The sequence below is a fragment of the Pseudorhodoferax sp. Leaf265 genome, from assembly GCF_001422365.1.
Taxonomy (GTDB): Bacteria; Pseudomonadota; Gammaproteobacteria; order Burkholderiales; family Burkholderiaceae_C; genus Pseudorhodoferax.
Map to the genome: position 1 here is coordinate 1 of NZ_LMMT01000038.1, position 388,047 is coordinate 388,047.

Sequence of the window (388,047 nt, forward strand, 5' to 3'; positions counted from 1 at the left end):
CTCAGCCACAGCCGCGCCTTCATCGTGCGGGCCTACCTGCTGCAGACGCACGAGATGCTGTTCGATGCCCACAACCACGCGTTCCGCGTGCTGGGCGGCGTGCCTCGGCGCGGCATCTACGACAACATGAAGACCGCCGTCGACAAGGTGCGTCGCGGCAAGGAGCGCGACGTCAATGCGCGGTTCGGCGCCATGGTCAGCCACTTCCTGTTCGAGGCGGAGTTCTGCAACCCGGCCTCTGGCTGGGAGAAGGGCCAGGTCGAGAAGAACGTGCGCGATGCGCGCCACCGGCTCTGGCAGCCAGTGCCGGCCTTCGCCACGCTGGCGTCCTTGAACGACTGGCTGGAGGGGCGGTGCATGGCCCTGTGGCGCGAGATTGACCACGGCAAGCTGCCAGGCACCGTCGCAGACGTATGGGCGCAGGAGCGGGCACTGCTGATGCCGTTGCCGCGGCCCTTCGATGGCTTTGTGGAGCACACCAAGCGCGTCTCGCCCACCTGCCTGGTGACGTTCGAGCGGGTGCGCTACAGCGTGCCGGCCTCGTATGCCAACCGGCCGGTGAGCCTGCGCGTCTATGCCGAGCGGATTGTGGTCGCGGCCGAGGGCCAGCTGCTGTGCGAGCACCGGCGCGTCATCGAGCGGCGCCACGACAGCGCTGGCCACACCGTCTACGACTGGCGGCACTACCTGGCGGTGCTGCAGCGCAAGCCGGGTGCGCTGCGCAACGGCGCACCCTTTGTTGAACTGCCAGCGGCGTTCCGCCAGCTGCAGGCCGCTCTGCTCAAGCAACCCGGCGGCGACCGCGAGATGGTCGAGGTGCTGGCCTTGGTGCTGCACCACGACGAGCAGGCCGTGCTGACCGCCGTCGAGCTGGCCCTGGAGGCCGGCGTGCCGACCAAGATGCACGTGCTCAATGTGCTGCATCGGCTGCTGGACAGCAAGGCCGCACCGCCACCGGTGACCGCACCTCAGGCGCTGCGCCTGGTCCGCGAACCGCTTGCCAACGTGAACCGCTATGACGACCTGCGGGCGTCGGAAAGGAAGGTGCGCCATGCGCCATGACCCCGCCAGCGCTGCCATCGTCATCATGCTGCGCGAACTGAAGATGTTCGGCATGGCGCAGGCTGTCTCCGAATTGGCCGAGCAAGGGGCACCGGCCTTCGAGGCCGCGCAGCCGATGCTTGCGCAGCTGCTCAAGGCCGAGACGGCCGAACGCGAAGTGCGGGCCGTGGCCTACCAGCTCAAGCAGGCCAAGCTGCCAGCGTACCGGGACCTGGCCGGCTTCGACTTCAGCAGCAGCGAGGTGAACGAAGCCCTGGTGCGCCAGCTGCACCGCTGCGAGTTCATGGAGAACGCGGAGAACGTGGTGCTGGTCGGCGGTCCGGGCACGGGCAAGACGCACTTGGCCAGCGCCATTGGTGTGCAGGCCGTCGAGCACCATCGGCGCAGGGTTCGCTTCTTCTCTACGGTCGAGCTGGTCAACTTGCTGGAGCAGGAGAAGGTCTGCAACAAAAGCGGGCAGATGGCCCATCGCCTGGCTCACATAGACATGGTGGTGCTCGACGAGCTGGGCTACTTGCCATTCAGCGCCTCGGGCGGGGCCTTGCTGTTCCATCTGCTCAGCAAGCTCTATGAGCGCACCAGCGTGGTCATCACGACCAACCTGAGCTTCAGCGAATGGGCCAGCGTGTTCGGCGACGCCAAGATGACCACGGCACTCTTGGACCGCCTCACGCATCACTGTCATATCCTTGAGACCGGCAACGACAGCTACCGGTTCAAGAACAGCTCCGCGCAACCCATCAAGAAGGAGTCCAAACCGAAGAAGTTATCCACACCGTGAGCCCTGCTGGGCTCTATCCAGGGTGGGTCAAAGTTCGATGGAAATGGTGGGTCAGGAATACGTGGAAATCAACACCATGGACTTGCACGCGCGCGCGATGGAGCGTGGGTCCGCTACGCCGCCATCGTCACGCTGCGGCAGCAGCCCGAAACCGCCAATGGCACAGTTTCATGTCATTGGAAGACGAGACCGGCGTTGTCCAGGTCATCGTGTGGCGCTCGTTGCGCGAGAAGCAGCGGGAGGAAGTTCTGCGCGCTGAACTGCTGGCGGTCCAGGGCAGGTGGCAGCGCGAAGGCGACGTGATGAACCTCATTGCGCATCGGCTGGCGGACCTCACGCCTATGTTGGCTGGGCTTTCGACCGTCTAACGAGACTTCCACTAACCGACCTGCTCATCCTCGCTTGCAACCAAGCCGCGGCCGACTTCGGCGTACAGCATGTGAACAGATAATGCAGGCTGCAAAAGAGAGCGCAACGCTCACGTGGAACAGATGCCCCAAACGTTAAAAGAGTTGCTGGCCGAGCGCGCCAAGTTGGACGCGGAAATCGCGAGTCGCCGCAAGACAGAGTCGGCCCAAGCGCTGAGGACCATTCACGAGCTCGTGGCCGAGTTCGGTTTCACTTCGCAGCAAGTCTTCCCTTGGAAGCCAGCCGCCGCGAAGAAGAGCAGCGCGAAGTACCTCAACGAGAAAACCGGCCAGACCTGGAGCGGCCGTGGAAAGCCACCGGCTTGGATTGCCGGCAAGGACCGGAGCGACTTCCTCATCGAGCGCCCGCGGCCAGACGCGGGCCCCTATCTTGCCGAGATGGCTGCGGCCGCCGACCGCGTGCGGTCGTAGCCTCAGGGACTGCAGCCAGAACTCCGCACTGGACCCCAGGCTAGAATTTTGCTGTCGAGGCTAAATAGCTGTTTGGCGACAAATTCAAGTCTTCGTTAGCCGAGTAACGACAATCTCGCGTCCATGTGGTGCCGTCGTGAGCTGGATTGCGACATGCGCGAATCGCCTTGGGAGCGCCATGGCTTGCCATCAAGCTCGACCGGCTGCAGCATAGAGTCATGGGCGTAGAAGCTGGGCGAGGGAAGAGGTCCAATACGTGACGCACTGCGGCGCTAGAAACTCACCCAAAAATCCAGCCTGTAAGAATCGCAGTTTTCCAATGGCACAGGTGTCCAGTTCAAACCTCGACTACATACTCTGGAATGAAAAATTCCTGCTCCCCTTTGTCGAGGTAACCAAGTGGATTGGATACTACTCGGCACCTTCCGACCTGATATTCATTTGGACAATGCAGATGTCCATGAGCCCAGACATCCGCGTAGGGAAACAGTTCATCCAAGGAGTTGCAGAATCCTGCGGTGCCCGGCGTTCTTCCGTATCTTGGGTCTGCACTCAGTAGACTTGGGGCAAAGTGGGTGACAACGACAGTTTTTCCGTGATGGTTTGTACGAAGCTCGGCGTCAAGCCAACGCTGACACTCGAGGCCCAACTCCCGAATGCCATCAGCCAAAACGGGGGCATCGTTGTACAAAGTGCTGTACTTCCTCAGATAGAAGTTGGCTGCCCTGAAAGCCTTCTCGCGATTTCGTAGGACCTCTGGTAGTGAAGGGGGGACTGCCAGCCCAACCTGCAACGCCAACGCATCAAAATCAGACCATAGCGTCGTGCCTAGGAATCGTACACCGTCAATAACAATTGCTTCGCGTTCTAGCATAAGAATGTCGAGTTTCTGACAAGTTCGCCTGAGCTTCTCATGGGTTCGCGAAAAGTCCTGCTGGTCGTACTCGTGATTTCCAGGCACGTAAACAACCGTCTTCCAGGGCGAATGCTTGGGTGAAAATGCCGTCAAACCAAAATCGTCGGAACTAAGTAAGCTACCTTCTTGATATGAGCCTATGTCCCCAGCCAATACAAGGACATCGACGCCCTTTGCCGGTGACGCAACGAAGTGAGGCTGGCGTTCCAGATGCAAGTCCGAGAGCAGTTGAAATTTCATTCAGGTATCCTTTTCACTGTCTGCAGCGGCTGCGCGAAGAATCGGCACCACCGTCCCTCCCCCGCGTAGTGACGTAAGCTCCTCTTTCAATGAGCGTAGCTCGTGGAGAAGCGATACCTCACGAGCCAATGATGCGTCGAGCTTGCCGCTGAGAGTGCGTATGTCACCGCGCAGCCCATCTATCGTCGTCGTGGGGTCCTTCTTCCGCTTACAAGACTCGCGTCGTGCAGCGTCAATTTCCTCTATTAGAGCCGCGAAGCCTGGCCTCTTCCTTTTGATGCTTCCATCTAGTCGGCCAGCCTCTCTCGACACGCTGTTATTGTTGATTACTTCCCCCCGGGCCACAAGGCGCGAGAGGGCTGCCCTATATTCATCAAGAGCCTCAGGCATGATAATGCGTCCTCAACTAAATAGCGGAATAGTATGGGGAGTAAAGAAGCTAACATTAGATAGCCATCTTAAATTTCTCAAGTACGCCCAAGACGTCGCTTTCGAGTCTATCCTCAACACTCCCGGGGTAGTCAGCGCGCAGCTTTGCGACCACCAGTTTTTGGGAGTCAATCACCTCATTCAGCTTCGTTGGTGAAACCACCAGATGGCGGCAATTCTTCTCTAGGCATTCCTTGGGGAAAAGTTCGAGCGGGAGACGCTCGCACCGCGAGGTAGACGTGCACCCTCCCAGAACCGTTTCGCGGTAGCATATTTCCCCTTTGCGAATCTTGTCCAAGGTAATCTCCTTATCCGCAAAGTCTGCTATGAAACCTTGCGCTGCCGCGCTGCCTACCCAGTTTCCGTGTCCTCCAGCAAGCGCCTCATCTGCGAAAAGAACTTGCTTGAGGTAAGCATAATAGACCGCGAGCGGTTGGTTATCTTTCCATTCAGCTGCGACGTGCCTGAAGGCACGTCCCCGTCGTGTCGCATCAGGGGCGAGATGTGAGCCCTTGCCGTAATAGCGAGTGACCGCTTCGATGATTTGCTTCAACTGCCGTTTTAGGCTCGGGAAGCTCACGATGCCACTTGCGTGTGCGTATAGGGTAAGGCTTCGCCTAGCCTGATGCCTCTGGAGTGGCCAGACCGTTCCAACAGAAAACTGTGGCTCGGATTTCCATTCGCGTGATGTATCGATGAGCATCAATTCTTCGACGTCGTTCTCTGAGATGACAAGATTGAGTCGAAATGCGATACTTCCTAAAGAGTGCGCCGGGCGCGTGACTGAGGGCCTATAGCGGTTAAACCCAATCCCGAGAGCGCAAAACAATGCAATACTTCTTGTTCGATTCTTGATATGACCTTGATTTTGAAACGCTCTATGAATGACGTGATATATGGCTTGGGCACTACGGACTGCCCTTGCGCCTAGTGAGCTGGTAACCCAAACATCCGGAGACGGAAGCCCACCGTTCTCCTTTGTGGAAAACCCATGAATGAGATACTCCCAGCGGCCATCCACCAGTTCCATGCTTAGGCAGTCGAACGGAAGCATCCTAGCTTCGATATGACGCATGCCGCTGAATAATAAGATAAGCAGCTCGAAGACCATCGAAAGCTTCGTCACAACTGCACCAACAGAATGGCGGCTAATGTTCTTCGCCCCATAGAACTTTAGGAGCCCTTGGATTTCGCTTGATGGATTAGAAATTTTCTCATTATCTAGTACTTGCTTTAGCAGCACCGTGAACTCTTTGGAAAGCGCCTCGAACTTTCGCAGCTCACCTTCCAGTCCGCTGATGAGGCGAGAATAGAGTTCTGACGGGATAGGCGCATGCTGATTAACATCCTCACGCCATGCTGCTCCTATGGGTAACAGGGTTTCTAGCAGCTTCGCATGGTCAAAAATAAAGCCGCAGCGAGAGGAGCCTATCGCCGATAGAACGCCCAGTGTCCCCGTCAGCGCATAGACCCGCCCGGGTGCCAGTTTGCATAATTTCAGAAGAAAATCTATGTTCTGCAGCCCCTCGCCCAAAGTGAGCCCCTCCTTGCCGCAAAGATTACCCAGCCACTTTAGGCAGCCTGACCTGCTTAATAGAGTGCCGAAAGCTGGGAATCCATCACTGTCAAACATCAAGTGGTATATGGCCTGCTTTACCTCGCACTTAATGACCGCGGCAAGCCCTTCTGATATTTCGTCAGACAAGAAATTTCTGAAGTTAATTCCGGTATTCACGCGAGCGGTCCATACTCGGCGCAAGTCCCAGTAGTCGTCGTTAAGGAGGGATATTGCTGCGCCCTTTTCATCTATGGACACAACCGCCTCGGGAGGGGTTCGAAGCGTGTCGTAGTCTGGTGATTCATAACTAACCGGACCGTGTACCCACTTCATACCATCTCCAAAGCAATGAGTTGGTCAAGCTTCGCGGACCAAAACGAATGAAGGTTTCCATCGTCTTCGACATCTGCGCGACATCGCTCAAAGGCGGTGGCATCGAGTCGCACCTTGAGTTCCGCGATGAGTAGGTCTAGCCTTGCCAGTACTTTCGAGTAAGTTGCACGCTCTTCGCTCGAAAATAATGTCGACATAGAGAGTTCGCGAAGACAAAACCTGCAACTTAGCAGTTTTCTAAGGTCTTCCGCTGTCTCATGAATTCGATTGCGCTGACAGAATAAACAGCTCTCGCTGCTTCGGCATTTTGGCTCGACGGGGGCATGTTCCATGGCGACTGGCGAGCCGAACTTAGAGCACCCGCCAACTGCACTTTCCGTATCCTCCGCGCACTCAGGCGACAATGACGGCGGCTCAAGCCTCTCAAGGAATTTCGATATTTCCTCTCGTTGCTTCTTGCTATTTCCATTCGAGTATTGCCTAATTCCCGTTCTAATGTCATGCCCCATCAGCGCCGAAGCGTCCTCGGGTGTCCCGTTTGATATCGCAAAGTCTTGTTTGGCGGCGCGCAGCTGCCGAGCGCTAAGCTTAGGCACTTGAACGCGTAGTGACTGAAGCCGTTTGTACAGTAACGGAAGAAAAGTCTCCGGCAGTCGAACCGGAAAATCTCGATGGTCTGTGGTTAAGAGAAGAGCACTCGAGGTATGGGGTTCGAGCAAATAGCTCCTAAGCTTTGTGTACAGTCGAAGCAGTGGAAGAAAATCTAATGGCACCTCGACAGTAACTTCCTTTCCGCGTGCGCGCCATCGAATGCCACGGTAATTTTGCTTGGTAACTTTAACGAGGTCCGGCTCCTCGCCGCCATCTAGCGCGCAGATGAATCCGATATTCTGACCAATAGTCGCGACGAACATTGCAGCGAAACATAGTGCTGCAAAAGTCGCGTGATTTAGTCTTGTCGCGCTTCGAGGAAGGTTGGCCTTGGTAAAGTTCGCATGACTGTATTCTGCAGTCCCCCTCGCAGCTTGGCGGAAGTAGAATCCATTTTTTGGGAGGGTGATTAGAATCTCTTCATACGAGAGCGGCCTTCCTGTCTCCCGGCTGTATCCCTTAGGACTTTCTGATAGAAGCTTGCCACCGTTGAGAATAGCGATTTCCGTTGTGGTACCGTTTTCCCCAAAGGGACCCTTCACCGTTATTGGGTATGACTCGCAGGAAAGAACGTGATTTGCAATGGTGGTGAACAGCGCTTTACAGGTTGCGTAAAGGCGGTTTCTGTCAGACCGGGAAGGCACGGCCGTTGTAGAAGTCCTCGGCTTTCGTCTTTTGGTCGGCTTGAGTTCGGCTCCCCAACTATCGTCATGAAAATAGGTGCGCAGTATGCCTATGGCCGCCGATTGAATATTGGCAGAGGAATTCTGCGAACCTAGTGTGAGGGCTGCGGTACGCTGCTTTTCGAATGTAATCCAGTGAGCGGCAACCCGCAATGTGTCAGAAGCAGATGAGAGGTCAAATTCGTACCCATTCTCGTCAGCCCAATCAATGAACCATAGCGCACTGCGTGCTTTAAAGTAGATAGAGTTGTCACGAAGACCCTCTTCGTTCTGATGCTCAGCTATAGCAGATGCAAGTTGAATTACACAGCGGCGACGAACTTCGCATAGAGAGCCGGCGTCAAAGGTGTGATTTTTCCGAGCATTGCTATTGGTCTTTCGTTGCAGATAACTTATCTGGCCGATATCCAACAAACGAGCAATTCCGCTCCATTTTAGGAATAGGTTTTCAGGAAATGCAATTGCGGGAAGGGGGCTTGTTGGCATCAATAGCACGATGGGCTGGCGCATTGTATTTAAGGGTCAAAGAATAAACTTAAGTCATCTAGGTCCGCCTGATAGGCTTCGTTCATCTTGCGTACGTCGTTGCGGCGGCTCTTGTATTTAAGGTACTGCTCAGTCACCTGTGTAGATGAGTGCCACATTAACGTTGAGAGGTCATCTAGCGCTTTGGAGTACGTAATGGCTCCTGATTGGATAAGCGGCTCCATTGCTTCTACCCACCTTAGTCCAAAGGTGGCTCGGAGGTCATGAAATTGAAAGTGATAATCTGGATTGGAGAGCGCCTTCTGCATCAAAGGAAGCACTTTCTCTTTAATGAACTGGCGCACGGCTTGCCCGGTGCGCTTATATCTTCGCTGCTTGGTTTGAAGAGACTTTATTAAATCTCGTTTGGCGTCATAAAATGGACTTCCGTTGTGGCTGAGAAAAACGTACTGTTCTGCTTGGTCGCCGCCATCGGCTTTATTCGCTCGGCTACGGTATCGTTCGCTGTGGATATAGGTGTGAAAAATTCGATACAGTTGAATGGGGACATGCAAGACCCCCACTTTTCCTTTTTTTGTGTCAATGCCTAGCGATGCCTTGCACAATAGACGTACTTCCTGACCTTTAACGCTTTCAGGTGGCGCTATGAAGTTCTTCTTGCGCAGCGTAAGTGCGGTTTGAATCCTTGCGCTGGACACAAGCGAGAGAAGATGAACCAACGTCATCTCGGTGTTGCCAATTTTCTTGAGGGTTTCTCGCAGAACGTCTTGCTCGCTACGAGGAAGGGGCCTTAGCTTTCCTTCGTCTTGGATGCAGTCGTCAAAAGGATTGCTCCTCTCGGTAGTCGCAATCATCAAGTCGGTGGCCATGACTTGTTTTTGAAGTGGCCCGGTGCTTGAAGCAAAGAAGACTCTTACGCCGGGTCTCATCTTCCAAGGTTCATGGGCGAGTTGGACGTGCCCATCCTGGATGAGCCGAGAGTAGAGGCCTACAACGGAGCCCAGTCTGCGATTAGCGATGCTGCGAGGCAGGCGCTCCAAATCCACAAGACGTTTCAAATATGCTTTGTACCTGTAGGTTGGTCTCTTGTTTTTTAGTTTAGGGAAATCAAGCCAGTCGACTTCGGAGTCGTCGAGAAATTGTCGGTAGTTGGACAAATCGTCAGCTTTGTATCCCAGAGTCTGAGGCTCGTACTGGTCTGCCTCTGTTGCCAAGTCGAGGAGGTACAGGGTGGCCTCCGGCCACGGACTTCCATCAGCATTTAGCACCAATGGAAACAGTGGCAGTAGGTGGTCCTCAGCAGGAGGAGCGTCGGAAGACGTGGGGAATACGAACTTCTTAGGGCTTAGGAAATATCCGTCATGCCGGTCTTCTCCATCGACGAAGAAGGCATAAATGCTGGTTTCGTCTGAGAGCCCTGCGAGCTGTAGCAGCGGAAGGGTGTGGCGGCGCGGACGGTCCATTGCGACGGCTCCTAAGGGCAAGGCATGCCCTTTGAGTGTCCATGCTAGGCCTACTTGCGAACAGTGTCGAGAGTGGTTTACTTGCTAGTAGCCCATGCAGCCAGAGTCTGGCGAAGGGCAGCAGGTCGTCCAGTGCATTGCAGAAGCCCGCCGTGCCTGGCGTGAGGCCATAACGCGGGTCGGCACTGTGCAGGCTGGGCGCGAAGTGCGTCACCACCACCGTGGTGCCGTCGAAGGGCTGGGCCAGCGCCGCGCGCAGCCACTGCTGGCAGGCCAGGCCTTCCTCGCGCATTTCGGCGGCCAGCCAGGGCTGGCCGTGGCGCGTGGTGCCGGTGCGGCGCAGGTAGTGGTCGGCCGCGCGGAACGCCTTGTGCCTGGCCTTCAACTGCTCGGCCAGCGAGAAGTGGCCGCCGCGCCCGGCCGGTCCGATGGCGTCGTAGTCGGTCCACAGCGTGCTGCCGACCAGGCGTAGCGCACTGCCATCGGCGGCTGCGCCGGGCAGTTCGACGACCTCGCGGTCCAGCCAGCGCAGGCCCAGGCGCTCGCAGGTTTCTCGCAGGCGCAGGGCTGTGGCGTCCACGTCCAGCATGTCGTACTCGTGGTTGCCGGGCACGTAATAGACCGGCACCGGCCAACCGGCGAACAGGCGCAGGCCGAAATCGGCATCGGCCATGCGCGAGCCGGTTTGGTAGGAACCGACATCGCCGGCCAGGATCAGCACATCGGCGCCGGCCACGGGCTCGGGCACGAAGTTGGTGTGCACTTCAAGGTGCAGGTCGGAAAGCAGCTGAAATTTCATGGAATCGTGTTCTGCGCAGGGCCATGCCAAGGTTATGCGTGAACTGCATGGGCCAGGACTTGCAACCCTAGGGATAACCCTTATTCTTCAATCACTCTGAACTTTGGACCGCCACAAGCGGTGTTTGTATGTTGATCGTTTCCTGGTTTGCCCGCGTTTACCAAGGGTGGACCGCTTCCGCCGCAGCCTCTGCCCACCAGGGCGCCCGTGATGGCGCCGCCCGCGAAGTCGCCTTCGCGCTGCTGGAGAGCGCGGACAACCTCGCCGGCCACGACCCGCACGAGGCTCGCCGCCTGCGCAGCGCCGCGCAGGCTTGGCTCAGCGTGGTGCGCTGAAGCAGCGCCCTCACAGCGCAAAAGCCTGTTCGGCCGCGCGCACCACGGCTTGGCGCAGCCACTGGTGGTGGCTTTGCAGGTCGGTGCGGCGGTGCCACAGCGCGGCCACGTGCACGGCCGCCACGTCGAACGGCAACTCCTGGTGCACCAGCTGCTCGGCGATGCCCGTGGCCTCGACAAAGTGGCGTGGCAGTACGGTGAGCAGATTGGAATTGGCCACCACGCGGCCGGCCGTGAAGAACTGGTTGACCGTCAGCACCACGCGGCGTTCGCGCTTGAGCAGCGCCAGCGATTCGTCGATGAAGCCATAGGGCCGGCCCGAGAAGCTGACCAGCAGGTGGCGCGCGGCGCAGAACTGGTTCAGCGTCAGCGTGCCGCCGGCCAGCGGGTGGTCGCGCCGCATCACGCACACGTATTCGCTGTCGTACAGGCGCTGGTGCTCGAAGGGCACGGCCTTGCCCACCTGCGCGCGGGCCGTGAGGTCGGCCAGCACGGCCGGGAAGAAGCCGACGGCCAGATCGGCCGTCTCGTCGTCCAGCAGCCGGCGCGGGTCGCGCGTGGTCAGTGGCACCACGCGCAGCGAGATGCCCGGCGCCTCGTCTTCCAGGATGTCCACCAGCCCCGGCACCAGCATGGCGGCGGTGGCGTCGGCCATCGCCAACACGAAAGTGTTGTCGGCTGACAACGGGTCGAAGTTGTTGGGTGCCAGCGAAGCCTGCAGCTGCCGCAAGGCCTCGCGCACGGCGGGCCACAACGCCATGGCGCGCGGCGTGGGCTCGATGCCCTGGCCGCTGCGCTGCACCAATTCATCGCCCAGCGCGTCGCGCAGGCGCTGGATCGCATTGCTGACGGCGGGCTGCGTCAGGGAGAGATTGCGTGCTGCGCGCGTGAGGCTGCGCTCTGCCAGCACCTCGTCGAAAACGCGCAACAGGTTCAGATCCAGCGTGCGGAAGTTCGGGGCGGCCATGGCGCTTGGGGTGTCTATGAGTTCGCATGCGACTCTATTCATCACCACGGTGAATGTCCAGCATCATGAATATAAAGTTGAAGAACACTAGGGCAAACCCTAAGATTCACCCCATGCCGCTGCCGACCCAGGTGGCGAAGAGAAGGAAAACCCCATGACCAGCTTTGTTCACGTCGACTATCCTCAACAACACCCCGGCGTTGCGCGCGTCGAAGCGGCAATCCAGGCTGCAGGCAGCCTGCGCCAAGGCTTCGACGGCACCCGTGGCATCGCCGCGTTGCTGCTGGCTGCCGTGGTCTCCGCGCTGCTGGTGCTGGCCGACCGCATGGTCGACAGCTGGGCCGATGGCCGCTTGATGGCCGCCTGGGTCGTGCTGTGGCTGGTGACCTTCGCCGCACTGGCGCTGTTCGCCACGCCCGCTCGCCGCCTGGCCACCGCGATGGTGCAGCGCCTGGACGGTTGGTCGCAGCGCGTGGCCCGTGACCGTGCCGACGAACGCCTGTGGGCCACTGCCCAGACCGACGCCCGCGTGATGGCCGACCTGAAGGCGGCCGTGTCGCGCAGCGAACTGGCTGCCCCGCGTATCGCGGCGGCCCTGCATGCCGCTGAAGCGCCGGCCCGCATCAGCCTGCGTGAAGTGGTGCAAGGCTGGTACCGCGACGTGCAGAAGGCGCGCGCCGACGTGGCCTTCCTGGCCGCGGCCCACGAAGACCCGCGCATGCTGGCCGAACTGCGCGCCGCTGCCACCCGCGCCGAGTCCGTGCCGGCCCAGACGCAGACCCTGCTGCGCGGCGACAACGCCAGCAATGCACTGCGCGATGCTGCCCACGCCATGGGTGCTCGCCGCAGCTACTACTTCTGAGCCCAGCGTTCCGTCCCGGCCGCGCCGGGAACCTTCAAAGCCACCCTTCGCGGTGGCTTTTTTCATATCTCGATGAAGCTGATTCGCTGTTTAGAATGAAACCATCGTCACAAATTTGACTGAGCGATGGATTCAATCAAATGGCTGTTGCTGACCTACAAGGTACCAGCCGAGCCGACCGCCAAACGCATGGCGCTGTGGCGCCGCCTCAAGGCACTGGGTGCGGTCTACCTGCAGAACGGCGTCTGTCTGCTGCCCAAGACCGACGACCACGTACGCAAGCTCAAGGTGCTGGAGAACGACATCGCGTCCATGGACGGCGATTGCGTGCTGTTGGAAACCATCGCGCTGGACCGGCTGCAGGAAGACAAGGTCATCGCCCGCTTCAAGGCCGACCGCGACGACCAGTACCGTGAACTGCTGGGCCGCTGCCAGGACTTCGAGGCCGAGATCGCCAAGGAAATCGCGATCCAGAAGTTCACGTATGCGGAGCTCGACGAGGAAGAAACCGACCTCAAGAAGCTGCAGACCTGGTTCGAGAAGATCCGCAAGCTCGATTTCTACGACGCCCCGCTGGCCACCACGGCCGCCGAACGCCTGAAGCAGTGCGAAGCTCTCCTCGACAGCTACGCCAAGCAGGTGTACGACGCCCATGACGAAAACCGTTGAATCCGGCGCCAGCGTGGCACCAGCCCGCGGCGCACGCGCCGTGCCCCGCAGCGTCTGGGCGCTGGGTTTTGTCTCCATGTTCATGGACATCTCGTCCGAGATGGTCCATGCGCTGCTGCCCGTCTACATGGTGGCGGTGCTCGGCACCTCGGTGTTGGCGGTCGGCCTGATCGAGGGCATCGCCGAGGCCACGGCCTCCATCGTCAAGGTGTTCTCGGGCGCCATCAGCGACCGCTTCGGCAAGCGCAAGCTGCTGGCGGTGGTGGGTTACGGCCTGGGCGCGCTGACCAAGCCGGTGTTCCCGCTGGCCGGCACACTGGACTGGGTGGTGGGCGCGCGTTTCGTCGACCGCATCGGCAAGGGCATCCGCGGCGCGCCGCGTGATGCACTGGTGGCCGACGTGACGCCGCCCGAACTGCGCGGCACGGCCTATGGGCTGCGCCAGACCTTGGACACCATCGGCGCCTTCACCGGTCCGCTGCTGGCCATGGGCCTGATGTGGTGGACGGCCAACAACTACCAGCTGGTGTTCTGGCTGGCTGTGCTACCGGCCTTCGTGTCGGTGGCCGTGCTCGTGGTCTTCGTGCGCGAGCCCAAGCTGCCCGAGGCGACGCGCCCGCGCAAACTGCCGCTGCGCAAGAGCGAACTCGTGCGCCTGGGCCCGCCCTACTGGTGGGTGGTCGGCATCGGCCTGGTCTTCACGCTGGCGCGGTTCAGCGAGGCCTTCCTGATCCTGCGCGCCCAGGCAGTCGGTCTGGAACCAATGTGGGTGCCGGCCGTGCTGGTGTTGATGGGCGTGGCGTATTCGCTGTCGGCCTACCCGGCGGGCGTGCTGTCGGATCGCCGGCCGCGTCAGGACGTGCTGCTCGCCGGCCTGGCGCTGCTGGTCGCCGCCGATCTCGTGCTGGCCTGCGTGCCGGGCCTGTGGGGCCTGGGGCTGGGCGTGGTGCTCTGGGGCCTGCACATGGGCTTCACGCAGGGTGTGTTCAACACGCTGATCGCCGACAGCGCGCCGGCCGACCTGCGCGGCACGGCCTTCGGCATGTACAACCTGCTGACGGGCGTGGCCCTGCTGCTGGCCAGCGTGATCGCCGGCGCGCTCTGGGATCTGGTGGGATTCCAGGGCACCTTCGCCTGCGGCGCGCTGTTCGCTGCGCTGACGGCGGTGGGGCTCATGCTGCGGCGGCGCCAGATGGCATAGCGCGCCATTGAAAAAGCCACCTTGCGGTGGCTCCTTCATGGGTCGCGGTGCCGGCTCAAGCGGCCAGGCGCGTCTCGATCTGTTGCTTGATCTCGCCCATTTCCTTGGGCAGGTGGTAGGCCAGTTGCGTGAACAGGTCGTCGTGCAGCTTCAGTTCGGCCTGCCAGGCGGCCTGGTCGATGCTGGTCACGGTCTTGAACTGCTCGGCGCTGAAGTTGAGGCCGGTCCAGTTCAGCTGCTCGTAGGCCGGGCTCACGCCGAACACGTGCTCCTGGCCGCCTTCAGCGTGGCCCTCCAGGCGGTCGATCATCCACTTCAGCACACGCATGTTCTCGCCGTAGCCGGGCCAGACGAACTTGCCGTCGGCACCTTTGCGGAACCAGTTGGTGGTGTAGATGCGCGGCAGCGTGGCGCCCGCCTGCTCCAGCTTGGCACCCAGGTTCAGCCAGTGCTGGAAGTAGTCGCTCATGTTGTAGCCCATGAAGGGCAGCATCGCGAACGGGTCGCGGCGCACCACGCCCTGCTGGCCGGCGGCCGCAGCGGTGGTTTCCGAACCCATGGTGGCGGCCATGTAGACGCCTTCCTTCCAGTTGCGCGCCTCGGTCACGAGTGGCACCGTGGTCGAGCGGCGGCCACCAAAGATGAAGGCGTCGATCTTCACGCCCTTGGGATCGTCCCAGGCTTCGTCCAGCGCCGGGTTGTTGAGGGCGGCCACCGTGAAACGTGCGTTCGGGTGGGCGGCCTTGGCGCCGGTTTCCTTGGCGATCTGCGGTGTCCAGTCCTTGCCCTGCCAGTCGATCAGGTGTGCGGGCAGTGCCTTGCCGGCCACGTCGTCTTCCATGCCTTCCCACCAGACGTCGCCGTCGTCCGTGAGCGCCACGTTCGTGAAGATCACGTTCTTGTCCAGGCTGCGCATGCAGTTGGGGTTGGTCTTGTAGTTCGTGCCCGGTGCCACGCCGAAGTAGCCGGCCTCGGGGTTGATCGCGCGCAGCGAGCCGTCGGCCTGCGGTTTGATCCAGGCGATGTCGTCACCGATGGTCGTGACCTTCCAGCCCTCGAAACCGGCGGGCGGCACCAGCATGGAGAAGTTGGTCTTGCCGCAGGCGCTCGGGAAGGCGGCCGCCACGTGGTACTTCTTGCCGTCGGGCTTGGTCACGCCCAGGATCAGCATGTGCTCGGCCAGCCAGCCCTGGTCGCGACCCATGGTCGAGGCGATGCGCAGCGCGAAGCACTTCTTGCCCAGCAGCGCGTTGCCGCCGTAGCCCGAGCCGTAGGACCAGATCTCGCGCGTTTCCGGGTAGTGCACGATGTACTTGGTCTTGTTGCAGGGCCACTTCACGTCGGCCTGGCCGGCTTCGAGCGGCGCGCCCACCGTGTGCACGCAGGGCACGAAGTCGCCGTCCACGCCCAGCACGTCGTACACGGCCTTGCCCATGCGCGTCATGGTCTTCATGTTCACGGCGACATAGGGGCTGTCGGACAGCTCGATGCCGATGTGGGCGATCGGCGAGCCCAGCGGACCCATGCTGAACGGCACCACGTACATCGTGCGGCCCTTCATGGCGCCCTTGAACAGCGCGTTCTCGCCGGTCTGCAGCAACTGGCGCATTTCGGCCGGTGCGGTCCAGTTGTTGGTCGGGCCGGCGTCTTCCTTCTTGGCCGAGCAGATGAAGGTGCGGTCTTCCACGCGGGCGACGTCGGACGGGTCGGACAGCGCCAGGAAGGAGTTCGGGCGCTTGGCCGGGTTCAGCTTCTGGAAAGTGCCGGCGTCGACCAGTTGCTGGCACAGGCGCTGGTATTCGGCGTCGCTGCCGTCGCACCAGTAGATGTCGGACGGCTGCGTCAGTGCGGCGATGTCCGAGATCCAGGCGATCAGCTTGGCGTTCTTCACGTGTGCCGGAGGATTGATGTTCAGTCCTTGCATCGTGGGTGCGTTCATGGGCTAGCTCCTAAGTTGAAAAATCGTCTTTCACAAAGTCGCTCGCAATGCAAGCGGGCCTTGGACCTGGTGGAAGACGACAGGTGCAGCCCGGCGCAAGAGTCCGGCGCCGGTCGGGAGGCCAATTCTAGGGATGGGGCTTGCACGCGGAGCCACGTTGGAGACAAAACCCATGCAAAACAAGCATAGGGTTATGTCCTCGTGATGACGGCTGTGACAAAGTTGTCGTCGTGCGGACGCAACAAGTGCCGTACGCGAGGCGAGAAGCAGGGGAAACGGGAGATGGCGTCGGGCGTGCCGACGCCAAAGGGGAAACAACGGGCCGCGTTGCACGGCCCGCCTGAGCCTGTCGGCTCAGGCCATGGAGACAGCGATGAAGGCGAGCAGGAACATCATCACGCCGCCGACGATGGGCAGCACGATGGGAATCATGGGCACCACGGCCTCGACCGGGTCCACCTCATGGGCGGCGACCTCGTGCGGGTTGGGGCTGGCGTGGGAGTCGGACATGTCTCTATTCCTCTCTATACCTTCGCTCTAAAACGCGGGATTGTAGCGATGGGCCTCAGCGCAGTTCCTTGGTCTCGAAGCCGGCCTGGCCCAGTGCCTGCACAAGCTCGTCCAGATGGCTGCGCCCACGCGTCTGCACCACGAGTTCGATGTCCACGTTCTGCGCCGACAGCGCCGTGAACGCGCGCTGGTGCTCCACCTGGTCGATGTTGGCGCCGCTGTCGGCCACCACGGTGGCGATGCGCGCCAGCGAGCCCGGGTGGTCGGCCGCGCTCACGCGCAGCCGGCCGAGCCGGCCCGAGCGCACCATGCCGCGCTCGATGATGGCCGCCAGCAGCATGGGATTGATGTTGCCGCCCGACAGCACCAGGCCCACCTTCTTGCCACGAAAGCGCTCCGGCTCGCGCAGCAGCGCCGCGAGGCCGGCCGCGCCCGCGCCCTCGACCACGGTCTTCTCGATTTCCAGCAGCATCAGGATGGCCTGCTCGATGTCGCCTTCCTGCACCAGCATCAGCGCGTCCACGCTCTCGCGCACGATGGCTTGCGTGATCTGCCCCGGTGAGCCCACCGCAATGCCCTCGGCGATGGTGCTGTTGCCTTGGACATGCGCCGTGCCCTGCACAGCGTTGACCATGGCCGGAAAGCGCGCGGTCTGCACGCCGACGATCTCGATGCCCGGCTTCAGCGCGCGCGCCGCCGTGGCGATGCCGGCGATCAGCCCGCCGCCACCGACCGAGACCACCAGCGTTTCCAATGCCGGCACCTGTGCCAGCATCTCCAGACCCACCGTGCCCTGGCCGGTGACGATGTCCTCGTCGTCATAGGGGTGCACGAAGGCCAGGCCCTGGGCCTTGGCCAATTCCTGTGCATGTGCGCGCGCCGCGTCCAGCGAATCGCCGTGCAGCACGATCTCGGCGCCGAAGCCGCGCGTGCGCTCCACCTTCACGGCCGGCGTGAAGCGCGGCATCACGATCACCGCGCGCAGCCCCAGGCGCTGCGCATGGTAGGCCACGCCCTGGGCGTGGTTGCCGGCGCTCATGGCGATCACGCCGTGCTCAGCGCCGCCGGCCTGCACCAGCCGCACGAGCTTGTTGCAAGCGCCGCGCTCCTTGAACGAGGCCGTGAACTGCAGGTTCTCGAACTTCAGGAAGACCTGGGCGCCCGTGATGTCCGACAGGGTGCGCGATTCCACGCAGGGTGTCTCCAGCACCTGGCCTTGCAGCCGGGCCGCGGCCTGGCGGATGTCGTCGAGGGTCAGCATGGCCGCATTGTGGGGGGCAAGGCCGGGTGTCGTCTGCGTTTTTGCGGCCCTGTCTTCCAAAGCCCTGGACCCTGCGTTATCGTGGCTCACTCCTTTGCTCGACTGGAGACCCGTCCATGGTGAAGCGTTCGGCCCGTGATCCGGTGACCGCCCAGGTGATTGCCTCGCCCGGGCTGGAGGCTGCGCCGGTCCTGGACCTGATGTGTTCGCACTTCGTGCTGACGCTGGTCGCGCGGCAAGGCCCCAAGTTCAACGTGCGGCGCGACCTGAACAGCCTGCTGGCCATGGCCGGCCGCCACCTGGTGTGGCCGCAGCCCGTGTTGTTGCGCCTGCGCGAGTTCCTGGCCCGCCGCTGCAAGGACAACGAGTTCTGGCGCGGCCACACCGCGCTGTCCACGGCCGAGTTCATGGAGCGCCATGCGATCTGGCGCGGCCCCTACGAGGAAGGCACGCTGTTCTTCTACCTGGACGAATACGCCAAGGACCAGCCCAAGGACCTGCTGGCCGCGCTCAAGGTCACCTGCGACTGGCTGACGCGCGCGCTCAAGAAGCAGTCTACGCTGGTCGAGAAGAACATCGATGCGCTGTCGGGTCTGCTGCAGCTCAACCGCGCCGAGCGCGCGCTGCTGCTGTACGGTACGCTGGCGCGCTACCAGCGCGACCTGCGCACCATCCTCGTGGAGGTCAAGGTCAACAACGCACCGGAGGCCTATGCCGCGATCGCCGAAGTCGCCGGCGTGAGCGCCACCGAGGTCGGCGAGGCGCTGCGCGCGGGCTCGCGGCTCGAGCGCATCGGCCTGGTGGAGAACTTGATTTCCGAGCACAACATCACCGACCTGGCCGACCTCATGAAGGTCAGCGAGAAGCTGCCGCCCGTGCTCATGCGCGAGTACCGTGACCAGAGCGAGCTCATGGCCGTGTTCACGCGGCCGGCCACCAAGAGCGCGCTGGCCATGGGCGACTTCGGCTTCGTGGCCGACGACGCCGAGGTGTTGGTCGCGCTGCTGCGCAACGCGGTCGCGCGCAAGGAGCCCGGCGTCAACATCCTGCTGTACGGCCCGCCCGGCACCGGCAAGACCGAACTGGCGCGCGTGGTCGCGCAGGCCGCCAACCTCGACCTGTTCGAGGTCGAGTACGCCGACCGCGACGGCAACTCGCTCTCGGGCCGCGACCGCTACCGCTCGCTGCAGATCGCCCAGGTGTTCTTGAAGGGAAGCGTGCAGGCCGCGCTGCTGTTCGACGAGGTGGAGGACGTGTTTCCGCCCATCAGCACCGAGGCTGCGCAGCTCATGGCGCGTGCCGAGCAGATCGCGGCACCGCCTAGCGGCTCGGTCAGCGGCAAGGCCTGGGTCAACCAGATTCTGGAGAGCAACACCGTGCCCACGCTGTGGGTCACCAACCGCATCGAGCAGATCGACCCAGCCTTCCGCCGCCGCTTCGCCTACCACCTGGAGCTCAAGTCGCCGCCGCCCGGTGCGCGCGAGGGCCTGGTGCGCAAAACGCTTCAAGGCGTGGCCGTGTCCGATGCCTTCGTCGCCAAGCTGACCGAACGCAAGGGCCTCACGCCCGCGCAGATCCGCACCGCGGTGCGCTTCGCAGGCCTGGCCTGCGCCGACGCGGCCGGCACGGAGGAACTCATCGAGCGCCAGCTGCGCAACGCCGACAAGGCCCTGGGGCGTCACAGCGAGGAGCGTGCCGGCATTCCCGCGGCCACCACCTACGACCTGGAGATGCTCAACGTCGAGAGCCGCTTCGAGATCGGCCGCATCGTGCAGGCGCTGCAGGCGCGCGGCCATGGCAGCCTGTGCTTCTACGGCGCGCCCGGCACCGGCAAGACCGCGCTGGCCGAGCACATCGCGCGCGCGCTCGACAAGCCCTTGATCGTCAAGCGCGCGAGCGACCTGATGAGCAAGTTCGTCGGCGAGACCGAGCAGCAGATGGCCGCCATGTTCCGCGAGGCGGAGGCCGAGAAGGCCGTGCTGCTGCTCGACGAGGCCGACAGCTTCCTGCAGGACCGGCGCGGCGCGCAGCGCACCTACGAGGTCACCGAGGTCAACGAGATGCTGCAGGGCATGGAGCGGCACCGCGGCGTGTTCGTCTGCACCACCAACCTGATGGACCGCATCGACCAGGCGGCGCTGCGGCGTTTCACCTTCAAGATCCGCTTCAAGCCCTTGCTACCGGCGCAGCGCGAGCGCATGTTCGTGGTCGAGGCGCTGGGCGGCGACGCAGGTCGTCTCGACGAAGGCATGCGTGTGCGCCTGCAGCGGCTGGAGCACCTGTGCCCGGGCGACTTTGCCGCCGTGCGACGCCAGGTGGACATCCTGGCCACCGAGATGACGCCGGCCGAGTTCCTCGAGCAGCTCGAAGCCGAGCACCGCATCAAGCCCGAGGTGCGCGAGGCGCGCGGCATCGGCTTCGTGCAGTAGCCGCGTGGCCCTTCAGAGTAGCGCCAGGGTCTGCGCGTCGGGCTGGCCGCCGTAGTAGCGCGCCAGTAACTCGCCGAACACCGGCTGCTGCGGCACCGCCGCCTGGAACAGCGTCATGCACGAACGCAGCTTGAGGTCGTCGGGCGAGCCGAAGATGGCGTGCGCGCTGCGGCCCTGCACTGCCAGCACGAGGCCGGTGGCCTCCAGCAGCCGCGGCCCCAGCACGGGATGCTCGGCATAGGCCTGCGCCTCCGCCAGCGAGGCCAGGCCGAAACGCCGCGCCATGCTGCTCCTGCCGAGCGCCACATGCTGCGGAAAGACAAACCACATCCAATGGCTGGTCTTGTGCCCGGCCTGCAACTCGGCGCAGACCTGCGGCCACACCGGGTCCTGGGCAGCGACGAAGTGGGCGAACTGCTGCATGTCCGGATGGGGCGTCAGCCCTGCTGGCACACGCGCAGCACGTCCTCGCCGTACTTCTCCAGCTTGGTCGCGCCCATGCCGCTGATGCCCTGCAGGTCGTCCAGCGTGTGCGGCGCGCGCTGCGCAATCGCCGCCAGCGTGGCGTCGTGGAAGATCACATAGGCCGGCAGGTTGTGGGTCTTGGCCACTTCGGCGCGCCAACTCTTGAGCGCGGCGAACAGTGCCTGGCCCGGCGCATCCAGCGGTGCGGCGGCCGGTGCCACGCGCTCGCTGCGCGGTTTGGAGGTGCGCGGCTTGCGGCCCGCCGGTGCCGACGCCGATTCGCGCAGCCGCACCGGCACCTCGCCCTTGAGCACGGCGCGTGAGCCGTCGGTCAGCTGCAGCGTGTTGAAGCGCTCGGCGTTGACGGCGATGGCGCCGGTGGCCACCAGCTGGCGCAGCACGCTGCGCAGCTGCGCTTCCGACAGCTCGGCACCGATGCCGAAGGTGCTCACCTTCTCGTGCTGGAACTGCTTGACCTTCTCCGTCACCTTGCCGCGCAGGATGTCCATGATGTGGCCCGCGCCAAAACCGATGCCGCTTTGCTGCTGCACGCGGTAGACCGTGGACAGCAGCTTGCGCGCGGCGTCGGTGGCGTCCCAGACTTCTGGCGGCGACAGGCAGTTGTCGCAGTTGCCGCAGGCGCTGCTGGCCTCGCCGAAGTAGCGCAGCAGCCGCACGCGCCGGCAGTCGGTGGCCTCGGCCAGCGCCAGCAGCGCGTCGAGCTTGCCGCGCATGACCTGCTTGAACTCTTCGTCGGCCGGGCTCTCGTCGATCATGCGGCGCTGGTTCACCACATCCTGCAGGCCATAGGCCATCCAGGCGTCGGCGGCCTCACCGTCGCGGCCGGCGCGGCCGGTCTCCTGGTAGTAGCCTTCGATGTTCTTGGGCATGTCCAGGTGGGCGACGAAGCGCACGTCGGGCTTGTCGATGCCCATGCCGAAGGCGATGGTGGCCACCACCACGATGCCGTCCTCGCGCAGGAAACGGTCCTGGTGCTTCTGACGCACGGCCACGTCCAGGCCGGCGTGGTAAGGCAGGGCGTTGACGCCCGCGCCCTGTAGCGAGGCCGCGACCTCCTCCACGCGCTTGCGCGACTGGCAGTACACGACGCCGGCCTCGCCCGCGTGCTCGCCCTCGATGAAGCGCAGCAGCTGCGCCATCGGCTCCTTCTTCTCGGCGATCGCGTAGCGGATGTTGGGCCGGTCGAAGCTGCTGACGAACTGACACGCCTCCTCCAGCTGCAGCCGCTCGACGATGTCGGCCCGCGTCAGCGCGTCGGCCGTGGCCGTCAGTGCGATGCGCGGCACGCCGGGGTAGCGTTCGTGCAGCAGTGTGAGCTGGCGGTACTCGGGCCGGAAGTCGTGGCCCCACTGGCTCACGCAATGCGCCTCGTCGATCGCGAACAGCGCGAGCTTGCCGCGCGCGGCCAGACCGTCCAGCAGTTCGAGGAAGCGCGGCGTCACCACGCGCTCGGGCGCCGCGTACACCAGCGTCACCTCGGCGCGGGCCAGCCGGCGCTCCAGGTCCTGGGTGGCTGCCCAGTCCAGTGTGGAGTTGAGGTAGGCCGCGTCGACCCCGGCCTCCAGCAGCGCGCCGACCTGGTCGTGCATGAGCGCGATCAGCGGCGAGACCACCACGGTCACACCCTGGCCGGCGTTCTGCCGCGCGATCGCCGGGATCTGGTAGCACAGGGACTTGCCGCCGCCGGTGGGCATCAGCACCAGCGCGTCGCCGCCCTCGGCCACGTGGTCGACGATGGCCTGCTGCTGGCCGCGGAACTGCGCGTAGCCGAAGGTCTCGCGCAGGATGGAACGGGTCACTTCACTCATCGCTTCGCACCACACCTGTCTACATCTGCTCCCAGGGCAGTCCATCGAAGCGCCAGCCATTGGTGCGCGAGCGCTGCAGGTTGTTGTCGAGGTCGCCCTCGAAGCCGTGCAGAACGGCGACCACGTCGGAGAAGCCGGCCGCGTCCAGCACCTGGCCCGCGTCGAGAGACCGCTTGCCGCTGCGGCAGATCAGCACCACCGTGCGGTGCCGGCTGCCGGCGGCACGTTCGACGGCGGCGACGAAGGCGGCCGGGTCCGGTGCCATGGCCGGGTACTCGTACCAGGGGATGTTCTGCGCGCCGGGCGGGTGGCCGACGTAAAGGAACTCGATCTCCATGCGCACGTCCACGAACAGCGGCGGGTCGCCAGCGCCTTCGGCGGCATCCTGCGTGCGTTCCAGCAGCAGGTCCCAGGCCTGCTTGGGAAAGAGTTCTTGCATGGGGGCGATTGTCACCCGGCCATCAGGCCGCTGGCGCGCAGCACGCGCCGTCCGATCGCCTCCGCCAGCACCGGGCCCTGGGCGCGCGCGCCACCGACCAGCGTGAACCAGCGCTTGGCGCGCGTGATGCCGGTGTAGACCAGCTCGCGCGTGAGCACCGGGTTGCCCTGGTCCGGCAGCACCAGCGCGGCGTGCTCGAACTCCGAGCCCTGCGACTTGTGCACCGTCATCGCGAACACGGTCTCCACGGCCTGCAGCCGGGCCGGCAGCACCCAGCGCACGGCCCCGCTGCCGTCGCCGGCCGGGAAGGCCACGCGGCGCACGGGCGGCGCGCCCGGCTCGGACGCGGGCAGGTCCAGCGTGAGGCCCACGTCGCCGTTCATGAGCGACAGGCCGTAGTCGTTGCGCGTGACGAGCACGGGCCGGCCCGCGAACCAGCCCTGCGTGCCCTGCAACAGGCCGGCTTCGCGCAGCAGTTCGGCCACCGTCGCATTGAGGCCGGTCACGCCCCAGGGGCCTTCGCGCAGTGCGCAAAGCAGCTGGAAGCGCCCCAGGGCCTGCAGCAGGTCGCCGGCCCAGGCATCCCAGGCCGCGGGCCCGGCGTTGTCGGCCGGGCGCGTGGTGTGCATGCGGCGCAGGTAGTGCGCATGGCCGAAGGGCGCGGCGCGCTCGGCCAGCACCAGCGCGCGCAGCTTGGCATCCTGCGCGAGCAGGGCGGGCGGCTGGGCCAGACGGCAGCTGCGCAGGTCGTCCAGCCCGGCGCGCCACAGGGCCTGGGCGGCCCGGCCGTCGCCGGCGTTGACGGCCTGGGCCAGCTGGCCGATGCCGCTGTCGGCCGTGAAGCGGTGGCTCACGCGCAGCATGGCGATGGCCTGGTCCAGCGGCTGGCCGGCGGCGTCCTGCAGCGCGGGCGGCGGCTGCTGGCCTGCTGCTTCCTGCAGCCACTGCGCGGTGTCGGCGTCGTAATGGCCTTCCTGCGCGCGGCTGCACAGCTCGCCGAGCACGGCACCGGCCTCGACCGAGGCCAGCTGGTCCTTGTCGCCCAGCAGCACCAGCCGGGCGCTGGAAGGCAGCGCCTGCAGCAGCCGGGCCATCATCTCCAGGTCGACCATGGAGGCCTCGTCGACCACGAGCACGTCCAGCGCCAGCGGGTTGCCCGCGTGGTGGCGGAAGTGCCGGCTCTCGGGCTGGCTGCCCAGCAGCCGGTGCAAGGTGGTGGCGGCGCTGGGCACGTGCGGACGCAGCGCCTCGCCGTGTGGTAGCGCGCCCCAGGGCAGGCGGTCCAGCGCGCCGCGGATGGATTCGGCCAGCCGGGCTGCGGCCTTGCCCGTGGGCGCGGCCAGGCGGATGCGCAGCGGCTCCCCGCCGCCCTGCAGCGCCATGGACTGCAGCAGCGCGAGCAGGCGCACGACGGTGGTGGTCTTGCCCGTGCCGGGGCCGCCCGTGACGATGGCGAAGCGCTGGCGCAGGGCCAGCGCGCAGGCCAGCTTCTGCCAGTCCGGGGCGGGTGCGGTGAACAGCGCATCGAACACGGGGCGGATCTGCGCGGCCGGCGCCACGGGCTCGGGCGCCAGCCGCGCGCTGACCAGCGCACGCACCTCGCGCTCGTGCTGCCAGTAGCGGCGCAGGTACAGGCGCGGGCCCTGCAGCACCAGCGGCGCGTTGCCGGAGCCGGCCTCGCAGAGCCGGCTGGCGCGCAGCGCGGCGCACCAGTCGCCCAGCCGCAGCGCCTGCAGCCACTGGCTGGGCGTGCGCGCGAGCGGTGCGTCAGGCGCATGGGCCGGCGGCAGCGAGAGGCTGGCCGGGCTGTCGGCCAGCGCGGCCTGCAGGTCCAGGCAGACATGGCCTCGGCCCAGCTGGTGACTGGCCAGCGCGGCTGCCAGCAGCAGCGGGGCGCCGGCGGCAGGGTCGAGTTCGTGCAGGAACAGCGCGAAGCTGCGGTCCAGCTCGCGCAGCCAGCCGTGCTCCACCCATTCGCCGAGGTCGGCCAGCAGCGTGCCGCAGTCGTCCAGCGGCGGGGCCGGGGCGTCGAACAAATCAGGCTGGTTCATGGCGGAACAAGGTGTCCAGGGCCTCGATCAAGGCCCGCGGCGGCTTCGTCGCGAACACGCCCTGCGTGTCGGCCTCGGCGCCGCGCAGGAACAGGTACAGCGCGCCGCCCACATGGCGGTCGTAGTCGTAGTCGGGTAGCCGCGCGGCCAGCAGCCGGTGCAGCGCGAACACGTAGAGCAGGTATTGCACGTCGTAGCGGTGCGCCAGCAGGGCCTGCTGCATGGCGGCGGCGTCGTAGGCGCGCGCGTCGGGGCCGAGCCAGTTCGACTTGTAGTCGGCCACCCAGTAGCGGCCCTCGTGCTCGAACACCAGGTCCATGAAGCCCTTGAGCATGCCGGCCAGCCGCGTGCCGGCCAGGGCCGGGCGCGGCGCGGCGTCGAAGGTGTGGGCCGTGACCAACGCGTCGATGGCGCGCGTGTCGGCCCGGTGGATGGGAAACCAGAACTCCAGTTCGGTCTGGTACTGGGCCAGGCCGTCCAGCGCCGCGGGCGTCGCGTGGCCGGGCAGCACGAGCGGCAGCTGCAGCCAGCGCAACACCCAGTCGCACAGGGGAGCGATCCAGGCCTCCCAGCCGCGCACGGCACAGCGGCGCGCAACGAGGTCGCGCAGCGCCTGCGGCTGCGCCACGACCTTGGCGAAGCCCTGCAGTGCGCACCATTCCAAGAGGCCGTGCAGGAAGCTGCCGGGCTCGGCGCCGCGCGGAAAGGCGTGCCAGCTGCCGGCTGCCGGCGCGCGCGGGCTTTCCGGCTCGTCGGCGGGCTCGGCCTCTTCCAGCGCCTGGTCCTGGCGCGCGTCCTCGGGCTCGGCCGTCATGGTGCCGAGCTGCTGTACCAGCGCCGAGTAGCTCGCGATCCACCAGGGCGCATGGCCCAGGCGCTGCGGCTGGCGCGCCGGCCCCACGGGCGGTGGCGCAGCGGCCTGCCAGGTCGCGTCGTCGGGCGTGGGCGCTGCTTCCAGCGCAATGTCGGCGCAGCCCGCGGCCAGGGCCTGCAGCTGGGCGCGGTAGCTGGCCAGGTCGTCGATGGGGGCGCCGCCCGAGAGCACATGGCCCAGCGCGCTGCGGTGCAGCTGGGGCTTGCCGGCATTGCCGGGGGCCAGCGGCGCCAGGCCCAGCCACAGGCCGTGTCGCGCGCGCGTGAGCGCCACGTACAGCAGGCGCAGGTCCTCGGCCAGCCGCTCTTCCTCGGCCAGGGCCCGGGCCTGGGAGTACTGGCCGTCCAGTTCGAGCACGCGCGCGTCGGCCGCGGTGTCGTGAAAGCCCAGCGTCTCCTGCTTGCCGCTGCGCGTTTCGCGCCAGGCACTGATGAAGGGCAGCAGCACCAGCGGGTACTCCAGGCCCTTGGATTTGTGGATGGTGACGACCTTGATCAGCGCGGCATCGCTCTCCAGCCGCAGGATGTCTTCCTCGCCCTCGGGGCTGGCCAGGCGCTCGGCCAGCGCGCGCAGCAACGCATGCTCGCCGTCGAGTTCCACGGCGCGGCGCTGCAGCCATTCCGCGAGGTGCAGCACGTTGGTGAGACGGCGTTCGCCGCCCGGCTCGGCGAGCCAGCGCGCGGGCAGGCCGAAGTCGTGCAGCAGCTGGTGCAGCATGGGCAGCACGCCGTGGCGCTGCCACAGCTCGCGCAGCGCGCGAAAGCGCAGCGCCAGCGCTTCCCAGGCCAGCTCGTCCTCGCGCAGGCGGGCCAGTTCGGCCAGCGGCATGTCCAGGGTGCGCGTGGCCAGGGCGCTGCGCAGCAGTGCTTCATCGGCCGGTGCCGCGCAGGCGCGCAACCAGTGCAGCAGGTCCTGCGCCTCGGGCGTGGCGAACACCGAGGCGCGGTCGGACAGGTAGACGCTGCGCAGCCCGCGCGCCGCGAGCGCCGCGCGCACGGCATCGGCCTCGCTGCCGCTGCGCACCAGCACGGCGATGTCGGCCGGGCGCAGCGGCTGCAGCCGGTCGCCGTGGACAAAGCCGGTGCGGCCCGCATCGGCGCCGCGCAGCCAGTGCACGACGGCGCTGGCGCTGGTCTCGGCCATGCGCCGGCGGTATTCGGCGCTGCCCACGCGCGGCTTGTCGGCGTCCGCGGGCGGCTCCAGCGACCACAGCGTCAGCGCGGCGGCCGGCGCGCCGTCGATCTGCAGCCATTCGGGCCGGCCCTTGGCCTGCACGGGCACGAAGGGCACCGGGTTGTCGCCTTCCTGCGCAAAGCGGAAGGCCGCGCGCGGCTGCTGCTCAGCGTGCAGGAACACGTGGTTGACGGCGCGCACCACGGCCGCGGTGGAGCGGAAGTTGGTGTCCAGCGCGTAGAGGGCGTCGCCGACATCGCGGCGCGCACGCAGGTAGGTGCGGATGTCGGCACCGCGAAAACCGTAGATGGCCTGCTTGGGGTCGCCGATCATGACCAGGCCCCTGTCGCGGTCGGCGCGTTCGCCGCTCTCCACGGCGTAGATGCGCCGGAAGATGCGGTACTGCACGGGGTCGGTGTCCTGGAATTCGTCGATCAGCGCGAGCGGGAACTGCGCGCGGATGCGCGCGGCCAGCGCCGCGCCGCCGTCGCCGTGCAGCGCGCCGTCCAGCTGCTGCAGCAGGTCGTCGAAGCCGAGCTCGGCCCGGCGCAGCTTCTCGGCGGCCAGGGCCGCGCGCAGCGCGTGGGCGGCCTGCGCGGCGAGGCGGGCGCGCAGTTCGTCGATGGCGATGCCTTCGCTGGCCTCCAGCCACGCGTCGATGGCGTGCAGCGCGGGATGCTCGGGCAGCTGCTGGTTCTTCTTGAGCCGGGCGCCGGCCAAACCGAACAGCGCGATGTTCCTGGGCGCGGGCGCGCCCTGGCTCCAGTCGGCCAGGGCTTGCAGCCAGCCGGCGAAGACGGCCTCGTCGTCCTTGTTGCGGTAGCTGGTGCCGCTCAGGTGGGGGCGGGCGGTGTGCCACAGGCGTTCGAGGTCTTCGCGCGCGGCGGCCCAGGCGGCGCGCGCCGTCTGTTCCAGCGCATCGGCGCGCTGGCGTGCTGCGCCCGCGGCGTGCAGCGCGGCCAGGGCATCGTCGGACTCGGGCAGCGCGCTGCCCTGCAATTGCAGCAGCGCATCCTCGCGGCGCAGCAGCGGGTCCACGGCCCTCCAGAGCGCCTCGGGGTTGGCGAAGCACTGCAGCAGCATCTGCGCGGCCGGCGCCGCGAGCGGGTAGTAGTTTCTGCGCCAGTGGTCCTGCAGCACGCGCTGCTGCAGCGCGGCGAGATCGGTCTGCAGGGTCTGGCGGAACAGGCTGCCGCTGTCGAAGGCGTGCTCGCGCAGCATGCGCCAGGCCCAGCCGTGGATGGTGGCCACGGCGGCCTCGTCCATCCACTGTGCGGCCACGCGCAAGCGGTGCGCACAGGCCGGCCATTGCGCGGGCGGGAAGTCGGCGCGCAGCGCGTCCAGCACGTCGCCGGGCGCGGGTTCGGCCTCGCCCGCGAACACGCGCGCGGCCTCGTCCAGCCGTGCGCGGATGCGCTCGCGCAGCTCCTGCGTGGCGGCTTCGGTGAAGGTCACGACCAGGATCTCGGGTGGCGTCAGCGCGCGCGCGAACGCCGTCCCGTCCGCGCCATGGCCCAGCACCAGGCGCAGGTACAGCAGCGCGATGGTGTAGGTCTTGCCGGTGCCGGCGCTGGCCTCGATCAGGCGCTGGCCGTGCAGCGGGAAATGCAGCGGATCGAGAGGAAGGACGCCGCTCATGCCGCGTCCTCCTCGGCGCCGGACTGGCCTCGGTGCGCCCCGCCCAGCGCGCGCCACAGCGGCCCGTACAGGTCCTCACTCCAGTCGCGCAGGCCGCGGCCGTCGGCCGTCTGCGCGCCCTGCAACGCGGCGAAGTCGGCGAACACGCGCGCGAGCGCCGGGCGCTGGCCTTCGCCGCTCACCTGCTGGCCGCCGTCGTAGAGCACCTGCGCGCCGCGCGGATCGCCGGCCAGCACCGCGAACGCGGTCTTGCAGGCCACGGGCAGCGGCTCGGCCAGGCCGGCGGCCCACGCCTGCGCGAGCGCGGACAGCGTGGCCCTGGCGGCTTCGGCATCGAGTGCGGGCAGGCGGAGCAGGCCGGATTCGCTGGCCAGCAGCGTGAGCGTGGGGCCGGCCGCGATCTGCAGCGCGAGGTGCGTGGGCCAGTGCCGCACGATGTGGTGCCAGGCCAGTGTGGGGCCCTTGTGCAACCGGCCGTTGGCCAGCACCAGGCAGGCGGGCAACTGCTCGGCATCCGCAGGCAGGCGGCGCTGCGGCAGCGCATCGTCGAAAGCGATGGCCGTGGCCGGATCGGTCCAGCGCAGCGCGTGGCGCTGGTCCTCCAACATGGGCCAGCCGTCCAGCGCGTCCAGGTAGTGGCCCAGCGTGCGCAGGAGTGGCTGGGCCAGCGCACTTTCGGCGATGGGGCCGAAGGCCTGCAGCGGCAGCCGGCCGGCGCGGGCGAGTGCGGCGGTCTGCTCGGCCAATGCGTCGGCCAGGCCGGCGCGCGCGGCGGCGGGGCTCGGCTGGGTGTCGCACCAGGGCTGCAGCGCGGCGCGCAGATCGCGCTCCAGCGTCCATTGCTGCAGGCTGTCCAGGCCGAAGGCCTCGTCGTCCTGCGTGTCCTCGGCGTGCAGCGCCAGGCCCGTCTGCAACCGCTGGCGGAAGAAGGCCTCCACGGGCTGGGCCAGGAAGTCGGCCAGCGGGCGCAGCGGTTGGGCGTTCTCGGGCTGCCAGGCCGGCAGTGGCGCGCCGGGGCCGCGCGCGGTGGCGGCCTCGGCATGGGCGGCCTGCCATTCGCGGCCGTAGCTGTAGAGCCCGTCGATGGCGGGGGCGGCCGGTGCGTCGGGCGCGAAGTAGCGCGGGCTGAAGGGCTGCAGCGGGTGCTCGGTGGTCAGGGCCTGGAGCAGGTCGGCGCCGTCGGCCGTCTGCCAGCCGGCCGCGAGGTGGTCGCGCAGCTGGCCGATCAGCACGCTGGGCGCGCGCGCGCTGTGGTCGCGCACGTTGCGGCCGACCCAGCTGATGTAGAGCTGCTCGCGTGCCGACAGCAGGGCCTCGAGCAGCAGGTAGCGGTCGTCGTCGCGGCGCGAGCGGTCGCCGGGGCGCCAGTCGCCCTGCATGAGGTCGAAGTCGGCGCGCACCATGGGGCGCGGGAAGTCGCCGTCGTTCATGCCCAGCAGGCAGACCACGCGGAACGGGATCGCGCGCATGGGCATCAGCGTGCAGAAGCTCACGCCGCCCGTCATGAAGCGCTGCTGCAGGCCCTGCTGCTCGAGCACGGCCAGCCAGCGTTCGCGCACCACGGCCAGTGGCAGCGCTTGGTCGAAACCGGCGTCCGCGCATTCGTCCAGCCACTGGTCCAGGCCCTGCAGCAGCTGCTGCACGCGCAGCTGCTCGCGCGCGTCCACGGGCGCGAAGAAGCCCTGCAGCAGCGCGCGCAGGCGCTCGGCCCACTGCAGTGGCGGGGCAGGGTCGTTCACGGTCGAGAGCGTCTCACCGAGCGCGCGCAGCAGCGCGGCCAGCGGGCCCAGTGCGGCGGCGTCGAGGCCGCCGATTTCGTCGTAAGGAGCGATGCCGTCAAAGGCCCCGCCCTCGCCGACCGCGAAGCCCAGCAGCATGCGCGAGAGGCCGAAGCGCCAGCTGTTGACCTCGCCGGCCGCGCCCAGCGCCTGCTGGGCGCGCTGGGCCGCGTCCAGGCCCCAGCGCACGCCCGCGCCCGCGATCCAGCGCTTGAGCTGGGGCAGGGCCTCGTCATCGAGCCCGAAGCGCGCGCGCAGCGCGCCGACCTCCAGCAGGTCCAGCACGTCGCTGGCGGCGAAGCGGCTGTCGGGCAGCTGCAGCAGCAGCTCCAGCGCCACCAGCAGCGGCTCCTGGCCACGCCGGCCCTGGTCGGCCACGGTGTAGGGAATGTGGCGGGCGTCGCCCCGCGGCAGCCGGCCGAAGACAGCCTCGATGTGCGGCGCGTAGGCGTCCACGTCGGGCAGCATCACGATCACGTCCCGCGGCTGCAGCGTGGGGTCGGCGTCGAAGCGGGCCAGCAGCTGGTCGTGCAGCACCTCGATCTCGCGCTGGGCCGAGTGCGTGCTGTGCAAGCGCAGCGAGCGGTCCTGTGCGGTGTCGACCGCGGGCCAGCGCGCGCGCGTCTCGGCCAGCGGGCGCAGGTCCAGGATGTCGTCCTGCAGCTGCTGCAGCAGGCCGGCGGGCGCGGCGTCTTCGCTGAACAGGTCGATGCGGCCACTGCCGATGCCCGACCAGGCCGCGCGGTATTGGTCGGGCGTGTCGAAGCTGTCGATCAGGTGCAGGTAGTCGCGCCCCTGCTTGCCCCAGGCCGCCAGCAATGGGTGGGCGTGCTGGTGCAGCGTGGCTTCGTCGAGCACGGCCGGCATGCCGGCGCGGCGCGTCTGGCGGCGGTAGGGGCCGCGCAGCAGGTCCTGGTCGGCCACGATGTCGGTCCAGTGGTGGCGGCAGGGGTTGTGCACGAACAGCATGACCTGGGCCACGCCCGCGATCGCGGCCAGCGCCTGCAGCGTCTGCGCGGGCAGCGCCGAGATGCCGAACACCACGACGCGGCGCGGCAGGCCGGCCGGTGCCGGTCCTTCATGGCTGGCCAGCGCGGCGATGAAGCGCTGGTGCACGCCGGCGCGGCTGCCAGCCTGGCCGGCGGCACCGGCATCCGCGATCAGCGCGCGCCAGAGCAGGGCCTGCCAGCGCTGGTCGGCGGGCAGGGCATGCTCGCCGCGGCGCAGGTTGCGCACCACGTCGCGCCCTGCCGCCCAGTCTTCCAGCCAGTCGGCGCGGTAGACCTGGTACTGGTCGAACAGGTCGGCCAGGCGTTGGGCCAGCTGGTGGCGCTTGCGCAGGTCGGCGTCGTCGGCCAGGAAGCGGGCCAGCGGCTCCAAGCCCGGCTGGCCCAGCAGACCGGGCAGCAAACGCATGAGCCGCCAGGTCAGCGGCGCCTCGTCCAGCGGTGAGCGCTCGGGCACGGCGTCGGCGCCCAGCACGGCGCGGTAGGCGCGCCACAGGAACTGCGCGGGCAGCTGCAGCTGGGTGGCGGCCGTGATGCCCAGGCCGCCGCCCGCGGGGTCGTCGGGGTGCGCGGCCAGCGCCAGCTTGAGCCACTGCGCGATGCCGTTGCTCTGCACCAGCACGACCTCGTTCTCCAGCGGCGCCAGCGGGTGGCGCCGCAGCCAGGCCACGAGCAGCTGGCGCAGGTCTTCCGGCCGGTTGCCGTGCAGCACCATGAGGCCGGGTTGCAGGGGGGGGGAGGGAAAGGCGCTGGGCATGCAGGGCTGCGATGCTAGCGCGCTGCGGCAGCACAAGGCGCTTTCTACAATCGCCCCACCATGAAGCTCCCCGCCTACACCCGCGCCCAGCAACTGCCGGCCATCCTGGCCGAACGCATCGCCATCCTCGACGGCGCCATGGGCACCATGATCCAGCGCTTCAAGCTGAACGAGGAACAGTACCGCGGCCAGCGCTTCAAGGACTTCCACAAGGACGTCAAGGGCAACAACGAGCTGCTCTCGTTGACCCGGCCCGACGTGATCTCCGACATCCACGAGCGCTACCTCGCGGCCGGTGCCGACCTGATCGAGACCAACACCTTCGGCGCCACCACGGTCGCACAGGACGACTACGAGATGGCGCACCTGGCGCGCGAGATGAACCTGGAAAGCGCCAAACTGGCCCGCGCGGCCTGCGACAAGTACAGCACGCCCGACAAGCCGCGCTTCGTCGCCGGCGCCCTCGGCCCCACGCCCAAGACCGCCAGCATCAGCCCCGACGTGAACGACCCGGGCGCGCGCAACGTCGACTTCGAGACGTTGCGCCAGGCCTACTACGAGCAGACCGAAGCGCTGGTCGAAGGCGGGGCGGACGTGATCCTCGTGGAGACCATCTTCGACACGCTGAACGCCAAGGCCGCGCTGTTCGCCGTGGACGAGTACTTCGAGGCCAGCGGCCAGCGCCTGCCCATCCTGATCAGCGGCACCGTGACCGACGCGTCGGGCCGCATCCTGTCGGGCCAGACCGTCACGGCCTTCTGGCACAGCGTGCGCCATGCGCAGCCGCTGGCCATCGGCCTGAACTGCGCGCTGGGCGCCGCGCTGATGCGGCCCTACATCCAGGAGCTGAACCGCGTCGCGCCCGACACCTTCATCAGCTGCTACCCCAACGCCGGCCTGCCCAACCCCATGAGCGACACCGGCTTCGACGAGACGCCGGCGGACACCTCCAAGCTGCTGCACGAGTTCGCAGCCGAGGGCCTGGTCAACATCGTGGGCGGCTGCTGCGGCACCACGCCCGAGCACATCGCGGCCATCGGCCAGGCCGTGGCGCCGGTGGCCACGCGCGCGGTGCCGGCCCGCACGGCGTTCTACCCGGCCATGGCCTGAACGGCCCGCCATGGCCTTCGCGTTTCCCCACGGCTTCGCCGGCCAGCCGGAGATCGACGAGGCCTACGACCCGTTCCGCCGGGCCCACGATGCCGCGGCGTCCAACCGCCATTTCGCCGAGCGCAGCGAAGAGGCCCGGCGCACCTTGCCGCACCGGCTCGGCGTGCCCTACGGCCCCACGCTGGCCGAGACGCTGGACATCTTCCCGGCCGCGCAGCCCGGTGCGCCCGTGTTCTTCTTCGTCCACGGCGGCTACTGGCGCGCCCGTGCTGCGCGCGACTTCAGCTGCGTGGCCCTGGGTCCGCAGGCCATGGGCTTCACCACGGTGGTGATCGACTACGCACTGTGCCCCACGGTCACGCTGGACGAACTGGTGCGCCAGGTGCGCGCGGCCGCTGCCTGGACCCTGCGCCACATCGCCGAATTCAACGGCGACCCGGGCCGCATCGTCATCGGCGGCAGCTCGGCCGGCGGCCACCTGGGCGCCATGCTGCTGACCACGCCCTGGCGCGCCGACTACGGCCTGCCCAACGACCCGTTTGCCGGCGCCGTGCTGCTCTCGGGCCTGTACGACATCGCGCCGCTGCGCTACAGCTACCTGCAGCCGCTGATCCAGCTGGACGAAGCCACCGTGCGCCGCAACTCGCCCATGCACCTGGTGCGGCCCAGCGCCACGCCCCTACTGCTGGCCTGGGGCGGCGCCGAGCAGGCCGCTTTCGCAGAGCAGTCGCAGGGCCTGCACACGGCCTGGCAGCAGGCCGGCAACCGCAGCGAGCTGCTGGTGCTACCGGGCGCCGACCACTTCGAGGCCATGGTGCCGCTGGAGCAGCCGGACAGCGCGCTGTGCCGCGCGCTGCGCGGCTTTGCCGGCACCTAGGCCCGGGCCGGGCACGCGGCCTGCTACACCGAACCGCGCCCTTCTTGACCACCCGCCCATGACCCCCCCCCATTTCACCGAGCCGACCACCGGCTACTGGCAGCAGATCCTGCCCGCCGCCGCGGCCGGCCCGGCCGACGGTCCCTGGCAGTACGGCTACCCGGCGCACCTGCCCGACGGCCGCGTGCTCGTGCTGCCGATCCGCCAGATGGCGGGCCAGCCGGACCACGCCGTCGCCTCGCTGATCTGCAACCAGGCCGCGCTGGACGTGATCGACACGCTGGGCGAGCTGCTGGCCGAGCGGCTGGCACCGTTGCAGCCCGAGGTGGTGGTGGGCGTGCCCACGCTGGGCCTGTCCTTCGCGCCCATCGTGGCGCGCCGGCTCGGCCTGTCGCGCATCGTGCCGCTGGGCTACTCGCGCAAGTTCTGGTACGACGAGGCGCTCTCGGGCGCCGTGCAGTCCATCACCACGCCGACGGCCGGCAAGCGCGTGTACCTCGACCCGAACCTGCTGCCGCTGGTGCGCGGCAAGCGCGTGGTGCTGGTGGACGATGCGGTCAGCAGCGGCAGCACCATCGCCGCGCCGTGGAACCTGCTGGAGGCCGCGGGCGCCACCGTGCTGGGCGTGGGTGTGGCCATGTGCCAGGGCCGGCGCTGGGCCGAGGTGCTGGGGCCGCAGCGTGCGGCCCAGGTGTTCGGTGTGTTCGACAGCCCGCTGCTGCAGGCCGTTCCCGAGGGCTGGGTGCGGCGGGCGTGAAGCCCGGGGCAGGGCGTTTGGTACGCAACTTGCGTTTCAGGGCGTAGCCCGCAACGTATCGCCAATCGTATACGTTTTGGTGCATGGCCCGCCCCGGGTCGGTGCACCGCGTCCGCCATCCCCGCCCCCCGGAGCCGCCATGACCTCTTCGCCCAGCCCTTCCCGTTCCCTGTCGCGCCGCCGCCTGTTACAGGCAGCCGGCGCTGTTGCCTGCGGCGCCGTGGCCGCGCCGGTGTTCGCGCAGACGCGGGCCATCAGCATCACGCTGCCCTGGGTCGTGAACGGCTCCAACTACTGGCCCATGGTCGGCAAGGAACTGGGCTACTTCAAGAAGCGCGGCATCGACCTCACGGTCTCGCGCGGCAACGGCTCGGTGGCCGCGGCGCAGGCCGTGGCCAACAAGCAGTTCGACCTGGGCGTGGTGTTCTTCGGCGGCACGCTGGTGAACATGGCGCGCGGCCTGCCGCTGCAGGCCCTGGCCACCGTGGGCTACGACGCACTGATGGGCAACCTGGTGCTGGAGGACTCCACCATCCGCGCGCCCAAGGACTTCGAGGGCAAGCGCGTGGGCACGGTCGCCACCTCGGCCGAGTCGCCGTACTGGACGGCCTACGCCGCCAAGACCGGCATCGACCTCGGCAAGGTCACGCGCCAGCAGCTCGATGCACGCCTGATCGAGCGCGCGCTGATGGACAAGCAGGTCGACGCCATCACGGCCATCGGCTCGTCCAGCATCCCGGTGCTGGACTCGCTGGGCGTGAAGACGCGCTTCATCCCCTGGGCCAAGGCCGGCGTGCAGCTCTACGCAGCCCAGGTCATCGCGCGCCGCGAGACCATCGAGGCCGACGCCGGCCTGTGCCAGGCCATGGTGGACGGCATCCTCGAATCCGTGGTCACCACGCTCAAGAAGCCCGAGGAATCGCTGGAGATCCTCTACAAGGCCCAGCCCGAGATCGGCATGGCCAAGGGCGGCAAGGAGAACGCCAAGATCTCGCAGGGCCTGGCCCAGGCCACCATGGTCGCGCCCGAGGCCATCGAGCACGGCATGGGCTACAGCAGCATCCCCACGCTGGCCAGCATGATCTCGCTGGCCGCGCGCGCGGGCGCGCTGACGGCCGATGCCAAGCCGCTGGTGCCCGAAGACCTGGCGACGAACCGCTTCGTCGGCAAGATCAAGCTCAGCAGCGCCGAGTGGGACCAGATCCGCAAGAACGTGGCGCCCTACAACAAGATGCTGGGCCTGGCCTGATGCCGTTCACGCTGCCGACGCGGCCCGAGCCGCTGGCGGCCGAGCGCGCGCAGACCGCGCTGGTCGTCATCGACATGCAGAACGGCTATCTCTCGCCGGGCGGCTACCTGGACCTGGCCGGCTTCGACATCGCGGGCAGCCCGCCCGTGGTCGCGCGTGCGGCGCGTGTGCTGGCCGCCGCGCGCGCGGCCGGCCTCATGGTCGTGCACGTGCGCAACGGCTGGACCGAGAGCCTGGCCGAGGCCGGCCCGGCCACCTCGCCGATGTGGCACAAGTCCAACCCGCTCAAGTACATGCGCAGCCACCCCGGCGCGCAGCTGCTGATCCGCGGCAGCTGGGACCATGCCTTCGTGGAGCCCATGCAGCCGCTGCCGGGCGAGCCCGTGGTCGACAAGCCGCGCTACAGCGCGTTCGCCGGCACCAACCTGGAGATGCTGCTGCGCGCCCACGGCATCACCACGCTGGTGTTCGTGGGCGTCAACACCAACGTCTGCGTGGAGACCGCGGTGCGCGATGCCTTCCACCGCGAGTTCTTCGCCGTGATGGTGGCAGACGCCACGCTGCAGGCCGGCTCGCCCGCCGTGTTCGAGGCCAGCGTGTTCAACATCGAGAAGTTCTTCGGCTGGACGGTGTCGACTGACGATGCGGTGGCTTGTTTCGAAAGGCTGCCCGCGTGAACGATGGACTGACGCCGCGGCGCATCCTGCTGCCGCTGCTGTTCGCATTGGCCACGCTGGCGCTGTGGGAGGCCGTGGTGCGCGGCTTCGCAATCCGCGAGGTGCTGCTGCCCGCGCCCAGCGCGATCGCGCTGCGCCTGGTGGAGACCTTCCCCCTGCTCATGCAGCACGCCTGGCCCACGGTCTGGGAAAGCCTGGCGGGCTTTGCCATCGCCTCGCTGCTGGGTGTGGCGCTGGCCGCGCTGCTGAGCACTTCGGCGCTCATGCGCGACATGCTGTACCCCAACGTCGTGCTGTTCCAGCTCATTCCCAAGATCGCGCTGGCGCCGCTGTTCATCGTCTGGCTGGGCATCGGTTTCCAGTCGCGGCTGACCTTCTCGGTCTTCATCAGCTTCTTCCCGGTAGTGATCGCCACGCTGGCCGGGCTGGACCATGTCGACAAATCGCTGCTGCGGCTGTGCCGCGCGCTGACCGCCACGCCCTGGCAGGTGTTCGCGGCGGTGCGGCTGCCGCATGCGCTGCCCTATGTGTTCAGCGGCATGAAGATCGCCACCACCTTCGCCATCATCGGCGTGATCGTGGGCGAGTTCATCACCTCGCAGGCGGGCCTCGGTTACCTGATCCTGTTCGCCTCGGCCCAGGCCGACACGGCGTTGATCCTCGCGGCCATCCTCGTGCTGTGCGTGTTCGGGCTGGCGTTCTACGGGCTCGTCGCGGGACTGGAGCGCTGGATGCAACAGAAGTTTGGCGCCTGATGTCTTCCGCTCCCCCTTCCTGGCTGCAGCCGCTCGCGACCCCGGCCGACCGCGGCCAGGCCTATGTGTCCGTGCAGGACGTGCACAAGACCTACGCCACCCGCAACGGCGAGGTCCATGCCGTGCAGCATGCCGACTTCGACGTGGCCGAGGGCGACTTCCTGAGCCTGGTCGGCCCCAGCGGCTGCGGCAAGAGCACGCTGATGTCCATGGTCGGCGGGCTGGAGAACCCCAGTGCGGGCCGCATCCTGGTCGGCGGCGATCCCGTCACGGCGCCGCGCCGGGACTTCGGCTACGTGTTCCAGGACGCCACGCTGCTGCCCTGGAAGAGCGTGCTGGACAACGTGCTGTTTCCGATCCGCACGCAGAAGCGCGATGTGGCCGCGTACCGCGCCGAGGCCGAACGGCTGCTGCGCGCGACGGGCCTGTGGGACTTCCGCGACAAGCGCCCGGCCGAGCTCTCGGGCGGCATGCGCCAGCGCGTGGCGATCTGCCGCGGCCTCATCAACGATCCGCGCCTGCTCATGATGGACGAGCCCTTCTCGGCGCTGGACGCGATCACGCGCGACGACATGAACCTCATGCTGGCCCGGCTCTGGGACCAGGTGCACAAGACGGCCGTGTTCATCACGCACAGCATCCGCGAGGCGGTCTACCTGTCCGACCGCGTGCTGGTCATGAACGCGCGGCCCTCGCGCATCGTGGCCGACATCCGCGTGCCCTTCGCGCGGCCACGCCGGCCCGAGATGCAGGAAGACCCGGTGTTCAACAGCATCTGCAGCTTCGTGCGCGAGACCATCCATGCCGGGCACGAGAGCCGCAGCGCCTGAAACGGCCACGCCGCTGCAGCGTCTGGTGGCCGCGCAGCGCGCGGCGCTGGGCGGGCGCTTCAGCACCGACGACATCGTGGCCGTGCTGCACCAGGCCATCGTGCGCGGCATCTTCCACCCGGGCCAGGCGCTGCGCCAGGACGAGCTGGCGGCCGAGTTCCAGGTCAGCAAGATCCCGCTGCGCGAGGCCCTGCGCACGCTGCAGGCCCAGGGCTTCGTCGAGTTGCCGCTGAACCGCGGCGCGCTCGTGCAGGCGCCGACGCTGGACCAGCTGAAGGACGCCTTCGAGCTGCGCCTCCTGGTCGAGCCCAGCCTCATGCGCACGGCCGCGCCGCTGCTCACGCGCGCCGACCTCGACGAAGCCGAGCGCCTGGTGCGCGCCATGGACAAGGCCGGCACGGCCTGGGCCTTCAGCGAACTCAACGTGCGCTTCCACGACCTGCTCTACGGCCCGGCGCAGCGCCCGCTGTCCAAGCAGATCCTGGCCATGCTGCAGGGGCACATCCAGCGCATGTCCTTCATGCAGCTCTCGCTCGCGGGCTTCAACCGCAGTTCCAACGAGGACCACCGCGTGATCCTGGCGGCCTGCCGCCAGGGCGATGCGGATGCCGCGGCGCGGGCGGTGGCGGGGCATGTGAAGGGGGTGCGCAAGATCGTGCTGGAGCTGGTGGCGCAGCAGGGCCTGGGCTGAGCCACCCAGCCAGAACGGCCGGCATCACTCTTGCATTCAGCGGCACCGTCTTCCGAATGGAGGTGTCGCGATGAGAACAGGCAGATCTCGCTCTGCATCGCGGACCTGGGACGGCGAGCGCCCCAGGTCTGGCCCGGGTTCACGTGCTGACGCGTCAGAGGAGCGGCCGCTGGGCGGGCGCTCCGGCGGCGTGCCCCAGCAGACGATTTCCGAACGCTGGGACGTGCTGTGCACCCATCTGTACCGCTGCCGTTGCGGCCTGGCGCGGAACTGAGGGCGAATCAATGCGGTGCATGGCGCACCGCTCTGGCGCTCACTCCGGCTCGATCCCGGCGGCCTTCGCCACCTTGCCCCACTTCACCATCTCGCTCGCGATGAAGTTCGCGAACTGCTCGGGCGTGCCGCCCACCGGCTCGACACCGGCCGCCAGCATGCGTTCGCGTACATCGGGCAGGGCGAGGATGCGCGTGGTTTCGGCGGCGAGCTTGTAGACGGTGGCCTTGGGCGTACCGGCCGGGGCCAGCAGGCCGCCCCAGGTGCTGGTCTCGTAGCCGGGCAGGCCAGATTGCGCCACCGTCGGCACATCGGGCAATGCGGGCAGGCGCTCGCGCGTGGTCACTGCCAGCGCGCGCAGCTTGCCACCCTTGATCTGGGCACTGGTCGCCGCCAGCGTGTCGAACATGATCGAGACGCGGCCGCTCATGAGGTCCGGGTGCGCCAGCGTGCTGCCCTTGTAGGGGATGTGCTGCATCTGCAGGCCGGCCATGCTCTGGAACAGCTCGCCCGAGAAATGCGGCGCGCCGCCGTTGCCGCTGGACGCGAAGCTGAGCTGCCCCGGGTTCTTCTTGCCGAAGGCGATCACGTCCTGCATGGTCTTGAACGGCGAATCGGGCGCCACCACCAGCACCAACGGCACGGTGTGTGTCTGCACCACGGGCTCGAAGCTCTTGACCGTGTCGAACGGCAGCTTCTTGAACATGCTGGGGTTGATGGCGTGGCTGCTGGCCACCAGCGCCAGCACGTGGCCGTCCGGCGCGGCCTTGGCCACGAAGTCGGTGCCGATCACGCCGGTGGCGCCGGTCTTGTTCTCGATGACGACGGGCTGGCCCCAGGCCTCGGTGAACTTCTGGCCGATCAGGCGTGCGGCCAGATCGATCGCGCCGCCCGGGGAGGCGGGCACGACGATGGTCATGGGCTTGGTCGGGAAGCTCTGGGCGAAGGCGGGCGCGGCCAGCATGAGCGTGGCGGCCAGGGCGAATGTTCTGCGTTGCATGTGTCTCCTCCAGGTGGTTGACGACGCTCAGCGGCCCTTGGCCTTGCGCCATTCGGCGAAGTCCGTGCGGCTCTTTTCTTCGGTCGGCGGGTACAGGCCCAGGATGGTGCGGCCTTCCATGACCTTCTCCTGCACGAAGTCCTCGAAGACCGTCATCTCGGTGGCCTCGGCGGCGATCTCGTCGGCCAGGTGGGCGGGGATCACGACCACGCCGTCACCGTCGCCCACGACCACGTCGCCGGGGAACACGGGCGCGTCGCCGCAGCCGATGGGGCCGTTGATCTCGATGGCCTCGTGCAGCGTCAGGTTGGTCGGCGCGCTGGGGCGCACGTGGTAGGCCGGCATGGCGTACTGGGCGATGTCGGGGCTGTCGCGGAAGCCGCCATCGGTGACGACACCGGCCACGCCGCGCTGCATCAGCCGCGCCACCAGGATGCCGCCGGCCGAGGCGGCGCGCGCGTCCTTGCGGCTGTCGATCACCATCACGGCGCCGGGCGGGCACTCCTCCACGGCCTTGCGCTGCGGATGGTCGCGGTTCTGGAAAACGGCGATGCCGTTGCGGTCCTCGCGCGCCGGCATGTAGCGCAGCGTGAAGGCCTCGCCGACCATGGTGGGCGCGTCCGGGTTCAGCGGGCGCACGTCCTGGATCATCTGGTTGCGCAGGCCACGCTTGAACAGCGCGGTGCACAGGGTGGCGGTGCTGACCTTCTTCAGCAGGTCGCGGGTCTCGGGTTTCATGCGGTCGGTCTCCAGGTTCAAAAGATGTCGGGTTCCGGCACGGGCTTGCCGAAGGTGGTCTCGAGGAAATCGAAGTCGCAGCCCTCGTTGGCCTGCTTGATGTGGCGGCCGAACATCCAGCCGTAGCCGCGCTCGTAGCGGGGCGGCGGGGCTGTCCAGGCTGCACGGCGTGCGGCCATCTCCTCGTCGGAGATTTCGAGATGGATGCTGCGCGCAGGCACGTCCACCGTGATGCGGTCGCCGGTCTTGACCAGCGCCAGCGGGCCGCCGATGGCCGCCTCGGGCGAGCAGTGCAGCAGGCAACCGCCATAGCTGGTGCCGCTCATGCGCGCATCGGACAGGCGCAGCATGTCCTTCACGCCCTGCTTCAAGAGCTTGGTCGGGATCGGCAGCATGCCCCACTCGGGCATGCCGGCGCCCAGGGGGCCGGCGTTGCGCAGCACCAGGACGTCGTCGCCCGTCACGTCCAGGTCCGGGTCGTCCACGGCCTTCTTGAGGCTGGGGTAGTCGTCGAACACGAGCGCGCGGCCGGTGTGGCGCAAGAGGTGCGGCGCGACCGCGCTGGGCTTGATGACCACGCCGTCGGGCGCGAGGTTGCCGCGCAGCACGGCCAGCGCACCTTCGGCATAGATCGGCTTGTCCAGCGGGCGGATCACGTCGTCGTTGTAGACCTCGGCGCCTGCGATGTTCTCGCCGATGGTCTTGCCGTTGACGGTCAGCGCCTCCGTTTTCAGGTGCGGACGGATGCGCTCCAGCATCGCGCGCAGGCCGCCGGCGTAGAAGAAGTCCTCCATCAGGTAGGCGTCGCCGCTGGGCCGGATGTTGGCGATGACCTGCACGCGGCGGCTGAAGGCGTCGAAGTCCGAGAGGCTCACGGGGTGTCCTGCCCGCCGCGACATGGCGATCAAATGGATGATGGCGTTGGTCGAGCAGCCCATGGCCATGGCGCAGGCGATGCCGTTCTCGAAGTTGGCGCGCGTGAGCATCTTGGCGGGCGTGAGGTCGTCCCAGACCATGTCGACGATGCGGCGGCCGCATTCGGCGCTCATGCGCACATGGTTGGCATCAGCGGCCGGAATGCTGGAGGCGCCCGGCAACGTGAAGCCGATGGATTCGGCGATGCCCATCATGGTGGCTGCCGTGCCCATGGTCATGCAGGTGCCGTGGCTGCGCGCGATGCCAGCCTCCATCTCGAACCAGGCCTGGTCCGAGAGGCGGCCGGCGCGGCGCTCGTCCCAGTACTTGAAGGCGTCCGAGCCCGAGCCCAGCACCTGGCCCTTCCAGTTGCCGCGCAGCATGGGGCCGGCCGGCAGGTAGATGAAAGGAATGCCCATGGACAGCGCGCCCATGGTCAGGCCCGGCGTGGTCTTGTCGCAGCCGCCCATCAGCACGGCGCCGTCCACCGGGTGGCTGCGCAGCAGCTCCTCGGTCTCCATCGCGAGGAAGTTGCGGTAGAGCATGGTCGTGGGCTTGACCATGCTTTCCGACAGGCTGATGGCGGGCAGTTCCAGCGGGAAGCCACCGGCCTGGAACACGCCGCGCTTGACGTCCTCCACACGCTGCTTGAAGTGCGTGTGGCACTGGTTGGCATCGCTCCAGGTGTTGACGATGGCGATGATGGGCTTGCCCTTCCAGTCCTCGTGGCCATAGCCCATCTGCAGCACGCGCGAGCGGTGGCCGAAGGAGCGGAAGTCGTCGGGGGCGAACCAGCGCGCGCTGCGCAGGTCGTCGTAGGTGCGTTGTGTCATCGTGGATGGGTGTGGAGGAGGGCTATTCCGCCTTGATGCCGGCGGCCTTGATCACTTTCGCCCATTTCTCGACTTCGGCCTTCTGGTAGTCACCGAGCTGGGCCGGGGTCATGTCCGAGGGCAGCATGCCGAAGCCCTTGAGCCGGGCCTGCACCTCGGGCGTGGCGATGATCTTCATGATCTCGGCATGCAGCCGGTCGACGATGGCCTTGGGCGTGCCGGCGGGGGCGAACACCGCCTGCCACGAACCCATGTCGAAGCCCTTCTGGCCGGCTTCGGCGATGGTGGGCACGTCGGGCAGCGATTCGAGCCGCTTGGCGCTGCTGACCGCGATGGGCCGCAGCTTGCCGGACTGGATGTGCGGGCCCACGATCAGCGTGGTGTCGAACATCATGTCCACCTGGCCGCCGACCAGGTCCTGCACGGCCGGCCCGCTGCCTTTGTAGGGCACGTGCGTGAACGCCACGCCCGACTGGTAGCTCAAGAGGGCCAGCGCCATGTGCGGCGAGGTGCCGTTGCCCGGCGAGGCCGAGGACAGGCCACCTGTCTTGGCGCGGCTGGCAGCCAGCACGTCGTTCAGGGTCTTGTACGGGCTGCTTGCGTTCACGACGAGCACCAGCGGCCCGGAACCGAGCATGGCGACCGGCGCGAAGGACTTGACCGGGTCGTAGTCGAGCTTGGCGTACAGGCTGCCGTTGATGGAGTGCGAGCTGATGGTGCCGCCCAGGATGGTGTAGCCGTCCGGCGTAGCGCGCGCTGCGATGGCCGAGCCCACGCTGCCGCCCGCGCCGCCTTTGTTGTCGATGACCACGGGCGTGCCCAGCGCCGTCGACAGCGCCGGTGCGATCACCCGGGCCAGCGTGTCGGTGTTGCCCCCGGGCGGGAACGGGACGATGTAGGTGATCGCCTTGCCGGTGGGCCAACTGCCCTGGGCCAGCGCTGGCAGTGCCGCGGTCGCCATGGTGGAAAGCGCGCCCTGGATCATCGTGCGACGTTGCATGTGCATCTCCTTTGTCTCGGTTCGACGGGTCTTGTTGGCGCGGGATTGAAACACTAATATATTAGTACGTCAATGCAGAATCGCCCGCAATGAATGCCCTCCCGAAGATCCGCCTGGACCGCACGCGCCTGGCCGCGCCGCAGGTGCTGGAGCGGCTGCGTGAGGCGGTCCTGGCGCTGGAACTGGTTCCCGGCACGGTGTTGGCGCGCCAGGCCCTGGCCGAGCAGTTCGGCGTGAGCCAGACGCCCGTGCGCGAGGCGCTGCTTCGGCTGGCGGAAGAGGGCCTGGTCGACGTGTTTCCCCAGCACGCCACGCTGGTCAGCCGCATCGACCTGCGCGCTGCGCGGCAAGCGCATTTCCTGCGGCGCTCGATCGAGTTGGAACTCGTGCGCGAGCTGGCGGTGCGCCGGCCCGAGGGCCTGGTCGAAGCCTTGAGCCGCCAGATCGCCTTGCAGCAGGCGCTGGCCGAGGCTCAGCAGTACGGCGAATTCGTCGCCGCAGACCGCCAGTTCCACCAGCTGTTGTATGCGGCGGCGGACATGGCGGCGCTGGTCGAGTTGGTCGGCCGGGTCTCGGGCCATGTGGACCGGCTGCGCCGCCTGCATCTGCCGACGGCCGGCAAGACCGCCTCCATCCTGCGCGACCACCGCGCCATCGTGGAGGCCATCGCGGCTGGCGACGCGGCAGCCGCGCAGGAGGCGCTGCGCGCACACCTGTCGGGCACGCTGTCGGCCATCGAGGAAATCCGGGAGCAGTTTCCGGACTATGTGGTCGAGCCCGACTAGATAGAATCCGCGCCTTCCCAAGGAGCGTTGCAGCGGGCTGATTCATCGGCGCCCGTCAGGCTTGGGACCGCGCATCCGCAACGACGCTCACCTGTTCCTTGACCGGATGCCCAGGTGAGACCATGACCCCAGATTCCGCTGCTTCTCCTTCCGCTGCCGACGCTTCCGCACCGCCGCCCATGCGCCTGTCCGGCCTGGAGCCTGTGTCCATCGGCGCCGGCAGCCTGTTCGTGAACGTGGGTGAGCGCACCAACGTGACGGGCTCCAAGGCCTTCGCGCGCATGGTGCTCAATGGGCAGTTCGACCAGGCGCTGTCGGTCGCGCGCCAGCAGGTGGAGAACGGCGCCCAGGTCATCGACATCAACATGGACGAGGCCATGCTGGACAGCAAGGCCGCCATGGTGCGCTTCCTGAACCTGATCGCCAGCGAGCCCGACATCGCGCGCGTGCCCATCATGGTGGACAGCTCCAAGTGGGAGGTCATCGAGGCCGGCCTGCGCTGCATCCAGGGCAAGGGCATCGTCAACTCGATCTCCATGAAGGAGGGCGTCGAGAAATTCAAGTACGAGGCCCGGCTGGTGCGGCGCTACGGCGCGGCGGCCGTGGTGATGGCCTTCGACGAGCAAGGCCAGGCCGACACCTTCGCGCGCAAGATCGAGATCTGCGAGCGTGCCTACCGCATCCTCGTGGACGAGGTCGGCTTCGCGCCCGAAGACATCATCTTCGACCCCAACATCTTCGCGGTGGCCACCGGCATCGAGGAGCACAACAACTACGCGGTCGACTTCATCGAGGCCGTGCGCTGGATCAAGCAGAACCTGCCCGGCGCCAAGGTCTCGGGCGGCGTGTCCAACGTGAGCTTCTCCTTCCGCGGCAACGATCCGGTGCGCGAGGCCATCCACACCGTGTTCCTGTACCACGCGATCGCGGCGGGCATGGACATGGGCATCGTCAACGCCGGCATGGTCGGCGTCTACGACGATATCGAACCCGTCCTGCGCGAACGCGTGGAAGACGTGGTGCTGAACCGCCGTCCCGACGCGGGTGAACGCCTGGTCGAGATTGCCGAGACCGCCAAGAGCGGCGCCAAGGACGAGAGCAAGAAGCTCGAATGGCGCGGCACGCCCGAGGCGCCGGCCACTGTGGAGCAGCGCCTGGCCCACGCCATGGTGCACGGCATCACCGACTTCATCGTGCCCGACACCGAAGAGGCCTACCAGGCCATCCTGGCCAAGGGCGGCCGGCCGCTGCACGTGATCGAAGGCCCGCTGATGGCCGGCATGAACATCGTGGGCGACCTGTTCGGCGCCGGCAAGATGTTCCTGCCCCAGGTGGTGAAGTCGGCGCGCGTGATGAAGTCCGCCGTGGCCCACCTGATCCCCTACATCGAGGAGGAGAAGCTGCGCGACGAGGCGGCCGGCCGCGACGTGCGCAGCAAGGGCAAGATTGTCATCGCCACCGTGAAGGGCGACGTGCACGACATCGGCAAGAACATCGTGACCGTCGTGCTCCAGTGCAACAACTTCGAGGTCGTGAACATGGGCGTGATGGTCCCGTGCCACGAAATCCTGGCCAAGGCCAAAGTCGAAGGGGCGGACATCGTCGGCCTGTCGGGCCTGATCACGCCCAGCCTGGAAGAGATGCAGTACGTGGCCGGCGAGATGCAGAAGGACGAGCACTTCCGCATCAGGAAGATCCCGCTCTTGATCGGCGGCGCCACCACCAGCCGCGTGCACACCGCCGTGAAGATCGCGCCGCACTACGAGGGCCCTGTCGTCTACGTGCCCGATGCCTCGCGCAGCGTGGGCGTGGCGCAGAGCCTGCTGTCCGACCAGGCCAGCGCCTACATCGCCGAGCTCAACGCCGACTACGACAAGGTGCGCCTGCAGCACGCCAACAAGAAGCAGGTACCCCTGTGGCCGCTGGCCAAGGCCCGCGCCAACAAGACGCCCATCGATTGGGCCGCCTACCAGCCCACGAAGCCGAAGTTCATCGGCCGCCGCGTGTTCAAGAACTTCGACCTCGCGGAACTGGCCAGGTACATCGACTGGGGCCCGTTCTTCCAGACCTGGGACCTGGCGGGCCCGTTCCCGGCCATCCTCAAGGATGAGGTGGTCGGCGCCGAAGCCCAGCGCGTGTTCAGCGACGGCAAGCGCATGCTCCAGCGCATCATCGAGGGCCGCTGGCTCACGGCCAACGGCATCGTGGCGCTGTACCCGGCCGCCAGCGTGCAGGACGACGACATCGCCTTCTACACCGATGAGACGCGCAGCCAGTCCGCGCTGACCTGGCACGGCCTGCGCCAGCAGACCGAGAAGCAGGTCATCGATGGCGTGCCGCGGCCTAGCCGTTGCCTGGCCGACTTTGTGGCGCCGGCAGGCAGCGGCGTGGCCGACTATGCCGGCATGTTCGCGGTCACGGCCGGTATCGGTGCCGAGGCGCGCGAGAAGCGCTTTGTCGAGGACCTGGACGACTATTCGGCCATCATGTTCAAGGCCCTGGCCGACCGCCTGGCCGAAGCCTTCGCCGAATGCCTGCACCACCGTGTGCGCACCGACCTGTGGGGCTATGCGGCCGGCGAAGCGCTGGACAACGAGCAGCTGGTCCGCGAGCAGTACCGCGGCATCCGGCCCGCGCCGGGCTACCCAGCCTGCCCCGAGCACAGCGTCAAGCGCGATATGTTCACGCTGCTGCAGTGCGAAGACATCGGCATGGGCCTGACCGACAGCTGGGCCATGACGCCTGCGGCCAGCGTGAGCGGCTTCTACATCGGCCACCCGGACAGCACTTACTTCAACGTCGGCAAGATCGGCCAAGACCAGGTGGAAGACCTGGCGCGCCGGCGCGGTGTGCCGGTCGACGAACTCGAACGGGCGCTGGCGCCACAACTCTGAGCGTCGCGGCCGGACCGCTGCGAGGTTTTACGGTGCCTTACAAAAGAGACACCGGACGACAACGCCGCTTGCATAGCCTTGGCATCCATGGAGCGCGCCTGCGCTCCGCTTCGAGGAGTGCCCATGCAAGAACACCAAACGTCCCCTTCGATTCCCGCCCGTTCGGGCAACAAGCCGCTGTGGATTGCCGTCGGCGCGCTCGCCGTGGCTGTCGCCGGGCTGGGCGGCACCCTGCTGGGCACGCAACTGCCCCGCGGTGCTGCGGAACCGCCGGTCAGCCAGGCCGCGGGCCTGGTGCCCTTTGACAGTGCGCCCGCGGCAACGCCCAAGCCCGCAACCCAGAGCGCACCGACGTCACCGGCGGAGCCCCGCGTCGCGCCCGCGGTGGTCCGCGCGCCGGCTGCCGCCACCGCACCCGTAGCGCGCTGCGACAGCTGCGGCACCGTCGTTTCCGTCACCGCCTTGCAGCGCGCAGGCCAGGGCAGCGGCGTGGGCGCCGTGGCGGGTGGCGTGGTCGGCGGTGTGCTGGGCAACCAGGTCGGCGGCGGCAGCGGCCGCGCCGTGGCCACGGTGCTGGGCGCGGTGGGCGGCGGCTGGGCCGGCAACGAGGTCGAAAAGCGCGTGCGCCAGACCACCCATTACGCGGTACGCGTCCGCATGGACGACGGCAGCGTGCGTACCGTGGAGCAGGCCGAGGCCGTGGCCGTGGGCAGCCCCGTGCTGGTGCAGAACGGCACTGCGCGGGCGCGCGGCCATGCCACGGCCTGGAACGGTTCGTAGCGCGCGACCCCGCCAGTCGTTGCAATAAACAAGGCCGGGCGCCCATGGCGCCCGGCCTTTTTTTCTACTTCGGAACTGGAGAAGCAGCCAGTTGCGGTCGGCGCCCGCCAGAACAAAGTCCGGCGAAGTAACAAAAGTGGAACAAAAAATAGTTCAGATCGAGGGGAAGTCAAGGGAACTAATCACGTTCTCTGACATTTTGTAGCGGTGTTGGCCTACAAAAGCCACTAGCATCCGCCTACACCCGTTGAGCACGCCGTGCAACGCCCAGATCACATAAAAGTCATGAAAACTTTTGAAACCTCGCCCGCCAGTGAGCGGTTTGGGCAATATTTCCGCATTGCACCAGCATTAGACGCCGCGGCGAGAGACGAAGTGTATTTTGTGCGCCACGACGTGTACGCGCGGGAACTGGGTTTCGAGCCGGTGCGCGCAGAACAGCGGGAGATGGATGGCTACGACAGGCATGCGCTGCACTGCATTGTCCGGACCAATGACGACAATGTGCGCCCTGTCGGCTGTGCCCGGGTGGTGCTGACGGATCCGCAGGACCGGCACGCCCCACTGCCGTTCGAACGATCCTGCCGCGCCACGCTAGACCGCCGCATCATCGATCCGGCGGCGTTGCCGCGCGAACGCATCGCCGAGGTGTCGCGGCTGGCCGTGATGGGCGAGTTCCGCCGCCGCCGTGGCGAACTCCACCGTCCGGTGGCCTTGTCCGCCCGTGACAGTTCGAGCGAGCCCGCGGCGCGCTTCCCCAATATTCCGGTGAGCCTGTATTTCGGCGCTGTGGCGCTGGCCCAGCGCGCTGGCGTCGAATACCTGTTCACGCTGACGGAACCGCGCCTGGCCAAGCATTTCGCACGCGGCGGCGTGCAGATCGAAACCGTCGGCGCTCCCATCGAGCACCGCGGCATGCGCATCCCCTCGCTGATGCGCGTGTCGCAGGTCTACAGCAGCCTGCGCGCCATGGTGCGCCCGATCTGGCACGAGGTGCATGCCCAGATGGACACCTGCTACCTGGTGCACGAGGCCATGGTCCACCAGGGCTTGGCCGAGGCGCCGGTCACGCAGGGCGCGCCGCTGAGCGCCTGAGCGCGGATCAACCCGCCCCGGGGCCGCGCAAGGCCCGGCGGTACTGCACCGCCTCCGCGATGTGGCTGGTCTGCAGCTTCTCAGTGCCTTCCAGATCCGCGATCGTGCGCGCCACGCGCAGCGCGCGGTGGATGCCGCGTGCGGACCAACCCAGCCGCGCCGCAGCATGGTTCAAGAAGCGGCTGGCCTCCTCGGTGCGTGGGGCATGGCGCTCCAGTTCCTGGCCCGCCAGGGCCTGGTTGCACAGGCCCTGGCGCTGCAGGGCCAGCGCGCGCGCCGCGGTGCAGCGCGCACGCACCGTGGCGGTGCTCTCGGCCGCGGGCGCGTCCAGCAGCTCCTGGGGCGCCAGCGCGGCCACCTCCAGATGCAGGTCGATCCGGTCCAGCAACGGGCCGCTGAGCTTGGACTGGTAGCGCGCCACCTGGTCCGGGCTGCAGCGGCAGGCGCGGTGGGTGGCGCCGAAGTAGCCGCAGGGGCAGGGGTTCATGGCCGCGATGAGCAGGAAGCGCGCGGGGAACTCGGCGCGCTGGGCTGCGCGGGCAATCGCGATGCGGCCCGTTTCCAGGGGCTCGCGCAGGGCCTCGAGTGCGGCGCGGGGGAATTCGACGAGCTCGTCCAGAAACAGAACGCCGTGGTGGGCCAGCGAAATCTCGCCCGGTCGGGGCGGCGATCCGCCGCCCACCAGGGCCACGGCGCTCGCCGTGTGGTGCGGCGTGCGGGTGGGCCGGCGCATCCACTGCGCCAGCGAGAAATGGCCCGCCAGGCTGGCAACCGCCGCGCTTTGCAAGGCCTCCTCGGTGCGCATGGGGGGCAGCAGCTCGGCAAAGCGCTGGGCCAGCATGGACTTGCCGCTGCCCGGCGACCCGACCAGCAGCACACTGTGGCCGCCAGCGGCAGCGATCTCCAACGCCCGCTTGGCGGCGGACTGGCCTTTGACGTCGGCCAGGTCCAGGCCAGCGGCGGCGGCCGGTGGCAGGCCGGGCTGCAGCCGGGCCCAGCCTTCGCCGGGCGGCGCAGCGGGGCCGTCTCCCGGCGGGAATGCGGCCACCACGTCCAGCAGGTGCCGGGCCCGCACGACGTGCATGTCCGGCACCAGGGCGGCCTCTTCGGCGCTGCCGGGCGGCAGGACCAGGATGGCGGGATGGGCCTGGCCGTGCAGCGCCAGGCTCAAGGCCAGCGCGCCATGCACGGGCCGCAGTTCGCCGGACAGCGACAATTCCCCGGCGAACTCGTGGCCGGCCAGCCGCCCGGCGTCGACCTGACCGCTGGCCGCCAGAATGCCCAGCGCAATGGGCAGGTCGAAGCGGCCGGAATCCTTGGGCAGGTCGGCCGGTGCCAGGTTGACTGTGATCCTCTTGTTGTGCGGAAACGCCAGCCCTGCGTTCTGGATGGCAGAGCGCACCCGCTCCCGTGCCTCCTTGACCTCGGTGTGCGCCAAGCCCACCAGCGTGAAGCTGGGCAGGCCATTGGCCAGATGCACCTCGACGGTGACGGCAGGTGCTTGCAGGCCGATCAGCACGCGGCTTTGCACCAAAGACAGGCTCATCGCTGAAATACTCCCCATTGCGGTGCCTTGCTGACCATGATGGCGCGCATGGGCGCAAACCGCACCAAATATGTGCATTCACGAGAACTTGCGTGTACTGCACAACGCTCCAAACCCTTGTGCAGCGGGCGGGAAAGCCCGGTTTCGATTGGCACGCTCCATGCATTGAGGAGCCGCGCCATCTTTTTACATCCCGGAGAACGACCCATGACCGTGTGCCTCACCAAGAGCCTGATCCTTGCCGGCCTCGCCCTCTCGGGCGCCGCATTCGCACAGACCGCTGCCCCGGCTGCACCCGCCCCGGATTACACGCTGAGCTTCAACGCCGGTGTCGTGACCGATTACCGCTACCGCGGCCTGACGCAGACGCGTCACCAGGCTGCAGCGCAGGGCGGCATCGATTTCGCGCATTCCAGCGGCTTCTACGTCGGCACATGGGCATCCACGATCAAGTGGGTCAAGGACGGCGGCGGCGATGCGCCGGTCGAGATCGACTTCTACGGTGGCTACAAGGGCACGGCCGGCGCCATCAGCTACGACGTGGGCGCACTGCGTTACCAGTACCCCGGCCACGACCTGGAAGCCAGCCCCAACACCACCGAGCTGTACGGCGCCGTGACCTACAGCATGTTCACGCTGAAGTACTCGCATGCGATCAGCGACCTGTTCGGCTTCGACGACAGCAAGAACAGCTACTACCTGGATCTGTCGGCCGCGTTCGACCTGGGCAACGGCTGGTCGCTGACGCCGCACATCGGCTACCAGAAGGTCAAGAACTACAGCGACAACTCCTACACCGACTACGCGCTGACGCTGGGCAAGGACCTGGGCAACGGCTGGTCCGCCTCCGCCGCGCTGATCGGCACGAACGCCGACAAGGCCCTGTACCGCACGGTCAACGACAAGTTCGCCGGCAAGACCATGGTCGTCGTCGGCATCAAGTACGCATTCTGATTTTTTGTTCCTGAGGAGCCAGCCATGAAACTCGTAACGGCGGTCATCAAACCGTTCAAGCTCGACGAGGTCCGCGAGGCCTTGTCCGGCATCGGTGTCCAGGGCATCACCGTGACCGAAGTCAAGGGCTTCGGTCGCCAGAAGGGCCACACCGAGCTGTACCGCGGCGCGGAGTACGTGGTCGACTTCCTGCCCAAGGTCAAGATCGAAGCGGCCGTGTCCGACGACCTCGTCGACCGCGTGATCGAGGCGGTCGAGAGCGCAGCGCGCACCGGCAAGATCGGCGACGGCAAGATCTTCGTCTACGACGTCGAACAGGTCGTGCGCATCCGCACCGGCGAAACCGGCAAGGAGGCGCTCTAAGCAGCGTGCTCCCTTCAGAAAGAGAACATCGGCAATGAAAAAACTGTTTGCTTCCTTCCTTCTCGGCGTCGGCGTGTGGATCGGGGGATCCATGGCGCTGGCCCAGGCGCCGGCCGCTGAGCCGGCATCTGCCGCAGCACCCGCGGCCGAGGCTCCCGCTGCAGCCGCACCGGCTGCCGCACCCGCCGCAGCCGAGGCTGCACCGGCCGCCGCTGCACCGACCCCCAAGGTCGATTCCGGCGACACCGCCTGGATGCTGACCTCCACGCTGCTGGTCATCCTGATGACGCTGCCCGGCCTGGCACTGTTCTACGGCGGCCTGGCCCGCTCCAAGAACATGCTGTCGGTGCTGATGCAGGTCTTCGTGATCTTCTCGTTGATCAGCATCCTGTGGGCCGTCTACGGCTACAGCCTGGCGTTCTCGGGCGACGGCAACTTCTTCGGCGGATTCGACAAGATCTTCCTGAAGGGCGTCACCACCGAGACCTTCGGCGCGCTGATCACCATCCCCGAGTACGTGTTCGTCGCCTTCCAGGGCACGTTCGCAGCCATCACCGTGGCGCTGATCGTCGGCTCCTTCGCCGAACGCATCAAGTTCGCCGGCGTGCTGGTGTTCGCCGTGCTGTGGTTCACCTTCAGCTACGTGCCGATGGCCCACATCGTCTGGGGCGGCGGCCTGCTGGCCAAGGACGGCGCGCTGGACTTCGCCGGCGGCACCGTGGTGCACATCAACGCCGGTGTCGCCGGCCTGGTGGGCGCCTACGTGCTGGGCAAGCGCATCGGCTATGGCCGCGAAGCCTTCACGCCGCACTCGCTGACGCTGACCATGGTCGGTGCCTCGCTGCTGTGGGTGGGCTGGTTCGGCTTCAACGCCGGCTCCGCCGGTGCGGCCAACGGCGCTGCCGGCCTGGCCTTCGTGAACACCGTGCTGGCCACTGCCGCTGCCACGCTGTCCTGGATCATGGGCGAGGGCCTGCACAAGGGCAAGGCATCGATGCTGGGCGCTGCGTCCGGCGCCGTCGCCGGCCTGGTTGCGGTGACGCCCGCTGCCGGCTTCGTCGGTCCGATGGGCTCCATCGTGCTGGGACTGATCGCCGGCCTGGTCTGCCTGTGGGGCGTGGGTGGCCTCAAGCGCATGCTGGGTGCCGACGACTCGTTCGACGTGTTCGGCGTGCACGGCGTGGGCGGCATCGTCGGTGCCATCCTGACCGGTGTGTTCGCTGCCCAGAGCCTGGGTGGCACGGGCGGCCTGACGCCCGACACCTTCGCCATGGGCGCCCAGGTCTGGATCCAGATCAAGAGCGTGCTGTTCACCATCGTCTGGTCGGCTGTGGTCGCCTTCATCGCCTACAAGATCGCCGACATGACCGTGGGTCTGCGCGTGACGGAAGAGGAAGAGCGCGAAGGCCTGGACATCTCGTCGCACGGCGAGACGGCCTACAACCGCTGAGGGGAGTGGCGCGGCGGACCACCCGCCGCGCCTGACACGAGCGAGGTCTCCTGAAGAGGTTGGGCCCGCGGAGCAAGCGCTCTGCGGGCCTTTTTTTGTTCATGTGTGGGCTGAAAAAAGCTCAAGGCGCCCGATGGGTGCGCGCCGTACCATCGCCCGCATGACAACAACGCCCCCACTGGAGGAGACCGTCGCGCGGGTGCGCGCTGCTGCCGCGCACGGGCAGCCGCTGCGCATCGTCGGCGGCGGCAGCAAGGACGGCTACGGCCAGTCGCTCGTGGGCGAGCCCCTCGATGTGCGCGGCCTGGCCGGCATCGTGAGCTACGAGCCCAGCGAACTGGTTGTGACGGTGCGCCCCGGCACGCCGCTCGCGGAACTCGAAGCCGTGCTGGCCGAACGCGGCCAGTGCCTGCCCTTCGAGCCCCCGCACCATCTCCCCGACAGCGACGCAACCCAAGCCAGCCGCGCCACCTGCGGCGGCATGCTGGCCGCCGGCCTGTCGGGCCCGGCACGCGCCAGCAGCGGCGCCGTGCGCGACTTCGTGCTGGGGCTGGAATTGCTCAACGGTCGCGGCGAACTGTTGCGCTTCGGCGGTCAGGTCATGAAGAACGTGGCCGGCTACGACGTCTCGCGCCTGATGGCCGGGGCACTGGGCACGCTGGGCGTGGTCACCGAGATGAGCCTCAAGGTGCTGCCCGTGGCGCCGGCCGAGGCCACGCTGCGCTTCGACCTGCCGCAGCACGAGGCGCTGCGCCAGCTGCATGCTTGGGGCGGCCAGCCGCTGCCGCTGAACGCGAGCTGCTGGCAGGACGGCGTCGGCCTCACGCTGCGCCTGCGCGGCGCCGTGGCGGCGGTCGACGCCGCCTGCAGCCGCCTCGGCGGCGTGGCACTGGCGCCCGACGAAGCCGCGCACTTCTGGCAGGCGCGGCGCGATCTGCGCATGCCATGGTCCGATGTGGGCCGTGCGCGCGACCTGTGGCGCCTGTCGGTTCCGCAGACGGCGCCGGTGCTGGACCTGGTCGGCGACACCCTGGTCGAATGGCACGGGGGCCAGCGCTGGCTGGCCGCTGATCCGGCACAGGCGCAGGCCGTGCGCAAGGCGGCGCAGGCCGTGGGTGGCAGCGCCACCTTGTTCCTGGCCACGGCCGGCGAACGCAGCGGCGCACGTACCGCGTTCTTCGATCCGCTGTCCCCAGCGCTCGCGCGCATCCACGCCGCGCTCAAGGCCTCGTTCGATCCGGCCGGCATCTTCAACCGCGGCCGCCTGTACCAGGACTTCTGATGCAAACCAATCTCTCCCCCGAATACCAGGGCACGCCCGACGGGATCGCGGCCGAGGCCATCCTGCGCAAGTGCGTGCACTGCGGCTTTTGCACCGCGACCTGCCCGACCTACCAGCTGCTGGGCGACGAGCTGGACGGCCCGCGCGGCCGCATCTACCTCATGAAGCAGGTGCTCGAAGGCGCCGAGCCCACGCGCGCCACGCAGCTGCACCTGGACCGCTGCCTGACCTGCCGCAACTGCGAAAGCACCTGCCCCTCGGGCGTGGACTACGGCCACCTGGTCGACATCGGCCGCAAGCTCGTCGATGCCAAGGTGCCGCGGCCGGCCGGCGAGCGCGCCACGCGCTGGGCACTCAAGGAGGCCCTGCCCTCGGCCGGGTTCGCACCGGCCATGCGCGTGGGCCAGGCCGTGCGCGGCCTGTTGCCCGGCAAGCTGCGCGCCAAGGTGCCCGAGCGGCGCCACCCCGGTGCCTGGCCGCAGCGTCGCCACGCGCGCAAGGTGCTGCTGCCCGAGGGCTGCGTGCAGCCGTCCATGGCGCCCGGCATCGACCGCGCCACGGCCCGCGTGCTCGACGCGGTCGGCATCACGGCCGTGCGCGTGCCCAAGCCCAGCTGCTGCGGCGCAGTCAAGTTCCACCTCAACGACCAGGAGGGCGCGCTGGCGCAGATGCGCACCAACATCGACGCCTGGTGGCCCTATGTGCAGGGTGCGGGCGACGCCGCGGTCGAGGCCATCGTGGTCAACGCCTCGGGCTGCAGCGTGATGGTCAAGGACTACGGCCATGTGCTGCGGGACGACCCAGCCTATGCCGAGAAGGCGCGCCGCGTGAGCGGCCTTGCGCGCGACCTGACCGAGCTGCTGCCGCAGATTTCCGAGGGCTTGGCCAAACGCTTCGCGGGCAAGAAGCCGTCCGGCGTCGTCGCCTTCCACCCGCCCTGCACGCTGCAGCACGGCCAGCAGCTGCGCGGCCTGGTCGAGCGCCACCTGGGCGAGCTGGGGTTCGACGTGCAGGTGGCGGCCAGCGAGTCGCACCTGTGCTGCGGCTCGGCCGGGACCTACTCCGTGCTGCAGCCCGAGATCTCGCAGCAGCTGCGCGACCGCAAGCTCGGCCACCTGCAGGCGCTGGCGCCCGAGACCATCGTGTCGGCCAACATCGGCTGCATCACGCACCTGCAGGGCGGCTGCAGCACGCCCGTGCGGCACTGGGTCGAGGTGCTGGACGCAGCGCTCGCCGGCTAGGCCGCGAGCGCGGCTTCGATGTCCTGGCCCAGGCTCTCGGGCTTGTCGGTCGGCGCATAGCGCTTGCGCACCTCGCCGTCCTTGCCGACCAGGAACTTGGTGAAGTTCCACTTGATGGCCCTGGTGCCGAGCAGGCCCGGCGCCTCGCGCGTGAGCCACTGGTACAGCGGATGGGCGCCATCGCCGTTGACGTCGATCTTGCCCATCATCTGGAAGCTCACGCCGTAGTTCTTCTGGCAGAACGCGCCGATCTCCTCGTTGCTCCCCGGGTCCTGGCGGCCGAACTGGTTGCACGGAAAGCCCAGCACCACGAGGCCCTGGCCACCGTAGGTCTTGTGCAGTTCCTCCAGCCCCGCGAACTGCGGCGTGAAGCCGCATGCGCTGGCGGTGTTGACGATCAGCAGCGGCCGGCCCTTGAACTGCGCCAGCGCGACCGGCCGGCCGGCGATGTCCAGGGCTTCGAAGTCGTAGACAGTGGCCATGTGGCGTGCCTCAATGCGTGTGGTCGTTGCGCGCGATCTCGAGCAGGTGCTCGACTTCGTCCGTGTGCACGCGGCAGTTGTGCTGGTGCCAGCGCTGGATCACGAACATGAAGCCCGCGACCACCACGCCGAATGCCGTGATGGCCGCGAACGCCGACAGGCCCAGCCCCGTCGACAGGCTGTAGAACGCGCCCAGGCCCAGGATGCAGGCCTGCTCGTTGAAGTTCTGCACCGCAATCGAACGGCCGGCGCCCATGAGGTTGTGGCCGCGGTGCTGCAGCAGCGCGTTCATCGGCACGACCAGGAAGCCGCCCAGCCCGCCCAGCAGGATCAGGAAGGGTGCGGCGACCCACACGCTGTCGATGAAGTTCATGCCGATCACGAGCAGGCCCATGGCGATGCCCAGCGGCATCACGCGCGTGGCCATGTCCAGCTTCATGCGCATGGAGGCGATCACCGCGCCCACGGCCGTGCCGATGGCCACCACGCCCACCAGCGAGGACGCCTGCGTGGTGCTGTAGCCCAGCGCGGCGGCGGCCCAGGCCAGCACGATGTAGCGCAGGTTGCCCGAGACACCCCAGAACAGCGTGGTGGTGGCCAGCGAGATCTGGCCGAGCCGGTCGTTCCACAGCCGCGAGTTGCAGCGCCAGAAGTCGGGCAGCAGTGCCAGCACGCTCTTGGGCATGGGCCGCATCGGCACGCCGGTGTCGGGGATGCGCGTGTTGATCCAGGCCGCGATCGCGTAGATGACGACCAGCACCGCGATGGCGCCTTCGGCCGGCGAGTCGATGCCGGTGTCGAAGAACGGCAGGTCGATCGCCAGCAGCCGGCTGGACACGGCATGGCCCACGAGCTGTCCGCCCAGCAGCACACCCAGGATGATGGAGCCGATGGTCAGCCCCTCGATCCAGCCGTTGGCCTTGACCAGCTGGGACGGCGGCAGCAGTTCGGTCAGGATGCCGTACTTGGCCGGCGAGTAGGCCGCTGCGCCCAGGCCCACGATGGCGTAGGCCATCAGCGGATGGCTGCCGAACAGCATCATGAGGCAGCCGATCACCTTGATCGCATTGCTCAGGAACATCACCTTGCCCTTGGGCAAGGCGTCTGCGAACGCGCCCACGAAGGGCGCCAGGATCACATAGAACAGCGCGAACATCGGCACCAGGGCGGCGCGCTGCCAGTCGGGCGCTCCGCTGGCGCGCAGCAACTCGATCGCGGCAATGAAGATCGCGTTGTCGGCCAGCGACGAAAAGAACTGGGCCGACATGATGGTGAAAAAACCGCGCTTCATCGCATGTCGTGGGGGCGATCAGTTGAGCTGATGCAAAGTGATAAGAGCTTGTCTGTTCAATCGGCCGGCGGTTATATCACGGGGCCAATGCGAGAATTCTTCAAGTCCTTGCCATCGTTGCGCGGTTGCACACCGCAGCGCTTCCTGCCATGCCCCGTCCCATCCAAGCCACGATCCACCATGCTGCGCTGCGTCACAACCTGCAGCGTGCGCGCCGTTCGGCCGGCGACGCCAAGGTCTGGGCCGTGGTCAAGGCCAATGCCTATGGCCATGGCATCGAGCGCGTGTTCGAAGCCTTGCGCGGTGCCGACGGTTTCGCACTGCTCGACCTGGCCGAGGCCGAACGCGTGCGCGCGCTGGGTTGGCGCGGCCCCATCCTGTTGCTCGAAGGCGTGTTCGAGCCGCGCGACCTGGAGCTGTGCTCGCGCCTGGGCCTGTGGCATGCCGTGCACTGCGAGGCGCAGATCGACTGGCTGGCCGCGCACAAGACGCAGCAGGGCCACCGCGTCTTCTTGAAGCTCAACTCGGGCATGAACCGGCTGGGCTTTGCGCCGGCCAGCTTCCGCACGGCCTGGATGCGGCTCGATGCGCTGCCCCAGGTCGAAGAGATCTCGCTGATGACGCACTTCAGCGATGCCGATGGCGCCAAGGGCATCGCCGCGCAGATGGCTGCCTTCGACGAGGCCACGCGCGACCTGCCCGGCGAGCGCAGCGTGGCCAACAGCGCTGCCACGCTGCGCCATGCCGACAGCCCAGGCGTGCGCGGCGACTGGGTGCGCCCCGGCATCGCCGTCTACGGCGGGGCGCCGGACCACCCTGGCTTCAACGCCGCGCACTGGGAGCTGCAGCCCGCCATGACACTGGCCTCCAAGGTCATCGGCCTGCAGGACCTGCTGCCCGGCGACAGCGTGGGCTATGGCTCCAGCTTCGTCGCCGACACCCCCATGCGCATCGGCGTCGTGGCCTGCGGCTATGCCGACGGCTATCCGCGCCACTGCGGCACCGGCACGCCGGTGCTGGTGGACGGGGTGCGCACGCGCCTGGTCGGGCGCGTCAGCATGGACATGGTGACCGTGGACCTCACGCCCGTGCCGCAGGCCGGGCTGGGCAGCGCCGTCACGCTCTGGGGCCGGGCCGGCAATGGCGCCGTGCTGCCGGTGGACGAGGTGGCGCACGCGGCCGGCACCGTGGGCTACGAGCTCATGTGCGCTCTGGCGCCGCGCGTGCCTGTCGTGGTCGCCGAGTAGACGCCAGGGTCTGCGTGAGGTCGGGCGGACTGGCCTTCACGCGTTCGTACAGAGCCTGTGCGGCCAGCGACAGGCTGCGCTCGCGCCGGCGCACGAGGTAGATGCGGCGCTTGAGCCCGCTCCAGGCCAGCGGCCGCGTCACCAACCCCGGCTGTGCGAAGTGGAACAGTGTCAGCGCCGGCATCACGCTCACGCCCAGGCCTGCGCGCACCATGCCCATGGCGGTGGCGAGCTGGTCCACCTCCATCAGCGTCTGCATCTGCAAGGGGTGCAGCGCCGCGTCCAGGTACTGGCGCACGCTGGAGTTGCGCGCCATGTGCACGAAGGGGTAGGCCGCCACGTCGCGCGGACGGATCTCGCGCTGCCGCGCGAGCGGGTGGTCGGCCGGGCAGACCAGGTGGAAGTCGTCGCTGCAAAAGGGCTCGGCGCGCAGTTCCTGCGTGTCGGCGCGCACGGCGGCCAGCGCGAAGTCGGCCTGGCCCTGGCGCACCAGTTCCACGCAGGGTTCGGACAGCACGTCGGCCACGGCGATCTCCACGCCCGGATGCGCCGCGCGGTAGTCGCGCAGGATGCCCGGCAGCCAGCCTGCCGCCAGCGAAGGCAACAGCGCGATGGACACGCGGCCGCGCCGCAGCGCGCGCTGTTCCGAGACGCCGGTCAGCGCCGCGTCGAACTCGGCCAGCACGCGCCGCGCCGAAGCCTCGAACTCCTGCCCCTCGGGCGTGGGCGCCACATGGCGCGTGCTGCGGTCGAACAGACGCAGGCCCAGGGCGGCCTCGAGCTGGCCAATCAGTGCGCTGAAGGCCGGCTGCGACAGATGGCACTGCGCGGCCGCCCGCGTGAAGCTGCGCTGGTCGGCCAGCGCCACGAAGGCTTGCAGCTGGCGCATGGAGACGTTGGAACGGGCCGGCTGATTCATTTGATCTGCAGATGAATTGATCCGAACTTTCGAATTCACAGATGAAGGGCCGCACTCTACATTGCGCCCGGGAACAGACAAGGAGACATGTGGACCAGAACATCCTGCGCATCGGTTGCGCGGCCGGTTTCTCGGGCGACCGCACCGACGCGGCAGCGCCTGTCGTGCAGGCGCTCATCGCGGCCGGCGGCCCGGCGTTCCTGATCTTCGAAACTCTGGCCGAGCGCACGCTCGCGCTGGCCCAGCTGGCGCGCCGCGCCGACCCCGAAGCCGGCTACGAGCCGCTGCTGCCCGACCTGCTGCGCCCCGTGCTGGCGGACTGTCTGGCGCACGGCGTGCGCATCGTCAGCAACTTCGGCGCGGCCAACCCCGCCGGTGCCGCGCGCCGCATCCATGCGCTGGCGCGCGAACTGGGCCTGCCCGCCCCGCGCGTCGCCATCGTCGAGGGCGACGATGTCTCTGGCCCCGGCCACCGCCCGCTGCTGCAGGCCGCGCTGGGTCCGGCGCTGGACGGGCTGGACCTGGTTTCCGCCAACGCCTACCAGGGCGCCGAGGCCATCGCCGATGCGCTGCTGGCCGGCGCCGACATCGTGGTCTGCGGCCGCGTGGCCGACCCCTCGCTGGCGGTCGGCCCGGCGCTCGCCCACTTCGGCTGGGCGCGCGACGACTGGACGCGCCTGGCGCGCGCCACCATGGCCGGCCACCTGCTCGAATGCGGCACCCAGGTCACGGGCGGCTACTACGCCGACCCGGGCTACAAGGACGTGCCCGGCATGGCCAGCCTCGGCTATCCCATCGCCGAGATCGATGCGGACGGCCACTGCACCATCACCAAACCGGCCGGCACGGGCGGGCGCATCGACGCCCACACGGTCAAGGAGCAACTGCTCTACGAGGTGCACGACCCGGCCGCCTACCTGACGCCCGACGTGGTGGCCGACATCACCGAGGCCGAGGCGCAAGAGCTGGGCCCCGACCGCGTGCGCCTGTCCGGTGTGCGCGGCCATGCCCGGCCGGCCACGCTCAAGGTCAACGTCTGCCATGCCACGGGTTGGCTGGCCGAGGGCGAGATCTCGTATGCCGGCGCGCGCGCCGAGGGCCGCGCTCGGCTGGCGGCGCAGGTCCTGCGCGAACGCCTGGCCGGACTGGGGCCGCTGCGCGCCGACCTGATCGGTGTGTCCAGCGTGTTTGCCGACGATGGTGGCCAGTGGCTGGACAGCCTGTCCGACAGCGGCGCCCGCGACGTGCGCCTGCGCGTGGCCATGAACCACCGCGAGCGCAGCAGCGCCGAGCGGCTGGCGCGCGAGGTCACAGCGCTGTACACCTGCGGCCCGGCCGGTGGCGGCGGCGTGCGCACCGCCTTGCGCCAGCGCCTGGGCACGGTCTCGTGCGTATTGGCGCGTGAGCAGGCGCCCACGTCGTTCCGCTTCATCGAGGTCGCTGCATGAACACCGTCACCGTCCCGCTCTACCGCGCCGCCCACGGCCGCACCGGTGACAAGGGCAACCGCTCCAACATCAGCGTGATCGCCTGGCACCCGGCGTTGTGGCCGCTGCTGCTGGAACAGGTCACCGAGGCGGCCGTGGCCGCGCAGTTCGCGCACCGCCAGCCGGCCCGCGTCACGCGCCATGTGCTGCCGCGCCTGCAGGCCATGAACTTCGTGCTCGACGAGGTGCTGGATGGCGGCGTCAACGACGCGCTGAACCTGGACAGCCATGGCAAGGCCCTGTCCTTCCTGCTGCTGGAATTGCCCATCCAGGTCCCCCCTGCGCTGCTGCCGCTGCTGGCCGGTCCACCACTCGAACCACCCCATTGACTTTCCATCACCAGGAGACAAGACCGATGCAAGAACGTTTCAACCCCCGCCGCACCTGGCTGGCCGCCGCGCTGGCGCTGACCGCTGGCAGCCTGGCACCGCAACTCGCGGCTGCGCAAGACTTCCCGAACAAGCCCATCACCTTCGTCGTGCCCTTTGCGGCCGGCAGCGCCACCGACCAGATCGCACGTGCGCTGGGCCAGTCCATCACCGACCAGACCAAGCAACCCGTGGTCGTGGACAACAAGGGCGGTGCCAGCGGCCAGATCGCCGCGAGCCAGGTGGCGCGCGCGCCGGCCGACGGCTACACCGTGCTGATCACCACCAACACCACGCACGCGGCCAACGAGCACCTGTACAAGAAGCTCAGCTACGACCCGGTCAAGGACTTCGCGCCCATCACCGGCCTGGGCAAGGGCGGCCAGGTGCTCGTGGTGCGGCCGGACGCGCCGTACAAGAACGTCGCCGACCTCGTGGCTGCGGCCAAGAAGACGCCGGGCAAGCTCAGCTTCGGCAGCGGCAGCTCGTCCAGCCGCATGGCCGGCGAGATGTTCAAGCAGCTCTCGGGCACGGACATCTTGCACGTGCCCTACAAGAGCAACCCCAATGCGATCACGGACCTCATGGGCGGGCAGATCGACTTCATGATCACCGACACCTCCACCGGCGTGCCGCAGGTCAAGGGCGGCAAGCTCAAGGCGCTGGGCATCTCCACCGTCGAGCGCAACCCGCTGCTGCCCGAGGTGCCGACCATCGCCGAGGCCGGCGTCAAGGGCTACGACATGGGCTACTGGTTCGCGGCCTACGCGCCGACCGGTACGCCGCCCGCCGTGGTCGCGCGCCTGAACGCGCTCCTGGCCAAGGCCGTGCAGAGCGCCGGCGCCAAGACCTTCTTCGATGGCAGCGGCTCCACCGCCTGGACCACCACGCCCGAAGGCCTGGCCAAGTTCCAAGGCGAAGAGACCGCCAAGTGGGGCCGCGTGATCAAGGCGGCGGGCATCGAGCCCGAATAAGCCACACCGGCCGGCCAGCCGGCCGGCCTGCCTCGGGGCTCCAAGAAACCACACAGCCCCGCTTTCGCCAACAGAACCGGTGCACGGCTGCGCAGTGCAGGGCGCAGCCATGCCCGGACAACGAGGAGACACACAGCATGCATCCCATCGTCACGCGAGGCCTGGTCGGCTGCGCAGCCCTGTCCGTGCTCGCCGCCTGCGGCGGTGGCGGGGACGACCCGCCGGGCGCCCCGGTCGCCACGCCCAAGAGCTGCGAGCCGGCGGCGCTCGCCAGCGTGCAGCTGGCCGGTGCCACCGTCACCGGCGCGGCCCCCGTGGCCGCCGGCAGCTACACCCCGACCGGCGGGCGGCCCATCGCCAACCTGCCGGCGTTCTGCCGCATCACGGCCCAGGCCACGCCCAGCGCCGATTCGCTCATCAACTTCGAGATCTGGGTGCCCGAGGGCCAGGCCTGGAACGGCAAGATGGTGGTCACCGGCAACGGCGGCTACAGCCCCGCGCTCAGCACCGGCGACATGGCCTACGCCATGCGCCAGGGCTACGCGGTGGTCGGCGGCGATACCGGCCACCAGTCCGCCGATCCGAACGAGATGTTCTGGGGCGTGGACCATCCCGAGAAGATCCGCGACTGGGGCACGCGCTCCATCCACGCCATCACGGTGCCCTCGCGCACGCTGGTCGAGGGCCTGCGCGCCCAGGCGCCCAGCCGGGCCTACTACTACGGCTGCTCCACGGGTGGCCACCAGGGCTACGCGCAGATGCAGCGCTACCCGCAGGACTTCGACGGCGTCATCGCCGGCGCGCCCGGCAACAACCGCACGCGGCTGAACGTCGAGTTCCTGCACCGCTACCTGTCCAACCGCGCACCGGGCACCAGCGGCCCCGTGATCCTCACCGCGGCCAAGGCCAACCTGATCACGCAGCGCGTGGTCGCCGCCTGCGACGCCCTGGACGGCGTGAGCGACGGCGTGGTGGAGAACCCGCTGGCCTGCACCAGCGACAGGTTCGACGTGGCCGGCCTGCAATGCACGGGCGCCGACGCCGCCGACTGCCTGACCGCCGACCAAGTGGCCGTGGCGCAGAAGATCTACGCCGGCCCGAAGAACCCGCGCACTGGCGCCCAGATCTACCCGGGCCTGCCCGTGGGCACGGAATCGGGTTGGTCGGGCTACTGGGGCGGCGCCGAGCCCGTGCGGGCCGACTACTGGCGCCTGTGGGTCTTCGCCAACCCGCAGTGGGACTGGTGGACCTTCGACTACGACCGCGACATCGCCTACGCCGACGCCCGCGTCAGCCCGCTGGTGGACCAGACCAGCGCCGACCTGTCGGCCTTCAAGGCCGCGGGGGCCAAGGCCATCGTGTTCCAGGGCTGGCAGGACGCGGTGGTCAACCCGGTCGACACCATCGCGTACGCCGAACGCGTGAAGGCCGCCCAGGGCACACAGGCCGAGATGGACACGTTCTACCGCCTGTTCCTGGTGCCAGGCATGGGCCACTGCAGCGGCGGCAGCGGGGCCGCCACCTTCGGCAACAGCGGCGGCCAGGTGCCCAACCCCACGGCCGACAACGACCTGCTCATGGCGCTGGACCGCTGGGTCGAACAGGGCAGGGCGCCCGACAGGATCGTGGCCGCACGCCTGAGCGGCGGCAACGTGGTGCGCACGCGCCCGCTGTGCGTCTACCCCCAGACCGCCGTCTACAAGGGCAGCGGCAGCACCGACGACGCCACGAATTTCAATTGCCAGTGATGGCCCCCACCGGAGACAACGCATGAAGACCACCTGGACCCCCACCGCCGTGCTGGTCGCGGCACTGCTTGCTGCCTGCGGCGGCAGCGACAACGACGACCCGCCGGTCACGCCGCCGGCCGCGACGCCGCAGCTCAAGCTCAGCGTCACCGCGACCGAGGACTTCCCCGGCAGCTACGGCAGCGTGGGCGCCTACGAGAAGCTGACCGGCAGCATCAGCGGCGAGGTCGACCCCAAGGACCCGAAGAACGCCGTGATCCAGGACCTGGCGCTGGCGCCCGTCAATGCGCGCGGCATGGTCGAGTACAGCGCCGAGTTCGTGCTGCTCAAGCCCAAGGACATGGCCAAGGCCAGTGGCGTGCTGCGCTACGACGCGCCCAACCGCGGCAACATCCTCACGATGCTGAACCCCGCGGCCACGCCCAGCGACGCCGTGTACCTGGAGCGCGGCTACGTGGTGCTCTACTCGGCCTGGCAGGGCGACGTGCCCAAGAGCAGCGCGGCCCGGCTCACGGCCACGGTGCCGGTGGCGAAGAACGCGGACGGCAGCAGCATCACGGGCACCTACCGCAGCGAGCTCGTGCCCTCGGCCGCCACGCCCGTCATGACGCTGCCCGGCGGCGTGTTCAACGGCACCATGATCCCCTACGCGCCCGCCAGCCTGGACAACACCCTGCCCGGCTACTCGCTCACGCGCCGCGTCAACGAGACCGACGCGCGCCAGCTGATCCCGGCCAGCGACTGGAAGTTCGCGGACTGCAGCGCGGCCAACGCCTTCCCGGGCACGCCCGACGGCAGCAAGGTCTGCCTGAAGGGCGGCTTCGACCCCAAGTACCTGTACGAGCTGGTCTACGTGGCCAAGGACCCCAAGGTCATGGGCGTGGGCCTGGCCGCGCTGCGCGACACGGTCAGCTTCTTCCGCAAGGCCCAGGCCGACAGCGCCGGCACGGCCAACCCGCTGGCCGGCCGCATCACGCACGCCATCGGCCAGGGCACCTCGCAGTCGGGCAATGCCATGAAGACCTTCCTGCACCTGGGCTTCAACCAGGCGCTGGACGGCGGCAAGGTGTTCGACGGCCTGTACGCCCACGTGGCGGCGCGCCAGACCAACATCAACACGCGCTTTGCCGTGCCGGGTGGCGGTGGCGGCCTGCGCACCGACCACACGGCCTTCGGCCAGACCGCGCCGCGCGGGCTGGCTGCGGACTACATGGACGATGTGAGCGGCCGGCAGGGCGGCGTGATGAAGCGTTGCGCGGCCACCAGCACCTGCCCCAAGTTCTTCCTGGGCCTGTCGGGCACGGAGTTCTGGCAGCTGCAGGGCTCGCCCGTGCTGACCGACGCCTACGGCCTGCGCGACCTGGCCCAGCCCGACAACGCGCGCATCTACTACTACGCCAGCACCCAGCATGGCGGCAACGGCGGCACCGCCAGCATCGGCTACGCGCCCACGCGCAACGTCTACCCTGCCGGCACCGTGGTGCACTTCACCGACACCTTCCGCGCGCTCTTCGTCGCGCTGGAGGACTGGGTGGTGCGCGGCACCGAGCCGCCGGCCAGCCAGGTGCCCAAGCTCGCCGACGGCACGCTCGCGCGGCCGGACCAGCTCGTGTTCCCCAGCATGAAGGGCCTGACCTGGCCGGTGTCCGGCACCGCCACGGCCATCCCCGACTTCAACTACCTCGCGCGCTACAACGGCTTTGCGCTGTTCGACTTCGGCCCGCAGTACATCCCGCAGGACGAATCGGGCATCGCCACGCTGCTGCCGCCGTACGACACAGGCCGCGACTATGCGATCCTGGTGCCGCAGGTGGACCCGACCACGGGCCTGACCCGCGCTGGCATCAAGAGCGTCGAAGCGCGTGCGCCGCTGGGCACCAGCATCGAGTTCAACTACGTGGCCACGCCGGGCATCGTCGACCTGTCCAACCTCACGGGCAGCTTCATCCCGTTCCACACCACCGAGGCGGCGCGCATCGCGGCCGGCGACACGCGGCCCTCGCTCGAGTCGCTGTACGGCACGCAGGCCGGCTATGTGGCGGCGGTGACCGCGGCGGCCAACCAGCTCGTGGCCGAACGCCTGCTGCTGCAGCGCGACGCGGACCTGCGCATCCAGCAGGCCGTCGCCACGCCCGTGCTGCCCTGAGCGGCCCGATGCACCGCCGGCGCGCACGCCATGCACCAGCATGCGGTGTGCGCGCCGCCGGCCTGCGCCAAATTGAACCATTTGGTCAAAAGACAGCCGGCGTTTTTTCGCAAGTAATTGAATTGATGGAGATAAATCGACTGGCATGAACACTGCTTGGTGGGCCGGGTGACGCGGACCGGGGTGGTTCGCGTGGCCCCACCTCGCGAGGCAACCCATGAAAGTCGGCGTCTTCATCCCCATCGGCAACAACGGCTGGCTGCTGTCGGAGAACGCTCCGCAGTACAAACCGTCGTTCGAACTGAACAAGCAGATCACGCTCTCGGCCGAGCGCTACGGCATGGACTTCGCGCTGTCCATGATCAAGCTGCGCGGCTTCGGCGGCAAGACGGAGTTCTGGGACCACAATCTGGAGTCGTTCACGCTGATGGCGGGCCTGGCGGCCGTCACCAGCCGCATCAAGCTGTTCGCCACCTCCGCCTCTCTGGTGATGCCGCCGGCCATCGTGGCGCGCATGGCCTCCACCATCGACTCCATCTCGGGTGGCCGCTTCGGCCTGAACCTGGTCACCGGCTGGCAGCGGCCCGAGTACGCGCAGATGGGCATGTGGCCCGGTGACCAGTTCTTCGGCACGCGCTACCAGTACCTGTCCGAGTACATCCAGGTGCTGCGTGACCTCTGGGGCACCGGCAAGTCGGATTTCAAGGGCGCCCACTTCCAGATGGACGACTGCCGGCTGAGCCCGCGCCCGCAGGCCGCCATAAAGGTCATCTGCGCGGGCCAGAGCGACGCCGGCATGGCCTTCTCGGCCCAGTACGCCGACTACAACTTCTGCTTCGGCAAGGGCGTGAACACGCCCACGGCCTTCAAGCCGGCGGCCGACAAGCTGATCGCCGCCACGGCCAAGACCGGCCGCAGCGTCACCACCTACGTGCTGATGATGGTCATCGCCGCCGAGACCGACGAGGCGGCCCGCGCCAAGTGGGAGCACTACAAGGCCGGCGCCGACCAGGAGGCCATTGCCTGGCTGGGCGAGCAGGGCGCGGCCGACACCAAATCCGGCGCCGACACCAACGTGCGCCAGATGGCCGATCCGACCTCGGCCGTCAACATCAACATGGGCACGCTGGTCGGCTCCTTCGCCAGCGTGGCGCGCATGCTCGACGAGGTCGCCACCGTGCCCGGCACCGAGGGCGTGCTGCTGACCTTCGACGACTTCGTGCAGGGCGTGCACGACTTCGGCGAGCACATCCAGCCCTTGATGACCAGCCGCGCCGACGTGGACAGCCCCGTGCCCACGCGCGTGGCCCCGCTCAAGGAGGCCGCATGAAGACCAACCAAACCCTGAGCTCGACCACTCCGGTCGGCATCCCCGCGCCGGCCGGTGCGCCGCCCGCGCTGGTGCTGCCGGCGCGGCCCGAGCCGCTGCTGCTGCAGCCGTCCAACACCGCGCTGATCGTGGTGGACATGCAGAACGCCTATGCCTCGCTGGGCGGCTATGTGGACTCGGCCGGCTTCGACATCTCGGGCGCGCAGGGCACCATCGCCAGCATCGCGCGCTGCATTGACGCCGCGCGCCAGGCCGGCGTGCTGGTGGTCTTCCTGCAGAACGGCTGGGACGCGCAGTACGTGGAGGCCGGCGGCCCGGGCTCGCCCAACTGGTACAAGTCCAACGCGCTCAAGACCATGCGCGCCAGGCCCGAGCTGGCCGGCAAGTTCCTGGCCAAGGGCGGCTGGGACTACGAACTCATCGAGGCGCTGCAGCCTGCGGCCGGCGACATCGTGGTGCCCAAGACACGCTACAGCGGCTTCTTCAACAGCCAGCTGGACAGCACCCTGCGCGCACGCGGCATCCGCAACCTGGCGTTCACGGGCATCGCCACCAACGTCTGCGTGGAGTCCACGCTGCGCGACGCCTTCCACCTCGAGTACTTCGCCGTGCTGCTGGAGGAGGCCACGCACCAGCTCGGCGCGGCCGAGATCCAGCAGGGCGTGGTCTACAACGTGCAGACCTTCTTCGGCTGGGTCGCCAGCGCCGACGCCTTCTGCGCCACCCTGGCCGGCTGATCCCTTTTTTCCACAGGAGTTTTCCATGCCCCAAACCGCAGTGATTCCCCCCGGCACCGGCGTGCCGCTCGCCCCCTACGTGCCCGGCACGCTCGCCGACGGCATCCTGTACGTCTCCGGCACGCTGCCCTTCGACAAGCAGAACAACGTGGTCCACGTCGGCGACGCGGCCGCGCAGACGCGCCATGTGCTGACGATCATCCAGGGCGTGGTGGAGGCCGCCGGCGGCACCATGGCCGACGTGACCATGAACCACATCTTCCTGACCGACTGGGCCAACTACGGCGCCATCAACGCGGTCTACGCCGAGTTCTTCCCGGGCAGCAAGCCGGCGCGCTACTGCGTGCAGTGTGGTCTCGTGAAGCCGGATGCGCTCGTGGAGATCGCCACCGTCGCCCACGTCGGCAAGAAGGGCTGAGCGCGATGGCCGTCGTCGCGCACGACATCCACGGCCCGGCCGGCGCGCCGACCGTGCTGCTGTCCTCCGGCCTGGGCGGCGCGGCCGCCTTCTGGAAGCCGCAGACCGAGGCGCTGGTTGCGGCCGGCTGGCGCGTGATCGCCTACGACCAGCGCGGCACCGGGCGCACCGGCGGCACGCTGCCCACGCCCTACGGCATCGCCCACATGGCAGGCGACGTGCGCGAGCTGCTGGACGCGACGCAGACCGCCAGCTGCCACCTGGTCGGCCACGCGCTGGGCGGCCTGGTCGGCCTGCAGCTGGCGCTGGACGCGCCCGGCCGCGTGGCCAGCCTGGCGCTCGTCAACGCCTGGTCGCGGCCCAATCCGCATTCGGCGCGCTGCTTCGACGCGCGGCTGGCGCTGCTGGCCGCCGGCGGCGCGCGCGCCTACTGCGAGGCCCAGCCCATCTTCCTCTACCCGGCCGACTGGTGCGCCGCGCACCCCGCGCGCGTGCAGGCCGAGGTGGACCATGCCGTCGCCCACTTCCCGGGCGAGGGCACCATGCGCGCGCGCATCGCCGCGCTGCGCGCCTTCGATGTCGATGCCCAGCTCGCACGCATCGCCGTGCCGGTCTGGGTCAGCGCAGCGCAGGACGACGCGCTGGTGCCCTGGACCTGCTCGCAGCGCCTGGCCGAGGGCCTGCCGCGCGCCGAACTGCACCGCCTGCCGCACGGCGGCCACGCGCACAGCGTGACCCGCGCCGAAGCCTTCAACACCGCGCTGCTCGCCTTCCTGGCGCAGCACACCACACCATGAGTTCCTCCCTCGATGCGGCCGCCCTGGCCACGCTGTTCCTCGACGCGCGCACGCACAACGGCTGGACCGACGCGCCGGTCTCCGACGCGCTGCTGCGCCAGCTCTACGAGCTGGTGCGCATGGGGCCGACCTCGGCCAACTGTTCGCCCGCGCGCTTCGTCTTCGTGCGCACGCCCGAGGGCAAGGCCAGGCTCGCGCCTGCGCTGTCCAAGGGCAACCTGGACAAGACCATGGCCGCGCCCGTCACCGTGGTCGCGGCCTGGGACACGGCCTTCTACGAGCAGCTGCCACGCCTGTTCCCGCATGCCGATGCGAAGAGCTGGTTCACGGGCAGCCCGGCCGCCGCGCACGAGACCGCGTTCCGCAACGCCTCGTTGCAGGCCGGCTACCTGATCCTGGCCGCGCGTGCGCTCGGCTTGGACGCCGGTCCCATGTCCGGCTTCGACAAGCCGCAGGTCGACGCCGCTTTCTTCGCTGGCACGACCTGGACCACCAACTTCCTCATCAACCTGGGGCATGGCGACACGCGCAAGCTGTTCGGCCGCCTGCCGCGGCTGGGCTTCGAGGAAGCCTGCCAACTCGCCTGAAGGAGCCGCCATGCCGCCCGCGCAGACCACCTTGCCCCGCAGCGACTACCGCGACGCGATGGCGCGCCTGGGTGCAGCCGTCAACATCATCACCACCGACGGTCCCGCGGGCCGCGCGGGCTTCACGGCCTCGGCCGTCTGCAGCGTGACCGACGAGCCGCCCACGCTGCTGGTGTGCCTGAACCGCACCGCCTCGGTCTACCCGGCGTTCCAGGCCAACGGCGTGCTGTGCGTGAACGTGCTCGCCGCTGGCCAGCAGGGGCTGTCGACCCTGTTCGGCGGCAAGACGCCGATGGACGAGCGCTTCGCGGCCAGCCCCTGGAGCGCGTTGGTGACGGGCGCACCGGTGCTGGAGGCCGCGGCCGTGTCCTTCGACTGCCGCGTGGTGCGCAGCACCGCGGTCGGCACGCACGACGTGCTGTTCTGCGAAGCCGTCGCCATCCGCAGCGCCGACAAGGCGCAGGGCCTGGTCTACTTCGACCGGCGCTACCACGACCTGCTGGCAGCCTGAGACGGATCAGGCCGCGCCGACCGGCGTGCGCGCGATGCCGTCGAGCACGATGGCCTGCAGGTTGCGCACCGTCTCTTCGAAGAAGTCGGCATCGGCCAGCGTGCGCCCGGTCAGGGCCTCCACCTGGACCGCGAAGTCGGCGTAGTGCTGGGTCACGGCCCACAGCGCGAACACCAGGTGGTGCGGCTCCACCGGCGCGAGCCGGCCATCGGCCACCCAGGCGCGGATGACTTCGGACTTGCGTTCCACCAGGTCGCGCAACTCGCGCGCGAGCTCGTCGCGCAGCAGCGGCGCGCCCTGCACCATCTCCAGGCAGAACAGGCGCGAGGCATCGGGCCGGTCGCGCGACAGGGCCAGCTTGTTGCGGATGTAGCCGGCGATCGCCGTGCGCGGATCCTGCTCGGCGGCGAAGCCGCGCAAGGGTTCCAGCCAGACCTGCAACAGCTCGCGCAGCACCGAGACGTAGAGCTCTTCCTTGTTGGCGAAGTGGTAGAGCAGGTTGCTCTTGGAAACCTTGGCGCGCGCGGCCACCTGGTCGACCGTGGTGCCGTGCAGGCCGAAGCGCGAGAACAGGCTCAGCGCGGCCGAGAGGATCACGTTGCGCTTGTCCTCGATCTTGCGGCCGCGTTGCTTGGTGGCGGGCTGCAGCAGCTTGCGCGCCACGCGCTGGGTGGCCACTGGCGTCGCGCGTGTGCCGGTCTTCTTGCGGGGCGTGCTGCTGGTCTTGCGTGCGGGCGATGCGGGCATGGAGGGGTCTCTCTGGGCACCGATCATGCATGAAGCATGCGCGCCCTCCGCACCAGCGCGGCGCGCCCGCGCACCAGCCCAGCGCGGACGCGGCGTGCAATCGGCCGCAGAGCCCGATTTGTCCAACTGGTCCAATTGGCATGGACGTTGCAAGCGGCACCGGATCGCACGTTTTTCCGGAGCCCCCATGCCCACGCTGAATGTTCCCGTGATCGACCTGCAACCCTGGTTCTCGGGCACGCCCGAGGGCAAGGCCGCCGTGGCCCGCGCCGTCGACGAAGCCTGCCGCGGCATCGGCTTCCTGGTCATCACGCACCACCAGATCGACCCGGCGCTGATCCGCCGCGTGTCCGAGGCCTCACGCGCCTTCTTCGCGCTGCCGCTGGCCGAGAAGCGCAAGGTCGATCGGCCGCGCGACGACGCCGTGCGCGGCTACAGCGCGGTCGGCGAGGAGGGGTTGTCGTACAGCCTCGAAGAAGCCGCGCCGGGCGATTTGAAGGAGTCGTTCTCGATCGGCCCGAGCGGCGTGCCCGACGACGACTACCACCGCGGCCCCGCGGCCGGCGCGCACTTCGAGCCGAATGCCTGGCCCGTGGGCGTGCCTGGCTTCCAGGCGGCGTACGAGGAATACTTCGCCGCGATGAGCGGGCTCGCGCGCGAACTCATGTGCATGTTCGCGGTCGGCCTGCAGCTGCCCGAGACCTTCTTCGACGACAAGATCGACAAGCACATCAGCATGTTCCGCGTGCTGAGCTACCCGGCGCAGACCGAGCCGCCGCTGCCGGGCCAGATGCGCGCCGGCGCGCACAGCGACTACGGCAGCCTGACCGTGGTACTGCCCGACGGCCCGGGCCTGCAGGTCTTCAACAAGGCCGGCCAGTGGGTGGATGTGCCGCAGGTGGAGGGCAGCCTGGTCGTCAACATCGCCGACCTCATGATGCAGTGGACCAACGACGAATGGGTCTCCACGCTGCACCGCGTGGTCAACCCGCCATTCGACGACAGCATGAAGAACCAGCGCCGCCAGTCGCTGGTGTTCTTCCACCAGCCCAACTACGACGCGCTGGTCGAGTGCCTGCCGAGCTGCCTCGGGCCGGGCGCCGTGGCCAAGTACGCGCCCGTCACCTCGGGCGACCACCTGACGTCCAAGTTCGTCAAGCAGACCACCTTCGGCGGCACCAAGGCGACGGTGTGACATGACAGCGCACCTCTCGTACGTGAACGTCTTCGCGAGGGACGTGGTCGCACTGAGCGGCTTCTACCAGCGCGTGTTCGGCTTTGCCGAGATCGAGGCCATCCGCTCGCCGATCTTCCGCGGCCTGGACACGGGCAAGTCCAGCCTCGGCTTCAACGCGCTGGACGCCTACGAACTGCTGCAGCTCTCCGCGTTCTCGGACACGCGCGGCATCAAGTTCCTGCTCAACATCGACGTGGACAGCCAGGCCGAGGTGGACCGCATGGTGCCCGTCGCGGTCGCGGCCGGCGCCACGCTGGTCAAGCCGCCCTACGTGACCTACTACCACTGGTACCAGGCCGTGCTGCTCGACCCCGAGGGCAATGTGTTCCGAATCAACTTCATGATGTCCTGAAAGGACCTGCTCCCATGCTGCGCACCCTGTTCTCCATCTCCGCGCTGGGCCTCGCGGCCGTCGCCGCCGTGCCCACCGTCGCGTCTGCCCAGGAAGGCTTCACGCTCAAGGGCAAGCCCGTCATCGCCATGCTGTACTACGGCCCCAAGAACGATGGCGGCTGGACCCAGGCCTTCGACGAGGCCCGCGTGAAGATCGAGAAGGAGCTGGGCCAGAAGATCCAGTTCGTCGAGAACATCACCGAGGACGCCTCGGTCATCAAGCCGGCCGCCGAACGCTTCATCTCGCGCGGCGCCAACATCGTGATCGGCACCGCCTTCGGCCACTCCGACGCGTTCAAGGACCTCGCGGCCAAGCACCCGACGGTGGCCTTCCTGAACGCGTCGGGCACCACCAACGGCCCCAACCTCGAGTCCTTCTACGGCCGCACCTACGAGAGCCAGTACCTGTGCGGCATGGCGGCCGGTGCGGCGTCCAAGAGCGGCAAGCTGGGCTTCGTCGCGGCCAACCCCTTCGGCGTGGTGAACTGGACCATCAACGCCTTCGCGCTGGGTGCGCAGAAGATGAACCCGGCCGCCACCGTCAACGTGATCTACACCGGCACCTGGAACGACCCGGTCAAGGAACGTGCCGCGGCCTCCGCGCTGATCGACCAGGGTGCCGACGTGATCGGCCAGCACGTGGACAGCCCCACGCCGCAGATCGTCGCGCAGGAGCGTGGCGTCTATGGCACCGGCCACCACCGCGACCTGCGCCAGTTCGCGCCCAAGGCCACGCTGTGCTCCTCGGTCTGGGTCTGGGACAAGTTCCTCGTCACCGAGCTCAAGAAGGTCATCGCCGGCGGCTGGAAGCCCGCGCCCTATGGCGCCTTCATCCCCATGAGCGCGGGCGGCACCGACATCGCCGGCTTCGGCGCGGCCGTGCCGGCCGACAAGGCCAAGCTGATCCAGGCCGAGCGCGACGCGCTCATGAAGGGCAAGCAGATCTACGCCGGCCCGCTGGCCGACCGCGACGGCAAGGAACGCGTGGCCGCCGGCCAGGTGCTGTCCGATGCCGACCTCTGGAAGATGGACTGGTTCGTCAAGGGCGTCACGACCCAAAAATGACCAACGCGCTTGCCCTGACCGGCATCCGCAAGAGCTTCGACGGCTTCCTCGCCCTGAACGATGCGCACGTCACCGTGCGCTGGGGCGAGGTGCACGCCCTGCTCGGCGAGAACGGTGCCGGTAAATCCTCGCTCATGAACATCGCTGCGGGCCTGTACCGGCCGGAGGCGGGCGAGCTGCTGGTCGACGACAACCCCGTGCGGCTGCAGGGCCCGCGCGATGCCGCGCGCCACCGGATCGGCATGGTGCACCAGCACTTCAAGCTGGTGCGGCCGTTCACGGTGGCCGAGAACATCCTGCTGGGCCTGGCCGAGCCCGATCCGCCGCAGGGCTACCGCCAGCGCCTCGCCGAGGTGGCGCAGCGCGTGCGCGCGCAGGCCGAGGCGCTGGGCTTCGCGATCGACCCGCAGGCGCGCGTGGACCGCCTGTCCATCGCCGAGCAGCAGCGCGTGGAGATCCTCAAGGTGCTGCTGGCCGGCGCGCGCATCCTGATCCTGGACGAGCCCACGGCCGTGCTCACCGACCAGGAGGCCGCGAACCTCCTGGGCACCGTGCGCGCGCTGTCGCGCCAGGGCGCGGCCGTGGTCCTGGTCACGCACAAGATGGCTGACGTGAAGGCCTATGCCGACCGCGTGACCGTGATGCGCGGCGGCCGCACCGTGGCCACCGTGGACCCCGCCGCCACGCCGGTGGCCGAACTCGTGCGGCTCACGGTGGGCGAGGGCGTGCCGGCACCTGCCGCGCAGGCGGTAACCCGCACGCGCGGCGCGCCCATGCTCGTGGCGCGCGGCCTGGCCACGGCCGCCGCCGCAGCGCAGCGCGTGCTCGATGGCGTGGACCTCACCGTGCACGCTGGCGAGATCTACGGCATCGCCGGTGTCGGCGGCAACGGCCAGGGTGAACTGGCCGGCGCCATCATGGGCCTGGCCACGGGCCTCGCAGGCGAACTGCGCCTGCAGGAGGTGGACCTCACGCGGGTGCCGCCCTCGGCACGCCACGCGCTGCGCATCGCCGCGATCCCGGCCGACCGCTACAGCCACGCGCTGGCCGGCACTTTGTCGGTGGCCGAGAACTTCGGCATCGGCCAGGTGCAGGCGGGCCGCTATGGACCCTTCGCCTGGCTGCGCCAGCGCCGCATGGCGGCGGACGCGCGCGAGGCCGTCGCCGCCTTCGACGTGCTGGGCGTGCGCTCGGTCACGCAGAAGGCCGCGCTGCTGTCTGGCGGCAATGCGCAGAAGCTCGTGATCGCGCGCGAGTTCGGCCGCAGCCCGGCGCTGGTGCTCGCGCACAGCCCCAGCCGCGGGCTGGACGTGCGCGCCAGTGCCCAGGTGCATGCGCGGCTGCGCGCCGCGCGCGATGCGGGTGCGGCTGTGCTGTTGATCAGCGAAGACCTGGACGAGGTGCTCGCGCTGGCCGACCGCATCGGCGTGATGGCGCGCGGGCGCATCGTTGCCGAGTTCGATCCACCTGCCGACCGCCAGGCCGTCGGCGAAGCCATGACACACCATGATTGACGCAGCCGTCCCCGTGCCCCGGCGACGGTTCGAGCCCCTGGCCAGCCGCCGCTACACGCTGGAGATCCGCCAGCAGATGCCCTGGGGCCAGCAGGCGCTGGTGCTCGCGCTGGCCGTGCTGGTCGGCCTGGCCATCTCGGGCGCCATCCTCGTCGCGGCTGGCGTGCCGGCCGGCGAGCTGTTCCAGGAGTTCATCGTCGCCACCGTGTTCGACGCACAAAGCCTGCAGGCCGTGCTGTTCCAGGCCGCGCCCATGATCATGGTGGGCCTGGCGGCCTCCATCGCGTTCCGCGCGCGTTTCTGGAACCTCGGGCTGGAGGGGCAGATGGTCTGGGGTGCCATCGGCGCCACGGCCGTGTCGATCTTCGAGCTGGGGCCGCCCGGGCTGCGCCTGCCGCTCATGATGGCGGTGGCGGCTTGCTGCGGCCTGCTGTGGGCGCTGGGGCCGGCGCTGCTCAAGCTCAAGCTGGGCGTCAACGAGATCATCGCCACGCTGATGCTGAACTACGTGGCCGGCAACTTCCTGCTGCACCTGCTGTACGGCGCGTGGAAGGACCCGCAGAGCGCTTTCCCGCATTCACCGCAGTTCCGCGCCTTCGAGCGGCTGCCCGAGTTCTTCGGCCCCTCGGGCGCGGCCGTGACGCTGGCGCTCGCGGCCATGGCGCTGGCCTGGTGGTTCGTCAACGCGAGCCGCGCCGGCCTGTACCTGCGCTTCGTGCACGCCAACCCAACCATGGCCGGTGCGGCCGGCGTGCCGGTGGCGCGCATGGTGCTGGCGGCGGTGCTGGTCTCGGGCGCGTTGGCCGGTATCGCGGGCTTTCTCGTGGCGGCGGGGCAGGAGGGGCGGCTCACGCAGGCCTTCCACCACGGCTACGGCTTCTCGGGCATCCTGATCGCCTTCCTGGCGCGCAGCCACCCGGTGGCGGCCACGCTGGTGGCCGTGCTGATCGCCCTGCTGTTCGTGGCCGGGCGCAGCCTGCAGGTCTTCTACCAGATCCCGTTCGCAATGGTGCAGTTGATCCAGGCCATCGTGGTCATCAGCGTGGCGTCGTCGGACTTCTTCATCCGCCATCGCCTGCGACGCATGCAATGACATATTCCAAAACGGCGCACCAAGGCCGAGCGAAGCAATGGCCCGAACCCCAGGCCGAGCGCAGCGATGGCCCGAATGGCAACTTCCCCTGTGCCCCTGCCGAGGAGCGCAGCGCCATGGGCTGCGCAAGGGCACCTTGCGCTTCAATATCTGACTCATTGCGCTTGTCCGAGCTGAGTGAACGCAGTGAACGGTGCGAGTTGCGCAATGCAGCCCATGGCGCGAGCACCACAGGTTGCCTGGAGCGCAGCGGAGGGACAGGGGCACCGGGGTCGCCTTCTCTTTGCTTACTTTCTCTTGGCGAAGCAAGAGAAAGTAAGTCGGGGTGTGGGGGTGAAGCCCCCACCTCCTCACCTCGATCAGACGTNGGGGTCGCCTTCTCTTTGCTTACTTTCTCTTGGCGAAGCAAGAGAAAGTAAGTCGGGGTGTGGGGGTGAAGCCCCCACCTCCTCACCTCGATCAGACGTAGTGTTTCCTGCTGGCGCCAGAGGCCGGGATGTGCGCCCGGCAGCGCAGTCACTTTCTTTCGTTTCGCCGAAAGAAAGTAACCAAAGAAAGGGCGACCCCGGTCCCCACGTCCCTCCGCTAGCGCTCCGGGCAACCTGCGGTGCTCGCGGCCTGGGCGCATTGCACAACTCGCACCACTCACTGCGTTCGTTCAGCTCGAACAAGTGCGCGAGGTTCCCCGCGCCGCCCAGGCCCCTGCGCTCCTCGGCGTGGGCACAGGGGCCCCGGGAGCGGGGTCGCACACAGGCCTTCGCTGCGCTCGGCCGCGGGGGTGTTGGGATGGAACTGATCGGCCACTGGCTGGGCAGCGTCCCCGATTTCGCCGTGCCCTACGCGCTCGCCGCGCTGGGCCTGATCCTGACCGAACGCTCGGGCGTACTCGCCCTCGGCGCCGAGGGGCTGATGCTGGTCGGCGCGCTCGTCGCCATCGGCGCGCAGCTGGCCTTCGGCGCCACCGGCATCTCGCTGCTGCTGGCCATGGGGGCGGCCAGCCTGGTCTCCGTGCTGTTCGCGGTCATGGTGGTGTGGCTGCGCATCCACCAGGTCATCGCCGGCCTGGCGCTGGTGTTCTTCTGCCAGGGGCTGTCCAGCCTGCTCGGCACGCTGCTGGGCTGGACGAACCAGCCTGTCACAGCGCAGGGCGCGGTGGCGCTGTGGCCGCTGTCGGCGCTGCCGGTCGTGGGCGGGCTGTTCAAGCAGAACCCGGTGGTCTTCCTCACGCCATTCATTTTCCTTGCCGTGGTGCTGTTCCTGAACCGCTCGGCCACGGGCCTGAAGCTGCGCGCCGTGGGCGAGAACCCGCAGGCGGCGGACGCGGCCGGCATCCCGGTCGGCGGCATGCGCTTCCTGGCCATCCTGGCCGGCGCCGCGCTGGTCGGTTTGGCGGGGGCCTACATCTCGCTGCTGTCGACCAAGCTCTGGATCGCCGGCATGACGGGCGGGCGCGGCTGGATCGCCGTGGGCCTGGTGATCTTCGCGCGCTGGTCGCCCTGGAAGGCGCTCGCCGGCGCCGTGCTGTTCGGCTGCATCGAGGCGCTGATCCCGCAGCTGGCCGCGGCCGGCGTGCAGCTGCCGCAGTACTTCGTGCTCATGACGCCCTACGTGGTCACGCTGGGCGTGATGGTCTGGGTGGCCGTCGGCCAGCGCGGCGGCGGTGGCAGCCAGCCCGGCGCCTTGGGCGAACCCTATGTCCGGGAGGAACGTTGATGCAGATCCAGGTCTACAACCAGCCGCGCGAGGTCGCGCCCGCGGACTTCGCCGACTACCTCGATCCGGCCACCACCGCAGTGATCTCGATCGACATGCACCGCGGCCACCTGGAGGACAGTCCAGACTGCCCGTGTCCGGCCCCGCGCGCACGCGACGTGGTGGCGCCCATCGACGCCTTCCACCGCGCAGCGCGCGCGCTGGCCGTGCCCATCGTGCACGTGAAGTCGGTACTGCGCCCGGGCGGTGCGGACGACTTGGCCGGCATTCCCGCGGCCTGGCGCCGCACCTTCCCGCTGCACGTGGGACCGATCCCGAACGCCGACGCGCACGCCATCGAGGGCAGCCGCTGGACCGAGTGGGTGACCGAGGTGCTGCCGCAGGACCTGCGCGTGGAGAACAAGCGCCGGCTGTCCGCCTTCTACCCGACCGACCTCGATTTCCTGCTGCGCAACCAGCGCATCACCACGGTGGTGCTGGACGGCGGCTTCACCGACTGCTGCGTGCTGAACACGGCCTTCGATGCCAACAACCACAACTACCGCGTGGTCGTGTTGCGCGACCTCGTGCGCGGCACGGACGACCACCTGGAGGCCGCCGCGCTGAGCATGGTCTCGCTGCACCTGGGGCTGGTCATGGATTCGGCAGCGCTGCTGGCGCAGTGGCGCGCAGGCCGTTGAGCAATCACGTGGTATGGCGCGCTTCTTGCGCCGGGCATGGCCTCGTCGATCTCACCGCAGGACCTTGCCGATGAACGTTTCCAACCGCCGCACCTTTCTCGCCGCCGCGCTGGCCGGCGCCACCGCCGGGCTGCACGCGCAGGAGGCGGCCTACCCGGCCCGCCCCATCCGCATGGTGGTGCCGTTCCCGCCCGCGGGCGCGGCCGACTTTCTGGGCCGCACCGTGGGCGAGAAGCTGGCGCAGTCGCTGGGCCAGCAGGTGCTGGTCGACAACCGCGCCGGTGCGGGCGGCAACATCGGCACGCAGGCCGCGGCCCAGGGCGACCGCGAGGGCTACACGCTGCTGCTGACCGGCGTGCCGCTGGCGGTCAACCGCTTCCTGTTCCGCACGCTGCCCTTCGACCCCGAGCGTGACTTCGAGCCGGTCGCGCTGATCGCCACCGTGCCCAACCTCATGATCGTGCCGGCCGATTCGCCCGCCAACACGGTCGAGGAGTTCATCGCCTATGCGCGCAAGAAGCCCGGCGGCGCGACCTTCGCGTCCATCGGCAACGGCACCTCGCTGCACCTGGCCGGCGCGCAGTTCAGCAGCACCGCCAGGCTCGACATGGTGCACGTGCCCTACAAGGAAACCGGCACGGCCAACACCGACCTCATGGCGGGGCGCGTGGACGTGATGTTCCAGACCATCTCGGCGGCCGCCGGCCTGGCGCGCGGCGGCAAGGTCAAGGCCCTGGCCGTGACCAGCGACGTGCGCGTGCCGGCCTTCGCCAGCGTGCCCACGCTGCGCGAGGCCGGCACCGACCTGGTCTCGGTGGGCTGGTTCGGCCTGCTGCTGCCGGCCAACGTGCCGCCGGCGCGCAAGGCCCTGCTGGAGGCCCAGACCCTGGCCGCCGTGCGCGACCCGGCCGTGGCAGCGCGCATCGCCGACAGCGGTTGCATTCCGCGGCCCTTGGCTGGCAAGGCGTTCGGCGCCTTCATCGCCGAGGAGACGGGCCGCCTGGGCGAGGTGGTGCGCAAGGCCGGCATCGTGGCCAGCTGAGGACAGGCTTCAGTACAGCCCGCGCGCCCGCGCATGCAGCCGGGCCAGGCCGAACAGCGCGTCGGTGAACGGGGTCGGCGTCTGCGTGATCTGGCCCAACTCGCGCACCGCGCCGACCAGCGCATCCAGTTCCACCGCGCGGCCGGCTTCCACGTCCTGCAGCATCGAGGTCTTGAACGCGCCGAGCTTGCGCGTGACGGCGTGGCGGTCTTCGGGCTGCTGCGCGATCGGGATGCCGATGCGCGCGCCGATCTCCTTGGCCTCCAGCATGACCTGGGTGACCAGGCCGCGCACCAGTTCGTCGTCCATGATCTGGTCGGTGGTCACGCCCGTGATGGCGCTGATCGGGTTCACGGTCATGTTGCCCCAGAGCTTGTACCAGCAGTCCTTCTGGATCTGCGCGGACACCTGCGTGTCGATGCCGGCCTTGCCCAGCAGCGAGGCCAGGGCCTGCACGCGCTCGGTGGCGCCACCCGCCGGCTCGCCCAGGATCAGCTGGTTGCCGAAATGGTGCTTGACGAAGCCCGGCCCGTGCAGCGCGCAGCTGGCGTGCACGATGCAGCCCAGCACGTGCTCGGCCGCAATGGCTGCGGCGATGCGCCCACCCGGGTCCACGCTCTCCAGGCTGCGGCCCGCATAGGCGCCGCCGAAGCCCTGGAAGAACCACCACGGCACGCCGTTCATGGCCGTCAGCACCACGGTGTGCGGCCCCAGCAGCGGCGCGATGCGCGCGGCCACCTGGGCCATGGCCGGGGCTTTCACAGCGACCAGCACCAGATCCTGCACACCCAGTTCGGCGGGATCGGCGCTGGCCCGCACGGGCGCCGTCAGCGTCTGGCCGCCCTGGTCCAGCCGCAGGCCATGGGCTTGCAGCGCGGCCAGCGTGTCGCCACGGGCCACCGCACTGAGTTCGCAGCCGGCCTCGCCCAGCCGCGCGCCGATCCAGCCGCCGATGGCGCCCGCGCCGAACACGCAGACGCGTTGGAACTGCACTGCCATCAGCCCTCGGCCGTGAAGCCCACGGCCTTCACGATCGGGCCCCACTTGGCCGTGTCGCGCGCCACCAGGTCGGCCAGTTCGGACGGCGAGGACGACATGGCCTCCAGGCCGAAGCCGGCCAGGCCGTCGACCACGTCCTTGTTGGCCAGCGCGGTCTTCATCGCGGCGTTCAGGTGGGTGACGGTGTCGGCCGGCGTCTTGGCCGGCAGGAAGAAGGCGAACCACTCGCTGTGCGTGCCCTCCTTGATGCCTTGCTCCTCGTAGGTCGGCACATCGGGTGCGAAGCGGTTGCGCTTGCTGCCCGAGGTGCCCAGGATGCGCACCTTGCCGCTGGGCAGGTGCTGCGTGAGGTCGCCGACCGGGCCCGACACGGCCGAGACGTTGCCGCCCAGCAGGTCCAGCATGGCCGGCTGGGTGCCGCGGTAGGCCGCGTGCTTGAGGTCCACGCCCGCGCTCTTGCCCAGCAGCGCGCCGATGAAGTGCGGCGTGGAGCCGGCGGCCGGCGAGCCGAAGTTGGCGCCGGCCGGATTCGCCTTGGCCCAGGCCAGGAACTCGGGCACGCTCTTGATGCTGGCCGGCACGGCCGGACCCACGGCCAGGCCGAAGTCGAACACGCAGCCCAGCGAGACGGGCGCCAGGTCGGCCTTGGGGTCGTACGCCAGCTTCTTGTAGATGTGCGGGTAGATCGTCAGCATGGACGTGGGCGTCTGCAGCAGCGTGGCGCCGTCCGGTGCCGCCGACTTGACGAACTGGATCGCGATCTGGCCGCCCGCGCCGGTGCGGTTTTCCACCACGGCGGTCTTGGCATAGCTGGGCGCCAGCTGGGTGGCGACGCGGCGGCAGATGGTGTCCGAGGTGCCGCCGGCCGCAAAGCCCGTGACGATGCGCAGCAGTTCGGGGTGGGCCTGGGCCAGGGCGTGCTGGCCGATGGCCGACAGCAGGGCACCAGCGCTGGCGGACTGCAGCAGTTGGCGGCGGTTCATGGACATGGTTGTGCTCCTCGGGTGGACAAATGGTGCGCGGCATAGGTGCCGCTGGGCGCGCCATTGTGGGCGCGCGCCGGTGCTGCCGACCCCCGTGTTTTCTAGTATGTTGCAGTGCGCCATCGCTTGGCGCCGGCAGCTCAGGCCGGTGGGCCGAACAGCGGGTGCAGGTTGCTGTGCTTGGCGTCGAAGACCTCGTGGCCTTCGTCGATCTGCAGCGTCACGCCGATGTGGCGGCTGCCGAAGACCGGCGCCAGCTGCTCGCGCACGGCGGCGATCAGCGCCTCGCCGATGCGCTGCTGCAGCGCCGCGGGCCGGCCCCTGGCCATGCGCAGGTTCAGGTAGATGAAGGCGTAGTCGCCCTGGTGGTCGGCCACGGCGTAGTGCGCCGCGGCGAAGGCCAGCACGCGCGTGCCGCCGGTGGGGAACACCTGTTTGCCGGCGTCGTCGCGCTGCGCCAGCATGGTGTCCGACAGCTGGCGGCACAGCGCGCCCATGTCGGTGGCCGGTTCCACATTGGGGCTGTAGAGCACGACGAGATGGGGCATGGGGCGGTCTCCGGCGGTGAAAAGCCATGGATTGTCGCTGTGGCGCGGCGTCGTCCCATGGCTGACACGGCCGCTGGTTGCAGGCCGACGGCGCCCTGGCAGCTTCGTTTTGACAATGGGTTCTTGCGGGCTGCCTGCCCGCCAAATGTCCATCGGTGAGCCCGTCCATGCCAGAACACCGTCCGCCCGCATCCCGCCCCACGCCCAGCCTGCGCCAGGCCCGGTTGATCGGGCGCCTGCGCGAGACGCTGTTCGAGCTGCAGTGCGACGCCGATCCCGATCCTGTGGCCATCGACCGGCTCATGCGCCGGCTGGCACGCGTGCGCGGGCACGACAGCCGTTCGTTCCGGCGCGCCTGAGCCGCAAGGCACACCAATTCGCCTGGCGGGGATGTACCCGGGCGCCGCCGTGGCCGTCTTGGAAACCATGGACAATCGCCGGCTTTCCGTCTTCCGACGCCCTTGTCCAACCTCTCCAGGAGCTTGCCATGACCTACCCCAGCACCCAACTCTTCATCGCCGGTGAATGGCAGGACGCCGCCGACGGCCGCACGCTGGCCGTGTTCAACCCGTCCACGGGCAAGGAAATCGGCCGCGTCGCGCATGCCGGCATTCCCGACCTGGACCGCGCACTGGCCGCTGCGCAAAAGGGCTTCGAAGTCTGGCGCGACCTGCCCGCCATCGAGCGCGCCAAGACCATGCGCCGCGCTGCTGCGCTGATGCGCGAGCGTGCCGGCGAGATCGCCGCCATCCTGACCCAGGAAAACGGCAAGCCCCTGGCCGAGGCCAAGGTCGAGGCCATGGCCTCCGCCGACATCATCGAATGGTTTGCCGACGAAGGCCTGCGCATCTACGGCCGCATCGTGCCCTCGCGCGGCAGCCTGGCCGTGCGCCAGCTGGTCGTGAAGGACCCGGTCGGCCCGGTCGCCGCCTTCACGCCCTGGAACTTCCCGATCAACCAGGTGGTGCGCAAGCTGTCGGCCGCGCTGGCCAGCGGCTGCTCCATGCTGGTCAAGGCACCGGAAGAGACCCCGGCTTCGCCCGCCGCACTGATCAAGGCCTTCGCCGACGCCGGCGTGCCGGCCGGCGTGGTCGGCCTGGTCTATGGCAACCCGGCCGAGATCTCCAATTACCTGATCCCGCACCCCATCATCCGCAAGGTCACGTTCACGGGCTCCACGCCGGTCGGCAAGATGCTGGCCGGCCTGGCCGGCCAGCACATGAAGCGCGTGACCATGGAGCTGGGCGGCCACGCCCCCGTGATCGTCTGCGAGGACGCCGACATCCAGCTCGCCGTGAAGGCCGCCGGTGCCGCCAAGTTCCGCAACGCGGGCCAGGTCTGCATCTCGCCCACGCGCTTCCTGGTGCACAGCAGCGTGCAGAAGGAATTCGCCGAGACGCTGGCCACCTACGCGCGCGGCCTCAAGGTCGGCGACGGCCTGACCGAGGGCACCACCATGGGCCCGCTGGCCAACCCGCGCCGCCTGACGGCCATGGCCGAGTTCACGGAAGACGCGGTGAAGCAGGGCGCCAAGCTGCTGGTCGGCGGCGAGCGCATCGGCGACGCCGGCAACTTCTGGCAGCCCACCATCCTGAACGACGTGCCGCTGTCGGCCAAGGTCTTCAACGACGAGCCCTTCGGCCCCATGGCCGCAATCCGCCCGTTCGACAAGATCGAGGACGCCATCACCGAGGCCAACCGCCTGTCCTTCGGCCTGGCCGGCTACGCCTTCACGAGCTCGCTGAAGAACGCGCACATCCTGTCGCAGCGCGTGGAAGTCGGCATGCTGTGGGTCAACCAGCCCGCCACGCCCTCGGCCGAGCTGCCGTTCGGCGGCATCAAGGATTCGGGCTACGGCTCCGAAGGCGGCCCGGAGGCCATGGAGGCCTACCTGAACACGCGTTCGGTGTCGATCACCAACGTCTGAGCGTTCGCCCGGTGCCCGATACCCACAAGGAGACTTCGATGTTCCGCCGTACCTTCTGCAGCGCGCTCGCCGCCGGCGCGCTGGCCCCGGGCCTGGCGCTCGCGCAGGCCTACCCGAGCAAGCCCATCCGCCTGATCGTGCCGTTCCCGCCCGGCGGCGGCACCGACATCCTGTCGCGCCTGGTGGCGGCCAAGCTGACCGAGGTCACCAAGTGGACCGTGGTGGCCGAGAACCGCGCCGGTGCCGGCGGCACCGTGGGCATCGGCGAGGCCGTGCGCGGCGCGCCCACGGGCTACGACATGGTCATGGGCCAGAAGGACAACCTGGTCGTCGGCCCCTGGCTGTACAAGAACCTGCCCTGGGACCCGACGCGCGACCTTGTCGCGGTCTCCCACATCGCCTACACGCCGGTGGTGATCGTCACGTCCAGCACCTCGCGCTTCAAGACGCTGGGCGACGTGGTGGCCGCGGCGCGCAATGCGCCGGACACCATCACCTACGGCTCGCCGGGCAACGGCACCACCATCCATCTGGCCGGCGAGATCTTCAAGACCGCGGCCGGCATCAACATCCGCCATGTGCCGTACAAGGGCTCCAACCCGGCCATGATGGACGTGCTGGCCGGCAACGTGGACCTGATGGTGTCCTCGCTGCCCTCGGCCATCGGCCAGCTCAAGTCCGGCAAGCTGCGTGCACTGGCCGTGACCTCGGCCAAGCGCAGCTCCACCGCGCCCGAGATCCCGACCGTGGCCGAGCTCGGCTACAAGGACTTCGACGTCAGCACCTGGTATGGCCTGTTCCTGCCGGCGGCCACGCCCAAGGAGATCGTCGCCACCGTGCACAACGAGGTCGACAAGCTCCTCGCCATGCCCGACATGGTGGCCGCGGTCCAGGCGCAGGGCGCCGAGGTCCAGCGCATGACGGCCGAACAGTTCTCCGCGCTGGTCAGGAGCGACTACCAGAAGTGGAAGGGCATCGTCGAAGCTTCGGGCGCGAAGATCGAGTGATCGGGGGTGGCCGGCGTGCGTCCGGGCGCCCTCGGTCCGGGGTGGTGTCCGGCGCGCGGATGTTCCCGGCCATGCGGTTGCGGCGGCCACGCCGTCCGCGCGACGATGAAGGCCAGGCAGAGCAGATGGCAGGGAGCCACGGCCCCTAGAGGCCGCGGAACACCGACACCAGGTCGTCCACGGCGCGGGGCCTGCCGAACAGCGCGCCCTGCAGCTCCATGTGGGCACCGCCCTGCAGCGCGGCAAACTGCGACTCGGTGTCGATGCCATCGGCCCCGACCACGATGCCCAGTTCCTCGCACAGCACCGTCATCGCACGCACGATGGCGTCGCCGTGCGCGGCCGGCTCGCCTTCGCCCAGCATGGCGCGTTCGATCTTGACCTTGTCGAACGGAAAGCGGCGCAGGTAGCCCAGACCCGAATGCGTCGACCCGATGCTGGCCATGGTCAGCCGCACGCCCAGCGCCTTGCAGGCGTGCAGTGCGCGGTTGGCGTTCTCGGGGTGCGCCAGCAGGGCCCGCTCGTCCACCTCCAGCTCGAGCCGCCCGGGCGCCAGGCCGCTGCCCTGCAGCGCGCTGGCCACCCAGCCGGCGACCGCCGCACCATGGCGCGGCAGCGCCGCGGAGATGTCCACCGCGACCTTGGGGCAACCGGGCCAGCGCCGCATGTCCTCGCAGACGCGTTGCAGCATCCACTCCACCATCCGGCCCGACAGGCCGAGTTCGTCCAGCATGGCCGAAAACTCGCTGGCCGGTACCTGTCCGCGTTCGGGATGCTGCCAGTGCAGGGCCGCCGCCAGGCCGCTGACGCGGCGCTTGATCGGGTTCACGAGCGGCTGGTAGCTCAGGCCGAAGTCGCGTTGCTCCAGTGCCGCGCGCAGTTCCAGCTCGTTGCGCCGACGCGCCTGCATGCGCTGGTCCATCTCGGGCTCGAAGAAGCTGTGGCGCCCACGGCCTTCCTGCTTGGCCTTGTACAGCGCCATGTCGGCGTACTTGAGCAGATGCTCGGCGTCATGGCTGCCGTCCAGGATCAGCATGATGCCGACGCTGGCGCCGATGGTCACCTGGTGGCCGCCGAGGGCATAGGGCGCGCTGAGGGCCTGCACCACGCGCGTGGCCAGATCGGCGGCGTCGCTGGGCTGGCGCACATGTGATTGCACGATCGCAAACTCGTCGCCGGCCAGCCGCGCGACGGTGTCGTGCTCCCGCAGCAGCGTGCCCAGGCGTTCGGTCACGGCGCGCAGCAGCGCGTCGCCGATCGGATGGCCCAGCGTGTCGTTGACCTCCTTGAAGCGGTCCAGGTCGATGTAGAGCACAGCGCCCGGGTCGCCACGCGCGGCGCGGCGGATGGCCGCTTCGAGCCGGTTGCGGAATTCCACGCGGTTGGGCAGGCCGGTCAGCGCGTCGTGCAGGGCCATGTGCACGATCCGCGCCTGCGCGTGGTGCCGTTCGCTGACGTCCTCCAGCACGCCGACCCACTCCTGCACGCCGCCGCCGGCGACGGGGACGGCCGCACCACGCATGCGCACCCAGACCCATTGCCCGTCCTTGCCGGCGATGCGGAACTCCGCATCGACCTGCCGTGCCCCCTGGGACACGGTGGTCTTGAGCGCGTCGATGACCGGTGGATCGTCCGGATGCAGGCGGCTGCGCCACAGGTCGCCAAGCGCCTGCGCGTCGGGCTCGCCGGTCAGCATTTCCCAGCCATCGGCCGCCAGCATCTCGCCCTGGGGCGTGGCGCGCCATAGCACCACCGCACCGGTCAGGGCCAGCGTGCGGAAGCGCAACTCGCTCATCGCCAGCGCCTGCGCATTGCGGCGTTCGGCCTCGGCGCGTTCGTGCAGCGCGGCCTGGGCCGCCTCGATGCTCACGCGCATGGACTCGAATTCGGTGATGGCCGAAGCCGTTGCCGGTGCCTCGCCGGCCGGCGGCGCAGCCTCGCCACCGGCCTGCGCCACCGCCAGTGCGTTGCGCGCCAGCGCCCGCGCCGGCCGCGTGATGCTGCGCGCGATCCACAGCGCGGCCAGCAAGGCCGCCAGCAGGCCCAGGGCGCTGCCGGTGGCCAGCTGCACGAGCGGCTGTTGCCAGCCCTGGTCGAACACGCTGATGGGCTCGCCGATCACGACGACCCAATCCGGCGTGGAGGCCAGCGTTTCGAAGGTCAGGATCACGCTGCCGCCTTCGGCGGTCACGGCCTGGAACTGGCCGCGCGGGGCGTTCACGGCCTTGAGCCGCGTCCAGCTCGGAACGGGCCGTCCGACGAAGCGCTCGGTGTCGCGCGAGCGCGCGACCAGCAGCCCGTTGCCGTCGGTGACGGCGATCAGCAGGCTGTCGTCGTTGCGGCTGCGCTGCGGCTCCAGCTGGATCAGGTGCTCGGCGGGCAGCACCAGCGACAGCACGGCCTGCTCCTGCCGGGAAGCCTTCAGCGCCAACGACAGCGCCACTTCCGGCGCCGCATGGCCAGGGCGCGTGAACAGGTTGGACAGCACCACGCCCTTGCGTTGCAGTGCATCGCGCACCACCGAATGCGGCAGCTCGTCGCTGTGCACGGTGGGTGGCTGGCCGGCGCCGGCTTCGCGGGCGGCGGAGACCACCAGCCGGCCCTGGCCTGCGCCATTGCTGTCGACCCAGCGCCGGGCCTGTTCCAGGGCGATGCCGCCGCTTTCGAGGCCGCGGGCCATGGTCTGCAGCAAGGCGGCGCGGTTGGCCAGGTCACCTTCGATCGATTGCGCCAGCGCGCGCGTGGTGTCGGCCAGGCGCATGGTCGAGGCGTCGCGGTGGGCATTTCCGGACTTCCAGATCGCGAACACGGCCGTGGCCAGCGCAGGTGCCAGCGCCACGACCAGCAGCAACAGCAGCATGGTGCGCAGGCGTGCGGTGCGTGCGGCCGGCGGAGAAGCTTGGATGTGCGGCGCGTCGCGTGCGGCTGTCATGCTGGCCCCTGGGACATGGAATCCCAGCAAAGATAGCAGGTGTGCGGGGGCCGACGCGTGGCCACCACCGCCCGGTGCCGCCACCGCCCACCCCGGCCGTGCGCGCAGGCCCGCGTCTGCCCGCTCAGGCTGCGGCCCGCTCCTGCTCCTGCAGGCCGCGGACGATCTCGCCCAGGCGCCGCAGGCCCGCCTCCAGCGCCGGTGTCCACGGCAGGCCGCAGTTGATGCGCACGTAGTGGTCGCAGCGCGTGGTGTTGGAGAACAGCGTGCCCGGCGCCACCAGGATGTGCTCGCGCAGTGCCGCGTCGAACACCGCCACGGACGACAGCGGCCTGGGCAGCTCCACCCACAGCTGCAGCCCGCCGGGCGGCAGGTTCAGCCGTGTGCCGGGTGGAAAGTGCTGCGTGACCGCTTCGGCCGTGCGCTCGCGCTGCGTGCGCAGGCTGGCGCGCAGCTGCCTCAAGTGCCGGTCGTAGGCGCTCGAGGCCATGAAGCCGCCGGCCGCCCACTGCGCCAGCGCCTCGTTGCTGCGCGACTGCGCGTACTTGAGCATCTCCACGCGCGCCTGCCAGCGGCCCGCGCTGATCCAGCCCAGCCGCAGCCCCGGCGCCAGCACCTTGTGCAGCGAGGCGCAGTGGATGATGTTGCCGCTGCGGTCGAACGACTTGAGCGCGCGTGCCGGCGCCGGCGCGTCCAGCAGTTCGCTGTAGGTGTCGTCCTCGATGAGCGCGATGCCCTCTTGTTCGCACAGCGCTGCGAGCCGCGCCTTGTGCGCATCCGGCATCACGCTGCCCAAGGGGTTCTGCAGGTGCGGCACCACCACCACGGCCTTGATGTCGCGGTAAGCCGCGATGGCCAGTTCCAGCGCCTCGATCGACAGGCCGGTCTGCGGACTGGTAGGGATCTCCAGCGCGCGCATGCCCAGCGTCTCCAGCACCTGCAGCAGGCCGTAGAAGGTGGGCGATTCCACGGCCACCGTGTCGCCGGGCTGGGCCACGGCGCGCAGCGCGAGGTTCAGCGCCTCGATGCAGCCGTGCGTGGGCAGCACCTCCTCGGGCGACAAGGCCATGCCCACGCGCACGGCGCGCTGGGCCACGGCCTCGCGGAACGGCGTGCGCTCGCGCGAGGGCGTGGCCTGCGTCAGCAGCTCGGGGTGCTGGCGCAGCGCCCGCGTGACCGCGTTGCGCATGGCCTCGGCCGGGTACAGCGCGGGCGCGCCGCGCGCCGTCGACAGGTTCAGGTGCACCGCGTGCGAACGACGCTGCGTGACGAAGGCCGACACCTTCTCGTGGATGCCGACGAACTGTGCCGGGTCCGGCGCGCGGTCGGTGGCCGGCTCCTCCATGGGCACGATCTTCAGGCGCCGTGGCCGCGTCACGAAGTAGCCCGAGCGCTCGCGCGCCTCGGCCCAGCCCTCGCTTTCAAGCAGGCGGCAGACCTGCAGCGCGGTGGACAGGCTCACGCCGTGCAGTTGCATGAGCTCGCGCAGCGAGGGCAGGCGGTCGCCCGGCTGCAGCGCATCGGCGCGGATGGCCTGCAGGTAGTGCTCGGCGATCTGGCGGTAGCGGGGCGTGGAAGGCATGGCGCGGTGGAACTCCGGCGCGATCTTGCAGCGCGGCCTGGCGGCTGAACAGATGCAGATGGCGGGGCATAAGACCATAACAGATGGCTTCCCGGTGTGGCTGTTCCGGTTCAGATGGACGGCGCCTGTGCCTGTTCCGCAAGGCACGCCCTGCCTACGATTTGCCCATGTTTTGATTCCTTGCCGGAGCCTGCCATGAACGCCACTTCCCATCTCCACACCACCACGCCGCTTGCCGCTGGCGAGTGCCTGCACCTGCCGGTGGACGCCGGCACCGTATTGGTGGCCACGCGCGGCGCGCTGCGCATCGAGGAGGCGCCCCGCTGGCTGGCGGAGCGCTGGGTGCCGGTCAGGCTGCGGCTGGACGAAGGCCAGTCCTACCGCGTGGAGCAGGCGGGCTGGCTGCGTGTGCACGCCCTGGGCGATGCGCAGCTGGGCCACGTGCTGGCCCGGCCGCGGCTGGCACGGCTGCTGGACCGGCTGTTGCGCCGGCGTGGCACAAGCCGGCCGGCGGTCTGCTGATCCGCCGTCACTGCCACATGGCGGCCATGGTCCGCACGATGGGCACGTAGTCGACCACGGCTTCGGTCCGCGGACGCTGGCCGCCATAGGCCTGCAGCGCATGCGCGGCCGGGTCGGGGCAGTCCGTGCAGGCCTGCGTGGCCAGGACGGCCGTGGCCAGGGCCAGCGCGCGGCATTCGTCGCCCAGGGCCTGCGCCAACGCCGCGTCGTCCTGGCCGAGCGGGCGCCACGCCGCGCCACCGACCCCGGCCGCGACCAGGCGCCGCACCGTGGACGGCCGGATCTGCGCCGGCCCGAGCGAAAGCTCCGGCAGGCGGCCCGTGAGGGCGAGCGTGGCCCGGGCGAGCGCCCATTCCAGCGTGCGGTGGAGCGCGTGGCGGTTGAACTTCTCCACGGCCACGGCGGCGATGGCCAGGTCGCCGGCCTGGTGGAAGGGCAGGGGCGGTTGGACCTGTGCGCCGGCCGCTTCGTCCTGCGGGACGCTGGCGCAGCCCCGGACTTCGGGCTGGAGCGACAGCGCGTAGAGCGGCCGCTGCGTGACCGGGTCGGTCTGCACGCTCGCGCGTGTCAGATAGCCCGAGCGCAGCAGGATGTTGGCCGCCACCAGGCTGCGGGTGTCGGCCACGCGGTCGGCGTCGGGCTGGTCCGGGATGCGGCCCTGTGCTTCCAGGCCTTGCACCAGCACCGGCAAGGAGCGCTGCCCTTGGTCCTCGGGCGTGGACAGGTCCAGGTACTGCGCCACCGGCACGCACAGCGTGGCCGCCAGCGCCAGCGCGCCCAGCACCAGCGGCATGCGCAGGGCGCGCCGGCCGTCGGCACTCAGGGGTTCGTGGATGCGGGCCATGGCTTCAGCCCGTCAGCAGCTTCATGGCGCTGGCCGCCAGGCCCGAGTTGAACAGCCACAGCGCGCCGACCCTGGAGAGCTCCTTGATCGACACCGAGGCCGTACCCGGCGGACTGCCCTGCCAGTGTTCGTGCAGGTAAATCGCCAGCAGCAGGCCGAGCAGGCTCACATAGCCGAAGCCCAGCATGTACAGCACGTAGAGGCCGAAGAACACCGGCTTCAGGTGGGCCACGGCGGGGTTGGCCATCAGGTCCCAATAGACCATGGCCGGCCAGGCCGACAGCAAGGCCGCGAAGAAGCCGGCCGCGAACAGCGTGGGGCCGAACTGCCCGCGCACGCGCCGCACGAAGCCAGGCCGCGGGCCCTCGGGCCGGCCGCTGCCCGGGCGCCAGCGCAGCGTGCACCAGAGCCCTGCGGCGAGACCGACCACCAGCGGCGCAGCCGTCTTGCCGAGCGCAGACCACAGCAGGTTCTGCGGGCTGCGGTCGGCGAACAGCGACTGGAACGTGAAGTAGAAGTCCGTCGGGACCACCAGCGCCAGCAGGCGCGACAGGGACAGCGTGCCGAACACCGCCACCGCGAACAGCGGCGCATGCAGTTGCGCGAATGGAACTCTCATGGCGGCGTCCCTCCCGGAATGCGCGATTGTGAGGGCACCGCCGGCGCCGTGGCGGGCACCGGCCACCAGAAGGTGCCTCGCCGGGCAAGGTGTGACAGGGCTGGCCTCCTGCCGCGCGCGCCCGTCCGGCGATGCCTTCATCGTGCGTGACTGGTCGCGCGCGTGCGAGGTCCTGCCGGGCTGGGCTGGTCGGCCGGGCAGGCGGCGGGCCAGTCGATCTCGGGCGGCGCGCAGCGCGGGGCAGGGCAAGGGAGTCGAATTCACCGTGGGCCTGCCCTGGCAGCGCCCGGAGCCGCTGCCGCCCGCGCCGGTGTAGGCAGGACTTCAGCGGAGCTTGCGCAGGCTGGACAGCGCGACCTCGCCCTGCGCGGTCGAGAACAACGGGTCGGCGCCCGGCCCCTGACTGCCCTGGCTCTGGGCCACGCCCGAAATCGCCAGCTGGCCGGTGTCGTACTGCTGGACCGAACCACCCTGGCGGATCGCCAGGCGCTGTTGCTGCGGAAAGAACGCGTACTGCAGCCCGTTCTGTGCGCCGGTGCAGGACGGATCGGCCAGGCCGTCGGGCCACCAGGCGTCGTCGGGCTGCATCGGCTGCATGGGTGCCATGGGTTGCATGGGTTGCATGGGCTTCATCGGTTCCATCGTGCGCTCCTGTGCTTGCAAGGCTTGCAGTGTGCGGGGCACGCGGCGCGCGCATGTCGGGGCCGTGCCGCTTGCCGCGTAGGCAAAGCGCGCCAGCGGCCCGTGCCTATTCCAGCACCAGCACCTCGTGCACATCGGTGGCGGCATCGCCGCCCACGCGCGTGCCACCGCCGAACACATGGATGCGGTTGCCCACCGTGGCCGCGCCCAGGCCATGGCGCCGCGTGGGCAGGGGCGGCAGCGCCGCCCACTGGTCGGTGCCGGGCGTGTACACCCAGCAGTCGGCGAAGACCTTCTGCTCGGGCACCCACTGCTCGCCGCCGAACACGTAGAGCCGGCCGCCCCAGGCCGCCGCCGCCAGGCCCCCCTGGGCCTGGGGCATGGGTGCGCGCGTGGTCCAGCGGTCGCTGGCGGGGTCGTACACCTCCAACTGCGGCACGTTCACCTGGCGCAGCGTGCCATCGGGCTGCGGCAGGGCCTGGCGCCCGCCCACCACGTACAGCCGCCCGTCGATGACGGCCGAGGCGGCGCTGTTGCGTGCCGTGGGCGCGTCGGCGATGGATGACCAGCGGCCGGCGGCCGGGTCGAACACCAGGCCGCGCGCCGTGTCCACATGGGCGTTGAAGTGGCGTGCGTCGGCCGTGGCGCGGACGCGCCCGCCCACCACGTAGATCTTGCCGGCGACGGTGGCGGCCACACCTTCGGCATTGGGCGCCGGCAGGGCCACGCCGTCGCGCCAGCGGTTGGCGGCGGGGTCGTAGACCCAGGCCGAGGCCTGCGCCTGCCAGTTCGGGAAGCCGCCACTGAAACCGCCCACGCCGTAGAGCAGCCCGCCGGCTGCCGCCAGCGCGATGTGGTGGCGCGCCTCGGGCAGCGTGGCCAGCCGCGTCCAGCGGTCGGTGGCGGGGTCGTAGGCCTCCAGGTGGGCCGAGTAGCCGGTGTTCGGGCTCAGCAGGCCGCCGGCCACGTAGATCCTGCCGTCCAGCACCTCGGGGTACAGCTCCTGCCGCGCCAGCGAGGCCGGGGCGGCGGTGGTCCAGCGCGGTGCGGTGTCCTGCGCGGTGGCGGGGCGCAGCATGGGCGTGGCGGCAAGGGCGGTGGCCAGGCGCAGGGCGTCGCGGCGGCGCATGGCGAAGGTCGGGGCGAGTGCGTGCATGCCCTGCATCGTAGGCAGTGGCGTGCAGAACACTAGCCGCACAATGCTGTACAGATTCATTAGCCTATGTGAACAATGGCCAAGCCTGCCCTGAGCGACCTCGAAGCCTTCGCCGCCGTGGCGCGGCACCGCAGCTTTCGCCGCGCGGCGCTGGAGCGCGGCGTGTCACCCGCCCTCGTCAGCCAGACCCTGCGCCGGCTGGAGGAGCAGCTGGGCATGGTGCTGCTGCGCCGGACCACCCGCAGCGTGGCGCCCACCGCTGCGGGCGAGCAGCTGCTGCTGCAGCTGGCGCCTGCGCTGGACCAGATCCGCGACGCGGTGGACCGCGTGAACCTGCACCGCGAATCGCCCATGGGCATGCTGCGCATCAACGCGCCGGCGCCCATCGCCCAGTTCCTGCTGGCGCCGCTGGCGGCCGACTTCCTGCGCGCGCACCCGCATGTGGAGATGGAGATCACCGCCGACGCCGCCAGGATCGACATCGTGCAGGCCGGCTTCGACGCCGGTGTGCGCTTCGAGGGCGACCTGGACCAGGACATGGTGGCCGTGCCCATCGGCCCGCCGCAGCGCTACGCCGTGGTGGCGGCGCCCGCGTACCTGCTGAACCTGCCGCCGCCGAAGCGCCCGGCCGACCTGGCCGACCACGCCTGCATCCGCCGCCGCTTCCAGGGCGGCAGCATCTTCGTGTGGAGCTTTCGCAAGCATGGCGAAACCGTGCGGGTGGACCCGGCCGGCCCGCTCACCGTGAACGACGCGCAGATCGCCGTCAATGCCGCCGTGGCCGGCGTGGGCGTGGCCTACGTGCACGAGCAGTACGCAGTGCGCGAGCTGGCGGCCGGCACGCTGGTCCGCCTGCTGGAGGACTGGTCGCCAGGCCTGGGCCGGCCGTTGCTGTACTACCCGCGCCAGCGCTATGTGCCGTCGGCCTTGCGGGCGTTCATCGACTTTGCGAAGGCGCGGGGTGGGGGGGCGGTGGTGGGGTAGGTGGGGCTGGGGAACGGCGATCGGTCATCCGTTGCGCCGCAAGGCCACCACGCTCCACCACACACCGTCGCGCCCCAGCACGTCGCCGCGCGTGCCCTGGTGGTGGCAGGTGAAGCCGTGTTCCGCCGCCAGCGCAATGGTCTCCTCGGCCGACACGTCGAACATGCGGCGCTGGTCCGGCACCGGCCCGTGGCGCAGGGACATCACCACCTGGCCGCCATGGGCCACGAGCTGCGCGAGGGCCGGCATGCCGGCCGCCCGCTCGGGCGCATCCAGGTGCATCCAGACGGCGGTCAGCAGAACCAGGTCAAAGCGCCGGCCCAGCGCGCGCACGCGGTGCAGGTGCGGCAGATGGTCGTCCACCCAGGCGAGGCCCAGCGCGGCGTGGCGGCGCTGGCCTTCGGCGCGCAGCTCCGCCGTGGGCTCGACAGCCGTCACCTGGTGGCCCGACAGCGCCAGCGCTGCGGCGTCGCGGCCCGAGCCGGCGCCGATGTCCAGCACGTGGCTCGGCGTGGTGGGAAACAGGTGCAGCACGTCGCGGTGCAGGTCGGCGAACGACAGGCTTTCGTACTGGTCGGCCAGGGCGGCCGCATGGGCGCCGTAGCCGGCGGTGCCGGGGATCTGGATCATGGTGGCGGATGGTCGCATGGTGGAGGGGCTGATCGTCCGCTGGCTCCCGCTCGGCGCGCACGCATGCGGCGATTGTTCAGCGCGTGGAAACGATGCTTTGCCCGGTGCCCGGTTTTTCTTTCGGGGTGCGGCTTCCACAATTCAACCCATCGATGAGACGCACGCAAGACGACGGCTCATCGAGGACGGGGACGGAAGGTCCGGCCCCGCCGACATGAGCAGTCGCAACCGTCACTTTCAAAGGAATCCATCATGAACAAGTTCATCGCCTCCGCCCTGATCGCCGCCGCCGGTTTTGCCGCAGCCCCCAGCTTCGCTGGCGACAACATCAGCGGTGAAGTCGGCTACGTGCCCCAGGTGAGCAGCGCCAAGAGCAACCTGACCCGCGAAGCCGTGCGCGCCGACTACCTGCAAGCCCAGCGCAACGATGCGCTGCCCGAACTGGGCGAAGGCGCCGACGTGGGCGCCGTGGCCAGCGCGAAGAGCACCCTGTCGCGTGACGCCGTCCGTGCCGAAGCCGTCTACGCCGTGCGGCATGGGCAGCTGGTGGGCGGCGAAGTCTGAGAGGCTTCCAGCGCTCTGCGATGAAACCGCCTTCGGGCGGTTTTGTCGTTCTGGGACGCACCGTCTCTGCGCGGCCTGACTCGGAGGCCTGTTTCGACAGCCGATTGCACCGATTCATTCCACTGGCTGCTCCTCGTGAGGCAGAGTAGAAAACCAGGGGGAGTTCCGATGACGATGCTACAAACACCACGTCCACCCCGAGCACGTCCCCATGAAGCTCCCCCTCAACCTGCCCCACCTGCTGCGCCTGCGCACCGTGGAGAGCGAGCGCATCGAATAGAAGGCCGGCTGGAACCCCGACCCCATCCTGCGCACGCTGTGCGCGTTCGCCAACGACTTCGCCAACCTGGGCGGCGGCTACCTCGTGATCGGGCAGGACTGCGACGCCGATGGCCGGCCCGTGTTTCCGCCCGTGGGTCTGGACGAGAGCCGGATCGACAAGATCCAGCAGGAGCTGCTGGCCGCCTGCCAGCTGATCCAGCCGCCGTCCTTCCCCGCGCTCAGCGTGGAACAGGTGGAGGGGCGCCACCTGATCGTGCTGCAGGCTCCCGGCGGCATGCACCGCCCCTACAAGGCCCCGGCTTCTGTGACGGCCAAGCACAAGACCTGGCACTACTACATCCGCCGCTACGGCAGCACCGTAGAGTCCAAGGGCGCCGATGGGCAGGAGCTGCTGAGCCTGACTGCCAACGTGCCCTGGGACGACCGGCTGACGCAGCAGGCGCGGGTCGAAGACCTCTCGCGCACGCTGATGCTCGACTACCTGCGCGAGGTGGGCAGTGCGCTGGCCGACGACGCGGCAGCCATGCCGCTGGAAGCGCTGGGCCGGCAGATGAACGTGGTGGGCGGCTCGACCGAGGCGCCCTGGCCCAAGAACGTCGGGCTGCTGTTCTTCAATGAAGCGCCCGACCGCTTCTTCCCCTACACGCAGATCGATGTCGTGTGGTTCCCCGAAGGTGCAGGCGGCGACCGCTTCGAGGAGAAGATCTTCAAGGGCCCCCTGGCACGCATGACGCGCGAGGCGCTGGGCTACATCCAGCGCAATTTCCTGACCGAGACCGTGCAGAAGCACCCCGACCGGGCCGAGGCCACGCGGGTCTGGAACTTCCCCTACGTGGCGATCGAGGAGGCGCTGGTCAACGCCGTGTACCACCGTGCCTATGAGGAGCGCGAGCCCATCGAGGTGCGCATCAGCTGGGAGGAGTTGGTGATCCTGAGCTTTCCGGGTCCGGACCGGTCGATCCGCCTGGAGGACTTCGAGGCCGGGCGCGCGGTGAGCCGGCGCTACCGGAATCGCCGCATCGGCGAGTTTCTGAAGGAGCTGGATCTGACCGAAGGGCGCAGCACGGGCGTGCCGAAGATCCTGAAGGCGATGGCGGCCAACGGCTCGCCGGCGCCGCTGTTCGAAACGGATGACGACCGGGCGGCGTATGTGATCCGGTTGCCGGTGCATCCGCTGGCGCGGGTGGACGAGGGGGCCGCCACGGAAGTCACCCCGGAAGTCACCCCGGAAGTCACCCCGGAAGTCACCCCGGAAGTCACCCCGGAAGTCGGGCGGCTTGCCGCTGCAATGCGGCAAGGCGACGAACTGTCGCGTCAAGCATTGCAGGACGCCCTTGCATTGAAGGATGCAGAGCACTTTCGCAAGACATATCTGCTGCCCGCGCTGGTGAGCGGTGTGGTCGAGATGACGTTGCCTGATACGCCGCGCAGCAGCAAGCAGCGTTACCGCCTGACGGCCCAGGGGCTGCTCTGGCTGGGCAGGACGCGCGAGGGCGGCTGATGCTGGATCAGCGCCTCGCGCCAGCGTGGCGGCATTGCGGCCCGAGCCAGCCGGTTCTCAGCTTGCGCCCGGGTCCAACCTGCGCCCGAACGCCCCGTCGCCGCTCACGCCCACGATCAGCCGCTGCGTCGCGCGTGTCGCCCCCACATAGAACAGGCGCGCCTCCTCCTGCTCGTCTTGGTCCGGCGCGGGCATGTGGCCCACGCCCGCCATGGCCACGACCGGAAATTCCAGCCCCTTGCTCACGCGCATGGTCATCACGGTGACAGCGTCGGCGTCGGGTCGGAAATCCCCGGCGCGCTTGCGCAGCTGCATCGGCAGGCCGCGCCGCCGCAGCGCCGATGCGCAGGTGTCCATGGCCGCGTAGTCGCGGCACACGATGGCCATGTCGCTCCAGGCATGCCCTTCGCCGTCGTGCAGGCTGCCGAGCAGGTCGGCGATGCGGTGCGCCTCGTCCCGCAAGGTGGGCAGGCGGATGAACACCGGCTCCGCGCCCTCGCGTCCGCACGACACGGGCTGCACCAGCGGGATGCCGTCTTCGTCCTTCTCGTCGGGGCTCAGCAGTTCGGCGGCGATCAGGCTGGCCGTCTGCAGGATCTGGCGCGTGTTGCGGTAGTTGATCTTGAGGATCGTGGTGCGGCCCTGCGCCTGGATGCCCACGCTCTTGAAGCTGAACTGCCGGCTGCGCTGGCGCTCGTAGATGCTCTGCGCATCGTCGTAGAGGAGCAGCAGGCTGTTCGTTTCCGGGTCCACCATCTGGGTGACCAGGCGCAGCCACTGCGGCGCGAAGTCGTGGCCTTCGTCGATCAGGATTGCCCGGTATTGACCCGACGGGATCTGCCGCCGGTCCACCGCGCGGATGACGCCCTCGACCATCGCGTCGAACAGGGCCGGCCCCTGGCCCGGCAGGGGCTGGCCGAAGGCCACCAGCTGCTGGCGGCACCACTTGTGGAAGTGGCGCGCATGCACCAGATCGCCAAGCCCGCGCGCCTGCATCATGGCCGCCAGCTTCACGGCCAGCGGCTCGTTGTAGCAGAGCACCAGCACGGGCTTGCTGCCCGGGCCGGCCGCCTTGGCCAGGTACTCGGCCCGGTAGCCCAGGATCATGGTCTTGCCCGAGCCCGCCACACCGTGGATCACGCGGTGGCCATCGCCCAGCGAGCGTGCCAGCTGCTCCTGCTGCAGATCCATCACGCGCAGGATGTCGGGCAGCTGGGCCTGCGCATCCTGGTCGTCGAACAGCATGCCCTGGGTCTGCACGCGCACCTGGGGAAACATGATCCAGCGCACCCGGTCGATCTGCGGCAGCGAGAGCACGCGCGACCCGAAGGCATGGGGAAACATCGCCCACAGCCGTTGCTGGAACCGCTCGGCGTCGTCGCCCTCCAGCATCTCGTCCGCGCAGATGACGAGGTGCGGCTCGATCGCTTCGCCCAGGCCGGACGACTCGAACTGCCGGCGCGTGATGCGCGTGAACACCACGCCGTGGCCCCACGGAAACGCCAGCTTGCCCTGGTGCGGGCCGCCGGCCTGCACGAGCTGGGCGTCGCGCTCCAGCGCGTTGACGACCTGGATGGCGCAATGCCGGGCCTGGGCCAGCGGGTTGATCACGGTCTTGGGTCGGCCGTCGGCCAGGATGTCCCAGCGCTGGGGCGTGGCGCTCTGGATGGTGTCCAGCCGCCAGTCCTTGGTCTCCAGGATCAGCAGGCCGCGCCGCGGGTGCAGGACGACGAAGTCCGGGTGCGTCTGCTTCGGGCCGATGGGCACGTCGTACCAGAGCAGGTAGTCTTCATCGAGTTGCTGCTCCAGGCGCTCGGCGAGGCGGCGCTCGCCGCTGGTCATGCGGGGTTTGCAGGAGCCGAGGGAGGGGATGAGGGTGGCCATGGCGGGCGCCTTACACGGTTCGGCTTCTCGCCAAGCAGGCTTCAGCAGCGACATGCCTGCCGGTAGCTTTCAAGCGCCGGGGTGCGGCGGTGGTCCTGCCGTTACGCATCCGGCGCTTTCTCACCGTCCTGGATCAGCGCAGTCAATTCCGTTTCGATTTCTTCGACGGTCGGCAGTTGTGACTGCACCGACAAAGGAATGTCCTTGGTGATGAATGAACTCACGCCCATGGGCTTGTGGATATCTCGCAAGGCGTACTCCACGTCCAGCTTGTCCTTGTCCTTGCACAGAATCAGGCCGATGGTCGGTTGGTCGTCCGCTGCGCGCAACTGGTCATCGACCGCCGACAGATAGAAGTTCAGCTTGCCCACGTACTCCGGTTTGAATGCGCCCGCCTTCAGTTCAAGGACCACATAGCACTTGAGGCGCGCGTGGTAGAACAGCAGGTCGAGAAAGTAGTCTCTGCCATTCACCACCAAGGGATACTGCCGACCCAGAAAGGCAAAGCCTTTGCCCAGCTCCAGCAGGAAGCGTGTGATCTGGGCCACCAGCTGGTTCTCGATGTCCCGCTCCACCGCCTGCGGGGCCAGCGTGAGGAAGTCGAACACATACGGGTCTTTCAGGCTTTGCTGTACCAGCTCCGATTGGGGTGCCGGCAAGGTCTTGGCGAAGTTGCCCACGGCCTGCCCCGCGCGCTCGTGGAAGCGTTGCGCAATCTGCCACTCCAGCACCGTGCGGCTCCAGCCGTGCTCGGTGCAGGCTTGTGCGTACAGCAACACTTGCTCCACCGACTTCACCTTGGACAGCAGGGTGCGCACATGGCCCCAGGGGATTTGTCCCACAGGCTGTGGGACGATTCCAAACTGCGGACTGAAGAAGGCATAGAACTGCCGCATCGCAAACAGGCTGGTGCGCGAGAAGCCTTTCATGCCGGGGTACGTGGCCTGCAAGTCCAGCGCCATCTGCTCGACCACCGCTGAGCCCCAGGCGCGCTCGCGCTGCAAGACGTCCAGCTGTCGGCCGATATCCCAGTACAGACCCAACAGCTCGGCGTTCACGGCCAGCACGGCCCGGGTCTGCGATGTCTGGATGCGCTGCTTGATGGCGGCCAGCGCCTGGCGGTAGTCGGTGTGGCGAGTGATCTCGGTCATGCCGTCAAGCTCCGTCCTGCTGCCAGACACGCGCGGACCCGATGCGTCGATACGGGGCCGCGCGCCGTGGGGTGCAGGTCAAGTGTTCTTGTGTCGATGTGTTGGTGCAGGGTGGGGCAGCTGCGCGCTGCAGCTTTTGTCGGCATCGCGCGCCGCCGAAGCGGGGGCGTGCCGCTCTGAATCGTGTCCAGCCGGCAGTCCTTGGTCTCCGGGATCAGCAGGCTGCGCCGCGGATTTAGGACGACGAAATCCGGGTCCGTTTGCTTCAGGCCGACGGGCACGTCGTACCAGAGCAGGTAATCCTCATCGAGTTGCTGCTCCAGGCGTTCGGCGAGGCGACGCTCGCCATTGGTCATGCGGAGTTCGCAGGAGCCTACGGAGGGGACGAGTGTGGTCATGCCAGCGGACCTCACATAATGTGTGCGTTGCGCCGGCAAATGTGAAGATGCAAAGTGGACTTTCTCTCTGCAGGCTTCGCGCTTCAGTGGGATTGCTCAGTGCCGCAGGCGCCAATGAATTTCGGATTATGACATTCCGCCAATTTCGCAGCAATCAGAAAATTCCAATACAATTGCCACTGATGGGACAAAGGGTTAACCGGCATGGTTGGATATTTGTGGCATCCCGGGCGTCGAGGGATGAGGTAATTTTACTGCGACCCAGAGTATATGAGGGAAGCCTTGCGTATATCTTCATCTTTATCGGCGCCTCCAAGGTCGATCATTTTAAATTCGTGGACTTTTCTGGCTGCAGTGTATTGACTTAGATCAAGCATGTAGGCTTCGAAAAGCTCGCCTGACGCTCCTTTTTTCAAGGTTACTCTTGATTTAACCGGATGCACCAATCGCAAGTCAATCAGTTGATCGATTGATTCTCGAACCGGTCCGACAAGTTTCTGAGAAACCAGGAAGACATTGCATTTTGATGTTTCGGTGCAAAAATCAACCAGCGATTTGAATTCGTCCTCGAGTATTTTTCGCTCAGAGTCTGTGTCCAGTTTAAACTCTTCCTGCTTCAGGGGTGAGTAGTCGCCAGTAGCAAGATTCACATCCTCCGCCCCAATTTTCGGTCCGCGATGATGGCTTTTGTCACGATTTCTGGCTTGATTAATTGAGTTTGCAAAAATCCCGATGAAGTCACGCGTGACTCCACCCGAGGCAATTATTAATCGATCAATGGCCGTAGGGTTGAGCAACCCGGATATGGTGAGTGGAGGCGTCTCATCGAGGAGATTTGTAAGTATTTTCCTTAGAAAGTCCCGAAGGGTTCCGTACTTCTCCAAAGAGATATCTAGGTTTATCTCTTTGGCATCGTCGCCTAGCTTTACACCGATCGGAGGGTCGGAATGTTCATACCATTGCGTTCTGTGCTTAATCGTCCCGATCTTTAGCCACAAATTGCATCCCTTGGCCATCCTGTGGAAGTAATCAATAACTTTAGCTTGATCTGATCTTCGAATATGGTAGAGATCGTCGAGCATCAGAAATGCAGCACCATCCGAAAGCACTGATAATTGGAGAAAAAACTCCTTGAAGCGAAGGATGTTCTGATGTAAATACTCCACCTTGTGTGAAACATACTTTGACTGTTCTTCCGTCTCTTCAGAGTCCTTGACGGCAATATTGGCTTTCGCCTTTATGCTTGCGCCAGGAATTCCACCATCTGCTTCAGCATTCAGCTCGGATGTCTGGTCGCCCGATTTTTTCTTTGTTTTCTGCTTTTCACTCGATTCGGGTTCCCGGAGCTGGTCCTCGAGATCTTTTATTAGCCGCTTTAGGGCGTCCGATAGTTCTGCTGTCTTATTTTTGTTGAATGGGGCTCGTGCTGGCTTAGCCTGAAAGATCTTGAGCCAGAAAGATTTTTTGCTGGCTGGGGCAGTTGCTGCTTCAACTAGCCATTTATTAAACTCTTGTAAGCTTTTTATCAAGACGCTGATGAGTACGTCGGGGTAGGTATGCCCCTTGAATGTTTCCATGTCGACGAAAGCAATTGGCCGCCGGTCAACCGTAAAATCAGCAACTGATTTTCTTAACAGACTCGACTTTCCAGAACCACGCCTGCCGAAAATCATGTGATGTTGCTTTGATTTTGCACGTGACAACACGCTGGGGGCGGGCTCAATGAATCTCTTTGCGCCCTCAGGAGTGGCTCGTGTCACCTCTTCGCACAGCACCAAAAGCTCATCTACAGCACTTAGTTCAAGTTGAGAACTTCTTTCGACAATTTTGGTTTTTGCCATATTAATTTATAGGTTGTTCGCAGCTCGTTTACTAGGCCGCTGTGGCCCTCCTGAGGGCGAACGCCGGGCCATCATACAAAGACACGAAATGTCTCCATCGCCTAATTTCTACAACGCAGCGCGGCGTAGCAGATCCAATCCGCCTTATGCGATACGCGTGTGGGTCCGTGGTCCTTCAACGGCTCCCTAGTGACGACCACCAAACATCCCCTCAATCTCCCCCGCATACGCCTTGTAAACACTCGCCCTTCGCACCTTCATCGTCGCCGTCACCTCCCCATCGTCGTGGTCCAGCTCCTTGGTCAGCAGGTGGAAGCGCCGGATCTGCGCCACCTGCGCCAGTCGCGCATTCCCACGGTCGATCTCGGCCTGCACCAGCTCTCTGACCTGCGGCAGCTCCACCAGCGACCGAAAGTGCGTGAACGCCAGCCGCTGCGCCTCCGCCCACTTGCCCACGGTCTCGTAGTCGATCTGCACCAGCGCGGCCACGAACTTGCGGCCGTCGGCCACCACGATGCACTCCTTGATGAAGGGGCTGCCCTTCATCTGGTTCTCGATCTCCGACGGCGTGAGGTTCTTGCCGCCGGCCGTGATCATGATGTCCTTGAGCCGGTCGACGATGCGGATGTGGCCATCGGCGTCCTGCTGCACCACGTCGCCCGTGTGCAGCCAGCCGTCCTGCACCGCGGCGGCCGTGGCCTCGGGGCTCTTGTAGTAGCCCGCGAACACCATGTCGCCGCGGATCTGCAGCTCGCCCTGCTCGCCGATGCGCGCCTGCACGCCCAGCGTGGGCGGCCCCACGGTGCCGGTGCGCAGTTGGTCCACGGCCTGGCCCGTCACCATGCCGCTGGATTCGGTGAGGCCGTAGACCTCCACCAGCGGCACGCCCAGCGTGCGGAAGAAGCGCACCACGTCGGGCGGGATGGGCGCCGCACCCGTCAGCGCCACCTTGGCCGCGCGCAGGCCGATGAAGTTCTGCAGCGCGCGCAGCATCGTCCAGTAGGCCAGCGCAAAGCGCGTGCGCTCGGCCAGCGTCCACTGGCTGCGCGGCTTCTCGGCCAGCGGCGCGCCGGCGCCCATGGCGCGTGCGTAGAGCGCACGCTGCAGCGGGCCGGCTTCCTGCATCTTGATGCTGATGGCCGCGTGCAGCTTCTCCCAGATGCGCGGCACGCCCAGGAACATGCTGGGCGCCACCTCGCGCAGGTCTTCCTGCACGGTGCGGATGGATTCGCCGAAGTGCACCTGCGAGCCCAGGTACAAGGGCACGAAGCAGCTCAGCATCTGCTCGGCCACGTGGCACAGCGGCAGGTACGACAGGTGCGTGGTGGCACCGCTGAGGCCCAGCCGGTCCACGATGCCGGGCACCACGCCGCGGATGTTGCGCCACGACAGCATGGCGCCCTTGGGCGCGCCGGTGGAGCCGGATGTGTAGATCATCAGGCCGATGTCGTCCAGCGTCTGCGCGGCCAGCGCCGCGTCGATGCGGGCCAGGCCCTCGCGCGCCTGCACTTCGGCGCCCAGGCGCTCCAGCTCGGCGAACGAGACGATGCGCGCGCGCACATCGGGCGGGTAGCTGGCCAGGCCCTTGGTCTCCACCACCACGATGCGCTGCAGGCGCGGCAGCTGGGCCTGCGCGGCGAGGATCTTGTCCAGCTGCTCCTGGTCTTCGCAGACCACCACCTCCACGTCGGCATGGCCCACCACGTAGGCCACCTCGTTGCTGGGGCTGGTGGGGTACACGCCCACCGTCACCGCGCCGACCAGGCCCGCGCCCATCTGCGCCAGCACCCACTCCACGCGGTTCTCGGAGATCACGCCCAGGTGGCCGCCCGTCGGCAGGCCCAGCGACGCCAGGCCCAGGCCCACGTGGCTGGCGCGGCGCAGGTAGTCGGCCCAGCTGATGGGCTGCCAGATGCCGAAGTCCTTCTGCCGGATGGCCACGCGCGCGCCCTGGCGCTGCGCCTGCTCGCGCAGCATCTGGGGCAGGGTCTTCTCGGGCAGGGCAGGGCCGTTCACGACAACCACCTCTTGCGGCGCTTGTAGTGCTTGAGGTCCTTGAAGCTGCGGCTCTCGCCGCTGCCGCCCACGCCCAGGTAGAACTCGCGCACGTCCGGGTCGGCCGCCAGCCGCTCGGCGCTGCCGTCGATCACGATGCGGCCGCTCTCCATGATGTAGCCGAAGTCGGCCACGGCCAGGGCCACGCTGGCGTTCTGCTCCACCAGCAGCATGGACACGCCGCGCTCGGCGTTGATGCGCGCGATGATGGTGAAAATCTCCTCCACCAGCATGGGGCTCAAGCCCAGCGAAGGCTCGTCCAGCAGGATCAGTTGCGGGTCGGCCACCAGCGCGCGCCCGATGGCCAGCATCTGCTGCTCGCCGCCCGAGAGGTAGCCGGCCAGGCCCTTGCGACGCTCGTGCAGCCGGGGGAAGTAGGTGTAGACCGCGTCGAAGTCCTTGGGCGCGGCTTTGCGGCCGGTCAAAGCGTAGGTGGCAGCCACCAGGTTCTCTTCCACCGTCAGGTCTTCGAACACGCGGCGGCCTTCCATCACATGGGCCAGGCCGCGGCGCACCAGCTGGTGGGCGGGCTGCGCATCGGTGGCCGCGCCGTCGAAGCGGATCTGCCCGGCCTGCAGCTCGCCGTCTTCCATGGGCAGCAGGCCGCAGATGGCTTTCAAGGTGGTGGACTTGCCGGCCCCATTGCTTCCCAGCAGCGCCACGATCTGCCCGCGCGGCACGGCCAGCGACAGGCCGCGCAGCACCTGCACGACCTTGTTGTAGACCACCTCGATGTTGTTGACTTCGAGGATCGCGCCGGCGGCTGCGGTCATGCTGGCTTTAGAGCTTGATCCAGTCGGAAGCGGCCACCATTTTTTGGGCCTTCATGTCGGCGCGGTACACGCGCCCGACCGGGATGGAATTGCCGCTGATCGTGATCGGCGTGCCGATGATCCCGCCCGTGTCGAAGTCCTTGATCGTGTTCAGCGCGGCCTTCAGGTTCTTGCCGTCCAGCGGCTTGCCGGCGTCCAGCGTGCGCTTGGCGGCCTCGGCGAACAGCATGGCCGTGAGGAAGCCCTGGATGTAGGCCGTGCTCTGGTACTCGGGCCGCAGCGCGCGGATCTTCTCCAGCATGGGCGCCTTCTCGGTGTCGTAGTAGTAGCGGAACGGCATCACGCCCATGAAGCCGTCGCCGGCCTCGCCCATCTTCATGACGGTGGAGCTGTCCATGGTCCAGAAGGTGCCCATCCACTTGCTGGTCATGCCCTGCTGCTTGCCCTGCTGGATGAACTCGGGGATGGGCGCGAGGATGTAGCCGTGGAAGATGGTGTAGTCGGGCGCGGCGCGGCGCAGCTTGATGACCTCGGTCGACACGTCCACGCTGCCGGCCGGCGTCATGATCTTCACGGGCACCGACAGGCCCAGCTTCTTGGCCGTGGCCTCGCTGGCCTCGATCGGGTCGCGGCCGAACTCCGAATCGCTGTAGACGAAGGCCACCTTGGCGCCCGGCTTCTCCTTGGCGATGTGGTTCAGCAGGATGCCGAACATCTCGGTGTAGTCCGGCCCCACGAGGAACTGGTTGGGGTACTTGGCGGGGTTGTTCAGCTCGCTGGCAAACGACGCGCCGGCCATCAGCATCTGGCCGCTGCGGTCCAGCTCGGGGTTGATGGTCTTGGCGAAGCCGGTGGAGTCGCCGTAGTACAGGTTGACCTTGTTCTGGCTCGTGATCTTCTTGAAGGCGGCCACCGACACGTCGACCTTGTAGCCTGTGTCCTCCGGCACGTAGCGCAGCTTGCGGCCCTTGATGCCGCCTGCGTCGTTGACCATCTTCACGTAGTCGGCGATGCCGGCGTTGATGCCGATGCCGGCGAACGCGAACACACCGGTCATGGGGATGGATCCGCCGATGACGATGTCCTCGCCCTGGGCGCGCGCCAGGCGCGGCATGGCGCCCGCGACGAGGGCGGCGCCGCCGGTCAGCACCAGGGCGCGGCGGCGGGTGGAAGCGATGGCTTGTGCAGCACGCATGGCAGGTCTCCTTCAGTTTCTAAAAGGCCAGAGATGGAAGAAGCGGCGGATGCGCCGCCACACTTCGGCGAGCCCGTGCGGCTCGAACACCAGGAAGCCCACGATCAAGAGGCCGAACACGACCGTGCGCACGGGAGACAGGAACACCGTCATCTCGGTACCGCCCGGCAGCAGGTCGAACACGAGCTTGAGCACCTCGGGCACCAGCGTCATGAACACCGCGCCCAGGATGCCGCCCAGGATGGAACCCATGCCGCCGACGATGATGGCCGCCAGGAAGAAGATCGACATCAGCAGCGGAAAGCTCTCGGGCGTGACCACGCGGAAGAAGTAGGCCCACAGCCCGCCCGCCACGCCCGCGTAGAACGAGGACAGCCCGAACGACAGCAGCTTGGTGCGCAGCAGCGGGATGCCCAGCACCTCGGCCGAGATGTCGCGGTCGCGGATGGCGATGAAGGCCCGGCCCACGCGCGTGCGGAACAGGTTGGCCGCGCCCAGCACCATGAGCAGCATCACCGGCACGATCAGCCAGTAGATGCGGAACGAGGTGTCCAGCGGCAGGCCGAACACGGTGGCGGGTTGGAGCGACAGGCCGGTGGTGCCGCCCGTGAACTTCAGGTTGGCGAACAGGAAGTGCGCGATGAACGACGCCGCGATGGTGGCGATCGCCAGGTACAGGCCCTTCACGCGCAGCGAGGGGATGCCCACGACGATGCCGCCGACCATGGCCACCACCCCGCCGGCAAAGATGTTCAGCAGGAAGGGCGTGCCCCAGCGCGCCTGCAGGATGGCCACCGTGTAGGCGCCCAGGCCCATGAACGCGGCCTGGCCCAGGCTCACCAGGCCGGTGTAGCCCGTCAGGATGTTGAGGCCGGTGGCGCTGGCCACGTTGATGGCCACCAGGCAGGCCAGGTAGAGCCAGTAGTCGCTCGCGATGAAGGGAAACAGCACGAGCAGCGCGGCGCCGATGGCGAGCCAGACCTTCTGCGTGCGCGAGTCGAACAGCGCCGCGTCGGCGATGTAGCTTTGCTTGAGGGTGCCGATGCGCATGGCCTAGAGTCTTTCGATCTCGTGCGTGCCGAACAGGCCGTAGGGCCGGATCATCAGCACGAACACCAGCACGATGAAGGTCGCCAGCAGCTTGTATTCCCCGCCGAGGAAGGCTCCGGCCAGCGCTTCGATCAGCCCGATCAGCAGCCCGCCGACCAGTGCGCCCAGCACGCTGTCGAGTCCGCCCACGATCACCACCACCAGCACCGACAGCCCGAACACGCCCATCGACGAGGAGATGCCGCCGATGGCGCCGACCACGATGCCGGCGACGGCCGCGATCATGGCCGAGGCCACCCAGGCCAGCAAGAACACGCGCGGCACGTTGATGCCCATCATGGTGGCCGCGCCCTGGTCCGAGGCGGTGGCGCGCAGCGCCACGCCGCCGCGCCAGAAGCGGAACAGCAGCAGCACCAGCACGATCAGCACCAGTGCGGCCAGTGCGCCGTAAGCCACCTTGGGCGCGAGGAAGGCCTCGCCCACCATCACGGGCGCGGTCGGGAAGAACTCGGGCAGCCGGCGCTGGTCCGCTGTCCAGATGATCTCCACCAGCCCCACCAGGATGGACGCCAGCCCTACCGTGACCATGAACACCGAGATCGGCGGCTCGCCCAGCAGCGGCCGGATCATGGTGCGCTCGACCACCGCGCCCAAGAGGCCCGTGCCCAGCACCGCGCCCAGCACGGCCAGCCAGATGGGCAGCGCCATGGTGGTGGCGAACGCGAAGAACAGGTAGGCGCCGACCATCAGCATCTCGCCGATGGCGATGTTGACCACGCGTGTGGCCTTGTAGACCAGCACGAAGGCCAGCGCCGCCAGCGCATAGAGCCCGCCGCCGGCGACGCCGGTCAGCGCGATCTCGAACAGGTAGGCCCAGTCCATCATGCCGTGGCCGCCGCGCCGCGCAGTTTGCTGCGCAGGGTGCTCACGTCACCCGCACCCAGGTAGGCGCGCACGACATCCGGATTGGCCTGCACTTCGTCCGGCCTGCCCTGCGCGATCACCTGCCCGAAGTTCAGCACCACCACGTGGTCCGACAGGTCCATCACCATGGCCATGTCGTGCTCCACCATGAGCACGGTGATGCCCCACTCGCGCCGCACGTCGAGGATGAAGCGCGCCATGTCTTCCGTCTCCTCGCGGTTCATGCCGGCCACGGGCTCGTCGAGCATCAGCACCTTGGGCTGCATGGCCAGTGCGCGGGCCATCTCCACGCGCTTCTGCAGGCCGTAGGGCAGGGCGGCGACCGAGGCGTGGCGGATGTGGTCGATCTCCAGGAAATCGATGATGCGTTCCTCGACATCGCGGCGCAGTTCGGCCTCTTCGCGGCGCGCGCGGCCCAGGTAGAACAGCGCGTCGAACACATTGGTCTTCAGGTGCGCGTGGCGGCCCAGCTTGATGTTGTCCAGCACCGTCATGCCGCGGAACAGCGCGATGTTCTGGAAGCTGCGCGCCAGGCCCATCGCTGCGCGTTTGGGCGCCGGCACGCGGGTGATGTCGGCGCCCTCGAACTCCACGCTGCCCGCCGATGGCCGGTAGAAGCCCGAGATGGTGTTGAACAGCGAGGTCTTGCCCGCGCCGTTGGGCCCGATCACGGCGGTGATGCTGCCGGGCTGCACGTCGAAGCCCACGCCGTTCAGTGCCTTCACGCCGCCGAAGCCCAGCGTCAGCGCCGCCACGCGCAGCACGGGTGCGGTGGCGGCGGAAGGCGCTGTCGGCAAGGCGGCGTTCATGGAGACTGGTGTACGGGTTATTCCTGCAGCCGGCGGGCTACTCGTCCGTAGAATTCCTACCCACCGGTAACGCGCGATCTTCGTGACAAGCTGTCACGCGCGGCATCGGGAAATACCATGAGCACCACGCCGCGCCGCCGCACCCCCCGGGCCATCGCCTCGCCCTGGCTGGCCGGCGGCACGCGCGTGGACCAGCGCGAGAAGAAGCGCCAGGCCGTGCTGCAGACGGCGGCGCGGCTGTTCAACGAGCGGGGCTTCCACGCCACCTCGCTCGACGACATCGCCGAGCGGCTGCATGTGAGCAAGCCCACGCTGTACTACTACGTCAAGAGCAAGGACGACATCCTGCTCGAATGCGTGCGCGCCGCGCTGGCCCTGATGCAGCAGGGCATTGCCGAGGTGCGCCAGCAGGGCGGCCGTGCGCTGGACCAGCTGCAGGCCTGCATGCGCAGCTACGCGGCCATCGTCATGGACGACTTCGGCCAGTGCGTGATCCGCATCGGCGAAGACCCGCTGCCGCCGCCGCTCAGGAAGGAATTGCGCCGGCTCAAGGCCGGCATCGACCACGAGTTCCGCCGGCTCGTGGCCGAGGGCATCGCCGAGGGTTCGCTGCAGCCCTGCGACCCCAAGCTGGCGGCCTTCATGCTGGCCGGCGCGCTGAGCTGGATCGGCCGCTGGTACCGCCCCGACGGCAGCATGGCGCCCGAGCAGATCGCCGAGCAGGGCATCGCGCTGCTGCTGGGCGGCGTGCTGGCGCCCCGGCCTCCCACTTCCGCGCCACGTCGGCGCGCACCACGAAAGACATCCGCATGACCCAGGACGACGCCCCCCTGCTGATCGGCCGCGAAGGCGCGGTCGCCACGCTGCGCTTCAACCGACCGGCCGCGCTCAACGCGCTGGACGTGCCCATGGCCGAGGGCTTCCTCGCCGCCGTGCGCGACATCGCCGCCGACGGGAGCGTGCGTGCCGTGCTGCTGTCCGGCAGCGGCAAGGGCTTCATGGCCGGCGGCGACCTGGCCGTGCTGCAGGCCGATCCGCAGGGCGGTGCCAAGGCCTTGATCGGCCCGCTGCACGAGGCCCTGGTGGTGCTGGCCGGCATCGACGCGCCCGTGGTGGCCCAGGTGCACGGCGTGGCGGCCGGCGCCGGCCTGTCGCTGATGCTGCAGGCCGACTTCGTGCTCGCGGCCGAGGGCACGCGCTTCAACCTGGCCTACGTGAACATCGGTGCCAGCTGCGACGTGGGCGCCTCCTGGGCGCTGCCGCGCTGGGTCGGCCTGCGCCGCGCGCTGGAGATCGCCATGCTGGGCGACATGCTCGATGCGGCGGCGGCGGAGCGCATGGGTCTGGTCAACCAGGTGCTGCCAGCCGAGGGGCTGCCCGCGGCAGCCATGGCGCTCGCGCAGCGGCTGGCGAACGGCCCCACGGTGGCGCTGGGACAGCTGCGCCGGCTCATGCGTTCCAGCTTCGACCGCGCGCTGCCCGAGCAGCTCGATGCGGAATCGGCCGCCTTCCAGGTCTGCGCCGCGACGGAGGATTTCCGCACCGGCGTGGACGCCTTCTTCGCACGCAGCAAGCCTGCCTTCCAGGGCCGCTGAAACCCGCCGACCGTCCGCGGCTCAGGCCGTCCAGAGCTTCTCGTAGCCCTGCTGTTCGAAGCGGTCGATCATGGCCTGCATGAACAGCCGCACCTTGGAGGGCAGGTGCCGCCGGCTCTGGAAGGCGAAGTTGATCGTCAGGCGCGGCAGGTCCCAGTCGTCCAGCACCGGCACCAGCCTGCCGGCGGCCAGATGCTCCTGCACGATGTACCTGGGCTGCACCAGGATGCCCATGCCCGACAGCGCGGCCTGCACCACGATCTGGCCGTCGTTGGCTTCCAGCAGCGGCTTGACCACCACCTCTTCCCGGGCCTCGCCCTGGCGAAAGTCCAGGCGGTGCGGGTCGACGGCGTGGGTGTAGATCAGCATGCGGTGCGCAGCCAGATCGCCGGGCGTGCGCGGCCGGCCGTGCCGCTCCAGATAGGCGGGCGCCGCGGCCAGGATGCGCCGCGTGGCCGCCAGCCGGCGGATGGTGATGTTGGAGTCCGCCTCGAACTGCCGCGTGCGGATGGCCAGGTCGATGTTGTTGTCGATGATGTCGTAGTAGCGGTTGGCCGCCACGACCTCGACCGAGACCGCGGGGTAGCGCTGCGTGAACTCCGGCAGCAGCGGCGCGATGTGCAGCAGGCAGAACGAGAGCGAGGCGGTCACGCGCAGCACGCCCGTGGGGTTGGCGGTCGACTCGGTGACGGCGTCCTCGGCCTCGCGCAGGTCGGACACGAGTGAGCGGGTGCGCCGGTAGAACTCGGTGCCGGCATCGGTCAGCTGCAGGCGCCGGGTGGTGCGCTGCACCAGCCGCACGCCCAGGTGCTCTTCGAGCGCGAACAGGTGGCGGCTGGCCGCCGAGGTCGACATGCCCAGCGCCTCGGCCGCACGGGTCAGGCTCCCGGTCTCCGCGACCTGCACGAACAGGCCCACCGATGCAAAACGGTCCATGGTTATTTTCCCGATTCGCGGGAAAGAATTTCCCAAAGTTGGGCTTTTTTGCCGCGCGGCGCGAATCTACCATCTGCCCATGATCAAGCACATCGTCATGTGGGACGTTCGCGGCGACACCCCCGCCGCCAGGCAGGAGGCGGCCCTGTTCCTCAAGGGCCGCTTCGAGAGCCTGGTGGGCGCCATCCCCGGCATGGCGCACCTGGAGATCGGCCTGGACTGCAGCCGTGTCGACTACGCCTGCGACGTGGTGCTGTATTCGGAATTCGAGTCGCAGCAGGCGCTGGACGCCTACGCCTCCCACCCCGCGCACTTGCGCGTGCGCCAGGAGCTGGAGGGCATGCGCATCGCGCGCCACCAGGTCGACTACGCCAGCGGCGCGGCCCGCTGATCCCGCCACGCCGTTTTTCAGCCACACGGTCGCCAGCCGACCGCCACAACACGAGAGACAAGCATGACCGCCACCACCCTGCCCACCCTGCGCCTCTTCCACGGCCCGGCCATCGCCCTGGCTTTGCTCGCGGCCGGCACCTGCGCGCTTGCACAGGACCGCTACCCCAGCAAGCCCATCCGCGTGATCGTGCCCTTCCCGGCCGGTACGGCGCCCGACGTGATGGCGCGCTACTGGGGCGACCGCGTGTCCAAACAGCTGCAGCAGCCCGTGGTGGTGGAGAACAAGGCCGGCGGCTCGACCATCGTCGGCACGCAGGCCGTGGCCAACGCGCCCGCGGACGGCTACACGCTGCTCTACACCGCGAGCGGCACGGTCACCATCAACCCCTTCGTCTACAAGAAGCTGCCCTACCAGGCGCAGGACCTCGTGCCCATCACGCGCATGCTGTCGATCCCGCTGGTGGTCTCGGTGTCCAGCCAGTCGCCCTACAAGACGGCGGCCGACCTGATCAAGGACGCCAAGGCGCGGCCCGGCAACGTGAGCTACGCCTCCTACGGCGTGGGCACCGTGCCGCACATGTCCATGGCCTACTTCGCCAACAGCGCGGGCCTCAAGCTCAACCATGTGCCCTACCGCGACGGCGGCGTGACCGACCTCATCGGCGGGCGGGTCGACACGGCCTTCTCGCCCATCGCCGACGTGTTGCAGCACATCCGCGCGGGCAAGATCCGGCCGCTCGCGGTGTCCAGCCCGCACCGGCTCGAATCGCTGCCGCAGGTGCCGACGGTGGCCGAGGCCTTCCCCGGCTTCGAGGGCGATTCCTGGCACGGCCTGTTCGCGCTCAAGGGCACGCCGCAGGCGGTCATCGATGCGCTGGGCAATGTGTCGCGGCAGATCGCCGCGTCCGACGACTACCGCCGCTTCCTGGCCGAACAGGGCCTGGTGGCCGTGGGCGGCAGCTCGGCCGATTTCGTGCAGGTCATCGACGCAGAATCGAAGCGCTGGGCCAAGGTCGTCAAGGACAACGACATCACGCTCGAATGAACCCCTCCTTCCTCTCCCAACGCATCCACCACCCATGAAGAACCTCGACGTCGTCGCACTCTGCGGCAGCCTGCGCCGTGCCTCCCTCAACCGCCGCGCGATCCGGCTGGCGCAGGAGGTCGCACCCGCCCACATGGCCATCGAAGAACTGGACTGGCGCGCCGTGCCCATCCTCGACGCGGACGAACTGGCGCACGGCTATCCCGCGTCGGTGGCGGCGCTGCGCGCGCGCATCCGAGCCGCCGACGCGGTGCTGATCGCCACACCCGAGTACAACTTCAGCATCCCCGGCGGCCTGAAGAACCTGATCGACTGGCTGAGCCGCGGCGAGGACCAGCCCTTCAATGGCAAGCCCGTCGCCATCGTGAGCGCATCGCCGGGCCCGCTCGGCGGCGCGCGCGTGCAGTACGACCTGCGCAAGGTGCTGCTGTTCGTCAACGCCATGCCGCTGGTCAAGCCCGAGGTCTTCATCGGCGGGGCGGCCGCGAAGTTCGACGCCGAGACCGGCGCCTGCACGGACGCGACCACGCGGGACTTCGTCACCCAGCAGATGGCCGCCTTCGCGCGCTGGACCGAGGCCGTGCAGAGAATGCAGGGCGACACCCCCGCCGCGCGAAGCTGACAGCGCAGGCCGGCAGGGCGTGGTGCCACGCGACTTCAACGAACAGGAGACTCCCATGGCCATGCGCCAACCCGACACCGGCCCCGGCGGCCTGCCGTACTTCCAGGAGGACAGCTCGGCCGAGGTCGTCAACGCCCGCATGGGCGAGGACATCTCGCCGCGCCTCAAGCAGGTGATGGGCACCCTGGTCCGGCACCTGCACGCGGCCGTCAAGGAGATCGAGCCCACGCACGAGGAGTGGCTGGCCGCCATCCAGTTCCTGACCGCCACGGGCCAGATGTGCAACGCCTGGCGGCAGGAGTACATCCTGCTGTCGGACGTGCTGGGCGTGTCGATGCTGGTCGATTCCATCAACAACCGGCGGCCCAGCGGCGCCACGCCCAACACCATCCTGGGCCCCTTCTTCGTGGACGGTGCGCCGCGCCACCCGCTGGGCGCCGACATCTGCCGCGATGGCAAGGGCGAGCCGATGGTGGTGCGCGGCCGGGTGGTGGACACCGCCGGCCGGCCCGTGGCCGGCGCCATGCTGGACGTGTGGCAGACCAACGACGACGGCTACTACGACGTGCAGCAGCAGGGCATCCAGCCCGAGGGCAACCTGCGCGGCGTGTTCGAGGCCGATGCCGACGGCCGCTACTGGTTCAAGTCGGTCAAGCCGCGCCACTACCCCATTCCCTCGGACGGGCCGGTCGGACAGCTGCTCGGCCGGCTGGGCCGCCACCCGAACCGCGCGGCGCATTTGCACTTCATCGTCACGGCGCCCGGCCACCAGCCGGTCATCACGCACATCTTCACGCCCGACTGCCCCTACCTGGGCGAGGACGCGGTGTTCGGCGTCAAGCGCGAGCTGGTCGCCGACTTCCAGAAGGTGGACGACGCCGACGAGGCGCTGCGCTACGGCATGGCGGCGCCGTTCTGGCGCGTGGACTGGGACTTCGTGCTGGCGCCCGCGGTGGGCGTGGCCTCGCGCGAGGAACTGATCGGCCGCATCACGGCAGGCTGAGCCTGCGGCTTCAGTCCAGGAGCTTGAGCCGCTGCACCTTGCCCGAGGGCCCGCGCGGCAGCTCGGCCACGAAGCGGAACTGCGCCGGCGTCTTGTAGCGGCCCAGCCTGTCCAGGCAGAACGCGCGCAGCGCCGGCTCGTCGCAGGCCATGCCCTCGCGCAGCACCACGCAGGCCAGGATTTCCTGGCCATAGTGCTTGTCGGGCACGCCCACGGCTGCGGCCTCGAGCACGGCCGGGTGCTGCAGCAGGGCCTCGTCGATCTCGCGCGGTGCGATGTTCTCGCCGCCCTTGATGATCAGTTCCTTGATGCGGCCGGTGACGAAGAAGAAGCCGTCGGCTTCGCGGTGGCCCAGGTCGCCCGTGCGCAGCCAGCCGTCCGGCGTGAAGGCCGCGGCCGTGGCCTCGGGGTTCTTGTAGTAGCCGCGCATCACGTTGGGCCCGCGGATCGCGATCTCGCCACTGCTGCCATCGGGCACCGGTTGCAGGTCCGCATCGATCACGCGCGCCTCGCAGCCGCTGGCTCGGCCCACCGCGCCGAGCTTGCGCAACGCCGGCGCCAAAGGGTTGGAGAACGCGGGTGCCACCGTCTCGGTGAGCCCCATGGTCTCGATCACGCCGATGCCGAACTTCTGCTCGAAGCCGCGCAGGTGCTCGGGCGGCAGCGCCGCCGAGGCCGAGCGGCAAAAGCGCACGCCGTCCGTGGCGCCGGGAGGCGGCGCCTCGCCTTCGAGCAGGAAGGAGATGATGGTCGGCACCACGTTGATCCAGGTGCAGCGCTGCGCCTGCACCTGCGGCCAGAACGCGGTGGCGGAGAAGCGCGGCGCGATGGCCACGCTGCCGCCGTGCGCGAGCGGGGCCAGCATGGTCACCGCGAAGGCGTTGATGTGGTACAGCGGCAGCACACCCAGCACGCGGTCGGCAGGGCCGAGGCCGTGCTCGGTGGCGATGGCCTGCGCGTTGGCCGCCAGGTTGGCCTGCGTCAGCATCACGCCCTTGGGCCGGCCGGTCGTGCCCGAGGTGTACATCAGCAGCGCGGTGGCCTCGGGGGCGGGCGGCGCCACCGCGTCGGCGGCCGCGGGTATCTCGGCCGCGGCGGGGTCGACCACCTGCAGCGCGACCGGCCGCGCGATGCCGTCCAGCAGCGCGCGCACGCGTGCCTCCCAGTCCGGGGCGACGAACACGAGCTTGCAGTCCGAGTGCTCCAGCACATAGCGCATCTGCTCGGGCTGGGACAGCAGGTTGACCGGGTTGACGCAGCGGCCGCCGTACATGGCGCCCAGCAGCAGCAGCAGGGTCTGCAGGCCGTTGGGCATGACGAAGGCCACGGTGTCGCCAGCGGCCACGCCGGCACGCTCCAGCAGCGCGCAGGTGGCGCGGCAGTGCGCGCGCAGGGCCGCGAAGTCGACGCTGCGGCCGTCCTCGCAGCCCAGCGCGTAGACGGCGTCGGGCCGGGTGGCCGCCTGGTGCTCGACCAGCGCGAACACCGTGCCGGGCGGGGCGGGCGTGCTCATCAGGCCGCCCCGTACTTGTCGAAGAAGCTGCCGAAGATCTCGCGCTCGCTCGGCACCTGCTCGGGGATGGGCCGCGACACGCGCGTGATGTTGAGGTAGTGGCGGTAGTTCATGTTGTCCGAGAAGTTGTTGCCGCCCCAGGTGCCGCAGCCCATGGACAGCGAGAACGGCAGGCCGTTGTCGAAGCTGCCGCCCGTGGCGATGCAGTGCGCCTGGTTCAGGATCACGCGCGCCACCGGCAGCTGCTGGCCCAGCACCAGCGCGCGCTCGGGCAGCATGGTGTGCAGGCCCACCGAGTGGCCCGCGCCCTGGTAGGCGTAGAGCTGGCGGACGGTGTCGGCCGCCTGCGCGAAGTCGGCCACGCGGTACAGCGCGAGCACCGGGCTGAGCTTCTCGCCCGAGTAGGGGTGGCCGTCGCCGAAGCCGTCTTCCTCCACGACCAGCATGCGCGGCTGGCCGGCGGCGATGGCCTGCCACGCGCTGCGGCCCGCGCCTTCGCGCGTGGCCATCTTCTCGGCGATGCGTGCGGCCGACTGGCCGATGGCGGCCGGCGACAGCTTGCCCTCGGGCCACATGAACTGCTGCAGCTCGGCCTTGCGCGCCGCGTCGAGCAGCACGGCGCCGCGCGCCTGCAGCGCGGCCAGCAGCGGCGCGGCCGCGCCGGCCACGGCCACCAGGCTGTTCTCGGACGAGCAGCTGGTGGCGTTGTCGAAGGTCTTGGACAGCACGATGCGCTCGGCGGCCAGTGCCGCATCGGCGCTCTCGTCGACGATGCTGGCCACGTTGCCCGCGCCCACGCCGAAAGCCGGCGTGCCGCAGGTGTAGGCCGCGCGCACATTGGCCTGCGAGCCGGTGGCCACGACCAGGTCGCACTGGCGCATGAGTTCGTGGGTGGAGGCCTTGTCGACCGGCGCCGGCAGGCATTGCACGAGGTCGCGCGGCGCGCCGATGCGGTCGAACTGCGCGTGGATGTGCGCGATGAGTTGCGCGCAGGTGCTCCAGCCCTTGGGCGAGGGCGCCGCGATCACGGCATTGCGGCCCTTGAGCGCGTTGATGATCTTGTTGGCCGGCGTGGCCGCGGGGTTGGTCGAGGGCGTCACGGCGCAGACCACGCCCACGGGCCGCGCGATCTCGGTGATGCCCTTCTCGGCATCCTCGTGGATCACACCCACCGAGCGCGCGCCCTGCAGGTCGCGCAGCAGGCCCAGCGTCTTGCGGTGGTTCTTGCGGATCTTGTCGTCCACGTTGCCGATGCCGGTGTCGGCCACCGCCAGCTCGGCCAGCGCGCGGTTGCGCGCCGGCTCCATGATGGCCCAGCCGGCCGCGGCGACGAGCTCATCGACGCGCTGCTGGTCGTAGCCCTCGGCCAACTGCTGCGCCGCGCGTGCGCGCGCCACGAGCGCGGCCACGGTAAGTGCCGCGGGCGAGTTCCTCTCTGCGTTCATCTGCATGTCATTCCACCTTGATGCTGGCGTCGCGGGCCAGTTTGGCCCATTTGCCGAGTTCGCTGTCCACCGTCTGCGCCAGCGCTGCCGGCGTGCCGCCCACGCCCTCGCTGCCTTGTTCCAGCAGTCTGGCCTTGATCTCGGGCTCCTGCACGATCTCGTTCAGCAGCCGGTTGAGCTTCTCTGCCACGGCCTTGGGCGTCTTGCTCGGCACGAACATGGCGTACCAGGAATCGACCTCGAAGTCCGCCACACCGGCCTCCTGCATGGTCGGCACGTCGGGGAAGGCGGCACTGCGCTTGCGCGTGGACACCGCCAGCGCCTTGAGCTTGCCGGCCTTCACGTGCGCGGCCGCGGCCGGGATCGACACCCACAGCAGCGGCACCTGCCCGCCCAGCACGTCGGTGACGGCCGGGCCGCCGCCGCGGTAGGGGATGTGCGTCATCTGGATGCCGGTGCGCAGCTTCATGAGCTCGCCCGCCAGGTGGCCCGGCGAGCCGTTGCCCACCGTGGCGTACGACAGCGTGCCGGGCTTGGCCTTGGCCAGCGCCAGCAGCTCGGCCACCGTGCCGGCGCCGAACTGCGGATGGGCCACCAGGATCTGCGGCAGCGAGGCCACGGTGCCGACGGGATCGAAGTCGCGCGCGGTGTCGAACGGGATCTTGGCGTAGATGGCCGGATTGATGGTGTGCGAGGACAGCGTGAACAGCACGGTGTAGCCATCGGCCGGCGCCTTGGCCACGAGCTCGGTGCCGACCAGCCCGGCCGCGCCGCCGCGGTTGTCGATCACCACGGGCTGGCCCAGCAGGGCCTGGAAACGCGGCTGCACGATGCGCGCGATCACATCGGTGCCGCCGCCGGGCGGGTAGGGCACGAGGAACCTGACGGGCTTGTCCGGGTAGCCCTCGGCGCGGGATGCCCAGGGAAGCAGCGCCGCTGCGGCGCCTGTGGCCAGGTTCAGGCAGCAGGCCCGTCGGCCGCGTTGGATGGTTTCCATGCTGTTTGTCTCCGGTGTGTCTCTGACGGACGTTGGAATGGCAGCGTCCCTGCCGCCTGCGGGCAGCCCAGCATGTGGCTCGCTTCGCGGGCACAGGCCAGGAGCATCTCGGAGAGGGCGCGCGACTGCGCGCGCGCAAAACGGATGGAGGGCACGCTCATGCCGACCGCCACCACGGCCTGGCCGCGCGCGTCGAACACCGGCGCGCCCAGGCCGCACACGCCGGTGCGCCATTCCTCGCGGTTCTCGGCGAAGCCGCGCCCGCGCACGCGCACCAGCTCGGCCTGCAGCGCTGCGTGGTCGGTGATGGACTTGGGGGTGTGGGCCACGAGCGGCCCCAGCAGCGCGCGCAGGCCCTCGGCATCGGGCTGCTGCACGGCCAGCAGGGCCTTGCCCGAGGCCACGCAGTAGGCCGGCGCGCGGCCGCCGATGCGCGAGTAGGCGGCCACAGGCAGCGGGCTGTCGAACTTGTCCAGGTACAGGATCTCGGCGCCGTCCAGCGCCGCCAGGTGGATGGTCTCCCCACTGGCCTGGGCCAGCCGGGCCAGCAGCGGGCGCAGCAGGCCCGGGATGTCGGCCGCCGCGCCGGCCTGGGCGCCGAGCTCGAACAGCTTCATGCTGGCGCGGTAGCTGCTGGTGGCCGCGTCCTGCGTGGCCCAGCCGCATTCGACCAGGGTCTGCAGCGTGCGGTGCGCGTTGCTGCGCGGCACGCCGAAGGCCTGGGCCACTTCGGTGACGCGGCATGCGCGCCCGGCGCGTGCGAGCCATTCGAGCACGGCCAGGCCCTTGGCGAGTGTGGAGTCCATGTGGTTCTAATATGTAGAACGTCGTTTGAAAGTTTGGAACAATGTAGTTCCATGGGCCGTGGCCCGTCAAGCCGTGGGCGGGGACAGGCCGCTGGCTATAGTCGCCCGATGGCCAAAGACAAGTCGATCTACACCTGCAGCGAGTGCGGCGGCACCAGCCCCAAGTGGCTGGGCAAGTGCCCGCACTGCGAAGCCTGGAACACGCTGGTGGAGACCGTGGCGCAGCCGGCCGCCAGCGGCAGGAACCGTTTCGCCGCGCTGGCGCCCGCAGCCGAGCTGCAGGTGCTGGCCGACATCGAGGCCAGCGAGGTCGCGCGCACACCCACCGGCCAGGAGGAACTGGACCGTGTGCTGGGCGGCGGCATCGTCGATGGCGGCGTGGTGCTGATCGGTGGCGACCCCGGCATCGGCAAGTCCACGCTGCTGCTGCAGGCGCTGGACGCGCTGCAGCGCAGCGGCATGCCCACGCTGTACGTGACGGGCGAGGAGAGCGGTGCCCAGGTCGCGCTGCGCTCGCGCCGCCTCGGGCTGGACAACAGCCAGGTGCCGGTGCTGGCCGAGACGCAGCTGGAAAAGATCCTCGCCACGCTGGACGCGCGCAAGCCCGGCATCGCCGTGATCGATTCGATCCAGACCGTCTACAGCGAGCAGCTGACCTCAGCACCCGGCTCGGTGGCCCAGGTGCGCGAATGCGCGGCCCACCTCACGCGTGCGGCCAAGTCGTCCGGCACGGCCATCGTGCTGGTCGGCCACGTGACCAAGGAGGGCGCGCTGGCCGGTCCGCGCGTGCTGGAGCACATGGTCGACACGGTGCTGTACTTCGAGGGCGACACGCACAGCAGCTTCCGCCTCGTGCGTGCGATCAAGAACCGCTTCGGCGCGGTCAACGAGATCGGCGTGTTCGCGATGACCGAGAAGGGCCTGAAGGGCGTCAGCAACCCCAGCGCGATCTTCCTGAGCCAGCATGACGAGCCGGTACCGGGCAGCTGCGTGCTGGTCACGCTGGAGGGCACGCGGCCCCTGCTGGTGGAGATCCAGGCCCTGGTGGACGACGGTGGCCCCAGTCCGCGGCGCCTGTCGGTCGGCCTGGACCGCGACCGCCTGGCCATGCTGCTGGCGGTGCTGCACCGCCACGCGGGCGTGGCCTGCCTGGACCAGGACGTGTTCGTCAACGCCGTGGGCGGCGTGCGCATCGCCGAGCCGGCGGCCGACCTCGCGGTGCTGCTGGCCATCACGAGCAGCCTGCGCGGCAAGCCCTTGCCCAAGGGCTTCGTGGCCTTCGGCGAGGTCGGCCTGGCGGGCGAGGTGCGGCCCGCGCCGCGCGGCCAGGAGCGGCTGCGCGAGGCGGCCAAGCTGGGCTTCTCGGTGGCCGTGGTGCCCAAGGCCAATGCGCCCAAGAAGCCCATCGAGGGGCTGACCATCCACGCGGTGGACCGGGTGGACGAGGCGGTGGCGGTGTTGCGCGAGGCCTAGAGGAAGCGCGCCGGCATCGCGTCCACGAACGGAAAGTACTGAAACCAGGGCCTGGCTTGCTGCAACACCCGCTGCACGGCGGGCCGTTGCAGCAGCCGCTCGAAGTACGCGTGCAGCTGCACCAGCTCCGTGGGCGGCGGCTCCACGATGAAGGTGTAGAACAGCGCCGGCAGCGCTGCGCAGTCGGCCAGGCTGAAGCCCTCGCTGGCGAGCCAGGTGCGGCCTGCCAGCTGCCGCTCGAACAGCGGATAGGTGCGCTGCACCGCCGCGCGCGCGTCGGCCACGCCCTTCGGGTCGCGTTCGGCCTCCTGGCGCAGGCGGTCGCCGACGATCTTCTGCAACGGGCCCTGCAGGTCGTTGTCGCAGATGCGGTCCCACAGCCGCACCTGCAGCCGTGCATCGGCCTCGGCCGGCAGCAGGCCGGCGGCGCCGGCCTGCTGCTGGGCCAGGTACTCGATCAGGATGGTGGACTCGGGCATCACGCGGTCGCCGTCGTGCAGCACCGGGAAGCGGCAGGGCGGCCACAGCGCCTGCAGCACGGCGCGGTCGTCGGCGCTGCCCAGGTTGACCTGGCGCGGCGTGAACGGCGTGCCGCTGTCGTACAGCGCGATCAGCGCCTTCCAGCAGTACGAGGACAGGGGGTGGTAGTACAGGGTCAAGGCCATGGCGGCGTCCTCCACCGCCCCATGCTACCCAGGGTCGTTCGGTGCCGGGCGACAATCGCAGCATGAATTTCCAGAGGATCCTGATTCCGGCCCTGGGCCTCATCGCCCTGTTCTTCGCCTGGCGCAACTACGGCTTCGGCGGCATCGCCCTGGTGGCCGGCGCACTGGTCATGTGGGGCATGCTGCATGTCACCCGGATGATGCAGGTCATGAAGCGTGCGTCCGACCGGCCGATCGGCTTCGTCGGCAGCGCCGTCATGCTCAACGCCAAGCTCAAGCCCGGCCACACCCTGCTGCACGTGGTGGCCATGACGCGCGCGCTGGGCCAGCTGCTCAGTCCCAAGGACGAGCAGCCCGAGGTCTACCGCTGGACCGATGCGGGCGGCTCCTACGTCGATTGCACCTTCCAGGGCGGCAAGCTCGTGCAATGGCAGATGACGCGGCCGCAGCCCGAGGCCGAGGCGCCGCCGGCCGCGCCGTAAAATCCGCCGCTTTTGCCCCACGGCAGCTTCCCAACAAAAAGGATTCGCGCACCATGAGTCTCATCCCCCCCGCGCCCTCCATGGCCGACCGCGACGGCAAGATCTGGATGGATGGCCAGATGGTCGACTGGCGCGACGCGAAGATCCATGTGCTGACGCACACGCTGCACTACGGCTGCGGCGCCTTCGAGGGCGTGCGCGCCTACAACACCGTGGACGGCACGGCCATCTTCCGGCTGCAGGAACACACGCAGCGCCTGTTCAACAGCGCCAAGATCCTGCGCATGCAGATCCCGTTCACCCAGGAGCAGTTCAACCAGGCCCAGCTTGATGTCGTCCGCGAGAACCGACTGGAAAGCTGCTACCTGCGCCCGCTGGTCTGGATCGGTTCGCAGAAGCTGGGCGTGAGCCCCAAGGGCAACACCATCCACGCCATGGTCGCGGCCTGGGCCTGGGGCGCCTACCTGGGCGAAGAGGGCATGAAGCGCGGCATCCGCGTGAAGACCTCCAGCTACACGCGCCACCACGTCAACATCACGATGACGCAGGCCAAGGCCGTCAGCAACTACAGCAACTCGATCCTGGCCAACATGGAGGCCGTGGACGACGGCTACGACGAGGCCCTGCTGCTGGACGCCTCGGGCTTCGTCAGCGAAGGCGCGGGCGAGAACGTGTTCGTGGTCAAGGACGGCGTGGTCTACACGCCCGACCTGTCGGCCGGCGCACTGAACGGCATCACGCGCAACACCGTGCTGCACATCTGCAAGGACCTCGGCATCGAGCTCGTGCAAAAGCGCATCACGCGCGACGAGATCTACATCGCCGACGAGGCCTTCTTCACGGGCACGGCCGCCGAAGTCACGCCGATCCGCGAACTCGACCGCGTGGAACTTGGCAAGGGCTCGCGTGGCCCCATCACCGAGAAGATCCAGAGCGCGTTCTTCGACATCGTGAACGGCCGCAATCCCAAGTACGCCCACTGGCTCACCAAAGTCTGATCCCCATGAGCACCACCGCCACCATCGAACTGCTGGCCAAGGACCTGAACCCCCAGGGCGGCGTGTTCTGCCCTGCGCCCAAGGCCGGCATGCAGCTGTGGAACACCCACCCCAAGGTCTACCTGGACGTGGCCAAGACCGGCGCCGCCAAGTGCCCGTACTGCGGCACCACCTACCAGCTCAAGGCCGGTGAGCACTTTGGAGCCGGGCACTAAGACCCGCTCGCTCGTCATCGCGCCGCAGTGGATCGGCGATGCGGTGATGACGGAGCCGCTGATGCTGCGGCTGCACCAACGCGGTGAGCGGCTCAGCGTCGGCGCGCTGCCCTGGGTGGCGCCGGTCTACCGGGCCATGCCGCAGGTGGCCGAGGTCATCGAGTTCCCGTTCCAGCACGGCGGCCTGCAGTGGCAGGCGCGCCGCGCCATGGCGCGCCAGCTGCGCGGGCGCTTCGACACCGCCTACGTGCTGCCGAACTCGGCCAAGAGCGCGCTGCTGCCCTTCCTGGCCGGCATCCGGCGCCGCATCGGCTACCACGGCGAGATGCGCTACGGCCTGCTCACGCAGCGGCTGCCCAACCCCCCGCGCGATGAGCGTCCGCCCATGGTGGGCTTCTACTCGGCGCTGGCGGGCGAGCGCGGCACCGAGGCCGACCGGCCGCGGCTGCTGCTGCCACCGGCGCAGATCGACGCGGTGCTGCAGGCCCATGGCCTGGCGCGCCGCGGCTTCCACGTGTTCGCGCCGGGCGCGGAGTTCGGTTCGTCCAAGCGCTGGCCGCCCCAGCATTACGCCGAGCTGGCGGCCGGCCTGGCGCTGCCCGTGCTGCTGCTGGGTTCGGGCAAGGAGCATGCGCTGTGCGAGCAGATCGCCCAGGCCGCACCGGGCCGCTGCACCAACCTCGCGGGCAAGACGGCGCTGCTCGATGCCTTCGGCCTGATCGCCGCGGCCCACAGCGTGGTCAGCAACGACTCCGGCCTGATGCATGTGGCGGCTGCCTTCGGCACACCGCAGGTCGCGGTGTACGGCTCCACCAGCCCCGAGCACACGCCGCCGCTCAGCGATGCCGCCACCGTGCTCTGGCTCAAGCGCGACACCGCCTACCAGCCGCCGCTGGACTGCGCCCCCTGCTTCCAGCGCGAATGCCCGCTGGGCCACAACCGCTGCATGGTCGACATCCGGCCCGCGCGTGTGGCCGACGTGCTCGCTACCATCGCCTGAACTTCTTTCGGGAGACCGGCCATGCGCCATGCATTCCTGGGCACGGAACTGCCCATCATCCAGGCCCCCATGGCCGGCGTGCAACGCAGCCGCCTGGCCGCGACGGTCTGCGCGGCCGGCGGCCTGGGCTCCCTGCCGGGCGCCATGTTCGACGCGACGGGCCTGCGCACCGAGCTGCAGGCCCTGGCCGCCCAGGCGCGCGGACCGTACAACGTCAACTTCTTCGTGCACCAGCCGCCGGCGCCCGACGCCGCGGCCGAGGCCCGCTGGCGCGAACGGCTGGCCCCGTACTACGCCGAGCTGGGCATCGATCCCGCCGGCGTGCCGGCGGGTGCCGGCCGCCAGCCCTTCACGCCCGCCATGGCCGAGGTGCTGGAGGAGTTCAAGCCGGCCGTGGTCAGCTTCCATTTCGGCCTGCCGGCGCCCGAGCTGCTGGCGCGTGTGAAGGCCTGGGGCGCCCAGGTCTGGTCCTCTGCCACCACGGTGGCCGAAGCCGTCTGGCTGCAGCAGCACGGGGCCGACGTGGTCATCGCCCAGGGCCTGGAGGCCGGCGGCCACCGGGGCCACTTCCTCTCGCAAGACCTGGGCCTGCAGAGCGGCACCATGGCGCTGTTGCCGCAGATCGTCGATGCGGTCTCGGTGCCCGTGGTCGCGGCCGGTGGCATCGCCGATGCGCGCGGCGTGCAGGCCGCGCTGGCGCTGGGCGCCGCGGCCGTGCAGGTGGGCACGGCCTACCTGGGCTGCGACGAGGCCGAGACCAGCGCCCTGCACCGCGCCGCGCTGCGCGACCTGGCGGCGCCGACCGAACTCACGCGGCTGTTCACGGGCCGCCCCGCGCGCGGCATCGTCAACCGCCTCATGCGCGAACTCGGTGCGCTGAGCCCCGATGCGCCGGCCTTCCCGACCGCGACGGCGGCGCTGGCCCCCTTGAAGGCCAAGGCCGAGGCGCAGGGCCTGACCGATTTCACCTCGCTGTGGTCGGGCCAGAACCGCAGTGGCTGCGGCGAGCCCAGCGCGGCGAAGCTGACGCGGGCACTGGCCGGACTCTGAGCCCGCAGGCACGGGCATGGACACCCGGCAGATGCGCTGCGTGGTGGCGATCGCCGAGACCGGCAGCCTCACGCGCGCGGCCGTGCGCCTGGGCCAGGCCCAACCCGCGCTGACGCAGACGCTGAACCGGCTGGAGGCCGATCTCGGCGCCAAGCTGTTCGAGCGCAGCCGCCGCGGCGCCGCGTTGACCGAAGCCGGCCAGGCCATCCTCGACGACCTGCGCGCCAGCCTGGCGCATGGCGACGCCGCCACCGAACGCGCGCGCGCCATCGGTGCCGGCCGGGCCGGCCGCCTGCGCATCGGCTTCGTCACGCACGCCGTCTACGAGGTGCTGCCGCGCGCGCTGCGCCGATTGCGCGCCGCGCACCCGCAGCTGGACGTGGTGCTGTGCGAGATGAGCAACGCCGAGCAGGTGGCGGCGCTGGAGGGTGGGCGCATCGACGTGGCGCTGCTGCACCCGCCGGTGTCGGTCAACGCGCGCGTGCATGAACTGCCGCTGGGCAGCGAGACCTTCGTGGCCGCGCTGCCGGTGGCCGATGCGCCGGCCGACGGCGCGCCGGTGTCGCTGGCCGACATCGCGCGGCACGGCCTGGTGTGGTTTCCCGAGCAGCAGATCCCGGCCCTGCGCGCCCGGCTGATGAGCGCATTCCGCAGCGCCGGCCACGAGGTGCGCGTGGTGCAGGACGCCAACCGCACGCTCACGGTGCTGGCCTGCGTGGCCGCGGGCCTGGGCTGGTCGCTGCTGCCCAGCTCGGTGCGCGCACTGCAGCACGAGGGCGTTCGCTTCGCCGAGGTGCGCGAGGTTGCGGCGCTGCCCCGGTTCGAGTTGTCCGCGCTGTGGCGCATGCGCTCGCGGCCGGGGTTGGCCGACCTGTTCGCCGAGATGCTGGCTTCCTAGGATGTCGGTTCACCGACCCTGACCCGGCCGTCGCCGAGCGCGTGTTCGACGCAACCACGACGATGCAGCAGACCGACGCCACCGCGGTCGAGGCGGTGGCGGCGCAGGGGCGATCGCTCAGTCCAGCTGGATCTTGTTGTCCTTGGCCAGCTTGCTCCACTTGGCGAGTTCGGCGCGGCGGAAGGCGTCGAGCTCGGCCGGCGTGGAGCCGATGACCTCGGCCCCCGTCGCTTCCAGCCGCTTACGCACCTCGGGCTCCTGCAGCACCGCGGCCAGCTCCTTCGACAGGCGCTCGGTCACGGCGGCCGGCGTGCCGGCCGGCACGAACACCGCGTTCCATTCGTAGACCTCGTAGCCCGGCAGGCCGGCCTCGGCCACCGTGGGCAGCTGCGGCAGCACGGCCGCGCGCGCCTTGCCGGTGACGGCCACGGCGCGCAGCTTGCCGCCCTGGATGTAGGCCAGGCTGGACGCCAGGCTGCCGAAGAACACCGGCACCTGGCCGGCCATCACGTCCGTCAGCGCCGGGCCGCCGCCCTTGTAGGCCACGTGGGTCATGCGCACGCCGGCCATGGCGCTGAACTGCTCGGCCGCCAGGTGTTGCGCCGAGCCGTTGCCCGAGGACGCAAAGTTGATCTCGCCCGGCTTGGCCTTGGCCTGGGCGACGAGGTCCTGCACGGTCTTGATGGAGGTGGCGGGGTTCACCACCAGCACGTTGGGCACCTTGACCAGCAGCGACACCGGCGCCAGGTCGCGCAGCGTGTCGAACGGCATCTTGCTGCGCAGCGCGGGGTTCTGCGCGTGGTTGGATGCGTCGAGCAGCACGGTGTAGCCGTCGGGCGCACTCTTGGCCACGAGCTCGCCGCCGATGGCGCCGCCCGCACCGGCGCGGTTGTCCACCACCACCGGCTGGCCGAGCCGCTGCGACAGCGGCGTGGCGATGATGCGGGCGACGGCGTCCAGCGTGCCGCCGGGCGGGTAGCTCACGACCAGCTTGACGGGTTTGGCGGGCCAGGCCTGGGCCTGTGCCGCCACGCTGGCCAGGGTCAGGGCCGCAGCGGCCAGGGTGCGGGTCCAGTGCGTCTTATGCATGGTGTTCGTCTCCAGAAGCGAATGAAAAGAGTTCGGCCGGTGTGTCGACCAGGATGCGCTGGCGCGCCGCGGCATCGGGCACCCAGTCGGCCAGTGCGGCATGGGCGCGGGTGTAGTCCACGCGCTCGCGGTGTTGCGTGTGCGGCCAATCGCTGCCCCACAGCAGGCGCCCGGGACCGAAGGCCTGCAGCAGCGCAGCGGCCGCTGCACAAGCCGGTGCGGCATCGGTCCAGCTGCGGTAGGCGGCCGAGAGCTTGACCCAGGTGCGGCCGCCCGCGGCAGCACGCAGCAGCCAGTCGCTGACGCCCTGGCCGTCCGGCAGTCCGAAGTGGTCGACCACCAGCCTGCAGCCGGCCTCCAGCACCGGCTGTGCGGCGCCGGCCAAGTCGTGCGCGGGGCGGTGCACTTCCACATGCCAGTCCAGCGCGCGCGCGCAGGCCAGCAGGCGCTGCCAATCGGGCTGGCCGAGATCGGGCAGCGGCAGGCCGACGAGGTTCAGGCGGATGCCGCGGATCCCGGCCAGGTGCAGTGCCTGCAGGTCGGACTCGCCAATGCCGGGATCGACCACCGCCACGCCGCGCAGGCGCCGCGGTTCGGCGCGCAGCGCAGCGAGCAGGAAGCGGTTGTCGGTGCCCAGGAAGCTGGGCTGCACCAGCACCGCGTGCGACACGCCGTGCGCGTCCAGCAGCGCCAGGTAGTCGGCCAGCAGGGCGTCGTAGTCGGGTGCATGGCGGCGCTGCGGCGCCAGCGGCAGACCGCGTGCGAACACATGCGCGTGGCTGTCGACGGCGCGGATGGCGCCACCGCCCAGCTCACGCATGCTGCAGGCCGGAGGCCACCACCACCGCGCTCAGGCGGGTGCGCTCTGCATCGACGAAGGGCACGAAGGCGGCGCGCGCGCCCTGCGCCAGGGCGGCCGTGCAGGCCAGCGAAGTCGTCAAGGCCGTGGGCAGGGCCGCGGCCTGGGTGCGGCGATAGAGGGTGTGCATGCTGTCTCCGATGGGCGCCGCGGTGCGCGGTCGCGGCAGTATCGGCAGCCCCTGTGCAGCTGAGAACGCCCTCTTGCGTTGCGTTTGCATACGCTACGCTTATGGAAGCGCGCCGTGCGGACCAGCTGACGCAGGCGTTGGCGGGTTTCCGACAACGCGGCGTGGCGGTGGTGCCAAGATGGCCGCTTTGAGGAGACACACACCATGCAGAGCAAGAACACCGTTTGCCTGTGGTTCGATGGCGACGCTGAAGCGGCCGCCAACTTCTATGCCCAGACCTTCCCCGACAGCGCCGTCGGTGCCGTGCACCGCGCGCCGGGCGACTACCCGTCGGGCAAGCAGGGCGACGTGCTGACGGTGGAGTTCACCGTGGCCGGCATCCCCTGCGTGGGCCTGAACGGTGGCCCGGCGTTCAAGCACAGCGAGGCCTTCTCGTTCCAGATCGCCACCGACGACCAGGCCGAGACCGACCGGCTCTGGAACGCCATCGTCGGCAACGGCGGCCAGGAGAGCGAGTGCGGCTGGTGCAAGGACCGCTGGGGTCTGTCGTGGCAGATCAGCCCGCGCGTGCTGCTGGACGGTTTCGCCGACCCCGACCCGGCCGTGGCCAAGCGCGTGTTCGAGGCCATGATGACCATGCGCAAGATCGACGTCGCCGCCATCGAGGCGGCGCGGCGCGGGCCCGCCTGATCAGGCCGGCTTGTTCTTGAGCTTGCCCTTGGGCATCACCGTCGTGGTCGGCGGCGTGGGCCGGGTCGAGGTGCTGCTGCTCAGGCTCGGCGGAGGGCTGCTGTCCTTCTTCGGTTTCTTGGTCATCTTGTTGCTGCGCTGTTCGCCTTTGGCCATGCTGTTCTCCAGATTGAAGCGCCGAATATAGCGAGCTCGCAGGCGCATACTCGCGGCCCCATGGAAGACCCGAACCAGACCATCATCCCGGCCGCCTTCATGGCGCTGTACAGCGCCAACGGCCGCCCCACGGCCACGCGCGCGCATGTGGAAGAGCGCCACGACCTGTGCGAGGACATGGCGGTCCAGATGACCACGCTGTGCGCCAGCCTGGAGCACCGGCACGACCTCACCAAGGAGGAGGTGCTTCGCCGCTGCTGGATGGGCCTGCTGCAGGACGGCAGCGGCGTCGAGCCGCCCGAGGCGAACTGGGTCGTGGCGCGCACGGCCGAGCTGCTGGAGTGGCCGCAGCCGGCCTTCCTGCAGGCCTGAAGCGCCCCGGCGCTCAACGCCGCGCCAGCGCCAGGGCGACGCCGGGCCGTTTCTCACCCAGGGTGGACGGCCCCGGCCCGGCGACCAGCACGGCCACGCCGCCCAAGCCGAGCGGCAACCCCGCGAGATTCCGCGGGCCCGGCCGCTACAGCAACAGCGGCCAGGCCGGCAGGTTCGCCCGCAGTGGCATGGTGCAGGTCGGCAGCGCGCCCTCGCCGACGTCGAGCCGAGGCAGCGCGAGCGCTGCGAAGCCCATCCACACGAACCGGTAGAGAACGGCCGCGGCGCCCAACAGTCCGACCGTGCCCCGTGCGAACAGCGGCGGCCAGGCCTCGATCAGTCGTCGGCGGTCAGCACCACCAGCACGGAGCTGGGCGCGTGCGTTGCCTGCACTGCGTCCGCGTCAGCCGTCGACCGGCTCGGCCGGCGTGTCCAGCAGCAGCTGGTAGAAGGCCAGGTCGAGCCAGCGCCCGAACTTGAAGCCGACCTGCGGCAGCGTGCCGCAGTGTTCGAAGCCCAGTCGCCGGTGCAGCGCGATGCTGGCGGCGTTGTCCGCGTCGATGCCGCCGACCATGGCATGCACGCCGCGCTGGCGCGCCGCGTCGGTCAGCTGCTGCAGCAGGGTGCGGCCCAGGCCGCGGCCGCGGTGGTCCTGGTGGATGTAGATCGAATGCTCGACCGTGTACTTGTAGGCCGGCCAGGCGCGGAACGTGCCGTAGCTGGCAAAGCCGAGCAGCTGGCCGATGGCGTCCTCGACGCCGATGACCGGGAAGCCACCCGTACGCTTGGCCTCGAACCAGCCGGCCATGCTCTCGGGTGTGCGCGGCCGGTAGTCGTAGAGCGCCGTCGAATGGGCGATGGCCTCGTTGAAGATGGCCAGGATCGCGGCAGCGTGCCGCGCATGGCTGCATTGGACGATGGTGGTGGCTGGCTGCATGGGCTTCTCCAAACGCGCCGCCAGTTCACTATGTTGCGACGCCAATTTTGGATTGTGCCGACGCACTGTCGAAGGAAAGGACATCTGCGTCTACTAAAGTAGCACGCATGCCAAGTGATCTGGATGAACGCATCGGTGCCCGCATCCGGCTGGAGCGCGAGGCGCGCGGTTGGTCGCTGACCGACCTGGCGGCCAGGGCGGCGGTGTCGCGGGCCATGGTCTACAAGGTCGAGCGCGGCGACAGCAGCCCGACTGCCAAGCTGCTGGGCAAGCTGGCGGGCGCCTTCGGCCTGAGCATGTCCACGCTGATGGCGCGGGCCGAGATCGCCCAGGGGCGGCTGCTGCGCCGTGCCGACCAGCCGACCTGGACCGACCCCGCCACGGGCTATGTGCGTCGCCATGTGTCGCCGCGCTCGGACATGCCGCTGGACCTGGTCCAGGTCATGTTGCCCCCGCGGACGCAGGTGCCCATGCCGGCCTCGTCCTACGCCTTCCTGCGCGAGCTGGTCTGGGTGGTGGCCGGCGAGCTGGTGCTCGTGGAAGGGCGGGTGCGGCACGCGATGCAGGCCGGGGATTGCCTGGAACTCGGGCCGCCGACGGATTGCCAGTTTCTCAACGAGACCGATGCGCCCTGCACCTACCTCGTGGCGGCATTGAGCGTGCGCTGAGCCGCCGCCAGAGGGGGCCCACTCTGCATCAGGCCGCGTCCGGCAGCGCGATCACGAAGCAGGCGCCGCCGCCCTCGCGCGCCTCGCAGCGCACCGAGCCGCCGTGGCGCTCGGCAATCGACTTGACCAGCGCCAGCCCGAGGCCGACGCCGCCGTTGCTCTCGCTCGCGCCGGGCAGGCGGTAGAAGGGCTCGAAGATGCGTTCGCGCAGCGCCGGTGGCACGCCGGGCCCGCGGTCGAACACGCGCAGCACGGCCTGGCGGCCGTCGTGCTGCAGGCTCGCGCTGACCTCGCCGCGGCCGTAGCGGCGCGCGTTCTCCAGCAGGTTGCGCACGGCGCGGCGCAGCAGCTTGGGCACGCCGCGCACCTGCACGGGCGCGGCATCGCTGCCGTCTTCGGCACCGGCTTCGAAGGCCACGTCCAGCCGCGCGCATTCCTCGGCCGTGAGGCCGGTCCAGTCCACCTCCTCGACGGTGCCCATGTCGGCCTCGCGCGCGTCGAGCCGGCTGGCCAGCAGGATCTCGTCGATGAGCTGGTCGAGCTCGGCGATGTTGCGGCTGATCTCGTCGCGGATCTCGGGCGTGGGAGCCGTGCCCATGAGTTCCAGCCCCATGCGGATGCGCGCCAGCGGCGAGCGCAACTCATGCGAGGCATTGGCCAGCAGCGACTTCTGCGCGCGCATGAGCTGCTCGATGCGCTCGGCCGCGCTGTTGAAGCGCTGCGCCAGGAAGCCGACCTCGTCGTCGCCGCGCACCGCCACGCGCACCGACAGGTCGCCCGCGCCCCAGCGCTCCACGCCGCTCTGCAGCCGTTCGAGCCGGCGCGTGAGCCGGCGCGCCACCGGGTACATGACCAGCGCGCAGCCGATGCCCACCATGCCCAGCACCCAGAAGAAGCCATCCGGCGGGCGGCCCCACATCGAGCGCGGCGGGCGCGGCATGTGCAGCACGAGCTCCTGCCCGTCCTGCATGCGCACGAGGAACTCGGGGCCGCTCTTGAAGTTTTCGTACTTGGCGACGGTGGCCGGGTCGGGCGGTTCGTTGTCGCCGCCGAAATGCGGCGGCACGTGGCCGTCCAGGTCGCGCCAGCCGCGCCAGGCGCCCTGGCCGATCACCTCGCCGGCCATGTTCTGCACGACCACCGTGCGCGCCGGCGGGTCGGTCGTGATGCGCCAGACCCAGCCCAGCAACAACATGAGCACCGCCACGGCCGCCAGCACCGACAGCCAGATGCGCACGTACAGGCGCTGCAGCACGCCGGGCAGGCGCCGCGGCGGTGCCTCGGAGCCAGGGCGCTCAGTCCTGCTGCTTGGCGAAGACATAGCCGGCGCCACGCACCGTCACGATGCGTTTGGGGTTCTTGGGGTCGGCCTCGATGGCCGCGCGGATGCGGCCCATGTGCACGTCGATCGAGCGGTCGAAGGCCTCCAGCTCGCGGCCGCGCACGGCCTCCATGATCTGGTCGCGGCTCAGCACGCGGCCGGCGCGCTCGGCCAGCGTGACCAGCAGGTCGAACTGGTAGGCCGTCAGCTCGCAGGCCTGGCCGCCCACGGTCACGCTGCGCGCGTCGCGGTCGATCTCCAGCGAGCCGAAGCGCAATACCTGGCTGGCCACGGGCGCGCCCTCGCTGCGCCGGCGCAGGACGGCGCGGATGCGCGCCAACAGTTCCCGCGGTTCGAAAGGCTTGGGCAGGTAGTCGTCGGCGCCGAGCTCCAGGCCGATGATGCGGTCCAGCGGATCGCCCTTCGCCGTGAGCATCAGTACCGGCACGCGCGCCATCTCGCCCTGGGCCGCGCGGATGCGCCGGCACACCTCCAGGCCGTCCATGTCGGGCAGCATCAGGTCCAGGATCACGAGCTCGGGCAGGCCGCCGGGCTGCTGCAGCCGCGCCAGCCCCTCCGTGGCCGTGGCCTTGTGCTCCACCACGAAGCCGGACTGGCCCAGGTAGGCGCCCACCATCTGGGCCAGCCGTGTGTCGTCCTCGATCATCAGCAAAGGAGTGCTCATGGTTTTCTTCTGTGCAGGCAGGGAGACGCCATGGTGCGGCGCCCGCGCCGACCTGTGTTGTCACGGCCGTAAAGTTAAGTAAAAGGCGGTCAGCCCGGCTTGACGGGAAGGCGCCGGCCCACCAGCCAGACCAGCGCCAGCACGGGCACGCCCAGCAAGGCCGTCCCCGTGAAGAAGCTGGCATAGCCGAAGGCGTCCACGTACTGGCCCGAGAAGCCCGCGATGAACTTGGGCAAGAGCAGCATCAGCGAGCTGAACAGCGCGTACTGCGTGGCCGAGTACTGCACGTTGGTCAGGCTCGACAGGTAGGCGATGAAGGCGGCCGAGGCAATGCCGCCGGCCAGGTTGTCGGCCGAGACCACCAGCGTGAGCGCCGCGAGATCGTGGCCGCGGCCGGCCATCCAGGCGAACAGCAGGTTGCTGGCCGCGCTGAGCACCGCGCCCAGCATCAGCACGCGCAGCACCCCGAGCCGCATGGCCAGCGCGCCGCCGACGAAGGCGCCCACCAGCGTCATGACCACGCCGTAGACCTTGCTCACGGTCGCCACCTCGGCCTCGGAGAAGCCCATGTCCACGTAGAAGGGGTTGGCCATGATGCCCATCACCACGTCGCTGATGCGGTAGACGGCGATCAGCGCGAGGATCTGCGCGGCCTGCCAGCCGTAGCGGCGGAAGAAGTCGGCGAAGGGCTCGAACAGCGTCTGCTCCAGCCACTCGCCCGGGCTGCGCGCGGGTTGGAAGGCGCGCGGCACCGGCTCGCGCGAGAGCAGCACGGTCAGCACGCCGACCACCATGCTCGAAGCCATCGCCAGGTAGGCCGTGGTCCAGGCCGGGTTCTCGTAGCCGCTGGCCTCGACGCGCGCGCCGGCCACGATCCACAGCACCCCCGCGCCGGCCCAGATCATGGCCAGCCGGTAGCCGGTCTGGTAGGCGGCGGCCAGCGCGGCCTGCTTGTCGGTGGCGGCCGATTCGATGCGGAAGGCGTCCAGCGCGATGTCCTGCGTGGCCGAGCCGAAGGCCACCAGCAGCGCGCACCAGACCAGCGGCTCCAGCCCGCCGCGCGGGTCGGCCAGCGCCATGCCCACGAGGCCGGCGACGACCAGCGCCTGCGACAGCAGCAGCCAGCTGCGGCGCCGGCCCAGCCAGTGCGTCAGGAGCGGCAACGGCAGGCGATCCACCAGCGGCGCCCAGACCCACTTGAAGCCATAGGCCAGTCCGACCCAGCTCAGGTAGCCGATGGTGGTGCGGTCGATGCCGGCGCCGCGCAGCCGAAAGCTCAGCGTGCCCAGCACCAGCAGCAGCGGCAGGCCGGCCGAGAAGCCCAGGGCCAGCATGCGCAGCGTGGCCGGTTCCAGGTAGACGCGCAGGGTCTGGCCCCAGGAGGGCTTCGTGGTGGCCGGTGCGACCTCGAGTTCTGCGGGCTTTGCCGGGCGGGATGTCATCTGGGAATAATACGTGGCGGCCTTCTGTCACCGGCCGCGCGAAGCACCCGATGAAGCCCTTGAAGACCCTCGTCGCGCTCGGCCTGGCCGGCGCCCTGCTGAGCACCCCGGCGCTGGCGCAGCGCGACGGGGTCAATGTCGGCCAGAACTCGGTCTTCACCGGCCTGGTCTCGGCCGACCAGATGGAGGCCACGGCCTTGCAGCAGTACCGCCAGGTGCTGCGCGAGGCGGCCCAGCAGAACGCGCTGGCGCCGGCCGGCAACCCGCAGCTGCAGCGCCTGCGTGCGATCGCCACCCGCATCATTCCGCACGCGGTGGACTGGAACCCGCGCGCCAAGGACTGGAAGTGGGAAGTCAATCTGATCGGCAGCAAGCAGGTCAACGCCTGGTGCATGCCGGGTGGCAAGATCGCTTTCTACACGGGCATCCTGAACCAGCTCAAGCTCAGCGACGACGAGGTCGCCGCCGTGATGGGCCACGAGATCGCGCACGCGCTGCGCGAGCATGCGCGCGAGCGTGCCGGCAAGAGTGCGGCCACCAACCTGGGCGCCAACGTGTTCTCCGAACTGCTGGGCCTGGGAACCCTGGGCCGCACCGTGGTGGGCGGCGGCGTGCAGCTGATCGGCCTGTCCTTCTCGCGCGAGAACGAGACCGACGCCGACCTCGTGGGCCTGGAGTTGGCCGCGCGCGCCGGCTACGACCCGCGCGCCGCGGTCACGCTGTGGCAGAAGATGAACGCCGCGGCCCAGGGCGCGCCGCCGCAGTGGCTCAGCACCCACCCCTCGGGCAGCACGCGCATCACCAGCATCGAGCGCAACCTGCCCAAGGTCATGCCCTTGTACGAGCGCGCCAGGAGCGGGGGCTGAGGCCGTCACCCAACGTCACGGCGCGTCACAGGGCTGTCAAGGCAGCCCCCAAGAATCAGGGGCGTGACCACGCTCCATACCACCCCCCACTTCCGCCCCGCCCGTCTCTCCATGGCCCTGTGCACCACTGGCGTCCTGGCCCTGCTGGCCGCCTGCGGCGGCAGCGACGACCCCGCCCCGCAGCCGGCCCAGGCCACGCTGGCCGTGCTCGCCACCACGGACCTGCACAACAACGTCCGCAGCTACGACTACTTCAAGCTCGCTGCCGACCCGTCCTACGGCTTCGAGCGCACGGCCACGCTGGTGCGCCAGGCGCGCAGCGAGTTCGCCAACACGCTGCTGGTGGACAACGGCGACACCCTCCAGGGCACGGCGCTGGCCGACTACGAGGCCGTGGTCAACCCCATCCCCTGCACGCAGCAGCACGCCATGTACAAGGCCATGGGCGCGCTGCAGTACGACGCCGGCACGCTCGGCAACCACGAGTTCAACTACGGCCTGCCGTTCCTGAACCAGGTGCTGGGCGGCGGCCTGAACGTCGATGGCGTCGATGCCTCTCTGAAGTGCGCCGGCCCGGGCTTCGCCATGGTGCTGGCCAACGTCAAGAGCAACAAATCCAGCCAGCCGCTGGTGCAGCCCTATGCGGTGCTGGAGCGCACGGTGCAGGCCAAGCGCAGCGACGGCACGGCGGTCGCGCTGCCGATCCAGATCGGCGTGATCGGCTTCACCACGCCCGGCATCCTGAACTGGGACAAGCGCTTCCTCGAAGGCAAGGTCGGCGTCGAGGGCGCCGTCGAGGCCGCCACGCGCTACCTCCCCGAGGTGCGTGCCAAGGGCGCCGACATCGTCGTCGCGCTGCTGCACGGCGGCATGGACGCTGCCACCTACTCCCCGAGTATGGAGAACCCCGGCCTGCACCTGGCCAAGGTGGCCGGCATCGACGCGCTGGTCATGGGCCACCAGCACGGCGTGTTTCCCGACCGCGGCGCGCGCCCGGCCTACACCCAGGCCGGCGTGGACAACGCGGCCGGCACCGTGCATGGCGTGCCGGCCGTGATGCCGAGCTCCTGGGGCAAGGCGCTGGGCGTGGTCCAGCTCGCGCTGCGCTGGGACGGCCAGCGCTGGAGCGTGGACAAGGCCGCGAACAAGAGCGAGCTGCGCAACACGCAAACCCAGGCCAGCCCGGCCCAGTACGTGGCCGTGGACGCCACCATTGCGCCGCTGGTCGAAACGCCGCACCAGGCCACCATCGCCTACGTGCAGCAGCCCATCGGCAGCACCGACTTCCGCATGAGCACGCAGTTCGCCGACGTCGGCGACCCGGGCGCGATCCAGATCGTGAACGAGGCGCAGCAGCGCTACGTGGCGGCCTACATCCAGGCCAACCTGCCGCAGGTCGCCAGCCTGCCGGTGCTGTCGGTCAGCGCGCCGTTCAAGTCCGGCTTCCAGGGCCCGGGCGACTACACCGACGTGGCGGCCGGCAACCTGGCCATCTACAACGCGGCCGACCTCTACCTGTACCCCAACACGGTCTACGCCGTGAAGGTCAACGGCGCCGACATCCGGCAGTGGCTGGAGGCAGCGGCGCGCCGCTTCAACCGCATCGACCCGACGGCGACGGCCGAGCAGGCGCTGATCAGCACGTTCCCGGGCTACAACTTCGACATGTTCACGACGCCCGACGTCCAGTACGAGATCGACGTGACGCAGGCCCAGGGCAGCCGCATCAAGAACCTCCGTTACCTGGGCCAGCCGATCGACCCGGCGCAGGAGTTCGTGATCGCGACCAACAACTACCGCGCCACCAGCGGCGCCAGCTTCATCCCCAAGCTGGATGGCTCGGCCACGGTCTGGGCCTCGCCGGATGCCAACCGCGACGTGCTGATCAACCACATCCGCGCCAACCCCACGGTCACGCGCGCCAACGATGGTGCGGCCCGCAGCTGGCGCTTCACGCGCGTGGCGACGGCCGGCCCGGTGGTGTTCAGCAGCGCGCCGAACGCGCTGCCGGTGGCCCAGGCCGCAGGCCTGTCCAACATCTCGCTGCTGGCGGCCGACGACGGTTTGGGCAAGGGCTTGTCGAAGTACGCGATCGACCTGTCGCGCTGATCAGCCAGCCGGCGCGCTCCGGCCGTTGCGCGCCGGCACGGCCAGGCCCAGGCGGCGCGCGAGCCGCACGAGGTTGGCGCGGTCCATGTCCAGCGCGCGGGCGGCGGCGGCCCAGTTGCCGGCATGGCCGGCCAGCGCCTGTTCGATGGCCTGGCGTTCGAAGGCCTGCACGCGCTGGCGCAGCGGCACGGTGCCGGCGGGCAGCACGGCGGGTGTGGCCGCGGCCGCCGGCGGCTGCCCCGGCGCTGCCAGGCCGAGGTCACCGGCGCACACGCTCAGCACGCGCGGCCGCTGGCCATGGCGGCCCAGCGCGCGCAGCGCCGCGCGTGCCAGCACATGCTCGAGTTCGCGCACATTGCCGGGCCAGGCATGGGCCAGCAGGGCCTGCTGTGCGTCCGCGTCCAGCCGCACGTTGCCCAGCCCCAGGCTGGCGCGCTGCTCCTCGAGGAAGGAGCCGGCCAGCAGCAGCACGTCGCGCCCGCGTTCGCGCAGCGGCGGCACTTGCAGCGGGTAGGCGCCGAGCCGGTGGTACAGGTCGGCGCGGAAGCGGCCCGCGCGCACCTCGGCCGCCAGCTCGCGGTTGGTGGCGGCGACCAGGCGCACGTCCACGCGGTGTTCGCGGTCCGAACCCAGGCGCTGCAGCTGGCCGTTCTGCAGCACGCGCAGCAGCTTGGCCTGGACGGCCAGCGGCAGCTCGCCGACTTCGTCGAGGAACAACGTGCCGCCGTCGGCCAGCTCGAACTTGCCCTGGCGCTCGGCCACGGCGCCCGAGAAGGCGCCGCGCACATGGCCGAACAGCTCGCTCTCGACCAGGGTCTCGGGCAGGGCCGCGCAGTTCAGGCTCACGAGCGGGCGGCCCGCGCGCGGCGAGGCCGCGTGCAGGGCCTGCACGACCAGTTCCTTGCCCACGCCGGTCTCGCCACCCACCAGCACGGTCAGGTCGCTCGGGCCGACCAGCGCGATCTCGCGCAGCAGCGCGCGGTGGGCGGCGCTGCGGCCCACCAGCCGGCGCGCGCGTTCGCTGCCGGCCGCGCGGCGGTACTGCTCGGCGCGGCGCTGGGCATCCTCGGCACGCAGGGCGAGGTCGTCCATGCGCTCGGCCGCGGCCACGGTCGCGGCGGCCAGGTCGGCCAGGCTCTGCAGCGCGGCCATGTCGATGCCGTCGAAGCGCGACAGCGCCAATGCGTCCAGCGTCATGAGGCCCCAGGGACGGTCCTGCACGCGCAGGGCGCAGCCCATGCAATCGTGCACGGGCAGGTGGCCGTGCACATGCTCGACCAGGCCGTCGTAGGGATCGGGCAGGCCGCAGTCGGGCGCGAAGCGCAGCGGGCCCGCGGCCTGCAGCAGGGCCTGCAGCCGCGGGTGCTGCCCGACCAGGAAACGCCGGCCCAGCGTGTCGGGCGCCAAGCCGTCCACGGCCAGCGGCACCAGCGCGTCGCCATCCAGGCGCAGCAGCGCCACGGCATCGGCCGGCAGCAGGCGGCGCACGGCGTCGAGCAGGCGCCGGTAACGCTCGGACGGCGGGATCTGGCGCGCCAGGTCGGCCACCAGCGGCAGCATGGCAGCGAGCATGGATTGGGGAGTCATCATGTCCCGAAAGAGGTCATTTGGACTGGTCTTTGGTCAGTGTCATTTTGACGCAATGCGCGGCAAGCTGTTGTAGTCCAAGGATTTTTTCCATGGCACGAAGGCTGCCTATGTCTGCCTGTCATCCACCAACCGAGTCCCTCATGCTGACCCCTGCGCAACGCGACATCGTCAAGAGCACCGTGCCCCTGCTGGAAACCGGCGGCGAGGCGCTGACCACGCACTTCTACAAGGGCCTGTTCCGCGACCATCCCGAGGTGCGGCCGCTGTTCAACCAGGCCCACCAGGCCAGCGGCGAGCAGCCGCGCGCGCTGGCCAACGGCGTGCTGATGTACGCGAAGAACATCGACCGGCTGGAAGCCCTGGGCCCGCTGGCGCAGCAGATCGTGCAGAAGCATGTGGCGCTGCAGGTGCTGCCCGAGCACTACCCGCTGGTGGGCGACAGTCTGCTGCGCGCCATCCGCGAGGTGCTGGGCGCCGAGATCGCCACCGACACCGTGATCGAGGCCTGGGCTGCAGCCTATGGCCAACTGGCCGACCTCCTGATCGGCGCCGAGGCCGCGGTCTATGCCGACAACGCCCAGGCCCCCGGCGGCTGGCGCGGGGCGCGCGCCTTCCGCGTGGCCAGGAAGCAGCGCGAGAGCGCCGAGATCAGCTCCTTCCACCTGGTGCCGGCAGACGGCGGGCCGCTGCTGGACTTCCGCCCGGGCCAGTACCTGGGCCTGCGCCTGGTCGTGGACGGCCAGCAGATCCGCCGCAACTACTCGCTGTCGGCCGCGCCCGACGGCCGGCAGTACCGCATCAGCGTCAAGCGCGAGCCGGGTGGCGTGGCCTCCAACCACCTGCACGACCGCGTGCAGGAGGGCGATCTGCTCGACGTCTTCCCGCCGGCTGGCGAGTTCACGCTGGGTGCGGGCGACAAGCCGCTGGTGCTGATCAGCGGCGGCGTCGGCATCACGCCCACCCTGGCCATGCTGGACGCCGCGCTGGCCGCGCCGGGCCGGCGGCCCGTGCACTTCATCCATTGCGCGCGCAATGCCGAGGTGCATGCCTTCCGCGCCCATGTGGACGCCCAGGCCGCCCGGCATCCGCACCTGCAGGTCTTCTACTGCCATGACGAGCAGGCCGGCGGCGGCCCCGCGGCGCATGCCATCGGCCGGCTCGACCGTGCGCGGCTGCAGGACTGGCTGCCCGCCGACCGCGATCTCGACGCCTACTTCCTGGGCCCCAAGCCCTTCATGGCGCAGCTGCGGCGCGATCTGCACGCCTTGGGCGTGCCGCCGGCGCAGGCCCGCTACGAGTTCTTCGGCCCGGCGTCGGCCTTGGCCTGAGCGCTGGCCAGCCGGCGCGCGTGTGCTACCAGGGTGCCGCGGCCGGCGTGCCCTGGTGGTAGCGCAGCTGCCAGCCGGCCGCGGTGCTGACCCACAGCGACATGCGCAGCGTGTGCTGTGGGGGCCGGCCCGCGTCGCGCAGCACGGAGCGAAAGTGCAGCAGCGCGGTGTCAGGCGCCAAACGCTCCACGCGAAAGCCGTCCGACACCACATCGGGCCGCTGGGCCTGGCCCGCGAGCCAGGCCAGCACGGTGGCGCGGTCGTAGGCCAGGCCCGAGCGGCCGATCTCGTGGAAGTCGGCATGCAACAGCCGCTCCAGCCGGGCGGGCGAACAGCGGTGGCCGGGATGGTGCAGCTCGGTTTCGAGCGCCTGGAGTTCGTCGAGCAAGGGCGTCATGCGGTCGGCTCTGGTGCGCGTGCGAGTTCGCGCACGATGCTGTGTTTGCAGAACAGGATGGTGGCAGCGACCTGCTCCGGCCGCCAGGCCTGTGCACCGTCCTGGCCGCTGCGGTAGGCCAGGGCCGCGGCCTCCATGCGCGCGCGGTGCTGCGCGGGCAGGCGCTCGGCAGCCCAGGCGGCGGCGCCATCCTTGGTGGCGATGCCGCCCGTGCAGGCGCTGAACCAGATCCGGGCCAGGGCCAGCAGGATGTTGCGCTCCTCGCCCTGCCAATCCGGCGGTGCGTTCCATTGCGCCACCGTGTCGGCGAGCGCGCGCCTGAAGTCGGCGGCCGGCACCGGATCGAACAGGTCCTGCGCCGGCGGGCCCAGCAATGCCAGGCTGTGCTGGCGCAGCTTGGTGAGGAGGATGGCCAGGTCGTGATCGGCCACGGGCGGCTCGAAACGCCCGGCCTGCAGGTCGGCGCGCAGCCATTCGCCGAACTGCAGTTCGCGCCGGGGAGGGTAGCGCCAGGGCCGCAGCGCGGGCAGGGCGACGACGGTCACCTCCAGCGCCCGCAACGCGGTGGAACTGCCGGGCCAGGCCGAGTGCGCCAGCAGCGCCTGCAGCAACCCGTTCCGCACGGCGGGCGGCAGCGGCGCGGCCACGGTCACCATGAGGTCGATGTCGCTGCCGGGCTGGAGACCACCCTCGACCGCCGAGCCGTAGAGGTGGATGGCGCGCAGCTGTTCGCCGAGCTGGCGCTGCAGGACGGCCTGCACGTCGGCGATCTGGCGTGCGATGGTCTCGGGTGCCTGGCCGATGGTCATCGTCAGCGCGGGTCCCCGACCCGTGCCTGTGCGAGAGCGATGGCCGCCTGGATCGCGGCCCGCGCCTGCGGGCTGTTCTTCCAGCAACTGGAGCCGAGCAGCGATGCTGCGCTGGCCACGATGTCCAGCGCATTGGCCTTGGCCAGGTGCGCCAGCGATTCGAAGCCAAGTTGCTCAAGACGGAACACCACGGTGGGGCCGATGCCCTTCACGGCGAGCAGGGCCTGGCGTTCTGAGAGCGGAAAGGGCATGCAGGACAGGGCTGGAATGGGAATGGCCGGCGAGCATAGCGCGCCGCGTGGCCGCCGGCTTGCGTGGCGCTGATCCACCGGCCCGAGAGCAACCCGCACGTGCAGATGCTGCGCAGCGCGCCCGGGCTGGGCTGAGCGGCCGGCGGTTGCAGCACAATGCGCCCCGGTCGCACAACCCGCACCACCACCCCACAGCGAGCGGAGGCCCTCCTTGTTCATGCCAGAACTTCTCAAGACCGTGATCCGGGAGTTGACCTTGCGCGAGCCCCTGGCCCGCACGCCCGAGCCCAGCCAGGCCATGGAAGAGGAGGATGCCGTGGCCGCCTATGCCAACGGTGGCCGCGAGAACGGCGCGCTGTCGGGCGCCTACCTCTACCACCTGGCGCAGATGTGCCGCATGGTGCCGCCCGGCGGCACGGTGCTGGACCTGGGTTGCGGCCCCGGCAACCTGCTCGGCCAGCTGGCCGAGCTGAACCCCGGCGCCCGTTTCATCGGCGCCGACCTGTCGCAACCCATGCTGGAGCGGGCGGCACAGGCCTTCGGCGCGCGCGGCATCGCCAATGCCACGCTGCAGTGCGAGGACATGACCCTGCTGTCCGGCATCGCCGACCAAAGCATCGACCTGGCCGTGTCGTCCATGGCCTTCCACCACCTCCCCGACGAGGACGCGCTGGACCGAGCCTTCGCCCAGGTGGCGCGCGTGCTCAAACCGCAGGGCACGGTCTACTTCAACGACTTCGGCCGCCTGCGCAGCGCCGAATCGATCCGCTACTTCGTGAGCCGCGCCGCCGCCGGCGAGAGCCCCGCGCTGATCGACGACTACATCCATTCGCTGCATGCGGCCTTCACGCTGCAGGATTTCGAGCGCGTGGCACAGCGCCACCTGGCCGGCCGCGCGCAGATCTACGCCACGGCCGTGAGCCCGTTCACGGTGGTGCTGCGCAGCCCCGTGGCCATGGGGCCGGCCAGTGTCGCGCCGCAGCTGCAGCAGCGCTTTCGCGCACTGCCGGCAGCGCGCAAGGCCGACGTGCGCCAGCTGTCGCTGTTCCTGCGGCTGGGCGGCTTGCCCAGCGCGATGTAGCGGCCCGGCTCAGCGGTACAGCGCCAGCGTGCCGATGCGCCGCTCGATGTCGGCCTGCATGCGCTTGTAGGCCAAGCTGCCGGGCTCGCCGTAGCGCTTCTGGAACTGGGCCTGCGGCAGGAACTCGGGCAGGTCGCGCACGCTGGGCAGCAGGTCCTGCTCGGTCAGGCCGGCGGCCACGCGGCGTTGCAGCCGCTCCTGGGCCGCGGCCGGGCCGACCGCCAGCGCGCCCAGCCGCGTGCCGGCGCGGTCGGCGGCCAGGTCCACGAACGAGAAACCGCTGCCGCCGGCGCCCGCATCGTCGAGTTCCTTGTAGAGCCCGACGGCATCGGCCAGCGGTGTGCCGGCCACGGCCGCCAATGCGGCCGACACGCTGAAGTGCTGGGCCAGGTCGCTGCGGCCGGCCAGGTGCACGCGCTGCGGCCGGGGTGCCGGGCCGTCGGCCGCGGCGGGCGCGATGGCCGCCAGGCCCTTGCCGTTGACATAGAAGGCCAGCACCAGCAGCGCGGCGCGCTGCTCTTGCGCGCGTGCCTCGGGCGTGGCCTTGGCGCCGCCCGCGCGTTCGCCGGCCAGGGCCAGCAGCGGCTGCAGCAGTTCGTGCAGGGCCAGGCCCTGCGGCTGCGGTGCCTGCACCAGTCGGGCCAGCCGCTGCTGGTGGGCGCGCAGACGCTGCACCTCCTCGGGCGGCAGCAGGGCGGCCTGCAACGGGCCGGGCAGTCCGTCGTGCCAGGCGTAGACCACGCTCAGGGCCTGTGGCGTGATCTGCACGCGCTGCACCGCATCGGCCGCGGTGCCGAGCCCGGGGTTCTGCTGCAGCCAGGCCAGCCCACGCGCGAGCAGCCAGTCGGCCACGGCTTGCGGCAGCTCCAGCCGGCCCAGGCGCAGCGCTTGCACCTGCGGCAGGCCCTCGGTCTGCACCAGCTGCCCCTGCACGTTGAGCCAGGAGCCGAACGGGCTGCTGGGCAGCGGCAGGCTCAGCTGCACGCGCGCGCGGCCGTCCTGTAGCTCGGCCACGGCCTGGCCACGGGCCGTGTGCGCGGCCAGTTGCGGCAGCAGCAGGTCCAGCTCGTCCTGGGTCAGCGTGATGGTGCGCAGAACGCCTGGCGGGGCCTTGCGCGGGTCGTTGCGTTCGGCCAGGCGCAGCGCGCGCGCCACGTCGGCCGGTGTGGTCACGGCCAGGCGCACTACGCTGGGCTGGTGGTCGGTGCAGTACCAGGCCAGCACCAGCAGGCCGACCACGCCCAGCGGCAGGATCACGGCGGCAGACAGCAGCAGGGCGGCGAGGCTCTTGGCAAGAAAACGCATCGGTCGATGCTACGGCATGGGCCCGTGTCATCCCGGCTTGTCCGGGGGCTGCGATCATGGTTCACTGGGCCGGCTGCGGCCCGACAAGAAACCCACAAGAGAGCTCCATGCGACCGACCATGCCCTCCCTCTTTCCCATGCGTTACAGCAGCTTCGCGCTGTGCCTGGCAGGCCTGGCCGCCAGCGCGGTCGCGGTGGTGCTGCTGCCCATGGCCTGGCCGGCCTGGCTGGCGCTGCTGGTGTTCGCCGGCCTCAGCGGTACCGGCGTGCACGACCTGCGTCAGACGCGCCACGCCATCCTGCGCAACTACCCGGTGATCGGCCACATGCGCTTCCTGCTGGAGTTCATCCGGCCCGAGATCCGCCAGTACTTCATCGAGAGCGATGCCGAGGCCGCGCCGTTCTCGCGCGCCCAGCGCTCGCTGGTCTACCAGCGCGCCAAGGGCGACCCGGACAACCGGCCCTTCGGCACCCATCTGGATGTGAGCCTGCTGGGCTACGAGTGGATCAACCACTCGATGCAGCCAACGCGCCTGGCCGGCCACGACTTCCGCGTGGACATCGGCGACACCGGCGCCCCAGCCCACACCCATCCCTGCACCCAGCCCTACAGCGCCAGCGTGTTCAACATCTCGGCCATGAGTTTCGGCGCGCTGTCGGCCAACGCCATCCAGGCGCTGAACCGCGGCGCCAAGCTGGGCAGCTTCGCGCACGACACGGGCGAGGGCTCGATCTCGCAGTACCACCGCCAGCACGGCGGCGACCTGATCTGGGAGATCGGCTCGGGCTACTTCGGCTGCCGCAACGACGACGGCAGCTTCAGCCCCGAGCGCTTCGTGGTCAACGCCACCGACCCGCAGGTGAAGATGGTCGAGATCAAGATCAGCCAGGGCGCCAAGCCCGGCCATGGCGGCGTGCTGCCCGGCCCCAAGGTGACGACCGAGATCGCCGCGGCGCGCGGCGTGCCGGTGGGCATCGACTGCATCTCGCCGTCCTCGCACAGCGCCTTCGGCACGCCGCTCCAGATGATGCACTTCATCGCGGAGCTGCGGCGCCTGTCGGGCGGCAAGCCGGTGGGCTTCAAGTTCTGCCTGGGCCATCCTTGGGAGTGGTTCGCCATCGTCAAGGCCATGCTGCAGACCGGCATCACGCCGGACTTCATCGTCGTCGACGGCGCCGAGGGCGGCACGGGCGCGGCGCCCGTGGAATTCAGCGACCACGTGGGCGCGCCGCTGCAGGAGGGCCTGCTCATGGTGCACAACACGCTGGTCGGCGTGAACCTGCGCCAGCGCATCAAGATCGGCTGCGCCGGCAAGGTGATCACGGCCTTCGACGTGGCGCGCATGATGGCGCTGGGGGCCGACTGGTGCAACTCCGCACGCGGCTTCATGATGGCGCTGGGCTGCATCCAGGCCCAGGCCTGCCACACCGGCCATTGCCCCACGGGCGTGACCACGCAGGATCCGGTGCGCCAGCAGGCGCTGGTGGTGCCGGCCAAGGCCGAGCGCGTGCACAACTTCCACCGCAGCACGCTGCATGCGCTGCAGGAACTGGTGCAGGCCGCGGGCCTGGAGCATCCGCAGCAGATAACGGCCCACCACATCGTGCGGCGCATCTCCGACACCGAAGTGCGGCTGCTGTCCAACCTGATCACCCGCGTGGCGCCCGGCGCCTTGCTCGGGCCGGTGGACGCGTTGCACAACGTGTTCCGCTACTACTGGCCGATCGCCACGGCCGACAGCTTCCAGCCGCTCAAGGAGGGGCTGCACGCAGGGGCGGAATGACTACGCGTCTGCGCCGTCGGGCGCCAGCGGCTTGCCGGGCTTGTCGCGGCCCAGCTCTTCCATCATCTTCTCGCCCTCGCGGTCCTTGCCGTCGCTGGGCACGGCCTCCTCGGCAGTGGGTTCGGGCTCGTCCTTCATCGGCGGCGGGGGGCGGCGGGTGTCGGGCATGGCAGGTCTCCGTTGCGTGGCACAGGCGCCCAGCTTCGCGCAGCCGGACCGATCTGTCGCCCCGGCAGGGCCGCGAAAGCATGTAGTCGCGGGCCGACGCCAGCCCCGGCATGGCACGGCTTTCGCGTGGCGTTTCAACGGACAATCGACACCCCACCGACCGGAGAACCACCTTGGACATGCCCGCCCACCAGCTCACGATGACCGTGCTCATGACGCCCGACACGGCCAACTTCTCGGGCAACGTGCACGGCGGCACCATCCTGAAGCTGCTGGACCAGGTGGCCTACGCCTGCGCGGCGCGCTACTCGGGCTGCTACGTGGTCACGCTGTCGGTGGACCAGGTCATGTTCCGCGAGCCCATCCTGGTCGGCGAGCTGGTGACCTTCCTGGCCTCGGTCAACTACACGGGCACCTCGTCGATGGAGATTGGCATCAAGGTCATCGCCGAGAACATCCGCACGCAGGCCTCGCGCCACGTCAACAGCTGCTTCTTCACCATGGTGGCGGTGGACGAGGAACGCAAGCCGGTGGCGGTGGCGCCGCTGCGCCCGTTCTCGCCGGACGAACGGCGCCGCCATGCCCAGGCGCTGGAGCGCAAGCAACTGCGCCACGAGCTGGCCAAGCGTTCGCAGGAGATCCGGGCGCAGCCCGACTGAGCCGGCAAGGCCGGTGGGCGGCAGTTCCACCATGCAGTTTTGAACTTGGCCGCTGAAGGCCTGCGCTGGCCCCAACGGGCCGGCTTGCGCCCTACCATCCTGCGCAGAGAACGCTGCATGGCGTTCCGCACAGGAGACAGGCTTGACGCAAATGACCACGGCGCCGCCCCGGCGCATCCATGAGCTGCTGGACCCCTGGGTTCGCACGCAGCCCGACGCGCCGGCCGTGCGCGACGCCCACACCGCGCTCGGTTATGCCGCGCTCGACCGCGCCGGCCAGGCCACGGCCGCCGCACTGCAGGCCGCAGGCGTGCGCGCCGGCGACCGCGTGCTGCTGGTCGGCGAGAACTGCGCCGCGCTGTGCGTGCTGGTGCTCGCACTGAGCCGGCTCGATGCCTGGCCGGCCATCGTCAACGCACGCCTGTCGCCGCGCGAGATCGACGAGTTCATCGCGCATTCCGGTGCACGGCGCGTGTTCTACACCGCGCACGTTTCGGCCGACGCGGCCCGCCATGCCGAGCGCCACGGCGCTGCGGCCATCGACTGGCCCGGCCTGCAGGGCCTGCTGCTGGGCCCGCTGGCCGCCGCGGTGCAGCCCGAGCCCTGCGCGGCGGACGCGGCCGAGCAGGTGGCGGCCATGATCTACACCTCCGGCACCTCGGGCGCACCCAAGGGCGTGATGCTGAGCCATGCCAACCTGCTGTTCGCGGCCCACACGCTGCGCACGCAGCGGCGTTTCGGCCCGGGCGACCTGCTGTACGGCGTGCTGCCCATGGCGCACGTGGTGGGCCTGTCGATCCAGTTCCTGGGCAGCATGGCCAGCGGTGCGGCGCTGCTGCTGGAGCCGCGCTTCACGCCGCAGGCGCTGGCCGCTGCGCTCGAGCAGCAGGGCGCCACCGTCTTCATGGGCGTGCCGGCCATGTTCGCGCGGCTGCTGGAGCAGCGCCAGGGCCGGCCGCTGGCGGCGCCGCGCCTGCGCTTCATCGGCGTGTCGGGCTCGCCGCTCACCACCAGCCTGAAGGCCGACGTGGAGCGCGTGTTCGGCCTGCCGCTGCACAACGGCTATGGCCTGACCGAGACCGCGCCCACGGTCGCGCAGACGCCCGTCGATGCGCCGCGCACCGATTGCGCCGTGGGCCCACCGGTGCCCGGCGTGCAGGCGCGCCTGCTCGACCGCACAGGCCAGCCGGTGGCGCCCGGCGAGGTCGGCGAGCTGCACGTGCGCGGCCCCAACGTGATGCGCGGCTACTACCGCAACCCGGAGCAGACGCGGGCCGCCGTCGACGCCGAAGGCTGGTTCAACACCGGCGACCTGGCACGGCGCACGGACGACGGCGCGCTGCACATCGCCGGCCGCACGCGCGAGCTCATCATCCGTTCGGGCTTCAACGTCTACCCGGTCGAGGTGGAGCAGGCGATCAACGCCTTCCCGCAGGTGGTGCAGTCCGCCGTGGTCGGGCGCACCGTGGACCACAACGAGGAGGTGGTCGCCTTCGTCGAAACCCAGGGCGGCGCCGCGCTCGACGAGGATGGCCTGCGCCGGCATCTGCGCGAGCGGCTCTCGCCCTACAAGCTGCCCAGCGAGATCCGCTTCCTGCCGGCGCTGCCGGCCGCGCCCACGGGCAAGGTGCTCAAGAACGTGCTCAAGACCATGGCCCAGCAGCCGGCGCAGGCCGCCGTGCCGCCGGTGCTGTGATGCCCCAACCATCCAAGGAGACCGCATGACAACTTCCACCCCCAAGGCCGTCCTGGTCATCGGCGCCGGCGATGCCACCGGCGGCGCCATCGCCCGGCGTTTCGCGCGCGAGGGCTACATCGCCTGCGTGACGCGGCGCAGCGCCGACAAGCTCGCCCCGCTGGTCGCGCAGATCGAGGCCGACGGCGGCAAGGCCCACGCCTTCGGCAGCGACGCGCGCAAGGAAGAGGAGATGGTGGCCCTGGTGCAGAAGATCGAGGCCGAGATCGCGCCGATCGAGGTGGCGGTGTTCAACATCGGCGCCAACGTGCGCTTTCCGATCACCGAGACCACGGCCCGCGTGTACTTCAAGGTCTGGGAGATGGCCTGCTTCGGCGGCTTCCTGATGGGCCGCGAGGTGGCCAAGGCCATGCTGCCGCGCGGGCGCGGCAGCATCATCTTCACCGGGGCCACGGCCAGCCTGCGCGGGCGCGACGGCTATGCGGCCTTCGCCGGCGCCAAGGCCGCATTGCGCGCGCTGGCGCAGAGCATGGCGCGCGAGCTGGGTCCCAAGGGCATCCATGTGGCGCACCCGGTCATCGATGGCGCCATCGACACCGAGTTCATCCGCACCACCTTCCCCGAGCGCTATGCGCTCAAGGAGCAGGAGGGCATCGTCGACCCCGAGAGCATCGCCGAGGCCTACTGGCAGCTGCACCGGCAGCCGCGCAATGCCTGGACGCACGAGCTGGAGCTGCGGCCCTGGATGGAAGCCTGGTGAACCCGGAACAACGCGCAAGGAGACAACGCATGCCCACCCCCAACGTCCAGTTCCTGTTCGACTTCGGCAGCCCCAACGCCTACCTGTGCCACCGGGTCATTCCGGCCATCGAGGCGCGCACCGGCGTGCGCTTCGACTACCGGCCCATCCTGCTCGGTGGGCTGTTCAAGCTGGCCAACAACCGCTCGCCGGCCGAGGCCTTCGCCGACATTCCCAACAAGCGCGCCTACGACCGGCTGGAGGTCGACCGCTTCGTCGCCCGGCACGGCCTCGCCCGCTACCGCTTCAACCCCTTCTTCCCGATCAACACGCTGCAGCTCATGCGCGGCGCGGTGGCGGCGCACAAGCTCGGCTGCTTCGCGCCCTATGTGGAGGCGGTCTATGTGGCCATGTGGGAGCGCGGCCTGGACATGGGGCAGGCCGACGTCGTGAGCGCCACGCTCGCAGAGGCCGGCCTGCCGGCCGCGCAGCTCCTCGCCACGGCGCAGGACGCCGACGTGAAGGCCAAGCTGCTGGCCAACACCAACGAGGCGCACGCACGCGGCGCCTTCGGCTCGCCGAGCTTCTTCGTCGGCGACGAACTCTTCTTCGGCAAGGACCGGCTGCGCGAGGTGGAGGAAGAGATCGTGCGCCAGCGCGGCTGAGGCGCACGCAGCACCGGCGTCCCGCGCGCTGCGCGCCATCCGCAGCGCCAAGGCGGGAGCCCGGCCGCACCACCGCGGCCAGGCCATCGATGGACATCACCAGGAGACAGACATGCTCAAACGCCACTTCCTTCGGGCGGTGGGTTCGGCCGCCGCATGGTGTGCCGCCCCCGCGCTCGTGCGTGCCCAGGACCGCGCCGTGGCCTGGCCCACGCGCCCGGTCAAGATCATGATCGGCTTTCCGCCGGGCGGCTCGACCGACGGTCCCATGCGCGTGCTGGCCGAGCACGCCGGCCGCCTCCTGGGCCAGCCCATCGTGATCGAGAACAAGCCCGGCGCGGCCGGCGTCATCCCGGCGCAGAACCTGCAGAGCGCGCCGCACGACGGCTACACCCTGGCCATCGCGCCGGCCGGCGTGTACCGCCTGCCCTACACCACCGATCTCAAGTGGAACCCGGCCAGCGACCTCAGCTACGTCATCGGCATCACGGGCTATGCCTTCGGCACCGTGGTGCCGGCCGCATCGCCCGTCGCCAGCCTGGCCGACTACATCGCCGCCGCCAAGGCCCGGCCGGGCGAGCTGACCTACAGCACGCCCGGCGTGGCCACCACCAACCACCTGACCATGGAGCAGTTCTCGCGCCTGGCCGGCGTGCGGCTCAACCACGTGCCCTACAAGGGCTCGGCCGACTCCTTGCAGGCGCTGCTGGCCGGCCACGTGGATTCGGCGGCCGAGACATCCGCGTTCGTGCCCTACGTGGAGAGCGGCAGGATGCGCCTGATCGCGGTGTGGGGCAAGAGGCGCATGGCGCGCTTTCCGAACGTGCCCACGCTGCAGGAAGCGGGCGTCGACCTGGTGCAGACCTCGCCCTGGGGCCTGGTCGGGCCCAAGGGGATGGACCCGCGCATCGCCGTGCGGCTGCACGACGCCTTCCGCGAGGCCATGGACGCACCGGCCTTCCGCAACGTGCTGGCCAGCTTCGACATGGAGCCGGACTACCGCAGCGCGGCGGATTTCCAGCGCTTCGCGGTCGAGTCGATGCGGCGCGAGAAGGAGGTGCTGGACCTGCTGGGCCTGTCGCGCAGCCGCAGCTGAAACCAACCCGCAAAAGGAGACAAGGCATGTACAGAAGACAGATGCTGCTGGCCGGCATGGCCAGCGCGCTCGGCCCCGTGGCCGCGCAGGAGCCGGGCTTCCCTTCGCGCCCGGTGCGCGTGCTGCTCGGTTTTCCGCCCGGCGGCTCCACCGATGGCCCGATGCGCGTGCTGGCCGAGGACGCGGCCAGGATGCTGCGCCAGCCCGTCATCATCGAGAACCGGCCCGGCAACGCGGGCCTGATGCCGGCGCAACTGCTGCAGAACAGCCCCGCCGATGGCCACACCATCGGCGTGATCCCCGGCAATCTGTTCCGCCTCCCGTATACCGGCAGCATCGCCTGGGACCCGGCACGCGACCTGCGCTACGTGATCGGGCTCACGGAGTTCGTCTACGGCATCGTGGTGCCCGCCGATTCGCCGCTGCGCAACCTGGACGACCTGCTGGCCTTCGCGCGGGCCAACCCCGAGAAGCTGAACTACGCGACGGCCGGCCCCTGGCTGGCGCAGCACATCACCATGGAGCAGATCGCGCGCATCCAGGGCGTGCGCTTCAACCACGTGCCCTACAAGGGCTCGGCCGAGGCGCTGAACGCCGTGCTCGGCGGCCACGTGATGGCGGCGGCCGACACCTCGGCCTGGGGCCCCTACGTGGCCAGCGGCAAGCTGCGCCTGCTCGTCACGTTCAACGCACGGCGCGTGGCGCGCTTCGCGGACGTGCCCACGCTGCGCGAGGCCGGCATCGACTTTCCGCCGCCCTCGGCCGCCTGGGGGCTGGCGGCACCGAAGAACACGCCGCCCGCAGCGGTGCGCACGCTGCACGACGCCTTCCACCAGGCCATGCAGATGCCGGGATTTCGCCAGGCGCTGGCGGCCTACGACATGGAGCCCGCCTACATGGGATCGGCGCAGTACCAGCGCTTCGCGGCCGAGTCGGTGCTGCGCGAGAAGCGGTTGCTGGACGAGATCGGCTTCGTGAAGAGCTGAGGCTCAGTGCCCCAGCTGCGCCTCGATCGCGCGCACCGTCTCGATCAGCCGCGGCCGCACGGCCTGCGTGAGCATCTCGGCCGAGGTCGCCGTGGCCGGGCAGGCGGCGTTGACCACCATGGGCGGCAGGCCCTGGCCGGTGCGCAGCGGCACGGCGATGGCGTGGATCTCGGCATGCCAGTCGCCGAAGGAGCTGCAGCAGCCGTGCGCGGCGACATCGGCGATGGCCTGGGCTATGCCCTGTTGCAGGCGCGGCCATTGCAGCGGGTCGAGCGCGCGCAGGCGTTCCTCCAGCCCCTGGCGCAGCGCCGGCTCGGCACCGGCCAGGTAGGCCCGGCCCATGGCCGTGGAGGCCAGCGGGATGCGCGAGCCGATCTCCAGCCGCAGCGTCACGAGCGAGTACCCGCGGCAGTTCTCGATGTAGAGCATGGCCAGGTCGTCGCGCGTGCCCAGCGAAACCAGGGTGCTGGTGGCGTTGGCCAGGGCCTGCATCAGCGGCCGGCTGACCTCCTTGACGTCCAGCCGCGCCAGCGTGGTGCCGCCCAGCGCCAGCGCCGCCACGCCGAGCCGGTAGCGGCCCGACTCCTCGATGTGGTGCAGGTAGTCCAGCCGCGTCAGCGTGTGGGTGAGCCGCGTGACGGTGGACTTGGGCAGCTTGCAGCGCTGCGCCAGCTCCTGGTTGCCCAGGCGCTCCTCGCCCGACTTGAAGCAGCTCAGCACCTTGAGGCCACGCGCCAGCGCGGTCACGAAGTGGCGGTCCTGCGGGTCGCGTGTGGCGGGGGTGGCAAGGGCCTGGGCGTTCTGCACTGCAGTTTTTGATCGAGTGGCCATGCTGTCATTTTGACCGCACGCTGCCGAGAATGACAACGATCGGAATGACAAACTGCAGTGCAGAACAAGAGGGGTGCATTGCAGACCGACCCACCACCCTCGCCGGAGACCACCATGCCATCCATTCCGCCCGCCGTCGGCGCCCACAGCTTTCCTGCCATCGAACGCGTGCACTTCGGCCGCCCGGCGGCCGAGGCCATCGTGACCGAGGCCGAGCGCGCCGGCGCGCGGCGCGTGTTCATCATGGCCAGCCGCACGCTGAACACCACCACCGACGTGGTGCGCGGCATCGCCGCCGCGCTCGGCGAGCGCCATGCCGGCACCTTCGATGGCATGCCCCAGCACACCACGCGCCGCGGCGTGGCGCGGGCCGCGCAGGCGGCGCAGGAGGTGGGGGCGGACCTGGTGGTGGCCGTGGGTGGCGGCTCGGTCATCGACGGGGCCAAGATGGTCACGCTGTGCCTGCGCCACGGCTTCACGGACGAGCACCTGCAGGGCCTGGACGCGTTCGAAACCAAGCTCAGCCCCGAGGGCCGCATCGTGCGGCCCAGCTTCGAGGGCCCGCAGGTGCGCATGATCGCCGTGCCCAGCACGCTCAACGGCGGCGAGTTCAACGCCGGCTGCCTGGTGACGGACGAGCGCCACCACCACAAGCAGACCTTCTTCCACGCCCACATGATGCCGCGCATGGTGGTGCTGGACCCGGCGCTGACGGTGCACACGCCGGCCCACCTGTGGCTGGGCTCGGCCACGCGCGCGCTGGACCACGCCATCGAGGCCCTGCTGTCCATCTCGCCCACGCCGCTGTCGGACACCGTGGTGCTCGAAGGCATCCGCCGGATGGCGGCACTGCTGCCGCAGTGGCAGGCCGACCCCGGCAACCTGGAGCTGCGCGCGGCCTGCCAGATCGCGTCCTGGCTGTGCTCGTACGGGCTGTCCAGCCGCAGCGTGTTCGGCGGCGTGATGATGGGCCCCAGCCATGCCATCGGCCATGTGCTGGGCGGCACCTGCGGCGTGCCGCACTACTTCTGCACGCCGGTGCTGATGCCCGCCGTGCTGCGCTGGAGCGCACCGGCCACGGCCGAGCGCCAGCGGCAGCTGGCCGAGGCGCTGGGCCGGCCCGGCGTGCCGGCCGGCGACGCCTTCGCCGACCTGGTGGCGCAGCTGGGTTTGCCCGGCAACCTGCGCGCCGTGGGCGTGCAGGCCGACCAGTTCGACAACATCGCGCGCATCAGCATGGGCGAGATCTTCACGCGCGGCAACGCGCGGCGCATCACCGCGCCGGCCGACGTGCTGGAGATCCTGCAGCTCGCAGCCTGAGGACCCGGAACCATGACCATCCTGAAGACCCGCATCACCGAACTGTTCGGCATCGAGCGCCCCATCGTGCAGGGCGGCATGCACCACGTCGGCCTGGCCGAGCTGGCGGCGGCCGTCTCCAACGCCGGCGGCCTGGGCCTGATCACCGCGCTCACCCAGCGCACGCCCACGTTGCTGGCGCAGGAGATCGCGCGCTGCCGCGCCATGACCGACAAGCCCTTCGGCGTGAACCTGACCTTCCTGCCGAGCGTGAACCCGCCGGACTACCCGGGCTACATCGCGGCCATCGTCGAGGGCGGCGTGAAGATCGTCGAGACCGCCGGCAACAACCCGCAGAAGTGGCTGCCGCTGCTGCACGAGGCCGGCATCCGCGTGGTCCACAAGTGCACCTCGGTGCGCCACGCGCTCAAGGCCGAGGCCATCGGCTGCGACGCGGTCAGCGTGGACGGCTTCGAGTGCGGTGGCCATCCGGGCGAGGACGATGTGCCCAACTTCATCCTGCTACCGCGCGCGGCCGAGGTGCTCAAGATCCCGTTCATCGCCTCGGGCGGCATGGCCGACGGGCGTTCGCTGGTGGCGGCGCTGGCGCTGGGCGCCGAGGGCATCAACATGGGCACGCGCTTCGTCGCCACCCGCGAGGCGCCGGTGCACGAGAACGTCAAGGCCGCGCTGGTGGCCGCCACGGAGCTGGACACGCGGCTCGTGATGCGCCCGCTGCGCAACACCGAACGCGTGCTGGCCAACCCGGCCGTCGAGCGCCTGCTGGAGAAGGAGCGCGCACTGGGCGCGGCGATCCGTTTCGAAGACATCGCGCCCGAGGTGGCCGGCGTCTACCCGCGCGTGATGCAGGGCGGCGAGGTGGGTGCGGGCGCCTGGTCCTGCGGCATGGTGGCCGGGCTGATCCACGACGTGCCCACGGTGCAGGCGCTGCTGGACCGCATCATGGACGAGGCCGGGCAGATCATCGGCGCGCGGCTGGGCGGCCTGCTGGCCAGGGCCTGAGAGCTTGAAAGGCTGAGTTCCGCGGCTACGGGCAACCCGCCGGCACCGCGATCCGGTGCTGCTGCGCCAGCTCCTTGGCGCGCGCCAGCACGGCGGGGGCCGTGAAACGCGGGCCCAGCACCAGCGCGATGAACTTGAAGTCGACCGGCGCCGTGGCACCTTCGGCCGCCTGGAACAGCGCGGCCACCATCACCGGGCTCTTGCACGAGACGCGGATCACGTCGCGGTAGTAGGCCCGCCACAGCCGGCCGAACACGATGGGGTTGAGCTCGCGCGTGATGACCCACTCGTCGAACGCGTACTGCCAGTACTTGACCAGCTGCGCGAACTGCGCGGGTTCGGGCATCTCGGTCAGCGTCCAGAACCGCGCGGGCAGGGACGCGCGCAGCGCATTGAAGCCCACGCGCAGGTTGCGGAAGGTGTCGGCACGCGAGGCCAGCAGCGTGAACGACAGGCCCACGAACGCCACCGTGGCCGAACACGCCAGGATGATCGCCGTGAGCAGTGGCAGGCTCAGCCAGCCGAAGAACACCACAGGCGCCGCAGCCGGCGGCGCGGCGCTGGCAGCGATCTGGGCGATGGCGGGAACGGACGTCATGGTGGCGGGGTGCGGAGTTGGAAACGGCCACCGAAGGCCGCGTGCAAGCCATATTAACTGTATTTAAAAACAGTGTTTCAGGTGTTTGCAACCGATCGTTTCCGCCCCGCGTGGGCGGTTTCACGCTTCACGCCAGTCCGCGCACCAGTTCCGCCAGGAGGCCGTCGACAAGCACGTTCTGCGGCCCCGGCCGCCACACACCGTAGGCCTCCGACTGCGCCGTCACGCCGTCCAGCGGCCGGAACACCGCGCCCTTGAGCGCGCTGCGCTGCATGGCCTGCGGCACCAGTGCCACGCCCAGGCCCTGGGCCACCATGGAGACCACGGCCAGCCAGTGGCGCACCTCGTGCCGCACCTCGGGCAGGAAGCCGGCCTGCGCGCAGATCGCCAGCAGGCGCTCGTGGTAGTCGGGCGATGCCGCACGCGCGAACAGCACGAAGGGCTGGTCGCGCAGCGCGCCGACCTCCAGCACGCGCTGGCGGGCCAGGGCGTGCTGCGTGGGCAGGCAGGCCACGAAGGGCTCGGTCAGCAGCAGGCGCGAGGCCAGGTCCTGCGGCAGCCGCGCCGTGTGCATGAAACCCAGGTCCAGCCGGTCGTGCAGCAGGTCGGTGATCTGCTCGGCCGAATTGAGCTCGGCCAGGCTGATGCGCACCGCCGGGTGGCTGGCCTGGAACGCGCGCAGCGCCTGCGGCAACCCGCGGTACAGCATGGCGCCGACGAAGCCGATGCGCAGCCGCCCGGCCGAGCCGGCCGCCACCTCGCGCGCTTCCAGCGCGGCCTCCTCGGCCTGGCGCAGCAGCTTGCGCGCCGAGGCGCGCAGCGCCTGGCCGGCTGGCGTGAGCCGCACCTGCTTGCTGTTGCGCTCGAACAGGCGTGCGCCCACGGTGTCTTCGAGCTGGCGGATCGCCACCGACAGCGGCGGCTGCGAGATCGCCAGCCGCTCGGCCGCGCGGCCGAAATGCAGCTCGTCGGCCAGCACGGCGAAGTAGCGCAGGTGGCGCAGTTCCACGGTCAGCCGCCCGCTGGCGCCACGTCGGCCGTCCCGGTGCGCAGGCTGTAGGCGAGGAACACGTCGTCGCGCGTCCAGCCCAGCGAGGCGTACAGGCGTTGTGCGGCGTGGTTGGTCCTGGCCGTTGTGAGGTCCATGCGCGACTTGCCGTCCGCCACGGCCTGGGCGTGCGCCGCCTGGAGCAGCTGGCGCCCTGCGCCGCTCCTGCGCGCCGCGGGCACGACGAACAGGTCGTACAGCACATAGATGGGCATGGCCTCGACCGAGCAGAAGCTCGGATAGAGCTGGCAGAAACCGGCCAGGCCGCCCTGTGCAGCCTGCGCCACCAGCAGCACCGATTCGCCGTTGGCGAAGCGCTGCTGGATGAAGGCCTGCGCGCGCACGGGGTCCGGCGCCTGGTCGTAGAACTGGCGGTACAGGTCGAACAGTGCGGCGATGGCGGGCAGGTCGGCCTGCTGCGCGCGGCGGATGGTGGTGTCCATGGGTTCCCGGGGCCGGGGCGGGTCGGTTGACCGATACGCATCGGCTATTGATGGATATGCCAACAATATTAGACGCACATGGTCTGGTTCAGAACAATCGCAGCCAGGAGACAACGCCATGCCTGAGAACGCCGCCCACCCCATCCCCGACCGCCACGGCCAGAACCTGTTCGGAACCGACACCGAGTTGCAGCAGCTGCTGGCCCTGTACCTGCCGGACGATCTGCGCCGCCACATGCTGCCGCACTTCGAGCGCCTGGGCGCGCTGGCCGGTGGCCGGCTCGACGAACTGGCCGGCACGGCCGACCACCACCCGCCCGTGCTGGAGCACCGCACGCGCACGGGCCTGGACCAGCAGACCATCGTCAAGCACCCGGCCTATGTGGAGATGGAACGGCTGGCCTTGAGCGAGTTCGCGATGGGCGCCATCTCGCACCGCGACGAGAGCTTCGGCTGGCAGGGCAAGATGCCGCCGGCCGTCAAGTACGTGCTGTTCTACCTGTTCGTGCAGGCCGAGTTCGGCCTGTGCTGCCCGGTCTCGATGACGGACTCGCTCACGCGCACGCTCAAGAAGTTCGGCGACCCGGACCTCGTGGCGCGCTGCCTGCCGCGCCTGACCTCGCTGGACTTCGACGAACTGGCCCAGGGCGCCATGTTCATGACCGAGCAGGCGGCCGGTTCCGACATCGCCGCCACGCTGACGCGCGCCAGCGCGCAGGCCGACGGCAGCTGGCGCCTCACGGGCGACAAGTGGTTCTGCTCCAACCCCGACGCCGACTTCGCCATGGTGCTGGCCCGGCCCGACGACGCGCCGCCCGGCATCAAGGGCGTCTCGCTGTTCCTGCTGCCGCGCCGGCTGTCCGACGGCAGCCTGAACCGCTACCGCATCGTGCGCCTCAAGCACAAGCTGGGCACGCGCTCCATGGCCTCGGGCGAGATCACGCTGGACGGCGCGCAGGCCTGGCTGGTGGGCGAGCGCGGCCGCGGCTTCGTGCAGATGGCCGACATGGTCAACAACTCGCGCCTGTCCAACGGCGTGCGTTCGGCCGGCATGATGCGCCGCGCCTGCGCCGAGGCCGAGTTCATCGCAAGCAACCGCATGGCCTTCGGCAAGCGCCTGGCCGACATGCCGCTGATGCAGCGCCAGCTCGACAAGCTGCGCCTGCCGGCCGAGCAGGCGCGCAGCATGGTGTTCCAGACCGCGCAGGCGCTGCAGCGCTCGGACGCGGGCGAGGAGGGCGCCTACGCGCTGCTGCGCATCCTCACGCCGATGATCAAGTTCCGCGCCTGCCGCGACGCGCGCAAGGTGACGGGCGACGCGATGGAGGTGCGCGGCGGCTGCGGCTACATCGAGGAGTGGTCCGACGCACGCCTCGTGCGCGACGCGCACCTGGGCTCGATCTGGGAAGGCACGAGCAACATCGTCGCGCTGGACGTGGTGCGTGCCATCCAGCGCGAGAACGCGCTGCCCGTACTGCAGGCCCATCTGCACACGTTGCTGGACGAGGCCGGCCTGGCGCCGGCCTTCGACCGCGCGCTGCGCGATGCCCTCGCGCGGGCCGCCGCACTCGGCCAGACCGCCGCGGCCCCCGGCGGCGAGGTGCTCGCACGCCAGGCCGCATCCGGCCTGTACCACTGCACCAGCGCCATCGCCATGGCCTGGGAGGCGCAGCGCACCGGTTCGGCCGCGCGGCTGCGCTGGGCACAGCTGGTGCTGCTGCACCGCGTGCTGCCGCGCGATCCGCTGGCCATCGCCGACATTCCGGCGGACTGGCTGGCCGGGGCCGCGCAGCCGGCTGCCATCGCGGCCTGATCGGCCCACGACCCGGTCCACCCGCCGCCACGCGGCGGGCGGCACTTCCATCGCCCCCAGGAGACAACCATGCGCATCCTCGCCACCCTGCTGTCCGCCGCCGTGCTGGCCTTCGCGCCTTGCGCCCAGGCCGAGAGCTTCCCCGACAAGCCCGTCATGCTGGTCGTGCCCTTCCCGCCCGGCGGGCCGACCGACGCCATGGCCCGCACCATCGCGGCCGAGATGAAGGACAGGCTCGGCCAGCCCGTGGTCGTGGAGAACCGTGCCGGCGCGGGCGGCAACATCGGCGCGGAGTACGTCGCACGTGCCGCGGCCGACGGCCAGACCCTGCTGTTCGGCACCTCGGGCCCGCTGGCCATCAACGCGAGCCTGTACCGCAAGAGCGGCTACGACCCGATCAAGAGCTTCGCGCCCGTCATCCAGGTCGGCCACCTGCCCAACATCCTGGTGGTCCACCCCAGCGTGCCGGCGCAGAACGTCAAGGAGCTCGTGGCCTACGCCAAGGCCAATCCGGGCAAGCTCAGCTATGCGTCCTCGGGCAACGGCGCGTCCTCGCACCTGGCCGGCGTGCTGTTCAACGAGAAAGCCGGCACCGACATCCAGCACATCCCCTACAAGGGCACGGGCCCGGCGCTCAACGACCTGCTGGGCGGCCAGGTCGGCATGAGCTTCACCGACGTGCTGACCGCGCTGCCCTATGTGAAGACCGGCAAGCTGCGTGCGCTGGGCATCGCCACGGCGCAGCGCTCGCAGGCGCTGCCCGAGCTGCCAACGGTCGCCGAGCAGGGTGTGCCGGGCTACGACGTGAGCGTGTTCTTCGGCATCGTCGCGCCGGCCGGCACGCCGGCAGACCGCATCGCCAAGCTCAACAAGGCCTTCGTGGAGGTGCTGGCCAGCCCCAAGGTCAAGGAGCTGTTCGCCACCCAGGGGCTGGAGGGCGCGCCCGACCACACGCCGGCGCAGCTGGCCAGGTTCATCGCCGCGCAGAAGGCGGCCTGGGCGGCGGTGGTCAAGCAGTCCGGTGCGCAACTCGATTGAGCGGGTCCGTCCATTAACCTCGGGCGTTTTCGATTCCGCCCGATCTGCCATGCCCTCTTTCGACAACGAAGCCCCCGACACCCTGTTCAGCCTGCGCATGCCCATGGTCCAGGCCTTCGGCCTGCGCGGCCTGCACATCGACGGCGACGAGGCCAAGGTGCTGATGCCGGCCAACCCGCAGCACACCAACAGCCGCGGCGACGTGCACGGCGGCGCCTACGCGGTGCTGATGGACAGCGTGCTGTCCTGCGCCGCGCGCGCCCACGAGCCCACGCGCTACGGCGTGATCACGGTCGACATGGCGCTGCACTACGTGGCCGGCACGCGCGGCGACGTCACCGCCACGGCCCGCTGCGAGCGCCGCGGCAAGTCGCTGTGCTTCGTGCGCGGCGAGGCGCACGACGCCGACGGTAACCTGCTCACGCTCGCGACCGGCACCTTCAAGCTGGTCGAGCGCACCCCTTCCTAGGACCAGGAGATTCCCCCATGACCATCGCCCCCGGCGCCCTGGCTGGCATCCGCGTGCTCGACCTCTCGCGCATCCTCGGCGGCCCCTACTGCGGCCAGATCCTCGGCGACCACGGGGCCGACGTGCTCAAGGTCGAGCCGCCCGGCGGCGACGACACGCGCACCTGGGGGCCGCCGTTCCGCGATGGCGTGGCCTCCTACTACCACGGCCTGAACCGCAACAAGCGTGTGCAGCACCTGGACCTGACCCAAGCCCAGGACCGCGAGAAGCTGCTGGCCCTGGTGGCCGAGGCCGACGTGCTGGTCGAGAACTTCAAGACCGGCACCATGGAGCGCTGGGGCATCGGCTACGCCCAGCTGTCCGAACGCTTCCCGCGCCTGGTGTGGTGCCGCGTCTCGGGCTTCGGTGCCGATGGTCCCTTGGGCGCTCTGCCGGGCTACGACGCCGCCGTGCAGGCCATGACCGGCCTCATGAGCGTGAACGGCGAGGCCGGCGGCGAGCCGCTGCGCGTGGGCTTGCCCGTGGTCGACATGGTCACCGGCCTGAACGCCGTGATCGGCGTGCTGCTGGCGCTGCAGGAGCGGCACCGAAGCGGCCGGGGCCAGTTCGTCGAGGCCGCGCTCTACGACGCCGGCATCTCGCTGCTGCACCCGCATGCGGCCAACTGGTTCATGGACGGCCGCGTGCCCGGCCGCACCGGCAACGCCCATCCCAACATCTACCCCTACGACACGGTGCGCACGGCCACCGACCCGGTGTTCCTGGCCGTGGGCAACGACCGCCAGTTCGCGGCCCTGTGCCGCGTGATCGGCGTGCCCGAGCTGTCCGCGCACCCGGACTACCGCGAAGCCGGTGGCCGTTCGGTGCACCGCGCCGCGCTCAAGCCGCTGCTCGAAGCGGCGCTGGCGCGCTTCGACGGCCGCCAGCTCGTCGACGACCTGATGGCCGCCGGCGTGCCGGCCGCGCCCGTGCTGGCGGTGGACGCCGCACTCACCCACCCGCACACGGCGCACCGCGGCATGGTGGTGGAACTCGACGGTGGCTACCGCGGTGTCGGCGCGCCCGTGAAGCTCTCCCGCACGCCGGCCAGCTACCGGCATGCGCCGCTGACGCCGGGGGAGAAGTTCGACTAGCCTTCGCCCAGGGCGCCGGCCAGCTTGTTGAGCAGCCCGCCGCCCACCACCAGCCAGCCGAACAGCAGCGCCGCCAGCAGCAGCGGCCGCAGGCCGGCCCGCTGCACCAGGCGCCAGTGCGTGCCCAGGCCCAGCGCGGCCATCGCGGTGGCCAGCAGCACGGTGTCCAGCCACAGCAGCGCCGCGCGCAGCGGCTCTGGCACGGGCAGCAGCGAGCCCAGCACCACCACCGCCAGGAAGCCCAGCGCGAACCAGGGGATGGTGATCGGCCCGCGCGCGGCACCTGCGGCCTTGGCGCTGCGCGCGACCCACAGCGACAGCGCGAGCAGGAAGGGCGCCAGCAGCATCACGCGCACCATCTTCGCCACCACGGCCGCGTCGGCCAGCGCCGGGTCGATGGCATCGGCCGCCGCCACCACCTGGGCCACCTCGTGCACGGTCGAGCCGATGTACAGCCCCAGCTGCGGCATGCCGCCGAGCCAGCTGGCCAGCGGCGTCGCGAACAACGGCAGCAACAGCATGGACAAGGTGCCGAACACCACGACCGAGGCCACGGCCACCGTGGCCGATTCCCCGCGCGCACGCAGCACGGGCGCCGTGGCCAGCACCGCGGCCGCGCCGCAGATCGCGCTGCCCGCGCCGATCAACGCGGCCTGCTCGTAGGGCAGGCCCAGCCAGCGTTGGCCGGCCCAGCAGGCCAGCCCGAAGGTGGAGACGATGACCGCCGCATCGACGGCCACGCCGGCGACGCCGAGCTGGGCGATGTCGTGCAGGCTCAGCCGCAGCCCATAGAGCACGATGCCCGCGCGCAGCAGCCAGTGCTTGGCCCAGGCCACGCCGGGGTCGGCCGCGGGCGCCAGGCGCGGGTAGACGCTGTTGCCCAGCACGATGCCGGCCAGCACGGCCAGGGTGAGTGCCGACAGGCCGTGCCGCGCCAGGGCGGGCTGGGCGCCGGCGCTGACGGCCACCGCGGCGATGGCCAGCACCAGCAGCAGGCCGGGCGCCAGGCGCCGCGCCGCGGCAGGCAAGGGCGCGGCGAGGGACGGCCGCGCGGGGAGGGGGAAGGGTGTAGACATCGGCTTATGCGTTTTGCGCAGCCGAATCTACGGAAACCTCATAAAGAATAAAAACGAATACTTGCGGTCGTGTTGACCAGAAAATCAGGTCAATTTGAAGTCCGTCAGGCCACCGCGCCCGTGCAATGGGCGATGAAGTCCGTCGCCGTGCGCCCCAGCGGACGGTGGCGGTGCGTGGCCACGGCCAGCCGGCGCTCGGCCACCGGCAGGCGCGTCTTGAGCTCCACGAGGCCGCCCTCTGCCAGGGTCTGGGCCACGGCCTGGCGCGACAGGCAGCCCAGGCCTGCGCCGGCGGCCACCAGGCGCTTGATGGCCTCGGTGCTGCCGAGTTCGAAGGCCACGTCGAGCCGGTCCAGGTGCGCGAGCAGCCAGCTGTCCGTGGCCTGGCGCGTGCCGGACTCCGGCTCGCGCAGCACCCAGGTCGCGTCGGCCAGCTGGCGCGTGGTGGCCGGCCGGCCGGCCAGCGCGTGGTCCGGCGCGGCCACGATCACGAGCTCGTCGCTGCGCCAGGGCCGCAGCACCACGTCGGGATGGGTCTGTGGGCCCTCGATGAAGCCCAGGTCCACCGCGAAGCCGGCCACGGCGTCGATGACCTCGCTGGTGTTGGCGATGCGCAGCCGCACGCGGCTGTGCGGGTGCGCGCGCGTCCACTCGGCCACCAGGCCGGGCAGCAGGTACTCGCCGATCGTGAAGCTGGCCGCCACGTGCAGCGGTGCCGCGTGGGCGCCCGAGAACAGTTCCTGCAGCTCGGCCGCCTGCTCCAGCAGCACGCGCGCGCGCGGCAGCAGCGCACGGCCGTTCTCGTTGAGCAGCAGCCGCCGGCCCACGCGGTCGAACAGCGCGGCCCCCAGCACGGCCTCCAGTTCCGCCAGCGCGGCGCTGGCGGCGGACTGCGAGCGCGCGATGCGGTCGGCTGCGCCGCGCGTCGTGCCCTCGTGCGCGGTGGCGACGAAGACTTCCAGCTGGCGCAGGTTCATGCGCAGGCGTTGATCTGATTTTTCGATCATGTTGAATGGGATTATTGGCTTTTCCTGATTGCACTTCCTGCCTAGCATGCGGCGGCACCGCCATCCACGTCCTGAAAAGGCGCAGACAGCCATGCTCCAGTTCCTCTCTGCCGAGCCGGTCCACGACCCGCTGGCCGCGCCCACGCCCACCGACGCGACCACGGTCAAGACCACCACCTGCTACATGTGCGCCTGCCGCTGCGGCATCCGCGTGCACCTGCGCGAGGGCGAGCAGGGCCCCGAGGTGCGCTACATCGACGGCAACCCCGCGCACCCGCTGAACCAGGGTGTGATCTGCGCCAAGGGGTCGGCGGGCATCATGAAGCAGTACTCGCCGGCGCGGCTCACGCAGCCCCTGCGCCGCAAGCCGGGCAGCGCGCGCGGCGCGGGCGAGTTCGAGCCGATCTCCTGGGACGAGGCCATGGCCTTGCTGACCGAGCGGCTGGGCAGGATCCGCGCCACCGATCCCAAGAAGTTCGCGCTGTTCACGGGCCGCGACCAGATGCAGGCGCTCACGGGCCTGTTCGCGCGCCAGTTCGGCACGCCCAACTACGCGGCGCATGGCGGCTTCTGCTCGGTGAACATGGCGGCCGGCATGATCTACACCATCGGCGGCAGCTTCTGGGAGTTCGGCGGGCCGGACCTGGAGCGATCCAAGCTGTTCGTGATGATCGGCACCGCCGAGGACCACCACAGCAACCCGATGAAGATGGCGCTCGGCCAATTCAAGCGCGCGGGCGGCCGCTTCATCGCGATCAATCCGATCCGCACGGGCTACGCCGCGATCGCCGACGAGTGGATTCCGATCAAGCCCGGCACCGACGGCGCGCTGCTCATGGCGCTGTTGCATGTGCTGATCGCGGACGACCTGATCGACCACGACTTCCTCAAGCGCTTCACGAATGCGCCGCAGCTCGTGGTGCTGGACGGCGGCGCGCGCGACGGCCTGTTCGCCTTCGATCCCGACCCCGCACGGGGCCCGCCCGGCGATGGCCGGCATCCGCACAACAAGCTCATCTGGTGCAGGAACGGCCAACGCGCGCTGAACGCCTACCCCGAGGGCATCGCCGAGGGCTGCGACCCCGCGCTCGAAGGCCACTACACCTTGGCCGACGGCACGCGCGTCGCGCCATCGTTCCAGCTGCTGCGCGAACGCGTGGCCAGCTGCACGCCCGAATGGGCCGAGGCCATCTGCGGTGTGCCGGCCGCGCGCATCCGCCTGCTGGCGCGCGAGATGGGCGAGACCGCCATGCACCAGGCCTTCGAGCTGCCCATCCCCTGGGAGGACGCCTGGGGCAAGCAGCATCCCACCACCATCGGCCGGCCCGTGGCCTTCCACGCCATGCGTGGGCTGGCGGCGCATTCCAACGGCTTCCAGACCGTGCGCGCGCTGTCGGTGCTGATGAGCGTGCTCGGCACCATCGACCGGCCGGGCGGGTTCCGCCACAAGGCGCCGTACCCGCGCCACATCGTGCCCAACTACCGGGCCTTCAACGACCCCGCCATGATCCAGCCCAACACGCCGCTCAACGCGGCGCCGCTGGGCTTTCCGGCCAACCCGGACGAGCTGGCCATCTACCCCGACGGCTCGCCGATCCGCATCGACCACGCCTTCTCGTGGGAGCACCCGCTGTCGGCCCACGGGCTCATGCACAACGTGATCACCAATGCGGTCAAGGGCGACCCGTACCGCATCGACACGCTGATGATCTTCATGGCCAACATGGCCTGGAACAGCAGCATGAACACGCAGGCCGTGCGCGAGATGCTCAACCGCAAGGACGAGAACGGCGAGCACTGCATCCCCTTCCTCGTGGTCTGCGACGCCTTCCAGAGCGAGACCGTGGCCTTCGCCGACCTGGTGCTGCCCGACACCACGTATCTGGAGCGGCACGACGTGATGGGCATGTTGGACCGGCCCATCTCCGAGTTCGACGGCCCGGTGGATTCGGTGCGCGTGCCGGTGCTGCCGCCCACGGGCCAGTGCCGGCCGTTCCAGGAGGTGCTGATCGACCTGGCGACGCGGCTGAAATTCCCGGCCTTCACCACGGCCGAGGGTGCGCCCAAGTTCAAGGACTACCCGGACTTCATCGTCAACTTCCAGCCGGCGCCCGGCATCGGCTTCCTGATGGGCTGGCGCGGCAAGGACGGCACCGAGCACCTGCGCGGCGAGCCCAACCCCAGGCAGTGGGAGATGTACGCGCAGAACAACTGCGTGTTCCAGTACCACATGCCCGAAGGCATGCAGTACATGCGCAACTGGAACCGCGCCTACCTGGACTTCGCCAAGGACAAGGGCTGGCGCCAGAAGAACGACCCGGTGCAGCTGGCGCTGTACAGCGACACGCTGCAGTGCTTCCGCCTCGCGGCCCGGGGCCAATGCGGCGGCCGCCAGCCGCCCGAGCACCTGCGCGAACGCATCGCCACCTACTTCGACCCGCTGCCCTTCTGGTATGCGCCACTGGAGGAGGCCGCCACCGACCTCGCGGCCTACCCGCTCAACGCGGTCACGCAGCGGCCCATGGCCATGTACCACTCCTGGGACTCGCAGAACGCCTGGCTGCGCCAGATCCACAGCCACAACTACCTGCACGTGAACCCGAAGACGGCGCAGGCCGCCGGCATCGCCGACGGCGGCTGGTGCTGGGTCGAGAGCCAGTGGGGCAAGGTCCGGGGCATGGCGCGCTACACCGAGGCCGTGGAGCCCGGCACCGTCTGGACCTGGAACGCCATCGGCAAGGCCGACAGCGCCTGGCAGCTCGCGCCGGGCGCGGACGAGGCGCGCAAGGGCTTTCTGCTGAACCACCTGATCAGCGAGGAGCTGCCCTGCGCGGGCACGCCGGCCGGCACCATCAGCAACTCCGACCCGATCACGGGCCAGGCCGGCTGGTACGACGTGCGCGTGCGCATCCGCCCGGCCGAGCCGGAGGAGCCGCACGAGAGCTATCCGCAGTTCGCCGCCGTGCCGCCCGCGCCCGGCGTGCGCGGCAAGGCGCAGCGCGTGCTGGCCTATTTCGCGGGAGGCAAGAAATGATCCAGTGGCTCAAGGACCTGTTGAACCCGCAGCCGCTGGTGTCGCCCGCACCGGCGCCCGCGCCCGCCAACCCACCCAGCGCGCGCTGGAAGCAAGGCGACACGCTGGCCAAGCAGCTCGCGCTGGTCATCGACCTCAACGTCTGCGTGGGCTGCCATGCCTGCGTGACCTCGTGCAAGGAGTGGAACACCTCGGGTTCGGCCGGCCCGCTCGCCGACGAGCGCGCCTATGCGGCCGACCCCACGGGCACCTTCTTCAACCGCGTGCAGACGTATGAGGCCGGCGTGTTCCCGACCATGGACACGGTGCACTTCCCCAAGAGCTGCCTGCACTGCGAAGACCCGCCCTGCGTGCCGGTCTGCCCCACGGGCGCGAGCTACAAGCGCGCCGAGGACGGCATCGTGCTGGTGGACTACGACAAGTGCATCGGCTGCAAGTACTGCGCCTGGGCCTGCCCCTATGGCGCGCGCGAGCTGGATGAGGAACGCCAGGTCATGACCAAGTGCACGCTGTGCGTCGACCGCGTGCACGACCAGAAGCTCGCGCCCGAGGACCGCAAGCCCGCCTGCGTGAAGGCCTGCCCGACCAACGCGCGGCTGTTCGGCGACGTGAAGGACCCGAGCAGCGAAGTCTCCATCGCCATCCGCGAGCGCGGTGGCTACGCGCTGATGCCCGAGTGGGAGACGCAGCCGGCCAACCAGTATTTGCCGCGGCGGTCCATGCAGTCCGCGCCTGGGGAGCAGCCATGAACCCAGCCATGTCCGTCGTCGTGTTCACGGCCATCGCGGGCGCCGCGCAGGGCCTGGTGGTGGCGCTGGCCGTGGCCACGCTGATCGGCGTGCCGATGGCCGGCGGCTTCGTCGCCCATGCGCTGCTGCTGGCCGCGGCCATGGCCACCGTCGGCCTGCTGTCGTCCTTCGGCCACCTGGGCCGCAAGGAGCGGGCCTGGCGCGCCGTGCTGATGTGGCGCACCTCCTGGCTCTCGCGCGAATGCCTGGTGCTGCCGGCCTTCATCGGCTGGACGCTGCTGTGGTGGGTGCTGCTGCCGGCCGACGGCGCGGCGCCGCTCTGGTTGCCCCTGGGCGCCCTGGTGCTGGCCGCCTTGCTGTGGCTGTGCACGGCCATGATCTACGCCTGCCTGCGCTTCATCCAGGAATGGGCGCAGCCGCTCACGCTGGTCAACTTCATCCTGATCGGCCAGGGCGCGGGCCTGGTGCTGGCCAGTGCGCTGGCCGCGGGCGCGGGCGAAGAGGCCTTGCTGGCCCGCACCGGCCCGGCCGCGCTGGGCGTGCTGCTGGCCGCGCTGGCGGCGCGCTGGGCCAGCCTGGCGCGCAACGCGGCCCTGGTCCCCAGGTCCACGCTGCACAGCGCCACCGGCATCCGCACGCCCCAACTCGTGCAGAAGTCCATGGGCATGTCGGCCGGCGCCTTCAACACGCGCGAATTCTTCCACGGCCGCACGGCGGCCTTCCTCAAGAACCTGCGCTGGCTGTTCCTGCTGTGCGGCTTCGTGCTGCCCGCGCTGTGCGCGGCGGGCGCACTGGCCGGCGGCCCCGGCTGGCTGTGGCCCCTGGCCGTGGCGCTGCAGGTGCCCGGCCTGCTGGCCGAGCGCTGGTTCTTCTTCGCCCAGGCGCGGCATCCGCAGAACCTGTACTACCAGGTCGTGTCCTGAGGACCGCCGGGCCGGGGCGCTGGCTCAGGCCTTGTAGGCCGGGTCGGTCACGCCAGCGACGGGCGCGATGAAGCTCACAAGGTTGCCCAGGTTGCCCACGAAGGTGCTGCTGTTGATGACCTGCTCGACCTTGGGCGGGTTGGAGGTGTAGGGCTCCTTGGCCGGCATCTGGTTGCTGCCGAAGGGCGAGGTGTCGTACTGGTCGCCCACGTGGGTGCTCATGTACTCCTTGCCCAGGTAGGGCGTGCTCGGCCCGTTCTGGGTGTAGGCGTTGGTGAAGGTCGACTGGTCCTCGCTCCAGTGGTTCTTCTCGCCCAGGCTGTCGATCAGGGCCTGGGTCTGCGCCTGGGTGCGCGTGGCCGTGCCTTTCACGGCATTGGCCCACAGGTGCGGGAAGTCCACTTCGCCGTTGACCGTGAAGTAGGCCGGCAGCGCGCGCTCGCCCTGCACGTTGAGCGGCGAGCTGGCCACCATCGCCGCGATCTCGGCATTGGAGAGCGCCTGCATCCGGGCCAGCGTCGCGCGTGGCGCGGCGGTGCTGGCGTTCTGCGAGGCACCGTAGTGGCCTGGCGTGCGGCGCCAGTCGTGGTCGATGAAGTAGGCGCCGTTGTGGATGTTGGTGCCGTAGCGGTGCGGGAAGCGCGGGCGGTTGGACTCCAGCTCCACCACGCGTGCGTGCGTGCCGGTCAGGATGCTCTCGGGGTCGCCGCCCGGCCGGTCCGCGGTGCGCGAGCGCTGGTCGTTGCGCAGCGCGCAGGTGTCGATCCAGTCGAACACCTTGCTGAGCTTGGACAGGTACTTCTTGTCGCCGGTCAGCCGGAAGTAGTGGAACAGCTGCGTGGCATTGGTGATGGAGACCGAGGGGCTCAGGCCGCGCGGCTCGTAGCTGCGTGCCGCAGCCGGCAGCCCGGCCTTGCGCAGCACACCGTAGGCGTCCACCGTGTCGGCCGACAGGTGCTGCAGGCCCCAGCCGGCCTGCGGCGTCGTCGTCGCGTTCGGGTTGCTGGCTTTGCTGGTGTCGCCGTCGTACTCGTACATGATGTTGTACATGCAGTCCATCGCGGCCACGGCCGGCGCCTTCAGGCTCATGTCGCCCAGGCCGAAGGAGGCGAGCATCAGGAACTTGATGTTCTCGCCCATCACGTCGTCGTTGAAGGTCACGAAGTTCGTGTAGTCGCCGTCTTCCATGCCGCTGAAGATGCCGGTGTAGCCCGGCTGGCCCGGCACGCCGCCGGGGCCCTGGCAGATGTAGTCGCCGTTCTGGTTGCCGGCCACCAGCTGCTCCCAGCCCGGCCCGGTCGGCGGCCAGTTCGGCGCCGGCATGGCCTTGGTGGCGTTGTAGGCGCGCGGAAAGCGCTGCGGCCAGCCACCGGCGACGACGCCGGTCTTGAACTGCGCGTCCAGCACGAAGGCGATGGCCTTGTCGAGCGAGGCCTTGAAGCGCGCGTCCTTCTTCTGCAGGTACATGCGCAGCATGAACTGGGCGGACACGGCCGTGGTGGCGTCGTCGAAGGTGGCATTGCCGTAGTAGTGCTGGAACTCTTCCAGCCGCCAGCCGTTCGCGCCGACCGTCTCGTACCAGCGCTTGAGTGCAGGCTCGCCGGCCAGGTCGTGGATGTAGTTCCAGCCGCCCGAGGCATGCTGGGCCTCGACCATGACCAGCGCGGTGCGCTCGGCGGCCTTGTAGAAGGTCTCGTCCTGGGTGGCGTGGTAGGCGTCGAGCAGGGCGTGGCCCACCGAGGGCGTGCCGGTCGGCTGCATCCAGACCATGGTCGGCGTGGCTTCCATCTCGCCCCAACACTGGTTGCGGTTCGAGGCCAGGTAGGACCAGACGTAGGCGCCGCTGGACGAGACGTTCTGGTCCATGTAGCGCGCGGCGCGCCGCATCGCCAGCTTGGTCGACTGGCGGAACGGATCGGGATCGACGGGCAGCTCGGGCTCGGCCGGCGTGACCGGCGCGCTGTCACCGTCGCCGCCGCCGCAGGCGGTGGTCAAAAAGGCTCCGGCAACGGAACCAAGGAAAAGTCTGCGCTCCATGGAGTCTCCTCTAGGTGGGCATGAAAGGACGCTGGGCCCAACGGGCGGCGTCAGGGAAGCACGCCGCAACTCATACGATGTCTTACCAATCGAATGGGCGCAATGTGCTGGAATTCTGGAAAGTAAACGTTTAACTTTGGCGCCGAACGTGGGCTGGTTGTCGTATGACTGACTGTATGCCGCCTTCAAACGGGAAGTCAATGCGGCAGGGGCCTGGGGTATACCCGGTGCCGAGCGAGATCAGCCCCAGGCCAGCCGGCGCGGCGGCGGGCGGCCGCTGGCTGCGCGGCCGGTCCCTCAGTCGCCGTCCGCCTGCAGCGCGGCAAGCTCGGCCTCGCTCCAGCGGGGCGTGATGTGCTGCGGGCAGTTCCAGTCGAACGCCTCCAGCCGCAGCCGCACGATGCGCTCGGGCTTGCCGCGGTAGCCGGGCACCACCACCTGTGCGGTCAGCGCGGGGTCGGCATCGAGCGTCAGCACCTCGGCATGCGCATAGACCTTGAGCCGCGCGCGGCGCCGGTAGTCCATCAGGAACAGGCTCACGCGGTCGTTCGCGCGCAGGTTGCCGGTGCTGATGTACTGCCGGTTGCCGCGGAAATCCGCGAAGGCGAGTGTCTGGTCGTCCAGCACCTTGAGGAAGCCGCGCGGCCCGCCGCGGTGCTGCATGTAGGGCCAGCCGGTCTCCGACACGGTGGCCATGTAGAAGCTGTCGCGGTCGGCGATGAACGCGGCCTCGGCCTCGGTGAAGCGGTCGAACTCGCGGTGGCCCGGGAAGTCGGTCCACAGGCTGTCGGCGCCCATCTCGGCCTGCGCGGCGCGCACGCTGGGGGTGATCGCGATGTCGAGGTATCCGTAGGCCATCTGCTTCTCCTGGTTGGGTGCGCCAATGGTCCATCTTTTCAAAGAGATTGATAATCCATCGATCTGGAGAATCACTCTCCCGAATTATGGGAGGACGCATGGACCGCCTCGATGCCATGGCGATGCTGCTCAAGGTGACCGAGACCGGCAGCCTCTCGGCCGCGGGCCGGGCGCTGCAGGTGCCACTGGCCACGCTGAGCCGCCGCATCGCCGACCTGGAGGCGCAGCTGGGCACGCGGCTGCTGCTGCGCACCACGCGCAAGCTCACGCTGACGGACGCCGGCCAGTCCTATGTGGCCGCCGCGCGCCGCATCCTGGAACTGGTGGACGCGGCCGAGCAGGAGGCGGCCGGCGAGTACCAGGCGCCCAAGGGCGAACTGGTCGTCACCGCGCCGGTGCTGTTCGGCCGGCTGCACGTGCTGCCCATCGTGGGGGACTTCCTGGCGGCCTTCCCGCAGATCGACATCCGGCTGGTGCTGGCCGACCGCAACGTGGACCTGGTCGACGACCACGTGGACATGGCCGTGCGCATCGGCCGCCTGCCCGACAGCGGCATGGTGGCCACGCAGGTGGGGTTGTTGCGCACATTGGCCTGCGCCAGCCCGGCGCTGCTGACTGCGCACGGCGTGCCGCAGGCGCCCGAAGACCTGGCCCGGTTGCCCTGCGTCGCCGTCGACACGCCCATGCCCGCGCCGTCCTGGCGCTTCCGCGATCCGCCCTCGGGCGCGGCGCGCGATGTCGCGGTGCGCCCGCGGCTCACCGTGACGAACCCGCAGGCCGCGGCGGACGCGGCCGTGCGCGGCATCGGCTTCGTGCGGCTGCTGCACTACCAGGTGGCCGATGCGCTGCGCAACGGCACGCTGCAGCCCGTGCTGGAAACCTACGAGCCCGCGCCTGCGCCCGTGCACCTGGTCCACGCCGCGCGCGGGCAGATGCCGCTCAAGATGCGCCGCTTCCTCGACGCTGCCGCGCCGCGGCTGCGGCAGGTGCTGGCGCAGATCGCGGCGGGTGGCGACTCCCGCTGACGCAGGCATGCAGCGCCTGCAGCATGCGTTCCACCTCAGCCAGGCTCGCCCGAAGTCAACACCTGTCGGTCAATCGCATGGCTGAAAGCGAACGCAGGCGGGAACGCTGCGAATCGCCACGAGCGTGTTCTCCCCGTCGATGCGCTCGGCCCTGAACTTCACGCTGGCACCCGCGTGCAGCCCCGCAACGAGGGCCGGATCGCGCACACGGAAGCGCAGCGTCGTGAACGGCAGGTTCGACATGGGCGCGAGCTTCAGGTGCACAACCACGCGCTTGCCACCGTCTTCCTCGGTGATGGAGCGCACGGTGGCCCGCGTCTCGACCGGGCCGGCCTGGGCCACCGCTGCAGCGGCGGGCGCGGGCGTGCTTGCCGGCTCGCCCGCATGCTCCAGCGTGGCGGCCACCACCTGGTGGAGCAGGTGCTGCTGCACGCGGCCGATGCTCCCGTCGCCGTACTCGCCCGCGGTCAGCACCACGACCAGGTCCAGGCCCGGGACCACGAACAGGCGTTGCCCGCCGTTCCCCATGGCGGCGTGCCACCCGACCCGCTGGCCGCGCACCTGCACGCTGCCGTGCCACCAGTGGTGGCCATACCCGCCGCCGGCCTGGCACGGCGAGAGCATGGTGCGGACCCAGGCCTGCGGCACCAGCTGCCGGCCTTGCCAGCGGCCCCCGTCGAGCATGAGCCGCCCGATGCGTGCGAGATCGCGCGGCACCAGGCGCAGGCCGGTGTACGCACGGGTGCGGCCGCGCAGGTCGTCCACCCACTCCCACTCCTGCAAGCCCAGCGGATCGAACAGCCGCTGCCTTGCGAACTCCGCCAGGTCCTGTCCCGTCCTCTCTTCGAGCAGCAGGCCCAGCACGGCGGTCAGTCCGCCGTTGTAGTTGAAGTGCGCTCCCGGCGACGTGGAGATCGGCCGGTCGAACACGTAGCGGGCCCGGTCGCCGCGCCACAACAGGCCCTTCTCGTCGTTGTCCCACCGGCTGTAGCTGCCGCTCTCATCCCAGGCCAGGCCGCTGCGCATGCAGAGCATGTCGGCCACCGTGATGCGCTCGCGGCCGCCATGGCGCAGGTCCGCCAGCGCCGGCAGCAGGTCCAGGACCGGGGTGGACAGCGGCGGCACGGCGCCTTTGCTCTCGGCGATGCCCCACAGCAAGGCCACGACGGACTTCGTGACGGAGCGGACGTCGTGCCGCGTGTCCTTGTCGAAGGCGGTCCGGCTGGCCCACAGCGCGTACGTCGACCGGTCCGGTCCCGCGCGGTAGGCGTCCAGCACCAGCCGGCCATGCCGCTCGACCACGAAGCCATGCAGGTTGCGCGGGCTCCGGAAGAAGTCCTGCGCCGCTTCGCACAGCAGCCCGGCATCGAATCCCGCCAGCCGGGCGTTCGCTTCGATGTTCCAGCCGTCGTCCGTCTGCTGCGGTGTGCCGCAGCCGCGATCGACGGGCGCAGCAGCCGCCGGCAATGCGGTCACGACGAGCGCGATGAACAGCCCGATGGCAGCGAGCCGCGTGCGAGACCAAGCTGCGTGCGGCACGCATCCTTGACGGTGCTTGGGGCCTCCGCACGCGGTGCGAAGTCCAAATGGGGCTGGTTTCATCTCAGTTCCCCACGGCGCTGACGCGCCACCGGCAGGACACGAAACCGGCACGCAAGCCGCTGCTCCGAAGGCCGCGGAGCAGGCCATGCCAGCAGACGCGGCGGAACGGGCTCTGCCCGGCCGCCCGCGGCGCCCCCTCGAGGGGGGATGGGATTTCTACACGCAGTGAGAAATCCAAACGGGGGTGTTTCATTTCAGCCCATGGTGCTCAGGTAGTCGTGCATGCGCGTGCTGATGGTCGACACGCGGTACTCCACGGGCCGCCCGCCGAAGCTCAGCGCCAGCCGGTGCACCTCCAGCAGCGGCGAGCCCTGCGGCACGCCCAGCACCCGCGCCGCCTGGCGCGAGGCCGGCATGGCACGCGCGCGCTCCTCGGCCCGCAGCACGGTGATGCCGAACTCCGCCTGGTAGAGCTGGTAGACCGTGCCGGCGCGTTCGAGGAAGCGCTTCTCCGTGAGGCCCTTGAACAGCGCCGCGGAGATGCAGATCACATCGTGCGTGACGGGCTGGCCCGACAGGCTGAGCCGGTTCTGCACCACGAACACCGGATCGCCGATGCGCAGGCGCAGCGCCGCGGCGCAGGTCTCGTCGGCGCGCTCGCGCTCGAAGGCCAGCGTCTCCACGCGCGGGAACTCGGCGGCGCGCTGCACCGGCTGCAGCGGCCAGTCGCCGCGCGGCTCCACGTGGAAGAACTGGAACAGAAAACGGTCGCGCGAGTGCTGGGCCACGAAGGTGCCCTTGCCCTGGCGCCGGATCAGCACATGCTCGTGCACGAGCTCATCGACGGCGCGGCGCAGCGTGCCGATGCTCACGCCGAAGGACTGTGCCAGGTCGCTCTCGCGCGGCAGCGTCTGCCCCGGGCCCCAGCGCTGCGACTCGATGCGCGCCAGCAGCTTGCGCTTGACCTCGCGGTACAGCACGGTCGATGCGGTGTGGCGGGACTGCATGGCCGCACTGTAGCGCCGGTGGCGCCCGGTGCTCCAGGTCATCTAGATGAGTTGTTTGACGTGCGCGGGATCCGGCCCGGACACTGGCCCACCCTTTCATCCCACAGGAGCAACGATGATCCATTTCGTTCTGCACGACGCCAGCGACACGGTCGCCGTGGTCGTGGTCGAAGGCGTGAAGTCCGGTGACAGCCTCACGGGCTGGATCATGGACGAGGACCGCATGGTCGAGGTCCGCGCGCAGTCGGACATCCCGATCGGCCACAAGGTGGCGCTCAAGGACATGGCGGTCGGCGACACCGTCGTCAAGTACGGCATCGACATGGGCAAGGTGGTCCAGCCCATCGCGGTGGGCCAGCACGCCCACGTGCACAACATCAAGACCAAGCGCTGGTGAGCCGCGCGCGCCGCCCCGTCCACACCCTCCACGAAAGCCCAGCACCATGCCCGTCATCTCGCAAGACACCACCTTCCTCGGCTACCGCCGCGAAAACGGCCGCGTCGGCATCCGCAACCACGTGATCATCCTGCCGCTGGACGACCTGTCGAACGCCGCGGCCGAGGCCGTGGCCCACAACATCAAGGGTGCGCTGGCCATTCCCCACCCCTACGGCCGGCTGCAGTTCGGCGCCGACCTGGAGCTGCACTTCCGCACGCTGATCGGCACCGGCTGCAACCCCAACGTCGCGGCCGTGGTGGTGATCGGCATCGAGGACGGCTGGACGCAGAAGGTGGTCGAGGGCATCGCCGCCACGGGCAAGCCGGTGGTGGGCTTCGGCATCGAGATGCACGGCGACCACGACACCATCCTGCGCGCCAGCAAGGCCGCGCGCGGGTACGTGCAGTGGGCCAGCGAGAAGCAGCGCGAGGTCTGCGCCATCTCCGAGCTCTGGGTCTCCACCAAGTGCGGCGAGTCCGACACCACCAGCGGCTGCGGTGCCAACCCGACCGTGGGCAATGCCTTCGACAAGCTGCACCCGCTGGGCAGCTTCCTGTGCTTCGGCGAGACCACCGAGCTGACCGGCGGTGAGCACATCGTGGCCGCGCGCTGCGCCAACGATGCGGTGCGCCAGAAGTTCCAGTTCATGTTCGACCGCTACCAGGAGGTCATCAACCGCCACAAGACCAGCGACCTGTCGGACAGCCAGCCGACCAAGGGCAACATCGCCGGCGGCCTGACCACCATCGAGGAGAAGGCGCTGGGCAACATCCAGAAGATCGGCAAGCGCTGCACGGTGGACGGCGTGATCGACAAGGCCGAGACGCCCACGCACCCGGGCCTGTGGTTCATGGACTCCAGCAGCGCCGCCGCCGAAATGGTCACGCTGTGCGCGGCCTCGGGCTATGCCGTGCACTTCTTCCCCACGGGCCAGGGCAATGTGATCGGCAACCCGATCCTGCCCGTCATCAAGATCTGCGCCAACCCGCGCACCGTGCGCACGATGAGCGAACACATCGACGTGGACAGCTCGGGCCTGCTGCAGCGCGAGATCACGCTGGATCAGGCCGGCGACCAGCTGCTCGCATGCATGCTGCGCACCGCCAACGGCCGGCTCACGGCGGCCGAGGCGCTGGGCCACCGCGAATTCGTGCTGACGCGGCTGTACGAGTCCGCCTGACCCATGGCCCGCATCCTCATCGCGGAGTTCATGGACCTGCCTGCCGTGGCGCAGCTGCAGCAGGCGCACGAGGTGCTGTACGACCCGCAGCTGGTGGACCAGCCGGCGCGCCTGCTGGAGGCCGCCGCGCGCGCCGACGCGCTGGTGGTGCGCAACCGCACCCAGGTGCGCGGCCCGCTGCTGCAGGCGCTGGTGCGCTGCAAGGTGGTGGGCCGCCTGGGCGTGGGGCTGGACAACATCGACCTGCCGGGCTGCGCGGCGCGCGGCATCGCGGTGCTGCCCGCCACCGGCGCCAACGCGCTGTCGGTGGCCGAGTACGTCGTGGCCACGGCCCTGCTGCTGCTGCGCGGCGCCTACCGCGCCAGCGACGCGGTGGCCGGCGGTGCCTGGCCGCGGCCGGCGCTGTCCAACGGCCGCGAGATCGGCGGCAAGACGCTGGGGCTGGTGGGCTTCGGCGTGATCGGCCAGACCACGGCGCGGCTGGCGCGCGGCCTGGGCATGGTCGTCGTCGCCTTCGACGCGATGATGGAGAACGACGACCCGGCGTTCGCCGAATCGGGCGTCGAACCGCTGGGCCTGGCGCCGCTGCTGGCCGATGCCGACGTGGTCAGCCTGCACGTGCCGCTGACCAATGGCACGCGGCACCTGCTCGACGCGGCCCGCATCGCCGGCATGAAGCCCGGCGCGGTGCTCATCAACACCGCGCGCGGCGGCGTGGTCGACGAGCAGGCCGTGGCCGCGGCCCTGCGCAGCGGCCAGCTGGGCGGTGCGGCGCTCGACGTGTTCGAGCACGAGCCGCTGCCGGCCGCCGCGCACTTCGCGGACTGCCCGAACCTGCTGCTGACGCCGCACATCGCCGGCCTCACGGCCGAGTCGAACGAGCGCGTGAGCACGCTGATCGCCCAGCGCGTGCTGGAGGCCCTGCGGTGAGTGCGCTGCCGATGGCGCAGGCGCAGGCGCTGGCCAGCGCGGCGCTGCAGGCGGCCGGCGCCAGCCCTGCCATGGCCGAGGCGGCGGCGCAGGCGCTGGTGCTGGCCGAGGCGCAGGGGCTGGCCTCGCACGGCCTGTCGCGCGTGCCGCAGTACGCCGTGCACCTGCGCAACGGCCGTGCCAACGGGCAGGCCGAGCCCGTGCTGCGGCACCGGCGCGGCGCGGCGCTGGTGGTGGACGCCGGCGGCGGCCTGGCGTTCGGCGCCTGCGCGCTGGCGGTGCGCGAGGCCATCGCCGCGGCGCGCGAACTGGGCGTGGGCTTCGCCGGCGTGGTGCGCAGCCACCACTGCGGCGTGCTGGTGGACCACCTGCGGCCGGCGGTCGCGGCCGGCATGGTGGGCCTGGCCTTCGGCAACTCGCCCGCGGCCATGCCCGCCGCGGGCGGCAAGCGGCCCCTGTTCGGCACCAACCCGGTGGCCGCGGCCTTTCCGCGTGCGGCGCACGACCCGCTGCTGATCGACCTGTCGCTGTCCGAGGTGGCGCGCGGCAAGCTCATGGTCGCCGCCAAGGAGGGCCGGCCGATCCCGCTGGGCTGGGCGCTGGACGCGCAGGGCCAGCCCACCACCGATCCGCAGGCCGGGCTGGCCGGCTCCATGCTGCCCATCGGCGCGGCCACCAGCCCCAAGGGCGCGATGCTCGCGCTCATCGTCGAACTGCTGGCCACGGCCGTGATCGGCGCGCAGTTCGGCTTCGAGGCCTCCTCGTTCTTCGTCGACGAGGGCAACCAGCCCGGCATCGGCCAGGCCTTCCTGGTCATCGACCCCGGCGCGCTGGCCGGCACCGCGGCCTACTTCGCGCGCACCGAGGTGCTCGTCGCGCAGATGCTGGCCGACGAAGGCGTGCGCCTGGCCGGCGCGCGCCGGCTGACGCTGGAACGGCAGGCCGCGGCGCAGGGCCTGCACATTCCCGAGGCCCTGCTCGCGCAGCTGCGCGCACTGGCCGGCTGAACGGCGCTTTCCACCACGACAAGGAGACACGCATGAACCGCAGAGACCTGATCGCCGCCCTGGCCGCCTCGGCCGCCACGGGCGTCCCGCTGGCCGCGCAGGCGCAGCCGTCCACCATCAAGTACGTCGTGCCGTTTCCGCCCGGCGGGCTGACCGACGTGATGGCGCGCATCGCGGGGCAGAAGCTGGGCGACGCGCTCAAGGTGTCGGTCGTGGTGGAGAACAAGCCCGGCGGCAATGCCCAGATCGGGGCCGAGACCGTGGCCAAGGGACCGGCCGACGGCTCGCAGATCCTGGCCGTGACGCTGACGCATGCGGCCAACGTGACGCTGTTCCCGCACGCACCCTACGACTTCGTGCGCGACCTGCGGCCCGTCGCGCTGCTGGCCGGCTCGCCCATGCTGGTCGTGGTGCCCGAGACCAGCCCGGTCAAGACCTTCGCCGACCTGGTGGCGCTGTCCAGGCAGAAGACGCTGAACGCCGGCTCCAGCGGCAACGGCACGCCGCCGCACCTGACCATGGCGCTGTTCAACGACATCAACGGCTCGCGCATGACGCATGTGCCCTACAAGGGCGGCGCGCCGTCGATGACCGACCTGATCGGCGGCCAGCTCGACGTGATCTTCTCCAACTATCCCGAGTCGATCGCGCACGTGAAGGGCGGGCGCCTGCGCGCGCTGGCGCTGTGCTCGGCCGCGCGCCATGCGCAGGTGCCCGACGTGCCGACCACCGCGGAGGCCGGCATGCCGGGTCTGCTGGTGGAGAGCTGGACGGCCGCCATGGCCCCCGCTCGGACGCCCGACGCACTGGTCGAGCGCTATGCGCGCGAACTGATCAAGGCGCTGTACAGCCCCGAGATCGAAGAGCGCGCCAAGGCGCTGGGCTTTCGCCCGAGCCCCATGGGCGGCGAGGCCTTCGCGGCCTTCCTGGCCGACGAGATCGCGCGCTGGGGCCGCATCATCAAGGCGGCCAACATCGCCGCCGGCTGAGCCTCAGCGTGGCGCGGGCCCCGTGCTGGCACGCACCACCAGCGTGGCCGGCAGCAGCGGGTTGGCGGGCGGGGCATCGCCGCGCAGGACGGCCAGCAGCACGCGGCCGGCCTGCTCGCCGATCTCCTCGATCGGCAGGTGCACCGTGGTCAACGGCGGGTGCAGGAAGGCGGCGAAGTCGTTGTCGTTGAAGCTGGCCACTGACATCTGCGCGGGCACGGCGACGCCCGCCTGGTCCAGCGCCGACAGCACACCGGCGGCCAGGTAGTCGTTGGCGCAGACCACCGCCGTGACCGGCGTGCGCCGCGCCAGCAGTGTCTGCATGGCCGCGTGGCCCTGTGCAAATCCGGTCTCGGTCTCGACCAGGGCCTCGGGATGCAGCTGCAGGCCATGCCGCGCAATGGCGGCGGTCAGCCCGCGCAGGCGGCGCTGGGCACGCTCGTTCTCGGCGGTGCTGCCGGTCAGGATGCCGATGCGGCGGTGGCCCAGGGCGGCCAGGTGGGCGACCACCTGCGCGCCCGCGCCGGCCTCGTCGAAACCCACGCAAGGCCCCTGCGCGCTGTGCTCTGCCCACATCAGCACGAAGGGCCGGCGGTGCGCCGCCAACGCCGCGAACATGGCCGGCGGCTGGTCCGCGCCCAACAGGGCCACGGCATCGACGCCGCGTTCCAGCAGCGCACGCAGCAGGGCCGGGTCGTGGCCGCGTTCGCGCTCGGGGGCCGACAGCAGCAGCGTGTAGCCCTCTGCGGCCAGCGTCGCCTCCAGCGCCTGGACCATGGTGGGGAAAGAGGAGCGGCCGAAGCGGGGCACGATCGCGCCCACCGTGAAGCTGCGGCGCATGGCCAGGGCCCGCGCCGCGCCGTTGGCCACGTAGCCCAGGCGCTCGGCCGCGGCCAGCACGCGGGTGCGCGTGGCCTCGCTGAGCATGTCCGGGCGCGACAGCGCGCGCGAGACCGTGCCGGCCGACACGCCGGCCAGCGCGGCCACGTCGGCGAGCGAGGCCGAGCGGGAGACTTCGGCGGGATCGGTAGCGGCGGGAGAGGGGCGTGGCATGGTGCGCAGTGTCGCCCATCCCATCGCCGCCGGACCGCATCTATGCAAGCGCATGCAGGAAAGAGTCCGGGCTGACCGAGAAGCGCGTATCAGGCTAAGGGAAAGACCCAGGTGCGCCGTGAAAAGCCCTTTGATGACAATATATGCAAGCGCTTGCATAAGCGCTTTCTGCGCGGCCTTGCGTGCAGGACAAAACAGGAGACGACCCCATGCGCAGCTTTTCCCGCCGTGGCCTGTTGGCCTTGTCGCTCGCCGGTCTGCCGTTCGCGCCCGTCCTGGCGCAGGACGCCTTTCCCATTCCAGGCAAGCCGATCCGCATGATCGTGCCGTTCTCGGCGGGCTCCGGCTCGGACGTCACGGTCCGCGTGCTCGCCAAGCTCATGACCGAGGAGCTGGGCGGGCACCCGGTCGTGGTCGAGAACCGGCCAGGCGCGGGCACCTTCATCGGTGCGCAGGAGGTGGCGCGCGCGCCGGCCGACGGCCACACGCTGCTCTACACCATCGTGGTCACGCACACGCAGAACCCGCACCTGTACGCCAAGCTGCCCTACGACCCGGTCAAGGACTTCACGCCGCTCGTACAGGTCATGAAGTCGGCCACCGTGCTGATCGCGCCGCCGAACGCGCCCTTCAACAACGTCAAGGAACTCGTGGCCTATGCCAAGGCGCATCCGGGCAAGCTCAGCTATGCCTCGTACGCGCATGGGTCGACCTCGCACCTGAACGGCGAGCTGCTCAAGATGCGCACGGGCATCGACATGGTCCACATCCCGTACAAGGGCACGGCCGACGCCTCGCGCGCGCTGATGACCGGTGACGTGCAGCTGTACTTCGACGGCACGGCCTCGGCCGTGGAGGCCATCAAGGCCGGCCGCGCCAAGGGCCTGGGCGCGGCCACGCCCACGCGGGTCGCCGTGCTGGCCGATCTGCCGACGATTGCCGAGCAGGGCGTGCCTGGCCTGGACATCGTGGGCTGGCAGGGCGTGTTCGGCCCCGGCAACATGCCGCCGGCCGTGGCGAAGAAGGTGTCGGACCTGCTGTCCAGGATCTCGCGCGGCCCCGAGATCCTGAAGCTGGTCCAGCTGCAGGGCAACGAGCCCTCGGGTGCGCCGGCCGCCGAGTTCGCGGCCATCGTGCGGGCCGACAGCGAGCGCTGGGGCGAGGTCATCCGCGCCGCCAGGATCAAACTGGACTAGGAGACATACATGTTCGATACCGTCATCCGCGGCGGCACCATCGTCGACGGCAGCGGCGCACCGCGCTTCACGGGCGACGTCGGCATCACCGATGGCAAGATCGCCGAGGTCGGCGCCAAGCTCGGCGCCGGCAGGCGCGAGGTCGATGCCACAGGCGCGCTGGTCACGCCCGGCTGGGTCGACGTGCACACGCACTACGACGGCCAGGTCACCTGGGACCCGTACCTGAGCCCTTCCACCGACCACGGCGTGACCAGCGTGGTCATGGGCAACTGCGGCGTGGGCTTCGCGCCCGTGCGGCCCGACAAGCACGACTGGCTGATCAGCGTGATGGAGGGTGTGGAGGACATTCCCGGCACCGTGCTGGCCGAGGGCATCCAGTGGGAGTGGGAAAGCTTTCCCGAGTACCTGGATGCCTTGGCGCGCAAGCCGCGCGCGCTCGACGTGGGCGCGCAGATCCCGCACTCGGCGCTGCGCACCTACGTGATGGGCGAGCGCGGCATCACGCACGACGAGGCCACGCCGCAGGACATCGCGCAGATGGTGCAGCTGGTGCGCGAGGGCCTGCAGGCTGGCGCGCTGGGCTTCTCCACCACGCGCACGCTGATCCACAAGTACCAGCAGCGCAAGTACCCGCCCGGCACCTTCGCCTCGCCCGACGAGATCCTGGGCATCGCGCGGGCCATGGGCGAGGTCGGCCACGGCGTGTTCCAGATGACCTCCAACCACAGCCAGATGGAGACCGAGGTGCCCTGGCTGGCCGAGGTGGCGCGCCGCAACCGCTTGCCCGTGGCCTTCGCGCTCGTGCAGACCGACCAGACGCCCGACACCTGGAAGCGCCTGCTCGCCGCGCTGGACGACGCGCAGAAGGAAGACATCCCGCTGTACGGTGCCGTGGCCGGTCGCCCGGCCGGCATCCTGATGGCCTGGCTGGGCTCCACCCACCCCTTCATGGCGCACCCGCTGTGGCAGCAGATGGCCGCGCTGCCCTGGGAGCAGAAGCTGGCGCGCCTGCGCGATCCGGCCGTGCGCGCGCAGTTGACGGACGCTGCCGCCATGCGCCAGGCCATGGAGCACGACTCGCGCCTGGCCTACCTCACGCAGAGCTTCCACAAGATGTACGCGCTGGGCGCCGAGCCCGACTACGAGCCGGCGCAGGAGCGGAGCATCGCGGCCATCGCGCAGCGCGAAGGCCGCTCGCCGCTCGAGGTCGCCTACGACATGCTGATGGCGCAGGACGGCAAGGGCATCGTCTACTTCCCGAGCTTCAACTACGCCTACAACGACCTCTCCCAGCTGCACACCCAGCTGCAGCACCCGCGCACCATGATGAGCCTGGCCGACGGCGGCGCGCACTGCGGCTACATCTGCGACGTGAGCATGCCCACCTACATGCTCACGCACTGGGCGCGGGATCGTTCGCGCGGTCCCACACTGCCGCTGGAGTTGATGGTGCAGCGCCAGACCCGCGACACCGCCGCCATCTACGGCCTGCACGACCGTGGCCTGCTGCAGCCGGGCTACCTGGCCGACGTGAACATCATCGACTTCGACCGCCTGCGCATCCCGCCCCCCTACGTGGCCTTCGACCTGCCGGCCGGCGGCCGCCGCCTGGTGCAGACGGCCGAGGGCTACCGCGCCACCTTCAAGGCCGGCGAGGCCATCATGGAGAACGGCGAGCGCACCGGTGCGCTGCCCGGCAGGCTGCTGCGCGGGCCGCAGAAGCGCTGAAAACCTGCCCCGGGCGGGCAGGGGCGCGGAGTATATTCAGCCGCTGCCGGGGCTTGCGCACCGGTGCTGTTGCCAGAATCTCCGCCCCATGACCGCCACCACCCGCGAGCGCGCCCGCCGCCCTGCCGAAACCGAGGACACCGACCTCGACGCCGAAGCCCTGCCGCGCGGCCACACGCTGGCCGACCAGGCCTACCAGCGGCTGCACCACGAACTGATGACTGGCGCGCTGCTGCCCGAGCAGGTGCTGACCGTGCGCGGCGTGGCCGAGCGCTACGGCGTGAGCCTCACGCCGGTGCGCGAGGCGGTGCAGCGCCTCGTGGCCGAGCGCGGCCTGGAGGTGGTGGGCGGTCGCGTGATCCGCGTGCCGCGGCTGGACGTGGAGACCTACCGCGAGATCCTCAAGATCCGCATGGAACTGGAGCCGCTGGCCGCGCGAGAGGCGGCCACGCGCATCGCCCACGAAGAGATCCGCCGGCTCGAGCAGGTGGTGGCCCAGCATGTGGCAGCCATCCGCGCGGGCGACGCGCGCCGCACGCTGGCCGAGAACACGGATTTTCACCTGTCGATATATCGAGCCTCCCAGCAAGCCATCCTGGTCGGTTTCATCGAGGTGCTGTGGCGCCGCGTGGGCCCCACGCTGAACCTGCTGTTCCCGCGCTATTGCGGCAGCCTCACAGGGCACGAGAACCACCTGGCGGCCATGGAGGCGCTGCACCGCCGTGATGCAGAGGCGCTGGCCAAGGCGGTGCGCGACGATCTGGTGCACGGTTCCAGCTTCCTCGTGCGCCTGCTGGATCCATGAACGGGCGGCTTCTGGCTGTTTGACAATATATTCTGAGTGACCTACCGTGCGGGCTGCGCGTCCGGAGCGGTTCCGGGTGCGTGCCCGTCCACGCCATCCAGAGAGGGTCACCGCATGCAGTTCCTGTTGTCCCGCCGCGAGTTCCAGCGCGCGGCTGCCCAGATGTTCATCGCCTCGTCCACCGGCCTGCTCGGTGCGGCGGCCCAGGCCCAGGCGCGCCAGGTGCGGCTGGGCACCTTCGGCTCCATCGACGCGCAGAACTACATCCGCGCCAAGGATTCCATCGCCAGCACCTTCGGCCCGGGCGTCACTGCCAACTTCGTGACGGTGCGCGCCGGCTCCGAGGTGATCTCGGCCATGGCCGGTGGCAGCCTGGATGTCTGCAACATCGGCTCCAGCCCCATGGTGGTGGGCTATGCCAACGGGCTCAAGGCGTCGATGGTCTACGTCTACAAGAACATCGTCGACAGCGAGTGCCTGGTGGTGCAGGGAACGTCGGGCATCAACACGCTGGCCGAGTTGCGCGGCAAGAAGATCGGCCTGCCGTTCAACACCTCGGTGCACTTCGCGGCCATCGCCGCGCTCAAGACCGCCGGGTTGGGCGTGTCCGATGTGAAGCTCATCAACATGCGGGCCGACCAGATCGCCTCGGCCTGGCAGCGCCGCGAGATCGATGCGGCCTACATCTGGGTGCCTGTCGTGCCGCGCCTGACCGAAGACGCCGGCCGCATCATCTTCAAGACCGGCGACCTGGCGGACAAGAGCGGCCTCGTGATCTTCGACGGCCTGCTGGTGCGCGACGAGTTCAAGCAGCAGTCGCCCGACCTCGTGCTGGCCTTCCTGAAGGACTTCGAGAAGATCGCCCAGACCTTCAAGCAGGACCCCAAGGACGTGGTCGCCACCATGACCAAGTTCCTGGGCGTGGACGAGCCGGCCGTCATGCGCTCGCTCAACACCTTCTATCCCGTGCCGGCCCGCGAGCAGGTCACCGCCAAGTGGATGGGCAGGCCTGGCGAGAAGGGCACGGGCGTGGAGAAGACGCTGCAGACGCAGGCGCAGTTCCTGCTGGAGTCGGGGCAGATCGCGGCGATGCCCAAGGACTGGTCCGGGCTGGTGGATGCCAGCTTCGTGGCCAAGATGGCCTGAGCGATGGAGGCTGTCGTCAAGGCGCGCTTCGACCAGGTGTCCAAGCGCTTCGGCGAGGGCGAGCGCGCCGTGCAGGCGCTCGAACCCATCTCGCTGGACATCACCGCCAATGCCTTCGTCTGCCTGGTCGGCCCCTCGGGCTGCGGCAAGAGCACGCTGCTGAACCTGCTCGCGGGCTTCGACACGCCCACCACCGGCCAGGTGCTCATGGACGGCGAACCGGTGCGCGGACCGGACGCTCGGCGTGGCGTGGTGTTCCAGCAGGGGGCGTTGTTCACCTGGATGAGCGTGCTCGACAACGTGGCCTTCGGGCCGCTGGCCACGGGCAAGTCACGCGCCGAGGCCGAACGCATCGCCATGGGCTTCCTCGAGATGGTGGGCCTGGTGGCCTTCGCCAAGCGCTACCCGTACGAACTGTCGGGCGGCATGCAGCAGCGGGTGGGCATCGCGCGTGCGCTGGCCAACGACCCGGAGATCCTGCTCATGGACGAGCCCTTCGCGGCGCTCGACGCGCAGACGCGCGAGTTGCTGCAGGAAGAGATCAAGCGCATCTGGCTGCAGACGCGCAAGACGGTGCTGTGGATCACCCACAGCATCGAGGAGGCGCTGTTCCTGGCCACCGACATCGTCGTCATGTCGGCACGGCCGGGCCGCATCAAGGCGCGCTTTGCGCCCACCTTCGCGCAGAGCACCGCGCCGGGCCTGGCGACCAGCCCCGAGTTCGTGCGCATGAAGGCCGAGATCGTCGGCCTGCTGCACAACGAGGCGCGCACGGCGCAGCAACAGGAGGAGGCGCGATGAGCGGCCGTCTTTCCGCAAAAGCCCGCGGCCGCTTGCTGAACACGGCATCGTTCGCGGCGCTGCTGCTGGTGTGGGTGGCGCTGACCATCGACCTGGGCCGCGGCCCGCTCGTGGCGCCGCTGTTCCTGCCCTCGCCGCAGTCGGTGGCCACCACCTTCGTCACGCTGCTGCGCAACGGCTACCAGGGCGAGAGCCTGTTCCACCACCTGGGCATCAGCCTCATGCGCTTCGGCCTGGGCTTTTCCATCGCCGCGCTGCTGGCCATTCCGCTGGGGTTGTGGATGGGCATGAACGAGACCGTCAAGGGCCTGTGCGACCCGCCGATCGAGATCACCCGGCCGATGCCCAAGCTGGCGCTGCTGCCGCTGCTCATCATCTGGTTCGGCATCGGCGAGGTGTCCAAGGTCGTGATCATCGTGCTGGCGCTGTTCCCGGTGCTGTCCATCAGCGCCATGCAGGCCGTGCGCGGCGTGGGCCTGCGCAAGGTGCAGGCGGCGCTGGCCCTGGGGGCCTCGCGCGGCATGGTGTTCCGCCGCGTGATCTTCCCGGCCAGCCTGCCCGGCATCTTCACCGGGCTGCGCGTGAGCATCGGCCTGGGCGTGACCATGCTGGTGGGCGCCGAGATGATCGCCACCAGCGACGGCATCGCCTGGATGGCGCTGTCCGCGGCGGATTTCCTGCTGACCAATGTGGTGCTGGTGGGGGCGCTGATCATGGCCGTGCTGGGCTATGGGCTGGACCTGCTCGCGCGGGCTGTCGAGAACAAGGTCGTCCACTGGGGCGGCCGGGAAGGATGAACACCATGAATGACATTCAACTGCCCCAGCAGGGCATCGCCTGGGACCAGCTCGAACACGAACTGGCCGAGGCTGGCCGCGGCGACGTGGACTGGCGCGGCGGCCGCGTGCCCATGTTCATCCACTACGCCGGGGAGGACGCGCTGCAGGTGGCCAAGAAGGCCTACGCGATGTACTTCTCGGAGAACGGGCTGGGGCCGCGTGCGTTCGGCAGCCTGGCGCGGTTCGAGAGCGAGGTGGTCGCCATGGGCCTTGGCTTGCTGCACGGCGGCCCCGGCGCGCGCGGCGCCATGACCACCGGCGGCACCGAGAGCATCTTCCTGGCCATGAAGTGCGCACGCGACCGCGCGCGGGCGGACGGCAAGAAGGGCCAGCTCTCCATCGTGCTGCCCGTGAGCGCGCACCCGGCGTTCGACAAGGCAGCGCACTTCATGGAACTGCAGGTGGTGCGCGTGCCGCTGGGCGCGGGCTTCCTGGCCGACCCGGCGGCCATGGAGGCGGCCATCACGCCGCAGACCATCGCGCTGGTCGGCTCGGCGCCGGCCTTCCCGCACGGCGTGGTCGATCCCATCGCCGAGATCGCTGCCGTGGCGCAGCGCCATGGCCTGTGGATGCACGTGGACGCCTGCGTGGGCGGCTACTTCATCCCGTTCGCGCGGCAGCTGGGGGCACAGGTGCCCGACTTCGACTTCGCCGTGCCGGGCGTGACCAGCATTTCGGCCGACCTGCACAAGTACGGCTACACCGCCAAGGGCGCCTCCACGCTGTTCTTCGCCCACGAGCAAGACTTTGCGCGCATGGGCTGGTACTTCGACGGCTGGCCGCGCGGGCAGTACTTCACGCACTCGCTGGTGGGCACGCGCGCCGGTGGCGCCATCGCCGCGGCCTGGGCCGTGCTGCGCTTCCTGGGCCAGGACGGCTACCTGCGCATCACGCAGCGCGTGCTGGCCACGCGCCAGCGGCTGCAGCAGGGCGCCACGGCGCTGGGCCTGCCCACGCTGGGCGATCCGCAGCTGTCCATCCTGGCCTATGGCTCTGCCGAACGCGACATGGCCGCCATCGGCCAGGGCATGACCGACAAGGGCTGGACGATGGGCTACGTGCGCGCGCCGGACGGCCTGCACCACATGCTCAACCTCACGCACGAGCCGGTGGCCGACCTGTACCTGGAGCAGCTGGCCGAGGTGCTGCGCGATCCGGCCACGCAACGGGCGGGGCGGGGCGTGCAGGCGCAGTACTGAAGGCGGCGCGCCGCGCTACAGGGCTGCGGCGCGCCCTGCATCACCCAGGCCCGCCGCTCTGGGCCAGCATCTGCTGCGCCTCGTCCGTCAACGCATCGAGCGCGCGGCAGAAGGCGGCGTAGTCTTCTTCGCCCAGGCGCTGGCGCAGCCGCTCCTGGCGTGCCAGCGAAGCCGGGACCCCCTGGCGCAGCAGCTCCAGGCTCGCCGGCGTCAGTGCGAGGACCTGCCGGCGCCTGTCGGCGCTGTCGTGCCCCTGGGTCACCAGCCCCTTCTCCGCCAGCTCGAAGGCCACGCGGCTGACCTGGCTGTGGTCGAAGCTGCACATGCGCGCCACATCGCCGGAACTGGACGGCCCCAGGCGGTTCAGGATCACCAGCACGCGCCACTGCCGGCTGGTCAGGTCCAGCGCCTGCTTGACCGACACGTCCACGAGCCGCGACAGCAGCTGCGACAGCACCGAGACGCGGAACGTGATCAGCTGCTCCGGCGCATGCGTGCGCACCGCCGCGGCGCTGGCTGCGCCACGGGGTCGCGCGCCTTTACTTGCTTTGTCAATAGTTGCCATAGCACACATGTGGTAGCCTCCCCAGGATCGAACAATCTGGAGACAAGCATGCATTGTCAATGTGGAGCCCGCCGTGGCGCGCTGCGCACGCTGGGCACGGCGCTGGCCGCCACGCTCGCCCTCGCGCTGCCCGCCGCCGCCCCGGCGGCCGATTGGCCGGCCAGGCCGGTCACGCTGGTCGTGCCGCAGGGCGCGGGTTCGGGCAGCGACGTCGTCGCGCGCCTGCTGGCCGTGCACATGGGCACGGCGCTGGGCCAGTCGGTGGTGGTGGACAACCGCACCGGGGGCGGCGGCATCATCGCGCACCAGGCCGTGGCCCGTGCGCAGCCCGACGGCTACACGCTGCTGCTGAGTTCCACCGCGCAGCTGCTCGTGGTGCCGGCCATGAACAGCGCGGCCCGCTACCAGCTGGACGACTTCGCGCCCGTGGCCCCCGTGCTGCGCGCGCCGTTCGCCATCCTCGTGGCCAACACGCCGGCCGCGCCGAAGACGCTGCGCGACCTGGTCGAACAGGTGCGCAGCCAGCCGGCCGCCTATGCGTCGGCCGGCACCGGGACGATGACGCACCTGGGCTCGGAGATCTTCCTGCGCCGGGCCGGCCTGAAGGCCACGCACGTGCCGTACAAGGGCAGCGGCGCGGCGCTGACCGACCTGATCGGCGGCCAGGTGCTGTTCGCCACCGATTCGCTGACCGCGGCGCTGACCCATGTGCGCTCGGGCAAGCTGCGCGTGCTGGCCGTCACCGGCGACCAGCGCGAGGCCTCATTGCCCGAGGTGCCGACACTGGCCGAGGCGGGCCTGCCCGGCGAGCCCATCGCCGTGATCGGCGGCGTCTTCGCGCCCAAGGGCATGCCGCGCGAGGTGGGCGACAAGCTCGCGGCGGCGGTCGACGCGGCGATGCGCCAGCCCGAGGTCGTGCAACGCTTCGCCGCCATGGAGACGGGGATGCTGCGCATGGGCAACGAGGCCTTCCTGGCCCAGTTGCGCAAGGAGGCGCCCGCATGGCAGGCGCTGGTGCGCCAGCTCGACCTGAAGGCGGACTGATGCCGCCCCGTGTGACCCCCGATCCGACGCTGCGCGGCCCGCTCGATGGTGTGCGCGTGGTCGACCTGTCGCGCCTGGTGGCGGGCAACATGCTGTCGCTGCAGCTGGCCGATTTCGGTGCCGACGTGGTCAAGGTCGAGTCGACCGAAGGCGACACGCTGCGCCAGTGGTGCGAGCCCGACCCGCAAGGCGGCGCCCCGTTCGATGGCTGGTGGCGCACCTATGCGCGCAACAAGCGCAGCCTGGCGCTGGACCTGCGCGACGCGCAGGCCATGGCCTTGCTGCGCCGCCTGCTGGCCTCGGCCCAGGTGCTGGTCGAGAGCTTCCGCCCGGGCACCCTGGAGGCCATGGGCCTGGCGCCCGAGACCCTGCTCGCGGAGCATCCCGGCCTGGTGGTGGTGCGCATTTCCGGCTGGGGCCAGAGCGGGCCCTACCGGGAGCTGCCGGGCTTCGGCAGCCTGGTCGAAGGCTTCAGCGGCTATGCGCACAAGCACCTGGAGCAGGGCACGCCGCGGCTGCCCAACATGGCGCTGGCCGACATGGTGGCCGGCCTCACGGGCGCGTTCGCCACGCTGGCAGCGCTGCGCGAGGTGGAGGTCCACGGCGGCCGTGGCCAGGTGGTCGACCTGTCGCTGCTCGACCCCATGCTGGCCATCATGGGCCCGGACGCCAGCGGCACCGCGCGCACCGGGCAGGCACCGGAGCCCACGCGCAAGATCGCCTCGCCGCGCGGCGTCTACCGCTGCCGCGACGGCGGCTGGGTGGCCATGTCCGGCTCCACCGATGCCATGGCGCGCCGCGTGCTGCAGGCCATCGGCCAGGGCGCGCTGGCGGACGACCCGCGCTTTGCCACCAACGCGGCGCGGCTGCGGCACGACGCCGAGCTCGATGGCATGGTGGCGCAGTTCATCGCCGCGCGCGACCTGCCCGAATGCCTGGCCTTGTTCCGCGCCAAGGGGGTCACGGTGGGCCCGGTGCTCGATGCGCCCCGCCTGCTGGCCGACGCGCACGTGGTCGAACGCGGCTGCTATGTGGCGGTGGGCGAGCAGGGCACCGTCATGCATGCGGTGACGCCGCGCCTGTCCGGCACGCCGGGCGGCATCCGGCGCGAAGCGCCGGCGCTGGGCGAACACACCCGCGCGCTGGCCCTGGAACTGGGCTTGACCGAGGGTGAGCTGCAGGCGCTGCTCGAACGAAAGGCCGCGCGATGCGCCTGAATGCCCTGCGTTCGCTGCTGTTCGTGCCCGCGACCTCCGAGCACCTGCTGGCCAGGGCGGCGCAGCGCGGCGCCGACGCCTTGGTGGTCGACCTGGAGGATGCCGTGCCGCTGGCGCGCAAGCGCGAGGCGCGCGGCCTGGCCGCGCTGGCGGTGGCGGCGCTGTCGGACCATGCGCCGGTGCTGCTGCGCGTCAATGCCGAGCCGGCCTTGCTGGCGCAGGACCTCGCGGCGGCGCCACTGGAGCAGCTGGCGGCCGTGATGCTGCCCAAGGTCGAGTCGCCGCAGCAGGTGCAGGACCTGGCGGCCGCGCTGGCACGCAGCGGCCGGGCGGTGCCCATCGTCGCGCTGGTGGAGACGGCGCGCGGCGTAGTGCAGGCGGCGGCCATCGCGCAAGCCCATCCCTCCCTGGTCGCGCTGGGCTTCGGTGCCGAGGACTATGCCGCCGAGATGGGGGTGGCGCCGCAACCGCTGTCGCTGCGCTGGCCGGCGCAGCAGGTCGCCACCTGCGCGCGGGCCTCGCAGCTGGCGTGCTGGGGGCTGCCGGGCAGCGTGGCCGAGATCGCCGACATGGCGGCCTTCGCCGGCCTGGTGGCCGAGGCCCGGGCCATCGGCTTCACCGGCACCGTGTGCATCCATCCGCGCCAGGTCGGCGTGGCCAACACCGGCTTCGGCCCGACGGCCCAGGAGCTGGCCTGGGCGCGCAAGGTGCTCGCGGCCGACGCGGACGCCACAGCCCGCGGTCAGGGCGCCGTCATGCTGGAGGGCCGGATGGTCGACCGGCCGATCGTGGAGCGGGCGCGGCGCTGGCTGGCGCAGCCGGGCTGAGCGACGGTGGCGGTTCTGCGCAGGCCGCCCCTTCCGCGCGGCTGCGGCCGCGGTCCTTGGCCGCGTACAGCGCCCGGTCGGCACGCTGCAGCAGGGCGTCGGCGCTGTCGCCTGGCTGCACGCTGGTCACGCCGCAGCTCACGCTGACCGAGTGGCCGCCGGCCAGTGGCCTGCAGGCGACGTGGGCGCACAGCGCGTGGGCCTTGTCCAGCGCCTGCGCGAAATCGGTCTCGGGCAGCACGACGATGAACTCCTCACCGCCCCAGCGGCCCAGCATGTCGACATCGCGCAGCGTCTCCTTGGCGCGTGAGGCCAGGGCCGCCAGCACCGCATCGCCGACGGCATGCCCGTGGCGGTCGTTGACCCCTTTGAAGTGGTCGATGTCGACCAGGATGACCGAGAACGCGTGGCCGCAGCGCCGCGCTCGCAGCAGCTCGGAGGCGATCACTTCGTTCACGCGGCGCCGGTTCGCCAGGCCGGTCAGGGTGTCCGTGTTCGCCAGGTGCGCGAGTTCGTCCACCGTCAGCTGGGCCGCCTGCAGGCGGTGCTGGTAGCTGGAGAAGAAGTGCAGCGCCGCGATCAGGATGGCCGACACCATGTGCAGCTGGAACGTGAAGTTGGCATGCGGCGCCACCGGGCGCTGGAGCAGGTAGGGCAGGCTGATGGCGACGAACAGCGCCATGATGGCCAGCGACAGCCGCAGGCTGGACCGGTGCCCGGTCAGCGTGAAGGCGAACACGTAGATGACCGGGATCCACAGGTACAGCGGCTGGATGTCGATCTCCCCGCCCAGGGCCGGCACGTACAGGCGCAGCGCCATGCAGATGGCGCACAGGCCCGCCGCGAACAGCAGGCAGGCCATGTCGACCACGCGCATCGGCAGCAGGCGGCGCCAGACCACGAAGAACGTCGCCGGATGGAACAGGATGTTCAGGCCGAACACCGCGCGCAGCACGGGGGACGATTCGCCGCGCGCCTCGATCAGGCCCCAGGCCGTGCCGGAACTGACCCAGGCCAATGCGAGGATGGCCAGCATGACGCGGCGCTTGAGTGGGTCGGCAGGTGCGGGCAAGGGGGCGTTGGCGTGGTCCGGGTCCGCGAGAGTATCGCCAACACGTGTCAGAGGCCGGGCGCCACCAGGCCCTCCAGCGCCTGCCGCGGCAACTGCCCCGCCAGGCCGATGGCCACCACCATGGCGCCGCCGGCAGGCGGCGCGGCGGGCCGCAGGCTGGCGCGCCGGCCGGCGAACTGCAGCTCGTGCCAGGCGTGCTCGCCCGTGCGCACCAGGCCCTTGAGGCGCAGCACGCCGGCCGGCACCCGGTCCAGCCAGGCCTGCAGGGCGGCTTCGGACAGCACGGCGTCGGGCCGGGCCGACCAGGTGGCGAACTGCTGGCCATGGCGGGGCGGCGCGGCCACGCGCAGCGGCACACCGGCCGGCCGTGGCTCCGCCTGGCGTAGCAGCGCGGCGCCGCTCAGCAGCGCGGTGGGCACCTCGGCCTGCACCGCCGCGCAGCGGCGCGCGCCGGCGGCATGCGCATCGGCCCAGGCGTGCACGCGGGCCAGGGTGCCGGCATCCACGAGCTCGGTCTTGTTCAACACCAGCAGATCGGCCCTGGCCACCTGGCGCGCCAGCGTGTCGGCCAGCAGCGGATCGGCCGCCTGCGCCAGCACAGCGCTGGCATCGACCAGCACCACCACGCCATCGAGCACCAGCGCCGGATCGGCATGGCCCAGTTGGGCGATGCGCCAGGGGTCGGAGACGCCACTGGCCTCGATGACCACGGCATCGAAGTCCTGCCGGCGCTCCAGCACCTGGAGCAGCGCCATCGACAGGTCGTCGCCGATCTGGCAGCACACGCACCCGTTGCTCAGCGCCAGCGTGTCGCCGCTGTTGTGCGCGACGAGTTCGGCGTCCAGGTTCAGCGCGCCAAAGTCGTTGACCAGCACGGCCAGCCGCTGGCCACCGGCGTGGCGCAACCAGTGGTTCAGCAGCGTGGTCTTGCCGGCGCCGAGGAAGCCGCCGATGACGGTGAGCGGCAACCGCTGGCTCATGGCGCCGGGAACACGCGGCCCGACAGCACCGTGCCCCAGACCGGGATGTCCTTCAGCGCCATCGGATCGACCGCGAGCGGGTCGTCCTCCAGCACGCAGAAGTCGGCGCGCTTGCCGCAGGCGATGGAGCCGATCTCGTGGTCCAGCTTGAGCGTGTAGGCCGGCCCCAGCGTGATGGCGTGCAGGGCCTGCTGCACCGTGAGCTTCTCGGCCTCGCCCAGCACGCGGCCTTTGGGCGTGACGCGGTTCACCGCGCACCAGGCCGTGAACAACGGCCCCAGCGGCGTGACCGGTGCGTCGGAGTGGATGGCCAGCGGCACGCCGGCGGCCAGCGCGCTGCCGCAGGCGTCCAGCCGCATGGCGCGGTCCGGGCCCATGGTCATCTCGTAGTGCTGGTCGCCCCAGTACCACAGGTGGTTGGCGAACAGGTTGGCGCACAGGCCCAGCGTCGCCATGCGGCCGAACAGCGGGCCGTCGATCATCTGGCCGTGCTGCAGCGTGTGGCGGTGGTCGGGCCGCGGCGCGCGCGCCAGCACGCGGCCGATGGCGTCGATGGCGACCTCGCTGGCCTCGTCGCCATTGGTGTGGGTGTGCACCAGCAGGCCGGCGCGGTGGTAGGTCTCGAAATCGGCCTCGTACTGCGCCGGCGCCATGACCCAGATGCCGTTGGGTGCGCCGTTGTAGTGCCCGGGCCAGCGCAGCCGGGCCGAGAAGCCCTGGATCGAGCCGTCCAGCATCATTTTGACGAGGCCGTAGCGCAGCCGGTCGGTGTTGCGCGCCATCAGCGTCTTCACATGCTCGGCGCCGGCCTGCGCGGCATGCGTGCCGTGGAAGGCCTGGAAGGCCGGCAGGATGCGGATGGAGACGGCATCGTCCGAGAGGGCGGCCTCGAGCACGCGCACGTCGTCCTCGGCCAGCTTGTTGACGAGGTCGGTGGCCGTGGTCACGCCCTGGCGGCAGGCCAGGCGCGCGAACGAGCGCACGCCAGCCTCGGTCATCGGCGCCAGCAGGCCGGCGTTGCCGATCTTGCGCAGCACCAGGAACATGGCGGCCGGCTCCTGCAGCTCGCCCGTGGGTTCGCCGGCCCGGGCGTGGCCTTCGGCGAACTTGACGACGCCCTCGACTTCGCCATCTGCTCCGGTATGGCGCGTGATCTCGGCGCTGCGCAGCATGGCCGTGTTCACGTTCATGAGGTGGCCGTTGGCGTGCGCGATGATGATGGGTCGCACGGCGCTGGCGCGGTCCAGGTGCTCCACCGTCATGCGCTCGCCGCCGAAGTAGATCGGGTCGAAGCCCCAGGCGATCAGCGGCGCGCTGGCGCCCTGGCCCTCGGCGTCCATGCGTGCGGAGACCTCGGCCAGCCGCGCGACCACGGCGTCCATGGAGCGCAGGCCCGGCCAGACCTTGCCGTCCGGGTCGCGGCGGTCGAACCAGCCCAGATAGGTCCACTCCCACATGCTGCCTTCCTTGAGGTGGCAGTGGCCCTCGACCAGTCCGGGCATCAGCACCTTGTCGGCGAAGCGCTCGTCGAGTGTGTAGGCGCCCCAGGCAGCGCAACGGGCCAGATCGCCGACGGCCAGGATGCGGCCCTCGCGCACGGCCACGTGCGTGGCTTCGGGCTGGCCGGGTTCGAGCGTGATGATCTTGCGGGCGCGGTAGACGGTGGTCGTGGTCATGCGGTGGTGTGGCTTTCAGGCTGGCATGGCCAGCGGTGCGACGGGGACTCCGCCATGGTTTTCGACGCGGATGCAGCGCACCCAGTGGCCCGGTGCGGCCTCGCGCAAGGGCGGCAGCTCGGCCGCGCAGGCCGGCACCGCCACGGGGCAGCGGCCGGCGAAGCGGCAGCCCGGCGGCGGGTTGATCGGGCTGGGTGGATCGCCCGTGAGCTTGATGCGCTGCGCGGCGCGCTGGCGCCCGCCACCCACCGTGGGCACGGCGGACATCAACGCCACGCTGTAGGGGTGCAGCGGCCGCGCGAAGAAGGTCTTGCGCGGCCCCTGTTCCACGATCTGGCCCAGGTACATCACGGCGATGTCGTCGCAGATGTGCTCGACCACCGCCATGTCGTGCGAGATGAACAGGAAGGTCAGGCCCAGGTCCTTCTGCAGCCGCGCCAGCAGGTTCAGGATCTGCGCGCGGATCGCGATGTCCAGTGCCGACACGGGTTCGTCGCAGACCACGAGTTCGGGGTTGGTGGCCAGCGCGCGCGCGATGTTGATGCGCTGGCGCTGTCCGCCCGAGAACTGGTGCGGGAACAGGTGCTGCTGTTCGGGCCGCAGGCCGACCTGCGTGAACAGTTCGGCCACGCGCGCCTCGCGCTCGGCCGGCGTGCCGACCTGCATGAGGTCCAGCGGCGCGCGCACGGCGGCGCCGGCGCGCTGGCGCGGGTTCAGCGAGGAGAACGGGTCCTGGAACACGATCTGCATGCGCCGGCGCGCCTGGCGCAGGTTCTCGCCGGAGAGCGCGGCCAGGTCGGTGTCGCCCAGGCGCATGCGGCCGCCCGTCACGGGCGCCAGCCGCATCACGGCCAGGGCCGTGGTGGTCTTGCCCGAGCCCGATTCGCCGACCACGGCCAGCGTGCTGCCGCGGCGCACGCGGAAAGACACGCCATCGACGGCCTTGACCACCTCCGGCGAGGCGAACATGCCGCCTCCCGACCGCGGAAAGTGCACCTGCAGGTCGTCCACCTGCAAGAGGATGTCTTCGGTGCGTGCATTCATGCGATCTCCTCCGTGCGGGCGCGCAGCTTGGGCGCCTGGGTGTGCAGCCAGCAGGCCACGCCGTGCGCGCTGCCGTTGTCATCCGGCGCCAGCGCGACCAGGGGCGGCACCTCGCTGGCACAGCGTGGCAGCGCCTCGCGGCAGCGCGCGCGGAAGGCGCAGCCGCTGCCCAGTTCCCAGATCGAGGGCACGACACCAGGGATCTCGGGCAGGTCCTCGCGCGTGGCCTCCTGGCTGCTGCCCAGCTCGGGCAGGCAGGCGATCAGGCCGCGCGTGTAGGGATGGGCCGGCGCCGACAGCACCTGGCTGCAGGTGCCTTGTTCGATCACGCGGCCGGCGTACATCACCATCACGCGGTCGGCCATTTCGGCCACGGCGCCCATGTCGTGCGTGATCATCAGGATGGCTGTGCCCTTCTCGCGCTGCAGGTCGCGCAGCAGGTCGAAGATCTGCGCCTGCACGGTCACGTCCAGCGCGGTGGTGGGCTCGTCGGCGATCAGGATGTCGGGCCGGCAGGCCAGCGCCATGGCGATCATCACGCGCTGGCGCATGCCGCCGGACATCTGGTGCGGGTACTCGTGCACGCGCCGCTCGGGCGCCGGGATGCCGACCTGCTTGAGCATCTCCACCGCACGGGCCTGCGCGGCCGCCGGGTCCAGGCCCGCATGCAGCCGCAGCGATTCGCCGATCTGCTCGCCCACGGTGAACACCGGGTTCAGCGAGGTCATGGGCTCCTGGAAGATCATGGAGATGCGGTTGCCGCGCACGGCGCGCATGCGGGCATCGTCGGCGGCCAGCAGGTCCTCGCCTTGGAACAGCACCTGGCCGCCGGTGATGCGGCCCGGCGGCGAGGGGATCAGGCGCAGCAGCGCCAGCGCCGTCATGCTCTTGCCGCAGCCGGACTCGCCGACCACGCACAGCGTCTCGCCAGCGCGGATGCCGAAGTCCACGCCGTTCAGCACCATGGCCTGGCCGCGCCGGCTGCTGAAGGCCACGCGCAGGTCTTTCACTTGCAACAACGGGGTGTCCATCAGCGTTCCCTCAGTTTGGGGTTCAAGGCATCGTTGAGGCCGTCGCCGATCAGGCTGACGGCCAGCACGGTGATGAAGATCGCCGCACCCGGGAAGGCCACGGCCCACCAGCACGACAGCACGTACTGGCGCGCCGAGCCGATCATGAGACCCCAGCTCATCTGGTTCGGATCGCCCAGGCCGAGGAAGGACAGGCCGGCCTCGAACAGGATGGCGGCGCCCACGGCCAGCGTGGCCGACACCACCAGCGAGGGCAGCGCGTTGGGCAGAATCACCTTCCAGATGATGCGGGCGTCGCGTGCGCCGATGGCGCGCTCGGCGCGCACGAATTCCAGGTTCTTGGTCTTGAGGAATTCGGCCCGCGCGAGCCGCGCCGTGCCGGGCCAGCTCACGATGCCGATGGCCAGTGTGACGGTGACCAGCGAGGGCGAGAACAGCGTGACCACCACCATGGCGAACAGCAGCGCCGGCAGCACCTGGAAGAACTCGGTCACGCGCATCAGCAGCGCGTCCACGCGGCCGCCGTAGTAGCCGGCCAGGGCGCCCAGCGAGACGCCGATCACCACCGACAGCAGCGCTGCGAAGGCGCCGACCAGCAGCGTGGCGCGCCCGCCGTAGACGATGCCGGTCAGCACGTCGCGGCCGAGTTGGTCGCTGCCCAGCCAGGCTTCCTCGCTGAACGGCGGCGACAGCGGCATGGTGCGGATCTCGAACGGGTCGGCCGGATAGACCCAGGGACCGACGATGGCCACCAGCAGCACGGCGATCAGCATCACCATGCCGGCGATGGCCGCAGGGTTGCGCAGGAACATGCGCAGCGCCTCGCGCGCGGGATGCTCGGGCGCGGCGGTTGCGGCTGCCAGCCGCGCGGCGGGCAGGGGCGAGACGGGTGGGGCGGTGGTGGTCATGGTGTTCTCAGGCGGTCTTGATGCGTGGGTCGATGAGGCGGTAGGCCAGGTCGGTCAGCAGGTTCATGACGACCACGACGATGGAGGAGAACAGCAGCACGCCGAGGATGGTGGGGTAGTCGCGCCGCAGCACCGAGTCGAAGGCCAGGCGGCCCAGGCCTGGCCAGTTGAAGACCGTCTCGACGATGATGGCGCCGGCCATCACGTTGCCGAACTGCAGGCCGAGCATGGTCACCACCGGCAGCAGGGCGTTGCGCAGCGCGTGTTTGTAGAGCACGACATGCTCCGCAAGGCCCTTGGCGCGCGCGGTGCGGATGTAGTCCGAGCCCAGCACGTCCAGCATGGAAGAGCGCGCCAGCCGGCTGTACTGGGCGAGGTAGACCAGGGCCAGCGTCACCGCGGGCAGCACCAGGTGGTGCGCCACGTCCAGCATGTCGGTCAGACCGGTGGCGCCCACCGAGTCGGCCGAGCGCATGCCCGCCACCGGCAGGATCGGCAGCCAGGACGCGAACAGCAGCACCAGCAGCATGCCGGTCCAGAACACCGGCGCGGCGAAGCCCACCAGCGAGAGCACGGTGATGCACTGCGACAGCAGGCCATTGGGCCGGCGCGCGGACAGCACGCCCAGCAGCGTGCCGGCCAGGAAGGCCAGCAGCACCGCGGAGACCACCAGCAGCAGCGTGGCCGGCACGCGCTCGAAGATCATCTGCGCCACGGGCAGGTTGAAGAAGTAGGAGTAGCCGAGGTCGCCGCTCAGCACGCGGCCGAGGTAGATGCCCAGCTGCACCGGCAGCGGGCGGTCCAGCCCGTACTGGGTGCGCAGCTGGGCCATGAGCTCGGGGCTCATGCCGCCGCTGGCGCCGGCGATGGTCTCGACCGGATCGCCGGGTGCGGCGTGCACCAGCATGAAGTTCAGCACCACCACGGCCAGCACCAGCAGGAAGCCCTGGAGCAGGCGGGTTGCAAGAGCGCGCAGCATGTTCATGTCATCGAGGGGAGTTGGGGTGATGCGGACCAGTATGCGGCGTGTGTGCAGTTCATTTCAACGGGGGATTCGCGCATAAACTGCATGCGATCAGACGGGCGGAGCGGAGGATGCGATGAAGCACAAGACCATGGACAGGCCGACGATCCTCATCGTCGACGACGTGCCGGAGAACCTGGCCGTGCTGACCCGGATGCTGCAGGACCGCTATGCGGTCCGCGTGGCCACCGACGGCGCACGCGCCCTGCGCCTGCTGCACGCCGGACCCGTGCCCGACCTGGTGCTGCTCGACGTGGTGATGCCCAAGATGGACGGCTATGCGGTGTGCCGCAGGATCAAGCAGGACGCGCGCACCCGCGACATCCCGGTGATCTTCCTGACGGTGCTGGACGATGCGGTCGACGAGGAGATGGGCCTTGGCATGGGCGCGGTGGACTACATCGCCAAGCCGGTCAGTCCGCCCATCGTGCTGGCCCGCATCGACGCGCAACTGCGCCTGAAGGCCGCGGCCGATTTCCTGCGCGACCAGAACCAGTTCCTCGAGGGCGAGGTCGGGCGGCGCATGGCAGCGGCCGAGCGGCAGTACGACGCGATCATCGGCACGATGGCCGGTCTGCTGCATGCGCGCGCATTCGAAGGCGGCCGGCATGTGCAGCGCCTGCAGGCCGGCCTGCAGGCCCTGGCCGAGCGGCTGCAGCTGGACCCGCGTTACGCGCCGGCATTGCCGGACGAGGCGCTGCGGCTGATGGTCAAGGCGGTGCCGCTCCACGACATCGGCATGGTGGACGTGCCGGACCGCATCCTGTTCAAGGCCGAGGCGCTGACCGCGGAGGAGCGCGACATCGTGCGCCTGCATGCGGAGCGCGGTGGTGCGCTGTTGCAGCGCATCGAACAGGGTCTGGGCGGCAGCACGCCGCTGCTGCAGACGGCCGGCGCGATGGCGCATGGGCACCAGGAGCGCTGGGACGGAAGCGGCTATCCGCGCGGCCTGGCGGGCGAGGCGATCGCACTGGGCGCGCGGCTGGTGGCACTGGTCGATGCTTACGAGGCGCTCGTGAGCGGACGCGCCTACCGCCTGCCCGTGTCGCATGCGCAGGCGACGGCCATCATCGCCGACGGGCGCGGCACGCAGTTCGACCCGCATGTGGTCGACGCCTTCCTGGACATCGGGGCCGAGTTCCAGCGGATCTGGCAGCACCTGGCCGATGCCGCAAGCCCGCGCGCCGACGGAGCCATCGGGGGCCACGGGGCCTGATCCCTGGCGTGCGTTCTGGCACATGGTCGCGGGGCCGTGGCCGGGTGCCTACTTGAGGAAGACCTCGTCGTAGGGAGCGGCGGGCCCCCAGATCGTCGTCGGCACGTTGCCCACGTTCTTGCGCGTCGCCGTGTAGTAGGGCGAGTTGTTGATGAAGACGATGGGCACCTCGTCCGTCACGATCTTCTGGAAGGTGGCGTAGTAGGCCTTGCGCTTGGTCTCATCCATGATGCCGCCGGCCGTGTTGAGCAGTTCGTCGACCTGCGCGTTCTTGTACGACTGGGTGTTGGTCCAGACCACCGGCTTGATGTTGTTCGACAGGTAGGTGCGGTGCACGCCGATGACCGGGTCGCCCCAGTTGAAGACCGTGTCCATGGACAGGTCGAAGTCGTGTGTGGCCAGCCGCTTGGCCCAGGCCGGGAAGTCGGCCGAGGCGCGCACCTCCACCACCACGCCGACCTTCTTGAGCTGGGCGCGCACGTACTCGGCCACGTTCTTCTGTTGCTCGTCTGCACCGGGCAGGTAGTCGATGGTGATCTTGAAGCGCTCGCCGTTGCTGCCCGCCTTCAGGCCGGCTTCGTCGAGCAGCGCGGCAGCCTTCTTGAGGTCCACCGGGTAGCGCACAAGGTCGGCCACCGCGAACGGGCTGCTCCCGACGAGGGGGCCGTCGGCCGGCGTGGCGAAGCCGCCCATGAGCGCCTTGGTGATGAAGTTCTTGTCGATCGCATAGGCGATGGCCTTGCGCACGCGCACGTCGTCCAGCGGCTTCTTGGCGGTGTTGATGGCCAGCCAGTTGAGCGCGCCGATGCCCTCGAAGCCCTTGTTCGTGAGCGCGATGTTGGGGTTGCTCTGCAGCCGCTTGAGGTCGATCGACACGGCCACGTAGGGCACCATCTGGATGTCACCGCGCTCCAGGCCCAGCAGCAGGCTGGAGGTGTCGGGCACGATGTTCATGATGACCTTGTCCAGGTAGGGCTTGCCCGGCAGAAAGAACTTGTCGAAGCGCTCCATCACGATGCGCTGGCCGGCGCGGAACTCGGCCAACTTGAACGGCCCGGAGCCGACCACGTCGGTGGTGTTGCGCGGATGGGCCTTGAGGTCGGTGCCGTCGCCGTAGATGTGCTTGGGCAGGATGGGCGCGAGCGCAGGGCTCATGGCCAGCAGGATCGCCGGGTGCGGCTGGCCCATGCGGATGATGGCCGTGTAGGGGTCCGGCGTTTCCACCTTCTCCACCGGCGCCAGCATGGTCTGGAACGGGTGGTTGGCCTTGATGGCCATGATGGAGAAGGCCACGTCTTCCGAGGTGATGGGCTTGCCGTCGTGGAACACCGCGTTCTTGCGCAGGTTCAGCGTGAGCGACTTGCCGTCCTCCGCGAGCTTCCACGATTCGGCCAGGTAGGGCTGGGGCTGCCACTTGTCATCGAAGCGCAGCGGGCTGGCGAACAGCTGTGTGGACGGCATGGCCGTGGCGATGCCGGACTGCACCGCGCCATTGAGGTGGCGCGGCACCTGGGTGCTGCCCACCACCAGCGTGCCGCCCTTCTTGGCTTGCTCCTGGGCCTGGCTGGGCAGGGCCGTCGCGGCCAGCGCGGCCGCGGCGAATACGATGCTGCCGAGGGCGCGGCGGTGCAGGGAAAACGAACGCATGGGGGAAGCTCCTTTGTTCTGCTGGCCGCGCCCGTCGCGGCCTTGCGCCAACGATACGCATGAAGCACGCCATGCACGCATGCCACAGGCGGTGAAATGCTGGAGCCAGAGGGGCAGTGTTTTCCCTTGCCATGCACCGTCGTCGTGCTGTGTCGCGTCGTGCTACTTCTCGTCGCGCAGCCAGTACCACTTGTAGAGCGCACGCTGGCCGATGCGGCGGAACGGCGCCAGCAACGGAGAACGCACCACGCCGAACGCGTTGGGAAACTCCAGCGGCCCGTCGTAGATGGGCAGCGAGAACACGGCGCGCCCGGCGTCCTGGCCCGTCACGCGCTGGGCCAGCCGCTTGCCGGCCCAGGTGGAGAACGACACGCCGTTGCCGCCGTAGCCCACGGCGTACCAGATGGTCTGCGCCGGGTCGGGCCGCGTGATGCGCGGCATCATGTCGTGGCTCACGTCCACCCAGCCCCACCACGAGTGGTCGATCTGAATGCCGGCCAGCGGCGGAAACTTGCGCGCGATGGCGTCCGTCAGCAGCTTGAGGTGCTCGGGGGCCTCGGCGTCTGCGCCCGTGACGGCGCTGCGGCTGCCCAGCTGCAGCCGGTTGCCGCGCAGGAAGCGGTAGTAAAAGCGCAGCGTGCGCGTGTCGGTCAGGAAGGTCTCGTTGCGCACGCCGCAGGCCGCCATCTCTGCGGCCGTCAGCTCGCGCGTGACCACCGAGTTCGACAGGATGGGCATGATCTTGTTCTTGAGCAGCGGGTGCAGCTGCTGCCCGGTATAGCCACCCGTGCACACGGCCACGCGGCGCGCCCGCACGGTGCCTCCAGGCGTGCGCAGATGGTGCACGCCGCCGATGGTCTCCCAGCCCTGCACCGGGCTGGCCGGGTGCACCTTCACGCCCAGCGCGCGGGCGCGCCGCAGCAGGCCGAAGGTGAACTTGAGCGGATGGATGCCGATGCCGTGCTCCTCCCACATGGCGCCGGCAGCCTCGCGCTCGCCGCAGAACTCTTCGTGGATCTGGGCGGGCGTGAGCATGCGCGTGCGGTAGCCGAACTGTTCGTTCATCACGCGCGATTCGGCGCGCAGGTAGTCCATCTTCTCGGGCCGATGGGCCACGTAGAGATGGCCGCCGTCGTAGGCGTCGCAATCGATCTCGCGCGTGAGCCCGGCGAAGTTCTCGAAGCCCGTGCGGATCTCGCGGTCGAGTGCGCGCGCGGTGTCCAGGCCCCAGCGTGCGATCCACTGGCTGCGCTTGAGCCGGCCGCTCGCGTTCTGGCCCTGGCCGCCGCTGCGGCTGGAGCAGCCCCAGGAACTCTGGTTGGCCTCCAGCACCACGGCGGCGATGCCGTGCTCCTGCGCCAGGTACAGCGCCGTGGACATGCCGGTGGCGCCGGCGCCGATGACGACGACGTCGGCGTCGACGTCCCCACGCACGGGGCCGTCGTCGGCCGGCGGGGTGCCGGCGCTCGCCACCCACCAGGTCGGTGCATAGGCGCGTCCTGCACCGGGGTCGGGCGCGACCAGCGGGTCGTAGCGCGGGTCGTAGCGGCGCTCGGGCGGGGCGTCGGCCGTGAAGGGCAGGCTGCTCATCGCCTCAACGCGCCGGCAGGTTCGGCCGCGTCTTGCGGAACACGTTCTTCAGGTGGATCAAGCCGCCCTTGAAGGTGAACAGGTCCACACCGTCCACCTCCACGCGCGTGCCGTCGGCGGCGGTGCCCGTGAAGGTCCATTCGGACACCCCGAAGTCGCCGTGCACGAAGTGCTTGCCGTTGCGCCACTGCGCGTCGGGCATGGTGGCCCATGCGGCCGGGAAGGCCTTGCGCACCGCGTCTGCGCCCACATGGCGCGTGCCGCAGGCGTCCGGTCCGCCGGCGGTCTGGAAGATGCAGTCCTCGGTCATGAAGGACATCAAGGCATCGATGTCGTGGCGGTTCCAGGCCTCGCTGAAGGCGGCCAGGGTGGCTTCGGTGACGGGCGGGGTGGTGGTGCTCAAGAGGCTCTCCTGTTCAGGTTGCGTCGCAGGTTAGGCGCTTGATCCGCGCGGCGATAGTGCCAGTGGCCCCCAATCCACCACGCCAGTCGTGTGCCGGCATGGCGCTAGACTGCGCCTCCCATGAGCACCCCCGGCGCCGAAGCGCACCACCAATGGGCCCGGCTGTTCGTCGTGCCCGAGCAGCCCGGCCTGCCCTTGCAGGGCCGCCTGCGGCTGGCGATCGTGCAGCCCATCCTGGAGGGGCGGCTGCCGGCCGGCGCGGCGATGCCATCCTCGCGCGAACTTTCGCGCCTGCTCGGCCTGTCGCGCAACACGGCCACGGCGGCCTACCAGCAGTTGATCGACGAGGGCTTCCTGGAAGCGCGTGCGCGCAGCGGCGTGTTCGTGGCGCGCAACGCCCGGCCCGCCAGTGTGGGGGCGACGCCACCGACCAGCTTTGGCAGTGGCGGCGGCGTCGCGCCGGACTGGGGCGCGCGTGTGCTGCGCTCGCTGGCGGATGCACCCACGCTCTCCAAGCCCGAGCGCTGGCGCGAGGTGCCCTATCCCTTCGTCTACGGCACGCACGATTCCGAACTGTTCCCGATCGAGGGCTTCCGCGAATGCTGCACGCGCAGCCTGGCGCGCGCCCAGCTGGCGCAGTGGACGCCGGACTTCGAGACCGACGACGTGCCCGACCTGATCGAGCAGATCCGCCTGCACCTCCTGCCCAAGCGTGGCGTGTTCGCGCTGCGGGAGGAGATCCTGGTCACCGTCGGCGCGCAGCAGGCCTTCCACCTGCTGGCCGATGCGCTGCTGGACGAAACCAGCCGGCTCGGCTTCGAGGAGCCGGGCTACCCGCACGCCCGCAACACCTTCTCGCTGCGCCGGCCGCGCTGGGTGCCGGTGGCCGTGGATGGCGAGGGCGTGCTGGTCGACACGCTGCCGCCGCTGGACTACCTGTTCGTCACGCCTTCGCAGCAGAGCCCCACCACGGCCACGCTGTCGCTCACGCGGCGCGAATGGCTGCTGCGCAAGGCCGAGCTGGCCGACTTCGTGGTCATCGAGGACGACTACGAGGCCGAGAACCTGTACGAGGGCGCCCCCATGCCGGCCCTCAAGAGCCTGGACAAGAGCGGCCGTGTGGTCTACGTGGGCTCGCTGTCCAAGAGCCTGTCGCCATCGATGCGGCTGGGCTACATCGTGGCGCCGCGTGCGCTGATCCAGGAACTGCGTGTGCTGCGCCATGCCATGGTGCGCCACCCCAGCGCCTTCCTGCAGCACGCCTATGCCCTGTTCATCTCGCTGGGCCACCACGAGTCGCACGCGCGCCGCGTGAACACGGTGATGCAGGAGCGTGTGCAACTGCTGGCGCGGGCGCTGCGCACGCAGCTGCCCGACTTCGCATTCGACCTGCCGCGCGGCGGCGCCTCGATGTGGGTGCGTGCGCCGGCCTGGGTGGATGGCGCCGAACTCGCCACCATCGCGCAACGCCACGGCGTGCTGATCGAGGCGGGTGACGTGTTCTTCCAGCACCCGCCCTATCCCTGCCCGTACTTCCGGCTGCGGCTGTCGTCCATCGCCACGGAACGCATCGCCGACGGCATCGCTGCGCTGGCCAAGGCGGTGGACGAACTGGCCACGGCCCGCGGCGCACGGCGCCGCTGAGCGCCGCCGGGCGCGGCGCACGCCGCCGGTGCGCACCGCACCAAACCGAGGGTTCACCCTGGTTCCCTGGCCCCATGGGCGGGCGCACGCTGGTTCTTTTGTGTCGTGCGCCTTTGCTGCACATTGGCCCGGCTCGCCCCCCCCCCGGCGCCGCAGGTCTGCGGTGGCCGCATGTGTTCCCGTTCGGACCCAGGAGATCTCCACGATGCCCACCCGTCGATCCATGCACCGCGCCGCCGCTGCCGCCGCGCTCGTCCTCGCTGTCGGGGCCCAGGCCCAGACCAAGGAGGTGACCTTCGCCCACCAGGACATGCTGGTGCCGCTGCGCCTGGTCATGGAATCCGGGGAGGTCGAGAAGGCCACCGGCTACAAGATCAACTGGCGCATGTTCGGCGGCGGCGGCGACGTGATCCGCGCCATGGCCTCGGGCAATGTGCAGATGGGCGAAGTGGGCTCCAGCCCGCTCACGGCCGCGGCCAGCCAGGGCCAGGACATCCGGCTGTTCTGGGTCTCGGCCGACATCGCCGACGCCGAGGCCCTGGTGGCGCGCAACGGATCGAACGTCAACCAGCTGGCCGACCTCAAGGGCAAGCGCGTGGGCGTGCCCTTCGTGTCCACCGCGCACTACCAGCTCATGGCGGCGCTCAAGGCCGCCGGCGTGGACGCACGCCAGGTCAACGTCAACAACATGCGCCCGCCCGAGGTGGCCGCCGCCTGGGAGCGCGGCGACATCGACGCGACCTTCATCTGGGACCCGGTGCTGACCAAGGTCAAGGGCAACGGCAAGGTCATCGCCACCTCAGGCAGCATCGGCAAGCAGGGCTACCCCACGTTCGAAGGCATCGTCGTCGATGCCAAGTGGGCTGCCGCCAACGAGGCCTTCATGGTCGCCTTCGTCAAGGCGCTGGACCGCGCCAACGCCGAGGTGCGCGGAGGCCTGAAGGGCTGGAATGCCGACTCTGCGCAGGTCAAGGCCGTGGCCAAGTGGACCAAGGCCGACCCCAAGGACGTGGCGGCCGGCATGGCGCTCTACAGCTTCCCGACGCTGCAGGAGCAGCTCTCGGCCAACTGGCTGGGCGGCGGCGCGGCCAAGGCCATGGCCGGCACCGCGGAGTTCCTGAAGGAGCAGGGCCGCGTGCAGGAGGTCAAGCCGAGCTACGCCAACTTCGTGACCGACGTGTATGTGAAGAAGGCCCTGGGCCAGTAAGGCGATGCCCACGCTCGACATCCGTGAACTGACGGTGAACTACGCCGTCAAGGGCGGCACGCTGCAGGCGCTGGCGCCCGTCAATCTGCGCATGCAGGGCGGCGATTTCGTGGTCGCGCTCGGTGCCTCGGGCTGCGGCAAGACCACGCTGCTCAACTGCATCGCCGGCTTCCTGCCGCCCTCGTCGGGCCAGGTGCTGCTGGACGGCCAACCTGTGCAGGGCCCGGGCGCCGAGCGCGGCGTGGTGTTCCAGAAGCACGCGCTGATGCCCTGGCTCAACGTGCGCGACAACGTGGCGCTGGGCCTGCGGCTGCGTGGCGTGCCCGCGGCGCAGCGTGGACGCATTGCCGAAGAAAAGCTGGCCCTGGTGGGCCTGGCCAAGTACGCAGACCGCGCCGTGTACGAACTCTCCGGCGGCATGCAGCAGCGCGTGGGCATCGCGCGGGCGCTGGCCAACGACCCGTCGGTGCTGCTCATGGACGAGCCCATGGGCGCGCTGGACGCCTTCACGCGCGAGCAGGTGCAGGAGATCCTGCTGCGCGCCTGGATGGCCACGCAGAAGATGGTGTTCTTCATCACCCACGACGTGGAGGAGGCGCTGTTCCTGTCCACCCGGCTGATCGTCATGAGCCCCAGCCCGGGCCGCATCTCGCATGTCTACGACGAAGTGCCGTTCTCGCGCCAGTTCCTCGCACACGGCGATGCGCGCAGGGTCAAGTCCGAGCCGGCCTTCATTCGCATGCGCGAAGAGGTGCTCGCCATCATCCACCACCGCGAAGCGACGGAGCCCGCCCATGCCTGACAGCGCATCCACCCTGGCCGGGCCGGTGGCGCCCGCCGCAGCAACGTCGTCCACACCGCTCAAGACCAGCCGCTTCCGCACACCCGGCGAAGGCAGCAGCGGCACCATCAGCGTGGCCACGGTGGTGGTGCTGCTGGTGCTGTGGACGCTGGTGACCAACATGGGCTGGGTCAAGCCGCTGTTTCTGCCCACGCCGCAAGCCGTGTTCGAGCAGTTCTGGCAGTACCTGACCGGCCGGGCCAACGACAAGCCGCTGTGGCAGCACTTCCTGGCCAGCATGTTCCGCGTGTTCTCGGCCTTCTTCCTGGCCTGCGTGACGGCGATTCCGGTCGGCATCGCCATGGGCATGAGCCGCTGGGCGCGCGGCATCTTCGACCCGCCGCTGGAGTTCTACCGCCCGCTGCCCCCGCTGGCCTACCTGCCGCTGATCATCATCTGGTTCGGCATCGACGAGCTGCCCAAGGTGCTGCTGATCTTCCTGTCGTGCTTCGCGCCGCTGGCGCTGGCTGCGCGCTCGGGCATGCGCAGCGCCGCACAGGAGCAGATCAACGCGGCCTACTCCATGGGCGCGAGCTACTGGCAGGTGGTGCGCCACGTGGTGCTGCCCGCGGCCATGCCCGAGATCCTGGTGGGCATGCGCATCGCCATCGGTTTCGGCTGGACCACGCTGGTGGCCGCCGAGATGGTGGCGGCCAACATGGGCCTGGGCCAGATGGTGCTCAACGCCTCGAACTTCCTGCGCACCGACATCGTGATCATGGGCATCGTGGTGATCGGCGTGGTGGCCTACCTGTTCGACCTGCTGATGCGCTGGGTCGAGCGGAGCGTGGTTCCGTGGAAGGGCCGCATGTAGGCCCATGCGCCGGGGGGGGCGCCGGACCCGCAGGCCCGGTGTCATCGCCTTGCCGGGCTGCCGGTACCTGCATACCCCCAAGGCGGAGCGCGCATTTGCTGGCATGCTGGTGGCCCATCTCCCCGGTACCGGTATGCGCGTCAGCCCTCGCACCTTGGCCTTCCTGGCGGCCCTTCTCGTGGCCCTGCCGGGCCCCGTCCTGGCTCAGCGGCCCACAGCCCCGGGAGACGAGGCGGTGTGCGCCGCGCAACTGGCGGACATCGAGGCGCAGATCGACGATGCGCGCGCCAGGGGGCGCATGCTGCTGCGCCGGGAGCTGGACCAGCAGCTCGCCGCCGTGCAGGCGCGCTGCAACGGCAGTCCGGCACAGGCCAGCCGGGCCGCCAGCATCGCGCGGCTGGAGCAGGAGGTCGAGGCCCTGCGCGCCGAACTCGCGCGCGCCGAGGAGCAGTTGCGCAGGCTCAGGAACACGTCGCCGTGAAGGCGCGGGCGTCCTTGCCACGGTCGCCGGTGCGTCTGCGCCGCGCAAGGCGCTGACCTGAAGTGCCACCCTTGAGTGCCGTGTTGCTGACGCCACCCTTGGCCGACTGGTCGCTGATGGCCGCGCTGGCCGTGGTCCTCGGTGCCGGCTTCGTGCGCGGCTTCGCGGGCTTCGGCTTCTCGGCCTTCAGCGTGGCCGGCCTGTCGCTGCTGGTGGCGCCCTCGGCCGTCATCCCGTCCATCTTCCTGCTGGAGATCCTGGCCAGCCTGCACATGCTGCGCGTGGGCCTGCGCGACGCCGACTGGCCCTGGCTGCGCGCGCTGGTGGCCGGCCAGGTGCTGGGCGTGCCCATGGGCGTGGCGCTGCTCGCCTGGCTGCCCGAGGCTGGGCTGCGCTTGGTGATCGGTATGCTGCTGGTGGTGGCCGTGTTGGCGCTGCGCAGTGGCGTGCGGCCGGCGCTGGAGCCCACGCCGCGCATGCGCCTGGCGGTCGGCACGCTGTCCGGCGTGGTCAACGGCGTGGCGGCCATCGGCGGCATCGTGGTGGCCGTGCTGCTCAGCACCACGCGCATGGCGCCGGCCGCGCTGCGCGCGACCATGGTGCTGATGCTGCTGTGCTCCGATGTGCTGGCCCTCGCTTTTGCGGCCGTGCTGCCGCGGGCGGGCGATGCGGGTGTGTTGGTGGGGGTGGACACCTGGCGCTGGGCCGCGTGGCTGGCGCCGGCCATGCTGGCCGGCATCTGGCTGGGCAGCCACGCGTTCACGCGGGTGTCGCCGGAGCAGTTCCGGCGCCGGCTGCTGGACCTGCTGGGTGTGCTGGCCGGGCTGGCGCTGGGCCGGGCGGTCTGGGGCCTGGTCGGCACGGTGTGACGGCCTCGCAGGGCCGGCGCTGGCGCGGATCGCCCGCGCAGGGGGCGCCGTGCACCCGCATGGCGCTTCAGTGCCCGCCCGGATGTCTCACGCCATCCGTGCGCTCGGTCGGCGACGCACGGTTGCTGCCCGGTTCATCGGGATGGTCGCCGAGCAGGCAGGCGGTCCTTCAGCGCATTGCTTTTCTCAACACCCTGTGGGCACAGGCCACCGTGTCCGCTGCATGGTCGTAGGCGTGCCGGCGTAGGTGAATCGCTGCGCATCGAAACCTGGGGGCCATGCTGGTCGCTGCGCTGTCCGCCTTCGGCCGAGCCGGCCGCCGCTTGCAAAGCCCCTTGATCGACCGGCTTGCCGGTCTCAGCTGCTGTGCGCCGTGCTGCAGATCGATGCGGCGCCAACGGCATGACACGGCTTCAGCGCAGCGCCGCCGGCCCGCGCTGCACGACGCGTCGCACCAGGTCGTCCACGATGTCCAGCATCTCGGCGCTGTTGTGCCCGGCGGCGCGGGCCACCGCCGCGTGCACGCCGGCCTGTGCGCAAGGCGCCAGCAGCGCCTGTTCCAGCGCGCACACCAGCCTGAAGCGGCCGATCAGGTCCGCGTCGCTGAGCGTGCGCACATCGGCGCTGGCGGGCGGCGCGGCACCGTCGTGTGCGGCATCAGTTGCGCTGGGCATCGGCATTGGCATCGACATCGGCATAGTTATCGACATCGACATCGACATCAGCGGGCCGGGCCCGTTGGTCGATGTCGAAGCGCATCCAGTCTGTCAGGTAGGGCAGCGTGCCCGTCTGCAGCCGGGACTGCACCATGACCACCAAAGCGTCGTGCATCAGGCGGGGAATCTTGCGATGCCGCAGGTAGCGCTGGATCAGCACCCGCCCTGCCAGTTCGGTATTGGACATGCACACACTCCTGACAAGCTCGGAGGCTCCACCCTAGCGCCGTGCGCGGCCGTGTCTGTACGGCGTCGCACATGGCATGTGTGCGGCAGCGTACGGACCAATTGGCGCCGTCGCCGCAGCATGCGGCATGGGCAGAGGAACCGTGGTTGCCGTCGAAGCCAGCAGGCGTCTGTTCGCTCTGCGGCTGGCCAACGGCAGCGCATGGGTGTTCTCGCAGCACTCCGGTGTGCCGGTGCAGCTCGGTGACCTGCTGCTGGGCTACGTGGACATCGTCGGATTCCGCCTGTTCGCGCACGGTGGCGGGTTCTGCCGTGCCTACCGGGAGGCCGGTCCGTTCAGCCAGGAGACGGCGTTGCGCTTGGTGTGTGTGCTGCAGGCGCCGGTGGGCGGGGCCTCTGGCGCTGGAAGGAAAGAAGATGTCGACCGAAGCCTATTTCCATGACGGTTCGGGCACCGTCCGGTTCTGGGTGCAGCTGGACCAGGCGCCCATCGGCGCCATGGTCCGCAAGGAAACCCTGCACTACCGCTACCACCCGCTGGTGAGCAACGACGATCCCCTCGAGACCTACCGCGACAACGCGGCGGAAATCGACAGCGCCGTGCGCCGCCGCGCGGCGGCGGGCTCGGCCGAGCCCATTTTGCTGCGCGATGCAGACCTCGCGCCGCTCCCGGGCGCCGGGACGGGACGCTAGCGTCTCACAGGCCGGCTAAGCGGCCTGCCTGCCCATTCATGTCGGGTTGCCCTTGGTCGCGTAGCGCCGGTGGTCGTTGGAGCCTGGCCGCACGGCAGGCTCGGCCGCTGGAACGTAGGGTGTCCTCATCGCGCTGTTGACGTGGGTCCTGGGCTGTACCGTGGCCGGCGGCGGTGCCTGTGGCGTGTGGCCTTTGGGTGTCGGGCTCATGCTGGTTTCCTGTGGTGGTGGTGAAGTCCGAAGCCGGCCCATCTTCGCATCATGCACTGCGGAGCATGGCCGGACTGTGCGCCGGGCAACGCAAGGGGTCTCAGAGCCGCTACACCTCGGACAGCAGCCGGTCGTATTCCTTCTTCACCACGGCATAGCATTCGCAGGAACGGCTTTCGAGGGCAGGCCGGTCCAGCACCGTGATGTGGCCGCGCGCGTAGCGGATCAGCTTGGCTTTTTGCAGCTTGAGCGCGCTTTCGGTGACGCCCTCGCGGCGCACGCCCAGCATGTTGGCGATCAGTTCCTGCGTCATCGCGATCTCGTTGCCGTCCAGCCGGTCCAGGCTCAGCAGCAGCCAGCGGCACAGCTGTTGGTCGACGCTGTGGTGGCGGTTGCAGGCGGCCGTCTGCGCCATCTGCGTGATGAGCGCCTGCACATAGCGCAGCAACAGGCTCAGCACCGGCGTCCGTGTGATGGCGTCCTTGATCGCCCGCGCCGGCAGGCGAAAGCCATGGCCTGCACTCTGCACCACGCCGCGGCTGGGCGTGGACTCGCCCCCCATGAAGAGCGAGACCCCGACCACGCCCTCGTTGCCGGTGATCGCGATCTCGGCCGACGCGCCGTTCTCCATCACGTACAACAGCGAGACGATGGCGGTGGTCGGAAAGTACACGTAGCGCTGCTGCACGCCGGATTCGTACAGCACCTGGCCCAGCGGCATCTCGATGTACTCGAGCAGGGGCTCCCACCGCGCCCGCTCATCGCCGGGAAGCGCCGCAATCAGGCGGTTGTGCCGCGGGTCGCGCACTGCGCCACGCGGTCTCGGATCGGGTTGCACGGAAGCGGTTCCTTCGGAAGTCAAGGCCGACATTGACACATCCGGATGGGCTGCGTATGTACGCTATCGAACATACACGCCTGCGGCCGGGTGTGCGAAATGTCCACACTATGTGCGCAGGCAGACAGTGAGGCCTGTGACTTGGATCAACACTGCGCGCATGAAGATTCGTGCGCCACCGCCGCGGCCCGCCGGCCAGAACCCGCCGATCGCCCGGCTCGGAGTTTCCGAACGCCGCCGCCTGTTGGCGCACTCGCGGGCTGCAGGCCTTGGCCTGCAGCTGCTATGCGGCAGGCAGGCAATGCCATGCCGATGTCCTGCCCCGCGCGGTGCAGCGTGCCACGGCCCCGGTGGCAGGGCATCCCGGATGACGAGGAGTCGACATGGTTGAGCATCTTCAAGCCTACCTCGTGTGGCGCGAGATGGAAACGAAGGCCCGCGAGGCGGCCGACAGCTTCGCGGCGGCGATCAAGGCGGGCCGGTATCCGTCCGAGGCCGAGATGGGCGAGCTGAGCCGCCTGCGGACCGCCGCCTCCGCCGCGCTGCACGACATGGTCGAGCGGGCCAAGGGGCTCCCCGAGCGGCCCGCATAGCCGGCCCTGGCGGCAAGGCACGTGCGTTGCCGCAACGGCGTGTCGGCCGACACCACCTGGCGGCATCGTGTGGCGGGCGCGGCCGTCGTTCCTGTCAGACTCGGGGGGCGACCTCCCTGGTGCCCTGGCCGCCTCCTCTATCTGAACGCACTGCCATGACGAGGTGAAGCCATGCGTTTCGATGACAGCTATGAGGCTTGGCTGGCGGCCGAGCATGCCGCCCGCGCGGCGAACGACAAGGTGTTCAGCCGCGTGCAGGGAGTCGCCGCCAGGATGAGCGAGGAGGATGCCGAGGTGCTGGCCGCACTGCGTGGCGATGCCAGCGCCAAGATGCAGCGCATGCTGGAGGCGGCCAATGACCGCCATGCCACCTAGCATCCGCAGAGCGCCATGACGGAACCGCTCCTTCTGACCACCGCACGGGTCATGACCTTCGACGGCGACCGGCTGCTGACCGGGGCCAGCGGTTTCTTCTTCGAGCGCGCAGCGCGTCTGTTCTTCGTCACGAGCCGGCACGTGCTGCAGGATGCGCCCAGCAAGCACCATCCCAACCGCATCGAGATCGAGCTGCATGTCGATGCGGTCAATCTCACGCGCTCGGCCATGTTGTCGGTCTGGCTGTTCAAGGATGGCAGGAGCCAGTGGCGCCAGGGCCTGGATTCGGGTGGCGAGATCGACGTCGCCGTGCTCGAGATCGCGCGCGCGACGCTGCCCGCGAATGCAGAGATCCGCTGTTTCACGCCCGGCCATCTGCAGGTCGAGCTGGGCCAGGTGGAGGTCGGGACGGGGCTGCTCGTGGTCGGTTTCCCGCTGGGATTCCACGACACCATGCACCACCTGCCCGTGGTGCGCCATGCCGTGATCGCCTCCGCGTTCGGTATCCGCTTCCAGGGGCAGGGCCTGTTCCTGACGGATGCCCGCACGCACCGCGGCACCAGCGGCGCGCCGGTCGTCACGCGCGACGCCACGGCCGGCGCGGCGCTGCCGTGGAAGCTGCTGGGCGTGCACTCCTCGCGCATCGACATGGGCACGCGTGACCTGGTGCTGGACGAGTCGCTCGGCCTGAACGCGGCCTGGTACGCCGCCATCCTGCTGACGTTGACGGCCTGAGGCCCGGAACGCGTTCTGCGCTTGGCGCGCGCCATCGCCGTGCGCCCAGGCCGGCCGGGATGGGAGGCTTCAGGCTGTCGCCGCGCGGCCTTCGTCCTGCACGCCAGACCCTGGGCTACAGCAAGGTCCTCATCCGTGCCGCCGCCGCATGCAGGAACGGCAGCTTCTCGCGCGCCTGGGCCAGCGACATGCGCGCCGTCGGCGCATGCACCGCAATGGCGGCCCTCGGTTTGCCCTGGCCGTCCAGCACCGGCACGGCCACCGCGATCAGCCCGGCAATGAACTCCCCCCGGTCGTCCGCATGGCCCTGGGCCGCGATCTGCGCGCATTCGGCGCGTAGCGCCTGCGCATCGCTCAGCGTCTCGGGCGTGAGCCGCTCCAGCACCAGCTGGCCGATGAGCGCGTCGCGCTCAGCCGCCGGCATCAACGCCAGGAACAGCTTGCCGCTGGCCGTGGCGTGCAGCGGCACGTGCGAGCCCACCTCCAGCGTGAGCCGCAGCGGCCAGTGCGCCTCCACCCGGTCCAGATAGAGCACGCGCGTGCCGTCCAGCGTGGTGAAGTTGCAGGTCTCGCCGACCTGCTGCACCAACTGCGCCAGCACGTCGTGGCGCAGGCCACGCGCGGCGCCGTGGTTCAGCGTGTCGAAGGCCAGCCGGCGCAGCGCAGGGCCGACCACGAAGCTGCGCTCGTCCACATCGCGCGCGAGAAAGCCACCCTCCTGCAGCTGGCCGCACAGCCGGTGCACCGTGGGCTTGGGCAGGTCCAGCCGCTCGGCCAGGCCGGCCAGCGTGAGCGCATGGCCGGCCTCGGCCACGGCCGCCAGCACGCGCAGGCTGCGGGCCGCGGACGAGTCTGGGGCGGTCGGGGCATCGGGAGCTTTCACGGCGTCATGCTCAGGGTATTCATTAAGAAACGGAACATTTCATTCCAAGAATAATCATCTTCACCGTAATTCGGAAGATATCGTTCCGGAATCAACATGTCCGAGGTGTTTGACCACATTGTCGTAGGCGCGGGTTCCGCTGGCTGCGTGCTGGCGGCGCGGCTGTCCGAGGACGCCGCCACGCGCGTGCTGCTGCTCGAGGCCGGTCCGCCCGACACCTCTCCGTGGATCCACCTGCCCATTGGCTACGGCAAGACCATGTGGAGTCCAGAGGTCAACTGGTGCTACCAGACCGACCCGGACCCGAACATGAACGGCCGGCGCATCTACTGGCCGCGCGGCAAGACGCTGGGCGGCAGCAGCTCCATCAACGGCCTGATCTACATCCGCGGCCAGCAGGAGGACTACGACCACTGGGCCGCGCTGGGCAACACCGGCTGGAGCTACGACGAAGTCTTGCCCTACTTCGTGAAGTCCGAGCGCAACCAGCGCGGAGCGATCGCGCTGCACGGTGGCGACGGGCCGCTGCGCGTGTCCGACATCGGTGCACGGCACGAACTGATCGAGGCCTTCATCGCCGGTGCCGGCGAGATCGGCGTTCCGCGCACCGACGATTTCAACGGCGCGCGCCAGGAGGGCGCTGGCTACTACCAGTTGACCACGCACCGTGGCCTGCGCGTGAGCGCTGCCAAGGCCTACCTCAAGCCCGCGCGCAACCGTTCCAACCTGCGCGTGGAGACCGGCGCCTTTGCCTCCGGCGTGCTGATGGAGGGCCGGCGCGCCGTGGGCGTGCGCTGGCGCCAGAACGGCGTGGACCGCGAAGCGCGCTGCCGCGGCGAGGTGCTGCTGGCGGCCGGCGCGCTGCAGTCGCCCCAACTGCTGCAGCTCTCGGGCATCGGTCCGGCCGCCCTGCTGGCCGAGCATGGCGTCCCCGTGGTGCACGACGCCCCCGGCGTGGGCGAGAACCTGCAGGACCATCTGCAGATCCGCCTCATCTACGAGTGCACCAAGCCCATCACCACCAACGACCAGCTGCGCAGCTGGTGGGGGCAGGCCCGGCTTGGCCTGCAGTGGTTGCTGGCGCGCAGTGGGCCGCTGGCGGTGGGCATCAACCAGGGCGGTTGCTTCCTGCGCGCACTGCGCGGGCCGGACGGCCTGCCCGTGGCGACCACGCCCGACATCCAGTTCCACGTGGCCACGCTGTCGGCTGACATGGCCGGCGGCAAGGTGCATCCGTTCTCGGGCTTCACGATGTCGGTGTGCCAGCTGCGGCCCGAGTCGCGCGGGCGCGTGCGCATCCGCTCGGCCGACCCGTTCGCGCCACCGTCGATGCAGCCCAACTACCTGGCCACCGAGCTGGACCGGCGCACCGCCGTGGCCGGCATGCAGGCGGCCCGCGCGATCGCGGCCGCGCCGTCGATGCGGCCCTACGTGCGGCGCGAGGTCAAGCCGGGCCCCGATGCCGCCGACGAGGCCGCGCTGCTGGCCTTTTGCCGCGACCACGGCGCCACCATCTTCCACCCCAGCGGCACCTGCCGCATGGGGGTGGACGAGGGGGCGGTGCTCGACCCGCGGCTGCGCGTGCGCGGCATCGATGCGCTGCGCGTGGTCGACTGCTCGGCCATGCCCACGCTGGTCTCGGGCAACACCCACGCGCCGGCGGTGATGATGGCCGAGAAGGCCGTGGACATGATCCGGGAGGACGCGCGCAGGCGGCCTTGATGGATGGCGGAGCGCGCCTGCCAGGGTACAGCGCGCAGTTCTTCAACGAGCGACGAGAAGGAGACAGACCATGGCGAAACTCACACGGCGCGGCGCCCTCGGCGGGGCCGCCTCGGCCCTGGCGGCGGCCGGTCTTGCGGCCCCCACGGTGGCTGGCGCGCAGAGCACGGTGCGCATGAAGATCCAGACGGCGGTGCCCACCTCCAGCATCTACTTCGACCTCATGAAGAAGCTGGGCGAGCGCTGCGACAAGATGTCCGGCGGCAAGATCAAGATGGAGATGCTGCCCGACGGCGCGGTGGTCAACGCCTTCGAGATGCTGGACGCGGTGGACAAGGGCGTGGTGGACGGCGGCTACTCGTGGACGCACTACTGGTCGGGCAAGAACACCGCGGCCGGCCTGTTCTCCAACCCCGCGGCCGGGGCCGGCACCGGCATGGACCAGATCTCGCACGTGGCCTGGTTGCTGCAGGGCGGCGGCATGGCGCTGTACAAGCGCTTCTACGCCGAGGTGCTCAAGCTCAACGTCGAGCCGCTCATGGTGCAGCCCATGGGGCCGGACCCGCTGGGCTGGTTCAAGGCGCCGATCAATTCGCTGGAGGACATGCGCAAGCTCAAGTACCGTGCGCCTCCGGGCCTGGTCGGCGAGATCTTCAAGGAAATGGGCATCAACGCCGTGGCCATGCCGGGCGGCGAGATCGTTCCCGCGGCGCAGCGCGGCGTGATCGACGCGGCCGAGTGGATCGGCCCGGCCGACGACCTGGCGCTGGGCTTCCACACCGTGTTCAAGCACTACTACCTGCAGGGCCTGCACCAGTCCACCGACGTCGGCGAGCTGCTCATCAACAAGCGGACCTGGGACAAGCTCGCGCCCGAGCACAAGGCCATCGTCGAGACCGCGGCCCTGGCCTGCATGACCGAGACCTACAGCTACAACGTGCAGCGCAACGCGCAGGCGTTGCAGAAGATCCAGGGCGAGTTCAAGGTGCAGGTGCACGACACGCCCAAGGACATCTTCCCGGCCTTCATCAAGGCCACCAACCTGGTCTACGACCGGGAGGCTGGCAAGAACCCCTTCTTCAAGGAGGTTCTGGAGTCGCAGCGCAGCTTCGCCAAGCTGGTCGTGCCGTACTGGAACAAGATCGTCGGCCTGTACTACAACCTGGGCATCGATTCGCCCTACAAGTGAACGGCGTGCCGCGGGGCCGCCGTGGCGGCGCTGCGGCATCCGGACGGAGGAACGGATGCAACCCATGGAACCGGGACTGCTGCGCACCGCGCGCGCGCTCGACCGCGTGGCCATCGTCTCGGGCCACCTCGTGGCCTGGATGATCGTGCCGCTGGTGCTGTCGCTGAGCTACGAGGTCGTGGCGCGCTACGCGTTCAACGCACCCACGCAGTGGGCCTACGACATGACCTTCATGCTGTACGGCAGCTTCTTCATGCTGGGCGCGGCCTATACGTTGCAGCGCAAGGGCCATGTGCGCACCGACAGCTTCTACGCCAACTGGTCGCCGCGGCGCCAGGCCAGCGTGGACCTGGCCGGCTACCTGCTCATGTTCTTCCCCTTCGTGGGCGTGCTGCTGTTCGTGGGCTGGGGTTACTTCTGGAAGGCCTTCGTCACCAACGAGACCTTCGTGAGCAGCTCCTGGCAGCCCATCACCTGGCCGTTCAAGCTCGCGCTGCCGGTGGCCGGCGCGCTGCTGATGCTGCAAGGCGTCAGCGAATGCCTCAAGTGCCTGCACACGCTGCGCACGGGTGCCTGGCCTGAAGCGGTGGCTGCGCCGGAGGTGGCGGTATGAGCGCACGCGGCGAGGGGCCCCGCAGCGCGGGGATCGACGCCAGCGCGCATGCCGCCGGCCACCGACCTCACTGCCCAAAGCATGCGCACGCCGCTGCGGAGGTGGCCGTATGAGCGACGAAGTCCTGGGCATCGTCGCGCTGCTGGTCCTGTTCGGCGCGATCTTCATCGGCTTTCCGATCTCGTTCACGCTGGGTGCGCTGTCGCTGGCCACGGGCTACATCGCGCTCGGTCCGGTGGTGTTCGACCTGGCCATCCTGCAGACCTTCTCTGTCATGCGCGACACCGTGCTGGCCTCCATCCCGTTCTTCCTGTTCATGGGCTTCCTGCTCGAACAGTCGGGCCTCATGGAGCGGCTGTTCCGCGGCATCCAGCAGCTGCTGGCCGGCGTGCGTGGCTCGCTCTACATCGCGGTCATCGTCACGGCCACGATCTTCGCGGCCGCCACCGGCATCGTGGGCTCCTCGGTCACGTTGCTGGGCGTGATGGCCGGGCCGTCCATGATCAAGAGCGGCTACGACCCCAAGCTCAGCGCGGGCGCCATCACGGCCGGCGGCACGCTGGGCATCCTGATCCCGCCCAGCGTGATGCTGATCGTGATGGGCCCGGTGGTCGGCGTGCCGGCCACCGACCTGTTCGCCGCCGCCGTGCTGCCCGGGCTGCTGCTGTCCACGCTGTTCCTGGTCTGGTGCCTGCTGCGCTGCTGGCTCAACCCGGCGCTGGGCCCGGCCCTGCCGCCCGAGCTGCGGCCGACCGCGCTGGGTCCGGTGGTCAAGGACCTGGCGCTGGGCGTGCTGCCCGTCATCGTCGTCATCATGGCCACGCTGGGCGTGATCCTGCTGGGCATCGCCACGCCCACCGACGCGGGCGCCGTGGGCTGCGCCGCCACCTTCGTGCTGACTGTGGGCTCGGGCCGCATGCGCTGGCCGCAGATCAAGAAGTCCATGCTGCAGACGCTGGAGGTGTCCTGCATGATCCTGCTGCTGGTGGTGGCCAGCAACCTGTTCGGCGCCGTGTTCGCGCGCCTGGGCAGCCCCGAGTTCATGGCCGAGTGGCTGCTGGGACTGTCGCTGCCGCCGATGGCGATGCTGGGCCTGATCCTGGGCCTCATCTTCGTGCTGGGCTGGCCGCTGGAATGGGTGCCCATCGTGTTGATCGTGGTGCCCGTGGTGCTGCCCATCGTGCAGGCCGCCGGCATCGACCTGCTGTGGTTCTGCACGCTGGTGGCCGTCACGCTGCAGACGGCCTGGCTGTCGCCACCGGTGGCGCTGTCGGCCTACTTCCTCAAGGGGGTGGTGCCGCAGTGGGAGCTCAAGCACATCTACGCCGGCATGCTGCAGTTCATGGCGCTGCAGGTGCTGGCGGTGATCATCCTGATGCTGTTCCCGGCGCTGGCGACCTGGCTGCCGCGCGTGGCGGGCTGAGGCGGCACTTCAGCGGACGCCACGGCCGGCGCCGATCAGCACCAAGTTCTCGTGGCGCGTCGCGCCCAGCACGAACCAGTCGGTGCCGACTTGCGTGTAGCCCTGGCGCGCGTAGAAGGCCAGAGCACGGTCGTTGCGCGCGTTGACCGTGAGCCACGGCGCACAGCCTGCCTCGGCGAGCGCCTGCGCCTCGATGGCCTGCAGCAGGCGTTTGCCGATGCCGCGGCCGATGAAGTGTGCCTGCACGTAGAGCGTCTGCAGCTCCACCGTGGACGGCACGCCCGCCGGGCAGGGCGCCTTGGCGCGAGCCACGGCCATGCCGACGAGCCGGTGGCCGCGCTCTGCCGCCAGCACGCTGGCGCAGGAATCGCCGAGCAAGGCGGCGAACCTGTCCACGCCGAGTGCTGACAACACGTGGTTGGCGATCTCGTCGCCGATGCCGTCCGTGGCGTAGGTGTGCAGCCAGACCTGCGTCGCCAGGACTGCCAGGCGTGCGGCGTCGTCCGGGCCGGCGCGGCGCACGACCAGCGCCGCATCCGGTTGCGCTGGCGCGCCAGGGCGCCGAGCTTCAGCCGATGCGCCGGACGTCGCCGTTGGTCGGTGTGGCGTGCTCATGGAACAGGTCTTCCAGATACTGCAGCAGTTCTCTTTTCGCGAGCCCGTCGGGCACCACGAAGTCGGCCGGCACGCGCTTGCCGTCCAGGTTGGCCGAGAAGGCCCGCCAATGCCGGCCGTCGCCGACGATGTCCACCAGCCTGCCGAAGATGCTGAAGCGGATGGACAGCATCGCTGCGCTAACCCGCGGCCAGCACCGCCAGCGCCACCGACGCGATGCGCGCGCCGGCCGAGTCGGCCCGCGAGGTCACGACCACCGGCACGCGCGCGCCCAGCACCAGGCCCGCGCAGTCGCCGCCACCCATGTAGACGAAGCTCTTGTAGAGCATGTTGCCGGCGTTGAGGTCGGGCAGCAGCAGCAGGTCGGCATCGCCCGGCACCACGCCGGCGATCTTCTTGATGCGCGCGGCCTCGGCCGAGATCACGTTGTCGAAGCCGAACGGGCCCTCGACGATGGCGCCGGGCCAGGCGCCGGCCTGGGCCTGCGCCACCAGCGCCTGCGCGTCCAGCGTGGCCGGGATGGCGGCCGTCACGGTCTCCACCGCGGCCACGATGCCGACCTTGGGCCGGGGATTGCCCAGCCGCTGCAGCAGCGCGACGGCATTGCCCAGGATGTCCTGTTTGGTGCGCAGGTCCGGCGCGATGTTGACCACGCAGTCGGCCATGGCCAGCAGCTTGGGGTAGTGCGGCAGGTCGAACAGGAACACATGGCTGACGCGGCGCTCGCCGCGCAGCCCGTTCTCCTTGTGCACCACGGCGGACATGAGCTCGTCGGTGTGCAGGGACCCCTTCATCAGCACGTCGACCTGGCCGTTGCGCGCGAGCCGGGTGGCCTCCAGCGCGGCGGCGGCGCCGATGTCGGCGGTGTCGACCTGGGCCATGCCCGACAGGTCCACGCCCGCGGCCGCGGCGGCCTGCGCGATGGCGGCACGCGGACCGACCAGCACCGGCTGGCCGATGCCGCTGGCCGCGATGCGCCGGGCCGCATCGAGCGCGAGCGCGTCGCAGGGGTAGACCAGGCCGATGCGCGGCAGGCGCGCGGCGGCCCCGGCACGGGCCCGCGCGATCAGCGCGGCGAGGCGCGGATGCGCCTCCAGTTCAGGCAGGGGCTGCACCGTCCCGCCCCCCGGACTCAGACGTAGTCCTTGTACTTGTCCAGGAAGCGCACCGGCTTGCTCAGCGCGTCGCGGCGGAACGGGTCGCCCAGCTCGCGCGTGCACATGATCTCGATCACGCAGGTCTTCTTCTCGTTCATCTGCAGGGCGATGGCCTTCTTGAGCGCGGCGCCCACCTGGGCCAGGTCGTCCACCACGATGCCCTCGGCACCCATGCTCTGCGCGATGCCCGCGAAGCTCGGGCTCTCCAGCTCGCCGGCGACGAAGCGGCGGTTGTAGAAATCCACCTGGTTCTTCTTCTCCGCGCCCCATTGCCGGTTGTGGAACACCACGGCCGTGACCGGGATGCCGTGGCGCACGGCCGTCATGATCTCGGTCATGCTCATGGCCCAGGCGCCGTCGCCCGCGTAGGCGATGGCCGGGCGGTCCGGGCAGGCCAGCTTGGCGCCGATCATGGTGGGCAGCGAGTAGCCGCAGTTGCCGAAGCTCATGGGCGCGAAGAAGCTGCGCGGCTCCTCGAAGCGCAGGTAGCTGTTCGACACGGCGTTGATGTTGCCGATGTCGGTGGACACCATCGCGCGCGGCGGCATGGCCTTTTCCAGCTCGCGCAGCACCTGGCGCGGGCTCAGGTACTGGCCGCCGTTGAAGGTCTTCTCGCCCTTGGCTTCCTCCACCATGTCCTGGCTGTACTGGTCGCGCTCCTGCGTCCAGTCGCTGAGTTCCTTCTCCCAGGCGGCCTTCTCGGCGGCGATCTTCTGTGCGCGCTCGCCCTTGGTGGCGTCGCAGGCCAGGCTCTGGCCGCCGATGCGCGCCAGCAGCGCCTTGGCCACGGCCTTGGCGTCGCCGTGGATGCCCACGTGGATCTTCTTGACCAGGCCCAGGTTGGTGTGGTCGGCCTCGACCTGGATGATTTTGGCCTCCTTGGGCCAGTAGTCCATGCCGTGCTGGGGCAGCGTGCCGAAGGGGCCCATGCGCGAGCCCAAGGCGATCACCACGTCGGCCTGGCTGATGAGCTTCATCGCCGCCTTGCTGCCCTGGTAACCGAGCGGGCCGGCCCACAGCGGGTGGCTGGCGGGGAAGCTGTCGTTGCGCAGGTAGCCGTTGCAGACCGGGGCACCCAGGCGCTCGGCGAGTGCCTTGGTCTCTTCCACCGCATCGCCCAACACCACGCCGCCGCCGGCCAGGATCACGGGGAATTTCGCGTTGGCCAGCAGTTCTGCGGCCGCTGCCATGCTCATCTCGCCGCCGGCGCCACGCTCCACGCGCATGGGCTTGGGGATCTCGCACTGGATCTCGCCGTAGAAGTAGTCGCGCGGGATGTTCAGCTGCGTCGGCGCCATCTCGCTCATGGCGCGGTCGAAGCAGCGCGCGGTGAACTCGGCCATGCGCTTGGGGTTGGTCACATGGCCCTGGTACTTGGTGAATTCCTGGAACATCGGCAGCTGGTTGGCTTCCTGGAAGCCGCCCAGGCCCATGCCCATGGTGCCGGTCTCGGGCGTGATCATGACCACCGGGCTGTGCGCCCAGTAGGCTGCGGCAATGGCCGTCACGCAGTTGCTGATGCCGGGGCCGTTCTGGCCGATCACCACCCCGTGCCGGCCGCTGGCACGCGCGTAGCCGTCGGCCATGTGGGCCGCGCCCTGCTCGTGCACCACCGGGATCAGCGTGATGCCGGCCGGCGCGAAGATGTCCATCGCGTCCATGAACGCCGAGCCCATGATGCCGAAGATGTGCCGCACGCCGTTGGCGACCATGGTTTCGACGAAGGCTTCGGAGGGCGTCATCTTCTGCACGCCGGTGGCGACGCTGCGGCCGTCGGTGGTGGTTTGGCTCATGGGAGTCTCCGGTGAAAACGGGGTGGGTCGAATTGCCGGCGGATTCTAGGAAGCCCGGCTCCGAAACGTCAACAAATTTCGAAAAATGAAACTTCTTGGTCCAAATAACGGAATATGAGAACATTCAACGCCATGCACATCGTTCCCCCTTTCCTGCCCGCCGGCGCCGCGGCCGAGCTCTCGGGCGACACCCCCACGATGCGTCTGTTCGCGCTGCTGGAGGTCATCGCCGCGCGCGACCAGCTGTTCACGCTGCAGGCCCTGGTGGACGAGACCGGCCTGCCCAAGCCCACGCTGCACCGCATGCTGCAGCAGCTCGAAGGCGCCGGGCTGCTGCAGCGCGAAGGCGACGGCCGCCACTACGGCACCGGCGTGCGGCTGCGCCGCCTGGCCGAGAACCTGCTGCTCAACGACACCTTCCACGGCGCGCGCCATGCCGTGCTGCGCCGGCTGGTGGAAGAGGTGGGCGAGAGCTGCAACATCACGGCCCTGGCGGGCGACGAGGTGGTCTACCTGGACCGCGTGGAGACCGCTGCGCCGCTGCGCTTCTACCTGGCGCCCGGCTCGCGCGTGCCGGCGCATTGCTCGGCCAGCGGAAAGCTGCTGCTGGCCCAGATGAGTCCGGCCCAGCGCCAGCGCCTGCTGGGCCATGCGCCGCTGATGGCCTACACGCCCAAGACCGTGACCGACCTGGCCGAGCTGGAAGCCGCACTCAAGGCCGTGCGCCGCGCCGGCCACGCGCTGGACGACGAGGAGTTCCTGCCCGGCCTGCTCTGCGTGGCCGTGCTGGTGCCGTCCGACACGGGCCGCTCCAACCTTTGCGTGGCCGTGCAGGCGCCCGTCATGCGGCTGCCGCGCGAGAAGGCCGAGAGCGTGCTGCCCGCGCTGCAGCGGGCAGCACGCGCACTGGCCGCCATTGAGCACGCCGTGCCGCGCCAGACCTCGGCATGAGACCACCCCCGTTTGGACTTCTCACTGCGTGTAGAAGTCCCATCCCCCCTCCAGGGGGCGCCGCCAGCGGCCTGGCAGAGCCAGTTCCGCGGCATCTGCTGGCGTGGCCTGCTCCGCGGCCCTTCGAACCGCTGCTTGCGAGCCGACTTCGTGCAATGCGGGTGACGCGCCAGCGCAATGGACAACCGAACTGCAAAAGGCCACCCATGACCGATCCCACCACCGTTCCCGATACCCAGGTCAGCGTGCGCGAGGTCTTCGGGCTGGACAGCGAGCTGCGCGTTCCCGCCTTCCGCACGCCCGATGCCCATGTGCCCGAGGTGGACCCGGCCTACCGCTTCCAGCACGACGTGACGCTGGCGCTGCTGGCCGGCTTCGCGCACAACCGGCGCGTGCTGGTGCAGGGGCTGCACGGCACCGGCAAGTCCACCCACATCGAGCAGGTGGCGGCGCGGCTGAACTGGCCCTGCCTGCGTGTCAACCTGGACGGCCACGTGGGCCGGCTCGACCTGATCGGCCGCGATGCCGTGGTGCTCAAGGACGGCAAGCAGGTCACCGAATTCCAGCCCGGCATCCTGCCCTGGGCGCTGCAGCGGCCCGTGGCTCTGGTGTTCGACGAGTACGACGCGGGCCGGCCCGACGTGATGTTCGTGATCCAGCGCGTGCTGGAGCAAGGCGGCCGGCTCACGCTGCTGGACCAGAACACCGTGCTCACGCCGCACCCGGCGTTCCGCCTGTTCGCCACCGCCAACACCGTGGGCCAGGGCAACCTCAACGGCCTGTACCACGGCGTGCAGCGGCTCAACCACGCGCAGATCGACCGCTGGAACATCGTCGCCGCGCTGGACTACCTGCATCCGGCGGAGGAGGAAGCCATCGTGCTGGCCCGCGTGCCGGCGCTGCGCGACGAGGCCGGCCGCCGGCTGGTGGCGCAGATGGTGGCGCTGGCCGGGCTCACGCGCAAAGGCTTCGCGGCGGGCGACGTGTCCACGCTGATGTCGCCGCGCACCGTGATCACCTGGGCCGAGAACCTGCAGATCTTCGGCGACGTGGCGCTGGCCTTCCGGCTCTCGTACGCCAACAAGTGCGACGAAGCCGAGCGCCCCGTCGTGGCCGAGTACTTCCAGCGCTGCCTGGACCGCGAGCTGGATCCCGCGACAGCGGCATGACCCCCCGCCACTGGCCCGAGCTGCCGCGCGCCGACGCCGAGGGCGTGCCGCCCACGCCGCCGCAGCTCGCGCGCTGGCACGAGCAGGTGGAGGAACTCAGCGCCGGCGCCATCCGCGCGCTGAGCGGCGAGGCCGACCTGCACTACCGCGGCCGGCGCCTGCACCGGGGCCACCAGCCGCTGCCGCTGTTCGGCCCGCACCTGGCGCCGGCGCTGGAGCAGGGCGACGACGCGGGCTCCTTCCGCGGCGCGGCCGACGGCATCGCGCTGCGGCTGGCGCACAGCGACGCGGCGCTGCACCGCAGCCTGTGCCCGCAGCCGCCCGTGGAGCGCCTGCTGTTCGAGCTGCTGGAGCAGCTGCGCTGCGAATCCCTGGCCGACCCCGCCATGCCCGGCGTGGCGCGCAACCTGCGCCACCGCTTCGATGCCTGGTCGCGCGCCTACCACCATGCGCGGCTCAACGAGACCACGCGCGGCATGCTGCTGTACACCGTGGCGCAGATCAGCCGCTCGCGCGTGACGGGCGAGCCGGTGATGGAAGAGACCGAAGATCTCATCGAGGGCACGCGCGCCGATCTCGTGCCGCAGCTGGGCACCGACCTGGCCGGCTTGCGCCGCCAGCGCCGCGACCAGGCCGCCTACGCGCAGCATGCGCTGGCCATCGCCCGCGCCGTGGCCGCCATGCTGGCGCACGGTGCCGAGGCGGCCGAGCAGCAGGCCGCCGAGCGCGAAGGCGAGGACGAAGACAGCGCCGCCGGCTTCCGCGTGCTGATGGACTTCGACCCGCCGGCGGGCGAGGCCGTCCGCCTGGCCCAGGCCGGCGATGCCCGTGTGCTCGAAGGCGCGTCAGAGGGCTACCGGGTCTTCACACGCGCCTACGACCGCGAGGTGGCCGCCACCGCACTGGTGCGCCCCGACGCATTGCGCGAACTGCGCGAGCGGCTGGACGCGCGCATCGCGCGCCAGGCCGTGCAGCTGCCCTGGCTGGTGCGCGCGCTGCAGGCGCTGCTGGCCCGCCCGCACACCGACGGCTGGCACGACGGCCAGGAGGAGGGCCTGCTCGACGGCCGCCGGCTGGCCCGGCTGGTGGCGCTGCCGACCGAGCGCCGGCTGTTCCGTGCCGCGCGCACGCAGCCGCTGGCCGACTGCGCCGTGACGCTGCTGCTCGACTGCTCGGCCTCGATGAAGGAGCACGCCGAGTGGACGGCCATGCTGGCCGACGTGCTGGCCCGCGCGCTGGAGCGCATTGGCGCGCGCTGCGAGGTGCTGGGCTTCACGACGGGTGCCTGGAACGGCGGCCGTGCCCAGCGCGACTGGCAGCGCGCCGGCCGCCCCGTGCAGCCCGGCCGGCTCAACGAGCTGTGCCACATCGTGTTCAAGGACGCGGCCACGCCCTGGCGCCGTGCGCGCCCCGGCATCGCCGCGCTGCTCAAGCCCGACCTGTTCCGCGAGGGTGTGGACGGCGAGGCGCTGCAGTGGGCCGCCGGCCGGCTCGCCGCGCAGGAGGCCGAGCGCCGCATTCTGCTGGTGGTGTCCGACGGCTGCCCCATGGATGGCGCCACGCGCCTGGCCAACGGCACGCACATGCTGGACCGGCATCTGCAGCAGGTGGCGCAGCGCATCGAGCAGCAGGGCCAGATCGCGTTGGTCGGCGTAGGCGTGGGGCTGGACCTGAGTCCCTACTACGCCGCCAGCCATGTGCTGGACCTGGCCCATGCAGGGGCGGGCAACGCGGTGTTCCGCGAGGTGGTGGGCGTGCTGGGCGGGCGGGTGCGGCGCTGAGGCATTCGCGTCTAGCATGCGGGTCATGCCCGATCTGCGCCAGTTGTCCCGCCAGTTCCCCCATGCCGGCCGCTTGCAGGCCATCGTGCTGCGCCCTGCGCGCGACATGCCGGCGCTGTCGGTCGCACGTGCGTTGGCAGTTGCGGACCGGGGCCTGCAGGGCGACCGCAGCGCCGCGCGGGCGTCCACGCGCCCGGGCGGCGGCAAGCGGCAGGTCACGCTGCTGCAGGCCGAGCACCTGCCTTTGCTTGCGGCCTGGACGGGGCTGGCGCACATCGCGCCCACGCTGCTGCGCCGCAACCTCGTGGTCGAAGGTTTGAACCTTGTCGCGGCGCGCACGCTGTTCGCCGACCAGCCGCTCCAACTGCACATCGGCGCGGCCGTCGTGCTGCAGCTGACCGGGCCCTGCGACCCCTGTTCGAAGATGGAGACCACGCTGGGGCCGGGCGGCTACAACGCGCTGCGTGGCCATGGCGGCATGACGGCGCGCGTGCTGCGAGGCGGGGAGATCGCGGTGGGCGATGCGGTGCGGGTGGAGCCCGCTGCTCCTGGCGCATGACCGGCCGCGCTCACGGTGCCGCACCGGCCATCGCGCGCAGGCTCTGGCGCACGGCCTGCCGTTCGCGTTCGTGCGTGCCGCCGCGCAGCTGGCCGGCGACCCACTCGGCCCGCTCCGGCGCGATGCCGCCGCTGCTGCGCCAGGCGCGCGCCTCGGCATCGGGTTTGTGCAGCATGGCGGCAAGCCACACCGCCTGCGCGGGTTCCAGCCGGCGCGCACTGCGGTCGAAGTAGCCGCGCGCCGCGGCCTCCGCGCCGCAGATGCCCGCGCCCCAGGGGGCGTTGTCCAGATACAGCTGCAGGATGCGCGCCTTGCCCAGCGTCTGCTCCATCTCCACGGCATACAGCAGCTCGCGCAACTTGCGCGTGGCGCTGCGTTCGTCGCCCGTCACGAGACGCTTGGCCAGCTGCTGGGTCAGCGTGCTGCCGCCGCGGCGCACGCCGCCGCTGGCCTGGTTGGCCTGCAGCGCGGCCTGCAGTTCGCGGAGGTCGTAGCCCGGGTGTTCGAAGAAGCGCTGGTCTTCGGCCGCGAGCACGGCACGTACCAGCCAGTCGCCCTGGCGCAGCCGGCTCGGCGCGCCGCAGCTGCTCGTGGCGTGGGCCAAGGCTTCGGTGCCGAGGCCTTGCACCGTGAAACCCTCCAGCCGCGGCTGCACGCGCAACGGGCCGGCGGGCAGTTGCCATTGCGCGCGCAAGGCGATCTCGCCGCCGATCCGCGCCTGCCGCAGCTCGGGCAGCTGCGGCGCCAGCACGGCGTAGGCGTCGGCGACGGGCGTGGCGGACAGGCGCAGCTGCAGCGCGAGGCCGCCGTCCCGCAGCCGGCCCGTGAACCAGGCCTGCAGCGCAGGGCCCTCGTCTAGGCCCGAGTCGGCACGGACCAGGCCCTGCAGGGTCTCGAAGTCACGGAAGACGGCGATCTGCAGCCGCTGCAGTTGCAGCGGCGCGCTGCCCAGCGCCGAAGCCGGCATGCGGCAGGGCGCGCATTGCAGGTGCAGGCTGCGGTCGCGGGCCTGCCAGTGCAGCTGCACCGGCCCCCAGCGCGTCTGCAGCCGGCGGCCGTCCAGCCACGGCGCGAAGGGGGCGGCCGTGGCCAGCCGCAGCGCCGCAGGCACGCTGACGCTGGTGTGCCAAGGCCCGATGCGCAGCGGCATCGCCCACTCGCCGGACTGGGGCGCCAGCAAGCGCAGCGCGACGGCGCCGGCCAGCAGCATGCCCAGAAGCAGGGCGGCAAGCGAGAGCAGCAGCAGGCGCAGCGCCCGGGCCGGGGTCACAGCAGCCCCGTGGCGGCGACGGAGGCCAGCGGCGTCGCCGTGGTCACGGCCAACCAGGGGCCGCTGGACTGGCCGCGCAGGGCCGCCCAGTACCAGGCCGAGGTGTCGGTGAAGGACTGGCCCCGGGCGTCGGTCGTGCGTTCGCACACGCGCAGGGGCTGGCCACCGGGGCGTGTGGCAACGAAGCAGCGCCACAGCTGCGCATGCGCATCGTGCTCCAGTCGTGCGCTGGCGATGCCGTAGCCCAGCGCGCGGTAACAGTCCTCGGCCGGGTGCAGCATGCGCGTGGGCGCCGTCACGTGGCGCAGCACCAGCACGCGTTCCCCATCGGTCATGCGCGCGATGGCGCCCGGGAACTGCCGCGCGAAGCGCTGCTCCACGGGCCCCAGGGCCAGCGGCCGCAGCGCGGCACCTTCCCATTGGCTGGGCCATTCCCAGGCGCTGGTCTGGGCGGGCACCGCATCGCCGGGCCGGACGGCCTGGGCCAGCCCCCAGAGCGTGCACAGGGCCAGGGCGGCAGCGAAGGCGGTCTTGTGCAGCACGCGCTGCACGAAGCGGTTGGCGAACAGGGTTTCAAGCCGCGTGGGCATGGCGCACTCCGAGGGACAGGGGTTGGGTGGCGGGCCGGTGCAGCTGCCATGCGATCGCGGCGCAGGCGGCCGCCAGCACGGCCAGGCCCAGCGCCTCATGGCCCCAGGCCGGCAGCGGCCGCCCCGCGCCCTCGGCCGCCACGAGCAGGGTGTTGCGCAGCACGTTGCCGGCCAGCACCGTGAGGCCCACGCCGGGCAGGCGCGCCAGCACGGTCCGGTCGGCCAGGCCGGCCCACAGCGCCGTGGCGCCGGCCGTGAAGTAGCCCAGCCAGGCCATCTGCACGCCCGAGCAGGGCGCGTCCACGATGACGAGGCGGCCGTCCACGAGCAGCGTGCTGCCTTCGCGCCAGACCGTGAAGAACGGCGCCAGCAGCCAGTGCGAGGCCTCGGCCGTGAGCACGCGCAGCGGGTAGCCGGCGTAGAACTGCAGCGAGGACAGCAGCGGCAGCGCCAGCACCGCGAGCAGCAGCACGGGCGTGGCCGCGACCTGGCGTGGCAGGAACGCCAGCAGCGTGGCGGCCAGCGCGAGCACCGCCAGCAGGCTGGACAACAGGGGCGGCCAGGCGCCGCGTGCGAGCGTGGCGGCCAGCGTCAGTACCGTGGCGGCGGCCAACCAGCCCAGGGCGGGCGAGGCGCGCAAGGCCTTGCGGTGCAAGGCCGCCAGCGTGGCGAGCGCGGCCAGCGCCAGCAGGCCCAGCGGGTCGTCGGCGCCGTCGGTCAGGCGCCACGCCATCCAGGCCCAGGCGGGCAGCAGGGCCAGCGCCTGCAGTGCGATCCAGGCCCAGGCAGGCAGGCGGTCGACGGCGATGCCCCAGCGCACGAAGCGCGGGCTGCGGACCAGGTCGTGGGGGCTCATCGCGTGAAGCTCCCGTTGCGCGTGCGCTGGGCACGGCGGCGCAGCATGGCCAGCACCGAGAGCACCAGCAGCACGGCACCCAGGGTCTCGGGCTCGGGCGTGCTGGGCACTTCGGCACCGGCGATCACCGTGGCGCTCTCGCCGAGCGCGCGCTCGCCCACACCCTGGGGCAGCGGCTGCGGCTGCTGCACGCGCTGGCTGGCGGCCGGTGCCAGCTTGCGCACCACCTGGTCGACCGCGATGAAGCTCGTGTAGGGCGTCAGCAACGCGTAGTCCAGGCCGAGCTGGGTGATCGCGGCGCGCTGGGCGTCGCCGCCTTCCAGCGCCTCCTGGTCGGTCAGCTGGGCGATGCGGTGGCGGGCCCACAGCGCGGGCAGGGCCGCGGCCTGGCCCGGCGGGACGGGCTGCACCTCCACCGCCTGTTGCCAGGGGCCGGCGGCGGTGTGGCCCTGGACCAGCATGCGGCCCTGGGGCCGGCCGCGCCACTTGCCGAACACCACGACGGGGCGCTGGCCCAGCACGTCGGGCTGCACGGCGGGTTCGAGGTCGTACACGTCCAGGCCTTCGAACTGCAGCCGCACATGGGTCAGCACGGGCGACTCCACCATGCGCCGAAAGCGCGCCGCCTGCTCGGGCGCCTGCACCGGGTCGGTGATGATGAAGGGCTCGCCGCCACCGGCTCGGGCCAGGCCTTCGAGCAGCGCGCGGTTGACCGAGGAGCCGATGCCGAAGGCGAACAGGTTGGCCTGGTTCAGGTGGCGCCGCACCAGCGCGAAGGCCTCCTGCTCCACCGTCACGTAGCCGTCGGTCACGACGACGATGGTGCGCGCCACGTCGGGCGTCTTGGGCTCGGCGTAGACGCGGCGCAGCGCCGGGATCAGCTCGGTGCCGCCCGCGCCCATGGTCTGGTCCAGCGCAGACAGTGCGCGGGCGATGTGGGCCTGCGTGGCCGGCACCGACTGGGGCGCCAGCATGCGGCTGCTGCCCGAGAACAGCAGCACGTTGAAGCGGTCGGTTTGCCGCAGGCCACCAATCAGGCGTTGCAGCATGGTCTTGGCCGTGTCCAGCGGAAAGCCGTGCATGGAGCCAGAGATGTCGACCACGAAGATGTATTCGCGCGGGGCGATCTGCGTGGCCGCCACGGCCTGGGGCGGCGCCACCAGCGCGAGGAAGAAGTTCTCGGCCTTCGGCCCCTGGCCCTCGGACAGCATGAGGCCGGCGGCCAGCTGGTCGCCGGCCAGGCCGTAGTCGAGCACGAAGTCGCGGTTGTTGGCCGGGCCGCTGCCGTCGGCCAGGCGCACGCTGGCGTGGCGGGGTCGGTCCTGCGCCTGCGTGACATCGATGGCGTGTGTGCGCGAGCGGATGTCCTGCAGCGGCAGCGGCGCGTCGAGCTGCATCTGCAGCGTGAAGCGGCTGGCGGGTGGCCTGCCGGCGCGCAGCGTGGGCTGGGCCGCCCAGGCGTTGCCGCCCTGGCTGGCCGCATGCGCGTAGCGCGGGCCGACGACGGTGGGGAAGACGAATTCGTAGCGGCCGTCCTGCGGCAGCAGCAGCTCGGTGTAGCGCAGCTCCACCTGCACGTCGTCGCCGGGCAGGATGTTGGCCACGCGCATCTGGAACACGTTGGGCCGGTGCTGCTCGAGCAGCGCGGCGGTCTTGCCCTCCTGCTTGGCCGCGGCGAATTCGATGCGGGCCTGCTGCTTCTCGCGGATCTGCGCGGTGACGACCCGCTCGCCCAGGCGCACCTGCAGGCCGCCCACGGCGGCCCGCGTTGAACCCGGGAACACGTAGTCGGCCTCGATGGGCACCTGGCCCTCGTTGCGGTAGTGCTGGACCACGCGCACCTCGGCGATCACGCCGGAGACCTGCACGGAGACCTCGGTGGCCTTGAGCGGCAGCGCGTCCACGCCGGGCGTGTCGCCCCGCACGAGGAAGTAGGGGCTCTCGGTCTGCTGGCGCGGGCCGTCGGCCTCGCGTGGCTGGGCCAGCGCGGGGCGGTGCAGCAGCGCGGCGCACAGCGCCAGCAGGGCCGCAGCAAGCCAGCGCCCGGCGGCGCTTTGGGGAAGAAGAAGGAAGGCGATCACGGGGTGTCCGCTGGAAGTGGCCGTGCGACGGTGCACGGAAGCCACTGTCGGCCGCGCATGCGAAGGCAGTGCGAAGGCGCGGGGCTTGTGTGAAGTCGGTGTGAAGTGGCGCCGCGCCGGGTCCAGAATGGACGCGAACCAGGTTCTCAGGAGGTCGACCCATGCATGGCTGCTGCCCGTCCCAACCCATGCGCTGCCGTACATGCCAGGCATGCTGACCGGCGGCTGCCTGTGCGGCGCCATCCGCTACGAGGCGGCAGGCGCGCCGTTCCACCAGACCTGCTGCCACTGCACGGTCTGCCGCCGCAGCACGGGCGCCCCGTTCGTGGCCTGGTTCAGCGTGCCGAAGGTGGCATGGCGGATCGTGCGGGGGGCGCCCACGCGGTTCCGATCCAGCCCGCACGCCACACGCAGCTTCTGCGGCCAGTGCGGCACCCAGCTCACGTTCGAGGACGACGATGCCGGGGAGGAGATCGACGTCACCACCTGCAGCCTCGACGACCCAGAGCGTTTGCCGCCCCAAGACCACACCCACGCCGGCAGCAAGCTCGCATGGACCGTGCTGGCGGACGGCCTGCCCGTGCACCGCGCTGCGCGGGCCGCGGACGAGGCGTCAGGATGAAGGGGCGGCTGCGGGGCACCGGCGCCGCCCATGAAAAAAGCCGCTCGAGCGAGCGGCTTTTTTCTTGTCCACGACGGACTCCACCGGGCGTGTGCCGTGTGGCGCGTGCTTACTTGGGCAGCAGCACCTTGTCGACCACGTGGATCACGCCGTTGGACTGCATGACGTCGGCGATGGTCACGGTCGCCGTGCCGCCCTTTTCGTCGGTGACCATGACCTTGCCGCCGCTGGACTTGGCCGTCAGCGTGCCGCCGGCCACGGTCTTGAGCGACGCGGAGCCCTTGCCGTCCTCGACCATCTTCACGAGCGACTTGGCGTCCACCTTGCCCGGCACCACGTGGTAGGTGAGGATGCCGCTCAGCATCGCCTTGTTCTCGGGCTTCATCAGGGTGTCGACCGTGCCTGCGGGCAGGGCTGCGAATGCGGCATTCGTCGGGGCGAACACGGTGAACGGTCCCGGGCCCTTCAGGGTGTCCACCAGGCCGGCGGCCTTGACGGCAGCGACGAGCGTGGTGTGGTCCTTGGAGTTGACGGCGTTGTCGATGATGTCCTTGGTGGGCAGCATCGGGGCGCCACCGACCGTGACCTGGGCGAAGGCCGTGACCGAGGCGACCGACAGCACGGCCGCCAGAGCGATCGAAGCGAGTTGAGGAAAGCGTTGCATGGATGCTCCTGTTGCATTGGCCGCCCCGGAGATGCGCGGCGGCACTGCTGATACGCGCAGCGCACCGCCCTGGATTCCCTTCAACTTGCCATCATCCCCAAAGCCCGGCCCCGTCCTACAAGCTGCGTGGCCCGGCCGCCGCTCGGCGCGCGGCCCGCGTCGCCCGGCGCCACGCTCAGGATGGGCCGCCATGTGGCCTGCCATTGCGCCAGTGCGCTGCCGTCCTGTGCGAAGACGAGGTCGAAGAAGGCCAGGCCGAGTTCTGCTGTCGCGCGCTTGGCCTGGGCGTTCAACGCGGCGCCGCCGGTGCGCGCGCGGTCGGTGAACATGCTGTGCGAGCCGCCCTCGAACACGGCCAGCAGCTTGCGGGGGTGGGCGATCGCATCGAAGACCGCCAGCCGGTCCTGCAGCCCGGAGTGGTAGCCGGGGATGTGGATCACATCGTCCGTGCAGGTCACGTGCACGGTCGGTACGTCGATGCTGCGCAGCACCGCCGCCGGATCGGGCTCGCCGTAGAACGGTGGCGCGGACAGCACGATGGCCGCGCGCAGGCGCGCGTCCCGGCAATCGACCACCCGCCCGCCGCGCACCACCTGTGCACCCACGGCCAGCAGCGTGGTGTTGGCGCCGTACGAGTGCCCGGCGGCCACCAGGCGCTGGCGGTCCACGGCCGCGCCCAAGCCGCCGCTGTCGTCCGAGAGCATGCGGTCCAGCGCGAAGCGCAGGTCGGCGGTGCGCGCGAGCGCTTCCGCTTCCTGGGCCGCAGCCTGCAGCCGGCCAAGCATGCCGAACGGGTTGCCGCGCCACAGGGCCGCATCGCTGCCCACATGCTGCACATGCAGGCTGGCCACGCCGTGGGCCGACCAGTGGCGCCCCAGGTAGCTGTAGCCCTGGCGCGACCCGCCGATGCCGTGCGAGAACACCACCAGCGGCACCGGCTGCGCGGGTGTGGCCGCGGCAGGCCAGTACAGGCGCACGGGCACCGGGCGTGCCCGGGTGGCGTCGACCCAGTCGAAATCCAGCACGCGCTGGGCCGGCGTGGCGGCGGGCTCGGCCGCGGCCAGGCCCGGGGTTGCCAGCGCGGCCAGCAGCAAGGCGTTCATTCGGCGCCGGCCCAGGTCGGGCGCACGCGCTGCGGGCGATGGGGTGGAGAGGGACAGCATGGCGCGTCAGACCGGCTGGGCCTGGGCCAGTGCGACGCCCAGGCGGGCACTGCGCGCGGTGCCTGGCGCTGTGGCCGCCGGACCGTCGCCGAACACCGCGCCGGTGAGCTGCTGCGACACAACCCATAGGCGGGCTGCGGCGGCCGTGTCCAGTGCCTGCGCCGGCACGCGGGCGGGCGCGGGATGGCCGCGGGTCTCGCTCAGCCGGTGCGGGCCGTGGTACTGGCCGCCCCGGGCCTGCGGCGCGGTCGCGGCGTACAGCGTCGGCCATGCGCCCTGCGCGGCGGGCTGGAACAGGAACCAGAGCCAGCGGCGCGCCAGGCCCGGCAGGCTGGCTGCGCCGGCCCCGTTGGGCAGCAGGTCGGTGCGCGCAATCCCAGGGTGGGCCGCCATGCTCTGGATCCCCCAGCCCGCGGCATCGCTGCGGCGCTGCAGTTCCAGCGCGAACAGCAGGCAGGCCAGCTTGGACTGGGCGTAGGCCTGCATGGGCGCGTAGTGCCGCTGCGCCTGCAGGTCGTCGAAGGCGATGCGGCCGTTGCGCGCGGCGATGCTGGACACGCTGACCACGCGCGGCGCATGGCCCTTGCGCAGCAGCGGCAGCAAGGCGGCGGTGAGCGCGAAGTGGCCCAGGTGGTTGGTGCCGAACTGCAGCTCGAACCCGTCGGCGGTCTGCCGCCGCTGGGGCGGCGCCATCACGGCGGCGTTGTTCACCAGCAGGTCGATGCGCTCGTGCGAGCCGCGCAGCGCCTGGCCGAAGGCCGCCACCGATGCCAGGCTGGCCAGGTCCAGCGGCGCGAACACCACCTTGGCCTGCGGAACGCTGTGCCGGATCTGCTGCAGCGCATCCCTGCCCTTGGCCGGGTTGCGCCCGGCCAGCACCACGCTGGCGCCCGCGCGGGCCAGGGCCAGCGCATCCTGCAGGCCGAGGCCGCCGGTGCCGGTCACCACGGCGGTGCGGCCGTGCAGGGGAGGGATGTCGGAGGCGGTCCAGTGGTTCATGGTGCTTGGCAGGGAGGGGCTAAACTGGGTGGTCAAACAATGCACTGAGTGCAAATATTATTGCACTCAGTGCAGTTTTGCAAAAGACCCCGGCCATGTCAGGAAATTCCCCCAGCACGGGCCTTGCGCCCGCCGAAGAAGGCCTGCGCGAGCGCAAGCGCCGCGAGACCCGCCAGCGCATCGCGGAGGCGGCGCAACGCCTGTTCCTCGCCCAAGGCTACGAAGGCACGACGCTGGACGCCATCGCGGCCGAGGCCGGCATCTCGCGCCGCGCCTTCTTCTCGTACTTCAAGTCCAAGGACGAGATCATCGTGTTCTGGCAGGCCGAGGATTCGGCCCGCCTGGTGGACGACCTGCGCAAGGCCTCGCCCGACCAGGCGCCGCTGGATGCGGTGCGCGACGTGATGGTCAAGCACATCGCGCGCTACACCACCGAGCAGATGACGGCCGTGGACAACCTCATGCGCTCCAGCGACGCGCTGCTGGCGCGCAAGCAGGCCTTCTATGCGCAGCAGGAGGTGGTGGTGTTCGACGCGCTGTGCGAGGTCTGGCGCCAGCCCGAGCGCCGTGCGGCCTTGCGCATGGTGGCCATGGTGTCCATCGGCGCCCTGCGGCTCGCGCTGCAATCCTGGCGCGAGCAGGCCGGCCCGCGCAAGCCGGCGGCCAAATTTCTGCGTGAGGCGTTCGACAGCCTGAAGACGGAGCTCTGACGCGGGCGGCCGTTCAGCCGGCCGGGGCCGCGCCTTCGTAGGCCGCCTGCAGCAAGGCCCGCAACGGCCCGGCCTCGATCGGCCGCGGGTTGGGGTAGGCGTCGCGCAGGGCCAGCGCGCAGGCCCGGTCGAGGTCTTCCTCGCGCATGCCGATGTCGCGCAGCGCCACCGGCGCGCCGAGCCGGCGCGCCAGCGCCTGCACGCCCTGCGCCGCGTCGGCCGTTCCCAGCGCGGTGGCGATGCGTTGCATGGCCTGCGGCGCCGCGCCCGCGTTGTAGGCCAGCACGTGCGGCAGCACCACGGTGTGCAGCTCGGCGTGCGGCAGGTTGAAGCTGCCGCCCAGCGTGTGGCACAGCTTGTGGTGCAGCGCCATGGCCACGCTGCCCAGCACCAGGCCGCACAGCCAGGCGCCGTACAGCGCGTCGCTGCGCGCGGCCAGGTCGTGCGGCGCGGCATGCAGTGCGGGCAGCGCGCGGCCCAGCGCGGCGATGCCCTCGGCCGCCATCAGGCCGGTGACCGGGTTGCCGTCGGCCGCGTGCGCGATGGCGTTGATGCCGCTGACGACCGACAGGCCCACCGGCAGCGCCAGCGTGAGCGCCGGGTCGTACAGCACGCTGCGTGGCAGCACGCGCGCGTCGCGGCCCGTGCGCTTGAGGCCGTTCTCGGTGAGCCCGTAGATGGGCGTCATCTCCGAGCCGGCATAGGTGGTGGGGATGGCCAGCACCGGCAACGGCGACACCAGCGCGATGGCTTTGGCCAGGCCCACGGTGGAGCCGCCGCCCACGGCCACCAGCGCGTCGGCGCCGGCCTCTGTCGCCGCGGCGCGCGCGGCCTCGGCGCTGGCCAGGGGCACGTGCATCACGGCACCGTCGAAGATGCCGGCGGCGCGCGATCCCAGCAGGTCGGCCACCGCCTCGGCCTGCGCGCGCTGCGGCGCGGTGCACAGCACCAGCGCCTTGCGCGCGCCGAGCCGGTCCAGCTCCTCGGGGGCCTGTGCCAGCGTGCCGGCGCCGAACACCACGCGCTGGGCGCGGCTCTCGTAGGTGAAGGGGCGTGCAGCGGTGTTCATTCGACGCTGATCCTGCGCTTGGCGATGAGCTGGCCCCAGCGCTGGCTCTCGCGCTGTACCAGCTGGTCCATGGCGGCGCGGTCGCCGGCCACGACCTCGAAGCCGTTGTCGGCCAGGCGGCGCGCCAGCGCGGGCTCGCGCAGCGTGGCCGTCATCGCGGCGGAGAGCTTGTCCAACACCGGCGCGGGCGCTTTCGCCGGCGCCACCATGCCGACCCAGGAGTAGATCTCGAAACCCTTGTGCGTCTCGGCCACGGCCGGCACCTCGGGCAGCGCCGCGCTGCGCGCCGGTGCCGTGACGGCCAGCGCACGCAGCTTGCCGGCCTGCACGTGGGGCAGGACCAGCGGCAGGCTGGCGACCATGGAATCCACGTGGCCGCCCAGCAGGTCGGCGATGGCCGGGCCGCCGCCCTTGTAGGGCACGTGCAGGCCGCGGCTGCCGGCGGTCTCGTGGAACAGCTCGGCCGCCAGGTGGTTGGAACTGCCCGCGCCGACCGAGGCGTAGGTCACGTCGCGCTGGCGCGCGGCAGCCACGTACTCCGCCAGGGTCTTGTAAGGGGAGGCCGCGGGCACCACCAGCACCATGGGCGAGCGCACGGCATAGGAGACGCCGGCGAAATCGCGCAGCGTCTCGTAGGGCAGCTTGCGGTGGATGTGCTGCTCGGTCGCGTAGGAGTCGAACACCATGGCCACCGTGTAGCCGTCGGGTGCGCTCTTGGCGAGCTGGGCCATGCCGATGGTGCCGCCGGCCCCGCCGCGGTTGTCTACCAGCACCTGCTGGCCCAGCCGCTCGCGCAGCGGCTCCTGCAGCATGCGGGCCACCTTGTCCACGGTGCCGCCGGCCGCGAACGGCACGATCAGCGTGAGCATGCGGCTCGGGTAGTCGTTGGCCCGCGCCGGCCCGGCGCCGGCCAGCAGCAGGGCCATGCCGGCACCCAGCAGCGCCTGGCGCCGGCGCGGGCTGGCGGGAGGGATGCGCCCGCGGGCGCGCGTTGTCTCGTGTGGATGCATGGCGTGAAGGGTCGCGATCGAAGAAGGCGGCCGATGCTATTCTTTGCGCCCCGTGGCGGGAATACCGCGCGCGGGCCAAATGCCTTTGCGCGAGGTGCACAGATGAATTCCCTGGGCTTTGCCGAAAGCCTGTCCCTGTTCGTCGACGTGGTGCAGGACAGGAGCTTTTCCGCCGCCGCGCGGCGCCGCGGCCTGGCGGCCTCGTCGGTGGCGCGCCAGATCGACGCGCTGGAGCGCGAGATGCAGGTGCCGCTGCTCACGCGCTCCACGCGCGCGCTGGCGCTGACCGAGGCCGGCGCGCTGCTGTACGAGCACGCGCTGAAGATCCTGCACGACCTCATGGACACGCGCAGCGAGGTGGTGGCGCTGGACGGCAGCGTGCAGGGCCTGCTGCGCGTGAGCTGCGTGCCGGCCTTCGGCCGCCGGCACGTGGCGCCGCACCTGCCTGCGCTGTTCGACCGCTACCCGGCGCTGAACGTGGAGCTGGAGCTGACCGAGCGCGTGGTCGACCCGCTGGCCGAGCGCTTCGACCTCGTCATCCGCATCGGTGACCAGCCCGACAGTGCCCTGGTCAGCCGGCGCATCGGCAGCCAGCGCTACGTGATGGGCGCGTCGCCGGCCTACCTGCGCCGCCACGGCACGCCGCAGCGCATGGCCGACCTGGCGGCGCACCGGCTGATCGACCGCCAGCACAGCACCAGCGTGCGCGGCTGGCGCGAGCTGCCCGGCATCGACTGGCGCCAGCCGGCGCAGATCGCATTGGAGAGCAACGACTGCGACACGCGGCGGCTGTGCGCGGCGCGCGGCCTGGGCATCGCGCTGATGCCCAACTGGGCCATCGGCGAAGACCTGGCGGCCGGGCGCATCGTGGCGCTGCAGCTGGAGGACGCGCCGCCGGCCGAGGTCAGCGGCATCCACCTGCTGCGACCCGGCGGCCGGGCCAATGCCAAGGTGCGTGCGTTCACGGAGCACCTGCTGCTGAGCATCGGTTCGGCGGCCGGCTGGGTGGGCGCGGCAGTGCCGCAAGCGCGCGGCGCCGTGGCCGAGCCCGTAGCGCCGCTCGAGGCGCACTAACGCCGCAGTGGCAGGGTCAGCGTGGCGAGTGCACCGCCGCCCGGCGCGTTGTCCAGCAGCGCCTGGCCGCCGTGCTGCTGCGCGATGGCGCGTACGAAGGCCAGGCCCAGGCCGGTGCTCTTCTTGCCGCCGTTCGGCCGCGCCAGCGAATAGAACTTTTCGAACACGCGCTGGCGGGCATAGTCCGGGATGCCGGGGCCGTGGTCGCGTACACGCACGCGGGCCTGGCGCGCGTCGGCCGCCAGCGTCAGCGCCACGGCGCTACCGGCGGGTGCGAAGTCCAGCGCGTTGGCCAGCAGGTTGCTCACGGCGCGGCGCAGCAGGAAGGCGTCGCCCCAGACCGTGGGGCTGGCCTGCAGCGCCAGTTCGATGCGCAGGCCGCGCGCCGCGGCGGCGGCCTGGTGGCCGGCGGCCAGCTCTTCGAGCAGCGGCGCCAGCGCCACCGGGCCGGCATGCTCGAGCACGCGCCGGCTCTCCAGCGTGGTCAGCTCCATCATGCGGTCCACGATCTCCTGGATGCGCTGGGTCTCGCGCGTGATGTTGTCCAGGAAATGCGCGCGCGCGTCGGCCGGCATGGCCGGGTCGTCCAGCAGCTCGGCCGCGCCGCGGATGGCCGACAGCGGGCTCTTGATCTCGTGCGTGAGCGTGGCCACGTGGTCGGCCATGGTGTTGCGGCCGGTCAGCGCGTCGCGCGTCTCGTGCACGCCTGCCCGCAGCGTGGCCACGGCATGGCGCAGCATGGGGCCGGGCCGCAGGCGTGGCTGCGTGCGGGCCCAGGCCAGGTAGTCGCGCACCAGGCCGAACGGGCGCACCAGCCAGGCGGAGACGATCAGCGCGCCCACCAGCAGCGCCAGTGCCGAGCCCACGCCGACCCAGATCGTGCGCCAGCGTGCGTCCTGCACGAACTTGCCGAAGCTCTGCACCGGCTTGCCCACGCTGACCACGCCGATGGTGACGTGGTCGCGGTTGCGGATGGGCGCGGCCACGTACATCACCGAGCTGGTGGCGTCGTGCGCCACGTCGCGCGAGGTGCGCGCGCCGTACAGGCCGTCCAGCGTGTAGCGCACGTCGCGCCAGTCCAGGTAGTCCTCGCCCACGTGCTGGCCGATGCGCCCGCGCTGCGCGTCGAACAGCACGCGGCCGTCTGCGTCGGTCACGTAGATGCGCAGGTCCACGCGGGTCTTGCGCAGGCCGTAGATCTCGGCGTCGAACTGGCGCGCGTAGAGCGTGCGCAGCAGCGGCTCCAGCCGGGCCGGCGCGATGCGCTCGCCCTGCACGTCCTGCTCGATCAGGCTGGCGACGAGGTTGGCGGTGTCGACCAGCGATTCCTCGGCCGACTCGCGGTAGCGCGGGTCGATGTCGCCGACCACGCGGTACAGCAGCAAGGCGATGCCGGCGACGTAGATCGCCAGGATGCCGAGGAAGATGCGCGTGCGCCGGCTCACGGCGTGGGTGGCAGGTTCTCGTGCAGCGCGTAGCCGGTACCGCGCAGCGTGCGGATGGGCTCGACCTCGGGCGCCACCACCTTGAGCTTGGCGCGCAGGGTCTTGACGTGGGCATCCACCGTGCGGTCCAGGCTCTGGGCGGCGTCGTCCCAGACCATGTCGAGCAGCTCGTCGCGCGTGTAGACGCGGCCGGGCCGCTGCACCAGCAGGGCCAGCAGGCCGTACTCGTAGCGCGAGAGTTCGAGCGGCTGGCCGTAGTAGTGGATCCGGCGGCGTTCGCCGTCGATCTGGAACACGGGTGGAGCGCCGCCTGGGGCCACGGGCGCCGCAGGCGCCGTGCCGCCACGCGCGCTGCGGCGCAGGATGCTGCGCACGCGCGCCACCAGTTCGCGCGGCGAGAAGGGCTTGGCGATGTAGTCGTCGGCACCAAGTTCCAGTCCGACCACGCGGTCGATCTCGTCGCTGCGCGCGGTCAGGAACAACATGGGCACGCCGTCGGCGCCGGGCAGTTCGTGCAGGCGGCGGAACAGCTCGAAGCCGTTCATGTCGGGCAGGCCCACGTCGAGGATGGCCAGGGCGGGCTTCTCGGCGCGGTACTGGGCCAGCGCCTCGCCGGCCGTGGCGCACCAGACGGGTTCGTAGCCGTCGGCGCGCAGCACATAGGCCAGCGTGTCGGCGATGCCGGATTCGTCCTCGGCGATCAGGATGCGGGGGCGGGGGGCTGGGGCGGGCATGGCGGCATGGTAATCACCGCGCCCCCCGTCTCAGTAGCCCCGCAGGTCGTCCACGGGCTGCGGCAGTTTCCTGCCCCCGCGGATGCGCAGCAATGTGCGTGTCACGACGTCCACGTCGTTGTCGAAGCTGCCGTGCGCGGGTGCCTGGGTGGCGATGGGCTGGCTGTCGGCGCCCACGGCCGTGGCGATGCGCTCGGCGTCCAGCACCGTGGTGCGCTTGGACAACCCTGCCTGCGCGGCCGCGGCGCGCCAGGCGGCCAGCGCCTCGCCGGTGTCCGAGGTGCCGTCCCAGCCGCTGTAGCCGGTGTCGTGGATGCGGTCCATGCCCAGGATGGGCAAGCGCAGGTCGGTCTCCAGCGCGTTGGAGACGAAGTACAGCAGCGACTTGCGGTACACGGCGCCCACGCTGTCCTTGCGCTCCACGCGGTCGGACAGCACGTCGATGTACAGCCGCTCCATCACATGCGCGTTGCGCGCGTAGCGCACGTTGGCGAAGGGCACGCTGCAGGCCGGCGCGTACAGGTGCACCGAGGCCAGTCTGTCGTGCAGGCCGGCGTCGCGTCCTTCGGCCTTGCGCCGCGCGAGCGCAGAGATCAGGTGGCCCAGCGCGATCGAGCCAGCCGAATGGCCGACCACGTGCAGCTCGAAGGCGTCGCCCCAGATGCTGGAGAGCGCCTGCAGCGCGTCGAGCAGCAGGTCGCCGCCGCGGCGCGGTGCGAAGGCCAGGTCGGCGTTCTCCTTCATCTCGCTCCAGATCGGCCGCGCGAGGGGACGGCCCACGGTCTTTTCCAGCAGCAGATCGGTCTTCTCGCTGATCCATTCGCCCAGGCCCGCACCGGCCAGGGCTGGCTCCTTCTGCCGGCTGTCCTGCAGGATGTTGGAGAGCGTCTCGAACAATCCGGTCTTCCAGACCAGGAACAGCGGGTAGCAGCCGTTGGCCACGAAGTAGCGGCCCATGGCGCTGGCGCGCTTGATGGCCGCGCCCTCGTCGTTGAGGCCGCCGTGCACGTAGAGCACCAGGCGCTTGGTCTTGTCCTTCTGCGCACGGAACCACTCGTCGGGCAACGTGGTGCACTGGTGCTGCAGCTTGCGCGGCTGCTCGTCCTGCGTGAGGTAGCGGCTCACGCGGCCGTCGTTGCCCAGCACCACGCTGTGCTGGTAGGCCAGGCCCTGGTCCCACCACTTGGTGCGGTCGGTGCCGGCCAGCGCGCCGGCCTGGCCGTGCGAGACGGCGAGCCGGCCCGCCACCACGCCCGGCACGCCCAGCGCCACCACCCAGGCGTCCATGCCGTTGGCCAGCCAGTCCAGGTAGCTGATCACGCCGAAGCCGCCCGCGCCCCAGTTGTCGCCCCAGGAGTTCTGCACGATGAAGCCGACGGCGTTGAAGCCCACCAGCGCGAAGGCATGCCCGCCGTCCTGCGAGGGCCGGCCGTCGAACGGAATCTCGGGCAGGTCGCCATGGTCCTGCGGCACCTGCTTGCGCGTGCGCACCTGGTTCCAGCCGTCGTGCGTGAAGGCCGAGACGAACACCGCCCAGTGCTGGTGGATGGCGGCCTGCATGTCGGTGATCGACTTGGTGTCGATGCGGTAGTACACGCCCAGCGTGTGCTGTACAGCGCGGTCGGCGAAGCCGTAGCGCGCGGGGTTGGCCTTGTCGGGCGCGTAAGGCCAGTCGCTTTCCAGGCACACGCCGTTGTTGAACCAGCCCTTGAGCGCGCCGCGGCAGGAGGAGCCGTCGTAGTTCTCGCCCTCGTACTCGTCGTGCCGGCGCGCCAGCGTGTAGAGCATGCGCGGGCTGACCGACTCCATCTGCACCGGGTTGCCGGCCTTGATCCAGCGCAGGTAGTTGACCACGCAGGCCAGGCCGAAGCCGGTGCAGGCGCCTTCCTGGCCCTGGTCCAGGATCAGGCCGGTGCCCGTGTAGCCGGGCAGGAAGCGGCTGATGTCCTGCGGCGTAGGCACCTGGTCGGGCAGCGTGATGGCAGCGGGCTGGAACTGGCGGTCGCGCAGGTCGGCCGCGTCCTTGCGGGTGTGCAGGTTGCGCGGCTTCTTGGGTACGGGCTGGATGGCGGCCAGCGCTGCGGTCTTGGCACCGGCGCGCTTGCCGCCGGCGGCGCGTGGCGGGGCCGGAGGCCAGACCGCGGCGGCGCGCTTGAACACGTCGGAGAAGCTCTCCAGCCCGTGCGATCCGCCGTTGACCAGGCGGCGCGCGGCGCGCAGGTCGCCGGCCGCCACGGCGGCGCGGAATTTGGTGGCCTTGTCGGCCAGGAACTGCGCCAGGATGACGGCCGCCACCTCGGGCGCGTTGGCGCGGTCGGGGAAGGCCACGAGGTCGATGCCGATGCGCTTGCCGTAGGTGGCGTAGTTGGCCTTGCCCGTGAGCTGCACGAAGCCGCGGCCGCGGTAGCGCTCGCCGTCGCCGCGCGCGCCGTTGCCGATGTCCTTGCGGGTGTCATAGAGAGAGAAGGGGGCACCGCCGGGCGGGGTGTTGTACTTGGAGGGCAGCTCGGCGATGGGCACGAAGCCCTCGGTCTCGGCCCGGATCGTGCCGAGCGCGCCGATCACCATGGCGGTGTCGGTGAGCTCCGCGGCGCCCAGGGCGGCCTCCACATAGGGCAGGTAGCGCGCGATGTTGGCCGGCCGCGTGGCCGGGAACAGCCGGCACACGTCGCCCACGTTGAGCGGCGGCTGCAGCGGCACGGGCGGCGCCAACTCCAGCAGCATCTGGCAGCGCGGACCGACGATGCCGTCGGCGATCAGGCCCACGCCGGATTGCCAGCGTCGGATGGCGGCGTCGAAGTCGTCGTCGATGGGGCTGCCGGGCGGCGCCGCCAACGAGGGGAAGGCCTTGGCGTCGGCGGCCAGCAGCGTGAACAGGGTGGCACGCAACAGGTCGACGTCGGAACCAGCGTCGCCCTTGGTCAGAAGATGCTTCATGGTTTGCCTCGCTCCGGTGGTGGATCGCGGCGCCTATCATCGCGTGCTTGTCCGACTTCCGCGCGTGTCCTGAGTCACCGCGCATTGACCAAAGTGATGAGCAAGCGCATCCGCATCAGCTCCGGCTCCACCTTCGAGGAGCAGATGGCCTATTCGCGTGCCGTGGTCGACGGCGAATGGGTCTTCGTGTCCGGCACCACGGGCTTCGACTACACGGCGATGACGATCACGGACGACATCGTGGCGCAGGCCGACCAGTGCTTTCGCAACATCGAAGCGGCGCTGCAGCAGGCCGGCAGCAGCCTCGCGGACGTGGTGCGCGTGACCTACGTGCTGCCCGACGCCAGCCTGTTCCCGCAGTGCTGGCCGGTCATGCGCCAGTACCTGGGCGAGGTCAAGCCCGCGGCCATGATGATCAGCGCCGGGCTGGCCGACCCGCGCATGAAGATCGAGATCGAGGTGACGGCGCGCAAGCAGGCGGCCTGAGCCGCGGCCTGCTCAGGCGTAATCCAGCGGCAGTGCCGTCGTGAACTTGATCTGCTCCATCGCGAAGCTGGAACTCACGTCGGCCAGCTCCACCTCGCGGATCAGCCGCTGGTAGACCGCGTCGTAGCCCTTGATGTCGGGTACGACCACGCGCAGCAGGTAGTCGATCTCTCCGCTCATGCGGTAGAACTCGACGATCTCGGGGATGGCCGTCACCACGGCCGTGAAGCGCTGCGCCCACTTCTCGTTGTGCTGGTTGGTGCGCACCGAGACGAACACCGTCACGCCCACGTTGAGCTTGGCCGGGTTCAGCAGGGCCACGCGCTGCTGGATGTAACCCTCGCGTTCGAGCCGCTGGATGCGGCGCCAGCAGGGCGTGGCCGACAGGTGCACGCGTTCGCTGATGTCCTGCAGCGAGGCCATGGCATTGGTCTGCAGCGCATCGAGGATGGCCTTGTCGATCTTGTCCAGAAGCGGGCGTGGTTCCATGGGTAAAAGTTTTCGAGAATCGGGCAATTTGGAGAATCGGATTTCACTGACGAGGCAATAAGCGCTGGATTTTGAACCCATGTTCTCCAGCATGGCCGGCAAAATTTTCGCCATGGAAATCTACCTCGACGCCAACGCCACCACGCCGGTGCTCGCGCAGGCCCGCAGCGCGGCGCTGGCCGCCATGTCCGAATTGTTCGGCAACCCCAGCAGCACCCACGGCGCAGGCCTGAAGGCCCGGACGCTGCTCGACGGTGTGCGCGCCAGCGCGCGCCGTGTGCTGGGCGTGCCCAGCGGCCGGCTGCTGTTCACGAGCGGCGCCACCGAGGGGATCCAGACGGCGGTGTTGTCGGTGCTGCGGGCGCTGCGCGACCGCCGCGACGCGGGACAGGCCATCCCTGCGCTGCTGCTCTACGGCGCCACCGAGCACAAGGCCGTGCCCGAGGCCATTCGCCACTGGAACGCGCTGCTGGGCCTTCACCTGCGCGTGCAGGCCATTCCTGTGGGCCTGGATGGGCGGCACGACCTGGCCTGGCTGCGCGGCCATGCCGCCCAGGCCGGCCTGGTGTGCACCATGGCCGCCAACAACGAGACCGGCGCCATCAGCGACCTGGACGGCATTGCCGAAGCGCTGGCCGGCAGCCCGGCCCTGTGGCTGGTCGACGGTGTGCAGGCCCTGGGCAAGCTGGACCTGCGCCTGCTGGCGCGCCGCATCGACTACGCGCCGTTCTCGGGCCACAAGCTTTACGCGCCCAAGGGCATCGGCCTGCTCTACGTGCGCGAGGGCGTGCCGTTCACGCCGCTGCAGGCCGGCGGTGGCCAGGAAAGCGGCCAGCGCGCCGGAACCGAGAACATGGCCGGCATCGCCGCGCTGGGCGCGGTGCTGCAGGCGCTGGAAGAAGGCGGGGTGTTCGCCGACCATGCCACGCTGCAGGCGCACCGCGCGCAGCTGGCCGATGCGCTGCGCGAGGCCTTCCCGGGCCTGGTGTTCAACGCGCCATTCGCCACCAGCCTGCCGACGACGCTCAATGTCGCGGTGCCGGGCGTCGCGGCGCAGGACCTGATCGCGCTGTTCGACGCGGCCGGCGTGCGCGTGAGCGGCGGCTCGGCCTGCGGCGCCGCGCGTGCCGAGCCCAGCTATGTGCTGCAGGCCATGGGCCTGCCGGACTGGCAGGCGGCCTCGGCCGTGCGCCTGTCCTTCGGTGCCGCCGACGGTGCGGCCTTCGTCCAGGACGCCTGCGCCCGCCTGCGTGCCTGCGGCGAGGAATGGCGTGCCGGCGCGGTGCCGGACGATGGCGCGCGTGCCGCGCTCGAGATGGATGCGCCGGCCGTGCGCCAGGCGCTGCAGGCGGCTTCGCGGCCTGTGGTCGTCGATGTGCGCGAGGCGGGCGAGCAGGGCGAGCAGCCGGCCACCGGTCTTGGCGCCGAGCAGGTGCCGCTGTCGGCGCTGGCCGATGCACTGCCGCGCTGGCGCGACCTGCCGGCCGCCACGCCCGTGATCTTCGTCTGCCGCAGCGGCCGGCGCAGCGCCCAGGCCGCGGCCGCGCTGCGCCGCCAGGGCCATGCCAATGCCTGGAGCCTGGCCGGCGGGCTGGCCCGGTGGACGGTGGCGTGAGCACCGCCGGGCCGCGCCAAGGTGCTCGGCGCTGCAGCGCGCAACGCGAGGACCCTCCAGGCACGGCGCAGGCCATGCACCGCGATGGCCCCTGGTCCGGTCCGGTTGACGGCCATGCCCACCATGCGCGGGCCGCCGCGCGTGGAAAATCCTTCCCCCTTGGCGCGCGCGCACCGCATGGGTTGGGAAAATTTCTGCTGAGATTTGTTCTTCAGTGAAAGGAAAAACCAACGTCATGCGCAGTCAAAAGCATGGCTTGCTCAATGGCATGGCGATTGCGTCAACCTGGTTTTTTCAATCTCACCGAGGAATCTTCATGCTGGATCTGCTCAAGAACGCGCGCCGCGCCGCCCCCGTCCTGGCCGCCTGCCTGGCGCTGGCCGCCGCCGGCGCCCAGGCCGAGACCAACTGGCCGACCAAGCCCGTCACGCTGATCATGGGTTTCCCGGCCGGCTCGGGCGTGGACGTCGTCGCGCGGGCGATCCAGGACCCGCTGTCCAAGTCGCTCGGCCAGCCCGTCATCATCGATTACAAGTCCGGCGCGGCCGGCAACATCGCCTCCGAGTACGTGGCGCGCGCCAAGGCCGACGGCTACACGCTGTCGTTCGGCACCGCGGCCACGCACGGCAGCAACGCCGCGCTGTACAAGAAGCTGCCCTTCGACGTGGAGGCCGACTTCGTGCCGGTGGCGCCTGTGCTCGACGTCTCCAACGTGCTGACCGTCAACCCCAGCGTGATGCCGGTCAAGACGCTCAAGGAATTCGTCGACCTGGTGAAGGCCAACCCGGGCAAGTACAACTACGCCTCCACCGGCAACGGTGCCGGCACCCACATGGCGTTCGCCGAACTGAACTCGCGCCTGGGCCTGGACATGGTCCACGTGCCCTACAAGGGCGGCCCCGAGGCGCTGACGGCCGTGGTGCGTGGCGAGACCTGCTGCATCATGAACCAGGTGCAGACCGTGCTGCCGCAGTACAAGGCCGGCACCGTGCGCCTGTTGGCCGTGACCACGGCCAAGCCCGTGGCGGCCGTCTCCGAGGTGCCCACCATCGCCGCCAGCGGCCTGCCCGGCACCAAGGGCTTCGACAGCTCGATCTGGTTCGGCGTGTTCGCGCCCAAGGGCACGGACCCGGCCATCGTCGACAAGCTCAACGCCGCCATCAGCGCAGCCGTGCAGCAACCGGATGTGCGTGCGCGTTTCGAGAGCCAGGGCAACAGCCTGCGCATCGAGTCGCCCGCGCAATTCAAGCAGACCGTGCACGACAACCGCACCAAGTGGGCCGAGGTCGTGAAGGCCGCCAACATCGAACTGAACTGATCCACCGACCACCCCCATGTCCACCGAAGCACCGACCACCCCGAACCCGAACGCCGGCCTGGCCGCGCTGGAGCAGCGCCTGGCGCAGGACCTGCTGTACCTGGGCCTGCCGCCGCGCGCCTGGGTGCCGCCGCGGACCGTGGACGGGCAGCCGGTGCTGGACGTGGTCGTCATCGGTGGGGGCCAGGCCGGCCTGGCCGCGGCCATCGGCCTGGCGCACCAGGGCATCGCCGCCGTGGTCCTGGACCGGGCCGAGGAGGGCTTCGAAGGCCCCTGGGCGACCACGGCACGCATGGAGACGCTGCGCTCGCCCAAGGAGCTGGTGGGCCCGGCCATGGGCCTGCCGGCGCTGACCTTCCGCGCCTGGTTCGTGGCGCAGTTCGGCCCCGGGGCCTGGGACGCGCTCGACAAGATCCCGCGCCTGCAGTGGATGGACTATCTGCGCTGGGTGCGCCGCGTGGCACGTGTGGACGTGCGCAACGGCACGGCCGTGACCGACATCGCACCGCGCGCCGACGGCCTGGTGCGCCTGGCACTGCGCACGGCCGCCGGCGAGGGCAGCCTGCTGGCGCGCCGCGTGGTCGTGGCCACCGGGCGCGACGGATTGGGCGGCCCGGCGCTGCCGGCTTTCCTGCAGGGCGTGCCGCGCGCGCTGTGGGCGCATTCGTCCGACCCCAACGACTACGCGCTGCTGCGCGGCAAGCGCGTGGCCGTGGTCGGCGCCGGCTCCTCGGCCATGGACAGCGCGGCGACCGCGCTGGAGATGGGCGCGGCCAGCGTGGACCTGTTGATCCGCCGCACCGACCTGCCGCGCGTGAACAAGAGCAAGGGCTCCATCGTGGCCGGCCTCACGCACGGCCACCACGATCTGCCCGACGCCGACAAATGGCGGCTGCGCCAGTACATCAACGCCACCCAGGTGCCGCCGCCGCGCGGCAGCACGCTGCGCGTGTCGCGCAACCCGAACGTGCGCTTCCTGCTGGGTTGCCCGGTGCAGGCCGTGCAGGCCCAGGGCGACGGCCTGGTCGTGCGCACGCCCAAGGGTGCGTTCGACTACGACTTCCTGATCGTCTCCACGGGCTTTGTGATCGACTGGAGCCGCCGGCCCGAGTTCGCGCACATCGCGCCGCACATCCGCACCTGGTCCGAGCGCTACCAGCCGCCCGCCGCGCTGCACGACCAGGAACTGGCCGACTCGCCCGTGCTGGGCCCGGCCTTCGAGTTCCAGGAGAAGACGCCCGGCAGCTGCCCTGGCCTCTCGCACGTGCACTGCTTCTGCTATCCGGCGACGCTGTCGCACGGCGCGCTGGCCGGCGACATCCCCAACATCAGCGACGGCGCGCGCCGGCTGGCCGCCGGCATCGCCAGCCACTTCTACCGCGAAGACTTCGAACAGCACTTCGCCAACCTGCAGGCCTACGCCGAGCCCGAACTGCTGGGCGACGAGTGGGTGCCTGCCGAATTCCCGGCCACCGTGCCGGCGTGATCCCTTCCGCTTCCCTCCGAAAGACAAGACCGACATGACCTCTTCCGAGACCCTGCCCGTGGACGTGATCGACCAGGCCGTGCCACTGGCCGCAGGCGATGCGCTGCACGCGCTGCGCCGCCAGCGCCCCAAGATCGTCGACGCCACGCAGGGCAGCTATGCCGGCATGTTCGCGCCCACGGTGGCCGGCGTGTCCGTGGTCGAGCGCCTGCTGATCGCGCTGCATGCCTGCCACCTGAGCGGCGCCGCGACGCTGGCCGACCACTACCGCGCGCGGCTGCAGGCCGAAGGTGCGGATGCGGCGCTGGTGGCCGCAGCCGAGGGCAAAGGGACCGCAGCCGATGCCCGCGTGGCCACGCTGCTGGCCTTCACGGCCAAGCTCATCGTGCGTCCCATCGAGGGCGACCGCAGCGCTGTGCAGTCGCTGGCGGATGCCGGCCTGGCGCCGGCCGCCGTCGTGGCCGTGGGCCAGCTGATCGCCTTCCTGTCCTACCAGATCCGCGTGGTCGCGGGCCTGCAGGCGCTGGCCGCGGCCGGCGGCGAAGGCCCTGCGACGGCGCAGCCGCCCGAGGCGCGCGGCGGCAGCACCGTTGCGAGCCCGATCCGCATCCGCGGCTTCACCAACGAGGTGCTGGACTGGACGCCCTGGGCCGAGCCCGTGCGCCTGGAGGAAGCCACGCCCGAGCAGATGGCCGCGCTGCACGAGATGAGCCCCACGGCCAAGGACCAGGCCTACTTCCGCCTGCTGGCGCACCAGCCGGAGATGCTGCTGCAGCGCTCGATCGCCTTCAACGCCATCATGTTCGCGCCGGGCGGCATGCCGCGGGCCGAGCGCGAACTGGGCGCCACGGTGGAGTCGCGCCTGAACGGCTGCGTCTACTGCGCCTCGGTGCACGCCCAGCGCTTCGAGCAGCTGGCCAAGCGCAACGACGTGATCGTGCAGCTGTTCGAAGACCCGGCCACGGCCGGCACCAGCGCGCGCGAGAAGGCCATCGTGCAGTTCTCGGCCAAGCATGGCCTGGCGCCGGCAGAAGTCGGAGCGGCCGACGTGCAGGCCCTGCGCGCGGCCGGCCTCACCGATGGCGAGACGCTGGACCTCGTGCACGCCGTGGCGCTGTTCGCCTGGGCCAACCGGCTCATGCTGAACCTGGGCGAACCCATCCACCAAGACGGCACCCTGGCCGAGAAAGCACGCCTGTGATCCGCTACACCGCAGAGCATTTCTGGGTCCGTCTCGAGGAAGGCGGCACGGCCGTGGCCGGCATCACGCGCCATGCGCAAGACACGCTGGGCGACATCGTCGTGGTCGACGTGACGGCCAGTGGCCGGCAGGCCGAGAACACCGTCATCGGCGTGGTCGAATCGGTCAAGACCGCCTCGGACCTGCACATGCCGCTGGACGCCGAGATCACCGAGGTCAACGCCGCGCTGGCCGACAACCCGGCCCTGGTCAACGAAGACCCGATGGGCGCGGGCTGGATGCTGCGCCTGGCGCACGTGGACGAGGCCCGCTTCGCGACACTGCTGGACGAAGCGGCCTACGACGCGTTCACAGGGGCCTGATCAGCCCAGCGCGGCTTCCACGGCCAGCGCCACGGCCGCGAGCCTGGCGTCGTCGCCGCGCACCGACGACAGCATCAGCCCGGCCGGCAGCTCGCCCGCCTCGTGGCAGGGCAGGCTGAACGCGCAGCCGTCCAGGAAGTTGATCGCGAAGGTGTTGCGCAGCAGCATGCCGTTGGCCTGGAAGAAGGCCTCGTCCGTGGCCAGCGATTCGATCGAAGGCGCGGCGATCGGCACCGTGGGGCACAGCAGCGCGTCGAAGCCCTGCAGCGCGCCCTCCATGCGCGCGATCCAGTCGGCGCGTCGGTGCTGCATGGTGATGTAGTCGGCCGCGCTCACGGTCATGCCCAGGTCGATGCGGGCGGCCACGCGGCTGTCGTAGTCGGCACGGTGTTCGGCGATGGTCGCGCGGTGCACGGCCGCGGCCTCGATCGGCGAGAAGCCGCCCGGCGCGTTGATCTGGGCGACCTCGGCCAGCTCTGCGAGTGTGATGTCCACGACCTGCGCGCCGGCTGCCGAGAGCTTGGACACGGCGCGCTGGAAGGCGCGTGCCGTGGGCCGGTCGATGCCGTCGAACATCAGCGTGCTCGGCACCGCCAGGCGCAGGCCCTGCAGCGGGCGCCGCCGCACCTGCGGCGGCGCATCGGCCAGTGCGGCATCGGCCACCAGGCAGTCTTCCACCGAGCGCGCCATGGCGCAGACCGTGTCCAGCGTCTGCGACAGCGGGAAGGCCCCCGTGCGTGGCGTGCGCGATTGCGTGCTCTTGAAGCCCACGATGCCGCACAGTGCGGCCGGGATGCGGATGGAGCCGCCCGTGTCCGAGCCCAGGCCGACGACGGCCAGGCCCAGCGCCACCGACACGGCCGCGCCCGAGGAGGAGCCGCCCGGGATGCGCGCGATGTCCGGGTCGGCCGGGTTGCGCGGCGTGCCGTGGTGCGGGTTGATGCCCACGCCCGAGAACGCGAACTCGGTCATGTTGGTCTTGCCGACGATGGCCGCGCCCTGCGCACGCAGGCGCTGCACGGCCACGCTGTCCTGCGCGGCGGGCGCGGCGCCGCGGCGCACGACCGAGCCGGCCATGGTGGTCTCGCCGGCCACGTCGTAGAGGTCCTTGATCGACACCGGCAGGCCGGCCAGCGGCGGCAGCTGCACGCCGGCCTTGCGCGCGGCATCGGCATGGCGGGCGGCGGCCAGCGCGGCGTCGGTGTAGAGCCGGGTGAACACATGTTCGGCCGAGGGGAGCTTGGCACCCTCCAGCGCCTGCGTGACGATGGCTTCGTGCGAGGCGTTGCCCGCGTCGAGCCGGGCGCGCATGGCGGCGATGACCGGCCGCGTCACGCAACGATCTCCAGCACGGAGACCGCATACCGGTGCACGATGCTGCGGTTCAGCCGCGGGTCGTGCAGCGTGATCTCCATCTCGGCGGCCGGGCGGATCGCCTCGCCCTTCGCGTTGGGCAGCGCGCCCAGGGTTCCACAGGTCATGATGCTTCCTTCATCGGGGACTGCATCGTAAATGCCATCGCGCAGGCCCGCGAGCGGGCGGATGGTGGCCAGGGTTCCCTTCTGGTAGTCGAGCCATTGCCCGTCCTCCAGGATGCGCGAGGACAGCTGCAGTTCGTCCTGGTAGGCCGCCACGTCGGACCATCGCCAGGCGGCCGTGGCGACGGGCTTGGCACACAGCTGCTTGGAGACGGCCACCGAGTAGGTCTCGACATGGCGGTCGGTGTGGTCCGAGCCCACGGTCAGCCACCACTCGCCATCCGCGAAGAACAGCGTGGGCTCGGCCTCGCCCGAGCTCTGCGCGCCCAGGGCTTCGATCTGCGCGGCCTGGGTCAGCAGCGCGGCTCCCATGCGGTAGTACAGCGGCACGCTGGAGGGCGGCGGCACGCCCAGGGCCTGCAGCTCCTCGATGTGGTGCTGGATGGCGGCGGCGTTGCGGCCGGTCCAGCCGGCGACGATCAGGCGGCGCGGCACGAAGGGCAGCACGCGGGTGGAGCGCACGCCGTCGGCGGCCACGGATTCGCAGGCGAAATGGAGGGTGTTGGTCATGGTGAGGAACGCAGGGTTTACATCGCGACGCCGGGCAGCCAGAGCGCGATGGCCGGGAACACCATCAGCACGACGATGGCCAGCATGTAGACGAGCATGAAGGGCATGACGCCGGAGAACACGTCGGTGATGGGCCCCGGCTGGCGCCGCATGCCCTGCAGCACGTACAGCACGGTGCCGTCGGGCGGGCTGATCATGGCGATCTCCACCAGCATGGTGATGACCACGCCGAACCAGATCGGGTCGTAGCCCAGGGCCGTGACGACCGGGAACACCAGCGGGATCGTGGTGATGACCATGGCCATGCCTTCCATGAAGGTGCCCATGGCGATGTAGAAGCCGATGATCACCAGCATCACCACCCAGCCCGGGAACGGCAGCTCGGTCAGGAACTTGGCCAGCATCTGCGGGATGCCCAGCGACGACAGGATGTAGTTCAGGAAGTAGGCCCCGAACAGGATCAGCGCGATCATGGACGTGGTGCGCGCCGTGGCGTGCATCGACTCGGCCAGCATCTTCCATTGGAGCTTGCGGTCCACCAGCGCCAGCACCAGGCTGCCGGCCACGCCGAGTGCGGCCGACTCCGTGGGCGTGGCCCAGCCCGCATAGATGGTGCCCAGCACCAGCGCGATCAACAGTGCCGTGGGCACCAGGTCCGACAGGCTGGCGACGCGTTGGGCGGCCGTGGGCTTGGCGCCGCCGGCGTCGCCGTGCAGCTTGAGCTTCCAGCTGTAGTACAGGATCACCGCGATGAACAGCGCGATCACCAGGATGCTGGGGCCCACCGCGGCCAGGTACAGCGCGCCCACCGAGGTCTCGGTCAGCAGGCCATAGATGATGAAGGTGATGCCGGGCGGGATCAGGTTTCCGAGGGCGCCGCCGGCCGCCAGCGAGCCCAGCACCAGCTTGGGTGGGTAGTGGCTCTTCTCGAAGTAAGGCAGCGCCACCGAGCCCATGGTCGCGGCCGTGGCCACGCTGGAGCCGGCCACGGCCGAGAACACGCCGCAGGACACGATGTTGGTGTGCAGCAGCCCGCCGGGCAGCCGGCCCATCCAGACGTTCATCGCGCGGTACAGGCGCTCGGACAGGCCTGCGCGGAGCATGATCTCGCCCATCAGCAGGAACAGCGGCACCGAGACCAGCACGAAGTTGGTCGAGGGGTTCCAGATCATCTCGCCGATGAAGTTCCAGAACGGCCGGTCCGACAGGCCGAAGCCGGCCAAGAGCGACAGCAGCGCGAGCGCGGCGCCCACGTAGATGCCACCGGCGAAAAAGCCGATGAAGGCCGCCAGCACGCTGGCCAGCGCCCACCAGGGCACGGCGGCCGCGGTCGAGGCGGGCACCTGCACGCCGAACAGCGAGGCGCCGCCGATGAGCAGGCCGATGGCGACGATGAAGACGATGGCGATCATGCGGGCACCTTGGCGGTGGTGTTCTTGTGGGGGGCGGAAGCGGAACCGTCCATGCCCTGCTGGGCCTCGGCCACCGCGTCCAGCGTCTCGGCCGCCTCGTCGATGTAGGTGCGTGCCATCAGCATGCGGTCCATGCCGTCGGCGTCACCACGGGCCAGTTGGCCCACGGCGCGCGCGGCCATGGCCAGCACCGCCAGCAGCAGCAAGGCCAGGCCCGCGGCCCACAGGCCCTGCGGAAGCACCAGCGGCGTGTGCAGCGCCGACAGGTCGGTGGAGCCGAAGTCGTACGAGTCCTTGGCCAGCGAGAACGCGCCGTAGACGAAGAAGGCAGTGGCCACCAGCAGTGCGGCCAGCGAGGCCAGGTGCAGCCAGACGCGGACCTTGAGCGGGAGCTTTTGCACCAGCACGTCGATGCGCACATGGCCGCGCTCGAACAGCGTGCCGGCCAGGCCCCAGCTCATGCCGACCGCCATCAGGTAGCCGGTCAGCTCGGCCGTGGCCTCTGACGAGAAGCCCAGCAGCCGTCGGGCCACGATGTCGAAGCAGATCAGGGCGGTGATCAAGAGGTAGCACCAGCCGGCGACGGTCATCGCGCGGCGGCTCAGCCATTCGAGCGCGCGGAACATGGTCTTACTTCGCCGCGCCGTACTTGATGCCCGTGATGGGCGCGATCACGTCGTTGTAGACGCCTTCGCAGCGGCCACCGCAACGCTTGATCCAGCCCGGCAACACCTCGCCGGCTAGGTGCTGTTGCAGCGAGGCGGCGACGTTGGCAGCGGGCTTCACTTCGGCCATGGGCTTCTTCATGAGCGCGTGCATCTTGCAGCCCTCGGCGCGGCCGACGTTGCAGGCGATGCCGTCCTCGGTGGCTTCCACGCCCAGCGTCCACTGCGCTTCCTGCACTTCGGCGAAGGTCTTCTCGAACTGCGTGCGGATGGCCGGGTCGAGCTTGTTCCACCAGGAGAGGTTCACGAAGTAGCCGGCCGTGGACCAGGACACGGGCATGGTGTAGAGGTGCGTCGTGACTTCGGGCCACTTGACGCCGTTGCCCGAGCCAGAGCCCGTGATGCCGCAGTCCACGGTGCCGCGCTCCAGCGCCGTGTAGACCTCGCCGAAGGCCAGCGAGACCGGCTGGCCGCCGTAGGACTTGATCAGGTCGGAGGCCGAGGGGCCGTTGGTGCGTACCTTGAGGCCCTTCAAGTCTTCCAGGCCCGTGATGGGCTTGCGGCAGAACAGCATCTGGCCCGAGAACGGGTAGGTGGCGACGAGCTTGATGCCCAGGCGTTCGAGTTCCTTGTTGGCCACCGGCACCATGGCGTCGGCCACCTTGCGGGCCTGCTTGATGTCGATGTTCATGCCGGCCAGGTCCACGCCGTCCAGCATCGGCACGTCGCCCGAGACCGTGGTCAGCGGGCCCGCCGCGATGTCGACCTGGCCCGAGCGCACCAGGCGCAGCACCTCGGGGCCGTTGACGTTGCGCTCGGGCCAGGACGACAGCGTGATCTCCACGCGGCCGCCCGTGGCCTTGGCCATGCCGTCGCGCAGCATCGGCTGGTCGACCTTGGTGTACTGCGGCAGGTTGGGCGCGACCTGGGTGATGGCCTGCACGGCGATCTTCGGTTGGGCCGCGGCCAGCGTGGCGGTCAGGGCGAGCGTGGCGGCGCAGAGAAGTTTGAACGGGGCTTGCATGGGCGCTCCTTGGAAGATGGGGACAGGGGGATCAGAAACTGGCGATGCGGTGGTTCAGCAGGTCGGTCACGAGCATGCAGCCGGGCGCGTGCGTGATGCAGAAAGCGGGCCGGGCCGCCATCACCACGGATTGCGGTGTCACGCCGCAGGCCCAGAACACCGGCAACTCGTCGTCGGCCACGGCGACGGGGTCGCCGAAATCGGGGCGGGCCAGGTCGTCGATGCCGATCAGGGCCGGGTCGCCGATGTGGACGGGCGCACCGTGCACCTGCGGAAAGCGCGAGGTGACCTGCACGGCGCGGATGGCGTCAAGCGCTTTCATGGGGCGCATCGACACCACCAGCGGGCCGTGGAGCTGGCCGGCAGGCTGCGTCGGAAGGCTGGTGCGGTACATGGCCACGTTGCGGCCTTCGGCCACGTGGCGCAGCGGCACGCCGGCCTCCAGCAGCGCCTCCTCGAACGAGAACGAGCAGCCGATCGCGAAGCCGACGAGGTCGTCCCGCCACAGCGCTGTGATGTCGTCCACCTCCTCCACGAGCACGCCGTCGTGCCAGATGCGGTAGCGCGGCAGGTCGCTGCGCAGGTCCAGGCCTTCGCCCAGCGTGGGCAGCAGCGGGTCGCCGGGTTCGCCCACTGCGAGCAGCGGGCAGGGCTTGGGGTTGCGTTGGCAAAAGCGCAGGAAGTCGTCGGCCTGTGCGCGCGGCAGGATGGCCAGGTTGGCCTGCACATGGCCAGGTGCCATGCCGGCGGTGTGGCCGTTGTAGGCGCCTGTGCGCATCAGCTGGCGCGCGGCGCGGCCGTCGGGGGCGCGGTGGGCGAGGTCGGAGCGGGGAGTGGCCATGTCAGTAGTAGCTGATTTCGAACAGCACGCAACCCTTGCGTGTCGTGAAGGGCCCGTGCAGCGCGCCCGGCGGCCGGCAGGCGAAGGTGTAGGCGCCGAATGTCTCGCCGCCCTGGCCCTCGGCATCGCAGCCCACCACGAAGTCGCCCTCGACGATGAAGACCTCCTCGTGGAAGTCGTGCACGACCGGGCGGTCGATCAGCGCGCCGGCCGACCAGCGGGCCAGCCGCGTGCGCGAGCCGGTGCCGGTGGCGGGGTCGAGGTTGTCGGCCAGCACGATCTCCTCGATGCGGCCGGCCGTGGCGGGAACGGGCTGCCAGGCCGCATCGCTGCGGTCGATGGCGAAGAACTCGCGGTGCAGTTTGGGCAGGGTGATTTGGCTGGGGGAGGGCATGGGGGCGCAGTGTTGTCGTGCCCCCGACCCCGGTCAAACGGGAAATTCTTGTGCCGGTCCAACAGATTTGCTGATGGCACTGCGCTGGCGCAGGCAGCGCCCCAGGCTGGGGATCGGCATGCCCCGCCGGGGTGCGGAAAAGTCCCCGTGCCGGGCGGGTTCAGTTCGCGAGGATGTCCGGGCGGCTCGCCGCGACGAAGTCGTCGCTGGCCGATTGCGCCATCGCCACCAGCGCCTCGGCCATGGGCGAGGCCGGCTCCATGCGGAAGCTGGCGACCACCGGCAGCGGAATCGGCCGGGGTTCCACGTCGAGCAGCACCAGGCGGCCCTGTTCCAGGTCCTGCTGGATCGCGCCGATGGGCAGCAGCGCCGCGCCGAAGCCCGAACGGGCCATGTCCACCATGGCGCCCAGCGAGGAAAAGTAGCTCACGCGCAGGTTGGCCACACCGGCCGTGTTCTGCGCAATGTTGCGGTACACGCTGGATTCGCGGTGGAACGAGATGATGGGGTGCTGCGCGATGTCGGCGAACGAGAGCTGCGTGCGTGTCGGAAAGCTCAGCGCCCGTGCCGGGCTGGCGGCCCAGCCCATTGCGAAGTTGGCCAGCCGCCGGTTGTCGATGAAGCCCTGCGTGATCTCTTCCGACAGGATGGCGCAGTCCAGCGTGCCACGCAGCAGTTCGTCGCGCAGCCTCGGGGTGATGTCGGAGATCAGCTCCAGCGTGGCATTGGGGTAGCGCTCGGCAAAGCGCGAGAGCAGCGCGGGCAGCCAGGTGTGCGCGATGGTCTCGATCACGCCGATGCGCAGCATGCCCGCGAAGGTCTCGGGCTGGCCCATGGCGGCCATCATGCGGGCCTGCAGCTCGATCATGCGCTCGGCATGCGGCATCAATTCGGTGCCGTGCCGGTTCAGCATCACGCCGCGGTGTTCGCGCTCGAACAGCCGCACGCCGAACTGCTCTTCCAGCGTGGCGATGCGGCTGGAGATGCCGGCCTGCGTGGTGTGCAGCTTCTCGGCTGCGGCCTTGAAGCTGCCGAGCCTGGCCACCCAGACGAAGGCTTCGAGGAAACGCACGTTCATGGCGGCGGTGTGGGCTGGGCGAAGGAGGGGTGGCCGAGCTTAGCGGATGCGCCACGCAGCGCGTTGGCACATCACTTGCATCTCATCATGTACACATGATTGGATGCCTCAAAGTGGTGCAACTCAAGATGCCTTCCCCTGCTTCCGACGCCTGGCCCGAGAACGCCTGGATCTCGCGCGCCGGCCAGCCCGTGCAGACCGTCACCAGCGGCCCGCTGGCCGGCCTGGCGTTCGCGGCCAAGGACAACATCGACGCAGCCGGCTTCGCCACCACGGCCGCCTGTCCGGCCTTCGCCTTTGAGCCCGCGCAGCACGCCAGCGTGGTGCAGCGCCTGCTCGATGCCGGTGCGGCCCTGCTGGGCAAGACCAACCTGGACCAGTTCGCCTGCGGCCTGAACGGCACGCGCTCACCCTATGGTCCGGTGCCGAATGCGGTCAACCCCGCCTATGTGTCGGGCGGCTCCAGCTCGGGCTCGGCCTACGTGGTGGCCACGGGCGAGGCCGACTTCGCGCTGGGCACCGACACGGCCGGCTCGGGCCGCGTGCCGGCGGGCCTCAACAACATCGTCGGCATCAAGCCCAGCAAGGGCCTCATCAGCGCACGCGGCGTGGTGCCGGCCGCGCAGAGCGTGGACTGCGTCTCCATCTTCGCGCGCACCGTGGATGTGGCGGCCCGCGTGCTGGCCGTGGCCCAGGGCTACGACGCCGAGGACCCCTATGCGCGCCGTTTGCAGATGGCCACCACGCCGCTGCCGGCCGCGTTCCGCTTCGGCGTGCCGACGCCGCTGGAGTTCTGCGGCGACGCGCAGGCGGAGCAGGCCTTCGCCCAGGCCATCGAACGTCTGCGCGCACTGGGCGGCACGCCCGTGGACATCGACTACGCACCGCTGGCCGGCGCCGCCGCCTTGCTCTACGAGAGCGCGCTCGTGGCCGAGCGCTACGCCGCCGTGCGCCCCTTCGTCGATGCGCACCCGGACGAGATCGTCGAGCCCGTGCGCAGCATCCTCCTGGCCGGCAAGGGCTACAGCGCGGCCGACCTCGTGGACGCCCAGACCCGGCTGCGCGCCTTCGGCCAGCAGGCCGCTGCGATGTGGCAGGGCATCGACGTGCTGCTGGTGCCCACCGCGCCCACGCACTACACCGTGGCGCAGATGCAGGCCGACCCGGTGGCGCTGAACCGCAACCTGGGCGCCTACACCAACTTCGTCAATTTGCTGGACTACGCCGCCATCTCGGTGCCCAGCAGCCTGCGGCCCGACGGCCTGCCCTTCGGCATCACGCTGATCGGCCCGGCAGGCAGCGACTGGCAGCTGGCCGAGCTGGGCCAGCGCTACCACCATGCCACCGGGCTCACGCTGGGCGCAACCGGCCAGCCCTTGCCGGCGCCCGCGCCCATCGCCGCGCTGCAACCGGCCGCGACCGTGGACGTGGTCGTCGTCGGCGCCCACCTGTCGGGCCTGCCGCTCAACGGCCAGCTGACCGAGCGCGGCGCAGTGCTGCTGCGCGCCGACGAGACCGCGCCCGACTACCGGCTGTTCGCCTTGCCCGGCACGGTGCCACCCAAGCCCGGCCTGTTGCGCGTGGCGCCGGGCCGCGGCGCGCGCATCGCGGTCGAGGTCTGGCGCATGCCGGCCACGGCCTACGGCAGCTTCGTCGCACTGATCCCGCCGCCGCTGGGCATCGGCACGCTGCTGCTCGCCGACGGCAGCCAGGCCCAGGGCTTCGTCTGCGAACCCCTGGCGCTGGAAGGCGCGCAGGACATCAGCCACTTCGGCGGCTGGCGCGCATTCCTGCGCGACCGCGCCGCCGCTTCCTGACCCCTTGATCCACCGCCTTTGCAGGAGAAAACCATGCTGAACCGCCCCCTCACCCCGTCCCCGGCCCGCCGCCGCCTGCTGCAGACGGCCGGCGCCTCGGCCGCGCTGGCCGCGCTCGGCGCGCCGCTGGCCGTGCACGCCCAGGCCGGCCCCAAGATCCGCGTCGGCTACTGGCCCATCGCGGCCGGCCTGCCGTTCTACGCCGCTGTCGAACTCGGCTACTTCAAGGAGGCCGGCCTCAACGTCGAGCCGCTCAAGTTCGCGGGCGCCCAGCAGATCATGGAGGGCATGCTGTCCGACCGTTGCGACGGCAGCGCCAATGGCACGGGCTCGGCCAACATCGCCATCGGCGAGATCGCCGCGCCGGGCAGCTTCAAGATCTTCTGCTCCAACCCCAGCAACGCCAAGAACGTGCTGGACCAGGTCATCGTGCCGGCCGCCAGCACGGCCAAGGTGATGGCCGACCTCAAGGGCAAGCGCGTGGGCTCGGGCCCCGGCATCCAGAACGTGACGCTGGCCAAGACCGTGCTGGAGCGTGGCGGTGCCACCGGCGTGACCGTGGTCGAACTGCCCATCGGCCAGCACGTGGCGGCGCTCGCGGCAGGCCAGCTGGACGGCTGCTACACGCTGGAGCCCACCGGCACCATCGGCCGCATGAACGGCACCACCAAGGCGCTGGAGTCCGGCGTGATCGCCAAGTACGTGCTGGGCGACCCGATGGCGCCCTGGTTCGGCGGCTCGGCCTCGCTGACGGCGGCCTTCATCAAGAAGAACCCGGCCGAGGCCAAGAAGTTCATCACCGCCTACGCCAAGGGCGTGGCGTACGTGCGCAGCAAGCCCGACGAGGCGCGCCAGTACCTCAAGGGCTACACCGCCATCGAGGGGCCGCTGACCGGCGAGGTGCCGCTGGCCGCGTACACCATGTACGACGAATTCAAGCCGGCCGATGTGGCGCACTTCCAGAAGTTCTTCGACCTGTTCAGCGAGAAGGGCATCTTCTCCTCGCGGCTCATGGTCGAGAGCATGCTCTACAAGGGTTAAGGACCCGCGAACGAACTGCTTACACCCACGCGAGGCCCCTATGACCACCTGCTTCCACCGTCAACGTGCTGCCGAGGGCCTCGCCCTGCGGGCCAGGGCACGGCAGCCCGCATGCGGGCGTTGCAGTCCTTGCCCTGGCATGAGCCAGGGCGGCGGCCTGCGCCTACGCCTGCGGGCCGCCGCACCCTGTCGTGGGCGCGATCAGTCCATTCGCGGGTTCTAAGGCCATGGCCGCCACGCCCTCCACCGTGAAGCCCTGGACGCCGCCCGCGGCCCAGGCCACGACCAGCGCACCCAAGGCGCCGGTCTGGGACAAGGTGCTGCCCTTCATCGGCCCCATCGCTCTGTTCATCCTGTGGGACCTGGTGGTGCGCACCGGCATGATCAAGGCGCTGCTGCTGCCGCCGCCGCTCGACGCGCTGGGCACGCTCATCAAGGGCCTGTGGGGCGGGCCGCTGCTGACGGACTTCGCCGTCACGGTCTGGCGCACGCTGCAGGCCTTCTTCATCGCCGCGGCCATCGGCGTGCCGCTCGGGGTGCTGCTGGGCAGCAACGAGAAGGCCTACCGCAGCGTGGAGTTCCTGATCGACTTCTTCCGCTCCACGCCCAGCTCGGCGCTGATCCCGCTGTTCCTCATGATCTTCGGCGTCTCCGACGTCAACAAGATCGCCATCGCCGCGTTCGGCGCCTTCCTGATCGTGGTGTTCAACAGCGCCTACGGCGTCATCAACGCGCGCAAGCAGCGCGTGATGGCGGCCAGGGTGATGGGCGCCACGCGCTGGCAGGTGTTCAAGGACGTGCTGATCTGGGAGAGCCTGCAGCCCAGCTTCGTCGGCCTGCGCTCGGCGGTGTCGATGGCGCTGGTGATCGTGATCGTGGCCGAGATGTTCATCGGCGCCGACTCGGGCCTCGGAAACCGCATCATCAACTCGCAGCAGGTCATGAACGTGCGCGACATGTACGCGTCCATCCTCGCGGCGGGAGCCCTGGGCTACGCGCTGAACATCCTGTTCCTGATGCTGGAACGCAAGATCGTGCATTGGAGTGGACGATGAACGCCGTACTGAATGCCCCCGTCGTCGCCGACGTCCCCAAGGCACCGTTCCAGCCCGGCCCGGCGGGCACCCACATCACCATCCGCGGGCTGACCAAGTACTTCGCGGGCTGGCCGCTGTACGAGAACTTCGACCTCGACATCCCCAAGCACAAGATCGTCTCGGTGTTCGGGCCGAACGGTTGCGGCAAGAGCACGCTGATCAACATGATCGCGGGGCTGATCCCGATCGACGCGGGCGAGATCCTGTTCGACGGCAAGAGCCTGAAGGACACCAAGATCGGCTACGTGTTCCAGAACTACCGCGAGGCCATGTTCCCGTGGATGCGCACCATCGACAACATCGCCTACCCGCTCAAGCTGGCCGGCAAGAGCAAGGTCGAGGTGGACCGGCGCATGGCCGAGCTGGTGGCCAGCTTCGACGTCAAGTTCGACCTGAACCGCTACCCCTACGAGATGTCGGGCGGGCAGCAGCAGACGGCGTCGATCATGCGGGCGCTGGCGCCCAACCCCGAGGTGCTGTTCCTGGACGAACCGTTCTCGGCGCTCGACTTCGAGATGACGCTCTTCATCCGCGAGAAGCTGCAGGAGGTGTTCATGCAGACCGGCACCACCATGCTGCTGGTCTCGCACGATCTGGAGGAAGCGGTGTACCTGGCCGACGAGGTGCTGCTGCTGACCAAGCGGCCGACCAAGGTGGCAGAGATCTTGCCTTACACCGATCCGCGACCGCGCACCGTGGCCACGCTGTCGGAGCCCAGCTTCATCCGTGCCAAGAAGCTCAGCCTGGAGATTTTCCAGCGGGAAGTGCGGCGGTAGCGCGCAAGGAGAGTTCGTTGACCCCACAGCAGATCGAAGCCTACGTGGACGCCGTGGCGCCCGCGCTGGGCCTGACCCTGGACCCCGCGCACCGCCCCGGCGTGCTGCAGTTCTTGGCGCTTGCGGCCGGCATGGCCGACACCGTGGCGCGCGTTCCGCTGGCGCCGCACGACGAGACGGCGGTGCATTTCACGCCCATCGCGCCCGAGGACCTGGCATGACCGCCGCCGAACTGCTGCTGGCCGACGGCGCCACCATGGCCGCCGCCGTGCGCGCGGGCCAGGTCGGCGCTGTGGCCCTGGCCGAGGCCAGTCTGGCCCGCATCGCGGCGACCGACGGCCGCGTCAACGCCTTCACCGACCTGGTGCGCGAGCGTGCTCTGGCGCGTGCGGCCGAACTCGACGCGCGCGTCGCGGCTGGCGGCGACCTCTCGGCGCAGCCACTGCTGGGCGTGCCCTTCGCCGTCAAGAACCTGTTCGACATCGCCGGGCTGCGCACGCTGGCCGGCTCGAAGATCGAGCGCGACAGTCCCCCGGCCAGCGCCGATGGGGTGCTCGTGCAGCGCCTGGAGGCGGCCGGTGCCGTGCTCGTGGGCGCGCTCAACATGGACGAGTACGCCTACGGCTTCACGACCGAGAACAGCCACGAGGGGCCGTGCCGCAACCCGCACGACCTGGACTGCGTGGCCGGTGGTTCCTCGGGCGGCTCCGGCGCGGCCGTGGCGGCCGGCCAGGTGCCGATCACGCTGGGCTCGGACACCAACGGCTCGATCCGTGTGCCCGCGTCGCTGTGCGGCGTGTTCGGTTTGAAACCGACCTTCGGCCGGCTGCCACGCAGCGGCAGCTACCCCTTCATCTCCAGCCTGGACCACCTGGGCCCGTTCGCGCGCTCGGTGCGCGACCTGGCGCTGAGCTTTGATGCCATGCAGGGCCCCGAGTCAGGCGCGCTGCGTGACCCGGGCTGTGCGCAGCGCGCGGCCGAGCCCGTCATGCCCCTGCTGGGCAAGGGCGTGGCGGGATTGCGCATCGGCGTGCTCTACGGTTGGTTCCGCGACAACGCGCTGCCCGAGGCGCTGGCCGCCGTCGACCGCGTGGCCGAGGCGCTGGGTGCCAGCGCGCGTGTCGCGCTGCCGCTGGTCGAAGAAAGCCGTGCCGCCGCGTTCCTGATCACCAACGCCGAGGCCGGTTCGTTGCACCTGGAAGACCTGCGCAGCCGCGCGCAGGACTTCGAGCCGCATTCGCGCGACCGATTCCTGGCCGGCGCGCTGCTGCCCGCCGCCTGGGTGGCGCGCGCGCAGCGCGTGCGCCGGCTCTACGCCGAGGCCGTGGCGCAGGTGTTCACGCAGTACGACCTGCTGCTGGCGCCGTCCACACCTTGCGCCGCTACGCCCGTCGGCACCGAATGGCTCACGCTGGGCGAACGCCGGCTGCCGCTGCGCCCCAGCATGGGTCTGCTCACGCAGCCGATTTCGTGCATCGGCTTGCCGGTGTGTGGCGTGCCGGTTTGGGACGCGCACCCGCGAATGCCCATCGGCGTGCAGCTGATTGCCGCGCCTTGGCGCGAAGACATCGCGCTGCGCGCGGCCGCTGCGTTGGAGGGCCTGGGCGTGGTGCGGGCGCCTGTGGCTCCGCTGCCATGAAGTTGTGTGCAGTGCGCATCGATGACCGGCTGGCGCGGGTGCGGGACCACGCCGACGGCGTGCTCTGCTCCGCGAATGTCCCCCGCCCTGGGCCGCAGGCGGCCCAGGGCTCCTCCTTTATTTCGCTGCGCAGAGCACGCCATCGACGCGATCCGTCAGCGTCGCGTTGCATGAGCCCGCACGACGCGACGCTTCCAAGGTCGAGGACATCGGGTGGCCTTCGCAGCGAAATAAAGGAGGAGGCGAAGCCGGGGGACATTCGCGGAGAAGGCCACCCGGTGGCGTCGGCCCACGCGCAACCGAAGCACGCATCGCAAGCAACACATCGCCGAACAGAAACATGACCCAAGACATCAACCTCCCCGACGTGCTGGCCGAAGTGACGGCCGCGTTTGCGCAGTACGAAGACGCGCTCGTGAACAACAAGGTCGAGGTGCTGGACGCACTGTTCTGGAACAGCCCGCACACTTTGCGCTACGGCGCTGGCGAGAACCTGTACGGGTACGAGGCGATCCAGGCCTTTCGCGCCGCCCGCCCGTCGCAGGGCCTGGCCCGCACCGTCACGCGCACCGCCATCACCACCTACGGCCGTGACTTCGCCACCACCAACATCGAGTTCCAGCGCGAAGGCAGCCCGCGCATCGGCCGGCAAAGCCAGACCTGGCTGCGCCTGCCCGAAGGCTGGCGCGTGGTGTCTGCGCACGTGAGCCTGATGGCCTGAGCGCAGATCTGTTCAGGCACGCTCCTTGCACGCCTTCATGTATCCAAGTTGAAGTTCAAGACCGCCGCACTGCTTTGATGCAGCTCCCAACCCCGATCGCAAATGGAGTCAGCCCCATGGACAAGATGAACCGCCGTGCTTCGCTCAAGACCCTGGCCGCCGTCGGCGCCACCGGCGCACTCGGAGGCCTCCATGGCCTGGCGGCGGCGCAGGCCCCGCTCACCATCGGCGTGATCTACGTCGGCCCGCGCGACGACTACGGCTACAACCAGGCCCATGCCCAGGCCGCGGCCGAGGTCAAGAAGATGCCCGGCATCAAGGTGGTCGAGGAAGAGAACGTGCCCGAGACCGCGGCCGTGCAGAAGAGCATGACCGGCATGATCATGCAGGACGGCGCCAAGCTGCTGTTCCCGACCTCCTTCGGCTACTACGACCCGCACCTTCTGGCGCTGGCCGCCAAATACCCCGACGTGCGCTTCTCGCACTGCGGCGGCATGTGGACCGAGGGCAAGCACCCCAAGAACGCGGGCAGCTTCTTCGGCTACATCGACGAGGCGCAGTTCCTCAACGGCGTGGTGGCCGGCCACCTGAGCAAGAGCGGCAAGATCGCCTTCGTCGCGGCCAAGCCCATCCCGCAGGTGCTGCGCAACATCAATGCGTTCACGCTGGGCGCGCGCTCGGTCAAGCCGGGCATCACCTGCAGCGTGATCTTCACGGGCGACTGGTCCATGGCCGTCAAGGAGGCCGAGGCCACCAACAGCCTGGCGGACCAGGGCTGCGACGTGTTCACCATGCACGTGGACGGGCCCAAGGTCATCGTCGAGACAGCAGCCAAGCGCGGCAAGATGGTCTGCGGCTACCACGCCAGCCAGGCCAAGCTCGCGCCGCAGGCCTACCTCACGGGCGCCGAGTGGAACTGGATCACGGCCTACAAGACCATCATCGACGCGGCCCGCAGCGGCAAGCCGCACCCGAACTTCCTGCGCGGCGGCATGAAGGAAGGCTTCGTGAAGATGTCGGCCTATGGCCCGGCCGTGACGGATGCGGCCATGAAGCAGGCCGACGAGACGAAGGCCAAGATGCTGGCCGGCCAGTTCGACATCTTCAAGGGCCCGCTCAAGGACAACAAGGGCAAGGAGGTCATCGCCGCCGGCCAGGTGCAGAAGCAGACCGACCTGGCATTGGAAGGCATGAACTACCTGGTCGAAGGCGTGCAAGGCTCCTTCTGACGCCATGAACTCCCTCGCCAAGGACATCGGCCTGCCGGTGGCCGCCATCGCCGCGGCGCTGCTGCTGTTCGGCCTCTTCGTCGCCTTCGCCGGCGTCGACCCGGTGGAGGTCTGGACGCTGCTGTTCAAGGGCGCGTTCGGCGACTGGTTCTCGTGGCAGAACACGCTGCAGCGCGCCGCGCCTTTGATGCTGACGGCCTTGTGCGTGGCCATCCCCGCGCGCGCCGGCCTGGTCGTCATCGGCGGCGAGGGCGCGCTCGTGCTGGGCGGCCTGGGCTGCGCAGCGCTGCCCTACCTGGTGCCGCTGCCGGCCAATGCCATCGGCACGGTGCTGGTCTGCGCCGCCGGTGCCGCACTGGGCGCGCTGTGGATCGCGCTGGCCGGCTGGCTGCGCCAGTACCGCGGCATCAACGAGACCATCAGCAGCCTGCTGCTGGCCTACGTGGCCATCGGCCTGTTCAAGCACCTCGTGGAGGGCGCGCTGCGCGACCCGGCCAGCCTGAACAAGCCGTCGACGCTGCCGCTGGACGAGGGCATGCGCATCACCGGCATGCTGGGCTCGGACGTGCACTGGGGCCTGGCCATCGGCGTCGTCGCCTGCCTGGGTTTCTGGGTCTGGCTGCGTAGCACGGCCTCGGGCTTCTCGGTGCGTGTGGTGGGCGGCAACCCGCGCACGGCGCAGCTGGTGGGGCTGCCGGCATCCAAACTCATCATCGGCGCCTGCGCGCTGGGCGGCGCTTGCGCCGGCCTGGCCGGCGCGGTGGAGGTGGCGGCGGTGCACACCAATGCCAACGCCTCCATCATCGCGGGCTACGGCTACGCCGGCATCCTGGTGGCCTTCATGGCACGGCATAACCCAATCGCCATCATCCCGGTGGCCATCCTGTTCGGCGGCTTCGGCGCGGCCGGCAGCCTGCTGCAGCGCCGCGTGGGCCTGCCCGACGCCTCGGTGCTGGTGCTGCAGGGCATCGCCTTCGTGCTGATCCTGGCCAGCGAGGCGCTGCGCCATGTCGACGGCAAGGTGGTGCTGGGCAAGCTGTTCGCGCGGCCCTACGAGGAACTGGAGTACCGGACTGCGCCGGGCAACCTGCAAGGAGCATTGGCATGACCTCTGACCAATGGATCGCCTTGTTCGCCGGCATCGTGGGCGGGGCATTGCGCGTGGGCGTGCCCTTCCTGTTCGTGAGCCTGGGCGAATGCCTGACCGAGAAGTCCGGCCGCATCAACCTGGGGCTGGAGGGCGTGCTGGTGCTGTCGGCCATGGCGGCCTTCGGCGGCGCCTACTGGAGCGGCTCGGCCTGGGTCGGCGTGCTGGTCGGCGCGGCGGTCGGCGCGCTGCTGGCCACGCTGCACGGCGTGCTGTGCTCGCTGACGGGCGTCAACGACGTGGCCACCGGCATCGCGCTGATGCTGCTGGGCATGGGCCTGGCGTTCTACCTCGGCAAGCCGCTGATCCAGCCGCAGGCGCCGCAGCTGCCGGCCATCCCGCTCGGCAGCTGGAGCGATTCGCCTGTGGTGCAGGCGGCGCTGCAGATCAATGCCTTGCTGCCCATCGGCATCCTGCTGGCAGTGGCGCTGTGGTGGGCCTTCGGCCGCACGCGCGCCGGCCTGCTGGTGCGGCTGGCGGGCGACTCGGCCATGGCCACCAAGGCGCTGGGCTACTCGGTCAACGGCATCCGCATCGCGGCCACGGCCGCCGGTGGGGCCATCGCCGGCCTGGGCGGCGCCTCGCTGACGCTGTTCTACCCGGGCAGCTGGAACGAGGGCATCTCCAGCGGCCAGGGCCTGATCGCCGTGGCGCTCGTGATCTTCGCGCGCTGGAGCCCGCTGCGCTGCGTGGGTGCGGCGCTGCTGTTCGGCGGCGCCGGCGCCATCGGCCCGGCCATGCAGTCCATCGGCGTGAGCTATGGCTACCACCTGTTCAACACCGTGCCCTACGTGCTGACGCTGCTGATCCTCGTGATCACCTGCAAGCCCGGTGCGGTAGCCACGGGCAGCCCGGGCGAGTTGTCGTCCGCGCGATGAGAGGAATGGTGCAATGAGTGGACTCGGTGGATTGAACAAGTCCAAGGCCGGCGTGGTGCTGGGCCTGGTGCAGCTGCAGCTGCCGGTGGTGGTGACGCCGGACGACCTCGCGGCGCAGACGCGGCGCATCTGCGAGCTGGTGGGCAAGGCGCGCCGCAACATGGCGACCATGGACCTCGTGGTGTTCCCGGAGTACGCGCTGCACGGCCTGTCAATGGACACCAACCCCGCCATCCTGTGCACGCTGGACGGGCCGGAGGTGGCTGCGTTCAAGGCTGCTTGCGTGGAACACCGCATCTGGGGCTGCTTCTCCATCATGGAGGCCAACCCGAGCGGCAACCCTTACAACAGCGGCCTGATCATTGATGACACCGGTGCCATCCGGCTCTACTACCGCAAGCTGCACCCCTGGGTGCCGGTCGAGCCCTGGGAGCCCGGCAACCTGGGCGTGCCGGTCTGCGAGGGGCCGAACGGCGTCAAGCTCAGCCTCATCATCTGCCACGACGGCATGTTCCCCGAGATGGCGCGCGAGGCCGCGTACAAGGGCGCGGAGGTGATCCTGCGCACGGCCGGCTACACCGCGCCGATCCGCCATGCCTGGCGCATCACCAACCAGAGCAACGCCTTCCAGAACCTGGCCTATACCGCGAGCGTCTGCATGTGCGGCAGCGACGGCAGCTTCGACTCCATGGGCCAGGGCATGTTCTGCAGCTTCGACGGCACGGTCATGGTCGAAGGCGGCGGCCGCCCCGACGAGATCGTCACGGCCGAACTGCGGCCCGACCTCGTGCGCGAGGCGCGCGCGGGCTGGGGTGTCGAGAACAACCCGTACCAGCTCTGGCACAGGGGCTATGTGGCGGTGCAGGGCGGTGCGCAGGACTGCCCGTACACCTTCATGCAGGACATGGTGGCCGGGCGCTACCGGCTGCCGTGGACCGACACCGTGCAGGTGACGGACGGTAGCTCCTGCGGCTTCGCACCGCCGACGCGGCGTTACCAGGGCGCCGAAGCCCCACCCGAGGCCTTGAAGAAGGTGGCATGAGCATGACGCACCAAGTACCAGCCAACCCCTACGCCTGGCCCTACGACGCCAGCATGCGCCCCGACAACACGGCGCTGATCGTGATCGACATGCAGACCGACTTCTGCGGCAAGGGTGGCTATGTGGACGTGATGGGCTACGACCTGTCGCTGACACAGGCGCCGATCCAGCCGATCAAGAAGCTGTTCGAGGTGCTGCGGCCCCTGGGCTACACCATCATCCACACGCGCGAGGGCCACCGGCCCGACCTGTCGGACCTGCCGGCCAACAAGCGCTGGCGCTCGCGCCAGATCGGCCAGGGCGGCCTGGGCATCGGCGACGCCGGGCCCTGCGGCCGCATCCTGGTGCGCGGCGAGCCGGGCTGGGAGATCATTCCCGAACTCGCGCCGCTGCCGGGCGAGGTGGTCATCGACAAGCCCGGCAAGGGCTCGTTCTACGCAACCGACCTGGAACTCGTGCTGCACACGCGCGGCATCTGCAACCTGGTCCTGGCCGGCATCACCACCGACGTGTGCGTGCACACCACCATGCGCGACGCCAACGACCGCGGCTTCGAGTGCCTGCTGCTGTCGGACTGCACGGCCGCCACCGACCCGGCCAACCACCAGGCCGCGCTGAACATGGTCACCATGCAGGGCGGGGTGTTCGGTGCGCATGCGACCTCGGCCGCACTCATCGAGGCCTTGTCATGATCGCCCCGGTCAAGACGCCGTCCTCCGCCACGGGTGCGTTGGCGCTGGAGACCTACCAGCTCACCAAGCGCTTCGGCGCCTTCACGGCCATGGACCACGTGAGCATGCGCGTGGAGGCGGGCAGCGTGCACGCCCTGCTGGGCGAGAACGGCGCGGGCAAGAGCACGCTGGTCAAGTGCGTGGCCGGCTTCCAGCAGGCCGAGGAGGGCGCCATCCTCATCGACGGCCGCGAGCGCGACATCGCGAACCCCATCGTTGCGCGGGCCCTGGGCATCGGCATGGTCTACCAGCACTTCACGCTGGCGCCCGGCATGACGGTGGCCGAGAACCTGCTGCTGGCCGGCGGTGACACGCCGGCCGTGATCGACTGGAAGGCCAAGCGCGCCGAGCTCGAAGCCTTCCTCGCCACCACCCCGTTCCGGCTGGACCTGGACGCGCGGCCGGCCGAACTCGCGGCCGGCGAGAAGCAGAAGCTCGAACTGCTCAAGCAGCTGTACTTGAAGCCCCGCCTGCTGATCCTGGACGAGCCGACCTCGGTGCTCACGCCGCAGGAGGCCGACGAGGTGCTGGGCCATGTGCGCGCGTTCGCGCAGAGCGGGCAGTGCACGGTCCTCATCATCACGCACAAGTTCCGCGAGGTCATGGCCTACACCGACGCCGTGACCGTGCTGCGCCGGGGCAAGGCCGTGCACCACTGCCGCGTGGCCGACACCGACCCGGCCCGGCTGGCCGCCGCGATGATGGGCGAGGCGGCGACACCGGCCGAGGTGTTGCACGCCGAGGCGGACACCGGCATGGCGCGCAGCCCCGTGCCGGCCGACGCCCGCGTGGCGCTCCAGCTGCAGGGTTTGAGCGCCATGGGCGACCGCGGCACCCTGGCCGTGCACGGCGTGGACCTCGCGGTCAGGAGCGGCGAGATCCTGGGCGTGGCCGGTGTCTCCGGCAACGGCCAGCGCGAACTCGTCGAGGCCCTGGTCGGCCAGCGCCCGCGCCATGCCGGCAGCGTGACCGTGATGGGCGAGCCCTATGCCGCGCGCCGCGCCGAGAACACGCGCCTGAAGCTGCGCAGCCTGCCCGAGGAGCCGCTGCGCAACGCCTGCGTGGGCGACCTGTCCGTGGCCGAGAACATGGCGCTGCGCGACTACGATGCGCCGCCCTTGTCGGCCGGCGGCTGGCTGCGCTTCGGCCAGTGGAAGAGCCGCGCGCGCGCCTGGATCCAGGAGTACGGCGTGAAGACCCAGGGCGAGGGCGCGCCGATCAAGAGCCTGTCGGGCGGCAACGTGCAGCGCGCCGTGCTGGCGCGCGAGCTGGCCGGCGACATCAATGTGCTGATCGCGGCCAACCCGGTGTTCGGCCTGGACTTCGCGGCCGTGCGCGAGATCCATGGCCGCATCGTGCAGGTGCGCGACAAGGGCGGCGCCGTGCTGCTGGTCAGCGAGGACCTGGACGAACTGCTGGAGCTGTCGGACCGCATCGTGGTCATGAGCGAGGGCCGCATCGTCTACGAAACCCCTGCCGCAGGCGCCGAGCGCCAGGTGCTGGGCGCCCACATGGGAGGAGGCCACTGATGCAGAGCGATGTGCGCGAGATCCGCAGCCTGGCCGTGCAGGCCCGGCCCTTCGACTTCCCGTTCGATCTGGCCACCACGGCCTTGGTCATCATCGACATGCAGCGCGACTTCATCGAGCCCGGTGGCTTCGGCGCCAGCCTGGGCAACGATGTGTCGCTGCTCGAGGCCATCGTGCCGGCCTGCCGGCGCACACTGCAGGCCTGGCGCGCGGCCGGCGGCCTGGTGCTGCACACGCGCGAGGCGCACCGGCCCGACCTGCGCGACTGCCCGCCCGCCAAGCGCCTGCGCGGCAACCCCAGCCTGCGCATCGGCGATGTGGGGCCCATGGGCCGCGTGCTGGTCAGCGGCGAGCCGGGCGTGGAGATCATCCCGGCGCTGGCGCCGGTTCCGGGCGAGATCGTGGTCGACAAGCCGGGCAAGGGCATGTTCCACGGCACGCCCGTGCAGAACCTGCTGCAGCAGGCCGGCATCCGCTCGCTGGTGTTCATGGGCGTGACCACCGAGGTCTGCGTGCAGACCAGCATGCGCGAGGCCAACGACCGCGGCTACGAGTGCCTGGTGCTGGAGGATTGCACCGAGAGCTACTTTCCGCAGTTCAAGGCGGCGGCATTGGAGATGGTCCGTGCCCAGGGCGGCATCGTCGGCTGGACGGCCACCAGCGCGCAGCTGCTGGCGGCGCTGCATTCGGAGTAAGGTAGCGCCTTTCACCATCCAGGCTCCACGCACTCCGTGCCTCCCAACGTTTCCAAGAAGCCCCCGGCCGCACAGGCCGCAGCCTTCCGTTCGCGCGCCGACGAGGTCTATGAACAGCTCAAGCGCGACGTGGCCGACTTCCAGCTCGTGCCGGGCGACCGCTTCACCGAGAACGAGATCAGCGAGCGCCTGGGCGTGTCGCGCACGCCGGTGCGCCAGGCGCTGTTCCGGCTGCAGCAGGAGGGCTTCGTCGAGGTGCTGTTCCGCTCGGGCTGGCGCGTGCTGCCCTTCGACTTCGACCAGTTCGAGCAGCTCTACGACCTGCGCATGGTGCTGGAGACCACGGCCATCCACCGGCTCTGCGAGGACGCGGTGCGGGTGGACCACGGTCTGCTCGATGCGCTGGCCGCGATCTGGCTGGTGCCACCGGCCGAGCGCAGCAGCGACATGGCCCGGGTCTCGCAATGGGACGAGGATTTCCACTGCCAGATCGTGGCGGCCGCCGGCAACGGCGAGATGGCTCGCGTGCACCGCGAGGTGACCGAGCGCATCCGCATCATCCGCCGGCTCGACTTCACGCAGCAGCTGCGCATCGACGCCACCTACGATGAGCACGCCAAGATCCTCAAGGCCGTGCAGCGCAAGCGCGGCGACCAGGCCGCGATGCTGATGCGCGCCCACATCGAGACCAGCCAGGCCGAGGTGCGCAAGATCACGCTGCACCAGGTGCACCTGGCGCGCCAGGGGGGCTACGGGCCGCGTTGAGACCTGTGCCACGTGGGCGGACGGGGCTTGTCTGTCGGCCGCCCGGCCGGCGCTAGAGCGCCTGGATCTCGCGGACCAGCAAGTCCTTCATGAGCTGCACCCGCATCGGCTGCCGGCGGCGCCGCGGATGGACCAGCCAGGCGTGCTGTGCCGGCCCGCTCCACTCGGGCAGCAGGCGCACCAGTTCTCCGCGCTGGAGCAGGGCGTTGACCATCCAGCAGGGCTGGAACGCGATGCCGGCGCCCTCGCGCACCGCGTCCAGCAGCGCAACCGCGTGGTTGACGCGGTAGCGCGTGCTGACCGGCAGGTCCACCCGGTCGCCGCCGCGGCTGAGCGTCACCACGCCGTCGTTCCATCCCGGGTAGCGCAAGAAGCTGTGGCGGGCCAGGTCCTCCAGGGCTTCGGGCCGGCCGTGGCGTTCCACGTAGCCGGGCGAGGCGACGATGTAGCGCGGCCAGCTGGCCAGCGCGCGCGCCACCAGGTCGGGCGGCAGGGGCCCGCCGATGCGCACGGTGAGGTCGAAGCGTTCCTCCACCGGGTCGACGAAACGGTCTTCCAGCACCAGGTCGATCTGCAGTTCGGGGTACTGCCGCAGCGTGCGCAGTATCAGCGGGTGGAGCCGGAGTTCGCCCAGCGCCACGGGCGCCGCGATGCGCACCAGGCCGCGCGGCTCGCGCGTGCGTTGGTCGAGGTCGGCGACGGCCTCCTCGTAGTCCTCGAGCAGGCGCCGCGCGCTGTCGGCAAAGCGCAGCCCTTCCTCGGTCAGCGCAGCGCGTGCGGGCCCGCGCTCGAGCAGTTGCACACCGAGCGCGGCCTCCAGGGCCGCGATCAGCTTGCTCGCCGTGGGTTGGGTGGTGGAGAGCGAGCGGGCTGCCGCCGACAGGCTGCCCAGCTCGGCGACCCTCACGAACATGTGCATGGCGCGCAGCCGGTCCATGGCATTCCAGTTTTGAATGGAGAGGCTTCCACTTTGCCATCTTCTCAATGCGGATGGCATTGGCGACAGTGGCGGCATGCAACGCCTCAAGACGCTTTTCCTTGCCGCCCCGCTCGCGGCGCTGCTGAGCTTGCCGGTCGCGGCGGCGCCGCCGCGGCCATGGCAGCCCACCTGGTTCTCTGCCGCCCAGCCCGTGTGGGGCGAGGGTTGGGTCGTTCCGCTCGGGATGCCAGCCAGCCTGCGCGACATGACGCTGCGCCAGTCGCTGCGCAGCAGCCTGGGCGGCGGGCGTGTCCGGCTCGTCGTCAGCAACGAATACGGCCGTGCGCCGCTCACGCTGGGGGCGGTGGCTCTGCGCCAGGACGGCGCCGGGCCGGCCCGCGCGGTCCGTTTCCAGGGGCGGGATGGCACGGTCGTTCCCGCCGGTGCACGGGTGGTCAGCGACCCGCTCGCGCTGTCCGTCGCGGCCGGCGAGCGCCTGCAGGTCGACCTCCATCTGCCGCAGGCCACCGCGACCGCGGGCTTCCACTGGGATGCGCAGGAGCAGACGCTGCTGCTGCAGGGCAATGCCGTGGGACGCCGCACGGCCCCGGTCCTGCAGGTCCTGCAAACCCGCGCCTTCGTCTCCGGCCTGTGGGTCGACACCGGGCAGGCACCGGCGACCGTGGTCGCGCTCGGCGACTCCATCACCGACGGCAACGGCTCGGGCGTTGGCACGGACCAGCGCTGGCCCGACCACCTGTCGCGGCGCCTGGCGCAGCGCGGCGTCGCCGTGCTCAACGCCGGCATCGCCGGCAACCGCCTGCTGCACGGTGGCTGGGGCGACAGCGCGCTGGCCCGGCTGGAGCGCGATGGGCTGGGCCACCCCGGCGTGCGCGCCATCGTGGTGCTGCTCGGCACCAACGACATCGGCTTTCCCGGCAGCCCGTTCGCGCCGGCCGAGGCGCCGGCCGCGCTGGCCGAACTGCAGGCCGGTCTGCGGCAGCTGGTCACGCAGGCGCATGCGCGTGGTGTGCGCGTGATGGCCGGCACCGTGCCGCCGTTCGAGCAAGCGCTGCAGGGCACGCCGCTGCAGGGACACCACAGCCCAGCCAAGGAGGCGCAGCGCGCGGCGCTGAACGCGTGGATCCGCCAGGCGGGCGTGTTCGATGCCGTGGTCGATTTCGACGCCGTGCTGCGCGACCCTGCGCATCCCACCCGGCTGGCGCCGGCGCTGGATTCGGGCGACCACCTGCACCCGGGCGACGCCGGCTACCGGCGCATGGCCGAGGCGATCGACCTGGACGCCTTGCTCGGGACGTCCGCCGAAGGGGCGCGGCCATGAGCAGGCCCGCGCGGGACCGTCAGCGGGCTACAGCGTGAAGTCGTAGTCGATGGTCAGCGGCGCATGGTCGGAGAACCGCTGGTCCTTGAACACCGCGGCGCTGCGCGCGTGCGCGGCCATGGCGGGCGTGGCCAGGTGGTAATCCAGCCGCCACCCCACGTTGTTGGCCCAGGCCTGGCCGCGGTTGCTCCACCACGTGTAGCACTCGCTGGTGGTCTCGGGGTGCAGCCGGCGGTAGACGTCGACCACGCCGGTCTCGGACAGCAGCTTGCCCATCCAGGCACGCTCCTCGGGCAGGAAGCCGCTGTTCTTCTGGTTGCTGCGCCAGTTCTTGAGGTCGATGGGCTGGTGCGCGATGTTGATGTCGCCGCACAGGATGAATTCGCGCTCCTGCTTCAGCGCGACCAGGTAGGGGTCGAACAGGTCCAGGAAGCGGAACTTGGCGGCCTGGCGTTCCTCGCCCGAGGAGCCGCTCGGGAAGTAGCAGCTGATCACCGAGAGCTTGCGGGCCGGCGTGTCGAAGCGCAGCTCGATGTAGCGGCCTTCGTCGTCGAACTCCGGTGCGCCGAAGCCGATCCGCACGTCGCTCGGTGCATGCCGGCTGTAGATCCCGACGCCCGAATAGCCCTTCTTCTGCGCGAAGTGGAAGTAGCCTTGCATCCCGGCGAGCTGCTCGAAGCGACCCTGCACGTCGGGCAGCTGGGCCTTGACCTCCTGTACACAAATACAATCCGGGCCCGTTGCCGAGATCCAGGCTTCGACGCCCTTGGTGGTGGCCGAACGGATGCCGTTGAGATTCAGGCTGGTCAACTTGAACAAGGAAGCTCCCATGGTGGAACACAAGGTCGGCGCAGCGGATGCCGGCCAGAACGATCGATTGGCCCAGGACTTCGTGCGCTTCGCGGTCGAGGCCGGTGTGCTGCGCTTCGGGGAGTTCAAGACCAAGGCGGGCCGCATGAGCCCGTACTTCTTCAACGCAGGCCTGTTCGACGACGGCGTCAAGCTGGCCCGGCTCGCGGAATTCTATGCCTCGGCCCTGGAGGCCAGCGGCACCGAGTTCGACATGGTGTTCGGCCCGGCCTACAAGGGCATTCCGTTGGCCGCGGCGCTGGCCGTGGAGTTCGCGCGGCGTGGCCGCAACCTGCCGTTCGCCTACAACCGCAAGGAAGCCAAGGACCATGGCGAAGGCGGCACGCTGGTCGGCGCGCCGCTCAAGGGCCGTGTGCTGGTGGTGGACGACGTGATGTCGGCCGGCACCGCGGTGCGCGAGTCCATCGCGCTGATCCGCGCCGCCGGTGCCTCGCCGCACGCCGTGGTCATCGCGCTGGACCGCCAGGAGATGGCGACCGAGGACGGCCGCGACGTGCCGCACAGCGCCGTGCAGTACGTGCGTCGCCAGCTGGGCCTGCAGGTCTGCGCCATCGCGCGGCTCGAAGACCTGCTGCAGTACCTGGCCGGCGGCAGCCAGGCCGCATTGGCCGAGCACCATGGCCGCGTGCTGGCCTACCGCCAGCGCTACGGCGTGCAGGAGGGCGCCGGCTCGTGACCGGTGTGTGCACCCGCGTGGCGCTCGGCCTGCTCGCAGCAGGTTGGGCCGTGCTGGTGCAGGCGCAGGGCATCTACACCTGCGTGGACGGGCAGGGCCGGCGCATCACCTCGGACCGGCCGATCCGGGAATGCATCGACCGCGTGCAGAAGGAGCTCAATCCCAGCGGCAGCCTGCGGCGCGAGGTCGGCCCCTCCCTCACGGCCAGCGAGCGGGCGCAGATCGAGGCGCGCGAACGCAAGGCCGCCGAGGAGCAGTCCCGCAACAACGAAGAGATCCGCCGCAGCCGCGCGATGCTGTCGCGCTACCGCGACCAGGCGGCCCATGATCGCGCGCGCGCCGACGCGCTGGCTCCCGTCGACGGGGTGCTGGCGCTGGCCCAGCAGCGCATGCAGGCGCTCGACAAGCAGCGCCAGCTGCTGGACCGGGAGCTGGAGTTCTATCCCAACACCCCACCCGAGAAGCTGCCGCCCAGGCTGCGCAGCCTGCTCGACGAGCACCAGGCCAGCGTGGCCGCGCAGCAGGGCGTGATCGCCGAGCAGGAGGCCGAGCGCAAGCGCGTGAACGAGCGCTACGACGAGGAGCTTGCGCGGCTGCGCGTGCTGTGGGCCGAGCAGGCGCAGCCTGGCCGGCCGCGCTGAGGCTCAGCCTTCCAGCTTCTTGCGCAAGAGCGCGTTGACCTGGGCCGGGTTGGCCTTGCCCTTGCTCGCCTTCATGGCCTGGCCGACCAGCGCGTTGAAGGCCTTGTCCTTGCCGGCCTTGAACTGCGCCACGTTGTCGGGGTTGGCGGCGATGACCTCGTCGAGGATCTTGTCCAGTGCGCCGTCGTCGTTCATCTGCTTGAGGCCCTTGGCCTCGATGACGGCGTCCACGTCCTGGCCTTCACCGGTCCACAGCGCGTCGAACACCTGGCGCGCCGCGTTGTTGGAGATGGTGTTGTCGGCGATGCGGCCCAGCAGCGCGGCCAGCTGCGCGGCCGAGACCGGTGCCTGGTCGATGCCCAGCTCGCCCGCGTTGAGGCGGCGCGAGATCTCGCCCATGACCCAGTTGCTGGCCAGCTTGGCCTGGCCGCTGGCCTTCGCGGCCTGCTCGAAGTAGGCCGCGGTGGCCTTGCTTGCGGTCAGCTGCGTGGCGTCGTAGGCCGGCAGGCCGTAGTCGGCCACGAAGCGCTGGGCCATGGCGCGCGGCAGCTCGGGCATCTCGCCGCGCACCTGCTCGACCCACTCGGGTGCGATCACGAGCGGCGGCAGGTCCGGGTCGGGGAAGTAGCGGTAGTCGGCCGCGTCTTCCTTGGTGCGCATGGCGCGCGTCTCGCCCGTGTCGGGGTCGAACAGCACGGTGGCCTGCTGGATCGCCAGGCCGTCCTCGATCTGCTCGATCTGCCAGCGGATCTCGAAATCGATGGCCTGCTGCATGAACTTGAAGCTGTTCAGGTTCTTGATCTCGCGCCGCGTGCCCAGCTTGTCGCCGGGCTTGCGCACCGAGACGTTGGCGTCGCAGCGGAAGCTGCCTTCCTGCATGTTGCCGTCGCAGATGCCGATCCAGGTGACGATCTTGTGCAGCTCCTTGGCGTAGGCCACGGCCTCGGCCGAGGAGCGGATGTCGGGCTCGGTCACGATCTCCAGCAGCGGCGTGCCGGCGCGGTTCAGGTCGATGCCCGATTGGCCGATGAAGTCCTCGTGCAGCGACTTGCCCGCGTCTTCCTCCAGATGCGCGCGCACCAGCCGCACGGTCTTGTGCTCGTCGCCGAGGTAGAAGCTGACCGTGCCGCCCTGCACGACCGGGATCTCGTACTGGCTGATCTGGTAGCCCTTGGGCAGGTCGGGGTAGAAGTAGTTCTTGCGCGCGAAGATGCTGCGCGGCGCAATCGTCGAGCCCAGCGCCAGGCCGAGCCGGATGGCGCGCTCGACCGCGCCCTTGTTCATGACGGGCAGCGTGCCGGGCAGGGCCAGGTCCACGGCGCAGGCCTGGGTGTTGGGCTCGGCGCCGAAGGCGGTGGACGCGCGGCTGAAGATCTTGCTGGCGGTGGACAGCTGGGCGTGGGTCTCGAAGCCGATGATGACCTCATAGCCCTGCACCAGCGGGCCCGTGGGGCGGCCGGCCTGTGCGGCCTCGAATGCGTTGGTTTCGCTCATGTCAGAAGCCCTCCGGCTGGCGGAGGTGGAAGTCGGTGGCCTGCTGGAAGCGGTGGGCCGCGTTGAGCAGCTTCGCTTCGCCGAAGTAGTTGCCCAGCAACTGCAGGCCCACGGGCATGCCGCCTTCGCCGAAACCGGCCGGCAGGCTCATGCCCGGCAGGCCGGCCAGCGAACCGGGCAGGGTGTAGATGTCGGCCAGGTAGTTGGCGACCGGGTCGTCGGACTTGTCGCCGAGCTTCCAGGCCACGGTGGGCGCGACCGGGCCGGCGATCACGTCGCAGGTCTTGAAGGCCTGCTGGAAGTCGTCGGCGATCATGCGGCGGATCTGCTGCGCCTTGAGGTAGTAGGCGTCGTAGTAGCCATGGCTCAGCACATAGGTGCCGACCATGATGCGGCGCTTGACCTCGTCGCCGAAGCCTTCGGCGCGCGTCTTCTTGTACATGTCCAGCAGGTCGCCGTACTGGGCGGCGCGGTGGCCGAACTTGACGCCGTCGAAGCGCGAGAGGTTCGAGCTGGCCTCGGCCGGCGCGATGATGTAGTAGACCGGGATGGCCAGCTCGGTGCGCGGCAGCGAGATCTCGACCAGGCGTGCGCCGAGCTTCTCGTATTCTTTGAGCGCGGCGTCGAGCGCGGCGCGCACATCGGCGGCCAGGCCGTCGCCGAAGAACTCCTTGGGCACGCCGATGCGCAGGCCGTCCAGGCTGTCGTTCAAGCTGCGGCCGAAGTCCTCTGCCGGGCGGTCCAGCGAGGTCGAGTCGCGGTCCAGGTCGGGGCCGCAGATGGCGGACAGCAGCAGCGCGCAGTCTTCGGCACTGCGGGCCATGGGGCCGGCCTGGTCCAGGCTGGAGGCGAAGGCCACCATGCCGTAGCGCGAGGCGCGGCCGTAGGTTGGCTTGATGCCCGTGACGCCGCAGAAAGCGGCGGGCTGGCGGATCGAGCCTCCGGTGTCGGTGCCGGTCACGGCCGGGGCCAGGCGCGCGGCCACGGCCGCGGCGCTGCCGCCCGAGGAGCCGCCCGGGATGCGCGAGGCGTCCCAGGGGTTCTGCACGACGCCATAGGCCGAGTTCTCGTTGGACGAGCCCATGGCGAACTCGTCGCAGTTGAGCTTGCCCAGCGTGACGGCGCCGGCCGCGGCCAGGCGGGCCACGGTGGTGGCGTCGAACGGCGAGCGGTAGCCTTCCAGCATCTTCGAGCCAGCCGTGGTCGGGAAGTCGCGCGTGACGAAGATGTCCTTGTGCGCGATGGGAACGCCGGCCAGCGGGCCGGCGTTGCCGGCGGCAATCGCCGCGTCGGCCGCGCGCGCCTGGGCCAGTGTGGCTTCGGCGTCGGTGGCGACGAAGGCGTTGAGCCCGCGGTGCTGTTCGATGCGGGCCAGGAAGTGCTGGGCCGCCTCGGCGGCCGAGAGTTCGCGGGCCTGGATGCGGGCCGCGATGGCGGCCACGGTAGCTTGGGTCAGGTCGAAGGCCATGGCGTATTACTCGATCACCTTGGGCACCAGGAACAGGCCGCGCTCGACGGCTGGCGCGCTGCGCTGGTTGGCTTCGCGTGCGTCGGGCTCGCTGACCACGTCCTCGCGCAGGCGCAGCGTCACGTCGGACACCACGTCGGCCGGGTGGGCCAGCGGCACCACGCCGGTGGTGTCCACGGCCTGCATGCGTTCGACGATGTCGAAGAAGCCGTTGATCTGGCCGAGCATGCGCGCACGCTCGGCATCGTGCAGTTCCAGCCGCGCCAGGTTGGCGATGCGTGAGATGTCGTCGGAGGTCAGTGCCATGGAAAAATTGCAAGCAGAAAGGTCGCGGAAACGGCTTGCCGCAAGGCTTTGCAGCGGGTTTTCACGGGGGGATCGGGTATTATCCCGCCTTTGCGCGAGGGCTGGTTTCACGCTGCCTGACGCGCCCACACCCACCCGATTCGACCGAAGCCGGGGCGACCGCAAGCCGATGCGCATGCCGTGCCCCCGAGAGGAATTTTTCAAATGTTTGGTGCTTTTCGTCGGTATTTCTCGACCGACCTGGCGATCGACCTTGGCACGGCCAACACCCTGATCTACGTGCGTGACAAGGGCATCGTGCTGGACGAGCCCTCGGTCGTCGCGATCCGCCACGAAGGCGGCCCCCAGGGCAAGAAGACGATCCAGGCCGTCGGCAAGGAAGCCAAGGCCATGCTGGGCAAGGTGCCCGGCAACATCGAGGCGATCCGCCCGATGAAGGACGGCGTGATCGCCGACTTCACCGTCACCGAGCAGATGCTCAAGCAGTTCATCAAGATGGTGCACCCGCGCGGCGTGCTGCGGCCCAGCCCGCGCATCATCATCTGCGTGCCCTGTGGTTCCACCCAGGTCGAGCGCCGTGCCATCCGTGAATCCGCATTGGGGGCGGGCGCCTCGCAGGTCTACCTGATCGAGGAGCCCATGGCCGCCGCGATCGGCGCCGGCCTGCCCGTGGCCGAGGCCTCGGGCTCCATGGTCGTCGACATCGGCGGCGGCACCACCGAGGTCGGCGTGATCTCGCTGGGCGGCATGGTCTACAAGGGCAGCGTGCGCGTGGGCGGCGACCGTTTCGACGACGCCATCATCAACTACATCCGCCGCAACTACGGCATGCTGATCGGCGAGCCCACGGCCGAGGCCATCAAGAAGAACATCGGTTCGGCCTTCCCGGGCTCCGAGGTCAAGGAGATGGAAGTCAAGGGCCGCAACCTGTCCGAAGGCGTGCCGCGCAGCTTCACGATCTCGTCGAACGAGATCCTGGAAGCGCTGACCGATCCGCTCAACAACATCGTCGCCTCGGTCAAGAACGCGCTCGAGATGACCCCGCCCGAACTGGGCGCCGACATCGCCGAGCGCGGCATGATGCTGACCGGCGGCGGCGCGCTGCTGCGCGACCTGGACCGCCTGCTGGCCGAGGAAACCGGCCTGCCCGTGCTGGTGGCCGAGGATCCGCTGACCTGCGTGGTGCGCGGCTGCGGCCTGGCGCTGGAGCGCATGGACCGCTTGGGTTCCATCTTCACCAGCGAGTAAGTCCCAGGGGTAGGCGATGCCACTCGGTACGCTGGACAGAACCCCGCCACCGTTCTTCAAGCAGGGCCCCTCCGCGCTCACCAAGCTCACGGTGTTCAGCGCGGTGGCCCTGTTCCTGATGGTGGCCGATGCGCGTTTCGCGTTGATGCGGCCGCTGCGCGCGGCCGTGGCCACCGTGCTTTATCCCGTGCAGTGGGCCGCGCTCGGGCCGGTGCGCCTGGTGCAGGGCGGAGGCGTCTACCTGGACAGCCTGACCGAGGTGCAGGCCCGCGCCGACGCGGCCGAGCGGCGCATGGCCGAACAGTCGCAGCGCGCCGGCCAGTCCGACCTGCTGCAGCTGGAAAACGCGCAGCTGCGCAGCCTGCTGGGCCTGCGCGAACGGCTCACGACGCCCGGCCAGGCGGCCGAGGTGCTCTACGACGCAGCCGATCCCTATGTGCGCAAGGTCGTGATCGACCGCGGCCTCACCCATGGCGTGGTCGCGGGCGCCCCCGTGCTCGACGCCGGTGGCGTGCTGGGCCAGGTCACGCGCGTGTTGCCGCTGGTCAGCGAGGTCACATTGCTGATCGACCGCGACCAGGCGATTCCCGTGCTCAACGCGCGCACAGGTGCGCGCAGCGTGGCCTATGGCAACCCGGGCTACCTGGGCGGCGTGCTGGAGCTGCGCTTCATGGCCGGCAACTCCGATGTGCAGGTCGGCGACCAGCTGACCACCAGTGGCGTGGACGGCGTCTACCCGGGCGGTCTGCGCGTGGCCGTGGTCGAGGCCGTGGAGCGCCAGGCCGATTCCACCTTCGCGCGCATCTACTGCCGGCCGCTCGCGCAGCTGACCGGTGTGCGCCACGTGATGGTGCTGGAGCCGCTGCGCCCGGCCGCCGAGATGGCCGCGGCCGAGGTGCCGGCGGCCAAGGCCGCGGCACCCGCCGCGAAAGCGTCCGCAGCCAAGGGGGCCACGAAATGATCATGCGTCCGGGCCAGCAGCTGCTGCTGCCGGCCAGCCCGGTCTTCATCTGGAGCAGCCTGGTCGTCGCGCTGCTGCTCAACATGGTCCAGAACATGGGGCTGTGGGGCCGCGCGGCCTGGGTGCCCGACCTCGTGGCCGTGGTGCTGGTGTTCTGGACCGTGCACCAGCCGCAGCGCGTGGGTGTGGGCACGGCCTTCGTGTTCGGCCTGTGCATGGACGTGCACCAGGCCTCCTGGCTCGGCCAGCACGCGCTGGCCTACACGGTGCTGAGCTACCTGGCGATCGCCATCCACCGGCGTCTGCTGTGGTTCAGCGTGCCCTCGCAGGCGATGCAGGTGCTGCCGCTGTTCGTGGTCGCCCATGCGATCGAGTGGGTGCTGCGGCTGCTGGGCGGCGGCATCTTCCCGGGCTGGTGGATGCTGCTGACACCGGTGGTGGAGGCGGCGCTGTGGCCCGTGGTCAGCGTGGCCTTGCTGCTGCCGCAGCGGCGTGCGCCCGATCCGGACGACAATCGGCCGCTTTGAGGCCAGCCCCGCGCGCGCCACCCGCATGACCGAGTTCAAGGACGTCGAACGCGAGCTCGCCGGCTTCCGCCGCCGGATGGTCGTGATCGGCCTGCTCGTGCTGCTGGCCTTCGCCGGCCTGTTCGCGCGGCTGGTCGTCCTGCAGGTGGGGCGCCACGACGATCTGCGTGCCCAGGCCGAGCGCAACCGCACGGCCATCGTGCCGGTGGCGCCCACGCGCGGCCACATCCTGGACCGCAACGGCGTGGTGCTGGCCAGCAACTACTCGGCCTACACGTTGGAGATCACCCCGTCCAAGGTCGGCCCGCTGGAGCCGGCCATCGACGCGCTGTCCGAAGTCATCGAGGTCACGCCGCGCGACCGTCGGCGCTTTCGCAAGCTGCTCGACGAGTCGCGCAACTTCGAGTCGCTGCCGATCCGCACGCGGCTGTCCGACGAGGAGGTGGCGCGCTTCGCGGCCCAGCGCTACCGCTTTCCGGGCATGGACATCAAGGCCCGGCTGTTCCGCCACTACCCGCAGGGCGAGCTCGGCGCGCATGTGGTCGGCTACATCGGCCGCATCAACGCGGCCGAGAAGGCGCGCCTGGAAGAGACCGACGACGAAGGCAACTACAAGGGCACGGAGTACATCGGCAAGCTCGGCATCGAGCAGAGCTACGAGGCCGAGCTGCACGGCAAGACCGGCGTGGAGCAGATCGAAACCTCGGCCGGCGGCCGCGCGGTGCGGCGCCTGGCCAGCAGCAAGGCCACGCCGGGCAACACCGTGGTGCTGTCGATCGATGCGCGGCTGCAGAAGCTGGTCGAGGATCTGTACGGCGAGCGCCGCGGTGCGCTGGTCGCACTGGACCCGCAAACCGGCGAGGTGCTGGCCTTCGTCAGCAAGCCGACCTACGACCCCAACCTGTTCGTCGAGGGCATCGACCAGGAAAGCTGGGCCGCGCTGAGCGAGTCCATGGCCCGGCCGCTGCTGAACCGCGCGCTGCGCGGCACCTACCCGCCGGGCTCGACCTACAAGCCTTTCATGGGCCTGGCCGCGCTGGAGACCGGCAAGCGCCGGCCCGGCGACATCACGAGCGACGGCGGCTCCTGGACCTTCGGCGGCCACACCTACCGCAGCCACGGCGACGGCGGCCTGGGCGCGGTGGACCTGCACCGCAGCATCGTCAAGTCCAGCAACGTCTACTACTATTCCCTGGCCAACGACATGGGCGTGGACGCCATCCACGACTTCATGGCACCGCTGAGCTTCGGCCAGCTCACGGGCCTGGACATCAACGGCGAGGTGCGCGGCGTGCTGCCCAGCCAGGCCTGGAAACGCAAGGCCTACCGCCGGCCCGAGCACCAGAAGTGGTACGCGGGCGAGACCATCTCGCTGGGCATCGGTCAGGGCTACAACACCTTCACCATGCTGCAGCTGGCACAGGCCACGTCCATCCTGGCCAACAACGGCATCAAGCACCGGCCGCACCTGGCCCTGGCCGTGGAGGACAGCGTGACCGGCGAGCGGCGCCCGGTGGTGCGCGAGCCCGGCGTGAATCTCAACTACAGGCCCGAGAACGTGGCGGCGATCCGGCGCGCGCTGGTCGGCGTGACGCAGGAGGGCACGGCCACGCGTGTGTTCTCCGGTGCCGCCTACCTGTCGGGCGGCAAGACCGGCACGGCCCAGGCCGTGACCATCGGCCAGAAGAGCAAGTACAACGCCGCGGCGCTGGCCGAGTACCAGCGCGACCACGCGCTGTACATGGCGTTCGCGCCGGCCGACAAGCCCACCATCGCGCTGGCGCTCATCGTCGAGAACGCGGGCTGGGGGGCCGAGGCCGCCGCCCCGATCGCGCGCCGTGTGTTCGATTTCTGGGTGGCCGGCGTGTATCCCAACGAAGCCGACCTGGCCCATGTGCGCGCCGGCAAGGGCGGGCCGCCGCTGGGCAAGCCACGGCCGATCGCCGAGGTGCCCGACCTGCCGGCACCGCCCGTCGTGGGCGCGTCCATGGCCGACGCGGCGACGACGGGGCCGGTGCAGATGGCGCAGACGCCGACGCCGGCCGTTGCCCGCTGATCCCTGCACTCCCCCAACCGCCCGCGCAAAAAAAAACGCCGCAGAAGCGACGTTTCGAAGTTAGGAACATCTCGTACGGATGTCTGAGTGATGTCTTGGACTTGGTTGAATGTCTCCTCGGACCTCTCGTATCCGGTTGGCAAGGCCGCCGGACAACACAAAGGACTTTAGGACAATTTGTTCGTTGCGGGGCTCGGGATTTACCCTGCGTCAGTTGGCTGTCAGCGCGTGTGGGCGCGTCAGGACGCCGCTGCCGAACGACAGTTCCTGCTCGGCCATGAAGTCGCTCAAGCTGTAGTCGTCGGCGCGTTCGTGCTGCGCGGCCTCGGCTTCGCGGCGCTGGGTTTGGACCAATAGCGATTTCAAGGCCATGACCGTGCCGGGATCGAGTGCGCGCTCGCACTCGCGCAGGGTCTGTGCCACGTCGTCGGCCACCAGGTGGGCCTTGGCCGGATTGCGGTATTCCAGCGCGCGTGTGAGGCGCTGCGCCACGCGGCGCGTGGGCAGGAATTTGCTGCGTGCGAATTCGGGGCTCAGGCGGCTCAGCAGCAGCGACAGGCCGCCTGCGGCGATCTGCATCTGCGTGAGCCCTGCATCCTGGGTGATCCGGGGGAGCAGCAGCTCGGTGTTCCAGGGGCTTTCTTGTTGCAGCAGGGGCGAATCCATGGCGGCCGATTCTAGGAATCCCCGGCTGTGCGAATCGGCCGACAGACGGGGAAAAGCCAGGCTTTTGCCGGCTTCGGTGGTCAGCGTGGCTGCAGGTGGCCGAGCGGCAGCGCGCTGCTTTCCTTGACCTCGCCCAGCGAGAAGCTGGTGTGCAGGTCCTTCACATTGGGCAGGTTGATCAGCACCTCGCGCGCGAACTGGGCAAAGCTGTCCAGGTCGCGCGAGACCACCTGCAGCTCGAAGGTGCCGGCGCCGCTGATGTAGTGGCACGACACCACCTCGGGCAGCTTGCGGATCGCGTCTTCCAGCTCGCGCGTGACATTGCCGTTGTTGCGGTCGGCATCCAGCCGCACGAAGGCCAGCACCCCGAGACCGATGCGGCGCCGGTCGATCTCGGCGCGGTAGCCCTTGATGAAGCCGGACTCCTCCAGCGCCTTCACGCGGCGCCAGCAGGGCGCGGCCGACAGGCCCACGCGCTGCGCCAGCTCGGCGTTGCTGAGCCGGCCATCGGCCTGCAGTTCTTGCAGGATCGCACGGTCGAACTTGTCGAGTGTTTCCATGAATGCAAATCTACAGCAAGAAGCTTTCTGGAATGGCCGAAATCAAGGAAGCAAAAGCAAGGACATATCTGCGCCTTCTCAATACACTGGCCCGCAGAACCATCGCCAGCGCCCACGAGGCGCCAGCTTCACCTTCCGGAGACCTTCCACGATGAACGCACCGCTGCCCGAGCACATCCGCAAGGCGCTCGAGACCGTCACGCTCGACGACAAGTACAGCCTGGACCACGGCCGCGCCTTCATGAGCGGCGTGCAGGCCCTGGTCAAGCTGCCCATGCTGCAGCGCCTGCGCGATGCGCAGGTCGGCAAGAACACCGCGGGCTTCATCAGCGGCTACCGTGGCTCCCCCTTGGGCGGCTACGACCAGGCCCTGTGGAAGGCCAGCAAGTTCCTCAAGGCCCAGAACATCGTCTTCCAGCCCGGCGTGAACGAGGAACTGGCGGCCACCGCCCTGTGGGGCACGCAGCAACTGGGCTTCTCGCCGCCGGGCACCAATCGCTTCGACGGCGTGTTCGGCATCTGGTATGGCAAGGGCCCGGGCGTGGACCGTTGCTCCGACGTGTTCAAGCACGCCAACATGGCCGGCACCACGCCCTGGGGCGGCGTCATCGCCGTGGCCGGCGACGACCACATCTCCAAGAGCTCGACCGCCGCACACCAGAGCGACCACATCTTCAAGGCCTGCGGGCTGCCGGTGTTCTTCCCGGCCAACGTGCAGGAAATCCTGGACCTGGGCATCCACGCCTTCGCCATGAGCCGCTTCTCGGGCGTCTGGTCGGGCATGAAGACCATCCAGGAGATCGTCGAATCGAGCGCGACGGCGATGATCGACCCGGAGCGCGTGCAGATCCGCATCCCCACGGACTTCGAAATGCCGCCCGGCGGCGTGCACATCCGCTGGCCCGACCACGCGCTGGAGCAGGAAGCCCGGTTGTTCCACTACAAGTGGTATGCCGCGCTGGCCTACATCCGAGCCAACAAGCTGAACTACAACGTGATCGAGGGGGCAAACGACCGCTACGGCCTGATCGCCAGCGGCAAGGCCTACAACGACACGCGCCAGGCCCTGCTCGATCTGGGCCTGGACGACGCCAGCTGTCGCCAGCTCGGCATCCGGCTGCACAAGGTCGGCGTGGTCTGGCCGCTGGAGGCCCAGCTCACGCGCGACTTCGCCACCGGCATGCAGGAGATCCTGGTGGTGGAGGAAAAGCGCCAGGTCATCGAGTACCAGCTCAAGGAAGAGCTCTACAACTGGCGCTCGGACGTGCGGCCCAACGTGCTGGGCAAGTTCAACGAGGTCGCGGGCGATTTCTCGGGCGGCGAATGGTCCATGGCCAACCCCACGGCCAACACCTTGCTGCGTGCCAACGCCGACCTGTCGCCCGCGCTGATCGCCAAGGCCCTGGCCCAGCGGCTGCAGAAGACCGGCGTGCTGGCGGCAGGCGGCGCCGACATGGTGGCGCGCGTGGACGCGCAGTTGGCCATCCTGGAGGCCAAGGAGCGCTCCATGCAGGTGCTGGAAGTCGGCGGCGTGCAGGGTGCCGACCGGTTGCCCTGGTTCTGCTCGGGCTGCCCGCACAACACCTCCACCAAGGTACCCGAGGGCTCGCGTGCCATGGGCGGCATCGGCTGCCACTTCATGGCCACCTGGATGGACCGCTCGACCATCGGCTTCACGCAGATGGGCGGCGAGGGTGTGCCCTGGGTCGGCCAGCAGCCCTTCACGACCGACCAGCACATCTTCGCCAACCTGGGCGATGGCACCTACTTCCACAGCGGGTTGCTGGCAATCCGCCAGTCCATCGCGGCGGGCGTCAACATCACCTACAAGATCCTCTACAACGACGCGGTGGCCATGACCGGCGGCCAGCAGGTCGGCGAGCGGCCCGAGGGCCATTCGGTGCTGCAGATCGCCGAGAGCCTGCATGCCGAGGGCGCCAAGAAGGTCGTGGTCGTGACCGACGAGCCCGAGAAGTACCAGGGCGTGGCGATCCCGGGCGACCAGGTCACCGTGCACCACCGCGACCGGCTGGACGAGATCCAGCGCGAGTTCCGCGCCATCGCCGGCACCACGGCCATCATCTACGACCAGACCTGCGCGACCGAGAAGCGCCGCCGCCGCAAGCGCGGCACGGCCGTGGACCCGGCCAAGCGCGTGGTCATCAACGAACTGGTCTGCGAGGGCTGCGGCGACTGCAGCGTGCAGTCCAACTGCTTGTCGGTGGAGCCGCTGGAGACCGACTTCGGCCGCAAGCGCACCATCAACCAGAGCACCTGCAACAAGGACATGAGCTGCCTGAAGGGCTTCTGCCCGAGCTTCGTCACGGTGGAGGGCGGCAAGCTCAAGGGCAAGTCCAAGGCGCAGGCGCCGTCGCCGTTCGAGCTGGGTGCGCTGCCCGAGCCGCAGCTGCCGGCTGTGAGTGGCACCTGGGGCATCGTGGTCGCCGGCGTCGGCGGCACGGGCGTGATCACCATCGGCCAGCTGCTGGGCGTGGCCGCGCACCTGGAAGGCAAGGGCATCGTCACGCAGGATGCGGCGGGCCTGGCGCAAAAGGGGGGGGCCACATGGAGCCACGTGCTCATCGGCAACCACCAGGACGACATCCGCACCACGCGCGTGTCCATGGCCGCGGCCGACCTCGTGCTGGGCTGCGACCCGCTGGTGGCGGCCAACAAGGAGTCGACGATGCGCATGCGGGGCGGCCGCACGCATGTGGCGCTCAACGTGCACGGCGCGCCGACGGCGGCCTTCGTCAAGAACATCGAATGGCAGAACCCGGCCGACGCCTGCGCGGCCGAACTCGCGCAGATCGTCGGCGAGGCCGGCCTGGGCCGCTTCGACGCCGATGCCGCGGCCACCAAACTGATGGGCGACACCATCTATGTCAACCCCATGATGCTGGGCTATGCCTGGCAGAAGGGCTGGATCCCGCTGGCCTTCGATTCGCTGATGCGCGCGATCGAGCTCAATGCCGTGGCCGTGGCGCAGAACAAGGCGGCCTTCGCCTGGGGCCGCCGCGCAGCGGCCGAGCCGGCGGCCATGGAGCAGCTGCTGTCCGGCGCGGGCGGCAAGGTGCAGGTCATCGACTTCAAGAAGCGTGAGACGCTGGAGCAGATGGTCGCGCGCCGCGTGGAGTTCCTGACCGGTTACCAGAATGCGGCCTACGCCGCCGAGTACCAGGCCTTCGTCGAGAAGGTGCGCGCGCGCGAGCAAGCCATGGGCGCGCCCAGGCATCTTCCGCTCAGCGAGGCCGTGGCACGCTACCTGTTCAAGCTGATGGCCTACAAGGACGAGTACGAGGTGGCGCGGCTGCACACCGATCCGGCCTTCCTGGCCCGCGTGCATGGCATGTTCGAAGGCGACTACACACTGAACTACCATCTGGCGCCACCCATGACGGCGAAGAAGAACGCCAAGGGCGAGCTGCAAAAGCGCAAGTTCGGCCCCTCCATGCTGACCGGCTTCAAGATCCTGGCCAGGTTCAAGGGTCTGCGCGGCACGGTGCTCGACGTGTTCGGTCGCACCGAGGAGCGGCGGACCGAGCGCGCGCTGGTCAAAGAGTACCGCGCCAGCATCGACGAGGTGCTGGCCGGCCTGAACGCCGCCAACCACGCCGTGGCGCTGGACATCGCGCGCATCCCCGAGCAGATCAAGGGCTACGGCCATGTGAAGGAGCGCAACCTGGCGGCAGCCCGCCAGAAGTGGGCGCAGCTGCAGGCCGCGTTCCGCGATCCGTCCAGCCAGGCGCGCGCCGCCTGAGGCCCTGCCCCCGGCCGGCCTTATGCCGGCTGGGGCCTCCGCGCCCCGCCCGGGCCGGCGGCATACAATCGCCTGTTTTTCGCCCGCTTCGTGCGTTTACTGCGCGCGGCGTTGCGCGCATTCGTGCGCTTTTCGATCTTTGCATCCTCGTCTGGAGACGCTTCGTGCTGATTTCTTCCGCTTTTGCCCAAACCGCGCCTGCTGCAGCTTCCGGTGGTGGCGACCTGATGTCGTCCTTGGGCAGCATGCTGCCGCTGCTGCTGATGTTCGTGGTGCTGTACTTCATCATGATCCGTCCGCAGATGAAGAAGCAGAAGGAGCACCGCGCCATGATCGACGCGCTGGCCAAGGGCGACGAGATCGCCACCGCCGGCGGGCTGATCGGCAGGGTGACCAAGCTGGGCGAAGGTTCGCTGAGCGTGGAGATCGCCACGGGCGTGGAGGTGCAGCTGCAGCGCCACGCCGTGGTGCAGGTGCTGCCCAAGGGCACCCTCAAGTAATTCCTGTCTGTCTGGAAGGCGCCTTGCGGCGCGCGAGCGATCATGAACCGTTATCCGGTATGGAAGTACGTGACCATCGTGGTCGTGCTGCTGCTGGGGCTGATCTACGCCCTGCCCAATTTCTACGGCGAAGCGCCGGCCGTGCAGGTGTCTGCCGGCAAGGCCAGCGTGAAGGTGGATGCCGCCACGCGTGAGCGCGTCGAGCAGATCCTGAAAGAGGCGGGTGCCACGCCCGACCTGGTGTCGCTGGACGGCGGCTCGGTGCGCGCGCGCTTCGCGACGCCGGACGAGCAGCTCAAGGCGCGCGACGCGCTGCAGCGCGCGCTGGTGCCCGACACGGCCGACCCGTCCTACGTGGTGGCGCTGAACCTCGTGCCGCGTTCGCCGGCTTGGCTGGCCGCACTCAACGCCCACCCCATGTACCTGGGCCTGGACCTGCGCGGCGGCGTGGACTTCCTGCTGCAGGTGGACATGAAGGGTGCCATCGACAAGCGCGCCGAATCCTTCGCTGGCGACCTGCGCACGGCGCTGCGCGACAAGAACATCCGCGGTGCCTCGGTCAACCGCAGCGGCCAGAACGTGGAAATCACCTTCCGCGACGCGCAGGCGCTGGCCGCGGCCAGGAACGTGATCCAGGACCAGTTCCCCGACCTGTCGTCCACCGACAGCCAGGAAGGCAACACCTGGAGACTGGTCGCCAGCATCAAGCCGGAGGCCGCGCGCCGCCTGCAGGACGCCGCGCTCAAGCAGAACATCACCACGCTGCACAACCGGATCAACGAACTCGGCGTGGCCGAGCCTGTGATCCAGCAGCAGGGCCTGGAACGCATCGTGGTCCAGTTGCCCGGCGTGCAGGACACGGCCAAGGCCAAGGACATCCTGGGCCGCACGGCCACGCTGGAGGTGCGCCTGGTCGACGAGAGCACCGAGGCGCGCAGCGCCGAGACCGGCAGCGGCGCCGTGCCGTTCGGCTCCGAGCGCTACCCGGACCGCGCCGGCCAGAACGTCATCGTCAAGCGCCAGGTGGTGCTGACCGGCGAGAACCTGACCGACGCCCAGCCCGGCTTCGACAGCCAGACCCAGCAGCCCACCGTCAACCTGACGCTGGACGCCAAGGGCGCCCGCATCTTCAAGGACGTCACGCGCGAGAACATCAACAAGCGCATGGCCATCATCCTGTTCGAGAAGGGGCGCGGCGAGGTCGTCACCGCGCCCGTGATCCGCACCGAGATCGCCGGCGGCCGTGTGCAGATCTCCGGCAGCATGACCACCACCGAAGCCAACGACACGGCGCTGCTGCTGCGCGCCGGCTCGCTGGCCGCGCCGATGGAGATCATCCAGGAGCGCACCATCGGCCCGAGCCTGGGCGCCGACAACATCAGCAAGGGCTTCAACAGCGTGCTGTACGGTTTCCTGGCCATCATGGTGTTCATGTGCGCCTATTACGCGCTGTTCGGCGTGTTCTCGTCGATCGCGCTGGCGTTCAACCTGCTGCTGCTGGTGGCCGTGCTGTCCATGTTGCAGGCCACGCTCACGCTGCCCGGCATCGCTGCCATGGCACTGGCCATCGGCGTGGCCATCGACTCGAACGTGCTGATCAACGAGCGTGTGCGCGAGGAGCTGCGCACCGGGGCCTCGCCACAGGCCGCCATCCACGCGGGCTACGACCGCGCCTGGGGCACCATCCTGGACTCCAACGTCACCACGCTGATCGCCGGCGTGGCGCTGCTGGCCTTCGGCTCCGGCCCGATCCGCGGCTTCGCCGTGGTGCACTGCCTGGGCATCGTGACCTCCATGTTCTCGGCCGTGTTCTTCTCGCGCGCGCTGGTAAACCTCTGGTATGGCCGGCAGAAGAAGCTCAAGAGCGTGTCCATCGGTACCGTCTGGCGGCCCGAGTCGGACCCCCAGGCTGTGCCGGCCAAGTAAAGGCGGGAGAGAAGAATGGAATTTTTCCGCATCCGCAAGACCATCCCGTTCATGCGCCACGCGCTGGTGCTGAACGCGATCTCGTTCCTGACCTTCGCGCTGGCCGTGTTCTTCCTGTTCCACCGCGGGCTGCACCTGTCGGTGGAGTTCACGGGCGGTACCGTGATGGAAGTGGCCTACGAGCAATCGGCCGACATCGGCAAGGTGCGCGAAACCATCGGCACGCTCGGCTACTCCGAGGTGCTGGTGCAGGCCTACGGCTCCTCGCGCGACGTGCAGATCCGCCTGCCCGCGCGCAAGGACATGAATGCGACCCAGCAGAGCGACCAGGTCGTCCAGGCGCTCAAGGCGGTGGACCCCGGCGTCACGCTGCGCGGCGTGGAGTTCGTCGGCCCGCAGGTCGGCGAGGAGCTGACCACCAACGGCCTGAAGGCGCTGGCCATGGTGGTGATCGGCATCATGGTCTACCTGGCGTTCCGCTTCGAGTGGAAGTTCGCCGTGTCCACGGTCTTCGCCAACCTGCACGACGTGGTCATCATTCTGGGCTTCTTCGCCTTCTTCCAGTGGGAGTTCTCACTGGCGGTGCTGGCGGCCGTGCTGGCGGTGCTGGGCTACTCGGTCAACGAGTCGGTCGTGATCTTCGACCGCGTGCGCGAGAACTTCCGGCGCTACCGCAAGCTGACCACGCAGGAAGTGATCGACTCGGCCATCACCAGCACCATCAGCCGCACCATCATCACCCACGGTTCGACGCAGCTGGTGGTGCTGTCCATGTTCTTCTTCGGCGGCCCCACGCTGCATTACTTCGCACTGGCCTTGACCATCGGCATCTGCTTCGGCATCTACTCGTCGTGCTTCGTCGCGGCGGCCATCGCGATGTGGCTGGGTGTCAAGCGCGAGGATCTGGTGAAAGTCGCCAGGAAGGATGAAGATCCGAACGACCCGAATTCGGGCGCCGTCGTCTAGAAGGGCAGCCACCGAACGTCCATGTCCACCACCGCCACTCCCGACCATCCGCTAGCCCGGCGCACGCGCCAGCATTTCGTGGCCGAACTCAGCCGCCGCCTGGGCGAGGTCGGTGCCGCGGTCAAGGAACGCCTGACGCAGGCGCTGGAGCAGGTCAGCTCGGTACGCGAGATGCAGGAGCGGCGCGACGCGTGGACGCTGTTCCAGAGCCATGGCCGCGCCTGGGAAGAGGCCGTGGCTGCTGCCTGGCAGCGCGCGGCCCGGGCCGATCCGGCGGCCGTGCCGTCCAAGCCGGTGCCGCCGGTGCTCGAGTTGACGCTGGTCGGCGACGACGTCGTCGAGAACAAGATCCTGGCCTCGCGCCTGGCGCTGGCCCTGCAGGAACGCATCGGTGGGCCGCTGGCCGAATTGTGCGTTCGGGTGCAGCAGCTCGAAAAGAGCGACGAGCTCGGGCCGGACGACGTGCTGCGGCCCGAGACCCTGATGCGGTTGCTGATCGAGCAATGGCTGGCAACCCGCCTGCCGCGTGCCAGCCTCTTGCTCGTGGTCGAGACCCTGCAGCGCGAACTGGCTGCCCATGTGCTGGATGCCTGCAAGTCCTGCGAGGCCCTGCTGGTGTCTTCGGGCGTGCAGACCGACGGCGAGACCAAGTACCGCGTGCGCCTGACGCAGATGTCTTCCGCTTCTCCGGGGCAGCATGCGGCCCAGGCACGGCGCGAAGCGCCGACCGGCCAGGACGCGCTGGACAGCGTGCTGCCCGACCCTGCGCGCCGCGGCCCCGACACCGCGCAGCCGCTTGCGCGCGACGATGGCCAGCGCAACCGCCACCTCGCCGACGGCCAGATGGTGGCTGCCATGTCGCCGCTGGCGCGCGCGCGCCGCCGTGCCCAGGGCGTGCTGGGCCAGCTGCGCCGCGTGCTGAGCGAGCAGACCGCCGGCATCTTCGAGGCCACCGCCAAGCAGGAGATCACGCCGACGCTGGCCCACGCACTGCAGCGCAGCCAGAGCATGGTCGACCCCGACATGCTGATCGGCGACACCGAATCGGCCGACGGCGTGGCCTACACCCAGGCCAGCGTGGTCCGCGTGGCTGGCGTGCTGCGCGAGCGCTCCAACGAACTCAAGAAGAAGGCCTCCACCGATGGTGAGAAGGCCACCATCGAGATCGTGGCGTTGATGTTCCAGAGCATCCTGGCCGAGGAGCGCATCCCGGCGGCGGTGCGCGTCTGGTTCGCGCGGCTGCAGCTGCCGGTGCTGCGCGTGGCGCTGGCCGAGCCCGAGTTCTTCGGCACGCTGAACCATCCGGCGCGCCAGCTGATCGACCGCATGGGTTCCTGTGCGCTGGGCTTCGATGCCCATGCCATCGGCGGCAGTGCGCTGGAGGCCGAGATCCGGCGCGTGGTGCAGGTCATCGAGCAGTACCCGGAGACCGGCCGGCGCGTGTTCCAGCTGGTCTACGACGAGTTCCAGAAGTTCCTGTCCAAGTACCTGACGGAGAAAGGCGCGGCCTCCAAGGTGGTCAGCGTCGCGCAGCAGGTCGAGCAGAAGGAGACGCTCGCGATCCAGTACACGATCGAGCTGCGCAACATGCTCAAGGACATGCCGGTGCGCGACGAGGTGCGCGAGTTCCTGTTCAAGGTCTGGGCCGAGGTGCTGGCCATGGCCGCCGTGCGCAAGGGCGCGCAGGACGAGGAGACCGTGGCCTTCAAGCGCTCGGCCGCCGACCTGGTCTGGGCCGCCAGCGCCAAGCCCAACCGGGCCGACCGCGCGCGCGTCATCCAGAGCCTGCCGGCGCTGCTGCAGCGCCTGCGCCAGGGCATGACGCTGCTGGGCCTGTCCTCGCCGGTGCAGGAAGGCCACATCAAGCGCATCAGCGACACGTTGGCCGACGCCTTCATGTCCAAGACCGAGGCGATTCCGCAAGCCCGCATCGACATGATGGCCCAGCGCCTGGCCAACCTGGAGGATTTCGTCAGCGACGAGAGCATGGGTGACCTGCCGCTGGACGCCGACAGCATCGAACTCATGCTGGGCATCGACGCCTCGTCCATCGACGTGATCCCGGATGCCGGCGCCAAGCCCAGCGAAGCCATGCTGGCCTGGGCGCACGAACTGCAACTGGGCCACTGGTTCACGCTGGACCACAACCAGAAGATCAGCCAGGTGCAGCTGGCCTGGCGCAGCGAACGCAGGCAACTGTTCCTGTTCGCGGCCATGGACGGCCGCAGCACGCTGATCCAGGCCAAGCGCCTGGCCGCCTACCTGCAGGCTGGCCTGCTGATCCCGCAGGAAGAGGAAGCGCTCACCTTGCGCGCGACGCGCCAGGCGCTCGAAAAGCTGGACGCCAACCCGGGGCGGCTGCTGGCGGTTTGAGCAGCCGCCTCAGTGCGCCAGGCGCGCCGAGGTGTCCTGCGACAGCTCGTCCAGCACCAGCGCATCGGGCTCGGTGCCGCTGCTCCAGTAGACCATCAGCACGATCATCTTGAACTCGGACAGCGCCACCGGCGCGCCAGGCGCGGCCATGGCCCGATCCACCACGAGCTCGCGCTGCGCCGCCGGCAGCACGCCGGCGCCCTCGAGCAGGTGCACGAAACCCAGGCATTCCGCGCCCAGATGCTCGCGTTCGGCGGGCGTGTAGACCCGCATGGCCGTGCTGGGCGGCAGCGCCTCGTGCACGGTGCCGACGCGCAAGCCGCTGAGCCAATCCAGCGCCTGGCTGATTTCCTCGGCCTCGAATCCGACGGCACTGAGCTTGCGGCCCAGCTGCTGCGGTTCGGGGCAGGCATCGCCGCGCCAGTAGTTTTCGTAGACGTAAGCGAGCACTTCGAACATGGGCCCAATATAGCGCAGCAGCCTGTCAGGTTTGTCAGGCGGCCGCGAAGCGCTGGAACAGCGCACCGGGCAGGCGCACGATGTGGCCGTCCAGTTCCAGCTCCAGCAGGCGGGCCTGCAGGATCGCGGTCGGCAGGCCGGTGCGGGCCGCCAGCGCATCCAGGCCCATGGGGTCGAAGCCGATGTGGGCCAGCACGTCGTCGTCGGGCCGCGGTTCGGCCGGCGCAGGGGCCGCGGCCGCTGCGGTCGCCGCATCGAATTCCTCCAGCACCTCCTCGATCCGGGTGACCAGCTTGGCGCCTTGCTGGATCAGCTGGTGGCAGCCACCCGCCTGCGGCGCATGGATGGAGCCGGGGATGGCGAACACCTCCCTGCCTTGCTCCGCCGCCAGCCGCGCGGTGATCAGCGAGCCCGAGCGCAGCGCAGCCTCCACCACCAGCGTGCCGCGGCTGAGCCCGGCGATCAGGCGGTTGCGGCGCGGAAAATTGGCGGCCAGCGGCGGCGTGCCGAGCGGGTACTCGGACAGCAGCATGCCGCGCGCGGAGATGGCGCGGGCCAGCGCGAGGTGGACCTTGGGGTAGACGCTGTCCAGCCCGGTGCCGACCACGGCCACGGTGGCCGGCTGGGACGCGTCGTCGGCCATGCCTTCCAGCGCGCCTTCGTGCGCCGCCCCGTCCACGCCCTGTGCCAGGCCGGAGACGATGGTCCAGCCGGCCGAGGCGGCCCCGCGCGCGAACTGCCGGGCATGGGCCAAGCCCTGGGGTGTGGGCTTGCGGCTGCCCACGATGGCGAGGCCGCGCCCTGCGGCGGCGAAGGCCTGCCAGCGCGCCAGCGCGCCTGTCGCGTAGAGCAGCAGCGGCGGGTCGGCCATGTTCAGCAGCGCCGCGGGATAGTCGTCCTGGCCTGGCACCAGCACGCGGCGCTGCTCAGGCCGCTGCTGCAGCCACTGCCAGGTCTTTTCCAGCAGGTCCGCATGGCCGGCCGGTGGTTCGGCCAGGTGCCGCAGCTGGCGCGCATTCACCACTCGGGCCAGCACGGAAACGTCCTGCTCGAACACCGCCTGCGGCGTGCCGAAGGCCGTCAGCAGGCGGCGCGCGGCGTCGTTGCCGATCTCCGGCGTGCCCAGCAGCCGGAGCCAGTGGCCGAGTTCGCTGCGCTCCATGGGCGGCGCCCTCGGGGCATGGGCCTCAGCGTGGCGCGACCAGCCGGTCGCCGACCTTCACGCCGCTCTGGATGCCCAGGATCAGGCCGTAGGACACGCGCTCGAAGGTGCGGAACACCATCAGCGTGCCGTTGGTCTCGTCGGGCAGCTTGAGCATGGCCTTGGCCGGGTCGGTGCTGTCCGGCAGGCGCCCGCCATCGCTGAGCAGCGTGAGCACGTGGCCGCGTTCCAGGCCATCGCGCGTGCCCTTGTTGATGGCCACCACCTGGCTCTGGGCTGCGTTGGTGTTGGAGATGCCGCTGCTGCCGTAGATCGACACCACACGGCCGTCGATGGCGCCGGACGGCGCGTGTGGCACATAGCGCGTCAGCTCGGGTGGCGGCTCGGGCAGCAGCCGGTCGCCCACGCGGATGTCCTCCTTGGACACCAGGATGTCCATGGACGCGGGCACCACCTCCACGGTGGTCTTGCCGTCCTTGTCGGTGATCTCGCGCGTGCCCTCACCCTGCAGCAGCTGGGCCTTGCCCAGGTAGTAGGCCTCGTAGCCCAGCACCTCGCCGGACACCGGGTCCTTGAGCGGCACGGCGTTTCGCACCACGCGGAAGGCGGCCGGCTGGCCCGGCACGGGCGCCAGCGGGAACTCCACCGAGCCGCGGGCGTAGGCGCGGTCGCCCTTGGCCAGCATCACGCGCTGCTCGCGCGTGGCCACGATGCGCGGCGCGTTCTGCAGCGCGTTCTCCTCGACGACCAGCGACTCGGTCAGAAAGGGTTCGATGGCGCTGGGCGACAACGTGGGCAGCGCGCTGTCGGCCAGCGAGGTCGAGCGCACGCGGGGCGACACGCGCACCGTGGCCAGGCCATCAGCACCGGGTGCCCGCGTGCTCAGCCGCGCGCGGTCACCGTCCTTGTGCAGGAACAGCTGCTGGCCGGGGTAGATCAGGTGCGGGTTGCGGATGTCCTGCAGGTTCATGCCCCACAGCTCGGGCCAGCGCCAGGGCCGGACCAGGAACAGGCCGGAGATGCCCCACAGCGTGTCGCCGCTCTTGACCGTGTAGCTGTCCGGTGCGTCGGGCGCCAGTTCCGACAGGGCTACGCCGCGCTGGGCCACCTGGACGGCGGTGTCGCGCTGCGTGGGCGTGACCGGGTGGTTCTGGGCCTTCACAGGGGCGGCCAGCAGGGTGGCCGCGGCAGCCAGCGCGGCGATTCCCAGGCTGTGGTGGGTCATGCGTTGCACCAGAAACATCCTTTGAGCGAAGCGTGATGGTGGCCGCGCCGTTCGGAAATCGCGCGAAATATCGCCGGCAATTGTGCGCGTGAGCCCCTGATCGGACAACGATTATTGCCCTGGCCGCCCAGGCCGGTCGTCAAAAGTGGCGAAAATAGCCACAACTCCGATCTTTGCGTTTCCATGGCCCTGCTTCCGATTCTTCAATACCCCGACGCCAGGCTGCACAAGGTGGCCAAGCCGGTGGTCACCGTGGACGACCGCATCCGGGCCCTGGTGGCCGACATGCTCCAGACCATGTACGACGCCAAGGGCATCGGCCTGGCCGCCACGCAGGTCGATGTGCACGAGCGCGTGATCGTGATCGACGTGTCCGAAGAGCGCGACCAGCCACTGGTCCTCATCAACCCCGAGATCACCTGGTCCAGCCCCGAGCGCGAGCTCGGCGAAGAGGGCTGCCTGTCCGTGCCCGGCATCTACGACGGTGTCGAGCGCGCCAGCCGCATCCGCGTGCAAGCCCTCGATGGCGAAGGCCAGTCGCGCAGCGTCGAGGCCGAAGGTCTCCTGGCCATCTGCATCCAGCACGAGATGGATCACCTGCTGGGCAAGGTGTTCGTCGAATACCTGTCGCCGCTCAAGCGCAATCGCATCAAAACCAAGATGCTCAAGGCCCAGCGCGACCTGGCGCGCGACGCGGCCTGACCCTCATGCTGCGCCTGCTTGCCGCTGCGCTGCCCCTGCTGCTGGCAGCATGCGCCAGCGTGCAGCCCGGCATGACGCGCGAGCAGGTGCTGGCCTCCTGGGGCCAGCCCACGCGCAGCGTCGCCTTGCCGGACGGCCAGCGGCTGCAGTACTCGCAGCAGCCATCCGGCCAGCGGGTCTTCATGGTCGACGTGGACGCCGGCGGCCAGGTGCGCAGTGTGCGCCAGGTCATGAACCGCAGTGACTTCGCGCGCATCGCCACCGATGGCTCGTGGATGCGCGCGGACGTCGAGCGCGAGTTCGGCCCCGCCCCGGACAACGAGCGCGTCAGCAGCTGGGACGGCCCCATCCTGACCTACCGCTGGCGCGAAGGCATGATCGACCTCTACTACTGGGTCTACCTGGACTCCGCCGGCGTGGTGCGCCGTGCCCATGAGGGCGTGGACTGGCGCAACATGCGACACACCATCAACTGATCCATGCGCATTGTTTTTGCGGGTACACCCGAGTTCGCACGGGTGGCCCTGGCGGCCCTGCACGCCCACGGTTTCGAGATTCCCCTCGTGCTGACCCAGCCCGACCGGCCCGCCGGCCGCGGCATGAAGCTGCAGGCCTCGCCGGTCAAGCAGTGCGCGCTGGAGAACGGCTGGCCCGTGGCCCAGCCGCGCAGCCTGCGGCTGGACGGCAAGTACCCTGAGGACGCGGCTGCCGCGCGCGCGGCCCTGCTGGCCGCGCGGCCGGACGCCATGGTGGTTGCCGCCTACGGCCTGATCCTGCCCCAATGGGTGCTGGACCTGCCGCGCCTGGGGTGCCTGAACATCCACGCCAGCCTGCTGCCGCGCTGGCGCGGTGCCGCGCCCATCCACCGCGCCATCGAGGCCGGCGATGCGCAGACCGGCGTGACCATCATGCAGATGGACGCCGGCCTGGACACCGGCGACATGCTGGTGGAAGAGTCGCTCGCCATCGGCGAGGACAGCACTGCCCAGCTGCACGACCGCCTGGCCGAACAGGGCGGGCGCCTGATCGTCGAGGCATTGCGCCAGGCCGAAGCCGGCCGCCTGCGGCCCCGGCCCCAGCCGGCCGAAGGCGTCACCTACGCCCACAAGATCGAGAAGGCCGAGGCGCCCATCGACTGGACACTGCCGGCTGTCACCATCGTGCGCCGGCTGCGCGCCTTCGACCCGTTCCCGGGCGCGACCACGCAGCTCGGCGGCGAAACGCTCAAGTGCTGGGCCGGCCGCGTGCTGCCCGATGCCACCGCTCTGCCGCCCGGCACCGTGCTGGCGGCCGACGCCGCGGGCCTGGCCGTGGCCACCGGCGACGGCGTGCTGCTGCTGACCGAGTTGCAGCGTGCTGGCGGCAAACGCCTGCCGGCCGCGGCCGTGCTGGCGGGCTTCTCCATCCAGCGCGGCCAGGTACTGGGCTGATGTTCTGGTCCGCAGAGGTGCGGCGCCGGCCGGCGTTCGGTGAAGCCTGGCGCGAGATGCTGCCCGTGGCCATGGGCATCGGCGCCTGGGGCCTCATGACGGGCGTGGCCATGCTCAAGTCCGGCCTGTCGGTGGTCGAGGCCGTGGCCATGACGCTGCTGGTCTACGCCGGCAGTTCGCAGCTGGCGGCCCTGCCTCTGCTGGTCGCCGGCGCGCCGTTCTGGGTGATCCTGGCCACGGGCTTCTGCGTGAACCTGCGCTTCGTGGTGTTCAGCCTGCACCTGCGGCCCTACCTGCTCTACATGCCGCGCTGGCGCCGGCTGCTGCACGGCTACCTGACGGCCGACATGAGCTATGCCATGTTTACGCGCCGCTTCGCGACGCCGGGCCAGACGCCGGACGAGCGCGCGGCACAGGAAGCCTTCCTGACCGGCGGCTACTGCGTGACCTGGATCGCGTGGATGGGCATGAGCCTCATCGGCATCGCGTTGGCCAACTTCATCCCGACGCACTGGGGCCTGGGCTTCGCGGGCGTGCTGAGCCTGGTGGCCATCGTGTGTTCGATGGCGACCACGCGGCTGCGCATCCTGGCCGCACTGATCGCCTCGGCCACGGCGGTGGCAGCCTACGCCCTGCCGCTCAGGCTCAACATCGTCGCGGGCATCGGCATGGCGGTGCTGGCCTGCTTCTGGCTGGAGAAGCAACTGGGCCTCGACGCCGACGCCGAGGACGAGAAATGAGCGGCACGACCGACCTGTGGACGCTGGCCGTCATCGTCGGGCTGGCCGGCGTGACGGTGCTCACGCGCTGCTTCTTCTTCATCCTGGACCGCCCCTGGGGCCTGCCCGACTGGGCGCACCGCGCGCTGCACTACGCGCCGGTGGCGGCGCTGGCCGCGGTCATCGCGCCCGAGATCCTGATGAGCAACGGCCAGTTCGTCGCCACCTGGCAGGACGCACGCCTGTACGCCACCGCGGTCGGCGCAGCCTGGTACTTCTGGCGTGGCGGTGTGCTGGGCACCATGCTGGTGGGCATGGCCGTGTATCTGCCCTTGCACCTGGGGCTGGGCTGGTAGGGGTGGTTTCTACAATGGGCGGCTGTCGTCCACCACTTCCCACCACCACACCATGAACGTTCTCCGCTTCTCCGACCTGTGTGCCCAAGGCAAGGCCGCCGGCCAGCGCGTCTTCATCCGCGCCGACCTCAACGTGCCGCAGGACGACGCCGGCAACATCACCGAGGACACGCGCGTGCGCGCCTCCGTGCCCTGCATCCGCATGGCGCTGGACGCCGGTGCGGCCGTGATGGTGACCTCGCACCTGGGCCGCCCGACCGAGGGCGCGTTCAAGCCCGAGGACTCGCTGGCCCCGGTCGCCAAGCGCCTGGGTGAGCTGCTGGGCCGCGAGGTGCCGCTGGTCGCCAACTGGGTCGACGGCGTGCAGGTGCAGCCCGGCCAGGTCGTGCTGCTGGAAAACTGCCGCGTCAACAAGGGCGAGAAGAAGAACGACGAGGCGCTCGCGAAGAAGCTCGCCGCGCTGTGCGACATCTACGTCAACGATGCCTTCGGCACGGCCCACCGCGCCGAGGCCACGACCTACGGCATCGCCCAGTTCGCCAAGACCGCCAGCGCCGGCCCGCTGCTGGCGGCCGAGATCGACGCCATCACCAAGGCGCTGGCCAGCCCCAAGCGCCCGTTGATCGCCATCGTGGCCGGCTCCAAGGTCAGCACCAAGCTGACCATCCTGCAGTCGCTGGCCAAGAACGTGGATGGCCTCATCGTCGGCGGCGGCATTGCCAACACCTTCCTGCTGGCCGCCGGCCTGCCCATCGGCAAGAGCCTGGCCGAGCCCGACCTGGTCGGCGAGGCCAAGGCCGTGATCGCGGCCATGAAGGCGCGTGGCGCCGAGGTGCCGATCCCCGAGGACGTGGTCACGGCCAAGGCCTTCGCGGCGGACGCGCCGGCCACCGTCAAGGCCGCGGCCGACGTGGAAGCGGACGATCTGATCCTGGACATCGGCCCCAAGACCGCGGCGCGCCTGGCGGCCCAGCTCAAGGCCGCTGGCACCATCGTCTGGAATGGCCCGGTCGGCGTGTTCGAGTTCGACGCCTTCGCCAAGGGCACGGAAGCCATCGCGCGCGCCGTGGCCGAGAGCAGCGCCTTCAGCATCGCCGGTGGCGGCGACACGCTGGCCGCGATCGCCAAGTACGGCATCGAGAAGGACGTGGGCTACATCTCCACGGGCGGCGGGGCTTTCCTCGAAGTGCTGGAAGGCAAGACCCTGCCGGCCTTCGAGATCCTGTCCAAGCGCGCCGCCGGCTGATCAGCGCGCTGCCGAGGCTGCCGGTGCGGCCGGCGCCGCGAGCACGGGCGCGGTGGCCGCACCCGCGGCCACCAGCCGGCGCAGCTTGGTCAGCAGGGTCTTGGCCCGCTTGGCGTTGGCCGGGCCCATGCGCACCAGCATCTTCTGGCCTGACGACAGCGATTGCAGCTGCGGATCGGCGAACTCCCAGCGCACCCAGGGACGCGGATCGGCCACCTCGCCGCGCACTTCGAGAAGACGCACCGCCAGCGGACCCTGCGGCTCTGGCGTTTGCAGCAGGTGGTCCAGCACCGCCACGAGGCGGTCGTTGAAGTAGCGGCCCGGGTAGCCCAGCTCCTCGTAAGCCTGCTGGAACAACGGGTAGAGCCGGCCGTAGAGCTGCACCGCCCGTTCGAGCGGAATGGCTTCGGCGAAGGACAGCAGCGCGCCGTAGCGGCCGGCATTGGTCGGCGCGATCCGGGCCTTCTCTCCCTCTTCCTGCACCAGGAAGCGCTGCGGTGTGGGCTGCACTGGCCACAGCCGCGCCGGCGCGCTGGCGCGCGGCAGGTTGTCGACCGTGGCCACCACGCGGCGCACGAAGCCGTCCGTCAACAGCAGGGCCTGCACGGGGCCGCGACCCAGCAGTTCGACCAGCGCATCGGTGACCGGACCGTCGGCCTCGGCCAGCGCGGGCAGGGCCTGGCCCTGGGTTGGCGGAACCTCGATGGGATGCTCCGGCCCGGAGGCCGCGGCCTGCGGCGGCGGGGCGCTGGTCGCGGATTCCGCCGGGGCGGCCACGGCAGGCGCCGGTGCGGGCGGCGCCGGCACGGCGGGCCGGCCCCAGAACCACCAGGCGCCACCCGCTGCCAGCGCGACGGCCAGCAGACCCAGCATCCAGGACGAACCCGATGCGCGGGGCGGGTGCAGGTCGCGGTGGTCGGGGGCGGGCATGCGGTCTCCTTTCGGTGTGTGGCCTTGTGATCCTCGCATGGCCGGTGCGTTCCCCCTGCGCGGCCTGGGGTCAAGCCGTCTCAACGACGGGGCGGCCTTGGAAGTCGGTCCAGCACTGGCGCGAGAAGTCGTAGAGCTTGCAGGCCCGGGCGGTGGCGAAGTACCACTTCCACGAGAAGCGCTGGACGATGATGCGCTCGGGCAACAACTGCTCGAGCAGGGCCTGGGCTTCCTTGAGCTTGTACAGCGGGATGCTCATGTCCACGTGGTGCGCCGTGTGCTCCATGATGTGGTGGATCAGCGCGCCGATCCGCAGCGGGAAGGTCAGGTGCACGGTGGTCGAGACGAAGGGCTGGGCGCGCTGCCAGGCCGCCTTGTCGTCGTGCCACTTCACCTTGACATGGGTGTGGTGGCCGTAGATCACGAAGCCCATCATGTGGAACCAGAACACCATGGGCACGACGAAGCCCAGCAGCAGCACCTGCCACACGGCCTGGTCCGTGGCCAGCGCGGCGGCCACCAGCGCGGCGATCCACAGTGCCGCGAAGCCCGTCACGAGCAGGCAGTTGCGCGTGAAGACCGGGCGGTAGCTGTTGCCCATGCTGCTGCGGCGCGGGAACATCATCTTCTTCCACCAGATCTCCACCATGTAGTACAGGCCCGGTCCCCAGCCGCTGCGGTAGATGCGCTCGCAGAGCCGGCGCAGCGGCGACATGGCGCGGTATTCGGCCTGCGTGGCCGGGGCCCACACGAAGTCCACGCCCTTGAGGTTGGTGAAGCCGTGGTGCACCACGTTGTGGCCCATGTCCCACAGGCTGTAGGCCGTCAGCGAGGGCAGGAAGGCGATGCGGCCCAGCCAGCGGTTCAGGCGCCGGTGCGGCGTGAGGCTCTGGTGGCAGGCGTCGTGGCCGATGATGAACAGCCGGCCGATCACGAAGCCAGCCGCCAGCGCGCAGGCCAGCTGCAGCCCCCAGGCGGGCAGCAGCACGGTGCCGGCGACCAGCGCGATGAACAGCGCCAGATCGAAGGCCAGCAGAACGCAGGCGCGCAGCGTGCTGCGCTGGGCGATCGGCAGCAGCCAGGAGCGGATGGTTTTACGGTGCGGCAGGGGCGCCTCGGGTGCGAGCGGCGCGGGCAGGTCCGGCCGGGCCGGAGCGGGAAAGCTGTGCATGACGGGAGCGTGCGGACGAACGAAAGACGGCACCGTAGCCCAGCCGCCGGGTCGGTGCCGTGATGGAGGTCAAAGCCGGGGCAATCTGTCTTACCGCCATGTGAGAATGGCCGCCACAAGGAGACCCTGCATGAGCACGACCCGACTTCCCCGCCACGCCACCAAGATCGTCGCCACCCTGGGCCCGGCCTCCAGCACGCCCGAGATGCTGGAGCAAATGATCATCCACAAGGTCAGCGTGGTCCGGCTGAACTTCAGCCACGGCACGGCGCAGGACCACATCGCGCGCGCCGCCATGGTGCGCGAGGCCGCGCGCAAGGCGGGTCGCGAAGTGGCCATCATGGCCGACCTGCAAGGCCCCAAGATCCGTGTCGGCAAGTTCGCCGAAGGCAAGGTGCTGCTGGTGCCGGGCGAGAAGTTCGTCCTCGATGCCGCGCGCACCGAGCCGGGCGACATCGACGGCGTGGGCCTGGACTACAAGGATCTGCCACGCGACGTGAAGGCCGGTGACCGGCTGTTGCTCAACGACGGGCTGATCGTGCTGGTGGTCGACGCCGTCAAGGGCGACCAGGTGTTCACCACGGTCAAGCTCGGCGGCGAGCTGTCCAACAACAAGGGCATCAACAAGGAGGGCGGCGGCCTGACCGCGCCGGCACTGACGGCCAAGGACATGGAGGACATCAAGACCGCCATGAGCTTCCAGGCCGACTACGTGGCCGTGAGCTTCCCCAAGAATGCCACCGACATGGAGATGGCACGCCAGCTGTGCAACGTGGCGGGCGCCGAGAGCGGGCACAAGCCCGGCATGATCGCCAAGATCGAACGCGCCGAGGCGATTCCCAAGCTCGAGGAGATCCTGCGCGCCAGCGACGGCATCATGGTCGCGCGCGGCGACCTGGCTGTGGAAGTCGGCAACGCCGCCGTGCCGGCGCTGCAGAAGAAGATGATCCGCATGGCGCGCGACATGGACAAGGTGGCCATCACGGCCACGCAGATGATGGAGTCGATGATCACCAACCCGGTGCCCACGCGTGCCGAGGTCAGCGACGTGGCCAACGCCGTGCTGGACGGCACCGACGCGGTGATGCTGTCGGCCGAGACGGCTTCGGGCCGCTACCCGCTGGAAACCGTGCAGGAGATGAGCCGCATCTGCGAAGCCGCCGAGGGCGCCGAGGACAAGAACCTGGACGCCGACTTCAGCGGCCGCAACTACGCGCGCATCGACCAGTCCATCGCCATGGGCGCGCTGTTCACGGCGCACCACGTGGGCGCCAAGGCCATCGTGGCGCTGACCGATTCGGGCTCGACCATGCTCTGGATGAGCCGGCACCGTGCCCACATCGCCATGTACGCGTTGACCTCGCGCCTGGCCACGCAGCGCAAGCTGGCGCTGTACCGCAACGTGCGCCCGCTGCTGATGGACTCCCACACCGACCGCGACACCGCCCTCGAGCAGGCCGAGGCCCACTTGAAGAAGCGCGGCATCGTGCAAAGCGGGGACGTCTACACCATCACCTGCGGCGAACCCATGGGTGCCCCGGGCGGCACCAACATGCTCAAGATCTGCGTGGTCAGCTGAAGCGCGTCAGTCGAAGCGGAACGACACGCCGGTCACGAACATCGCGTCGGTCTTCTTCACGCCCGCGCCGGGGTCGCTGTTGTAGCGCACGCTGAGCCCGGCCGTGAGGTTCATGGACTGGGTCATCGCCACCGTGACGTTGGTGTCGAAGCTGGCGCGGTACGCGCCCGTGTCGCGCAGGTTGGGGTAGAGCGCCAGGCGCTGGCGCAGGCTGGTGGTCTGCGTCAGCTTGTGGTTGGATTCCTCGGCCAGCACCAGTTCCAGCCGGCCGTAGCCGTCGCGCACGCTGCCGTCGATCTCGGTCGGCTCGATGAAGCGGTCGCGGCTGTAGCCCAGGCCGCCCGACACGTCGAAGGTGGTCAGGTCGTTCTTGATGACGTGGTAGCCCACGCCCGAGGCCACCGACAGGCGCGAGGACAGGTTGGCCAGCTTGTCGCGCAGGCCGTCGGCCGAGCCGAAACCGAACCAGACCGGTGTCAGGTCGCGCGTGTACTGCGTGCCCAGTGCGAAGCGCTCGGTCTGCGTCTCGCCATCGCTGTGGGCGTAGGCGCCCTGGCCCAGGAAGGTCCATTTGTCGATCGCGCTCACGCGCGCGGCCTCGCCCGTCAGGTTCAGGGCGACCGATTCGTTGTTGCCGGTCGCGGCATTGGCGCCGGCTGTGAACAGGTAGCGCCACTTGTTGTCCGGCTTGAGCGTGACCTGGGCCGAGGCCAGCAGCGGCGCTGCGAGCAGTGCGGTCAGGGTGGCCTGGCGGATCGAGAGTCGGGTCGACGGCATCGGGAAAACCTCCTGGAAGAAAAGAAAAAAGCGCTGCGAGCGCTGTGGCCGCCAATGGTGTGCGGCGCAGCAATCGCGGTTGCGGTGAATTGCTGAGACCGGCCGGCGATCGCGCGCTTGTCCGACAGCGGCGTGGCGCGCTCTCTGTCCCGGATGCTGGTTACGGTCTGGTTACCGGCCGCAGCGCTCGGGTTTCACCCGATTCGGCGGGCCATCCCCCTACAATTCCGCGGTTTTGTGCATCCCGCCGCCCCGGCCTCCCATCCCAAGAAGGTGTCACCAGTGAATCAGGAACAGTTGAACAAAGTCTCCACCGGCAACGGTTTCATCGCCGCTCTGGACCAGAGTGGCGGCAGCACGCCCAAGGCGCTCAAGCTCTACGGCGTCGAGGAATCCGCCTACAACGGCGAGGCGCAGATGTTCGACCTGGTGCACGCCATGCGTAACCGCATCGTTACCAGCCCGGCCTTCGACGGCCGCCGTGTGCTGGGCGCCATCCTGTTCGAGATGACCATGGACCGCCAGTTCGACGGCGTCGACGCCGCGACCTACCTGTGGGAGAAGAAGCAGGTCGTGCCCTTCCTGAAGGTCGACAAGGGCCTGGCCGACGAAGCTGACGGCGTGCAGCTCATGAAGCCCATGCCCGAGCTCGACGCCCTGGTGGCGCGCGCGGTCAAGAAGGGCATCTTCGGCACCAAGATGCGCTCGGTCATCAACAGCGCCAACGCCAAGGGCATCGATGCCGTGCTGGACCAGCAGTTCGCCGTGGGCCTGCAGATCCTCAAGGGTGGCCTGATGCCCATCATCGAGCCGGAAGTCAACATCAAGGCCACCGACAAGAAGGAAGCCGAGGCGCTGCTCAAGGCCGGCTTCATCAAGCGCCTGGACGCGCTGCCGGGCGACGCCAAGGTCATGCTCAAGCTGACCATCCCCACGGTGGACGGCTTCTACAGCGAACTGGTCAAGCATCCCAAGGTCGTGCGCGTGGTGGCGCTGTCGGGCGGCTACAGCCGTGACGACTCCAACGCCATGCTGGCCAAGAACCCCGGCGTGATCGCCAGCTTCAGCCGCGCGCTGACCGAAGGCCTGTCGGCCCAGCAGTCCGACGCCGAATTCAACGGCGCGCTCGACAGCGCCATCGAATCGATCTACAAGGCCTCCATCGCCTGAGCGGCGCCCGCGCCCAGCCCAAGGCCGCGGAATCCGCGGCCTTTTTTCTGGGCGGCCGGCGTCGTGGACAATCGCCGGCGACCCGTGTTCCGACTTTCCGATGCCTTGCGGCCTGCACCATGACCTCTGCCCTGCACACCTCCAAGCTGACCTCCCTGCCGCTGCTGGCCCGCGGCAAGGTGCGCGACAACTACGCCGTCGGCACCGACCGCATCCTGATGGTGGCCAGCGACCGCATCAGCGCCTTCGACGTGATCATGGGCGAGCCCATCCCCGGCAAGGGCGCGTTGCTGACGCAGATGGCGCTGTACTGGTTCGACCAGTTGGGCCACCTGTGCCCCAACCACCTGACCGGCGATGCGCCCGAGAGCGTGGTGGCGCCTGAAGAGGTCGAGCAGGTGCGTGGCCGTGCCATGCTGGTCAAGCGCCTCAAGCCCATTCCGGTGGAGGCGGTGGTGCGCGGCTACCTGGCCGGCAGCGGCTGGAAGGAATACCAGGAAGGCCAGGCCGTCTGCGGCGTGCCGCTGCCCGCTGGCCTGAAGAACGCCAGCCAGCTGCCCGCACCCATCTTCACCCCGGCCTACAAGGCCGAGGCCGGCGCGCACGACGAGAACATCACCTTCGAGAAGGTCGTGGAGATCGTCGGCCTCGAGCTGGCGACGAAGATCAAGGACACCAGCATCGCGATCTACCAGGCCGCCTGCGCGATTGCCCAGACCAAGGGCATCATCATTGCCGACACCAAGTTCGAGTTCGGCCTGGACGATGCCGGCACGCTGCATCTGATGGACGAGGTGCTGACGCCCGATTCCTCGCGCTTCTGGCCCGCCGAAAGCTGGCAGGAGGGCAGCAACCCGCCCAGCTACGACAAGCAGTTCGTGCGCGACTGGCTGGAATCGGTGCGCATCAACGGCAAGCCCTGGGACAAGACCCCGCCGGCGCCGCGCCTGCCGCGCGAGGTGATCGACAAGACCGCTGCCAAGTACCAGGAAGCCTGGCAGCGTCTCAACGGCTGATCAGTTCAGCGCCATGCTGAGCTTGCGGCGGTAGCTGGAGACCAGCGCCGCCTGCGGGTCTTCCGCCATGGCCGCCTTGCCGGTCAGCTCGATGCCGCCGGCGGTCTTGCCGCCAGCGTCGGCCGCGGCCTTGGGCTTGGGCGGCGTCAGCAGCTCCAGGATGGCGATGTAGGTCTTGCGCGGGAGCTCCTCGCTCCACTTCTTGTCGCGCATGATGATTTCCAGCAGTTCGTCCATGGCAGCGGTGGGCTCGCCACGCGCCAGCAGCACGCGGCTCTTGGCCAGGCGCAGGTCGAAGTCGCGCTTGTTCTCGGCGATCTTGGCGTCGAATTGCTCCACGCTCCAGTCCTGGCGCGGGTCGGCGGCCACGGCTTCGAGCGCTGCGCGCCACTGGGCCAGCGCCTCGAAGCGCAGCTGCACCGGGATCTGCACCAGCGCCGGCTGCAGCGCCGCGCCGGCGTCCTCGAAGTGGCCGGCGGAGATCAGCAGCTTCACGTAGTCGTAGCGCGCGTCGTCGTTGGCCGGGTTCACGGCCAGCGCTTCCTGCAGCTTGACCAGGGCGGCATCGGCGTCGCCGGACTCCAGCAGCTCCTGCGCGGCCTCGGCCTCGTCGGCGCTGGCCAGTTCGTCTTCACCCGGCACGTGCTTGTCCAGGAACTCGCGGATCTGCGCTTCGGGCACGGCGCCGACGAAGCCGTCCACCGGCTGGCCACCCGAGAACATCACGCAGAACGGGATGCTGCGCACGCCGAACATCTGGCTCAGCTGCTGGGCGATCTGCGGCACCTTGTCGGCATCGAGCTTGGCCAGCAGGAAGCGGCCGTCGTAGTCGCGCTCGAGCTTTTCCAGCACCGGGCCCAGCTGTTTGCAGGGGCCACACCATTCGGCCCAGATGTCCAGCAACACCGGTTGCTGCTGGGAGGCTTCGATCAGGTCGGCCTGGAAATTGTCGAGGGTGATGTCAATCATCGGGAGAACCTGGGGGTGAAAAGTAAAATCGCGCGATGAGCGCAGTTCAAATTGGGATTGTCATGGGCTCCAGCAGCGACTGGGACACCATGCAGCATGCGGTGGGGATTCTCACGCAATTCGGTATCGCACACGAAGCACGGGTGGTCTCGGCCCACCGCATGCCGGACGAGATGTTCGCCTATGCCGAGGCCGCCGCCGGCCGCGGCCTGGCGGCCATCATCGCGGGCGCCGGCGGCGCCGCCCACCTGCCCGGCATGCTGGCGGCCAAGACCACGGTGCCCGTGCTGGGCGTGCCGGTGGCGAGCAAACACCTGCAGGGCGTGGATTCGCTGCACAGCATCGTGCAGATGCCCAAGGGCATCCCGGTCGCCACCTTCGCGATCGGCGTGGCCGGCGCGGCCAATGCGGCGCTGTTCGCCGTCGCCATGCTGGCTGTGAACGACCCGGCCCTGCGCGCCAGGCTCGATGCCTTCCGCGCCGAGCAGACCGCGGCTGCCCAGGCCATGACCTTGCCGCCGGTATGACGCAGCCCCCCTTGTTGCCCGGCGCCACGCTGGGTGTGATGGGCGGCGGCCAGCTGGGCCGCATGTTCGTGCACGCGGCGCAGAGCATGGGCTACTTCACGGCCGTGCTGGACCCGGATGCGTCCAGCCCCGCAGGCCGCGTGAGCCACCACCATGTGCAGACCGACTACCTGGATGCCCAGGGCCTTGCCGAACTGGCGCGCCTGTGCGACGCCGTGACGACCGAATTCGAGAACGTGCCCGCGCCCGCGCTGGCGCAGCTGGCCGCTCGGCGGCCCGTGGCCCCCGCGGCAGAGGCCGTGGCCATCGCCCAGGACCGCAGCGCCGAGAAGGCGCACTTCACGCGCATCGGCGTGCCCTGCGCACCCTACGCCGAAATCACGGACCAGGCCTCGCTTGAACAGGTCGACGCCCAGCTGCTGCCAGGCATTCTCAAGACCGCCCGCATGGGCTACGACGGCAAGGGCCAGGCGCGGGTGCGCACGCGCGAGGAACTGGCGGCCGCCTGGGAGCGGCTGCAGCGCGCGCCCTGCGTGCTCGAGCAGATGCTGCCGCTGGCCGACGAGTGCTCGGTCATCGTGGCGCGCGGCCGCGACGGTGCCATGGTGCATTTCCCGGTGCAGCACAACCTGCACCGCGACGGCATCCTGGCCGTGACCACCGTCCACGCCGGCGTGCTGCCGGCCGCCATCTGCGAGAAGGCCATCGCTGCCGCGCGCGCCGTGGCCGAGGGCCTGGCCTACGTGGGCGTGCTGTGCGTGGAATTCTTCGTGCTGCAGGACGGCCGCCTGGTCGTCAACGAGATCGCGCCGCGCCCGCACAACAGCGGCCACTACAGCATCGATGCCTGCGACGTCTCGCAGTTCGACCAGCAGGTGCGCACGCTGGCCGGCCTGCCGCTGGTCGCGCCGCGCCTGCACAGCCCCACCGTCATGCTGAACCTGCTCGGCGACCTGTGGTTCGACCCCAATGGGCAGCGGGCGCAGGTGAGCGCAGAGGCCGTCACGCCGCCATGGGATGCGGTGCTGGCCCTGCCCGGCGTGCACCTGCACCTGTACGGCAAGCTCAAGGCAGCGCGGGCGCGCAAGATGGGCCACCTGAATGTGACGGGCGCCACGCCCGAGGCCGTGCGCACCACCGCCTTGCGGGTGGCGGCCATCCTGGGCATCGCGCCGTTCTGACCATGATCCTTGCTGCTGCCGATCCCGGCGCCATCGCGCGCGCGGCCCAGACGCTGGCCGCTGGCGGGCTGCTGGGCCTGCCCACCGAAACCGTCTACGGCCTGGCGGCCGACGCCGGCAACGACGCCGCCGTGGACAAGATCTACGCCGCCAAGGGCCGCCCGGCCGACCACCCGTTGATCGTGCACGTCGCGCCCGGCGATGCCGGCGGCCTGCCGCCGGCGCTCGCGCACTTCGCGCAGGACTGGCCGGCCTGGGCCGAGGCCTTGATCCGGCGCTTCTGGCCCGGTCCGCTCACGCTGATCCTGCCGCGGCGCAGCGCCGTGGGCGCCAAGGCGGCCGGCGGACAGGACTCGATCGGCTTGCGCTGCCCCTCCCATCCGGTGGCCCAGGCCGTCTTCCGCGCCGCCGCCGAGCTGGGTGTGGCCGGCGTGGCGGCGCCGAGCGCCAACCAGTTCGGCCGCGTGAGCCCGACCACGGCCGCGCACGTGGCCGCGGAGTTCGGCGATGGCCTGCTGGTGCTGGACGGTGGCGCCTGCGATGTCGGCATCGAATCGACCATCGTCGACGCGACCCGCGGCGTGCCGGTGTTGCTGCGTCCCGGCGGCATCAGCCGCGAGCAGATCGAGGCCGTCTGCGGCCAGCCCGTGCGCGGCAAGGACGAGCTGGCGGCCGACCCGCGCGCTTCGGGGACCCTGGCCGCGCACTACGCGCCGCGGGCCAGCGTGCGCTTGATGGACGCCGCCGCCTTGCAGGCCGCGCTGCAGGTGCTGGGCACCGAGCTGGACGCGGCCGTGGATGCCACGCCCACCGTGGCGGTCTATGCGCGCACGGCCCTGCACAGTCCCTCGCGCCGCGTGCTGGCGCGGCGCATGCCCGCGGATGCGGCTGATGCAGCGCGCGAACTGTTCGCCGTGCTGCGCGAGCTCGACGCGACGGGCGTGCGCCTGATCTGGGTGGAAATGCCCCCGTCCGATGACGCGTGGGCGGGTATACGTGACCGTTTGCAACGTGCGGCAGCTGCCTGACCGCGGCCGTACACTCCCGCAACTTTTTCTGGAGAGACCGATGAGTCGAATTTCCTGGCGGCGCGCCCTGGCCGCCGTGGCCCTGGGTGCCTCGGCCGTGTTGCTGAGTGCCTGCGGGTCGAGCACCACCGAGTCGGACCTGCAGCCCAGCCGCCTGATTTCCTTTGGCGATGCCTTCTCCGATGTGGGGCAATCCGGTGGCAACAGGTACACCGTCAACGACGGCACGACCAACCATTGGCTGGCGCAGGTGGCAGCGGAGTACGGCATGACCATCACCGCCTCGAGCGCCGGCGGGACCGGCTATGCCAGGAACGGTGCCCGGGTGGTGGAAAAGCCCGACCTGCTGGGCAGTTCCGACACGTTGACCGTGACCGAACAGGCTGCCGCCTTCCTGGCCGCAGGCAACACCTATGCGGAGAACGACCTGGTCATCGTCAACGGCGGCATGGCCGATGTGCTGGCGCAGGCCAAGGCTTTCCTGGCCGGTAGCCAGACCCAGGACGAGTTGGTGAAGAACGCGGACACGGCGGGCAAGGCGCTCGGCACCTTGACGCGAAATCTGGTCGCGTCCGGGGCAAAACACGTGGTGGTGGTCGGCACGATGAACCTGGGCATCACGCCCTGGGCCCAGGCATCTGGCCAGGCCTCCGCCATCGAAAGCGCCAGTCAGGCCTTCAATTCTGCGTTCCTGGTGTCCGTGGTCGACCTGGGGGAGACAGTGCTGTACGTGGACGCGGCCTACTACTTCAACCTCGCGGCTGACAAGGACACGATCTCGAGCTTTGGCCTGAACAATGCCGTCAACGTGGCTTGCACTTCGGCGGATGCCGGCCCAGGCATCGGCATCGGCAGCAACGAGATCAACTCGGCACTGTGCACGACCGGCACCATCGCCTCCGGCGTCACGTACAACAGCTACATGTTCGCGGACAAGCTGTACACCACGCCCAATCTGCAGCGCCAATTCGGTACGTACGCCTACGGACGGATCAACAACCGCTGGTGAGCACGCCAGGCTGAAAACGAAAAGAGCCCCGCGGGGCTCTTTTGTTTTTTGGGCGGCTGGAGTTCAGAGCCAGTTCTTGGCTTTGAGCGCTTCCAGTGCCATGTCGCGTATCAGGGAGTGGCCATAGGGCGTGGGGTGCACGGTGTCGGCGAACAGGTAGCGCGAGGAGTCCGCCCGCGTGGTCGCGGTGGTGCAGGTCAGAGAAGGTGCCAGGAAGCCCGGTGCCTGCGGGAAGGTGTTGGTGCAGGCGGGGGTGTCCGTGACCGTGAGGCCGAATGCGGCCGGCGTGACCGAATGCTGGGAGTTCTGCGCATAGAAATCGACCTGAGCGACTTCGGCCGTGCCATCCAGGCCCGCCTTGAGCGCGGCGTTGAACGCGAGGGTCATGCCGTCGACCAGTTGTTGCGCCTGCGCGCCTGCAGCCAGCGTTTCAGGCGTCTTGCTGATGTTGGGCAGGTTCAGCACCAGGACGCGCTTGGCGCCCTTGGCGACGATCTGCGTGCGGATCAGCGTGGCCAGTTCGGTGCCGGCCTGCGCCAAGGTGCCGATGGCTTGGGCCGTGGCCGCCTGCACCTGCTCCGGAGTGGTCGCGCCAGCCGCTGCTGCGGCGAATGCGTCTGTCGCGACGAACACGTCGTTCGCGCCAGCCAGCACGGTCACGAGTTCCCGGTCGGAAAAGCTGCCGCCCGAGGCCGCCAGATGGTTGGCGATTTGCGTCGCAACCGGAACGGTCAACTGGCCCAATTGGCCCTGGAACTGGGCCTGCTCCGTCTGGATGTTCAGCAGTGCCTTGTTCCAGGGGCCGACCGGATCGGTCACGCGCGAGCCGCCCTGGCCGTAGGCCGTGCAGCCGGGGTGGTTGGTGACGGCGGCTGCGAGTGCCGCGAAGATGCCGTCGGGTTTGGCCTCCAGCCCGGTCTGCGCCGCACAGGGGGCTGCCAGCTCCAGTTTGACCGACAACTGCTCGATCCAGATCTCGTTGCCACCGCCGTTGACGGTGTACTTCCCGCCACCCAGGGCCGCGATGCCCGGTGTCTTGTAGCTCCCCACGTCGGACAGACTGTCGCCGAACGACACGAGCCGGCTGTAGGTCGGACCGTCATCGCCACCACCGCAGGCGGCCACCGCGAGGGCTGCGAGGACGGCGAGGCAAGTCTTCTTCAATTGCATGGAATTCCTTTCAACGGCTTGAATGCAGGAGGTCATGGCAATGTGCGCGGAGCCGCTCACAAAATTTACAGCCAGACACGCTTTGGCGGGCGATTTTTGAACGAAAGGGAATGCAAGTCGACCAAAGAAGATGTGCAAATTCCCTTGTCATCGGGCGTTTGCATGCATTAGGTCGTCACCTGTCGTCCTCTGCGGCCCATTCCAACAAGGAATCCAGCGCGGGCCGCGCAGACAGCGCATTGGCATGGTTGATCATGGCCACGACCACGTAGCGCTGCCCGCTGCGGCCCCGTACGTAACCTGCGACGGATGCCACGTCGCGCAGCGAGCCCGTCTTGAGCCAGGCGTTTCCGACCACGTGGGTCAGCCCGCGCTCGCGCATGCGTTCGGTCGTGCCGTCGACGCCGGCCAGCGACAGCGATTGCAGGTAGGTGGCAGCCTCGGCATGGCGGCTGGCGCGCGCCAGCATGCGCGCCAGCGCGCTCGCGCTGATGCGCTCGTCGCGGCTCAGGCCTGCGCCGTTCTCCAGCAGGGGCCCTGGCGTGGCGCTGCCGACGAATCGGCGCCACCAGGCGGCGATGGCTTCGCGCCCGTCCTCCATGCGCGCTGGCAGCCGGCGCTGGGCCGCGAGCGTCAGCAGCAGTTGCTGGGCCATCACGTTGTTGCTGCGCTTGTTCACGTCGGCGATGACCTCGGCCAGCGGCAGCGAGGGCGCCTCCAGCAGCAGGCGGGCGTTGGCCGGCCGGCGGCCCTGGCGGGCGCTGCCGTCGAGCTGGCCSCCAGCCGCGCGGAACAAGGCCAGCAGCGCGCGTTGCGCATAGCTGGACGGCTCCACGTAGGCCACGGTCCAGTCGCGCTCGCCGCAGCGGGCGGGGTAGTCGCCCTGCAGGTGCACGGCGTTGGGATCGGAGAAATCGGCCTGCAGGGCGCTGCGCCAGTCGCCACAGGCCTGGTTGCGGGCCAGCGGCACGGCGTCCGGCACGACCACGCCGGTCAGCGGCGGCTCGCTCGTCACCAGCGCCGTGCCATCGGCCTGCGGTGTGAAGCGCAGGATCAGCGCCTTGAAGTTGACCAGCAGCCCGTCCGGGGCGACGTTGTAGGGGCGCAGGGGCTCGTTGTCGAAGGCGGCCGGGTCGTGCGTCGGCACGTCGAAGATGCTGTTGTCCAGCACCATGTCGCCGCGCACCTGGCGCACGCCGGCGGCCTGCAGTGTGCGGAAGGCGCTGTCCACGCGTTCGAGCACGAGCTTGGGATCGCCGCCGCCCTCGATGTACAGGTTGCCGTGCAGCACGCCATCGGCGACGGGGCCATCGGCATAAAAGCGCGTCTTCCAGGTGAAGCCGGGGCCGAGCTGGTCCAGCGCGGCCAGCGTGGTCACCATCTTCATGACCGAGGCCGGGTTCATCGCCGCATCCACGCGGTGGGCCAGCCGCGGCGCGGTGTCGTCCAGTGGTTGCACGAGGAAGGCCACGGCGTCGCGCGGCACCTTGGCTTGTGCCAAGGCGGTGGCCACGGCGGGCGGCAGCGGGCGCTCCGCACCAGGCGGGGCTGCCGCGCTGGGCAGGCTCAACATCCAACCCGCCAGCAGCGGGACCAGCCGGGAGAAGGGCAAGCGCATGGCGCGCGAGTCTACCGGCGGCCCATCGGATAATCCTGGCCATGCTCCCCGTTTCTTCCAGCCTGCGCCTGCTGGCATTCGACACCAGCACCGAGAGCCTGTCGGTGGCGGTCAGCGATGGCGCGCGCGTGCTGGAGCGCAGCGGCCCCGGCGGTGCACAGGCGTCCACCACGCTGCTGCCCATGGTGCTGGACCTGCTGCGCCAGGCCGGCCTGGGGCTGGCGCAACTCGATGCCATTGCCTTCGGCTGCGGGCCGGGTTCGTTCACGGGCTTGCGCACCGCCTGTGCAGTGGCCCAGGGGCTGGCGTTCGGCACGCGGGCCCAGCGCCCAGAAGGCGTGCCGCTGCTGCCGGTCGATACGCTGCTGGCCGTGGCCGACGAGGCGCGGCAGATGGCCGGGGTGACCGAGGTCGTGGCCGCGCTGGACGCCCGCATGAACGAGGTCTATGCCGGCCATTACCGCTTCGCGGAAGGCCATTGGTTGCAGGATGGCGATTTCGACCTGCTGGCGCCCGAGGCGCTGACGGTGCCCGATGGCTGGACGCTGGCCGGCAATGCGGGTGCGGCCTACGGCGGACGCCTGGCCGGCGCGCCGGGCCTGGCCGTGCTGCCGCTGGCCACCGCCATGCTGCGGGTGGCGCCGCAGCTGCTGGCCGCAGGCCTGGCCGTGCCGGCCGAGCAGGCGCTGCCCCGCTATGTGCGCAACAAGGTCGCCAAGACCACGGCGGAGCGCTTGGCCGAAAAGGCTGCCACGCCGTGAGCGCGCTGCCGGAACTGACGGGCGAGGCCCGCTTCGAGCCCATGACCGAGGACTGGCTGTCGGCGGTCGTCGCCATCGAGCAGCAGGCCTACACCCATCCGTGGACGCGCCGCAACTTCCAGGACGCACTGGCGTCCGGCTACCAGGCGCAGGTGTTGCTGGGCGACTCCGAGGTCCTGGGCTACTTCATCGCGATGAAGGGGGTGGATGAGGTGCACTTGCTCAACATCACGGTGGCGCCGAGCCAGCAGCGCCGCGGCTGGGCCCGCCTGATGCTCGATGCGCTGTGCCTGTGGTCGCGCGGCCAGCGTGCGCAGTGGCTGTGGCTGGAGGTGCGCGTGAGCAACCTGCGCGCGTTCCAGATCTACGCGGCCTATGGCTTTCGGCGCGTGGGCCAGCGCAAGGGCTACTACCCGGAGTCGGCGTTCAAGCGCGAAGACGCCATCGTCATGAGTCTGCAACTGTGAGCGTGCGCTGCTGATGGCCCTGGAACTCGATGCACGCCAGCGCGCGATGCTGGAAGAGATGCATGTGCGCGTCTGGTGGCCGCAGGCGCCGGCCGTGGTGCCCGCAGAGCCGCCTGCGGCCGTGGCCGCACCCGTCGCGCCACCGCCCGCGGTGGCACGGCCCGCGCCTGTCGTGGCGGCGGCCATGCCTGTGGCTGCCGTGCCCCTGTCGGCTACGGTGCCGGCCGACGACGGCCGCGCCGCCGCCATTGCCGCCATGGACTGGTCCGCACTGCAGCTGTCCGTGGCGGGCTGCGAGGCGTGCAAGCTCTGCGGCACGCGCAAGAACACCGTGTTCGGCGTCGGCCCGGTGGCGCCCGGAGCGGATGCGCCGCCGCGCGTCGACTGGCTCATCGTCGGCGAGGCGCCTGGCGAGCAGGAAGACCTGCGCGGCGAGCCCTTCGTCGGCCAGGCCGGCAAGCTGCTGGACAACATGCTGCGCGCCGTCGGCGTGAGCCGGCATGGCGAGGTGCGGGGCGCGCAGGCGGCCTTCATCGTCAACGTGCTCAAGTGCCGCCCGCCCGGCAACCGCAATCCCGCGCTCGACGAGGTGGCGCAGTGCGAGCCCTTTCTGAAGCGCCAGATCGCGCTGCTGCAGCCCAGGCTCATCCTGGCCGTGGGCCGCTTCGCCGTGCAGTCGCTGCTGGCCGGCAGCGTGCCCGACGTGCAGACCCAGCCGCTGGGCCGGCTGCGCGGCAAGGTCTACCGCTACGAGGGCGTGCCCGTGGTCGTGAGCTACCACCCGGCCTATCTGTTGCGCAGCCTGCCCGAGAAAGCCAAGGCCTGGGCCGACCTGTGCCTGGCGATGGAAACGCTCAGGTCGCCGTGACGGCGCGCCGCTCGGGCCACAGCACCGATGCGATCGCCACCACCATGAGACCCATGGCGGCCCAGTCCTGCCAGTGCAGCGCCTCGCCCAACCACCAGGCGCCACTGAACACGCCGAGGATGGGGATCAGCATCACCCCCAGCGTGGAGGCCACGGGCGGCAGGGCGCGCGCCAGCGAGAACCAGACCACCTGCGCCAGCGCGAAGATCAGCACGCCGTTGTAGAGGATGGCGCCCCAGACGGGTGGGGTCGGCGCCATCCAGCGTTCGCGCTCGAACAGGAAGGACAGCACGCTCATGATGCAGGCACTCATGGCCGTCATCCAGAACACCAGCGCGGGCGTGGAGATGGGAAGGGTGTGGCGCCGCATCTTCTGCGTGCCGATGGCCCAGGTGGCGGCGCCTGCCAGCGCCAGCAGCACACCGATCGGCCGGCCTGCCATGTTGGACAGTTCGTGCCAGAGCAGCAGCAACACGCCCAGCGCTGCCGCAGCCACGCCGCTCCACGCACGTGCCCGCAGCCGTTCGCCGAAGAACAGCGCGCCGAACACGGCCGAGAAGATCGGCATCGAGTAGCCCAGGATGGCCGCGCGCCCGCTGGACAGTGCTTGCACCGCCAGCACCATCAACGCATGCCAGACGAACATGTTGGTCACGCCCAGCCAGAACAGTTCGCCCCAGTATGTGCGCGGCACGGCCAGTGGCGTGCGCAGTGCCAACAGGCCCAGGCCCAGCAGCGGCACGCCGATCCACAGCGAGATGACGCGGAAGGTGATCGCCGGGTAGCCCGTCACGCCGATCTTCATGACCGGCCAGTTCAGCCCCCAGACGACCGTGAGCGCCACCAGCATGGCGGCTTGTCTCGTGCTCAGTGCCTGCATAGGCGGCCGATGGTAGCGGGGGTCGGTTCTTACAATCGCGGCATGACCTTCCTCGACATGCTGCGCGGTGCCGAGCAGCGCAATGGCTCGCTGCTCTGTGTGGGCCTGGACCCGGACCCGGCCCGCTTTCCCGGTGCGCTGCGCGGCGACGCCAGCCGCATCCACGATTTCTGCGCCGCGATCGTCGACGCCACGGCCGACCTGGCCATCGCCTTCAAGCCGCAGATCGCCTACTTCGCCGCGCACCGCGCCGAAGACCAGCTCGAACGCCTGATTTCCCACATCCGCCGCGCCGCGCCGCATGTGCCCGTGATCCTGGACGCCAAGCGTGGCGACATCGGCTCGACCGCCGAGCAATACGCCATCGAGGCCTTCGAGCGCTACGGTGCCGACGCGGTCACGCTGTCGCCCTTCATGGGCTTCGATTCGGTCGATCCGTACCTGCGGCGCGAAGGCAAGGGCGCCTTCCTGCTGTGCCGCACCTCCAACCCCGGGGGCGACGACCTTCAGAACCAGAGCCTGGCCAGCGTGAACGGCCAGCCGCGCATGTACGAACACATCGCGCAATTGGCGCAGGGCCCCTGGAACCGCAATGGGCAACTGGGTCTGGTGGTGGGTGCCACCTACCCATCCGAACTGGAGCGGGTGCGTGCGCTGGCACCCTCGGTGCCGCTGTTGATCCCGGGCGTCGGTGCGCAGGGCGGTGACGCGCAGGCCACGGTGCGTGCGGCGTGGCGTGGCGATGCTGCACAGACCACCGGGCCGGTGGTGGTCAGCTCATCTCGGGCGATCCTGTATGCGTCGTCGGGCGACGACTTTGCCGCGGCTGCGCGGCAGGAAGCCATGCGCACACGCGATGTGCTGCACGCGGCGCGTGCCGTCTGAGCTTCAGAGCCAGCGGAACACCAGCGGGATCAGCAGCGAAGCCAGCACCACCTGCAGGCCCAGCGCCAGCCCGGCGTAGGCGCCCGCATCGGCGTCGACCTGCAGTGCACGTGCCGCGCCGATGCCGTGGGCAGCCGTGCCGAGCGCGAAGCCGCGCGCCCGCCAGCCGGCTGGGTCGCGCGCGATGCGCAGCCCATCGAACAGGTACTTGCCGCTCAGCGCGCCGACCAGCCCGGTGATCACCGCGAACACGGCCGCCAATGCCGGGATGCCGCCGATGGCCTGGGCCACGCCCATGGCCACCGGCGCGGTGACCGACTTGGGCGCCATCGACAACACCACGTCGGCCGGCAGGTCGAGCGCGCGGCCCAGCACCACGGCCGTGGCACTGGCAGCCCCGCCACCGGCCAGCGCGGCCAGCAGCAGCCGGCCCCAGCGCTGGCGCAGTTCGGCACGGCGCTGCCACAGCGGCCAGCCCAGCGCCACGACGGCTGGGCCCAGCAGGAAGTGGATGAACTGCGCGCCCGCGAAGTAGGTCGGGTAGGGCAGGCGCGTGACCAGCAGCACCGCGCCGATGCACAGCACGCTCCACAGCACCGGATTGGCCCAGGGCGCATGGTCCAGCCGGGCATAGGCGGCCTGGGCCAGCACGTAGACCACGAGCGTGGCCGTCAGCCCGAACAGCGGCGTGGCGGACAGGTAGACCCAGAGTTCGACGAACTGCGCCATGGCTTCTCCTACTTCGGTGGGCGCCGGCGCCCTGCGTACAACACCAACGCCGTCACGGCCAGCCCGACCCAGGTGGACACCACCAGCACCACCAGCATGCGGCCGCCGTATTGCGCCAGCAGCCGCAGGTGCACGATCACGCCGACGCCGACCGGCACGAACAGCAGCGACAGATGCGAGAGCAGGAAATCGGCGCAGGCGGCGACCGGCGTGCGCACCGGTTCCCAGCGCAGGGCCACGAGCAGCAACACCATGCCGATCACAGGGCCGGGAAAGGGCAGGTGCAGGCCACGCGCGAGCAACTCGCCCGCCGACTGCAGGGCCAGCAACCAGGCCAGTCCGCGCAAGGGGATCATGGTGTCGCGAACCAGTGGTGGAGATCGAGACCGCCGGTGCCGAGCACCATGGGCCTGGCCTTGGAGCGGCCCACGCGGAACGCATCGAGCCCGGAGACATTGCCGTGCTGCCGGCCGCTCTTGACCCCCAGCGCGAACAGCTCCTTGCCATCGGGCAGCACGTAGTCGACCTCGCGGCCGGCCTCGCGCCAGTCGTACAGCGCGGGTTGCGTGCTGCTGTGCGTGAGCCGGCGCGCCAGCAGTTCGGCGCCCACGGCGCTCTCGACCAGGCGGCCCCATTGATCGGGTGTGGCGCGCAGCTGCGCGAAGCCCCAGCCTTCGGCGACGGCCAGCGCGCCCATCAACGCCGTGTTGTAGACCTGCAGCTTGGGGCTGGAGGCGCGCTGGCGCAGCGCCTTGCCGGAATACTTCTGCAGCCCGCAGACCATGCCCGCGCCTTCCAGCAGTTCCAGGTAATGCGCCAGCGTGGTGGTGTTGCCGGCATCGGCCAGCTGGCCCATCAGCTTCTGGCAGCTCAGCACCTGGCCGCTGTAGCGGCAGGCCAGGTCGAACAGCCGGCGCAGCAGCGCCGGCTTTTGCACCGGGGCCGTCAGCAGCACGTCCTTGCTGATGGGGGTCTCGATCAGTGCGTCTCGGATGTAGGCGGCCCAGCGCATCTCGTCGTGCACCAGCGGCGCGGCGCCCGGGTAGCCGCCGAAGAAGATGTATTGCTCCAGCGTGAAATCGAAGGCTTCACGCATCTCGGTGTAGCGCCAGTGGCCCAGGCGCGTGGTCTCGAAGCGGCCGGCCATGCTTTCGGTCAGGCCGCGGGCGACCAGCAGCAACGCGGAGCCCAGTACCACGGCCCGCACGTCGCGGCCGGCGGCCGTGTCTTCGTCCCACAGGCGCTTGACCTCTTCGGTCCAGCCGGGAAGCTTTTGCACCTCGTCGAGAACCAGGATGCAGCTGCCGGCCTGCGCGGCCAACGCGCGTGCGGTTTCCCATTGCGCGGCCAGCCAACTTGATCCTTGCAGGCCAGGGCTGTCGGCGCTGACACTGTGCTGCGCAACGCTGTCGGATGTCAGTGCCACCAGCGCGTAAATCAAAAACGGGGCAGGTCCGGGTGCGCGATCTTGCCGCCGCGCACCAGCATCTTTCCGTACTCGGCGCAGCGGTTCAGCGTGGGAATCACCTTGCCGGGGTTCAGCAGGCCCTTGGGGTCGAAGGCATGCTTGATGCCGAACATCTGCGCGTTCTCCTCGGCGGAGAACTGCACGCACATGCTGTTGAGCTTTTCCACGCCCACGCCGTGCTCGCCGGTCACGGTGCCGCCCATGGCCACGCTGGTCTCCAGGATGTCGGCGCCGAACAGCTCGCAGCGGTGCAGCTGGTCAGGGTCGTTGGCATCGAACAGGATCAGCGGGTGCAGGTTGCCGTCGCCCGCATGGAACACGTTGGCGCAGCGCAGGCCGTACTTCTTCTCCATCTCGGCGATGGCAAGCAGGATGTCGGCCAGCTGCTTGCGCGGAATGGTCGAGTCCATGCACATGTAGTCGGGACTGATGCGGCCCGAGGCCGGGAAGGCGTTTTTGCGGCCACTCCAGAAGCGCAGGCGCTCGGCCTCGTTCTGGCTCACGGCAATCGCCGTGGCGCCGCAGCCGCGCAGCACGTCGCTCATGCGGCCGATCTCCTCCTCGACCTCCTCGGGCGTGCCGTCGCTCTCGCACAGCAGGATGGCCTCGGCCGTGAGGTCGTAGCCGGCGCGCACGAAATCCTCCACGGCGGCCGTCATCGGCTTGTCCATCATCTCCAGGCCGGCCGGGATGATGCCGGCCGCGATCACGGCGGCCACCGCATCGCCGGCTTTGCGCATGTCGTCGAAGCTGGCCATGATGCAGCGCGCAAGCATGGGCTTGGGCACGAGCCTGACCGTGACCTCGGTGGCCACGGCCAGCATGCCTTCGGAGCCGATGGCCAGGGCCAGCAGGTCCAGTCCGGGGCTGTCCAGCGCCGAGCCGCCGAAGGAGACGGGCTCGCCCTCGGCCGTGAAGCCGCTGATCTGCAGCACGTTGTGCACGGTCAGCCCGTACTTGAGGCAATGCACGCCGCCCGAGTTCTCCGCCACGTTGCCGCCGATGGTGCAGGCAATCTGGCTGGACGGGTCGGGTGCGTAGTACAGGCCGTGCGGCGCGGCGGCCTCGCTGATGGCCAGGTTGCGCACACCGCATTGCACGACGGCCGTGCGGCTGACCGGGTCCATCCTGAGGATCTTGTTGAACTTGGCCATGGACAGCGTGACGCCCTGGGCGTGCGGCATGGCGCCGCCCGACAGGCCGGTGCCGGCGCCGCGCGCGACCACGGGCACGCCCAGCGCATGGCAGGTCTTGAGCACGGCCTGCACCTGTTCGTAGGTTTCGGGCAGCGCCACGGCCATGGGACGCTGCCGGTAGGCCGTGAGCCCGTCGCATTCGTAAGGCGTGGTGTCCTCGGGCTGCGACAACAGGGCGTGGGCGGGCAGCACGCGGCGCAGCGCGGCCAGGGTCTCGGCAGGGGCGGATGCAAGGGCGGCCATGGTCTCTTTCGTCGGGCGACCGACTGTATCGCCAGGTGGCGGCCGTGCGGCTGAGGAATGTTCAAGCGCCGCGTGAAGCGGCTTCAGGCCAGCGCCTGGCGCAACCAGTCGGAGAAGGCCGCGCACTCCCAGCGGTCCATGGTGCCAGTGCGCCAGCACAGGTAGTGCGCATGCGGGCTGGGCACGCTCTCGGTGAACGTGGGCGTGGTGCCGATGCGCACCAGGGCTCCGCTGTCCAGCCAGGGCGCGGCCAGCTTGAGCCGCACCAGCGCGATGCCCATGCCGGCCGCAGCCGCGTCGCACATGAGGCCGACGTCGTTGAACTGCGAGCCTTCGCCGGGCTCGGGCCAATCCAGCTTGCGGGCCACGAACCAGGTGCGCCAGGGGTCGAGCGCCGAGCGCAGCAGGCGCTGGCCTTCGAGGTCTTCGGCCTGGGTGAAGGGGCCACCGGCCTCGCGCAGGTAGCTGGGCGCGGCCAGCGGCGTGACCTCGTCGCGCGCCAGCAGCAGATGCTCCACATCGGCGTAGCGGCCGGCGCCGAAGCGCACCATGAGGTCGGCATCTTCGGCCACCACGTCCAGCAGCGGGATGCTGACCTGCAGCAGCAGGTCGATCTCGGGGTAGGCCTCGGTGAACTGGCGCAGCCGTGGGATCAGGATGGCGCGCGCGAAGGTCGGCGTCACGGCCAGGCGCAGCTTGCGCTTGCCCGGAGCCGGTTGGGCGCCCGGAAAGCGGCCCAGCATGGCCAGGCCCTCGCGCACATGGGCCAGGTACTCGCTGCCCTCGGTGGTCAGCGAGAAGTCTGCGCGGCCGAACAGCTTGGTGCCGATGCTTTGCTCCAGCTGGCGCACGCGGTGGCTGACGGCGCTGGGCGTGACGCAGAGTTCGTCGGCCGCCAGCGTGACGCTGCGCAGCCGCGCCAGCGCCTCGAAGGTCAGCAGGCACTGGATCGGCGGAATGCGGGCGGTGGCGGCCATCGTCCGATTGTCGTTGCAGCCGCTGGCCTACGTGCTGCCCCAGGGCGCCCGCTACACTCGAAGACGTCCCGAGGAAGAGAGTGCCCACTTGTCTGATCGCCTTGCCGTCCTGCCGCAATACCTGTTGCCCAAGCACCGTCTGACACGGTTCGCAGGACGGGTGGCCTCGGCCCGGCGCGGCGCACGCACCACGGCGCTGATCCGCTGGTTCGTCAACAAGTATGGCGTCGACATGGCCGAGGCGGCCGATCCGGACATCGCGTCCTATCCCAGCTTCAACGAGTTCTTCACGCGGGCGCTCAAGGACGGCGCGCGGCCACTCGCGCAGGCCGATCTGGTCTGCCCGGTCGATGGCGCCATCAGCCAGTTCGGCCGCATCGAGGACGACCAGATCTTCCAGGCCAAGGGCCACGCCTATTCCACGCGCGCGCTGGTCGGCGGCGACGCGGCGCTGGCCGGGCATTTCCGCCATGGCAGCTTCGCCACGCTGTACCTGAGCCCGCGCGACTACCACCGCATCCACATGCCCTGCGACGGGCGGCTCGTGCGCATGGTCTACGTGCCGGGCGAGCTGTTCTCGGTGAACCCGACCACGGCGCGCGGCGTGCCGGGCCTGTTCGCGCGCAACGAGCGCGTGGTCTGCGTGTTCGAGACGGCGCACGGCCCCTTCGTGCTGACCCTGGTGGGCGCCACCATCGTCGGCAGCATGGCGACCGTGTGGCACGGCGTGGTGAATCCGCCGCGGCTGGGGGAGCTGCGCGAATGGCGCTACGACGGCGATGAAGCCATCACGCTGCGCCAGGGCGAGGAGATGGGCCGCTTCCTGCTGGGCTCCACCGTGGTGATGCTGTTCCCGCAAGGCCCGCTGGCCTTCAACCCCGACTGGGCGCCGGCCCGTGCGATCCGCCTGGGCGAGCGCATGGCCGACTGGGGTTCTCCAGCTACTTGAAGATCACGGTCTTGTGGCCGTTCAGCAGCACGCGGTGCTCGCTGTGCCACTTGACCGCGCGCGCCAGCACCTGGCTCTCGGTGTCGCGGCCCATGGCCGTCAGGTCTTCCACGGTCTTGCTGTGGTCCGCGCGGGCCACGTCCTGCTCGATGATGGGGCCTTCGTCCAGGTCGGCCGTCACGTAGTGCGCCGTGGCGCCGATCAGCTTCACGCCGCGGTCGTGCGCCTGGTAGTAGGGCTTGGCACCCTTGAAGCTGGGCAGGAACGAGTGGTGGATGTTGATCGCGCGGCCGGCCAGCTTGCGGCACAGGTCGTCCGACAGGATTTGCATGTAGCGCGCCAGCACCACGAGTTCGGCGTTCTCGCCCTGGATCACCTCCAGTGCGCGTGCCTCGGCCTGGGTCTTGGTGGCGCCGGTCACCGGGATGTGGTGGAACGGCACGTTGTAGCTGGCCGCCAGCTGGTAGAAGTCGCGGTGGTTGGAAACGATGGCGCGGATGTCCACCGGCAGCAGCCCGCTCTTCCAGCGGAACAGCAGGTCGTTCAGGCAATGGCCTTCCTTGCTGACCATGATGACGGTGCGCATGGGCTCGGCCGTGGCATGCAGGCTCCAGCGCATCTGGAAGCCTTCGGCGAACGGGGTCAGCTGGGCCTGCAGCGTGGCGTGGTCGTCGCTGCTGGCGAAGCGCACGCGCATGAAGAACAGGCCGGTGGCGTGGTCGTTGTACTGGGCCGCCTCTTCGATGTTGGCCCCGCGCTCGAACAGGAAGCCGGACACGGCGTGGACGATGCCGGTGCGGTCGGGACAGGACAGGGTCAGGATGTAGGAGGCGCTGGTCGTCGTCATAGGGGCGCGATTGTCGCAGCCCCCCGCTTCACCTGCCCAGGCGCTGGCGCAGCGCGGTGCAATGGTCCCTGGCCGGCAGCGCGGGTGTGGTCCACACCGTGTCGAAGGCTGGTGCTGCAGTGGCCGTTCCGCCAGCCTGCAGACGCACGGCACGCACCGTGAAGCCAGGTGGCAGGTGTTGCGGCACGCCGAGTTGCCGGTCGACATGCCCGCTGCCGGCCAGCAGCAGCACCACCTGGCCTGTCCGGGCCGCGGCCTGCAGCGCGCGGGCCATGGACTGGTCGCGCGCGATCTGGATGCGGGCCATGGGCGCCAGTTGTGTCGCCGGCAGCAGATCGCAGTGGCCGGCGCGGATGGCCTGCCGCTGCGCGGCCAGGGCCGGCGGCGGCAGCGTGGCGTCCAGCGTCTCGTCCTGCATGACCGCGGCAAAGCGCACGCGTGGCAGGTTGCCGCCCAGCACCGGAACGCCCGCCTGCACGGCGGCCATCACCGCCGGCCCGTAGGCCGCCCAGGGCCAGGCCTTGTCGTTCCACTGCAGCGCCTGGCGTACGGCCGCTTCGTCCGCCTGGGGTGGCAGGCCAGCCGTGGTCTGGCCGGCATCGGCCATTTCGACAACCAGGGCCGCGAGCCGGCCGCGGCTGGACAGGTCGCGCACGGCGCGGGCATGGGCCTGTTGGTGTTCGGGGGCGTCGTGTTGCTCACCCAGCAGGATGGCATCGGCCGGCAGAAGGGCCGAAACCCCGTCCTGAGAGCGTCCGCTGGCGCAGCCGCCCAACAAAAAGGCCACCAGAACGGTGGCCAGGATGACAAAAATGCGCGGAGCCCGTTGCATGCCCCGATGATGCACCGGACCCGGCGATGGCCGGCCCGGTGGCAGGGTCAATGCATCACGACCGGGTTCTGCGCCAGTTCGGCATAGCGGTCCAGCGTGTCCTCGACCTCTTCCTGGGTCGGCGTGTGGGCACGCCAGGCAGCGATCTGCTGCTGGAACAGTTCGGCCCAGGAACCATCCAGATAGACCTCCTTGCCGGAGCGCTTGTCGACGATCTCGAAACCGTGGCGTTCCAAGGCCGGATGGGTGGCAGGCGTGGCGTCCTTGTCCTTGGCACGCGCGACCAGACCCACGCCATCCTGCATCTGCACGTCGATGTCACCGGCGTGCGGCTCCATGTGGACCACCACGAAGGAGTCGGAGTCATACAGCATGTTCATGTCGGTGCCCTTTCCAATTGGCGCTATCTTGCTCCCTAGATTGCAACTTCCGGGCCGGTTTCAAGGCCGGACTGTGGTAGTCCTGCGACTACCTGCCAAAAAAGTCCGTTCAGGGGCTGTCCACGCTGCGCAGCAGCTGGTCCACGAAGTCGCCGTTGGGCTGGGTGATGCGCACCCGCACGGGCATGTAGGCCAGGCTGGGGGCCAGCCAGGCCTCGACCTTCTGGTCGAATTCCTTGCGCGGGTTGCGCGTGAGCTTGAGGGTCTGCAGGTTGTCGTAGGGCAGGTAAGAGAGTTCCTCGCCCTGGATCGTGAAGGTCCAGACATCGGCGTCGCGCGGGCCGACCACGGGCAGCGTGACGCTGGCGCCCGCCCCGAAGCGGGCCGGATCGCCCGCCACCATGGCAGAGAGCTGCAGCAGCACGCTGAGTTGGTCCTGCGCATCGGGCAGCAGCGGCGCGCTGGGCGTGTTCGCGCTGAAGCTCACGATGCCCTTGTCGCGCTCGAAATGCGCCGCCAGGTCGCGCTTGCGCCATTTGTCGGAGAAGCGCGTGGGCTCCAGGCCGCGTTCGCTGAGCTTGCCGCTGCTGGTGCGCACGCGCGAGCCGATCAAGAAGGCGCTGTATTCGAGCCGGGCGTCGTAGGTCTTGCCGTCCTGCAGCCACAGCAGTTCGCCCATGGCGTGGTAGGTCTGCTGCTTGGCCTCTCCCGTCAGTGTGTACTTGAGCCGCACCGAGCCGGGGATGCCCAGGGCCAGGGCGGTCGCGGGGGCTGGGGGCGCCGCCGGCTCCGGGGCTGGCGCTGGGGCAGGTGCGGGTCCCGCTTCTGGCGCGGAGGCCGCCTGTGCTGGTGGCTCGGGCTGGGAGGCGGCTTCCTGTGCAGGCACAGCAGCCGGATCGGGCTCCACGGCTGGGGGCTCTGGTGCCGCCATGGCAACGGGCGCCTCGGCCACCGGCGCGGGTGGCGCCGCGGCCTCCGGTGCGGGACGTGGCTTGCGGCGTGGAGGGGGGGGCGGCGGTGGCGCAGGTTCCGGTGCCGCGACCACGGGCGCTGGCGGTGGCTGGACCACGATGCTGCGCGTGGTGAAGGCGCGGGTCTGCGCGAGGTCGGGCGGCGCCAGCATGGCCGGCAGTTGCTGCAGCGCCACCAGGTGGGCCAGGACCACGACCGCGCCCAGCGCCAGCAGCGGCCGGCTGCTGCGCGAATTGCTTGTATCCTGCGCCCCACCGGCCGCCATGCGATCTGCTTGCACGCCCGGATTGTCTGCCGGGCGCTGGCCCGGCGCCATCGAGCCCCACCGATCACCCCATGAAACTCGCCACCTACAAGGACGGCTCACGCGACGGCCAGCTGGTCGTCGTCTCGCGCGACCTGGCCAGTGCGCACTACGCCACCCATGCCGCCCACCATCTGCAGCAAGCCCTGGACGATTGGAACTTCATCGCCCCGCAGTTGCAGGACCTCTACGACGCGTTGAACGCCGAGCGCGCGCGCCATGCGTTCCCGTTCGACCCGCGTCAGTGCATGGCGCCGCTGCCCCGCGCCTGCCATTGGGCGCTGGCCCAGGCCTGGGAGCACGGCCTCGAGCCCGCCGACGCGGCCGATCCGGGCTTCCGCCTGGCCGCAGGCGACAGCCTGTGCGGCCCCTGCGACCCGCTGGTGCTGGCCGCCGAGCAGCTGGAGATGGACTTCGGCGCCGGCCTGGCCGTCGTCACGGGGGACCTGCCCCAGCGCGCCAGCCCGGCCCAGGCACTGGAAGGCGTGCGCCTTCTGCTGCTGGCCAATGCCGTGCAGCTGCAGGCGGCCGGCCTGTCGGCCGTGCAGCGCCTGCCCGCCACGGCCTTCGGCCCGGTGGCCGTGACGCCCGACGAACTCGGCGAGGCCTGGGCGCAGGGCCGCGTGGGCCTGGCGCTGCAGACCAACTGGAACGGCCGGCGCGTGGGCATCGCCGACGCCGACGAGGACATGCGCTGGTCCTTCGGTGAGCTGATCGCCCACCTCTGCGCCACGCGCGGCCTGCGCGCCGGCAGCATCGTGGGCGCCGGCACCGTGCGCCAGCGCGGCGTGGACAACGGCAAGCGGCGTGACTGGCCCAAGGGCTACCACGCGATCGCCGACAAGCGCGCCTTCGAGCAGGCGCAGGACGGCGAGGTCCGCACCGCTTTTCTGCGCCTGGGCGACACCGTGCGCACCGAGATGAAGGACGGCGAAGGCCACAGCCTGTTCGGCGCGATCGAGCAGGAGATCGTGGCGCTGGACCGCGCCGAGGCCAGACCCGCCAGCGGCTTCGCGCCGGTGCAGTAAGCTGCACGCGTGCCCCACAACCCCGACCCAGGAGGAGACCCCATGAGCAACGAGACACCCGCCGCCGGCTTCGGCAAGTTCGTCCCCGGCTTCGACTTCCTGCAAAGCCTGGCCAAGGGCGCGGCGCAGAGCATGCCGCAGATGCCTGGCCTGGGCGGTTGGGTTGCCCCCACGCTGAGCGTGGAAGACCTGGACAAGCGCATCAGCGAACTCAAGGCCGTGCAGTTCTGGCTGGACCAGAACGCCATGGCGCTCAAGGCCACGATCCAGGCGCTCGAAGTGCAGAAGATGACGCTGGCCACGCTCAAGGGCATGAACGTGAGCATGTCCGAGGTGGCCAAGGCCTTCACGGTACAACCGCCCGAAGCCACCACGGCGCGCGCACCGGCGCCTGCGTCCGTGGCCAGGCCAGCACCCGAGCCCGCGCCAGCGGCCGCGCCGCAGGCCGAGGAAGCCGCCGATGGCGAAGGGGCGCGGCCCGGCGTCATCGACGCCATGCAATGGTGGGGTGCGCTGACGCAGCAGTTCCAGCAGATCGCCGCCACGGCCATGAAAGAGGCCGCAGCCCGTGCCACGCCCGAGCCGGGCGCGGCGCCCGCGCGGCCGCATGCCGCCGCCAAGACGCCTGCCGCACCGGCCAGGAAAGCCGCAGCCCCCACCAAGAAGGCGGCACCGCGCAAACGTGCCCCTTGAGGCGCGGCCCGACGCGCCCATGCGTGCCATGGGGCCAAGCGCTGCGGCGCGTGCGGCCCATGGCAGGATGACCCCATGAAGCTATTTCCCTACGCCCACGCGACCCACCCGCAGTGGCGGATGGCCGCCGGCCTGGTGCTGGCGCAGCTGCGCGCGCAGCTGGCCCTGCCGGATTACGCGAGCGCGCCCGCGCTGGCGCTGCTCTACATCACCGACCACTACGCCAGCGCGGCCCAGGACATCCTGGACCACCTGAGCGCCGAACTGCCGGAGGTCACCGACTGGTCGGGCACGGTGGGCGTGGGCATCGCCGCCAACAACGTCGAGTACTTTGACGAGCCCGCCATGGCCGTCATGCTGCTGGGCCTGCCGGCGCACCAGTACCGCGTGTTCTCGGGCGTGGCGCCGCTGGGCATGGCCTTCGAGGCGCACACGGCCCTGGTCCATGCCGACGGCAACACCCAGGATCTCGCCGAACTCGTGGCCGAGATGGCGGGCCGCACCGACACCGGCTACCTGTTCGGTGGCCTGGCCTCCAGCCGCGGTAGCACGGTGCAGTTCGCCACCGGCGGCAACGGCAACATCAAGGGCCAGGGCGGCGCGCGCGGCGTGTTCCACGGCGGCCTGTCGGGCGTGGCCTTTACGCAGGACGTGGCGCTGAGTTCGCGCGTGACCCAGGGCTGCCAGCCCATCGCGCCCGAGCGCAGCGTGACGGCCTGCGAGGGCAACGTCGTCACCGCGCTCGATGGTGAGCCCGCGCTGCAGGTGCTGCTGGGCGACCTAGGCGTCTCGCTCGACGAGCCGCGCGAGGCCCTGGGCCGCGTGCGCGCCACGCTGGCCGGGCTGCGTGCCGCACCCGGTGCTGCCGGCAGCGACGCTGTGCGTCGGCCTGGAAGCTTCGGCCCCGATGTGCGCGTGCGCCACATCATCGGCCTGGACCCGGCGCGCGCGGGCGTGGCGATCGCCGAGACGCTGGAGATCGGCATGCGGCTGTCGTTCTGCCAGCGCAATGCGCAGGCCGCGCGGGCCGATCTGGTCCGCGTCTGCGCCGAGATCCGCGAGGAACTGGAGCCCGAGGACATGCCAGCCGAGGCCGCGCTCGCGCTGTCGAACAACCTGGCCGCCTCGGCGCCGCACCCGGCGCGGCGCATGGCCGGCGCCGTGTATGTGAGCTGCGCGAGCCGCGGCGGCGCGCACTTCGGCGGCCCCAGCGCCGAGCTGCAGATCGTGCGCCACGCGCTCGGCGACGTGCCGCTGGTCGGTTTCTTCGCGGGCGGCGAGATCGCCCGCCACCACCTGTACGGCTATACCGGTGTGCTGACGGTGTTCACCGCGACGGATTGAGCCCCCGGCCACGCCTGCGGGCGTGGCAGCATGGCGGCATCCACAATCCTGGGCAGCCATGATCGCCGACGACCAGACCCACCCCAACCAGTTCGCCCTGCTGCGCCAGCGCCGCTTCGCGCCGTTCTTCTGGACGCAGTTCTCGGGCGCGGCCAACGACAACCTGTTCAAGTTCGCCTTCACGGTGATGGTGACCTACCAGTTGAGCGTGGCCTGGCTGCCGCCGGCCATGGCGGGGCTGGTGATCGGCGCGCTGTTCATCCTGCCGTTCCTGCTGTTCTCGGCCACCAGCGGGCAACTGACCGACAAGCTGCCCAAGACCCAGGTGATCCGCTTCGTCAAGAACCTGGAGATCGCCATCATGGCGCTGGCGGCGGTCGGCTTCCTCTCGGGCAACGTGGGCCTGCAGGTGCCGCTGCTGCTGGCCTGCACCTTCCTGATGGGCCTGCACTCCACGCTCTTCGGGCCGGTCAAGTTCGCCTACCTGCCCCAGGTGCTGCACGAGCGCGAACTGACGGGCGGCAACGGCATGGTGGAGATGGGCACCTTCGTCGCCATCCTGCTCGGCAACATCGTGGGCGGGCTGCTGATCGCGCTGCCCGGCGTGGGCCGGACCTACGTGGCCATCGGCTGCGTGGGCCTGGCGCTGGCGGGCCGGCTTGCGGCGCAGGGCATACCGCAGCTGCCGGCCACCGACCCGCAGTTGCGCATCAACTGGAATCCGGTCAGCGAGACCTGGCGCAACCTCAAGCTCGCGCATGGCAACACCGTGGTGTTCCGCTCGCTTTTGGGCATCAGCTGGATGTGGTTCTTCGGCGCGGTGTTCCTGAGCCAGTTCCCCAGCCTGGCCAAGGAGGTGCTGCACGGCGACGAGCACGTGGCCTCGCTGCTGCTCGTGGTGTTTTCCATCGGCATCGCCATCGGCTCGCTGCTCTGCGAGGTGCTGAGCCGGCGCCATGTGGAGATCGGCCTGGTGCCGCTGGGCGCGATCGGCATGAGCGTGTTCGGCGTGGACCTGTACTTCGCGCTGCGCGGCCTGCCGGCCTCCACCCTGCTGGGTCTCTCGGAGTTCTTGGCCCGGCCCGCGCACTGGCGCGTCATGGCCGACCTGGGGCTGCTGGCGCTGTCGGCCGGCCTGTACAGCGTGCCCATGTACGCGCTGATCCAGCTGCGCAGCCCGGCCACGCACCGTGCCCGCATCATCGCGGCCAACAACATCCTCAATGCGCTGTTCATGATCGCGAGCAGCCTGATCGCAGGCGCGCTGCTCGGCGCGGGCTTCACGGTGCCGCAGGTGTTCCTGTTCACGGCCCTGGCCAATGCCGTCGTGGGTCTGTACATCTTCCTGCTGGTGCCCGAGTACCTGCTGCGCTTCATCGCCTGGGTGCTCTCGCACTTCGTCTACCGCTTTCGCGTGCGCGGCGACGCCCACATCCCGCTGGCCGGGCCGGCCGTGCTGGTCTGCAACCACGTGAGCTTCGTCGACGCCATCCTGCTCATGGCCGCAAGCCCGCGGCCGATCCGCTTCGTGATGGACCACCGCATCTTCCGCGTGCCGGTGCTGGGCTGGCTGTTCCGGCTGGCCAAAGCGATCCCGATCGCGCCGCAGAAGGAGGATCCCGCAGCCTATGCCGCCGCCATGGCCGCGGCGGCCCAGGTGCTGCGCGAGGGCGATCTGCTGGGTATCTTCCCGGAGGGCGGCATCACGCGCGACGGCAGCTTGCAGACCTTCAAGGGTGGCGTGGCCAAGATCCTGACCCAGGCCCGCGCCGACGGCCTGGCCGTGCCCGTGGTGCCGATGGCGCTGACCAACCTGTGGGGTTCGTACTTCAGCCGCATCGAGGCCGGCGGGGCCATGGTGCGGCCGTTCCGGCGCGGCGCCTTCAGCCGCGTGGGCTTGAACGTGGGGCCCGCGCTGGCGTTTGACACGGCGACGCCCGAGGCGCTGCAGGGCGCGGTAGCCGCCTTGTTGGTCCAGCAGCCGGGAGAATGAGCACCATGGCCAATGCACTGCGTCTGTCGGAAAAGTGGTTCCGCCGCGGGCTGTGGCTCGTGGCCTTCGTGTTCGCCAGCTTTCTGATCGGGCTGGGCGGCAGCATCGTGGGCGACCTGCCGCAGGTCGAGCGCAGCCTGCAACTGGACGACTTCATCGACCGGGCCGCCGCCGAGCCGCTGCGCGCCCAGCTGCGCGAGGGTGAACTGGCCCAGCAGCAGTCGGAGGCCGCGCGCGAACAGGCCGAGCTGGCCTTGCAGGTGGCGCAGCAGGCCACGGTGGCTGCGCGCGAGACCTTCACCAACTGGCTGGCGACGCGGCGCGCCACGGCGCAGCCCGACCAGGACGCCGAACTGATCGCACGCACCAAAGGCCTGGACGCGCTGAAGGCCAAGGAGGGCGAAGCCCAACGCCGCATCGACACGCTGCGCCAGGCTGGGCTGGACCAGGCCCAGCGGCTGGACGACGTGCGTGCGCAGCTGAACGATCTGGAGGCGGTTGCACACAAGGCGATGGATGCGGAAGAGCGCCGCATGGAGCTGCGCGTGTTCGGCTACCGCCTGGCCCTGACGCTGCCCCTGCTGGCGCTGGCCGGCTGGCTGTTCGCCAGGAAGCGCAAGAGCACCTGGTGGCCCTTCGTCTGGGGCTTCATCTTCTTCGCGCTGTTCGCGTTCTTCGTCGAGCTGGTGCCCTACCTGCCCAGCTACGGCGGCTATGTGCGCTACATCGTGGGCATCGTGCTGACGGTGCTGGCCGGCCGCTACGCCATCCTCGCGCTGAACCGCTACCTGGCGCGCCAGCGGCTCGCCGAAGACCAGCCCGACGCCGTGCGCCGCAACGAACTCAGCTACGACACTGCATTGACGCGGCTGGGCAAGGGCGTGTGCCCCGGCTGCGAGCGCGGCGTGGACCTCAAGGACCCGGCCATCGACTACTGCCCGCACTGCGGCATCCACCTGTTCGACCGCTGCGCGGCCTGCCAGGCGCGCAAGAGCGCGTTCTCGAAGTTCTGCTATGCGTGCGGCACGTCGGCCGCGCGCCCGACGTCCGGCGGCTGAGGCGCCTGCTCGGTGCGGATGCTGAGCACCCATTCGCGCCAGATCGCCACCAGCAGCGCCATCAGCACCGGGCCGACGAACAGGCCGACGAAGCCCATGGTCTTGACCCCGCCGACCAGGCCGAAGAAGGTCGGCAGAAAGGGCAGCTTGACCGGCCCACCCACCAGGTGCGGGCGCAGCGTCTTGTCGACGATGAAGAGTTCGATCGAGCCCCACAGGAACAGGCCCACGCCGGCCGCGAAGTGCCCGCCGCCCACCAGGTACAGCGAGACCAGCGTGAACGACAGCGGCGCGCCGCCCGGGATCAGCGCCATGAAGCCGGTGACCACGCCCAGCAACACAGGCGATGGCACGCCCGCGACCCAGTAGGCCACGCCCAGCACCAGGCCCTCGCCGAGTGCGATCAGGCCCATGCCCGTGACGGTGGAGCTGACCGTGGCCGGCACCACGCGCGAGAAGCGCTGCCAGCGTTGCGGCAGCGTGCGTTCGCCGACCACGTCGAGCTGAGCCGCGAAGCGCGCGCCGTCCTTGTAGATGAAGAACAGCGTGATGAGCATGAACAGCAGCGTGAGCGCCAGCTGCAGCAGGTTGCCGGTGGTGGCCAGGGCCAGCCGGTAGATGTTGCCGATGTGCTGGCCGCTCAGCAGCTCCACCCATTCGCCCAGGGCGCCCGGCGCGCCCAGGTGCTCCACCCACCACTGCGCCATGCGCTCGCCGACCAGCGGGAATTCCTGCACCCAGTGCGGCACGGCCGCGCCGACCCGGTTGGCCTTGAGCAGCCACTGCACGAAGGTCGCGGCTTCCTGCAAGGCGTAGTGCAGCGCCAGCGACAGCGGAACGACGAGCCCGATCACGACCACCAGCGTGGCCAGGCTGGCCGCCAGCGCCGTGCGGCCGCCGCAGCGCTGCACCAGCCGCGCATACAGCGGCCAGCTCGCGAAACCGATGATCAGCGCCGCCAGCACTGGCACCAGGAAGCCGCGGAAGAAATAGACGCCCGCGGCCAGCACCAGCAGCAGCAGCAGGCGGGCGATCAGGGGGGCTTGCAGGACCGGGGGCATGGGCGGGTGTCTCGTGGTGAGCGCTGCGCCCGGTCAGCGCACGCGGTCTCAGGGTACGGCGAAGCCGAAAAGTATAGACACCGCTTGTTGCAACCCCCGTCGAGCCCTTGCGCGAACGACGGCCTTGTCAGTCGACCGTGATATGGGCCGCAGCGATGGTGGCGGCCAGGTCCTTCTTCTCGCGGGCCAGGTAGTCGGCGAACTGCGCCTGCGTCATGGCCATGGGAGCGAAGCCAGCCTCGGCCAGACGGCGCTGCGTGTCCGGTTCCGCCAGCACGGCGGCCGTCTCGCGCGCCAGCCGGGCGGCGATGGAGGCATCCGTGCCCGCGGGCAGCAGCAGGCCCTGCCAGGCCAGCACGTCCAGGCCTGCGAACTCTGCCGTCTCCGACAGACTGGGCACGTCGGGCAGCGTGGCGGCGCGCTGGCGCGAGGTCACGCCGAAGGCCTTGACCTTGCCTTCGCGCGCCATGCCCTGGGCCAGCGCCACGGGCAGCACCGCCAGATCGATCTGGCCGCCGGCCAGCTCGGTCAACACCTGGGGCCCGGACTTGTAGGGCACGTGCACCATGTCCAGCTGGGCCTTTTGCTTGAGCATCTCGGCCGTCACGTGCAGGCTGGTGCCCACACCGTCGGTGCCGAAGTTGAGCTTGCCGGGCTGGCTGCGCACGAGCTTCACGAGTTCGGCCGCGTTGGCCGCGGGCAGGTCGGGCCGGCCGACCAGCAAGAAGGCCGAGGCCGCGACCGGCACCACGGGCAGCAACTCCTTGAGCCCGTCGTACTTGAACCGGCCTGGCGAGACCAGCGGCGCCACCGTGACCGGGCTGGCCACGCCGAACAGCAGCGTGTAGCCGTCGGCCCTGGCCTTGATCACGCGCTGGGTGGCGATGGTGCCGGAGGCGCCCACGGTGTTCTCGACCACCACGGGCTGGCCCAGGCGTTCGGCCAGGCGGGGCATGACGAGGCGGGCGGCCACGTCCACGCTGCCGCCGGCCGAGAACGGCACGACGGCGGTGATGGGCTGGCTGGGCCAGGCGCCGGGTTGGGCCTGGGCCAGTAGCGGGAGGGCGAGCATCAGGGCCGATGCGACGCGACGGGTGACGGGCATGGTGGTGAACCTCGTGGAAGCAGAAATCAGGCCTTGAGCCAGGGCAGGGCGCTGGCCGGATAGCGGAAGGTCTGGAACACGCTGTTGAGGCGGCCCGGGCCGGTCTTGCGCGCGGCCGCGTCGGGGTATTCGGCGAACCAGGGCAGGATGAACTCCCAGACCACCTCGCCCTCGGGGTTGACCTCGAACAGCCGGCCCGTGGCCGATTCGGTGATGTGGGTGTTGCCGTTCCACAGCCGCTGGGCGTTGCCCATGAAGGCGGTGAAGAAGGCGTTGACCATCTCGTCCTGGTAGCTCCAGACGACTTCGTTGGTCTTGGGATCGATCTCGACCACGCGCGAGAAGGCCACGTGCGCGCCGTGGCGGAAGTTGCCGTTGTCGAAGGCCAGCACATGGCCGTTGGCCAGCGGCACGGGCGCATGCTGGTGCGAGACCACCGAGGGCGGGATGTGCTGCTTGACCGCGCCGGTGGCCTTGTCCACGCCGACGATGCCGGCCGTGGTGCGCAGGCTCATGTAGATGGTGCCGTCGCCCGCGACGCCCAGGCCGTTGACCAGCGGCCAGTGGTAGCGGCCGAAGCCCGGGTGGATGGGAAAGTCCTCGGGCTGCAGGTGCTCCCAGGCCTTCCATTCCCAGACGAGTTTGCCCGCACGGTCCACCTCGCGGATCACGTCGCCGTACATCGTTTCGTTCTCGCCATGGGCCGTGCCGCCCGGCACGCGCTCGGCGAAGCCTGCGGGCACCGGTGCGCAGGCCGCGTAGAGCAGGTTGCCGTTGGGCAGCCACTGGGCGTCGTGGTGGTGGGCCGGATCCTGGTAGCGCCAGACGGTCTCACCAAACGGCGTGACCTCGTAGAAGTCGCCGCCGTGCCACATGGACCAGGGCGCATACAGATCGGGCGACTCGGCGTGGTTGCCGTTGTAGCCCAGGTTGCCGTTGGGCAGGATCACGGCGTGGCGGCCGGCGCGCACGGGCATCTGCCATTGGTGCACCACCTCGCCTGCCATGTCGATCAGATAGACCTTGCCGCCCGCCGTCTGCGGCGCGATCAGCGTGTAGCCGCCGGCGCTGGCCGCGGGGTCGTGGGCGATGAGGCCGACGCCGCGGCGGCGCTGGGTGATCTGGTCGACGGTGGTGGCCATGTCGGTGCTCCTGCAGGGGATTGGGAAAGCTGCGATGGAGCGAATTCTGGGCATGGCCGAGCGTCTGGAGTAGCGGAACGTTTTTGCAGGGATGTCAGAAATTTCTTGACGCTCTGCGCGTCTCCTGCGCCCCTTGCTGTGTGCCACGCGCTGCCGTGCCAGGCGCCATGAGTGGCGGTTATAGACACCGCCCGGAGTTTCATTGGCCGGCGCGGCAGGCCCTCTCTACATTCCTGCCCATCGCAAGCGCATCCCTGCGCTCGCAGTGCCTCCAGGAGCCCATGACATGCAATCGACGCCGACCCTCCCCGCTTCGCTGCGCACGACGATGCCCTATGTGGACGGCGCTTTCGTCGCCACCGCCAAGCGCTTCGCCAACACCAGTCCCATCGACGGCTCCCGCATCGCCGAGGTCTGCGAGGCGGACGCGCCGCTGGTCGACCGCGCGGTGCGCGCCGCGCGGGCCGCGCTAGACGGCCCCTGGGGCGCGTTGTCGCCGGCCGAGCGCGCGCAGGTGCTGCACCGCATCGCCGATGGCATCGAGGCCCGCTTCGAGGACTTCGTCGCGGCCGAGGTGGCCGACACCGGCCGCCTGGTCGAACAGGCGCGCAGCCTGGACGTGGCCCGCGGCATCGCCAACTTCCGCACCTTCGCCGACCTGGTCAAGGTGGGCGGCGGCGAGACCTTCGAGTCGCGCACGCCGGCCGGCGACCTGCTGAACTACACGGTGCGCAAGCCGCACGGCGTGATCGGCATCATCTCGCCCTGGAACCTGCCGCTGCTGCTGCTGACCTGGAAGGTGGCGCCCGCGCTGGCCTGCGGCAACTGCGTGGTGGTCAAGCCCTCGGAGGAGACGCCTTCGTCGGCCACGCTGCTGGCCGAGGTGATGCACGACGCCGGCCTGCCGCCGGGCGTGTTCAACCTGCTGCACGGCTTCGGGCCCGGCTCGGCCGGCGAGTTCCTGACGCGGCATCCGATGGTGGATGCCATCACCTTCACCGGCGAGTCGCGCACCGGCGAGGCCATCATGAAGGTCGCGGCCGAGGGTGTGCGCGAGGTGTCCTTCGAACTGGGTGGCAAGAACGCGGCCGTGGTCTTCGCCGATGCCGACTTCGACGCCGCTGTCGAAGGCGTGCTCAGGTCCTCGTTCACGAACTCCGGCCAGGTCTGCCTGTGTTCGGAGCGCGTGTTCGTGCAGCGGCCGATCTTTGAGCGCTTCGTCGCCGCGCTCAGGCAGCGCACCGAGGCGCTGCGCATCGGTTATCCGGACGAGCCCGGCGTGCACATGGGGTCGCTGATCTCGCAGAGCCACCGGCAGAAGGTGTTGTCGTACTTTGCGCTGGCGGTGGAAGAAGGCGCTACCGTCGTGACCGGCGGGCGCGTACCGCACTTCGGCGACGCCCGCGACAACGGCGCCTTCGTGCTGCCGACCATCTGGACCGGGCTGCCGGACGACGCGCGCTGCAACGTCGAGGAAGTGTTCGGCCCGGTCTGCCACATCGCGCCCTTCGACAGCGACGACGAGGTCGTACGCCGCGTCAACGACAGCAAGTACGGCCTGGCCGCCGCGCTGTGGACCACCAACCTGAAGCGCGCGCACACCGTGTCGCGGCGCCTGCACGTCGGCATCGTCTGGATCAACACCTGGTTCACGCGCGACCTGCGCACGCCCTTCGGCGGCGCCCGGCTGTCGGGGCTGGGCCGCGAAGGCGGGCGGCACTCGCTCGACTTCTATTCCGAGATCAGCAACATCTGCATCCAGCTCTGAGGCGCGCCATGACCACCGTCCACAGCCAGATCGTCGAAGGCAAGGCCCGCCCGCGCGGCCGCTTCCCCCACTACCGCCGCGCCGGCGACTTCATCTACGTCTCGGGCACCAGTTCGCGCCGGCCGGACAACAGCTTCGAGGGCGTCGAGGTCGATGCCCTGGGCACCACGGCGCTGGACATCCGCGCGCAGACACGGGCCGTGATCCGCAACATTGGCGACGTGCTGCAGGCCGCCGGTGCTTCGCTGGCCGACGTGGTCGAGGTCTGCGCCTACCTGGTGAACATGAACGACTTCGGCGGCTACAACGCGGTCTATGGCGAGTTCTTCGACGAGGGCGGGCCGGCACGCACCACGGTGGCCGTGCACCAGTTGCCGCACCCGCACCTGCTGATCGAGATCAAGGCCGTGGCCTACAAGCCGCTGGCCCGTGACGCCTGAACCCCCCTCCACAGAAAGACTGGCACGCCATGCTGCGTTACGGACGCCCCTTCAATTTCCCGCGCTGGATCGACGACAACGCCCATCTGCTCAAGCCCCCGGTGGGCAACCAGCAGATCTGGCAGGACAGCGACCTCCTGGTCACCGTGGTCGGCGGTCCCAACAGGCGCAGCGATTTCCACGACGACCCGCTGGAAGAATTCTTCTACCAGTTCAAGGGCCATGCCCACCTGCTGATCGCCGACCGCGGCCGTTTCGAGCGCGTGGACCTGAAGGAAGGCGACATCTTCCTGATGGCGCCGCACGTGCTGCATTCGCCGCAGCGCCCCGAGGCCGGCAGCCTGTGCCTGGTGGTGGAGCGGCAGCGCCCGGCCTCGCTGCAGGACGCCTTCGAATGGCGCTGCGCCTGCTGCGGCGAGACGGTCCTGCGCCAGACGCTGCAACTGCACAGCATCGTGACGGACCTGCCGCCGGCCTACGAGCGTTTCTATGCCTCCTCCACCGCCGAACGCACCTGCCCGCGCTGCGGCGAAGTCCATCCCGGCCGCGATGCCACCGCCTGGCACCGCGCGCTGGCCGAACACCACGCGTTTGCCTGAAGGACAAGCCATGCCCAAGACGATGAAGATCGACATGCACGCCCACCACTTCCCGCGGCTCACGCGGGCGGAGGCGGACGCGCTGGGTGGGGCCGGTGGGGCCGGCGGCCCCTGGCTGCGCATCGACGCCGACGGTGCGCACGGCCAGATCATGCAGGGCGACCGGCCCTTCCGCCCCGTGGACCGCGTGTTGTGGGACGCCCAGGCACGGCTGGACGACCTGGACCGCCAGGGCGTGGACCTGCAGATCAGTTGCGCCACGCCCATCATGTTCGCCTACAGCGCGCCGGCGCGCCTGGCGGCCGACTGGTGTGCCCGCATGAACGACCATGCGCTGGACTTCGCCAGCGCCGACCCGGCGCGGCTCAAGGTGCTGGCGCAGGTGCCGCTGCAGGACCTGGAGCTGGCCTGCCGCGAGGCCAGCCGCGCACGGCGCGCGGGCCACGTGGGCGTGCAGATCGGCAACCACCTCGGCCCGCGCGACCTGGACGACGATCAGCTCGTCGACTTCCTCACGCACTGCGCCCGCGACGACATTCCCGTGCTGGTCCATCCTTGGGACATGATGGGCCAGGGGCGCATGGCGAAATGGATGCTGCCCTGGCTGGTGGCCATGCCGGCCGAGACGCAGCTGGGCATGCTGTCGCTGATCCTGTCCGGCGCGCTGGAGCGCATCCCGCGTTCGCTGAAGATCTGCTTCGCGCATGGCGGTGGCGCCTTCGCCTTCCTGCTTGGCCGCGCCGACAACGCCTGGCGGCACCGCGACATCGTGCGCCAGGACTGCCCGAACCTGCCGTCCTCCTACCTCGACCGCTTCCATGTGGACAGCGCCGTGTTCGACGCGCGCTCGCTGCGCCTGCTGGCCGAGGTGCACGGCACGCAGCGCATCCTGCTCGGCTCGGACTACCCCTTCCCGCTGGGCGAGGCCCGCATCGGCACGCTGGTGCAGGAGGCCGACTTCCTCGACGAGGCCGAGCGCCAGGCGCTGTTGTCGGGCAACGCGCTGCGCTTCTTCTCGCTGGCCGAGGGCGCCGCCCCCGCCTGAGCCGCGCGGCCGGCCGCTGCCGCATCCCCTTTTTTCTGTGCGGGCGCCTGCAGGGCACCCCGGGGATGGCTGCGCCTGCCTGTTCCACCCACCGCACCCACCACCACCCACCGTTTTCACCACCATCCCAGGAGTCCCCGTGACACCCGAACAACTCTCCACGGCCGCGCAAGCGCTGCGCGAGGCGGCGGCGACCGGCCGCCCCATCGCGCCGCTGTGCGAGACCTATCCCACGCTGGACGGATCCGCCGCCTATGCCATCCAGCGGCTCAACACCGAGCACCGCGTCGCCAGCGGCCGGCGCATCGTGGGCTGCAAGATCGGGCTGACGGCACGCGCCGTGCAGGCCCAGCTTGGCGTCGACCAGCCCGACTTCGGCATGCTGTTCGACGACATGGGCTACGGCGACGGCGAGCCGATCTCGCTGGCGGCTTTGCAGCAGCCCAAGGTCGAGGCCGAGGTCGCCTTCGTGCTGGGGCGTGACCTGGACATGGCGGCGCCGACGCAGGCCGAGGTGATGAACGCCATCGCCTACGCGCTGCCCGCGCTGGAGATCGTCGGCAGCCGCATCGCGGACTGGAACATCCGCTTCGTCGACACCGTGGCCGACAACGCGTCGTCCGCCGCTTATGTGCTGGGCACCACGCCGCAGCCGCTGCCAGCGCTGGACCTGCGCCTGTGCGGCATGGCGATGACGCGCCGTGGCGAACCGGTTTCGACCGGCGCCGGCGCGGCCTGCCTGGGCCATCCGTTGAACGCCGTGGTCTGGCTGGCGCGCACCATGGCCGCGCTCGGCCGTCCGCTGCGGGCCGGTGACCTGGTGCTGTCGGGCGCGCTCGGCCCGATGGTGCCGGTGGCGCCCGGCGACGTGTTCGAGGCCCGGATCAGCGGCCTGGGCAGTGTCCGCGCCGTCTTCGAAGCCGCAACTTCCAAGGAAACGTCATGAGCAAGATCCAGGAATGGGCCCGCCTGCTGGACACGGCCGCGCAGGCGCGCAGCGCCGTGCCGCAGATCGATCCCCAAGGCCGGCTGTCGCTGGACGACGCCTACGCGGTGCAGGCCGCGTCCATCGCCTGCCGTCTGGCGCGCGATGAGCGGCGCGTCGGCGTGAAGATGGGGTTCACCAGCCGCGCCAAGATGGTCCAGATGGGCATCTCCGATGTGATCTGGGGTCGCCTCACCAGCGCCATGCAGTGCGAGGAGGGCGCGCCCGTGCCGTTCGCGCGCTTCGTGCATCCGCGTGTCGAGCCCGAGCTGGCCTTCGTGCTGAAGAAGGACCTGGCGGGCGATGCCACGGCCGTCGAGGCCCTGGCGGCGGTGGAGGCCATCGCGCCGGCCCTGGAGATCATCGACTCGCGCTACCGCGACTTCAAGTTCAGCCTGCCCGACGTGGTGGCCGACAACGCCTCGTCCAGCGGCTTCGTGCTCGGGCCGTGGTGCGATCCGCGCCAGGACTTCGGCAACCTGGGCCTGGTGCTCAGCATCGACGGGCAGGTGCGGCAGGTGGGCTCCACCGCCGCCATCCTCGGCCATCCCATCCGCTCGCTGGTGGCTGCGGCGCGCCTGTCGGCTGCGGCGGGCGAGCCGCTGCGCGCCGGCTGGGTGGTCATGGCCGGCGGCGCCACGCCGGCGGAATGGATACGGCCCGGCCAGCATGTCGCGGTGGAGATGGAGCGCCTGGGCAGCGCCGCATTCCACGTGGGGGGCTGAGCATGCGCCACCACCACCCGAAACTCAAGGTCGCCATCATCGGTCCCGGCAACATCGGCACCGACCTGATGGTGAAGGTCCTGCGCCACGGGCGCCATCTGGAGATGGGCGCGATGGTCGGCGTCGATCCGCAGTCCGAGGGCCTGGCCCGGGCTGAGCGCCTGGGCATCGCCACCACGGCCGGCGGGCTCGACGGCCTGCTCGCCCTGCCGGTCTTCGACGAGATCGACACCGTGTTCGACGCCACCTCGGCCGGCGCCCACCGGCGCCACCACGAGGTGCTGTCGGCCCGCGGCGTGCAGCTCATCGACCTCACGCCGGCTGCCATCGGCCCCTACGTGATCCCGGCCATCAACCTGGCCGCGGTGGACGCGGGCAACCTCAACATGGTCACCTGCGGCGGCCAGGCGACCATCCCCATGGTGGCGGCCGTGTCGCAGGTCGCCAAGGTCCACTATGCGGAGATCGTCGCCTCCATCGCCAGCAGGAGCGCGGGCCCGGGCACGCGGGCCAACATCGACGAGTTCACCGAGACCACCCGCGCCGCCATCGAGACGCTGGGCGGTGCCGAGCGTGGCAAGGCCATCATCGTGCTGAACCCGGCCGAGCCACCGCTGATCATGCGCGACACGGTGTTCGCGCTCTCCGAGTCCGCCAGCGAAGAGGCAGTCGAGGCCAGCATCGCGCAGATGGTGGCCCGCGTGCAGGCCTACGTGCCCGGCTACCGGCTCAAGCAGCGCGTGCAGTTCGACCGCGTGCCGCCGGAGCAGCCCCTGAACGTGCCGGGGCTAGGCCTGCGGCACGGCCTGAAGACCTCGGTGTTCCTGGAGGTCGAGGGCGCCGCGCACTACCTGCCGTCCTACGCCGGCAACCTGGACATCATGACCTCGGCCGCGCTGGCGTGTGCCGAGGCCATGGCCGAGAAACGCATCGCGCGCGGCATCGCCCGCGGCCTCAAGGAGCGCACATGAATCCGGTGAACGACCCAGCCGCCCGCAAGCTGCACATCAGCGACGTGACGCTGCGCGACGGCAGCCACGCGGTGCGCCACCAGTACAGCATCGCGCAGGTGACGGCCATCGCCGCCGCGCTGGACGCCGCCGGCGTGGACAGCATCGAGGTCGCGCACGGCGACGGGCTCAACGGCTCGAGCTTCAACTACGGCTTCGGCGCGCATACCGACGTCGAGTGGATCGCCGCCGTGGCCGGGACGGTGCGCCAGGCGCGCGTAGCGACCCTGCTGATCCCCGGCATCGGCACCGCGCACGACCTGCGCTGTGCCTTCGACGCCGGCGCCCGGGTGGTGCGCGTGGCGACGCACTGCACCGAGGCCGACGTGTCGCGCCAGCACCTGGCCTATGCGCGCGAGCTGGGCATGGACGCGGTGGGCTTCCTGATGATGAGCCACATGACGACCCCGGCGCAGCTCGCGCAGCAGGCACGGCTGATGGAGGGCTACGGCGCCAGCTGCGTCTATGTGGTGGACTCCGGCGGCGCGTTGGGCATGCACGAGGTTCGCGAGCGCTTCCGGGCTTTCAAGGACGTGTTGCGGCCGGAGACGGAGACCGGCATCCATGCGCACCACAACCTGGGCCTGGGCGTCGCGAACTCGCTGGTCGCGGTCGAGGAGGGCTGCGACCGCATCGACGCCAGCCTGGCCGGTATGGGCGCCGGCGCTGGCAACGCGCCGCTGGAGGTGTTCATCGCCGCTGCCGAACGCCAGGGCTGGCGGCACGGCACGGATCTCTTCCGCCTGATGGACGCCGCCGACGATCTGGTACGCCCGCTGCAGGACCGCCCGGTGCGCGTGGACCGTGAGACCCTGGCGCTGGGATATGCCGGTGTCTATTCGAGCTTCCTGCGCCATGCCGAGGCGGCCGCGCGCAAGTATGGCCTGAAGACGGTGGACATCCTGGTGGAGCTGGGTGCGCGGCGCATGGTCGGCGGCCAGGAGGACATGATCGTGGACGTGGCGCTGGACCTGCTGCGCGCCCCGCGCACGGCCGCCGCCTGAAGGCCGGGCGGCGCGTCAGAATCGGGCACCGCCACCTTCTGGACCTTCCGCCATGCACGAGCCGTCCGCCGCCCGGAGCCTGTCCACCGTCAGCATGAGCCGCAAGCTCAAGCTGAGCCAGATGATGGTGTTCTCGCGCGTGCTGGACACCAGCTCCTTCATCCGCGCGGCCAACGAGCTGGGCCTGACGCAGCCCGCGGTTTCCAAGGCCATCTTCGAGATGGAGTCCATGTTCGGCGAGCCGCTGTTCCACCGCTCCAACCGCGGCGTCACGCCCACCGAGTTCGGCGCCATGCTGGGGCGCCGCGTGCGCTCGCTGATGTCCGAGCTGCGCCACCTGACCGACGACGTGCAGGCCTTCCGCCAGGGCGACCGGGGGCAGCTGGTGGTCGGCACGCTGATCGCGGCCTCGGCCGTGCTGCTGCCGCGCTCGGTCGCGAGCCTGCACCGCGAGGCGCCGGGCATCATCGTCACGCTGCGCGAGGGCACGGCCGCGCAGCTGTTCCCGAAGATGATGATGGGCGAGATCGACATCGTCGTGGGCCGCCTGCCCGAACGCGACTCGCCCATCTTCACCGCCTACCCGATCCGGCACGAGACGCTGTACGACGAGGAATTCTGTGTGGTCTGCGGCCCGCGCCATCCGCTGGTGGGCCGCACTTCGGTGGCGGTGACGGAGCTGGGCGAGGCCGACTGGATCCTCCCGCTGCCCGATTCGCCGGCCCGCACCGCGGTCGAGCGCATGTTCGGCGAGGCCGGCATGCTGCTGCCGGTGCCGCGCGTGGAATCGTTGTCGCTGCTGGCCAACGTGGGGCTGTTGCGGCGCACGCAGCTGCTGTCCTTCATGCCGCTGGCCGCCGCCATGCAACTGGTGCAGACCGACAGCCTGGTGATCCTGCCCATGCCGGCCCTGCACTACACCAGCCGCGTCGGTTTCTCGGTGCGGGCGGACAAGGACCTCACGCCCTCGTGCAAGCGTTTCATCACGCACCTGAAGCAGGCGGGGGAGGACCCGTTGAACCTGCAGGAATGAGCCGCAGCTACTCCCGCGGCTTGCCCGCCGCTTGCAGAAAGGTCGGCACGCGCACCCGCAGCCGGTCCGTGCTGCGCGTGTAGTTCGGGCCGCCCAGCCGCCCCACCGGCGCGAAGCGCTCCACGTCCACGCGCAGGCGCTCCCGGTCCAGCAGATCGTCGCGGAAATGCATGGCCAGGATCTCGCCGAACACGATGCTGCGCTGCGCCGACAGGTCCAGCACCTTGAACAGCCGCGCCTCCCAGGCGATGGGGGCCTGGGCGATGCGTGGCACGGCGACCTGCGTGCAGGGCGCCAGCGCGAGGCCGTTGGCCTCGGCTTCGGACACCTGCGCGGGGTAGTCGGTCGCGCAGTGCACCGCCTGTTCGAGGATCGGCTCGTCGACCATGTTCACGACGAACTCGCGGCGCTCGAGGATGTTGCGCAGCGTGTCCTTGGCCTCGCCGGGGCGGTGGCTCTCCTCGCCGTAGCGGTCGATGGCGATCACGAACAGCGGCGGATCCTCGCCCATGTAGTTGAAGGCGCTGAAGGGCGCGGCGTTGCACAGGCCGTCCGCGCCCAGGGTGGTGACCAGCGCGACCGGACGCGGGCCGACGCTGCCGGTGATCAGCCAGTACTTCTGCATCCGGTCCAGGCCCTGCAGGGACACGTACTGCATGGCGGGCCGGGGCTCAGACGCCGACATAACGCTGCCAGAGCTGCGGGTCCGCGGACAGCGCCGCGGACGGGCCCTGCCAGGCGACGCGGCCGCGCTCGACGATGGTGTGCCGGTCGGCGATGCGGATCAGCCGCTCCACGTACTTGTCGATGACCAGCACCGTCTGCCCGGCGGCGCGCAGCTGCTGCAGGCAGCTCCAGATCTCCTCGCGGATCAGCGGGGCCAGGCCTTCCGTGGCTTCGTCCAGGATCAGCAGGTGCGGGTTGGTCATCAGCGCGCGGCCGATGGCCAGCATCTGCTGCTCGCCGCCCGAGAGCTGGTTGCCCATGTTCTTCTCGCGTTCGCGCAGGCGCGGGAACAGTGCATAGATGCGCTCCAGCGTCCAGCGCTTGTCGGCCGCCACGGCCGGCCCGGTGCGCGGGCCCGGGCGCGCGAAGGCGACCAGGTTCTCGCGCACGCTCAGGTTCGGGAAGATCTGCCGACCTTCGGGCACCAGGGCGATGCCCAGGCGGCCGATGCGGTCGGGCGAGAGTTTTTCGATGCGGTGGCCCAGGTAGCGCACCGACCCGGCGCGGCAGGGTGTGAGCCCGAAGATGCTGCGCACGGTGGTGGTCTTGCCCATGCCGTTGCGGCCCAGCAAGGTGTGCATCTCGCCGGCCCGGATGCTGAAGGAGATGCCGAACAGCACTTGGCTGCTGCCGTAAGCGGTCTGCAGGTCCTCGACCTCGATGACTTGCGTGTTCATGCCGTTTCCTCCTCGCCCAGGTAGGCTTTGCGGACCTCGGGGCTGTTGCGGATCGCCTCCGGGCTGCCCGTGTCGATGACGCTGCCGTAGACCAGCACCGAGATGCGGTCCGCGAGCCGGAACACGGCGTGCATGTCGTGCTCCACCAGCAGCATGGTGATGCTGCCGCGCAGCGATTCCAGCAGGTCCGTCATGGCGGCGGACTCGTCGGGGCCCATGCCGGCCATGGGCTCGTCCAGCACCAGCAGGCGCGGCTGGGTGGCCAGGGCCAGCGCCAGTTCGAGCTGGCGTTGTTCGCCGTGCGCGATGTTGCGCGCCAGCGCGTCGGCGCGGTGTGCCAGGCCCACGCGCCGCAGCACCTCGTGCGTCTGGTCGAAGAGCGCGGTTTCGCGGCGGACGGCGCGGAAGAAGGACAGGCTCGTGCCGCTGCGCGCCTGCACCGCCAGCGCGACGTTGTCGAGCACGCTGAAGCTGCGGTAGATATTGGTGATCTGGTAGGAGCGCGCCAGGCCCGCGGCCACGCGTTCGTGCATCGGCCGGCGCGTGATGTTCGCGCCCTCGAAGCGGATGCTGCCGCTGTCCGACGCCAGGGCGCCGGAGATCTGGTGCAGCAGCGTGGTCTTGCCGGCGCCGTTGGGGCCGATCAGCGCATGGATCTCGCCGGCCTGCACCTGCAGGTCCGCATGGTCGGTGGCCACCAGGCCGCCGAAGCGCTTGACGAGCTGGGTGATCTCAAGCATGGGCCTGCTCCGGTGCGGGGGTGGGGACCGTGTTGTCGGCCGCGGGGGATGCCCTGGGCGCAGGCGGGCGGCGCACCAGCAGGCTGGCCAGGCCGTTGCGCGAATACAGCACGATCAGCAGCAGGATGATGCCCAGCGGCAGCTGCCAGTGGATGGTCCAGGCCGACAGCAGCTCCTCGAACAGCAGCAGCACGAAGGCGCCCAGCAGGCCGCCGTAGACGTAGCCCACGCCGCCGATGATGACCATCACCATCAGCGAGCCCGACTGCGTCCAGTACATCAGGCTGGGGCTGACCATGCCGTTCTGGTTGGCGATGAGCGCGCCGCCCAGGCCGGCGATGGCCCCGGCGATCACGAAGGCCACCAGCTTGGTTCGGAAGATGGGGTAGCCGATGGCCTCGGTGCGCTGTTCGTTCTCGCGGATGGCCTGCAGCACGCGGCCGAAGCGGGCGTTGACCAGGCATTGCACCAGCGCCAGCACGCCCAGCAGCAGCACCAACGTGACGTAATAGAACGTCGTGTCCTGCCCCAGGTCCAGCCCGCCCGGCAACGTGGAACGCTGCGCCAGCGGCAATCCGTCGTCGCCGCCATAGGCCGCCAGCGAGACGAACATGTAGTGCAGCATCTGCGCGAAGGCCAGCGTGATCATGATGAAGTACACGCCGTGGGTGCGCAGGCTGATGGCGCCGATGGCACAGGCCGCCAGGCCGGCCACGACGACGGCGGCCGGCCAGGCGATCCAGACCGCGTCCACGCCATGGTGCGCCAGGATGCCCACGGTGTAGGCGCCCAGGCCAAAGAAGGCGGCGTGCCCGAAGCAGACCATGCCGCCGAAGCCGATCAGCAGGTTCAGGCTGGTGGCGACGATGCCGAAGATCATGATCCGTGTGACGACGCCGACGTAGAAGTCGTGCGCCAGCGCCGATGCGGCGTAGGGCAGTGCCACGGCGGCCAGCAGCACGATGGCGGCCAGCGGCTTGTGGAGGGATTGGTGCAGCGAAGACATGGCGTCCCCCCGTTATCCGCGTGCGGGGAACAGCCCCCGCGGCTTCCAGAACAACACGGCAGCCATCAGCACGTAGCTGGACATGGAGGCCGCCGTCGGCCCCAGGGACGAGGCCACCGTGGGCGAGAAGAAGGCGCCGAACAGGGCCGGCAGCGCGGTGCGCCCCACCGTGTCCACCAGGCCGACCAGCAAGGCACCGACCAGCGCGCCGCGGATGGAGCCGATGCCGCCGATCACGACCACCACGAAGGCCAGGATCAGGATGCTCTCCCCCATGCCCACCTGCACCGACAACAACGGCCCCAGCAGCGCGCGATCTCGCTGTAGCAGGCCCAGCCCTCGGCGATGCCGTGCCGCAGCAGCGCGAGCAGCATGGCGTAGCGATCGGTCGTCGGACCATAGTGGTCGTTGAGCCGCTGTTCGAGCGCGGGCCCCAGGGGCTGGTCGCCGACGAAGGCCAGCAGTTCATGGACGGCCTGCAGCAGGGCGTCCTTGTGCGGGCCCATGGGCAGCGCCGTGGCCGACACTGGCGCAAGGGAATCGGGCGGGGTCATCATCACGGGCTCCTGCGGGTCGCTGATGGGATGCAAGCATAGGGAGCGGGGCCCGCGCAGCGTTAATGAATGTTCGGGCTCTCGCTATTCCAAGCGCTGATAGCAATGGTTTGGTGCGCCCCTGCACCGTGGCGGGGCGCGGCAGACCGTGCGTGATCGAGTACCGGGAAATTTCCTACACTGACCGCATGCCCGCCATCTCCCAGGCCTTCCGCTGCTTCGACGAGGTTGCGCGCCGCGGCTCGGTGCGCAAGGCCGCCGAGACGCTGCACCTGACGGCCGCGGCCGTGAACCAGCAGGTGCTGAACCTGGAGGCCACCGTGGGCGTGCCGCTGTTCGACCGGCTGCCACGCGGCATGCAGCTCACGACGGCCGGCGAAATCATGATCGCGGCCGTGCGCCGCAGCCAGCGCGATTTCGACAACGCGCTGTCGCAGGTGGAGGACCTGCGCAAGGTGCGGCGCGGCCATGTCAACCTGGGCGTGCCCCATGCCACGGCCGAGCACCTGCTGCCGCAGGTGATCGAGAACGTGCAGAAGAGCCACCCCGACATCACCTTCAGCGTGCGCTCGGGCAACGGCGAGGCGCTGCAGCGCTGGGTGGCCAATGGCGAGATCGACGTGGCTTTCTGCCTGCGCCGCAAGCCGCCGCCGGGCGTGGAGGAGGTGCGCGCCTACGCCCAGCCGCTGGGCGTGGTCACGGCGCCCGGCCACCCGCTCACGTCCACGCCGCGCCTGCTGCGGCTGCGCGACTGCCTGGACCATCCGCTCATCATGCTGTCGCCGGAAATGGAGTTGCGCAGCCTGCTCGAGCGCGTGGACCCGCGCCTGACCCGGCTGGGCCGCCCGCTCGTGGAGACGGGCTCGGTGCCCATGGTGCGCCGGCTCGTGGCCGGCAGCCAGGCCGTGGGCTTTCTGATCCCCGACAACGTGGCCGAGGACGTGGATGCCGGACGCCTGGTCTGGGTCGCGCTGGAAGACCAGGGCGCAGCGCTGCACAGCTGCATCTACCAGCGCTCGGGCTACAGCACCGCGGTGGCCATGGGCCTGTTCCTCGAAGCGCTGGATGCCGAGGTCAACCGCATCCGCGAGCGCTTCGACACGCGGCACGCGCTGCGCTTGCAGGCGTTCGCGACCTGAGGCTCACACGCCGCGCGCCCGGTCGCGTGCGAACTGCGCGCGGAACTCCGTGAACGTGCCCGCGTCCAGCGCCGCACGGATCTCGGTCATCAGGTTCAGGTAGTAGTGCAGGTTGTGGATGGTGGTCAGCATCGGCCCCAGCATCTCGCCGCAGCGGTCCAGGTGGTGCAGGTAGGCGCGCGAGAAGCCGCCTGTGCCCCCTGCGCCGCTCGCCACACCGCTGGTGCCGGCGCAGGCATGGCAGGTGCAGGTCTCGTCCAGCGGGCGCTCGTCGGCGCGGTGCTTGGCGTTGCGCATCTTGAGGTCGCCGAAGCGCGTGAAGATGGTGCCGTTGCGCGCGTTGCGTGTGGGCATCACGCAGTCGAACATGTCCACGCCCTGGGCCACGCCCTCGACCAGGTCCTCGGGCGTGCCCACGCCCATCAGGTAGCGCGGCTTGTGCGCCGGCAGCCGGTGCGGCGTGTGGGCCATGATGCGCAGCATCTCGGGCTTGGGCTCGCCCACGCTGACACCGCCGATGGCGTAGCCCGGGAAGTCCATCTCCACCAGCGCGTTCAGCGATTCCTCGCGCAGGTGCTCGAACATGCCGCCCTGCACGATGCCGAACAGCGCGTTGGGGTTCTGCAGCCGCGCGAACTCGGCCTGGCAGCGCTTGGCCCAGCGCACGCTGAGTTCCATGGAGGTGCGTGCCTCGGCCTCGGTCGTGATGTGGCCCTTGGTGTCGTAGGGCGTGCACTCGTCGAACTGCATCACGATGTCGCTGTTCAGCACGGTCTGGATCTGCATGCTGACCTCGGGCGTCAGGAACAGCTTGTCGCCGTTGACGGGCGAGGCGAACTTCACGCCTTCCTCGCTGATCTTGCGCATCGCGCCCAGGCTCCAGACCTGAAAGCCGCCCGAGTCCGTCAGGATGGGCTTGTCCCAGCGCTCGAAGCGGTGCAGGCCGCCGAACTGGCGCACCACGTCCAGGCCCGGGCGCATCCACAGGTGGAAGGTGTTGCCCAGGATGATCTGCGCGCCCATCTCTTCGAGCGAGCGCGGCATCACGCCCTTGACCGTGCCATAGGTGCCCACGGGCATGAAGATCGGCGTCTGCACCACGCCGTGGTTCAGCGTGAGCGTGCCGCGGCGGGCGTGGCTGGCGGGGTCTGTCTTGAGCAGGTCAAATTGCAGCATGGTCGTCTCGTGCAAGCAGCATGGCATCGCCATAGCTGAAGAAGCGGTAGCCCTCGCGGATCGCGTGGCGGTACAGGCCCATGATGTGCTCGTAGCCCGCGAAGGCCGAGACCAGCATCATGAGCGTGGACTTGGGCAGGTGGAAGTTGGTCAGCAGCAGGTCCACCACCTGGAAGCGGTGTCCGGGCCGGATGAAGATGCTGGTGTCGCCCTCGGTCTGGCCGCTCTGGGCCCAGGACTCCAGCGTGCGCACGGTGGTCGTGCCCACGGCCAGGATGCGGCCGCCGCGCGCGCGCGCGCGCTCCAGTGCGGCCAGCGTTTCGGGTGGGATCGCGTACCACTCGCTGTGCATGCGGTGCGCGTCCAGGTCTTCCGTCTTGACGGGCTGGAAGGTGCCGGCGCCCACGTGCAGCGTGACGCTGGCGCGGCCCACGCCGCGCGCGTCCAGCGCGGCCAGCACGCCTTCGTCGAAGTGCAGCGCGGCCGTGGGTGCGGCCACGGCGCCGGGCGCGCGCGCGAACACGGTCTGGTAGCGCTGCGCGTCCTCGGCCGTGTCGCTGTGCGTGATGTAGGGCGGCAGCGGCACGTGGCCGTGCGCGGCCATGAGCTGGTGCGGTGTCTCGCCGGCGGGGCCGTGCAAGGCCAGCCGGAACAGCGGGCCGTCCGCATCGGGCCAGCGGCCCAGCAGCCGCGCCGAGAAGCCGCCCGCCATCTGCAGCACGGTGCCGGGCGGCGGCTTCTTGCTCACCTTCATGTGGGCCACGACCTCCTGGCCCAGCAGCACGCGCTCGACCAGCAGTTCGAGCTTGCCGCCGCTGGGCTTCTCGCCGAACAGCCGGGCCTTGACGACCTGGGTGTCGTTGAACACAAGCAGGTCGCCGGCTTGCAGCAGCTCGGGCAGGCTGCGGAAGATGCGGTCGATGGGGGAGGGGCCGCGGCCGTCGAGCAGGCGCGAGGCGCTGCGTTCGGGGGTGGGATGCTGGGCCACGAGATCGGGCGGCAGCGTGAAATCGAAATCGGACAGTGTGTAGGCGCGCATGGCTTGAGGGCCGGACGGGCCCGTTCCAAGAAGGGCGGGATTCTCCCATGGCGCTGCAGGCGGCGGGCACAATGCCGGCCCATGACCTCCGCGAGCGACCTGATCCGCTTCGGCACGACCCCGCAGCAGGTGCTGCTCACGGGCGGCACCGGCTTCATCGGCCGGCTGCTGGCCCAGGCGCTCGTGCGTGACGGCCACGGCGTGAGCGTGTGGACACGTGACCCGGCTGCCGCAGCACGGCGCCTGGGCAGCGGGGTGCGCTGCGTGGCATCGCTGCGCGCGCTGCCGCCGTGCGACGTGGTCGTCAACCTGGCCGGCGCACGCATCCTGGGCTGGCCCTGGACGGCGGCCCGGCGCGCCACGCTGCTCGCGAGCCGCGAAGGCCTCACGCAGCAACTGGTCGGCTGGATGGCCGCGCTGCCCCGCAAACCCTGGCTGCTGCTGCAGGCCTCTGCCGTGGGGTACTACGGCGTGCAGGCGCCCGGCGACGACACCCCCCTGACCGAGGAAGCGCCGCCCCAGCCTGTCTTCATGTCCGAGCTGTGCCAGCGCTGGGAGCAGGCCGCCCTGCGCGCGGCCGACCTGGGTGTGGCGGTCGTGCGGCTGCGCCTGGGCGTGGTGCTGGGCCGCGAAGGTGCGCTGCCGCAGATGCTGCTGCCCATCCGCCTGGGCCTGGGTGGGCCCCTGGCCGGAGGGCGGCAGTGGTTCAGCTGGGTGCATGTGCAGGATGTGCTGCGCGCGATGGCCCACACCTGGGGCCTGGCCGAGGGCACGCCGCCTGGCACGCCGGTCTACAACGTCACGGCGCCCGGCGTGCTGCGCCAGGCCGAGTTCAGCCGCATGGCCGCGCGCCAGCTCCGGCGACCCAGCTGGCTGCCCACGCCGGGCCTGCCGCTGCGTCTGGCGCTGGGCGAGCAGGCCGAACTGCTGACCGCGGGCCAGCGGGTGCTGCCCCGGCGGCTGCTGGGCAGCGGCTTCGCCTTCCGCTTTCCGGACGCGGCCGCGGCACTGAAGGACCTCTGCTGAGCGTGCCGGCCGAACGACCGCGCGAGAGCCCGGCGCAGCGGGCGCTGCACAAGCTAGGGCTGCGCCGCCCCATCGACCTGGCCCTGCACCTGCCGTTGCGCTACGAGGACGAGACCCGCATCGTGCCGCTGGCCGACGCGCACGACGGCGAAGTCGTGCAGATCGCCGCCACCGTGGTCGGCAGCGAGATCCGCCCCGGCCCGCGCCGCCAGCTGCTCGTGACCGTGGACGACGGCACCGACCGCTGCCTGCTGCGCTTCTTCAGCTTCTATCCCTCGCACCAGAAGGCGCTGGCGCCGGGCGCGCGCATCCGTGTGCGCGGCGAGGTGCGCGGCGGCTTCGCTGGCCGGCAGATGCTGCACCCGCAGTTCCGGCCCGACACGGGCGAACTGCCGACCGCGCTGACGCCCGTCTATCCGACGACCGCCGGCCTGCCGCAGAGCTACCTGCGCAAGGCGGTGCTGGCCGGCCTGGCGCGGGCCGATCTGTCCGAAACCCTGCCCACTCCGCAGGCCTGGAGCCTGCGCGCTGCGCTCGATTTTTTGCACCATCCCGCGCCCGAGGTGTCGCTGGCCGCGCTGGAAGACCGCAGCCACCCGGCCTGGCAGCGCTTGAAGGCCGAGGAACTGCTGGCCCAGCAGCTCTCGCAGCTGACGGCCAAGCGCGAACGCGACAAGCTGCGTGCGCCGCGGCTGCCCGCGACCGCAGGCGGTGTGCGCGACGGCTTGCTGGCGACGCTGCCGTTCGCGCTGACCGGCGCGCAGCAGCGCGTGGTGGGCGAGATCGCGGCCGATCTCGCGCTGCACCAGCCCATGCACCGGCTGCTGCAGGGCGACGTGGGCTCGGGCAAGACCGTGGTGGCCGCGCTGGCCGCGGCCGTCTGCATGGACGCCGGCTGGCAGTGCGCGCTGATGGCGCCCACCGAGATCCTGGCGGAGCAGCACTTCCGCAAGCTCGCCGACTGGCTGGAGCCGCTGCTGGCCGCACGCGGCCGTGGCATCGCCTGGCTGGGCGGCGGCCAGAAGAAGAAGGACCGCGAAGCCCAGCTCGCGCGCATCGCCAGCGGCGAGGCCGCGCTGGTCGTGGGCACGCATGCCGTGATCCAGGACAAGGTGCAGTTCCAGTGCCTGGCCCTGGCCGTCATCGACGAGCAACACCGCTTCGGCGTGGCGCAGCGGCTGGCGCTGCGGGCCAAGCTGGCCCACGCGGGCCAGGAGCCGCACATGCTGATGATGAGCGCCACGCCGATCCCGCGCACGCTCGCCATGAGCTACTACGCCGACCTGGACGTCTCCACCATCGACGAGCTGCCGCCCGGCCGCACGCCGGTGGTGACGCGCGTGGTGCACGAGGGTCGGCGCGACGAGGTGGTCGCGCGCATCGGCGAGCAGCTGCGCGAGGGCCGGCAGGTCTACTGGGTCTGCCCGCTGATCGAGGAGAGCGAGGCCGTCGACCTCGTCAACGCAACGGCCACGCATGCCGAGCTGTCCGACGCATTGCCCGGCGTGCTGGTCGGCCTGCTGCACGCGCGCATGGCGCCCGCGGAGAAGAAGGCCGTCATGGCGCTGTTCACCGAGGGCCTCATGGGCGTGCTGGTCAGCACCACGGTGATCGAGGTCGGCGTGGACGTGCCCAATGCCTCGCTGATGGTCATCGAGCATGCCGAGCGCTTCGGCCTGTCGCAGCTGCACCAGCTGCGCGGCCGCGTGGGCCGCGGCGCGGCGGCCTCGGCCTGCGTGCTGCTGTACTCCACAGGCGATGCGCCGCGCCTGGGCGAGACGGCGCGCGCGCGGCTCAAGGCCATGGCCGAGACCACCGACGGCTTCGAGATCGCGCGGCGCGACCTGGAGATCCGCGGCCCCGGCGAGTTCCTGGGCGAGCGCCAGTCCGGCGCGGCGCTGCTGCGCTTCGCTGACCTGGAGGAAGACGCGGGCCTGCTGGCCTGGGCGCGCGAGCTGGCGCCGCGCATGCTGGACGACAACCCCTTGCTGGCCGAGCGCCATGTGCAGAGATGGCTAGGCGGAAAGGCGGAATTTCTCAAGGCTTAGCGGGCCGGAGACAATAGGGCCATGACACTGACAGAGTTGAAGTACATCGTGGCCGTTGCCCGAGAAAAGCACTTCGGCAAGGCCGCCGAAGCCTGCTTCGTCTCGCAGCCCACGCTGTCGGTGGCCATCAAGAAGCTCGAGGAGGAGCTGGACTTGAAGCTGTTCGAGCGCAGCGCCAACGAGGTCACGGTCACGCCGCTGGGCGAGGAGATCGTGCGCCAGGCGCAGAGCGTGCTGGAGCAGGCCGCCAACATCAAGGAGATCGCCAAGCGCGGCAAGGACCCGCTGGCCGGCCCGCTCAAGCTCGGCGTGATCTACACGATTGCGCCCTACCTGCTGCCCGACCTGGTGCGCCAGGCCATCGCGCGCACGCCGCAGATGCCGCTGATGCTGCAGGAGCAGTTCACGGTCAAGCTGCTGGAGTCGGTGCGCACGGGCGAGCTCGATTGCGCCATCATGGCCGAGCCCTTCCCTGATGCCGGCCTGGCGATCGCGCCGCTCTACGACGAGCCGTTCGTGGCCGTGGTGCCCACCAGCCACCCGCTGGCCGCGCAAAGCCACATCACGGCCCAGCAGCTCAAGGCCGAGACCATGCTGCTGCTGGGCAATGGCCATTGTTTCCGCGACCATGTGCTGGAGGTCTGCCCCGAGTTCGCGCGCTTCTCCAGCGACGCCGAAGGCATCCGCCGCAGCTTCGAGGGCTCTTCGCTGGAGACCATCAAGCACATGGTGGCCGCAGGCATGGGCGTGACCCTGGTGCCGCGGCTGGGCGTGCCCAGCGAGGCGCTGGAGCACAAGGGCAAGCGCAAGCGGGCCGACGAGCCCTATGTGAAGTACCTGCCCTTCGACGGCGATCCGCCCACGCGCCGCGTGGTGCTGGCTTGGCGCCGCAGCTTCACGCGCTACGAGGCCATCGCCGCGCTGCGCAACGCGATCTACGCCTGCGAGCTGCCGGGCGTGAAGCGCCTGTCCTGATCCACCGCAAGGCTATCGCAGGCATAGCCCGCCTTGGGGTCGCCGCGACACGCCCGCATGTTAAAAGACCACCCTTTTCTCTCTACAGGAGCATGACATGGCGAAGAAGAAGTCCAGCACCACCAAGCTCATCGCACTGCCCACCGGCGGCGCACCCGCGATCAACATCGGCATCAGCGAGAAAGACCGCGAGGCCATCGCCAAGGGCCTGTCGCGCCTGCTGGCCGACACCTACACGCTGTACCTGACCACGCACAACTTCCACTGGAACGTGACCGGTCCCATGTTCAACACGCTGCACGCGATGTTCATGGCCCAGTACACCGAGCTGTGGAACGCCGTGGACCCGGTGGCCGAGCGCATCCGCTCGCTGGGCCACAAGGCGCCGGGCTCCTACGCCCAGTTCGGCGCGCTGACCAGCCTGGCCGATGCGCCGACCGAGCCGCCGGCGGCGCTGGAGATGGTGCGCATCCTGGTCAAGGGCCACGAGGCCGTGGCCCGCACCGCGCGCGAGCTGTTCCCGGTGGCCGACAAGGCCAGCGACGAGCCCACGGCCGACCTGCTGACCCAGCGCCTGACCGTGCACGAGCAGACCGCCTGGATGCTGCGCTCGCTGCTCGAGGAGTAAGTGGCCGCGACCCTGCCAGCGGCGCCCGCGCCCGGGCGGCTGGCGCTGTACCTGGACCTGATCCGCTGGAACCGCCCTGCGGGCTGGCTGCTGCTGCTGTGGCCCTCGCTGGGCGCGCTGTGGATCGCGGCCGGCGGCTTTCCGGGCTGGCACCTGCTGGTGGTGTTCACGCTGGGCACCATCCTCATGCGCAGCGCGGGCTGCTGCGTCAACGACGTGGCCGACCGCGATTTCGACCGCCACGTCAAGCGCACGGCCCAGCGGCCCGTGACCAGCGGGCGCATCTCGCCGCGCGAGGCGCTTGTCTTCGGCGCGGTGCTGGCGCTGGCCGCCTTCGGGCTGGTGCTGACGTTGAACCGTGCCACCATCGCCTGGTCGTTCGCGGCGCTGGCCGTCACACTGGTCTATCCGTTCGCCAAGCGCTACGTGTCCATGCCGCAGGCCGTGCTGGGCGTGGCTTTTTCCTTCGGCATCCCGATGGCGTTCTCGGCCGTGCGCGGCGGGCCGGCCTGGGAGCTGTTCACGGGCAGCGGTGCGTTCAGCCTGCAGGCCGCCTGGGCCAGCGTGCCGCCGCTGGCCTGGCTGCTGCTGCTGGGCAACCTGTTCTGGGTGATCGCCTACGACACCGAGTACGCCATGGTCGACCGCGACGACGATCTCAAGATCGGCATGAAGACCTCGGCCATCACGCTGGGTCGCTTCGACGTGGTGGGCGTGCTGGCGAGCTATGTGCTGTTCCTGGCGATCTGGACGCTGGCGCTGCGCCCGCTGGTGCCGGGCTGGCTGTTCTACGCGGGCATCGTGGCGGCGGCGGCCCAGGTGGTCTGGCACGCCACGCTGATCCACGACCGCACGCGCGAAGGCTGCTTCAAGGCCTTCCGGCTCAACCACTGGCTGGGCTTCGCCGTGTTCGCCGGCATCGTGGCCGGCTACGCGTTGGCCTGATCAGGCCTTGCCGAATTCGTCGCCCAGCTCTCGGGCGCGTTGTTCGGCGGCCTGCATCGCGCGCTCGAAGGCCGGGCCCACGCCGGCTTCCTGCATGGACGTGATGGCCGCATAGGTCGTGCCGCCCTTGGAGGTCACGCGCTGGCGCAGCGTGGCCAACGGTTCGTCGGAGCGGCGCGCGAGTTCCGCGGCGCCCGCGAAGGTGCCGATGGCCAGCTGCTGCGCCTGCGCGGCCGACAGGCCCATGCCGGTTCCGGCCTGCACCATGGCTTCGAGGAAATAGAACACATAGGCCGGACCCGAACCCGACAGCGCGGTCACGGCGTCGAGATGGGCTTCCTGACCCACCCACAGCGCGGCGCCCGTGGTGGCGATGACCTGCTCGATCTGGGCGCGGTCGGCCGCGCTGACCGCGTCGCGTGCGAAGAGGCCCGTCATGCCCAGGCCGACCAAGGCCGGCGTGTTGGGCATGGCGCGCACGATGCGCTCGCTGCCGAGCCAGCGCGCGATGCTGTCGCTGCGGATGCCCGCGGCCACGCTCAGGTGCAGCGCGCCGGCGGCATGGGCACGCACGGGCGCGGCGGCCTCGGCGAACACCTGGGGCTTGACGGCCCAGACCACGAGGCCGGCATCGGCCAGCGCCGGGCCTGCCTGCTCCAGTGCCTGCACGCCGTGGTCGGCCAGCAGCTTGGCACGTGTCTCGGCGAACGGCTCGACCACCTGCACGCGGGCGGCCGGCAGGCCCTGGCGGACCAGGCCGCCGATGATGGCGCTGGCCATGTTGCCGCCCCCGATGAAGGCGATGGTCGTGTCGAGAGAAGTGGACATCACAAGGGTTCCGTGAGGGCGAAGGCCACGAACTGCGTGACCTGCCCGGGGTTGAAGTTGTCGTCGCTGAGCAGCACCAGCGTGCGCTGTGCGGGACGCTCGGCCGTGGCCGGCAGCAGCGGGCCCCAGGCCAGGGATTCGGTATTGTCCAGCCGCGACAGGCCGGGGCCAAGGTAGGCGGACAGATCGGCCACCAGCGTCTTGGCCAGCGGTCGGAAGCGGCCTGGCACGAGTGAGTCCAGCGCCAGCGTGTCGTCGCCGCTGGCCAGGTCCACGCGGTACAGGCGCAGCGTGTTGCCCACGCCCATGGCGTAGGCGCGTTCCAGTACCAGCATGCGCTGCGCGTCCAGCATCAGGATCTCGGAGACACCGTTGTCGGCGAACAGACCTGGCGCCTTGGGCGCCTGCGGTATGGCCTCGGGGACGTAGGCGCGCTGGGCCAGCGCGCGGCCGCTGGCCAGGTCGAACAGTGTGAAGCGGCAGGGGCCGCCGGGCTGTTGCAGCGTGGGCTCGGGGCCGTCCTGCACAAGCGCGTTCTCCATCGCCAGCCAGGCCTGGCGGCCGTCCGGCGTCAGCGCCAGGCCTTCGAAGCCCAGGTTGTGCCGCGGGCCGCGCTGGCCCTGGGGGGCCGGTGCGAAGTGGGGCGGCAGCGCGAAGCTGCGCAGCAGCCGGCCCTCGCGCGTGGACTCGTGCAAGGACGGGCCCACGCCGCGGCGCACATCGCCTTCGGTGGACCACAGCACGCTGCCGGTGGCCGGCCGCCAGCGGATGGCTTCGGCATCGGGGCGCGCGGGCGCGTCCAGCCGCACCGCCTCCAGCAGCTCGGGCGGGCCCAGCCGCTCGGCCGTGAGCGGCAGGTGCAATGTGTAGAAGCGCGCATCGCTTGGGTCGTCGCTGATGGCCACCCAGAGGTCTTGCGCGGGGTCGTAGTCCAGGCCTGAGAGGCCGCCGACCGTGCTGCCGCCAAAGCGCAGGCGGTGCGCCAGCGTGGCTTCGCCGATCAGGCGCAGGCCCGGGTTGCGGGCCGCGGCCGGTGCGACGGCGTGGCCGCAGGCGGCGAGCGCCAGGCCGGCGCAGACGCCGAGCAGCAGATGGCGGCGGGGCAGGGGGCGGGCGGGCGGCATCGGCCCGCGAGTCTACGCGGCCGTGGCCTGGCGCACGGCGTGTTCCCAGGCCTGCATGCGCTCGGCTGCCTGGGGGCGCGATAGCGTGGGCAGGAAGCGCCGCTCCACGCGCCACAGGCTGGCCAGTTCGTCGCGGCCGGCGAACACCCCCGTGGCCAGCCCGGCCAGGTAGGCCGCGCCCAGCGCCGTGGTCTCGGTCACGGCCGGTCGCAACACGGGAATGCCGAGCAGGTCGGCCTGGAACTGCATGAGCATGTCGTTGACGGCGGCGCCGCCGTCCACGCGCAGTTCGGCCAGCGGTGGCGCGCCGGCTGCCACGGCGTCGCGGCTCATGGCTTCCAGCAAGGCTGCACTCTGGTAGGCGATGCTCTCCAGCGAGGCGCGTGCGATGTGGGCCAGCGTGCTGCCGCGCGACAGGCCCGTGATGGTGCCGCGCGCATCGGGCTGCCAGTAGGGCGCGCCCAGGCCCGTGAACGCCGGCACCACCATCACGCCGCCCGCATCCGGCACGCTTTGCGCGAGGGCCTGCACCTCGCCGCTGCTCTCGATGGCGCGCAGGCCGTCGCGCAGCCACTGCACGACGGCGCCGCCGACGAACACGCCACCTTCCAGCGCGTACTCGGGGCTGGCATCGGTCTGCGCCGCGCTGGTGGTGATGAGGCCGTTGCGCGAATGCAGGAACGACGACCCGGTGTTCATGAGCATGAAACAGCCCGTGCCGTAGGTGTTCTTGGCCAGGCCGGGTGTGAAGCAGGCCTGGCCGAACAGCGCGGCCTGCTGGTCGCCGGCGATGCCGGCGATGGGCACAGCCTGGCCCAGCAGGGCGGCATCGGCTTCGCCGAACAGCGCGCTGGAAGGGCGCACCTCGGGCAGCAGCGCGGCGGGGATGTCCAGCAGCGCCAGCAGTTCGTCGTCCCAGGCGTTGCGGTGCACGTCGAACAGCATGGTCCGCGCTGCGTTGCTCACGTCGGTGGCGTGCACCCGGCCACCGGTCAGCTGCCAGACCAGCCAGCTGTCCACGGTGCCGAAGGCCAGTTCGCCGGCCTCGGCCTGGGCCTGGGCGCCGGGCACGTTGTCGAGCAGCCAGCGCAGCTTGGTGGCCGAGAAGTAGGCGTCGATCAGCAGCCCCGTGCGCTGGTGCACGAGGTCGGCCGCGCCCTGCGCGCGCAGTTGCGCACACAGCGGCTCGCCGCGCCGGTCCTGCCAGACGATGGCGTGGTGCACGGGCTGGCCGGTCTTGCGGTTCCACAGCACCGTGGTCTCGCGCTGGTTGGTGATGCCCAGCGCGCGCACCTCGCGCGCCGCCAGGCCGGCCTTGGCCAGCGCCTCGCGCGCCGTGGCCAGCTGCGTGCTCCAGATCAGCAGCGGGTCGTGCTCGACCCAGCCCGGCTGCGGGTAGATCTGCGGCAGCTCCTGCTGCGCGCTGGCCACGACCTGGCCGCGGGCGTCGAACACGATGCTGCGCGAACTCGAGGTGCCCTGGTCCAGGGCGAGCAGGTAGGTCATGGACTGTCTCCGTTGTCAGTGGCGCCCGGCCGCTCCGAAGCCGCTGACGCGCCCCTTCGGGGGCAGCGGTACGCGAAGCGATGAGCGTGGGGGCTTTCTATCAGGTCGCAACGTGGCAGCGTACCTGAGCGTCGTGCAGCAGTGCAGGGAACGGTTCGGGGACGGGCGCGTCGGTGAACAGCCGGTCGATGCCCGACAGCCGCGCCACCTCGACCATGGCCGGCCGGTTGAACTTGCTGTGGTCGGCCGCCAGCCAGACCTCGCGTGCGTGGGCCATGATGGCCTGCGAGACCTTGACCTCGCGGTAGTCGTAGTCGCGCAGCGTGCCGTCGGCCTCGATGCCCGAGATGCCGACCAGCGCGATGTCGACCTTGAACTGGCGGATGAAGTCGATCGCCGCTTCGCCGACCACGCCGCGGTCGCGTCCGCGCAGCACGCCACCGGCCACGATCACCTCGCACTGCGGGTTGGCCGATAGCGTCAGCGCCACGTTGAGGTTGTTGGTGATCACGCGCAACCCGGTGTGGCGCAGCAGCGCCTGGGCGATGGCCTCGGTCGTCGTGCCGATGTTGAGGATCAGCGAGCAGTCGTTGGGCACCTCGCGCGCCACGGCCTGGGCGATGCGCGCCTTGCCTTCGGCGTGCAGCGTCGTGCGCTGCTGGTGCGCGATGTTCTCGGTGGTGGAACTGGGCACGCGCACGCCGCCGTGGAATCGCGTCAGCAGGCCCTCGTCGGCCAGGCGCTGCACATCGCGGCGCATGGTCTGCAGCGTCACGCCCAGCGTGGCGGCCAGCTGGTCCAGCATCACCGAGCCCTGGGCCTGCACGGCTTGCAAGAGCAGCATCTGGCGCGGATTCGGGCTCATGGAAGGGGAGGAGGGGCGCAAACGGACATGGGCGGGAGGACTTTAAAGCGAAAAAAAAGGAAAGCGCTCAAGGGTTTGCACCGAGCAAATCGCACTACATGCGAACAATAATTCTCAAAACCGAACACGCAGAGCGGAACGAGTTCACGCTTTGCACAGGAGACGCGCCGCATGCAGTTGTCGCTGGAGCAGATCAGCAAGAAGGTCGGGCCCGAGACCTGGCTGCATGCCATGAGCCTGGCGCCGCAGCCCGGCGCGGTGACCGTGCTGCTGGGTGCCACGCAGGCCGGCAAGACCAGCCTGATGCGCATCATGGCCGGGCTGGACGTGCCCAGCCAGGGCACCGTGCGCGTCGACGGCGCCGACGTCACCGGCCGGCCCGTGCGCGAGCGCAACGTGGCCATGGTCTACCAGCAGTTCATCAACTACCCCTCGATGACGGTGCGCGACAACATCGCCTCGCCGCTCAAGCTGCGCGGCGCGCCCGACACCGCTGCGCGCGTGCAGGCGCTGGCCGCCAAGCTGCACATCGAGATGTTCCTGGACCGCTACCCGGCCGAGCTGTCGGGCGGCCAGCAGCAGCGCGTGGCGCTGGCGCGCGCGCTGGCCAAGGCCGCGCCGCTGATGCTGCTGGACGAGCCGCTCGTGAACCTGGACTACAAGCTGCGCGAGGAGCTGCGCGACGAACTGGGCGCGCTGTTCGCGGCCGGCGATTCCACCGTCATCTACGCCACCACCGAGCCCGGCGAGGCGCTGCTGCTGGGCGGCTACACGGCCGTGCTCGATGCCGGTGAGCTGTTGCAGTACGGGCCGACGGCCGAGGTCTTCCACCGCCCGCAGTCGCTGCGCGTGGCGCGTGCCTTCAGCGATCCGCCGATGAACCTGGTGGCGGGCACGGTCACGGCCGGCGGCGTGCAGTTGCAGGGCGGCCCGGTGTTGGCGCTGGAGGGCGCGGCCGTGCCCGCCGGCGCGCTGACGGTGGGCGTGCGCGCCAACGCGCTGCGGCTGCAGGCGCAGCCGGGCGATGCGGCCTTGCCGGGCCGCGTGGAGCTGGCCGAGATCTCGGGCTCCGACACCTTCGTGCACGTGGAGACGCCCGTGGGCGAACTGGTCGCGCAGCTGACGGGCGTGCATGCCTTCGCCATCGGTACGGCGCTGACGCTGCACCTGAGTCCGGCGCAGGCCTACCTGTTCGACGCGCAGGGCGCCCTGCTGCGCGCCCCGGCGCGGCGCGAGGGTGTTCGCTGATGGCCCGCATCGCACTCGACCTGGCGCACGCCTACCGCGCCGACCCGCAGCAGGACAGCGACTACGCGCTGCTGCCCTTGCAGATGGTGTTCGAGGACGGCGGCGCCTATGCGCTGCTCGGCCCCTCGGGCTGCGGCAAGACGACCATGCTCAACATCATCTCGGGCCTGCTCCAGCCCTCGCAGGGCACGGTGCTGTTCGACGGACGCGACGTGACGCGCGCCACGCCGCAGCAGCGCAACATCGCCCAGGTGTTCCAGTTCCCGGTGGTCTACGACACCATGACGGTGGCCGAGAACCTGGCCTTCCCGCTGCGCAACCGCAACGTGCCGCAGGCACAGATCGACCAGCGCGTGGGCCAGATCGCCGAGATGCTGGAGATGAGCGGGCAGCTCAACCAACGCGCGGCCAACCTGTCGGCCGATGCCAAGCAAAAGATCTCGCTGGGCCGTGGGCTGGTGCGCCCCGACGTGTCGGCCGTGCTGTTCGACGAGCCGCTGACCGTGATCGACCCGCATCTGAAGTGGCAGCTGCGGCGCAAGCTCAAGCAGATCCACCGCGAGCTGAAGCTCACGCTGATCTATGTCACGCACGACCAGGTCGAGGCGCTGACGTTCGCCGAGCAGGTCGTGGTCATGACGCGCGGGCGCGCCGTGCAGACCGGCTCGGCCGCGGCGCTGTTCGAGCGGCCGCGCCACACCTTCGTGGGCAACTTCATCGGCTCGCCCGGCATGAACTTCCTGCCAGCCGAGGCGGTGGACGGCGTGCTGCGGATCGCCGGCCGCGCGCTGCCGCTGCCGCCTGGGTTGCCCAGCGGCGCCTTGAAGTTGGGCGTGCGCCCCGAATACCTGCGGCTCGCCACGGCCGAAGCCGCCGGCGCGCTGCCGTTCACGGCCGACAAGCTGCAGGACCTGGGCACGCACGTGATGCTGACGGCCAATGCGGCCGACCAGGTGGTGAAGGCCCGACTCGGCCCCGATGCCGCGCTGCCCCGGGTGGGCGAGCGCGTCTGGCTGCAGGTGCTGGGCACCCACACCTGCTTCTACCGCGACGAGGAACTTGTGGAGCCTGCACCATGACCACCAAGCCCGTGAACCAGAAGGCCTGGCTGCTCGTGCTGCCGGTGCTGGTCTGCGTCGCGTTCTCCGCCATCGTGCCGCTCATGACGGTGGTGAACTACTCGGTGCAGGACATCATCTCGCCCGAGCGCCGCGTGTTCGTCGGCACGGAGTGGTTCGCCGCAGTCATGCGCGACGAGGAGCTGCACGGCGCGCTGGCGCGCCAGCTCGGCTTCTCGCTGGCCGTGCTGCTGGTGGAGCTGCCGCTGGGCGTGCTGCTGGCGCTGTCCATGCCGGCCACAGGCTGGAAGGCGTCGGCCGTGCTGGTCATTGTGTCGCTCTCGCTGCTGATCCCCTGGAACGTGGTCGGCACGATCTGGCAGATCTTCGGGCGGGCCGACATCGGCCTCATGGGCGCGGCGCTGCAAGGCCTGGGCATCGACTACAGCTACACCGGCAACGCCACGCACGCCTGGTTCACCGTGCTGCTGATGGATGTGTGGCACTGGACGCCGCTGGTCGCGCTGCTCGGTTACGCCGGGTTGCGCTCCATCCCCGACGCCTACTACCAGGCCGCGCGCATCGACGGCGCCAGCAAGTTCGCGGTGTTCCGCTACATCCAGCTGCCCAAGATGCGCGGCGTGCTGATGATCGCGGTGCTGCTGCGCTTCATGGACAGCTTCATGATCTACACCGAGCCCTTCGTGCTGACCGGTGGTGGGCCGGGCAACGCGACCACGTTCCTGTCCCAGTACCTCACGCAGAAGGCCGTGGGCCAGTTCGACCTGGGGCCGGCAGCGGCCTTCTCGCTGATCTACTTCCTCATCATCCTGCTGCTGTGCTTCATGCTCTACAACTGGATGCAGCGCGTGGGCACCGAGGAGAAGGAGGGCGACCATGCATGAGTCCCGCTTCCAGAAGAGGACGCTGTTCCTCTGGCTCTACCTGGTCTTCGCGCTGGTGCCCATCTACTGGATGGTCAACATGTCGTTCAAGACCAATGCAGAGATCCTGTCCAGCTTCTCGCTGGTGCCGCGCGCGTTCACCTGGGACAACTACCGCACCATCCTGACCGACCCGTCCTGGTACAGCGGCTACATCAACAGCCTGATCTACGTGGGCATCAACACCGTGGTCTCGCTGGCGGTCGCGCTGCCTGCTGCCTACGCGTTCTCGCGCTACAGCTTCCTGGGCGACAAGCATGTGTTCTTCTGGCTGCTGACCAACCGCATGACGCCGCCGGCGGTGTTCCTGCTGCCCTTCTTCCAGCTGTACACCACGGTGGGCCTCATGGACACGCACCTGGCCGTGGCGCTGGCGCACCTGCTGTTCAACGTGCCGCTGGCGGTGTGGATTCTGGAAGGCTTCATGAGCGGCATTCCGCGCGAGATCGACGAGACGGCCTACATCGACGGCTACAGCTTCCCGCGCTTCTTCCTGACCATCTTCCTGCCGCTGATCAAGGCCGGTGTGGGCGTGGCGGCCTTCTTCTGCTTCATGTTCAGCTGGGTCGAACTGCTGCTGGCGCGCACGCTGACCAGCGTGAACGCCAAGCCCATCGTGGCGACGATGACGCGCACGGTGTCGGCCTCCGGCATGGACTGGGCGACGCTGGCCGCGGCGGGCGTGCTGACCATCGTGCCGGGCGCGATCGTGATCTGGTTCGTGCGCAACTACATCGCCAAAGGTTTTGCGATGGGGAGGGTCTGAGCATGTTCGAGTGGATGGCCTGGACGTTGCCGGTCGCGGTGTTCTTCTGCTGCATCGTCGCGATGCTGGTCGGCATGACGCTGTGGGAGCTCAAGTCGCCGACCACGCTGCGGCGCGGCTTCCTGCCGATCGCCACCACGCGCGGCGACCGGCTGTTCATCGGCCTGCTGTCGGCGGCCTATGTGAACCTGGCCTTCGTTGGCCTCTCGGGCAAGTTCGCCGAGTGGTTCGGCCTGGAGGCCGATCCATCGATCTGGATCAGCTTCATCGCGTCCATGCTGTTGCTGGCCTTTGTGATGCGCAAGGGGTGAGGGTTCGAGGATTCGGCTTGCTGCCCCCGGTAGCCGAGCGTTGTGTGAGCCAGGGGGTTCTATGAGGAGACAAGTCATGCAATTGCGATATTCCGTCCTGGCCGTTGCTGCCGCCTGCGCGGTGATGGGCCATGCCGTGGCCGGCGAGGCCGAGGCCAAGAAGTGGATCGACGCCGAGTTCCAGCCGTCCACGCTGAGCAAGGAGCAGCAGATGGCCGAGATGAAGTGGTTCATCGACGCCGCCAAGAAGCTGCAGGAGAAAGGCGTCAAGGAGATCTCCGTGGTCTCCGAGACCATCACCACGCACGAGTACGAGAGCAAGACGCTGGCCAAGGCCTTCGAGGAGATCACCGGCATCAAGGTCAAGCACGACCTGATCCAGGAAGGCGACGTGGTCGAGAAGCTGCAGACCTCCATGCAGTCGGGCAAGAGCATCTACGACGGCTGGGTCAGCGATTCGGACCTGATCGGCACGCACTACCGCTACGGCAAGATGATGAACCTGACCGACTACATGGCCGGCGCGGGCAAGGAGTGGACCAACCCGGGCCTGGACATCAAGGACTTCATCGGCACCAGCTTCACGACCGCGCCGGACGGCAAGCTCTACCAGCTGCCCGACCAGCAGTTCGCCAACCTGTACTGGTTCCGCGCCGACCTGTTCGCGCGCCAGGACTTGAAGGACAAGTTCAAGGCCAAGTACGGCTACGACCTGGGCGTGCCGCTGAACTGGAGCGCCTACGAGGACATCGCGGCCTTCTTCAGCGAGGACGTGAAGACCATCGACGGCAAGCCGATCTACGGCCACATGGACTACGGCAAGAAGGACCCGTCGCTGGGCTGGCGCTTCACCGACGCCTGGCTGTCCATGGCCGGCACGGCCGACATTGGCATCCCGAACGGCAAGCCGGTGGACGAGTGGGGCATCCGCGCCAGCGCCGATGGCTGCACGCCGCTGGGAGCCTCCGTTTCGCGCGGCGGCGCCACGAACTCGCCGGCCGCGGTCTACGCGCTGACCAAGTACGTGGACTGGATGAAAAAGTACGCGCCCAAGGAAGCCACGGGCATGACCTTCGGCGAGAGCGGCCCGGTGCCGGCCCAGGGCCAGATCGCGCAGCAGATCTTCTGGTACACGGCCTTCACGGCCGACATGGTCAAGCCCGGCCTGCCCGTCGTGAACGCCGACGGCACGCCCAAGTGGCGCATGGCGCCCGGCCCGAACGGTCCGTACTGGAAGCAGGGCATGCAGAACGGCTACCAGGACGTGGGCTCGTGGAGCTTCTTCAACGGGCACGACGCCAACCGGACGGCCGCCGCCTGGCTCTACGCCCAGTTCGTGACGGCCAAGACCACCTCGCTCAAGAAGACCATCGTCGGCCTGACGCCGATCCGCGAGTCCGACATCCGCAGCCAGGCCATGACCGACATGGCGCCCAAGCTGGGCGGCCTGGTCGAGTTCTACCGCAGCCCCGCGCGCGTGGCCTGGACGCCGACCGGCACCAACGTGCCCGACTACCCCAAGCTGGCCCAGCTCTGGTGGAAGAACGTGGCCGTGGCCGTCACCGGCGAGAAGACGCCGCAGCAGGCCATGGACAACCTGGCCGAGGAGATGGACCAGGTCATGGCGCGGCTGGAGCGCGCCGGCATGGCCAAGTGCGCGCCCAAGCTGAACAAGAAGGAAGACCCGAAGAAGTGGCTCACCGACAAGGGCGCGCCGTGGGCCAAGCTGGCCAACGAGAAGCCCAAGGGCGAAACCATCGCCTACGACACGCTGCTCAAGGCCTGGAAGGACGGCAAGGTTCGATAATCGGCCGCGCGCCGTGATCCCGGCGCGCCACAGGGCCGCGCTGCGCCACCAGCGCCGGGCGCGGCCCCGCCATCCGATGAGCTCCAACCCTTCTTCCCCTCAGCCCACCGAGCGTGCTGCGTTGTTCGCGGCACTCGCCGCTGCGCCGGCCTTCGACATCGCCATCGTCGGCGGTGGCGCCACCGGCCTGGGTGTGGCCGTGGACGCGGCCTCGCGCGGGCTGCGCACGCTGCTCGTGGAGTCGCACGACTTCGCCAAGGGCACGTCCTCACGTGCCACCAAGCTCGTGCACGGCGGCGTGCGCTACCTGGCCCAGGGCAACGTGGGCCTGGTGCGCGAGGCGCTGCACGAGCGCACCACGCTCTTGCACAACGCGCCGCACCTGGCCCAGCCGCTGGCCTTCGTGATGCCTTGCTACGCGCTGTGGGAAGGGCCGTTCTACGGCGCCGGCCTCAAGGCCTACGACTTGCTGGCTGGCGACGCGGGGCTGGGTTCCACGCGCTTCCTGTCGCGCGCCAGCGTGCAGTCGGCCCTGCCCAACATCCGGTCCCAGGGCCTGAAGGGCGGCGTGCTGTACTGGGACGGCCAGTTCGACGACGCGCGCCTGGCGCTGGCGCTGGCGCGCACGGCGGCCCGGCACGGCGCGCTGGCCATCAACTACTGCGCCGCCACTGGCCTCGTGCACGAAGGCGGCAAGGTCGTCGGCCTGACGCTGGAGGACCGCGAGACCGGTGCCGTCCATGAAGTGCGGGCCGGCTGCGTGGTCAACGCCACGGGCGTCTGGGTCGACCAGCTGCGCGCCCAGGACGCCCAGGCGCTGGCACGGCCGGTCACGCCCATCGTCGCGCCCAGCCAGGGCGTGCATGCCGTGGTCGACCGCTCCTTCATGCCGACCGACCACGCGCTGCTGGTGCCGAAGACGGCCGATGGCCGGGTGCTGTTCGCCGTGCCCTGGCTCGGCAAACTGGTCCTGGGCACGACCGACACGCCACGCCAGGACCTGCCCTACGAGCCGCGCCCCTTCGCCGAGGAGCTGGACTTCATCCTGCGCGAATCGGCCCGCTACCTGGCCCGCCCGCCCACGCGCAGCGACATCCTGAGCTGCTGGGTCGGCCTGCGCCCGCTGGTCAAGCCGTCTGGCGACGATGCGGCGACCAAGAAGATCAGCCGCGAGCACACGGTGCAGGTCAGTGCCAGCGGCCTGGTCACCGTGACCGGTGGCAAATGGACGACCTACCGGGCCATGGCCGAAGACGTGTTGCAACAATGCTACGCACGCCAGTTGCTGCCCGGCCAGGCGCCGTGCCGCACCCAGCGCCTGCGGCTGGTCGGCGCCGACGACCGGCTGCCGCAGGACCGCCCGCCGATGAGCGCGCCGCAGGGCCGCCAGGGCTATGGCAGCGACTGGCAGACCGTGGCCTCCACCCCAGGAAGTGAGCGCATGCTCGGCTCCGGCGTCAGCGAGGCCATGGTGCGCTTCGCTGCGCGCCATGAGTACGCGCGCACGGTGGAGGATGTGCTGGCCCGGCGTGTGCGCCTGTTGTTCCTGGACGCCCGCCAGGCTGCAGCGCTGGCACAGCCGGTCGCCGAGATCCTGCTGGACGAGGGCTGCCCGGCTCCCGAGGCCGAGGCCTTCCTGGCCCTGGCGCAGTCCTACCTGCCCGACGCGCGGACCTGATCGCACAGCCCACTTGACACGGCGCGTCAGCGCCAACATAATTGCGGGCTTCGCCTTAAAAAGCGATGAGTTTCTTGCCCAAACGTGAGCGCTCCGAGTGGTTCGGGGTGTGAGCGACGGGCCCAAGACTGACCAGGCGGGTTGCAGGTTTCGGGGTTGTCCCGGCGCCGCGGCCCTTCCGGTACAAGTTGGGAATAAGCTAAATGATCCAAACTGAATCCCGGCTGGACGTGGCCGACAACACGGGTGCGAAGTCCGTCCTGTGCATCAAGGTGCTCGGCGGCTCCAAGCGCCGTTACGCCAGTGTCGGCGACATCATCAAGGTGAGCATCAAGGAAGCCGCTCCCCGCGGTCGCGTCAAGAAGGGCGAGATCTACAGCGCCGTCGTGGTGCGCACCGCCAAGGGCATCCGCCGCGGTGATGGCTCGCTCGTCAAGTTCGACGGCAATGCCGCCGTGCTGCTCAACGCCAAGCTGGAGCCGATCGGCACCCGCATCTTCGGACCCGTGACGCGCGAACTGCGTACCGAGAAGTTCATGAAGATCGTGTCCCTGGCCCCCGAAGTTCTGTAAGAGGACACCATGAACAAGATTCGCAAGGGCGACGAAGTGATCGTGCTGACCGGGCGCGACAAGGGCAAGCGCGGCAAGGTGTTGCTGCGTTCGGACGACTCGCATGTGCTGGTCGAGGGCATCAACCTCGTCAAGAAGCATGTCAAGCCGAACCCCATGAAGGGCACCACCGGCGGCATCGTGGAAAAGGGCATGCCCATCCACCAATCCAACGTGGCGATCTTCAACGCCGCAACCGGCAAGGCTGACCGCGTGGGCATCAAGCTGTCCGCAGACGGCAAGACGCGCACCCGCGTGTTCAAGTCCAGCGGCGAAGAAATCAAGGTGGCATGACCATGGCACGACTGCAAGAACACTACCGCGACAAGGTCGCTCCCGAGCTGACCGCCAAGTTCGGCTACAAGTCGCCGATGCAGGTCCCGCGCCTGACCAAGATCACGCTGAACATGGGCGTGAGCGAGGCCGTCGCCGACAAGAAGATCATGGACAACGCCGTCGGCGACCTGACCAAGATCGCCGGCCAGAAGCCCGTCGTGACCAAGGCCAAGAAGGCCATCGCCGGCTTCAAGATCCGCGAAGGCCAGGCCATCGGCGCCATGGTCACGCTGCGCGGCGTGAAGATGTACGAGTTCCTGGACCGCTTCGTCACCGTGGCCCTGCCGCGCGTGCGTGACTTCCGTGGTATCAGCGGCCGCGCCTTCGACGGCCGTGGCAACTACAACATCGGCGTCAAAGAACAGATCATCTTCCCCGAGATCGAGTACGACAAGGTCGACGCCCTGCGCGGCCTGAACATCAGCATCACCACGACGGCCAAGACCGACGAAGAGTGCAAGGCACTGCTCGCCGGCTTCAAATTCCCGTTCAAGAACTGAGGACAGATCCATGGCCAAAAAAGCTTTGATCGAACGCGAACTGAAGCGGGACCGTCTGGTTGCCAAGTACGCAGCCAAGCACGCCGAGCTCAAGGGCATCGCCAACAGCGCCAAGCACAGCGAAGAAGAGCGCGATGCCGCGCGCCAGACGCTGCACAAGCTGCCGCGCAACGCGAACCCCACGCGCCAGCGCAACCGCTGCGAAATCACGGGTCGCCCGCGTGGCACCTTCCGTCAATTTGGTCTGGCCCGCGCCAAGATCCGCGAACTGGCTTTCGCGGGCGATATCCCCGGCGTGACCAAGGCCAGCTGGTAAGCAGGCAGGAGATTCGAAATGAGCATGAGTGATCCGATCGCCGATCTGCTGACCCGCATCCGCAACGCGCAGATGGTGTCCAAGACCACGGTGACGTTGCCTTCTTCCAAAGTGAAGATCGCCATCGCCCAGGTCCTGAAGGACGAGGGCTACATCGACGGTTTCCGCGTCGTCCAGGACGGCAACAAGTCCGAGCTGGAAATCGCACTGAAGTACTACGCCGGTCGCCCCGTGATCGAGCGCATCGAGCGCGTGAGCCGTCCCGGCCTGCGCGTCTACAAGGGCCACGACGCCATCCCCCAGGTCCAGAACGGTCTGGGCGTGGCCATCGTGACGACGCCCAAGGGCGTCATGACCGACCGCAAGGCGCGCGCATCCGGTGTGGGTGGCGAAGTTCTTTGCTACGTCGCCTAAACCGGCAGCCAGGAGAAAGAGCAAATGTCTCGAGTAGGTAAAGCGCCGGTGTCCATTCCCGCGGGTGTGGACGTGGCGGTCAAAGACGACCAGATCAGCGTCAAGGGTTCCGGCGGCCAGCTGTCGCTGACCCAGAACCGTCTGGTCACGGTGAAGAGCGAAGGCGGCAAGCTGAGCTTCACGCCGATCGACGAATCGCGCGAAGCCAATGCCATGAGCGGCACCATGCGTCAGCTGGTGAACAACATGGTCGTCGGCGTCAGCAAGGGCTTCGAGAAGAAGCTGACCCTGATCGGCGTGGGCTACAAGGCCCAGGCCCAGGGCGCCAAGCTGAACCTGGCTGTCGGCTATTCGCACCCCGTCAATGTGGACATGCCCGCCGGTATCACGGTGGCCACGCCCGCTCCCACGGAAATCGTGATCAAGGGTGCCGACCGCCAGCGCGTCGGCCAGATCGCCGCCGAGATTCGTGCCATCCGTCCGCCCGAGCCCTACAAGGGCAAGGGCATCCGCTACGCGGACGAGAAGGTCACGATCAAGGAAACGAAGAAGAAGTAAGGGGCAGCATGATGTTGACCAAGAAAGAACAACGTCTGCGCCGCGCGCGTCAGACCCGTATCCGGATCGCCACGCAAGGTGTTGCACGCCTGACCGTGAACCGTACCAACCTGCACATCTACGCCGCGGTCATCTCCGGCGACGGTGCCAAGGTGCTGGCCTCCGCTTCCACGCAGGAAGCCGACGTGCGCAAGGAACTGGGCGCCTCGGGCAAGGGTGGCAATGCCGCCGCTGCCACGGTGATCGGCAAGCGCATCGCCGAGAAGGCCAAGGCTGCTGGTGTCGAGAAGGTCGCCTTCGACCGCTCCGGCTTCGCCTACCACGGCCGCGTCAAGGCTCTGGCCGACGCAGCCCGTGAAGCCGGCTTGCAGTTCTAAAGAGATCGGAATCCATCATGGCAAGAATGCAAGGGAAGATGCAGGGCAAGGCTGAAGGGCCTGAGGACGGCCTGCGCGAGAAGATGATCGCGGTCAACCGCGTCACCAAGGTGGTGAAGGGTGGCCGTATCCTCGGTTTCGCCGCACTGACCGTGGTTGGCGACGGCGACGGCCGCGTCGGCATGGGCAAAGGCAAGTCCAAGGAAGTGCCTGCTGCCGTGCAAAAGGCGATGGACGAAGCCCGTCGCAACATGCTCAAGGTCACGCTGAAGAACGGCACCGTGTTCCATACGGTCCATGGCCACCATGGCGCTGCCCGCGTCATGATGAGCCCGGCTCCCAAGGGTACCGGCATCATCGCCGGCGGCCCGATGCGCGCCGTCTTCGAAGTGCTGGGCATCACCGACGTCGTGGCCAAGAGCCATGGCTCGTCGAACCCGTACAACATGGTGCGTGCAACGCTGGACGCGCTGCGCAACTCCACCACGCCGGGCGACGTTGCCGCCAAGCGTGGCAAGACGGTCGAAGAGATCTTCGGCTGAGCGAGGGACTGAACATGTCTACCGAACAAACCGTCAAGGTGCAACTGGTGCGCAGCCCCATCGGCACCAAGGAATCCCACCGCGCCACCGTGCGTGGTCTGGGCCTGCGCAAGCTCAACAGCGTGAGCGAACTGAAGGACTCTCCCGAAGTGCGCGGCATGATCAACAAGATCGCCTACCTGGTGAAGGTCCTGTAAGAGGAACGACGATGGAACTCAACAGCATCCAACCCGCCGCAGGCGCCAAGCATGCCAAGCGCCGTGTCGGCCGCGGCATCGGCTCCGGCCTGGGCAAGACCGCAGGCCGCGGTCACAAGGGCCAGAAGTCGCGCTCCGGTGGCTACCACAAGGTCGGTTTCGAGGGCGGTCAAATGCCCATGCACCGTCGCCTGCCCAAGCGTGGCTTCAAGTCGCACCTGCTGCAATTCAACGCCGAGGTCACCCTCGCCGCACTGGAGAAGCTGGGCGCCGCTGAAGTCGACGCGCTGACGCTGAAGCAAGCCGGGCTGATCGCCCAGCAAGCCAAGGTCGTCAAGGTCATCGGCACGGGCAAGCTGACGCTGGCCGTGAAGCTGACCGGCATCGGTGCCACCGCATCTGCCAAGGCTGCGATCGAAGCAGCCGGCGGCAGCCTGGCCTGATCCACAGGTCGTGAACGAGGATCTGCCTGGTGGCCACTAGTTCGGCAAACATCGCAAAGACGGGCAAGTTCGGCGACCTGCGTCGCCGGCTGGTCTTCTTGCTGCTGGCGCTGGTTGTCTACCGCATCGGGGCACACATCCCGGTGCCGGGCATCAACCCGGATCAGCTGCGTCAGTTGTTCAGCGGCCAGCAAGGCGGCATCCTGAACCTGTTCAACATGTTCTCGGGCGGGGCGCTGTCGCGCTTCACCGTGTTCGCGTTGGGGATCATGCCGTACATCTCGGCGTCGATCATCATGCAGCTGGCGACCTACGTCGTGCCGACCTTCGAGCAACTGAAGAAGGAAGGCGAGGCCGGTCGTCGCAAGATCACGCAGTTCACGCGCTACGGCACTCTGGGCCTGGCCCTGTTCCAGTCGCTGTCGATCGCGATTGCGCTGGAAAGCTCGGCTGGCCTGGTGATCTCGCCCGGCTTCGGCTTCCGCATGACGGCCGTCGTGAGCCTGACGGCAGGCACGATGTTCCTGATGTGGCTGGGTGAGCAGATCACCGAGCGTGGTCTGGGCAACGGCATCTCGATCCTGATCTTCGCCGGCATCGCAGCCGGTCTGCCGAGTTCCATCGGCGGGCTGCTCGAGCTGGTGCGCACGGGTGCGATGAGCATCATCGTGATGCTGCTGATCGTGGTGGTGGTGGCTCTGGTCACCTACTTCGTGGTGTTTGTGGAACGCGGCCAGCGCAAGATCCTCGTGAACTATGCGCGGCGCCAGGTCGGCAACAAGGTCTATGGCGGGCAATCGTCCCACCTGCCCCTGAAGCTGAACATGGCCGGTGTGATTCCGCCGATCTTCGCGTCGTCCATCATCCTGCTGCCGGCAACGGTGGTGGGCTGGATGAGCTCAGGTGGTGAGGGCTGGTTCTCCCGTCTGCTGCGCGATGCCGCAGCGACGCTGAGCCCGGGCCAGCCGGTCTACGTGATGTTCTACGCCGCGGCGATCGTGTTCTTCTGCTTCTTCTACACGGCGTTGGTGTTCAACAGCCGCGAGACGGCGGACAACCTGAAGAAGAGCGGCGCGTTCATTCCTGGCATCCGCCCGGGTGAGCAGACCGCACGCTACATCGACAAGATCCTGCTGCGACTGACGTTGGCTGGTGCCATCTACATCACCTTCGTCTGCCTGCTGCCGGAGTTCCTGATCCTGAAGTACAACGTGCCGTTTTACTTCGGAGGCACGTCGCTGCTGATCATCGTGGTGGTCACCATGGACTTCATGGCCCAGGTGCAGAACTACATGATGTCGCAACAGTACGAGTCGTTGCTCAAGAAGGCGAACTTCAAGGGCGGTTGAGATTGGCAAGTCGCGACGATGCGACGCCAGAGGTGACGGTCGAATTGACGCCTTACGACCTGTCGCATGCGTGGAGAGTGTTCCGCGCCAATGGGTTGGAATGGCTAAACAGTTTTAGGAGAGAGTTATGAGAGTTTCGGCTTCGGTCAAGAAAATCTGCCGCAACTGCAAGATCATCCGTCGCAACGGCGTGGTCCGCGTGATCTGTACCGATCCGCGTCACAAGCAGCGCCAAGGCTGACCAGATTTAAGAGGACGTTATGGCACGTATTGCTGGTATCAACATTCCGCCGCACAAGCACGCCGAGATTGGCCTGACCGCGATTTTCGGCATCGGCCGCACCCGCGCGCGCCAGATCTGCGAAGCCTGCGGCATCGACTACGCGAAGAAGGTCAAGGACCTGACGGACGCCGATCTGGAAAAGATCCGCGACCAGATCGCTGCATTCACGATCGAGGGTGACCTGCGTCGTGAAACGACGATGAACATCAAGCGCCTGATGGACATCGGCTGCTACCGCGGCTTCCGCCATCGCCGCGGCCTGCCCATGCGCGGCCAGCGTACGCGCACCAACGCCCGTACCCGCAAGGGTCCGCGCAAGGCCGCCCAGGCCCTGAAGAAGTAAAGAGATTGAGAGATCACCATGGCTAAGCAACCGTCGAACAACGCCGCCCAGCGCGTGCGCAAGAAGGTCCGCAAGAACGTCTCCGACGGTGTTGCGCACGTGCACGCTTCCTTCAACAACACCATCATCACGATCACCGATCGCCAGGGCAACGCCCTGTCGTGGGCATCGTCGGGTGGCCAGGGCTTCAAGGGCTCGCGCAAGTCCACGCCGTTCGCTGCCCAGGTGGCATCGGAAGTCGCCGGCCGCGCGGCCATGGAGCAGGGCATCAAGAACCTGGACGTCGAGATCAAGGGTCCCGGCCCCGGTCGCGAATCCTCGGTTCGTGCACTCGGTGCGCTGGGCATCCGCATCACGTCGATCTCCGACGTGACGCCGGTCCCGCACAACGGCTGCCGCCCGCAAAAGCGCCGCCGCATCTGAGCGGCTCACGCTTCTCTCATAAGCCCACCGCCGTCGGCATCTGACCGACGGCTCCTGCCGCATGCCGCGGCAGCAGTTGATTCAAAGGACACACCAAGTGGCACGCTATCTCGGCCCCAAGGCCAAACTTTCCCGCCGCGAAGGCACCGACCTGTTCCTGAAGAGCGCCCGCCGCTCCATCAGCGACAAGGCCAAGTTCGACTCCAAGCCTGGCCAGCATGGCCGCACGTCCGGCTCGCGCACCAGCGACTACGGTCTGCAACTGCGTGAAAAGCAGAAGGTCAAGCGCATGTACGGCGTGCTGGAGAAGCAATTCCGCCGCTACTTCGAAGAAGCCGACCGCCGCCGTGGCAACACGGGTGCCAACCTGCTGTCGCTGCTGGAATCGCGTCTGGACAACGTGGTCTACCGCATGGGCTTCGGCTCCACGCGCGCAGAAGCACGCCAGCTGGTCTCGCACAAGGCCATCACCGTGAACGGCAAGAGCGTGAACATCGCTTCCTACTCGGTCAAGGTCGGTGACGTGGTCGCCGTGCGCGAGAAGTCCAAGAAGCAGAACCGCGTCGTCGAAGCGCTGCAACTGGCCCAGCAAGTCGGTATCCCGGCCTGGGTGGAAGTCAGCCTGGACAAGGCCGAAGGCACCTTCAAGAAGACGCCGGACCGCGACGAGTTCGGTGCCGACATCAACGAATCGCTGATCGTCGAACTGTATTCGCGCTGATCGGCGCGACGCATCGAGCGAATTATTCCTGGGCCCGCACGCACGCGGGCCTAGGCACTTCACCAGCCTTACCGGTGTAACGAGCTGGGGGTATTGAGAGGAAGCTGCATGCAAACCAATCTGCTGAAACCCAAAGCCATCAATGTGGAGCAACTTGGCCCGAACCGGGCCAAAGTTGCTTTGGAGCCGTTCGAGCGCGGCTACGGTCACACGCTGGGCAACGCGCTGCGCCGAGTCCTGCTGTCCTCGATGGTGGGCTATTCGGCAACCGAGGTCACCATTGCCGGCGTGCTGCACGAGTACTCGTCCATCGACGGTGTCCAGGAGGATGTGGTCAACATCCTGCTGAACCTCAAGGGCGTGGTGTTCAAGCTGCACAACCGCGACGAAGTCACGCTGAGCCTGCGCAAGGACGGCGACGGCGTCGTCACGGCCGCCGACATCCAGACGCCCCACGACGTCGAGATCATCAACCCTGAGCATGTCATCGCCACGCTGTCGCAAGGCGGCAAGCTGGACATGCAGATCAAGGTTGAAAAGGGCCGCGGCTACGTGCCGGGCAGCATGCGCCGCCATGGCGACGAGCAGACCAAGTCGATCGGCCGCATCGTGCTGGACGCTTCGTTCTCGCCCGTCAAGCGCGTGAGCTACACGGTCGAAAGCGCCCGTGTCGAGCAGCGTACCGACCTGGACAAGCTGGTCGTCGAGATCGAGACCAACGGTGCCATCACCGCCGAAGACGCCGTGCGCGCCTCGGCCAAGATCCTGGTCGAGCAACTGGCCGTGTTCGCACAGCTGGAAGGCAGCGAGCTGGCTGCGTTCGACGCACCGGCACCGCGCGGCAATGCGCAGTTCGACCCGATCCTGCTGCGCCCTGTCGACGAACTCGAACTGACGGTGCGTTCGGCGAACTGCCTGAAGGCCGAAAACATCTACTACATCGGCGACCTGATCCAGCGCACGGAAAACGAGCTGCTGAAGACGCCGAACCTGGGCCGCAAGTCCTTGAACGAAATCAAGGAAGTGCTGGCCTCGCGTGGCCTGACCCTGGGCATGAAGCTGGAAAGCTGGCCGCCCGCAGGTCTGGACAAGCGATAATCTTTTCCCCCCTCAACCTGGTGAACGGGCGGTACCTGACACGGCCGCCCTGATCGATAAAGAAAGGAAATCACCATGCGCCACGGACACGGACTCCGCAAACTCAACCGCACCAGCTCGCACCGCCTGGCGATGCTGCGCAACATGATGAACTCGCTCATCGAGCACGAAGTCATCAAGACCACGGTCCCCAAGGCCAAGGAATTGCGCCGCGTCGTCGAGCCGATGATCACGCTGGCCAAGGAAGCCACGGTGGCGAACCGCCGTCTGGCGTTCGACCGCCTGCGCAGCCGCGACAGCGTCGTCAAGCTGTTCGACGAACTGGGCCCGCGCTTCAAGGCACGTCCCGGCGGCTACACGCGCATCCTGAAGATGGGCTTCCGCGTCGGCGACAACGCGCCCATGGCGCTGGTCGAGCTGGTGGACCGCGCTGAAGTTTCTGAAGAAGTTTCTTCCACTGAAGAGACGAAGGCGTAAAAATACGCTATACTTGCTGTCTTGCCGCGCGATGGAGCAGTCTGGTAGCTCGTTGGGCTCATAACCCAAAGGTCGGAGGTTCAAATCCTCCTCGCGCAACCAAATAAGAAGAAGTGCTGACAAGCACTTACGAAGCCCGCTCAATGCGGGCTTCGTCGTTTCTGGATGGCCATGGCCCATCTGTGGCCCACGTATGGCCCACACGGTGGCCCAGCATCTACCGATCCGCGGCTGTCTTGACCGTTGGGGTGCTGGCCCATGGGGCTTTTCGTTCCTCGCGATTTTTTTGGTTCACCGGGCCGGACTGGAGGACGAGTGTGCGCTCCGTGGAGAGGTCAGCGTTTGCCACAGACTGAAGCCAGGCAGTCAGCACGGTTGGTGCTTGGTGGTTGTGTCGCTGGCGCCCTAGAGGAAGGGAACTCCGCGAACCAGTGATTTCCCATCACGCCGCTGGTCTCGCGCAGATGCAACTATCCGGCGCTGCCTTAGTTATTGCCTTTGATCATTCAGCAATCGGAATGGGCGCTATCCTCAATCTCCATGGCAAGAGAAGAGGGAGAAAGCATGGAGTGGAACGAGGGCCGCCCCTTTCAGGCGCTAGCACTGACTGGCGGAGGCTACCGAGGCCTGTTCACGGCGCGCGCGCTGCAGGAGATGGAGGAGCACATCAACGAGCCCATCGGCCGTCGTTTCGACCTTTCCTATGGCACCTCGATCGGCGGCATCATCGCGCTGGCCGTGGCCTTCGAGGTCCCCATGCAGAAGGTGGTCCAGGCCTTCGAGAAATCGGGCGAGAAGATTTTTCCGCCGCGCGTCAAGCCCACGGGCAAGATCGGCAAGGGCATGGACATCTGGCGTCACTGGAGCCAGCCTCGATACCGGTCACAGGCCCTGCGGGACGTGATCACGAGCCTCATTCCTGAGGATGCAACCTTGAACGACGCCAAACACGCTGTCGGCATCCCCGCGGTCAACGTCACAAGCGGTCGCCCGCAGGTTTTCAAGACCCGGCACAAGGAGGAGTGGACGCGCGATTGGAAATACAAGGTGGTGGACGTAGCTCTGGCCACCTCGGCTGCCCCGACGTTCTTCGAGCTGGCGGAACTCGATGGTCAGCGCTACGCCGATGGCGGGTTGTACGCCAACGCGCCGGACCTGCTGGCGCTTCACGAAGCCGAGCACTTCTTCGGTGTCCGCACCGAAGCCGTTCGCATCCTCAGCGTCGGCACGACGACCAACATGTACTCGTTGTCCTTTGAGTCCGGCCGCGGGCTGGGCATCCAAGGCTGGATGGATGACAACCGGCTCTTCTCCGTCACGATCTCGTCGCAGCAGCAACTGGTGGACCAACTGATGCAGCACAAGCTGAAGGACCGGTATTTCCGGCTTGACGCTCAGCCATCCAACGAGCAGGCCAAAGACCTGGGGCTCGACGTCGCAACCGAGGCGGCGCGGCGCACGCTGATGGCATTGTGTTGATTTCCACGTATTCCTGACCCACCATTTCCATCGAACTTTGACCCACCCTGGATAGAGCCCAGCAGGGCTCACGGTGTGGATAACTTCTTGGT

The 388,047-nt window shown here is 69.6% G+C and carries 381 protein-coding genes, 1 tRNA gene, 2 pseudogenes and 1 riboswitch; of the genes and pseudogenes, 225 read left to right on the plus strand and 159 right to left on the minus strand.

The features are described from left to right. The 4 genes from istA to ASF45_RS27155 all read left to right on the plus strand — a co-directional run. On the plus strand, positions 1–1,062 hold a 1,062-nt coding region (istA, locus tag ASF45_RS27140; RefSeq protein WP_056671010.1), incomplete at its 5' end, for an IS21 family transposase. Next, entirely contained in the window at positions 1,052–1,843 is a 792-nt protein-coding gene (istB, locus tag ASF45_RS27145; RefSeq protein ID WP_056671013.1) for an IS21-like element helper ATPase IstB, read from the plus strand. The genes istA and istB, both read left to right, overlap by 11 nt. Positions 1,844–2,013: 170 nt before the next feature. Beyond that, positions 2,014–2,211, plus strand: a complete 198-nt coding sequence (locus tag ASF45_RS27150; RefSeq protein ID WP_056671016.1) for a DNA polymerase — start codon at positions 2,014–2,016, stop codon at positions 2,209–2,211. A 123-nt stretch (positions 2,212–2,334) separates the two neighbouring features. Beyond that, positions 2,335–2,682, plus strand: coding sequence for an H-NS family nucleoid-associated regulatory protein (locus ASF45_RS27155; RefSeq protein WP_056671019.1), 348 nt, complete (start codon positions 2,335–2,337; stop codon positions 2,680–2,682). A gap of 337 nt (positions 2,683–3,019) precedes the next feature. On the opposite strand, the gene ASF45_RS27160 is transcribed toward ASF45_RS27155, so the two are convergent. Genes ASF45_RS27160 through ASF45_RS27165 form a run of 6 tightly spaced genes read right to left on the minus strand, consistent with a single transcriptional unit; the run spans position 3,020 to position 10,240 of the window. Continuing rightward, positions 3,020–3,838 (minus strand): metallophosphoesterase, encoded by an 819-nt coding sequence (locus ASF45_RS27160; RefSeq protein WP_056671023.1) that lies wholly within the window; start codon positions 3,836–3,838, stop codon positions 3,020–3,022. After that, positions 3,839–4,228 carry a hypothetical protein gene (locus ASF45_RS34130; protein ID WP_063887806.1) on the minus strand — a complete coding sequence of 130 codons (390 nt, stop codon included), beginning with the start codon at positions 4,226–4,228 and terminating at the stop codon, positions 3,839–3,841. It lies immediately after the preceding gene. 55 nt (positions 4,229–4,283) lie between these two features. Continuing rightward, the gene (locus ASF45_RS35620) at positions 4,284–6,158 is read right to left on the minus strand and encodes a hypothetical protein (protein ID WP_156473202.1); all 1,875 of its coding nucleotides are present in this window, start codon (positions 6,156–6,158) and stop codon (positions 4,284–4,286) included. Beyond that, positions 6,155–8,002: a hypothetical protein gene (locus ASF45_RS35625; protein ID WP_156473203.1), complete on the minus strand. Its 1,848-nt coding sequence runs from the start codon at positions 8,000–8,002 to the stop codon at positions 6,155–6,157. Before ASF45_RS35625 ends, ASF45_RS35620 begins: the two co-directional genes overlap by 4 nt. Before the next feature lie 5 nt (positions 8,003–8,007). Continuing rightward, a complete protein-coding gene (locus ASF45_RS35900; RefSeq protein ID WP_162244063.1) occupies positions 8,008–9,441 on the minus strand; it encodes a site-specific integrase in 1,434 nt (477 codons plus the stop codon). Continuing rightward, entirely contained in the window at positions 9,338–10,240 is a 903-nt protein-coding gene (locus ASF45_RS27165) for a metallophosphoesterase (protein WP_056671026.1), read from the minus strand. The genes ASF45_RS35900 and ASF45_RS27165 overlap by 104 nt, the downstream gene beginning before the upstream one ends. Positions 10,241–10,368: 128 nt before the next feature. On the opposite strand from ASF45_RS27165, the gene ASF45_RS27170 reads away from it, so the two are divergent. Continuing rightward, positions 10,369–10,575, plus strand: coding sequence for a hypothetical protein (locus ASF45_RS27170; protein WP_056671030.1), 207 nt, complete (start codon positions 10,369–10,371; stop codon positions 10,573–10,575). Positions 10,576–10,585: 10 nt separating this feature from the next. Here ASF45_RS27170 and ASF45_RS27175 read toward each other — a convergent pair whose 3' ends face one another. After that, the gene (locus ASF45_RS27175) at positions 10,586–11,542 is read right to left on the minus strand and encodes a LysR family transcriptional regulator (protein WP_056671032.1); all 957 of its coding nucleotides are present in this window, start codon (positions 11,540–11,542) and stop codon (positions 10,586–10,588) included. Between the two features lie 154 nt (positions 11,543–11,696). Between ASF45_RS27175 and ASF45_RS37160 the strand changes: the two genes are divergently transcribed. From ASF45_RS37160 to ASF45_RS27190, 3 genes are all read left to right on the plus strand, one after another. Continuing rightward, positions 11,697–12,404, plus strand: coding sequence for a hypothetical protein (locus tag ASF45_RS37160; RefSeq protein ID WP_063887807.1), 708 nt, complete (start codon positions 11,697–11,699; stop codon positions 12,402–12,404). A gap of 126 nt (positions 12,405–12,530) precedes the next feature. After that, positions 12,531–13,073 carry a Chromate resistance protein ChrB gene (locus ASF45_RS27185; protein ID WP_056671035.1) on the plus strand — a complete coding sequence of 181 codons (543 nt, stop codon included), beginning with the start codon at positions 12,531–12,533 and terminating at the stop codon, positions 13,071–13,073. Continuing rightward, positions 13,057–14,274, plus strand: coding sequence for an MFS transporter (locus ASF45_RS27190; RefSeq protein ID WP_056671038.1), 1,218 nt, complete (start codon positions 13,057–13,059; stop codon positions 14,272–14,274). Before ASF45_RS27185 ends, ASF45_RS27190 begins: the two co-directional genes overlap by 17 nt. Before the next feature lie 55 nt (positions 14,275–14,329). Here ASF45_RS27190 and ASF45_RS27195 read toward each other — a convergent pair whose 3' ends face one another. From ASF45_RS27195 to ASF45_RS27200, 3 genes are all read right to left on the minus strand, one after another. After that, on the minus strand, positions 14,330–16,213 hold the full coding sequence (locus ASF45_RS27195; protein WP_056671041.1) for a phosphoenolpyruvate carboxykinase (GTP): 1,884 nt from the start codon (positions 16,211–16,213) through the stop codon (positions 14,330–14,332). 354 nt (positions 16,214–16,567) lie between these two features. After that, entirely contained in the window at positions 16,568–16,723 is a 156-nt protein-coding gene (locus ASF45_RS36165) for a hypothetical protein (protein WP_170168323.1), read from the minus strand. A 55-nt stretch (positions 16,724–16,778) separates the two neighbouring features. Continuing rightward, entirely contained in the window at positions 16,779–17,984 is a 1,206-nt protein-coding gene (locus ASF45_RS27200; protein ID WP_056671044.1) for a threonine ammonia-lyase, read from the minus strand. A 116-nt stretch (positions 17,985–18,100) separates the two neighbouring features. Between ASF45_RS27200 and ASF45_RS27205 the strand changes: the two genes are divergently transcribed. Next, the gene (locus ASF45_RS27205) at positions 18,101–20,413 is read left to right on the plus strand and encodes an ATP-binding protein (RefSeq protein WP_056671047.1); all 2,313 of its coding nucleotides are present in this window, start codon (positions 18,101–18,103) and stop codon (positions 20,411–20,413) included. A 12-nt stretch (positions 20,414–20,425) separates the two neighbouring features. Here ASF45_RS27205 and ASF45_RS27210 read toward each other — a convergent pair whose 3' ends face one another. Genes ASF45_RS27210 through recC form a run of 6 tightly spaced genes read right to left on the minus strand, consistent with a single transcriptional unit; the run spans position 20,426 to position 32,424 of the window. Further along, entirely contained in the window at positions 20,426–20,836 is a 411-nt protein-coding gene (locus tag ASF45_RS27210; RefSeq protein ID WP_056671050.1) for a DUF1810 domain-containing protein, read from the minus strand. Between the two features lie 14 nt (positions 20,837–20,850). Further along, the gene (recQ, locus tag ASF45_RS27215; protein WP_056671053.1) at positions 20,851–22,707 is read right to left on the minus strand and encodes a DNA helicase RecQ; all 1,857 of its coding nucleotides are present in this window, start codon (positions 22,705–22,707) and stop codon (positions 20,851–20,853) included. 19 nt (positions 22,708–22,726) lie between these two features. After that, positions 22,727–23,146 (minus strand): rhodanese-like domain-containing protein, encoded by a 420-nt coding sequence (locus ASF45_RS27220; protein WP_056671054.1) that lies wholly within the window; start codon positions 23,144–23,146, stop codon positions 22,727–22,729. A gap of 11 nt (positions 23,147–23,157) precedes the next feature. Further along, positions 23,158–25,197: an exodeoxyribonuclease V subunit alpha gene (recD, locus tag ASF45_RS27225; RefSeq protein WP_056671056.1), complete on the minus strand. Its 2,040-nt coding sequence runs from the start codon at positions 25,195–25,197 to the stop codon at positions 23,158–23,160. Continuing rightward, a complete protein-coding gene (gene recB / locus ASF45_RS27230; protein WP_056671058.1) occupies positions 25,184–28,882 on the minus strand; it encodes an exodeoxyribonuclease V subunit beta in 3,699 nt (1,232 codons plus the stop codon). The genes recD and recB overlap by 14 nt, the downstream gene beginning before the upstream one ends. Further along, positions 28,879–32,424, minus strand: a complete 3,546-nt coding sequence (gene recC, locus ASF45_RS27235; RefSeq protein WP_056671061.1) for an exodeoxyribonuclease V subunit gamma — start codon at positions 32,422–32,424, stop codon at positions 28,879–28,881. The genes recB and recC overlap by 4 nt, the downstream gene beginning before the upstream one ends. Before the next feature lie 60 nt (positions 32,425–32,484). On the opposite strand from recC, the gene ASF45_RS27240 reads away from it, so the two are divergent. From ASF45_RS27240 to ASF45_RS27275, 8 genes are all read left to right on the plus strand, one after another. Continuing rightward, entirely contained in the window at positions 32,485–33,534 is a 1,050-nt protein-coding gene (locus ASF45_RS27240) for a homocysteine S-methyltransferase family protein (protein ID WP_056671064.1), read from the plus strand. 10 nt (positions 33,535–33,544) lie between these two features. Further along, the gene (locus tag ASF45_RS27245; protein WP_056671067.1) at positions 33,545–34,411 is read left to right on the plus strand and encodes an alpha/beta hydrolase; all 867 of its coding nucleotides are present in this window, start codon (positions 33,545–33,547) and stop codon (positions 34,409–34,411) included. A 58-nt stretch (positions 34,412–34,469) separates the two neighbouring features. After that, on the plus strand, positions 34,470–35,168 hold the full coding sequence (locus ASF45_RS27250) for a phosphoribosyltransferase (RefSeq protein ID WP_056671070.1): 699 nt from the start codon (positions 34,470–34,472) through the stop codon (positions 35,166–35,168). Positions 35,169–35,307: 139 nt separating this feature from the next. Then, on the plus strand, positions 35,308–36,417 hold the full coding sequence (locus tag ASF45_RS27255) for an ABC transporter substrate-binding protein (RefSeq protein WP_082551305.1): 1,110 nt from the start codon (positions 35,308–35,310) through the stop codon (positions 36,415–36,417). Further along, positions 36,417–37,094 (plus strand): isochorismatase family protein, encoded by a 678-nt coding sequence (locus ASF45_RS27260; RefSeq protein ID WP_056671075.1) that lies wholly within the window; start codon positions 36,417–36,419, stop codon positions 37,092–37,094. Before ASF45_RS27255 ends, ASF45_RS27260 begins: the two co-directional genes overlap by 1 nt. Continuing rightward, positions 37,091–37,849: an ABC transporter permease gene (locus ASF45_RS27265; RefSeq protein WP_056671078.1), complete on the plus strand. Its 759-nt coding sequence runs from the start codon at positions 37,091–37,093 to the stop codon at positions 37,847–37,849. Before ASF45_RS27260 ends, ASF45_RS27265 begins: the two co-directional genes overlap by 4 nt. Further along, positions 37,849–38,679, plus strand: coding sequence for an ABC transporter ATP-binding protein (locus tag ASF45_RS27270; protein ID WP_056671082.1), 831 nt, complete (start codon positions 37,849–37,851; stop codon positions 38,677–38,679). The genes ASF45_RS27265 and ASF45_RS27270 overlap by 1 nt, the downstream gene beginning before the upstream one ends. After that, the gene (locus ASF45_RS27275; protein WP_056671085.1) at positions 38,651–39,370 is read left to right on the plus strand and encodes a GntR family transcriptional regulator; all 720 of its coding nucleotides are present in this window, start codon (positions 38,651–38,653) and stop codon (positions 39,368–39,370) included. Before ASF45_RS27270 ends, ASF45_RS27275 begins: the two co-directional genes overlap by 29 nt. Before the next feature lie 313 nt (positions 39,371–39,683). On the opposite strand, the gene ASF45_RS27280 is transcribed toward ASF45_RS27275, so the two are convergent. Genes ASF45_RS27280 through ASF45_RS27295 form a run of 4 tightly spaced genes read right to left on the minus strand, consistent with a single transcriptional unit; the run spans position 39,684 to position 44,129 of the window. Next, positions 39,684–40,643 carry a tripartite tricarboxylate transporter substrate binding protein gene (locus ASF45_RS27280; protein ID WP_056671088.1) on the minus strand — a complete coding sequence of 320 codons (960 nt, stop codon included), beginning with the start codon at positions 40,641–40,643 and terminating at the stop codon, positions 39,684–39,686. A gap of 27 nt (positions 40,644–40,670) precedes the next feature. Continuing rightward, positions 40,671–41,381 (minus strand): ribonuclease activity regulator RraA, encoded by a 711-nt coding sequence (locus ASF45_RS27285; protein ID WP_056671777.1) that lies wholly within the window; start codon positions 41,379–41,381, stop codon positions 40,671–40,673. Positions 41,382–41,398: 17 nt separating this feature from the next. Further along, the gene (gene araD, locus ASF45_RS27290; protein WP_056671091.1) at positions 41,399–43,129 is read right to left on the minus strand and encodes an L-arabinonate dehydratase; all 1,731 of its coding nucleotides are present in this window, start codon (positions 43,127–43,129) and stop codon (positions 41,399–41,401) included. A 22-nt stretch (positions 43,130–43,151) separates the two neighbouring features. Beyond that, on the minus strand, positions 43,152–44,129 hold the full coding sequence (locus ASF45_RS27295) for a tripartite tricarboxylate transporter substrate binding protein (RefSeq protein ID WP_056671094.1): 978 nt from the start codon (positions 44,127–44,129) through the stop codon (positions 43,152–43,154). Positions 44,130–44,218: 89 nt separating this feature from the next. Here ASF45_RS27295 and ASF45_RS27300 point away from each other — a divergent pair, with 89 nt between their 5' ends. The 4 genes from ASF45_RS27300 (at position 44,219) to ASF45_RS27315 (ending at position 49,683) form a co-directional block, all read left to right on the plus strand. Further along, positions 44,219–44,914: a GntR family transcriptional regulator gene (locus tag ASF45_RS27300; RefSeq protein ID WP_056671097.1), complete on the plus strand. Its 696-nt coding sequence runs from the start codon at positions 44,219–44,221 to the stop codon at positions 44,912–44,914. A 13-nt stretch (positions 44,915–44,927) separates the two neighbouring features. Beyond that, positions 44,928–45,010: riboswitch (S-adenosyl-L-homocysteine riboswitch) on the plus strand. 26 nt (positions 45,011–45,036) lie between these two features. Beyond that, the gene (gene metH / locus ASF45_RS27305; protein WP_082551306.1) at positions 45,037–47,808 is read left to right on the plus strand and encodes a methionine synthase; all 2,772 of its coding nucleotides are present in this window, start codon (positions 45,037–45,039) and stop codon (positions 47,806–47,808) included. A gap of 123 nt (positions 47,809–47,931) precedes the next feature. After that, complete coding sequence (locus ASF45_RS27310; protein ID WP_056671099.1) at positions 47,932–48,588, plus strand: glycine zipper 2TM domain-containing protein; 657 nt, start codon at positions 47,932–47,934, stop codon at positions 48,586–48,588. 285 nt (positions 48,589–48,873) lie between these two features. Further along, positions 48,874–49,683 carry a PEP-CTERM/exosortase system-associated acyltransferase gene (locus tag ASF45_RS27315; protein WP_082551307.1) on the plus strand — a complete coding sequence of 270 codons (810 nt, stop codon included), beginning with the start codon at positions 48,874–48,876 and terminating at the stop codon, positions 49,681–49,683. A gap of 7 nt (positions 49,684–49,690) precedes the next feature. On the opposite strand, the gene ASF45_RS27320 is transcribed toward ASF45_RS27315, so the two are convergent. Beyond that, positions 49,691–51,229, minus strand: a complete 1,539-nt coding sequence (locus tag ASF45_RS27320) for a YifB family Mg chelatase-like AAA ATPase (RefSeq protein ID WP_056671102.1) — start codon at positions 51,227–51,229, stop codon at positions 49,691–49,693. 207 nt (positions 51,230–51,436) lie between these two features. Between ASF45_RS27320 and ASF45_RS27325 the strand changes: the two genes are divergently transcribed. From ASF45_RS27325 to glcF, 5 genes are all read left to right on the plus strand, one after another. Beyond that, positions 51,437–52,183, plus strand: a complete 747-nt coding sequence (locus ASF45_RS27325) for a TorF family putative porin (protein WP_056671105.1) — start codon at positions 51,437–51,439, stop codon at positions 52,181–52,183. 24 nt (positions 52,184–52,207) lie between these two features. After that, a complete protein-coding gene (glnK, locus tag ASF45_RS27330) occupies positions 52,208–52,546 on the plus strand; it encodes a P-II family nitrogen regulator (protein ID WP_056671108.1) in 339 nt (112 codons plus the stop codon). Between the two features lie 34 nt (positions 52,547–52,580). Further along, entirely contained in the window at positions 52,581–53,996 is a 1,416-nt protein-coding gene (gene amt, locus ASF45_RS27335; protein WP_056671112.1) for an ammonium transporter, read from the plus strand. Between the two features lie 160 nt (positions 53,997–54,156). After that, positions 54,157–55,278, plus strand: coding sequence for a glycolate oxidase subunit GlcE (glcE, locus tag ASF45_RS27340; protein ID WP_056671780.1), 1,122 nt, complete (start codon positions 54,157–54,159; stop codon positions 55,276–55,278). Next, positions 55,278–56,519 (plus strand): glycolate oxidase subunit GlcF, encoded by a 1,242-nt coding sequence (gene glcF, locus ASF45_RS27345; RefSeq protein WP_056671115.1) that lies wholly within the window; start codon positions 55,278–55,280, stop codon positions 56,517–56,519. Before glcE ends, glcF begins: the two co-directional genes overlap by 1 nt. On the opposite strand, the gene ASF45_RS27350 is transcribed toward glcF, so the two are convergent. Then, the gene (locus ASF45_RS27350; protein ID WP_056671118.1) at positions 56,516–57,001 is read right to left on the minus strand and encodes a glutathione peroxidase; all 486 of its coding nucleotides are present in this window, start codon (positions 56,999–57,001) and stop codon (positions 56,516–56,518) included. The genes glcF and ASF45_RS27350 overlap by 4 nt on opposite strands. A 10-nt stretch (positions 57,002–57,011) precedes the next feature. After that, entirely contained in the window at positions 57,012–58,292 is a 1,281-nt protein-coding gene (gene lplT, locus ASF45_RS27355; RefSeq protein ID WP_056671121.1) for a lysophospholipid transporter LplT, read from the minus strand. A gap of 149 nt (positions 58,293–58,441) precedes the next feature. On the opposite strand from lplT, the gene alr reads away from it, so the two are divergent. Next, entirely contained in the window at positions 58,442–59,539 is a 1,098-nt protein-coding gene (gene alr / locus ASF45_RS27360; RefSeq protein WP_056671124.1) for an alanine racemase, read from the plus strand. Here the strand turns inward: alr and ASF45_RS27365 are convergent. Then, on the minus strand, positions 59,493–60,458 hold the full coding sequence (locus ASF45_RS27365) for a LysR family transcriptional regulator (RefSeq protein ID WP_056671127.1): 966 nt from the start codon (positions 60,456–60,458) through the stop codon (positions 59,493–59,495). The two genes, alr and ASF45_RS27365, sit on opposite strands and share 47 nt — an antisense overlap. 89 nt (positions 60,459–60,547) lie before the next feature. On the opposite strand from ASF45_RS27365, the gene ASF45_RS27370 reads away from it, so the two are divergent. From ASF45_RS27370 to rutF, 11 genes are all read left to right on the plus strand, one after another. After that, complete coding sequence (locus ASF45_RS27370) at positions 60,548–61,906, plus strand: acyclic terpene utilization AtuA family protein (RefSeq protein WP_369802179.1); 1,359 nt, start codon at positions 60,548–60,550, stop codon at positions 61,904–61,906. Continuing rightward, positions 61,903–62,274 carry a hypothetical protein gene (locus ASF45_RS27375; protein ID WP_056671132.1) on the plus strand — a complete coding sequence of 124 codons (372 nt, stop codon included), beginning with the start codon at positions 61,903–61,905 and terminating at the stop codon, positions 62,272–62,274. The genes ASF45_RS27370 and ASF45_RS27375 overlap by 4 nt, the downstream gene beginning before the upstream one ends. A 26-nt stretch (positions 62,275–62,300) precedes the next feature. Further along, entirely contained in the window at positions 62,301–63,287 is a 987-nt protein-coding gene (locus ASF45_RS27380) for a tripartite tricarboxylate transporter substrate binding protein (RefSeq protein ID WP_056671135.1), read from the plus strand. 137 nt (positions 63,288–63,424) lie between these two features. Continuing rightward, on the plus strand, positions 63,425–65,035 hold the full coding sequence (locus ASF45_RS27385) for a tannase/feruloyl esterase family alpha/beta hydrolase (protein ID WP_056671137.1): 1,611 nt from the start codon (positions 63,425–63,427) through the stop codon (positions 65,033–65,035). A gap of 22 nt (positions 65,036–65,057) precedes the next feature. Then, positions 65,058–67,181, plus strand: a complete 2,124-nt coding sequence (locus ASF45_RS27390) for an alpha/beta hydrolase domain-containing protein (protein WP_056671140.1) — start codon at positions 65,058–65,060, stop codon at positions 67,179–67,181. A 217-nt stretch (positions 67,182–67,398) separates the two neighbouring features. Further along, complete coding sequence (rutA, locus tag ASF45_RS27395) at positions 67,399–68,511, plus strand: pyrimidine utilization protein A (RefSeq protein WP_056671143.1); 1,113 nt, start codon at positions 67,399–67,401, stop codon at positions 68,509–68,511. After that, complete coding sequence (gene rutB / locus ASF45_RS27400; protein ID WP_082551308.1) at positions 68,508–69,248, plus strand: pyrimidine utilization protein B; 741 nt, start codon at positions 68,508–68,510, stop codon at positions 69,246–69,248. Before rutA ends, rutB begins: the two co-directional genes overlap by 4 nt. 25 nt (positions 69,249–69,273) lie before the next feature. Beyond that, entirely contained in the window at positions 69,274–69,666 is a 393-nt protein-coding gene (rutC, locus tag ASF45_RS27405) for a pyrimidine utilization protein C (RefSeq protein ID WP_056671146.1), read from the plus strand. Between the two features lie 5 nt (positions 69,667–69,671). Then, on the plus strand, positions 69,672–70,463 hold the full coding sequence (rutD, locus tag ASF45_RS27410; protein ID WP_056671149.1) for a pyrimidine utilization protein D: 792 nt from the start codon (positions 69,672–69,674) through the stop codon (positions 70,461–70,463). Continuing rightward, a complete protein-coding gene (locus tag ASF45_RS27415) occupies positions 70,460–71,050 on the plus strand; it encodes a malonic semialdehyde reductase (protein WP_056671151.1) in 591 nt (196 codons plus the stop codon). The genes rutD and ASF45_RS27415 overlap by 4 nt, the downstream gene beginning before the upstream one ends. 10 nt (positions 71,051–71,060) lie before the next feature. Then, positions 71,061–71,561, plus strand: a complete 501-nt coding sequence (gene rutF / locus ASF45_RS27420) for an NADH-dependent FMN reductase RutF (RefSeq protein ID WP_056671154.1) — start codon at positions 71,061–71,063, stop codon at positions 71,559–71,561. Positions 71,562–71,567: 6 nt separating this feature from the next. On the opposite strand, the gene rutR is transcribed toward rutF, so the two are convergent. Continuing rightward, positions 71,568–72,308, minus strand: coding sequence for an HTH-type transcriptional regulator RutR (rutR, locus tag ASF45_RS27425; protein WP_056671157.1), 741 nt, complete (start codon positions 72,306–72,308; stop codon positions 71,568–71,570). Between the two features lie 187 nt (positions 72,309–72,495). Here rutR and ASF45_RS27430 point away from each other — a divergent pair, with 187 nt between their 5' ends. The 8 genes from ASF45_RS27430 to ASF45_RS27465 all read left to right on the plus strand — a co-directional run bounded on the left by ASF45_RS27430 (position 72,496) and on the right by ASF45_RS27465 (position 81,045). Continuing rightward, complete coding sequence (locus ASF45_RS27430; protein WP_056671160.1) at positions 72,496–73,503, plus strand: isopenicillin N synthase family oxygenase; 1,008 nt, start codon at positions 72,496–72,498, stop codon at positions 73,501–73,503. Position 73,504: 1 nt separating this feature from the next. After that, positions 73,505–73,897, plus strand: coding sequence for a VOC family protein (locus ASF45_RS27435; RefSeq protein WP_056671162.1), 393 nt, complete (start codon positions 73,505–73,507; stop codon positions 73,895–73,897). A 14-nt stretch (positions 73,898–73,911) separates the two neighbouring features. Beyond that, complete coding sequence (locus ASF45_RS27440) at positions 73,912–75,003, plus strand: BMP family ABC transporter substrate-binding protein (RefSeq protein WP_056671165.1); 1,092 nt, start codon at positions 73,912–73,914, stop codon at positions 75,001–75,003. After that, positions 75,000–76,517 carry an ABC transporter ATP-binding protein gene (locus ASF45_RS27445; protein WP_056671168.1) on the plus strand — a complete coding sequence of 506 codons (1,518 nt, stop codon included), beginning with the start codon at positions 75,000–75,002 and terminating at the stop codon, positions 76,515–76,517. Before ASF45_RS27440 ends, ASF45_RS27445 begins: the two co-directional genes overlap by 4 nt. After that, positions 76,510–77,610, plus strand: a complete 1,101-nt coding sequence (locus tag ASF45_RS27450) for an ABC transporter permease (protein WP_056671171.1) — start codon at positions 76,510–76,512, stop codon at positions 77,608–77,610. The genes ASF45_RS27445 and ASF45_RS27450 overlap by 8 nt, the downstream gene beginning before the upstream one ends. Positions 77,611–78,396: 786 nt before the next feature. Further along, complete coding sequence (locus tag ASF45_RS27455; protein ID WP_056671173.1) at positions 78,397–79,323, plus strand: ABC transporter permease; 927 nt, start codon at positions 78,397–78,399, stop codon at positions 79,321–79,323. Further along, positions 79,323–80,003, plus strand: coding sequence for a cysteine hydrolase family protein (locus ASF45_RS27460; RefSeq protein ID WP_056671175.1), 681 nt, complete (start codon positions 79,323–79,325; stop codon positions 80,001–80,003). The genes ASF45_RS27455 and ASF45_RS27460 overlap by 1 nt, the downstream gene beginning before the upstream one ends. Before the next feature lie 70 nt (positions 80,004–80,073). After that, positions 80,074–81,045: a tripartite tricarboxylate transporter substrate binding protein gene (locus ASF45_RS27465; RefSeq protein WP_056671177.1), complete on the plus strand. Its 972-nt coding sequence runs from the start codon at positions 80,074–80,076 to the stop codon at positions 81,043–81,045. Positions 81,046–81,054: 9 nt separating this feature from the next. Here the strand turns inward: ASF45_RS27465 and ASF45_RS27470 are convergent, their stop codons facing one another. The 3 genes from ASF45_RS27470 to ASF45_RS27480 all read right to left on the minus strand — a co-directional run bounded on the left by ASF45_RS27470 (position 81,055) and on the right by ASF45_RS27480 (position 83,575). Beyond that, a complete protein-coding gene (locus ASF45_RS27470) occupies positions 81,055–82,044 on the minus strand; it encodes a 2-dehydropantoate 2-reductase (protein ID WP_056671180.1) in 990 nt (329 codons plus the stop codon). Then, the gene (locus tag ASF45_RS27475; protein ID WP_056671183.1) at positions 82,044–83,033 is read right to left on the minus strand and encodes a Bug family tripartite tricarboxylate transporter substrate binding protein; all 990 of its coding nucleotides are present in this window, start codon (positions 83,031–83,033) and stop codon (positions 82,044–82,046) included. The genes ASF45_RS27470 and ASF45_RS27475 overlap by 1 nt, the downstream gene beginning before the upstream one ends. Before the next feature lie 134 nt (positions 83,034–83,167). Beyond that, positions 83,168–83,575, minus strand: a complete 408-nt coding sequence (locus tag ASF45_RS27480) for a 5-carboxymethyl-2-hydroxymuconate Delta-isomerase (protein ID WP_056671185.1) — start codon at positions 83,573–83,575, stop codon at positions 83,168–83,170. Between the two features lie 167 nt (positions 83,576–83,742). On the opposite strand from ASF45_RS27480, the gene ASF45_RS35635 reads away from it, so the two are divergent. The 3 genes from ASF45_RS35635 to ASF45_RS27490 all read left to right on the plus strand — a co-directional run bounded on the left by ASF45_RS35635 (position 83,743) and on the right by ASF45_RS27490 (position 86,509). Continuing rightward, the gene (locus ASF45_RS35635; protein ID WP_156473205.1) at positions 83,743–83,934 is read left to right on the plus strand and encodes a hypothetical protein; all 192 of its coding nucleotides are present in this window, start codon (positions 83,743–83,745) and stop codon (positions 83,932–83,934) included. A gap of 128 nt (positions 83,935–84,062) precedes the next feature. Beyond that, positions 84,063–85,502, plus strand: a complete 1,440-nt coding sequence (locus tag ASF45_RS27485) for an NAD-dependent succinate-semialdehyde dehydrogenase (RefSeq protein WP_056671187.1) — start codon at positions 84,063–84,065, stop codon at positions 85,500–85,502. 38 nt (positions 85,503–85,540) lie between these two features. Beyond that, positions 85,541–86,509, plus strand: coding sequence for a tripartite tricarboxylate transporter substrate binding protein (locus tag ASF45_RS27490; RefSeq protein ID WP_056671188.1), 969 nt, complete (start codon positions 85,541–85,543; stop codon positions 86,507–86,509). Between the two features lie 145 nt (positions 86,510–86,654). Here the strand turns inward: ASF45_RS27490 and ASF45_RS27495 are convergent, their stop codons facing one another. Next, a complete protein-coding gene (locus ASF45_RS27495) occupies positions 86,655–89,441 on the minus strand; it encodes an EAL domain-containing protein (RefSeq protein ID WP_056671190.1) in 2,787 nt (928 codons plus the stop codon). A gap of 124 nt (positions 89,442–89,565) precedes the next feature. Then, complete coding sequence (locus ASF45_RS27500) at positions 89,566–91,023, minus strand: PLP-dependent aminotransferase family protein (RefSeq protein ID WP_056671785.1); 1,458 nt, start codon at positions 91,021–91,023, stop codon at positions 89,566–89,568. 195 nt (positions 91,024–91,218) lie between these two features. Here ASF45_RS27500 and ASF45_RS27505 point away from each other — a divergent pair, with 195 nt between their 5' ends. Continuing rightward, a complete protein-coding gene (locus tag ASF45_RS27505; protein ID WP_056671192.1) occupies positions 91,219–91,545 on the plus strand; it encodes a hypothetical protein in 327 nt (108 codons plus the stop codon). 7 nt (positions 91,546–91,552) lie between these two features. On the opposite strand, the gene ASF45_RS27510 is transcribed toward ASF45_RS27505, so the two are convergent. The 4 genes from ASF45_RS27510 to ASF45_RS27525 form a co-directional block, all read right to left on the minus strand. Then, a complete protein-coding gene (locus ASF45_RS27510; RefSeq protein ID WP_056671194.1) occupies positions 91,553–92,389 on the minus strand; it encodes a hypothetical protein in 837 nt (278 codons plus the stop codon). Between the two features lie 4 nt (positions 92,390–92,393). Further along, positions 92,394–93,008: a hypothetical protein gene (locus ASF45_RS27515; protein ID WP_056671196.1), complete on the minus strand. Its 615-nt coding sequence runs from the start codon at positions 93,006–93,008 to the stop codon at positions 92,394–92,396. A 324-nt stretch (positions 93,009–93,332) separates the two neighbouring features. After that, positions 93,333–93,650 carry a hypothetical protein gene (locus tag ASF45_RS27520; RefSeq protein ID WP_056671198.1) on the minus strand — a complete coding sequence of 106 codons (318 nt, stop codon included), beginning with the start codon at positions 93,648–93,650 and terminating at the stop codon, positions 93,333–93,335. 106 nt (positions 93,651–93,756) lie between these two features. Continuing rightward, the gene (locus ASF45_RS27525) at positions 93,757–94,806 is read right to left on the minus strand and encodes a kelch motif-containing protein (RefSeq protein WP_235581050.1); all 1,050 of its coding nucleotides are present in this window, start codon (positions 94,804–94,806) and stop codon (positions 93,757–93,759) included. Between the two features lie 75 nt (positions 94,807–94,881). Between ASF45_RS27525 and ASF45_RS27530 the strand changes: the two genes are divergently transcribed. After that, a complete protein-coding gene (locus ASF45_RS27530; RefSeq protein ID WP_056671201.1) occupies positions 94,882–95,790 on the plus strand; it encodes a LysR family transcriptional regulator in 909 nt (302 codons plus the stop codon). 24 nt (positions 95,791–95,814) lie between these two features. Here the strand turns inward: ASF45_RS27530 and ASF45_RS27535 are convergent, their stop codons facing one another. Beyond that, complete coding sequence (locus tag ASF45_RS27535; protein ID WP_056671203.1) at positions 95,815–96,420, minus strand: bifunctional 2-polyprenyl-6-hydroxyphenol methylase/3-demethylubiquinol 3-O-methyltransferase UbiG; 606 nt, start codon at positions 96,418–96,420, stop codon at positions 95,815–95,817. 252 nt (positions 96,421–96,672) lie between these two features. Here ASF45_RS27535 and ASF45_RS27540 point away from each other — a divergent pair, with 252 nt between their 5' ends. Then, positions 96,673–96,984 (plus strand): DUF4148 domain-containing protein, encoded by a 312-nt coding sequence (locus ASF45_RS27540; protein ID WP_056671205.1) that lies wholly within the window; start codon positions 96,673–96,675, stop codon positions 96,982–96,984. A 307-nt stretch (positions 96,985–97,291) separates the two neighbouring features. Next, positions 97,292–98,767: a Fic family protein gene (locus ASF45_RS27545; RefSeq protein WP_369802184.1), complete on the plus strand. Its 1,476-nt coding sequence runs from the start codon at positions 97,292–97,294 to the stop codon at positions 98,765–98,767. Between the two features lie 57 nt (positions 98,768–98,824). Here the strand turns inward: ASF45_RS27545 and ASF45_RS27550 are convergent, their stop codons facing one another. The 10 genes and pseudogenes from ASF45_RS27550 to ASF45_RS27590 form a co-directional block, all read right to left on the minus strand. Beyond that, a complete protein-coding gene (locus ASF45_RS27550) occupies positions 98,825–100,651 on the minus strand; it encodes a DEAD/DEAH box helicase (RefSeq protein WP_200932225.1) in 1,827 nt (608 codons plus the stop codon). Positions 100,652–100,752: 101 nt separating this feature from the next. Continuing rightward, a complete protein-coding gene (locus ASF45_RS27555) occupies positions 100,753–101,802 on the minus strand; it encodes a YhcG family protein (RefSeq protein ID WP_056671208.1) in 1,050 nt (349 codons plus the stop codon). A 167-nt stretch (positions 101,803–101,969) separates the two neighbouring features. Continuing rightward, a pseudogene (locus tag ASF45_RS36690) lies at positions 101,970–102,200 on the minus strand (NERD domain-containing protein); the annotation flags it as partial. A 251-nt stretch (positions 102,201–102,451) separates the two neighbouring features. After that, complete coding sequence (locus ASF45_RS35640) at positions 102,452–104,041, minus strand: hypothetical protein (RefSeq protein WP_156473206.1); 1,590 nt, start codon at positions 104,039–104,041, stop codon at positions 102,452–102,454. Positions 104,042–104,227: 186 nt separating this feature from the next. Beyond that, positions 104,228–106,018 (minus strand): long-chain fatty acid--CoA ligase, encoded by a 1,791-nt coding sequence (locus ASF45_RS27565; RefSeq protein WP_056671791.1) that lies wholly within the window; start codon positions 106,016–106,018, stop codon positions 104,228–104,230. Positions 106,019–106,053: 35 nt separating this feature from the next. Further along, a complete protein-coding gene (locus tag ASF45_RS27570; RefSeq protein WP_056671211.1) occupies positions 106,054–106,869 on the minus strand; it encodes an ABC transporter ATP-binding protein in 816 nt (271 codons plus the stop codon). A gap of 7 nt (positions 106,870–106,876) precedes the next feature. Continuing rightward, positions 106,877–108,064 carry an ABC transporter substrate-binding protein gene (locus ASF45_RS27575; protein ID WP_056671213.1) on the minus strand — a complete coding sequence of 396 codons (1,188 nt, stop codon included), beginning with the start codon at positions 108,062–108,064 and terminating at the stop codon, positions 106,877–106,879. Positions 108,065–108,076: 12 nt separating this feature from the next. Then, positions 108,077–109,114: a branched-chain amino acid ABC transporter permease gene (locus ASF45_RS27580; RefSeq protein WP_056671215.1), complete on the minus strand. Its 1,038-nt coding sequence runs from the start codon at positions 109,112–109,114 to the stop codon at positions 108,077–108,079. A 3-nt stretch (positions 109,115–109,117) separates the two neighbouring features. Beyond that, entirely contained in the window at positions 109,118–109,999 is an 882-nt protein-coding gene (locus ASF45_RS27585; RefSeq protein ID WP_056671217.1) for a branched-chain amino acid ABC transporter permease, read from the minus strand. Further along, positions 109,996–110,847: an ABC transporter ATP-binding protein gene (locus ASF45_RS27590; protein ID WP_056671219.1), complete on the minus strand. Its 852-nt coding sequence runs from the start codon at positions 110,845–110,847 to the stop codon at positions 109,996–109,998. Before ASF45_RS27590 ends, ASF45_RS27585 begins: the two co-directional genes overlap by 4 nt. A 117-nt stretch (positions 110,848–110,964) precedes the next feature. On the opposite strand from ASF45_RS27590, the gene ASF45_RS27595 reads away from it, so the two are divergent. Next, positions 110,965–111,660, plus strand: a complete 696-nt coding sequence (locus ASF45_RS27595; RefSeq protein ID WP_056671220.1) for a TetR/AcrR family transcriptional regulator — start codon at positions 110,965–110,967, stop codon at positions 111,658–111,660. Then, on the plus strand, positions 111,657–112,442 hold the full coding sequence (locus tag ASF45_RS27600; protein WP_056671222.1) for an enoyl-CoA hydratase/isomerase family protein: 786 nt from the start codon (positions 111,657–111,659) through the stop codon (positions 112,440–112,442). Before ASF45_RS27595 ends, ASF45_RS27600 begins: the two co-directional genes overlap by 4 nt. 21 nt (positions 112,443–112,463) lie before the next feature. On the opposite strand, the gene ASF45_RS27605 is transcribed toward ASF45_RS27600, so the two are convergent. Continuing rightward, on the minus strand, positions 112,464–113,378 hold the full coding sequence (locus ASF45_RS27605; RefSeq protein ID WP_056671224.1) for a LysR family transcriptional regulator: 915 nt from the start codon (positions 113,376–113,378) through the stop codon (positions 112,464–112,466). Between the two features lie 79 nt (positions 113,379–113,457). On the opposite strand from ASF45_RS27605, the gene ASF45_RS27610 reads away from it, so the two are divergent. The 4 genes from ASF45_RS27610 (at position 113,458) to ASF45_RS27625 (ending at position 116,441) form a co-directional block, all read left to right on the plus strand. Next, positions 113,458–113,769, plus strand: coding sequence for a Dabb family protein (locus tag ASF45_RS27610; protein WP_056671226.1), 312 nt, complete (start codon positions 113,458–113,460; stop codon positions 113,767–113,769). 63 nt (positions 113,770–113,832) lie between these two features. Then, on the plus strand, positions 113,833–114,816 hold the full coding sequence (locus tag ASF45_RS27615; protein ID WP_056671228.1) for a tripartite tricarboxylate transporter substrate binding protein: 984 nt from the start codon (positions 113,833–113,835) through the stop codon (positions 114,814–114,816). A 34-nt stretch (positions 114,817–114,850) separates the two neighbouring features. Further along, the gene (locus tag ASF45_RS27620) at positions 114,851–115,438 is read left to right on the plus strand and encodes an NADPH-dependent FMN reductase (protein WP_056671231.1); all 588 of its coding nucleotides are present in this window, start codon (positions 114,851–114,853) and stop codon (positions 115,436–115,438) included. 55 nt (positions 115,439–115,493) lie between these two features. Further along, a complete protein-coding gene (locus ASF45_RS27625) occupies positions 115,494–116,441 on the plus strand; it encodes an intradiol ring-cleavage dioxygenase (RefSeq protein ID WP_082551312.1) in 948 nt (315 codons plus the stop codon). Between the two features lie 10 nt (positions 116,442–116,451). On the opposite strand, the gene ASF45_RS27630 is transcribed toward ASF45_RS27625, so the two are convergent. Genes ASF45_RS27630 through ASF45_RS27645 form a run of 4 tightly spaced genes read right to left on the minus strand, consistent with a single transcriptional unit; the run spans position 116,452 to position 121,202 of the window. Beyond that, positions 116,452–117,954: an AMP-binding protein gene (locus ASF45_RS27630; RefSeq protein WP_056671233.1), complete on the minus strand. Its 1,503-nt coding sequence runs from the start codon at positions 117,952–117,954 to the stop codon at positions 116,452–116,454. Beyond that, positions 117,954–119,399 carry an aldehyde dehydrogenase family protein gene (locus ASF45_RS27635; protein ID WP_082551337.1) on the minus strand — a complete coding sequence of 482 codons (1,446 nt, stop codon included), beginning with the start codon at positions 119,397–119,399 and terminating at the stop codon, positions 117,954–117,956. Before ASF45_RS27635 ends, ASF45_RS27630 begins: the two co-directional genes overlap by 1 nt. 7 nt (positions 119,400–119,406) lie before the next feature. Further along, complete coding sequence (locus tag ASF45_RS27640; RefSeq protein ID WP_056671237.1) at positions 119,407–120,396, minus strand: tripartite tricarboxylate transporter substrate binding protein; 990 nt, start codon at positions 120,394–120,396, stop codon at positions 119,407–119,409. Continuing rightward, positions 120,357–121,202, minus strand: coding sequence for an IclR family transcriptional regulator (locus ASF45_RS27645; protein WP_056671239.1), 846 nt, complete (start codon positions 121,200–121,202; stop codon positions 120,357–120,359). Before ASF45_RS27645 ends, ASF45_RS27640 begins: the two co-directional genes overlap by 40 nt. Before the next feature lie 108 nt (positions 121,203–121,310). Between ASF45_RS27645 and radA the strand changes: the two genes are divergently transcribed. After that, positions 121,311–122,675, plus strand: a complete 1,365-nt coding sequence (gene radA, locus ASF45_RS27650; RefSeq protein ID WP_056671240.1) for a DNA repair protein RadA — start codon at positions 121,311–121,313, stop codon at positions 122,673–122,675. On the opposite strand, the gene ASF45_RS27655 is transcribed toward radA, so the two are convergent. Next, on the minus strand, positions 122,672–123,340 hold the full coding sequence (locus ASF45_RS27655) for a glutathione S-transferase family protein (RefSeq protein ID WP_056671242.1): 669 nt from the start codon (positions 123,338–123,340) through the stop codon (positions 122,672–122,674). The genes radA and ASF45_RS27655 overlap by 4 nt on opposite strands. Positions 123,341–123,402: 62 nt before the next feature. On the opposite strand from ASF45_RS27655, the gene ASF45_RS27660 reads away from it, so the two are divergent. The 6 genes from ASF45_RS27660 to ASF45_RS27685 are packed head-to-tail and all read left to right on the plus strand — an operon-like array spanning position 123,403 to position 127,983. Then, positions 123,403–123,822 carry a hypothetical protein gene (locus ASF45_RS27660; protein ID WP_056671244.1) on the plus strand — a complete coding sequence of 140 codons (420 nt, stop codon included), beginning with the start codon at positions 123,403–123,405 and terminating at the stop codon, positions 123,820–123,822. A gap of 53 nt (positions 123,823–123,875) precedes the next feature. Next, the gene (locus ASF45_RS27665) at positions 123,876–124,820 is read left to right on the plus strand and encodes a branched-chain amino acid transaminase (RefSeq protein WP_056671246.1); all 945 of its coding nucleotides are present in this window, start codon (positions 123,876–123,878) and stop codon (positions 124,818–124,820) included. 5 nt (positions 124,821–124,825) lie between these two features. After that, a complete protein-coding gene (locus ASF45_RS27670; RefSeq protein WP_056671248.1) occupies positions 124,826–125,035 on the plus strand; it encodes a zinc-finger domain-containing protein in 210 nt (69 codons plus the stop codon). Further along, positions 125,010–126,035, plus strand: a complete 1,026-nt coding sequence (waaF, locus tag ASF45_RS27675; RefSeq protein WP_082551313.1) for a lipopolysaccharide heptosyltransferase II — start codon at positions 125,010–125,012, stop codon at positions 126,033–126,035. Before ASF45_RS27670 ends, waaF begins: the two co-directional genes overlap by 26 nt. A 21-nt stretch (positions 126,036–126,056) precedes the next feature. After that, the gene (locus ASF45_RS27680) at positions 126,057–127,085 is read left to right on the plus strand and encodes a nitronate monooxygenase family protein (protein WP_056671250.1); all 1,029 of its coding nucleotides are present in this window, start codon (positions 126,057–126,059) and stop codon (positions 127,083–127,085) included. A 16-nt stretch (positions 127,086–127,101) separates the two neighbouring features. Next, positions 127,102–127,983 carry a LysR family transcriptional regulator gene (locus tag ASF45_RS27685; protein ID WP_056671252.1) on the plus strand — a complete coding sequence of 294 codons (882 nt, stop codon included), beginning with the start codon at positions 127,102–127,104 and terminating at the stop codon, positions 127,981–127,983. Between the two features lie 117 nt (positions 127,984–128,100). Here ASF45_RS27685 and ASF45_RS27690 read toward each other — a convergent pair whose 3' ends face one another. From ASF45_RS27690 to ASF45_RS35645, 3 genes are read right to left on the minus strand one after another with little or no spacing between them, the layout of a single operon-like run. Then, positions 128,101–129,072, minus strand: coding sequence for a tripartite tricarboxylate transporter substrate binding protein (locus ASF45_RS27690; protein WP_056671256.1), 972 nt, complete (start codon positions 129,070–129,072; stop codon positions 128,101–128,103). Next, positions 129,065–129,892: an amidohydrolase gene (locus tag ASF45_RS27695; RefSeq protein WP_056671258.1), complete on the minus strand. Its 828-nt coding sequence runs from the start codon at positions 129,890–129,892 to the stop codon at positions 129,065–129,067. Before ASF45_RS27695 ends, ASF45_RS27690 begins: the two co-directional genes overlap by 8 nt. Next, positions 129,885–130,061 carry a hypothetical protein gene (locus ASF45_RS35645; protein WP_156473207.1) on the minus strand — a complete coding sequence of 59 codons (177 nt, stop codon included), beginning with the start codon at positions 130,059–130,061 and terminating at the stop codon, positions 129,885–129,887. The genes ASF45_RS27695 and ASF45_RS35645 overlap by 8 nt, the downstream gene beginning before the upstream one ends. A gap of 204 nt (positions 130,062–130,265) precedes the next feature. Here ASF45_RS35645 and ASF45_RS27700 point away from each other — a divergent pair, with 204 nt between their 5' ends. Beyond that, entirely contained in the window at positions 130,266–130,751 is a 486-nt protein-coding gene (locus ASF45_RS27700) for a VOC family protein (protein ID WP_056671259.1), read from the plus strand. On the opposite strand, the gene ASF45_RS36170 is transcribed toward ASF45_RS27700, so the two are convergent. Then, positions 130,752–130,907, minus strand: a complete 156-nt coding sequence (locus tag ASF45_RS36170) for a hypothetical protein (RefSeq protein WP_200932226.1) — start codon at positions 130,905–130,907, stop codon at positions 130,752–130,754. It lies immediately after the preceding gene. 60 nt (positions 130,908–130,967) lie between these two features. Here ASF45_RS36170 and ASF45_RS27705 point away from each other — a divergent pair, with 60 nt between their 5' ends. Beyond that, the gene (locus ASF45_RS27705; RefSeq protein WP_056671261.1) at positions 130,968–131,279 is read left to right on the plus strand and encodes a hypothetical protein; all 312 of its coding nucleotides are present in this window, start codon (positions 130,968–130,970) and stop codon (positions 131,277–131,279) included. A gap of 145 nt (positions 131,280–131,424) precedes the next feature. Here ASF45_RS27705 and ASF45_RS35905 read toward each other — a convergent pair whose 3' ends face one another. Together ASF45_RS35905 and ASF45_RS27710 are read right to left on the minus strand one after the other, a co-directional pair. Continuing rightward, complete coding sequence (locus tag ASF45_RS35905) at positions 131,425–131,571, minus strand: hypothetical protein (RefSeq protein WP_162244064.1); 147 nt, start codon at positions 131,569–131,571, stop codon at positions 131,425–131,427. A 111-nt stretch (positions 131,572–131,682) separates the two neighbouring features. Then, entirely contained in the window at positions 131,683–132,216 is a 534-nt protein-coding gene (locus tag ASF45_RS27710; protein ID WP_056671263.1) for a GNAT family N-acetyltransferase, read from the minus strand. Between the two features lie 107 nt (positions 132,217–132,323). Between ASF45_RS27710 and ASF45_RS27715 the strand changes: the two genes are divergently transcribed. Then, a complete protein-coding gene (locus tag ASF45_RS27715) occupies positions 132,324–132,884 on the plus strand; it encodes an XRE family transcriptional regulator (protein ID WP_056671265.1) in 561 nt (186 codons plus the stop codon). A gap of 28 nt (positions 132,885–132,912) precedes the next feature. Here the strand turns inward: ASF45_RS27715 and ASF45_RS27720 are convergent, their stop codons facing one another. The 3 genes from ASF45_RS27720 to ASF45_RS27730 form a co-directional block, all read right to left on the minus strand. Then, the gene (locus tag ASF45_RS27720) at positions 132,913–134,205 is read right to left on the minus strand and encodes a HAMP domain-containing sensor histidine kinase (RefSeq protein WP_156473208.1); all 1,293 of its coding nucleotides are present in this window, start codon (positions 134,203–134,205) and stop codon (positions 132,913–132,915) included. Beyond that, positions 134,180–134,890, minus strand: a complete 711-nt coding sequence (locus ASF45_RS27725) for a response regulator transcription factor (protein ID WP_056671269.1) — start codon at positions 134,888–134,890, stop codon at positions 134,180–134,182. The genes ASF45_RS27720 and ASF45_RS27725 overlap by 26 nt, the downstream gene beginning before the upstream one ends. 89 nt (positions 134,891–134,979) lie before the next feature. Further along, a complete protein-coding gene (locus ASF45_RS27730; RefSeq protein WP_056671271.1) occupies positions 134,980–136,332 on the minus strand; it encodes an MFS transporter in 1,353 nt (450 codons plus the stop codon). Positions 136,333–136,382: 50 nt separating this feature from the next. Here ASF45_RS27730 and ASF45_RS27735 point away from each other — a divergent pair, with 50 nt between their 5' ends. Then, complete coding sequence (locus tag ASF45_RS27735) at positions 136,383–137,198, plus strand: M48 family metallopeptidase (protein ID WP_056671272.1); 816 nt, start codon at positions 136,383–136,385, stop codon at positions 137,196–137,198. A gap of 111 nt (positions 137,199–137,309) precedes the next feature. Further along, on the plus strand, positions 137,310–139,307 hold the full coding sequence (locus tag ASF45_RS27740; protein ID WP_056671273.1) for a bifunctional 2',3'-cyclic-nucleotide 2'-phosphodiesterase/3'-nucleotidase: 1,998 nt from the start codon (positions 137,310–137,312) through the stop codon (positions 139,305–139,307). Here ASF45_RS27740 and norR read toward each other — a convergent pair whose 3' ends face one another. After that, on the minus strand, positions 139,308–140,894 hold the full coding sequence (norR, locus tag ASF45_RS27745; protein WP_056671800.1) for a nitric oxide reductase transcriptional regulator NorR: 1,587 nt from the start codon (positions 140,892–140,894) through the stop codon (positions 139,308–139,310). Positions 140,895–141,037: 143 nt separating this feature from the next. Here norR and hmpA point away from each other — a divergent pair, with 143 nt between their 5' ends. Next, positions 141,038–142,225: an NO-inducible flavohemoprotein gene (gene hmpA / locus ASF45_RS27750; protein ID WP_056671278.1), complete on the plus strand. Its 1,188-nt coding sequence runs from the start codon at positions 141,038–141,040 to the stop codon at positions 142,223–142,225. 25 nt (positions 142,226–142,250) lie between these two features. On the opposite strand, the gene ASF45_RS27755 is transcribed toward hmpA, so the two are convergent. From ASF45_RS27755 to ASF45_RS27765, 3 genes are read right to left on the minus strand one after another with little or no spacing between them, the layout of a single operon-like run. Beyond that, complete coding sequence (locus ASF45_RS27755; RefSeq protein WP_056671279.1) at positions 142,251–142,622, minus strand: DUF4440 domain-containing protein; 372 nt, start codon at positions 142,620–142,622, stop codon at positions 142,251–142,253. Then, positions 142,619–143,431, minus strand: a complete 813-nt coding sequence (locus ASF45_RS27760; protein WP_056671280.1) for an aminoglycoside adenylyltransferase family protein — start codon at positions 143,429–143,431, stop codon at positions 142,619–142,621. Before ASF45_RS27760 ends, ASF45_RS27755 begins: the two co-directional genes overlap by 4 nt. Positions 143,432–143,433: 2 nt before the next feature. Further along, entirely contained in the window at positions 143,434–143,682 is a 249-nt protein-coding gene (locus ASF45_RS27765) for a hypothetical protein (protein ID WP_056671281.1), read from the minus strand. Between the two features lie 217 nt (positions 143,683–143,899). On the opposite strand from ASF45_RS27765, the gene ASF45_RS27770 reads away from it, so the two are divergent. Next, positions 143,900–144,763 (plus strand): class I SAM-dependent methyltransferase, encoded by an 864-nt coding sequence (locus tag ASF45_RS27770; RefSeq protein WP_056671803.1) that lies wholly within the window; start codon positions 143,900–143,902, stop codon positions 144,761–144,763. A gap of 9 nt (positions 144,764–144,772) precedes the next feature. On the opposite strand, the gene ASF45_RS27775 is transcribed toward ASF45_RS27770, so the two are convergent. Beyond that, positions 144,773–146,068: a hypothetical protein gene (locus ASF45_RS27775; protein ID WP_056671283.1), complete on the minus strand. Its 1,296-nt coding sequence runs from the start codon at positions 146,066–146,068 to the stop codon at positions 144,773–144,775. Positions 146,069–146,187: 119 nt separating this feature from the next. On the opposite strand from ASF45_RS27775, the gene ASF45_RS27780 reads away from it, so the two are divergent. Then, complete coding sequence (locus tag ASF45_RS27780; protein WP_235581051.1) at positions 146,188–147,852, plus strand: FMN-binding glutamate synthase family protein; 1,665 nt, start codon at positions 146,188–146,190, stop codon at positions 147,850–147,852. Here the strand turns inward: ASF45_RS27780 and ASF45_RS35650 are convergent, their stop codons facing one another. Next, a complete protein-coding gene (locus ASF45_RS35650) occupies positions 147,853–148,020 on the minus strand; it encodes a hypothetical protein (RefSeq protein WP_156473209.1) in 168 nt (55 codons plus the stop codon). Positions 148,021–148,193: 173 nt separating this feature from the next. On the opposite strand from ASF45_RS35650, the gene ASF45_RS27785 reads away from it, so the two are divergent. From ASF45_RS27785 to ASF45_RS27810, 6 genes are all read left to right on the plus strand, one after another. Continuing rightward, complete coding sequence (locus tag ASF45_RS27785) at positions 148,194–148,679, plus strand: acyl-CoA thioesterase (protein WP_056671287.1); 486 nt, start codon at positions 148,194–148,196, stop codon at positions 148,677–148,679. A 151-nt stretch (positions 148,680–148,830) separates the two neighbouring features. Beyond that, a complete protein-coding gene (locus tag ASF45_RS27790; RefSeq protein ID WP_056671290.1) occupies positions 148,831–150,375 on the plus strand; it encodes a class I adenylate-forming enzyme family protein in 1,545 nt (514 codons plus the stop codon). Positions 150,376–150,400: 25 nt separating this feature from the next. Continuing rightward, a complete protein-coding gene (locus tag ASF45_RS27795) occupies positions 150,401–151,135 on the plus strand; it encodes an SDR family oxidoreductase (protein WP_056671291.1) in 735 nt (244 codons plus the stop codon). A gap of 29 nt (positions 151,136–151,164) precedes the next feature. Further along, positions 151,165–151,779 carry a 2-hydroxychromene-2-carboxylate isomerase gene (locus ASF45_RS27800; protein ID WP_056671293.1) on the plus strand — a complete coding sequence of 205 codons (615 nt, stop codon included), beginning with the start codon at positions 151,165–151,167 and terminating at the stop codon, positions 151,777–151,779. Positions 151,780–151,891: 112 nt separating this feature from the next. Continuing rightward, complete coding sequence (locus ASF45_RS27805; RefSeq protein WP_056671295.1) at positions 151,892–152,875, plus strand: tripartite tricarboxylate transporter substrate binding protein; 984 nt, start codon at positions 151,892–151,894, stop codon at positions 152,873–152,875. Positions 152,876–152,901: 26 nt separating this feature from the next. Beyond that, positions 152,902–153,861 carry a tripartite tricarboxylate transporter substrate binding protein gene (locus ASF45_RS27810; RefSeq protein WP_056671297.1) on the plus strand — a complete coding sequence of 320 codons (960 nt, stop codon included), beginning with the start codon at positions 152,902–152,904 and terminating at the stop codon, positions 153,859–153,861. 3 nt (positions 153,862–153,864) lie between these two features. Here ASF45_RS27810 and ASF45_RS27815 read toward each other — a convergent pair whose 3' ends face one another. Continuing rightward, entirely contained in the window at positions 153,865–154,692 is an 828-nt protein-coding gene (locus tag ASF45_RS27815; RefSeq protein ID WP_082551315.1) for an IclR family transcriptional regulator, read from the minus strand. Positions 154,693–154,806: 114 nt separating this feature from the next. Between ASF45_RS27815 and ASF45_RS27820 the strand changes: the two genes are divergently transcribed. Both ASF45_RS27820 and ASF45_RS27825 read left to right on the plus strand, forming a co-directional pair. Continuing rightward, complete coding sequence (locus ASF45_RS27820) at positions 154,807–156,012, plus strand: iron-containing alcohol dehydrogenase (protein ID WP_056671302.1); 1,206 nt, start codon at positions 154,807–154,809, stop codon at positions 156,010–156,012. Positions 156,013–156,033: 21 nt separating this feature from the next. Further along, positions 156,034–157,014 carry a nitronate monooxygenase family protein gene (locus ASF45_RS27825; protein ID WP_056671805.1) on the plus strand — a complete coding sequence of 327 codons (981 nt, stop codon included), beginning with the start codon at positions 156,034–156,036 and terminating at the stop codon, positions 157,012–157,014. A 25-nt stretch (positions 157,015–157,039) separates the two neighbouring features. Here the strand turns inward: ASF45_RS27825 and ASF45_RS27830 are convergent, their stop codons facing one another. From ASF45_RS27830 to ASF45_RS27840, 3 genes are all read right to left on the minus strand, one after another. Continuing rightward, entirely contained in the window at positions 157,040–157,612 is a 573-nt protein-coding gene (locus ASF45_RS27830; RefSeq protein WP_056671303.1) for a hypothetical protein, read from the minus strand. 127 nt (positions 157,613–157,739) lie between these two features. Beyond that, on the minus strand, positions 157,740–158,621 hold the full coding sequence (locus ASF45_RS27835; protein ID WP_056671305.1) for a LysR family transcriptional regulator: 882 nt from the start codon (positions 158,619–158,621) through the stop codon (positions 157,740–157,742). Between the two features lie 2 nt (positions 158,622–158,623). Continuing rightward, positions 158,624–159,103 (minus strand): GNAT family N-acetyltransferase, encoded by a 480-nt coding sequence (locus ASF45_RS27840; protein ID WP_056671307.1) that lies wholly within the window; start codon positions 159,101–159,103, stop codon positions 158,624–158,626. Positions 159,104–159,221: 118 nt separating this feature from the next. On the opposite strand from ASF45_RS27840, the gene ASF45_RS27845 reads away from it, so the two are divergent. From ASF45_RS27845 to ASF45_RS27860, 4 genes are all read left to right on the plus strand, one after another. Further along, on the plus strand, positions 159,222–160,916 hold the full coding sequence (locus tag ASF45_RS27845) for an acyl-CoA dehydrogenase family protein (protein WP_056671309.1): 1,695 nt from the start codon (positions 159,222–159,224) through the stop codon (positions 160,914–160,916). A gap of 69 nt (positions 160,917–160,985) precedes the next feature. Further along, positions 160,986–161,954, plus strand: a complete 969-nt coding sequence (locus ASF45_RS27850) for a tripartite tricarboxylate transporter substrate binding protein (RefSeq protein WP_056671311.1) — start codon at positions 160,986–160,988, stop codon at positions 161,952–161,954. Positions 161,955–162,003: 49 nt separating this feature from the next. After that, positions 162,004–162,423, plus strand: coding sequence for a PaaI family thioesterase (locus ASF45_RS27855; RefSeq protein ID WP_056671313.1), 420 nt, complete (start codon positions 162,004–162,006; stop codon positions 162,421–162,423). A 17-nt stretch (positions 162,424–162,440) separates the two neighbouring features. Further along, complete coding sequence (locus tag ASF45_RS27860; RefSeq protein ID WP_056671315.1) at positions 162,441–163,556, plus strand: CaiB/BaiF CoA-transferase family protein; 1,116 nt, start codon at positions 162,441–162,443, stop codon at positions 163,554–163,556. On the opposite strand, the gene ASF45_RS27865 is transcribed toward ASF45_RS27860, so the two are convergent. Both ASF45_RS27865 and ASF45_RS27870 read right to left on the minus strand, forming a co-directional pair. Next, positions 163,553–164,632: a YeiH family protein gene (locus ASF45_RS27865; RefSeq protein WP_082551316.1), complete on the minus strand. Its 1,080-nt coding sequence runs from the start codon at positions 164,630–164,632 to the stop codon at positions 163,553–163,555. The genes ASF45_RS27860 and ASF45_RS27865 overlap by 4 nt on opposite strands. A gap of 104 nt (positions 164,633–164,736) precedes the next feature. Beyond that, the gene (locus tag ASF45_RS27870) at positions 164,737–165,639 is read right to left on the minus strand and encodes a LysR family transcriptional regulator (protein WP_056671319.1); all 903 of its coding nucleotides are present in this window, start codon (positions 165,637–165,639) and stop codon (positions 164,737–164,739) included. A gap of 91 nt (positions 165,640–165,730) precedes the next feature. On the opposite strand from ASF45_RS27870, the gene ASF45_RS27875 reads away from it, so the two are divergent. The 3 genes from ASF45_RS27875 to ASF45_RS27885 are packed head-to-tail and all read left to right on the plus strand — an operon-like array spanning position 165,731 to position 170,345. Beyond that, positions 165,731–168,673: a molybdopterin oxidoreductase family protein gene (locus ASF45_RS27875; protein WP_056671321.1), complete on the plus strand. Its 2,943-nt coding sequence runs from the start codon at positions 165,731–165,733 to the stop codon at positions 168,671–168,673. Continuing rightward, entirely contained in the window at positions 168,670–169,422 is a 753-nt protein-coding gene (locus ASF45_RS27880; protein ID WP_056671322.1) for a 4Fe-4S dicluster domain-containing protein, read from the plus strand. The genes ASF45_RS27875 and ASF45_RS27880 overlap by 4 nt, the downstream gene beginning before the upstream one ends. Further along, complete coding sequence (locus tag ASF45_RS27885) at positions 169,419–170,345, plus strand: DmsC/YnfH family molybdoenzyme membrane anchor subunit (RefSeq protein WP_056671325.1); 927 nt, start codon at positions 169,419–169,421, stop codon at positions 170,343–170,345. Before ASF45_RS27880 ends, ASF45_RS27885 begins: the two co-directional genes overlap by 4 nt. A 24-nt stretch (positions 170,346–170,369) precedes the next feature. Here the strand turns inward: ASF45_RS27885 and ASF45_RS27890 are convergent, their stop codons facing one another. Together ASF45_RS27890 and ASF45_RS27895 are read right to left on the minus strand one after the other, a co-directional pair. Continuing rightward, positions 170,370–172,382 carry a pectate lyase gene (locus ASF45_RS27890; RefSeq protein WP_063887809.1) on the minus strand — a complete coding sequence of 671 codons (2,013 nt, stop codon included), beginning with the start codon at positions 172,380–172,382 and terminating at the stop codon, positions 170,370–170,372. A 297-nt stretch (positions 172,383–172,679) separates the two neighbouring features. Next, positions 172,680–173,240, minus strand: a complete 561-nt coding sequence (locus tag ASF45_RS27895; RefSeq protein ID WP_056671329.1) for a pyridoxamine 5'-phosphate oxidase family protein — start codon at positions 173,238–173,240, stop codon at positions 172,680–172,682. Between the two features lie 98 nt (positions 173,241–173,338). Between ASF45_RS27895 and ASF45_RS27900 the strand changes: the two genes are divergently transcribed. Further along, positions 173,339–174,265 carry a LysR family transcriptional regulator gene (locus ASF45_RS27900; RefSeq protein ID WP_056671331.1) on the plus strand — a complete coding sequence of 309 codons (927 nt, stop codon included), beginning with the start codon at positions 173,339–173,341 and terminating at the stop codon, positions 174,263–174,265. A 69-nt stretch (positions 174,266–174,334) separates the two neighbouring features. On the opposite strand, the gene ASF45_RS27905 is transcribed toward ASF45_RS27900, so the two are convergent. Beyond that, complete coding sequence (locus ASF45_RS27905) at positions 174,335–175,804, minus strand: serine hydrolase (protein WP_063887810.1); 1,470 nt, start codon at positions 175,802–175,804, stop codon at positions 174,335–174,337. A 257-nt stretch (positions 175,805–176,061) separates the two neighbouring features. After that, positions 176,062–176,814 carry a GntR family transcriptional regulator gene (locus tag ASF45_RS27910; RefSeq protein ID WP_056671333.1) on the minus strand — a complete coding sequence of 251 codons (753 nt, stop codon included), beginning with the start codon at positions 176,812–176,814 and terminating at the stop codon, positions 176,062–176,064. 115 nt (positions 176,815–176,929) lie between these two features. Between ASF45_RS27910 and ASF45_RS27915 the strand changes: the two genes are divergently transcribed. The 5 genes from ASF45_RS27915 to ASF45_RS27935 are packed head-to-tail and all read left to right on the plus strand — an operon-like array spanning position 176,930 to position 181,359. Continuing rightward, positions 176,930–177,211, plus strand: a complete 282-nt coding sequence (locus ASF45_RS27915; RefSeq protein ID WP_056671335.1) for a UxaA family hydrolase — start codon at positions 176,930–176,932, stop codon at positions 177,209–177,211. Positions 177,212–177,257: 46 nt separating this feature from the next. Continuing rightward, positions 177,258–178,433, plus strand: a complete 1,176-nt coding sequence (locus tag ASF45_RS27920) for a UxaA family hydrolase (protein ID WP_056671338.1) — start codon at positions 177,258–177,260, stop codon at positions 178,431–178,433. A gap of 3 nt (positions 178,434–178,436) precedes the next feature. Then, a complete protein-coding gene (locus ASF45_RS27925) occupies positions 178,437–179,363 on the plus strand; it encodes a hydroxyacid dehydrogenase (RefSeq protein ID WP_056671340.1) in 927 nt (308 codons plus the stop codon). Continuing rightward, positions 179,360–180,370, plus strand: coding sequence for an Ldh family oxidoreductase (locus tag ASF45_RS27930; RefSeq protein ID WP_056671342.1), 1,011 nt, complete (start codon positions 179,360–179,362; stop codon positions 180,368–180,370). The genes ASF45_RS27925 and ASF45_RS27930 overlap by 4 nt, the downstream gene beginning before the upstream one ends. Positions 180,371–180,402: 32 nt before the next feature. After that, positions 180,403–181,359, plus strand: coding sequence for a tripartite tricarboxylate transporter substrate binding protein (locus ASF45_RS27935; RefSeq protein ID WP_056671345.1), 957 nt, complete (start codon positions 180,403–180,405; stop codon positions 181,357–181,359). Positions 181,360–181,362: 3 nt separating this feature from the next. Here the strand turns inward: ASF45_RS27935 and ASF45_RS27940 are convergent, their stop codons facing one another. Next, complete coding sequence (locus tag ASF45_RS27940) at positions 181,363–182,412, minus strand: LacI family DNA-binding transcriptional regulator (protein ID WP_063887817.1); 1,050 nt, start codon at positions 182,410–182,412, stop codon at positions 181,363–181,365. Positions 182,413–182,621: 209 nt separating this feature from the next. Between ASF45_RS27940 and ASF45_RS27945 the strand changes: the two genes are divergently transcribed. The 7 genes from ASF45_RS27945 (at position 182,622) to ASF45_RS27975 (ending at position 190,129) form a co-directional block, all read left to right on the plus strand. Beyond that, the gene (locus tag ASF45_RS27945) at positions 182,622–183,608 is read left to right on the plus strand and encodes a tripartite tricarboxylate transporter substrate binding protein (RefSeq protein WP_056671349.1); all 987 of its coding nucleotides are present in this window, start codon (positions 182,622–182,624) and stop codon (positions 183,606–183,608) included. Between the two features lie 9 nt (positions 183,609–183,617). Continuing rightward, positions 183,618–185,339: an amidohydrolase family protein gene (locus tag ASF45_RS27950; RefSeq protein WP_056671352.1), complete on the plus strand. Its 1,722-nt coding sequence runs from the start codon at positions 183,618–183,620 to the stop codon at positions 185,337–185,339. Positions 185,340–185,427: 88 nt separating this feature from the next. Next, on the plus strand, positions 185,428–186,144 hold the full coding sequence (locus ASF45_RS27955; protein WP_056671354.1) for a GntR family transcriptional regulator: 717 nt from the start codon (positions 185,428–185,430) through the stop codon (positions 186,142–186,144). A 114-nt stretch (positions 186,145–186,258) separates the two neighbouring features. Further along, positions 186,259–187,290 (plus strand): ABC transporter substrate-binding protein, encoded by a 1,032-nt coding sequence (locus ASF45_RS27960; protein ID WP_056671356.1) that lies wholly within the window; start codon positions 186,259–186,261, stop codon positions 187,288–187,290. 3 nt (positions 187,291–187,293) lie between these two features. Then, on the plus strand, positions 187,294–188,091 hold the full coding sequence (locus ASF45_RS27965; RefSeq protein WP_056671358.1) for an ABC transporter ATP-binding protein: 798 nt from the start codon (positions 187,294–187,296) through the stop codon (positions 188,089–188,091). Then, complete coding sequence (locus ASF45_RS27970) at positions 188,088–188,888, plus strand: ABC transporter permease (protein WP_063887811.1); 801 nt, start codon at positions 188,088–188,090, stop codon at positions 188,886–188,888. The genes ASF45_RS27965 and ASF45_RS27970 overlap by 4 nt, the downstream gene beginning before the upstream one ends. Positions 188,889–188,893: 5 nt before the next feature. Continuing rightward, positions 188,894–190,129 (plus strand): aminotransferase class V-fold PLP-dependent enzyme, encoded by a 1,236-nt coding sequence (locus tag ASF45_RS27975; RefSeq protein ID WP_156473210.1) that lies wholly within the window; start codon positions 188,894–188,896, stop codon positions 190,127–190,129. Between the two features lie 40 nt (positions 190,130–190,169). On the opposite strand, the gene ASF45_RS36985 is transcribed toward ASF45_RS27975, so the two are convergent. Then, the gene (locus ASF45_RS36985) at positions 190,170–190,631 is read right to left on the minus strand and encodes a MarR family winged helix-turn-helix transcriptional regulator (RefSeq protein ID WP_056671363.1); all 462 of its coding nucleotides are present in this window, start codon (positions 190,629–190,631) and stop codon (positions 190,170–190,172) included. Between the two features lie 111 nt (positions 190,632–190,742). Here ASF45_RS36985 and ASF45_RS27985 point away from each other — a divergent pair, with 111 nt between their 5' ends. From ASF45_RS27985 to ASF45_RS27995, 3 genes are read left to right on the plus strand one after another with little or no spacing between them, the layout of a single operon-like run. Next, positions 190,743–191,738 (plus strand): tripartite tricarboxylate transporter substrate binding protein, encoded by a 996-nt coding sequence (locus ASF45_RS27985; protein WP_056671365.1) that lies wholly within the window; start codon positions 190,743–190,745, stop codon positions 191,736–191,738. After that, positions 191,738–192,955: a CaiB/BaiF CoA-transferase family protein gene (locus tag ASF45_RS27990; protein WP_156473211.1), complete on the plus strand. Its 1,218-nt coding sequence runs from the start codon at positions 191,738–191,740 to the stop codon at positions 192,953–192,955. Before ASF45_RS27985 ends, ASF45_RS27990 begins: the two co-directional genes overlap by 1 nt. After that, a complete protein-coding gene (locus tag ASF45_RS27995) occupies positions 192,946–193,782 on the plus strand; it encodes a CoA ester lyase (RefSeq protein WP_056671369.1) in 837 nt (278 codons plus the stop codon). The genes ASF45_RS27990 and ASF45_RS27995 overlap by 10 nt, the downstream gene beginning before the upstream one ends. Here ASF45_RS27995 and ASF45_RS28000 read toward each other — a convergent pair. Genes ASF45_RS28000 through ASF45_RS28030 form a run of 7 tightly spaced genes read right to left on the minus strand, consistent with a single transcriptional unit; the run spans position 193,709 to position 201,478 of the window. After that, positions 193,709–194,854 carry a GGDEF domain-containing protein gene (locus ASF45_RS28000; RefSeq protein WP_056671372.1) on the minus strand — a complete coding sequence of 382 codons (1,146 nt, stop codon included), beginning with the start codon at positions 194,852–194,854 and terminating at the stop codon, positions 193,709–193,711. The genes ASF45_RS27995 and ASF45_RS28000 overlap by 74 nt on opposite strands. A gap of 47 nt (positions 194,855–194,901) precedes the next feature. Continuing rightward, positions 194,902–195,834, minus strand: a complete 933-nt coding sequence (locus tag ASF45_RS28005; protein ID WP_056671374.1) for a GTP-binding protein — start codon at positions 195,832–195,834, stop codon at positions 194,902–194,904. After that, positions 195,831–197,510 carry an amidohydrolase gene (locus tag ASF45_RS28010; RefSeq protein WP_056671376.1) on the minus strand — a complete coding sequence of 560 codons (1,680 nt, stop codon included), beginning with the start codon at positions 197,508–197,510 and terminating at the stop codon, positions 195,831–195,833. The genes ASF45_RS28005 and ASF45_RS28010 overlap by 4 nt, the downstream gene beginning before the upstream one ends. A 15-nt stretch (positions 197,511–197,525) precedes the next feature. Beyond that, positions 197,526–198,554 (minus strand): ABC transporter ATP-binding protein, encoded by a 1,029-nt coding sequence (locus ASF45_RS28015; RefSeq protein ID WP_056671378.1) that lies wholly within the window; start codon positions 198,552–198,554, stop codon positions 197,526–197,528. Beyond that, entirely contained in the window at positions 198,551–199,585 is a 1,035-nt protein-coding gene (locus ASF45_RS28020) for an ABC transporter ATP-binding protein (protein WP_056671380.1), read from the minus strand. Before ASF45_RS28020 ends, ASF45_RS28015 begins: the two co-directional genes overlap by 4 nt. Beyond that, a complete protein-coding gene (locus tag ASF45_RS28025; protein ID WP_056671382.1) occupies positions 199,585–200,493 on the minus strand; it encodes an ABC transporter permease in 909 nt (302 codons plus the stop codon). Before ASF45_RS28025 ends, ASF45_RS28020 begins: the two co-directional genes overlap by 1 nt. Positions 200,494–200,500: 7 nt before the next feature. Then, a complete protein-coding gene (locus ASF45_RS28030) occupies positions 200,501–201,478 on the minus strand; it encodes an ABC transporter permease (RefSeq protein WP_056671384.1) in 978 nt (325 codons plus the stop codon). 115 nt (positions 201,479–201,593) lie between these two features. Between ASF45_RS28030 and ASF45_RS28035 the strand changes: the two genes are divergently transcribed. Then, a complete protein-coding gene (locus ASF45_RS28035; protein ID WP_156473212.1) occupies positions 201,594–202,733 on the plus strand; it encodes a two-component system response regulator in 1,140 nt (379 codons plus the stop codon). A 48-nt stretch (positions 202,734–202,781) separates the two neighbouring features. Here ASF45_RS28035 and ASF45_RS28040 read toward each other — a convergent pair whose 3' ends face one another. From ASF45_RS28040 to ASF45_RS28050, 3 genes are all read right to left on the minus strand, one after another. Further along, positions 202,782–204,380, minus strand: a complete 1,599-nt coding sequence (locus ASF45_RS28040) for an ABC transporter substrate-binding protein (RefSeq protein ID WP_056671386.1) — start codon at positions 204,378–204,380, stop codon at positions 202,782–202,784. 162 nt (positions 204,381–204,542) lie between these two features. Further along, the gene (locus tag ASF45_RS28045) at positions 204,543–205,970 is read right to left on the minus strand and encodes an FAD-binding oxidoreductase (RefSeq protein WP_056671388.1); all 1,428 of its coding nucleotides are present in this window, start codon (positions 205,968–205,970) and stop codon (positions 204,543–204,545) included. A 4-nt stretch (positions 205,971–205,974) separates the two neighbouring features. Then, on the minus strand, positions 205,975–206,373 hold the full coding sequence (locus ASF45_RS28050) for a nuclear transport factor 2 family protein (protein WP_056671390.1): 399 nt from the start codon (positions 206,371–206,373) through the stop codon (positions 205,975–205,977). A gap of 120 nt (positions 206,374–206,493) precedes the next feature. Here ASF45_RS28050 and ASF45_RS28055 point away from each other — a divergent pair, with 120 nt between their 5' ends. The 6 genes from ASF45_RS28055 to ASF45_RS28080 all read left to right on the plus strand — a co-directional run bounded on the left by ASF45_RS28055 (position 206,494) and on the right by ASF45_RS28080 (position 212,229). Further along, a complete protein-coding gene (locus tag ASF45_RS28055; protein ID WP_056671393.1) occupies positions 206,494–208,017 on the plus strand; it encodes a PLP-dependent aminotransferase family protein in 1,524 nt (507 codons plus the stop codon). Between the two features lie 205 nt (positions 208,018–208,222). Beyond that, positions 208,223–209,224 (plus strand): taurine ABC transporter substrate-binding protein, encoded by a 1,002-nt coding sequence (gene tauA / locus ASF45_RS28060; protein WP_082551320.1) that lies wholly within the window; start codon positions 208,223–208,225, stop codon positions 209,222–209,224. 4 nt (positions 209,225–209,228) lie between these two features. Continuing rightward, the gene (locus ASF45_RS28065) at positions 209,229–210,026 is read left to right on the plus strand and encodes a taurine ABC transporter ATP-binding protein (protein ID WP_056671396.1); all 798 of its coding nucleotides are present in this window, start codon (positions 209,229–209,231) and stop codon (positions 210,024–210,026) included. Then, positions 210,019–210,879 carry an ABC transporter permease subunit gene (locus tag ASF45_RS28070; RefSeq protein ID WP_056671399.1) on the plus strand — a complete coding sequence of 287 codons (861 nt, stop codon included), beginning with the start codon at positions 210,019–210,021 and terminating at the stop codon, positions 210,877–210,879. Before ASF45_RS28065 ends, ASF45_RS28070 begins: the two co-directional genes overlap by 8 nt. 133 nt (positions 210,880–211,012) lie before the next feature. Then, on the plus strand, positions 211,013–211,360 hold the full coding sequence (locus ASF45_RS28075) for a DUF1090 family protein (RefSeq protein WP_082551341.1): 348 nt from the start codon (positions 211,013–211,015) through the stop codon (positions 211,358–211,360). 80 nt (positions 211,361–211,440) lie between these two features. After that, on the plus strand, positions 211,441–212,229 hold the full coding sequence (locus ASF45_RS28080; protein WP_235581066.1) for a sulfite exporter TauE/SafE family protein: 789 nt from the start codon (positions 211,441–211,443) through the stop codon (positions 212,227–212,229). A gap of 413 nt (positions 212,230–212,642) precedes the next feature. Here ASF45_RS28080 and ASF45_RS28085 read toward each other — a convergent pair whose 3' ends face one another. Together ASF45_RS28085 and ASF45_RS28090 are read right to left on the minus strand one after the other, a co-directional pair. Next, positions 212,643–212,903, minus strand: coding sequence for a hypothetical protein (locus tag ASF45_RS28085; RefSeq protein WP_056671401.1), 261 nt, complete (start codon positions 212,901–212,903; stop codon positions 212,643–212,645). Next, a complete protein-coding gene (locus ASF45_RS28090) occupies positions 212,887–213,132 on the minus strand; it encodes a hypothetical protein (protein WP_056671403.1) in 246 nt (81 codons plus the stop codon). The genes ASF45_RS28085 and ASF45_RS28090 overlap by 17 nt, the downstream gene beginning before the upstream one ends. A 142-nt stretch (positions 213,133–213,274) precedes the next feature. Between ASF45_RS28090 and ASF45_RS28095 the strand changes: the two genes are divergently transcribed. Together ASF45_RS28095 and ASF45_RS28100 are read left to right on the plus strand one after the other, a co-directional pair. After that, complete coding sequence (locus tag ASF45_RS28095) at positions 213,275–213,574, plus strand: hypothetical protein (protein WP_156473213.1); 300 nt, start codon at positions 213,275–213,277, stop codon at positions 213,572–213,574. Continuing rightward, a complete protein-coding gene (locus ASF45_RS28100) occupies positions 213,549–213,824 on the plus strand; it encodes a DUF1488 family protein (protein ID WP_056671406.1) in 276 nt (91 codons plus the stop codon). Before ASF45_RS28095 ends, ASF45_RS28100 begins: the two co-directional genes overlap by 26 nt. Before the next feature lie 36 nt (positions 213,825–213,860). Here ASF45_RS28100 and ASF45_RS35655 read toward each other — a convergent pair whose 3' ends face one another. Then, a complete protein-coding gene (locus ASF45_RS35655) occupies positions 213,861–214,034 on the minus strand; it encodes a hypothetical protein (RefSeq protein WP_156473214.1) in 174 nt (57 codons plus the stop codon). A gap of 109 nt (positions 214,035–214,143) precedes the next feature. Continuing rightward, positions 214,144–214,872 carry a Crp/Fnr family transcriptional regulator gene (locus ASF45_RS28105; protein WP_235581053.1) on the minus strand — a complete coding sequence of 243 codons (729 nt, stop codon included), beginning with the start codon at positions 214,870–214,872 and terminating at the stop codon, positions 214,144–214,146. 383 nt (positions 214,873–215,255) lie between these two features. Here ASF45_RS28105 and ASF45_RS28110 point away from each other — a divergent pair, with 383 nt between their 5' ends. From ASF45_RS28110 to ASF45_RS28120, 3 genes are all read left to right on the plus strand, one after another. After that, a complete protein-coding gene (locus ASF45_RS28110; protein WP_056671410.1) occupies positions 215,256–215,465 on the plus strand; it encodes a hypothetical protein in 210 nt (69 codons plus the stop codon). Positions 215,466–215,636: 171 nt separating this feature from the next. Then, a complete protein-coding gene (locus tag ASF45_RS28115; protein ID WP_056671413.1) occupies positions 215,637–215,840 on the plus strand; it encodes a hypothetical protein in 204 nt (67 codons plus the stop codon). Positions 215,841–215,855: 15 nt separating this feature from the next. After that, on the plus strand, positions 215,856–216,575 hold the full coding sequence (locus tag ASF45_RS28120; protein ID WP_056671414.1) for a serine protease: 720 nt from the start codon (positions 215,856–215,858) through the stop codon (positions 216,573–216,575). Between the two features lie 115 nt (positions 216,576–216,690). Here ASF45_RS28120 and ASF45_RS28125 read toward each other — a convergent pair whose 3' ends face one another. Continuing rightward, on the minus strand, positions 216,691–217,458 hold the full coding sequence (locus tag ASF45_RS28125; RefSeq protein ID WP_056671416.1) for an IclR family transcriptional regulator: 768 nt from the start codon (positions 217,456–217,458) through the stop codon (positions 216,691–216,693). 96 nt (positions 217,459–217,554) lie between these two features. On the opposite strand from ASF45_RS28125, the gene ASF45_RS28130 reads away from it, so the two are divergent. The 4 genes from ASF45_RS28130 to ASF45_RS28145 all read left to right on the plus strand — a co-directional run bounded on the left by ASF45_RS28130 (position 217,555) and on the right by ASF45_RS28145 (position 222,405). Then, a complete protein-coding gene (locus tag ASF45_RS28130) occupies positions 217,555–219,180 on the plus strand; it encodes a GMC family oxidoreductase (RefSeq protein ID WP_056671418.1) in 1,626 nt (541 codons plus the stop codon). Between the two features lie 70 nt (positions 219,181–219,250). Then, on the plus strand, positions 219,251–220,369 hold the full coding sequence (locus tag ASF45_RS28135) for a TRAP transporter substrate-binding protein (protein ID WP_056671420.1): 1,119 nt from the start codon (positions 219,251–219,253) through the stop codon (positions 220,367–220,369). A 64-nt stretch (positions 220,370–220,433) separates the two neighbouring features. Beyond that, complete coding sequence (locus ASF45_RS28140; protein ID WP_056671421.1) at positions 220,434–220,982, plus strand: TRAP transporter small permease subunit; 549 nt, start codon at positions 220,434–220,436, stop codon at positions 220,980–220,982. A gap of 109 nt (positions 220,983–221,091) precedes the next feature. Further along, a complete protein-coding gene (locus ASF45_RS28145; protein WP_056671424.1) occupies positions 221,092–222,405 on the plus strand; it encodes a TRAP transporter large permease subunit in 1,314 nt (437 codons plus the stop codon). 9 nt (positions 222,406–222,414) lie between these two features. Here ASF45_RS28145 and ASF45_RS28150 read toward each other — a convergent pair whose 3' ends face one another. The 4 genes from ASF45_RS28150 to xsc are packed head-to-tail and all read right to left on the minus strand — an operon-like array spanning position 222,415 to position 225,970. Then, positions 222,415–222,927, minus strand: a complete 513-nt coding sequence (locus ASF45_RS28150; RefSeq protein WP_056671426.1) for a GNAT family N-acetyltransferase — start codon at positions 222,925–222,927, stop codon at positions 222,415–222,417. A gap of 46 nt (positions 222,928–222,973) precedes the next feature. Further along, complete coding sequence (locus tag ASF45_RS28155; protein ID WP_056671428.1) at positions 222,974–223,192, minus strand: hypothetical protein; 219 nt, start codon at positions 223,190–223,192, stop codon at positions 222,974–222,976. Between the two features lie 7 nt (positions 223,193–223,199). Further along, entirely contained in the window at positions 223,200–224,135 is a 936-nt protein-coding gene (locus ASF45_RS28160; protein WP_235581054.1) for a bifunctional enoyl-CoA hydratase/phosphate acetyltransferase, read from the minus strand. A gap of 17 nt (positions 224,136–224,152) precedes the next feature. After that, a complete protein-coding gene (gene xsc, locus ASF45_RS28165) occupies positions 224,153–225,970 on the minus strand; it encodes a sulfoacetaldehyde acetyltransferase (RefSeq protein ID WP_056671429.1) in 1,818 nt (605 codons plus the stop codon). Between the two features lie 132 nt (positions 225,971–226,102). Here xsc and ASF45_RS28170 point away from each other — a divergent pair, with 132 nt between their 5' ends. From ASF45_RS28170 to ASF45_RS28185, 4 genes are all read left to right on the plus strand, one after another. Beyond that, positions 226,103–226,921, plus strand: a complete 819-nt coding sequence (locus ASF45_RS28170; protein WP_056671431.1) for an IclR family transcriptional regulator — start codon at positions 226,103–226,105, stop codon at positions 226,919–226,921. A gap of 206 nt (positions 226,922–227,127) precedes the next feature. Further along, positions 227,128–228,090 carry an AAA family ATPase gene (locus tag ASF45_RS28175; protein WP_056671433.1) on the plus strand — a complete coding sequence of 321 codons (963 nt, stop codon included), beginning with the start codon at positions 227,128–227,130 and terminating at the stop codon, positions 228,088–228,090. After that, complete coding sequence (locus ASF45_RS28180; protein WP_082551324.1) at positions 228,087–229,871, plus strand: cobalt chelatase; 1,785 nt, start codon at positions 228,087–228,089, stop codon at positions 229,869–229,871. Before ASF45_RS28175 ends, ASF45_RS28180 begins: the two co-directional genes overlap by 4 nt. Before the next feature lie 25 nt (positions 229,872–229,896). After that, positions 229,897–230,430: an MOSC domain-containing protein gene (locus tag ASF45_RS28185; protein ID WP_056671434.1), complete on the plus strand. Its 534-nt coding sequence runs from the start codon at positions 229,897–229,899 to the stop codon at positions 230,428–230,430. A gap of 10 nt (positions 230,431–230,440) precedes the next feature. Here ASF45_RS28185 and ASF45_RS28190 read toward each other — a convergent pair whose 3' ends face one another. The 4 genes from ASF45_RS28190 to ASF45_RS28205 are packed head-to-tail and all read right to left on the minus strand — an operon-like array spanning position 230,441 to position 235,227. Then, positions 230,441–231,700 (minus strand): biosynthetic peptidoglycan transglycosylase, encoded by a 1,260-nt coding sequence (locus ASF45_RS28190; RefSeq protein ID WP_235581055.1) that lies wholly within the window; start codon positions 231,698–231,700, stop codon positions 230,441–230,443. Further along, positions 231,697–232,290 (minus strand): hypothetical protein, encoded by a 594-nt coding sequence (locus ASF45_RS28195; RefSeq protein ID WP_056671436.1) that lies wholly within the window; start codon positions 232,288–232,290, stop codon positions 231,697–231,699. Before ASF45_RS28195 ends, ASF45_RS28190 begins: the two co-directional genes overlap by 4 nt. After that, positions 232,274–233,146 (minus strand): exosortase Q, encoded by an 873-nt coding sequence (gene xrtQ, locus ASF45_RS28200; RefSeq protein ID WP_056671438.1) that lies wholly within the window; start codon positions 233,144–233,146, stop codon positions 232,274–232,276. The genes ASF45_RS28195 and xrtQ overlap by 17 nt, the downstream gene beginning before the upstream one ends. Further along, entirely contained in the window at positions 233,143–235,227 is a 2,085-nt protein-coding gene (locus ASF45_RS28205) for a VIT domain-containing protein (RefSeq protein WP_369802181.1), read from the minus strand. The genes xrtQ and ASF45_RS28205 overlap by 4 nt, the downstream gene beginning before the upstream one ends. A 127-nt stretch (positions 235,228–235,354) precedes the next feature. Here ASF45_RS28205 and ASF45_RS28210 point away from each other — a divergent pair, with 127 nt between their 5' ends. Next, entirely contained in the window at positions 235,355–235,849 is a 495-nt protein-coding gene (locus tag ASF45_RS28210; RefSeq protein WP_235581056.1) for a GFA family protein, read from the plus strand. Between the two features lie 109 nt (positions 235,850–235,958). On the opposite strand, the gene ASF45_RS28215 is transcribed toward ASF45_RS28210, so the two are convergent. From ASF45_RS28215 to ASF45_RS28225, 3 genes are all read right to left on the minus strand, one after another. Beyond that, on the minus strand, positions 235,959–236,513 hold the full coding sequence (locus tag ASF45_RS28215) for a fasciclin domain-containing protein (protein WP_056671442.1): 555 nt from the start codon (positions 236,511–236,513) through the stop codon (positions 235,959–235,961). Between the two features lie 80 nt (positions 236,514–236,593). Then, positions 236,594–237,676: a hypothetical protein gene (locus ASF45_RS28220; protein WP_200932227.1), complete on the minus strand. Its 1,083-nt coding sequence runs from the start codon at positions 237,674–237,676 to the stop codon at positions 236,594–236,596. 6 nt (positions 237,677–237,682) lie between these two features. After that, entirely contained in the window at positions 237,683–238,675 is a 993-nt protein-coding gene (locus ASF45_RS28225) for an SDR family oxidoreductase (protein WP_082551326.1), read from the minus strand. Positions 238,676–238,770: 95 nt separating this feature from the next. Here ASF45_RS28225 and ASF45_RS28230 point away from each other — a divergent pair, with 95 nt between their 5' ends. Next, the gene (locus tag ASF45_RS28230; protein ID WP_056671444.1) at positions 238,771–239,385 is read left to right on the plus strand and encodes a TetR/AcrR family transcriptional regulator; all 615 of its coding nucleotides are present in this window, start codon (positions 238,771–238,773) and stop codon (positions 239,383–239,385) included. 13 nt (positions 239,386–239,398) lie between these two features. On the opposite strand, the gene ASF45_RS28235 is transcribed toward ASF45_RS28230, so the two are convergent. Next, on the minus strand, positions 239,399–240,454 hold the full coding sequence (locus ASF45_RS28235; RefSeq protein WP_056671446.1) for a maleylacetate reductase: 1,056 nt from the start codon (positions 240,452–240,454) through the stop codon (positions 239,399–239,401). Next, positions 240,451–241,464, minus strand: coding sequence for a tripartite tricarboxylate transporter substrate binding protein (locus ASF45_RS28240; RefSeq protein ID WP_082551327.1), 1,014 nt, complete (start codon positions 241,462–241,464; stop codon positions 240,451–240,453). The genes ASF45_RS28235 and ASF45_RS28240 overlap by 4 nt, the downstream gene beginning before the upstream one ends. A 102-nt stretch (positions 241,465–241,566) precedes the next feature. On the opposite strand from ASF45_RS28240, the gene ASF45_RS28245 reads away from it, so the two are divergent. Beyond that, positions 241,567–242,538 (plus strand): LysR family transcriptional regulator, encoded by a 972-nt coding sequence (locus ASF45_RS28245; protein WP_056671448.1) that lies wholly within the window; start codon positions 241,567–241,569, stop codon positions 242,536–242,538. On the opposite strand, the gene creC is transcribed toward ASF45_RS28245, so the two are convergent. The 3 genes from creC to ASF45_RS28260 are packed head-to-tail and all read right to left on the minus strand — an operon-like array spanning position 242,535 to position 247,654. Continuing rightward, on the minus strand, positions 242,535–243,983 hold the full coding sequence (gene creC, locus ASF45_RS28250) for a two-component system sensor histidine kinase CreC (RefSeq protein WP_056671450.1): 1,449 nt from the start codon (positions 243,981–243,983) through the stop codon (positions 242,535–242,537). The two genes, ASF45_RS28245 and creC, sit on opposite strands and share 4 nt — an antisense overlap. Then, on the minus strand, positions 243,980–244,717 hold the full coding sequence (gene creB, locus ASF45_RS28255) for a two-component system response regulator CreB (protein WP_056671452.1): 738 nt from the start codon (positions 244,715–244,717) through the stop codon (positions 243,980–243,982). Before creB ends, creC begins: the two co-directional genes overlap by 4 nt. Before the next feature lie 30 nt (positions 244,718–244,747). After that, positions 244,748–247,654: a C1 family peptidase gene (locus ASF45_RS28260; protein WP_056671454.1), complete on the minus strand. Its 2,907-nt coding sequence runs from the start codon at positions 247,652–247,654 to the stop codon at positions 244,748–244,750. Between the two features lie 96 nt (positions 247,655–247,750). Here ASF45_RS28260 and ASF45_RS28265 point away from each other — a divergent pair, with 96 nt between their 5' ends. Beyond that, positions 247,751–248,140, plus strand: a complete 390-nt coding sequence (locus ASF45_RS28265) for a RidA family protein (RefSeq protein WP_056671456.1) — start codon at positions 247,751–247,753, stop codon at positions 248,138–248,140. A 12-nt stretch (positions 248,141–248,152) separates the two neighbouring features. Here the strand turns inward: ASF45_RS28265 and ASF45_RS28270 are convergent, their stop codons facing one another. Further along, positions 248,153–248,611 (minus strand): Lrp/AsnC family transcriptional regulator, encoded by a 459-nt coding sequence (locus tag ASF45_RS28270; RefSeq protein WP_056671835.1) that lies wholly within the window; start codon positions 248,609–248,611, stop codon positions 248,153–248,155. 130 nt (positions 248,612–248,741) lie between these two features. Here ASF45_RS28270 and ASF45_RS28275 point away from each other — a divergent pair, with 130 nt between their 5' ends. The 5 genes from ASF45_RS28275 (at position 248,742) to gcvH (ending at position 254,611) form a co-directional block, all read left to right on the plus strand. Continuing rightward, positions 248,742–250,244: an aminotransferase class V-fold PLP-dependent enzyme gene (locus ASF45_RS28275; protein ID WP_056671838.1), complete on the plus strand. Its 1,503-nt coding sequence runs from the start codon at positions 248,742–248,744 to the stop codon at positions 250,242–250,244. A 316-nt stretch (positions 250,245–250,560) separates the two neighbouring features. Beyond that, a complete protein-coding gene (locus ASF45_RS28280) occupies positions 250,561–251,562 on the plus strand; it encodes a tripartite tricarboxylate transporter substrate binding protein (RefSeq protein WP_056671458.1) in 1,002 nt (333 codons plus the stop codon). 16 nt (positions 251,563–251,578) lie between these two features. Continuing rightward, positions 251,579–253,048, plus strand: a complete 1,470-nt coding sequence (locus ASF45_RS28285; RefSeq protein ID WP_056671460.1) for an NAD(P)/FAD-dependent oxidoreductase — start codon at positions 251,579–251,581, stop codon at positions 253,046–253,048. A gap of 34 nt (positions 253,049–253,082) precedes the next feature. Further along, a complete protein-coding gene (locus tag ASF45_RS34840) occupies positions 253,083–254,249 on the plus strand; it encodes a peroxidase-related enzyme (protein ID WP_082551329.1) in 1,167 nt (388 codons plus the stop codon). Continuing rightward, positions 254,246–254,611 (plus strand): glycine cleavage system protein GcvH, encoded by a 366-nt coding sequence (gcvH, locus tag ASF45_RS28295; RefSeq protein ID WP_056671462.1) that lies wholly within the window; start codon positions 254,246–254,248, stop codon positions 254,609–254,611. Before ASF45_RS34840 ends, gcvH begins: the two co-directional genes overlap by 4 nt. On the opposite strand, the gene ASF45_RS28300 is transcribed toward gcvH, so the two are convergent. From ASF45_RS28300 to ASF45_RS28335, 8 genes are all read right to left on the minus strand, one after another. Further along, positions 254,612–255,946 (minus strand): amidase, encoded by a 1,335-nt coding sequence (locus ASF45_RS28300; RefSeq protein WP_255357812.1) that lies wholly within the window; start codon positions 255,944–255,946, stop codon positions 254,612–254,614. Beyond that, on the minus strand, positions 255,943–256,659 hold the full coding sequence (locus ASF45_RS28305; protein WP_082551330.1) for a DUF2848 family protein: 717 nt from the start codon (positions 256,657–256,659) through the stop codon (positions 255,943–255,945). Before ASF45_RS28305 ends, ASF45_RS28300 begins: the two co-directional genes overlap by 4 nt. A 17-nt stretch (positions 256,660–256,676) precedes the next feature. Beyond that, entirely contained in the window at positions 256,677–258,071 is a 1,395-nt protein-coding gene (locus ASF45_RS28310) for a TRAP transporter large permease (protein WP_056671464.1), read from the minus strand. Then, complete coding sequence (locus tag ASF45_RS28315) at positions 258,068–258,697, minus strand: TRAP transporter small permease subunit (RefSeq protein ID WP_056671466.1); 630 nt, start codon at positions 258,695–258,697, stop codon at positions 258,068–258,070. The genes ASF45_RS28310 and ASF45_RS28315 overlap by 4 nt, the downstream gene beginning before the upstream one ends. 4 nt (positions 258,698–258,701) lie before the next feature. Further along, positions 258,702–259,760: a TRAP transporter substrate-binding protein gene (locus ASF45_RS28320; protein ID WP_056671468.1), complete on the minus strand. Its 1,059-nt coding sequence runs from the start codon at positions 259,758–259,760 to the stop codon at positions 258,702–258,704. Positions 259,761–259,791: 31 nt separating this feature from the next. Then, entirely contained in the window at positions 259,792–260,601 is an 810-nt protein-coding gene (locus ASF45_RS28325) for a putative hydro-lyase (RefSeq protein ID WP_082551331.1), read from the minus strand. Position 260,602: 1 nt separating this feature from the next. Then, positions 260,603–260,995, minus strand: coding sequence for a cupin (locus tag ASF45_RS28330; RefSeq protein WP_235581057.1), 393 nt, complete (start codon positions 260,993–260,995; stop codon positions 260,603–260,605). A gap of 160 nt (positions 260,996–261,155) precedes the next feature. Then, positions 261,156–262,073 (minus strand): LysR family transcriptional regulator, encoded by a 918-nt coding sequence (locus tag ASF45_RS28335; RefSeq protein ID WP_056671470.1) that lies wholly within the window; start codon positions 262,071–262,073, stop codon positions 261,156–261,158. Positions 262,074–262,201: 128 nt separating this feature from the next. Between ASF45_RS28335 and atzF the strand changes: the two genes are divergently transcribed. From atzF to ASF45_RS28410, 15 genes are all read left to right on the plus strand, one after another. Beyond that, on the plus strand, positions 262,202–263,890 hold the full coding sequence (atzF, locus tag ASF45_RS28340; protein ID WP_056671856.1) for an allophanate hydrolase: 1,689 nt from the start codon (positions 262,202–262,204) through the stop codon (positions 263,888–263,890). 33 nt (positions 263,891–263,923) lie between these two features. Next, positions 263,924–264,931 (plus strand): ABC transporter substrate-binding protein, encoded by a 1,008-nt coding sequence (locus tag ASF45_RS28345; protein ID WP_056671472.1) that lies wholly within the window; start codon positions 263,924–263,926, stop codon positions 264,929–264,931. Positions 264,932–265,158: 227 nt separating this feature from the next. Next, the gene (locus ASF45_RS28350) at positions 265,159–265,986 is read left to right on the plus strand and encodes an ABC transporter permease (RefSeq protein WP_056671474.1); all 828 of its coding nucleotides are present in this window, start codon (positions 265,159–265,161) and stop codon (positions 265,984–265,986) included. Continuing rightward, on the plus strand, positions 265,983–266,804 hold the full coding sequence (locus ASF45_RS28355; protein WP_056671476.1) for an ABC transporter ATP-binding protein: 822 nt from the start codon (positions 265,983–265,985) through the stop codon (positions 266,802–266,804). The genes ASF45_RS28350 and ASF45_RS28355 overlap by 4 nt, the downstream gene beginning before the upstream one ends. 17 nt (positions 266,805–266,821) lie before the next feature. Further along, the gene (locus ASF45_RS28360) at positions 266,822–267,025 is read left to right on the plus strand and encodes a DUF4089 domain-containing protein (protein WP_056671478.1); all 204 of its coding nucleotides are present in this window, start codon (positions 266,822–266,824) and stop codon (positions 267,023–267,025) included. Beyond that, a complete protein-coding gene (locus ASF45_RS28365; protein WP_056671480.1) occupies positions 267,022–268,443 on the plus strand; it encodes an AtzE family amidohydrolase in 1,422 nt (473 codons plus the stop codon). Before ASF45_RS28360 ends, ASF45_RS28365 begins: the two co-directional genes overlap by 4 nt. A 340-nt stretch (positions 268,444–268,783) precedes the next feature. After that, a complete protein-coding gene (gene hpxZ / locus ASF45_RS28370; RefSeq protein WP_056671482.1) occupies positions 268,784–269,164 on the plus strand; it encodes an oxalurate catabolism protein HpxZ in 381 nt (126 codons plus the stop codon). Between the two features lie 125 nt (positions 269,165–269,289). Beyond that, positions 269,290–270,393, plus strand: a complete 1,104-nt coding sequence (locus ASF45_RS28375; RefSeq protein WP_369802185.1) for a BMP family ABC transporter substrate-binding protein — start codon at positions 269,290–269,292, stop codon at positions 270,391–270,393. A gap of 4 nt (positions 270,394–270,397) precedes the next feature. Beyond that, on the plus strand, positions 270,398–271,501 hold the full coding sequence (locus tag ASF45_RS28380) for an ABC transporter permease (protein WP_056671486.1): 1,104 nt from the start codon (positions 270,398–270,400) through the stop codon (positions 271,499–271,501). Then, complete coding sequence (locus tag ASF45_RS28385; RefSeq protein ID WP_056671488.1) at positions 271,498–272,418, plus strand: ABC transporter permease; 921 nt, start codon at positions 271,498–271,500, stop codon at positions 272,416–272,418. Before ASF45_RS28380 ends, ASF45_RS28385 begins: the two co-directional genes overlap by 4 nt. 13 nt (positions 272,419–272,431) lie before the next feature. After that, on the plus strand, positions 272,432–273,460 hold the full coding sequence (locus ASF45_RS28390; protein WP_056671490.1) for a formamidase: 1,029 nt from the start codon (positions 272,432–272,434) through the stop codon (positions 273,458–273,460). Further along, positions 273,457–274,152 (plus strand): cysteine hydrolase family protein, encoded by a 696-nt coding sequence (locus tag ASF45_RS28395; protein WP_369802182.1) that lies wholly within the window; start codon positions 273,457–273,459, stop codon positions 274,150–274,152. Before ASF45_RS28390 ends, ASF45_RS28395 begins: the two co-directional genes overlap by 4 nt. After that, the gene (locus tag ASF45_RS28400) at positions 274,149–275,720 is read left to right on the plus strand and encodes an ABC transporter ATP-binding protein (protein ID WP_056671491.1); all 1,572 of its coding nucleotides are present in this window, start codon (positions 274,149–274,151) and stop codon (positions 275,718–275,720) included. Before ASF45_RS28395 ends, ASF45_RS28400 begins: the two co-directional genes overlap by 4 nt. Next, on the plus strand, positions 275,720–276,415 hold the full coding sequence (locus ASF45_RS28405) for a cysteine hydrolase family protein (RefSeq protein ID WP_200932228.1): 696 nt from the start codon (positions 275,720–275,722) through the stop codon (positions 276,413–276,415). The genes ASF45_RS28400 and ASF45_RS28405 overlap by 1 nt, the downstream gene beginning before the upstream one ends. 36 nt (positions 276,416–276,451) lie before the next feature. Then, positions 276,452–277,180: a GntR family transcriptional regulator gene (locus tag ASF45_RS28410; protein WP_056671493.1), complete on the plus strand. Its 729-nt coding sequence runs from the start codon at positions 276,452–276,454 to the stop codon at positions 277,178–277,180. 52 nt (positions 277,181–277,232) lie between these two features. Here ASF45_RS28410 and ASF45_RS28415 read toward each other — a convergent pair whose 3' ends face one another. After that, the gene (locus ASF45_RS28415; RefSeq protein ID WP_056671495.1) at positions 277,233–278,117 is read right to left on the minus strand and encodes a LysR family transcriptional regulator; all 885 of its coding nucleotides are present in this window, start codon (positions 278,115–278,117) and stop codon (positions 277,233–277,235) included. A gap of 76 nt (positions 278,118–278,193) precedes the next feature. Between ASF45_RS28415 and ASF45_RS28420 the strand changes: the two genes are divergently transcribed. After that, positions 278,194–279,441 carry an SGNH/GDSL hydrolase family protein gene (locus tag ASF45_RS28420; RefSeq protein WP_056671497.1) on the plus strand — a complete coding sequence of 416 codons (1,248 nt, stop codon included), beginning with the start codon at positions 278,194–278,196 and terminating at the stop codon, positions 279,439–279,441. 27 nt (positions 279,442–279,468) lie between these two features. Here ASF45_RS28420 and ASF45_RS28425 read toward each other — a convergent pair whose 3' ends face one another. Next, a complete protein-coding gene (locus ASF45_RS28425) occupies positions 279,469–280,260 on the minus strand; it encodes an exodeoxyribonuclease III (protein ID WP_056671499.1) in 792 nt (263 codons plus the stop codon). 10 nt (positions 280,261–280,270) lie between these two features. Here ASF45_RS28425 and pyrE point away from each other — a divergent pair, with 10 nt between their 5' ends. Together pyrE and ASF45_RS28435 are read left to right on the plus strand one after the other, a co-directional pair. Continuing rightward, a complete protein-coding gene (pyrE, locus tag ASF45_RS28430) occupies positions 280,271–280,987 on the plus strand; it encodes an orotate phosphoribosyltransferase (RefSeq protein WP_056671501.1) in 717 nt (238 codons plus the stop codon). Then, positions 280,984–281,628, plus strand: a complete 645-nt coding sequence (locus ASF45_RS28435; RefSeq protein ID WP_235581058.1) for a DUF4124 domain-containing protein — start codon at positions 280,984–280,986, stop codon at positions 281,626–281,628. The genes pyrE and ASF45_RS28435 overlap by 4 nt, the downstream gene beginning before the upstream one ends. 3 nt (positions 281,629–281,631) lie before the next feature. Here the strand turns inward: ASF45_RS28435 and gatB are convergent, their stop codons facing one another. Genes gatB through gatC form a run of 3 tightly spaced genes read right to left on the minus strand, consistent with a single transcriptional unit; the run spans position 281,632 to position 284,896 of the window. After that, a complete protein-coding gene (gatB, locus tag ASF45_RS28440; RefSeq protein ID WP_056671503.1) occupies positions 281,632–283,122 on the minus strand; it encodes an Asp-tRNA(Asn)/Glu-tRNA(Gln) amidotransferase subunit GatB in 1,491 nt (496 codons plus the stop codon). 1 nt (position 283,123) lies between these two features. Next, positions 283,124–284,590 carry an Asp-tRNA(Asn)/Glu-tRNA(Gln) amidotransferase subunit GatA gene (gene gatA / locus ASF45_RS28445; protein WP_056671505.1) on the minus strand — a complete coding sequence of 489 codons (1,467 nt, stop codon included), beginning with the start codon at positions 284,588–284,590 and terminating at the stop codon, positions 283,124–283,126. A gap of 6 nt (positions 284,591–284,596) precedes the next feature. After that, positions 284,597–284,896, minus strand: a complete 300-nt coding sequence (gene gatC, locus ASF45_RS28450) for an Asp-tRNA(Asn)/Glu-tRNA(Gln) amidotransferase subunit GatC (protein ID WP_056671507.1) — start codon at positions 284,894–284,896, stop codon at positions 284,597–284,599. Between the two features lie 204 nt (positions 284,897–285,100). Here gatC and ASF45_RS28455 point away from each other — a divergent pair, with 204 nt between their 5' ends. The 4 genes from ASF45_RS28455 to mrdA are packed head-to-tail and all read left to right on the plus strand — an operon-like array spanning position 285,101 to position 289,688. After that, on the plus strand, positions 285,101–286,144 hold the full coding sequence (locus tag ASF45_RS28455; protein WP_056671509.1) for a rod shape-determining protein: 1,044 nt from the start codon (positions 285,101–285,103) through the stop codon (positions 286,142–286,144). 16 nt (positions 286,145–286,160) lie between these two features. Beyond that, positions 286,161–287,105 carry a rod shape-determining protein MreC gene (gene mreC, locus ASF45_RS28460; protein WP_056671511.1) on the plus strand — a complete coding sequence of 315 codons (945 nt, stop codon included), beginning with the start codon at positions 286,161–286,163 and terminating at the stop codon, positions 287,103–287,105. Then, positions 287,102–287,632, plus strand: coding sequence for a rod shape-determining protein MreD (gene mreD / locus ASF45_RS28465; RefSeq protein WP_056671513.1), 531 nt, complete (start codon positions 287,102–287,104; stop codon positions 287,630–287,632). The genes mreC and mreD overlap by 4 nt, the downstream gene beginning before the upstream one ends. A gap of 25 nt (positions 287,633–287,657) precedes the next feature. After that, positions 287,658–289,688 (plus strand): penicillin-binding protein 2, encoded by a 2,031-nt coding sequence (gene mrdA, locus ASF45_RS28470; protein WP_056671515.1) that lies wholly within the window; start codon positions 287,658–287,660, stop codon positions 289,686–289,688. Between the two features lie 210 nt (positions 289,689–289,898). Here the strand turns inward: mrdA and ASF45_RS28475 are convergent, their stop codons facing one another. Both ASF45_RS28475 and ASF45_RS28480 read right to left on the minus strand, forming a co-directional pair. After that, positions 289,899–290,354, minus strand: coding sequence for a hypothetical protein (locus ASF45_RS28475; protein ID WP_056671517.1), 456 nt, complete (start codon positions 290,352–290,354; stop codon positions 289,899–289,901). An 80-nt stretch (positions 290,355–290,434) separates the two neighbouring features. After that, positions 290,435–290,914, minus strand: a complete 480-nt coding sequence (locus tag ASF45_RS28480) for an Lrp/AsnC family transcriptional regulator (protein ID WP_056671519.1) — start codon at positions 290,912–290,914, stop codon at positions 290,435–290,437. Positions 290,915–291,065: 151 nt separating this feature from the next. Here ASF45_RS28480 and ASF45_RS28485 point away from each other — a divergent pair, with 151 nt between their 5' ends. The 5 genes from ASF45_RS28485 (at position 291,066) to ASF45_RS28505 (ending at position 300,439) form a co-directional block, all read left to right on the plus strand. After that, positions 291,066–294,674, plus strand: a complete 3,609-nt coding sequence (locus tag ASF45_RS28485) for an indolepyruvate ferredoxin oxidoreductase family protein (RefSeq protein WP_056671521.1) — start codon at positions 291,066–291,068, stop codon at positions 294,672–294,674. Positions 294,675–294,838: 164 nt separating this feature from the next. Then, positions 294,839–295,174: a preprotein translocase subunit YajC gene (yajC, locus tag ASF45_RS28490; protein WP_056671523.1), complete on the plus strand. Its 336-nt coding sequence runs from the start codon at positions 294,839–294,841 to the stop codon at positions 295,172–295,174. A gap of 42 nt (positions 295,175–295,216) precedes the next feature. After that, complete coding sequence (gene secD / locus ASF45_RS28495) at positions 295,217–297,100, plus strand: protein translocase subunit SecD (protein WP_056671525.1); 1,884 nt, start codon at positions 295,217–295,219, stop codon at positions 297,098–297,100. Positions 297,101–297,115: 15 nt separating this feature from the next. Continuing rightward, on the plus strand, positions 297,116–298,066 hold the full coding sequence (gene secF, locus ASF45_RS28500) for a protein translocase subunit SecF (protein ID WP_056671527.1): 951 nt from the start codon (positions 297,116–297,118) through the stop codon (positions 298,064–298,066). Positions 298,067–298,087: 21 nt separating this feature from the next. After that, entirely contained in the window at positions 298,088–300,439 is a 2,352-nt protein-coding gene (locus ASF45_RS28505; protein WP_056671529.1) for a DUF1631 family protein, read from the plus strand. 9 nt (positions 300,440–300,448) lie between these two features. On the opposite strand, the gene ASF45_RS28510 is transcribed toward ASF45_RS28505, so the two are convergent. Genes ASF45_RS28510 through ASF45_RS28520 form a run of 3 tightly spaced genes read right to left on the minus strand, consistent with a single transcriptional unit; the run spans position 300,449 to position 303,303 of the window. Then, a complete protein-coding gene (locus tag ASF45_RS28510; RefSeq protein ID WP_056671531.1) occupies positions 300,449–300,898 on the minus strand; it encodes a DUF494 family protein in 450 nt (149 codons plus the stop codon). 34 nt (positions 300,899–300,932) lie between these two features. Next, entirely contained in the window at positions 300,933–302,060 is a 1,128-nt protein-coding gene (dprA, locus tag ASF45_RS28515) for a DNA-processing protein DprA (RefSeq protein WP_056671533.1), read from the minus strand. Positions 302,061–302,085: 25 nt separating this feature from the next. Next, complete coding sequence (locus ASF45_RS28520) at positions 302,086–303,303, minus strand: LysM peptidoglycan-binding domain-containing protein (RefSeq protein ID WP_056671535.1); 1,218 nt, start codon at positions 303,301–303,303, stop codon at positions 302,086–302,088. A 165-nt stretch (positions 303,304–303,468) separates the two neighbouring features. On the opposite strand from ASF45_RS28520, the gene def reads away from it, so the two are divergent. The 6 genes from def to ASF45_RS28550 are packed head-to-tail and all read left to right on the plus strand — an operon-like array spanning position 303,469 to position 307,738. After that, entirely contained in the window at positions 303,469–303,987 is a 519-nt protein-coding gene (gene def / locus ASF45_RS28525; protein WP_056671537.1) for a peptide deformylase, read from the plus strand. Between the two features lie 5 nt (positions 303,988–303,992). Next, the gene (bamE, locus tag ASF45_RS28530; protein WP_056671539.1) at positions 303,993–304,463 is read left to right on the plus strand and encodes an outer membrane protein assembly factor BamE; all 471 of its coding nucleotides are present in this window, start codon (positions 303,993–303,995) and stop codon (positions 304,461–304,463) included. 3 nt (positions 304,464–304,466) lie between these two features. Beyond that, positions 304,467–305,417 carry a methionyl-tRNA formyltransferase gene (gene fmt, locus ASF45_RS28535; RefSeq protein WP_056671541.1) on the plus strand — a complete coding sequence of 317 codons (951 nt, stop codon included), beginning with the start codon at positions 304,467–304,469 and terminating at the stop codon, positions 305,415–305,417. After that, positions 305,417–306,157, plus strand: a complete 741-nt coding sequence (locus ASF45_RS28540) for an AzlC family ABC transporter permease (RefSeq protein ID WP_056671543.1) — start codon at positions 305,417–305,419, stop codon at positions 306,155–306,157. Before fmt ends, ASF45_RS28540 begins: the two co-directional genes overlap by 1 nt. After that, a complete protein-coding gene (locus ASF45_RS28545) occupies positions 306,154–306,492 on the plus strand; it encodes an AzlD domain-containing protein (RefSeq protein WP_056671545.1) in 339 nt (112 codons plus the stop codon). Before ASF45_RS28540 ends, ASF45_RS28545 begins: the two co-directional genes overlap by 4 nt. A gap of 52 nt (positions 306,493–306,544) precedes the next feature. Next, positions 306,545–307,738 (plus strand): phosphoglycerate kinase, encoded by a 1,194-nt coding sequence (locus tag ASF45_RS28550; RefSeq protein ID WP_056671547.1) that lies wholly within the window; start codon positions 306,545–306,547, stop codon positions 307,736–307,738. On the opposite strand, the gene ASF45_RS28555 is transcribed toward ASF45_RS28550, so the two are convergent. Both ASF45_RS28555 and ASF45_RS28560 read right to left on the minus strand, forming a co-directional pair. Next, on the minus strand, positions 307,739–308,668 hold the full coding sequence (locus ASF45_RS28555; RefSeq protein WP_056671549.1) for a DUF3014 domain-containing protein: 930 nt from the start codon (positions 308,666–308,668) through the stop codon (positions 307,739–307,741). A gap of 70 nt (positions 308,669–308,738) precedes the next feature. Continuing rightward, positions 308,739–309,839 carry a fatty acid desaturase gene (locus tag ASF45_RS28560; protein ID WP_056671551.1) on the minus strand — a complete coding sequence of 367 codons (1,101 nt, stop codon included), beginning with the start codon at positions 309,837–309,839 and terminating at the stop codon, positions 308,739–308,741. 130 nt (positions 309,840–309,969) lie between these two features. On the opposite strand from ASF45_RS28560, the gene pyk reads away from it, so the two are divergent. Continuing rightward, complete coding sequence (gene pyk, locus ASF45_RS28565; RefSeq protein WP_056671554.1) at positions 309,970–311,418, plus strand: pyruvate kinase; 1,449 nt, start codon at positions 309,970–309,972, stop codon at positions 311,416–311,418. Positions 311,419–311,424: 6 nt separating this feature from the next. Here pyk and ASF45_RS28570 read toward each other — a convergent pair whose 3' ends face one another. Further along, positions 311,425–312,195, minus strand: a complete 771-nt coding sequence (locus ASF45_RS28570; RefSeq protein ID WP_056671555.1) for a YdiY family protein — start codon at positions 312,193–312,195, stop codon at positions 311,425–311,427. 282 nt (positions 312,196–312,477) lie between these two features. Here ASF45_RS28570 and ASF45_RS28575 point away from each other — a divergent pair, with 282 nt between their 5' ends. Then, positions 312,478–313,365 (plus strand): fructose bisphosphate aldolase, encoded by an 888-nt coding sequence (locus ASF45_RS28575; RefSeq protein WP_056671557.1) that lies wholly within the window; start codon positions 312,478–312,480, stop codon positions 313,363–313,365. 119 nt (positions 313,366–313,484) lie between these two features. Further along, positions 313,485–314,381 carry a phosphoribosylaminoimidazolesuccinocarboxamide synthase gene (locus ASF45_RS28580; protein ID WP_056671559.1) on the plus strand — a complete coding sequence of 299 codons (897 nt, stop codon included), beginning with the start codon at positions 313,485–313,487 and terminating at the stop codon, positions 314,379–314,381. Here ASF45_RS28580 and ASF45_RS28585 read toward each other — a convergent pair whose 3' ends face one another. After that, positions 314,382–315,350 carry a tetratricopeptide repeat protein gene (locus ASF45_RS28585; RefSeq protein ID WP_056671561.1) on the minus strand — a complete coding sequence of 323 codons (969 nt, stop codon included), beginning with the start codon at positions 315,348–315,350 and terminating at the stop codon, positions 314,382–314,384. A 35-nt stretch (positions 315,351–315,385) separates the two neighbouring features. On the opposite strand from ASF45_RS28585, the gene purE reads away from it, so the two are divergent. From purE to ASF45_RS28605, 4 genes are all read left to right on the plus strand, one after another. Further along, positions 315,386–315,877, plus strand: a complete 492-nt coding sequence (gene purE, locus ASF45_RS28590; RefSeq protein ID WP_056671563.1) for a 5-(carboxyamino)imidazole ribonucleotide mutase — start codon at positions 315,386–315,388, stop codon at positions 315,875–315,877. Continuing rightward, positions 315,874–317,058: a 5-(carboxyamino)imidazole ribonucleotide synthase gene (locus ASF45_RS28595; protein WP_056671565.1), complete on the plus strand. Its 1,185-nt coding sequence runs from the start codon at positions 315,874–315,876 to the stop codon at positions 317,056–317,058. The genes purE and ASF45_RS28595 overlap by 4 nt, the downstream gene beginning before the upstream one ends. 2 nt (positions 317,059–317,060) lie before the next feature. Further along, the gene (locus ASF45_RS28600) at positions 317,061–318,086 is read left to right on the plus strand and encodes an L-threonylcarbamoyladenylate synthase (RefSeq protein WP_056671567.1); all 1,026 of its coding nucleotides are present in this window, start codon (positions 317,061–317,063) and stop codon (positions 318,084–318,086) included. A gap of 76 nt (positions 318,087–318,162) precedes the next feature. After that, entirely contained in the window at positions 318,163–319,095 is a 933-nt protein-coding gene (locus ASF45_RS28605; RefSeq protein WP_235581059.1) for an SGNH/GDSL hydrolase family protein, read from the plus strand. A gap of 63 nt (positions 319,096–319,158) precedes the next feature. On the opposite strand, the gene ASF45_RS28610 is transcribed toward ASF45_RS28605, so the two are convergent. Both ASF45_RS28610 and dacB read right to left on the minus strand, forming a co-directional pair. Further along, positions 319,159–320,403, minus strand: a complete 1,245-nt coding sequence (locus ASF45_RS28610) for an SGNH/GDSL hydrolase family protein (protein ID WP_235581060.1) — start codon at positions 320,401–320,403, stop codon at positions 319,159–319,161. Positions 320,404–320,440: 37 nt separating this feature from the next. Then, complete coding sequence (gene dacB / locus ASF45_RS28615; protein WP_056671574.1) at positions 320,441–321,883, minus strand: D-alanyl-D-alanine carboxypeptidase/D-alanyl-D-alanine-endopeptidase; 1,443 nt, start codon at positions 321,881–321,883, stop codon at positions 320,441–320,443. Between the two features lie 62 nt (positions 321,884–321,945). On the opposite strand from dacB, the gene tsaB reads away from it, so the two are divergent. The 3 genes from tsaB to ASF45_RS28630 are packed head-to-tail and all read left to right on the plus strand — an operon-like array spanning position 321,946 to position 323,979. After that, complete coding sequence (tsaB, locus tag ASF45_RS28620; RefSeq protein WP_056671869.1) at positions 321,946–322,644, plus strand: tRNA (adenosine(37)-N6)-threonylcarbamoyltransferase complex dimerization subunit type 1 TsaB; 699 nt, start codon at positions 321,946–321,948, stop codon at positions 322,642–322,644. After that, positions 322,641–323,111 (plus strand): ribosomal protein S18-alanine N-acetyltransferase, encoded by a 471-nt coding sequence (gene rimI, locus ASF45_RS28625; RefSeq protein ID WP_056671577.1) that lies wholly within the window; start codon positions 322,641–322,643, stop codon positions 323,109–323,111. Before tsaB ends, rimI begins: the two co-directional genes overlap by 4 nt. A gap of 13 nt (positions 323,112–323,124) precedes the next feature. Then, positions 323,125–323,979, plus strand: a complete 855-nt coding sequence (locus tag ASF45_RS28630; protein WP_056671580.1) for a uracil-DNA glycosylase family protein — start codon at positions 323,125–323,127, stop codon at positions 323,977–323,979. Here ASF45_RS28630 and ASF45_RS28635 read toward each other — a convergent pair. Next, positions 323,966–324,859: a DMT family transporter gene (locus ASF45_RS28635; RefSeq protein WP_056671583.1), complete on the minus strand. Its 894-nt coding sequence runs from the start codon at positions 324,857–324,859 to the stop codon at positions 323,966–323,968. The genes ASF45_RS28630 and ASF45_RS28635 overlap by 14 nt on opposite strands. A gap of 42 nt (positions 324,860–324,901) precedes the next feature. On the opposite strand from ASF45_RS28635, the gene pyrF reads away from it, so the two are divergent. Then, positions 324,902–325,744 (plus strand): orotidine-5'-phosphate decarboxylase, encoded by an 843-nt coding sequence (pyrF, locus tag ASF45_RS28640; protein ID WP_056671586.1) that lies wholly within the window; start codon positions 324,902–324,904, stop codon positions 325,742–325,744. A 3-nt stretch (positions 325,745–325,747) separates the two neighbouring features. On the opposite strand, the gene ASF45_RS28645 is transcribed toward pyrF, so the two are convergent. The 5 genes from ASF45_RS28645 to ASF45_RS28665 all read right to left on the minus strand — a co-directional run bounded on the left by ASF45_RS28645 (position 325,748) and on the right by ASF45_RS28665 (position 330,357). Further along, entirely contained in the window at positions 325,748–326,473 is a 726-nt protein-coding gene (locus ASF45_RS28645) for an LrgB family protein (RefSeq protein ID WP_056671590.1), read from the minus strand. Positions 326,474–326,481: 8 nt separating this feature from the next. Beyond that, positions 326,482–326,829, minus strand: coding sequence for a CidA/LrgA family protein (locus tag ASF45_RS28650; protein ID WP_056671593.1), 348 nt, complete (start codon positions 326,827–326,829; stop codon positions 326,482–326,484). Continuing rightward, complete coding sequence (locus tag ASF45_RS28655; protein ID WP_162244065.1) at positions 326,826–327,899, minus strand: ATP-binding protein; 1,074 nt, start codon at positions 327,897–327,899, stop codon at positions 326,826–326,828. Before ASF45_RS28655 ends, ASF45_RS28650 begins: the two co-directional genes overlap by 4 nt. A gap of 11 nt (positions 327,900–327,910) precedes the next feature. Next, the gene (locus tag ASF45_RS28660; protein ID WP_056671595.1) at positions 327,911–329,380 is read right to left on the minus strand and encodes an FAD-linked oxidase C-terminal domain-containing protein; all 1,470 of its coding nucleotides are present in this window, start codon (positions 329,378–329,380) and stop codon (positions 327,911–327,913) included. An 83-nt stretch (positions 329,381–329,463) separates the two neighbouring features. Next, the gene (locus tag ASF45_RS28665; RefSeq protein ID WP_056671598.1) at positions 329,464–330,357 is read right to left on the minus strand and encodes a LysR substrate-binding domain-containing protein; all 894 of its coding nucleotides are present in this window, start codon (positions 330,355–330,357) and stop codon (positions 329,464–329,466) included. 88 nt (positions 330,358–330,445) lie between these two features. On the opposite strand from ASF45_RS28665, the gene asd reads away from it, so the two are divergent. Then, complete coding sequence (gene asd, locus ASF45_RS28670) at positions 330,446–331,306, plus strand: archaetidylserine decarboxylase (RefSeq protein ID WP_056671601.1); 861 nt, start codon at positions 330,446–330,448, stop codon at positions 331,304–331,306. Here the strand turns inward: asd and purU are convergent. The 4 genes from purU to ASF45_RS28690 all read right to left on the minus strand — a co-directional run bounded on the left by purU (position 331,299) and on the right by ASF45_RS28690 (position 334,617). After that, entirely contained in the window at positions 331,299–332,153 is an 855-nt protein-coding gene (gene purU / locus ASF45_RS28675) for a formyltetrahydrofolate deformylase (RefSeq protein WP_056671604.1), read from the minus strand. The two genes, asd and purU, sit on opposite strands and share 8 nt — an antisense overlap. A gap of 28 nt (positions 332,154–332,181) precedes the next feature. Continuing rightward, complete coding sequence (locus tag ASF45_RS28680; RefSeq protein ID WP_056671607.1) at positions 332,182–332,985, minus strand: ChaN family lipoprotein; 804 nt, start codon at positions 332,983–332,985, stop codon at positions 332,182–332,184. A gap of 47 nt (positions 332,986–333,032) precedes the next feature. Continuing rightward, positions 333,033–333,365 (minus strand): DUF3567 domain-containing protein, encoded by a 333-nt coding sequence (locus ASF45_RS28685; protein WP_056671610.1) that lies wholly within the window; start codon positions 333,363–333,365, stop codon positions 333,033–333,035. A gap of 109 nt (positions 333,366–333,474) precedes the next feature. Continuing rightward, positions 333,475–334,617 carry a DUF3108 domain-containing protein gene (locus ASF45_RS28690; RefSeq protein ID WP_162244066.1) on the minus strand — a complete coding sequence of 381 codons (1,143 nt, stop codon included), beginning with the start codon at positions 334,615–334,617 and terminating at the stop codon, positions 333,475–333,477. Positions 334,618–334,673: 56 nt separating this feature from the next. Here ASF45_RS28690 and ASF45_RS28695 point away from each other — a divergent pair, with 56 nt between their 5' ends. The 5 genes from ASF45_RS28695 (at position 334,674) to ASF45_RS28715 (ending at position 340,757) form a co-directional block, all read left to right on the plus strand. Further along, positions 334,674–335,669, plus strand: a complete 996-nt coding sequence (locus tag ASF45_RS28695) for a fumarylacetoacetate hydrolase family protein (RefSeq protein ID WP_056671616.1) — start codon at positions 334,674–334,676, stop codon at positions 335,667–335,669. A 42-nt stretch (positions 335,670–335,711) separates the two neighbouring features. Next, entirely contained in the window at positions 335,712–336,362 is a 651-nt protein-coding gene (locus ASF45_RS28700) for a PhaM family polyhydroxyalkanoate granule multifunctional regulatory protein (RefSeq protein ID WP_056671619.1), read from the plus strand. A gap of 75 nt (positions 336,363–336,437) precedes the next feature. Further along, positions 336,438–337,706, plus strand: a complete 1,269-nt coding sequence (locus ASF45_RS28705; protein WP_056671622.1) for an FIST N-terminal domain-containing protein — start codon at positions 336,438–336,440, stop codon at positions 337,704–337,706. 58 nt (positions 337,707–337,764) lie between these two features. After that, positions 337,765–339,699, plus strand: coding sequence for an MFS transporter (locus ASF45_RS28710; protein WP_056671625.1), 1,935 nt, complete (start codon positions 337,765–337,767; stop codon positions 339,697–339,699). Between the two features lie 5 nt (positions 339,700–339,704). Further along, the gene (locus ASF45_RS28715; RefSeq protein WP_056671875.1) at positions 339,705–340,757 is read left to right on the plus strand and encodes a hypothetical protein; all 1,053 of its coding nucleotides are present in this window, start codon (positions 339,705–339,707) and stop codon (positions 340,755–340,757) included. On the opposite strand, the gene ASF45_RS28720 is transcribed toward ASF45_RS28715, so the two are convergent. The 3 genes from ASF45_RS28720 to ASF45_RS28730 all read right to left on the minus strand — a co-directional run bounded on the left by ASF45_RS28720 (position 340,712) and on the right by ASF45_RS28730 (position 344,065). Next, the gene (locus ASF45_RS28720) at positions 340,712–341,818 is read right to left on the minus strand and encodes an AI-2E family transporter (RefSeq protein ID WP_056671628.1); all 1,107 of its coding nucleotides are present in this window, start codon (positions 341,816–341,818) and stop codon (positions 340,712–340,714) included. The two genes, ASF45_RS28715 and ASF45_RS28720, sit on opposite strands and share 46 nt — an antisense overlap. Positions 341,819–341,945: 127 nt before the next feature. Continuing rightward, a complete protein-coding gene (locus ASF45_RS28725; RefSeq protein WP_056671632.1) occupies positions 341,946–342,923 on the minus strand; it encodes a tripartite tricarboxylate transporter substrate binding protein in 978 nt (325 codons plus the stop codon). 26 nt (positions 342,924–342,949) lie between these two features. Continuing rightward, entirely contained in the window at positions 342,950–344,065 is a 1,116-nt protein-coding gene (locus ASF45_RS28730) for an aryl-sulfate sulfotransferase (RefSeq protein WP_056671635.1), read from the minus strand. Positions 344,066–344,351: 286 nt separating this feature from the next. Here ASF45_RS28730 and ASF45_RS28735 point away from each other — a divergent pair, with 286 nt between their 5' ends. From ASF45_RS28735 to ASF45_RS28775, 9 genes are all read left to right on the plus strand, one after another. Beyond that, entirely contained in the window at positions 344,352–345,833 is a 1,482-nt protein-coding gene (locus ASF45_RS28735; RefSeq protein ID WP_056671638.1) for a 2-hydroxymuconic semialdehyde dehydrogenase, read from the plus strand. A gap of 8 nt (positions 345,834–345,841) precedes the next feature. Next, positions 345,842–346,273 carry a RidA family protein gene (locus tag ASF45_RS28740; protein ID WP_056671642.1) on the plus strand — a complete coding sequence of 144 codons (432 nt, stop codon included), beginning with the start codon at positions 345,842–345,844 and terminating at the stop codon, positions 346,271–346,273. A 29-nt stretch (positions 346,274–346,302) separates the two neighbouring features. Beyond that, complete coding sequence (locus ASF45_RS28745; protein ID WP_056671644.1) at positions 346,303–346,872, plus strand: 3-hydroxyanthranilate 3,4-dioxygenase; 570 nt, start codon at positions 346,303–346,305, stop codon at positions 346,870–346,872. A 10-nt stretch (positions 346,873–346,882) separates the two neighbouring features. Next, positions 346,883–347,917 (plus strand): amidohydrolase family protein, encoded by a 1,035-nt coding sequence (locus ASF45_RS28750; protein WP_056671647.1) that lies wholly within the window; start codon positions 346,883–346,885, stop codon positions 347,915–347,917. Between the two features lie 139 nt (positions 347,918–348,056). Further along, entirely contained in the window at positions 348,057–348,863 is an 807-nt protein-coding gene (gene mhpD / locus ASF45_RS28755) for a 2-keto-4-pentenoate hydratase (RefSeq protein ID WP_056671650.1), read from the plus strand. Continuing rightward, complete coding sequence (locus tag ASF45_RS28760; protein WP_056671653.1) at positions 348,860–349,627, plus strand: 2-keto-4-pentenoate hydratase; 768 nt, start codon at positions 348,860–348,862, stop codon at positions 349,625–349,627. Before mhpD ends, ASF45_RS28760 begins: the two co-directional genes overlap by 4 nt. Before the next feature lie 2 nt (positions 349,628–349,629). Then, on the plus strand, positions 349,630–350,598 hold the full coding sequence (locus tag ASF45_RS28765; protein ID WP_056671656.1) for an acetaldehyde dehydrogenase (acetylating): 969 nt from the start codon (positions 349,630–349,632) through the stop codon (positions 350,596–350,598). After that, entirely contained in the window at positions 350,595–351,641 is a 1,047-nt protein-coding gene (gene dmpG, locus ASF45_RS28770) for a 4-hydroxy-2-oxovalerate aldolase (RefSeq protein WP_056671659.1), read from the plus strand. Before ASF45_RS28765 ends, dmpG begins: the two co-directional genes overlap by 4 nt. Before the next feature lie 52 nt (positions 351,642–351,693). Further along, on the plus strand, positions 351,694–352,674 hold the full coding sequence (locus ASF45_RS28775) for a LysR family transcriptional regulator (protein WP_056671661.1): 981 nt from the start codon (positions 351,694–351,696) through the stop codon (positions 352,672–352,674). 7 nt (positions 352,675–352,681) lie between these two features. Here the strand turns inward: ASF45_RS28775 and ASF45_RS28780 are convergent, their stop codons facing one another. The 6 genes and pseudogenes from ASF45_RS28780 to ASF45_RS28805 form a co-directional block, all read right to left on the minus strand. Next, on the minus strand, positions 352,682–353,332 hold the full coding sequence (locus tag ASF45_RS28780; protein ID WP_056671664.1) for a flavin reductase family protein: 651 nt from the start codon (positions 353,330–353,332) through the stop codon (positions 352,682–352,684). A gap of 13 nt (positions 353,333–353,345) precedes the next feature. Next, positions 353,346–354,077: an ABC transporter ATP-binding protein gene (locus tag ASF45_RS28785; RefSeq protein WP_056671667.1), complete on the minus strand. Its 732-nt coding sequence runs from the start codon at positions 354,075–354,077 to the stop codon at positions 353,346–353,348. Further along, entirely contained in the window at positions 354,074–354,817 is a 744-nt protein-coding gene (locus tag ASF45_RS28790) for an ABC transporter ATP-binding protein (protein ID WP_056671670.1), read from the minus strand. Before ASF45_RS28790 ends, ASF45_RS28785 begins: the two co-directional genes overlap by 4 nt. After that, positions 354,810–355,823: a branched-chain amino acid ABC transporter permease gene (locus ASF45_RS28795; RefSeq protein WP_056671673.1), complete on the minus strand. Its 1,014-nt coding sequence runs from the start codon at positions 355,821–355,823 to the stop codon at positions 354,810–354,812. The genes ASF45_RS28790 and ASF45_RS28795 overlap by 8 nt, the downstream gene beginning before the upstream one ends. Positions 355,824–355,835: 12 nt before the next feature. Next, positions 355,836–356,135 (minus strand): annotated as a pseudogene (locus ASF45_RS28800) (branched-chain amino acid ABC transporter permease); the annotation flags it as partial. Beyond that, positions 356,081–356,380 carry a DUF4863 family protein gene (locus ASF45_RS28805; RefSeq protein WP_056671675.1) on the minus strand — a complete coding sequence of 100 codons (300 nt, stop codon included), beginning with the start codon at positions 356,378–356,380 and terminating at the stop codon, positions 356,081–356,083. The pseudogene ASF45_RS28800 and the gene ASF45_RS28805, both read right to left, overlap by 55 nt. A 185-nt stretch (positions 356,381–356,565) precedes the next feature. On the opposite strand from ASF45_RS28805, the gene ASF45_RS28810 reads away from it, so the two are divergent. Next, positions 356,566–357,516, plus strand: coding sequence for a LysR family transcriptional regulator (locus ASF45_RS28810; RefSeq protein ID WP_056671680.1), 951 nt, complete (start codon positions 356,566–356,568; stop codon positions 357,514–357,516). A 3-nt stretch (positions 357,517–357,519) separates the two neighbouring features. Here the strand turns inward: ASF45_RS28810 and tgt are convergent, their stop codons facing one another. Both tgt and queA read right to left on the minus strand, forming a co-directional pair. Beyond that, complete coding sequence (tgt, locus tag ASF45_RS28815; protein ID WP_056671683.1) at positions 357,520–358,692, minus strand: tRNA guanosine(34) transglycosylase Tgt; 1,173 nt, start codon at positions 358,690–358,692, stop codon at positions 357,520–357,522. After that, positions 358,679–359,731 carry a tRNA preQ1(34) S-adenosylmethionine ribosyltransferase-isomerase QueA gene (queA, locus tag ASF45_RS28820; protein ID WP_056671687.1) on the minus strand — a complete coding sequence of 351 codons (1,053 nt, stop codon included), beginning with the start codon at positions 359,729–359,731 and terminating at the stop codon, positions 358,679–358,681. The genes tgt and queA overlap by 14 nt, the downstream gene beginning before the upstream one ends. Positions 359,732–359,812: 81 nt before the next feature. Between queA and ASF45_RS36700 the strand changes: the two genes are divergently transcribed. From ASF45_RS36700 to ubiA, 5 genes are all read left to right on the plus strand, one after another. After that, positions 359,813–360,757, plus strand: coding sequence for a TIGR01777 family oxidoreductase (locus tag ASF45_RS36700; protein ID WP_056671688.1), 945 nt, complete (start codon positions 359,813–359,815; stop codon positions 360,755–360,757). Positions 360,758–360,759: 2 nt separating this feature from the next. After that, the gene (gene recG, locus ASF45_RS28830; RefSeq protein ID WP_235581061.1) at positions 360,760–362,805 is read left to right on the plus strand and encodes an ATP-dependent DNA helicase RecG; all 2,046 of its coding nucleotides are present in this window, start codon (positions 360,760–360,762) and stop codon (positions 362,803–362,805) included. A 21-nt stretch (positions 362,806–362,826) separates the two neighbouring features. Continuing rightward, positions 362,827–363,780, plus strand: a complete 954-nt coding sequence (locus tag ASF45_RS28835) for a hydrogen peroxide-inducible genes activator (protein ID WP_056671691.1) — start codon at positions 362,827–362,829, stop codon at positions 363,778–363,780. A 97-nt stretch (positions 363,781–363,877) separates the two neighbouring features. Next, on the plus strand, positions 363,878–364,408 hold the full coding sequence (locus ASF45_RS28840) for a Dps family protein (protein WP_056671694.1): 531 nt from the start codon (positions 363,878–363,880) through the stop codon (positions 364,406–364,408). Continuing rightward, a complete protein-coding gene (gene ubiA, locus ASF45_RS28845; protein WP_056671697.1) occupies positions 364,409–365,353 on the plus strand; it encodes a 4-hydroxybenzoate octaprenyltransferase in 945 nt (314 codons plus the stop codon). Here the strand turns inward: ubiA and proC are convergent, their stop codons facing one another. The 4 genes from proC to ASF45_RS28865 all read right to left on the minus strand — a co-directional run bounded on the left by proC (position 365,354) and on the right by ASF45_RS28865 (position 369,676). Beyond that, complete coding sequence (gene proC, locus ASF45_RS28850; RefSeq protein WP_056671700.1) at positions 365,354–366,181, minus strand: pyrroline-5-carboxylate reductase; 828 nt, start codon at positions 366,179–366,181, stop codon at positions 365,354–365,356. Then, positions 366,181–367,305, minus strand: a complete 1,125-nt coding sequence (locus ASF45_RS28855; protein WP_082551335.1) for an esterase-like activity of phytase family protein — start codon at positions 367,303–367,305, stop codon at positions 366,181–366,183. The genes proC and ASF45_RS28855 overlap by 1 nt, the downstream gene beginning before the upstream one ends. A gap of 12 nt (positions 367,306–367,317) precedes the next feature. Further along, on the minus strand, positions 367,318–368,811 hold the full coding sequence (gene glpK, locus ASF45_RS28860; RefSeq protein WP_056671704.1) for a glycerol kinase GlpK: 1,494 nt from the start codon (positions 368,809–368,811) through the stop codon (positions 367,318–367,320). Positions 368,812–368,911: 100 nt separating this feature from the next. Further along, positions 368,912–369,676 carry a DeoR/GlpR family DNA-binding transcription regulator gene (locus ASF45_RS28865; RefSeq protein WP_056671707.1) on the minus strand — a complete coding sequence of 255 codons (765 nt, stop codon included), beginning with the start codon at positions 369,674–369,676 and terminating at the stop codon, positions 368,912–368,914. 171 nt (positions 369,677–369,847) lie between these two features. Between ASF45_RS28865 and ASF45_RS28870 the strand changes: the two genes are divergently transcribed. From ASF45_RS28870 to ASF45_RS28990, 26 genes are all read left to right on the plus strand, one after another. Beyond that, positions 369,848–370,924, plus strand: coding sequence for an ABC transporter ATP-binding protein (locus ASF45_RS28870; RefSeq protein ID WP_056671711.1), 1,077 nt, complete (start codon positions 369,848–369,850; stop codon positions 370,922–370,924). Beyond that, positions 370,924–372,003 (plus strand): ABC transporter ATP-binding protein, encoded by a 1,080-nt coding sequence (locus tag ASF45_RS28875; protein ID WP_056671714.1) that lies wholly within the window; start codon positions 370,924–370,926, stop codon positions 372,001–372,003. The genes ASF45_RS28870 and ASF45_RS28875 overlap by 1 nt, the downstream gene beginning before the upstream one ends. Further along, positions 372,000–372,887, plus strand: coding sequence for a carbohydrate ABC transporter permease (locus tag ASF45_RS28880; RefSeq protein ID WP_056671717.1), 888 nt, complete (start codon positions 372,000–372,002; stop codon positions 372,885–372,887). The genes ASF45_RS28875 and ASF45_RS28880 overlap by 4 nt, the downstream gene beginning before the upstream one ends. Beyond that, a complete protein-coding gene (locus ASF45_RS28885; RefSeq protein WP_056671720.1) occupies positions 372,880–373,692 on the plus strand; it encodes a carbohydrate ABC transporter permease in 813 nt (270 codons plus the stop codon). The genes ASF45_RS28880 and ASF45_RS28885 overlap by 8 nt, the downstream gene beginning before the upstream one ends. Positions 373,693–373,694: 2 nt before the next feature. Then, positions 373,695–374,003, plus strand: a complete 309-nt coding sequence (locus ASF45_RS28890; RefSeq protein ID WP_056671723.1) for a DUF2160 domain-containing protein — start codon at positions 373,695–373,697, stop codon at positions 374,001–374,003. Positions 374,004–374,079: 76 nt separating this feature from the next. After that, complete coding sequence (locus ASF45_RS28895; RefSeq protein WP_056671726.1) at positions 374,080–375,810, plus strand: ABC transporter substrate-binding protein; 1,731 nt, start codon at positions 374,080–374,082, stop codon at positions 375,808–375,810. A 76-nt stretch (positions 375,811–375,886) separates the two neighbouring features. Further along, entirely contained in the window at positions 375,887–377,488 is a 1,602-nt protein-coding gene (locus tag ASF45_RS28900) for a glycerol-3-phosphate dehydrogenase/oxidase (protein ID WP_056671729.1), read from the plus strand. Positions 377,489–377,691: 203 nt separating this feature from the next. Then, entirely contained in the window at positions 377,692–378,060 is a 369-nt protein-coding gene (rplN, locus tag ASF45_RS28905) for a 50S ribosomal protein L14 (RefSeq protein ID WP_056671732.1), read from the plus strand. A gap of 9 nt (positions 378,061–378,069) precedes the next feature. Beyond that, positions 378,070–378,393 (plus strand): 50S ribosomal protein L24, encoded by a 324-nt coding sequence (gene rplX / locus ASF45_RS28910; RefSeq protein WP_056671735.1) that lies wholly within the window; start codon positions 378,070–378,072, stop codon positions 378,391–378,393. Positions 378,394–378,395: 2 nt separating this feature from the next. Beyond that, the gene (gene rplE / locus ASF45_RS28915) at positions 378,396–378,935 is read left to right on the plus strand and encodes a 50S ribosomal protein L5 (protein WP_056671738.1); all 540 of its coding nucleotides are present in this window, start codon (positions 378,396–378,398) and stop codon (positions 378,933–378,935) included. A 10-nt stretch (positions 378,936–378,945) separates the two neighbouring features. Continuing rightward, complete coding sequence (gene rpsN, locus ASF45_RS28920) at positions 378,946–379,251, plus strand: 30S ribosomal protein S14 (RefSeq protein ID WP_056671740.1); 306 nt, start codon at positions 378,946–378,948, stop codon at positions 379,249–379,251. Between the two features lie 18 nt (positions 379,252–379,269). Beyond that, a complete protein-coding gene (gene rpsH / locus ASF45_RS28925) occupies positions 379,270–379,665 on the plus strand; it encodes a 30S ribosomal protein S8 (protein ID WP_056671743.1) in 396 nt (131 codons plus the stop codon). 24 nt (positions 379,666–379,689) lie between these two features. After that, a complete protein-coding gene (gene rplF, locus ASF45_RS28930) occupies positions 379,690–380,223 on the plus strand; it encodes a 50S ribosomal protein L6 (RefSeq protein ID WP_056671746.1) in 534 nt (177 codons plus the stop codon). Positions 380,224–380,234: 11 nt separating this feature from the next. Further along, positions 380,235–380,600 carry a 50S ribosomal protein L18 gene (rplR, locus tag ASF45_RS28935; protein ID WP_056671883.1) on the plus strand — a complete coding sequence of 122 codons (366 nt, stop codon included), beginning with the start codon at positions 380,235–380,237 and terminating at the stop codon, positions 380,598–380,600. Between the two features lie 17 nt (positions 380,601–380,617). Further along, a complete protein-coding gene (gene rpsE, locus ASF45_RS28940) occupies positions 380,618–381,142 on the plus strand; it encodes a 30S ribosomal protein S5 (protein ID WP_056671748.1) in 525 nt (174 codons plus the stop codon). Between the two features lie 14 nt (positions 381,143–381,156). Further along, entirely contained in the window at positions 381,157–381,339 is a 183-nt protein-coding gene (gene rpmD, locus ASF45_RS28945) for a 50S ribosomal protein L30 (RefSeq protein WP_056671752.1), read from the plus strand. Between the two features lie 11 nt (positions 381,340–381,350). Next, positions 381,351–381,782, plus strand: coding sequence for a 50S ribosomal protein L15 (gene rplO / locus ASF45_RS28950; protein ID WP_056671755.1), 432 nt, complete (start codon positions 381,351–381,353; stop codon positions 381,780–381,782). 29 nt (positions 381,783–381,811) lie between these two features. Then, positions 381,812–383,131, plus strand: coding sequence for a preprotein translocase subunit SecY (gene secY / locus ASF45_RS28955; protein ID WP_056671758.1), 1,320 nt, complete (start codon positions 381,812–381,814; stop codon positions 383,129–383,131). Between the two features lie 127 nt (positions 383,132–383,258). Beyond that, positions 383,259–383,372 (plus strand): 50S ribosomal protein L36, encoded by a 114-nt coding sequence (rpmJ, locus tag ASF45_RS34845; RefSeq protein ID WP_006297867.1) that lies wholly within the window; start codon positions 383,259–383,261, stop codon positions 383,370–383,372. A 19-nt stretch (positions 383,373–383,391) separates the two neighbouring features. Next, positions 383,392–383,757 carry a 30S ribosomal protein S13 gene (gene rpsM / locus ASF45_RS28960; protein ID WP_056671761.1) on the plus strand — a complete coding sequence of 122 codons (366 nt, stop codon included), beginning with the start codon at positions 383,392–383,394 and terminating at the stop codon, positions 383,755–383,757. 18 nt (positions 383,758–383,775) lie between these two features. Beyond that, a complete protein-coding gene (gene rpsK / locus ASF45_RS28965) occupies positions 383,776–384,180 on the plus strand; it encodes a 30S ribosomal protein S11 (protein ID WP_056671764.1) in 405 nt (134 codons plus the stop codon). Between the two features lie 97 nt (positions 384,181–384,277). Beyond that, complete coding sequence (gene rpsD, locus ASF45_RS28970; protein ID WP_056671766.1) at positions 384,278–384,901, plus strand: 30S ribosomal protein S4; 624 nt, start codon at positions 384,278–384,280, stop codon at positions 384,899–384,901. Positions 384,902–385,009: 108 nt separating this feature from the next. Next, the gene (rpoA, locus tag ASF45_RS28975; RefSeq protein WP_056671768.1) at positions 385,010–385,999 is read left to right on the plus strand and encodes a DNA-directed RNA polymerase subunit alpha; all 990 of its coding nucleotides are present in this window, start codon (positions 385,010–385,012) and stop codon (positions 385,997–385,999) included. A 75-nt stretch (positions 386,000–386,074) separates the two neighbouring features. Next, positions 386,075–386,476 (plus strand): 50S ribosomal protein L17, encoded by a 402-nt coding sequence (gene rplQ / locus ASF45_RS28980; protein WP_056671771.1) that lies wholly within the window; start codon positions 386,075–386,077, stop codon positions 386,474–386,476. A 25-nt stretch (positions 386,477–386,501) separates the two neighbouring features. Then, positions 386,502–386,578: transfer RNA gene (locus ASF45_RS28985), tRNA-Met, on the plus strand. Positions 386,579–387,040: 462 nt separating this feature from the next. Then, the gene (locus tag ASF45_RS28990; RefSeq protein ID WP_056671774.1) at positions 387,041–387,955 is read left to right on the plus strand and encodes a CBASS cGAMP-activated phospholipase; all 915 of its coding nucleotides are present in this window, start codon (positions 387,041–387,043) and stop codon (positions 387,953–387,955) included. The last annotated feature ends 92 nt before the right edge of the window (positions 387,956–388,047 follow it).

What these genes read in the sequence shown, in the direction of transcription:
- istB (WP_056671013.1), top strand. Translation starts at nt 1,052, where the DNA reads ATGCGCCATGACCCCGCCAGCGCTGCCATCGTCATCATGCTGCGCGAA.
- ASF45_RS27150 (WP_056671016.1), top strand. Translation starts at nt 2,014, where the DNA reads ATGTCATTGGAAGACGAGACCGGCGTTGTCCAGGTCATCGTGTGGCGC.
- ASF45_RS27155 (WP_056671019.1), top strand. Translation starts at nt 2,335, where the DNA reads ATGCCCCAAACGTTAAAAGAGTTGCTGGCCGAGCGCGCCAAGTTGGAC.
- ASF45_RS27160 (WP_056671023.1), bottom strand. Translation starts at nt 3,838, where the DNA reads ATGAAATTTCAACTGCTCTCGGACTTGCATCTGGAACGCCAGCCTCAC.
- ASF45_RS34130 (WP_063887806.1), bottom strand. Translation starts at nt 4,228, where the DNA reads ATGCCTGAGGCTCTTGATGAATATAGGGCAGCCCTCTCGCGCCTTGTG.
- ASF45_RS35620 (WP_156473202.1), bottom strand. Translation starts at nt 6,158, where the DNA reads ATGAAGTGGGTACACGGTCCGGTTAGTTATGAATCACCAGACTACGAC.
- ASF45_RS35625 (WP_156473203.1), bottom strand. Translation starts at nt 8,002, where the DNA reads ATGCGCCAGCCCATCGTGCTATTGATGCCAACAAGCCCCCTTCCCGCA.
- ASF45_RS35900 (WP_162244063.1), bottom strand. Translation starts at nt 9,441, where the DNA reads ATGGACCGTCCGCGCCGCCACACCCTTCCGCTGCTACAGCTCGCAGGG.
- ASF45_RS27165 (WP_056671026.1), bottom strand. Translation starts at nt 10,240, where the DNA reads ATGAAATTTCAGCTGCTTTCCGACCTGCACCTTGAAGTGCACACCAAC.
- ASF45_RS27170 (WP_056671030.1), top strand. Translation starts at nt 10,369, where the DNA reads ATGTTGATCGTTTCCTGGTTTGCCCGCGTTTACCAAGGGTGGACCGCT.
- ASF45_RS27175 (WP_056671032.1), bottom strand. Translation starts at nt 11,542, where the DNA reads ATGGCCGCCCCGAACTTCCGCACGCTGGATCTGAACCTGTTGCGCGTT.
- ASF45_RS37160 (WP_063887807.1), top strand. Translation starts at nt 11,697, where the DNA reads ATGACCAGCTTTGTTCACGTCGACTATCCTCAACAACACCCCGGCGTT.
- ASF45_RS27185 (WP_056671035.1), top strand. Translation starts at nt 12,531, where the DNA reads ATGGATTCAATCAAATGGCTGTTGCTGACCTACAAGGTACCAGCCGAG.
- ASF45_RS27190 (WP_056671038.1), top strand. Translation starts at nt 13,057, where the DNA reads ATGACGAAAACCGTTGAATCCGGCGCCAGCGTGGCACCAGCCCGCGGC.
- ASF45_RS27195 (WP_056671041.1), bottom strand. Translation starts at nt 16,213, where the DNA reads ATGAACGCACCCACGATGCAAGGACTGAACATCAATCCTCCGGCACAC.
- ASF45_RS36165 (WP_170168323.1), bottom strand. Translation starts at nt 16,723, where the DNA reads ATGTCCGACTCCCACGCCAGCCCCAACCCGCACGAGGTCGCCGCCCAT.
- ASF45_RS27200 (WP_056671044.1), bottom strand. Translation starts at nt 17,984, where the DNA reads ATGCTGACCCTCGACGACATCCGCCAGGCCGCGGCCCGGCTGCAAGGC.
- ASF45_RS27205 (WP_056671047.1), top strand. Translation starts at nt 18,101, where the DNA reads ATGGTGAAGCGTTCGGCCCGTGATCCGGTGACCGCCCAGGTGATTGCC.
- ASF45_RS27210 (WP_056671050.1), bottom strand. Translation starts at nt 20,836, where the DNA reads ATGCAGCAGTTCGCCCACTTCGTCGCTGCCCAGGACCCGGTGTGGCCG.
- recQ (WP_056671053.1), bottom strand. Translation starts at nt 22,707, where the DNA reads ATGAGTGAAGTGACCCGTTCCATCCTGCGCGAGACCTTCGGCTACGCG.
- ASF45_RS27220 (WP_056671054.1), bottom strand. Translation starts at nt 23,146, where the DNA reads ATGCAAGAACTCTTTCCCAAGCAGGCCTGGGACCTGCTGCTGGAACGC.
- recD (WP_056671056.1), bottom strand. Translation starts at nt 25,197, where the DNA reads ATGAACCAGCCTGATTTGTTCGACGCCCCGGCCCCGCCGCTGGACGAC.
- recB (WP_056671058.1), bottom strand. Translation starts at nt 28,882, where the DNA reads ATGAGCGGCGTCCTTCCTCTCGATCCGCTGCATTTCCCGCTGCACGGC.
- recC (WP_056671061.1), bottom strand. Translation starts at nt 32,424, where the DNA reads ATGCCCAGCGCCTTTCCCTCCCCCCCCCTGCAACCCGGCCTCATGGTG.
- ASF45_RS27240 (WP_056671064.1), top strand. Translation starts at nt 32,485, where the DNA reads ATGAAGCTCCCCGCCTACACCCGCGCCCAGCAACTGCCGGCCATCCTG.
- ASF45_RS27245 (WP_056671067.1), top strand. Translation starts at nt 33,545, where the DNA reads ATGGCCTTCGCGTTTCCCCACGGCTTCGCCGGCCAGCCGGAGATCGAC.
- ASF45_RS27250 (WP_056671070.1), top strand. Translation starts at nt 34,470, where the DNA reads ATGACCCCCCCCCATTTCACCGAGCCGACCACCGGCTACTGGCAGCAG.
- ASF45_RS27255 (WP_082551305.1), top strand. Translation starts at nt 35,308, where the DNA reads ATGACCTCTTCGCCCAGCCCTTCCCGTTCCCTGTCGCGCCGCCGCCTG.
- ASF45_RS27260 (WP_056671075.1), top strand. Translation starts at nt 36,417, where the DNA reads ATGCCGTTCACGCTGCCGACGCGGCCCGAGCCGCTGGCGGCCGAGCGC.
- ASF45_RS27270 (WP_056671082.1), top strand. Translation starts at nt 37,849, where the DNA reads ATGTCTTCCGCTCCCCCTTCCTGGCTGCAGCCGCTCGCGACCCCGGCC.
- ASF45_RS27275 (WP_056671085.1), top strand. Translation starts at nt 38,651, where the DNA reads ATGCCGGGCACGAGAGCCGCAGCGCCTGAAACGGCCACGCCGCTGCAG.
- ASF45_RS27280 (WP_056671088.1), bottom strand. Translation starts at nt 40,643, where the DNA reads ATGCAACGCAGAACATTCGCCCTGGCCGCCACGCTCATGCTGGCCGCG.
- ASF45_RS27285 (WP_056671777.1), bottom strand. Translation starts at nt 41,381, where the DNA reads ATGAAACCCGAGACCCGCGACCTGCTGAAGAAGGTCAGCACCGCCACC.
- araD (WP_056671091.1), bottom strand. Translation starts at nt 43,129, where the DNA reads ATGACACAACGCACCTACGACGACCTGCGCAGCGCGCGCTGGTTCGCC.
- ASF45_RS27295 (WP_056671094.1), bottom strand. Translation starts at nt 44,129, where the DNA reads ATGCAACGTCGCACGATGATCCAGGGCGCGCTTTCCACCATGGCGACC.
- ASF45_RS27300 (WP_056671097.1), top strand. Translation starts at nt 44,219, where the DNA reads ATGAATGCCCTCCCGAAGATCCGCCTGGACCGCACGCGCCTGGCCGCG.
- metH (WP_082551306.1), top strand. Translation starts at nt 45,037, where the DNA reads ATGACCCCAGATTCCGCTGCTTCTCCTTCCGCTGCCGACGCTTCCGCA.
- ASF45_RS27310 (WP_056671099.1), top strand. Translation starts at nt 47,932, where the DNA reads ATGCAAGAACACCAAACGTCCCCTTCGATTCCCGCCCGTTCGGGCAAC.
- ASF45_RS27315 (WP_082551307.1), top strand. Translation starts at nt 48,874, where the DNA reads ATGAAAACTTTTGAAACCTCGCCCGCCAGTGAGCGGTTTGGGCAATAT.
- ASF45_RS27320 (WP_056671102.1), bottom strand. Translation starts at nt 51,229, where the DNA reads ATGAGCCTGTCTTTGGTGCAAAGCCGCGTGCTGATCGGCCTGCAAGCA.
- ASF45_RS27325 (WP_056671105.1), top strand. Translation starts at nt 51,437, where the DNA reads ATGACCGTGTGCCTCACCAAGAGCCTGATCCTTGCCGGCCTCGCCCTC.
- glnK (WP_056671108.1), top strand. Translation starts at nt 52,208, where the DNA reads ATGAAACTCGTAACGGCGGTCATCAAACCGTTCAAGCTCGACGAGGTC.
- amt (WP_056671112.1), top strand. Translation starts at nt 52,581, where the DNA reads ATGAAAAAACTGTTTGCTTCCTTCCTTCTCGGCGTCGGCGTGTGGATC.
- glcE (WP_056671780.1), top strand. Translation starts at nt 54,157, where the DNA reads ATGACAACAACGCCCCCACTGGAGGAGACCGTCGCGCGGGTGCGCGCT.
- glcF (WP_056671115.1), top strand. Translation starts at nt 55,278, where the DNA reads ATGCAAACCAATCTCTCCCCCGAATACCAGGGCACGCCCGACGGGATC.
- ASF45_RS27350 (WP_056671118.1), bottom strand. Translation starts at nt 57,001, where the DNA reads ATGGCCACTGTCTACGACTTCGAAGCCCTGGACATCGCCGGCCGGCCG.
- lplT (WP_056671121.1), bottom strand. Translation starts at nt 58,292, where the DNA reads ATGAAGCGCGGTTTTTTCACCATCATGTCGGCCCAGTTCTTTTCGTCG.
- alr (WP_056671124.1), top strand. Translation starts at nt 58,442, where the DNA reads ATGCCCCGTCCCATCCAAGCCACGATCCACCATGCTGCGCTGCGTCAC.
- ASF45_RS27365 (WP_056671127.1), bottom strand. Translation starts at nt 60,458, where the DNA reads ATGAATCAGCCGGCCCGTTCCAACGTCTCCATGCGCCAGCTGCAAGCC.
- ASF45_RS27375 (WP_056671132.1), top strand. Translation starts at nt 61,903, where the DNA reads ATGAACACCGTCACCGTCCCGCTCTACCGCGCCGCCCACGGCCGCACC.
- ASF45_RS27380 (WP_056671135.1), top strand. Translation starts at nt 62,301, where the DNA reads ATGCAAGAACGTTTCAACCCCCGCCGCACCTGGCTGGCCGCCGCGCTG.
- ASF45_RS27385 (WP_056671137.1), top strand. Translation starts at nt 63,425, where the DNA reads ATGCATCCCATCGTCACGCGAGGCCTGGTCGGCTGCGCAGCCCTGTCC.
- ASF45_RS27390 (WP_056671140.1), top strand. Translation starts at nt 65,058, where the DNA reads ATGAAGACCACCTGGACCCCCACCGCCGTGCTGGTCGCGGCACTGCTT.
- rutA (WP_056671143.1), top strand. Translation starts at nt 67,399, where the DNA reads ATGAAAGTCGGCGTCTTCATCCCCATCGGCAACAACGGCTGGCTGCTG.
- rutB (WP_082551308.1), top strand. Translation starts at nt 68,508, where the DNA reads ATGAAGACCAACCAAACCCTGAGCTCGACCACTCCGGTCGGCATCCCC.
- rutC (WP_056671146.1), top strand. Translation starts at nt 69,274, where the DNA reads ATGCCCCAAACCGCAGTGATTCCCCCCGGCACCGGCGTGCCGCTCGCC.
- rutD (WP_056671149.1), top strand. Translation starts at nt 69,672, where the DNA reads ATGGCCGTCGTCGCGCACGACATCCACGGCCCGGCCGGCGCGCCGACC.
- ASF45_RS27415 (WP_056671151.1), top strand. Translation starts at nt 70,460, where the DNA reads ATGAGTTCCTCCCTCGATGCGGCCGCCCTGGCCACGCTGTTCCTCGAC.
- rutF (WP_056671154.1), top strand. Translation starts at nt 71,061, where the DNA reads ATGCCGCCCGCGCAGACCACCTTGCCCCGCAGCGACTACCGCGACGCG.
- rutR (WP_056671157.1), bottom strand. Translation starts at nt 72,308, where the DNA reads ATGCCCGCATCGCCCGCACGCAAGACCAGCAGCACGCCCCGCAAGAAG.
- ASF45_RS27430 (WP_056671160.1), top strand. Translation starts at nt 72,496, where the DNA reads ATGCCCACGCTGAATGTTCCCGTGATCGACCTGCAACCCTGGTTCTCG.
- ASF45_RS27435 (WP_056671162.1), top strand. Translation starts at nt 73,505, where the DNA reads ATGACAGCGCACCTCTCGTACGTGAACGTCTTCGCGAGGGACGTGGTC.
- ASF45_RS27440 (WP_056671165.1), top strand. Translation starts at nt 73,912, where the DNA reads ATGCTGCGCACCCTGTTCTCCATCTCCGCGCTGGGCCTCGCGGCCGTC.
- ASF45_RS27445 (WP_056671168.1), top strand. Translation starts at nt 75,000, where the DNA reads ATGACCAACGCGCTTGCCCTGACCGGCATCCGCAAGAGCTTCGACGGC.
- ASF45_RS27450 (WP_056671171.1), top strand. Translation starts at nt 76,510, where the DNA reads ATGATTGACGCAGCCGTCCCCGTGCCCCGGCGACGGTTCGAGCCCCTG.
- ASF45_RS27455 (WP_056671173.1), top strand. Translation starts at nt 78,397, where the DNA reads ATGGAACTGATCGGCCACTGGCTGGGCAGCGTCCCCGATTTCGCCGTG.
- ASF45_RS27460 (WP_056671175.1), top strand. Translation starts at nt 79,323, where the DNA reads ATGCAGATCCAGGTCTACAACCAGCCGCGCGAGGTCGCGCCCGCGGAC.
- ASF45_RS27465 (WP_056671177.1), top strand. Translation starts at nt 80,074, where the DNA reads ATGAACGTTTCCAACCGCCGCACCTTTCTCGCCGCCGCGCTGGCCGGC.
- ASF45_RS27470 (WP_056671180.1), bottom strand. Translation starts at nt 82,044, where the DNA reads ATGGCAGTGCAGTTCCAACGCGTCTGCGTGTTCGGCGCGGGCGCCATC.
- ASF45_RS27475 (WP_056671183.1), bottom strand. Translation starts at nt 83,033, where the DNA reads ATGTCCATGAACCGCCGCCAACTGCTGCAGTCCGCCAGCGCTGGTGCC.
- ASF45_RS27480 (WP_056671185.1), bottom strand. Translation starts at nt 83,575, where the DNA reads ATGCCCCATCTCGTCGTGCTCTACAGCCCCAATGTGGAACCGGCCACC.
- ASF45_RS35635 (WP_156473205.1), top strand. Translation starts at nt 83,743, where the DNA reads ATGCCAGAACACCGTCCGCCCGCATCCCGCCCCACGCCCAGCCTGCGC.
- ASF45_RS27485 (WP_056671187.1), top strand. Translation starts at nt 84,063, where the DNA reads ATGACCTACCCCAGCACCCAACTCTTCATCGCCGGTGAATGGCAGGAC.
- ASF45_RS27490 (WP_056671188.1), top strand. Translation starts at nt 85,541, where the DNA reads ATGTTCCGCCGTACCTTCTGCAGCGCGCTCGCCGCCGGCGCGCTGGCC.
- ASF45_RS27495 (WP_056671190.1), bottom strand. Translation starts at nt 89,441, where the DNA reads ATGACAGCCGCACGCGACGCGCCGCACATCCAAGCTTCTCCGCCGGCC.
- ASF45_RS27500 (WP_056671785.1), bottom strand. Translation starts at nt 91,023, where the DNA reads ATGCCTTCCACGCCCCGCTACCGCCAGATCGCCGAGCACTACCTGCAG.
- ASF45_RS27505 (WP_056671192.1), top strand. Translation starts at nt 91,219, where the DNA reads ATGAACGCCACTTCCCATCTCCACACCACCACGCCGCTTGCCGCTGGC.
- ASF45_RS27510 (WP_056671194.1), bottom strand. Translation starts at nt 92,389, where the DNA reads ATGGCCCGCATCCACGAACCCCTGAGTGCCGACGGCCGGCGCGCCCTG.
- ASF45_RS27515 (WP_056671196.1), bottom strand. Translation starts at nt 93,008, where the DNA reads ATGAGAGTTCCATTCGCGCAACTGCATGCGCCGCTGTTCGCGGTGGCG.
- ASF45_RS27520 (WP_056671198.1), bottom strand. Translation starts at nt 93,650, where the DNA reads ATGGAACCGATGAAGCCCATGCAACCCATGCAACCCATGGCACCCATG.
- ASF45_RS27525 (WP_235581050.1), bottom strand. Translation starts at nt 94,806, where the DNA reads ATGCACGCACTCGCCCCGACCTTCGCCATGCGCCGCCGCGACGCCCTG.
- ASF45_RS27530 (WP_056671201.1), top strand. Translation starts at nt 94,882, where the DNA reads ATGGCCAAGCCTGCCCTGAGCGACCTCGAAGCCTTCGCCGCCGTGGCG.
- ASF45_RS27535 (WP_056671203.1), bottom strand. Translation starts at nt 96,420, where the DNA reads ATGATCCAGATCCCCGGCACCGCCGGCTACGGCGCCCATGCGGCCGCC.
- ASF45_RS27540 (WP_056671205.1), top strand. Translation starts at nt 96,673, where the DNA reads ATGAACAAGTTCATCGCCTCCGCCCTGATCGCCGCCGCCGGTTTTGCC.
- ASF45_RS27550 (WP_200932225.1), bottom strand. Translation starts at nt 100,651, where the DNA reads ATGGCCACCCTCATCCCCTCCCTCGGCTCCTGCAAACCCCGCATGACC.
- ASF45_RS27555 (WP_056671208.1), bottom strand. Translation starts at nt 101,802, where the DNA reads ATGACCGAGATCACTCGCCACACCGACTACCGCCAGGCGCTGGCCGCC.
- ASF45_RS35640 (WP_156473206.1), bottom strand. Translation starts at nt 104,041, where the DNA reads ATGGCAAAAACCAAAATTGTCGAAAGAAGTTCTCAACTTGAACTAAGT.
- ASF45_RS27565 (WP_056671791.1), bottom strand. Translation starts at nt 106,018, where the DNA reads ATGCTGCGCGAGCAGGCGCAGCGCCAGGGCGCGCGCGTGGCCATCCGG.
- ASF45_RS27570 (WP_056671211.1), bottom strand. Translation starts at nt 106,869, where the DNA reads ATGACCGCAGCCGCCGGCGCGATCCTCGAAGTCAACAACATCGAGGTG.
- ASF45_RS27575 (WP_056671213.1), bottom strand. Translation starts at nt 108,064, where the DNA reads ATGCGTGCTGCACAAGCCATCGCTTCCACCCGCCGCCGCGCCCTGGTG.
- ASF45_RS27580 (WP_056671215.1), bottom strand. Translation starts at nt 109,114, where the DNA reads ATGCGCATCGGCACCCTCAAGCAAAGCTACATCGCCGACGCGGCGCTG.
- ASF45_RS27585 (WP_056671217.1), bottom strand. Translation starts at nt 109,999, where the DNA reads ATGATGGACTGGGCCTACCTGTTCGAGATCGCGCTGACCGGCGTCGCC.
- ASF45_RS27590 (WP_056671219.1), bottom strand. Translation starts at nt 110,847, where the DNA reads ATGAACGCCGCCTTGCCGACAGCGCCTTCCGCCGCCACCGCACCCGTG.
- ASF45_RS27595 (WP_056671220.1), top strand. Translation starts at nt 110,965, where the DNA reads ATGAGCACCACGCCGCGCCGCCGCACCCCCCGGGCCATCGCCTCGCCC.
- ASF45_RS27600 (WP_056671222.1), top strand. Translation starts at nt 111,657, where the DNA reads ATGACCCAGGACGACGCCCCCCTGCTGATCGGCCGCGAAGGCGCGGTC.
- ASF45_RS27605 (WP_056671224.1), bottom strand. Translation starts at nt 113,378, where the DNA reads ATGGACCGTTTTGCATCGGTGGGCCTGTTCGTGCAGGTCGCGGAGACC.
- ASF45_RS27610 (WP_056671226.1), top strand. Translation starts at nt 113,458, where the DNA reads ATGATCAAGCACATCGTCATGTGGGACGTTCGCGGCGACACCCCCGCC.
- ASF45_RS27615 (WP_056671228.1), top strand. Translation starts at nt 113,833, where the DNA reads ATGACCGCCACCACCCTGCCCACCCTGCGCCTCTTCCACGGCCCGGCC.
- ASF45_RS27620 (WP_056671231.1), top strand. Translation starts at nt 114,851, where the DNA reads ATGAAGAACCTCGACGTCGTCGCACTCTGCGGCAGCCTGCGCCGTGCC.
- ASF45_RS27625 (WP_082551312.1), top strand. Translation starts at nt 115,494, where the DNA reads ATGGCCATGCGCCAACCCGACACCGGCCCCGGCGGCCTGCCGTACTTC.
- ASF45_RS27630 (WP_056671233.1), bottom strand. Translation starts at nt 117,954, where the DNA reads ATGAGCACGCCCGCCCCGCCCGGCACGGTGTTCGCGCTGGTCGAGCAC.
- ASF45_RS27635 (WP_082551337.1), bottom strand. Translation starts at nt 119,399, where the DNA reads ATGAACGCAGAGAGGAACTCGCCCGCGGCACTTACCGTGGCCGCGCTC.
- ASF45_RS27640 (WP_056671237.1), bottom strand. Translation starts at nt 120,396, where the DNA reads ATGGAAACCATCCAACGCGGCCGACGGGCCTGCTGCCTGAACCTGGCC.
- ASF45_RS27645 (WP_056671239.1), bottom strand. Translation starts at nt 121,202, where the DNA reads ATGGACTCCACACTCGCCAAGGGCCTGGCCGTGCTCGAATGGCTCGCA.
- radA (WP_056671240.1), top strand. Translation starts at nt 121,311, where the DNA reads ATGGCCAAAGACAAGTCGATCTACACCTGCAGCGAGTGCGGCGGCACC.
- ASF45_RS27655 (WP_056671242.1), bottom strand. Translation starts at nt 123,340, where the DNA reads ATGGCCTTGACCCTGTACTACCACCCCCTGTCCTCGTACTGCTGGAAG.
- ASF45_RS27660 (WP_056671244.1), top strand. Translation starts at nt 123,403, where the DNA reads ATGAATTTCCAGAGGATCCTGATTCCGGCCCTGGGCCTCATCGCCCTG.
- ASF45_RS27665 (WP_056671246.1), top strand. Translation starts at nt 123,876, where the DNA reads ATGAGTCTCATCCCCCCCGCGCCCTCCATGGCCGACCGCGACGGCAAG.
- ASF45_RS27670 (WP_056671248.1), top strand. Translation starts at nt 124,826, where the DNA reads ATGAGCACCACCGCCACCATCGAACTGCTGGCCAAGGACCTGAACCCC.
- ASF45_RS27680 (WP_056671250.1), top strand. Translation starts at nt 126,057, where the DNA reads ATGCGCCATGCATTCCTGGGCACGGAACTGCCCATCATCCAGGCCCCC.
- ASF45_RS27685 (WP_056671252.1), top strand. Translation starts at nt 127,102, where the DNA reads ATGGACACCCGGCAGATGCGCTGCGTGGTGGCGATCGCCGAGACCGGC.
- ASF45_RS27690 (WP_056671256.1), bottom strand. Translation starts at nt 129,072, where the DNA reads ATGCATAAGACGCACTGGACCCGCACCCTGGCCGCTGCGGCCCTGACC.
- ASF45_RS27695 (WP_056671258.1), bottom strand. Translation starts at nt 129,892, where the DNA reads ATGCGTGAGCTGGGCGGTGGCGCCATCCGCGCCGTCGACAGCCACGCG.
- ASF45_RS35645 (WP_156473207.1), bottom strand. Translation starts at nt 130,061, where the DNA reads ATGCACACCCTCTATCGCCGCACCCAGGCCGCGGCCCTGCCCACGGCC.
- ASF45_RS27700 (WP_056671259.1), top strand. Translation starts at nt 130,266, where the DNA reads ATGCAGAGCAAGAACACCGTTTGCCTGTGGTTCGATGGCGACGCTGAA.
- ASF45_RS36170 (WP_200932226.1), bottom strand. Translation starts at nt 130,907, where the DNA reads ATGGCCAAAGGCGAACAGCGCAGCAACAAGATGACCAAGAAACCGAAG.
- ASF45_RS27705 (WP_056671261.1), top strand. Translation starts at nt 130,968, where the DNA reads ATGGAAGACCCGAACCAGACCATCATCCCGGCCGCCTTCATGGCGCTG.
- ASF45_RS27710 (WP_056671263.1), bottom strand. Translation starts at nt 132,216, where the DNA reads ATGCAGCCAGCCACCACCATCGTCCAATGCAGCCATGCGCGGCACGCT.
- ASF45_RS27715 (WP_056671265.1), top strand. Translation starts at nt 132,324, where the DNA reads ATGCCAAGTGATCTGGATGAACGCATCGGTGCCCGCATCCGGCTGGAG.
- ASF45_RS27720 (WP_156473208.1), bottom strand. Translation starts at nt 134,205, where the DNA reads ATGTCTTCGCCAAGCAGCAGGACTGAGCGCCCTGGCTCCGAGGCACCG.
- ASF45_RS27725 (WP_056671269.1), bottom strand. Translation starts at nt 134,890, where the DNA reads ATGAGCACTCCTTTGCTGATGATCGAGGACGACACACGGCTGGCCCAG.
- ASF45_RS27730 (WP_056671271.1), bottom strand. Translation starts at nt 136,332, where the DNA reads ATGACATCCCGCCCGGCAAAGCCCGCAGAACTCGAGGTCGCACCGGCC.
- ASF45_RS27735 (WP_056671272.1), top strand. Translation starts at nt 136,383, where the DNA reads ATGAAGCCCTTGAAGACCCTCGTCGCGCTCGGCCTGGCCGGCGCCCTG.
- ASF45_RS27740 (WP_056671273.1), top strand. Translation starts at nt 137,310, where the DNA reads ATGGCCCTGTGCACCACTGGCGTCCTGGCCCTGCTGGCCGCCTGCGGC.
- norR (WP_056671800.1), bottom strand. Translation starts at nt 140,894, where the DNA reads ATGACTCCCCAATCCATGCTCGCTGCCATGCTGCCGCTGGTGGCCGAC.
- hmpA (WP_056671278.1), top strand. Translation starts at nt 141,038, where the DNA reads ATGCTGACCCCTGCGCAACGCGACATCGTCAAGAGCACCGTGCCCCTG.
- ASF45_RS27755 (WP_056671279.1), bottom strand. Translation starts at nt 142,622, where the DNA reads ATGACGCCCTTGCTCGACGAACTCCAGGCGCTCGAAACCGAGCTGCAC.
- ASF45_RS27760 (WP_056671280.1), bottom strand. Translation starts at nt 143,431, where the DNA reads ATGACCATCGGCCAGGCACCCGAGACCATCGCACGCCAGATCGCCGAC.
- ASF45_RS27765 (WP_056671281.1), bottom strand. Translation starts at nt 143,682, where the DNA reads ATGCCCTTTCCGCTCTCAGAACGCCAGGCCCTGCTCGCCGTGAAGGGC.
- ASF45_RS27770 (WP_056671803.1), top strand. Translation starts at nt 143,900, where the DNA reads ATGCCAGAACTTCTCAAGACCGTGATCCGGGAGTTGACCTTGCGCGAG.
- ASF45_RS27775 (WP_056671283.1), bottom strand. Translation starts at nt 146,068, where the DNA reads ATGCGTTTTCTTGCCAAGAGCCTCGCCGCCCTGCTGCTGTCTGCCGCC.
- ASF45_RS27780 (WP_235581051.1), top strand. Translation starts at nt 146,188, where the DNA reads ATGCCCTCCCTCTTTCCCATGCGTTACAGCAGCTTCGCGCTGTGCCTG.
- ASF45_RS35650 (WP_156473209.1), bottom strand. Translation starts at nt 148,020, where the DNA reads ATGCCCGACACCCGCCGCCCCCCGCCGCCGATGAAGGACGAGCCCGAA.
- ASF45_RS27790 (WP_056671290.1), top strand. Translation starts at nt 148,831, where the DNA reads ATGACCACGGCGCCGCCCCGGCGCATCCATGAGCTGCTGGACCCCTGG.
- ASF45_RS27795 (WP_056671291.1), top strand. Translation starts at nt 150,401, where the DNA reads ATGACAACTTCCACCCCCAAGGCCGTCCTGGTCATCGGCGCCGGCGAT.
- ASF45_RS27800 (WP_056671293.1), top strand. Translation starts at nt 151,165, where the DNA reads ATGCCCACCCCCAACGTCCAGTTCCTGTTCGACTTCGGCAGCCCCAAC.
- ASF45_RS27805 (WP_056671295.1), top strand. Translation starts at nt 151,892, where the DNA reads ATGCTCAAACGCCACTTCCTTCGGGCGGTGGGTTCGGCCGCCGCATGG.
- ASF45_RS27810 (WP_056671297.1), top strand. Translation starts at nt 152,902, where the DNA reads ATGTACAGAAGACAGATGCTGCTGGCCGGCATGGCCAGCGCGCTCGGC.
- ASF45_RS27815 (WP_082551315.1), bottom strand. Translation starts at nt 154,692, where the DNA reads ATGGCCACTCGATCAAAAACTGCAGTGCAGAACGCCCAGGCCCTTGCC.
- ASF45_RS27820 (WP_056671302.1), top strand. Translation starts at nt 154,807, where the DNA reads ATGCCATCCATTCCGCCCGCCGTCGGCGCCCACAGCTTTCCTGCCATC.
- ASF45_RS27830 (WP_056671303.1), bottom strand. Translation starts at nt 157,612, where the DNA reads ATGACGTCCGTTCCCGCCATCGCCCAGATCGCTGCCAGCGCCGCGCCG.
- ASF45_RS27840 (WP_056671307.1), bottom strand. Translation starts at nt 159,103, where the DNA reads ATGGACACCACCATCCGCCGCGCGCAGCAGGCCGACCTGCCCGCCATC.
- ASF45_RS27845 (WP_056671309.1), top strand. Translation starts at nt 159,222, where the DNA reads ATGCCTGAGAACGCCGCCCACCCCATCCCCGACCGCCACGGCCAGAAC.
- ASF45_RS27850 (WP_056671311.1), top strand. Translation starts at nt 160,986, where the DNA reads ATGCGCATCCTCGCCACCCTGCTGTCCGCCGCCGTGCTGGCCTTCGCG.
- ASF45_RS27855 (WP_056671313.1), top strand. Translation starts at nt 162,004, where the DNA reads ATGCCCTCTTTCGACAACGAAGCCCCCGACACCCTGTTCAGCCTGCGC.
- ASF45_RS27860 (WP_056671315.1), top strand. Translation starts at nt 162,441, where the DNA reads ATGACCATCGCCCCCGGCGCCCTGGCTGGCATCCGCGTGCTCGACCTC.
- ASF45_RS27865 (WP_082551316.1), bottom strand. Translation starts at nt 164,632, where the DNA reads ATGTCTACACCCTTCCCCCTCCCCGCGCGGCCGTCCCTCGCCGCGCCC.
- ASF45_RS27870 (WP_056671319.1), bottom strand. Translation starts at nt 165,639, where the DNA reads ATGATCGAAAAATCAGATCAACGCCTGCGCATGAACCTGCGCCAGCTG.
- ASF45_RS27875 (WP_056671321.1), top strand. Translation starts at nt 165,731, where the DNA reads ATGCTCCAGTTCCTCTCTGCCGAGCCGGTCCACGACCCGCTGGCCGCG.
- ASF45_RS27880 (WP_056671322.1), top strand. Translation starts at nt 168,670, where the DNA reads ATGATCCAGTGGCTCAAGGACCTGTTGAACCCGCAGCCGCTGGTGTCG.
- ASF45_RS27885 (WP_056671325.1), top strand. Translation starts at nt 169,419, where the DNA reads ATGAACCCAGCCATGTCCGTCGTCGTGTTCACGGCCATCGCGGGCGCC.
- ASF45_RS27890 (WP_063887809.1), bottom strand. Translation starts at nt 172,382, where the DNA reads ATGGAGCGCAGACTTTTCCTTGGTTCCGTTGCCGGAGCCTTTTTGACC.
- ASF45_RS27895 (WP_056671329.1), bottom strand. Translation starts at nt 173,240, where the DNA reads ATGGCCTACGGATACCTCGACATCGCGATCACCCCCAGCGTGCGCGCC.
- ASF45_RS27900 (WP_056671331.1), top strand. Translation starts at nt 173,339, where the DNA reads ATGGACCGCCTCGATGCCATGGCGATGCTGCTCAAGGTGACCGAGACC.
- ASF45_RS27910 (WP_056671333.1), bottom strand. Translation starts at nt 176,814, where the DNA reads ATGCAGTCCCGCCACACCGCATCGACCGTGCTGTACCGCGAGGTCAAG.
- ASF45_RS27915 (WP_056671335.1), top strand. Translation starts at nt 176,930, where the DNA reads ATGATCCATTTCGTTCTGCACGACGCCAGCGACACGGTCGCCGTGGTC.
- ASF45_RS27920 (WP_056671338.1), top strand. Translation starts at nt 177,258, where the DNA reads ATGCCCGTCATCTCGCAAGACACCACCTTCCTCGGCTACCGCCGCGAA.
- ASF45_RS27925 (WP_056671340.1), top strand. Translation starts at nt 178,437, where the DNA reads ATGGCCCGCATCCTCATCGCGGAGTTCATGGACCTGCCTGCCGTGGCG.
- ASF45_RS27935 (WP_056671345.1), top strand. Translation starts at nt 180,403, where the DNA reads ATGAACCGCAGAGACCTGATCGCCGCCCTGGCCGCCTCGGCCGCCACG.
- ASF45_RS27940 (WP_063887817.1), bottom strand. Translation starts at nt 182,412, where the DNA reads ATGCCACGCCCCTCTCCCGCCGCTACCGATCCCGCCGAAGTCTCCCGC.
- ASF45_RS27945 (WP_056671349.1), top strand. Translation starts at nt 182,622, where the DNA reads ATGCGCAGCTTTTCCCGCCGTGGCCTGTTGGCCTTGTCGCTCGCCGGT.
- ASF45_RS27950 (WP_056671352.1), top strand. Translation starts at nt 183,618, where the DNA reads ATGTTCGATACCGTCATCCGCGGCGGCACCATCGTCGACGGCAGCGGC.
- ASF45_RS27955 (WP_056671354.1), top strand. Translation starts at nt 185,428, where the DNA reads ATGACCGCCACCACCCGCGAGCGCGCCCGCCGCCCTGCCGAAACCGAG.
- ASF45_RS27960 (WP_056671356.1), top strand. Translation starts at nt 186,259, where the DNA reads ATGCAGTTCCTGTTGTCCCGCCGCGAGTTCCAGCGCGCGGCTGCCCAG.
- ASF45_RS27965 (WP_056671358.1), top strand. Translation starts at nt 187,294, where the DNA reads ATGGAGGCTGTCGTCAAGGCGCGCTTCGACCAGGTGTCCAAGCGCTTC.
- ASF45_RS27970 (WP_063887811.1), top strand. Translation starts at nt 188,088, where the DNA reads ATGAGCGGCCGTCTTTCCGCAAAAGCCCGCGGCCGCTTGCTGAACACG.
- ASF45_RS27975 (WP_156473210.1), top strand. Translation starts at nt 188,894, where the DNA reads ATGAATGACATTCAACTGCCCCAGCAGGGCATCGCCTGGGACCAGCTC.
- ASF45_RS27985 (WP_056671365.1), top strand. Translation starts at nt 190,743, where the DNA reads ATGCATTGTCAATGTGGAGCCCGCCGTGGCGCGCTGCGCACGCTGGGC.
- ASF45_RS27990 (WP_156473211.1), top strand. Translation starts at nt 191,738, where the DNA reads ATGCCGCCCCGTGTGACCCCCGATCCGACGCTGCGCGGCCCGCTCGAT.
- ASF45_RS27995 (WP_056671369.1), top strand. Translation starts at nt 192,946, where the DNA reads ATGCGCCTGAATGCCCTGCGTTCGCTGCTGTTCGTGCCCGCGACCTCC.
- ASF45_RS28005 (WP_056671374.1), bottom strand. Translation starts at nt 195,834, where the DNA reads ATGAGCCAGCGGTTGCCGCTCACCGTCATCGGCGGCTTCCTCGGCGCC.
- ASF45_RS28010 (WP_056671376.1), bottom strand. Translation starts at nt 197,510, where the DNA reads ATGACCACGACCACCGTCTACCGCGCCCGCAAGATCATCACGCTCGAA.
- ASF45_RS28015 (WP_056671378.1), bottom strand. Translation starts at nt 198,554, where the DNA reads ATGAATGCACGCACCGAAGACATCCTCTTGCAGGTGGACGACCTGCAG.
- ASF45_RS28020 (WP_056671380.1), bottom strand. Translation starts at nt 199,585, where the DNA reads ATGGACACCCCGTTGTTGCAAGTGAAAGACCTGCGCGTGGCCTTCAGC.
- ASF45_RS28025 (WP_056671382.1), bottom strand. Translation starts at nt 200,493, where the DNA reads ATGACCACCACCGCCCCACCCGTCTCGCCCCTGCCCGCCGCGCGGCTG.
- ASF45_RS28030 (WP_056671384.1), bottom strand. Translation starts at nt 201,478, where the DNA reads ATGAACATGCTGCGCGCTCTTGCAACCCGCCTGCTCCAGGGCTTCCTG.
- ASF45_RS28035 (WP_156473212.1), top strand. Translation starts at nt 201,594, where the DNA reads ATGAAGCACAAGACCATGGACAGGCCGACGATCCTCATCGTCGACGAC.
- ASF45_RS28040 (WP_056671386.1), bottom strand. Translation starts at nt 204,380, where the DNA reads ATGCGTTCGTTTTCCCTGCACCGCCGCGCCCTCGGCAGCATCGTATTC.
- ASF45_RS28045 (WP_056671388.1), bottom strand. Translation starts at nt 205,970, where the DNA reads ATGAGCAGCCTGCCCTTCACGGCCGACGCCCCGCCCGAGCGCCGCTAC.
- ASF45_RS28055 (WP_056671393.1), top strand. Translation starts at nt 206,494, where the DNA reads ATGAGCACCCCCGGCGCCGAAGCGCACCACCAATGGGCCCGGCTGTTC.
- tauA (WP_082551320.1), top strand. Translation starts at nt 208,223, where the DNA reads ATGCCCACCCGTCGATCCATGCACCGCGCCGCCGCTGCCGCCGCGCTC.
- ASF45_RS28065 (WP_056671396.1), top strand. Translation starts at nt 209,229, where the DNA reads ATGCCCACGCTCGACATCCGTGAACTGACGGTGAACTACGCCGTCAAG.
- ASF45_RS28070 (WP_056671399.1), top strand. Translation starts at nt 210,019, where the DNA reads ATGCCTGACAGCGCATCCACCCTGGCCGGGCCGGTGGCGCCCGCCGCA.
- ASF45_RS28075 (WP_082551341.1), top strand. Translation starts at nt 211,013, where the DNA reads ATGCGCGTCAGCCCTCGCACCTTGGCCTTCCTGGCGGCCCTTCTCGTG.
- ASF45_RS28085 (WP_056671401.1), bottom strand. Translation starts at nt 212,903, where the DNA reads ATGCCCAGCGCAACTGATGCCGCACACGACGGTGCCGCGCCGCCCGCC.
- ASF45_RS28090 (WP_056671403.1), bottom strand. Translation starts at nt 213,132, where the DNA reads ATGTCCAATACCGAACTGGCAGGGCGGGTGCTGATCCAGCGCTACCTG.
- ASF45_RS28100 (WP_056671406.1), top strand. Translation starts at nt 213,549, where the DNA reads ATGTCGACCGAAGCCTATTTCCATGACGGTTCGGGCACCGTCCGGTTC.
- ASF45_RS35655 (WP_156473214.1), bottom strand. Translation starts at nt 214,034, where the DNA reads ATGAGCCCGACACCCAAAGGCCACACGCCACAGGCACCGCCGCCGGCC.
- ASF45_RS28110 (WP_056671410.1), top strand. Translation starts at nt 215,256, where the DNA reads ATGGTTGAGCATCTTCAAGCCTACCTCGTGTGGCGCGAGATGGAAACG.
- ASF45_RS28115 (WP_056671413.1), top strand. Translation starts at nt 215,637, where the DNA reads ATGCGTTTCGATGACAGCTATGAGGCTTGGCTGGCGGCCGAGCATGCC.
- ASF45_RS28120 (WP_056671414.1), top strand. Translation starts at nt 215,856, where the DNA reads ATGACGGAACCGCTCCTTCTGACCACCGCACGGGTCATGACCTTCGAC.
- ASF45_RS28130 (WP_056671418.1), top strand. Translation starts at nt 217,555, where the DNA reads ATGTCCGAGGTGTTTGACCACATTGTCGTAGGCGCGGGTTCCGCTGGC.
- ASF45_RS28135 (WP_056671420.1), top strand. Translation starts at nt 219,251, where the DNA reads ATGGCGAAACTCACACGGCGCGGCGCCCTCGGCGGGGCCGCCTCGGCC.
- ASF45_RS28140 (WP_056671421.1), top strand. Translation starts at nt 220,434, where the DNA reads ATGGAACCGGGACTGCTGCGCACCGCGCGCGCGCTCGACCGCGTGGCC.
- ASF45_RS28145 (WP_056671424.1), top strand. Translation starts at nt 221,092, where the DNA reads ATGAGCGACGAAGTCCTGGGCATCGTCGCGCTGCTGGTCCTGTTCGGC.
- ASF45_RS28155 (WP_056671428.1), bottom strand. Translation starts at nt 223,192, where the DNA reads ATGCTGTCCATCCGCTTCAGCATCTTCGGCAGGCTGGTGGACATCGTC.
- xsc (WP_056671429.1), bottom strand. Translation starts at nt 225,970, where the DNA reads ATGAGCCAAACCACCACCGACGGCCGCAGCGTCGCCACCGGCGTGCAG.
- ASF45_RS28170 (WP_056671431.1), top strand. Translation starts at nt 226,103, where the DNA reads ATGCACATCGTTCCCCCTTTCCTGCCCGCCGGCGCCGCGGCCGAGCTC.
- ASF45_RS28175 (WP_056671433.1), top strand. Translation starts at nt 227,128, where the DNA reads ATGACCGATCCCACCACCGTTCCCGATACCCAGGTCAGCGTGCGCGAG.
- ASF45_RS28180 (WP_082551324.1), top strand. Translation starts at nt 228,087, where the DNA reads ATGACCCCCCGCCACTGGCCCGAGCTGCCGCGCGCCGACGCCGAGGGC.
- ASF45_RS28185 (WP_056671434.1), top strand. Translation starts at nt 229,897, where the DNA reads ATGCCCGATCTGCGCCAGTTGTCCCGCCAGTTCCCCCATGCCGGCCGC.
- ASF45_RS28195 (WP_056671436.1), bottom strand. Translation starts at nt 232,290, where the DNA reads ATGCCCACGCGGCTTGAAACCCTGTTCGCCAACCGCTTCGTGCAGCGC.
- xrtQ (WP_056671438.1), bottom strand. Translation starts at nt 233,146, where the DNA reads ATGAGCCCCCACGACCTGGTCCGCAGCCCGCGCTTCGTGCGCTGGGGC.
- ASF45_RS28210 (WP_235581056.1), top strand. Translation starts at nt 235,355, where the DNA reads ATGGACGCGAACCAGGTTCTCAGGAGGTCGACCCATGCATGGCTGCTG.
- ASF45_RS28215 (WP_056671442.1), bottom strand. Translation starts at nt 236,513, where the DNA reads ATGCAACGCTTTCCTCAACTCGCTTCGATCGCTCTGGCGGCCGTGCTG.
- ASF45_RS28220 (WP_200932227.1), bottom strand. Translation starts at nt 237,676, where the DNA reads ATGCTGTCCCTCTCCACCCCATCGCCCGCAGCGCGTGCGCCCGACCTG.
- ASF45_RS28225 (WP_082551326.1), bottom strand. Translation starts at nt 238,675, where the DNA reads ATGAACCACTGGACCGCCTCCGACATCCCTCCCCTGCACGGCCGCACC.
- ASF45_RS28230 (WP_056671444.1), top strand. Translation starts at nt 238,771, where the DNA reads ATGTCAGGAAATTCCCCCAGCACGGGCCTTGCGCCCGCCGAAGAAGGC.
- ASF45_RS28235 (WP_056671446.1), bottom strand. Translation starts at nt 240,454, where the DNA reads ATGAACACCGCTGCACGCCCCTTCACCTACGAGAGCCGCGCCCAGCGC.
- ASF45_RS28240 (WP_082551327.1), bottom strand. Translation starts at nt 241,464, where the DNA reads ATGCATCCACACGAGACAACGCGCGCCCGCGGGCGCATCCCTCCCGCC.
- ASF45_RS28245 (WP_056671448.1), top strand. Translation starts at nt 241,567, where the DNA reads ATGAATTCCCTGGGCTTTGCCGAAAGCCTGTCCCTGTTCGTCGACGTG.
- creB (WP_056671452.1), bottom strand. Translation starts at nt 244,717, where the DNA reads ATGCCCGCCCCAGCCCCCCGCCCCCGCATCCTGATCGCCGAGGACGAA.
- ASF45_RS28260 (WP_056671454.1), bottom strand. Translation starts at nt 247,654, where the DNA reads ATGAAGCATCTTCTGACCAAGGGCGACGCTGGTTCCGACGTCGACCTG.
- ASF45_RS28265 (WP_056671456.1), top strand. Translation starts at nt 247,751, where the DNA reads ATGAGCAAGCGCATCCGCATCAGCTCCGGCTCCACCTTCGAGGAGCAG.
- ASF45_RS28275 (WP_056671838.1), top strand. Translation starts at nt 248,742, where the DNA reads ATGGAAATCTACCTCGACGCCAACGCCACCACGCCGGTGCTCGCGCAG.
- ASF45_RS28280 (WP_056671458.1), top strand. Translation starts at nt 250,561, where the DNA reads ATGCTGGATCTGCTCAAGAACGCGCGCCGCGCCGCCCCCGTCCTGGCC.
- ASF45_RS28285 (WP_056671460.1), top strand. Translation starts at nt 251,579, where the DNA reads ATGTCCACCGAAGCACCGACCACCCCGAACCCGAACGCCGGCCTGGCC.
- ASF45_RS34840 (WP_082551329.1), top strand. Translation starts at nt 253,083, where the DNA reads ATGACCTCTTCCGAGACCCTGCCCGTGGACGTGATCGACCAGGCCGTG.
- ASF45_RS28305 (WP_082551330.1), bottom strand. Translation starts at nt 256,659, where the DNA reads ATGACCAACACCCTCCATTTCGCCTGCGAATCCGTGGCCGCCGACGGC.
- ASF45_RS28310 (WP_056671464.1), bottom strand. Translation starts at nt 258,071, where the DNA reads ATGATCGCCATCGTCTTCATCGTCGCCATCGGCCTGCTCATCGGCGGC.
- ASF45_RS28315 (WP_056671466.1), bottom strand. Translation starts at nt 258,697, where the DNA reads ATGTTCCGCGCGCTCGAATGGCTGAGCCGCCGCGCGATGACCGTCGCC.
- ASF45_RS28320 (WP_056671468.1), bottom strand. Translation starts at nt 259,760, where the DNA reads ATGCAAGCCCCGTTCAAACTTCTCTGCGCCGCCACGCTCGCCCTGACC.
- ASF45_RS28325 (WP_082551331.1), bottom strand. Translation starts at nt 260,601, where the DNA reads ATGGCCACTCCCCGCTCCGACCTCGCCCACCGCGCCCCCGACGGCCGC.
- ASF45_RS28330 (WP_235581057.1), bottom strand. Translation starts at nt 260,995, where the DNA reads ATGCCCTCCCCCAGCCAAATCACCCTGCCCAAACTGCACCGCGAGTTC.
- ASF45_RS28335 (WP_056671470.1), bottom strand. Translation starts at nt 262,073, where the DNA reads ATGAACGTGCGTTTCCTCGAAGCCTTCGTCTGGGTGGCCAGGCTCGGC.
- atzF (WP_056671856.1), top strand. Translation starts at nt 262,202, where the DNA reads ATGCCTTCCCCTGCTTCCGACGCCTGGCCCGAGAACGCCTGGATCTCG.
- ASF45_RS28345 (WP_056671472.1), top strand. Translation starts at nt 263,924, where the DNA reads ATGCTGAACCGCCCCCTCACCCCGTCCCCGGCCCGCCGCCGCCTGCTG.
- ASF45_RS28350 (WP_056671474.1), top strand. Translation starts at nt 265,159, where the DNA reads ATGGCCGCCACGCCCTCCACCGTGAAGCCCTGGACGCCGCCCGCGGCC.
- ASF45_RS28355 (WP_056671476.1), top strand. Translation starts at nt 265,983, where the DNA reads ATGAACGCCGTACTGAATGCCCCCGTCGTCGCCGACGTCCCCAAGGCA.
- ASF45_RS28365 (WP_056671480.1), top strand. Translation starts at nt 267,022, where the DNA reads ATGACCGCCGCCGAACTGCTGCTGGCCGACGGCGCCACCATGGCCGCC.
- hpxZ (WP_056671482.1), top strand. Translation starts at nt 268,784, where the DNA reads ATGACCCAAGACATCAACCTCCCCGACGTGCTGGCCGAAGTGACGGCC.
- ASF45_RS28375 (WP_369802185.1), top strand. Translation starts at nt 269,290, where the DNA reads ATGAACCGCCGTGCTTCGCTCAAGACCCTGGCCGCCGTCGGCGCCACC.
- ASF45_RS28380 (WP_056671486.1), top strand. Translation starts at nt 270,398, where the DNA reads ATGAACTCCCTCGCCAAGGACATCGGCCTGCCGGTGGCCGCCATCGCC.
- ASF45_RS28385 (WP_056671488.1), top strand. Translation starts at nt 271,498, where the DNA reads ATGACCTCTGACCAATGGATCGCCTTGTTCGCCGGCATCGTGGGCGGG.
- ASF45_RS28390 (WP_056671490.1), top strand. Translation starts at nt 272,432, where the DNA reads ATGAGTGGACTCGGTGGATTGAACAAGTCCAAGGCCGGCGTGGTGCTG.
- ASF45_RS28395 (WP_369802182.1), top strand. Translation starts at nt 273,457, where the DNA reads ATGAGCATGACGCACCAAGTACCAGCCAACCCCTACGCCTGGCCCTAC.
- ASF45_RS28400 (WP_056671491.1), top strand. Translation starts at nt 274,149, where the DNA reads ATGATCGCCCCGGTCAAGACGCCGTCCTCCGCCACGGGTGCGTTGGCG.
- ASF45_RS28405 (WP_200932228.1), top strand. Translation starts at nt 275,720, where the DNA reads ATGCAGAGCGATGTGCGCGAGATCCGCAGCCTGGCCGTGCAGGCCCGG.
- ASF45_RS28415 (WP_056671495.1), bottom strand. Translation starts at nt 278,117, where the DNA reads ATGGACCGGCTGCGCGCCATGCACATGTTCGTGAGGGTCGCCGAGCTG.
- ASF45_RS28420 (WP_056671497.1), top strand. Translation starts at nt 278,194, where the DNA reads ATGCAACGCCTCAAGACGCTTTTCCTTGCCGCCCCGCTCGCGGCGCTG.
- pyrE (WP_056671501.1), top strand. Translation starts at nt 280,271, where the DNA reads ATGGTGGAACACAAGGTCGGCGCAGCGGATGCCGGCCAGAACGATCGA.
- gatB (WP_056671503.1), bottom strand. Translation starts at nt 283,122, where the DNA reads ATGAGCGAAACCAACGCATTCGAGGCCGCACAGGCCGGCCGCCCCACG.
- gatA (WP_056671505.1), bottom strand. Translation starts at nt 284,590, where the DNA reads ATGGCCTTCGACCTGACCCAAGCTACCGTGGCCGCCATCGCGGCCCGC.
- gatC (WP_056671507.1), bottom strand. Translation starts at nt 284,896, where the DNA reads ATGGCACTGACCTCCGACGACATCTCACGCATCGCCAACCTGGCGCGG.
- ASF45_RS28455 (WP_056671509.1), top strand. Translation starts at nt 285,101, where the DNA reads ATGTTTGGTGCTTTTCGTCGGTATTTCTCGACCGACCTGGCGATCGAC.
- mreC (WP_056671511.1), top strand. Translation starts at nt 286,161, where the DNA reads ATGCCACTCGGTACGCTGGACAGAACCCCGCCACCGTTCTTCAAGCAG.
- mreD (WP_056671513.1), top strand. Translation starts at nt 287,102, where the DNA reads ATGATCATGCGTCCGGGCCAGCAGCTGCTGCTGCCGGCCAGCCCGGTC.
- mrdA (WP_056671515.1), top strand. Translation starts at nt 287,658, where the DNA reads ATGACCGAGTTCAAGGACGTCGAACGCGAGCTCGCCGGCTTCCGCCGC.
- ASF45_RS28475 (WP_056671517.1), bottom strand. Translation starts at nt 290,354, where the DNA reads ATGGATTCGCCCCTGCTGCAACAAGAAAGCCCCTGGAACACCGAGCTG.
- ASF45_RS28480 (WP_056671519.1), bottom strand. Translation starts at nt 290,914, where the DNA reads ATGGAAACACTCGACAAGTTCGACCGTGCGATCCTGCAAGAACTGCAG.
- ASF45_RS28485 (WP_056671521.1), top strand. Translation starts at nt 291,066, where the DNA reads ATGAACGCACCGCTGCCCGAGCACATCCGCAAGGCGCTCGAGACCGTC.
- secD (WP_056671525.1), top strand. Translation starts at nt 295,217, where the DNA reads ATGAACCGTTATCCGGTATGGAAGTACGTGACCATCGTGGTCGTGCTG.
- secF (WP_056671527.1), top strand. Translation starts at nt 297,116, where the DNA reads ATGGAATTTTTCCGCATCCGCAAGACCATCCCGTTCATGCGCCACGCG.
- ASF45_RS28505 (WP_056671529.1), top strand. Translation starts at nt 298,088, where the DNA reads ATGTCCACCACCGCCACTCCCGACCATCCGCTAGCCCGGCGCACGCGC.
- ASF45_RS28510 (WP_056671531.1), bottom strand. Translation starts at nt 300,898, where the DNA reads ATGTTCGAAGTGCTCGCTTACGTCTACGAAAACTACTGGCGCGGCGAT.
- dprA (WP_056671533.1), bottom strand. Translation starts at nt 302,060, where the DNA reads ATGGAGCGCAGCGAACTCGGCCACTGGCTCCGGCTGCTGGGCACGCCG.
- ASF45_RS28520 (WP_056671535.1), bottom strand. Translation starts at nt 303,303, where the DNA reads ATGTTTCTGGTGCAACGCATGACCCACCACAGCCTGGGAATCGCCGCG.
- def (WP_056671537.1), top strand. Translation starts at nt 303,469, where the DNA reads ATGGCCCTGCTTCCGATTCTTCAATACCCCGACGCCAGGCTGCACAAG.
- bamE (WP_056671539.1), top strand. Translation starts at nt 303,993, where the DNA reads ATGCTGCGCCTGCTTGCCGCTGCGCTGCCCCTGCTGCTGGCAGCATGC.
- fmt (WP_056671541.1), top strand. Translation starts at nt 304,467, where the DNA reads ATGCGCATTGTTTTTGCGGGTACACCCGAGTTCGCACGGGTGGCCCTG.
- ASF45_RS28540 (WP_056671543.1), top strand. Translation starts at nt 305,417, where the DNA reads ATGTTCTGGTCCGCAGAGGTGCGGCGCCGGCCGGCGTTCGGTGAAGCC.
- ASF45_RS28545 (WP_056671545.1), top strand. Translation starts at nt 306,154, where the DNA reads ATGAGCGGCACGACCGACCTGTGGACGCTGGCCGTCATCGTCGGGCTG.
- ASF45_RS28550 (WP_056671547.1), top strand. Translation starts at nt 306,545, where the DNA reads ATGAACGTTCTCCGCTTCTCCGACCTGTGTGCCCAAGGCAAGGCCGCC.
- ASF45_RS28555 (WP_056671549.1), bottom strand. Translation starts at nt 308,668, where the DNA reads ATGCCCGCCCCCGACCACCGCGACCTGCACCCGCCCCGCGCATCGGGT.
- ASF45_RS28560 (WP_056671551.1), bottom strand. Translation starts at nt 309,839, where the DNA reads ATGCACAGCTTTCCCGCTCCGGCCCGGCCGGACCTGCCCGCGCCGCTC.
- pyk (WP_056671554.1), top strand. Translation starts at nt 309,970, where the DNA reads ATGAGCACGACCCGACTTCCCCGCCACGCCACCAAGATCGTCGCCACC.
- ASF45_RS28570 (WP_056671555.1), bottom strand. Translation starts at nt 312,195, where the DNA reads ATGCCGTCGACCCGACTCTCGATCCGCCAGGCCACCCTGACCGCACTG.
- ASF45_RS28580 (WP_056671559.1), top strand. Translation starts at nt 313,485, where the DNA reads ATGACCTCTGCCCTGCACACCTCCAAGCTGACCTCCCTGCCGCTGCTG.
- ASF45_RS28585 (WP_056671561.1), bottom strand. Translation starts at nt 315,350, where the DNA reads ATGATTGACATCACCCTCGACAATTTCCAGGCCGACCTGATCGAAGCC.
- purE (WP_056671563.1), top strand. Translation starts at nt 315,386, where the DNA reads ATGAGCGCAGTTCAAATTGGGATTGTCATGGGCTCCAGCAGCGACTGG.
- ASF45_RS28595 (WP_056671565.1), top strand. Translation starts at nt 315,874, where the DNA reads ATGACGCAGCCCCCCTTGTTGCCCGGCGCCACGCTGGGTGTGATGGGC.
- ASF45_RS28600 (WP_056671567.1), top strand. Translation starts at nt 317,061, where the DNA reads ATGATCCTTGCTGCTGCCGATCCCGGCGCCATCGCGCGCGCGGCCCAG.
- ASF45_RS28630 (WP_056671580.1), top strand. Translation starts at nt 323,125, where the DNA reads ATGGCCCTGGAACTCGATGCACGCCAGCGCGCGATGCTGGAAGAGATG.
- ASF45_RS28635 (WP_056671583.1), bottom strand. Translation starts at nt 324,859, where the DNA reads ATGCAGGCACTGAGCACGAGACAAGCCGCCATGCTGGTGGCGCTCACG.
- pyrF (WP_056671586.1), top strand. Translation starts at nt 324,902, where the DNA reads ATGACCTTCCTCGACATGCTGCGCGGTGCCGAGCAGCGCAATGGCTCG.
- ASF45_RS28645 (WP_056671590.1), bottom strand. Translation starts at nt 326,473, where the DNA reads ATGGCGCAGTTCGTCGAACTCTGGGTCTACCTGTCCGCCACGCCGCTG.
- ASF45_RS28650 (WP_056671593.1), bottom strand. Translation starts at nt 326,829, where the DNA reads ATGATCCCCTTGCGCGGACTGGCCTGGTTGCTGGCCCTGCAGTCGGCG.
- ASF45_RS28660 (WP_056671595.1), bottom strand. Translation starts at nt 329,380, where the DNA reads ATGGCCGCCCTTGCATCCGCCCCTGCCGAGACCCTGGCCGCGCTGCGC.
- ASF45_RS28665 (WP_056671598.1), bottom strand. Translation starts at nt 330,357, where the DNA reads ATGGCCGCCACCGCCCGCATTCCGCCGATCCAGTGCCTGCTGACCTTC.
- purU (WP_056671604.1), bottom strand. Translation starts at nt 332,153, where the DNA reads ATGACGACGACCAGCGCCTCCTACATCCTGACCCTGTCCTGTCCCGAC.
- ASF45_RS28680 (WP_056671607.1), bottom strand. Translation starts at nt 332,985, where the DNA reads ATGCAACGGGCTCCGCGCATTTTTGTCATCCTGGCCACCGTTCTGGTG.
- ASF45_RS28685 (WP_056671610.1), bottom strand. Translation starts at nt 333,365, where the DNA reads ATGAACATGCTGTATGACTCCGACTCCTTCGTGGTGGTCCACATGGAG.
- ASF45_RS28695 (WP_056671616.1), top strand. Translation starts at nt 334,674, where the DNA reads ATGAAACTCGCCACCTACAAGGACGGCTCACGCGACGGCCAGCTGGTC.
- ASF45_RS28700 (WP_056671619.1), top strand. Translation starts at nt 335,712, where the DNA reads ATGAGCAACGAGACACCCGCCGCCGGCTTCGGCAAGTTCGTCCCCGGC.
- ASF45_RS28705 (WP_056671622.1), top strand. Translation starts at nt 336,438, where the DNA reads ATGAAGCTATTTCCCTACGCCCACGCGACCCACCCGCAGTGGCGGATG.
- ASF45_RS28710 (WP_056671625.1), top strand. Translation starts at nt 337,765, where the DNA reads ATGATCGCCGACGACCAGACCCACCCCAACCAGTTCGCCCTGCTGCGC.
- ASF45_RS28715 (WP_056671875.1), top strand. Translation starts at nt 339,705, where the DNA reads ATGGCCAATGCACTGCGTCTGTCGGAAAAGTGGTTCCGCCGCGGGCTG.
- ASF45_RS28720 (WP_056671628.1), bottom strand. Translation starts at nt 341,818, where the DNA reads ATGCCCCCGGTCCTGCAAGCCCCCCTGATCGCCCGCCTGCTGCTGCTG.
- ASF45_RS28725 (WP_056671632.1), bottom strand. Translation starts at nt 342,923, where the DNA reads ATGCCCGTCACCCGTCGCGTCGCATCGGCCCTGATGCTCGCCCTCCCG.
- ASF45_RS28730 (WP_056671635.1), bottom strand. Translation starts at nt 344,065, where the DNA reads ATGGCCACCACCGTCGACCAGATCACCCAGCGCCGCCGCGGCGTCGGC.
- ASF45_RS28735 (WP_056671638.1), top strand. Translation starts at nt 344,352, where the DNA reads ATGCAATCGACGCCGACCCTCCCCGCTTCGCTGCGCACGACGATGCCC.
- ASF45_RS28740 (WP_056671642.1), top strand. Translation starts at nt 345,842, where the DNA reads ATGACCACCGTCCACAGCCAGATCGTCGAAGGCAAGGCCCGCCCGCGC.
- ASF45_RS28745 (WP_056671644.1), top strand. Translation starts at nt 346,303, where the DNA reads ATGCTGCGTTACGGACGCCCCTTCAATTTCCCGCGCTGGATCGACGAC.
- ASF45_RS28750 (WP_056671647.1), top strand. Translation starts at nt 346,883, where the DNA reads ATGCCCAAGACGATGAAGATCGACATGCACGCCCACCACTTCCCGCGG.
- ASF45_RS28760 (WP_056671653.1), top strand. Translation starts at nt 348,860, where the DNA reads ATGAGCAAGATCCAGGAATGGGCCCGCCTGCTGGACACGGCCGCGCAG.
- ASF45_RS28765 (WP_056671656.1), top strand. Translation starts at nt 349,630, where the DNA reads ATGCGCCACCACCACCCGAAACTCAAGGTCGCCATCATCGGTCCCGGC.
- dmpG (WP_056671659.1), top strand. Translation starts at nt 350,595, where the DNA reads ATGAATCCGGTGAACGACCCAGCCGCCCGCAAGCTGCACATCAGCGAC.
- ASF45_RS28775 (WP_056671661.1), top strand. Translation starts at nt 351,694, where the DNA reads ATGCACGAGCCGTCCGCCGCCCGGAGCCTGTCCACCGTCAGCATGAGC.
- ASF45_RS28780 (WP_056671664.1), bottom strand. Translation starts at nt 353,332, where the DNA reads ATGCAGTACGTGTCCCTGCAGGGCCTGGACCGGATGCAGAAGTACTGG.
- ASF45_RS28785 (WP_056671667.1), bottom strand. Translation starts at nt 354,077, where the DNA reads ATGAACACGCAAGTCATCGAGGTCGAGGACCTGCAGACCGCTTACGGC.
- ASF45_RS28790 (WP_056671670.1), bottom strand. Translation starts at nt 354,817, where the DNA reads ATGCTTGAGATCACCCAGCTCGTCAAGCGCTTCGGCGGCCTGGTGGCC.
- ASF45_RS28795 (WP_056671673.1), bottom strand. Translation starts at nt 355,823, where the DNA reads ATGTCTTCGCTGCACCAATCCCTCCACAAGCCGCTGGCCGCCATCGTG.
- ASF45_RS28805 (WP_056671675.1), bottom strand. Translation starts at nt 356,380, where the DNA reads ATGATGACCCCGCCCGATTCCCTTGCGCCAGTGTCGGCCACGGCGCTG.
- ASF45_RS28810 (WP_056671680.1), top strand. Translation starts at nt 356,566, where the DNA reads ATGCCCGCCATCTCCCAGGCCTTCCGCTGCTTCGACGAGGTTGCGCGC.
- tgt (WP_056671683.1), bottom strand. Translation starts at nt 358,692, where the DNA reads ATGCTGCAATTTGACCTGCTCAAGACAGACCCCGCCAGCCACGCCCGC.
- queA (WP_056671687.1), bottom strand. Translation starts at nt 359,731, where the DNA reads ATGCGCGCCTACACACTGTCCGATTTCGATTTCACGCTGCCGCCCGAT.
- ASF45_RS36700 (WP_056671688.1), top strand. Translation starts at nt 359,813, where the DNA reads ATGACCTCCGCGAGCGACCTGATCCGCTTCGGCACGACCCCGCAGCAG.
- ASF45_RS28835 (WP_056671691.1), top strand. Translation starts at nt 362,827, where the DNA reads ATGACACTGACAGAGTTGAAGTACATCGTGGCCGTTGCCCGAGAAAAG.
- ASF45_RS28840 (WP_056671694.1), top strand. Translation starts at nt 363,878, where the DNA reads ATGGCGAAGAAGAAGTCCAGCACCACCAAGCTCATCGCACTGCCCACC.
- proC (WP_056671700.1), bottom strand. Translation starts at nt 366,181, where the DNA reads ATGTCCACTTCTCTCGACACGACCATCGCCTTCATCGGGGGCGGCAAC.
- ASF45_RS28855 (WP_082551335.1), bottom strand. Translation starts at nt 367,305, where the DNA reads ATGCCGCCCGCCCGCCCCCTGCCCCGCCGCCATCTGCTGCTCGGCGTC.
- glpK (WP_056671704.1), bottom strand. Translation starts at nt 368,811, where the DNA reads ATGACCTACCTGCTCGCCCTGGACCAGGGCACCTCGAGTTCGCGCAGC.
- ASF45_RS28865 (WP_056671707.1), bottom strand. Translation starts at nt 369,676, where the DNA reads ATGAGCCCGAATCCGCGCCAGATGCTGCTCTTGCAAGCCGTGCAGGCC.
- ASF45_RS28870 (WP_056671711.1), top strand. Translation starts at nt 369,848, where the DNA reads ATGCAGTTGTCGCTGGAGCAGATCAGCAAGAAGGTCGGGCCCGAGACC.
- ASF45_RS28875 (WP_056671714.1), top strand. Translation starts at nt 370,924, where the DNA reads ATGGCCCGCATCGCACTCGACCTGGCGCACGCCTACCGCGCCGACCCG.
- ASF45_RS28880 (WP_056671717.1), top strand. Translation starts at nt 372,000, where the DNA reads ATGACCACCAAGCCCGTGAACCAGAAGGCCTGGCTGCTCGTGCTGCCG.
- ASF45_RS28885 (WP_056671720.1), top strand. Translation starts at nt 372,880, where the DNA reads ATGCATGAGTCCCGCTTCCAGAAGAGGACGCTGTTCCTCTGGCTCTAC.
- ASF45_RS28890 (WP_056671723.1), top strand. Translation starts at nt 373,695, where the DNA reads ATGTTCGAGTGGATGGCCTGGACGTTGCCGGTCGCGGTGTTCTTCTGC.
- ASF45_RS28895 (WP_056671726.1), top strand. Translation starts at nt 374,080, where the DNA reads ATGCAATTGCGATATTCCGTCCTGGCCGTTGCTGCCGCCTGCGCGGTG.
- ASF45_RS28900 (WP_056671729.1), top strand. Translation starts at nt 375,887, where the DNA reads ATGAGCTCCAACCCTTCTTCCCCTCAGCCCACCGAGCGTGCTGCGTTG.
- rplN (WP_056671732.1), top strand. Translation starts at nt 377,692, where the DNA reads ATGATCCAAACTGAATCCCGGCTGGACGTGGCCGACAACACGGGTGCG.
- rplX (WP_056671735.1), top strand. Translation starts at nt 378,070, where the DNA reads ATGAACAAGATTCGCAAGGGCGACGAAGTGATCGTGCTGACCGGGCGC.
- rplE (WP_056671738.1), top strand. Translation starts at nt 378,396, where the DNA reads ATGGCACGACTGCAAGAACACTACCGCGACAAGGTCGCTCCCGAGCTG.
- rpsN (WP_056671740.1), top strand. Translation starts at nt 378,946, where the DNA reads ATGGCCAAAAAAGCTTTGATCGAACGCGAACTGAAGCGGGACCGTCTG.
- rpsH (WP_056671743.1), top strand. Translation starts at nt 379,270, where the DNA reads ATGAGCATGAGTGATCCGATCGCCGATCTGCTGACCCGCATCCGCAAC.
- rplF (WP_056671746.1), top strand. Translation starts at nt 379,690, where the DNA reads ATGTCTCGAGTAGGTAAAGCGCCGGTGTCCATTCCCGCGGGTGTGGAC.
- rplR (WP_056671883.1), top strand. Translation starts at nt 380,235, where the DNA reads ATGTTGACCAAGAAAGAACAACGTCTGCGCCGCGCGCGTCAGACCCGT.
- rpsE (WP_056671748.1), top strand. Translation starts at nt 380,618, where the DNA reads ATGGCAAGAATGCAAGGGAAGATGCAGGGCAAGGCTGAAGGGCCTGAG.
- rpmD (WP_056671752.1), top strand. Translation starts at nt 381,157, where the DNA reads ATGTCTACCGAACAAACCGTCAAGGTGCAACTGGTGCGCAGCCCCATC.
- rplO (WP_056671755.1), top strand. Translation starts at nt 381,351, where the DNA reads ATGGAACTCAACAGCATCCAACCCGCCGCAGGCGCCAAGCATGCCAAG.
- rpmJ (WP_006297867.1), top strand. Translation starts at nt 383,259, where the DNA reads ATGAGAGTTTCGGCTTCGGTCAAGAAAATCTGCCGCAACTGCAAGATC.
- rpsM (WP_056671761.1), top strand. Translation starts at nt 383,392, where the DNA reads ATGGCACGTATTGCTGGTATCAACATTCCGCCGCACAAGCACGCCGAG.
- rpsK (WP_056671764.1), top strand. Translation starts at nt 383,776, where the DNA reads ATGGCTAAGCAACCGTCGAACAACGCCGCCCAGCGCGTGCGCAAGAAG.
- rpoA (WP_056671768.1), top strand. Translation starts at nt 385,010, where the DNA reads ATGCAAACCAATCTGCTGAAACCCAAAGCCATCAATGTGGAGCAACTT.
- rplQ (WP_056671771.1), top strand. Translation starts at nt 386,075, where the DNA reads ATGCGCCACGGACACGGACTCCGCAAACTCAACCGCACCAGCTCGCAC.
- ASF45_RS28990 (WP_056671774.1), top strand. Translation starts at nt 387,041, where the DNA reads ATGGAGTGGAACGAGGGCCGCCCCTTTCAGGCGCTAGCACTGACTGGC.